Genomic DNA, 405,608 nt, shown 5'->3' with positions numbered 1-405,608 from the left:
TTGTGGGTGCGGACCCAGACGCGCAGGGTTTCCTTGCTCACGCCGAGTTCGTCGGCGATGCGGGTGACCGCGCCCCGGGCGGTGACGGGATCAGCTTGAGCGTGGAGCACGAGTTCTACAGCGCGCTGCTTGAGCTCGACAGTGTATTTGGTGGGCATGTAAGGGTTTCCTTTTCCAATTTCCTACCCTCCATTAAACCCGGGGCGAACCAGACCTCCGGTGAATTGTAGAGGTTCCAGGGAGTGACCAGGATCGAACCGACCGCAGCGATCATTCCCCCGGCCCTCCAGGAGATCTTTGAGGGAGCGATTGTGGAGAAATCGAAGGCCGGGGCGATGAAATTGGCCACGATGTTGATGCCGATGGTCGCGATGATCAGCGTTAGGGCGCCGAAGGCGATGGCGAAGGTGTTATCGATCTGTGCGATGGTTTCCACCGGATCGGTGATCAACCTTCCATAGACGGGGAGGGTGGCCGAGGCGGTGACTACGACCAGGACCGAAAAGACAAGGAAGTTCAACGGCAGTCCGAGCAGATTGCCCAGGCGCACCGATTTCTGACTCTTACCGTAGCGGGCTATGTCGCCGAAGTTGAGCATGGGGCCGGAGAAGTAGCTGACCACCGTTGCCACGGCTCCGCAGAAGGCGACGAAGGCCGCAGCACCGCTGAGCTGGTGCTCGGACAGGTTCAGGTTGATATTAGACCATCCCGCCTGGCTGACCAGGTAGATGGCCAGAAGGAACATGACAAGGTAGACGGCCGGCCCGCAGAAATCGATGAACCTGCGAATCGCCTCCATTCCACGCCAGAAGACAAAGGCCTGGAGCACCCACAGCGTGAAGAAGGCCACGTAGCCGATCACGGAGAGGCCGAGGAACCCGTGCAGCTCCTTGTCCGCGTAGGGTGCGGCCTGCGGCCAGAGTTTGAGAATGAGGATGGTGAGCGCATGGCTGGCCAGGTAGGTCTGGATCCCGTACCAGGCAACAGCGATCAGACCGCGGATCATGGCCGGGACCTTCGCACCATTGATTCCGAATGCCGCACGGCAGACCACGGCGAAGGGAGTGCCGGTCTGCTGCGAGGGCAACGAGATGAGGTTGCACAGCACATAGACGATGGTGATTCCAACGAGAAGTGCGGCGAGAACCTGCCAGGCGGTCAAACCGAGAGCGAAGAGCGCGCCGGCGGTGACATAACCGCCGACAGAGTGGACATCGGACATCCAGAAGGCAAAGATGTTGTAGCTTCCCCAGCGTTGGTGTTTGAGCGGGGCCACATCATCATTGATCAGGTTCGGATCGGCATTGACGGGATGGACCGCGTTGACTTCTGGGGTTGTGCTGATACTCATGGTGTATACCTCGCTGGTGGAAAGTGGAAGGTGGGAAGGGTGCAACTATCAGCGACGGGCTGGTTCCGCATCGGGCAGCGATGCCGGTTCGGCCCTGCCGTCCCGCGCAGTTTCTCCCCGTTGAACGTGCCCGTTTCCGATAACCGGATCCGCGAGATGTCCATTGTTCTTCCTGTTGAGGAGGAGGTTCAGGAGGATCACGCATATCGCGCCGGAGGCTATCCCGCTATGGGCGAGCATTCCGATCGCCTCCGGGATGTTGTCGTACAACGTCGGTGAGACGGAGGGAAGCAGGGCGACGGTGATTGAAACCGCGATGATCAGGGCCCTGGTCTCATCGATCTTTATGGTGCTCAGGGTGCGGATACCGGACACGGTGACCATTCCGAACAGAGCGATTCCCGCCCCACCCAGGACGGGGGAGGGGATGCATGCGATCACCGAGCCGAGCTTGGGCAGCAGGCCGAGGAATGCCAGCATCACGCCGGCCGCGGTGACGATGTACCGGCTTCGTACCCGGGACAGGCTGACCAGACCCACGTTCTGGGCGTAGGCGGAATAGGGAAAGGTGTTGAACACTCCTCCGAGGAAGGTGGCGAGGCCATCCGCGCGAAGTCCGTCCGCAAGTCCCCGCCTGTCCACGGGCCTGTCGACGATCTGTCCCACGGCAACCAGATCGCTCGCGGTCTCGGTCATGATGACCAGTCCGACGATGAGCATGGTGACGATGGCGGCAACCTCGAACTGGGGCAGACCGAATTGGAATGGACGGGGCACCCCGACCCATTCTGCGGTAGCTATCCGAGACCAGTCAGTCTGGCCGAGGACCTGGGCGAGGATCGTGCCGCCGATGATTCCGCTGAGCACCGCCATGGGACGCCACTGCGGAGGTGCAAAACGGTGGACCAGGAGTACCACCACGAGGGTGGATCCGGCGAGGAGGAAGTTCATCGGAGCCCCCTGCTCGGACTCCGGTACGGAGGTGTTGCGGATCCAGTTCGCGGCGACGCTGGTAAGGGACAATCCGATGGTGGTGATGATCGTTCCTGTGACCAGGGGCGGGAAGTACCTGATGATCTGCGCAAAGAACGGCGCGAGGAGCATCATCGCCAGGCCGGTGACGATGACAGAGCCGTAGATAGCGGTGATTCCGTACTGCGAACCGATACTGATCATCGGTGCGACGGCAACGAAGGAGACGCCCTGGACCAGGGGAAGCCGGGCGCCGAATCGCCAGAGTCCGACGGACTGAATGATGGAGGCGATGCCACAGATGAACAGGTCGGCGACGATCAGGTGGGCGAGATCCTCCGGACGCAGCTGCCCGGCCTGATTCATGGCGCCACCGACGATCAACGGGACGGCGACCGCGCCGGCGTACATGGCAAGTACGTGCTGGAGTCCGAGCAGAAAAAGCTTCAACGCCGGGGGGCGCTGATCGACGGGATGGACCGGAGATACGTCGGAGGCGTCTGTCGGCGAGAGTTGTGGGGTGGGATGTGGGCTCATTGCGCTACTCCTTGGTCGCGAACCTGACGAGTTTTGCCTGGTTGAAGTTTTCTATTGAGCAACAGAAAAATATCTGTCGAGCGATAGAATAAACCCTGCGGGCGGTACGCGTAAAGAGGAGTCGGCAGATTACCCCTATGGGGGTTCAGGGTCGGGGCGTGAGTTTTCCAGGGGCGCCGGGAAAAGCCGGGGCGGTGGTGTCGTCGTGCGCTGTCCTGAGGAAGACCGGTTTTCCCAGGATCCATGTCGACTGCACGACCCCCGACAGGTGCTGGCCGGAGTAGGCGCTGATCTTGTTGCGGTGGTAGAGCTTCTCGGCGGAAACGGTGAAGGCCTCCTCTGGACTGAAGGCAACGAGATCCGCCCGCCTTCCCACCTCGATGCTTCCGCGATCGTGCAGCCCGATCAGCTCCGCGGGGGCGGCACTCATCCAGTGCAGCACGTCGCTGAGCTGGAACCCCCTTCTATGCGCCTGGCTCCACACGACGGGGAGACTGACCTGGATGGATGCGATCCCACCCCAGGCATCGCCGAAGGATCCGGTGTCCAGGCGCTTGAGGTCGATGGTGCATGGCGAATGGTCGGAGCCGATTGTGTCGATGATGCCCTCCGCCAGACCCTTCCATAGCGCGTCACGGTTGTCCGCTGACCTGATCGGTGGGCAGCATTTGAACTGGGTGGCGCCGTCGGGGATGTTCTCGCTCAGCAGGGCCAGGTAGTGGGGACAGGTCTCCGCGGTGATCTTGACCCCCATCTGTTTCGCACTTTTAATCTGAGCGATCGATCCGGCATCGGAGAGGTGCAGGATGTGCACTCGGCAGCCGGTCTGCCCGGCGATTTCGATGACCGTCGATATTGCAGCGCTCTCGGCGACCGCGGGTCGTGTGGCCACGAAGCTGGAATAGGTGGTTCCCACGCCCCCCTGATCGTGTTGGGTCCGGTGGGCCGCCTCGATCTGGCCCGGATCCTCCGCGTGGACGATCAGGAGTCCGTCGAAATCCGCGATCTCCGTCATTGCCGTGCGGAGCTGCTCGGGGTTCAGCGGTGCGAATTCCTCGACACCTGAATCGATGAGAAAGCACTTGAATCCGAAGACGCGTCCCTCATTCCAGAGCCGTCGGAGCTCGCCGGTGCCGACGTTCCCGGGGACCGCCCCCGCCCAGAAGCCGGCGTCGACAAGTATCTTGTCGCGGGCGATGGACTTCTTGAGCTCGAGAGCATCCATGGTCACCGTGGAGGGGATCGAATTCAGGGGCATGTCGATCATGGTGGTGACACCTCCGGCGGCTGCGCTGTGGGTGACGCTTGAGAATCCCTCCCATTCGGTCCTTCCTGGCTCGTTGGTGTGCACGTGGGTATCGACGATCCCGGGTATGAGCACCTGTCCCTCCGACACGGTGACCTCCACCGTCCCCGCCGTGGGGGTCACTTCGGCATCCGCGGAATTCAGGATGGCGGCGATCACCCCGGAGTCGGAGACGACGATGGTTGCCGGCCCCCGTGTCGCCGCGGGACCGGATCCCAGGAGGGCATCGCTGGTTCGGAAAATGGTGGGCATGTGGGTGGACCTCGGGTTCTGTGTTTCGGGCAAGCGGATCGGGATGGTGTGAGACGTTTGCCATGTGGGTGGGGGCTGGACAACGGGCCAAATACCTATAGGGTGATAGAATAACCGCGTCGGGCGATGTTGTAAATCATCCTCCGACTGCGCGGATTACCCTGAGCGACCACCCTGAAGGACGTTTCGCCATGACATTCAGAACTCAAGAACCACCAACAACCGGTACCTTTTCGATTCAGGTGACCCCGACGCCGGAGGACGGCGCACTGAAGGAACTCGAGGAACAGGTGCGTGCTGAACGCGAACTCATCGGCCATCGCCATGACTGGGTGCCGGATCCCCCGAACGGTGCCTACAATGTCATCGTCATCGGGGGTGGCCAGGCCGGCCTCGGCACCGCATTCGCGCTTCAGCGTCAAAGGATCGGTCGGGTCAAGGTGCTCGAAGCGGGGCCCGAGGAGGAGGTGGGGTGCTGGGCGCGGTACGCCCGGATGCACACTCTGAGAAGTCCGAAGCATCTCAAGGGAATCGAACTCGATGTTCCCTCCCTGCATGTCAGACGGTGGGTCGAGGCCCGTTACGGGAACCGTGCGTGGGAGGACATCACCCTTGTCCCCCGCCTGGACTGGAACGACTATCTGGCCTGGTACCGCAAGGTCACCGATGCCGATGTCAGCTTCCGGACCAGGGTGACGGAGGTTCTGCCTCCGGATGCCGACGGAAACTTCACCGTTCGCACCGAGATTGACGGCGCCGACGGGGAGCTTTACAGGGAGGACTTCCGCGCCCGGCGAATCGTCTTTGCGCTGGGACTAGACGGTGGAGGCGGTCCCCAGGTACCGGAGATGATCCGTGGGCTGCCAGGGCATCTCTGGGCGCACACCGAGGATGCCATCGACTTTGAGGCACTGCGGGGCAGGCGGGTCGCCGTAATCGGCGGTGGAGCCTCGGGCTTTGATAACGCCTCAACCGCTCTGGAAGCCGGGGCCGCCACGGTCGAGGTGCACATGCGACGCGGCGAGGTTCCATCCAATAATCCGCTCCGCTGGATGGAGTTCCCCGGAATGCAGGAGCACTTCTTCGACCTCAGTGACGCTGAGAAGTGGGAGTTCACCTGTTTCAACGGTGGCCTGCCCCAGCCACCCACCCAGGCCTCGATCTGGCGAGCCTTCGACTACCCGGGGTTCTCGCTGAAAATGAATTCGCAATGGGCGGGCGTGCGTACCCGAATGGGAGATCAGGGTGAGGAGATCGTGATCGTCGACGAGCAGGGCGGTGAGCACGTCGCGGACTTTATCATCTCGGCGACCGGATATGTCGTCGATCTGTCCCTGCGACCCGAGCTTCGCCACTTTCTCCCGGACATCAAACTGTGGTCCGATGCCTTTGAACCGGCTGAGCACCATCCACTCGGTGCATACCCCCATCTCGGAGACGGATTTCAGTTTGAACCCGTCGCCGGGGCGCCAGGGTACGTCTCCCGACTGTTCCATCTGTCCACCGGGGCGAGGCTGTCCCACGGGGTGGCGGGAAACCAGCTCTCGGGGATCTTCGCGGGACTCAACCGCCTCTCCGGAAGAGTCGCCACCGATATCACGCGCGAGAACTGGGCCTCATTCATGAGCGATTTCCGGGAATTTGAGTTCCGGGAGATAACTGAGGTGGGACCGCATTCCGGGGGAAGCCAGCAGTTTGCGCGGGAACCGAGATATCTGGGGCGGTAGCTCAGCTTCCGCGGTAGGTGGAGTAAGCGAAGGGGGATAGCAGAAGCGGAACATGAAGATGATCGGAGCCCGCGTCCTCCACGAGGAACACCACATCGGCCCAGGGATAGAGAGTGGCGGTGTTCTTCGTACGGTAGTACTCGCCCACCTCGAAACGAAGCCGCCAGATGCCATCGCCCAGCTGGTCGGGAAAGCGGTGGCGACCGTCGGCATCGGTTGCCACCACGGTGGGGTCTCCGTCTGGGCGACCGTCCTCCAGGCGGACCAGGCTGACCACCAGATTGACCGCGGGCCGTCCGCTCGCGGTGTCGAGTGCGTGGGTGGACAGTTTCATTTCCCATCCTTCTGCCGGATCAGGCTCCGCAGGCGGAGCTCATTGATCCCTGCGAGTTCGCGCCGGGTCACCTCCAGTTCCCTGTCCGGGGAGTTCTCCAGCCTGGCACGCAGCGCGGTGAGAATTCCAGTTGCGGACAGCCCGGCCGCACGGATGAGAAAGACGTGACCGAAGGTGTCCGAGTATTTGTCGTTCAGGGCGATGATGTCGGCCATGGCGGAACGTTCACCCTCTGATCCGGATGCCGTCGCAGTGGACTGCTCAGACTCGGAGCGGCTGCCCGCCGTCACCGCTCCACCGATCGGTGGATGGGAATCGACCGCGGCGAGAACAAGCTCGTCCGACATCGCCGACAGGGCGGATGAGGCACAGGCGCAGACCTCCTCGACGTGGTCGAAGGGCCGCTGCCCCGCCACTGCCGCGCCCAGCTCAGGGCTGCCGAACAGTTCGGCGAGCTCGGGGATAAGTTTGACGGGGTCGGCGGAATTGAATTCATCCAGACTGTATCCCGTCGGGGGTCGTGGGATGGCGTCGGTCAATGGTTCCTCCCGGTGGGCATGGTCGTATCTGATACCTGTAGAACGATAGGTTACAGCCTCGACTGCCGCAAGATCGAGCGCCGCGACCCGATGCATCTGAACCCTCGGCTTCCCGGGGAGCCCCGATTGCTAGATGCACACCGGCACTTCGCGGGCGTGCCTGACCATTTCCTCCCAGTCCACGATCTTCTTGCGCTCCCGCCCCTCGGCCTCGCCGAGTGCACGCTCGGCCGAGTCGAGGCGGTGCCACCCCTCCCAGGTGGTGAAGGGGACCCCGCGGGCGTCGAGAAGCTCGGTGATCGCCTCCGGGTCGGTGAAGGTGGGAACCTCGAGTGCTCCGTTGACCGCATCGGATATGAGCATATCCGTGGTTTCCTTGGCGTCGGATTTGGTATTGCCGATCAGGCCCACCGGGCCGCGCTTGATCCAGCCCGTGGCGTAGAGTCCCGGGATGCGTTCGACGCCCGCGTTGTCGAGCACATGGCCACCGTCGTTGGGAATGACATTGCGTTCGAAATCGAAGGGGACCCCGGCGACCGCGTCCGACCTGTATCCGACGGCGCGGTAGACGGCCTGGACCGGCCAGTCGGTGAATTTCCCGGTGCTCCGCACACCTCCCCGTCCGTCGAGCTCGGTGCGCTCGGTGCGCAAACCCACCACGCTGCCGTCCCTGTGCAGTACCTCGACGGGGTTTTCAAAAAGATGGATCTGCAGGGTGTGGGGTGCCTCCTTGGCCTCACGGATCGCATACTGCTCCAGGATCTGGCAGACCAGATCCTGGGATTTGGAGGCGCGGCGCGCCTCCTCCGAGGCGGCGTCGTAATCGATATCGGCCGGGTCGACCACGACATTGATGGTGGGGGAGTGGTCCAGCTCCTTGAGTTCCTGTGGCGTGAACTTCACCTGCGCCGGGCCGCGGCGTCCGAACACGTGGACCTCGGTTGCCCTGTTCCGGGACAGCGACTCATAGACATTGTCCGGAATCTCGGTCACCCTGAGCTCGTCTCCGGTCTTCGCCAGGATCCGGGCGACATCCAGGCCGACATTGCCAACGCCGATCACGGCGACGGACCGGGCGGAGAGGTCCCAGGAGCGCTCGAAGCGCGGGTTGCCGTCGTAGAAGCCGACGAAATCGGCGGCCCCGTAGGAGCCGGATGCGTCGATTCCCGGTATGTTCAGCTCGCGATCGGCGACAGCTCCGGTGGAGAAGACCACCGCGTCGTAGTACTCGCGCAGTTCCTCGACCGTGACATCGCGGCCTACGGTGACATTGCCAAGGAGTCGCAGATGAGGCTTATCCAGGACGTTGTGCAGCGATTTCACGATCCCCTTGATACGCGGATGATCCGGTGCGACGCCGTAGCGGATGAGCCCGAAGGGTGCCGGCATCTGCTCGAAGAGATCCACGAAGACCTCAACCTCCTCATTGCGGATGAGGAGATCGGATGCGTAGATCCCTGCGGGACCGGCGCCGATGACGGCGACGCGCAGCGGGCGCGGGGGAGTGGTCATCTGCTTCTACCTTTCGTGCCAGATTGTGCTTATGGAGGGGTCCGTGACCAGACAGTGGTGTAGACCGCTTGGTCTGTAAAGCTATCAGCAGCTGAAGAACAGGTAAATTATTCTCTCTAATTATATTCACGGTCACCGGTATGGCTAGACTGCACAGTCTATTAAATTCAGGGTGAATGTAACCTAATCTTCCCAGGTCGGAGCTTGAATTCTGAGGGTGAATGCCAGATGGGTCACAAAAATCTGAATCTAATCCTTGGTATAGACAGAGTGGTACGTCTAAGTTCTTTGACTAACTAGGTACCACTATCGTTCTCAGGAGCAACGACCATCCATGGCAGCAACAACGACCACCGAGGCTGGAAAGCCGGAGCGCCCGGCCCGCGCAGCGCGTAAGCCGAAGCCCGAGGGCCAGTGGAAGATCGACGGCAGGGATCCGCTCAACGGCGATGAGCGGATCAAGCAGGAGGAGCCGGCCTTCGAGGTCCGTCAACGTGTCATTGACGTCTATTCGAAGAAGGGTTTCTCCTCCATCGCCCCGGAGGACATTGCACCACGGTTCAAGTGGCTGGGAATCTACACCCAGCGTCGCCAGGACCTCGGTGGGGAGTTGACGGGGCAGCTGGAGAATTCCGAACTCCAGGATGAGTTCTTCATGATGCGTGTGCGCTTCGACGGCGGTCAGGCGGATCCGGCGAAACTGCGTGCGGTGGGTGAGATCTCCCGCGATTACGCCCGTTCCACCGCTGATTTCACCGACAGGCAGAACATCCAGCTCCACTGGATCCGCATCGAGGATGTTCCCACCATCTGGGAGAAGCTCGAGAGCGTCGGCCTGTCCACCATGTACGGCTGCGGCGACGTTCCGCGCGTGATCCTGGGCTCCCCGGTGGCGGGTGTGGCGGCCGATGAGATCATCGACGCCACACCCGCGATTGAGGAGATCAAGTCCCGTTACCTCGCCGCGGAGGAGTTCACCAACCTGCCCCGCAAGTTCAAGTCGGCCATCACCGGCAACCCCCGCCAGGATGTCACCCATGAGATCCAGGACATCTCCTTCGTCGCCTCGGTTCACCCCGAGCACGGGGCGGGCTTCGAGTGCTTCGTCGGCGGTGGCCTGTCCACCAACCCGATGCTCGCACAGCCACTCGGTGCATGGATCCCCATTGATGAGGTGCCCGAGGTCTGGGCCGCCGTGGCCGGCATCTTCAGAGACTACGGTTTCCGCCGCCTGCGCAACCGCGCACGTTTGAAGTTCCTGGTGGCGCAGTGGGGAATCGAGAAGTTCCGCCAGGTGCTGGAGACGGAGTACCTGGGGCGCAAGCTGATCGACGGACCCGCCATCGAGACCAACCCTGGATACCGCGACCACATCGGGATCCATCCGCAGCGAGACGGCAGGTTCTATCTCGGCGTCAAGCCGACGGTCGGGCACACCACGGGCGAGCAGTTGATCGCCATCGCAGATGTGGCCGAGAAGCACGGCATCACCAGGATCCGCACCACCGCGGAAAAGGAACTGCTCTTTCTTGACGTTGAGCGGGACCAGCTCGGAGAGCTCGCCCGCGAACTGGACGAGGTCGGGCTGTACTCCACACCCTCGGAGTTCCGACGCGGCATCATCTCCTGCACCGGTCTCGAGTTCTGCAAGCTCGCCCACGTGACCACCAAGGCCCGCGCAATCGAGCTTGTCGACGACCTGGAGGAGCGTCTCGGGGACCTGGACGTGCCCCTGAAGATCGCCCTCAACGGATGCCCGAACTCCTGCGCCCGCACGCAGGTGTCGGATATCGGTCTCAAAGGTCAGACCGTCACCGATGCCGATGGTAACCGGGTTGAGGGTTTCCAGGTGCACCTTGGAGGCTCGATGAACCTCGACCCCAACTTCGGGCGCAAGCTCAAGGGTCACAAGGTCATCGCCGATGAGGTCGGTGACTATGTGGTGCGGGTAGTCACGAAGTTCAAGGAGCAGCGCGAGCCCGATGAGTACTTCCGCGACTGGGTGCAGCGCGCCGCGGAGGAGGATCTCCAATGAGCCTGCGCAGAAAACCCAATCCGAACCGCAATCACCCGCTGTACTGCCCCTACTGCGCCGGTGAGGTGCTCTTTCCCGATGAGGAGACCGAGTTCGCCTGGCTGTGCGCCGACTGCACCCGCGTCTTCGAGGTCAAGTACCACGGCCAGGACGATCCCGTCCACCGGCCCGCACCCAGTGTTTCCACCTCGGAGGCGCTACAGAAATCCCTGGCCAGGCACGGCCACGCACTACCCGGAGGTGAGCGTCAATGAATCTGCTCAACACCCTGTCCAACCCGGGTCCACTGGAGGACCCCGAGATTTCCCCGGAGGGCCCGCGCAGCACCGCTGCGCTGCCCGCGGAGGTGGCCGAACACAACGCCGCACTCGTCGACAAGTACGCCGACGAGCTCTATGAGGCCGATGCCACGACCATCCTGACGTGGGCGGCGGAGCACGTCCAGGGTCGGATCGCGGTCACCCTGAGCATGGAGAACACAGTTCTCGCCGAGCTGTCCGCGCGACACCTTCCCGATGCGGATTTCCTCTTCCTGGATACCGGCTACCACTTCGCGGAGACCCTCGAGGTCGCCCGTGAGGTGGATCAGCGTTACCCGCAGAATCTGGTCACAGCCCTGCCTCTGCTCTCCCGCAGGGATCAGGACCACGTTTACGGACCCAACCTCTACCGCTCCAACCCCACCGCGTGCTGCCGCATGCGCAAGGTGGAGCCGCTGGCGGTCTCGCTGAGTCCCTACGCCGGATGGGTCACCGGTCTGCGCCGTGCGGACGGACCCACCCGCGCGCAGGCTCCGAGCCTGAGCCTCGATGCCACCGGTCGGTTGAAGATCTCCCCGATCATCACCTGGTCGCTGGAGGACACTACGGACTTCATCGAAGACAACCACCTCATTGAACATCCTCTGACCCATCAGGGATACCCCTCCATCGGCTGCGAGACATGCACCCTGCCGGTCGCCGAGGGGCAGGATCCCCGGGCCGGCCGCTGGGCCGGCAACGCCAAGACAGAATGCGGACTTCACTCATGACCACTGCGATTAACAACGAGCTCTCCCCACACCTCAAGGACCTGGAGAACGAATCCATCCACATCCTGCGCGAGGTCGCGGGACAGTTTGACAAGATCGGACTGCTCTTCTCCGGCGGCAAGGACTCCGTGGTGGTCTTCGAGCTGGCCCGGCGTGCCTTCGCCCCCGCCGGGGTCCCCTTCGAGCTGATGCACGTGGACACCGGACACAATTTCCCCGAGGTCCTGGAGTTCCGCGACAGCCTGGTTGAGCGTACCGGTGCCCGCCTCCGGGTGGCCCGGGTCCAGGATTGGATTGACCGCGGCGATCTCCAGGAACGCCCGGACGGCACCCGCAATCCGCTGCAGACGGTGCCCCTGGTGGAGACCATCGCCGAACAGGGGTACGACGCGGTTCTCGGCGGCGCCCGTCGCGATGAGGAGCGCGCGCGTGCCAAGGAACGCGTCTTCTCCGTCCGTGACTCCTTCGGAGGGTGGGATCCGCGCCGTCAGCGCCCCGAACTGTGGAATCTCTACAACGGCGGGCATCTCCCCGGCGAGAACATCCGCGTTTTCCCGATCTCCAACTGGACGGAGGCCGATATCTGGGAGTACATCGGCGCCCGCGGCATCGAACTCCCCCCGATCTACTTCTCCCACCAGCGCGAGGTGTTCGAGCGCGATGGCATGTGGCTGACCCCCGGCGAATGGGGTGGTCCGAGGAAGGGCGAGGAGATTGTCACCAGGACCGTGCGCTACCGCACCGTCGGCGACATGTCCTGCACCGGTGCGGTCCTCTCCGAGGCACGCACCATCGATGATGTGATCGAGGAGATCGCCACCTCGACCCTCACCGAACGTGGCGCGACCCGCGCCGATGACCGACTCAGTGAATCCGCCATGGAAGACCGCAAGAAGGAAGGTTACTTCTGATGACCGCCCCCAGTTTAGAGAAGGCATCGCGAAAGATCGCCGAACGTGAGACGCTGCGGCTGTGCACCGCAGGATCCGTCGACGACGGCAAGTCCACCTTCGTCGGCCGGCTGCTGCACGACACCAAGTCGGTCCTCGCCGACCAGCTCGCATCGGTGGAGCGCACCTCCGCCGACCGCGGATTCAACGGACTCGACCTGTCACTGCTCGTCGACGGACTTCGCGCCGAGCGTGAACAGGGCATCACCATTGACGTCGCCTACCGCTACTTCGCCACGGACAAGCGCACGTTCATTCTGGCGGACACCCCCGGTCACGTGCAGTACACCCGCAACACCGTCACCGGTGTATCCACCTCACAGGTCGTCGTGCTGCTTGTCGACGCCCGCTACGGCGTCGTGGAGCAGACACGCAGGCATCTCTCGGTGGCGGCGCTGCTCGGGGTGAAAACCGTCGTGCTCGGGGTGAACAAGATCGACCTTGTGGACTTCGACGAGACGGTGTTCCGTTCCATAGAAAAAGAGTTCACCGCCCTCGCGGCCGCACTCGGGGTCACCGACGCCCGCGTGGTTCCGATCTCCGCCCTGCTCGGCGACAATGTCGTGGAACGCTCGACCAACATGGACTGGTACACCGGCCCCACCGTGCTCGATATTCTGGAGACTGTCGAGGTCACCAGGGGGCGTGCACACGAGCTGGGATTCCGTTTCCCCATCCAGTATGTCATCCGGGAGCACTCCACGGACTACCGTGGCTATGCGGGTACGGTTTCGGCAGGTTCAGTCACCGTGGGTGATACCGTCCACCTGCCCGAGGGAAGGACAACCGAGATCACCGGCATTGACTCCGCTGATGGTCCACTGAGGTCGGCCCACGCCGGCGACGCGGTTGTCCTGCGGCTGGCGCAGGAGATCGACCTCATCCGCGGCGATCTCATCGCCGGTGAGGACCGTCCCGAGGAGGTGCGCAGCTTCAAGGCCACCGTCGTTGGGCTCTCCGACAGGTCACTCAAGCCGGGTGCGCCGGTCAAGGTGCGGTACGGCACCCGCCTGGAGCGCGGACGAATCGGCGCCATCGACCGCCTTCTGGACATCGACGGCATCAATGATGATGAGGCGCCCGCATCCTTCGGGCTCAATGACATCGCGCATGTGCGCATCGACGTCGCCTCGGAGCTTCCGGTCGAGGATTACGCGGCGCGCGGTGCCGTGGGCTCCTTCCTGCTGATCGACCAGAGCAGCGGGGACACCCTCGCCGCCGGCCTGGCGGGTCACCGTCTGCGAAACAACTGGGTCATCTAGGACAACCATGATTCCCCTGATCACACTTTCGCACGGCTCCCGCAAGCCCTCCGCTGCAGCAGGTATTACCAACCTGACCAACTCAGCGGGTGAGGTTCTCGGTGTCATGGCGGTTGAGGCCCACCTGGATCTCTCGGAGCCGTCGCTGGACGCGGTGGTGGAGGATCTCGCCGCGCTCGGTGTGAACAGGGCGGCACTTGTGCCCCTGCTGTTTACCAACGCCTTCCATAACAAGGTCGATGTGCCGGCCGCGGTGCGCGATGCCCAGAACAATCACGGCGTGGAGCTTCTCGTCGGGCCGCATCTCGGTACGGGATCGGATGTGGCGGATCTGCTTGTGGCGGTTCTCGAACGCGACGCCCATCCCGAAGCCCATGTGGTGCTCTATTCGGTCGGCAGTTCCCATGTGGAGGCCAATGAAGCGGTGGTGGACCTCGCGGACACGGTGGCGCGCGCCTCAGGGCACGGTGTCGAGGTTGTTCCTGCCACAGGCGGGCCGGGTTCGGGCGGAGCCGGGGTCATGGAGGTCGCCGCGGGCCACAGACGTCTGCACCTGTTGCCCCTGTTCGTCACCGAGGGACTTCTGCTTGACCGGGTCGTGGAGAATTCACGGAACATCTCCGCGGCCACCGGGTGCACCATCACCCACTCCAGTCCGCTGACCACGGCGTTGACGCCGCTTGTGGTGGCCCGGTACCGGGCTGCGCTCAGTGGCCTGCTCGCCCAAATCTAAAGCGCAAGGAACTCGAAAATGTTGACACTCATCTTCATCGCTATCGCGGGGCTCGCGGCCCAGCTTGTCGACGGCGGCCTCGGCATGGGTTTCGGTGTCACCTCTACCACCATTCTGATTCTGCTTGCGGGTCTCGGCCCGGCTCAGGCATCGGCCGTCGTGCACACCGCGGAGGTGGGAACGACGCTCGTCTCCGGCATCAGCCACTGGAAGTTCGGCAATGTGGACTGGGGAGTGGTCCTGCGTCTGGGGGTGCCCGGTGCTCTCGGAGCCTTTGCGGGTGCGACCTTCCTGTCGAATCTGTCGATGGAGGCGGCGGCGCCGGTGACCTCGGCGATCCTGGCCGCCATCGGCATCAACCTGGTATGGAGATTTAGCCGTGGGCGGGTGCGGCGCAGTTACAGCGAACGGCCCCACTCCACCGGTTTCCTCGGCGGACTCGGCCTCGTCGGAGGCTTTATCGACGCCTCGGGTGGTGGTGGCTGGGGTCCGGTGACCACCTCAACGCTGCTGTCCCTGGAGAGAACCGAACCCCGTAAGGTTGTCGGAACCGTCAACACGGCGGAGTTTCTCGTCGCCCTGGCCGCGACCCTCGGCTTCGTCGTCGGTCTGTGGCAGGATCTGGTGTCCAACCTCGCAGCCGTACTGGCTCTGCTCATCGGTGGTGCTATCGCCGCCCCCATTGGGGCCTGGATGATCTCGAGGATCAACGCCACCGTGCTGGGTGGAATGGTGGGTACCCTGATCGTCGCCCTGAACCTGCCGAAGGCGCTCGCGGCCGTCGGCCTGGATCTTCCGGCGGCGCCGGTACAGGCGGTGATCATCATCATCGGCATTGGACTGACCTATCTCGGTTTCCGCCGCTACCGTGCGAATCTGGCGCTCGAGGAGGCACGGGTTCAGCTCGACGATCAGTTCGGCCCCGCCACCGGCGTTGATGACGGTACTCCCCGCCCGGCCTCCACGGGGCCGTCACAACCCGTTCACGGCTGAGGCCGGTCCGCTTCCATAACCGCACGCTGCAGGGGACGCTTTCGCCCGCAGCGTGCGGTCATCGTATTACCCCGGTTAATTATCAATTTAAAGACCTGGGTTTCATATTATGATAATTTGTGCTCATGGTGTGGAGTGCCGGATCCACCCACCCACGGGACGGGACCGGCACCACAGGTGAAGGGAAAGTGATGGAAGATAGACAACAGCGACCTGAACGTGGAACCGGGACACAGATGCAGAGCCCGTTGAGCAGGGGGGACCTGGAATCCCTCCTCCGATCCAAGGCCGAGTTCATCCGCACGGAGACGGTCAGGCTGATAGAGATCGCAAAGACGGGACACTACAGTTCGGTGTTCTCCGCGGCGGAGATCCTCGCCGCGCTGTACTACTCGGTCATGAACCTCACGCCCGGGGACCCTCAGAATCCGGATCGGGACCGTTTTGTGATCGGGAAGGGGCACGCCGCGGTCGGCATGTACCCGGTGCTCGCGGACCTCGGGTATTTCGAGCCTTCCGAGCTCGACACCTACGCCAGGCTTGGCAGCGCCTTCGGTGACCATCCTGACATGAAGAGGATTCCAGGCATCGACTTCAGCTCCGGATCGATCGGCCACGCACTCTCCAACGGGATAGGCATGGCCCTTGCCGGGCGGATGACGGGCAGGAACTACACGGTGTTCGCGATGATCGGCGACGGTGAGCTCCAGGAGGGACAGGTGTGGGAGGCAGCGCTCTCCGCGGCACATCACCGTCTTGACAGGGTCATCGCGATCGTCGACAGAAACGGCTACCAGCTCGACGGGCAGGTCGATGAGGTCATGGGTGTTGAACCCGTCGCCGAGAAATGGCGTGCCTTCGGCTGGGAGGTGGTCACCGTCGACGGTCATGATGTCCTCGCCGTACATGACGCCCTGGTGCGGGCACGCGACAAGGACAGTGACGGAATTCCCGTGTGCATCATTGCGAAGACGGTCAAGGGCAGGGGCGTGTCCTATATGGAGGAGGAACCGGGATGGCACCTCGGTTATCTCACACCACGCGACGGTGAACGGGCAATTGAAGAGATCAAGAGGGGACGCGGAAACGCATGAGCACAACACTTGAATCGGGATCATGGCAGTACAGGGCGCTGAATGCGCTGAATCCGGGACTGGATCATCTCTCGCTCGGGCTGATGGACCTGGTCGACGAGGGCCATCCCGTCGTGGCGGCCACCGCGGACCTGAAGTACTCCAATGGACTGTCGCTCTTTGAAAGGCACCACCCTGAACGTTTCATTCAGTTCGGCATCTCGGAGCAGCACATGGTTTCTGCGGCGGCGGGCATGGCCTCGGCGGGACTCAAGCCCTTCGTGGCCACCTTCGCCTCCTTCCTCGGACTGCTCTGCTGTGAACAGATCCGGATGGACGTGGCCTACACCGGTCTCCCGGTGCGTCTCATCGGCCATCACACCGGGATCTCGCTGGGCTTCTACGGCACCAGTCACCACGCCACAGAGGACATTTCAACGATGCGGGCGCTCGCCGGTCTCACAGTGGTCTCCCCCTCCGACGGTCCCCAGCTGCGCGCAGCCATCAGGGCATCGATCGACTGGCCCGAGCCGATCTATTTCCGGATCGGCCGCGGACGCGACGAGACGATCTACTCCGGGGATGAGGGGTTCGAGTTCGGACGGGGGATCGAGCACGGCAGGGGCACGGATATAACCTTCATCTCCTGCGGATCGCTGGTGCATCCCTCCCTCGAGGCGGCACGCATGCTGGGGGAAGCCGGGGTCTCCGCAGGGGTGATCGACATGCCGACGATCAAGCCGATCGATGAGGCCCTGATTCGCGAGGTATCAGCGCGCACCGGGGTGATCGTGACCGCGGAGGAGCACAACATCATTGGTGGCCTCGGAGCCGCGGTGGCCGAGGTGATGGCGGAGAACCCCGCCAGGGCCCGGCTCCACCGGCACGGGATCCGCGATGAGTACAGTCTCATTGCGCCACCTACCCACCTGTACCGGCACTACGAACTCGATGCGGATGGCCTGGTTGCCGTGGCGCAGCGGCAGTTGAACCGCTGACCGCCACCGTGGCTACACTTTCTATCAAACAGCGTTGGATGTGGACAGGAGCCATGTGCCGGACTTTCTCTCGCCTCCCCGTGCCGTCGGATCCCCCGACTCCGGCGCCGGGTTGAGCATATTCATCAAGGCGGACCAGGCGTTGGAGGCGATGGGGGAGCGCGGTGAGCCCACCGTGGCCGAGATCGCCGAGTGCATCGGAGAGCCGAAGAGCAGTGTTTACCGTCTCCTCGGCAGTCTCACCTCGCTCGGCTGGGTGGAGAAAAGCCATATCCGTGGGCGATACCGCCTCGGCGTGACCTTCATCCGGCTGGCCTCCGCGGTGATGTGGCATCTCGACATCCGCAGCGTTGTGGCACCGGCGTTGGCTGGACTGCATGAGGCCACCGGTGAGACGACCTTTCTCTGCGTGCGGTCCGGTGGGAACGCAGTCTGTATCGACAGGATGGAGGGGACCGCCGTGCGCTCACTGGTACTGCGCCTGGGGGATTCGCTTCCGCTCGGGCGGGGCGGGGCACCTTTGGTGCTGCTCGCATACGCACCGGATACTGAACGGGCCGAACTGGTCGGCCGCCTGGGGGGCGATGCGGATGAGAAGAGGCGGTTGCTGGACCGCATCGATGAGGTGAGGATGACCGGGACCGCATGGTCGGACGAGGATGTCACCCCGGGTATCGCCGCCTGTGCCGGGGCGGTGTTCGATCACCGCGGAGACATCATGGCCGCGATTTCTGTCAGTGGTCGAAGGGAGCTCCTGCGGGAACGGGCGGAGGAGGTGAGGGCCTCGGTGCGGTCCGGTGCCGCCACGGCATCGTGGGCGCTGGGGTGGGGCGGGGACTGGCCCGCGGGCGGGCCGTGCGCCGATGCCTGACCATCAATCCTCCCCGAGCCCGGTGCTCCGCAACATCGACGCGGTCCTGGACGCCGTGGCCGAACATGGAAATCTCACCTACACGGAGCTGTCGGGATGGACCGGGATTCCGCGGTCCGCCATCTACCGCATCGTTGAATCGATGACCGCCACCGGGTTCCTGGTGCGTCAACCCGATGGCTCGGTGGGGCTCGGCACCAGGATGCTGCGGTTCGGGGCCCGCGCACAGCGATCGATTCCTGAGGTCAGGGCGGCAGCACCGGCCCTCGATCTCCTCAGGGACGAGACGGGTGTCACGAGCTATCTGTGCCTCCGCAGAAATGGGGCCACGATCTGCCTCGATTGGCGGCAGGGGGGTGCCATCGGGCTGCCGATCCTGCGTCCCGGAATGACACTTCCAAGCCACGCCGGGGCGGCATCCCTCGCACTGCTGGGCGCCTTCCCCGATGAGGTGGACGCGGTACTGCAGGCCGCGCCCTTTCCGCAGCTGTCGGCCAACACGGCCACCACCGCCGATGAGCTGCTCCGCAGGGTGGCGCGGGTGGGACGCGAGGGGTACGGCTCCTCGGATGAGGATGTCTCGCGAGGTGTCGCGGCCTTCGGCGTGGCCTTCTCTGTCAGGCATGGGGAGTCGAGGGTGGCGCTGTCGGTGTCGGGGGTGCGGCGCAGCGTGGTGCCCCATCGGGCGCGCATCATCGATGCGTTGGGCAGGGCGGGCGAGATGGTGCGGTCGGTGCTGCCCTGAACGTCTGAAGGGAGGGGTGGCGTGGCCGGTGTCAGCGCATGGTCAGTGGTGGCGTATCCGGTGCTCCGGTTATGCTGTAGACGCGAGAACCGTCAGGGAGGAGAGCCATGCGCAGGGATCTGGTGTCTCAGGGGATCGACCGTATGCTCGATGGTATCGCCGCCGGTGAATTCACGGTGGGAACCCCGCTTCCCGCAGAGGCGGATCTTGCCGCCTATCTTGATGTATCCCGTCCGACGATGCGTGAGGTGATCCGGATCCTCTCCGACCGAGGGATCGTCGATGTCCGTCACGGTCGCGGAACCTTTCTTCTTCCGCGGGAGCAGTGGCGCAGTGTGGAGACACTGGTTTGCATGGTCTCCCGCGACATGAGTGAGAAGGAGGTCGGGGATCATCTGGTGGAGATCCGCCGGATGATCGAGGTCGGCTCCTGCGGGCACGCCGCGCGTCGCGCCACAAGCGCGGACATTGCGGAGATGCACAGGCAGGTGCAGATCTATGATGCCGCCTCAGCCGTGGGTGACGCCTCCACCTGCAGGGACTCCGACATGGCTTTCCATCACCAGATTTTCCTGGCCACCAGGAATCCCTTCCTGACCGCGATTATGCAGCCGCTCAACGATGCGCTCGTCGCCTCCCGTGAACTCACCAGTTCTATTCCGGAGATCCGCGAGCACGCGAGCTGGCATCACAGGGAGATACTCGCTGCGATTGAGGCCCGCGATGAGGAGGGGGCGAAGAACGCCATGCGTGCGCATATGGATCAGACCAGTGAGGATATCGCCGCCCATCTGGAATAGGGACCCGTGACACTCCGACGGCGACCCGGGGATGGAGGTCCATGACGACGTCCAGTTCTTCCCTCGGATTGTTATGCTCATCACATAAATTTCACTTTATGTCCCACAACGCCTAGATTCATGTCCTAAGACCTCAGAGGTCTAATGACTTTAGGAAGTGGAGAATGAAGACTTTTGACCTTGCGGAGCTTCTCCGCGACTACCCCCCGGAGGCGCAGGTGGGGGCCGCCACGGTTCGCGCCGCCGCGGACGCCAATCCGGCCGAACCCGTGTTCGTCGTTCTTGACGATGATCCCACCGGAACCCAGTCCATCGCCGGTCTGCCCGTGCTCACCCGTTGGGAGAAACGAGATCTGGAGTGGGCCCTCGCCCAGGGCTCGCCCGCGATCTACGTGATGACCAACTCGCGATCCCTCTCCGCCGCGGACGCGGAGCGGATTAACATCGACGTCGCCGACGCCGCACTGGCTGTGGCCAGGGAGAACAACCTCAGGGTAACCTTCGTCTCGCGCAGCGACTCCACGCTCCGGGGCCATTTCCCCCTGGAGCCGGATACCCTGGCGGACCGCGTCGAAGCCCATGGCGAGGGAGTCAACGGAATCATCATTGTTCCGGCCTTCGGGGACGCCGGTCGGATCACCATCGGTGGCGTGCACTACGCCGGCGACGGTACGGGGGATTTCATCCTGGTCGGCGAATCCGAGTTCGCGGACGACGCCACCTTCGGCTACACCAGCAGTGATCTCGGCGCGTGGGTGGAGGAGAAGACCGGCGGGAGGATCGCCGCAGGAGACGTCATCCGACTGACCCTCGATACCATCCGGTCCGGTGCGAAAAGGATCGCCGAAGTGCTGCTCAGGGCGGATCATCGCCAGCCCATCGTCGCTGACGCGGTCACCGAGAACGATCTCCGGCAGCTGTCACTGGGCATCATCGAGGCGGAATCGGCGGGGGCCCACTTCATCTACCGCGTCGGACCGCCCTTCATGCGCGCCCGGATCGGCCAGGAGGTGCCCAGGCCGCTGGACGCGGCCGCCGTCGGCAGGGCGTGCACGGCCGCCGTCGATACGCTCGGTGGTTTGATCGTGGTCGGTTCACATGTGCCCACCACCACCCGGCAGCTCGGCGCGCTTATGGAAGCCGGGGGTGCCCGCGTGATCGAGCTGGATGTGCGCCGGGTCCTCTCCGAGGGGAGTGCGGGGTACCTCGATGAACTGGCCGGATGCGTCATCGCCGAGCTCCAGAGGGGAAACGTGGTTCTCCACACCTCTCGTGAGCTGGTCACGGGCGCTGACGCCGAGGAATCGCTGTCCATAGCCAGGTCGGTGTCGGCGGCCCTCATCCACATTGTCAACATCACCGTCTATGCGGTCACGCCGCGATTTGTCATCGCCAAGGGGGGAATCACCTCCTCCGATGTGGCTTCGCGCGGCCTGGAGATGACGCGTGCCACCGTCGTCGGTCCGATGCAGCCGGGCATCATCTCGATGTGGAGGCTTGACGACGGCCCCGCCGCGGGCGTTCCCTACATCGTCTTCGCAGGCAACGTCGGCAATGACCGCTCACTCGTTGATGTCGTGTCCACCCTTTCCCGAGCACAGTAACAAGGAGTCCCATCATGAACACAACAACCGTCACCGTCGTCGGCCTCGGTGCCATGGGCCTGCCCATGGCCGGGCATCTCGCTGCGGAGTTCACCGTCCGCGGTGTCGACATCTCCGCCGAGCGTCTCGCGCTCGGCCGGGAAGCCGGAATCGACGTCCACACCGATGTCAGGGAGGCGTCGACAGGCGCGGACCTGGTGCTGCTCGCGGTGCGCAACCAGGCGCAGCTGGAGGACGCACTCTTCGGCGAGCGGGGCATCGCCGAGGTGATGCGACCAGGTTCGACGGTCATGGTCACCTCGACCGTGGGGATCGAGGCGATTGCCTCGGTGCTGCCACTGCTGCGTGAACGCTCGATCCACCTTGTCGACGCCCCCGTCTCCGGCGGCCCGGTGCGTGCGGGTCTCGGCGACCTGCTGGTCACCGTAGGGGCGGACGACGCCGCCTACCAATCGGCGCTGCCGGTGCTCGAGGCGATGTCATCGACCCTGGTCAGGGTGGGAGCGGAAGCCGGCAAGGGCCAGGCGATGAAGACCGTCAACCAGCTGCTGTGCGGAATCCACATCGCCGCGGCCGGGGAGGCCCTCGCGCTGGCCAACCGACTCGGCCTGGATGAGAAGACGGCGCTCGAGGCACTGATGGGCGGTGCCGCTGCGTCGTTCATGCTCGGCGACCGTGGCGAGAGGATGCTCGGGGCCTACGGAGACGAGCCGGTGGAAGTCAAAAGCCGCCTCGACATTTTTGTCAAAGACATGGGAATCGTGACAGATGCCGCGCGCAGGGCGGGCATCGGGGTACCCCTGGCGGCGGCGGCCGAACAGGAATACCTCGCCGGTCTGGTTCGCGGCATGGGTGCGCAGGACGATTCCTCCATCATCCGCGTCATCGCACCGGAAAGGCTTGAGGGATGACAGGTCTCGCTCTCCTCGGGCTGGGGCTGGCGGCCGTGGTGCTGCTGCTGGTCATGGTCATCTGGCTCAGGGTCCCCGCATTCGTCGCCCTGCTCGTCGTGGCACTGGCCACCGCGGTCCTCTCCGGCATCCCGCTGTCGGAATCTGTCGGCGTCGTCACCGGTGGCATCGGGAACACGCTCGGATCTGTCACGGTCGTTGTCGGCCTGGGGGCGATGCTGGGGCGGATCATCGAGGCATCCGGTGGCGCGGACGCACTTGCCCGGTACTTCACCGGAAAACTCAGTGCCAGGCATGTGGTCGCGGCCATTGTCGCCGCCGCCTTCATTCTCGGCATCCCGGTGTTCTTCGATGTCGGGTTCATCATTCTGGCGCCGATCGTCTTCGGCTTCGCGCGAACGGCGGGCATCAACCCCCTGAAGATCGGGCTGCCGGTCGCCGGGACGCTGCTCACCGTCCACGTGACCCTGCCCCCGCACCCCGGACCCGTTGCCGCCGCCGAGATCGTCGGTGCGGAAATCGGCACCATGCTCGCGAGCGGCCTGCCCCTGGCGGCGATCACCGTTGTCATCGGCTACTTCGCGGCCAAGCTGTTCAACGTCGACCGGATGGTGCTCGGCGACTCCCCGGCAACCGAGACCCCCGAGGCGGTGACGAATCCGCCCTCCGCATGGACCGTGATCGGAGTGATTCTGCTTCCGATCGTCCAGATACTCGTGGGAACAGCGGGGTCCCTGGTCACCGTCGAGGGGTCCACGGCCCACGAGATCATCGCATTCGTCGGCGCCGCCCCGGTCGCCCTGCTCACCGCGGTGATCATTGCATGGATTGTGATCGGCCGCCAGCAGGGGTGGTCGCTGTCCAGGGGATCATCGCTGATCGATTCAGCGCTGCCCGCCGTGGCGATCGTCATCTTCGTCACCGGTGCCGGCGGTGCCTTCGCCGGCGTGCTGGTGAAATCAGGTATCGGCCAGGTGCTCTCCGACCTTCTGGTGGACACGAACATGCCTCTGATCCTCACCGCCTATCTGATGGCGCTGGCGCTTCGCGCCTCCCAGGGCTCGGCGACGGTGTCGATGCTGACCACGGCCGGTCTGCTGGCCACCCCGATCGTCGATGCCGGCATCGACGGGGTCCACGCCGCGCTCATCGCACTGGTCATCGGGTTCGGCTCGCTGGGCCTCTCGCACGTCAACGACTCCGGCTTCTGGATCGTCACCAGATACCAGGGGTTGACGGTCAAGCAGGGCCTGCAGACCTGGACACTGCTGTCCACGGTGTTCTCGCTGGTCGGGTTCATTCTCAGCTGGGGTGTGTACGCGGTGATCTGACACAGCTTCCATAAGCGGATCAAGCCGTGGCCCGAGCCTGAATGTTCAGTGCTCGGACCACGGCTTCTTTCATATCCGGATGGGGCCTAGGGCGTGTCTGATAATTGAGGGTAGCGTGGCATGGGACCATAGATCCCGTGTCGCGCTTCCAACTTCTCACCGATGACCAATGGGCCCTGATCTCCGATAAGCTGCCCCATCGCACCGGCAAAAAGGGTCGCCCCTTCTCCGACCCCCGACTCATGCTCGAAGGCATCATCTACCGGATCCGCTGCGGTATTCCCTGGCGTGACCTGCCGGAATGCTTCGGATCCTGGCAGACCGTCTACCACTGGCACAACCGTATGGCCAAAGACGGCACCTTCGATGAGATCGTGACCCCCCTGATTGCCGCAGCCGACCACCAAGGCCTGGTGGATTGGTCGGTCAGCATCGACTCGACGATCAGTCGTGCCCATCAGCACGCTACGAATATCACCCGCCACACAGGGGGCTTTGTCGAATTACAACAATCGGCTGACCGAGCGGCCTGACCACGGTTTCGGACGCTCCCGGGGTGGGCTATCAACCAAGACCCATGCCCTAGTCGATGGGCAGGGCCTGCCCCTGGTGATCTTGATCGGCCCTGGTCACGCCGGTGACAACCCGCAGGCGGTTCCCTTATTGGAGGGCCTGTGGGTTCCTCGGCCGATCGGTCGGCCGCGTACCCGGCCGGATGAACTACGCGGTGACAAGGCGTATTCCTCGCGGGAAGTGCGCTCTTGGTGCCGGAAACACCGGGTCAAGGTGACCATCCCGGAGCCTGATGACCGGATCCGGAACAGACAGCGGAAAGGCTCGAAGGGTGGCCGGCCTCCGAAGTTCGACGCGACTTCCTATAGGGGTCGTAACGTGGTGGAACGTCGGTTCTGTGAGTTCAAGAACTGGCGAGGTATAGCTACTCGCTACGACAAATTATGTGTGGTGTTCCGGTCTGGGGTGATGTGTAGAGCGATGGTCGCCTGGCTGAACCATTTATCAAACACGCCCTAGTGCTTTGAACCCGGCCTGCGCCGTCCGATCTGGGCCAGTCTCTTGCGCACCGAGGCAAAGGCCTCCTGGCTGTTGATGCTGGTCGGTGCGCCCTTCGCGGTGGCTATCTCGATATCGTCGATCGTGATCTCGCCGGCGCGCAGCGCGACCATCTCGGAGTGGTAGCGGATCCACACCGCGATCGTCGCCGCGACGGGCACCGCAAGAAAGGCACCGATGATGTTGAACAGGGTACCGCCGACGGTGACAGACAGTAGGACGATGGCCGCGTGCAGGTTCATCGCCTTGGACTGGAGGAACGGGGAGAGGACATTGCCCTCGATCTGCTGGACCAGGATGATCAGCGCGAGGACGAGCAGCGCGTTGGTGATTCCGTTGGTCACCAGCGCGATGACCACCGCCAGGGCCCCGGCGGTGAAGGCACCGATGATAGGGATGAAGCCGGCGAAGAAGGTGATCACCGCAAGTGCGAGTGCCATCGGAACCCCCAGCACGAGCAGGCCGAGTCCGATGAACACCGCGTCCACGAGTGAAACGATCGCCTGCGCGCGGATGAACCCGGCCAGGGTATTCCAGGTGCGGGTGAGCACCTCGGTCAGGTGCCACCCCGCGTTCTCCCCGGTGAACTTCCGCATCCAGGGCAGGAACTTCGTCCCGTCCTTGAGGAAGAAGAAGGTCAGGACGAGCATCACGACAAGTGTGACCACCACCGAGGAGGCGGTGGACAGTCCGCTGAAGACACCCGAGGCGATGGTGGTGGACTGATCCTGCAGCAAGGAGGTGATGTCGTTGATCGCCTGATCGAACTGACCCACATCGATGTTCAGCGGGGGGCCCTGGATCCAGTCGCTTAGGGAGTTCAACCCCTCGGTCGCCTGGTCAACCAGCTCCTCCGTCTGCGATGCCACGCTGGGTGCCATCGCAGTGAAGATACCGCCGATGATCGCGAAGAAACCGACAATCGTCAGGAGGGCGGCGAGTGCCGCGGGGACTCCGTGCGCCCGCATCCACTTCACTGGGGGCCAGAGCACCGTGGACACCAGCAGTGCAAGCAGGACCGGCAGCAGTCCGGTCCAAATGTAGCCGAGCATGCGCAGTGCGATGAAACCGGCGATCACCAGGACGATGAAGCGGAGCGCCCAGCCGGAGAGCCAGCGCCCGTCACGGCCGAGGATGACTCCACGGTCGGTGACCCCGTCACCCGGGGAGACCGGACTCTTCGCCGGGATGAGTTCATCCTCTCCCGGATCCGTAAGGGCCGGGGAGATCTCCCGGTTTCCCTCGACGGCATTGAGCAGGGTATCGGAGATGTCACTGTCCGGGGTGGCGCCGGTACCGGCCGCTTCGGATGCCGCGGTCGGTGCAACTACGCCCGGGTTGTCCGGGCGGGTTGATTTTTCAGGTTCTTTGCTCACGAGAGTTCACTATGCCACAGGAGCCACTGGCATGTATTTCGCTTCAGTCTCAGTTCGGTTCCGGATTCGTTGCCTTGGCGCGGATCTGTCTGGATTCCGGACAAATAGTGAACTTTTTTATAGGCTTTGACCTGCAACTTTAGAGAAAGTTGAGTCTAGCGGGAACAACTTTGATGATACGCCCGTTGTAATCGATGTAAGCTTGAGTGTCAGAGGCTCAATAAAGGGCCTGAGGCAACAGCCGTGGACACTGTGAATCACAACAATATATAGGAGGAACCCTAATGGGACGTGCAGTAGGAATTGATCTTGGTACCACCAACTCGGTGGTTGCGGTACTGGAGGCCGGCGAGCCGGTAGTCATCGCCAATTCAGAGGGATCCCGGACCACCCCGTCCGTCGTGGCCTTTGCCAAGAACGGCGAGGTGCTCGTCGGCCAGTCCGCCAAGAACCAGGCGGTCACCAACGTTGACCGCACCATCCGTTCAGTCAAGCGCCACATCGGCACCGACTGGACCGTTGACATTGACGGCAAGAAGTACACCGCACAGGAAATCTCCGCGCGTACACTGATGAAGCTGAAGAGGGACGCGGAGGCGTACCTGGGTGAGGAGGTCACCGACGCCGTGATCACGGTGCCGGCCTACTTCGAGGATGCCCAGCGTCAGGCCACCAAGGAGGCCGGACAGATCGCGGGGCTCAACGTGCTGCGTATCGTCAACGAGCCGACCGCGGCGGCCCTCGCCTACGGTCTTGAGAAGGGCGACAAGGAACAGACCATCCTGGTCTTCGACCTCGGTGGAGGTACCTTCGACGTCTCCCTGCTCGAAATTGGCGACGGCGTCGTCGAGGTGCGCGCCACCTCCGGTGACAATGAGCTCGGTGGCGACGACTGGGATCAGCGAATCGTGGACTGGCTGGTGGAGAAGTTCAAGAGCTCCAACGGCATTGACCTGACCAAGGACAAGATGGCACTGCAGCGTCTGCGCGAGGCAGCCGAGAAGGCGAAGATTGAACTCTCCTCCTCCCAGAACGCCAGCATCAACCTTCCCTACATCACCGTAGATGCTGACAAGAACCCCCTCTTCCTGGATGAGACCCTGTCCCGTGCGGAGTTCCAGCGCATCACCCAGGACCTGCTGGACCGTACCAAGAACCCCTTCAACCAGGTTGTCAAGGATGCCGGGATCTCGGTCTCCGAGATCGACCACGTGGTCCTCGTCGGTGGCTCGACCCGTATGCCGGCAGTGACCGAACTGGTCAAGGAGCTCACCGGCGGCCGTGAGCCGAACAAGGGCGTCAACCCCGATGAGGTTGTCGCCGTTGGTGCTGCACTCCAGGCCGGCGTCCTCCGTGGCGAGGTCAAGGACGTGCTGCTCCTCGATGTCACCCCGCTGTCCCTTGGTATTGAGACCAAGGGCGGTGTGATGACCAAGCTCATCGAACGGAACACCACCATCCCGACCAAGCGTTCGGAGACCTTCACCACCGCTGAGGACAATCAGCCCTCCGTGCAGATCCAGGTCTTCCAGGGTGAGCGTGAAATCGCCTCCGCCAACAAGCTGCTCGGATCCTTTGAGCTCGGTGGAATCGCACCGGCTCCGCGTGGCATTCCGCAGATTGAGGTCACCTTCGACATCGACGCCAACGGCATCGTCCACGTCACCGCCAAGGACAAGGGCACCGGTAAGGAGAACACCATCACCATTCAGGATGGTTCCGGGCTCTCCCAGGAGGAGATCGACCGCATGGTCAAGGATGCCGAGGCTCACGCCGAGGAGGACAAGAAGCGCCGCGAGGAGCAGGAGGTCCGCAACTCGGCCGAGTCCATGGTCTACCAGACCCGGAAGTTCGTCGAGGACAACAACGACAAGGTCTCCGCAGACCTCAAGGAAAAGGTCGAGCAGGCAGCCAAGGATGTCGAGGAGGCGCTCAAGGGCGAGGATCTCGACGCCATCAAGTCGGCCGTTGAGAAGCTGTCCACCGAGTCCCAGGAGATGGGTAAGGCCATCTACGAGGCCGAGGCGGCGGCAGGTGCCACCCAGGCTGACGCGGGAGCCGGAACCAGCGGTGCAGCCGATGACAACGTCGTGGATGCTGAGGTTGTCGAGGATGACACCGATGCCAACGACAATGGTGAGGATAAGAAGTAATGACAACACCCAACGGAATGCCCGATAACCCCGGCGATCCCCAGAACACCGATCCGGAGGCCACCTCCGCCGATCGAGCCGAACAGGCCGCCGAGGAGGCGGCCGCCCGTTCGAACGAGGATCCGGAGGCGGGACAGGACGCTGAGGTGACACCCGAGATCGACCCCGGCCTGGAGGCGGAGATCGACGCGGCGTTCGCCGATGTCGATCCCGACGCCGCCATGACGATTTCCGCGGTGGAGACGCAACTGGCCGAACGCACCGAGGACCTCCAGCGGGTCAGCGCCGAGTACGCCAACTACCGTCGCCGCACCGAACGTGACCGTCAGGGGATCATCGACACCGCCAAGTCGGGCGTCATCTCGCAGCTGCTTCCGGTTCTTGATGATCTTGATCTCGCGGAGCAGCACGGTGACCTGACACAGGGTCCCTTCAAGGCGCTGGCGGATAAGTTGCGCGGCATCGTCAGTGGTCTCAAGGTCGAGGCCTTCGGTGCTCCCGGCGACGCCTTCGACCCGGAGATCCACGAAGCGGTACAGGATCTCTCCAATGGGGACACCAAGGTCGTCGGTACCGTCCTCCGAAAGGGGTACCGCCTCAATGGCAGGTTGATCCGCAACGCGATGGTCATCATCGCCGATGCGGAGAACCCCGGTAACTAGTTGATGTCCCGGATCCAGTCCGGGGCACGACATGTGGTTTCGCCGCTGTCCACGGCCCACAGTTTCTCCACCGGCGGGCACGGGTTCACCCCCAATGGGTGCCCGCCGGTGCATGGACGGCAAATCGTTATAAATTAATGTGAGAAGAATTTTACATAGAACCTAGCTTCAGCCGGATTGTTTTTCAGCTCCAGCGAGAGGAGGAGATGCCCAATGCAAAACGCCGAATGGGCAAATAAGAACTATTATGCGGACCTGGGGGTCTCCTCGTCCGCCAGCGAAGATGAGATCAAGAAGGCCTACCGGAAACTGGCACGGGAGAACCACCCGGACAAGAACCCCGGTGACAAGGCGGCGGAGGAGCGCTTCAAGAAGGCCGCCGAGGCCTATGACGTGGTTGGCGATGAGAAGAAGCGCAAGGAATACGATGAACTGAAGGCCATGCTTGCCTCGGGTGGCGTACGTGGTGGCTTCGGAAGCGGGGGTGCCGGATATCCCGGTGGGTTTCGCACGTCGACGAACGACTTCGACATCGGCGACGCCTTCGGAAGAGCCGGACAAGGTGGAGGCTTTTCTGCGGACGGCGGTCTGGGCGATATCTTCGGTGGCCTTTTCAACCGCAGCGCTGGTCCTCGCCAGTCAACTCGGCCGGCGCGGGGATCGGACCTAGAAACCGACATCACGCTCGACTTCGCCGAGGCGGCCAACGGGACCACCATACCGGTTACACTGACGGCGAACTCACCCTGTAGCACCTGCCACGGTTCGGGTTCGCGTTCCGGGCATCCGACCACCTGTCCGCGATGTGAGGGCACCGGCTACACCTCGGAGAACCGTGGAGCATTCGGCTTCTCCTCACCGTGCCCGGACTGTGGTGGTACCGGCGAGATCATCACCGATCCCTGCCCGGATTGTCAGGGAACCGGAACGGTTCTCAAGACCCGGTCGATCACCGTCCGGATTCCCGCCGGAGTCGAGGATGGCCAGAAGGTCCGACTCGCCGGCCAGGGTGAGGCGGGACCCAACGGAAAGCCCTCCGGTGATCTCTTCGTCAAGGTCCATGTGCGCAAGGACGCCCTCTTTGAGCGCGAGGGCAACAACATCGCGGTGACGGTACCGGTCAGTTTCGCCGAACTCGCGCTGGGAAGCACGATTTCCGTGCCCACCCTGGGCAAGCCGGTGAAGCTGAAGATCCCCGCGGGCACCCCGGATGGCCGTACCCTGCGCGTTCGCGGCAGGGGAATCGCATCCAAGAAGAATCCGGGTGACCTCATGGTGACCCTCCAGGTCACCGTTCCAACCAAGCTTGACGACGCCGCGACAGAGCACCTGCGCACCTATGCGGAGGCTGAGAAGGCGTCCGGATTCAATCCCCGTCAGGGTTGGGCCGGAAACCAACGATAGGAAAGGAGGCGGAGGATAATAATGGCAGATCAACAGGGCACACCGGAGGAAGCGCACAACGAGATGTTCGTTATCTCCGTCGCCGCGCAACTGGCGGGCATGCACGCCCAGACCCTGCGCACCTACGACCGCCTCGGCCTGGTGATGCCGCAGCGTACCCGTGGCGGTGGACGAAGGTACTCCGTCCGGGACGTGGAACTGCTCCGTGAGATCCAGCGGCTGAGCCAGAAGGAGGGTGTCAACCTCGCCGGGATCAAGTCGATCATCCAACTGACCGAGGAGAACCGGAACCTCAAGGCCTCCCTCGCCGAGGCCACGCAGGCGAACGAGGAGCTGCAGCGGCAGCTGGGATCGGGCGCCCGGACACGGGGTGAGCTGGTCCACGTGCCTCGATCGACGGCCGTGGTGACGTGGGAACGGCGAAGGCGCCGCTCGTCCTAGCCAACTTTGCTAGGGTCCCTGGATACTCCCGAAACGGACTGTGTGAATTGCGCACAGTCCGTTTTTCCATTTGAGGAACGATTTTATATCGGCAGTTTCCGAATAATACCCCCGTAATAGGGTGCTATCTGTGAATTCTGTGGGCCTTTTCCTGCGGGAATGCCGCACGATTGAGATTTTCGTGGCGGGCTCCGGCAGCTTCGGCATAGGGTGGCACATACGCGATGCAAATGTGCTCGCGGTCACAAAATCAGATTCATTGTCACCTGACGCACAAGATCTCTGTGTGGTGACCGGAGAGAGAAGAGGAAACCAGCGATGACCGTGTATGCAAATCCCGGGACCGAAGGTTCAATCGTCAACTACGAGAAGCGCTATGACAACTACATCGGCGGCCAGTGGGTGGCCCCGGTCGAGGGCCGCTACATGGAGAATATCTCCCCCGTCAACGGTGAGGTTTTCTGTGAGGTCGCGCGCTCCACGGCGGCGGACGTGGAAAAGGCTCTCGACGCCGCGCACGCGGCCGCCGATGCCTGGGGAAAGACGTCGGTCGCTGAGCGTGCACTGATCCTGCATCGCATCGCCGATCGCATCGAGGAGCACCTCGAGGAGATCGCAGTGGCCGAGACCTGGGAGAACGGCAAGGCTGTCCGGGAGACACTGGCCGCCGACATTCCCCTGGCCGTGGATCACTTCCGCTACTTCGCGGGTGCCATTCGTGCGCAGGAGGACCGTTCCTCCCAGATCGACCACAACACCGTCGCCTACCATTACAACGAGCCCATCGGTGTCGTGGCACAGATCATCCCGTGGAACTTCCCTATTCTCATGGCCACCTGGAAGATCGCCCCGGCACTGGCGGCCGGCAACACCATCGTTCTCAAGCCGGCAGAGCAGACCCCGGCCTCCATTCTCTACCTGCTCAACATCGTCGGGGATCTGATCCCGGACGGCGTGCTCAACGTCATCAACGGACTCGGCGAGGAGGCGGGTGTCGCCCTCTCCGGGTCCGACCGCATCGGCAAGATCGCCTTCACCGGTTCCACCCAGGTGGGCAAGATCATCAACAGGGCCGCCGCGGACAAGATCATCCCGGTCACCCTCGAGCTCGGCGGAAAATCGCCCTCGATCTTCTTTGCCGACGTGCTCTCCCAGGATGACGCGTTCCGGGAGAAGGCGGTGGAGGGCTTCGCGATGTTCGCCCTCAATCAGGGCGAGGTCTGCACCTGTCCCTCCCGCGCCCTCGTCCACGAGTCCATCGCCGATGAGTTCCTCGAACTCGGCGTCAAACGGGTCCAGAGCATCAAGCTGGGCAACCCGCTCGACACCGAGACGATGATGGGGGCCCAGGCATCGCAGGAGCAGATGGAGAAGATCTCCAGCTATCTCAAGATCGGACCGGAGGAGGGCGCGCAGACACTCACCGGCGGCAAGGTCAACAAGATCGACGGACTGGACAACGGCTACTACATCGAGCCGACCGTGTTCAGGGGCACCAACGACATGCGGATTTTCCGCGAGGAGATCTTCGGCCCCGTTCTGTCCGTGGCCACCTTCTCCGATTTTGATGAGGCCATCCACATCGCCAACGACACCAACTACGGACTCGGTGCCGGGGTGTGGTCCCGCGACCAGAACACCGTCTACCGCGCGGGCCGTGCCATCCACGCCGGACGAGTGTGGGTGAACCAGTACCACAACTACCCGGCGCACGCCGCCTTCGGTGGCTACAAGGAGTCCGGCATCGGGCGTGAGAACCACCTCATGATGCTCGGCCACTACCAGCAGACCAAGAACCTCCTGGTGTCCTACGACCCGAACCCCACGGGCCTGTTCTGATCCCATATTGTTTCCCACGCTTGAGAACTAGAAGGAGTATTACGCATGACCAGCACAATCCCCACCCAGTTTGAAGCAGCACTTGTCGATGAGTTCGGCCCCACCCTCAACATCCGGGACATTGACGTACCCAAGCCCGGTGTCAATCAGGCACTGGTGAAGGTGATCGCCTCCGGGGTCTGCCACACGGACCTCCACGCCGCGGAGGGGGACTGGCCGGTCAAGCCGGAGCCGCCCTTCGTCCCGGGCCATGAGGGTATCGGCGAGGTCATCGAGCTCGGACCGGGAAACCACCACAACGTCGAGGTCGGCGACATCGTCGGCAATGCCTGGCTCTGGTCCGCATGTGGCGAGTGTGAGTACTGCATCACAGGTCGTGAGACCCAGTGCAACTTCGCCGAGTACGGCGGCTACACCGTCAACGGATCCTTCGGTAGCTACATGCTCGTCGATACCCGCTATGCGGCGAGAATCCCGGAGAGCGTCACCAACTACGTGGAGGCCGCCCCGATTCTCTGCGCGGGTGTGACCGTCTACAAGGCGCTGAAGGTGTCCGAGACCCGACCGGGTCAGTTCATGGTCATCTCCGGCATCGGCGGACTCGGGCACATCGCCGTGCAGTACGCCGTCGCTATGGGTCTCAGGGTCATCGCCGTCGATGTCTCCCAGGACAAGCTTGATCTGGCCACCAGGCACGGGGCGGAATTCACCGTCAATGCCCGTGAGGGCGATCCCGCCGAGGTCGTCCAGGAGTACACCGGCGGCGGGGCGCACGGAGTGCTGGTCACCGCGGTCCATGAGAAGGCCTTCCGGCAGGCGATCGACATGGCGCGCCGCGCCGGGACTATCGTGTTCAACGGTCTTCCCCCCGGAGAGTTCCCCGCATCGGTGTTTGAGATCGTGTTCAAGGGCCTGACCATCCGCGGTTCACTCGTGGGCACCAGGCAGGACATGGCCGAGGCGCTCGATTTCTACGCCCGCGGACTGATCAAGCCCACCGTCAGCGAGTGCGCCCTGGATGAGATCAATGACGTCCTCGACCGAATGCGCAAGGGCAAGATCGACGGCCGTGTGGCAATCCGCTACTGACCTGCGACCACCCCCCTGAGGTTGGCCAGGAAACCGGGGTCATTCCAATAGTCCGAATGCCCCACCCCGGAATCCCACACCCGTGCCCCGAAGGGTGCCGTTGTGGGATCCACCCCGTGAATCCCGCCGAAGGCGGTGGCGGCGAAGCCGATCGGATCGGCCCGACCCGTTACCGCGTAGACGCGGGGTTCCGCGCTGTTGAGATTCATATCCGCGGCTCGGAGCACCCCCGCGCCGGGACTGCCCACCAGCACCACCGCATCGCTGTCAAGGCCGTGGCCGCCGGTCGACGCCGCCCCCACCACCGTGGATCCGTAGCTGTAGCCGATGCTCACTCGGCGTTGGTCCGGATTGCGGCGGGCCAGGCCCGCATGAAACTCGCGCAGATCCGCCCCCGCGGAACCGGCCGGAGATCCGGACAGTGCGTGTGGAATGGACCGTGGGGCGTTGTAGCCCATCCACAGCACCGTCGCAGCGCCCGTCGACTGCGCCACGGTACGGGCGCGGTCGATCTGGGTGTGCCACCCGGCGGGATCGGAGGAACCCACACCGGGGACGATGGTGGCCACCGCCGCGGAGGTATCGATATCTCCGATGCTCGCAACGAAGTTCCCTCCGCCGACCTCCAGGAGCCTGAGATCGGGGTTGTCCACGGCAATCCGTGCGATCTCCGGTGGTGCGTTCATCAGATTGTACTGATGCACCGCCTCCGAGGGCAGATCCCCGAACTCCTGCAGTCTGCGCACCGGGCCGACTGACGTGCCGGTGCACAGTGCCTCGATCTCGCGGGCGCACATGAAATCCAGGAGTAGGGCCAGCCCGGCGAGCTTCTCCAGCATCAGTGTCATGGACGGCGAATAGTCGGCGATATCTTCCATGATGGCCAGATAGCCCTCGAGGTCCCCCGTGACCACTGCGGTCTCCCTCAGCACCTCCGCCACCCCGGACATGGATTCCGCCGTGCGGGCGACCGGGGCAGCCGCGTTCCTCAAGGCGGTGAATCCCGCGGTGAATGCGAGGGCGGACACATGCTCGGCCAGCCTGTTCCAAAGGCGGTACCGATCCCGTTGCCGCTGCAGCATGGATTCCGCCGCATGGTGCAGGATCTCGGCGGAACGGCGCATATCCCCGCTGCTCGGAGCAAGGGTCACCACAGTCGCCCCAGGGCCGAACCCAGCGTTGCATCCATGGAACGGAAGGTCCGTGCGAGATCGCGGATGCCATGAAGCTGGTCTCCGACTGCGGTATCCGAACGAGCGAGGTCCGACCGCCAGAGCGCCTCCGCGCGTGTCAGTGCGGCTGCGGTGGCCCCGGTGAGCAGAGGGAGATTGAGATGGGGGGCCCGGATCTCGGTGTGCGCCGACGCGGCCAATGAGTCGAACTCGGGATGAATGTGCAGGTCGTTGGGGTTCATGTCCACAATAGAACCCGGATCGCCGGGGCCCGGCAACCTGCTATGGCGCTGATCTGTGTACAGGTGACGGTTATCCACATAGGGTGGGCACCATGCGTATTGCACTCTTGCAGATCTCCACCGGAGCAGATAAAGGAGCCAACCTGGAGTTGGTGCGGTCCCGTGCCTCGGCCGCGGCGGAGCAGGGGGCACGGTTGCTGGTGTTTCCCGAGGCGACCTCCCAGGCCTTCGGTACGGGGCGTCTCGACGCGCAGGCCGAGGACCTCGACGACGGTGTCTTCGCACAAGCGTTGAAGGATCTCGCACAGGACCTGGGGGTGGTCATCGTTGCGGGTATGTTCACCACGGCGGATACGGTCCGGCGCGATGGGAATTCAATCAACAGGGTCCACAATACGGCGCTGGTCACGGGCCAGGGTCTCCACGAGGGATACAACAAGATCCACACCTATGATGCCTTCGGCTACCGGGAGTCCGATACCGTCAAACCCGGAGACACGTTGCATGTCTTTGAGTGCGACGGCGTCAGAGTCGGTGTGGCCATCTGCTATGACATCCGTTTTCCTGAGCAGTTCAAGGATCTGGCACGCAGGGGCGCCGAGGTGATCGTTGTGCCCACCTCCTGGCAGGATGGAGCGGACAAGGTGGAGCAGTGGCGGGTCCTCAGCAGGGCGAGGGCGTTGGACTCGACCTCCTGGATCCTTGCCTGCGGGCAGGCACGACCGCGGGAGGAGCGGACGGGCCCCGCCGGCATCGGACATTCCGCCGTCATCGATCCGGCCGGTCGGGTGATCGCCGAGGGCGGAGACCGGGAGCAGACGATCATCGCGGACATCGATCCGGAACTGGTGTCCCGGATCCGGAAGTCCATCCCGGTCCTGTCCTAGGGTGTGCTGCCAAAGAGTTTCAGTTTGTGGCTCCGGGAAAATAGCATCCATTTCACCAGACGTCATTTCTGATGAAATCTGGGCGATCATTGGCGAGTTGTTCCCACCCTGCATGATAGGCGGACGCCCCCGTTGATCGACGATTGATGGTGGAGGCCACGGCCTGGCGGGATCCTTCCGAACGGTTCGGAAACTGGAACACCGCGTACAGACTTCCATCAATGGTCCAAAGACGGGGTATGGATGACACCGTTGACCCGTGTGCAGTCCCTCAACGACGCCGCAGGTGCGTCACCATTGACTCCACCATCAACCGTGTCCATCAGCACGGTATCAGCCACCCCCGCCACACAGAGGGCACTAACGAATGACAACAATCCGCGTGATCTGGAACCGGTAGATCACTGCATAGGAAGTTCACGGGGTGGATTGACCAGGAAAGCCCATCTTGTTGCAGATGGACGCGGTCGCGCATCGTCCATCGCGCCAGCCGGGGAAACACCAGTGATAAAACAATGCCGGCCGCGACCAAGGATGCCATATCTGTCCCGCGGATAGGTGGTGGGCGAGACCGGAAAAGACCGGATCGGGTGCTGGCGGACAGGGATTACCCATCGAAGTTCAATCGGCGGTGGCTGCGCGCCCACGGGATGAAAAGCAACGATCCCTGAGCGTGATGATCAGGTCCTAAAACGAAGGAAGAAGCCCGGGCATCCCTTTGAGTTCGGTGCCGAGCAGAGGAAACGGCACAAAAGACGCAACGTGGACACACTTTTTAAACACGACTGTGGTGCTAGAAGGAAAGGCAACGGATGCTTCCGGGCGGCGTGCCCCTGGCGATCATCGCGTCACGGACCCCTTCCGTTTTTTCTGCGGGTCCTGCGATCAGTACCTCGCGATCTGACCAGGTGCCGTAGCTGGTCACCGCGTCGGCAAGCGAACCCACCTGCACCAGATGCAGTCCGCGGGGCGGCCGCGACGCCTCTGTGGCCTGGACCCACCACTCATCGATTTCGTGGGTGACCACGGGCACCACGGACAGCCAGGGGCAGGCGGCTGCGAAGTTCCACAATCCCATCAGCTCGTAAAGCTCGCCGGGGTACTCCGCGCCGACGAAGAAGTGCACCCGTGGCGGGTTGGGTCTGTTCACGATCTCAAGCATGATCGAACGCAGCGGGGCAAGGCCCGTGGCGAAACCGACGAGCAGCAGCTCCGCACCTGATTCGATGGCGTTGTCCGATAGATTGCCCAGCCCGTTCCCGATCCTCCAGCGGTCGCCCGGTTGGGTGGAGGCCAGGAGGGTGGCGATGCTGTCGGCATCGGACTGCACATGGAACTCAACCTGGCCCCACTGGTTGGGGGGAATCGAGGGGCAGAGGAATCGCCACACATTCGGCAGGAAATCAGCGGTCACGGCCATGTACTGCCCCGGCCGGTAGTCGAGTGGCCGGTCGGCGACCAGGCGCACGACGGAGAACCGCCTGCTTCTCCTTTCCACCTCGGCGACCGTGGCGCCGGTTGATGCGGGCACACCCGCGAGATCCAGCCGGCGGGTGGTTTCGGCCATGTCCCGGAAAACGATCTCCACCGCACGTTCGGCGTGGAAGACCTCCTCGAAGGACAGGTCCGTGCACAGCTTGCGGAGCTCCTCCTGAATAATGGAACTGAACAGCAGATAGAACTCCGGGGTCATTCCGAAACGGCGGTAGTCCGTTGCCAGTGACTCAGCCTCCCGCAGCACCACCCGATCGACGTTCTTCCGATCGGCGACGGTGGAGATGAGCGTGGACAAGGAGGAGCAGAGGGACACGTGGGTCCGATCGGACTGGCCCGGGAGGTAGAGGTGGGCGAGCGCGTCCGCGGTGTGGAGCCTGTCCAGAACCGCACCCAGAAAAGCCGCGGAGTTCTCCTCGATTCGGGAGGCCACAGCGTTAGTAGGTTGATGATTCACGTCTTCCATTGTGCACCCCGATCAGGGATTTGTCCGGAATCTCACCGGCTGCGATGCTGGAAAACCCTCCGCCGGGGGCTGCTACTTCCCAGGGGTGGCGGCGCGGCAGGTCGGCTCCATGAGTGATCGGGTCCTGTGTCCGCCTACTCCAGGCGGGCCCGGGAGTACATCGATGGTGTCGCCAGGATCGACCACTCCCTTTGAATCCGAGCGTGCGCCTCTGCTCGCCTGGGCGCGCGGGATCTCAGGTCCTGTGCCCGACGTCGGGTGCGGGCCGGGACAGTGGACGGACTTCCTCGGCGGAGTCCCGGCCCCGTTCTCGCACATTCACACCGGACCCGAGCTGATCGGCGAGCCACTGGCGGAGTGCGCACGGGCCATCGGTGATGGCGGGAGCCTGTTCCTCGGCTTCTTTGCAGGAACGGCGGGTTAGCTGTAGGTGTACTTCCCTGTGACGTTGTGAACGCGTTCTGAGGGGGTCTGGTCGCCGATCCCGGTGTGGGGTCTATGGTGATTGTAGTGATGCAGCCATGTCTCGTAGGCGGTGGCTCGCTCGGCTTCGCTGGCGTAGGGCTTGACGTAGGCCCACTCGGTGGCGAGGGTGCGGTTTAAGCGCTCGACTTTGCCATTGGTCTGGGGATGGTAGGGCTTGGTCCGCTTGTGCTTGATGTTCTCACCCAGGGCGTTGGCGAAGGCGCGGGAGCGGTAGCAGGAACCGTTGTCGGTCATCACGGCTGTGACGGTCACGCCCAGGCTTGCGAAGAACGCGTTGGCGCGGGTCCAGAACCCGGCCGCGGTCTCCTTGCGTTCGTCGTCGAGGATTTTTGAGTATGCCAGCCGTGAGTGGTCGTCCACGCCGTGATGGAGGTAGCGGTAGTCGCGGGAGCTGGCCGCGCCGGCACGTGCTGCCTTGTCGCGGGCAGTGCCAGCGCGACGGTCTTGGGGTGATCCGCGACCGTGGGCGCGCCACCCGCCACCGTTGGGGATGCGGCCTTGCTTCTTGATATCTACGTGCACCAGCTGGCCTGGTGCTGCGACCTCGTACCGGACCGGTGTGGGCTTGCGCACCGGCAGCCCGGTGGCCTGGTCGATGTTGACCAGCTTGGGCATGTCGTATCGTGCCAGTACCCGCCCGAGCGTGGATCGGTGCGAGCCTAGGTGGTACGCGATCCGGTGCGGACCCCACCAGCGGGTGAACCGTAATGCGACGATCCGCCGTTCGGTCTTGCGTGGTAGTCGGTTCGGCGAGGTCAGCGGCTTCGAGCTGCGGTCCGTTAACGGTAGCCCTGCCCGGTACCGGTCGGCCCACCGTTTCGCCGTCGCGGGCGAGCACTGGAACCGTTGCGCCGCTCGCCGCAGCGGCCAGCGTCTATCGACGATGAGAACAACAAGACGACGACGCCCCTCGGGCGTCAAGGGTGCATTAGCGTGTGTCACGAAGGCCTCCGGTGTCTAGACGTGAGTGTGGTAACCCACATCTTGCCCGGAGGCCTTCGCCTACCTGACCCGTTCACAACGTGTCGGGGAAGTACAGTTAGCCCTTTGAACATGCGGTGACCACCGCATACCACTGGTCCGTGGAGGCACTGACCGGTCATCTCGAGCACACGGGTTTCAGGGTGCAGGATTCACGGACCCGGCAGCTCCCGGGTACACGGACCAGGGCGGCGATCATGGCGCGGAGAATGCCGCGGCTGGAAACGGGTCTCCGGGCGCCGGTACCATGACCTGCGCGTCGATAAGGGCGCGTGTGGCGAGGTACAACTAGACCGTGGAGCCCTCGACCTTGCCCTCCCAGTTCGGCTTCCAGCCCAGTGCCGGGGCGACGTGTTCTGCGAAGTTGCGCAGAATGGAGGCGTTGATCTCGACTCCCAGCTGGTTGGGGATCGTGAGCATAAGGGTATCGGCGTCCATGACGGCGGCATCGGCCCTGAGCTGATCGATCAGCTCATCCGGTGATCCGACGTAGGAGCGGCCGAAGGTGCTGCGGGTGTCATCGATGATTCCGATCTGGTCCTCGCTCTGTCCCTGGAGCCCGAAGAGTTCGCGGTCCCGGTCGGTGACAATGGGGAAGACCGTCCGGGACACAGATACCCTGGGCGTCCAGTCGTGGCCGGATTCCTTCCAGGTACTGCGATAGCGCTGGATCTGATCGTACTGCAGGTCGCCGAGGCTCTGTCCGGTCGCCTCGGTGAGCAGGGTGGAACTCATGAGATTGACGCCGTCCCTGGCCGCCTGTTCCGCCGTGTTCCTGGATCCCGCGCCCCACCAGATGGATTTCCGCAGTTCAGGATCGTGCGGGAAGATCGGAAGAGCGGCACCGGGGCGGTACATCCGCGGGTACTGGGAGTCCGCGGCGACCGCCATGCCCTCGCCGTCGATGGCATCGAGGAAGCGGAGGAACTTCTTCCTGGCCATTTCAGCGGCACGGGGATCGTCGCCACCGTTGTAGCCGAAGGCCTCCCAGCCCTTGTCGGCGGGCTCGGGCGATCCCCGGGACACTCCGAGTGCGACTCTGCCGTCGGCAAGCAGGTTCAGTGCGGCGGCCTCCTCCGCGAGATAGAGCGGATTCTCATAGCGCATGTCAATGACACCGGTACCGACCTCGATGTGCTTGGTGGCGCCGATGACGGCACCGAGAAGCGGCATGGGTGATGCGTTTTGTGGTGCGAAGTGATGGACGCGGAAATAGGCGCCGTTGACGCCGATACTGTCCGCCTCACGGGCCAGATCGAGTGCCTGGTGGAGCATCTCGCGTTCGTGGCCTATCTGGTAGTGGCCGAAACTCAAAAATCCGAATGCTTTCATGGATTCCACATTGCCACCACTTAGGTGATGTGTCAACAACTAGCGGCGGAGCAGCTTCACCGCGGTGCGGCCCGCCAGTCGACCGGCCCGGGTCGCGCCGATCGTCGAGGCCGTTGAACCGTAACCCACCAGCAGGACCCGCGGATCCACGGCGGGGGTCACTTCGTCGACAAGTGGAATGCCCCTGCCGCGGCGCAGTCTCATGGGTGCGAGGTGCCGCAGCGCCGCGCGGAAGCCGGTGTTCCAGAAGATGGTGTCCGCCTTCAGTTCCGTGCCCGCGGGGAAGGGGCGCCAACTCTCCGGTACTGCCAGCCGGGTGGCGTCCGAGGGTCCGAGGCCCTGCGCCCGCGGTGGTGCCGGTGTGCCGAAGATGACGCCGTCCGGGGTGATCCTGTCGAACATTCCCCGGCTGACCAGGATTCCCCGTGCCACGCCGTCCATGTACGGCTCAATCATGGGGATTCCGGTGGTGCGGACCACGCTGGCCGGTTGTCTGCCGGAAAACGTCCGCTCGCGCACCGCGCGTTCCACTGCGAGTCCCCAGCCCCCGTCGAACTGTCCCTCGGTGAAATTCGGTGGACGTCGGGTGGCCCAGGTGGTCTCGGCGGTGCCCTCAAGCTCGAGGAGAAACTGCACCGCGCTGAGTCCGCCTCCGACGACCAGCACGCGCTGTCCGGAGAGGTCCCGGGCGCGACGGTAATTGGCGGTGTGCAGCTGCCGGCCGGTGAAGCTGCCGATTCCCGGAATGAAGGGCACATAGGGGTTGGTCCAGGTGCCGGTGGCATTGAGAACGATACGTGTCAGCCAGCTGCGCCCGTCCTCCGAGCTGACACGGAGGGGGCTGGTGCGATCTTGCGGGTCGGTTGGTTCGACGCGGGTCACCCGGACGGGGCGGACGACCTTCAGGGAGAACTTCTCTTCATAGGAACCGTAGTAACCGGCGACCACCGTCGAGGCCGGTACGGAACCCTCCGGCCTGTCCAGGGTGAGGCCGGGCAAGTCCGCGATTCCGTGGGCTCGGCCGAGGGTGAGGGAGTCCCAGCGGTGGCGCCACGCCCCGCCCGGGCCCTCATTGGAATCCAGGACCAGGAAATCGCGGCCGGGGACCAGGCCCCTGCGGGTGAGTTCGTGTGCCGCCGCGAGGCCGGCCTGGCCCGCTCCGATGATGATTGCCTCGAACATTGTTGCCACATCAACAATGTTAGCATTTCCGTCCATCCCGGGGTGCGTCGTTGACGGAATGCGTGCCGACGCCCACCCCGCAGCACCTGCGACCCCGGCGGCGTTGGCGTAATCTGGGGGATGGTGTCAGGAAACTTGATCGTCAAGCGCTCAACTTTTTGTACTTGAGTGGAACAGACTAAACCCCTTGGGCGTTATACAGGATAGAAACCTCAATAATACCGCGTTGACCTGCGTGCATGTTTCGGGCAGGTTGGGCGTGACAAGGAAAGGACATAACGTATGAGTTCATTCAATCCCACCACCAAGACCTCCGAGGCCATGCAGGATGCCCTCCAGAAGGCATCCGCCAACGGCAACCCGGATATCCGGCCGGCCCACCTCCTGGTGGCGATTCTCGAGCAGAAGGACGGCGTGGCCTCGCCGGTGCTCAAGGCCGTGGGCGTGGATCCGCAGGCCATCCTTCTCGAAGCCGCCAAGCTCGTTGATTCCTACCCGAGGGCATCGGGTACCAACCTGGCCAACCCGAATTTCAACCGTGACGCACTCAATGCGCTGACCGCCGCCCAGGAACTCGCCGGGGAACTCGGAGATGAATACGTCTCAACCGAGGTGCTGCTCGCGGGCATCGCCCACGGCAGCTCCGATGCCGCGGAGCTGCTGAGAAACGCGGGTGCGTCCTATGACGCGATCAAGGGTGCCTTCCCCTCTGTGCGCGGTGGTCAGAAGGTGACAACCCAGGATCCGGAAAGCCAGTTCCAGGCGTTGGAGAAGTACTCCACCGACCTGACCAAGCTGGCCAGGGAGGGAAAGATTGACCCCGTTATCGGTCGTGACCAGGAGATTCGCCGTGTGGTTCAGGTTCTTAGCCGCCGCACGAAGAACAACCCGGTGCTCATCGGTGAACCCGGTGTCGGCAAGACCGCCATCGTCGAGGGGCTGGCACGGCGTATTGTCGCCGGCGACGTGCCGGAATCCCTCAAGGGCAAGTCCCTGATCAGCCTGGATCTCGGTTCCATGGTCGCCGGCGCGAAGTACCGCGGTGAGTTCGAGGAGCGACTCAAGGCCGTCCTCGATGAGATCAAAGGGGCAGAGGGTCAGGTGATCACCTTCATCGACGAACTGCACACGATCGTCGGTGCGGGTGCATCCGGTGAGTCCGCCATGGATGCGGGAAACATGATCAAGCCACTGCTCGCCCGCGGTGAACTCCGCCTCGTCGGTGCCACCACGCTCAACGAATACCGCAAGTACATCGAGAAGGACGCCGCCCTGGAGCGTCGTTTCCAGCAGGTCTTCGTCGGTGAACCCACCGTCGAGGATGCGGTGGGAATCCTGCGCGGACTGAAGGAACGCTACGAGGTCCACCACGGTGTCCGCATCCAGGACTCCGCGCTGGTCGCCGCAGCTGAGCTGTCCAACCGCTACATCACAAGCAGGTTCCTCCCCGACAAGGCCATTGACCTGGTCGATGAGGCCGCGTCCCGGCTGCGCATGGAGATCGACTCCTCGCCGCAGGAGATCGATGAACTCGAACGCATCGTCCGCCGCCTCGAGATCGAGGAGGTGGCGCTGTCGAAGGAGAGCGACGCAGCATCACGGGAGCGCCTGGAGAAGCTGCGTTCCGAGCTTGCCGACGAACGCGAGAAGCTCTCCGAGCTCAAGGCGCGCTGGCAGAACGAGAAATCCGCCATCGACGGGGTCCGTGAATCCAAGGAGGAACTCGAGCGTCTGCGTTCCGAGTCCGACATCGCCGAGCGTGAGGGCGATTACGGCAAGGTCGCGGAGCTGCGCTACGGCCGGATTCCCGAGCTGGAGAAGAAGGTCGCCGAAGCTGAGCAGAACATCGGTGGCGGGGACAATGCCATGCTCTCCGAGGAGGTCACGCCCGACACCATCGCCGAGGTGGTGTCCGCCTGGACCGGCATTCCCGCGGGCAAGATGATGCAGGGTGAGACGGAGAAGCTGCTCAACATGGAAAAGGTGCTGGGCAAGCGCGTGGTCGGTCAGGAGGAGGCCGTGGTGGCCGTCTCCGACGCGGTGCGCCGTTCGCGCGCCGGTGTCGCCGATCCGAACCGTCCGACCGGTTCCTTCCTCTTCCTCGGACCCACCGGAGTGGGTAAGACCGAGCTGGCGAAGGCAGTCGCGGAGTTCCTCTTCGACGATGACCGGGCCATGGTCCGCATCGACATGTCCGAGTACGGCGAGAAGCACTCCGTCGCACGTCTCGTCGGTGCTCCCCCCGGATACGTCGGCTATGACCAGGGTGGCCAACTCACCGAGGCTGTCCGACGCCGTCCCTACACCGTCGTGCTCTTCGACGAGGTGGAGAAGGCGCACCCGGACGTCTTCGACATCCTGTTGCAGGTCCTCGACGAAGGTCGACTCACCGATGGACAGGGACGCACGGTGGACTTCCGCAACACCATCCTCATCCTCACCTCCAACCTGGGTGCGGGTGGCACGCGTGAGCAGATCATGGACGCGGTGAAGAAGGCCTTCAAGCCGGAGTTCATCAACCGTCTCGATGACGTGGTGATCTTCGATCCGTTGTCCCCGGAGCAGCTCACCCACATCGTGGAGATCCAGATCCGGCAGTTGGCGCAGCGCCTGTCCGGTCGCCGCCTGACACTCCGGGTGTCCGACGCCGCCAAGGCATGGCTGGCCGACCGCGGCTACGACCCGGCCTATGGTGCGCGCCCGCTGCGCCGGCTCATCCAGCAGGCCATCGGCGACACCCTCGCCAAGGAACTGCTCGCGGGCACTGTCCGCGACGGTGACGCCGTGCTTGTCGACGTCGCCGACGGCGGCGAGAAGCTCGACGTGAGCAGGCAGAGCTAAAAGGCCGATTGGAATTGTTTTAGGAAGTGTTGAATCATGAAACTCGGCCCTTTCCGGATGAGTCAAGTGCACTTCCTTCACCGACACAGCGATTGCAATTCCTTAGTAACAGGTCCGACTTAAGCACTTGATCGGACCAGTGCAGGCGGTGTCGCGGATGCTGTAGTTCCTTGGGACGTTGTGTAGTTCCTTGGGACGTTGTGAACGCATTGCGCGGTGAAGAAGACCTCCGGCAGGATGTGGGTTACCACACACACTGATGATCCGGAGGTCTTCGTGTCCCATGCTAAAGCACCTCTCACGCCAGTTGGAAGGAAGCTTCTTGCCACCCTAATCGATGATCAGGGCTGGCCGGTTCGTCGAGCCGCAGATCGTTTCCAGGTCTCCCCCGCGACAGCATCGACGTGGGCTGCGAGATATCGAGCGGGTGAGTCACTTGAAGGTGGGCCCAGCCCCCGGAAAGTAGCATCACAGGGGATTTAATTAAGAAGCGGTTCTTGGCATAGCATAACCCCGCTCTTCGAACACTGCAGGGGCGAGATATTTACACCGAGAATGTCGACGCACCGTGTTGTAGCGGGTACACCAGTAGAAAACGTCCCGGCGGCAGGTCAACTGGTTGGCAAATGCCTTGGAATCTTGAAGTACCTCCCGCTTGAGTGCGGCGTTGAAAGACTCCGCCAGAGCATTGTCCGTCCTAGTGGTGTGTCTCTCAAATGGCTAAGTAGTAGTAGTACGGTATCATGATTCCTTGAGTGCGCCTGCAGCCCCACTACCTCTCACCGAGACCGACAAGGCCATTTTGGGCCGGATTGCCGCCTCGACAGCATCCCCGCACCGGGAAGTAATCCGAGCGAAGGTTCTCCTGGCTGCCGGTGAGGGTATTGCCAACTCGATCATCGCCTCCACCTATGGGTTAACAGCGGTCACGGTACGTGCGTGGCGCAAGGATTACCATGCAGATGGCCTCACCAGGTTCGGTGCCATCGCCTCAGGTAGGGGACGTAAACGCAGCATTGATGATGCTACCATCATTGATCTGGTGGAAAAGACCATGCACCAGAATCCCCCCGTGGGGCACACTCATTGGTCGGTGCGCACCATGGCCAAGGAAGTCGGGATCTCTCCTGCCACCGTGCAGCGGATCTGGTCGACCCTGGGTATTAAACCCCACCGGGTGGATAGTTGTAAGATCTCCACGGATCCACAGTTCACCGAGAAACTCATCGACGTTGTCGGTCTCTATCTCAACCCCCCGGACAAGGCGGTGGTGGTGTGTATGGATGAGAAATCCTCGATCCAGGCCCTGGATCGGACCCAGCCATCATTACCGATGGTCACAGGCCGAGGGGACACCATGACCCATGACTACAAGCGAAACGGCACCACCACACTGTTCCCCGCCCTGGACGTACTCACAGGAAAAGTGATCGGGTCGCGTCTGCCCAAGCACCGCCACCAGGAGTTTCTGACATTCCTTAACACCGTTGACTCCCAGGTACCAAAGGGTTTGCAGGTTCATGTGATCTTGGATAACTACGCCACACATAAACACCTCGAGGTGAAGAAATGGTTGGATAAGCATCCGCGGTTTCATTTCCACTTCACTCCCACGTCCTCATCCTGGCTCAATCAGGTCGAACGCTGGTTTCGTGAGTTGACGGACAAGAACCTTAAACGGGGTGTCTTTCCTACCGTGGGGAGCTTGATTGCCAGTATCAATAGGTTCTTAGATGGGCATAATGATGATCCCCGCCCGTATGTGTGGACCGCTACTGCTGAGGAGATCCCGCGGAAGGTGGAGTCCGCTAAAGCGAAGCTTCAGCAAGTAGTTAACCAAAACTGAGACACACCACCCCTGAGCAAACTCAACAAACAAGCGTTCTACTGTCTACAGAACTTGACACAGCCCAACCTACGACAGCGAAGAAGCCAGAGCCGCAACCTACGACGCCTGGCTCCACCACTACAATCGTCACCGACCCCACACCGGGATCAGAGGACAAACCCATTCAGAACGCGTTCACAACGTGTCGGGGAAGTACAGCTAGCCCCGGAGTTTTTGTGGTTGTGGCCCCAGACCCGCAGCGATTCTTTCGAGACTCCCAGTTCCTTTGCGATCCGGGTGACCGCCCCGTGAGCGGTGTCGGGATCGGACTGGGCGTTTATGACGAGCTCTACAGCGCGCTACTTGAGCTCGTCAGTGTACTTGATGGGCATGTGAGAGTTTCCTTTTCCAATTTCCTACCCTCCATTGAACCCGGGACGAACCATTCCGCCATCGGTTTCCTTAGCCCGGTGGCCTATGAAATATCACTTGATCAGCCAGCTGCGGCATTGTTGGCCGCTTAACTACCTGTCCACGACTTGCGGGCAAGCCCAGGTAGCTATGGGCGGGTGCTGATTCCTTATGAGAGCTGATCTTTGGCAGATCAGAAACCTGTGGTGTTCGCTTGCATCTAGAATCAGACATATGCCCTCATCCTCAACCGTGGTCTACTACGTGTCACGCTTCATCGTGATCGGCCCGGCGCTCCGCGTGTTCGGTCGGCCACGCTTTCAGGGGCTTGATCTTGTTCCCCGCACCGGCCCGGTGATACTAGCCGCAAACCACCTTGCTGTTGTGGACTCCTTCTATCTCATCATGGCGGCGCGCCGGGAGGTGAAGTTCCTGGCCAAGAGTGACTACTTCACCGGAACCGGTCTGAAGGGCAGACTCCAGCGCTGGTTTTTTACGTCGGCGGGTCAGATTCCCGTTGATCGCAGCGGTGGTGACGCCGCTACCGGATCGCTGGATGCCGCCATAGAGTTGTTGGGGTCGGGGCAGGCATGGGGGATTCACCCCGAGGGAACACGGTCGCCGGACGGGAACATGCACAAGGGACGGACCGGTGTCATTCGGGTTGCCCTGGCCACCGGCGCACCGATTCTTCCCGTGGCGATCACCGGCACGGAGCCGCGACCGGGGTGGCGGAAGATCCTGCCGCGGCGGGTAACCGTGACAGTGCTGTCCCCCTTCGACCTGTCGGGGGTGGACCCCGATGACAGGGATTCGGTCCGTGCCGCGACAGATGCTCTCATGCGGGAGATCGCCGCTGTCACGGGGCAGAAGTATGTTGATACCTATGCGCGCAGGTGGAACGCCGAGGGCCCCGGTGGTTCCGAAGGATCTCCGTCTGCCTGAAAAGGAGGTGTGTGTGGCGACGCGCATGATGATGCGGGTTCCGCTGGACGTTTCGGCGGCCGAGTCTGAGCACGTGCTCGTTGAGGATCTCGGTGGTGGGTTATTCATCATCGTGTCCGTCCCCGCCGTGTCAACGCAGTGTGCCCTCGGGGATGTCGTCCGAGGGGAGTGGGTGGAGGGGATGTGCGAGTTTCGCGGTGTGGAGATCCGCGGGGGCAACACCACCCTCCGGATGCTTGTCGACGCCTCCCTCATTGACACCCTGCTCGCTCACCTGGAGGCGCTCGGGTGTCGCCACATTCAGCCGCTGCCAGGAATGGTGTCGGTGAACATTCCAGTGGATGCGCCGGCGCACGGGTTGTCCGTGCTCATCGGGGATTATGTCGAACAGGGGTTGATCACCGTGGCTGAGGGTGATCTCGACTCGATGGGATAGGGCGGTGCGACATTGCGCGGAGTGTCGCTGCCTTCACCGAGCCTGTCCATCTTCTGGAATGCCGCGTTGATCAGTACTTCGTATTCAACTATGGGTAAAGCTGTTGACGAATCGTAAAATGTCAGTTAGGAAGATATTATGGGTGACAATACAGCGAAGGACATCTGGCCGCCTCTCGGAAAGGGCGAGGGACGGACGTGCTGGCACGCCTCGGTGGGGTCCGCTAAGGAGGGGCGGCTTGTTCTTCTGCAGGCTACGGGGATGGCTGTCTTCATGACGGTGATCTTCCAATCCCATTTCTGGGATTGGGGTGGGATCATCCGGTTTTTCGCCCAGGCGGTGTTTCTCGTGTTCATTGCCTTGGTGACGCGTTGCATGGTCACCGTCCGTAGGGTTCATCCGCTCGGGCATCGGCGCCTGATCATTGCGGCGTGTGCTCTTCCCATGGCGGCCGTAGTGATCGGTGGATGGTTCTGGATCGTGCCACTGAACCATGGCACCTCCTGGATGATAACGACAGCGGTGGCTGTAGTCTCCTGCCTGCCTCTTGCGGTGGTGGGGCTGCGCCTGATTCGGCAGGGAAAGAAATGAACCTCGCCGAGGCGCGGGCAGCGCTGGATGACCGCATTCACTCCCCGGTTCGTCTCACCCTGATGGCCGCGCTGAACTCCGTTGACTCCGTGGACTATCAGACCCTGCGGGAGGAACTCGGTGTGAGTTACTCACTCCTGTCCAAGCATGCCGGCATTCTGGAGGGCGTGGGCTATCTCCGGATCACCAAGGCGTTCGCCGGTCGTACCCCGACGACACGGATGAGTGTGACACGGGCCGGCCGGGATGCCTTCGAACGTCACCTGGGCGCCCTGGATCGAATCATGCAGGGGTTGACCTAGGGCGTGTCTTGCAAATGAATTCTGTGGGAGCTGAGATCGTGGAGGTATGTCTCGATTTCAGCTCCTCTTAGACGACCAATGGACACTGATTGCTGATTTGTTGCCTGGTCCGACGGGCAAGAAGGGCCGCCCGTTCGCCGACGCCCGACTGATGGTCGAGGGGATCATTTGCCGGTATCGATGCGGGATCGCGTGGCGAGACCTTTTGCAAGACACGCCCTAGCGGGGTGAGCCATCCTGCAGGTGCGTGTGGTCGCGACGGTGTGCGGGAATACGCACTTTAGCGATTAATAGAAGCTCACGGGGAGGCACCCTCTCCGATTCTGGGGGTACCATTGACATGGCTCCGGCGAGTCGGTGATTTGCTCCCCAAAGATACTGATCCGGAGGATCCCCGCGCTGAAGAGGGATGAATTGATGTGCCTCTCACACCACCCGCGTCACGGTGACCAGCAGAAGCTCAGCTCTGGTGAAGGGGTCGGAGAGATCCACCTCGCAGATGTCCTCGATCTGGGTGATCCGTGTGCGCAGGGTGTGGCGGTGCACCCCGAGGGAGGAGGCTGCGGCGCTTGCAGCCCCGCCGCTGCGCAGATAGGCCTCGAGGGTGCGCATGAGATCAGTGGACTTCTCTGCGTCATGGGTGGTGAGCCTGTCCACGGTTTCCGCGGCCCGGCGGTCGAGGGCCTGGCGGACCGCATCATCCTGGAGCCAGCCGGAACCGGCTTCGTAGGGGCCGGCGGCGTCGCCAAGCGAGAGCGTCTGCACGGCGACCTCCAGGGCGCGCACCCGTTCCATGGTCAGTTCCCGCCACGGTACCGGTTCGCCCACGGCGATTCTGATGGAGGATCCCGCTGCGCCGAATCGGCTGACCACATCCTGTACGGTGCGTGATCCGCGGACGAGAATCAGGCGGCTCAGGGGACCTGTGTCCAGGGCGAAGAGATACCGGCCCTGGTTGGCCAGCGAGGTGTCGAGGTGCTTCAGCGCGCGGTTGAGGGGGAGTGCACGGTCCGCGTGGATGAGCACGGGGCGTACCCTCCCGGAGGCGTCGGAGACCGAATCCAGGACACTGTCCATGGCCTGGTCGCCGGCGTCGATGTGCAGCAGCAGGGACAGGGCGAGGGTGTTGAGTTCATTGCGGGCCCGGCGCAGGTAGATGGGTCGCTGGAGGAGGATGTCGGCGAGGCCGGCCGCATGTTTGATGATGCTGCGTTCGGGTCCGTGGAAGGTGTGTTCGGCGATCACCACCATGAGGTGGGTGCGTTCACCCTGCTGCTCCATCCGCTGCATGATGCGGTGGAGGTTACCGACGGTGTCGGCGCTGCTCAGCGCCTTGCCCGCCGTGGCCACCTCGCGGGCGTGCGCGGATGCCTTCACCTGGCCACGGTCGTGTGTTGCCACGATCCGACCGTCGTTGTCCGAGATGGCGATGGCCGCGGCGAGGAAATCGGAGGTGGTGTCGATCAGTTCCTGGAGTCCGCCGTGGATGGCGGCCGAGTTGAGCTTCTCCTGTATGTCCAGGAGCCGTTCCTGTTGACGCCGGCTCCTGCGGAGCCGTTCACTCTGCACCGCGGTGAGGATGGAGAGGAAGGGGATTCTCCGGGGGACCTCGAACAGGGCGAGCCCGGTCTCCTCCGCCGCAGTGATGAGATCATCCGGCACCGATTCGAAGACGAGGCCGGTGCCGAATCCGATGCCCACTGCGCCGATCTCCGCCAGGCGCCTGGTGTACCCGTGGAAATCCTCCGTCGAGTTCTCGAAGGCGAGCCCGACGGTGAGCACCACCGCTCCCTGGACGAGGAACTCTCCGGGATCCTTCAACTCGCTCGGTTGGCAGAGCAGAAACTCCGGATGCCCCGTCCGAATGGGGGTGAGTTCCAGATTCTTCAGCGAATAGAGCCAGTTGAGGGGGAGCCACTCCTCCCGTGGCCAATCGGATTTCTGCAGGTCAAAAGAAATTGCCACCGCGTGGCCTCCAATCTGTACAAATGGTCAACCCATAATCGACATGGTGGCCATATCGTTCCGAGATTACCCCACGGCATACTCACTCACATCACGTGCACCACCTCACATTTTCACTGAAAGGGACACCATGAAAGATCTGACCTACCGCCTCCCCCAGAAGCGCTCCGTCGTGACCGAACTGCCCGGACCGGCCAGCGCTGCTCTGGCGAAGCGTCGTGATGCCGCGGTCCCCCGCGCCGTCACCCCCAGCCTGCCCGGCTACGTCGTCGACGCAGACGGCGGTGTTCTGGTTGACGCAGATGGCAACTCCTTCCTCGACCTCGCCTCCGGCATCGCCGTGACCAGCGTCGGAGCCTCCAACCCCGCCGTCGTCGAGGCCGTGCGCGAATCCGTCGGGCACTTCACCCACACCAGCTTCATGGTCTCGCCTTATGAGTCCTATGTCGCCGTCGCGGAGAAGCTGGCCGAGATCACGCCCGGTGACCACGACAAGCGCACCGTGCTGCTGAACTCCGGTGCCGAGGCCGTGGAGAACGCAGTGAAGATCGCCCGCAACCACACCGGTAAGAATGGCGTCGTCGTGTTCGACCGCGCCTATCATGGCCGCACCAACCTGACCATGGCCATGACCGCCAAGAACAAGCCCTACAAGGACGGTTTCGGCCCCTTCGCCTCCGACATCTACCGCGCACCGATGTCCTACCCCCTGCGTGACGGACTCACCGGCGCCGAGGCGGCCGGGCGCACCATCACCATGATCGAGCAGGAGATCGGGGCCGACAACCTGGCCTGCATCGTCGTTGAGCCGATCCAGGGCGAGGGCGGGTTTGTCACCCCCGCCGAGGGTTTCCTGCCCGCGCTGAGTCAATGGTGCACGGCCAACGGTGTCATCTTCATCGCCGATGAGATCCAGGCCGGTCTGTGCCGCACCGGCGACTGGTTCGCCGTCGACCACGAGGGCGTTATCCCTGATCTGCTGACCATCGCGAAGGGTATCGCCGGCGGCATGCCACTGTCCGCGGTCACCGGTCGCGCCGACATCATGGACACCCCCATGCCCGGTGCCCTCGGTGGCACCTACGGCGGCAACCCCGTCGCCTGCGCCGCCGCGCTGGCCTCGCTGCAGCAGATGGAGACGCTCGAACTCGCCGCCCGTGCCCGCGAGATCGAGGCCATCGCCCGCGAGGTGCTTGAACCCCTGACCGCTCAGGGACGCGTCGCCGAGGTACGCGGCCGCGGTGCCATGGTGGCCATCGAGATCACCGACGCCGAGGGCAACCCCGACGGTGCCACCACCAAGAAGATCGCCGCCGACTGCCTGGCCAAGGGAGTGCTCATCCTCACCTGCGGACTCGACGGAAACGTCATCCGGCTCCTGCCTCCGCTGGTGATCAGTGAGGAACTGCTGCGTGACGGACTCGACGTCCTCGTCGGTGCCATCGCAGCCAACAGCTAGATCCCGCACACCTCATCCTCACGAAAGCGACATCAACGACCATGAGCATTCCTCAACCTCAGCTTCCAACGGGCCTGCCCACCGATCTCTGGCTGGGTCTCACCCAGGTGCCCTCCTCCTCCGGGGCCACCTTCGAGGTGGATGATCCGGCCACCGGTGAGACAGTGGCCACGGTCGCCGACGCCACCATCGCCGATGCGGCCCGTGCCCTCGACGCCGCGGTTGCCGCGCAGGAGAAGTGGGCGGAGTTCTCCCCGCGGCAGCGTTCGGTGGTTCTCACCCGCATCTTCGAGGTCGTGGCGCAGCGCAGCGAGGACTTCGCACGCACCATGACCATCGAAATGGGCAAACCCCTGGCGGAGGCCCGCGGTGAGGTCGCCTACGGCAACGAGTACTTCCGCTGGTTCGCAGAGGAGGCCGTCCGCATTCCCGGACGCTTCGCAACCGCCCCCGGCGGAAACGGTCACATCCTCGTCTCGCGTGCCGCGGTCGGTCCGGTGCTGGCGATCACCCCGTGGAATTTCCCGCTGGCGATGGCCACCCGCAAGATCGCACCCGCACTCGCCGCCGGGTGCCCTGTCATCGTCAAACCGGCGCATGAAACACCGCTGACCATGCTCCTGCTCGGCGAGGTGTTCGCGCAGGTCTTCGCCGAGCTCGGCGTTCCCGATGGTCTGGTCTCCATCCTCCCGACCACCGATGCCGCCGCCATGTCGGCCCACCTCATGGCCGATCAGCGCCTGCGCAAGGTCAGCTTCACCGGCTCCACCCCGGTGGGACGCCAGCTGGTCCGCCAGGCCGCGGACAATCTCCTGCACACCTCCATGGAGCTCGGCGGCAACGCCCCCTTCGTCATCGCCGCGGATGCGGATCTGGACCTCGTGATCACCTGTGCCATGCAGGCGAAGATGCGCAACGGCGGCGAGGCCTGCATCGCGGCGAACCGCTTCCTCGTCGATGCGTCGATAGCGGAGGAGTTCACCACACGCCTGACCCGGGCCATGGAGGCCGTAATCCCCGGTCACGGCCTGGACGGGGCCACCACCCTCGGCCCCGTCATCACCGCCAAACAGCGGGACCGCATCGCATCGCTTGTCGACGCCGCCCTCGCGGCAGGCGCACAGGCGACAACCGGGGGAACCCTCCCCGACGGCCCGGGTTACTTCTACCCGGCGACCGTGCTCGTCAACGTGCCGGCGGACGCCCGGATCCTCCACGAGGAGATCTTCGGACCCGTGGCCACCATCACCACCTTCACCACCCTCGATCAGGGCATCCGGGCCGCGAACGACACCGAGTTCGGACTCGCATCCTACGGATTCACCACCAACGTCGATACCGCCCAGTACCTCGCGGAGAACCTCCACGCGGGAATGGTCGGCATCAACCGCGGTGCCATCTCGGACCCAGCAGCACCCTTCGGCGGCATCAAGCAGTCAGGTTTCGGCCGTGAAGGCGGCAGCGAAGGCATCGAGGAATACCTCGATGTCCGGTACATCGCGCTCAACTAAGGAAAAGCAATGACTCTACAGAAGAACGGCCCGAACACGGCAGGCTCAGATGAGCCGGTCAACGAGGTCAAGAAGCTGAGATCCCGACACGTCACCATGATCACCCTCGGTGGAATCATCGGCGCCAGTCTCTTCGTCGGCTCCGGCAACATCATCCGCAATGTCGGTCCCGCCGCCATCATCTCCTACCTGCTGGGCGGACTGCTCGTCTTCCTCGCCATGCGGATGCTGGGTGAGATGGCCGCGGCACGGCCGTCGATAGGCTCCTTCATGGAGTACGCGCGGGTCGGACTCGGTGACTGGGCCGGCTATCTCGTCGGCTGGCTCTACTGGTACTTCTGGGTCGGTGTCCTCGCCTATGAGGCGGTTCTCGGTGGCGAGACAATGACGGGGTGGTTCCCCTTCCTCCCATCCTGGACCTGGTCGATGGTTCTGCTCCTGATCTTCATCGCCACCAATGCGATCTCGGTACGCACCTTCGGCGAAGTGGAGTTCTGGCTGGCCAGTATCAAGGTCGCGGCGATCACAGTGTTCCTGGTCGCGGGTACGCTCTTCGCACTCGGCCTGTGGCCGGGTGCCGAGATGTCGGTATCAAACCTCTGGGACCACGGTGGCTTCGCGCCCAACGGAATCTCCGTCGCCCTGACGGGTGTGGCGATCGTGATCTTCTCCTACTTCGGTACCGAAATCGCGGTCATGGCGGCGGCCGAGTCCGAGGATCCCGCCAAGGGGGTCAGGCAGGCCACCAGTACCATCATCTGGAGGATCCTGCTCTTCTTCGTCGGAGCCGTCACCGTCATCGCGGCCGTGGTGCCCTGGGACGAGCTTCCGGAACCGACCAGCGTCGCCACGGCACCGTTCACCTACGTCTTCTCCCTCCTTGGGCTCCCCGGCGCCTCGATGATCATGCAGCTGGTGATCTTCACCGCGGTGATCTCCGTGCTCAACTCCGGCCTGTACTCTGCGTCCCGCATGCTCGCGGCGCTGGGTGACCGCGGCTACGCACCGCGGGCCGTCACCGTGCGAAACAAGCGCAACGTTCCCATCGTCGCGCTGTTCGCCTCCACCATCGGTGGTGTGGCTGCGACGATCGTGAACTTCGCGGCACCGGAGTCCGGTGTCTTCGATTTCATCATGAACTCGGCGGGCCTGGTTGCACTCTTCGTCTATGTGTTCATCGCAGTGACCCAGATGCGTCTCCGGATGAAGATGACGCCTGAACAGGTTGATGGCCTGAAACTGAAGATGTGGTTGTTCCCCTGGCTGAATATCCTGCTCATCGTCGGTGTCATCGCCATTTTCGTGGTCATGCTCACCACCGACAGTGGCCGAACCCAGGTGTGGACGAGCCTTATCGCCACCGGGGCACTGGTGCTGTTCTGGCCGATCGCCAGGCGCAGCGTCGCGGTGAAGAAGGCCGCGCAGGCCGCCGCCATCGACTGAAGGGTTGCCGCCGGTCACCCCGGGGCCGGGCATTGACAGTAGTGGCTAATAGACGTAGCTTAAAAGCTATGACTATTAGCCAACTGTCCGTGTCAGGCGGTGCACTGGCCACCACCGCCCGTGGCGACGACGAGGGACCCCTGCTCATCTGCTCGCCCGGAATCGGGGATTCCCGCGATGCCTTCGACCCCCTCGCCGGGATCCTCGCCTCCTCCGGCTACCGAGTCGTATCCATCGATCTGCGCGGGCACGGTGAATCCGACACCGGCTTCGCCGCCTATGGTGACGAGGCCACGGCCGACGATCTGCTCCGTGCCATCGACGTCCTCGGCGGAGGTCCGGCCGTCCTGGTCGGGGCCTCGTTGAGCGCGGCCTCGGCCACGATCGCTGCGGGGCGCGAGCCGGGCAGGGTTGCGGGGCTCATCCTCATCGGTCCCTTTCTCCGCAACGGTGGTTCCCCCGTGATGCGCGGATTGCTCCGACTCGCGCTCAAACGGCCCTGGGGTCCGGCGGTGTGGCGTACCTACGCGGCAGGACTCTGGCCGGGTCTCGGTGAGGATGCGGTGGACAGAGCGGCGGAGACCACCCGCAACCTCCGCGAACCGGGACGGTGGGAGGCATTCGAACGCACGGCCCGCAGCGATCACCGCGTTGTCTCACCGTGGATCCCCCGGGTCACGGCACCCTCACTGGTGGTGATGGGTGATGCGGACCCGGATTGGAAGGATCCGCTGGCTGAGGCGGAATGGGTGTGTGACCAGCTCGGTTCCCAACTGTTCATGGTCAAGGGTGCGGGACATGCACCGATGCTCGAGAAACCCGATGAGGTCGCCGGGGCCGTGCTGTCCTTCCTCCGGGAAATCCGGCATGGCTAGGGCCGGCCTGACCCCGGAGAAGGTGGTCCAACGCGCCGTTGAGATCGCCGATGCGACGGGTTCCGCCGAGGTGAACCTCGCCGTGCTCGCCAGGAGTCTCAATGTGGCGACACCGAGCCTTTACAAACACGTCAGTGGATCAGATGATCTGACCACCCGCATGGCGGTTGCGGTGACCACCGACTTCGCCACTGAACTCGGTGAGAGCACCCGTGGACTGGCGGGCGGTGAGGCGCTGCGGGCACTCGCGGCGGCCTACCGGGGCTTCGCGCGCAGGCACCCGGGCACGTATCCGCTGACACAGCAGCACCGCGCCGATCCCAGCTGGGAGAAAGCCGCACACAGCGCACTTGTGGCCGTGGCCTCGGCACTTAAGGGCTACGGGGTCGGCACGCGGGATGTGGACAAGCTCAGATTCCTCAGATCCACGCTCCACGGTTTCGTGGACCTGGAGCACCGTGGTGGGTTCGGTCTGGCGGATCCGGTTGGGCACAGCTTTGACAGGACCGTGGCCGCGGTCGACGCTGCGCTTATAATCTGGGCGGATATGAACAAGAAAAGGGATAACGCGCCGGAGGACACTCCCGGCGGACCATCGGTCAGGGACGGCGAGGTCTATGAGGCACTCAGGGACGAGGGCGCCAGCAAGGAAAAGGCCGCCCGCATCGCCAACGCCGCAGCCGCATCGTCGCGCTCATCGGTGGGCAGGAAGGGCGGTAGGTCCGGAAGCTATGAGGACTGGACCGTGGAGAGGTTGAGAAAGCGCGCCGCCGAACTGGACATCGACGGCCGCTCGAAGATGAACAAGGATGAGCTGATCACGGCTCTGCGTGATCACTGACCCTGTTCCATGGCCACGTCCACCGCCGTCCAGGCCTGTGCCAGTGCCCCCTCGAAGAGAGTCTTCTCCGCTGTCGGTCCCACACAGGCATCGGCAAACTCCTTCTGATGGTTGAGGATCGGATATGAGTCGACTCCTATGTACGGATGGATTGCCCGGACGATCTGGGAGACATTGGCCATGTCGGTCGACGCCCGGGACATCAGCGTCTCGGGTCCAGAGGTTTTGATCCTCCGTCCCAGCCGCCGGACGTTCTCCTCATAGTATTCAGAGGCCCTGTCATCGGTTCGGAAATCTGAATAGGGCTTTGACTCATCCCGGAGTTCAAGTGTGCATCCCGTGGCAAGTGCCCCCGCCTCAAAACACCGGCGGACCCTGACTGCGGTGTGCGCCAGCTCCTCCATGGTTGTTGCTCGGACATACCAGCGTCCGCGTGTTGAATGGGGGATGGCATTTGGAGCATCACCACCGTGGGTCACGATTCCGTGGACCCTGACCGAAGGCGGCAGTTGCTGGCGTAGAAGGGCTATCGCAACCTCAGAAACAGTGAAGGCATCCGCGGCGTTGATACCCTGCGTCGGATAGGAAGCAGCGTGTGCCGCATGCCCCTTAAAGGTCACCTCCCAATGCATGACCGCCATCGGTTCGGCCCTCACAACATCGACCGGGGCAGGGTGGACCATCATCGCAAAGTCCAGGCCGGTGAATGCACCGCGCTCAAGAAGTTCTATCTTGCCCCCGCCCCCTTCTTCAGCAGGGGTGCCGAAGACCTCCACTGTGATCCCGAGTTCCCCGGCGACCCCGGCCAGCGCCAATGCGGATCCGATCGACATTGCCGCGATGAGATTGTGACCGCAGGCATGGCCGATTCCAGGTAGAGCGTCGTACTCTGCCATGAAGGCGATCCTCTTGTCCCCATCGCCGAACGTCGCATAAAATGCCGTTTCCAGTCCGAGGAACTGCTCAGTCACACTGAATCCGCGCCGTGTGAGGAATTCCGCACAGTGATGAGAGGATTCAAACTCCTGCCAGCCGAGCTCCGGATTGTTGTGAAGCCATTGGGACAGCTCGATGAGATCGCTCCGATGGGTTTCCAGGGTCTTCTCGACCTCGGTTTTGATGTCATTCATCTCCGGGCACTCCATAGGACGGTGCGGTCGCGGGGTGAATGCCCCGGGTCACGTAGTCATCGCGCTGCGGCAACCAGAGCTCGAGGAGGGTGCGCAACTCGGGGATGGGATTCTGACTCCAATCGACCCGGAGATCGCTTTCCTTCCACCCTGAGTCCCTGACCACCGCCAATCCCGCGGAGTGGACGTCGCCCTCCTCTCCACCCTCAGCCAGACCAGCCTCCAGAGCGATCAGCAGGCGAATCTCCAGGTCCCCGCTACTTGAATTGAAGCTGGTGTGCATCGCATCAACGACGGTGGGGGTCTTGAGCATGTTACCCGCGGTAACTGAGGCTTCCCCTGAGGTTTCGGGTCCGGCTATTTGATGGCTGCACCCTAGAACCCGCTTGCCTGAGTGCGCAATGCCCGCGCCCGAGGTTCCCAGAACACAGATCTGCCTGTAGTCGAGCGTTGAGTCCCGTGTACTGAGCCATTCCAAAGCGGATTGCGCAGTCCCGCCGGCCGCCAGTTGATCAAGGAGTAGATGACCGAACCGTGGATCCGTGATGTTCTGTGATGCGACGGCGCCCACCCCGGAGCGAAGGTGGAGACACCTCGCCGCAACCGCGGGGGAGGAGGAGCTCACCGCCATTCCGAATGCCCCCGTGGCATCCCGTGCGATAATCGAGAACGTCATCATTTACCGTCCAGCACGGCCGTGGCATCGATTTCGACGAGCCATTCCGGTCGGGCAAGGGCATCGACGACAATCCCCGTGGAAACCGGAAAGACTCCTTTCAACCATCGCCCCATGACCTGGTAGACGGTCTCCCGGTAGCGAATATCGGTGAGGTACACGGTTACCTTGACGATGTCCTGCAGGTCACCGCCCGCCTCGCCGAGGAGAAGTGCAATGTTGGCCATTGCCTTTTCTGCCTGTGCCTCGACGTCTCCCACGCCCACGCTTTCGCGGGTCTCCAGGTCCTGGCCGATCTGGCCACGAAGATAGACGACACCGCCCGCCACCACCGCCTGGCAGAGGTCATTGTCGAGATTCTGCTCCGGGTAGGTGTCTTTGGTGTTGAAGGGTCGAATTCGGTTGTACTTCATTGTGTAACTCCTTGGATCCGGGACGGGTGTTCAAAGTGAGATGTGGTCCACCGAGGTTGATGGACGGTATTGGAGATAGTTCCGCTGAATTGCAATCTGGTCAGTGATGTACTTCGCGTCGTGCCAGACTCCCCAGATGAAGCTGGATCCGCGTCGGGTCTGCCAGGGGAGACCAATGAAGTAGACCCCCGGCACGGATGAGACCCCCCTTTGATGGACCGGGTGCTTCCCTGAGTCGAAACCGTCAACCTTCAACCAGCTGTAGTCGACTCCGAAGCCCGTGGCCCAGATGATGGTGGTGATGTTCTCCTTATCCAGGTTCAGCTCCCGAATCGGTGAGGTGACGCTGTCCGGAAGTGGGCCGAGTTGGTGGGCCTCGGATTCGGTGGGAAGGTCGATTCCCGTCCGAAGGACGTAGTCATCCGCCTCGCGGAGGAGTGCGAGATAGTTGGCATCGCCGTTGCGAATGTTTTGCTCCAGATCGTCGTCGAAGCGGAGGATGCCATCGCCGTAACCACCGGCCCGACCGAGGAGAGTAATTCCCGAGGAAGCCAGATTCCGGAAATCGATGGTCTTGCCACCATCGGCCCCGCTGACCGCGATTGTTACGTGCTCCGCTCCCGTCGGAGGTGTGTTCTGCTCCCACTTCTTGAGCACCCCCAGCCACCACACGAAGTCGCGGCCCCGGTATGACCTGGGAGGGCGCTCATGCGGTCCGACCGCAAGATAGGTCCTTCTCCCGCTCTCCTGAATCTCCGATGCAATCTGCACACCTGAGGAACCCGCACCCACGACAAGGATGTTTCCCGGGGGCAGCTCCTCAGGGTTGCGGTAGGAACTTGAATGCATCTGGAAAATCCGCGGAGACTCGGGGACCACGGGTGGAATAACGGGAGTCTGAAACGGGCCGGTCGCGACGACGATGCTCCCCGCATGGATGGTTCCATTGCTCGTGTCAACCCTGAATCCGTCCTCGGATACCAACGGGGTCACCGCGCGGACCTCCACCCCGCAACGGATAGGTGCGTTGATCAATGCGGCGTAGTCTTCCATGTACTGCGCCACCTGGTCCTTGCCTGCGAACCCATCCTGGTCGACGTTGCTGAACTCCAGGCTGGGGAACCGGTCGTGCCATGCGGGTCCATTGGCCACCAGCGAGTCCCACCTGCCGGTTCGCCAGCGTTCAGCGATCCGGTCCTTTTCACAGACGATGTGGGAGATCCCGGCATTCGTCAGGTGCTCGCTCATTGCGATACCGGCCTGCCCACCTCCCACGACAACGACCTCTGTCGATTCATCGAACATAATTGCGTTACTCCTGTCGGGTGGATGTGATTGGTTGTTCAGTCGTCGCAATCGGGCGCGGCCGGCTGATGGTCAATAGTTTTGAACGGTTGGATTCGTTTATCAAATACTTAAAAGTGAAAGCGTTATGGGAAAAACTGATTGAACACAGCTCGCGGTGTTCTTCCGTGATCGGCCAATCCCCGACGTCGCGTCTCTTCGCGGTTCATCCACCGCGATTCCTTGACCTGCGGGAAGGTCGTATATGTGATCTTGACCTCACGGTTTCGGAAAATTCGATAGGTCTATTGAAATTGAGTAATGGTGATCACACTTCCAAGGTCCTAACGTAACTAGCACAAGTTCCGGCTTGAAAAATTCCATCAAACCCCAGGAGGGAAAATGACTGAGCGTGAAGTAGGGTCTTCGCCTGTTTCGGAGAAGGGGCTGAAGAAGAACATAGTTGCCGGGGCTATCGGTGTACTCGTTCATTGGTTCGATTGGGCCGTATATGCGTACATGGCTACGACGATTTCTCACGTGTTTTTCCCACAGCAGGATGAAACAGCGGCATTGTTGTCGGTTTTTGCAGTATTCGCGATCGCCTTCTTCGTAAGGCCACTGGGTTCGTTGATCTTTGGTCACCTGGGGGACACACTCGGGCGCAAGAAGACACTTTCAATCGTGATCGTTACCATGGCGGCAGGCACCCTTCTGCTGGGAATCATCCCCTCCTATGAATCAATTGGAATCTGGGCGCCGGTGTTGCTGGTGATCGCCAGAATCATTCAGGGGATCGCAGCTGGCGGGGAGTTCGGCTCCGCAGCCGCGTTCCTCGCGGAGTACTCCCCTCCGAGGAAAAGAGGATTCGGGTGTTCCTGGATCGAGTTCGGATCCGTACTCGGCTTCCTTCTCGCCTCGATTCTCGTCTCGGTGATGTTCGCCGTTTTCGATCAGGCACAGATCGAGGCATGGGCCTGGAGGCTTCCCTTCCTGATCACCGTTCCGCTCGCATTGGTCGGCCTGTACATTCGTTCACGGATCGAGGACACACCGGAATACCGGCAGCTCCAGGAGATGGGCGCGGTCGCCGAGGCTCCCATCAGGGAGGTGTTTCAGAAGAACAGCAAACAGTTCTTCCAGACGGTCGGCATCGAGATTTTCATGAACTGCACCTTTTATGTGGTCCTCGTCTATCTCATCACCTATCAGGAGCAGATTGTGGGTCTCACAGGTGGGCAGGCTGCGTTGCTGTCCACGGTCGCGTCTCTGACCGCGGTGGTCATCATTCCGCTGTCCGGCCTGGCCTCGGACCGTCTCGGTAGGAAGCCGGTTCTCCTGGTTGCCGGTGGGCTCCTCGCGCTGATGTCCTACCCGCTGTTCGTCTACATGAACACGGGATCTCAGATGGCGGGATTCCTGTCCACCTTCGCCCTGTCGGCGATCCTTGCGCTGATCCTGGGGACACACGCGGCAACCGTCGCAGAGCTCTTCCCCACGCGAACCCGTCAGAGTGGATTGTCCATGGCATACAGCGTGGCGGGCGCCTTCTTCGCGGGAACACTGCCCTACTTCAATACCTGGTTGATATCCTCGACCGGAAACGAGATGGTCCCGGCGTTCACGCTCATTGTGGTGGCACTGGTCGGATTGGCCACCGTGTACACCATTCCTGAGACCAGGGGAATTGAACTGCTCAGGGATTCAGATCTCGATGTCGCCCATCGGGATTCACCTCCACGGGTCGCAGCGATCTAGGCTGATCAGGAACAAGGATCGGGGACAGTGAGGCCTCCGCCTCCTTCTGTCGGCGAAGTTGATGGACCAGGGAATCGAGGAACTGAATGGCTGTGACGCTGAGGCAATTGGAGTACTTCATCGCCGTTGCTGAATGCGGTACGGTGACGGCGGCTTCGCAGAAGCTGTTCATCTCGCAATCCGCGGTATCCAACTCGATTGCCGATCTCGAGAAGTCCCTGAATATCAAGTTGTTCCTGCGGCATCCCCGTGGTTTGAGCCTTTCGAGGGAGGGGCGAAAGGCACTGAACCGGGCTCGCCACCTGCTCCGGGATGCCGCTGAGCTCGAGCGGGAAGCCGCACGGTGGACTGATGAACTCACCGGTACGCTCAGGGTCTCCTGCTACTCCACTCTCGCCCCCGCACTAATTCCGGGGCTGGTCGCTGCGTTCGCCGAGGAGTATCCGGATGTCGAGGTCCAGTTTTCCGAAGGCTCAAGAAGCACGGTCATCGAGGATCTTGAACTCGGCAATGCCGATGTGGTGGTGTTGTACGACTACGCCTTCACCGAGGATCTATCAAGAATCGGCCTACCGGTGAAACTGGCGGGTTTCCCTCCCTACGTGCTTGTTCCGCCCTCAATGGAGCGGGCATCGTCGACCTCGGTTTCTCTGGCGGAGCTGAAGGACGAACCATTCATACTGTTTGGCCTTGAGCCTGCTGACAAGTACTTCCTCTCCCTGTTCGACGCCGAGGGACTGGTTCCGAGGATCAAGTACCGAACAACCAACTTCGAGGTGGCCAGGGGACTGGTTGCCCGGGGCATCGGTTATTCCCTTCTCACGCAGCGTCCCGGGCGAACGGTTGACTATGACGGACTGGAATACAGTGCTCTGTCCCTGGAGGGAAACCATCAGGAGCTCGACGTAGTCGCCCTGTTTCCTCAGCACGGCGGGCTGACGCGCAGAGGCGAAGCTTTTCTGACCACCGCCACGAGAATCCTCACGGGCAAGGCAAATGAGCTGAGAGGATAATCGCGGGACCTCCCGTGGATCAACGCCCGCCCTCTCCGCCCGCGAGATCCTGGCTCGTGTTGGCGTAGTACTCGCTCAGCCTGCGGTACGGGCGCGAGCGAAGCGCGAGGAGAACCACCACCAGCATGATGAACCCGGAAATGACGAACATCAGTGCCATTCCCCGGGTTGAACCCTCGCCGAGGATCGTGCCGCCTATGGTGTCCGCCCCCGCGCCGGCCATCCACGGGATGACATAGGCCTGGGCGAGTATCGCGATGATGAAGGTGGACAGCGGATTCGCCGCCATCTCCACTGCCATGGCCAGACCGAAGACGCGACCCTGTTGGCGGAAGGGAACCACCCGCTGCAGGATCGTCTGCTCGGCCGCCTCCGCGGCGGGAATGGTCAGCATGAACAGGAAGATGCCGAGCACAAAGAGCCACCACCATTCCCGGATGCCGAAGACCATGCCGAGGAGCGCCACGCCGAGGTTGACCAGTAGCAGTGTCCTGACGGGGTTGGCTCCCAGGCCGGTCTTGGCCACGATCGCCCCACCGGCGACGAAACCCAGACCGGTCACCCCCAGGACTATTCCCCACAGCTGCGGGCTGAACAGTTCAAGGCCGTAGGGATCCATGAGCGCGGAGTACACCCCGCCGATGAGGTTGTTGAAGCAGGAGAACAGGATCAGGGCGAGCAGTCCCGGAACCGACATGATGATCCTCAGCGATCCCCTGAGATCCATGCCCCGCGACACCACTCCCAGATCCGGAACCGGCAGGGCGCCCGGCTCCTTCACCGCCGTGCCGACCACCACCTCATGCTCCTCGATCCTGATCGGCATCAGATGGATCAGTGCGATGACGGTGAGCGCCAGGCATATCCAAAGGGTCGGACCCATGCCGATGAATCCTATGGCCATTCCCGCAATGATGCTGGTGACCATGAAGGCCACACCCTGCACGGAACCGACGAGGCCGTTGGCCTTGTCGCGGCCCTCCTCGGGCACCATGAGGGTCACGATCGTGGATAATGCGATATTGCGCATCTGTTCAACCACGGATCCGCAGGTGATCAGGATGATGAACAACCAGAGACCGGGATCGGAAATGCTCGCGCCGTTTTCGTCGACCCACAGCACCCAGACCACTGCGGCCAGAACATAGCAGGTCAGCGTGCTCACCGCCGCTGCCACCATGACGTTCTTCTTGCGGTTGTGGTCGACCACGGTGCCGAAGAAGACGGAGCCGATTGCGATGAGCGCCATGTAGGTTCCCGAAATGATGCCGCTGAGGGCGACATTCCTGGTCTGCAGGTAGATCCAGAAGGTCAGCGCAAAGAAAAGGAAACCCGTGGTCACGTTCGCGATCAGGGTATTGATCAGAATCCGGTGAAACTGCTTCAGGGGGTCTCCTTGGTCGGGGAGAGGAACGAGAATGGTACGCCAGATGAAACTACCGTGAATGCCGTCACTGCACCACCCCCGTCCGGTGGGTGGTGTCCGGCGGACTAGCATGTGAGAACGTGAAGATCGAGGAACTGATTGCCCTGGCGGCGGAGCAACCGACCCGGATTTCGCGGCGGTCGGGGGTTTCGCGTTCCACGCTCAAGCGGGTGGGGGACGGCACCAGCGAACCGACGCTGTCCACCCTGCGGGAGGTGGCCCTGGCACTCGGACTCGATATCACCGTCACCGCGGGCCAGGCGAGCGATCCCTACGCCGCGGCGGCGGCACGCACCCTGATCGATGATTCGGTGCCCGAGGACCCCAATGATCAGGCCGTGGTGGAATGGCTGGACCGCTTCGGGCGCTGGGGCATAGACGACCCGCTCACGCTGGTCTCCGAGGCCGGTATTGTGCAGGGCATTGCACACCGCGCCGGCGCCCGCTTCTATCGCGGTGACCTGCGTGGACTTGAGCTTATCGACGCCCACTCCGGGCCGTGGGCACTCTCCGGGGCGGCCGCGGCCGCCCTGACGCTGGGGCGCTACGTCGAGGGCACGACGGTGCTGTGGCATGCGGGCGGGGGCGTCGACAAGCACGACTTCGGAGAGCGGGTGGACACCGCGGCAGAGGCGGACCTGATCGTTTTGCCGGCGGCTGCCACCGAGTTGAGCGGGCACTATGGTCGGGGAAACCTCTTCTTCGTCGCTCCGGTTCAACTGGTCATTGATCTCCACAGCCTGGGAATGTACGAGGAGGCGGAGATCCTCACCGGCGGGTGGAGGTAAAACTGCGCGATCACCAACTTGCGCATAGAGTTTCGGACTATGAGCGTCACGATGTCCCCAGCCCATCTAGCAGAATCGATTCACGCAGGCAGGAAGCTGACCGTACTGGCCTCCTTCTGGGCGCCCATAGAAGGCGCAGGTCTCACCCTCTTCCGTTCCGAGCACATTCCCACCTCCCTCTTCTGTGATCCCGCGTCCTCGCTCTCGGGCATCCCCAGCAGCTCGGAGGGACGCAACCCCCTGCCCAGCATCGCCAGCCTGGAATCCTCCTTCCGTCGTTGGGGTCTGAACACCGACAGGGAGGTCGTGGTCTATGACGAGGGTCGGGGCCTCTACGCAGCGCGGGCCTGGTGGATTCTGCGCTGGGCGGGCATCCCCGGGGTCCGGATCCTTGACGGCGGTATGCGCAGATGGGAGGAGGAACGGCACGGCCACGCGGGCGGCCCCGGCAATTTCCCGCACTTTTGCAATGTGCGCCCCAACCCGGGTCAGCTGCCCACCGCCACCATCGATGATGTCAAGGCGCACCGTGGACTGCTCATCGACGCCCGCGACGCCGAGCGATTCGCCGGCCGCCGCGAGCACCTCGACCTCAAGGCGGGGCACATTCCCGGCGCCCTCAACATCCCGGCCAGGTCGATGTTGAATCCCGACCTCACCTTCAGGACCCCCGAGCAGCTCCGGTCGATCTTCGCAGACGCGGGTATCACCGGCGGTGAGGGCGTTATCGTCTACTCAGGTTCGGGCAATCACTCCGCGCAGGTCCTGGCGGCGATGGAGATCGCCGGACTCGGCGGGGCCGCGCACTACCTCAACGGCTGGTCGCAGTGGAGCGCCGATCCGCGCAATCCCGTCGAACGCTAAACCCCCGGATTCCATCCAGCTGCCGCTAAGGTGTGTTGTGTGATGGAAGCACTGGTGTTGATCATCGCCGCACTCATTCTCGCGGCAGGCATAGCGCTCTGGCGCGCCGATTCGCACAGGCGCGCCTCATCCGCCGACCCCGTTCCGGGGCCGCCGGAGTCCGTGGCCGACGGCGTCGAGCCGCCGGCTCTGCGCACGGACGCCACCGTTGAGCAGTCGGGGGCCGTCTACGAGGATCCCGCCGAGGAGCTCGATGTCGAGGCGGAGGCGGAGCTCATCGAGGTCCCGAATGTCCGCGAGGCCGAGATCGAGGTCGGCGAGGTGGAGGTCGAGGCGGAGAGCGAAGCGGATACCGAGCCCGCGCAGGAGGAGACACCCACGGAAAAGGGATCATTCCTGCATTCCCTGCGCGGCGGTCAACGCCGTGAGCGCAAACACTGGGCCACCCGCCATGGCTTCGACTTCATCAGGGAGGATGCCTTCCTCAACGACGAGTGGACACGTGGTGCGGCCGCCGCCGGCGCTGCGGCCCGTGACGTGGTCAGCGGCATGGCCGTGGGCTATGAGACCCATCTCGTCGATCTCGCCGGAGTCCCGGTGATGGCCATGCGCCGCGGCCCGGCCTCGGACGTGGTCGTTGATCTCAGGCGGGGCGGTGAGTCCGTCGAGGAATCGGAGGATCTGCTCGAGGTGGGGGAGGTTTCCGGCTTCCGCCTGCTCAGCAACGACGCCGGGGTGGCCGGGCGTTTGGTGGACGAGCGCGTGAGGGCGGCACTGGACGCGATGCCGGAGGCGGTGACCGCTGTGTGGATGGAATCCGACTGGGTGCTGGCGGAGACGGTGCGCTCGAGCACCGCGGAGGCATGGGATGCGATGATCGAACCGCTGGCACTGCTGGTGGACTCTTCCTTTACCCTGCCACCGCGCAACGGCACGGCGCGCAGGCTCGACCTCGCCCTCATCGAACCGACCCGCATCCAACCCCCGGCGCCGGAGCGTACCCCGGACAGACCCGCGCCGCACGAGGAGGATCTCACCCAGCCCCTGGTGATCAGGCCGGACTCCCGCACCCACCCGGAGAGCCGCGGGGTCGTGGAACCGAGGGAACTCGGGGCCGATGATGTGGACTCGATCGCCGACGGCACCCCGTCCCGACCCGATGACTACAACGGAACGCGGATCATCCGTGATCTCAACGGGGGTTCGAGAATCTTCGAGGATTCATCGACCCCGCCGGAAATACAGGAACCGGAATCCTGAACTACCGGGCCGAGTTCTATGCTGAGTGCAGCACCCCATAACAATCTCGAGGAGGGACCTTCGTCCATGTCTACCCCTGAAGTTGACGCGCAGCTGCGCGCTGAACTGGCCGAACTGATCAAGGAACTCGCGGTGGTTCACGGCGAGGTCACCCTGTCCTCCGGAGCGAAGGCCGATTACTACATCGATGTCCGCCGCGCCACCCTGCACGCCCGCGCCTCCAGGCTCATAGGAAAGCTGCTGCGCCAGGCAACCGCCGACTGGGACTTTGACGCCGTCGGTGGGTTGACCCTGGGCGCGGATCCCGTGGCCACCGCCGTCATGCACGCCGACGGCCCCGAGATCAACGCCTTCGTTGTCCGCAAGGAGGCCAAGAAGCACGGAATGCAGCGCCGCATCGAGGGCCCCAGCGTGGTGGGCCGCAGGGTGCTTGTCGTCGAGGACACCACAACCACCGGAAACTCCCCCCTGACCGCGGTCGCGGCACTCAGGGAGGCTGGCGCGGAGGTTGTGGGAGTGGCCACCGTGGTGGACCGTGACACCGGTGCGGATCGGGTCATCGCGGCTGAGGGCCTGCCCTACCGGTTCCTCCTCGGACTCGATGACCTTGACCTCGGATAGCGCGCCGGGTCCAACCGAATGGGGTGAATCCCGGGTGGGAACCGGCCCGTGGGAGCTGGAGCACCCCGCTGCGCCCCGGCCCACCGATGCGCGGTTCGACCCCGAGCTGCTCGACGGTGGTGACCGTCGAAACGTCGTCGACGCCTACCGCTACTGGCGCAGGGAGGCGATCGTCGCGGACATTGATACCCGCAGGCATCCGCTGCACGTGGCCATTGAGAACTTCGAGAATGACGCCAATATCGGCACGGTGGTGCGTACGGCGAACGCCTTCGCGGTGGATACCGTCCACATTGTCGGCAGGCGGCGGTGGAACCGTCGCGGCGCGATGGTCACCGACCGATATCAGCATCTCCTCCACCACCCGGACGTCGACTCACTGCTGTCCTGGGCGCGGGCCAGGGACCTGGACGTGGTGGCCATCGACAACACCCCCGGTTCGGTGCCCCTGGAGTCGACCGCGCTGCCCGAGCGGTGCCTGCTGCTCTTCGGCCAGGAGGGCCCCGGAGTCACCGAAGCGGCACGGCGAGGGGCCCTGATGACCTGCTCCATCGCGCAGTACGGATCGACGCGTTCCATAAACGCCGGGGTTGCCGCCGGTATCGCCATGCATGCATGGATCCGTGAGCACGCGGATCCGGGGACGGCATGGTGAACATACTGCCCACCGGATACATTTTCGTTATACTTCCTAGCAGCATCCACAGACTGGGCAGTCCCACCGGAGTGAAGAAAATTATACGTGTTAGATAAATGGGTCAACCGCGCTGATCTCGCTGAATCAGCCATCAATGAGCGCCACGGCGCTCGTGTCTGGGGCCTGCCCCGAAGCAATCTGGGGCTCGTGGCGTGGCCGGCCAACACCAAGGAAAAGCTGTTCGTACGGTGGCACTACTGGTGGCAGGCGCACTACCTCGATTGCCTTGTCGACGCCGCCAACAGGCGAACCACCAAGGCCCGCAGGGAACGTATCCGCTACACCATTCGCGGCATTGCGCTGCGCAACATCAAGAAGCTGACCTCCAACAAGTACTTCGACGACAAGGCCTGGTTGGCGCTGGCGTTGGGAAGGGCCGACAAGGTGCGCAAGGTTCGCGCGCCGAAATCACTTCAGGCACTCGAGTTCAACATCATCGGGGGGATAGATTCCCTGACCGGTGTGCTGCCCTGGCGGTCGGGTGAGACCTTCTACAATGTTCCCTCCAACGGTCCCGCGGCCATCATGATGGCACGCACCGGCCGGCTCGACCAGGCCATCGCCATCACCGACTGGATCTTTGACAACCTCATAGACGATGACGGGTTGGTCATGGATGGGCTGCGGATGCGCATGCACGGTCCCGACCTGGTAAGAAACATCCATCCCTACTGCCAGGGTGTCGCCCTGGGCGCGTGCCTGGAGATCGCCCTGAAGCTGCGGGAACGCTCCGGGGTCTCCTCGACCAACGTGGACAGTGTCCGCGATGCCGATATCGCCGAGGACTCGATGCGTTTCATCTCCCACATCCGCTCACTGGTCGAGGCGGTGCACCGGCGGATGGCGAACAGGAACAACGTCATCGACTGGGATACCGGCGACGGTGACGGCGGACTGTTCAAGGGGATCCTCGTCAGGTACCTGGCGGATGTCGCGGTCCGCCTCCCCGATGATTCCGCGGCGAACAAGCGGACCAAACGTCTGGCCGCCAGGATGGTGCTCGACTCCGCGGAAAGCGTGTGGGCGCACCGGCTCGAGGTGGATGGTCTACCGATCTTCGCCACCGACTGGACCTCGGATGCCCGTTTACCGCAGAATTTCGGACTCGGATCTTCCGGTTTGAACGAGATCGTCAGCGTCGTCCGTGTGGATGAACGCGATCTCTCGGTACAGCTCTCCGGATGGATGCTGATGGAAGCTGCGGCGAGGGTGGCGGGGCACGAGAATGAGAAAACGGCCTCTGCCACCACTTAGGCGCCTGCGCGAACTGCGGTTTTGGCCGGGAAATGTGGGGAATGAAACAACACACGGCAAAACTCGCGTCGGGCAGGCATAATTGGCAGTAGGCAGTCGCCAGAACCACATATCGTGTCCATTCGGAAACAATCGGACACTTTCGCATGGGGGATTGGCGGTGCGTACACGCAGCCACACTAGTGGCCGCGCGAAAACTTTCATGAACATGTCTTTTGACGGCTCACCTGATGGAGGAGACACTCTATGCCAATCGCAACTCCCGAGGTCTACAACGAGATGCTCGACCGCGCCAAGGCGGGCGGATTCGCCTACCCGGCGATCAACTGCACCTCTTCCGAGACGATCAACGCAGCTCTCAAGGGTTTCGCCGATGCGGAATCCGACGGAATCATCCAGTTCTCCACCGGTGGCGCGGAGTTCGGCTCCGGCCTGGCGGTGAAGAACAAGGTCAAGGGTGCGGTCGCGCTCGCCGCCTTCGCACATGAGGCGGCCAAGAGCTACGGCATCAACGTCGCCCTGCACACCGACCACTGCCAGAAGGAGGTGCTCGATGAGTACGTCCGCCCGCTGATCGCCATCTCCCAGGAGCGCGTGGACCGCGGTGAACTGCCGCTCTTCCAGTCGCACATGTGGGATGGTTCGGCCATTCCGATCGACGAGAACCTCGTCATCGCCCAGGAGCTCCTGGCCAAGGCGAAGGCCGCCAACATCATCCTCGAAGTTGAGATCGGAGTTGTCGGTGGTGAGGAGGACGGCGTCGAGGCGAAGCACGGCGCGAACCTGTACACCTCCGCCGAGGATTTCGAGAAGACCATCGACGCCATCGGTACCGGAGAGAAGGGCCGCTACCTGCTGGCAGCCACCTTCGGCAATGTCCACGGTGTGTACAAGCCCGGCAACGTGAAGCTGCGTCCCGAGGTCCTGCTCGAGGGCCAGCAGGTCGCCCGCAAGAAGCTCGGACTCCCCGATGACGCACTGCCCTTCGACTTCGTGTTCCACGGTGGCTCCGGCTCGGAGAAGGCGAAGATCGAGGAGGCGCTGGGCTACGGTGTCATCAAGATGAACGTCGACACCGACACCCAGTACGCGTTCACCCGTCCGATCGTCGGTCACATGTTTGAGAACTACGAGGGAGTTCTCAAGGTCGACGGCGAGGTGGGCAACAAGAAGGCCTACGATCCCCGCTCCTACATGAAGAAGGCGGAGCAGGGAATGGCCGCCCGTGTCGTAGAGGCCTGCCAGGATCTGCACTCGGTGGGTACCTCCACCGCCAAGTAGTCCGCCAGGCGAAACGACGCAGCCCCGACCGGGAGATGTACGCCCCGGTCGGGGTTGTTCCCGTTCGCGGGAGTATCGCTAATGTTGGGGACATGGCCAAGAAGAAACTCGGGACGCTCGCCCGGCTCTCGGAGATCGACAGTTCGCTGCGCAACAGGGTTCTGCGGGTGCGTGCGAGGGCACTGTTCATTCTGCAGTCGGCCCTGGGCGCCGGCATCGCCTATTGGTTCGCCGTTGAGATCGCCGGGCACCCGCAGCCCTTCTTCGCTCCGATCTCGGCGGTGATCATCCTCGGTCTCTCCGGAGGCGACCGCATCAAACGGGCGACCGAACTCACCTTCGGTTGCGCGGTCGGCGTCGGGGTGGGGGACCTGGTGGTCCTGCAGATCGGGACGGGACACTGGCAGATGTTCGTGGTGATCGCCGCCGCGCTCACCGTCGCCTCCTTCCTGTCGAAGGCGCCACTGGTGAGCAATCAGATGGCGATCGGTGGAATTCTGATCGCCACCATCATGCCGCCGGGGGAGAGCGCCGGCTTCGACCGGATGATTGACGCCTTTATCGGTGGTGTGGTGGGAATCCTCGTCACCGCGCTGATCCCCACCTCGCCGCTGCGCGCCGGGCGGATCCAGGTGGCAAACCTCCTCGGCATCGCCTCCGGCGTGCTCTACGACGTCGCCGACGCCCTGCGTGCCAAGGACGCCAAGGCGCTCGGGGTGGCACTGGATGCGGTCCGAAAGACCCAGGCCGACGTTGACAAACTCAACACCGCCGCCTCCTCCGGCAAGGAGATGATCACGCTCTCACCCTTCCTGTGGGGTAACCGCAGCAGGATCCGCTCGCTGTTCCGGATTCTCAGCCCCGTGGACAACATGATCCGCAATGTTCGCGTGCTGGCCAGGCGCGCCTTCGTGCTCACCGAGGACGGCGACGAGGTGAGCGAGCGGCAGGTGGAGATCATCGAGGAGCTGGCCTCGGTGGCGCTGAGCCTCTCCGAACTTTATGAACGGCACAAGGAGGTCAGCGAGGCCATCGAGATCCCGGAGCTCGTGCGCCGGTTGAGGCTCCTGGGTGCGCAGGTGGGCGTGGAGGTGGCACAGGGGCGGGTGCTCTCCGCCCAGGTCATTCTGGCGCAGTCGCGCTCGATCATCGTCGATCTCTTGCAGATCTGCGGCATGTCGAGGGAGTCCGCCGTCTCCGTGCTCGTACCCACCTCCCACACCCCCGCCTATCCGCCGGAGGTGTGGCACGAGGAGGCGGATTAGTCCGCTTGCCCGCGCACCATCTGGAGGTCGCGCAGGTGCCGGTAGAAGGTGACGCGTTCGACGGGACGCTTTCTTGAGATCCCGTCCACGGTCACCCTGAGTGCGGGGCCGCCGGCCTGCAGCGCCCGGCCCGTCGACAAGCTTTCTGCGGGCAGCTCCCGCCTGCTCCGCCCGAACAGGCGTTGCCGTTCCTCCACGCGCACCGCGACGATTCCGGGGGCATCGAGCATGGGCACCAGGCGGGCTCCCACGATACGGTGCCGCGGGGTCGACTCCGTGGCCGCGTGACGCAGGAGAACGTGATCGTCGATGATGATCTCCGCGGTGATCTCCTCCGCCTCCCAGTCGGTGATGCCCGCGGAACCTGCGACAACCACCGCGGCGTCATCGCGGATCACCGGCACCGGTCGGATGCCGCCGTTGAGTGCCAGCTGCAGCGCCGCACCGGTTTGTGCGGGCAGATCCCAGTTCCGAGCCGCCGGTGACGCGGGGTCAAGGGGGACGTAGCCGACCTCGGCCCAGAGGTTGTCCGCGCGCATCAGGCGGGTGAGTACGGCGGAGAGGGCGGCATCGGAACCGATGACCACGATCCGCAGCCGCTGCCCGGGGCGCTGCGGGGCGGGACGGGGTTGCGCCAGATGCGCGACCTCGGGCTGCCTGGTTATCTCATCGAGTGAGGGCGTGGGGTCGACGGGCAGAACATCGAAGCAGGCGTCATCGAGCATCCGGAGATCGCGGCGGCCGGGCACCGCGGGCAGATCGTGGATCTCCGGCGGTGTGGGGGCACCGGAGAAATCAGTGAATGTCGGTGCCTGACAACGGAGAACCACGAGACGCATGCGGATAATCCTAGTATTCCAATGCCAGCAAACCGCCCGGCGGCTAGTAATATGAAGAAACGTCTTGCGTGCGTGAATGCGCGCGTGTCCAAATTCATGGATCGGATGTGACGGAAAACCAATGGCTGCAATCGTGATCGTCGGCGCCCAATGGGGCGATGAAGGCAAGGGTAAGGCCACGGATATTCTCGGCGGGCTCGTCGATTACGTGGTCAAACCCAACGGCGGAAACAACGCCGGGCACACCGTCGTTGTCGGCGGCGAGAAGTACGAGCTCAAGCTCCTTCCCGCCGGCGTGCTCTCCGAGAACGCGGTTCCGATCCTGGGCAACGGTGTGGTGATCAACCTCGAGGCACTGTTCGAGGAGATCGATGGCCTCGAGGCCCGCGGCGCCGATGCCTCCCGGCTGCGGATCTCCGCGAACGCCCATCTCGTCGCACCGTATCACCAGGTGCTGGACAGGGTGCAGGAGCGCTTCCTGGGCAAGCGGGCGATCGGAACCACGGGCCGTGGAATCGGGCCGGCATACGCCGACAAGGTCTCCCGCGTGGGCATCCGGGTGCAGGACATCTTCGATGAATCCATTCTGCGCCAGAAGATCGATTCCGCCCTCGATGTGAAGAACCAGACTCTGGTCAAGATGTACAACCGCAACGCCATCATCGCCGAGGAGATCGTTGAGTACTTCCTCGGTTTCGCCGAGCGGCTGCGCCCGATGATGATCGATGCCGAGCTGGTGCTCAACCAGGCGCTTGACAGGGGCGAACATGTGCTTATGGAGGGCGGCCAGGCCACCATGCTCGATGTGGACCACGGCACCTATCCCTTTGTCACATCCTCCAATCCCACGGCCGGTGGCGCCTGCGTGGGATCGGGGGTCGGTCCGACGAGGATCACCTCGAGCCTGGGTATCATCAAGGCCTACACCACCAGGGTGGGTGCGGGTCCCTTCCCGACGGAGCTCTTTGACAAGTGGGGTGAGTACCTGCAGACAGTCGGCGGCGAGGTGGGTGTGAACACCGGCCGGAAGCGTCGCTGCGGCTGGTACGATTCCGTGATCGCCCGCTACGCCTCCCGCGTCAACGGTTTCACCGACTACTTCCTGACCAAACTCGACGTGCTCACCGGCATCGGCGAGATCCCGATCTGCGTTGCCTATGACGTCGACGGTGTTCGGCATGATGAGATGCCCATGACCCAGTCGGAGTTCCACCACGCCGTCCCGATCTTTGAGACGATGCCGGCCTGGGACGAGGACATCACCGGCTGCACCTCCTTCGGGGAGCTGCCGCAGAAGGCGCAGGACTATGTCCGCCGCCTCGAGGAGCTCTCGGGTGCGCGCTTCTCCTACATCGGTGTCGGTCCCGGCCGCGACCAGACGATCGTGCTCCACGACGTTATGGCCGACTGAGCTTCTCGACGCCCCCGTTTCCCGCCCCAACCTCTGGTTGGGGCGTTTCCGTTTGTGTGGGTTGCGGACAACTTCGGAAAACAAGTCTCACCTAATGAGATTGAGGTCTCCAAACACCGACTTGTAATCTCACAGGGTGGGAGCCTATCGTTGATTCATAACTTCCGATGAGATAGGAGAAAGGTGGATTTCATGTCGACCACCGTTGACCGGCCACAAAACTCCACACCCGAACTGACACACAGGGATCGTCGCCGCGTGGCATTTGCCTCCACCATCGGCACGACGATCGAGTTCTACGATTTCTACGTCTACGCCACCGCGGCAGTGGCGGTCTTCCCCTTCCTTTTCTTCCCGAAGTCGGACAACCCCACCATCGGGCTGCTGTCCTCCTTCGCCACCTTCGGGCTGGCCTTCGTGGCCAGGCCCCTGGGCTCGATCATCTTCGGCCATTTCGGTGACCGCGTCGGGCGGAAGGCCACCCTGATCGGTGCGCTGCTGACCATGGGCGTGGCCACCTTCATCATCGGTTGCCTGCCCACCTACGCGCAGGTCGGAATCGCGGCCCCCGCCCTGCTCGCGCTCATGCGGTTCTGCCAGGGCCTCGGGCTCGGTGGCGAATGGTCGGGTGCCGCACTGCTGGCCTCTGAGACAGCGGCGGACGGCAAGCGTGCCCGTGCCGCGATGTGGCCCCAGCTCGGCGCTCCCTTCGGCTTCTTCATCGCCAACGGCTTCTTCCTGATCCTGGTCACCGCCCTCGGCCACACCAACGGCGACCCCGAAGGCGCCTTCATGGCCTGGGGCTGGCGCCTGCCCTTCCTGGCATCGGCGATCATGGTCATCATCGGACTCTATGTGCGCCTGCGGCTGACCGAGACCCCGGTCTTTCAGGCCGCCGTGGACACCGGCAAGAAGGTGGAGTCCCCGCTGAAGGAGGCCTTTCGCACGGCAAAGCTGCCCATGCTCCAGGGAACCTTCATCATGGTCGGGTGCTACACCATGTTCTACCTGGTGACCACCTGGATCCTCTCCTATGGAATCGGCAGCAGGGACGCCGGGATCGGCCTCGGAATCCACTACAACGACTTCCTGGTGCTGCAGCTGATCTCCATCTTCGCCTTCGTCGCAGGCATCCCGCTCGCCGGGCGTCTGGCTGATACCAGGGGCCGCAGGCCCACCCTGCTCTGGACCACGGTGGCCATCATCATCTTCGGTCTGTGCTTCAAGTTCTTCCTGGACCCGGCGACCGCGACCGAGGGCTCCGTCCTGGCCTTCCTGACCATCGGCATGTTCCTGATGGGCCTGATCTTCGGACCGATGTCCTCCGTCCTCCCCGAACTCTTCCCCACCAACGTCCGCTACACCGGCTCCGGCATCTCCTACAATGTCTCCTCGATCCTCGGCGCGGCGATCGCACCCTTCATCGCCACCGCGTTGAACGCCAGTTTCGGTGTGCAGTCCGTGGGTTGGTACCTCATCATCGTCGCGGTGATCTCCCTCTTCGCCATCATCCCGATGAAGGAGACCATGCACAAGGATCTCACCGAGATCTAGAACCCGGCACGGCCCTGAACCTCTCCCCACCAGTTGCACCGAGCAACTGGTGGGGATTTGTTCCTGTCCGGGGAGGGCGGGAGAAACTAGTTCACCGCGAAATAGCGCTTCATACCACGGCGGGTCGCGTAGGCGTGGGATACTCGAACGACAAACAGGATGTTCAGCTCGCAAGGAGGCTCAAGCCCATGTATGTGCCCGAGAATATCGGAACCCCGCTGTCCCCGAACGCCACGACCGTGATGCTGCTCGGATCGGGTGAGCTCGGGAAGGAGGTAGCCATCGCCTTCCAGCGCCTGGGCGTGGAGGTCCATGCGGTGGACCGTTATGAGAACGCTCCCGCACATCAGGTCGCCCACTTCGCCCATGTCATCGACATGACCGATCCCCGCGCGGTCCGGAGTCTGATCGAGGAGGTCAGGCCGGACTTCGTGGTGCCCGAGATCGAGGCGCTGGCTACCGATGAGCTTCTCGCCATCGAGGAGGAGGGGGTGTCCACCGTCGTCCCCACCGCACGCGCGGCCAAACTCACCATGAACCGCGAGGGCATCCGCAGGCTCGCGGCGGAGGAGCTGGGACTGCCCACCTCGCGCTATGAGTTCTGTTCCACCTTCGAGGAATTCGAGGTAGCGGCGGGACTGCTGGGATTTCCCTGCGTGGTCAAGCCGGTGATGAGTTCCTCCGGCAAGGGACAGTCCGTGGTCGGGGGACCCGAGGATCTGGAGGCTGCCTGGGAGTACGCCATGAGCGGGGCCCGCGTGAGCACCTCGCGGGTGATCGTGGAGGAGTTCGTCGACTTCGACTATGAGATCACCCTGCTGACCGTCCGTTCCATCGATCCGGGCACCACCAAACCCGCCACCTGGTTCTGCGAACCCATCGGCCACCGCCAGCGCGACGGTGACTATGTGGAATCCTGGCAGCCCATGCAGATGAGTGACTGCGCACTGGATAACGCGCGTTCTGTGGCCGCCAGGATCACCAACGCCCTGGGCGGACGTGGCGTCTTCGGTGTGGAGCTGTTTGTATCCGGTGACGACGTCTACTTCTCCGAGGTGTCACCACGGCCCCACGACACCGGGCTGGTCACACTGGCCACCCAGCGGAACTCGGAGTTCGAGCTCCACGCCAAGGCCATCCTCGGCCTGCCCATCGATGTCACGCTGGTGTCGCCGGGAGCCTCGGCGGTGATCTACGGAAACGTCGATTCCGTCGCCGTGACCTACACCGGCCTGGCCGAGGCGCTCTCGGTGGAGGAAACCGATCTGCGGCTCTTCGCCAAACCTGAGGCCTTCGTCAGGAGGCGCATGGGAGTCGCGGTGTCCACCGCCGAGAATGTGGAGATCGCACGTGAGCGGGCCACCCGTGCGGCCGCGGCGATCACCGTCCACCCCGGGTCGAACGTCTTCGACGTCTAGGGTGCAGGGGGATACCACCCGGGGCCGGCGGAGGTTCAGGAGGCGTCGAAGGTCTCACGGTTGTGCTCAATTTCGCCACGATGCTCATTGACCCAGCCGACGAAGGCGTCAACGGGTGCGGTGAGCGTGCGGCCGAGGGCGGTCAGTTCATAATCCACCCGCGGCGGCACCTCCGCGTAGGCGGTACGGGTGATCATGCCGTCGCGGTGCAGGGTGCGCAGGGTCCGGGTGAGCATGCGATGCGAGATGCCGGGGATCGCCGCCTGTATAGCGGTGAAGCGCCTGGGGCCGTCGGCGAGGGCGCCGATGACGAGCATGGACCATTTGTCGGCGACGCGTTCGAGAATGTCCCGCACCATCGACTGGATCTCGGGGGAGCAGGGGGTGCCGGGGGTGCCTTCGGAATGTGGTGACAAGGTGTATTGCTTCCTTCCGTGTTCGTAATGAACATCAAAGTGCGTGTTCAAGGCCGGGATTACCGCGGGATGCGGCCCTGTTGCTCTCTATGAGTAACCATCAATGGGAACGGTGCACCCCCCGGGGTGCCACCGAATCCGTTCATCACGTTAGGAGCACAAGTCCATTATGCCCACACAACCACACCCCGAGCGGATCGAGTTCGGCCTGGACACCTTCGGCGATGTCCCCGTCGGAGCCGATGGCGCACCGGTGACCTATGCGGAGGCGATCCGAGCGACCCTCGATGAGGCGGTTGTCGCGGATCGGGCTGGGGTGGATGTCATCCTCGTCGGGGAGCACCACCGACGTGAGTACGCTATCTCCGCCCCCGAGGTCGTCCTAGCCGGGATCGCGGCCCGTACCGATCGGATCCGCGTGGGATCGGGGGTGACCGTGCTCTCCTCCGATGATCCCGTTCGGGTGTTCCAGAGATTCGCGACGGTGGACGCGATCGCACGGGGTCGCGCCGAAGTGATTCTGGGCAGGGGCTCCTTCACCGAGTCGTTTCCGCTGTTCGGATACAACCTGAGCGATTACGAGGTGCTCTTCGAGGAGAAGATCGAGCTGTTCGCACGTCTCCTCGACGAGCGCGGGGTAACCTGGTCGGGATCGGTCCGTGCACCGCTTGACGGGGTCGAGGTGTACCCGAAGACGGAGTCGGGCGCACTGTCCACCTGGGTGGGGGTGGGCGGAAGCCCGCAGTCGGTGGTGCGGGCGGCACGGTACGGATTCCCGCTCATGCTTGCGATCATCGGTGGCGATCCGGCCCGCTTCTCCCCGTACATCGATCTCTACCGGCGCGCATCGAGGGAGTTCGGCACCCCCGAACTCCCGGTGGGGATGCACTCGCCTGGGTTCATCGCCGACACCGACCGGGAGGCCTTCGACGCGTTCTACCCCGGATACGAGGCGATGCACGCCATCATCGGTCCGGAACGCGGTCTCCCGCCACTGCGCAGAGAGCATTTCGACGCCGAGGTCGCGCACGGGTCCATGTATCTGGGTTCCCCGGACACCGTGGCCCGCAAGATAGCGAGAACCATCCGGCGCCTGGGTGTGGGGCGCTTCGACATGATCTACACCATGGGGGCCCAGCCCGCCGACGCCAGGCTCCGCGCCGTGGAGCTCTACGGCACCGAGGTCATCCCCCGCGTCCGTGAACTCCTGGCCAGGGACAGCTGATCCCGTATCAGGCCCGCGGGGCGGTCGCGTAGTCGGCCAGCTCGGCGGCGCCGAGGACCAGGGGGAGGTGGGCGACACCGGAATCGAGGAACTCGGAGCCACAGACGCTGAAGCCGTAACCCTCGTAGAAGCTGCGCAGCGGTGACTGCGCAGTGAGCACCACATCGTTGCTCGGGTGCTTCTCATGGGCGAGGCGAAGTGCGTTGTGCATGATTTCATCAGCGAGGCCGGTACCCCTGAACTCCCGGGCCACCGCCAGGCGGCCGAGTTGGGAGACCGGGGCGTCGTCAAGCGTGAGCGTCGACCCGGTTGCGGCGGCGAGATCGGCGACGGTGGTGGGGATCAGCCGGGCGCAACCGTCGAGAACAGTGACGCCGGAGGCGGCACGCTCCCACGCCAGGATGTGGTGGGTGGAGGTGGCGGCGTCGGCATCGTCGATCTCCGCGTAGGGGGTGCCCTGCTCGTGGACGAAGACATCCACGCGCAGCTTGTACAATTTGTGAACCTCGAGAGGGCCGAGCTCGTGGAGGTTGGAAACGGCGAAATATCGGGTCATGCGCCTGATCCTAGCCGGGGATGGGCGCCCGCACACCCCATTGGGGCTCAGGCGTTAACCTTATCTCCATAAACGGCGTGCAGGCGGGTGGTGGAAAGAATCATCGGGTGGCCACCGTCCCCGGGCCGACCGTAGCTGCGGAAGCCGAAACTCTCATAGAGACCCTGCAGATCCTCCGGTGCGGTGACCACGACATCCCGGTCCGGGTAGCGTTCGGCGGCGAGCCGGAGCGCGTTGTCGAGGATGTCGCGGACCAACCCGGAACCGTCGACGGCATAGAGGTGGCTGAGTTCGGTGACCTCGAGGACCCCGGTGCTCGTCGGGAGAATCCGCGCGTATCCGTGCAGCTCCGGTGAAGGCCGGTCGGTGTGGTCCCAGGCCAGAACATGGTGGGTTCCGGGGTTGGCGTCGGCGTCATCGATGCCGGTGCCGATGGTGTCAACCCGCAGCTTGTAGAGCTTGTGGACCTCGAGCGGACTCATGTCCGCGAGGCTGGTGACTGCGAAATAGGTGTTCATGGGAATGACACTGTAGTTCGGTGACGCCCCGCTGAAAAGACCCCGCCGCCCGGGCTGAAGGGAGCATCGCCCCATCGGGTCGGGCAACCGGACCAACGGGAGTGGCGCGGTGCCCGTTTTCCGGGGGAGCACGGCCGAATCAGGTGGAGCGGGGCCCCGGGGGTGTACTCCGGACAGCGGTGGCGGGTGATTCTCCTCGCAGCGCGGGGCACCGTGTCTGAATTCCCACCGTCGAGGCTAGATCTCGTATTCGGGGCGGGCGTGCCTGACCATTTCGTTCCACTCCACGATCTTCTTGCGCTCGCGACCCTCGGCCTCACCGAGCTGGCGCTCGGCGGCGTCGAGCAGGTGCCACCCCTCCCAGGTGGTGAAGGCGATGTCGCGGGAATCGAGGAACTCCAGGATCGCCTCGCGCTCCGGGTGCGCGGGCTCGGGCAGTGAACCGGCGGCGTAGTCGGAGAGCAGCATCTCGGTGGTCTCCTTGGCGTCGGATTTGGTGTTGCCGATCAGCCCGATCGGGCCGCGCTTGATCCATCCCGTGGCGTAGAGGCCGGTGATGGGTGCGCCGGTTGCGGGATCGATGACATGTCCGCCGTCGTTGGGGATCACCGCGCGCTCCGGGTCGAATGGGACCTCGTTGACGGCCTCGGAGCGGTAGCCGACCGCGCGGTAGACCGCCTGGACATCCCAGGTGGTGAACTCGCCGGTGCCGGTCACTCCGCCCTGTCCATCAAGCGTGGTGCGTTCGGTCCTCAGCCCGACCACTTCGCCGTTGTCACCGATGATCTCCACCGGGGACTCGAAGAAGTGGATGAACAGCTTGTGCGGGGCGCCCTTGGGATCCCGGATCGCGTACTGCTCGAGGGTCTGGCAGACCAGGTCCTGGGACTTGGACTCCCGGCGCGCCCTCTCCGAGCCCTCGTCGTAGTCGATGTCCTCGGGATTGACCACCACCTCGATCGTGGGGGAGTGGTCGAGCTCCTTGAGCTCGAGAGGGGTGAACTTGGCCTGGGCGGGGCCGCGGCGTCCGAAGACGTGGATCTCGGTGGCCCTGTTTCGTGCCAGGGACTCGTAGACATTGTCCGGAATCTCGGTGACCCTGAGCTCATCGCCGGTCTTGGCCAGGATGCGGGCGACATCCAGTGCGACGTTGCCCACGCCGATGACGGCGACTTTCTCCGCGGAGAGATCCCAGGAGCGCTCGAAATCGGGATTGCCGTCGTAGAAGCCCACGAACTCACCGGCGCCGAAGGATCCCTTGAGATCGGAGCCGGGAACACGCAGGTCCTGGTCACCGGTGGCACCGGTGGAGAAGACGATCGCATCATAGAAGGAGTGCAGCTCCTCGACGGTGATGTCCCTGCCGATCTCGATGTTTCCGAGGAAGCGCAGATGATCCTTGTCCAGAACGTTGTGCAGCGATTTGACGATACCCTTGATGCGGGGATGGTCGGGGGCGACGCCGTAGCGGATCAGACCGAAGGGTGCCGGCATGCGCTCGAAAAGGTCGATCTGGACGTCCTCGCCGGATTTCATCAGGAGGTCGGAGGCATAGATTCCAGCTGGACCAGCGCCAACGACGGCGACGCGCAGGGGACGGGACATGGGTGATTCTTTTCCTTATTCATCGGTGGTCAACCGGAGGATCCCGGTTTGGGTGATCGATTCGAAGCGGTGCCGAGCGGGCGGGGGATTCTTCAGTGCAATCAACCGCTCATGATACGTGGTCGCACCCGATCTATGAAAGGGGGCACTTACCTTCTCCGCGGTGGGGGACCGCGGGGGAGATCTTCGCAAAATGATCTTCGCAAGCTGTAACACGGAAATTCTGTTTTCTTCGCAGCTTTAGATCAGTGCAGCTCATCGCCCTATGGAATATTCCCAGCAAGAATCCGCGGAGGAAAAAGTTTGCAACCGGGGTGTGGAGACGTCCAAAGAGGGCTAAACTATGCGAAGAATCACAACACTTGGATGATAGTGCCGGATGGCACAGCCGGTTCCAGCTCCCTGTGACAGCCCACGTTGTTCGAAGAAAGGCGATGTATGTCTGACACCCCCACATCAGTTCTGATCACCACCGTCAACCGCAACTTTGACGGCTATGATCTGGAGAAACTGGCGCATGATCTGGAACTGCCCATCGTGAGAATCCACGAGGAGGAGCTGGACATGGCCAAGGTGCTGTCCGCGGATCTTCTCGGAAACGGACCCGCGCTAATCGTCGGCGCCGGCAATGTCAGCTTCGACGCGCAGGTCGCGGCGGCGCTGGCCGTGCCCATGCTCTTCCTCGTGGACGGCCGGGGTCCGCACGTGTCGCTGGCGCGGACCCAGGCCAAGGAGCTGGGGGCCGTGGTGGCCGCCGCCTTCCCGGCGAATGACAGGGCGGACACCGCCAAGCTGAAGAAGGCGCTGCACGGGGTGCCCGCGCTCAAGCCGGTGATGAGCGCGGTCCTGTTCGAGAACTGGCTCCTGCACAAGGCGCGTGAGGCCGATGCCCGCATCGTGCTGCCCGAGGGGGAGGACGACCGCATCCTCATGGCCGCCCACCAGCTTCTGGATCAGGATATCTGTGAGCTGACCATCCTGGGGGATCCGGAGGAGATCACCAGCCGCGCCACGGAGCTGGGGCTGAATCTGTCCAAGGCGGATCTGGTCAACCCGTTGACCGATCCGAAGCTGGAGGAGTTCGCCGAGCAATTCGTTGAGCTGCGCAGGAAGAAGAACGTCTCCCTCGAGGAGGCCAGGGAGACGATGAAGGACATCTCTTACTACGCCACGATGATGGTTCACAACGGTGATGCCGATGGAATGGTCTCCGGTGCCGCGCACACCACCGCGCACACCATCAAGCCGAGCTTCCAGATCATCAAGACGGTCCCGGAGGCCTCAGTGGTCTCCTCGGTCTTCCTCATGGTTCTGCGCGGTCGGCTCTGGGCCTTCGGCGACTGCGCGGTCAACCCCAACCCGACCGCGGCCCAGCTCGGTGAGATCGCGGTGGTGTCCGCCAGAACCGCGGCCCAGTTCGGAATCGACCCCCGGGTCGCCATCCTCTCCTATTCCACCGGGGTCTCGGGAACCGGCCCGGACGTCGATCGTGCGGTGGAGGCCCTGGCCGAGGCCAAGCGCATCGATCCGGAGCTGAAGGTGGATGGCCCGCTGCAGTTCGACGCCGCCGTCGATCCCGGTGTCGCCCGCAAGAAGATGCCCGATTCGGAGGTCGCAGGGCACGCCAACGTGTTCATCTTCCCCGACCTGGAGGCCGGGAACATCGGATACAAGACCGCCCAGCGCACCGGGCACGCGCTGGCCGTCGGGCCCATCCTGCAGGGGCTGAACAAACCCGTCAACGATCTCTCGCGTGGGGCGACCGTCCCGGACATCGTCAACACCGTAGCCATCACCGCCATCCAGGCCGGAGGGAAATAACCATGTCACTGGCACTCGTCCTGAATTCCGGTTCCTCGTCGATCAAGTTCCAGCTTGTTGATCCGGAGAACCACGCCACCGATGAACCTTTCGTCTCCGGACTGGTTGAGCAGATCGGCGAGGACCTCGGCCGCATCGTGCTCAAGTTCGACGGGGAGAAGCACGTCTTCGATTCCCCGATCCCCGACCACTCCGTGGGCCTGCGCCTGGCCTTCGAGCTGATGGAGGAGCGTGGCTGCGGCCCCACCCAGGTGGATATCATCGCAGTCGGACACCGCGTCGTCCACGGTGGCATCCTCTTCTCCTCCCCCGAGCTGATCACCGATGAGATCGTGGACATGATCAGGGATCTCATTCCACTGGCACCCCTGCACAATCCCGCCAACATCGACGGCATCGAGGTCGCCAGGAAGATCCTTCCGAACGTTCCCCATGTCGCCGTCTTCGACACCGGTTTCTTCCACTCCCTGCCCCCGGCCGCGGCGCTCTACGCCATCAATAACAAGGTGGCAGCGGAACACGGTATCCGCAGGTACGGCTTCCACGGCACCTCACACGAGTACGTGTCCAGAAGGCTGGTCGAGCTGCTGGACAGGCCGGCGGAGGAGATCAACCAGATCACCTTCCACCTGGGTAACGGCGCCTCCATGTCCGCGATCCGGGGCGGCAAGGCGGTGGATACCTCGATGGGGATGACCCCGCTCGCGGGCCTGGTCATGGGTACCCGCTCCGGCGACATCGACCCGGGCATCGTGTTCCACCTGGCACGCACCGCGAACATGAGCATCGATGAGATCGACAATCTGCTGAACAAACAATCCGGTGTCAAGGGACTGGCCGGCGTCAATGATTTCCGTGCGCTGCGCGAGATGATCCATGAAGGCGACCAGGACGCCTGGTCGGCCTACAACGTCTACATCCACCAGCTGCGCCGCTACCTCGGCTCGTACATGTTCGCACTCGGCAATGTCGACGCCCTCGTGTTCACAGCCGGTGTCGGAGAGAACGCCACCTTCGTCCGCGCGGATGCGCTGGCGGGGCTGGAGATGTACGGGATCAAGGTCGACCCCGAGCGCAATGAGCTGCCCAATGACGGCCCCCGCCTGATCTCCACCGATGACTCAGCGGTGAAGGTCTTTGTGATCCCCACCAATGAGGAGCTCGCGATCGCCCGTTACGCGGTCGCCTTCGCCTGAGGGGCCCCGGCGGCCCCCGACCGGTTCAGAACCAGGTGAAGGGCCGCACCGAGTTCGCCATGTCCACCAACGCGTAGCGGTGGCGTGCGAAGGGCGCCGATCGCGCCTGCACCCGTAGCGCCGCGGAGATCCCCTCACGCAGTCCCTTCTGGGAGAAGGGGTACTCAAAGAGGGGGTTGGGTGAGGCCGCCGCCTTCAATCCGGATTCACGCAACCAGGTCAGCCCCGCGGACATCACCGCGATCCTGATCTGGTTGAAGCGCGGCTCATTGGTGGGAATCTCCTCGAGTCGCCTGGCGGCTCGCCTGATCCGTGATTCGCTGAGGTTGGAGCTGACCAGCAGCAGGATGGTGGTCAGCGTGGCCATGCGGTGGTGCCTGGACGAGGGGGAGAGCCGGTCGAGCGCGGAGACCGCGAGCTCAATCTGATTCTCCGCCATCAGCTGCCTGGCCAGACCGAAGGCGGAGGAGACGGTGGTGGGGTTGGTGGCCCAGACCAGCGCGTAGAGACGCAGGCATTGGAAGCGCAGCACATTGGGCTCGTGGGTGATGTGGGACCAGGTGTCGCTGAGCTGCTCGAAGGTGGTGGAGTCCAGGTTCTCGAAATCCTGGTCCAGGTTCGCCGTGGCGGCCGCCACCTCCGGGGTCAGCAGGGCGGTGTTGTCGAAGCCACCCTGCTGGAGCAACAGTTCATCGGTGGCGGCAAGCGCCAGCTTAGGGGCCGATTCCCCGGGCAGGATCGTGAGCACCATGTTGAAGTGCTCCTGGGCGATGGGGTATTCGTCGAGAAGCAGGTAGGTGATTCCGGAGAACCAGTGATGCCGCCAGTCCCTGCCCAGCCGCTCCTCGAGGGTGGCGAGCCAGGCTCGCGCCTCGGTGGTGAATCCCAGATCCAGCAGGGTGCGCACCACGCCGAGGGGAATCTCTATGGAATCGGCATAGCGCTCATCCTTCATGGCGTTGCGCAGCGACTCCAGTGTTTCCGAGGGTTCGGCGTAGGAGGAGCCGGAGAGCAGCCGGGATCCGGGGTCGTTGCGGTCGATCAGCGGGACGGGAAGGGCCGCGACGATTTCCGGGGAGGTGATGCGGACCTGACGGTCGATGCCGTCGATGATCTTGTCGGTGCGGAAGACCAGGTGCTTGGTGCCGAAGGTGCTTCTCTGCGGGGAGAACAGCGAATGCTGGGCGGGGTACTGTCTGCCGTCGCGGACGGCGAGGATCTCCCGGAGCACACCGTAGAGCTGCGTCCGCAGTTCCGAGACGGAGCTGAACCGCGCCGCGGGATCGGTGGCGGTGGCCCGCTGCAGGAAGCGATAGTAGGACAGGTGCCTGCGCAGCAGTGGTTCGCTGTTGGGGGAGGGGATCCCCGGCTTGTACTGGCCGTCCTCCACAGGCATCTTGAGCGTCAGCGCGGCCAGGGTCCTGCCGATGGTGTAGATGTCCGAGGCGACGGAGGGCCCCTCGGTGGAGACCTCGGGCGCCTGGAAGCCCCTGGTGCCGTAGATGTATCCGAAGGCCCCGATACCGGTCACCGCGCCCAGATCGATCAGCTTCACCTGGTCCTCGGTGACGATGACATTCTCCGGTTTGAGATCGTTGTACACCACGCCCCGGCTGTGCAGATACTCCATGGCGGGCAGAACCTCGAGGATGTAGCCGATCGCCAGATCCAGGCCGAGCACACCATCGGGTTGCTTCTTGCGCCGATCATTCAGTGACGGCCCGTTGACGTACTCCATCACGATGAAACCGCCGGGGACGCGGGGATCGTCGATGAAATTGTAGGCCTTGACGATCCCGGGGTGGGTGATGTCGGCCAGGAACTCCCGTTCGGCCACCGCTGTACCCTGATCCTGCGAGCTGGCCTGGGACATCATCCCCTTGAGCACCACGATGCGGCCGGAGACGTTGCGGTCGTTGGCCAGGTAGATCCATCCCATGCCGCCGTGCGCGATGACCCCGAGCACCTCGTACTGATCGGCGACGATGTCCCCGGCACGCAGCTGCGGGGCCTCGATCCCCGGTTTGAGCTCCGCCTCCGGGTCGATGAGCAGCTCGCTCTCGGGGGTGGGGGTGATGAAGGGCAGCTGGACCATGCCGTCGGCCACCGGTCGGGATTCGCGGCGCACCCTGCGGCGTTCACGGAACAGCGAAATTGCCTGACGACGACTGCGTTCGCTCGGGTCGGCGCCGGGCGCCGGTCCGGGAGTCGCCGCGGTGGCGGCGGTGGTCACGGTGGGTGTGTCACCGGAATCCGGGCGGAACTGCCCCTGGGTGGCACGGATGCCCTCCAGGTCGTGCAGCAGCAGGCCGAGGTTGTCGTCGTCGAAGATGGACAGGTCCTCCCCGTCCTCCTCCTCGTCGTCCGCGAAGGGGTCGAACAGGACCGCCTCGGTACCGGGATCCTCGTCCTTGTCACTCATCGGGGTTCTCCTCCCTGAATTGCAGGGCCGGTGGCCCCAGTGAGGTCAGATAGGGCGCGAACCACTGGTTGAACAGGTTCCACCAGGTGCCGTCGTTGCGCAGGCGCTCGAGGGTGGAGTTGATCTGACGGACCAGCCCGCTGACATCGCGCCCACTGACCTGTTTGGCCGTGGCCACACCGTAGTACTCCAGCCCGAGGGAGGCCGGCAGGATCCTGGTGTAGGGATCCTGTGCGGCGATACCGGAAAGGATGACATCATCCCCGAGGATCACCTGCGCCTGCTGCTGCTGGAGCGCCATCAGGCAGTCGGCCCAGTTCCGGGTCTTGAGGATGTCCGATTCCGGGGCGATGGCCCGCGCCCTCTGCAGTGCGGTGGATCCCTCGGCCACGCAGATCGTGTGACCGGCCAGGTCCGCCACCGAGGTGATCCCGGAGTTGTCCATCACCAGCAGCCGGGTCTGGGCGCGGTAATAGGGGGTGGAGAACTCGACCTGTTTGGCGCGGTCCTCGGTCACCGCCATCGAGCGGATGACAATGTCGACATTGCCCTGCTGGAGCGCCCGGACGCGATCGATGGAATCGACGTAGCGGAAGTCCACCGCCTCGGGGTCACCGAAGATGTCCCTGGCTATCTCCTTGGCCAGGCTGACCTCGAAACCCTGGAGGGTGCCGGTGAGGGAATCGCGGAAGCTCAGCAGATTCTGCGACTGGTCCACACCGACGATGATGCGTCCGCGTTTGAAGATTGTGGGCACCCGCTCCTCCGGTGTCGCACTATCGGGGCGCAGCGATCCCTCCCAGGTGTCGGTGACGATCTCCTGGGGTGCCACGGAGCCGGCGGCCTCCAGCTCGGAATCCGGGGGCAGCGGCGGACCGGCCCCCGGGTCCAGCTGGTTGTAGTTGACCGGGGACTCCGGTGTCGGACCGGCGCAGGCGGTCAGTGAGCAGGCGGCCAGGGCGCAGGCCGCCACGGTGGCGGCCACCCGGCGGTGGGGGCGTCGATACGAAATGGTCATAGGTACTCCTGCAGACGCGGTCTGATACCGAGCCAGAGGGCAACCACCGAGGCGACCGAGAGCATGAGCACGATATAGGACACCAGCGCCGTGGCGGACAGGCCACTTTGGATGTAGGTCCGCATCGCGGCACGGGAATCGATGATCAGCTGGGACAGGGCACTGTCCAGCCTGTCGAAGTCGGTGATTCCCTCGGCGTTGGTCTCCAGCACGGCCGAGACGGCGGTGGCGTAGTTGCCGGTGGACAATGCCTCGGTGAAGGCCTCGTGCTGGCGCTGCCAGGCCCCGGCCGCGTCGCGGACCTCGGCGATCAGCGCGATGTGCTCCGGGGTCTGGGCGTGCAGGGTGTTTTCGTACTCGTCCACGGCTCGGTTGATCTGGATGATCGTGGCGTCGAATCCCGTGCCCGAACCCTGCACCGACTGCCGGCGGACCAGGGCCAGGGTCTCCGTGGTGCGGGTCTGCTGCGCATAGATCCTCGCCGTGGTCATGGCGTTCTGGGGGCCGGCGGCCTGCTCGAAGCCCTGGGTGCCCGCCTGCCACGTCGCCCAGTTCGCGGCCGAGACCCAGATGGTGGCCACCAGCATCATCACTGTCGCGCACGCGAAGCCCCGGTTGATCCGCCGCCTGGTGATGCGCATCAGCCACCACTGCGCGATGATGAGCATCCCGAGGGCCGCGAGCAGCCCGGAGAGCGGGATCCACTGCGGGCGGGTGACGCTGAGCTGCTGTTCGGAGACCTTTCGGCTGGTGATGTTGTACAGCTCGGCTGCCGCGGGCAGGATCTCATTGCGCATCATGGCGCTGGCATCGGCCATGTAGGCCACACCCACCGGATTGCCGGCGCGGTTGTTGGTTCGCGAGGTCTCCACCAGGCCGGTGTACACGGGAAGCTGGCGTTGAATCTCCGTGAGCAGCTCCATTATCCGCCCGTCCTCCTGATTCAGGGAGGCCGCGGTATCCGTCGCAGCGACCGCGGCACGGTCGACGGCGGTGTTGTAGCGAACCCGGTTGACCGGGCTCTCGATCCCCGCCTGCACGAACCCGGTGGTTGCGGTGGTGTCCGCGACCGAGAGCGAGGTGTAGAGAACGTGTGCGTTATAGGAGACGGGTTCGGTGTTGGTGATCAGATCATCCAGCTGTGTCTGCCGCCCATCCGAGGACAGCGACATGGCATAACCGGCTGCGAAAATGGCGATTGATATCACCATCGTCATTGCCGTGATCTTTCCCGGCGAGGTGGCCACGAAACTCCACATTCGCCTGGCCAGGAAGAAGGGCTGGCCGAAGGTCTCCTGGATGATGGTGGCCACGACCCCGCGGCGCGAGCGCACGCCGGTCGGCACCGAATCGAGCCAGTGGTCGGGCCCGTCCTGGGCGTTGTCTGTGGCGTTGTCTGTGGCAGTGTCTGCGGCGTTGTTGGTGGCGTTGTCGGTGGTGAAACCCGGGGGAAGCGGCGGATTGTGCGCGCCGGAGTCGACTGCTGAGGGCCGTTCGCCCTGAACGTCAACCGCCGTGCGTGCCACAGGAGTGTGATCCGCATTTCCTTCCCGGGTCATTGTTTCAGAATAGCCTGATGTCATCGGTGGATAAAGCGCCGGGCACCGCTCGCCCTCCGCGCGCTTTCCGCTGGCTGGCCTAAGGTGGTCACTATGAAGGGCGATGGAGACGGATGGGCCGCGGGACCGAACGGTACGGCGATGTGGGGGCGCAACGGGGCGGCCGGTCTGCTGCTGATCGCAACCGGGCCCGAAGGCGACAGGGAGGTGCTCATGCAGCACCGCGCGCACTGGACGAACAACGGGGGAACCTGGGCTCTGCCCGGCGGCGCCCGCGACTCCCATGAGACGGTGGAGGAGGCCGCGCTCAGGGAGGCGTCCGAGGAAACGGGGATCAGCCCGGACGAGGTCGTGCTCATCGACGCCCACACCACAGCCGGCCCCTTTCCCGCGGACCCGGCGCGCCCGGAACTCGCCGGCGGTTGGTCCTATACAACCGTGATCGCCCGGGTCGCGGACGGCGCACCGCTGGCGCTGACCCCCAATGAGGAATCCCTGGAACTCCGGTGGGTGCCGGTCGGGGAGGTGGGTGAGCTCCCACTGATGCCCGCCTTCGCAAGAACCTGGGAGTTCCTATCCGCTGAAGTCGCGCGGACGGTGTCTATGACAGACTGGTGAGCATGATTGAAGTCCAAGGCCTGACCAAGGATTACGGAAAGGTACGTGCGGTCGACGATCTGAGTTTTCAGGTCAAACCCGGTATTGTCACCGGCTTCCTCGGCCCCAACGGCGCCGGCAAATCCACCACCATGCGCATGATCCTCGGGTTGGACAACCCGACACGGGGAACAGCTTCCATAAGCGGGCAACCCTACCGCAACCTCACCCGCCCGCTGACCCGGGTCGGTGCGCTCCTGGATGCCAAGGCGATCCACCCCAACCGCTCGGCAGCCAACCATCTGAAATGGATCGCGCAGGCCAACGGGATACCCGCCTCCCGGGTCGATGAGGTGCTGGAACTGGTGGGGCTGAGCGCCGTCGCCCGCAAGAAGGCGGGCGGATTCTCCCTCGGCATGGGGCAGCGGCTGGGACTTGCGGGTGCACTGCTCGGCGATCCGGAATTTCTGATCCTGGATGAACCGGTCAATGGACTCGACCCGGAGGGCATCCACTGGGTGCGCACCCTCCTGAAGAACCTGGCGGCGGAGGGACGCACCATCCTGATCAGCTCCCATCTGCTCTCCGAGATGTCACTGACCGCCGACCACCTGGTTGTCATCGGTCGTGGCAGGCTCGTCGCGGACACGCCCATGCAGGATTTCATCAGGGACCATTCCGCCCAGACGGTGGTCGTCCGCGCCGAGAACCCCTCCGAACTCGCGGCGCTGCTGGAGGCCAACGGTGTCCGGTTCACCCGCGCGACCGATGAGCAGAACCGTGGGATCCTCCGCATCAGCGAGGCCACCACGGATGAGATCGGCCGCCTGGCCTTCTCCAACGGGCTGGGACTTTTGGAGCTCACCGAGCACCGCGCCTCGCTCGAGCAGGCGTTCCTGGAGACCACCAGCCACACCGTGCAGTACCAGACATCCGCCCAGGATCAGGAGGGCAAATAGATGCTTACCGGCTTTTTCAACGTTCTCCGTTCCGAATGGACGAAACTGCGCACCACGAAATCATTCTGGTGGACAACCGGACTGATCGTCTTCGTCAGCGTGGGATTCGCGGCCCTGACCGGCTGGACCGCCACCGGCGACAGCATGGCCACCCTGCTCCTGCTGCCCGACAGCGTGGTCGCCGGCCTCTATCTGATCGGGTTCCTCGTGGTCATCGTGCAATCGGTGATGATGTACACGACAGAGTTCCGCTTCGGCTACCAGCAGCAGACCTTCCTGGCAACGCCCAGGCGGTGGGTGGTGATGGTGGCCAAGTGGCTGCTGTACACGGTGATCTCCATGCTGATCGTCTTTCTCACAGCCCTGCTGTCCTTCTACGTGGCCAAGCTCTTCGCCTCGGAGATCTCCAGCAGCACGCTTGAGGTCTGGCACAATGACCGCGCCCTGGCGATCATGTGGAAGTACCCCGTGACCGCGGCTCTGCTGGTGACCTTCTCCTCCGGTGTGGCCATGCTGCTGCGCCAGACCGCGGGTTCGATCACCCTGCTGCTGATGTGGCAGCTGGCACTGGAGGACCTGCTGGCGTTCATCCCCAACATCGGTGAGTATGTGGCCAAGTACGGTCCCTTCACCAATCTGCGTGCCTTCATCACCGATTATGCGGCCGCCGATCCGGGATGGTCCCCCGCGATGGGCGGGGTGTACTTCGCGGTGTGGGCGCTGGTGCTGTTCATCGCCGGTATCGTCCAGATCCAGCGTCGGGATGCATAGGGGTACCTGCGGCATGGAGCATCCCTACCGGCAGGTCGATGTCTTCTCGTCGCGGCCCTACCGGGGCAACCCCGTCGCGGTGATCGGGCGGGCAGACGGGCTGACCACCGAGCAGATGCAGACCATTGCAAGATGGACGAATCTGACCGAGACGACCTTCCTCTGCGCTGCCACGACGGAGCAGGCCGACTACCGGGTGCGGATCTTCACACCCGTCGGTGAGCTGCCCTTCGCCGGACACCCGACTCTCGGCAGTGCGCACGCCTGGCTCGAGGGCGGTGGGTCACCCGTCCGTGCAGACACCATCGTGCAGGAATGCGGCGCCGGCCTGATCGAGATCAGGAGAAGTCCGGGCCGACCCCTGGCGTTCCTGGCTCCCCCCGACGCTGCGCACCGGAGCGGTGGAGGAGGAGCATCTTTCGGATATCGCGAGCGCACTCGGGGTGCCACGGGAGCGCATCATCGACCATCAGTGGGTGGACAACGGTCCGCACTGGGCGGCGGTGGAGCTTGCCGACGCCGCCGAGGTGCTCGACCTGGCGCCCAACCTCGACGCCTTCCCCGGCATGGAGGTCGGGGTCTTCGGAGGCTACCCGGAGGGTTCACCCCACAAATTTGAGATTCGCGCCTTCATCCACGGGCTCGGGGAGGATCCGGTGACGGGCAGTCTTAATGCCTCCGTGGCCCAGTGGCTGCACCGCGATGGACGGGCGGGAAGCGGCTATGTCGCGTCACAGGGCACCAGGTTGCAGCGCGCCGGCGAGGTCCACATCTCCATTGAGGGGGACCGGGTGTGGGTGGGTGGAGTCACCTCGACGAGGTTCAGCGGTGGCGCCGACCTTCAGTTCACCATCGTGTAGATCACCAGGACCAGGGCGGGCACCGCGATGTAGAGCCCGAGGATAACGGCAAGGGAGATGCTGTAGCTGCGACGGGCGACCTTCGCGGTCGCGGCGGACAGCAGGCAGATGGCATCGCCGAGTTTCGGGATCCCGAGGACGACGAGCGCACCGGTGAGATTGATCAGCACATGGATCAGTGCCGCACGCAGTGCGAACTCCCCGTTGTCACCCACCACAGCGAGCGTGGCAAGCAGGGCGGTGAGGGTGGTGCCGACGTTGGCACCCAGGATCACGGGCAGGATCGCCCGGCGCTTCATGGTGCCGGAGACGGCGAAAGGCAGCATCGAGGCCACCGTCACCGAGGAGGCGGTGACCAGCACGGTGAACAGCGCCCCGGCACCGAAACCGAGGAAGCTGCGTCGGTAGGTCGGTCGCGGGGAACCAGGGGCGGTGGCGAAGAAATCCATCAGCGTATGGGCGGTGGCGGCGGTGATGATGCGCAGCTGGTTGCTCATGACGCGGACCGCTAGGAGGATGAACAGGCTTCCCGTGACCAGGCAGAGCACGGCGGCGACGCGATCGCTGCCGATGGCGCCGAACAGACCGTTCATGCCGATCAGATCGATGATCGGATCGGTGAGCCCGCGGATCATGCCGGTGGTCGGGATCGTGGACACACCACGCCCGAGGATGAGTTCGGAAAGGGTGGAGCTGATGCGCTGCAGCGGGTGGAGGATCAGCTCGATCGGTGCCAGGATGCCGACCACGAGGATCTTGAACCACATGTGCATCGCCGCGGTGGAGAAGGCCAACCTGAACTCGCGGCGGTCGCCGACATAGGAGAAGGCCACGATGAGTGCCGTGATCGTGGTGCCGATATTGGCGCCCATGATCAGCGGTACGGCGACGGGGACGGACACGAGTCCACTGCCCACCGCCGCCACGGTCAGGGTGGTCGTGGTGGTCGAGGACTGCACGACTGCGGTGGCGAGAATTCCGATGAGCAGTCCCACCAGGGGATTGCGTGCCAGCTGGTAGAGGTGCGCCGTCTGGAACCCGCCGACGTTGTACACGCCGTCGGTGATCAGGTTCATGCCGACGATCACCACCACGATGGCCAGCAGCACGAGGATCCACCGGACGAGCTTGCCCCAGATCGACAGCAGCACCTGGTCGTTTCCGATGGGAATGTTCTTCGGGTTTATGGGGTGGAAGGTCCCCGGGAGGAATGCGGCAACCGGGTTGTCAACGGTGGACGGGAGCGGGTTCCGGACCGGGGATCGGTGATCTGGACTCGTCATGCAGTGCCCCGCTCCCTTCCTCCTGATCCTCCGGTGTATTCATCTTGAATCGTACATTGACAGGGGATGAACAGACTAAAAAATATGGGAGGAGCTACCGACTACCCCGGGGTTATCCGGAACTGCGTTCGGCAACTTTTAGGCTAAGGTTACTGGGTTGTACGACAGCCCCGACTCAAGGGGACCTCTTCGAATGGACACGACCCGATGGCACAGAGAAGCCAACAACTGACCACTCCTCTTCTGATGGGCCTGGCACTTCTGTCAGCCGCGCCCCCGCTCTCCACCGACATGTATCTGCCCGCCCTACCCGCGATCGCCGGTGAACTGGACACCACACAGTCCATGGTGCAGCTGACCCTCTCGGCCTTCATGGTAGGCATGGCGGTGGGGCAGCTGCTCATCGGTCCGCTCTCTGATTCGATGGGACGCAAGCGCCTGCTGGTGGGCGGTGTGATCGCCTCGCTGCTGGCGTCGGTGATGTGTGCGCTCGCGCCGTCGATAGGCATCCTCATCCTCGCCCGTCTGATCCAGGGTCTCGGCGGCGGTGCCTGTGTGGTTCTGGCGCGTTCGATCGTGCCCGATCTCGCCCGCGGCCGCGCCGCGGCCCAGGCGTTCACCCTGCTGATGCTGATCCAGGGTATCGCGCCGGTCATCGCGCCGATTGTCGGAGGTTTTCTCACCGAGCCCTTCGGTTGGCGCAGCGTGTTCTGGGTGCTCTCCGGCATCAATGTGGCGCAACTGCTGGTCGCCGGCCTGGTCGTCAGGGAATCGCTGCCGGTGGAGAACAGGACACCGATAGGTCTGCGCGGTATGCGGGACAACTTCGCCTATGTGCTCTCCAACCCGAGGTTCCTCGCCTATGTCGGTGCCTTCGCCTTCGGTTTCGGCACGATGTTCTCCTACATCTCCGCCTCCTCATTCGTGCTCCAGGAGCAGTTCGGGGTGCCCGCGCTGATGTACTCCCTGGTGTTTGCCGGCAACGCGCTGGGCATGACGCTGGCCGGACTCGTTAACAAGAGGCTGCTGCAGAGCTTCCATCCGCACCACATCATGCAGGTCGCAGCCTTCGATATCTTCGTCCTCAGCGTGCTCATTCTGATCACGGGCCTGGTGTATCCGCACCTGTGGCTCGTGCTCATCCTGCTTTTCCTGGCCATCTCCCACGTCCCGGTGATCCTGTCCAATGCCACTGCGCTGGGAACCGCCGCGGTGCGCAAGCGTGCCGGTTCGGGGTCCGCGGTGATGGGCTTTGTCCAGTTCTCCTTCGCCGGGGTGATCAGTCCGCTTGTCGGTCTCGGCTCGAATGCGCTGCTGGCCATGGGCACCGGAATGGTGGTCTGTGGTTTCTGCGCCGCCGCATCCTGCTACGTGGCGGGTCGCGGCGGGGTCGCCTCCCTTGACTAGCCCTACTGCAGTGCCGAGGTCAGGCGCATGACGTTATCCACATAACGTCTGCCCCAGCTGCGCTCGTTCCACCTGTCCAGGGTCAGTTTCAGGCTCGCCTGCTCGTAGCTGGCGGCGAGTTCATTGAGTTCGCCGATCAGGTTGCCCTTGGCCACCATCAGTGAGACCTCGTAGTTCAAACCGAAACTGCGCATGTCCATGTTGGAGGAACCGACCACACCGAGCGGATCGGGTCCGTCGGGGTCGGCGAGGACGAACTTGGAATGCAGGACGGTGGGCCTGGGGTACATGTAGATGTGCACCCCGGCCTCCAGCAGCGCCTGATAGTAGGAGGACTGGGCGTGGTTGACGCTGAACTGATCGGCCTGCTCGGAGACCAGTAGCTCCACCCGCACCCCGCGGTAGCACGCCGAGGTCACGGACTCCAGCAGTGATTCATCCGGGACGAAGTAGGGGCTGCACAGAACCAGGCGCTGTTTGGCGTGGTGGATGATGGAGTTGAACATCCGGAGGTTCGGTTCCGTGGTGTATCCGGGGCCGGAGGGGACGAGCTGGACCAGGTTGATCTCCGAATCGGCGACGGTATCCGGGCTGGGCTCATGGACCTCGTCGTGATCGTGGATCTCCAGGGTTTCATTCGACTCGGAGTACCAGTCACCGGCGAAGACCATCTCCATCGAGGACACCACCGGTCCGCTGAACTCGACCATGACATCCATCCAGTGCCGCCCGATGCGCCGGTTCCGCCGCATGAGGTAACTGGAATCGATGATGTTCTGGGAGCCGATGAAGCCGGTGTGGCCGTCGACGATGAGCATCTTCCGGTGATTGCGGAGGTCGGGTCGGCGGAAACGCCCCCTCCACGGCTGCAGCGGGAGCATGAGGTACCAGTCGATACCCATACGGGTCAGTTCCCTTCCCAGCCGCCGGTAGTTGGGGTACTTCCAGCTTCCGACGTGGTCAAAGAGCAGACGGACCTTGACCCCGCGCCGCACCGCGCGCTCCAGCGCCTCGTAGAAGGGTCTGGTGGTCTGGTCCCAGGCCATGATGTAGATCTCAACATGGACGTAGGACCGCGCCGCGTCTATGGAGGCGATCATCCTGTCCAGGGACTGCTGGTAGTCGCTGTACACGCCGTGGTTGGTGGCGGTGACCGCCGGCATGCTGGTCAGTTTCCGGTTCAACCGGATCACGGATTCCAGTTCGCTGGAAACGGTCATGCCCTCCGGGAAATCCGGGACGTCGGCGTGGACATCGTCGATGAGATCATTGATCTCCTGCTGGATGCGGTGCCGCCTGCGGTTGATGTAGGGCGAACCCATCAGCAGGAACAGCGGCAGGCCGAGGAAAGGGATGAGCAGAATCGTCAGCAGCCACGCCGTGGAGGAACTGGGGCGTCGGCCCTCGGGGACGTAGCCGATGGCCAGGATCTTGATGGAATAATCGATGATCAGACCGAGGGTCTGCCACATCTCCAGATCGATCTGCAGTGTCATGGGGGATTAGGCCCCTGCGGGGTCCAGGTTGTAGTCCACGATCACGGGGGCATGGTCGGAGGCGCCCCTGCCCCGGCGCTCGTCGACATCAACGAAGCTTCCCGTCGCCGTGCTGGCCAGTGCCGGGGAGGCCAGCTGGAAGTCGATCCGCATGCCCTCGCCACGGAGGAAGCGGGCACCCTTGTAGTCCCAATAGGTGAAGGTCCCCGGTCCCGGGGTGGTTTCACTCAGCCCGGCCTCGAGAAGCTGCTCGAATGCCGCCCGCTCTGGCTCGGTGACGTGGGTCTTCCCCTCGAATGCGGAGATGTCCCAGACATCGGCGTCGGTGGGGGCGATATTGAAATCACCTCCCAGGAGCAGTCGGGCCGAGGGATCGGCCCCCAGGATCTCGGCCACATGGTTGCGCAGCGCGAAGAGCCAGCGGAGCTTGTAGTCATAGTGCGGGTCGGCGATCTCGCGGCCGTTGGGAACGTAGAGGCTCCATACCCGCACGCCGCCGCACAGGGCGCCGATGGCACGGGCCTCGGTCAGCTGCGGCGCGGCGGGATTCTTGTTGAAGCCGGGCTGGCCCGGGAACTGTGTGTGCACATCCTTGATGCCGACCCTGGAGATGATGGCCACGCCGTTCCACTGGTCCAGGCCGAAATGGGCGACGTGGTAACCGATCGCGGTGAAGCGCCCGGTGGGGAACTGGTCGTCCCTGCACTTGGTTTCCTGCACCAGCAGGATGTCCACGTCATTGCGGGTCAGGAATTCCACCATGCGGTCCGCGCGGGTGCGGGCCGAGTTGACGTTCCAGTTGGCGATGCGCATGCCCTATACCCTAGCCGAAGCGTGACGACGCCCAACCGCGGCTTCACCCACCACTGCGCACCGCGTAGCGGTGCCGGTGGTGCTCGAGAAAACCGAGTTTCTCATAGAGCCCGATGCCGGCCGCATTCCACGAGACCACCTGCAGGTACGCCTCCCCGGCGCCCATCTGGGCGCCCCAGTCGAGAATGCGGGACCCCAGTGCCGTGCCCAGGCCGCGGCGTCGAAAAGCGGGGGCGACCTCGACCGCGGAGTAGCCCAGGAAGGTACGCGAACCGGAGGCCGTGATGGTGGCGCGGGTGATCGCCACCGTCTGCCCGGCACCTGTGACCATCCGGCCGAAACCCATGCGCCCGTCGATGCTGGTGCGCAGCAGCTCCAGGGCCTCGGGTGGGAGGGCGCGACCGCGGAAGTGGTACATCCCCAGCCACTCCTCATCGGGCTGGTCATCGATGCGGAAGCTCAGTCCCTCCGGCAGCGGGGTGGGCTCGCGGGAGGCGAGCGGGGCCGTCATCACCAGGATCTCGGGGCCGAACTCCCATTTTCCTGGTTCGGTGGCAATGAACTTCAGTGCCGGGTTGCCGATGCGTTCCGGGATGTGCAGCCGCACGGGCAGATCGTGACTGGCGTAGAACCCGGTGATCGCATCCATGGGCACGGCCTCGAATCCGGTGCCCGGACCCAGCGGCGAGGCGGAGTTGGAGCGCTCGGCGATCCCGTCTCCGGCACGCAGCAGCCACCCGCCGGACCACTCGTGGGCGATGCCGGGGAACGCCTTGGCGGTGGCGACCTCGACGGCGCGGATGTCGGAGTTGCGGATCGTGCGCGGGGAGAGGATCTTGATCACGGCGATGTGCTCCCGGGGAACCTCGATGGCTTCCGCCTCCGAGGGCATGCCCCCGATGGACTGCGGGCGCACCACCAGCGGATCCAGGGAGATGACATGGCCGATGATGTCACTCCACAGCGTATCGGCACCCGCCGGGTCGCCGATCAGGCGGCGAAGCACGATCCGGTCGCCGATCCTCGGGTTCTCGGAGCGGAACCTAGGCAGGCTAGTCATCGTGACCGAAAGGGTCCTCGTCCACGCCCGGCATCCAGGTGAGACCGGCCTCGGTCCAGCCGTGGGCTTTGATGGCCTTCTTCGCCTGCCGTTTCCAGCGCCCGATGAGGGTGTCGGTGTAGACGAAACCGTCGAGGTGCCCGACCTCGTGCTGGAAACAGCGGGCGAGGAAGCCGGTGGCCTCCACGGAGACCTCCTCGCCGTGCTCATTGAGCCCGGTCACCCTCGCCCAGTCGGCGCGGCCGGTGGGGAAGCCCTCGCCGGGAACGGACAGGCACCCCTCCTCGTCACTGCCGTCGTCCAGCGGCATCGTCTCCGGGATCTCGGAGGTTTCCAGCACCGGGTTGATGAAGCAGCCGCGGTGCAGGTGTCCCTCGTCATCCGGGCAGTTGTACACGAAGATCCGTTTGGAGACCCCGATCTGGTTCGCCGCAAGGCCCACCCCGTGGGCGGCCTCCATCGTCTCGTACATGTCGGCGATCAGATCCTGCAGCTCCGAGACGTCCTCGGTGACCGGTGCGGTCGGGTGGTGGAGGACGGGGTCGCCGTGAATAACAATTGCTCGGACAGTCATGCCCTACAGTTTAGGCATGCTCTCCGCAGATGATTTAATGATCCTGGAGTTCGAGGCCACCGCGCCCCGTGGGACAGGGGCGAAGGAGGATGCCATCAGAACGGCCTTCGGTATCTCACCGGTGCGCTACTACCAGCGTCTGAACATCATTATCGATGCCCCTGAGGCGATGAAGGTGAATCCAACGCTGGTGTCCAGGCTACGGCGTCGCGCCGGGAAGATAGAATAACCGACATGACATCGGACATGCGGAATCCCGACTCCGGCCGCCACGGCGGGGCGGAGGAAAAGAAGGCGGGCCCCGGGCTGCCCCTGCGCGGGCTGGCCATGATCCTCATCGCGGTCGCGGTGCTGCTCGCTGTGTGGGCGCTGTGGTCGATGAACTCGCGGGATTCCGGGACGGGAGCGGTGGCGACCACCTCCTCCAGCACCCAGGCGGGCTCCCCCGCTGCGACCGCATCCCCGGCCACGACCACCGGTGCGGAGACAGCAACCACCGAATCCACCACCCTCCCTCAGACGACGGCACCCGCATCCCCGGCGGCGCCCGCAGCCGCGGGGGGAGCGGCGGAGCCGGTGCGAACGCTGCATGTGCTCAATAACTCCACCGTCCCCCAGCTCGCCGCCCGCGTCGCCGATGAACTGCGCGGCGACTTCCCCGTGGTGGAGTCGGGGAACCTTCCCGATGTGCTCCTCCCGGAGAACACCGTCTACTTCACCCCGGGGAACCCGGACGCGGAGCAGAAGGCCAGGGAACTCGCCGAGCGCGTGGGCGGGGTGGCGCAGGAGAGATCCGATGCGCTGCCGAAGGAGACCGAGGGCAGGGACTCCCTTGTCCTCGTGCTCGTCCAGGACACCGCACTTTAAAGGCACAGCACCCTAAATCAAGCAGAGGAGGTCGACGTTATGGCTCAGGCAGAGGCAATCGAATTCAGGCGTTCACCCAGGCCCACACTCGGCGTGGAGTGGGAAATCGCACTCGTCGACCCGGACACCCGTGATCTCTCGCCCAGAGCGGCGGAGATCATCGACATCGTTTCGGCGGCACACCCCGAGGTCCATCTCGAGCGGGAGTTCCTGCAGAACACCGTCGAGCTGGTCACCGGCATCTGCGACACGGTGCCCCAGGCGGTGGCCGAGCTGGCGCATTCACTGTCCGCCGTCGACAGCGCCGCCGAGCAGCTCGGTCTGCGGCTGTGGACCTCCGGTTCCCATCCCTTCTCCGACTTCCGGGACAATCCGGTCTCGGAGAAGGGGTCCTACGATGAGATCATCGCGCGGACGCAGTACTGGGGCAACCAGATGCTGATATGGGGAATCCATGTCCACGTTGGCATCAGTCACGAGGACCGGGTGTGGCCGATCATCAATGCGCTGCTGACCAACTATCCGCACCTGCTCGCGCTCTCGGCGAGCTCTCCCGGCTGGGACGGTATCGATACCGGCTACGCCTCCAACCGCACCATGCTCTATCAGCAGCTGCCCACCGCCGGTCTGCCCTACCAGTTCTCCAGCTGGCCGGAATGGGAGCAGTACATGGCGGACCAGGGCAGGTCGGGGGTTATCAACCACACCGGTTCCATGCACTTTGATATCAGGCCGGCAGCCAAGTGGGGCACCATCGAGGTCCGGGTCTGTGATTCCACCTCCAATCTGCGTGAGCTCTCGGCCATTGTCGCCCTCACCCACTGCCTGGTGGTCCACTATGACCGGATGATCGACAACGGCGAGCAGCTGCCCACCCTGCAGCCCTGGCACGTCGCCGAGAACAAGTGGCGTGCGGCGCGGTACGGGCTGGATGCGGAGATCATCATTTCCCGCGATACCGATGAGGCCATGGTCCAGGATGAGCTGCGCAGACTGGTCTCCTCCCTGCACCCGCTGGCAACGGAGCTGGGATGCGCAGGCGAGCTGGAGCTGGTGCTGGAAATACTCGAGCGCGGGGGCGGCTACGAGCGCCAGCGTCGCGAATTCACGCGAACCGGTTCCTGGATCGCCGCCGTCGATCTGGCCTGTGATGAGCTGGAGGAGCTGCAACCTCTTGAGTAGGCATCTCATCGTCGTACCCGATGCGCGGCAGATGCCGGACGAGTACACCGAGATCATCAACGAGCTGCCCGCGGATCTCGGGCTGCGTCCCCGGATCGCCCCCTGGGCGGGGTCGGTGGAGCAGGGCGCTACGGCGGTGGAGGCACTGCTGGACAAGCACGAGCTGCGCCGGGTGGTGCTGCTGGGGTGCGGGGTCGGCGCCACCGTGGCGCTGCGGATCGCTGCCGCGCAGCCGGGGCGCGTGAGCCACCTGGTGCTGGCCTTCCCGGCACCGCTTAGGAGGCGCCTGATGTTCCGGAAGAGCGACCACCAGAGCGTATCGACGCCCACCCTGACCATCACCGGCAGCGATGCACCGGCGGCCGCGGAGCATGCCACGATCCCCGGCGCGACCCGTCGCACCTTCACGACCCATCCGCGTGAGGTCGCGGAGCTGCTGTCGGTTTTCCTGCGTTAGCCGGCTACTTCCGCACCCCGCGCTCGGCGGGGGCGTCGTTACGCGTGAGGCCGTCCCGGTCGCCGTAGAGGCCCTCGCGGCGGGACACACGGCCGACGCGCTGCGCCGTGACCGGGCTGGTCAGCAGGGCGAAGAGGACGAGGAGCACGAGGATTCCCATGTCGCCGCGCTGGGCGACATCGAATTCATCGTGGCCCAGGATCCGGATGAGCGCGCCGAGGACGGTGAGGATCAGCCCCGTGGTCTGCGGTTTGGTGATCGCGTGCACGCGCGACATGGTGTCGCGGAAGCGGATCAGACCCACCGCGGCGGAGAAGGAGAGCAGGGCCCCGCACATGATCAGCACCAGTGAGATGATGTCGGTGATCAGCTGGATGTTCATCAGGCACCATCCCTCTTTCTGAAGCGGGCGACGGATACCGAGCTGATGAAGCCGAGCAGGGCGACCACGATCATGGCATTGGAGACCGTCGTATCCAGTGACCAGCAGATGTACGTTGCCAGTGCGCACTGGATCATGGACACGGTGCCGTCCAGGCCGAGGAGCCGGTCGATGGAGTTCGGCCCCACCAGAATCTGGTAGGTGGTGAACAGGAACGACAGGCAGAAGAAAAGTGCGGCGACGGTGAGGATGCTGGTGTACAGGGTGTGATCCATGATCTTGGGCCTACCTCCTTTCAAAGACGTGGATGAGTTTGGCCTCGAGCCGGGAGACGTTGCCGATCTCGCGGTCGATATCCTCCGGTGTGTCCGCGTCGAGAACGTGGATGGTCCACATGCGGTTGGCGATATCGATGTCGGAGACCGTGCCGCCCGGCTGCAGGTTGTACAACACCGTGGCGAGGGCGAGGATGAGATCGTTCTGGACGCGCATGGGCACCTGCAGGATCGCCGTCTTCGGCGGATCGGCGGGGCGCAGCGCCAGCCAGGCCACCTTCACCGAGGCCTTGCACAGGTCCCACAGCCATTCGATGATCAGGGCCAGCAGCGCACCCCAGCGGATGGAGATGTTGACCACCGGCATCGCCGGCATGGGCAGGAACAGCACCACTGCCATGGCGACGAGGAAACCCGCGATGAAGTTGGCCCAGCTGAACTCGCCCATCAGCATCACCCACATGGCGGTGAGCCACAGGACGAACAGGGGGCGCAGGCGGCGCCTGAAACCAGCGATCACGGATTGACCTCCTCTTCAACTGTGGTGGCAACGCCGCCACCGCCGAGCTCCGAGTCGTTACGGTGATCGTAATCGTCACGGTTGGCGTCGTAACGCTCCATGTCCAGCGTGCGCCCCGGTTCCTCGAAGTTGGGGCCGAGCACGGCGGAGCGGTAGATGCTGACATCCTGGGCGGATTCCGCGGCGCGGCCGGTGATGGAGGACAGCGGCCCGGCGAGCACGGACACGGCGAGGGAGGCGAAGACGAGCACCGAGGTCGAGACGACCATGCCCACAGGCATCCGCCCGACATCGTCGCGGTCTTTCACCGCCACCTCGTCGCGCACGTCGACGAGGGGGGCCGGCCTGGCCAGGACGGTGGCGCCGTCCGGGGCATCCTTGCGATCGCGCCAGAACGCCTTCGACCACACCAGGACCATGGTGTAGAGGGTCAGCAGGGAGGTGATCACCGCACCGGCGATGAGCACCCACGCCAGCCACGTTCCGTCCTCGGCGCCGGCCTCCAGGAGGATGATCTTGCCCAGGAACCCGGAGAACGGCGGGATACCACCGAGGTTGATGGCGGGAATGAAGTACAGCAGTGCCAGCACCGGGGAGAGGTAGGCCAGGGAACCCAAACGCCGCAGCGAGGAGGACCCGACCTGGCGTTCAATCAGACCCACCACGAGGAAGAGGGAGGTCTGCACCAGAATGTGGTGGATGGCGTAGAAGATCGCCCCCGACAGCCCGGCGGCCGACCCCAGGGCGACCCCGAAGATCATGTAGCCGATGTGGCTGACGAGGGTGAAGGACAGCAGACGCTTGATGTCGTTCTGTGCCATGGCACCGAGAATGCCCACGATCATGGTCGCCAGCGCCACCCACATCAGCATGGTGTCCATGGATCCGTCGGTGAAGATCACCGAACGGGTACGGATGATGGCATAGACGCCGACCTTGGTCAGTAGGCCGGCGAAGACCGCGGTGACCAGGGAGGGTGCGGTGGGGTAGGAGTCGGGCAACCAGGAATCCAGGGGGAAGACGGCAGCCTTGATGCCGAAGGCGATGAGCAGCACCGCGAAGATCGCCGAGCGTGTCCCGGAGGCAACGTCCTCCATGCGCAGGCCGATGTGCGCCATGTTCAGGGTGCCCACCGAGGCGTAGACCATCGCGAGGCCGAAGAGGAACACCATGGACGAGGCCATGGAGACCATGACGTAGCCGACGCCGGCACGCACCCGGGCGGGCGAGGCCCCGAGGGTCAGTAGCACATAGGAGGCGACAAGGAGCACCTCAAATCCGACGTAGAGGTTGAAGAGGTCACCGGCGAGGAAGGCCAGGTTCACACCCATGGACAGCAGGAGGTAGGTGGGCAGGAACACCGCCACCGGTTCATCCTTGCCGCCGTCTCGGATACCCTGGCTGATCGCGTACCACATCACCGAGAAGAGCACGATGGAGGACACCGTGAGCATGGACACCGAAAGCCTGTCCGCGACAAGGGTGATGCCGATGGGGGCGTCCCATCCGCCCATCTGGATGGTCTGGATCCCCTCGCGATCAACCAGGAAGAGCATGGTGGCGTTGAGCCCGATCAGGAAGAGCAGGGTGATCATCGCGATCGTGCGCTGCGCATGCAGGTACTTGGACAGCACCAGGGTCAGCGCCGCCGCCACCGCGGGCAGGATCACCGGAAGCGGGACCATGTACGGAAGCAGGGGCAGGACCGAGTCATAGAGGGGGCTAGTCATCCTCCGCTCCCTTCAGCGGTGCCTCGAAGGACTGCGGGCCGAACTCATCGCCCTCGGAGGTCATACGGCCGGTCTCCGGATCGTCGGAGGCATCGTGGTCGGGAGCTGCCGATGCAACAGCGGGGCGCACGGAGATGGCGACATCCTCGGTGTCATCTTCAATGAAGTCCTCGGTTCTGTAGCGGTACTGGCGGTAGGCGAGCGACAGCATGAACGCCGTCATCGCCATGGAGATCACGATGGCGGTCAGGATCATCGCCTGGGCGAGCGGATCGGCGATCCTGTCGCCGTAGATTTCGCTCTCACGACCGCGGATCGGCGGGGAGCCGGCCGCGCCCCCGGAGGCGAGGATCAGCAGGTTCGCGCCGTTTCCAATGAGCATGAGACCCATGATCATCTTGGTCATCGCGCGGTCGAGCAGGAGGTAGACGCCGGAGGCGATGAGGCCACCCGCTGCGAGCAGAAGGAAAAGGTTGGCCACCATCTATCTCTCCCTGCCTTCGCGGTTGTTCTCTTCGTTCTCGCCTATCGTCTCCCCGCCGCTGGCGCCGGGGGGTCTGATCGACGGCAGCGGACGCGGTGTGGATCTCCCGTCCTTGGTGGAGGTTGAGGAGCTGGCGGACATGACCGGCTGCTTGCGGCGCGTCGTCCTGGCCAGACGGCGTGCCCGATCGCGTGCACGCTGCTTACGCATCTCCTCATCGCGGTCGAGCTGGCCGCCGAGGCTGTGCAGGATGTGCATGACCAGTCCGATCACGATGAGATAGACACCCAGATCGAACAACAGCGCGGATGCCACGTGCACATCGCCGATCAGGGGCAGAGTGAGATCGAGGATGTGCGAGGTCAGTGGAGGTTCGCCGATGATCATTGGCCACAGGATCGCGGCGGCCGAGGCGATAAGTCCGGTGCCGAGGATGCGTCCGGCGTCGATGGGCAGTGCCTCCTCGAGCTCGTCGCGGCCCCCGGCGAGGTAACGCAGCGCGAATGCCAGGGCGGCGACGAGTCCGCCGGCGAAGCCACCGCCGGGGGAGTTGTGCCCGACGAAGAAGAAGTAGATCGACAGCAGGATCATGGACGGGAAGAGGATGCGGGTTGCCACATCGACCATCAGGGAGCGGTTCTGGGCGCGCTCATTGTCCACCGAGGCGGCCAGCCACCTGCGCCCGCTCGTGGCAAGCGTCGGCCGCCGGGAATCCCTCCGGAAGCTGCGATTGCGGTACACCAGTGAGGCGATTCCGGTCGCGGCGACCACCAGAACGGAGATTTCACCGAAGGTGTCGAAGCCACGCAGATCCACCAGCAGAACATTGACGGTGTTGGCGCCGTGGCCGATTTCATAGGCCAGGTCCTGCATGTAGGTAGAGATCGGAAGGGTGCTGCGGGCGTTCATGGCGAAAATCGTCACCACCACCACGGTGATTCCCACGGCGGCGGCCAACCAGGCCCGCAGGCGGGAGTTCTTCGGGTCGGCGCGCCAGGTGACCTCGGTGGGCATTTTGCGCAGCACCAGCATGAACACCACCATGGTCACTGTCTCCACCAGGGTCTGGGTAAGGGCCAGATCCGGGGCGCCCTGCAGGGCGAAGATCACCGCGATGCCGTAGCCGGTCACGCCGACCAGGATCAGGGCGGAGAGACGGTTGTTCATCTGGGTGGCCGTTATCGCGGCGAGGATGATGATCACGGCCGCCAGTGCCTGGAAGGGGGTGTCCCACAGTTCCATGCGCACGGCATTGCGTTCCCCGGTGACCAGTGCGATGATCGGAACGACCGCGAGTGCCAGGAAGATGACGCCGACGTTCAGGGTCAGTGAACCGCGCTGGGTCGATGCGGTCAGGCGCAGGGAGATGTACCGGAGGTAGTCCAGTACCGCATCGTAGGCTGTTTCGGCGCTGCCGAGGGCGGCGGCCCTCGGCTGGTACCTCAGCACGAGGGGAAGCTTCAGGTAGAGCAGGAATCCCGAAATGATGATGATCACCGAGAGCAGCAGCGGGACGTTGAACCCGTGCCACAGCGCCAGATAGGTGGGGTACTCCCCAGCGGTCTGCGGGAGGATCGCATCGAGATGGCTGAGCAGGAGGGCGGACATCGGTGAGGGGTAGAGGCCGAACACCACGGTCATGCAGGTGAGGATGAAGGGTGCGATCCACAGTTTCAGGGAGATGTGGTGCATCTGCTCGACGGCGGCTGAGATCCCGCCCTGGCTGGGATGGGTCTGCGGTTTGGTGGCGAAGGCGCCGTAGAGGAAGTAGCACGAGTACGCCATGGTGAGGATCGAACCGAGGACGATACCGCCGAGCATGAGGGTGCCTGGCATGCCGTGAAGCAGCTCCTCGTGCAGGATCGCGTCGATTGCGGTCTCCTTGGCTATGAACCCGAACAGCGGAGGGATACCCGCCATCGAGGCGGCGGAGATGGCGGCGAGTGCGAGGATGAGCGGCTGCCTGCGTCCCAGCCCGGAGAGTTCGCGGATGTCACGGGTACCCGTGGTGTGGTCGATGGCCCCGACCGTCATGAACAGGGTGGCCTTGAACAGTGAGTGCCCGAAGGTCAGCGCCAGGCCGGCGAGCATGGCCTCCCGGCTTCCGATTCCCATCACGGAGATGATGAAGCCGAGCTGGGACACCGTTCCATAGGCGAGAATCAGTTTGAGATCCTTCTGGCGCAGTGCCATCCAGCCACCCATGATCATGGTGAGCATACCGAGCGGGACGATGGTCAGATACCAGGCGGGAATGACATTGAAGTCCGGCGCCAGGCGTGCGACCAGATAGATGCCGGCCTTGACCATGGCGGCGGAGTGCAGGTACGCGGAAACCGGGGTCGGTGCCGCCATCGCCCCGGGAAGCCAGAAGTGCATGGGTGCGATGGCCGATTTGGACAGTGCGCCGGCGAGAATGAGCACCGCTCCGACACCGATGAATGGTACCTCCGCCCAGTTTCCGGGGTACGCGGCGAGATCGGAGAAGGTCCACACCCCGGTCTCGGTCCCGATCAGGATGATGCCCACCAGCATGGCGAGTCCGCCGAGTGTGGTCACCATCAGGGCCTGCGCCGCCGAACGGCGGGAGGATGCGCGCTCGCCGTAGTATCCGACCAGCAGGAAGGACAGCACCGAGGTCAGTTCCCAGAACACGTACATCAGCAGGATGTTGTCCGAGATCACCAGACCGTACATCGCCATGGCGAAGGCGACGAGCTGACCACCGAAGGCGCTGAGCCTGCCGGGGTTGGAATCGAAGTAGCCGTGACAGTAGACCAGCACCAGGGCGCCCACGCCGAGAATGATCAGGGAGAACAGTGCGGACAGGGAATCCATGCGCATGTCGATGTCGAGATGGGCCGAGGGCATCCACTCATAGTGGGCGTGGAGCCGGCCGCCTTCGCTGAAGCGGCCGTTGAGGAACTCGGTGACGACCCAGAAGAAACCTCCCGCGGGCACCAGCGCCAGGAGCAGGAACGCGGAACGTCCGAGGGTGGCTATGAGAAGCGGGGCCAGAACTGCCGCGGCAGTTAGGGCGAGAAGTAGAGTCAGCACGTTTTCTCCAAGTCCCCTTTACGTGTTATGAACCTCTAACGTAGCCACGGCCCCTTTGAAAGGACAGCGCCGTCCACCTGTGTGCGGCCCCAGCGAGACAACGCACGTCGAAGATCCACGAAGTGAGAAACTGAGAAACACCCATGCTCAGGCGACGTCCATAGGCGTGGCCAATACAGGGGCAGTCTACCTGCCGATCGTGGGAGCCACCAACGGAATCCTGCGGAAGGCAGTATATATTGGAGGCGGCTCCGCACATGTGCGTGGCATTTCCGCAGGTCAGAGGGTGATGGATCGGGGATGAAACTTTTTGTTCGGAAAAAGGGCCACGGGGATGCCTGTGGCACCCCCGTGGCTTACCCCTTGTTATGTACTTTTAGGAGCTTGCTATCCGAGCCTCTACCCGTAGATCAGGTGGGCGGCGGAGCTCATGGCCGCGGCGGCCGACTGCTCGGTGGTTCCGCCGAAGCCCATGGCCCAGGCGTGCCGGTTGTTGTTCCCGGCGTAGATGAAGGTGACGGTGGCCTCGAAGATGTCGAACTGGTGGAACTCGAGGATCTCGATCCGGCGTCCCGCGTCCGCCAGCAGGTTGGTGCAGGCGGAGATCGGGCCGGTGGCGGTGATCTCGGTGCTGTCGGTGTTCCGCTCGGAACCGGTGGTGGAAATCATGGCAGCGGTGAAGTGGAACATGCCGCCGCGGCGGGCGGTGGATTCCAGCTGGGCGATGCGCAGGTTGCCGGTGGGTGCATAGGTGTTGGCGAAGGTGCGCCATTCCATGCCGCGGGCCTCTTCGCGCAGGCCACGGGGCAGCTGGTGTCCGAACCGGGCGCGGAAGGGATCGTCGGCGTAGATCCGCGGCTCGGACTGGATGGGGGCGGGGGTTCCGGTGCGGAACTCGGTGATGGTGGAACGACGGTTGCGGGTGGAGATAGACATTGACACGGTCCTTTGCGTCGGGCGGAATGAGCGGATCTCTTTAGTGAAAAAAGATGTGCTGTGAAAGATCCTGTTAGGTGGAGGACCGACTCTTAAGCTTTACGGTGGTGATTAACGACTACTCCCCTGATGCGGGGAGTCAGTCCTAAGATCCCGCAGCAGGGTACGTAGCCTCGGCTACTCGCTTAAGGTCAATGGTTTTAGTCACGAGGCTCATAGTAACCACCGTCACATGGACGATCAAGCCATGTCACGAACATAAAAAGCCAGTACCTCCATTCGGGGGTACTGGTGCGAATGTCGCCAACGGCGCGGTGCCTAACCCGGGTAGTTGAGCAGGAACAATGCCTCCGCTGTGGCGATGTCCCTGATCTCATGCGGATCTACTGATTCATCCGCGGAGTGGATCACCGACAGCGGTTCCTCGACCCCGTAGAGGGCCAGTTCGGCTGCGGGGTTGAGCTCGGTCAGCTCGGTGCACAGCGGAATGGAGCCGCCGCTGCCGGTGGTGACGGTGGGGCGGTCGCCGTAGGCCGCCGACAGGCACTCCGCGAGCGCGGACAGTGCGGGGCCGGTGACATCGGTGGAGAAGGGCTGGTTGATGTCGTCGACGACGACACTGACCTTAGCGCCCCAGGGCGCATGATCGATCAGATGCTGCTTGAGCTTCGCTGCAACATCGTTGGAGTCCAGTCCCGAGGGCACCCGCAGGTTCAGCTTCGCCGAGGCGGTGGCCGGGACCGCGTTGAGGGCCTCGGCAACCGGGGTCGAGGTGAAGCCGGTGACCGTGACCGCCGGACGCGCCCAGAGCAGGGTACCGGGATTCTCGCCCGCGCCCATTATCTCCACGCCGTCGAGAATGCCGGCATCCGTGCGGAAGGCCTGCGGGTCATAGGGTGCACCCTCCCAGACGGCGGAGGAATCCACGCCGTCGATGGTGGTGCGCCCGTGCTCATCCCGCAGCGAATCGAGGATGCGCACCAGGGAAGCGACCGCGTCGGGTGCGGCCCCGCCGTACTGTCCGGAATGCACGGCGGCGTGGAGGGTGTTTACGGTGACGGTGATCTGGCCGCCGCCACGCAGGGTGGTGGTCAGCGTCGGCGTGCCCGCGGCGGTGTTCCCGCTGTCGGCGATGAGGAGGACATCGGCGTCGAAAAGCTCGGGTTGCTCATGGATCAGGGCGTTGAGGGCGCTTCCGCCCATCTCCTCGGACCCCTCGACGACGTAGATGAGGTTCAGCGGGGTGCCGCCCGCGGCGTCGACGGCACGCAGGGCGGCCAGGTGCATGACCAGGTTTCCCTTGCAGTCAGCCGCACCGCGACCGTACCAGCGCACGCCGTGCTCGGTCTCGCGCTCGGTCAGGGTGAAGGGATCGGCGCTCCACAACGAGGGATCGCCGGCCGGGACCACGTCGAAATGGCTGTAGAGCAGTACCGTCGGGGCGTCGGGGGAGCCCGTCCTGGTGCCGATGAAGTTGGTGGTGCCGTCACCGGCGGGGTGCTCGGTCACGGTGAGGCCGGCATCGGTCAGTGCCCCGCGCACCCAGCCGGCGGCGCCGGTGTAGGCGTCGATCAGCGAGGGGTCGCTGTGCACCGAATTGAAGGAGACGATCTGCCTGAGCTGCGTGAAGATCTGATCACGCTGGCCCTCGATGTGATTTTTGATGTCCTGGGCATTGCGTGGTTGAGTCATGCCTGTCCACCTTATATATATATCGGTGAAACATTGTGAACCCGCCGTGAATTCTCCCTGAACTGTTAGCCGCTGGCGAACATGGTCTGGGAAAGCCCAGGTGAACCTGAAAGCAACGGCCCCCACATCTTGCACTCTCATGCTCCGACTGCTAAAACGGACTTAGCACTTAACTCGTATGAGTGCCAATAAATGATCATGAAACTGCTTGGCGGGTGAGGTTGGTCCACACTCACTAACCGTGCCGTCGCGGGCGCCTGCCGGGTGGAAGACGTGAGTGTCGTCCTGTAATCAATGAGGAGCACAAACACATGGCAAAGATCATCGCCTTTGATGAGGAAGCACGCCGTGGCCTTGAAAAGGGTCTAAACGTCCTGGCTGACGCCGTCAAGGTCACCCTCGGCCCCAAGGGTCGCAACGTTGTCCTGGAGAAGTCCTGGGGCGCACCGACGATCACCAACGATGGCGTGACCATCGCCCGTGAGATCGAGCTGGAGGACCCGTACGAGAAGATCGGCGCAGAGCTGGTCAAGGAAGTAGCCAAGAAGACCGACGATGTCGCCGGTGACGGCACCACCACCGCCACCGTGCTCGCACAGGCACTGGTCAAGGAGGGCCTGCGCAACGTTGCCGCGGGTTCCAACCCGATGGGCATCAAGCGCGGCATCGAGAAGGCCGTGGCCAAGGTCACCGAGCAGCTGCTCGATTCCGCCAAGGAGGTCGAGACCGAGGAGCAGATCGCCGCTACCGCAGGTATCTCGGCCGCCGATCCGGCCATCGGCAAGCAGATCGCCAAGGCGATGTACGCCGTGGGCGGCGGAAAGCTGAACAAGGATTCCGTCATCACCGTCGAGGAGTCCAACACCTTCGGCGTTGAGCTCGAGGTCACCGAGGGTATGCGCTTTGACAAGGGCTACATCTCCGGCTACTTCGCCACCGACGCCGAGCGCCTGGAGGCCGTCCTCGAGGATCCCTACATCCTCCTGGTCTCCGGCAAGATCTCCAACATCAAGGACCTGCTTCCGCTGCTGGAGAAGATCATGCAGTCCGGCAAGCCCCTGCTGATCATCGCCGAGGACGTCGAGGGCGAGGCCCTGTCCACGCTGGTGGTCAACAAGATCCGTGGCACCTTCAAGTCCGTGGCGGTCAAGGCCCCCGGCTTCGGTGACCGTCGTAAGGCGCAGCTGCAGGACATCGCCATCCTCACCGGTGGCCAGGTCATCTCCGAGGAGGTCGGGCTCTCGCTCGAGACCGCCGATCTTCCGCTGCTCGGCCAGGCACGCAAGGTTGTCGTGACCAAGGATGACACCACCATCGTCGATGGTGCGGGTTCCCAGGAGCAGATCGAGGGGCGTGTCAACCAGATCCGCGTCGAAATCGAGAACTCCGACTCCGACTACGACCGTGAGAAGCTCAACGAGCGTCTGGCCAAGCTGGCCGGCGGCGTTGCAGTGCTCAAGGTCGGTGCCGCCACCGAGGTTGAGCTCAAGGAGCGCAAGCACCGTATCGAGGATGCAGTGCGCAACGCAAAGGCAGCCGTTGAAGAGGGCATCGTCGCCGGCGGTGGCGTCGCTCTCACCCACGCCGCGCATGTCCTCGAGGGTGACCTCGAGCTCAGTGGCGACGAGGCAACCGGCGTCCGCATCGTGCGCGAGGCGCTCAACGCACCGCTGAAGCAGATCGCCGCCAACGCGGGCCTGGAGCCCGGCGTCGTCGCCGACAAGGTCTCCCAGCTGCCCGCAGGCCAGGGCCTGAACGCCGCAACGGGCGAGTACGTCAACCTCCTCGAGGCCGGCATCAACGATCCGGTGAAGGTGACCCGTTCCGCTCTGCAGAACGCGGCATCCATCGCAGCTCTGTTCCTGACCACCGAGGCAGTCGTTGCCGACAAGCCCCAGCCCGCAGCACCGGCAGTCCCGGGCGCTGACGAGATGGGCGGAATGGGCGGATTCTAGGCCCCGTTCCACACCTTATATATAGACGTCCCCTGCACCCTCCACGGTGGGTGCAGGGGACGTTTGCATGCTTATCGACGCCCGCGTCCATGCGCACCTGCCGCGCCGCCGGGTGCGGAAGGTGTAAGAATCAGGGCAAATACCCCCGAATTGGTGTATGCGTCGCTCGGTCTGACCGTGATCCTGGCTCTAATCGACGACTGAGTCATTCTTGTTACGCGAAGGTCACAAACTTCCACAAAAATTATTGTAGAAATTCTCCTGCCTGAGAATAACCCCTGTTCAGGGTCCTTCATTTCGCCTTAAAAATTTTGCGCGGGCAATAAACCGACGTCTCATGCGAGCTGAGAGATGTTTGGCTTTCCTGTTGACGGGCGCTGAAAGTATGGTTCAATATTGTAGTGACGTCCTGAGGACGTCAGCAATTGGAAACCTTCACCAGCCCCTTTGCTGGTCCTCTCAAGGAGAAATCAATATGGATCTTTCCCTCATCCAGAGCACCCTCGCTGACTTCGCCACCTTCGGCACCAACATTGGCAAGGCACTCGGTGGCATTCCCAAGCTGCTGCTCGAGATCGTTTCATTCGTCAAGGATGCCAAGGGTGACGTCGCACTCACCAGCAGCAACCTTGGTTCTTCCAAGTAGTTTCTGAATCCCCCGCCTTTCTCATACTTTTCTCATAAGGAGTAAAAATGGAATTTCTCAATGACTGGTCCACCCTGTCCTCCACCGGAATCGTCGAGGCCGTCTTCACCCTGCTCGAAAGCGCAGGCAAGTGGGCCGACGCCGTTGCCAAGCTGCTGAAGCTGGTCTAATTCAGTCGCTGCCCTTGAGGCATCAACTGTGAATGCTCCCTCCCTTCTCGGGCGGGGGCTTTTTGCGTTGTAGTCCCCCGTGTTTCTTGATGTTTTTCAGTCCAGGAGGCCTGGGCTGGGTGCCGTTGCTTGACTACCGTTAGGTTGACCAATATCGTTAGAAGGACAGGTATCGATCCTGTTCCGCACCCGTCACGGCTGATCCCTAGGTGGAGGTGCGGAGAACTCTTGAGTACCGATGCGGTGGCGTGCCTAGGGGACGTCAGCAATCGAAAACAATCGCCAGCCCCCTTTGCTGGTCCTTTCAAGGAGATATCAATATGGATCTTTCCCTCATCCAGAGCGCCTTCGCTGACTTCGCCACCTTCGGCTCCAATATCGGCACCGCAGTCCAGGGTATTCCCGGTCTGCTCAAGGAGATTGTCGAGTTCGTCAGTGGCGCCAAGGGTGGCCTCGAGGTCACCAGCACCGCTTTCAAGGCTTTCTCTTCCTAAGGGCAAGGCGTCCTGACGGCCTGGCTGTCACCCTGCTTGATCCTCCCATCACATCTTTTACCAAGGAGTAACTATGAACGATTTCCTCGAAAACTGGACCGCACTTTCCAACGAAGGCATCATCGGAAGCATCTTCGATCTGCTGGGTTCCGCTGCTGATTGGGCCGACGCCGTCGCAGAGCTGTTGGGTCTGGTCTAGATCCGCTTCTGGCCCTCGCGGTAGGTGATGGTGAATGCCCTCGCCCCTATGGGTGGGGGCATTTCCTATGCAGTTTCGCATCTCGCGCTAGGAACTGTGCTCTTAGCGCGCCTGAAGCAGGCAACGTGAGTAGAATCCACTTCATGGCTGATACCACTGAGAATGATCTCCCCGTCATCGACCTCGCTCAAATTGAAGGTTACGTTGTCGATGATTCCGATGAGGATGATCCGGTACTTCTGCGCCCGGACGGTACCCCGATTGAGACCTGGCGCGAAACCTACCCCTACGATGAGCGCATCTCCCGTGATGAATACGAGAAGATCAAGCGCGCTCTCCAGATCGAGTTGCTGAAATGGCAGAACTGGACCAAGGAGACGGGTCAGCGTCACATCATCCTCTTCGAGGGTCGCGATGCAGCGGGTAAGGGTGGCACCATCAAGCGCTTCAACGAGCACCTCAACCCCCGTGGTGCCCGCACCGTCGCGCTGGAGAAGCCGAGTCCGCGTGAGTCCACCTCCTGGTACTTCCAACGCTATATCGAGCACTTCCCGGCGGCCGGTGAGATCGTCTTCTTCGATCGCTCCTGGTACAACCGCTCCGGCGTGGAGCGGGTCATGGGATTCTGCACCGAATCGCAGCATGCGGAGTTCCTCCGTGAGGTTCCGATGCTGGAGAACATGCTTCTGGGTTCGGGAATCTCGCTGACCAAGTTCTGGTTCTCGGTCACCAGAAAGGAGCAGCGGACCCGCTTCGCGATCCGCCAGGTGGACCCGGTGCGCCAGTGGAAGCTCTCCCCGATGGACCTGGCATCCCTGGACAAGTGGGATGACTACACCCGCGCCAAAGAGGAGCAGTTCCGCTACACCGACACCGATGAGTCCCCGTGGATCACCATCAAGTCGAATGACAAGAAGCGCGCACGCATCAACGCCATGCGCTATGTGCTGTCGAAGTTTGACTACACCGACAAGGACTACGAGCTGGTGGGTACGCCGGATTCGCGGATCGTGCTCCGCGGCCGCGACCAGATCGGTGATTAATCGCAGCTGAGCACAATAGGCCCCCGGGCGCGCCGGGGGTCTATTGTTTTGCCCGGATTCTGTGGATAACTACGCCCCGTGAGTAGGTTGTCCACAGCCCCGCCTCCGCGCGCTGTTGTAGATCAGGTGTTCGACTTAGCATTGACCGTGACTCCTTCTACACGGAAAGGCTACCGAGGATGACGAACACCGTGTTCTACTCCCATCAGGATCCGGACAACCCGGAATCCGCCAACAACTTCGAATTCACCATGCTCATCCACCAGCGCTGGGCCATGCTCCTGGTCAACAGGGACAGCCAGGACGCGGACTCGCTGATCGTGGAACTCAAACGCATCACCGGCCAGTCCCCCCACTCCATCAGGCAAGCCGTCACCGCCATGGAGGCCATGGACAACCTGCCCCGGCTGCGGCTCGTGCAGGAGAATCACTACTTCCTGTCCATCGCCTTCCTGGCGCGGATCATGGAGGCGGTCGCACAGGCGGACCCCGCTCATTGGGAGATTCTCGATGCCCGCCTGGTCGATCGCCTCACCCCCCGAAGCCGTGGGGAGCTTCTCCCCGAGGCGGGCGTCATCGCCCGCTTGATCACCATGTGGATTAAGGAGCTCGAGCCGGGCACGGTCACGCGCCGTACCCGCGGATCCGGAACGGAGGAGTTTCTGAGCTTCCGCCACGAGGATGGTTTCACCGAGATTCGGGGACTGCTCTCCGGGGTCGAGGGCAGGCGATTCCACTCCGCACTGGAAAAAATCAGCAAGGGGAAGAAGAGTCTGGTCGAGGCTCTCCGGGAGTTTCTTGACACCAGGGCGCCGATCAGGGTCGTGCAGTACGTCTACACCCCGTTGACAGGCGGGGTTTCCTGGATGCCGCAGGTGGGGTACCTGAGTCGGCAGGATTCACAGCGGCTCGGCGGCATGGTGGAAAGGACCGTTCCCCTCGATGAGGTGGCCACCAGGATCGAGAGTGGCTACACCCCGAGTCCGGTGCTGAGGGCCTATGTCATCGCCAGGGACGCAACCTGCAGGCACCCGGGCTGCACGGTGTCGGCGGATCTGTGCGACATCGACCATGTGATTCCCTTCCAGCAGGGCGGCCCCACAGTCGCGTGGAATCTCCAGGCGTTGTGCCGGCACCACCACAACATGAAATCCGACGGCCGGTTCCGTGCGACGATGGACTGCCTCGGTGACGTCAGGTGGATCGGGCCCTGCAACGTCGAGATGAGCAGCAGGGCCCAGGGGCCGCTGGCACAGGAGATGCCGACGGGCCGCTGGGGGCAGACGATGCGGGCGCGGATGGACCGGCGGTTCGCCGTGATCCGCGCCGGCGCCATCTAGGTGTACTGACCTCGACCGTTGTTGATTCGGTCGATGGGGGTCTTGCCTCCGATGCCGAGGTGGGCTCTGTCTAGATTGTAGTAGTCGAGCCAGGTCGTCAAGCCGGCGGTTCGGTCCTCGTTGGAGGTCCAGGGTCTCGCATAGGCCCACTCGGTCGCGATGGTGCGGTTTTAGTCTCTCGACTTTCCCGTTCGTCCAGGGGCAGTGGGGTTTGATGAACTTCTGCCCGATGCCGTGCGCGTTGATCACGTCCCGGAATGCGGTCGAGTGGCGGTAGGCGAACGCGTTGTCACTGATCACCCGTTCGACCGTGACCCCGAGGGCTGCGTAGAACGCGATCGCGCGTTCGAGAACCCCGGCCGCTGTCGTGCCTTTCTCGTCGTCATGGATCTCCGCGTAGGCGAGACGGGAGTGGTCGTCGATGACGGTGTGGACGTAGTCGTAGCCGAGGCCGCGCTTGCGTTTCGGGCGTTCGCCGCGGCCGTGCAGACGCCACCCGCCGCCATCAGGGATGCGGCCGAGTTTCTTCACATCGATGTGGATCAGTAAGCCTGGATGGTCGTGCTCGTAGCGTCGCGCGGATCGGCGGGTCGCGCGGATCACGGCCCCGGTGACTGGGTCCAGCTCCCGTAGCAGCGGGACGTGGTGGCGGCGCAGCACACGCCCCACCGTTGAGGCATGCAGGCCGAGCTTGCCCGCGATGAACACCGGACCGCGACGTGTGAGGTGACGCATGATCCGCACCCGCGTCTCCACACACACGCCCGTGCGATGCGGGTGCGAGCGGGCCACGCTCGAACGATCCTGCAAACCTGCCGGGCCGTGTTCCCGGAACCGGCGCCACCACCGCCACGCCGTCGTGCGCGAGATACCCATTTCCGCCGCGACATGCGCGACCGCACGACCCGACTGGATGCGCTGGACCATGATCAACCTGCCAGCCGGAGTCAGCCGGGCATTAACGTGGGACACGAGAGACCTCCGTGGGATCGAGTTGAGAACCTAGACAGCTCCAACTCGACTACGGAGGTCTCTCCTACGTCAACAACGCTCCGGGTCAGTACATCTAGGGCGTGTCTTGTAAAAGGTTGAGCCACGCGATCACTCCGTTGAGGACAACTGCGGCCCGGTACACGATCGCGAGCTTGTCATACCGAGTCGCGAGTCCTCGCCACTGTTTCAACCGGCAATAGCCACGCTCGATCACGTTCCTTCCCCGATACTTCTCCGCATCAAACTTCGCAGGCCTGCCACCCTGCATGCCGCGCCGCTTCCGATGCCCCTGCTGATCACGAGGTTCGGGGATCACCGCTTCGATGCCACGCCTGCGCAAGTACGCCCGGTTCGCCCGCGAGGAGTACGCCTTGTCGCAGAGCGCGGCATCGGGCCTGGTGCGACGGCCGACCCGCACTTGTTCCATGAGCGGGATGAACATCGGCGAGTCACCATCTTGTCCCGCTGAGCAAATCGTCACCAGCGGCAGGCCGCGCCCATCGACGAGCTGATGTGTTTTCGTTGACAAGCCGCCCCGAGAACGGCCGACTGCGTGGTCAGGCGGCTCGGTCAGCGGATTCTTGTAATTCGATATAGCCCTTTTTTACGCGTTTGGTGTTGGTCGCGTGCTGATGCGCACGAGCGATCGTGGAATCCACCGATACCGACCAGTCGAGCAGGCCCTGGTGGTCTGCGTACTCGTGCAGACGCGCTTGCGCCCGATCCCAGACACCATCGTCGGCCATGCGCCTATGCCACGCCCAGACCGTTTGCCAAGGCCCGAAAGCATCAGGAAGGTCTCGCCACGCGATCCCGCATCGATACCGGTAAATGATCCCCTCGACCATCAGTCGGGCGTCGGCGAACGGGCGGCCCTTCTTGCCCGTGGGACCAGGCAACAAATCAGCAATCAGTGTCCATTGGTCGTCTGAGAGGAGCTGGAATCGAGACATACCTCCACGATCTCAGCTCCCACAGAATTCATTTGCAAGACACGCCCTAGGTGCTGAGCCAGGGTTCGATGGGGTTTCCCTGCCACCTGGTATGGGCCGGAACGCGATCGCCGCGCATGACCAGGGAACCTGGTCCGATGGTGGCGGAGGCGTCGATAAGCGCTGCCGGAAGTGCCACACTGTGGTCCCCGAGCGTGGCGCCGGCGGCGATGGTCACCGTGTCCAGGCTCATCACGCGATCCTGGAAGAGGTGGGTCTGAACCACCGTGCCGGCACCGACCGTGGCACCGGCCCCGACCCGGCAGAGATCGGTCTCCGGGAACCAGTAGCTCTCGATCCACGCCCCGCGGCCGATTTTCGCGCCAAGCGCCCGCAACCCCAGGTTGATCCACCCGGTGCCGAGATTGGGCACGAGGTACCAGGGGCCGGCAACGGACTCGACGAAGGCATCCTGAAGCTCATTGAGCCACACGAACCAGGACCAGAGGGGATGGTCGCCGGGCCGGTGCTTGCCGACGCACACCCACTTCACCACGACGGTCAGCAGCATGGCCGCGGCGCCCACGGCCATGAGGACGAAACCGCCGAGCAGCCAGGCGAACCACAGGCCGACCGACACCGTGAGATACTGCAGGATGATCAGCGTCAGGGCAGCCAGCACCCCGGAGGACATGGGTGCGAGCAGACGTGCGGTCTCCACCAGTCCACGGGCGATCTTGACTCCCACGCCCGGGTTGTAGGTCTTGGCCTCACCCTCATCGACCTCTATGGTCACCCGGCGCATCCGCTCCGGCGGCGAGCCCCACCAGTTGGAGCTGGCCTTCGCCTTCTTCGGGGTCGAGGACAGCACCGCAACCAGGGAGTTCTTGCCCAACTTGCGCTCGGGTCCGGCGATACCTGAGTTTCCGAGGAAGGACCGCTTACCGATCCGCGTCTCACCGGTCAGCAGCCAGCCGTTGCCCAGTTCGTATCCGCCGATCAGGGTGTCATCGGCCAGGAAGGCGCCCTCGCGGATGTCGGCGAGCTTGGGCACCATCACGGCCGTTGAGATCTCCACATCCTTACCGATCCTCGCCCCCAGGCTGCGCAGCCACAGCGGGGTCAGCTGCGAGGCGTAGAGCGGGAAGAGGTAAGTCCTGGCATCGTCCATGAGTCGTTCGATCGCCCAGACCTGCCAACCGAGCCTGGAGCGAACCGGGGTGATCGCGCCCCGGACACCGATGCTGAGCAGGCGCACGAGGATCCAGATCGACACCATGTAGGTGGCGAAGGCGAGCAGCGCGCCCAGCGGGGAGAACAGGAGCACCGCCCACACGATCGGCAGGGTGGTCAGGTGGGACAGCCACAGCGTCAGGGCCGCACCCGCGCCGAGAGCGGCCAGCGGCAGCAGCGACAGGATGATCGACGTCGCCCCGAAGATGGGCACCCAGCGCGAACGACGCGGCGGATGTGCATCGGGGAAACGGTGCTTGGCACGACCCACCTTCTGGGCAGGGGAACCCGCCCAGCGTGAACCCGGCTTGATGTTCCTGTCGCCGGTGACGGTGGAACCGGGCTGCAGGTGGGCGCCGTCACCGATCCTCGTGCCCGGCATGAGGGTGGACCGGGCGCCGACGCGGGCGCTCTTGCCGATCTCGATTCCCCCCAGGTGCAGGATGTCCCCGTCGAGCCAGTAGCCGCGCAGATCTACCTCCTGCTCGATGGAACAGTGGTCACCCAGCCTGAGCATGCCGGTCACCGGTGGCAGGGAGTGCAGATCCACGCCCTTGCCCATGGTCACCCCGAGTGCGCGGGCGTAGTAGTTCACCCAGGTCGCCCCGGAGATGTTACGTGATCCCGAGGCGTCGGCGAGCCTCTCCGCGGCCCAGACGCGCAGATGCGTCGAACCGCCCCGCGGGTAGTCTCCGGCCGTGATTCCGGCGGTTATCAGACGCGCACCCCAACCGCCGATGGGGAGGCGGCCCAGGGGGGTGGCGAAGATCAGGACCATCGCCATGACCAGCCACCAGCTGATCGGCCGGGCCCAGTCGAAGCCCAGCGATGCCAGAATGTTGTTGCCAAGGGCCAGCCACGCGATCCACTGTGCGGCCTGCAGCGTCATGATCGGAATCTGGATCAGTGACTGGACGATCCGGGTCCCGGCGGACACCGGGGTGACATCCCTGCTGACCACCGGGGTGGAGTCGGTCAGGGAGACTCCCGTCTCGGAGGCGATGTGTTCCACGCGTTCGGCCAGCTTCTCCAGGCGCGGGTGATCATAGAGGTCGCGCACCGCTACGGAGGGGACCTTCTCGCGGATCCTGCCCACCAGGGTGGCGGCGGCCAGCGAGGTGCCGCCGAGGGAGAAGAAATCTGAGTCGCGGCTGGTCACGGATGTGCCGAGCACATCGACCCACATCGACGCGATCCAGGCCTCGGTGTCGCTTAGGCCCTCGGCCTCGACGGTGGTTCCGGGCAGCGGCCAGGGCAGGGACTTCTTGTCCACCTTGCCGGAGGTGGTCACGGGCAGGTCATCCATGACGTGGATCCGGGGCACGAGGGCCGCGGGCATCGAGTCACTCAGACGGGCGGCCGCCTGATCATGATCGAAACCCTGCTCCGGATCCTCCAGTGACACATAGGCGACAAGGACCTTCTGATCGGCGCCAGTCGTCTGCACCACCACGGCGGAGGAGCGGACGTTGGGAAGGGCGGCAACGCCGGCATCGACCTCGCCGAGCTCGATGCGGCGGCCGCCGATCTTGACCTGGTCGTCGACACGCCCGACGAAGTAGAGTCCGTCCTCCTCGAGACGGACGTGGTCGCCGGATCGGTAGGCGCGGTGCCAGCCGACGCTGGGCAGCGGCGCGTACTTCTCACGGTCCTTCTCCGGATCGAGGTAGCGGGCCAGGCCGACGCCGCCGATGACGAGTTCGCCGACCTCACCGATGGCCACGGGGTCGCCTGCGGCATCGACGACAACGAGGTCCCAGCCATCCAACGGCAGGCCGATGCCCACCGGTCTGCCCGGGTAGAGCCTGGTTGCGCAGGCGACGACGGTCGCCTCGGTGGGGCCGTAGGTGTTCCACACCTCGCGGTCATCGGTGGACAGCCGCTCGACGAGTTCCTGTGAGCAGGCCTCGCCACCGACGATGAGCAGGCGCACCTGCGCCAGCGCCTCCGCGGGCCAGAGTCCGGCGAGGGTGGGAACCGTCGAGACCACGGAGATGTCGCGTCGGATCAGCCAGGGGCCGAGATCCATGCCGGAGCGGACGAGCGAGCGCGGAGCGGGAACGAGGCAGGCGCCGTGTCCCCAGGCCAGCCACATTTCCTCACAGGAGGCGTCGAAGGCGACCGAGAGCCCGGCGAGCACGCGGTCCTCGGGGCCGAGCGGACCCTGGGGATGGTCGACCAGAAACTTCCGTGCCTCGGAATCGACGAAGGCGGCGGCCGAGCGGTGCGAGACCGCCACGCCCTTGGGCTTTCCCGTGGATCCAGAGGTGAAGATGATCCAGGCGGTGTCGTTGAGCCGCGGTGCGCGGATGTCGCCGCCCGGTGTGGCCCTGATCATGTGGAAGCCGTGGGCGTCGAAAAGCGCGTTGATGCCCGCCTCCCCGAAGACCATCTCGGCGCGTTCCTCGGGGTCGTCGGCGTCGACGGGGACATAGGCCGCCCCCGCGGCCAGGGTTGCCAAAATGGCGATGTAGAGGTCGCGGCTGCCGGAGGGCATGCGGATGCCGACGCGGTCACCGCGCCGGATTCCCTGCCCGTGCATTGAATCGGCGAGGTTTTCAACCTCGTCGATCAGTTCCGAGTAGGTCAGGATCTGGCCGTCGTCGATGGCGGCGGCTTCGGGGTGGGTGGAGGCTACCTCCACGAGGATGTCCCACAAGGTGCGCTTCGGCGGTGCCTGGGCCGCCCTGAGGAACTGGGAGGGAACATTGGTCAGTGCCACGGTGATGATTAGTCCTCTTCGGTGGAAATGATGGCGGAGGCAAGTTTCCGAAGGTGCTTGAGCTGTTTCGATGTGGATTCATCGAGCGCGGTGTCCTCGGCGGTGGTGACCACCGCGAGCAACTCCTCCTGCGCGGTTCTGCCCTTCTTCGTTGAGGCGACGATCTGTCGACGGCGATCCCTGGGATCCCGGGCGCGTTTCGCCCAGCCGTGATTCTCGAGTGCGTCAATGAGCCTGACCATATCCGATGCATCGATGGCCAGCAGCTCGCAGAGTGCGGATTGGCTGGCGGCATCGGAGTGCGTCAGGCAGGTGAGCACCCAGTACTCCCGCATGGTGGTGCCGAGCTCCGTCAGCCGGGACTCGACTTCGTCGCGGGTGCGACGTCGGAGACGCTCAAGCTGGAAGCTCGGGGATTCTAGAAGATCCCTGGGGATGTCCGGATGCGATGCCATGCCTAGAACCTTAGACACTAAAGGTTGATCTGGCTAATCATGGGGTCGGGCCAACTAAAAGTTGAGGGGGTTGTCCCTGCTCATCCACTCTTGCATGAGGGTGGCGCCGCTTCTAGGAGCGTGAATTGGGCAGTCCCTGGGCCACCCAGTCGGAGGTGCCGCCGGCGATGTTGATGGCATCGATCCCGCGCTGCTCAAGGTATTCGCGCACCTGACCGGAGCGGCCACCGGACTTGCAGATCAGATAGATGTCGCGGTCCAGGTCGAGCTCTCCGACCCTGGAGGTGAACTCCGACATCGGTATGTTCACCGCTCCGACGGCGTGAACCTCGGCGAACTCGTCCGGCTCCCTGACATCGATGATCTGTGCGCCCTTGGGAACCTCGTTGACATTGACTTCCTGCATGGTCGAACTCCTTCGCGGTGGGGGTTGTGGGATCAAGGGTAGTCACCCGGTCGGCGTCGTGCGGACTCCGGTCGGCGGAGGGGCTATTGATTCCCTTTCGATCAGGGGCATGGGTACCAGAAGTGAGGTGCGGTCATTTTTGTGTCTGCGCAGCGTCGTCGGTTCCAGGATGAGCGAGGTGCCGGTCAGTCCCATCTCGAGGTAGGGGAGTTCGAGCGTGGTCAGACCGGGCCGGAGATAGGTGGCGAGGATCTCATTGTCGAAGGAGATCACGGAGAGCTCGCGGGGGATGGAGTAGTTGCACCGCTGGGCCGCCTGGTAGACGCCGAAGGCGATGCGGTCATTGCCGGCCACGATCGCTGTGATCCTCTCGTCCACGGGAAGGGTGTTGTTTCGACCGAGAATCTCCATCGCGCCCCGGTATCCGAGTTCGGGCTCCCACTCGGTGTCGTGGATCTCCTGGCGGAACCTGAGCCCCTCCTCGGCCAGGGCGGTGTCGAGTCCGCGCATGCGTTCGGTGACGGTCACCGAGAAGGCGGGATCGCCATGCCTGTCGTCCCTGCCTATCAGGGCGATGTGACGGTGGCCCGCGGAGGTCAGTCTCCGGCCCGCGGTGATCCCGGCCTCGAACTCGTCGGGGAGCACGCTGGGCAGATTCCAGGGGTTCTCGCCGGGTTGGGCGACGGTTGCGGTGCCATTGAGGATCACCGCGTTCACCGATGCCGGGAGAGTGGGGATCTCAATGTGGTGCGCACGCATCAGGGCGAAGACCAGGGCGTCGACGTTCCTGGTGTTCATCGCCTCGATCGTGGCGCTGAGCGGATCGGCCCCGAAGGAGCATTCGCTGATCAGGACGGTGTTTCCGGTCCTTTCGGCGACATCGATGCAGCCGCGGATCAGCGCGGAGGCGTACCTGGTCACGGTGACCTCGTCGGAGATGAACCCGATGGTCCGGGATTTCTTGGTGCGCAGGCTGCGTGCGGTGGGGTTCGCACTGTAGTTCAGTTCCTCCGCAGCCTCGTGGATGCGCCGCGCGGTGGATTCCGAGATCCGGGAACCCTTGCGCTTGTTCAGGACGAGGCTGACGGTGGTGATGGACGTTCCCGCCCGGGCGGCCACGTCGGCGATCGTCGCACGCTTATCGGCCATGACTGCCCCGGATTCCTTGAATATCCACCCGTCCATGGTCTCACAGTTCGGAATCCGTCCCGCACCCGCCCCGCAGTGACCGAGATCACAATAGAAGGTATGGACGGCTGCGTTCACACTTGTTAGCTTGAAGTTAGTAAAACGTTTTAGCACTTTGTGATCAACAACCCTCTCACCTGAAAGGCTGGGGAAATCCAGTGTCCAGAACGCCCTCCGCGGCCCGGTCCAAATCCGGAGCATCAACCTTCCGAAATCCCGCCTACCTCCAGAACTCCGCCTCTATGCTGCTGTTTTTCGCATCCTGGGGAATCTGGTGGTCCTTCTTCCAGATCTGGCTGACCAACGACAGCTCCGGGCTCGGCCTCAACGGTGCACAGGTGGGCACGGTCTACTCCGTGAACTCCATCGGCACCCTGATCATCATGCTCATGTACGGCACCATGCAGGACAAACTGGGCATCCGCCGCAACCTCGTCATCGGGGCCGCGGTGGTGCAGAGCCTGATAGGCCCCTTCGCCGTCTTCGTCTACCGGCCGCTGCTGGAGAGCAGCTTCATGGTCGGCGTGGTCCTCGGTGCCGTGTTCCTCTCCGCGGGATTCATGGCCTCGGCGAGCCTGCTGGAGGCTCTCTCTGAGCGGCTGTCCAGGCGCTTCGGCTTCGAATACGGCCAGGCCCGGATGTGGGGATCCTTCGGTTACGCACTCGTCGCGCTCGCCGCCGGATTCCTCTTCAATATCAACCCCGCCCTCAACTTCTGGTTCGGCTCCGCATTCGGCGTGCTCAGCCTGCTGGTGCTGCTGCTGTGGAAGACACCCGCCGTCCAGGGCACGGTGCTCAACCACACCACAGAGGATGAGCGGACCCCGGGCATCGGCGAGATGCTCGCCCTGCTCAAGATGCGCAACCTGTGGGCGATCATCGTCTTCGTGCTCTTCACCTGGACCTTCTACACGGTTTTCGATCAGCAGATGTTCCCCGACTTCTACACCGGTCTCTTTGAGAGCAAGGAACGGGGGCAGGAGATCTACGGCGTGCTCAACTCCGTGCAGGTCTTCCTCGAGGCGGCCATGATGGGTGCGGTTCCGCTGCTGATGCGCAGAATCGGGGTGCGCAACACCCTCATGCTCGGCATCCTGGTGATGTGCCTGCGCATCGGCGGCTGCGCGATCTTCTCCGATCCGGTCGCGGTCTCCTTCATCAAGATGTTCCACGCCCCCGAGGTCGCGCTCTGCATCCTCCCGGTGTTCCGCTACTTCACCCTGCACTTCAACCCGATGCTCTCCGCGACGCTGTACATGGTCGGATTTCAGATCTCGGCGCAGGTGGGCAACGTGATCCTCTCCCCGGTGCTCGGATCCATGCGCGACAGTCTCGGCTACCAGCCGACTTTCATGGTCATCGCCGGCATCGTCGCGGTGGCGGGCATCTACGGATTCTTCATCCTCAAACGCGATGACGAGGATGTCTTCGGTGATCCCTTCTACACCGACAGGCAGCTCAGGGAGCGCGAGGTCGCCGCAACCGGGGCCGTGGGCACCGGATCCCAGACACACTGACACCACGACCAGAGGACAGCGAGTACAACATGAAACAACAGCTTCTCGACGCCGAACGCGCCGCCGACATTCTCCGGGCCACCCGGAATGACCGGTGGTACCCCACCTTCCACATTGCGGCGAGGGCAGGGTGGATCAACGACCCCAACGGACTGAGCTACTTCGACGGCAGGCACCATGTATTCTTCCAGCACAACCCGCGCAGCGAACAATGGGGTCCGATGCACTGGGGGCACGTGTCCAGCGCGGACATGCTGACCTGGCGGCGCGAACCCATCGCGCTGGCCCCGAGCATCGCGGAGGACCGTGATGGCGTCTTCTCCGGGAGCGCGATCGAGGGCCCGGACGGCACCCTGCTGGCCTATTACACCGGTCACCGCTGGCGCAACGGGGTCAATGAGGACGAGGGCAACCTCCAGGTGCAGTGCATGGCGGAGAGCAGGGACGGCGTGCACTTTGAAAAGCTCGGAATGATCGTCGACTGCCCGGAGGGCCTGCCGCACTTCCGGGACCCGAAGGTCTTCGTCCACGAGGGCACCGGCTACATGATCTTCGGGGCCTCATCCGCCGGGGGACGCGGCCAGGTCTGGATGTACACCTCCACGGACATGCGTGAATGGACCTTCGACCGCATTCTCTTCGAGGACCCGGACCCCGATGTGTTCATGCTCGAGTGTCCGGACTTCTTCCCCCTCGGCGATTCCTGGGTGCTGCTCTACTGTCCCATGGGGCTGCGGAAGCGGGGCTATGACCACCGCAACGACCACACCAGCGGCTACGTGGTGGGCGAGTGGGCACCGGGCCGCGAATTCAACCAGCGCACCGACTTCGCCATGACCGACTTCGGGGCGGAGTTCTACGCCCCGCAGACCTATCTCACCCCGGACGGGCGGCGTGTCCTCTATGCATGGATGGGTTCCTTCACCATCCCCGCGGCACCGCAGATTGACGGGGACGGGTGGTTCGGTCAGCTCACGGTGCCGCGCGAACTGTGGCTCGATGACCGGCTGCGGCTGCGCAACCGTCCGATCACCGAGCTCGACGGGCTGCGCCGGGGCGGCCGGGATCTCGGCGAACTCCGGGTGGGCACCAACCAGACGCTGCCGCTGGTTGATGATGCCCCCACCGCGGACATCACCCTGCGCATCGATCTGGAGGCATCCACCGCCGAGCGGATGGGGATCATCGTGCACCGCACCGCCCCCGGCCGCGGCACCTACATCGCCTACGATGCGCAGAGCTCGCGGGTGATCGTGGACAGGCGGACCACCGGACCGGGAAACCTCGGCTACCGCTCATACCCCGTCGAGGGCGGTGAGCTCACCCTGCGCATCCTCCTTGACCGTGGTTCGGTGGAGGTGTTCATCGGGGACGGGGAGGCCTCGATCAGCTCCTATTCCTTCCCCGCCGAGGGTGCGCGCGGCATCGAGCTGCTCGCCGAGTCGGGAGAGATGCACCTTCCCGGGCTCGCGATCCATCAGCTCGGCGGCATCTGGGAAGACGACGTTCTGTAGGATGGGCACACCCATCAAACGACGACTCAGGGAGACCCCCTCAATGAACTCCACCTGGTTGATCCTCGCCGTGATCCTCGGTGCCCTGGCCGTTTTCTTCCTCGTGTACTCCGCGAGGAAGCGCAACGCACCCGACGCGGCCCCTCAGCCCAGGCAGGATCCGCTGAAGTTCTCCGATGACTACCGCAGCTTCGGACCGGGTGTCATCGGTCCTGGTGCGATCGTCTCCCACGGGGGCGTTGATTATGTCTGTCGCGGCGCGATCGAACTGCGCCAGGGACAGTACGTCTGGCACGAGTATCTTCTCGACGGAGGTAAGGGCGGGGAGTACCTCAGCGTCGAATATGACGAGGGCCAGCTCAATCTCGGTTGGTGGATCTCGCGGCCGGATCTCGGTGTCGAACCGGCAACCGAGCTGACCGTGGAGGGCACCCGCTACCGCAAGACCGAAAGCGGTGCCGGCACCTACCGATCCGAGGGCACCACCGGGGTCGGTGAATCCGGAAGCTACACCTACTGGGACATGGCCGAAACCGGCGGAAACAGGCTGCTCGGTTTCGAAAGGTACGGCGATGACGGTTCCTGGGAGTCCTCGCTGGGCTGGAAGGTGCTTCCCGGCGAACTCCAGGTCTACCCGGCCCCGGAGCAGTAGATGCTCCAACAGCTCGACATCACACCCGCTGACGTCAGCGCCGCCAGCCTCGGCGTGCGGTGGAACGCCGACCTGCCGCCGGTGCTCGCCGAGATGCTTATCGACGCCCACACCACCACCCTCCACCTCGCCGTGATCGGCGGGTCCCACGTGGTCACCGTCGAGGCGCCCTCCGGGCGCTTCCGTGAGGAGGTCTCCTGCCACGCCGCGGGTCCGCTTCCCCTAAGCGTCGACAAGCGGGGTTACACCCTGCGCACCGACACCTCCACCCTTGACTTCGAAAGGCGTGCCGCGGAGATCGCGGCCAGGCGGGGCTGGCTGATCGCCAGCTTCCCCGGCGAGGGTCCGCACCATCTGACCGCGCTGGCCGGTGAATTCGACGCCGGGACGTGGACCTGGTGGACCCACCACCTCTACCCGCGGGAGAAGACGATCGTGAGCACGAGGAGTACCTACAGACCATGAGTGCGGCAACGGCGAGAACAATCGGCATCCTGCTGCTGGTGGCCTCCATCCTCTGCGTCTTCGCGGCGCTGCTGACGCGCAACTCCACCGAGTCCGACATCAGCGGACGGTGGCCCGGCGGCTCCTGCGCCAATGAGACCAACGTTGTGGAGACGATCAGCGCGATGCACACCCCGCAGGAGACCAGGACGGACCCGGCCACCGGCGACACCTACATGAAGTACCCGAAGAACCTGGTCATCGTCAGCGGCGAGGGCACCCCCGAGTGCCGGGTCGGGGTGGAGGATCTCTCCAGGGTCAACAGCGGGGCCTTCATCTGGCTCGGCGGGGGCTTCGCACCCTCGTCGCCGAGCGGATCCAGCGGCGGGTCATCCGGATCCGGCGGCGGCGTGAAGTAGGAGAAGAAAATGAGCGACTATCTGATCAACGGGACCCTCGGGACCCTTTCGTACTTTGTTCTGGCGGCGCTGATCCTCGTGCTCGGGTTTGTCATTCTGGACCTGATCACCCCGGGAAAGCTGCATGAACTGGTGTTCGTGCACCATCTGCCCAACGCCGCGGCGATCACCGTGGCACAGCAGGTCTCCATGGGCATCATCGTGGTCACCGCCGTTTTGACCTCCTCCGATGTGCTCTGGGAGGGCCTGGTTGAAACGGCGGTCTTCGGGCTGCTCGGCCTGCTGATCCAGGTGGTGGTGATGGTGCTGCTGGAGGTGCTGATCCCCGGACGCTTCCGCGATCTGGTCGAGGATCCGACGCTGCGCTCGGGTGCGGTGGTCGCAGCGGTGATCCTGGTGATTGTGGGCGCGGTTAACGCTGCATGCCTGATCTAGAGCTCTCCCGCGTCTGGCGGTGGCTGCTGCTGGTCTCGGTGGCCATCTGCGCCGCCTCCGGGCTGGTGTACGAGCTGGCGCTGATCTCGCTGTCCACCACATTGAACGGCGGCGGGATCGTGGAGACATCGCTGATCGTGGCCGGATATGTCGCCGCCCTGGGACTCGGTGCGCTGCTGGTCAAACCCTTTCTGCGCTGGCCCGCCCAGACCTTCCTCGGTGTGGAGACCCTCCTCGGGCTGGTCGGCGGCACCTCCGCGATAGTGCTGTACGTGACCTTCGCGGTGATCGGTCAGTCCCTGTGGGTGCTGGTGCTCGCCACCGCCGCCATCGGTATCCTCGTCGGCGCGGAGCTGCCGCTGCTGATGACGATGATCCAGCGCGGCAGACTTGCCGATGCCCGCACCACCGGCTCACTGGTGGCCACCCTCAATGCCGCGGACTATCTCGGGGCGCTCATCGGTGGCCTCGCCTGGCCGTTCATTCTCCTGCCGTGGCTGGGCATGATGCGCGGGGCCGCCGCGGCCGGAATGATCAACCTCGTCGCGGCCCTGTTCGTCGGCTGTGTGCTGCTGCGGCACCTGCTGCCGAGGATGCACTTCCTCGTCTCGGTGGTGGCCCTGCTGCTGGCGATGTGCGTGCTGGCAACGCTGCTCATCCGCTCCGACGGCATCGTCACCACCGCGAGGCAGCAGCTCTACAGTGACCCCGTCATCTACGCGCACCAATCCGACTACCAGGACATCGTGGTCACCCAGCGCGGCGGGGACCGGCGACTCTATCTCAACGGCGGGCTGCAGTACTCCACCAGGGATGAGCACCGCTACACCGAGTCCCTGGTCTACCCGGTGCTCTCGGAGTCCGCGGAGTCCGTCCTGATCGTCGGGGGAGGGGACGGACTGGCGGCCAGGGAGCTGCTGCGTTTCCCCGATCTCTCCATCACCCAGGTCGAACTGGACCCGGAGGTGATCGAGGTGGCCAACACCGTGCTCCGTGAGGACAACGGCGGCGCGATGGAGGATCCGCGGGTGCGGGTGATCACCGATGACGCCTTCACCTGGCTGCGCTCCGGCGGTGCGGGCGGAACCCGCTACGACGCCATCATCATCGACCTTCCCGACCCCGACAACGACACCATGGCCAGGCTGTACTCGGAGGAGTTCTACGTGCTCGCCCTCGCACGCCTCAATGACGGTGGCCGCATGGTGGTCCAGGCCTCCAGCGCCTACACCACCCCGGACGTGTTCTGGCGAGTAGGTTCCACCCTCAGCTCCGCCGGATGCGGTGGCGTCATTGCCTACCACGTCCACGTGCCCACCTTCGGCGACTGGGGATTCCAACTGTGCGGTCCGGCGGGGATGGAACTCGGCCTGCGGGGCGACACCCCGGAACTGACCTTCCTCGACGATGGGGTGCTGGCGGCGGCCGCTGTGTTCGGCCTGGACAACCAGCCCCGCGACCTGCCGCCGTCCACTCTCGACCACCCGCGCGTGGTCGATGATCTGCGACGAGGATACCGGCAGGCTGGGGAGTAGGTCACCCGCTGATGGTGACCGGCGTCGGGTCGATGCCGAGGCCGAGCGCGGCGATCAGATCCCGGAACTCCGACACGGGATGCTCCGGGGATTCGGTGACCACGCACCGTAGGGTCCCGCTTCCCGGTGTCGCCAGCCTCCCGAAATCCTCCACGACACCGTCGGCGGGGTCGAAGAGGCGGAGGTCGGGGAAGAATTCGGCGAAGGCGGGGCGCAGCCAGGGAAGATGCGTGCTCGACAGGGTGATGCCGGCCAGCTTCGGGTACCGTGCGCGCAGATCCGAGACGAAGCCGAGGATGGGTCCGCGCACCCGCCGGGAATCGAGGAAGGCGCCGTTCTCCACCAGGGCGATCAGGGCGTCGGCGCGGACGGGAACAACGCGGTGGCTCCCGGAGCCGGCGCGCTCACGGATGTAATCGTGGAGTTCCCGGCTGTCCACCATGACCCCGGCGCCGGCGACGGCGACTACCGCATCATCACCGAGGGCGTCCAGCGCCTCCCGCACGGGTGGCGTCACACCCAGAATGGGTACGGTGAACCGCTGTCTGAGCTCGGCGAGCACGGTCACGCTCGGGGCGTTGGAGGCGAGCACCACGCTGGTGGCGCCGTTGTCGATCAGATACCGCGTGGCCCGGGTCACCGAGGCGAGCAGCTCGGGGCGGCTGCGTGCACCGTAGGGGAAGCTCGCACGGTCGGCGAGGTAGATGATGTCCTGGTCCGGATACGCCCCGCGCAGGCGTCGGACCAGATCGAAACTACCGATCCCCCCGTCAAAGACCCCGACCGGCATCGTGGTGGCTACTTGCCGTAGCGCTCGATGGCCTCGGCGTGGATCTTCTCCGCCTCGGCCTTGTCGCCCCAGCCGGCACCCTCGACGTGCTTGCCCTTCTCCAGGTCCTTGTAGTGGACGAAGAAGTGCTCGATCTCATCCTTGAGGTAGGAGGAGACATCTCCGATGTCCTGGATGTGCTCAAAGCGCGGATCGTCCAGGACCGCGAGCAGCTTGTCATCGCCGCCGGCCTCATCGGTCATCCTGAACACGCCGACCACCCGCGCATCGACCACCACGCCGGGGAACACCGACTCGGGGAGGATGACCAGGGCGTCCAGCGGATCGCCGTCCTCGCCGAGGGTGTTGTCAATGAAGCCGTAGTCGAGGGGGTAGGCCATCGGGGTGAACAGGTAGCGGTCGAGGTGGACCCTGCCCGTCTCGTGATCGATCTCGTACTTGTTGCGTGAACCCTTGGGGATCTCGACGGTTACTTCAACGCTCATGAAAACATCCTCTTCTCCTGGTACGTGCGAAAGACTAAACAAATCCTACCGCGTGCCGCCGATCATGGGTGTCCAGGTGGCGCGATACAGTGGAAATCCGTCAAGGGAGGATGAAAGCTGTGGAGAACAAGTGGTGGATCGCCGTGTCCGTCGGCGTAGGGGTGGTGGTAGCGGCGACGATCGGCGGTGGCGTCGTGGTCAATCAGCGCGCGAACTCGCTAACGCATCCCCCCGCCCTGAGTATCGCCGCACCCGGCGACGGGATCGTTCCCGCCCCCGCCGCGGTGGAGGACACCCCGGACTTCTCCGCGCTCGGCGCTCGGCTGCGGAGCATGGCCGCCGACCCCCGGCTGGGCAGCTTTGTCGGCACCGCCCGCGAGGTCGCCTCCGGCGAGGTCATCTGGGCACAGAACCCCGACACCCCGGTCCGCCCCGCCTCGGCCACGAAGATACTCACCGCCACCGCAGCGCTCTATGAGCTGGGCTGGGATGACCGGATCACCACCGAGGTGGTGCTCAACGATGCCCACACCGCAGCAATCAGGGCTGCCGGGGATGTCACTCTCAGCGCCGCGCAGCTCGACGATCTCGCTGGCCAGCTCGCCGGCCGCGGGATCGACACCGTCCTGGTGGACACCTCCATCTGGAGCGCGGAGAACTTCGCGCCGGGCTGGGAGGACGTGGACATCGATGCCGGCTACATCGCCCCGGTCGAACCGGTGATGCTCGAGGGCGGGCGCATCGGCGGGACCAGGGGGGATCTCCCGCGCAGCCGCACACCGGCCCTCGATGTCGCCGCGCAGCTGGCCTCCCGAATCGGCGCGGTCTCCTCCGGAGCGGGTGGGGCCACCGGTACAGAGGTGGTGGCCAGCACGGACTCGGAGACCCTCCTTGACCGCATGCGACGGATGATGGAGGAATCCGACAACGTCATGGCGGAGGCGCTGGGGCGTGAGGTCGCGCAGCACCGCGGACTGGCCACCGACTCCGCCAGCACCTCCGCGCTGACCCTCGAGATCCTCGCCGGGCGCGGCTTCGATACCGGCGGCGTGGCGCTGGTGGACAACTCGGGTCTGAGCCCGAACAACCTGATCACCCCCCAGCTGCTCGATGACATCCTCCAGCACGCCGCCACCGATGAGGAGATCCGGCCCCTGCTCGGCACCCTGCCCATCGCGGCAGGGTCGGGCACGCTGCTCGACCGCTACGCCGATCTCAGCGGTGCCGGCTGGGTCCGTGCGAAGACGGGGACGCTGACCGAGACCTCGGCGCTGGCGGGAACGGTGACCTCCAGAAGCGGCCAGGTGTTCACCTTCGCCATGGTCTCCACCGACTCCGACATCCTCGGCGCGCGGGAGGCCATGGACGAGATGGCCTCCGCACTGCGGGAGTTCTGATGCCGGCCCGCATCGGCGAACTCGACCTTCCCCGGTCGAGTCCGCATTTCCTGGCGCTGCGGGTCGCTGTGCGCCCCTTTATCCAACCCCACGTGCACATCGGGCTCTCCGGCGGACCGGATTCGCTGGCGCTGCTCGCGGCGACCCTGGCCGAGGGTGCGGAGGTCACGGCGATATGCATCGACCATGATCTGCAACCCGGCTCCGCTGCGGTGTCGGAGAACGCGGCCGCCCAGGCGCGCGCCATGGGCGCCGGAGCCATCATCCGCCGCGTGGAGGTGGCGGGCAAAAGCATGGAGGCCGCCGCCCGTGAGGCGCGCTACCGCGCCTTCGCCGAGCTCACCGACAGCATCTGGGTGGCGCACACGATGGATGATCAGGCCGAGACCCTCCTGCTGCGCGGCCTGCGCGGCAACCCGGGCGGGATGCTCGTGCGCACGCGACTGGATTCCGTGGACGTGATCCGCCCGCTGCTGGGCATCCGCCGCGCCGACACCCACGGTGCCTGCGCCGAACTGGGACTGAGGCCCTGGTCGGATCCGCACAACACCGACCGGGGTTTCCGCAGGATAGCCATCCGGGAGCGCGTACTGCCGCTGCTCGGTGAGATCAGCGGCGGCGACGCGGTGCCCGCGCTCGCGCTGGCGGCGAGCCGCGCGGCGGAGGACTCCGGTGTGCTCGAGGCGGGCGTCGAGAAGCGGTGCGGTGAGTGGCTGGACGGCTTCCCCGTCGCGCTCGCCGCGGAGCCCACCGCGGTCCGGCACCGCATGCTGGCTCACTTCCTGCGCACCGGCGGGGTCGCGGTCACCTCCCGCATCATCGACGCTGTCGACCGTCTCCTGACACACTGGCACGGTCAGGGTGGCGTCGCGGTCGGCGGGGACGCCACGGGAAGGTTGGAAGTGGTGCGCCGAGATGGCAAGCTTATGTTCAGCGATTGATCGTTCACGAGCTCGGGAAGGCACAACAGACATATGGCACTCAATGTGGAGACGGCGGATGTGAAGGACCTCAACGTCCCTCCGAATTCTTATGGTGAAGATATTGAATCGGTGCTGATCAGCGAGACGCGGCTGAAGGCCCGGATCGCGGAGATGGCCAAACGGGTCTCCGAGGAGTACCGCGACGCCGAGGACGATCTCGTCCTGGTGTGCGTGCTCAAGGGCGCGTTCTACTTTCTCTCCGATTTCTCCCGCATGCTCGACATCCCCACGCAGTGCGAGTTCATGGCGGTCTCCTCCTACGGAAACTCCACCTCCAGCTCCGGCGTGGTGCGGATCCTCAAGGATCTGGACCGCGAGATCGAGGGCCGTGACGTACTGATCGTGGAGGACATCATCGACTCCGGCCTCACGCTGTCCTGGTTGATGCGCAACCTGAAGAACCGCAACCCCAAGTCCCTCAACGTGATCACTCTGCTGCGCAAGCCGGAGCGGCTGACCACGAACCTGGACATGTACGATATCGGCTTCGACATTCCCAATGAGTTCGTGGTGGGATACGGGCTCGACTTCGCGGAGCGCTACCGCGATCTTCCGTGGGTGGGCACGCTCGAGCCCAGGGTTTACCAGGATTAGCCCCCACCCGCGTCCGGGAACGAAAAGGCTCCCCGTTTCGTTAGAAGCGCTATAGGCAGCATCAGTTTCACCTAACCCGAGAAAGGCACGGGTCGGCTTCTTCAGGGAAGTCCGCCACTGCGAATGAAGAACAAGAAATATCTGCAGATAGGTGGCATCGCCGCCGTCGTCCTCATCCTGCTCTTCCTCACCTCGCTGTTCACCAGTGATACGAGGAACTTCCGCGAGGTGGACACCTCCGTGGCCATCGCCCAGCTCGATGCCGGCAACGTCAAGGAAGCCCAGATCGACGACCGTGAGCAGCGCGTCCGCCTCACCCTGCGTGACCCCATCAGCGTGGATGAGCGCGACGGTGTCTCCGAGATCATCTCCAAGTACCCGGCGCGCACCGCCCCGAGCATCTTTGACAAGGTCGCCGCCTCCGGAGCGGACTCCTACACCACGAACGTGACCCAGGAGAACTTCCTGGTGTCCATGCTCAGCTTCATCCTGCCGATGCTGATTCTCTTCGGCCTGCTGATGTTCTTCCTGTCGCGTTCCCAGGGCAACATGTTCGGTTTCGGCGGCAACAAGGCCAAGGAACTGACCAAGGACATGCCCACCAACACCTTCGCCGACGTCGCGGGTGCGGATGAGGCCGTCGATGAGCTGCAGGAGATCAAGGACTTCCTCGAGGATCCCAGCCGCTATGAGGCCCTCGGCGCGAAGATTCCGCGCGGCGTGCTGCTCTACGGCCCGCCCGGTACCGGCAAGACGCTGCTCGCCCGCGCAGTCGCAGGCGAGGCCGGGGTGCCCTTCTACTCCATCTCCGGCTCGGATTTCGTGGAGATGTTCGTCGGTGTCGGCGCCTCGCGCGTGCGGGATCTTTTCAAACAGGCCAAGGCAAACAGCCCCTGCATCATCTTCGTCGATGAGATCGACGCGGTCGGCCGCTCCCGCGGATCGGGAATGGGAGGCGGACACGACGAGCGTGAACAGACCCTCAACCAGCTGCTGGTGGAGATGGACGGATTCGGTGACCGCCAGGGGGTGATCCTCATGGCCGCCACCAACCGCCCCGACATCCTTGATCCCGCGCTGCTGCGCCCGGGACGCTTCGACCGCCAGATCCCGGTGACCAACCCGGATCTCAAGGGCCGGGAGATGATCCTCAAGGTGCACTCCAAGGGCAAGCCACTGGCACCGGATGCCGATCTCAACGCCCTGGCCAAGCGCACCGCCGGTATGTCGGGTGCGGATCTGGCCAACGTGCTCAACGAGGCCGCGCTGCTCACCGCCCGTGTCGGCGGAAACGTGATCACCGCCGATGCCCTGGAGGAGGCGACCGACCGCGTCGTCGGCGGTCCGCGCCGCTCCAGCAAGATCATCTCCGAGAAGGAGAAGAAGGTCACCGCCTACCACGAGGGCGGGCACACGCTGTCGGCGTGGGCGTTGTCCGACATCGAGCGCGTGTACAAGGTCACCATCCTCGCCCGCGGTCGCACCGGCGGTCACGCCATGACCGCCCAGGAGGATGACAAGGGCATGTACAACCGAAATGAACTCTTCGCCCGCCTCGTGTTCGCCATGGGCGGACGCGCGGCCGAGGAACTCGTCTTCGGCGAGCCCACCACCGGCGCCTCCGCCGATATCGAGCAGGCCACCAAGATCGCCCGCGCCATGGTCACCGAGTACGGCATGTCCCCGAAGGTCGGTCTGGTCAAGTACGGCCAGGAGCAGGGTGATCCCTTCTCCGGCCGGGGTGCGGGGGGATCCCTGGAATACTCCCAGGACATCGCCGCGCGGATCGACACCGAGGTGACCTACCTGATCAACAAGGCCCATGAGATTTCCTACGGGATTCTCTCGGACCACCGCGACCACCTCGACCGACTGGCGGAGAAGCTGCTGGAGAAGGAGACGCTGCGCCGACCGGATCTGGAGGCGCTGTTCACCGATATCGTCCCGCGCAGCATCGATGAGGTCTTCCCCGATGAAACCGCGCGCTTCCCAAGGCAGGAGGGCCGCGAGCCGGTTCTCACGCCGGTGGAGCTGGCCATTGAGCGCGGTGAGGAACCGCCGAAGAAGTTCTCCATTCTTGAGGCCTCCAAGGCCGCGCGTGAACGCCGTCGCAGGCAGCTGGAGGAGCAGGGCGTCCTGCCCGTGGCACCGTCGTCGACGGATACCGGGTCCACCGAGCGACCCTCCGCCCCGAGCTATGCGGGAACACCCCCACCCTCCGACTGGGTCGTCCCCGGCACCGCGAAGCCCTCGCGCACCGAATCGGGCAGGCACGCCGATCAGCCCTCCGAGGAGATCCCGGGCAGGGTTCCGGGCAGAATTGACAATCCCTATGCCCACCACGCCACCAGGACCAATCCCGGGGCCCAGCACCCGGGGATGAAGGCCTACGGCTTCGGCGATCCGGAACTGATGGATCAGACCACAGGTGGGGAACACGAGGAGCGACCGCGTCCGAATGACGCGCCGACCGAGATCATCGGTTTCCGCCTCCCGGAGAATGAGCGCCCGGACTACCCGGAGAAGCCGTCCACCGCGGAGCCGGAGGAGCACCCGGCCGTCATCGATGAGAAGACGGCACCGCGAGATGATGAGGTCGGACCCGAGGGGGAACAGCGTGGCTGAGGAATTTGATTACGCCCGTGCGGAGGCCGCCGTGCGCGAGCTGCTGATCGCGATCGGGGAGGACCCGGACCGTGAGGGCCTGCTCGAGACGCCCGCCCGCGTCGCGCGCGCCTACCGCGAGATCTTCGCCGGTCTGCACGAGGATCCCACCGAGGTGCTGGACAAGACCTTCTCCGAGGGCCATGAGGAACTGGTCCTGGTCCGCGAGATCCCGATCTACTCCACCTGCGAGCATCATCTCGTCCCCTTCTACGGGGTCGCCCACATCGGCTACATTCCGGGCAAGTCCGGCAAGGTCACCGGCCTGTCCAAGCTGGCGCGGCTGGCGGATCTCTATGCCAAGCGCCCCCAGGTCCAGGAGAGGCTGACCCGCCAGATCGCCGATGCACTTGTGGAAAAGCTCGATGCCCAGGCCGTCGCCGTGGTCATCGAGGCCGAACACCTGTGCATGGGCATGCGCGGCATCCGCAAACCCGGCGCGATCACCACCACCTCGGCGGTCCGCGGCGGTTTCAAGAACAACGCCGCCTCCCGCGCCGAGGTGTTCACCCTGATTCGGGGTCGCTAGATGAACGTGGCCGAGCTGAGTGTCCCCGGTCGCTGCCTGGTGATGGGCATCGTCAACGTCACCGCGGATTCCTTCTCCGACGGCGGCAGGTACCTCGATGCCGACCGTGCCATCGCGCACGCCCGCCAACTGGTCGCCGAGGGCGCGGACATGGTCGACGTGGGCGGTGAGTCCACCCGCCCCGGTGCCGTGCGTATCGACGCCCGCACCGAGGAACACCGCGTTCTGCCTGTGATTGCGGCCCTGCACGCCGAGGGGATCCCCACCTCGGTGGACACCATGCGCGCCGCGGTCGCCGCCGCCGCGGTCGCCGCCGGGGTCTCCATGATCAACGATGTCTCCGGTGGACTGGCCGATCCCTCGATGCTGCAGGTGATGGCGGATGCGCAGGTGCCGGTGTGCCTGATGCACTGGAAGACCCTGCAGTTCGGCGATGCCACCGGGCGCGCCGATCATGGCGGGGACGTGGTCGCCGATGTGCACGCCCGCCTGGATCAGCTGGCCGCGCGCGCCATCGACGCAGGTGTCCCCGAGGATCGGATCGTGCTCGATCCGGGCCTGGGTTTTGCCAAGTCCAGGGAGGACAACTGGGCCCTGCTCAACGCACTGCCCTCCTTTATCGACGGCGCCTTCCCGATCCTCGTCGGCGCCTCGCGCAAGCGTTTCCTCGCCGGTGTGCGCAGGGGCAGGGTACAGGTCACCCCGGCCGATGCGGATCCGGCGACGGCCGCTGTCACGGCGATCTCGGCGCACATGGGTGCGTGGGGGGTGCGGGTGCACAATGTCCCCGTCTCCCGCGACGCCGTTGATGTGGCCGCACTCTGGTGCGCGGGGGGTGGCACCCGTGGCTGACCGCATTGAACTCCGCGGCCTGGAATGCTTCGGCCACCACGGCGTCTTCGACTTCGAGAAGGAGCAGGGCCAGCCGTTTATCGTCGACATCACCTGCTGGCTGGATTTCTCCGCCGCCGGCGCCTCCGATGATCTCAGCGACACCGTCGACTATGGTGCCCTGGCGGTGATGGCGGCCGATATTGTCGAGGGGCCGTCCCGGGATCTCATCGAGACGGTGGCCGGTGAGGTCGCCGAGGCGCTTATGGAAGGATTCGCCGTGCTGCACGCGGTCGAGGTGAGCATCCACAAACCCAAGGCCCCGATTCCGCGGACCTTCGCCGATGTCGCCGTGGTGGCCAGACGCTCGCGGAAGACCCGGGCCTCTCAGTCAGGGATGGGGGCATAGATGCGCGCCGTACTGTCCATCGGATCGAATATGAACGACCGCTACGCCCTGCTGTCCGGCGTTGTTGAGGAGTTCCGCGACGAGATCGTCTCCCTGTCCTCGATCTACGCCACCCCGCCCTGGGGAGTGGAGGATCAGGATGAGTTCCTCAACGCCGTCGTGGTGGTCGACGTCGAGTGCACGCCGCTGGAGCTGCTGCGTCGCGGGCAGCGGTTGGAGGAGCGGGCCGAGCGCGTCCGTGTGCGCACCTGGGGTCCGCGCACCCTGGACGTGGATATAGTGCAGATCCGCGAGGGGGACCGGGAGCTGCTGTCTGAGGATCCAGAGCTGACCCTTCCGCACCCCTGGGCCTGGCAGCGTGCCTTCGTGCTCATCCCGTGGCTGGAGGCGGAACCCGGGGCCGTGCTGCACGGCAGTCCGGTCCGCAGCCTGGTGGAGAATCTGGATCCCACCGACGTTGAGGGTGTGACCAGGGTGGGTGAGTTCAGCGCGGATGACGCAGATGACTAGGACATCAGTGGCGATGCTGATCGGCGCCGGCGGTTTCACAGCGGCGGTCGCCGCCATCTTCACCTGGCGTTTCTACGGGTCGATGACCACCATCCCGGTCACCGTCTCGATCAGTCTGTGGATCCTGGCGGTGTTCTGCTTCTTCGCCGGCCACCGCGTCAGGTCGCGGGTCGGGGAGGGCGAGGTCGGTCAGGACCGCAGCCAGCTCAATCCGGTCACGGCGGCGTACCTGATGATGCTGGGCAAGGCCGCCGCGTGGACGGGGGCCGTCATCGGGGGAGCCTATGTCGGGGTGGGAAGTTTCGTCCTTCCGCGCGTCGGGGATCTGATTGCCGCCTCCGCGGATCTGCCCGGTGTTCTGGCCTCGGCGCTGGGTGGAATCGCCCTCAGTGCGGCCGGTGTCTACCTCGAACGAGGGTGTCAAGTCCCGCCTACCCAATCCGGGGAGACAATCGGCTAGATTGGAATTCATGAGTCACGAACTGTCGCACGAGAATTCTCCCGCGGGAAATTCACCCGACCGTGGACAGATCCTGCTTGGTGTTCTCATTGCCCTCGCTCTGATAGCCAGCGTGATCATGCTCCTTGCCGATAGCGACGGCGCCATGAAGATCGCCCTGCTCGCGGCACTGTGGGCAGCCATCATCGGATTCTTCCTGGTTTACCGTTCCCGCAATCAGATTGAGGCCACCCGCCAGCAGATGGAGGCGCAGGAGGCGCTCTACAATTCCGAGAGGGAAAAGGCCGAGGCCGAGCGGAAGGCCGAGGTGATGTGGTTGGAGAAGGAACACGCACTGCAGATGCGCGTTCACGACAATGAGACGCTGAAGGAGATCCGTGCGCAGCTCGAGGAGATGCGCACGGCGCTGTCCGAGCTCTCCGGGCGCGAATGGACCATCGAGCCGAACGTGCTGCGCGCCGAGGCCCGCCGTGTCCTTGAGCTGGAATCCGAGAAGCTGCTGGAGACCCCGGTCGTCGACCCGGTGGCCACCGGCTACGTCGAACCGCTGCCGGAGCCGGAGAAGGTGGCCGAGCCCGTGCAGGAGGAGCGGGTCGGACGGCGCAGGCGCCGGGATCCGGAGGATGAGGCTGATTCCGGTGGCCGCCGTCGCCGGGACGAGCGTTCCGGGTCACTGTCGGTGGCCGAGCTGCTGGCCTCCGCCCGGAAGCAGGGAAAGTAGGTGCGTGCGCCCAGGCTCCGGGTGGGAGTGTTCGCGGATGGTGAGAACCCGGTCCAGCTTCTTGCGGAACTGCGCGAGGCGGGCCATGATGTCACAGAGGTCCACAACCCCGCACTGATCGGGGATGTCGAACTGGTGGTCATTGCGGTCGCCGATGCCCGGCTGCCGGAGACCGTGGAACGGCTCGCGCTGCATTCCCATCGCGGCCAGATGTTTCTGCACACCAGTCTCGTGCACGGGATCCAGGTCATGGATCCCCTGGAGACTGAGGGGGCGATCGTGATGGCTGCCCACCCCCTCGGGGAGGACCGCTGGGTGGCCGCGGCGACCGATGAACTGGGGGAGACCATCGTCGGGCTGCTCGTCGGTGAGCTGGGTGGGCAGGTCGTGGAGGTCGCCGATGCGCAGCGCAGGCAGCTGGCGGCGGCGCTGAGCTACGCCGGCTTTCTGCGCACCGTCCACCAGGATGCGGTGCGCTTTGTGGATTCCTTCCTCGGTGATATCGAGGTCAGCGCCGATATCGTCAACCGTTCCCTCGGCCGCTCCCCGCAGGTTCCGGCGCTGCCGACCCTGATCGACCAGTATGAATCGATCGAGGATCCCGGGCGCAAACGGCTGTTCCGGGACCTGGCGCGCCGCCAGGCGGAGGTCTCGGGGACGCAGGATGTTGAGCTGTGGGCGATTCAGAAGGAGGACCGTTGAGCTTCGAACGTGGTCAGGGCAGGATCTTTGACAGCGTCGAGTCGATCCGGATGTTCGGCACCGCCCTGCGCAAAACCGGCAGGCCGGTGGTGCTGGTGCCCCTGGGTGAGGGCCTGCACGCCGGGCACATCTCCATGATCCGTGCCGCCCGGCGTCTGCCCGGCGCGGTGGTCGTGGTCGCCTACGCCGGTCCGGACACCGACCATGACAGGCTGCGGGCCGAGCACGTCGATGCGATCTTTCCCTACGTCCCGGCCACGCTGTGGCCACGTGGGCTGCGGACCACGGTTTCCGTGGCGTCGACAGGCGGGGAGGCCCTGACCCGCGTGCTCGCGCTGCTCGGTGCGACCGCGGCGACCGCGGTGATGCTGGGGGAGAAGGATTTCACGCTCGTGGTCGGTGTGCGCCTGGCCGTGCGTGATCTGCTGATGCCGGTGGCGGTGCACAGCATACCGATCGTGCGGATGCCGGACGGGCTGGCGATGTCACTGCGCAACGCCGAGATCGATCCGGGCGACCGCGAACGGGCGACGGCGATCGCCGCGGCACTGACCGCCGGTGCGCACGCCGCCGAGCACGGCGCGGAGGTTGTGGTGGAGACCGTGCGCGGGGTTCTCGCAGCCGCGGATGTGCAGCCGGACTACATCGAGCTGCGCGGACTCGACCTGGGACCGGCGCCGGACAGGGGTGACGCCCGGCTCTTCGTCGGTGTCACACTCGGGTCCGTCGAACTCAGTGACAACGTCGGATTGCCGCTGGGAATAGGCTTCAGGAACATCGACGCCTGATTCCGCGACGCACCACCGCATCGGCTAACCTTGAAAGCCGTGACTGATTCCAAATCCACCTCCAAGAACACCTCCGCCGATTTGCCTGAGCAGCTGCGTATCCGCCGCGAGAAGCGCGAGCGCCTTCTGGAAGGTGGAGTGGACGCATACCCCGTCGAGGTCGACCGCACGATCTCCATAGGCGGGCTGCGGGAGAAGTACGTCGTCGGTGAGGGGGACGCCGAGGGCGTGCGCTACCTGGAGATCGGTGAGGAGACCGATGACGTGGTGGCGGTGGCCGGTCGCGTGATGTTCATCCGCAACACCGGCAAGCTGTGCTTCGCCGCGCTGCAGGAGGGCGACGGGACCACGGTGCAGGCAATGCTCTCACTCGCCGAGGTCGGCGAGGAGGCCCTGGCGGGCTGGAAGGCCATCGTGGACCTGGGCGATATCGTCTCCGTCCGCGGCCGGGTCATCGCCTCCAGGCGCGGGGAGCTGTCGATCCTGGCCGGCGGATGGTCCATGGTGTCCAAGTCGCTGCGGCCGCTGCCCGTCGCCTTCGCCGACATGAGCGAGGACACCAGGGTGCGCCACCGCTACACGGACCTGATCATGCGCGAGCAGGCGCGGACCAACGCGCTGACCCGCGTGAAGGTGATGCGCGCGCTGCGCCGCTACCTGGAGGACCAGGGGTTCCTGGAGGTGGAGACCCCGATGCTGCAGACCCTGCACGGCGGTGCGGCGGCACGGCCCTTTGTCACCCACTCCAACGCCCTGGACATCGATCTCTACCTGCGGATCGCCCCCGAACTCTTTCTCAAGCGCTGCGTGGTCGGAGGAATGGAGAAGGTCTTCGAGGTCAACCGCAATTTCCGGAACGAGGGCGTGGATTCCTCGCATTCCCCGGAATTCGCCATGCTGGAGACCTACCAGGCATGGGGCACCTATGACACCGGGGCTGAACTGATCAAGGGGCTCATCCAGTTCGTGGCGGAGGAGGTCTTCGGCACCCAGGTTGTCACGCTCGCCGACGGCACCACCTACGATCTCAGCGGCGAGTGGAGAGCCATCGAGATGTACCCCTCCCTCAACGAGGCACTTTCGCGGAAGTTTCCCGGTCAGCCGGAGGTGACCATCGATTCCACGGTCGGGGAGCTCAGGGCACTGGCCGCCGTGGTGGGACTCGAGGTTCCGGCAAAGGGTGGCTGGGGCCACGGCAAGCTCGTCGAGGAGATCTGGGAGGTGCTCTGTGGGGACCAGCTCCACGGGCCGATCTTCGTACGCGATTTCCCGGTGGAGACCTCCCCGCTGACCCGTCAGCACCGCACCAAGCCGGGTGTGACCGAGAAGTGGGACCTCTACGTCCGCGGCTTCGAGCTGGGCACCGGCTATTCCGAGCTGGTGGATCCGGTCATCCAGCGCGAACGCTTCGAGGACCAGGCGCGGCTCGCCGCCGGCGGCGATGATGAGGCGATGGTGCTCGATGAGGATTTCCTGGCGGCCATGGAACAGGGCATGCCCCCGACCGCGGGATGCGGCATGGGCATCGATCGTCTGCTGATGGCACTGACCGGGCTCGGCATCCGCGAGACGGTGTTGTTCCCCATGGTCAAGCCGGAGGCCAGGGGATAACCGGAGCACTGCGACCACAGCAGCGACCGGGGTGGCAGAATACCCAGGTGTGTTGCGTGATCATGCGGTGATGGTGGCCGGTGCGGTCGGGGCGGGACTGATCGCCGGGGTGCTCCTGTTCGTCCCCTTCGTGGCGTTGAGCTACCGCAGGCGCGGGCGGCTGACACCGGGCCGGGCGGTGATGTGGGCGGGGGCGCTGGTCTACTTCTGGGCCATCTGGGCCTTCACCCTGCTGCCGCTGCCGGACCGTCACGCCTTCACCTGCGCGGGAAGGAACCTGAACCTTCTGCTGATGCGCAGTGATGCGCTCGAGGCGGTTGCCCGCCACGGTGGTGTGGTCCCCGGTCTGCTCGGTGATGTGGTGATCCTGCAGATCGCGCTGAACGTTGTGCTCTTCCTCCCCTTCGGGTTCTTCCTGCGCACCCTCGCCGGGCGCGGGGTGCTTTCGGCCACGCTGCTCGGTTTCGGGTTGTCGCTGTTCATCGAGGTCACCCAGCTGACGGGGGTGTGGGGGATCTATCCCTGCGCGTACCGCGTCTTCGATGTCGACGATCTCCTCCTGAACACCGTCGGTGCACTGCTCGGCTCACTGTGCGCCCTGATGGTCCCCGGGACCCGGGAGGAGATTGATCCCGCGGCGCCGCGGCCGGTGACAAGGGCGCGCCGGATGCTCGCGATGATCTGCGATCTCCTGTCCTACGCGCTGGCCTCGGCCACCGTCACCGTCGTCCTCGGTATCGCCGATGTCTACGGGGTCATCGGCATCGATGATCCCCTCCGCACCGCGGGCCTGGCCGCCGCGGTGCTGGTCCTGATCTGCGTGCTGGTCACCGGCGGCACCCCGGGCGATCACGCGGTGCGGCTGCGCTACGGCGGAGGTCCGGTGGCCCGGGTGCTGCGGTTCATCGGCGGCATTGGCGGCTGCGCGCTGCTGCTGTGCTCCGGATTCCCGGTGCTGGGCGCGGCGTGGGCGGCGATCGGGGTGAGCACCTGGGTGCTCACCGTCCGCGGTCTGCCCGGCGTGCTGTCCGGACGGATGCTTCTCGACGCCCGCACAGTCCGGAATTGAGACCGCGGGGGCCTTATGGCACGATTGGGGAGTTTTCCCCATAAGCCGTGAAAGGTCGACGCAAAAACAATGACAACTGACACCACAAGGAAGACCTCCGCGGCGCTGCCACGCGAGGTCATTATCGTCTTGTCCATCCTCGTGGTCTCCGCAACGATCATGATCCTCAACGAGACGATCCTCTCCGTCGCGCTGCCGTCGATCATGGAGGACTTCCGGGTTCCGGAGACCACCGCGCAGTGGCTGAGCACCGGGTTCATGCTCACCATGGCGGTGGTCATCCCGACCACGGGTTTCCTGCTGGACAGGTTCAGCACGAAGGCCATCTTCATCACGGCGCTCAGCTTCTTCGCGGTGGGCACACTGACCGCGGCCCTCGCCCCGACCTTCGCGGTGCTGCTGACCGCCCGCATCATCCAGGCGATCGGAACGGCGCTGATCATGCCGCTGCTCATGACCGTCACACTGACGGTTGTTCCCGCCGAGCGCAGGGGTTCGATGATGGGCATCATCTCCATCGTCATCTCGGTGGCGCCGGCGCTCGGCCCGACGGTATCCGGATTTATCCTCAACTCCCTGACCTGGCACTGGTTGTTCTGGATGATGCTGCCGATCGTCGTCGTCGCCCTCGCCGTCGGTGGAGCCCTGATCCGCAACATCGGGGAGACCAAGGTGTCGCCGCTGGATGTCCCCTCGGTTCTGCTCTCCGCCATCGCCTTCGGCGGGCTCGTGTTCGGCTTCAGCTCCATAGGCGAGATCCTGGCAGGAGAGGGTCTGCCGGTGATCGCGGTGCTCGTCGTCGGTGTCATCGCCCTGGCCATGTTCCTGCGGCGCCAGGTGAAGCTGGGTCGCGATGACCGCGCCCTGATGGATCTGCGTCCCTTCCGGATCCCGAACTTCACCTTCTCCATGGTGGCCATCCTGCTCGCCTTCGGCGCGATGCTGGGCACGATCATGGTGCTTCCGATCTTCCTGCAGAACTCCCTCGGCGCCACCGCGCTGGTCACCGGCCTTGTGGTGATGCCGGGCGGTCTGATGCAGGGCCTGGTCGCACCGTTCATCGGCCGGATCTATGACAGGGTCGGGCCGCGGCCCCTGCTGATTCCCGGCGCGATCATCTTCAGTCTCGCCGCCTGGTCGCTGACCCTCCTCGGTGCCGGCACCCCGGTGTGGCTGGTGGTGATCATGCACGTGGCCTTCTCCATCGGCATGTGCCTGATGATGACTCCGCTGATGACCACCGCGCTCGGATCCCTGCCCAAGGTGCTCTACGGGCACGGCTCCGCGATCCTGAACACGCTCCAGCAGCTGGCGGGTGCGGCGGGCACGGCGATCATGATCGCGGCGCTGTCCTTCGGCACGATGCTGGCCACCGATGCGGGCAGCGCGCACGCCGCGGCCGTGGGGTCGGGAACCCGGGTCGCCTTCATCTCAGCCGGTATCATCTCGGTGGCCGCCCTGGTGGCCTCGCTGTTTGTCAGGCGGGTCGAGGAGGACTGATCACCTCGGCGCGTGTGTCCACCGCCCACCGGTGATGCGCGGTGGCGTCAGCTTCTCGACGCCCGCGGCTTGCCCTCCGCATAGCCCTCGGTGGACTGGACACCGACGGTGGCCCGCTCATGGAAGGAAGCGATGGAGTCCGCCCCGGCGTAGGTGAAGGAGGAGCGGACCCCGGAGATGATCCTGTCCACCAGGTCTTCCACGCCGCCGTGGCGTTTGTCAATGTAGATCCGGGCCGTGGAGATCCCCTCCTCGAACATCGCGCGCCGGGCCTTTTCAAAGGCCTCGACGGTCTGGTTGCGGTTCTCCACCGCGCGCCGCGACGCCATGCCGAAGGATTCCTTGTACATCCTGCCGTCGGATTCGAAGCGCAGATCGCCGGGGGACTCGAAGGTTCCGGAGAACCAGGAGCCGACCATGACGTTGGAGGCGCCGGCGGCCAGGGCCAGCGCGACATCACGGGGATCGCGGACCCCGCCGTCGGCCCACACGTGCGCGCCGAGCTCGCGCGCGGCGGCGGCACACTCGAGCACCGCGGAGAACTGCGGGCGGCCGACACCGGTCTGCATGCGGGTGGTGCACATCGCGCCGGGACCGACGCCGACCTTGATGATGTCCGCGCCCGCCTCGACGAGGTCGCGCACACCCTCGGCGGTGACCACGTTGCCCGCGACGATCGGCACCTCCACTCCCAGCGCCCTGATGCGCTTGAGCGCCTCGATCATGGTGCCCTGGTGGCCGTGGGCGGTGTCCACGACCAGGACGTCGGCGCCGGCCTCGACGAGCGTGGTGGTGCGGCCCTCGATGTCACCGTTGATGCCGATCGCTGCGCCGACCCGCAGGCGGCCGTTGCTGTCGACGGCGGGTGAGTACATGGTTGCGCGCAGCGCGCCCGCCCGGGTGAGGATGCCGCGCAGATCGCCGTCCGCGCTGACCACCGGGGCCAGCTTCCGGCTGTGCGAGTGGAGGATGTTGAATGCCTCCTGTGGGGTGATGTCATCGGGCAGGGTGAGTAGGGAGGTGCTCATCAGCGCGCCGACCTGGGTGAAGTTGTCCACCTGCTCGAGATCCTTGTCGGTGATCAGCCCGACCGGTTTGCTGCCCTCGAGTACGATCGCGGCACCGTGGGCGCGTTTGTGCAGCAGGTTGCGCGCGTAGCCGACGGTGTGGTGCGGCTTGATGGTGATCGGGGTGTCAAAGACCAGATCGGCGGATTTGACGTTGGCTATCGTCTGGGCGGCGATCTCCGCGGGCACATCCTGCGGGAGGATGGCGATCCCGCCGCGGCGTGCGATGGTCTCGGCCATCCGGCGACCGGCGACGGCGGTCATGTTGGCCACGATGATGGGAATGGTGGTTCCGGTCCCGTCATCGGTGCTCAGATCGACGGACATCCGGGAGCCGACATCCGAACGCGACGGGACCATGAACACGTCCGAGTAGGTCAGCTCATAGGGCGGGGTGGAGTTGTTGAGGAAACGCACGTGGAGTGGTTCCTTTCGAGGGTGGGTGGGCGTGAAGTTTCGGTGCCGAGGATACCCCACGCGGTGGACCGCCCCCGTCCACGGGGTCCCGGGTGTTTGCTTGTATGGCTTGGCAACATGAAGCGAACATGCTATACAGCTTTCGCACAGTTGACTCTATGCCTTTATATATAGAGGACGGGTCAACAATTAATTCACGTCACGGGGCGATGGTCCGGGACCGCGCCCCCGGAATGCGGAGGAGGCTCCGGAGCCCCGGATATCGGGGGCCGGGCGCGGTCGGATCGCCGGAACCCGGGCCGCGGTGGCTATTATCACGGTGAAGCTGAGTATTCCTTATATTTTCCTGGCAATTAAGCTGGTGGTTTTGGAATCCGGGCGGCAAAAGGGGTTCAGAGGGGCTCAAAACTGAGGATAGCTCAGCCGATTGTTGACAGGCATCTATTCATAATTAAATTCTAATTTCTTACATGAAAGTTATGTGTAACGAACCCCTCCCGGGCGCCGATACCGAAGGCCAAAAACCGCCCTGGCGTGCATGAACCCCCAATTTCAGGGGGTGTCAATAAGGAGATCCAGGCCCGGAGAAATCGGTTCGGAAACGTCGGTCGCTGGGATTGCATTAACCCGGGTGCATGGTTCCACACCCCCGGAAGGGGGTAAATTGACAGGATCTTTAAATCGTCGATCGGACCGTGGCTGAGCTGGGGCTTCTTTGTGATCATGCTGTTATTTACGTGCCAGGTGATATCCAGAGTGGCGGGTATCTATTGGAGTTCTCTGGCGACTATCCCAGAGATCTCATATAGTTCACCTCAGCGACAGGCTGCTACAAACGGCGGCATTGCGAGAGGGGTTCTACTCCACTCAAAGCGTTTCCATGTCGCGCAAGACCGGAAGACCTGCTTGATCTCAGGTCCATCCAACTGCCTTTCGACACCTATGAGGAGAACCTCAACAATGTTCAAGAACAAGCTTCGCACCGCGGCACTCGCCGGTGCAATCGCCGTGTCCACCGCCGTCTCCGGCACCGTCGTCCCGGCCGCTTTCGCCCAGGAAGCTCCGGTTAACACCGCAGCTATCTCCCAGAACCTCGGTTTCTCTCCCGCTGACGGCTCCGCCGCAGTTGGCGTGACCGCCAAGGATCACGACGAGGACACCCTCAAGGATCTCACCGACGCGACCGGTGACTACCTCGCCGCCTACCAGTCCAAGAACATCTCCACCATCGTCAGCGAGTACCTCCTGGCAGCCGAGGACGGATTCGATCCCTCCGAGGAAGCAGCCAAGACTGCTTTCTACGCGGCACAGGAGGAGGCAGAGGCACAGCTGGCCACCGCTTCCGCCAACATCACCACCGCGCGTGAGTCCGTTGCCTACGCACAGCAGAAGGATGAGGCTGCCACCGCTGCGTGGGAGGCTCTCCGTGACGCACTGCGCAATGCTGAGGGTGTCATCGACAACAAGAACCCCAACGTTGTGTCCCTGATCGATGACGTCAACGCTAAGAACGTCACCACCGGTACCCGTTTCCCCGACTTCAACAACCTTTGGGTTGCCGATCCCGGCGTAAAGGGTGACAACGTCGACATCTCCGCATCTGTCGATGAGCTCCTTGACCTGCAGGAAGAGGTTGACGCGCAGTGGAAGGAAGCTGCCAAGTGGACCACCGATCAGTCAAGTGCCGACTACGTCACCCGTGAGCACATCAAGGCTCTCGAGGCACTGAAGAAGGCTGTCGACGCTGAGGTTGCCAAGGTTCTGGCTGCTCAGACCGCTTCCGAGAACGCCAACCGTGAGGCTCAGAAGTCCGACGTCATCGTGCGTCAGCTTTTCCTGCAGCGTGCAACCGCACAGCGCGACACCCTGCGTCTGCTCGCCACCACCTTCAACGTCGGTGGCCGCTACGCCGAGCTGTACAACAGCCCGGAAAATGTCAACATTGAGGGCAAGACCCTGCGCCAGTGGTACGGCGGACTGGTCCCGAACCTGATCTTCGCTGCCAACGCGAACATCAATCTGCTCAACGATGCTGATGATGCAGCTGAAGATTGGTTCCTGGTTTGGGAGTCTGACGAGACCAACAACAACGATGCTGACTTCTACGCGGATCAGAAGCTGGCCTTCGCTGTCGCCACCTACGCCAAGATCCTGCTCAACGGCCACACCTGGGTCGAGCCGGTGCAGTACGTCCGTAACCTGGATAAGGCACCGATCCCGGCTCCGGTCCCCGATGAGGACGGCGACAACGGCTCCACCCCCGGTGGATCCTCCGAGCTTCCTGCCATCGGTTCCTCCGATCTCGGCCAGTTCGCTCCCTTCGCAGCTATCGCCGCAATCATCGCTCTGATCGCCGCCATCTTCCCGGCAATCTCCGGCTTCCTGAAGTTCTAATCTCCACTCGGAACTCAGTGCAGCTCTAAGTAGCGAAAGCCCGGGCCCCATCACCTCACGGTGATGGGGCCCGGGTCTTTTTCGTGCCCTGTCTGTCACCGGGAATCACAGGGTGGAACGTGTCTGCTCAGCGCGGTGCGTGGTGGCTGGCCCGATGAGGTGTTCCTGTGCTTCAAGGATGTGCTGCTCGTGCTTCCCGAGATCATTGTCGCGCTGCCGGTCATCGCCGTGCTCGGGCCAGGTTCTGTCCACTAGGTCGAGGCCTCATGGCACGTCGGCGCGGGGTGGTGGTTCATTCTTCGCCGCCACGTCCTGCGCATCCTCATCGCCCTGGTCCTCGCCCGGACCACCTTGCGCTTCAGCCTGCTGCTGATCCTGCTCGTCTCACTGTCCTATCTGGGCATCGGGGTGCAGCCACCGCGGTTGGACTGGGGATCGATGCTGGCGGAGGCGCAGCCCTGCGCCACCCTCACTCCCCAGGGGCAGATCGCACCGGGAGTGGCGATTTTCAAGCGTCAGTGCAAGTGGCACACTCATCGGCAACCGCATCTCCAGGTCCGCCGATGGGGGAGACGTGCTCGAGACGGAGGTGGGGATAAGTGGATAGCAACGCGGGCGCACCTGGCCATCCTCAATGTCACCATCGGCGGGCGGCAACTGCTGCCCTCGCTCAGCTGCTGGTCTTCGCCCGCGTGAGTTCCTCGCCGTCGTCGGTCGTTCGGGCTCCGGGAAGATGCTGCTGACCAGGGCAGTGGACCGCTTGCTTCCCGCCGGGGCCACCGCCACCGGAGGCATCAGCGTGGGCGGGCTGGACCTCGGTTCGCTGGATGGCACCGCCATGGACGCCGGCAGGCGCGTGGCGATGCTCCTCCAGCTGTCCAAGCGCGTTCTCAACCCGAGGATGAGCGTGCGCTGCCATCTGTTCGAGGCGATGGGGGTGTCGACTGCGCGGGCACAGGCTGCTGGCACCGCGAATCGGTCAACTGCCTGACGAGGTCGGGTTGTCCGACGGCGACGACGTCTCAGGGATGCCCCCCGACGAGCCGACCTCCTGCGGCCCCATCCTGAAATCCGAGGTGATGGCCCTGCTGCAGCGCAAACAGAAGGAACGCGATCTCAGGGTCCTGTTCTTCACCCACGATGTCGCGGGCATCAGAGAGTGTGCGGATCGGATCATGGTGATCAATGAGGGGTGATCGTCGAGCAGGGTACTCCGCGGGATCTGTTCGCCTCGGCGCGGCAGGAGGTGACGCGCGCACTGCTCCACGGCGCGGAGGTGACCGTGCGTGCCCGGGGCCGCGACCACACGCCGGTGATCCTTAATACCGAGGGGATCTCCCACAGTTTCGGCCGCCGCCGGAAAAGGATCGCCCTGCGCACAATGACCCTCACCTTCGAGGAGGGCGAGGTCCTCGGGGTGCTCGGACGCTCCGGATCCGGCAAGAGCACCTTCGCCAGGATCATCGCGGGTCTGGACACCCCGAGCACCGGAACCGTGGTGCGGGAATGGGCAGACGGGACTCCCACGAAGGTTGCGTTGATCGCCCAGGAACCCTACTCCTCCTTCGACCCGACGCTGACGCTGCGTGACAGCCTCGGCGCCGCCGTGAGCGGACTTCCCGCAGACACCGCTGATGAACGGATCCGCGGGGCCGTCGCCAGGGTGGGGCTGCCACCGGAGCTGCTCGATCGGATTCCCGCCCGCTGCTTAGGCGGACAGCTCCAGCGCATGTCCATCGCCCGGGCCCTGCTCGTCGATCCCCGGGTGCTCATCTGCGATGAGTCGACCTCCGCCCTCGATTCCGTGGCGCAGCGCCACATCCTGGATCTCCTGCTGCACCTCAACGAGACCATGGACCTGGCACTGATCGTGATCTCCCACGACCTCGATGTCATCAGCTACGTCAGCGACCGCGTCGCGGTGTTCCACGAGGGGGAGGTGGTGGAGGACCGTCCCCTGACCGAGTTCCTCGCCGCGCCGGCGCACCCCTACAGCAGACGTCTGGTCGCACTCTCCGCGGAGCCCGGGTCCGTGGCGGACGGGCGCTGAAAAAGGCTGGAGAACCCGCTCCCGGAGGGTGTTCGCTACAGGCGTACAGCCCCGGGAATGGCCGAAAAATACCCCTTGAGCAGTGCTGATTGAAATCCCTTAGCATGCAGGTGTCCTCGGTGCACAAAAAGTGGGGAAGTTTTGTCCACCGCGGGCGTTAGAGTGGGTGAAAGTTAAATTAGAAGTGAAAAGTAAGGGGAGAGACATGTTCGAGAGGTTTACCGATCGTGCACGCCGCGTGATTGTGCTCGCGCAGGAAGAGGCGCGCATGCTCAACCACAATTACATCGGTACGGAACACATCCTCCTCGGCCTCATCCACGAGGGTGAGGGCGTTGCCGCGAAGGCCCTGGAATCAATGGGCATTTCCCTCGACGCCGTCCGTCAGGAAGTCGAGGAGATTATTGGTCACGGCTCACAGCCGACCACGGGGCACATCCCGTTTACTCCGCGTGCCAAGAAGGTACTGGAGCTCAGCCTCCGCGAGGGCCTGCAGATGGGTCACAAGTACATCGGCACCGAGTTTCTGCTGCTCGGCCTCATCCGTGAGGGTGAGGGCGTCGCGGCGCAGGTGCTGGTCAAGCTCGGCGCTGATCTGCCCCGGGTGCGCCAGCAGGTTATCCAGCTCCTCTCCGGATACGAGGGTGGCCAGGGTGCATCGCCCGAGGGCGGCCAGGGTGGCCAGGGCGGCGGAGACGCAGTCGGAGCCGGTTCCGCACCGGGTGGTCGTGTCGGTGGCGGCGGCGGTGGTGGCACGGGCGAACGCTCCACATCTCTGGTCCTCGACCAGTTCGGACGCAACCTGACCCAGGCCGCCAAGGACGGCAAGCTGGATCCGGTCGTCGGTCGTGGCAAGGAGATCGAGCGCATCATGCAGGTGCTCTCCCGCCGCACCAAGAACAACCCCGTGCTCATCGGTGAGCCGGGCGTGGGCAAGACCGCAGTCGTCGAGGGGCTGGCCCTGGACATTGTCAACGGCAATGTTCCGGAGACCCTGAAGGACAAGCAGGTCTACTCGCTGGACCTGGGTTCCCTGGTCGCCGGTTCGCGTTACCGCGGTGACTTCGAGGAGCGCCTGAAGAAGGTGCTCAAGGAGATCAACCAGCGCGGCGATATCATCCTGTTCATCGATGAGATCCACACCCTGGTCGGCGCGGGTGCGGCCGAGGGTGCCATCGATGCCGCCTCACTGCTCAAGCCGAAACTGGCCCGCGGTGAGCTGCAGACCATCGGTGCCACCACACTCGATGAGTACCGCAAGCACATTGAGAAGGACGCCGCTCTCGAGCGTCGTTTCCAACCCGTCCAGGTTCCCGAGCCGTCGGTCGAACTGACCATTGAGATCCTCAAGGGTCTGCGTGACCGCTACGAGGCGCACCACCGCGTTTCCATCACCGATGGGGCGCTGGCCGCGGCGGCACAGCTCTCGGAGCGCTACATCAACGACCGCTTCCTGCCGGACAAGGCCGTCGATCTCATCGACGAGGCCGGCGCCCGGATGCGCATCAAGCGGATGACCGCCCCGGAGTCGCTGCGTGAGGTCGATGAGCGCATCGCCGATGTGCGTCGGGAGAAGGAAGCCGCGATCGACGCCCAGGACTTTGAGAAGGCCGCCGGTCTGCGCGACAAGGAGCGTAGGTTGGGTGAGGAGCGTTCGGAGAAGGAGAAGCAGTGGCGTTCGGGTGATCTCGAGGAGATCGCCGAGGTCGGTGAGGAGCAGATCGCCGAGGTTCTGGCGAACTGGACCGGAATCCCGGTGTTCAAGCTGACCGAGGAGGAATCCTCCCGGCTGCTCCACATGGAGGATGAGCTGCACAAGCGCATCATCGGCCAGGACGATGCCGTCAAGGCCGTCTCCCGTGCCATCCGCCGTACCCGTGCGGGTCTGAAGGACCCGAAGCGTCCCTCCGGATCCTTCATCTTCGCCGGTCCCTCGGGTGTGGGTAAGACGGAGCTGTCCAAGGCTCTCGCGTCCTTCCTCTTCGGAGACGATGACGCGCTGATCCAGATCGACATGGGCGAGTTCCACGACCGCTTCACTGCCTCCAGGCTCTTCGGTGCTCCCCCCGGATACGTCGGATACGAGGAGGGTGGCCAGCTGACGGAGAAGGTCCGCCGGAAGCCGTTCTCGGTGGTGCTCTTCGATGAGATCGAGAAGGCGCACAAGGAGATCTACAACACCCTCCTGCAGGTGCTCGAGGACGGCCGTCTCACCGACGGTCAGGGCCGCGTGGTGGACTTCAAGAACACCGTGCTGATCTTCACCTCGAACCTGGGAACCGCGGACATCTCCAAGGCCGTCGGGCTGGGCTTCTCCGGATCATCCGAAACGGATGCGGATGCCCAGTACGACCGGATGAAGAACAAGGTCAACGATGAGCTGAAGAAGCACTTCCGCCCCGAGTTCCTCAACCGTATCGATGAGATCGTGGTCTTCCACCAGCTGACCCGTGAACAGATCGTCGAGATGGTCGAACTGCTCATCGCCCGCGTCTCCAGGGCACTGGCGGACAAGGACATGGCGATCGAACTGACCGACAAGGCCAAGGCACTGCTGGCCACCCGTGGCTTTGATCCGGTGCTGGGTGCGCGGCCGCTGCGTCGCACCATCCAGCGCGAGGTCGAGGATGCGCTGTCGGAGAAGATTCTCTTCGGTGAGATCGGTGCGGGTGAGATCGTGACCGTGGATGTCGAGGGCTGGGATGGCGAGTCGAAGAACACCGACACCGCCAAGTTCACCTTCACCCCGCGGCCGAAGCCGCTGCCGAAGGACAAGTTCCCGGAGCTCTCCGTGGAGGCGGCCGAGGCCATCCAGTCAGTGGATTCCGCCGCCGACGGTGATGTCCCCGAGTCCGACTCCCTCGATGACGTGGATCTGGAGAAGCTGCGTGCCCTCGAGGAGGACGCCAGCAGTGATTCCCCGGATTCCGGGGATCCCGACCGTGTGACCGGTGGCGGTTACTACGGCACCGGTGCCCATGAGGGCCCGGACTCCGCACCCGAGGGCGGCGGCGAGCAGGAACGCTCCTGATCGGTTTCCGCCAGGGTTCAACCGGCGACGCGGGGTCGTGCACCATGATGGTGTGCGACCCCGCGTCGCCGGTTTTTCCGCGTGCCCAACCGGTGCCGGACGCCCGGGTGGGCGTCGAGAAGCTCTAGTGCAGGGCGTCGCTGGGAACCGGCAGCGTGGACTGCATCAGCATCTTCCACGGCTGCGGATCCGGCGCGGTGCTGGCGGTGACCGGCAGCGAGGCCACCGAGGCCGCGTACCAGGCCCGCCTGCTGATCCGGTCGAGCCGGAGTCCGGGGTGCAGGGCCAGGATCATGGTCACCGCGGTCTTGCCGTTGCCCTCGCGGAAGGGCTGCGCCCAGATCAGGTGCGCCAGGAAGTCCGCCAGCGCCCCCGCGGTATCCGAGCGCGGCTCGGTGCTCTTACGCAGGGCGTCGCCGGCGATCTGCAGATGGTGCTCAATCTGGTGCAGGGAGGCGAAGTGCATCCCCGATCGGCCGAGGTCGATGGTGCGCAGCTCACCGGCCCAGGTGTAGATGTCGCCGAGGATGAAGTTGTGCACCCTGCTCAACCCCGTGGCATCCGGTTGTGCGACCCCGGGGTAGCGTTCCAGCAGCTGACACATCCGCGCGGTGCTCACCTGCGCCTCGAGTTCCTTGAGCAACTCCGCCGAGCGCAGCGCCGCGGTGTTCCACAGCACCGGATAGTCATGGTGCTGATAGGGTTGGTGCCCGCGGCGCCGGTTGAACCAGGGGCGGGGACGGGGCTCAAGCGCGCGATCCTCTGCGATGAACTCATCTATCACCCCGCGCACGAAGTCCGGTGTCGTGCCAGCTGGGTCGCTCAGGTGTGAAAGCAGCGCCCCGGACCGGGATTCGGAATTCCAGCCCTCGATGGACTGGTAGTGGAGTACCTGGACGGCGAATGTGGATAGCATGATGTTTCTCCCCGGGATCAGGATGTCAGGGGTCGGTGGTGGGGTGGGTTCGCTCGGTGTGGTCTCCATAACGCGGGCGCCGGCTGGAGAAGGAACCGACCGTGAGCTCTCTCGCGGGTTCGTGCATATCTTCCTTCGGGGTGCCGGCGTCGCTTTGTGCCGAGTATAACCGGCGCATGCAGTTTTATCTATAACGCTATAGAAAACTGGGTTCCATCCCTCCCCGTCCACCGCCGCGTGACCCGGAACACTATGCCCGCCGTCCCGTGCCCGTGCCCCGGGCCAGCTCGGAGGTCAGTGTGATGATGTGGCGCAGCCCGGTGATCAGGGAGCCGTAGACGGGCCAGTAGCCGGTCCACTGTCCGGTGTCCGGGTTGTGGTTGCCGGGCAGCTCCGCGGCCAGCTGATCCAGGCGCAGCAGGAGTGCGTCGGCGTCAATGCCGGAATCCGGTGAGGACAGCGCGGCTCCGGTGTCCATGGCTATGCCCGACCACCGCCGTCTGAAGTCATCCCCCCAGATCATCCCGGACTCCGAGGTGTCATGGAGAACCCTGGTCATGGTCTTCAGATGCGCCACCGCGTCCGTGGACAGCCCGAGGATGTTCTCCCAGCCCGGCTGATCCTCCAAGTCGGCGTCCCCTGCACGGCGGCGCGGAAACCTCAGACCCGGATACGCGCGGGGGTTGGCGCGGCGGCTCTCCCTGGCGAATCGGACGATCGACCACGCAGAGGTCAGTTCCACGTCGATGGCGTCGATCCTGCGGAGCCAGTCACGGGAGCGCTCGGCATCCCAGGTGGTGGAGACCGTCTCGCCGATGCTCGTGAGCACCTGGCCGAATCCCGATGTGACACTGTCGATGTAGGCGTTGGCCTGCCTGTCCCGCATCGGCGGGAAGAACAGCAGCTCCACCGCGATCCCGATGCCCACCCCGACCGCGATCTCGGCCATCCGCTCACCGAACTGCTGGGACTGCTCACTGAAACCGTCACTGAGAATGAAGATCGAGGTGGTGGCGACGGCGATGCCCTCATCGCGGATCCACCGCAACCGGGCGAGCAGCAGACCGATCACCAGGGCCAGCGCGTAGCTCCAGATGGACACGCCCAGGGTGTGGCCGATGATGAAGGTGACGGTGATGCCGAGTATGGAGGCCACCGTTGTCTGCACTCCGTGGGAGATGGTCCGCAGCGCCGTGACCTGGATGGTCAACAACGCGGTCCAGGGTGCCAGGAAGGGGAAGTCCGTGGTCAGCAGGGTGATCGAGATCCACCATGCCGCCGTGGCGGCGACAACCGACTTGGCGATCCGGATCAGCGAGATCTGGAACTCGGAACCGTGGAGGGCCGTGCGGATCCGGGCTCGGAGTCGGTGGGCGTGTCCGTGTGCTGGGGTCACCGGTGTGGCTCCTGACGGTGTCGGCCGGGGTGCGGGCGGGGCGGTGGGTTGAAAAAAACCGCGACCCCGGGCGAGGTCGCGGCGGATCTACACCTGCGGATTAGTTGTAGAGCATGCCACCGTCGACCAGGATGACCTGGCCGGTGACGTAGTCGGAGTTCTCCGAGGCGAGGAAGGAGACGACACCGGCGACATCCCTGGGCTCCGAGGTGCGTCCCAGGGCGATGCCGCTGATCTGCTCCTTGAAGTTCTGGCCCTTGGGCTTGCCGTTGATCTTGCTCAGCTCCTCATCGATGAGCTCCCACATTCCGGTCCCGACGATGCCGGGGGCGTAGGCGTTGACGGTGTGACCCTTCGGTGCGAGCTCCTGCGCCGCCACCTGGGTCAGGCCGCGCACGGCGAACTTGGTCGTGGAGTAGGTGCCCAGAATCGGGAAGCCCTGGATGGCCGCGATCGATGCGGCGTTGACGATCTTGCCCTTGACCCCGAGCTCGTCGAACTTCCGTGCAGCGGCCTGGATGCCGTAGAACACGGAATAGACGTTGATGGGGTAGATCTTCTCCAGATCCTCCTGGGTGACCTCAAGGACCGGCTTGACCTGGGCGATGCCGGCGTTGTTGACCAGCACGTCGAAGCCACCAAGCTTCTCCGCGGCCTCATCGACGGCGGCGTCGAAGTTCGCCTTGTCCGCCACGTTGAGGCCGATGAAGATGGCCCTGTGGCCGGCGGCCTCGACGGCGGCGATGGTCTCCGCCGCGACCTCCTCCTGGAAGGGGAGGTCGGCGATGGCGATGTCGAACCCATCCTCGGCGAGCTTCGTTGCGATGGCACGACCGATTCCCTGTGCAGCGCCGGTGATCAGTGCAACCTTTGACATTATGTCTCCTATTTATTTGCCTGGACTACAAGTACATCCTCCACCATAGGCCCCGATGATTTTTATTGCATTGGCGCACCATCGCGTCCGTGTGACCCCCTCGGCATCTACAATCATTGCCATGGGATTGAACTACAGAAAGAAAGTCAGGACCGGCAAGGACAGCTGGCTCAACCTCTCCGGATCGGGTGTTTCCGGCTCGAAGAAGGTCGGCCCGCTGACCATCAACAGCCGTGGTGGACTCTGGGTGAAGCTGCCCGGCGGCTTCACCTACCGCGGCAGGTGGAAGTAGCCGTTCCCGTCCTGTTCGGCGAGGCCGTCGTCAAGCAGTGAGAACAGCGCCCGGGAGCGCTGGGCGTCATCGGGCCAGACCACATCGATGCTCGCCTTGGGCACCGCGCCCTCGGCGTTTCGCAGCACGTCCATGATCAGGCCGCGAACCTGACGGTCGGTCCCGGCGAACTTCTGCACGCGCCTGCTCGCCGAGGCCAGCTCCTCCGCGGAGGGGGCGGGGCAGCCGTTGCGCTGCCATGCGCACAGCCCCCGGATCGGGCAGTGCCCGCAGTCGGGTGCAGAGGCGGTGCACACCAGTGCCCCGAGCTCCATGAGCGCCGCTGAGAACACCGGTGCCTCGCCCCCGGCGGCGGCGGGGAGCAGGTCCGCGACGTCGGCAAGCTCCCTCCGGCGCGCCGGGCCGGCGAGGAAACGTCCGCCGATGGCACGGTGGTAGACCCGTCTGACGTTGGTGTCCACCACCGGTACGGTCTGTCCATGGGCGAAGGCGGCCACCGCGCGCGCGGTGTAGTCGCCGATACCAGGCAGCTCGAGCAGTTGCTCCACCGTCTCCGGTACCCGGCCACCGTGCTTGTCGACGACCACCGCCGCGCACTCGCGCAGGCGCAGTGCGCGGCGCGGATACCCCAGCTTCCCCCAGGCACGCAGGACCTCCGCCGGCGATGCCGCGGCCAGATCCGCGGGTGCGGGCCAGCGCCGCATCCACTCCAGCCAGATCGGTTCCACCCTCGCCACCGGGGTCTGCTGGCTCATCACCTCGGAGAGCAGGATTCCCCAGGCGCCGGTGCCCGGATCGCGCCAGGCAAGGTCGCGTGCGTTGGCCTCGAACCAGTTCAATAGTGCGTGCTGCAGGGCTGTATGTGACATGTCCCGCACATCCTAACCGAGGGTCGTTCGCACGGGAAAGCCGGACGGTGGAAGAATGGGGACATGCCATTGCGAAATGTCGAACGCACCCCCGCACCCGTGTGGAACGCCCTGGTTGCGGGCAATGAAAGATTCATCAACTTCGACGAGGACCGCCCCAACCAGGATGCGCCCCGCCGACGTCAGCTGCGTGATGGTCAGGCGCCCGCCGCCGTGGTCATCTCCTGCTCCGACTCCAGGGTCCCGGTGGAGATAATCTTCGATGTCGGCCTCGGCGATCTCTTCGTCGTGCGCACTGCAGGTGAGATCCTCGACCAGGCGGTCTTCGGTTCCATCGAGTACGCCATTGAATCCCTCGGTGTGCCCCTGGTCATCGTCATGGGGCATGAGTCCTGCGGCGCGGTCAAGGCGACCGCGGACGCGCTCGACGGCGGTGATATCCCCGGTGGCTACCAGCGTGTACTGATCGAGAAGGTCGCCCCCTCCATTCTCGAGGCGCGTGCGGAGGGCCTGAGCACGATCACGGACTTTGAGAAGCACCACGTCGTGGCCACCGTCGATCAGATCCTCTCCCGTTCCCCGGAGATCCACGCCAAGGTGGAAACCGGTGAGGTGGGAATCGTCGGCGTGCACTACCAGCTCTCCGACGGCCGTACCGTGCCTGTGATCACCCGCAACGTGGACTAGCCTCCGCAGGGGTTTCCCAACACGCCAGAGTTGCTAATGCACTCCGCGGGGAGCGGCAGGGAATAGAGTGAAGCCTGTGGGTACGCCGAAACCGCCAAAGCACAGTGAAGTTATCTATCAGCGCCGCCGCATCGCCGCACTGGTCGTGCTGCTCCTTGTCGTGGCGCTGATCATCTGGGCCGTGGTCGCCCTGCGGGGAGGTGCCTCCCCCGAGCAGACGCAGAACGCCGCGGAGACCTCAACCGCGGAGGCCACCACCCCGAGCCCGGAGGCCACCACCACGGCCACCTCACCTTCGGCCTCCGCGGCGCCCACCACCACCACGGCCACCCAGGCGGCGGATGCGAAGAAGACCTGCGAGCTCGCTGACCTGGTGCTCACCGCCACCTCCGACAAGCCGAACTACGGCCCGGGTGAGCAGCCGCAGTTATTCATGACGGTTGCCAACCCCACCGCGGCGGACTGCCGCATCGACCTCGATGAGCAGGTGCTGCGCTTCGAGATCTACGATCTGGCCACCAATGCCCGCGTCTGGTCGGACGTGGACTGCAACCCGGCGGTGGAGACGGGCACCCGTGAGTTCCCGGCGGGTGAGGAGCGCTACTTCCAGGCGACCTGGTCACGCACCACCTCGGCGCCCCAGCAGTGCTCGAGCCGCCAGGAGGTGCCGGTGGGCTCCTACTACCTGCACACCGTCATCGGTACCAACCCCTCCCAGGCGCTGACCTTCAACCTGGGTTAGGCCCCCTCTCAGGGTCAACCCCGCAGGCGGGCGAGTCCGTCGGTGATGTGGCGGGCCCACAGCGATCCCACGCCGTCCACGGCGCTGATCTCCTCCTGGGACGCCGCGAGCAGCGCATCGAGTTGCACGAAGGTTCCGATGAGCTTGTCCATGAGGAACTTCTGCACCCGCGGGATGCGGCTGAGCGTGCGGTAGCCGCGGGGGATCACCGGCTCATCCAGCGCCTCGTCGGTGGGGGGAAGCCCCAGGATGCGGGCGATGTTCGCCGCCTTCATCAGTGACTTGTCATCGAGATCGGAGATCGCGGCCAGCGCCGCGGCGACCTCCTCCGGGGTGGGGATGCCGTCGGTGACCAGGTAGTCGCTGATGATGAACTGACGCTCCCTGTCATTGTCACCGCGCAGCTCGGAGAGCTGGATCCGGATCTGCTTGGCATCCTTTCCCAACTCGAGGACATCGCCATCGATGGATTCGCCGACACGGCGCAGCATCTCCTCGCGCTGAATCACCGAGACCACATCGATCACCGAGGTGTAGTGGTGCAGCTCGGCCAGGTGGAGGCGCTGATTCACCTGATCCAGCCGATTGCGGTAGCGCTCCATCGTTCCCAGCGCCTGATTCGAGCGCGCCAGGATAGCCGACGGCTGCTCGAGCACGTGCGCCCTGCCCTCGACATAGAGGGTGATGGTGTTCTGGGACTCGGAGACGGCGATGACGGGAACCCCGGTGTGCAGGGCGGTGCGCTCCGCGGTGCGGTGGCGCGTACCCGATTCCTGGGTGGGCCAGGTGGGGGAGGGGATCAGCTGGACATTGGCGCGCTTGATCCGGTCACCGTCGGAGGACAGGATCACCGCGCCATCCATCTTGCACAGCTCGCGCAGCCGGGTGGCGGCGAATGGGACGTCGAACTCGAATCCGCCGTCGCAGATCGCGGTGACGTTCTCCTCATCTCCGATGACGATCAGCGCGCCGGTGTGGCCCCGGACGATGCGGTCCAGGCCGTCGCGGAGCGGGGTACCCGGCGCCAGGCGTTCCAGGGTGCCACGCAGGGTGTGGACGGTATCGTGGTCGTGGGGGAGGGCATGGGTTATAACCCTACCGCCGCCAGTGCGTCAACAAGTGAGGCCGCCTCGGTGATCTTTAACCCCGACCTCTTCACCGGGGAGGCGGCGGGGATGATCGCCCGCTCGTAGCCGAGCCGCTCGGCCTCCGCCAGGCGTCTGTCCACATTGGGCACCCGCCGGATCTCACCGGCAAGCCCGACCTCGCCGAGCACCACGGTCTTGTCCGGCAGCGCCTTCTTCGACAGCGCGGAGGCGGTGGCCAGAGCGACAGCCAGGTCGGTGGCGGGTTCCCCCACCTTCATTCCGCCCACGGTGGCCACATAGGCGTCCTTGTTCTGGGTGGCCCGACCCGCGCGAGCCGAGAGCACCGCCAGGACCATGGGGACGCGCGTGGGGTCGAGCCCGGTGACCACCCTGCGGGGATTCTTCGACGGGGCATCGACGAGCAGGCTCTGCACCTCGGCCAGCAGGGGGCGGACACCGTCCATGGCCACGGTCACCGCGGTGCCGTCCGGGGTGGAACCGCGGTGGGAGAGGAAGAGTCCGGAGGGGTCGGCCACCTCCCGGATACCGTCGGAGTGCTGCTCAAAACAGCCGACCTCATCCGTGGCGCCGAAGCGGTTCTTGATTCCACGCAGCATGCGCAGCGAGGAGTGCCGGTCACCCTCGAAGTTGAGCACCACATCAACCAGGTGTTCGAGGACCCTGGGCCCGGCGACATTGCCGTCCTTGGTCACGTGGCCGACCAGGAGAATGGGGACGCCGGTGGTCTTCGCCAGCGTGGTCAGCGCCGCGGTGACCGCGCGCGACTGTGCCACCCCGCCCGCAACGCCTTCCACACCGGAGGCGTGCATGGTCTGCACCGAGTCCACGATGAGCAGACTGGGTTTGAGCTGGTTGACGTGTCCGAAGACCACGTCCAGATTCGATTCCGCGGCCAGGTAGAGGGTGTCCTTGAGCGCGCCGGTGCGCTCTGCGCGCAGCCGCACCTGCCCCGCGGACTCCTCGGCGGTGACGTAGAGAGCCGTGCGGGTGCCACCGCCCTGCCTCATCGAGGCCCAGCGACTGGCCACCTCCAGCAGCAGCGTGGACTTGCCCACGCCGGGCTCGCCGGCCATCAGCACCACCGAACCGGGGACCACACCGTTGCCGAGTACGCGGTCCAGCTCACCGATTCCGGTGGATATGCTCGTCGACGCCGCTGCCACCACCTCGGCGATCGGCACGGCGGGGGAGGTGGGGGTCAGTCCCGCGGGGGCCGTTCCGGACACCGCAGCCCGTGCCCCGGCGCCGGATTCACCCAGCGCGTGTTCCTCCATGGATCCCCAGGAGCCGCATTCCGGGCAGCGCCCCAACCATTTGGGACTGGAGTATCCGCATTCGGAACAGGTGTGCACACTGCGGGGTTTCTTGGCCATGCACTCACCTTAGACAACGGGGTGGACATACTCCCACCAACATGTTCGAATAGCACAGAACCCGGGCCGCAAGCGGACCCGGGTTGCCTGTCAGGCGCAGTGCCTCTAGTGGCCGGAGTGCTCCGCGTGTCCACCGACGTTGCGGTCGTTCGTGCCGGCATCGTGGACCGGGGCGGCGACGGTGGCATCGACGTTGACCACGCCGGTGTCGAAGGTGAACTCGACCGGAACGACGCCGCCGTAGGCGAATCCGGGGTTGTCAAGGGTGGTGGCCACATGCTGAATGCAACCCGCGTCGGGCTCAACGAGCTTGTCCAGTTCCTCCTCGATGTCCGCGACAATCGAGCAGTTGGCCTTCAGCGGCTCGGCGCCGGTGAACTCCACCTCGGTTCCGTCGACGGAGATCTTCTCGAGGGTGTGGGTGGCCTTCTCGGGATCCTGGTTGATCGCTGTGAACTTCAGGCCGGCCTCGCCGCCCTCGGTCACGTGCACCGTGACATCGCGGACCGCGATGGCACCGTTCTCGGAATTGACGCTGGCACCGTCGACCGCGGCGACCTGGCTCGAGGTCTGGGTGATCTGGCCCGCGCTGCACGAGGCAAGAGCGAGCGCAGACACAGCGGCCACGGTCATGATCGCGCCACGACGGGCAACCGACTTCAGGGACTTCACGGGTTCGGCCTCCATAAGGTCAAGATTCCAGGATCCGGTCCGGAGGAAACTCCGGATATTCTCTCCATCACCCTAGCCCGTCCGCGGCGGTTCACACAGTCGGTTGCGGCAACCAAGGGTGTAGACGGGGGCATACAAAAGGGGCATGGGCCCGCGCCCGGGTCGGCATCCCGTCGCTGGACCCACGGCTGTTTCCTCCCGCCGGGGCCCACCCCTTTCGTCGCGGGGATGGGGTTAGTCCATTCATGGTAGAATCGCAGGGCCTGTCCCGCCGGGGAAATGGCGTGAAGATTCAAGGAGTGGGAATGGATTTCAAGGTCGGAGACACCGTCGTCTATCCGCATCACGGGGCCGCGATGATCGCAGCCCTCGAACAGCGCGAGATGAATGGCGAAACGGTGGACTACCTGGTTCTCCAGATTAACCAGTCCGATCTGGTGGTCCGAGTGCCAGCCCGGAACGCCGAGCTCGTCGGTGTCCGCGACGTCGTCGGCGAGGAGGGGCTGCAGAAGGTTTTCGCGGTACTGCGCGAGGTCGATGTGGAGGAGGCCGGGAACTGGTCCCGCCGCTACAAGGCCAACCAGGAGCGGCTCGCCTCCGGTGACGTGAACAAGGTCGCCGAGGTCGTCCGCGATCTCTGGCGCCGCGATCAGGATCGTGGCCTTTCCGCGGGTGAGAAGCGGATGCTCGCCAAGGCCCGTCAGGTGCTCGTCGGTGAGCTGGCCCTCGCGGAGACGGTGGACGAGAAGAAGGCCGATGATTTCCTCGCACAGGTCGATGAGACCATCGCGCGTCACCGCGCGGATCTCTTCGGCGACGAGGAGAAGAAGGATGCCTTCGATGACTTCGATGATTCCGATGTGGATCTGGATGATTTGAGCTTCGACGACGACGAGGACTAGGCCGGGCATGTTCACCACGGGCATGCCGGTGATCGCCCTGCTCGCGGCGGCGGGGCGGGGAACCCGCCTGGGTGGTCCCGTTCCCAAGGCCTTCGTACCGCTGCGCGGCCGCTCCCTGGTCGAACGCTCCCTGCAGGCCATGATCACCTCCGAGATGGTCGACGAGGTGATCATCCTGGTCAGCCCGGACATGAATGACTACGCCCGTGCGCTGCTGGGCAGGCGCGGACTCCTCGAGACCAACCTTCCGGTACGGTTCGTCCACGGCGGTGATGAGCGCGCCGATTCCATCTGGGCGGGGCTGCAGAGCATTACGCTTGACGACGCCGCCGTTCTCATCCATGACAGCGCACGCGCGCTGACGCCCCCCGGCCTCATTGCCCGCGTGGCGGGCAGGGTCCTCGACGGCGCGGACGCCGTCGTCCCCGTGCTTCCCGTTGCGGACACCATCAAGCGCGTCGACAAGCAGGGTCGCTACGTCCTGGACACGCCCTCGCGGGCGGACCTGCGTGCCGTGCAGACGCCCCAGGGGTTCCGACTGTCCACGCTGCGCGCGGCCAATGAGAAGTTCTTCGCCGATCCCGAGCCGGGATTCGTTCCCACCGATGACGCCAGCCTCATGGAGTGGTTCGGCGCGCAGGTCATCTGCGTGCAGGGCGATCCCATGGCGTTCAAGGTGACCACGCCCATTGACATGATGCTCGCCCAGCGCATCACCGATGAAGCTGAACCGACCATTTTCGAGGTGCCCGGTGACTGACCCCATTATTCCCCGCGTCGGCATCGCCTCCGACGCCCACCAGATCGAGGAGGGAAAACCCTGCTGGATCGCCTGCCTGCTGTTCCCCGGCGTCGACGGCTGCGAGGGCCACTCCGACGGAGATGTGGTGGCGCACGCCATCGTCGACGCCCTGCTCTCCGCCTCCGGACTGGGGGACCTGGGCTCCTTCGTCGGAGTGGGACGCCCGGAGTATGACGGCGTCTCTGGCACCCAGCTTCTCGTCGAGGTCTGTGAACTCCTCGAGTCCGAGGGTTTCGGCATCGGCAATGTCGCGGCCCAGCTGATCGGGCAGTCCCCGAAGTTCGGCCCGCGTCGCGAGGAGGCCCAGGAGGTTATCTCCGGTATCCTCGGTTGCCCGGTGTCACTGTCGGCCACCACCACCGATCATCTCGGTTTCACCGGACGCGGTGAGGGTCGGGCCGCCATCGCCACCGCCGTGGTGTGGCGGGCCTGAGGCCACCCGGCCCGCACAGGAAGGACATGACGTGGACATTCTCATTCGCGACAGCGCCGAGGAGGTCGGCGTCGCGGCCGCTGACCTGATCTCCGGGCATGTGGGGAGGAACGAGACGATCGGTCTGGCCACGGGTTCCTCTCCGCTGCCCACCTACCGCGAGCTCATACGCCGCGTCGGCGCGGGTCAGCTGTCCTTCCGCAATTGCCGGGCGTTCCTGCTCGATGAGTACCTCGGGCTGGGCCCCGGGGATCCCCACAGCTACCACCGCACGATTCGCGATGTGTTCACCGCGCACATTGATATCGAGGATTCGGAGGTTGTGGGCCCCGATGGCACCGACCCCGACCCCCGCGCCGCCGCCGCACGCTATGAACGGCGGGTCGTCGGGGCGGGCGTCGGTGTTCAGCTGCTGGGGATCGGAGTCAACGGGCACATCGGATTCAATGAACCGTCGAGTTCTCTCAACGGCGAAACCACGGTACAGGCCCTGCATCCCCAGACGGTGCGGGACAACGCGCGCTTCTTCGACTCCGTCGGGGATGTCCCGGATTACGCCATCACCCAGGGGCTGGGGACCATCATGCGGGCCGGGCACCTGGTCCTCGTTGCAACGGGCACGTCCAAGGCCGAGGCCGTGCGCAGCATGATCGAGGGGCCGGTTTCTGCGTTCTGCCCGGCCTCGGTTCTGCAGCTGCATCCCAGGGCCAGTGTCATCCTCGATGAGGAGGCCGCGGCGGGGCTCGGCTACCTCGATTTCTACCGCAGCATCGATGCCCGCCGTTTCCCCGTGCGGTGATCCGTCCCGACCTCGGCCCGCGCGATGATGCCGCAGCCGATCGCGGGTTTGCCCCTCCAGTTAGACTTGGATGCGTGACTCTACGCATCTATGACACCGGTACCCGTTCGCTGCGCGACTTCATTCCCCTGAGACCGGGGCACGCGTCGATCTACCTGTGCGGTGCGACCCCGCAGTCCCAGCCGCACATCGGCCATGTCCGCTCGGGGGTTGCCTTTGATATCCTGCGCCGTTGGCTGCTCGCCGGGGGACTGGATGTGGCCTTCGTTCGGAATGTCACCGACATCGATGACAAGATTCTGACGAAGGCCGCGGAGAACGGATGCCCGTGGTGGGAGTGGGTGTCCACCTACGAAAGGGAATTCACCTGGGCCTATGACACCCTCGGGGTGCTTCCACCAAGCGTTGAACCCCGCGCCACCGGTCATGTCACCCAGATGGTGGAGTACATGCAGCGGCTGATGGACAACGGCTACGCCTATGTCGTCGACGGCTCCGTCTACTTCGATGTCGCGGCCTGGGCCGCGGCGGAGGGCTCGGACTACGGCGCCCTCTCCGGCAACAGGGTCGAGGACATGGAGCAGGGTGAACCGGATTCCTTCGGCAAGCGCGGCCCGCAGGATTTCGCACTGTGGAAAGCGGCGAAACCCGGCGAGCCGAGCTGGCCCACCCCCTGGGGCGAGGGGCGCCCCGGCTGGCACCTGGAATGCTCGGCGATGGCCACCTACTACCTCGGCGCGCAGTTCGACATCCACTGCGGTGGGCTGGACCTGCAGTTCCCGCACCATGAGAATGAGATCGCGCAGTCGCATGCCGCGGGTGACAGGTTCGCCAACTACTGGATGCACAACCACTGGGTGACAATGGCGGGGGAGAAGATGTCCAAGTCACTGGGTAATGTCCTGTCCGTGCCGAGGATGCTGGAGAAGGTCCGTCCGGTGGAACTGCGCTACTATCTCGGCTCCGCGCACTACCGCTCGGTGCTGGAGTACTCCGAGGAGGCGCTGCTGGAGGCGGCGGCGGGGTATCGCAGGATCGAGTCCTTCCTCGAGCGTGCCGGCGCGGTGTCCACCGGTGGTATTGAGGTCGGAGAGTGGACGGAGGGTTTCGCGGCGGCGATGGACGACGACATCGCCGTGCCCAAGGCGCTCGCCGAGATCCACAACGCCGTCCGCGAGGGCAACAGCGCCCTGGACCGCGGCGATAGGCAGCAGGCGCTGCAGCGTGCAGCGGCTGTCAGGGCGATGACCGGGGTGCTCGGCATCGATCCGCTCTCGCAGAAGTGGGTGGATACCGACTCCCTGGCCGTCGCCGCACAGGAGGCGCTCGATGTCCTGGTCGGCGCCGAGTTGGAACGACGGGAACGGGCGCGCGCCGAGAAGAACTGGGCGGTGGCGGATGAGGTCCGCGACCGCCTCCAGAGCGCGGGAATCGATGTGGTGGACACGGCCGATGGTGCATCGTGGAAACTGCAGTAGAGTGTGAGACTTCGAGAAAGGTATTTTCATCATGGCAGGAAACGATGGCCGTCACGGCGGTGTCCGCAAGACCAACAAGAAGGGTGCGCAGAAGGGCAGCGGCGGTCAGGTTCGTCGTGGCCTGAAGGGCAAGGGACCGACGCCCAGGGCCGAGGACCGCACCTACCACGCCGCGCACAAACGCAAGGTGGAGCGGCAGCGCCGGGATCAGGGTCGACACGAACGTGATCAGACGGAGCTGGTCGTCGGCCGGAACCCGGTCATCGAGTGCCTTCACGCCCGGGTGCCCGCCACCGCCCTGTATGTCGCCGAGGGTGCGGCGAATGATGATCGTCTCACCGAGGCGGTGCACACCGCCGCCGGCCGTGGCATCCCGGTGATCGAGGTCAACAGGCTCGAACTCGATCGCATGACCGGGAACGGCATGCACCAGGGAATCGGCCTGGCCATTCCGCCCTTCGAGTACGCCAATGTCCATGATCTCATCGCCAACGCCGCGGCCGCGCCGGGACCCGGAATGTTCGTCATCCTCGACAACATCACCGACCCCCGCAACCTCGGCGCGGTCATCCGCTCCGTGGGCGCCTTCGGCGGCAACGGTGTGGTCATTCCCGAGCGTCGATCAGCATCCGTCACCGCTGTGGCCTGGCGGACCTCCGCGGGCACCGCGGCCAGGGTGCCGGTGGCCAGGGAGACCAACCTGACCCGCACCGTCAAGGAGTTCCAGCAGAACGGCTACCAGGTCGTGGGGCTCGACGCGGGCGGCGACCACACACTCGACACCTATGACGGAACCGACAACGTGGTGATCGTGGTCGGCAGCGAGGGCAAGGGCATCTCCCGGCTGGTCCGGGAGAACTGCGACACCATCATGTCCATCCCCACCGAACCGTGGGTCGAGTCCCTCAACGCCTCGGTCGCGGCCGGCGTGGTGCTCTCGGAGTTCGCCCGCCAGCGCAGGGCCGCGAACTAGGCCGGCGGAGCCCCGTTCAGCAGGGCCTCGACCTCGTCACGGGTCGGGGGCTGGGCGCCCTGGCGGGAGCAGGTGATCGCGGCGGCGGCCGCCGCGAAACGGAGGATCCCGGCCAGGGTGTCCTCCGGGATATCCGGGATCCCGTCAACCCCTATGCCGCGTCGCGCCAGCTCCACGATCAGTGCGGCCAGGATGGTGTCCCCCGCACCGATGGTGTCCACCACCTCCACCTCGGCGGGGGGAATGTCAATGACCGTCGATCCGCGGACCAGGGTCAGCCCGTCACCGCCGCGGGTGATCACGATCAGGGGCACCGAGGCGATCACGTCCGGTCCTCCGAAGAAATCCACCTCGTCCTCGCTGAGCTTGAGCAGATGGACGCGGTCCAGCACGCTGAGGAGCCTGCTGCGGTGGGTGTCCGTGGCCGAGATCGTCCTGATGTTCGGGTCGAGTGCGATGAAGGAGCCGGCGTCGGACATTGTGCGCAGGAGCTCGAGGTAGCGGCCCGCACCGGGCTCGAGCACGAGGGAGACGGTGCCGAAGCAGGCGTATCCGGACATTACCGTCGGCGGATCAACGAGACGGTCCGCGGTGCCCTCCACGTAGAAGTTGAAGGACGCGGAGCCGGAGTCGTCGATGCTGCTCACGGCGAGGGTGGTGGGTTCCTCACCGCGCTGGACCAGGTTGGTGGACACACCGTTGTGCCTGAGGGCTGCGTGGAGGGCCTCGCCGAAGGCATCGGTGGACAACCTAGAGAGGAACTGGACCTCCCCGCCCAGTCGTGCCGATGCGATGGCGGCGTTGAAGGGTCCGCCGCCGAGTGCGGGCTGGAGCGGTGAGAGGGGGCCCGCAGCCTGGTCGGTGGGAACCAGATCGATGAGGCCCTCCCCGCAGACAGTGATCATGATGTGCAGTACCTTCCGTCGGTTGGGTGAACTTGCTTGGTACGTGGTTATAGCCAGTATGCCCGAGAAGGTCGCCGGGATCCGGTGCATCCGTGGGATTCCGCTCACTCTGTGGTGTCTTTTCCACCATCCCTGCGCACGGCTACGTAATCTGTGGAAGCATGCAGCGATTCCGCCCCCGCTTCCACCTCACGCCCCCGACCGGAAGGCTCAACGACCCCAATGGTCTCTACCTTGACGGGGATATCCTCCACGCCTACTATCAGCATGATCCCGGCTTTCCCCATGGGAACAAGCGCACGGGTTGGGGCCATGCCAGCACCAGTCTCACCGGCGCCGACCGGTTGCGGTGGTACCACCACCCCGATGCCCTTTACCCGGACATGCCCTATGATCTCAATGGTTGCTACTCGGGCTGTGCGGTGGTCGACCGAGGGCAGCTGCGCCTGTTCTACACCGGCAACCTCAAGGCCGCGGAGGGGCGCCGGGCCACCCAGAACATGGTCCTGGTTGAGGATCCGACGGGTCCGATGGGAGGTATCCATCTCCGATCACCGCGCAACCCCCTCATCGACGGCCCGGCCGCCGGTTTCACGGCGCACTACCGCGATCCCATGATCTTCGAGGAAGGTGCGGGCTGGCGGATGATCCTCGGTGCACAGCGCGATGACGGCACCGGTTCCGCCGTGCTCTACCGTTCCGCGGACCTGGAGAACTGGCACTTCGACGGTGAACTGCTTATCGACGCCTCCACCGCGGCCCCGGGCACCGCCGCGGACGTGGTGCCCGGTGGCTACATGTGGGAGTGCCCCAACCTGTTCAGCATGGTCGACGAGGTGAGCGGTGAGGAACTCGATGTGCTCATCATCTGCCCGCAGGGACTCGAGCGCATCGACGGGGATCTGACGCACTATGCGAGCTCCGACCAGTGCGGCTACCTTGTCGGTCGCTTCCACGACACCACCTTCACCGTGCTGCGAGGGTTCAGCGAGCTCGATCACGGCCATGAGTTCTATGCTCCGCAGGTGACCGCGGGTGGCGCCGGGGTGGTGTTGATGGGCTGGATGGGGCTGCCCGGTCAGGACGATCAGCCGACGGTGTCGGAGGAGGGGTGGGTGCACTGCCTGAGCGTGCCCCGGATCCTGCGCCTGGTGGACGGGGTGCTCCACCAGGAGCTCATTGTCCCGGAGGGACAGGCACGCAGCTTGTCACTGGGTGCTGAGCACGTCCGGGTGGATATCCGATCGGACGTCCACCTGGAGTGGGACGGTCAGCGCATAACTGTTGATAGGGCCGGTGACCGCAGAAGTGTGGCCTGTCCGCCAGGGGAACTCATGATGGTTGAGGATGCCACCGCCATCGAGATAACTGCAGGAAATGGGCGGGTAGCCTTCGCGCTACGTAGTTTCTCGGACATGATTTAGATTACTCGGAAAGAAGGGTGTGACGGTTTGGTCACACTTTCTCGGAATCTCTGGAGGGGCACAACCAAGCATTGTTGAATATGGACTAAGCCTTCAATTCCATCACAATGGTGTTCTTGCCCAGGGAGATTCAATGGACCACGAAAAAGTAGCCGAGCGTGTCATCGTCGGCGTCGGCGGTGAGGGGAATATCGTCGCCGCAGCCCACTGTGCCACCCGTCTGAGGATGGTACTCAAGGATTCAAAGGATGTTGACCGCGATGCGCTCGACAACGATCCCGATCTCAAGGGAACCTTTGAAACCGGAGGCATGTTCCAGGTCATCGTCGGCCCGGGCGATGTGGACCGCGTCTTCGACGAGATGGACAGGGCGACGTCGAAGGACATCGCCGTCTCCACCGAACAGCTCAAGGATGTCGCGGCCAACAGTGGCAACTGGTTTACCAGGGCCGTCAAGGTACTCGCTGACATCTTCGTGCCACTTATCCCGATTCTGGTCGGCGGCGGTCTCCTCATGGCATTGAACAATGTTCTCACCGCGGCCGATCTCTTCGGGCCGCAGTCCCTGGTGGACAGGTACCCCGCCATCACCGGCGCCTCGGAAATGATCAACCTGCTCGCCTCCGCACCCTTCGCCTTCCTGCCGGTTCTCGTCGGTTTCACCGCCACCAAGCGATTCGGTGGCAACGAGTTCCTTGGTGCGGGTATCGGTATGGCCATGGTGTTTCCAACGCTGGTCAACGGCTACAGTGTGGCCGAGACGATCGCCGCGGGAGACATGACCTACTGGAACCTCTTCGGCCTTGACGTCGCCCAGGCCGGATACCAGGGCACGGTGCTCCCGGTCCTCGTCGTCTCGTGGATCCTGGCCACCATCGAGAAGTTCCTGCACAGGCACCTCAAAGGAACGGTGGATTTCCTCCTCACTCCGTTGATCACACTGCTCATCACCGGTTTCCTCACCTTCATCGCCGTGGGTCCCGTCATGCGCTGGCTGGGCGACTGGCTGGCCTCGGGGCTGCAGAGCCTCTACGACTTCGGTGGCCCGTTCGGCGGTTTCCTCTTCGGCCTGATCTACTCCCCGATTGTGATCACCGGTCTCCACCAGTCCTTCCCGCCGATCGAGCTGGAACTGTTCAACCAGGGTGGATCCTTCATCTTCGCCACGGCCTCCATGGCCAATATCGCCCAGGGAGCGGTGTGTCTGGCGGTGTTCTTCCTCGCCCGTTCGGAGAAGCTCAAGGGTCTGGCGGGTGCCTCGGGCATCTCTGCCGTGCTGGGGATCACCGAACCAGCGATCTTCGGTGTGAATCTCCGTCTGCGTTGGCCCTTTTTCATCGGTATGGGCGCCGCCGCGATCGGTGGCGCACTCATAGCCGTGTTCAACATCAAGGCGGTGGCACTTGGGGCCGCCGGCTTCATTGGCGTGGTCTCCATCCGCGCCTCCGACATGGGGATGTTCATGGTCTGTGCGGTGACCACCTTCGTGGTGGCATTTGCCGCGGCCTTCGCTTATGGAAGGTATCTGGTCAAGCGTCGGGGCAGCATCGATCCGGATGCCGTGGAGGCGGACCCGGTCGTTGAGGCCATCCCAGTGGTGGAGGCGGCGGAGGATGCAACGGTGATCTCCTCCCCGTTGACCGGTCAGGCTGTAGCTCTTTCCTCAGTCTCGGATCCGATGTTCGCCTCGGGGAAACTGGGTGAGGGCGTCGCGATCATTCCCTCCGAGGGACGTCTGCTCTCGCCGGTCAGTGGCAAGGTGGTTGTCGCCTTCCCCTCCGGCCACGCCTTCGCCGTGCGATCCAGAGGCGCAGATGGAAAGAATGTGGATATTCTCATGCACATCGGTTTTGATACCGTCAATCTCAAGGGTGAGCATTTCACTCCGTTGAAGAAGCAGGGCGATGAGGTGGCTGTGGGCGATCTGCTCTGTGAGTTCGATATCGAGGGGATCAGGTCCGCCGGCTATGAGGTGACCACCCCGGTGGTGGTGTCCAATTCCAGGAAGACCGGACCGGTGGGCGTCCAGGCCGTCGGGCCGGTGCACACCGGTGACCGCCTGCTGAGCGTCGACCCGGTGCACGTGGACGCGTGAGCGCCCGGTGGGATCCTCAGCCGTGGAGTTGGCGGCGTCTTAACGCATCCTCGTCGCGCTGCGCGTCGCGGCCGCGCAGCCAGCCGATGAGGCGGCACACCAGATAGATCACAAAAGAAATGGTGGTCACGAAGACGCTGACGGGCAGCCCCGGCGCCAGGGAGAGGATGAGGCCGCCCGCCGCGGCGACCTCGGCGAAGAGCATGGACAGAAACACCGCCTTCAACGGGTTCGAGGTCACCTGTACCGCGGAGGCGCCGGGGACGATCAGCAGCGCCATCACCAGCAGGGCACCGACGATCTGCACGGACTGTGAGGCGCTGAGCCCCACGAGCACGGCGAAGCCCACGGCGATCAGCCGGACGTTGACGCCGGAGGCCTGCGCGAGCACCGGGTCGGCACTGGCGAACAGGATCGGCCGCCACCAGATGATCATCACCGAGACCACGAGTACCGTCACCGCGGTCAGGATCCACAGCGACGCCGAGGACACACCCACGATCTGTCCGGTGAGCAGGGAAAATGCGGTGGAGGAACGGCCCGGGTAGAGGTGGATGAACAGCACGGAAAGGCCGAGCCCGAAGCTCAGGATCACGCCGACCACGCTGTCCTGCTGCTTCAGGCCAAGTACCGCGAGCAGAATCGCGGCCAGCACGGAGCCGACGACGGCGCCCACCCCGACGTTCAAGCCGAACAGCAGCGCCGCGGAGGCACCCATGAGGGCGAGCTCGGCGGTACCGTGCACGGAAAAGGACATCTGCCTGACCACGATCAGGGGGGCCAGCACCCCTGAAAGCACGCCCAGCAGGGCGGCAGCGAGAAGGGCGTGCTGGACGAACCCCACCCCGAGCAGGTGCTGGGTGTCGGCGAACCAGGTGGAGACATCCATCTCAGACCACCACGATCCGGCCGTCGACACGCACAACGTTGACCGGTGCGGCATAGAGCTCACTGAGCTTCTCGGACTGCATCACCTGATCAACCGATCCTATCGTGTGGCCGTAGGGGGCCAGGTAGAGGATTCTGTCCACATGTTCAATGAGCGGATTGATGTCGTGGGTGACCACCATCAGAGCGGTACCCTCCTTCTTGAGCTCGGCGAAGAGTGAAACGGTGTGCTGCTGGACGCCGGGGTCGAGGCTGAGCAGGGGCTCGTCGGCGAGCAGGAGACGCGGTGTGACAGCCAGCGCCTGGGCCTGGCGGATCAGTTGCTGCTGGCCGCCCGAGAGCTGGCCCACGCGACGCTGTGCCAGCCCGGTGGCACCGACCCGGGCGAGCAGTGCGTCGACATCACCCTTCGGCGGCTTTCGGCCCCGCAGCACCCCGTGGGCCGCGGACAGCGATACCAGGTCGCGGGCCCGTAGCGGAAGATCCGGTGGGAACATCCGCTGCTGCGGGATAACTCCGATGTGGTGCCTCGCCTCATCGGCGATCCGGACGCTGCCTGCGGTCAGATGGCGGGTACCGAGGATGGTGCCCAGCAGGGTGGTCTTTCCCACCCCGTTGGGACCGAGGACGACGAGCAGCTCGCCGGGTTGAAGCTCGAGATTGAGATCCTTCCATAGAGGATCCACCGCGGCGTCGGTGAAAGATAACAGCATCGTGTCGATTCCAGTGGGTAAGCGGGAGGGACTAGGCGGACGTGGCTGCCTTTTCCAGGTTGTCCACCGCGGTGGTGAAGGTATCCAGGAAATTCTCGCCCAGCGGGGGAGTCTCGGAGATCTCGACGATCGCGATTCCATTCTCCTGGGCCAGATCCCGCAGACTGGTGGCAACCGGTGTGGCGGACTGCGGGTTGTAGATCAGGATATCAATGCCGTTGTTCCGGATCAGCTCCTGGAAGGAGTCCACGTCGGCGGCGGAGGGTTCACCCTCGCTCAGGGTGGTGGCACGGTATCCCTCCGGGGTGGATTCGATCATCGCCGAGTCCTTGACAATGTAGTCGGCGATCGGTTCGGTCTGGGCCACGCGCACGGCCGGAAGATCGTGGATGCGGCCATGGAGTTCGTCCATCTTCGCGGTGACCGCCTGCGGGGTGACCGTGATGTTCGAGTCGAGTTCGCTCGCCTTGTCGGCGATGTCCCCGGCGACCTCGGATACGGCTTCGGTGGAGTACCAGATGTGTTCGTTGTCCACGTCGCCGCCATGGTCATGGTCATCGCCGTCGTGCTCGTCCCCGTGGTCGTGCTCGCTCAGCGGAAGCGCATGGATGATCCGGGAGTCGTTGTCGTCGAGTGAGGAGTAGAGCCAGGCATCGTAGCCGCCACCGCCGACGACGATGATGTCCGCGGTCTCAACCTTCGCCATGTCCGCCGCGGTCGGCTCGAAGGAGTGGGGGTCCGCGCTGTCGCCGACGATGATGGCGTTGACGTCGGCGTCCCCGACCGTCGCCTGTGCCACGTCGGCCCACACCTGGGTGGAGGTGACGATGTTGATCGTGCCGCCGTCCTGTGGCGTCGCCTCCGATGATTCATCGGAGGCGGAGCAGGCGGTGAGCGACAGCATGGCCAGGGGAAGCGTGAGGGCGAGGGCCCTGAGTGTTGGTTTCATGGTTTCAGCTAAGTACTAGTGAAAACGCTTGTCAACATGAAAATCAATTGAAAACCCGGATAGAACGGCGGCTACTGGTAGGTTTAGAAAATTATGGCACGGCGACCTCAGCATTATGGCACCCTCGCTTCAATCGCGGCGAAGCTCGGCGTTTCGCGGACCACCGTGTCCAATGCCTATAACCGGCCCGAGCAGCTCTCGGCCGAGTTGCGCCAGCGCATCCTGGACACCGCCGAGAAGATGGGCTATCTCGGACCCGATCCCATGGCCCGCAGCCTGCGCACCCGGCGTGCGGGAAGCATCGGCGTGCTGCTGACCGAGCACCTTTCCTACGCATTTGAGGACATGGCCTCGGTGGATTTCCTCGCGGGCATGTCGGAGGCGGCCTATGGGTCCGACACCATGCTCACCCTCGTCCCGGCTAGCCCGGACACCTCCTTCGACGGGGTGTCGGCGCAGGAGCTGATAAGCAAGGCGGTGGTCGACGGCTTCGTGGTGTACTCGGTGGCCAAGGATGATCCGCACCTGGCTGCGGTCAAGGCCAGGGGTCTACCCGCTGTAGTCTGCGATCAGCCCGCGGACGAGGTGGGGCTGCCCTTCGTCGGCATCGACGACTACCTCGCAATAGCCCCTGCAGCCCGGGTGCTCATGGAGGCCGGGCACCGCAGGGTGGGGATCCTCTCGATCCGCCTGGACAGAGTGCGTAACGACGCCCGGGTGAGCAGTCAACGCCTCGAAGGCGCCCAGCACCACGTTCAGCAGTCACGTATCCGGGGCGCACTGGATGTGTTCGCCGCCCACGGTCTGGAACCGGGCAGTGTGCCCGTGATCGAATGCTGGCTCAACGACCGCGCCCACAACATTGCGGCCGCGGGTGCACTCCTGGAATCCCACCCCGACCTCACTGCAGTCCTGTGCACCACGGACTCCCTCGCCTTCGGAGTGCTGGAGTACGCCTCCACCCACGCCATCTCCGTGCCGGGTGAACTCTCCGTCACGGGTTTCGACGGCACCCAGCTGGCGCTGGCGCACCAGATCACAACCGTGATCCAACCGAACCGGCGCAAGGGGTTCGAGGCCGGGAACCTGCTCTTCGGGATGATCGAGAACAATATCGCAGACACCCCGGAGCCTCCGGCGACCAGGGTGATGCTCGAGACCGGATTCAACGCCGGAATCACGGTCGCCACACCGGCGACCTGAGGATCAGTGCTGGTGTGACAGCCGTCCCAGGGTCTCCTGCGCCGCACGGTCGGCGGCTGTGCGCTGCTGGGGAGTGAGGTTCTCCAGACGGAGCCCGGGCCGGTCGCGCCAGCGGAAGGTGCGGTTGATCGTCTGGCGTTGTCGCAGACCGCGCCACCGCGCCCTCAGGCCGGAAAGATCCACGCCTTCGCGTGAGGGAGTGATCTCCTTTTCAAAGGGTAGCTTCCCGATCTTCTCAAAATCGGCATCGAGATTGAACAGCGGGGTGTAGCCCAGGCTCAGGTAGAGGTGGCGCGCCTCGGGCTGTCTGGGGCCGGTGGTCAGGAAGATGCGCGAGTAGCCGCGCTCGGCGATCTCCCTTTCCAGGGCGCCCATGATGGTCCGTGACAACCCCTGGCGCCGGTGTCCGCTCGAGGTCCAGATGCGTTTGATCTCCGCGGTCTCCTCGTCATGGAACATGAAGGCGCCACCGGCGACGGTGTCGAACCCGCGCCGGATCAGGAGAAAATCCCCGTACGGCGGTTCGAAGAGAAGCGGTGGGTAGATCTTCGATTCATCCGGGTAGTTCGCCGGCTTATTAAAGCCCGTATAGCCCTCGTACCGGCCGGCGTACTCGCGCGCGAGTTCCTCCACCAGCGGCAGCGCGTCGATTGAATCAAGTCTGGAATGGACTAGTTGGTCTATTTGTGTGGTCATGCGGGTCCTCCGGATGTGGATCAGAGAAGTGATCCCACCATCAAAGCGCAGGTCGGGGGCAGTGGCCAAGCATTTGTTTCTGGATAAGAGAAATCACGGACATGGGGATCTAGCTGCATTGATTCCACCTGGGGCAGCGGTTACCTCCATTCTTCACGGTTGGAAGTAACCATTGCAGACAGATCGTTCTGTTCTCTAGCGTGTCACAACATTAACCCGTGAGATTTCCCGGAGTGTGCGCAGGAAGTTCAGGCCCACCCGAAAGACAAAGGTGCACCATGACCCAGACACTGAAAACACCAGAAACATCACAAGCGAACAGAAACCGCCGGACCGCACTCGTGAGGGCCTTCACCGAGCCGAAGGGTTTCGGGGATGCAACGCTGCGTAATCCCCGCCCCGATGCCATCGAGCTGCTCGGTGGTATCCCGGATCCCGGGCTCCTGCCCACCGCGGAGCTCTCCGAGGCTGCGGTCAGGGTCCTGGCGAGACCGGGGGCACCGGCGCTCCAATATGGCAGGACACGGGGGTGGCCGGAGCTGCTCTCCTGGATTTCGGAGCGTGAGGATGTCCCGGTCGAGCAGCTGCTGATCACCAACGGTGGCTTCCACGGGCTCAATCTGGCTGTATCGCTGGTCGTTGAGCGGGGTGATCCGGTCGCCGTGGACAATCCGGTGTTTCCCCTGTTCCTCCGCGGACTCGAGATCTCCGATGCGCGGGTTGTTCCCATCGGAGTGGATTCCAAGGGCCTGGATGTGGATCACCTGGAGGAGATCCTGCGCGCAGGTCAGAGAATCAGTGCTGTGTACACCGTCCCGGATTTCCACAATCCCAGCCAGGGGTCACTGTCCCAGCAGCGCCGCAGGAAGCTGGTGGAGCTCGCGGAGGAACATGATTTCCACGTCATCGCGGACAATCCCTACCGCGAGATCAACTTCACGGGGGCTCCGGTGGATGTGTCGGCCTTCAACGGTTCGGACCGGGTCATTCATGTCAACACATTCACCAAAACTCTCGGGCCCGGGCTAAGGCTCGGTTGGATCCGTCTTCCCGAGGAACTTGCCGCAGACGCCATTGCGCTCCGGTCGCGGCAGGATTCGCATACCTCCCTGCTCGTGCAGGCGATCGTCGCTGAGTATCTGACTTCGGATCCCGGGGCCTTCGACAGGCAGCTGGCACGGGCGAATCAGGTGTACGCCGGCCGCGCCCGCACTCTCGTCGATGCCCTTGACCGTGAGCTTCCGGGCTTCTTCGACCTTCAGGTTCCCGAGGGCGGGTTCTTCCTGTGGCCGCGTCTGCAGGATGATTCCATTGATGCGGATGCGCTGGCGGCGTCGGCAAGCAGGCACGGGGTGGAGTACCAGAGGGGGTCCTTCTTCCCCTCCGGTCCGGGCACCGACTCAGACCGCCGCCTGCGTCTGTCCTACAGCAACGTCGGCGAGGACAGACTCGACCTGGCGGCCAGGCAGCTCGCAGGGGCGGTCGCGGCGCTTCGCGCTCAGTGATTCAGGCTTTTGGCCTCGGTGTGCTGCATGCGGTGATAGGCGAGTTTTTCCAGCAGGGAGCCAACCGCCTCGATGTCGGGCACGCGGGTCATGGCGGCCGTGTCGCCCGTGCCGACCTTGACGGTCAGCGCGCCGGGGGCGTCGACAAGCGTCCGGAAACCGTCCTCATCCGTGGTGTCGTCGCCGATGAATATGATGCCAGAGGGCTGGATGCGGTTGACCGCCGCGGCCAGCCACGACCCCTTGGTTGTGGTGGACACGGAGTACTCGATGATGTTCTTGCCACGGGTGACGTGGAGGCCGGAGGCGTCGATCTCCTCGGCGCGGGCGATGATCCCCGCCACGGCCTCCGGATCGGAGACACGGATGAAATGGAGCACGCGGTGGTAGGGTTTGACCTCCACGAACGCTCCATCGTGGCCGTCGGTGATGCTGTTGAGATCCGCCTCGATGCGCTCGAGCCGCTGCTGATCCCGCTGGCTCAGTGAGCGCGGCCGGGAGGAATCCTCGGAACCGTGGGAGCCGACGATGGTGATCGGGTAGTCGCCGAGGTCGAGGACCCTCGCCAGGCCGGCCAGGTGACGCCCGGAGAGGATGACCACGTCGGTGTTCGGCATCCGGGAAAGATCCTTGACCGCCTTGAGCGATTTCTGGTTGATGGGAACCAGGTAGGGATCCTTGCTGAATCCGGCGATGGTTCCGTCAAAATCCGAGACCACGAGCAGCTTGTTGGTCTCGGCGAGTTCAAGAATCGAGGGGGTCGAGGGGGTCTCAGTCATGCTTCCAGTGTACGGATCCGCGCTCAACTGTTCGGGGACACCCAGGAAACCAGACGGATTGAGGGCCGGTCCAGCGCATCGACATCGCTGGTGAGAAGAATTTCGGTATCAGATCTATGGGACAGCTCGAATGCTTCCGGAAGCAGCGCCACCAGGTCCTCGTGGATCAGACGCTCCTGGCCCAGGCAGTCCTCGGGGAGTTCATCGAAGGTGAGCTCGCTGAAGGTGATGTGATCCGCCCTGTTGATGTCCCCGCGCTGTCCCCCGTCATCGAAGGAGACCCGCCCCTGGAAAGGGACGCAGCCGGTGAATCCGGTGACCGAGGTCCGTCCGAAGTCGATTGAGGGCTGCGTGGCAACGAGATCGCTGACCACATTCTCATCACCGGGGAAGAGGTAGATGTTGGTGACCAGCCAGGTGGAGTCGCCCATGCGAACCGTGGTGTCGGCGCAGGAGACGAGGGCACCACCGCAGAGCAGCGCACCGGCCGTTTTCAGAGCTTTGTTCACTGGTGGTCCAACTCCTCGAGGCAGGTGAGGAAACTGCTCGCCCAGACGTTCACATCGTGTTCGTGCACCTGCCGGCTGTTCGCCCGCATCCGGCTGCGCGCCGATTCGGGGTTGTTGCGCAGATCCTGCGCCGCGGCAATCATCTGCCGCTTGATCGATTCCAGATCAAAGGGATTGCACAGATAGGCTTCGGTCAGCTCCGCCGCCGCGCCGGCGAACTCGGAGAGTACAAGTGCTCCATCACCCTCACTGTGCGCGGCAACGTATTCCTTGGCCACCAGGTTCATGCCGTCCTTGAAGGGTGTAACCAGCATGATGTCCGCTGCGCCATAGAGCACCTGGAGCTCGGACTTTGGCAGCGAACGGTGCAGGTAGTGCACCACGGGGTGGCCCATGCGACCGTAGAGCCCGTTGATCCTTCCCACCGCCTCTTCGACCTGCGAACGCGAAAGCCGGTAGTGCTCGATGCGTTCCCGGGAGGGGGTGGCCACCTGCAGCAGTACCGTCCGCCGCGGATCCAGAGCCCCGGATTCCAGGAGCTGTTCAAAGGCGAGCAGTCTCTGCAGGATCCCCTTGGTGTAATCGAGGCGGTCCACGCCGAGGAAGACGATGTCCGGGTCGCCCAGCTCCTGGCGGAACTCACGTTTCCTGCGTGACGACGCCCCCGTGGCCACGGAGGTGTCGATCGAAATGGGGAAGGCACCGACGCCGACGGTGCGGCCGTCCGGGGTGTGCACCGAGGCGCCCACCCCGCGTACCTCGACGGCACCTTCAATGACCAGTTCGTCGGGCTGGCCGGTGTGTGAACCCGCGGTGCCGGCGACCTGGGCGGCAAGAGTCAGGAAGTTCTCGGCATTTTGGGTCAGGTGAAAGCCGAGCAGATCCGCGCCCAGCATCCCGCGGACGATCTCCTCGCGCCAGGGCAGCTGACGGAAGAGATCGGGAGAGGGGAAGGGGATGTGGAGGAAGAAGCCGATCTTGAGATCGGGGCGCATCTGGCGCAGGATCCCGGGAACCAGGAGCAGCTGGTAATCCTGGACCCATACTGTTGCCCCCACGCTGGCCACCTGGCTGACCGCCTCGGCGAACTTGAGGTTCACCTGCCGGTAGGAAGTCCACCAGTCCGCGTTGTAGGTGGGGGGAACGATGAGATCGTGGAACAGCGGCCACAGGGTCGCGTTGGAGAAACCCTCATAGAATCCCTCGAAGTCATGGGCGCTCAGGGGGACGGGGTGGAGGAGTACGCCGCTGTCGGTGCGGAACGGTTCGGGAGCCACATCGACGGTTCCCGGCCATCCGACCCAGCATCCCCGGTGTTGTTCGAGGACGGGGGACAGTCCCGTGACCAGGCCTCCCGGACTGGGCTCAATGCTGTAGCTTCCGTCGGGGTGGACGGTCATGTCCACCGGCAGTCGGTTCGCCACGACCACGAAACTGTTGAGCTCATCCATGGGTGCCCCGGCTCAGGACTTCTTGGTGGTCTTTTTGGCGGTTGTCTTCTTGGTTGTCTTCTTCGCGGTGGTCTTTTTCGCAGCCTTCTTGGCCGGTGCCTTACGCGTGCGCTTGGCGGCCTTCTTCGGCTGCGACTCCTCGTGCTCGGCGGAGACCTTGCTGTAGCGCAGGCCGGAGGGTTCGACACCGAGCATGCACATCAGGGTGACACCGTCGAGAAAGTCCCGGGAATAGGTGGCGACAATCCTGCGCGCACCTGCGGCAGTCTCCTCCTCCACGGCGTGAAGAGATTCAGCGGTAGTGGTGCGATTGTCAGAGATTTTGCCCGGCAAGGATCCTCCTGGAGAGTAGAAAGCGATCAGCCCAACATTCTACGCTATCCATCCCGTTATCGCCCATGGCAGGTTCAGGGGAGTTTTCTCTGGGATTGATTCCTCGAAGTCTGCCTGGCGGCCCTGGCCTCACGGCGCTGGTTCTCGCTCGCGCGCAGTTCGCGGAAGGAGAACTGGGTGGCTTTGATCAGAGCCTTGTAGGGCTTGATGGTGGGCGGACGGCGCAGGCGGCGGGCCACCCATTCGCCGAAGACCACGCCGGCCGCGAGTGAACAGGCCGTGGCCATGGCCACGGCGACGTTGGTGAAACCGACCAGCATCTGATCGTGCAGCGCCGCATACATACCCCGGTAGACGGACAAACCGGGAAGCATCGGGGTGATGCCCGCGATGGCGATGATCAGCGGTGGGATGAGGAACCGGCGGGCGAGCAGTCCGCCGGCGAAACCGATGGCCGTCGCCGCCGTCGCCGCCGCGATGACCGGCCCCGCCCACCCGGTGAGCAGCATTGAATAGTAGAAGATGGAGCCGACCGACGCGGTGACCCCGGCGAGAAGCACCGATGACCATTCCGCGTAGCAGCCGACGGCGAATCCGGCGGCGGTGACTCCACCGGCGAGGATTCTCACGAGGGTCGAGGCCGGGTTGGCGGCCGCGATGGTCTCCAGGGGAGGAAGATTGACGCCGATGGCACCCGACAACTGGATACCCAGGCCGACACCGGCGACAATGCCACCGGTGAACAGGAGGGTTTCAAAGAAGCGGGCACTCGCGGTTACCGGCGCGCCCGTGATGCCGTCCTGCAGGGATTGGACAAGGGTGAGGCCGGCGAGCATGACGATGATGCCGGAGGCGATGATCTGACTCGGTTTGATCTGAAAGCCGAAATCCACGGCGATGCTGTAGGCGACGGCCGCGGGCATCGTGGCGATGAAGCCACCCAGGACGTTCTGGAAGAACTGGGGCAGCCCGTGCCTACCCAGAATTGCCGAGCTGCCGATGATGATGATGGAGGTGACAAAGGAGATGAGCGAGACGATCCAGCCACCTCCGAGCATGATGGCGACGGCGCCGCCCATCACCCCCCATCCGAACAGGGCCGTCGGAAATCCGTAGGAGGCCGGGGACTGCTCGAGCTCTTCGAGGATCTTCTCCGCCACGTCCGGGGGCGTGGCGCCCGCCTGGATTGAACGGATCAGCCGGTCCACCTCAGAAAGTTTGGAAAAGTCCGTGTCCAGCTTCCGCACCACGCGGAACACACTGACGGGGGTCTTCCGCTCCACTCCGATATTGGTGAAGATGGTGATGGTGTTCATTGTGATATCGACATGGCAGTAGTACAGGCCGTAAGCGGAGGTGACGGCCCTGACCTGAGCGCGGGTGTCATTGTTGGAAGTTCCCGAGGACAGCAGGATGTCCCCGATTCGGGCGGCCAGGTTCATCACACCGGCGACCTGGCTGTGATCGCTGAGGTCAATCGGGGCGAGCGGCGAGGGCGGTGGTGCGGCCTTCGCGGCGTCAATGGTGGCGATGCGACCGCTGCGGGTAGCGAAGCTCACCAGCTTCTTGAGGAATTCGGCCACGGAGCGGGATCCAATCGAGGTTGTGATCGCATGGATTATCTAGGAGTTACCTTAGCCTCCGTGCTCGGCGCTTCGCACCGTCGACCGATTTGTGCACCCTGGGCTGCCAATTCCCATCCGGGGAACCGGGTAGGCTACGATACTTTGGTGTATTCGGTGATCTGTACCCGGATACAGTGCTGGAGTGGCGCAATTGGTAGCGCAACGCACTTGTAATGCGTAGGTTGTGGGTTCAAGTCCCATCTCCAGCTCATTTTGCTCTTCACCCCCTGATCACAACTCCTTTATGTGGGTACTGTGGTCACTGGTAATGCAGTCATTTTCTGTGCACGGTCGTGGACAGGGTCGAACGGCAACAGGGGCGTGAGAACATGAGTTTTTCCAAAGAGGAACTTGCAGCGATGAAGCAGCGCGCAGCGGAACTCCGCAAGGAGGAGGCCGGCGGAACCGGAACCGCTAAGAAGGAGCGGGAGGCGAAGCAGTGCGTGGAGGCCATTGAAGCTCTCGAGGGCAATGACAAACAGATCGCCGAACTGCTTCACCGTGTGGTGGCGGAGGAGGCTCCGCAGCTGGATCCCAAGACCTGGTACGGGTTTCCCTCCTACGCCAGGGAGGGAAAGGTCATCGTATTCTTCCAGCCGGCATCGAAATTTGACACGCGTTACGGCTCCATCGCCTTCAATGAGGGAGCCCTGCTTGATGATGGTGAATTCTGGCCGACGGCCTACGCGGTCCTCGCCGTCAGTGACAAGTTCGAGGCGAAGCTACGCGGGCTGGTCAGAATCGCCGCGGGGTAGCAGACCGAAGAAATCCCCGATCACCTCCGCGGCCACCAGCTGATCGGTCGACGGTCCGAGAAATGGGGGATAGTCCCGCCCGCTGGGGACAAGGTGGCCGACCCCGATCAGCGTCCACAGCTCGACGGGCGCCGCGCCCCGCCAACGGTCGACCACCACGTTGGTGGCGTAACGGGTGCGGAGGGGGGCGTCGTCAAGCTGGTTTCTGCGTGCGAAGTACGCGGCCGAATCGGGCGCGGACAGCCCGTGCCCGCGTCGCACGCTGGCGCTGATCCCGGAATCGCCACCGCTGTAGGGTGAGAAGGGATCGGCGGTCCCCGCCATGGCGAGGTAGGAAACGGGATGGGGTTTGCGGTTGAGCACCGACGGCAGCGTGTTGCCACGGGTGGGGAAGTTCGCGGCTATGGTCGCTGCGCCGTCCAACAGTTTGGGCACCTCGTGCATCAGCCGCATCACCATCTGCCCGCCGTTGGAATAGCCCACCACGAATACGCGGGAGATTCCGTAGCGCTCGTGCATCAGCCGGAGCAGCGCGGTGAAGAAACCAACATCATCGACCCCGAGCTCGCGGGTGGATTCGCTGAGTCCGAGCCGTGCATCATTGAAATGCCTATCGACGCCGTCAACGTAGCACACCACGCACCCACGGGTGCTCAGGGTGTCGAAGGTGAAGTTGGTGAATTTCCGGGCGACGGTCCCGGTTTGCCGCGAACCATGGAAGAACACGCACAGATCGGGTGACGGTGCATCTGTTTCCACGACGGTGAATGTCCGCTCCCTGCCCTGATGATGCAACGATCCCTGAAACATGGGATCAGTATGCCCCCTCGGTAAGCTCGGGAAGTACATGACCCGTGACTGTGGAGGATATCGATGAGCAAGATCCGTGCGGCCATCGTCGGCTATGGAAATCTTGGTAGAAGTGTGGAGAAGCTGCTGGCGGAACAGCCGGACATGGAACTGGTGGGTGTGTTCTCCCGCCGTCCCACCCTGGACACGCAGGTGCCGGTGTGGAGTGTCGGCGAGGTGGACAGGCATGCCGATGAGGTGGATGTCCTCTTCCTCTGCATGGGCTCCGCGACCGACATCCCCGCCCTGGCGCCGGGGCTCGCCGCATACGCCAACACCGTGGACACCTACGATAACCACCGCGATATTCCGCGTCACCGGCGGAGCATGGACGAAGCCGCACGTGCCGCCGGTACCGTCTCCGTCGTCTCCACCGGCTGGGACCCGGGTATGTTCTCCCTCAACCGCGTCTACGGCGCGGCCGTTCTGAGCAATCACCAGCAACACACCTTCTGGGGTCCGGGCCTGTCCCAGGGACACTCCGACGCGCTGCGCCGCATTCCCGGGGTGAAGAAAGCCGTGCAGTACACCCTGCCATCGGAGGAAGCGCTGGAGAAGGCGCGCCGGGGCGAGGCGGATGGGCTGACCGGAAAACAGACGCACAGACGTCAGTGTTTCGTGGTCGCGGAGCCCTCCGACCACGAGCGGATCGAAGAGGCGATCCGCACAATGCCGGACTATTTCGCCGGATACGAGGTGGAGGTCAATTTCATCGATGAGGCGACCTTTGACGCCGAGCACTCCGGCATGCCTCACGGTGGGCACGTGATCACCACTGGCGACACCGGCGGATTCCATCACCTGGTGGAGTACACGCTGAAGCTCGACCGGAATCCCGATTTCACGGCCTCCGTCCAGATCGCCTACGGTCGGGCGGCGCACCGTCTGCGCCAATTCGGGCACAGCGGGGCGTTCACCGTCCTGGAGATCGCCCCCTTCCTCCTCTCGCCGGAGCCCCTGGATGAGCTGATCGCGCGGGATGTGTAGGGGGAGCGGGGTCCCACCGCAATAAACCTATGCACAATATAATGTGCGGACTTTGTTCCAGCCTCAGGGCACATTTTGTTGTATGCAGAAGCCGCCACCCGATCTCGAATGGGAAACCTACGGATCGGCGTTGGCGCATCGGGCCCGGCAGCTTCGCAGGTATCGCGGTCTGACCCAGGAGCAGCTGTCGGAACTGTCCGGGGTGAGCAGAAACCTCATTCAGAACATTGAGCGCGGCTACGCCTCCGGTAAGCCGAACAAGCCGGCGAATCCCAGTCTGAAGACTCTTTATTCACTCTCCTATGCGTTGGACGTTCCGCCGGCGGCACTGATGCCGGATCTCGGCGTTGAGGTTCAGCTGCGAAGTCCGTCGAGTCGAACCCTCCCGAAACTGGCGGAGATCCTCGAAGTGGATATTGCATGGTCGGGTGGGGTTGAGTTCGAACTTCCGGAGTAGAGCTCCCGGGGCGGCCGCCCTGTTGAGGTCGGTGGACCGGCCGCTCATGATTGGCCGATATGTTCTATTCCATATAGTTGGTACTTAACCTAAAAATCACCTGGTGTTCGATTGTATGGACCGTTCTCGTGTGCGAAAATTGATTAGAACAAAAATTCTAATTTAGTTAGGCGGGGCGGAAATGACACTGAATCTAGACCTTCTACCACCTGAACTGGGAGGTGAGAATCCCGGGGCCTATTACTCGGTCAATGACAGGAATGATCCGGTTGCGTTTCATTCGCGGGTGATCGTTTACAACCACTACCTGCTGTGGATGGCCTTCACGGGCAACGAGGACGAGGATGCTGGCCTCAGCTTTCGTCAGATGGCCCGTCGCACCGGCGTGGGGGAGAGAAAAGCCGAACGCTATCTCGATGCCCTCGCGATGTTGGGCGAACTTCCCTCATTCTCCGGACTCATCAGCGTTCTCTGGCATGTGGATCTGGACGTTATGGCGGCAATCACCGTTGTTCTCAACGAGGTGGATCCCGAAGCCACGGAGATCTTCACCGAAATCGATCGCAGGCTGACCCAGTTCCTCACACCCAAGAGGGCGAATCAGTGGTTGCCGAGCAAGAAGAAGATCCTCAAGGAGATCCGCGCATGGATCCGCGAACTTGATCCGGCCATTGCGAACGGGGAGAACAGCGCAAAGGACACCGAGAGTCTCGGATTCCGGACCTCGGACTTTGATATGACGATCATCGAGGGGGTGCTGGATCCGGTGGATGGTGCGGTGGTCGAGGCCGCCATCCATGAGTATGCGAGCGAAAACGGTGTCTCGGCTCCCCAGGCGCTTATTGAGCTGATCACCGGTGCCGTCGCCCCGAAGGTCGTGCTCAACGTGTTCACCATCAATGATGAGGATGCGCCGATCTACATGGACGGACCCGGTTACCTCGACTACGCCGATGAGCAGAGAATCCGGGCCCAGGTCAGTCTTGTTCGGGACATGAACAGGGCCAGGGATATGCGCACGGATTCCTACGTGGTTCCCGAGGGCATGAAGCTCTACTGCAAGGCCCGGGATGGTCACTGCGTGGTACCGGGTTGCACCGTTTCCGCCTTCCGCTGCGATTGTGATCACATCCGCAACCATGCCGATGGCGGCCCGACCAGCCCGTGCAATATCTGCGATCTCTGCCGGTACCACCACAACCAGAAAACCGAGGGGCGCCTGAAGTACCGCCTGGACGAGGAGGAGGGGGTGGTCTACTTCACCGAGGAGGACGGCACGGAAACAGCCTCGGATCTCGATGGACCATTCAGCCCGATGGGGCTGCGCTGGATGCGGACGGTGGCGCAGAAGCGGCGTGCGCGTCGAAACGCAGCCAGAAAACGGGCGACGGGACAGGACTAGTGAACTTTCGGAGGAGACTTCACGCCGAGCAGCAGCAGTGCACCGAGAAGGAGCAGCAGCGCGATCCCCAGGATTCCCGTGCGGTCATCGCCGGTGAAACCTACGAAGAGGCCGAACAGGGCCGGAGCCATCCAGCTAACGGCGCGCCCGGTTGTTGCGTAGAGGCCGAAAAGCTGACCCTCCTGACCCTCCGGGGACAACCGGCTGAGGAAGCTTCTCGACGCCGACTGAGCCGGACCGACGAATGCACACAGGACGAGACCGGAGATCCAGAACATCAGGGGACCGTCGACCAAGTACAGGATGAGTGCATCAATGATCATGAGGAACAGTGACACCAGGATGATCGGCCTGGGGCCGATTCTGTCATCGAGGAAGCCACCGAGCAGGGCGCCGAGGGCGGAGACCACATTGGCTGCGACACCGAAAAGGAGAACATCGCCCGCGGAGATGCCATAGACCGTCACGGCGAGGATCGCGCCGAAGGTGAACACTCCGGTCAGTCCGTCACGGAAAACCGCGGATGCGATGAGAAAGAACACCGCGTTCCGGTCGGTGCGCCACAAACCCCTGATCTGATCGATGAGATCTGCATAAGCGGCGATGATTCCCCGTGGCCGGCGCTCCTCGGTGACCTGGGGTTCGATCTCGGGGATCTTCAGCAGTGCCGGAATCGCCGAGACCAGGAACCATGCCGCCGCGAACACCGCGACGAGGCGGATGTTCAGTCCGTTCTCAATCGGGATACCCAGAAACCCTCTGGTCTCGCCCGAGCCAGCCACAAATCCGAAGTAACAGAGGAGTAGCAGAATGATCCCACCGAAATAGCCCATGGACCAGCCGAATCCGGAGATCTTACCCACGTTCTCCCTGGTGGAGATCTGGGAAAGCTGCGCGTAGTACTGCACCTCGGCGAACTCGAAGGTCACATTGGCAACGGCCATGATGAACACTCCGAGCCAGAAGTACATCGGATCGGTGTTGTGCACCGTGAAGAGTGCGAACATCAGGCCGACCGTGATCAGCGTCCAGGTTCTCAGCGATCTCCTGCGGGTCCCACGAATATCGGATCGTCGGCCCATCACCGGGGCAACCACCGCGACGATGACACCCGCGATCGCCACGGCCATGGAGTACAGGGAGGTGGCGTTGGACCCCTCCGGCAGTGTCGCTCCGACGGAATCGGTCAGGTACACCGAAAAGATGAAGGTGACCAGGACCGCGTTGAAGGCCGCCGATCCCCAGTCCCAGAAAGCCCAGGCACCAACGGAGCCGGAACCGGCTGCAGATCGCGGTTTCTGTGCGGCGATAGTCATGTGAGATGACTCTAGGGGAGCACGCGTTCCTTGTCCTGATATGTGGCCCGTCCGGGGTTGCCACGGAAGAGCCACGCCGTCACCCCGGCGGCAAGGAGGGCCGTCACACATGCGATGGTCAGGACGTTTATGTAGGCGCTGTCCAATGCCACCCTTGCGGCGTCGCCGAACTCCGGATGATGGACCCCTGCTGAGAAACTGCCCGAGACCTGTTCCGGGGCGTGGATCGCATAGAACACCGGGAACAGACTGCCCAAGAGCGAAACCGAGCACAGTGTTCCGAACTCGTAGGAGACCTCCTCGATCGAGGAGGCCATGCCCGCCCTTCGGATCGGCGCCGATCCGATGATCGCCGTGGAGGCCACCGACATGATCGCACCGCCTCCGGCCCCTATGAGCGCCAGCCCGACGGCGAATGCGGGCAGGCCGTTGTCATGGGTGGCGCCCCAGATCGATACCGCGATGCCGGCCGCAGCGGCGAGGAAACCTCCGCAGATCAACGGGAGGAAGCCCCACCTGTGCAGGAAGGCGCCACCGATGATTGAGGTGGGTATCGCGGCCCCCGCCAGACAGACCATGAGCAGTCCGGCTTCCAGCGGGGTGAACCCGATCGACAGCTGAAAACGCTGCGTGGTTGTCATCTCGACTCCGGCCATGACGAACATGGACATTCCGGCTGCTATCACACCACCGCTGAAGATCCGGTTGCGGAAGAGATCGAAGTCGATCAGCGGTTGGGTCAGGCGCTGCTGGCGGAGACGGAACAATACCGCACCTGAAAGGAACACGATCAGCGCCGAGGCCAGCAACCACATCTGACGCTGCGGAGAGACCACCTCCTTGATTCCCACCACCAGAGCCGCCAGGGTGATCAGCGCGTAGATCGATGAGAGCAGATCCCAGCGCGAGTCCGGGTTCGGCATGTTCGCAGGCGCCACCGCGACGGTGAGGATAAGTGCCGCCAGTGCAACCGGGACATTGATCAGGAACACCGAACCCCACCAGAAGAACTCCAGGAGAACTCCGCCGATCACCGGACCTGCGGCGGACCCCACCACCGCCACCGATCCCCAGATTCCGATTGCCATGTTGCGTTCACGCTCGTCCTCGAAGGTGATTCGGATCAACGCCAGGGTGGCGGGCATCATCGTTGCGGCACCGATCCCGAGGAAGCTGCGTGCCGCCACCAGCGCCCAGGCACCCGGGGCAAAGGCCGCGGACAACGATGCCAGACCGAAAATGCAGAGCCCGATCAGAAACATCAAGCGGTGCCCGATCCTGTCTCCGAGCGTTCCGGTGCCCAGCAGCAGGCCGGCCATCAGGAGCGGATAGGCGTTGATGATCCACAGGCCCTGGAGCTCCGTCATCTGCAGATCCTCACGCAGCACCGGTAGCGCCGTGTAGAGAATTGAATTGTCCACCCCGATCAGGAAGAGACCGGCACTGATCACTGCTAGAAAAGCCCAGCGCTGAGGTGCGGTGGGCGTGTCCATTGACGTCGTTGCTGAGGTTCTCGGAGTTGCTTTCACGAAGCGTTACTGTAATGACTGGTCGGTGCAGTGACAATCCGGAGTGTCCGTCGCCGATTCTTCTGCCGTGGCACAAACCCCTCCGGAGAGCGCACAATGGTTGGGCACAATGTTCACAATGGTTGGGAATAGAAGCCACCACGTTTAGGAGTTGTAATGCCACAAACCTTCGCTGAGCAATTGGTCGAGACCCTGGAGCGTCAGGGTGTTAAGAGAATATTCGGGCTGGTGGGGGATAGCCTGAACCCCGTCGTCGACGCGGTGAGGCAGTCCGACATCGAGTGGATCCACGTGCGGAACGAGGAGGCGGCTGCCTTTGCCGCAGGAGCCGAATCCCTTGTCACAGGCGACCTGGCGGTATGCGCCGCATCCTGCGGACCCGGAAACACCCACCTCATCCAGGGCCTCTATGATTCCCACCGCAACGGTGCGAAGGTCCTGGCCATAGCCAGCCATATCCCGAGCCTGCAGATCGGCTCCACCTTCTTCCAGGAGACCCACCCGGAGATCCTCTTCAAGGAATGCTCCTCCTACTGCGAGATGATCAACAGCGCGGATCAGGGTGATCGCGTCCTGCATCACGCCATCCAGTCCACGATGGCGGGCAACGGTGTGTCCGTGGTGGTCATTCCCGGCGATGTCTCGAAGATGGAGAGCAAGCAGCACACCTTCACCAACTCCACTATCTCTACCGGTCGTCCCGTGGTGTTCCCCGACCCCACCGAGGCGGCAGCCCTGGTCTCCGCGATCAACGAGGCCGACACGGTCGCCCTCTTCTGCGGCTCAGGCGTCAAGAACGCCCGCGCCCAGGTGCTCACTCTCGCGGAGAAGATCAAGGCACCCATCGGGCACGCTCTCGGCGGCAAACAGTACATCCAGCACGGGAATCCCTTCGATGTCGGCATGTCGGGACTCCTCGGATACGGCGCCTGCCATGACGCCACCAATGATGCCGATCTGCTGATTCTGCTCGGCACCGACTTCCCCTACACCGAGTTCCTCCCCACGGCCAACGTCGCGCAGATCGATATCAACGGCGCCCACATCGGCCGACGCACCACGGTTTCCTATCCGGTGGTCGGCGATGTCGCGGCCACCATCGAGAACATACTGCCGCACCTCGAGGAGAAGACGGACCGCTCCTTCCTGGACAAGATGCTCAGGGAGCACGAGCACAAACTTTCCAGCGTGGTGGACGCCTACACCCACAATGTGGAGAAGCACACGCCCATCCATCCGGAGTTCGCCGCGGACCTCCTGGACGAGCTTGCCGACGATGACGCGGTGTTCACCGTCGACACCGGCATGTGCAACGTCTGGCATGCCCGCTACATCAACAACCCGACGGGCAAGCGTGAGTTCCTTGGATCCTTCCGCCACGGCACGATGGCCAACGCCCTCCCGCACGCCATCGGTGCGCAGGCCGCGGACCGTCACCGCCAGGTGATCGCCATGTGCGGTGACGGTGGTCTGGGCATGCTGCTCGGAGAGCTCCTGACCGTCAAGCTCCACGAACTGCCCCTGAAGGCCATCGTGTTCAACAACAGCTCCCTCGGAATGGTCAAGCTCGAGATGCTGGTTGAGGGTCAGCCGGAGTTCGAGACCGACCACGATCAGGTGAACTTCGCCGATATCGCACAGGCTGCGGGTATCCGGAGCGTGCGCATCACCGATCCCGCAACCCTGCGCGCCCAGCTGGCCGAGGCGCTGGCCACCGACGGCCCGGCGCTCATTGAGATCGTCACCGATCCCAATGCGCTGTCCATCCCGCCGAATATCACCTGGGAGCAGGTCATGGGCTTCAGCAAGGCGGCCACGCGCACGGTCTTCGGTGGTGGCGTCGGCAAGATGCTGGACCTGGCGCGTTCCAACCTCAGGAACATCCCGAAGCCGTAGGGTCTTGACACTGACGCTGCGTCAAGCTGCATGGTGGTTGATGTGAGTGATCGAAGCATCGGAGAAGCCGCCGAGCTGCTCGGCGTGAGCACCCGCGCCCTGCGGCACTGGGACTCGATCGGGCTGTTGCAGCCCGAGTGGCGCACCGCCTCCGACTACCGCCTCTACACGGATGCGGACATGGAGAAGGCGATGCAGATCCTGGTGTACCGCGCCGCGGGCGTGCCGCTGAGGGAGATAGCGGAGCTGTTGACGGCTCCGGATTCCGTTAAGGAGCATCTCCTGCGGCAGCGGAGACTCCTTGAGGTTCAGATCACGCACCTGCGCCGGAAAATCCGGGCAGTCGATCGGATTCTGAAGGAGAACACCATGACCATCGAAGACAAGGCCGAGCTTTTCGGTCGGGACTGGCCCGACTACCAGGAGGAAGCCGAGCAGCGGTGGGGTCAGACCCCGGAGTGGGAGCAGTCGCGCCGGGTTCGAGCAGAGATGTCCCCGCAGGACGTGCGGGAGGCACAGGAGGAGCTGGAGTCTTTCGCCCAGTCGCTTGTCGACGCCTCCACCGCAGGAATCCGGCCGGGATCCGCGGAGGGTGACGCGCTGGCGCTCCGCCACCGCGCCTCCATTTCACGATGGTATGAAACCACACCATCCAAGCAGGTGCTGCTTGCCCGGATGTATATCGGGGACCCGCGATTCGACGCCGCCTACCGTGGGCACTCGGCCTATCTCCTGTCCCTGGTGGAGGCGCTGGCGGAGTCCGAGGGCGTGGATCTTAAAGCGGTGAAGTGGTGTTGAGCTGCATGATCGTGGTTGACAAGGCATTCACAGAAACCTGTCAGTGAAGGTGCAGGGCGCTGGTGTTCACTGGATTTGATCACACAGTGAACTTACATTGGAAGTGAAGGATCAATGGAAAACCAGCCCGAGGGACAGATCAAGGTACTCGTCGTTGACGATGAGCCGAATATCGTAGAACTGCTCACGGTGAGCCTGAAATTCCAGGGTTTCAATGTCCTGACTGCCAGAGATGGCAACGAGGCTCTGAAACTCGCCCGTGAAAACCGCCCCGATGCCTACATACTCGACGTGATGATGCCGGGGATGGATGGCTTCGAACTACTGACCAAACTGCGCGCGGAGGGGCTGGACAGCCCGGTCCTCTACCTCACGGCCAAGGATGCGGTCGAGCACAGGATCCACGGCCTGACCATCGGGGCCGATGATTATGTAACAAAGCCCTTCTCTCTCGAAGAGGTGATCACCAGGCTCCGGGTCATCCTGCGTCGGGGCGGCGCGATCGAGGGCGATGCCAATGACGCAACCCTGTCCTATGCAGACCTCACCCTCAATGATGAGACCCATGAGGTGACCAAGGCGGGTGAACTGATCGATCTTTCCCCGACCGAATTCAACCTGCTGCGCTATCTCATGCTCAATGCCGAGGTCGTGCTGTCCAAGGCGAAGATCCTGGACAACGTCTGGCACTACGATTTCGGCGGCGACGGCAATGTGGTGGAGTCCTACATCTCCTACCTCCGCCGGAAGGTGGACACCCATGATCCACAGCTCATCCAGACCGTCAGAGGAGTGGGATACGTTCTCCGTACACCCCGAAGCTAAGCCATGACCAGATCCGCGAACCCCTACGTTGAACTGGCGCAGGCCCCTGTCGAGACTGATGCGGAGGAGAGGATCAGCCGGGTGAGGGCCGCCGGGAGGACGATCCCGCTGCGCACCAGGATCATTCTCCTGGTGGTCGGTATCGCTGGTCTCGGGCTGTTCGTCAACGCCGTTGCCGTGTCCAGCCTGATGCGCGAGGTCTCCTACTCCCGTGTGGACCAGGACCTGGAAACCGCCATGAACTCCTGGGCCAGGACCGTCGAGCTGCTCAGCTCGGACGGGGACAAGCAGGGTCCGCCCAGTGACTACTACGTGGCCAAGGTCTTCCCGGACGGCTCGAGCATCATCTTCAATGACGCCCAGTCCGCCCCGGATCTGGCGGAGACGGAGATCGGAACCGGACCGCACACCGTCTCCGCGGCCGAGGGCTCGGCCTCCTCGACACACTGGAGGGTGACGGCCTCACGCAGTGGCGACGTGATCACCGTGGTCGGGCGGAGTCTGGGGCGTGAATCCACACTGCTCTACCGCCTGACCCTGGTCCAGCTGGTGATCGGCGTGCTGGTCCTGGTGGCCATAACCATCACCGCCTTCTTCATGGTCAGACGTTCGCTGCTGCCGCTGCGCCAAGTGGAGGAGACCGCGGTGCGGATTGCCAGGGGCGATCTTGACCGGAGGGTCCCGCAGTGGCCGATGAGCACCGAAGTGGGACAGCTGGCCAACGCGCTCAACATAATGCTTGAGCAGTTGCAGGCGTCGATATTGCATGCGCAGGAGAAGGAGGCCCAGATGCGCCGCTTCGTCGGCGATGCCTCCCATGAACTGCGCACCCCCCTGACCTCCGTGAAGGGATATGCGGAGCTGTACCACTCGGGTGCGACCAGGGACGCGGACTGGGTGCTGTCCAAGATCGGTGGGGAGGCGCAGCGGATGAGCGTGCTCGTCGAGGATCTGCTCGCTCTGACCCGCGCCGAGGGCCAGCAGATGGACAGGCACCCCGTCGATCTGCTGGAGCTTTCGCTGGCGGTGACAAGCTCCATGCGCGCAGCATGGCCGGAGCGATCGATCAATGTTGTCAACAACGCCGGCACGGTGCCCGTCGTCGAGGGCGATCCCACCCGCCTCCACCAGGTGCTGACCAACCTGGTGAACAACGGACTCAACCACGGCGGACCGGATGCACAGGTCACCATAGACATCGGGACGGCGACCGGGCAGGTGGTGGTCAAGGTTCGCGATGACGGCGTCGGCATGTCCGAGGAGGACGCGGCGCACATCTTTGAACGCTTCTACCGCGCCGACGTTTCCCGTTCCCGTGCCTCGGGCGGTTCGGGACTGGGCCTTGCTATCACCAAATCGCTGGTGGAGGGGCACGGCGGAACGATCACCGTGAGCAGCTCACCGGGGGTGGGCACCACCTTCACCGTGACGCTTCCGGCACTGGAGGAGCACTAGTCGATGAGGTAGCCGTGCTGGTCGGTTCCCAGGACCGCGCGGATCCGGGCGGCGGCATCATCCATCTTTACCGGATCGGTGGCATCCGCAGCCATGGCGTTGGAGAAGTTATATTCCGACATCCTGTTGGTGGGGAACAGATGGATGTGCATGTGGGGGACATCGAAGCCCGCGATGATGAATCCGCAGCGGGCGGAGCCGAAGGCTTCAACGATGGCGCTGCCGATCAACTGTGCGGCCTCGTTGACCTGATCCCAGTCATGTTGCGGGAGATCTGTCCACCGGTCGACCTCCCTGAGGGGAACCACGAGAACATGACCGTAATTGAGTGGCTCAATGGACAGGAAGGCCGCCACGCCCTCGGCGCGGTAGACGAAGCGGCCGGGGAGTTCGCCGTTGATGATCTTGGTGAATACTGAGCTCATGTGCCCAACGTTACTATCCTTGAGTACATGACTACCGCAAGTTTTATATCCCGTCAGGTCTTCCTCGATGACCCGGAGACAATCTCCCAGCATATGGGCGCATCCTACGAGGTGCCCGCCGATGAACTCTTCCTCCTTCTGACCACCTCGGAGAACCTGGCGAAGTGGTTCGGCAACGTGAAAATCGACGAGTTCGTCTATGAGATCGAGGGAAACGCCTCCGGTCGCATTGAATCCTGCAGGGACAACAGCTTCCTTGTCACCTGGGAGAACGCCGGCGCCATCTCCTACCTGAGCGTGGAGGTTCTCGCGGATGGACAGGCGGCCTCCACCCTCAATGCGGGATTCAGCACGAAACCCGAGGACATCCCCGAGGAGTTCCGGCAGAAATACGGCTCGGGCGCCACCGGAACCGGATGGGATCTCAGCCTGTGGGGTCTGCAGCGACTGACGCAGGGGCTCGATCCCAGGGGTTTCACCGAGCAGGAGTACGCCGATTTCGTCGCCGCGAGCTCCACCGCCTGGGCGGAGGCCGATATCAGCGCGGGGGTTGCGGAGCGGGAGGCACGGGCGCGCGCGGAGAACACCCGTCGCTTCTACATGGGTGAGCAGGACCAGACCGCGGAAGGAACTCAGAACTAGGCACCGTGTGGGGCGAAAGGATAAACTTCTGCCCTATGCGCATTCTGCTAATCGGCTCGGGCGCCCGTGAGCACGCCCTTCTTCGTGGACTGTCCAAAGATCCAGCCACCACTCAACTCGATGTTGCGCCGGGTAACGCCGGCATGGGGGATCTGGCGACGGTTCATCCGGGGATCAGGGTCGATGATGCGGATTCCGTGATCGCTCTCGCCCGTGACCTCGACTCGGACCTTGTTGTCATCGGACCCGAGATCCCGCTTGTCGCGGGGGTCGCCGACGCCCTGCGCGAGGCGGGATTCGCTGTCTTCGGTCCCAACAGGGACGCAGCGCGGATCGAAGGCTCGAAGACCTTCGCCAAGGACGTAATGGCCGCCGCCGGTGTGCGCACCGCACACGCGGAGGCGATTCATCCCGGTGCCACGGAGCAGGACATCGACGCCGCACTCGGTCGCTTCGGCCCCACCTGGGTGGTCAAGGATGACGGCCTCGCCGCGGGCAAGGGCGTGGTCGTGACCCCGGATCTCGCGGCGGCCAGGGCTCATGTGGAGGATGTGCTCGCCGGCGGGAACCCCGTTCTGCTCGAATCCTTCCTCGACGGCCCCGAGGTCTCCCTGTTCTGCCTGGTCGATGGCGAAACGGTGGTCCCGTTGCTGCCCGCCCAGGATCATAAGCGGGTCTTCGACAACGATGAGGGCCCCAACACCGGCGGAATGGGGGCCTACGCGCCGCTGCCCTGGCTTCCCGCGGACGGGGTCCAGAGAATCGTCGACGAGGTCTGCGTGCCGGTTGCCAGGGAGATGGTCGCCCGCGGCTGTTCCTATTCCGGCTTGCTCTACGCGGGCATCGCCTGGGGTCAGGACGGACCCTCGGTGGTGGAGTTCAACTGTCGATTCGGTGATCCCGAGACCCAGGCGGTCCTCGCCCTGCTTGAGACGCCGCTTGCGGGGCTGCTCAACTCGGTGGCCACCGGCACTCTCGCCGCGCAACCGCCCCTGGAGTGGAGGGATGGCTATGCACTCACCGTGGTGCTGGCCGCCCACAACTATCCGGGGAGCCCGCGGACGGGGGATGTGATCACCGGTGTTGAATCGGAGAACATCCTGCACGCCGGAACCGCACGCAACGGTGCGGGCGAGCTGGTGTCGGCGGGGGGACGGGTGCTCAATGTCATCGGTACCGGTGACACCCTCGAGTCCGCCCGTGAGAATGCCTACGCCACCATAGCGGGTATCAATCTTGATGGAAGCCACTACCGCACCGACATCGCCCTGCCCGCCGTCGAGGGCAGAATTTCGATCTAGCCCGCGGGCACACGTATTGTGTGTTCATGAGTGAACAGTCGCCGCTGCTCAGCCAGAGAAGCAGGGTCCAGCCCTTCCGGGTCATGCAGATGCTCGACCTGGTGCACCGCCGCCGTCGGGAGGGAAAGAGCACCATCATGTTCTGTGCGGGGCAGCCGGTGACCGGCGCGCCCGAGGCGGTGCTGGAGGAGGCGGAGATCGCGCTGCGTTCCGGCCCGCTCGGATACACCGAGGTCGTGGGGGACCGGGAGTTCCGTGAGCGGATCGCGGACTGGCATTCCGCGACCTACGGGGTGCAAACCTCCGCGGACAACGTCATCGTCACCACCGGGTCCTCAGGTGGATTCCTCGCGGCCTTCCTCGCCACCCTGGATCCCGGCGATTACGTGGCGATGCCCGCCCCCGGGTACCCCGCCTACCGCAATATTCTCGAAGCCCTTGGCGCCAGAATCCTCGATCTGCGCACGGGAGCCGACTCCCGCTTCCAGCCGACCGAGAAGATGCTTCGTGAGCTCGAGCACACCCCCAAAGCGGTCATCATCACCAGCCCAGGCAACCCGACGGGAACAATCATCGATCCCGATGAACTGGCCCGCATCGCACGATGGTGTGAGGCCAATGACTGCGTGCTCATCTCCGATGAGGACTACCACGGGATGAGTTTCGGCCGCCCCCTGGCCTCGGCGCGCCAGTTCTCCGACAAGGCGATCGTGGTGGGTACCCTGTCCAAGTACTTTTCCATGACGGGGTGGCGCGTGGGCTGGATCATCGTCGACGATGGAATGGTCACCGCGATCGAGAATCTGCAGGCCTCGCTGGCGCTGTGCGCACCGGCCATCGGCCAGGCGGCAGGGCGCGCCGCTTTCACCCTCGAGGCCGCCGCGGAACTGGACGGGCACGTGGAGAACTACCGTGAGGCACGCGAGGTGTTCGTCGAACAGCTGCCGGCGATCGGCCTGGGAACCTTCGCCGATCCCGACGGCGGGCTGTACATCTGGGTCGATGTCTCCGCCCACACCGATGATTCCGAGCGGTGGGCGCATGAGCTTCTCGACGCAAAGGGGGTCGCCGTCGCCCCCGGCGTGGATTTCGATCCCGAGCAGGGGCACCGGTGGATCCGCCTGAGTCTGTGCGCTTCGGCACAGGAGACCCGTGAGGGCGTGCGCCTGATCGGGGAGTTCATCGATGAACGGCTGAATGTGACGCGGAACTAGGAATTGTCTCCCCGGGTGGGGAATAATAATTTTCCGTGGCTGAAAAGAAGAAGATCCTCAACGTCCTGTCGAATCGTTACGCCTCTGCCGAGCTCTCCAATCTGTGGAGCGCGGAGCAGAAGATCATCATGGAGCGCCAGCTGTGGATCGCCGTGATGAAGGCGCAGAGGGATCTGGGCGTGGAGATCCCCGCCGAGGCGATCACGGCCTATGAATCCGTGATCGACCAGGTTGATCTGGCCTCCATCGCGGACCGCGAGCGGGTCACCCGCCATGATGTCAAGGCGCGGATCGAGGAGTTCAATGCCCTCGCGGGTTTCGAGCAGATCCACAAGGGAATGACCTCACGCGATCTCACCGAGAATGTTGAGCAGCTGCAGATCCACCGTTCGCTCGAGCTGATCCGCAACAAGGCGATCGCGGTGCTCGCCGCCATCGGTCGGCGCGCAGGGCAGTACCAGAGCCTGGTGATGGCCGGGCGTTCACACAATGTCGCAGCCCAGGCGACCACCCTTGGGAAGCGGTTCGCCTCCGCGGCGGATGAGCTGCTGGTCGCCGTCGAGCGGACCGGGGACCTCCTCGACCGCTATCCCCTGCGCGGGATCAAGGGACCTATGGGCACCTCCCAGGACATGCTCGATCTCATGGACGGCGATGAATCCCGGCTCGCCGAGCTGGAGCGCCGCATCGCCGCGCACCTCGGCTTTGACCGCGTCTTCGATTCCGTGGGCCAGGTCTATCCCCGTTCCCTGGATTTCGATGTCGTCTCCGCCCTTGTCCAGCTCGGTGCGGGGCCGTCCTCGCTGTCCCACACGATCCGGCTGATGGCCGGAAACGAGACGGTCACCGAGGGCTTCAAGGAGGGGCAGGTCGGATCCTCCGCGATGCCCCACAAGATGAACGCGCGTTCCTGTGAGAGGGTCGGCGGACTCCAGGTGATCCTGCGCGGCTACCTGACCATGGTCGCGGATCTGTCCGGGCAGCAGTGGAATGAGGGGGATGTGTTCTGTTCCGTCATCCGCCGCGTGGCACTGCCGGATGCCTTCTTCGCCATCGACGGCATGTTTGAGACATTCCTCACCGTCCTCGATGAGTTCGGCGCCTTCCCCGCCATGATTGATCGTGAGCTGGAGCGCTACCTGCCCTTCCTCGCCACCACGCGCATCCTGATGGCCGCGGTGCGCGCCGGGGTCGGTCGTGAGACCGCTCATGAGGTGATCAAGGAAAATGCCGTCGCAGTGGCCCTGAACATGCGTGAGAACGGTGGGGGACAGGACCTGATCCAGCGCCTGGCCGCCGATGAGCGGCTGCCCCTGGATGAAGCGGACCTTCAGGCGGCACTCGCCGACCGGCACGCCTTCATCGGCGCGGCCGAATCACAGGTGTCCCGGGTTCTGGAACGCATCCAGATGCTTATCGAGGCCCACCCGGGCGCGGCGGACTACCGACCCGGGGAGATTCTGTAGCCGGAAAACGACACCGGGATCGCCGGAACGGCACCGGAACGCCCGGATTCGGTCTCATTTTAGAATATTTTTAATAAAGCATTTGTTATGAATAAAACCCGACTACTCTTAAATGTACCGAATGTATAACGCGTGAACAGTGTTCAAAAGGCCTTTTCGGTGCGGATTGGGTTTGCAAAGCTGATCGGAGATTCGCCACACTGGAGACACCGAGCCGGGCAGAACAGAGTCCGGTACTCACTATAGAAAGGTGAACACTATGGGTTCAGCTACTGATCTCGTCAACGGCGTCCTCGGCATTTTCGAGGGAATCTGGGATTACGCCATCAACGGCATCGAGGCACTCTACGGAGCTGTCAGGGGCCTGCTCTCCTCCTAGTTCCCACTAGGATCGCACCCGCCCTCCAGGCGGGTGCTTTTTCATTTCCCAGGCAAAAGTGGCTCGGAGGCGGATATGATTTTCCGCAGCACCTCCGGCGGTCTAGACTTCCTAATCATGCGTCCTGAACTGTCCCAGTACAAGCATCTTTCCGCCGGAAAGGTCCGTGAGATCTACGAGATCGACGATAGCACCATCCTCATCGTCGCCTCCGACCGTATCTCGGCCTATGACTTTGTTCTGGAGACGGAGATCCCGGACAAGGGCAGGGTGCTCACCGCCATGAGCCAGTTCTTTTTCGATGCCATCGATTTCCCCAACCACCTCGCGGGCCCCATCGATGATCCCCGCATTCCGGAGGAGGTGCTCGGGCGTGCCATGGTGTGCGAGAAGCTGAGCATGCTCCCCTTCGAGTGCGTGGTCCGCGGATACCTGACGGGTTCGGGTCTGACGGAGTATCAGCATGATGGAACCGTCTGCGGCATCAAGCTTCCCGACGGTCTGGTCGAATCCTCCCGCCTGCCGGAGCCGATCTTCACGCCCGCGACCAAGGCGGACATCGGTGACCACGATGTCAACGTCTCCTTCGACGCCGTGGAGGCGAAACTCGGTCGGGCACGCGCCGATCAGCTGCGCGAGGCGTCGATCTCCATCTACACCCGGGCCGCCGATATCGCCCGTGAGCGCGGGGTCATCCTCGCCGACACGAAATTCGAGTTCGGTCTCGACGAAGACGGGCAGCTCGTGCTCGGTGATGAGGTACTCACCCCGGACTCCTCCAGGTACTGGCCTGCCGCGGGCTATGAGCCGGGCCAGGTGCAGCCGAGCTTTGACAAGCAGTTCGTCCGCAACTGGCTCACCGGTCCGAAATCGGGGTGGAACAAAGACGGCGGGGCCCTCCCGCCCGCGCTGCCGGGATCGGTGGTCGAGGCCACGCGTGAGCGCTATATCGAGGCCTATGAACTGATCTCCGGCAAGAGCTTCTCCGCGTGGATCGGCCACTGCGTCTAACACCGGTCCACGCTCGGCGCGGGGCTGCGGTTATGATCGGAACCTATGTCTGCTGATCGAATCACACCGCCGGTTGCCCCACGCCATCCCGTCACCCGCTCCTTCCACGACACCGATTTCGTGGATGACTATGAGTGGTTGCGCGACAAGGATTCCCCGGAGACCATCGGCTACCTTGAGGCGGAGAACGCCTACACCGCGCAGGAGACGGCGCACCTGGAGGGTCTTCGCGAGGAGATCTACGGGGAGATCAAGTCCCGGGTGAAGGAAACGGACATGTCCGTTCCGGTGCGGTCGGGGGACTACTGGTACTACGGGCGCACCGAGGAGGGCAAGAGCTACAGTTACTCCTGCCGGATCCCGGTCGCCGCGGGGGCCGATGCCTGGACCCCGCCGGTGATACCCGAGGGCACACCGGCCGAGGGGGAGCAGATCATTCTCGATGCCAACGAACTGGCCGAGGGGCATGAGTTCTTCGCCATCGGCGCCTCGACGGTGACCACATCGGGCCGCTACCTGGCCTACTCCACGGACCTCGAGGGTGATGAGCGCTTCACGCTGAGGATCAGGGATCTGGAGAGCGGGCAGCTGCTTGACGACGTCCTGGAGGGCATCTTCTACGGTGCCACATGGGTCGGCGAGGACTATCTCTTCTATCAGCGGGTCGACGACGCCTGGCGTCCGGACTCCGTCTGGCGGCACAGGCTCGGCACCCCAGTGGAGGAGGACGTGCTGGTCTACCGCGAGGAGGACGAGCGATTCTCCACCTGGGTTGGCACCTCGCGTTCGGAGAAGTACATTCTTTTCGGCTGCGCCTCGAAGATCACCTCCGAGGTACGGGTGCTGCCCTTCACCGACCCGGAGGGGGAGCCCCGGGTGCTCGTCCCCCGTGAAACGGGGCGGGAGTACGACGTCGACCACGCAGTGGTCAACGGTGCCGACATCTGGGTGGTCACCCACAATGCAGGTGGTGCCAACTTTGAGGTCGGCTGGGTGGGCGTCGATAAGCTCACAACGCTGTCCGACCTTGATCCGCTGGTGCCCCATCGTGAGGACGTCCGCATTGAGGGTGTGGACACCTACCGCGACCAGATCGTCCTCGGCTACCGCTCCGGGGCGATCGGCAGGATCGCCGTCATGCGCCTGGACGGCGGGTTCGGTACCTTCGAGGAGCTCGAATTCGATGAGGAGCTCTACACGGTCGTCTCCTCGGGGAATCCGGAGTGGGACGCCCCGGTGATCCGCATCAGCTACGGTTCCTTCACCACGCCCGCGCAGCTCTTCGACTACCGTGTCGCCAGCGGTGAGCGGACCCTGCTCAAGGAGCAGGAGGTGCTGGGGGGTTACAGGCGTGAGGACTACACGGCCTCGAGGCTGTGGGTCGACGCCCGCGACGGTGCAAGGATCCCGGTCTCCCTGGTCCATCGCGCGGATCTGGATCCGGGCAGCGCCCATCCCACGCTCCTCTACGGATACGGATCCTACGAGTCATCCATCGACCCCGGGTTCTCGGTGGCCAGGCTGTCACTGCTGGACCGTGGAATGGTCTTCGCCGTCGCCCATGTGCGCGGTGGCGGTGAAATGGGCCGCGGATGGTACGACAACGGCAAGATGACCACGAAGAAGAACACCTTCACTGATTTCATCGACGTCGCAGATGTGCTGATCGCGCAGGGCCGGACCACCCCGGAGATGCTTGTCGCCGAGGGCGGTTCCGCCGGCGGAATGCTCATGGGCGCCGTGGCGAACCTGGCACCGGATCGCTTCAAGGCGATCGAGGCGGTCGTTCCCTTCGTCGATCCGCTGACCTCGATGCTCATGCCGGAGCTGCCGCTGACCGTGATCGAATGGGATGAATGGGGTGACCCGCTGCATGACAGGGGGGTCTACGACTACATGGCCTCCTACTCGCCCTATGAAAACGTGAAGCCCGAGCGATACCCCAATATCCTGGCGGTGACCTCGCTCAATGACACCCGGGTGCTCTACGTCGAGCCTGCCAAGTGGATCGCCAGGTTGCGTGCCACCGCGACCGGGGGGCAGTTCCTGCTCAAGACCGAGATGGTGGCCGGCCATGGTGGGGTGTCCGGCCGCTATGAAAAGTGGCGCGAAACAGCCTTTGAGTACGCCTGGCTGGTCGATCAGGCGACCGAGAGCATCCGGTGGGCGGGAAAACCGGGTAAGTAGCAAAGTATCTACCCCCGGATTCCGTGACTTCCGCCTGAACGGGGGTGGATATATTCAGCGTGCTTCACCCCCGTGTATTTTCCAGTGACCTGCACCATCATTAGATAGCATGATTCGAGAGTTGACTCACAGCCGTGCTGATTTGTGTGCTGCGCAAAGGGGGGTCGATAATCGAGGGGAACATATTAAGGCCGACCCCCGTCCCGGGGATTGACGGCCGCGTTCCCACATCACGGCGGATCCGTGGTGGACCACATCAGTGATCCCCATCCAGGACTTTTTCTGGGGCAGGGGGCACTTGGTGTTGGCTGTGACTTATTCCATCCCGAAATGAGGATTTCTCGTGGAGAATTCAAAAGGTGCGGGCGGACCAGCCCGTTCCGCCAACGCCACTGCGCGCAAGGGCACGCCGCCCCCGGGTGCCAAGAAGGACCGGACCCACTGGCTCTACATCGCGGTGATCATCGCGTTGATCGCGGGTATCACCGTGGGACTCGTCGCCCCTGATCTGGGCAAGGAACTCAAGGTGCTGGGCACCATGTTCGTCAGCCTGATCAAGATGATCATCGCGCCCGTGATCTTCTGCACCATCGTCATCGGAATCGGTTCAGTTCGGGCAGCCGCCACCGTCGGCCGTGCCGGCGGCATCGCGCTGGCCTACTTCATCACGATGTCCACCTTCGCCCTGGCCGTGGGCCTGGTGGTGGGCAACCTCATTGAACCCGGCAGCGGACTGAACATCCCGACCGGCGGCGAATCACAGTTCGCCACCGCGGATCCGCACAAGGGCGGCATGGTCGGCACCATCCAGTCGATCATTCCGGACACCTTCTTCTCCGCATTCACCAGTGGATCGGTGCTGCAGGTCCTGTTCATCGCCATCCTCGTCGGTTTCGCGGCACAGTCGCTCGGCCCCAAGGGGCAGCCGATCGTCGATTTCGTCTCCCACATGCAGAAGCTCATCTTCAAGATCCTGAACTGGATCCTGTGGCTGGCACCCATCGGCGCCTTCGGTGCCATGGCCGGTGTGGTCGGTGAGACCGGATTCGACGCCGTCGTTCAGCTGGGCATCCTGATCCTAGCCTTCTACATCACCTGCTTCATCTTCGTGTTCGGCGTCCTCGGCCTGGTGCTCAAGACCTTCACCGGCTACTCCATCTTCAAGCTCGTGAAGTACCTCGGCCGCGAGTTCCTGCTCATCTTCGCCACTTCCTCCTCCGAGTCGGCGCTGCCGAACCTGATGTCCAAGATGGAGCACGTCGGTGTGAACAAGTCCACCGTCGGCATCGTGGTGCCCACCGGTTACTCCTTCAACCTGGACGGCACCGCCATCTACCTGACCATGGCGTCCATCTTCATTGCGGACGCGATGAACATGCCGATGTCCATCAGCGAGCAGATCGGACTGCTGGTGTTCATGATGGTTGCGTCCAAGGGCGCCGCGGGCGTCTCCGGTGCGGGTATCGCGACCCTTGCCGCCGGATTGTCATCCCACCGTCCCGAGCTGCTCCACGGCGTTGACGTGATCGTCGGTATTGACAAGTTCATGTCCGAGGCACGCGCCCTGACCAACTTCGCCGGCAACTCCGTTGCCACCCTCCTGGTCGGCAAATGGACCGGAACGTTGGACAAGCAGCGCGCCCACGATGTGCTCGACGGAAAGATCCCCTACGTGCAGAGTGCGGAGGATCCCCACGATCACGCGCCGGTGCGCGAGTCCACGGTGAAGGTCGTGGACAGGCAGGACCCGTAGCGGTCTTTCGGCCCCGCGTCTGACGCGACGTGAACGGCCGGACGTGCGACAATGGTTCGCATGTCCGGCCGTTTATTCGTTTCAGTTTCCAGCATCTTCGACCAGACCCGTTCGGCCGCTGAGGTTCTGGTAAATGACCTGCGCGCGGACGGGATAGGGGTCAGTCTCCTTGTCGCTCCGCGAATCGACGGCGAATGGCGCCTGGCCAGGGATCCGGGTACCCGCTCCTGGCTCGATACCCACCGCGACGCGGGCCATGAACTCATACTCAATGGTTTCGACCAGGCCGTACAGGGCAGGCGGTCGGAGTTCGCGAGTCTGGCACAGCACGAGGCGAGGCTCAGGCTCAGTGGCGCGATCCGGCAGATGGAGAAGATCGGCTTCACCTTCGATGTCTTCGCTCCGCCACGCTGGCGCCTGTCCGAGGGGACCTTCGACGTTCTCCCCGAATTCGGCTTCTCCGTCGCAGCGTCCACCAGGGGCCTGCATGATCTGGCAACGGGGGGTTTTCTCCCATGCCGCAACCTCTCGGTCGGCGAGGGATTCGGTGCGGCGAAATGGTGGCGCACCAATGTGATGGCGGCCGCACGCCGTGGAGCCGCGCGTGGGAACACCATCCGGTTGTCGGTGTCCGCACGCAACCTGGGAAATCCCAAGGTTATCCGTGATTTCCGGGCCGCCGCCCTGGCAGCCCTCGAGGAGGGTGCCAGGCCGAGCCGGTATTCGGATGCATTCGGAAGCACCGCGGCTCAGGAAGGCGCCCGGTCCCGCTAGCGCAAGAGCTGCCCCAGGAAGGCGGCACCGAGGCCGAGGGCGGCGAGGATGGCCGCCACCACCGCGAACACGGAGCCCGCCGAGCTTCCTGAGCTGCCTGGTTCCGTGGGATCCACAGGGTCAACCGGATCCACAGGGTCAACCGGCCCATCCGCCTTCTTGAGATTGAAACCGACCTTGATCGGATCGTGGTCGGAGGAGCGGAAGACACTGTCCGCCTCGAAGAGATCCGCGACGTTGCAATTGCGTCGGGAGTACTCGAAGGCGATGGATTCGTCGGCGTTGATGTCCCACACCTCGGCATCGACCACACGCCTACTCGCGGCGTCATTGCCCAGGGCGTGGTCCAACGATCCGATGCGTCCGGAGAACTGGTAGGTGTCCCCACCGCCGTGTGCCTGAACGAGGTTGGTGAAGCCGCCACCGAGGAGGGTGGAGATGGCGTCCTCTCGGGAGTAGGAGTTGAGGTCCCCGAGAATGAACACCGGCTTGTCCGCCCAGTCACCCTGTGCCTCGAGATGGTCGAGCAGTGCCTGGGACTGGGCGACCCGGATGGTGGCGTTGGCACCCTGGCCATCGCCGCGGTCGACGTCCCCGTTGCTTACCGAGCCCTTGGAATTGAAGTGGTTGACCACTCCGACGAAGGACTCTCCGGACTGATCCAGCGGCCGGAACTCCTGCGCCAGGGGCTGGCGGGCTGTGCCCGTGAAGGCGGGATCATCGAAGATGCGCGATTCGCCGACCGGGGTGACGGTGGTGGTGTCATAGATGAAGGCGACGCGGATCGCGTCCTCATCGGTGCCGAGGCTGGTGGGGGACTTCACGGCGGCCCAGCGTTCGGTGCCCAGGGCTGAGTTCAGGGCGTCGACAAGCGTGTTCAGTGCACGGTCGCGCTGTGCGGGATCGCCGGTGATGGTGGCGGTGTTCTCGATCTCCTCGAGCCCGAGCACGTCGACGTCGAGCCTGTTGATCGCAGCGACGATCTTCGCCTGCTGGTCGGCCAGTGCGTCGGGGGTGTAGGCGCCACGGACGGCGCAGTCGCGCGCGGTCACGGGGACGCCGTTCCTGTCCGCGTAGGAGCCGCAGTTGTTGTCCCTGCCGAGGGAGGTGAAGTAGTTGAGGACGTTGAAGCTGGCGATGTGGAAATCGCCGGCGACGTTGTCGACGGCGTCGAGCTCGGCCGTACGGGAATCCTTCCAGCTGATGGGGAGATCGGCGGAGGCGGTGTTTCCGGTGACCGGGGTGGTCGGCTGGAAGTTCCACAGGTCATAGCGGTAATCGACAATGACGGGCCGGGTGAAATCGACCGCGTCCCCGGTCCGGATCGGGGTGATCGTTGAGCCGTCGCTGACGATCCAGGGCAGGGGGGTGTTCTTGTCGGACTGGGTGTAGTTGCGTGAGCGGCCGTCGTCGAGGGTGACCAGTTCGGCCCTGTTCGTGTCCTCGAACCTGGTGGCCTCCTCACCGGGTGCGACGACATCGGTTGCCTGGCGGTAGGGCTGCGTGCCGGCGGCCAGCCCGAGGGTGCCGAAGGCGTTGAGATCGTAGTTGTTGGTCACGGTGTAGTCACCGGTGGGCTGCACCAGCATGCCCTCATAGGCTTCGCGGACCTTTTCCCCCGCGGGCAGGGTGTCAATGGTGATCGGGGTCACCGCCTCGAGGGCCTCCGGGGCCTGTGCGACGGTGGCCCCGGTGAGCTGGGTCATTGAGTAGTATTCGGCGACGTCGCCGGTGACCGTGACGGAGTCGCCGATCGCTGGGTAGTCGCCTCGGTCGCCGAGGTGGACGAAGATGCCATCGGATGCCTGTTCGGCGGACCTTTCCCCGCCGCCGGAGCCCGGGGACTGCATGTAGAAGCCGGCGAAGCCGCCCTCCCGGTAGACCGCGGTGACCACGCCCGCGGTGCTCACGCGCTGGCCCGTGATCGGCGAGGATGGACCGTTGCCCTGGATGTCGGCGATGGCCCGGGACACCGTCTCGGTCGGAGGGGTGGACCCGCCGGCGAGCGGGGTGGGCGCGACGATCTCGAAGTCCACCGAGTTGTCGTCGGTGTCACGGTCCGCGGGGAGGCGCTGCACCGAGGTCGCGTTGGTGGTCCTGGCCGCGGGTGCGCCCTCGTAGAGGGTGGCGTCGCCCCAGCCGAGGAGGTCGGCCACGGTGCCCGAGGCGTCGAGAAGCTTCACCGAACCCTGGCTGCCGGAGATGTTTGCACCACCGATCAGATCGGGGGTGGGCAGTGCGGCCAGGGAGGTGTTTGCTCCGGCGGCCTGCTGTACCAGGAAGTTGCCTCCGGCCGGGATGGTTCCGGACAGGGCGGTGGTGCCCCCGAGGTTGCCGTTCGCCGCGTGGTAGCTCAGCGACCAGCCGCTGAGATCGACATCCGCCCCACCGGGGTTGTGGAGTTCGATGAAATCATGCGAGTATGCGGCACCGCTGTTGCCGCCTCCGCCGTAGACCTCGGAGATGACCGGCAGGGAGTTGTCCGGTGCCGCGCCGGCGTGGGGGACGCACAGGAGTTTGGTCACTGTGACTCCCGCGATGGCGAGAGCCAGTGCGTGCGCTCTGGGGTGGTTCATGGGTTCAATGGGCCTTTGATCTGGATGGGAGGGGTGGGCAAGACTTATCTTTTACCTGTGAATGGGCAACGCTGCCCGGTGGGGGCCGCGGTCGCCTGCGGGTTTACCCGGAGGACACCAAAGTTTCATTAGTTGTGGCTTATTTGTTCCATGTTGGTTCAGGCAAGGCGCTAGTCTGGGGTCGCATGAGCATCCACGAGCAGAGCATCACGCTTAACGACGGCACGACCACCACCATGGCAACCTGGGCGGGGCACCTGCTGCTGGTTGTCAACGTCGCCTCCGAATGCGGACTGACGCCGCAGTACGAGGGACTGCAACGGCTTTTCGATGACTACCGTGAACGGGGCCTGTTCATCATCGGCGCGCCCTGCAACCAGTTCAACAACCAGGAGCCCGGCACCGATGCGCAGGTGTGCGCCTTCGCCCGCGAGCGCTACGGGGTGGACTTCCCGCTGCTGGCAAAGCTCGACGTCAACGGTGAACACGAGCATCCCCTGTACACCGAGCTCAAGAAGCAGCCACGCGAGGACGGGCACGGGGGTGATATCGAATGGAACTTTGAGAAGTTCCTGGTGGACCCGGAGGGTGTTACCATCGCCCGTTTCGCGCCCACCGTGGATCCCGAGGATGACGCCGTCATCGCAGCAATTGAGGCGAATCTGCCTGTATAAAGGCTGGCTAGGTTGTACCAGTTTCTCCGGTTACACTTGTCCACGTAGTACACCGTCGCCCAACGCTTTAAGTAAAGGGAAAATACCGTGGCCCGTGTAGTAGTCAACGTCATGCCCAAGGCAGAGATTCTGGATCCCCAGGGACAGGCGGTACACCGCGCCCTGGGTCGTATCGGGGTGAGGGGTGTCCTGGACGTCCGTCAGGGGAAGCGCTTCGAGCTCGAGGTCGACGATTCCGTCACCGACGCGGACCTTCGCAGGATCGCGGAGACACTCCTCGCCAACACCGTCATCGAGGATTTCGATGTTGTGGGAGTAGAGGTCGCCAAGTGACCGCGAACATCGGTGTCATCACCTTCCCCGGCACCCTCGACGACGTCGACGCCGCGCGCGCGGCGCGTATCGCCGGTGCCGAGGTCACCAGCCTCTGGCACGCCGATTCCGATCTCCGGGGCGTGGACGCCGTGGTGGTTCCCGGTGGTTTCTCCTATGGCGACTACCTGCGCAGCGGTGCCATCTCCGCCATCGCCCCCGTCATGCGATCCGTGGTCGAGGCGGCGCACAGGGGCATGCCCGTGCTCGGAATCTGCAACGGATTCCAGATTCTCACCGAGGCGGGACTGCTGCCCGGCGCACTGACCCGCAACCAGGGTCTGCACTTCCACTGCGTGGACACCTACCTCGAGGTGGTCAACAACACCACCGCATGGACATCGACCTTCACGGAGGGGCAGCACATCCTGGTGCCCTCCAAGCACGGAGAGGGCCGTTTCCAGGCCGCGCCGGACACCATCAGGATGCTTGAGGAGGAGGGCCGGGTTGTCTTCCGGTACACCGACAACTTCAACGGTTCCCTCAACGCCATCGCCGGCGTGAGCAGCGCCGACGGCCGCGTGGTCGGTCTGATGCCGCACCCGGAGCACGCCGTCGAAAAGCTCACCGGCCCGTCACTGGATGGCCTCGAGCTGTTCCTGTCCGCCGTCGGTCAAATCGCCGCCTAAGGAGTCCCAAGAAAACATGAGCACAACCTTCAATGACACTGTCGAGGCGGCGACAGCCAATCCCGACCTCGTCCAGCCCTTCGCCGAACTCGGGCTGAAAGAGGACGAGTACGCACGTATCAGGGACATTCTCGGTCGTCGTCCCACCGACGCCGAACTGACCGTCTACTCCGTGATGTGGTCCGAACACTGCTCCTACAAGTCCTCCAAGGTCCACCTGCGCTACTTCGGTGAGACCACCACCGAGGAGATGGGTAGCAAGATCCTGGCCGGTATCGGCGAGAACGCCGGCGTGGTGGATATCGGGGATGGCAATGCCGTGACCTTCCGTGTGGAATCGCACAACCACCCCTCCTTCGTCGAACCCCACCAGGGGGCGGCGACCGGCGTCGGCGGTATCGTCCGCGACATCATGGCCATGGGTGCCCGTCCGATCGCCGTGATGGACCAGCTGCGCTTCGGTCCCGCCGATGCGCCGGACACCCAGCGTGTCCTTCCCGGAATCGTTGACGGCATCTCCCACTACGGCAACTGTCTCGGGCTGCCCAATATCGGCGGGGAAACCGTCTTCGACGAGTCCTACGCGGGCAACCCGCTGGTCAACGCATTGTGCGTGGGAACGCTGAAGGTCGAGGATCTCAAGCTCGCCTTCGCCTCAGGTGCCGGAAACAAGGTCATGCTCTTCGGCTCCCGCACCGGCCTCGACGGAATAGGTGGCGTCTCCGTCCTCGGCTCCGCATCCTTCGAGGAGGGCGAGGAACGCAAGCTCCCCGCCGTCCAGGTCGGCGACCCCTTCGCTGAGAAGGTCCTGATCGAATGCTGCCTCGAGCTCTACAGTGCGGGCGTGGTCGTGGGCATCCAGGACCTCGGTGGCGGTGGGCTGGCCTGCGCCACCTCCGAACTGGCGGCCGCCGGTGACGGCGGAATGACCGTCAACCTCGACGCCGTCCCGCTGCGTGCGGAGAACATGTCCGCCGCGGAGATCCTCGCCTCCGAATCCCAGGAGCGCATGTGTGCGGTGGTCACCCCGGAGAACGTCGCGCGCTTCCGGGAGATCTGCGCCAAATGGGATGTCACCTGCGCCGAGATCGGTGTGGTCACCGAGGAGAAGGACCGCTACCTGGTCATTCACCGCGGTGAGACGGTCATCGACGCACCGGCGTCCACCATCGACGAGGGACCGGTCTACCACCGCCCCGTCGAGCGGCCCTCCTGGCAGGATGAACTCCAGCTCGAGGGCGAGATCGACCGCCCCGTCGACGCCGCTGAGATCAGGGAGGCCTGGCTGCGCATGGTGGCCTCCCCCGCACTGAGTTCGCGGGCCTTCATCACCGAACAGTATGACCGCTACGTCCGCGGCAATACCGTGCAGGCGAAGAATGCCAACGCCGGTGTGCTGCGTATCGACGAAACGACCAACCGCGGGGTAGCGGTCTCCGCGGATGCCTCGGGTCGCTACACCAAACTCGAGCCGAACACCGGTGCCCGGCTGGCACTGGCCGAGGCCTACCGCAACGTCGTTGCCACCGGGGCACGCCCGGTGGCCGTGACCAACTGCCTCAACTTCGGTTCCCCGGAGGATCCCGGTGTGATGTGGCAGTTCCGGGAGGCGGTTCACGGGATCGCCGACGGATCACGGGAACTGGGTATCCCGGTCTCCGGCGGAAACGTCTCCTTCTACAACCAGACCGGTGAGGAGGCCATCCTGCCGACCCCCGTCGTCGGTGTCCTCGGTGTCCTGGACAATGTCGATGACTCCATCGGGAACGTGCTGCCGCGGGAGGCCGGTGAGCTCTACCTCCTCGGCGAAACCTTCGATGAATTCGGAGGCTCGATCTGGCAGCAGGTCTCCGGCGCCGGTCTCTCCGGTCTCCCGCCGCGGGTGGACCTGGCCAATGAGAAGAGCCTGGGGGAGCTGCTCCTCGCCGCCGCGGCCAGGCATCTGGTCAGCGCCGCCCACGACCTGTCCGAGGGCGGACTGGGTCAGACCCTCGCGGAACTCGCCATCCACGCGGACAAGGGCCTGAACGTGGACCTGTCCCTGGTCCATCCCGACCTGTTCACCGCGCTCTTCTCCGAATCCGCCTCCCGGATTCTCGTCGCCACCGATCGCGGTGCGGAGCTGGTTGACCTCGCCGCCGAGTTCGGCGTGCCGGTGCTCAAGCTGGGCGCCAGCGATGATTCGGAGTCGGTCACGGTCGCAGGTGCGGACACCACCGTCGACATCCCCGTGGAGCAGTTGCGCCGGGCCTGGACCGACACCCTGCCCGAGCTCTTCGGTCACGCCGTCGGGGCCAACGCAGTGGTTGACTGATACCCGCACGCCTGCGGACGGACCCTCTCGTTTTCTTCAAACGCGGGGGTCCGTTTGTTTTTGCCCGGACGTAGAATGAGTGGTGCCTAGAGAACAGGAGAGGTTCAATGACATCAGGATCGTCAGGGCACAAAGAGGACCGAGACTACATGGACGCTGATCCGAGGATCAGGGAGGCCAGGGCGGAGAGACCCACCTCCGACGAACCCATCCTGGAACTGACGCGCTATGTCTTCGACCGCGGCGAACGTCCCCGCACCAGGGGCCTCTTCCACCAGATCGCCGCGATCTTGAGCATCGTCTCCGGTTCTGTGCTGTCCACCTTCGCCTGGATGACGCTGGTGTGGTGGCAGGCACTGGGGGTGACCATCTACGCGGTGGCGATGTTCGGCCTCTTTGCGGTCTCCGCCGCCTACCACCGCGGGCAGTGGCGACGCCTGGCCACCGTGTCCTGGTGGCGCCGCGCCGATCACGCCACCATCGCCGTGTTCATCGCGGCCACCTACACCCCGCTGTGCCTGATCGCACTCGAGCCCAGACTGGCGGCGTGGATGCTCGGACTGGCCTGGGGAGGCGCGGTGCTCGGGGTCATACTCAACATGGTGTGGATCGATCATCCGCGCTGGCTCGATGTGATCGTCTATCTCGCGCTCGGCTGGCTGATCATCCCGCTGGTGCCGGAACTCTGGTCCGGTGCGGGGCACACCGTGGTCTGGCTGCTGTTCGCCGGCGGCGTTGTCTACAGCCTGGGTGCCCTGGTCTACGGGTTCCGCTGGCCGGGGAGACAGGCCAGGTGGATGGGGTACCACGAGCACTTCCACGCGGCGACGGTTGTCGCCGCGGTGGTCCACCTCGTGGCGGTGTGGATGGTCGTGGTCTGATCCGGGATCAGTCCACGTGGAAGGGCGTGGTCTGCATGGTCAGCGGCATGGGGGAGTACTGCGAACGCAGTTCACGGAGGATGTTCGCGTGCTCCGCAAGACGCTTGTCCTCATCGGTGACCGGAACGAACTGCCTCGCGGGCAGGGGCTGGCCGTCGACGTCGATGTTCAGGTAGGTCACCGTCGCGTGAATGGCCGTCTCCAGTTCGGCGCGGCCGCGGTGCGCATCACCGGCGCGGACATGGATCGACATCTGCATGGAGCGCTTGTCCGTGCGCATCATGCGGGCATCGACCTCGATGAGATCACCGATCGAGATCGGCTGGTAGAAGCGGATTCCACCGGCGTAGACAGCCACGGTGTGACCCGCGGCCCATTCCATGGTGCAGGCGGTTCCGGCCTCGTCGATCCATTCCATGGCGGTACCACCGTGGACCTTGCCACCCCAGTTGACGTCGGTCGGATTGGACAGGAAGCGGGTGACCAGCCTGGGTGCATCCGAGGGGCCGTCGTAAGTCTGCTTCTCCATCTCGGTTTCGATGGCCTTGCGCAGTTCGATCCGGGAGAGCGCCGACTGCATCACCCGCTCCTCCTCGGAGTTGCGCGGAGTGAACTTCGGTACCGGCTGGGTCCTGCCGGTGGAGGTGTCCTTGGCGACGAAGATAACCAGGCAGTCGCAGGCCCGGGTGTATATGCCGTCGCGGGGATCGGCGGAGAACACCTCATTGACAATGTGCATCGAGGAGCGGCCTGTCATGGCGATGCGTGAGCGCACCTCCACCATGTGGCCGGAGGGGATCGGCCGGGTGAAATGAATGTGCCCGACGTAGGCGGTCACACAGTAGGTGCCCGACCATTGCGTCGCACAGGCGTAGGCGGCCTTGTCGATCCATTCCAGCACCCGGCCGCCACCGATGCCCTGGGCGCCGGCCATCAGCACGTCTGTCGGAGCCGCCATGAAACGCAGGGTGACTTGGGGGGAACGGGGAATGGATTCGCTGTAGATCTCAGACATACGGATACTCTAACGCGTCGGGCTAGAGTGGTCCTCATGAGGATCGACCCGCAGGATACCAGGGATGCCGTCATCGCCGTCGCCGCGTGGATCGCCGGGCCCGAGGAGGGGGAGAAGCCGGACAGACGCGCGATCGCGAACGCCGTCCGACTCACCGCGCGCACCCTCGCACAGGAGTCCCCGGGGCACAGCGTGGAGGTCCGGGTACCCCCGTTCGTGGCCGTTCAGTGCATCGAGGGACCACGACACACCCGGGGAACCCCGCCCAATGTGGTGGAAACCGATGCCCGCACCTGGTTGAGACTTGCGACCGGCCTCAGCTCCTTCGAGGAGGAGGAAAGCGCAGGCAGACTCAGTGCCTCCGGTACCCGCGCCGGCGAGATCTCCGCCCGCCTGCCGATCCTTCCCCTGTGATCCGTCCGGCGTATTAGTTTCTGGGGCATGCAGCGACTACGATTTCCCCCGTGGCACTACTTGATCAGCACACCCATCCTGGTCCCAAGTCAAACGAAGCGCATCCGTCGCGGCGCCCCCTTCAGGGCTACCCCTACGATGATCGCAATGAACAGTCGCCCCGCGAGGAATGCGGTGTTTTCGGTGTGTGGGCACCGGGCGAGGAAGTGGCCAAGCTTACCTACTTCGGGCTCTTCGCCCTCCAGCACCGCGGCCAGGAGGCCGCGGGCATCGCGGTGGGCGATGGCGAGCAGATTCTGGTGTTCAAGGATCTGGGTCTGGTCTCCCAGGTCTTTGATGAGCCCATCCTCGAATCCCTCAACGGTGATATCGCCATCGGACACACCCGCTACACCACCGCGGGTGGCAACACCTGGGAGAACGCCCAACCGATGTTCCGGATGGCCCCCGACGGCACCGATGTGGCACTGGGGCACAACGGCAACCTGATCAACCACGTGGAGCTGCGCAACCGCGCCGCGGAACTCGGCCTGGTCGATCCGCACAAGAAGCCCTCTGACACCGATGTGCTCACCGCGCTGCTGGCCAACGGAATCGGCGAGGGGCGCAGCCTCTTCGACTCGGCCAGCTCACTGCTGCCCGAGGTCAAGGGCGCATACTGCCTCACCTTCACCGACGGGCACACCCTCTACGCGGCGCGCGACCCCTACGGCGTGCGGCCCCTGACCATCGGCAGGCTGGCGCGCGGATGGGTCGTCGCCTCCGAAACCGCGGCGCTCGACATCGTCGGCGCGAGTTTCGTCCGTGAGGTGGAGCCCGGCGAACTCATCGCCATCGATGAATCGGGGCTGCGCTCGACCCGCTTCGCCGAGACCACGCGCAAGGGCTGCGTGTTCGAGTACGTCTATCTCGCCCGACCCGATTCGGTGATCAAGGGGCGATCGGTCAACGAGGTCCGCCTGGAGATCGGGCGCCAACTGGCCAGGGAGGCTCCCGCGGATGGTGATCTCGTAATCCCGACGCCGGATTCCGGCACGCCGGCGGCGGTGGGTTTCGCCCAGGCCTCCGGCATTCCCTTCGGCCAGGGCATGGTCAAGAACGCATACGTCGGTCGCACGTTCATCCAGCCCTCGGACACCCTGCGCCAGCTGGGTATCCGGCTGAAGCTCAACCCCCTCCGTGAGGCGATCAAAGGCAAGCGCCTGATCGTCGTCGACGATTCCATCGTCCGCGGCAACACCCAGCGGGCGGTGATCCGCATGCTGCGTGAGGCCGGTGCGACCGAGGTACACGTGCGCATCGCCTCGCCGCCGGTGAAGTGGCCCTGCTTCTACGGCATTGACTTCGCCACCCCCGGGGAACTGATCGCCAATGCCGTAACCAGTGATAATGAGGCCGAGCTGGTGGAGACGGTGCGCACCACCATCGGAGCCGATTCGCTGAGCTACATCTCCGTCGACGGTATGGTTGAAGCCACGGAGCAACCACGCTCGGAGATGTGTTGTGCCTGTTTCGACGGCAGGTACCCCATGGGACTGCCCGAGGGTAATCCCAATGCGGAACTGGTTCTCAAGATGCAGGCCGTCTAGAACCTCCCCACACTCGTCCCTAATTTTTTCAAACCACCAAGAAACCCAAGCAGGAGAAGCGAAAACCGATGAGTGATCACCGCGACACCGGTAGCGCCACCGAAGGCACGTCCTACGCAGCAGCAGGCGTCGATATTGAGGCCGGTGACCGAGCCGTCGAGTTGTTCGCACCGCTGGCCAAACGCGCAACCCGCCCCGAGGTCAGGGGAAATCTCGGAGGCTTCGCCGGCCTCTTCGAACTGGGCAGCTACAAAAAGCCGCTCCTGGCCGCCGGCTCCGACGGTGTGGGCACGAAGCTGGTCATAGCCCAGATGCTGGACAAGCATGACACCATCGGAATCGACCTGGTGGCCATGTGCGTGGATGATCTCGTGGTCTGCGGTGCCGAACCGCTGTTCCTCCAGGACTACATCGCCATCGGCAAGGTGGTGCCCGAACACGTCGCTGAGATCGTCTCCGGCATCGCCGAGGGCTGTGTGCAGGCCGGTTGCGCACTGCTCGGCGGGGAGACGGCGGAGCACCCCGGGGTCATGGAGCCCGACCACTACGATGTCTCCGCGACCGCGGTGGGCGTCGTTGAGGCCGATGAGCTGCTCGGCCCGGACCGTGTGCGCTCCGGCGATGTCATCATCGCCATGGCCTCCTCCGGGCTGCACTCCAACGGCTACTCCCTGGCCCGCCACGTTCTCCTGGACAAGGCGGGGCTCCCCCTCGACGGACATGTCGAGGAGCTCGGTCGCACCCTCGGCGAGGAACTCCTCGAGCCCACCCGGATCTATTCCAGGGATTGCCTGGCGCTGATCTCGGAATGTGAGGTGCACACCTTCTGCCATGTCACCGGTGGCGGCCTCGCGGGCAACCTGGTCCGCGTGATCCCCGAGGGCCTGGTCGCGGAGATGTCCCGCGCGACCTGGACACCCGGCCAGATCTTCCGCACGATCGCATCCCTGGGCAAGGTTCCGCGCGAGGAGATGGAGAAGACCTTCAACATGGGCGTCGGCATGGTCGCCGTCGTGGCCGAGAAGGACCGCGATCGCGCCCTGGCGATGCTAACCGCGCGGCACATTGATTGCTGGGAGCTGGGTACCGTGCGTACCGGTGAGACCGGGGAGCCGACGGTGGTGCTCAACGGCGAGCACCCCGGATACTAGGGTCTCCGCACGGGCCACGGCCCCGACCTCGGGTGGAGGTCGGGGTCGTTTTACTGCGCATGGACGAAAACGACTCGGACGGCACGCGGTTGTCTCGTGACCAGGTGCCGGAGTGCGGGAACACAGGGGAAGCACTCCGGGAAGCTGTCCACGAAAAACCACGCGCCGTCCGAGGCGGTAGTTGTGAATGGGAGAATCCGTCGGGCGATGATGGGCGGGCCATCAGCTTGTGCGACGGAATCCTTGAGCCACGAGATGATGATGGGAGCCGAGCACAGGGCTGCATATCGCGGCGGTGGACGAATCCACCTCCGTGCGACTGGCTGAAGCCGGAGTGATCAGATCAGGTGTCGGGGAAACTAGCGGGTCCCATAGGCGCGCCGCCCATGGTCCTCTTCCTCGTTCCAGTCCGCATATTCTGCGGGCTGGTCATCATCATCAGGGGCATCGGAGTAGGAACGCCGGGGAGACTGGTTGGCCAGCTCCCGCTGCAGCTGATCGAGATCCATGTCTGGAGAGCTGTACTTCAACTGGCGAGCAACTTTGGTCTGTTTTGCCTTCGCGCGACCGCGACCCATTGCCTGACCCCCTTGGAGTGAGCGGAAAATCCTGGGAATTTGGATGATCCATGGGCTTCATAAATGTTTTAACTGTATTCCTGATAGACACAATAGCCTGTTCCCGCCGAAAATTCCGCAACATGCGCCTGACCTGCATAAAACATGCCTAAGTAGGCGACTTTCCGGAGAAAGCAGTCGCCCTGGGATATTCGGTTGCCCCGCGCGGAGCTACTCGCGTCCGCGGAGCCTGTTCACTGCCATGCGTCCACGCTGTTTGCCCTCCTCGACGGGTAGTGAGTCCCTGTCCACGCTCACGGAGACATCGTTGATACCCAGCGCGGAATCAAGCGCGCTGCGTTTGATCAGGGCAAGGGCAATCGGCCCCAGATCGCAGTCATCAACAACGGTGCCGAGGCGGCCGACCGTGCGTGCACCGGCGGTGATCTCGGCGCCGGGTGCGGGCATGGAGGGGGCCGAGCCGTCCAGGTGCAGCATCACGAGCAGCCGCGGGGAACGCCCGAGGTTGTCCACCCGTGCGACCGTCTCCTGGCCGCGGTAGCAGCCCTTGTTCAGGTGGACGGCGCCGGGACTACCCTCGCGACCGATCCACCGCGGAATCTCATGGGGGATGGTCTTGGAATCAAGGTCCACCCCGGCTTCCGGCTCCACGGCCTTCACCCGCTCGGCCGTGTAGGCCATCAGACCCGTCAACCTCGCACCCGCCTGAATAAGCTTGTCGACGGCCGCATCGAGCCCCGTGCGCGGCACCGCGAGGTCGACGCGGGCAGGGCCCGCCCAGTCGACCCGCCGCTGAAAGGTGGGACCCGCGGCGGAGGCGTCGATAGGCGCGCCCGCCAGGGTGAGGATCGCCAGATCCGCCTCCTCGACGGTGACCTCGGACCAGAAGATCATCCTGCGGAGATAGGAGATGAGGGTGAGGAACTCCTCGGCGGAGGTGTCCAGGTAGAAGACCGTACCCACCCGCGTGACCGTCATTGTGTGCAGTATCCGGCCCTGGGCGTCCAGATCCAGTGCGGCGGCGGTGAAGCCATCGGCCGCGGTATCGAGTTTCTGGGAAAAGAGATTGTTGAGGAATTCCGGTGCGTCGGGGCCATCGACCCTGATCACCCTGCGGTTGGAGCGATCAATCAGAGCGGTCCCGGATTCGAGGTTTCTTTGTTCGACGAGTGGGGCGCCGTAGTGCCACGCGACACCGCTCCTGCCCGGTTGGGCGGGATTGTCCTGCGCCTCCGCGGCACCATCACGCGCCAGCAGGGGCGAGAGATAGCGCTTGGAATCCAGGTCGGTATCCTTCGCGACCTCGGAGTGTTCTTTAGCCACACCCATGATGGTACGCCAAAAACTCCCCGGAGTGTCCATCCAGCTCTGGGGAAGCGGTGGGCGCGATGCCCCGGAAAGGGGCATAATCGTCATTCATGGCTCCCGTACCCCCTCGTTTTTCCACCCCCTCCCCGGTGATCATGATCGTTGAACCCTATGGGGGATCGATCAGGCAGCACAATCCCAATCTGCCGATGGTCTTCTGGGATGATGCCGCGGTGACGAGGGGCGACGGAGTCTTTGAAACACTTCTGATCCGTCAGGGGCGGGCGTGCAACACCGGGCGGCACGCGGATCGCTTCCTCGCCTCCGCGGCACTGCTGGGACTCCCGACGCCCATCATCAAGGACTGGCTCAAGGCGACGGAGATGGCCGTGGAGGCCTGGTACGGGCACCCCGGGGCGGGGGACGCTTCCTGCACATGGACCCTGACCAGGGGACGCGCATCGACCGGGATCGCATCGGGCTGGGTGGCTGTCACGGGGGTGGACGAGGTCAGGTTGCGGCAGCGGGTACAGGGGGTGTCGGTGATGACCAGCTCCCGCGGGTTCACCATCGACACCGCCCTCCCCGGGGTCACCGATGCGACCAGGGGACAGCTCAGGGGGATGGAACCCGCCCCGGCTCCCTGGCTGGTGGTCGGGGCGAAGACCCTCAACTACGCGGCGAACATGGCTGCCCTGCGCTATGCCAGGGCGCACGGATTCGACGACGTGATCTTCACCGACCAAGGCAGGGTGCTCGAGGGCGCAACCTCCACGGTGGTCAGCTTCAAGGGAGACAAGCTGCGCACCCCGACCCCCGGGGGTGACATCCTGCCCGGAACCACGCAGGCGGCCCTCTTCGACTACGCGACCGGTCACGGCTGGAGGTGCAAGGAGAAGCGCGAACTGAGCGTCGACGACCTCATCGGTGCTGACAGTGTCTGGCTGGTGTCCTCGGTGAGGATCGCGGCGCGGGTCACCCGCCTCGATGGCCGCAAGATGCCCCGGCCCGGGAATGAGGAGCAGATCAGGGAGCTGATCACCGGGGCGCTCGGCTGAGCGGAGGTCAGCCGATCACGCGCTGCAGCTGCGCGGACATGCGTGGCTTGAGTTCACCGTCAACCAGTCGCTCATCGACCCAGCCCAGCTCGTTGGTGGGAAGCAGTCCGTAGAGCCTCTTGCCCGGACCGAGAGTGGAGGGTCCGGTGGCGGTGACCATCGTGGAGGCGGATTCGAGTTCCCAGGCGCGTTCGTTGAGGGGCTGACCGTAGCAGATCTCCACCACGCCCGAGGCATGCGCGCAGACGAACTCAATTTCATCCTTGAGGTTGATCCGCCAGAATCCGGTCTCGCGCTCATCGGGGCCCACCGTGGCGCCCTCCGCGTCCAATTTCCACAGACGGGACTCATAGGAGAGGTAGTTTTCGCCGTCGTGGGCGAAGACGATCTGCTGGCCGAAGGAGTACTGACCTTCCTCGGGGGTGTCCGCCTGGCCCTCCCCCCGCCACACCCCGACCAGCGGGAGCAGCGCGAGGAGTCCGTCGTGGAGGTTCGGACCCTCGCGGAGGTTGGCGGTGTCATCGGGGATCGGGAGATCGCCGAGTCCGGGGATGTTTCGGTGTGCGGTGGATTTCGCCTGTTCAGCGGCGAGGTTGACAGCATCACTTCCGCTGATTGCTGCGGAATCGGAGAGCGAGGGGGCATCCGCCCCGGTGCCGGGGATGGGATTGTGACTTGCTGATTCATTTGAACTCATGTCATCCAAGACTAGCGTTTAGCCAGTATCGTTGGACAACGTGCGTGTTCTAGTGATTGCTAATCCGGCTTCGACCTCCCAGACGGCGGAACTCTTCCGTCGTGTCATGCCACGGGTCATGGCGCTGCCGGGGGTGCGGCTCGAGGCGCGCTTCACCCAGTACAGCGGGCACGCGGAGGAGATCGTCCGCGGGATGACCCGAGGGGAGGTCGGCATCATTTTGGTGGCGGGAGGCGACGGCACCGTCAACGAGGTGTTCAACGGCCTGCTGGGGGCGGCGGACGGCGGGTACCCCGCCCACCACGAGTTGCCCGCGGTGGCGATTCTTCCCACCGGTTCCGCGAATGTCTTCGCCCGCGCGTTGGGATACCCCGCCGATCATCTGGCCGCCGCCAACATGGTCGTTGATCTCATCGGCGGTGAGCTGCGGCGGACGATCAGCCTCGGAACCTGGAAGGGTGACAACGACCCGGCACGCTGGTTCGCCGTCAACGCGGGATTCGGTATCGACGCCGATGTCATCGCCCGTGTGGAGCGTGCACGCTCCCGCGGTTTCGCCGCCTCGCCCATGCTCTATCTGCAGGTCAGCGTTCGGGCCTGGATGCGCGCCCAGGTCAAGCCACCGCAGATCAGCTTCCGCGCGGTTGACACCGCCGGGGAGGTCATCGAAGCCGAGGAGATTCCGCTGATGCTGGCGTCCAACACCAACCCCTGGACCTTTCTCGGGCCGTTGCCGGTGGTGACCAATCCCCGCAACTCCTTCGATGTGGGATTGGGACTGTTCGGGTTGAGGAGTGTCCGCGGTGCCGGAGGGGTGCTGGCGATGATGCACCTGGTGGGCATCGGGCACGGTAGGCGTCTGGAGCGGATCCTGCGCCGGCGCACGATCCTCTTCGATGACGCGGAGAGCGTCGAGCTGACCTGTGACAGCGGTGACCGTTTCCAGGTCGACGGCGAGTTCGAGGGATCCCCCGACCGGGTGCTGCTGACCTCCATTCCCGAGGTGGTGGAGGTTTTCGCGCCCAGGACCAATCCCTCCCCGCCCACCATGAACTGGGCCCGCCACCTTCTCCACTATGCGCGCGACGTAGTCAGGGTGCGTGCCTGAGCTAGCTGTCGGAGTCATCCTCGGGGGCGGCCAGAGGTGACAGCTCCCTGGTTGAGACGATGACGTTGCGTGCCTGGGACTCGAAGTAGATCGACCCGCCCATCATCTTCACCGCGTTGACACGGTTGGCCAGGGGCAGCTGGGTGGTGTCGATGCTCCAGGTGAAGTCGCCGACGACGTCGTCGAGGGTGGTGCCGTCGGGGCCGTCGACAAGCGAGACGGGTGTCATGTGGAACTCCGAACCGACGAGCCGGAGGGTGACCACGACGGCAACCGGTTCGGCGAAGCCCGTGGGCGTGCCGCTGAGCTGGGCCTCGGAGGCGCTTCCCCCGGTGGGGGAAACATCGAGCGGGTTCGAGATATCAAGGTCGGTGATGCCCAGCTGGGATCCCAGTGCCACGCCGTCCAGGCGCAGCGTACGGCTGAAGAGCTCGACCGCCGAGCCGTTGAGGTCGCCGGAGAGAACCTGCGCCGGGGTGACGGTGACGGAGTCCAGCACGGTGCTCGCGTTGACCATTCCTATTCCGGGCACATCGACATCGAGCATGTCGATGGTCACGGTGTCCAGCGTTCCCGTGACCAGTGAACTCAGATAAATGGCGCCGCCGGCGTACACCCGGGGCGAGGTTTCCAGATCGGCCTCCTCCGCGATGCTTTCGGAGATGTGGCGCTCCGCCCGGGTGGCGAACACCGAATCGGCCACCCAGAGCACCGCACCGAGCACGAGAACGGTCAGGGCGGTGGCGATGGCGGCGCGGAAGGGCCTGCCTGGAGGTTTTGACACACCTATATCTTTACCCCATTGAGGTCACGGCTCCGCCGCCACCGCTGCGTGGCGCTAGTCTGGTGCCATGACAAACACGGTGATCAGTGCTGAACAGTCTTTTGAACTGGCGGATCAGGCCCTGGATCTGCTGAAGGCGGTGGCGGAGGAGGACGGGACCGATGCCTTCTCCGAGCAGTTTCTGCGGGGGCTGACTGAACCGGAGCTCGGCCATGAGCACCTGACCGCCCGTGTGGACGGCGCGCTCGTCGGCCTGGCCTCCTCGGACGGGCAGAGCACGGAACTGGCCGTGCACCCCGCCTTCCGCGGACGTGGCATCGGACGCCGGCTTATCGACGCCTCCCCCACACCCGCGGTGTGGGCACACGGTGACACCGCGGGCGCGCGGGCGCTCGCCGCGTCGCTGCACATGCGCAAGACCAGGGAGCTGCTGGTGATGGCTGTCGAGGGTCGGGACCTGGAGACAGCGGCGGTGTACATCGATCCCCCGGGATTCACCTCGGGTTCCCTCGCCGATGCGCGGGGGGAGCGCCCGGATGTGGAGCGGGCCTGGCTCAGGGTGAATAACGAGGCCTTCTCCTGGCATCCCGAGCAGGGCGGATGGGATCTGGACCGCCTGCACACGGCCATGTCGGCACGGTGGTTCACGGAGGAGGACGTGCTCCTTCTCTGGGAGGGACCCGAGCTGGCGGGCTTTCACTGGACCAAGCGCCATGATCCCCGACTCTGGGAAATCTACGTGGTCGGCCTGGCGGATGCGTTCCGCGGTCGTGGACTGGGGGATCCCCTCGTCCGCCTCGGGCTCGCACACATGGTCTCCCGGGGGGCGCAGCGGGTGATCCTCTATGTCGAGGCGGACAACGGACCGGCGGTCAGGGCCTACGCCGCGCTCGGGTTCACGGTCGCCGAGCGCCATGTGGTCTATGAAAAGACCCGGGCAACACCTCCAAATTAGTGATCTGCGCTTCCCCGTGGGGCCGGGAGGTGCCGTTCGCCAACAAATTCTCCCAATGCTTTCCGATTGTTCATTGTGTGTTTACCAAATCTGCCATGGTTGGTCATGTGCGGGTTTTAGGTTCATAGCTTGTGAGTATGCTCCGACCGAGGTTTTCGTACAGTCCTACCACCTCCAGGAGTTGCTCGTTTGATGTTTCCAACACACCGGAAAGGCTTCCCGTGAACCTCACTTTCAAGCGCTCTGTTGCTCTTCTTGGCGCCATCTCTGCCGGCTCCTTCGCTCTCGTTGCATGTTCCGAGTCCGAAAGCTCCGACTCCGCCTCCTCCACCGGCGCAGCTGCGGTGGAGGGACTGACCGGCACCACCGGTCAGCTCGTCGCCGAGGGCGCTTCCTCGCAGCAGTCCGCCATGGACTACTTCGGAATCCAGTACAGCTCCGCGGTGCCCGGCGCCTCCCTTGCCTACACCCCCTCGGGCTCGGGTTCAGGTCGCACCAACTTCGTCGCCGGCCAGGTTGCCTTCGCAGGCTCCGACTCCCCGATGAAGGATGACCAGGCCGCCGAGGCCAAGGCACGCTGTGAGGGCAATGACGCATGGCACCTGCCCTTCGTCATCGGCCCCGTCGCCGTTGCCTACAACATCCCCGGAGTGGATTCGGTGAACCTGTCCACGGAGGCCGTGGCAAAGATCTTCAAGGGTGAGATCACCAAGTGGAATGACCCGGCGATCGCAGCCGAGAACGAGGGCACCGACCTTCCGGACCTCAACATCTCCGTGGTCTACCGTTCCGAGGAGTCGGGCACCTCCGACAACTTCCAGAAGTTCCTCGCCGCCGCACAGCCCTCCATCTGGACCACCACCGGTCAGCAGTTCCCGACCGCCGTCGGCGCAGGTGCTCAGGGCTCCAACGGTGTCGCCACCGAGACCTCCAACATCGAGGGTGGCATCACCTATGTTGAGGCCGGCTTCGCACGTCAGTCCGGCCTCGGAATCGCCAACATCGATTTCGGTTCGGGCCCGGTCGAGCTCAACGCCGATTCCGTCGGAGTTGCACTGGACTCCCTGAAGTTCCTGACCGAGGGCCACAACATGGTCGTCGACTCCGATGCACTCTTCGCCTCCAAGGATGCCGGATCCTACCCGCTGATCCTCACCACCTACGAGATCGTCTGCTCCGCAGGCTACGATCAGACCACCCGGGACCAGGTCAAGGACTTCCTGACCGTGGCCCTGAACTCCCAGGATGACCAGCTCGCCGAGCTCGGCTACATCCCGGTCACCGGTTCGCACCATGACCGTCTGGCAGCCGCAGTCGAGGCCATCCAGTAGGTCCGATCGGAGGTGGGTGACCCGCCGGGTTGCCCACACCATTGATCTCCCCGGCTGTCCCGAGGATTCTTCAGAGACAGCCGGGGGAGTGCATTCACTTTAGAAACAGAATCACGCCAGTTAAGGAAAAACTAAGACATGGCCGAAAATCAGTCCGCCACGAGTGAGCGAAACCTGGATCCAGACCAGGTGATCGCCAACCCGGTGGCCACAATCGGAAGCTCCGTAGAACCGGCCCCTTTTTCGAAGAAGGCCATCACATCGGGCTCCGGCTCCGTCAAACGCCCCGGCGACCGAATCTTCGAGTTCCTGTCCACAGCGTCCGCCGCAATTATCACCGTTATGATCGCGGCGATTGCTGCATTCCTCATCTGGCGTGCTGTTCCGTCTCTGATGAGAAACGCTGAGGGAATCTCCGGATTCTTCACCTACTCCGGTCCCTGGGACACCACCAATGTCGAAGCGATGTACTTCGGCATCCCCAATCTTCTCGCCGCCACCCTGACGATCTCCGTGGTGGCGCTGCTGCTGGCCATGCCCGTCGCGCTCGGTATCGCGGTCTTCCTTTCCAACTACGCACCCAAGCGCCTGGTCAAGCCGCTCGGATACATGGTGGACATGCTGGCCGCCGTGCCGTCCATCGTCTATGGTCTCTGGGGCTGGCAGGTCCTCGGACCGGCTCTCTCCGGCTTCTACACCTGGCTCGAGAGCTGGGCGGGCGGGTTCTTCCTCTTCACCGTCTATCAGAACTCCCCGTCCTTCGCCACCGGCCGTAACATGCTCACCGGTGGAATCGTGCTCGCCGTGATGATCCTCCCGGTCATCGCGGCTACCGCCCGAGAGGTCTTCGTTCAGACCCCCAAGGGCCACATCGAGGCCGCCCTCGCACTGGGCGCAACCCGCTGGGAAGTCGTCCGACTCACGGTCCTGCCCTTCGGTATGTCCGGCTACGTTTCCGGCGCGATGCTCGGACTCGGTCGCGCACTCGGCGAAACCATGGCCCTGTACATGGTCGTCTCGCCGTCCTCAACATTCAGGTTCTCGCTGTTCGACGGCGGCACCACCTTCGCAACCGCCATCGCAAACGCGGCACCGGAGTTCAACGATGACACCCGCGCCGGCGCTTATATCGCCGCTGGCCTGGTGCTCTTCGCCCTGACCTTCATCGTCAACGCCGCAGCACGAGCCATGGTCAACCGCGGAAAGTAGAAGGGCTAGAACAATGACAAACACCTCAACCGTCTCACCGCGCATGGATGAACCGCTGAAGAAGACGACCTCCTTCTCCGATATCTCCGGTAGCCGCAAGGCAACCAACACCTTTGCCACCGTCATCATCTACGCCGCGATGGCCGTGGCGGCCATCCCGCTCATCTGGGTGCTCTGGACCGTCATCAGCCGCGGTCTGGCCCCGGTCCTGAAAGCGAGCTGGTGGACCACCTCACAGTCCGGCGTCATGCTGATGCTGCCCGGTGGCGGTGCGCTGCACGCCATCATCGGTACCCTCGTCCAGGCGGGAATCACCTCGCTGGTGTCCATCCCGATCGGCATTTTCACCGCCATCTACCTGGTCGAGTACTCCAATGGAAACCGGCTCGGACGGGTCACCACCTTCATGGTTGACATCCTCACCGGCGTCCCCTCTATCGTCGCCGCCCTGTTCATCTATTCCATGTGGATCGTGCTCTTCGGCTTCTCTCGCTCGGGACTGGCCGTGTCACTCGCACTGGTCATCCTCATGGTCCCGGTGATCATCCGCAACACCGAGGAAATGCTCCGCGTGGTTCCGCAGGATCTGCGTGAGGCCTCCTTCGCACTCGGCGTCCCCAAGTGGAAGACCATCGCCAGGATCGTCCTCCCGACCGCACTCTCGGGAATCGTCACCGGCGTCATGCTCGCCATCGCCCGCGTCATGGGCGAGTCCGCCCCGGTCCTCGTGCTGGTCGGTTCCTCCCAGACCATCAACTGGAACCCGGTCGACGGTCCGCAGGCATCACTGCCACTGATGATGCTCGACATGTACAAGGCGGGAACCGCCCCGGCGACGCTGGACAAGCTGTGGGGCGCAGCCCTCACGCTGGTCCTCATCATCGCTGTGCTCAACGTCGGTGCACGAATCATCTCAGCCAAGTTCTCGGTCAAGCAGTAAATCACCACCTTCTTTCCCAAGAAACTCATTAGGAGAAACATAGCGATGTCGAAGCTCAAGCTCAAGGACGTCAATATCTACTACGGTGACTTCCACGCCGTTCAGGATGTCAACCTCGAGGTTCCCGCCCAGTCCGTCACCGCCTTCATCGGCCCCTCCGGCTGTGGCAAGTCCACCGTCCTTCGTTCCATCAACCGCATGCACGAGGTGACCCCCGGCGCCTACGTCAAGGGTGAGATTCTGCTTGATGGCGAGAACATCTACGGACCCAAGATCGATCCGGTTGCCGTGCGCAACACCATCGGCATGGTCTTCCAGAAGGCCAATCCCTTCCCGACCATGTCCATCGAGGACAACGTGGTCGCGGGACTGCGCCTTTCCGGTGAGAAGAACAAGAAGAAGCTCAAGGAAGTGGCTGAGAAGTCGCTCCGCGGTGCAAACCTCTGGGAAGAGGTCAAGGACCGCCTGGACAAGCCGGGCGGCGGCCTCTCCGGTGGTCAGCAGCAGCGTCTGTGCATCGCCCGCGCCATTGCGGTCGAGCCCGAGGTCCTGCTCATGGATGAGCCCTGCTCCGCTCTGGACCCCATCTCCACCCTCGCGGTCGAGGATCTGATCCACGAGCTCAAGGAAGATTTCACGATCGTCATCGTGACCCACAACATGCAGCAGGCGGCGCGTGTCTCCGATCAGACCGCCTTCTACTCGCTCGAGGCCACCGGCAAGCCGGGCCGCCTCGTTGAGATCGGCCCGACCAAGAAGATCTTCGAGAATCCTGACAAGAAGGAAACCGAAGACTACATTTCCGGACGCTTCGGATAAGCAAATCGGACGCCCCACGCCGCCGCACCCATCGGGTGCGGCGGCTTTGTGCTGCTCAAGCGCTACTTTAGGCAATGTTGGTTTGTGTTGGAACTCACCTCCAGAATGTTGGATTCAGCTGTGAGAAATCTTCGTTGCTGAGTAGCATGGACATGTAAACATCCTTGGAGCAGGGTTGGATGCTGAATCGTTCAAGGCCAATCGTAGGTTTCTCGCCTCGCTCCTCCATCGACAAGTGTGAGGAAGCTGAGATGTCGACAAGCGTTTCCAATTCCCTCCCTCCGCAGCCATCCGGGACACAATCATCGGATAAGGCTTCAGAGGGCGTACGTGCCGCAATGTACTTCGATTGGCGAAAGGCCCTGATTCCCCTGGCGGTGGGTGTCGCCATTGCGCTGATCCCCGAGCCCGCGGGCCTCGAGCCCCGCGCCTGGTACATGCTGGCCCTGTTCGTGGCCACCATCGTCGCGATCATCGCCAAGGTGATGCCCATGGGCGCGGTGTGCCTGATCGCGCTGACCCTGTCGGGCCTGTTCAATCTGACCCCCATCAGCCCCAAGGAGGGCGATGTGGGAATGCTCTCCGGCTTCGCCAACTCCACCATCTGGCTCATCGGAATCGCGATGTTCCTGTCCAGGGCCGTGATCAAGACCGGACTCGGCCGCCGCGTGGCGCTGTTCTTCATCTCGGTCTTCGGTAAGAAGATGATCGGTGTCGCCTACGGTTTCGCCCTCGCGGACGTCATCCTCGGCCCCGGCATTCCCTCGGCGTCGGCCCGTGGCGGCGGAATCATGTACCCGATCATGCAGTCCGTCGCATCCGCATACGGTTCCGAGGCCGGCCCCACCTCCCGCAAGGCCGGTGCCTTCCTCGCCATCGCGATCTCCCAGATCGACACCATCGTGTGCGCGATGTTTCTGACCGCCATGGCGGGTAACCCGATCATGCAGTCGCTCGCCGCCGATTTCGGGGTGGACATCACCTGGACCTCCTGGTTCATCGGTGCCCTGGTTCCCGGTGTCGTCGCCCTGATCGTCCTGCCGTTCTTCGTGTACAAGATCTATCCCCCGGAGATCAAGGATTCCCCCGAGATCGCAGCCTTTGCAAAGAAGGAACTCTCCGACATGGGACCGATGTCGTGGGCGGAGAAGATTCTTACCGCGGACTTCGTGCTGTTGCTGCTGCTGTGGGTCGTCGGAGACATGGTCTTCGGGATCAACGCCACCATCTCCGCCTTCATTGGCCTGGTCATCCTCATGGTCGCATCCATCATGACCTGGGAGGACATTGTCAAGGAGAGGGCGGCCTGGAACACCATCTTCTGGTTCGCCGTTCTGGTGATGATGGCCGGCGCGCTGAACACCTACGGTATCGTCGGCTGGATCGCCGACACCATCTCCGGTGCGATCGGTGGTCTGAGCTGGCAGATCGGCCTTGTGATCCTGATCCTCGTGTTCTTCTACACCCGCTATCTCTTCGCCTCGGCCACCGCCCACATCGCCGCGATGTACGCAGCCTTCCTCGCCACTGCGATCGCTCTGGGCGCCCCGCCCACCCTGGCCGCGATGTCACTGGCGTACACTGCGCTGCTCAACATGGGTCTGACCCAGTACGCGGGCGGACCCGGGCCGGCGCTGTACGGATCCGGTTACAACACGACAGGACAGTGGTGGGGAGTCAGCTTCATCTGCTCGCTGGTGTCCCTGGCCATCTGGTTCGTCGTCGGCGGACTCTGGTTCAAGGTCCTCGGTTGGTGGTAGATCAACCACACCTGATGAAATGAAGGGGCCGGGCGGATATTCTCCGCCCGGCCCCTCCGGTGTCTCAGAAGGACGTCAGCTTCTGCGGAACTGATTCTCCAGTTCCTGCCAGCGCTTCTCCGCCTCCGCTTCGATCTCCTCGTCGGCGCGGCGACGCAGGTACTCCTCCGGGCGCATCCCGGTGCTGAGGTAGACGATGCGGGAGGCCACGTTGACGGTGTGATCGGCGTAGCGCTCGAAGAACCGTGCCAGCAGCGCGATGTCCACGGCCTCGCGTGTGGAATGCGGCCAGGGACGCAGAGTGATCATCCGCAACAGGTGGTGCTGGAGATCATCCACCGCGTCGTCATCGGTGGACAGTGCCAGAGCGATGTCGGTGTTGGGTTCAATGAGGACATCCCTGATCTTGTCCGACATGTCGGCGACCAGCCTCGCCAGCTCCTTGAAGAAGCCCGCGACATCCTCGGGCAGTGCATGCTCGGGGTGCCGCCTCCTGGCGGCACTCGCCACGTGCATGGCCAGGGCGCCCATGCGGTCGAAATCCTCGACGATGTAGATCGAGGACACGACCTGGCGCAGATCCCTTGCCACCGGGGTTTCCAGAGCGAGCAGTTCCACCGACTGATCCTCGCAGAGGCTCCTGACCTCATCGAGCTGTTCGGCATTGGACAGCGCGTCTTCCGCCGACTGCAGGGAGGCACGCAACAGCGCATCGGAGGCCTTCGCCATGGTGTCCTTGGTTACGTCACACAATACGATGAGATTGTGCGCGAAAGAGTCCAATTGCTGTCTATATGCCGTACGCATGCGGTACAGGATAGCCCGATTAATCCAATCCTGCTGATCACGGTGATCGGAAGGGGCATGTCAACCCCGGCCGGGGGCGTTTTCCGGCAGGTGGGGCATCAGCCGCCGGAATTCTCCATCTCGGCGCCCACCGGGACGCTGTCATCCTCGGGATCGTCCAACCATCCATCGGGAAGCGCGACCTTCGCCGCCGATCCCTTACGTCCGCGGGGTCCCTCGGCATCCTCGGCGATCGCCGTCGAATCCGCGATCGGGGTGATCAGTCGCCTGAGCTCGTCGATGGTGGAGATCCGCGCGAGATCGGCGCGCAGTTCCCCTCCGACCGGGAATCCACGGAGATACCAGCCCATGTGTTTGCGGAGGTCCCTGATGCCCTTGACCTCGCCATCGTGGCGCACCAGGAGCTCCGCATGGCGGAGAATGATCCGCGTGACCTCACCCAGGGTCGGTTCGGAGGGGACCGGTGTGCCCCGCAGGGCGGCGGAGAGCTCGGCGAAGAGCCAGGGTCGCCCGAGGCATCCCCGACCGACCACCACGCCGTCGCAGCCGGTCTGCTCCATCATCCGGGCCGCGTCGCGGGCCGCGAAGATGTCTCCGTTTCCCAGGACCGGCACACCCGTGTCGGCCAGGTGCTCCTTCAGCCTGGTGATCTCATTCCAATCGGCCTCGCCCGAATAGCGCTGCGCCGCGGTGCGTGCATGCAGCGCCACCGCCTGCGCGCCCTCGTCGACCGCGATGCGGCCGGCATCCAGATGGGTGTGGTGGGCGTCGTCAATGCCGACCCGGAACTTTACGGTGACCGGGATGTCGGTGCCCGCGGTGGCCCGAACGGCGGCCGCGACGATGTTTCCGAAGAGTCTGCGTTTATAGGGAAGCGCCGAACCGCCACCCCGCCGGGTCACCTTGGGCACCGGGCAGCCGAAGTTCATGTCGATGTGATCGGCCAGGCCCTCCTCCGCAATCATTCTCGCCGCCTCGTAGGTGTACCTGGGGTCGGTCGTGTACAGCTGCAGGCTGCGGGGATTCTCATCCGGGGCGAAGGTGGTCATGTGGAGGGTCTTCTCATTGCGTTCCACGAGTGCCCGTGCGGTCACCATCTCGCAGACGTAGAGTCCGGAGACCGTGCCGGTGCGCTGCAGTTCCTGTTCCCGGCAGAGCGTGCGGAAGGCGACGTTGGTCACCCCGGCCATGGGGGCGAGCACCACCGGGGAGGCGAGGGCGAAGGGTCCGATCTGCAGAGTCACAGAAACCATTGTGCTACCGGTCAGGCCAGTCACCAAATGGTCCCAGGGGGTCGGGCCGGGGCACGGCGTTTGTGGTTTTGCTACCCCCGTGCCGAAAAGGGGTCGGCTGGATCGTGCCACCTTGAACCGGCGGGCCTGCACGAAAGGGGGTGACATCCCGTGTTTATTGAGCAAAGATCCCTGGTATTTCGGACAAGGGAGGGGTAGATGGATTAGTCTTATCGGCACAACACTATGGAGTGGGGTACGTCATAAATTCACCAAGGTAGTGACATGCCCGTCCCTGGGGTGGGTGCGACTAAACTGCTTTATGGCGGATACATGCACGTTCTGCGAAAACAACACACCGGCAGCATTGCCCGGGCATGCGGAGTGCCGTGGGAATGCTCCGGTTACCTGAGGAGGTAACCAATGTCAGATCGCATTGCTTCGGAAAAGCTGCGTTCCAAGATCAAGTCTGCCGAGGAGGCAGCTCAGTTTGTGAACCACGGTGACAAGGTCGGTTTGTCCGGCTTCACCGGCGCCGGCTACCCGAAGGCACTGCCCACCGCGATCGCCAACCGCGCCAAGCAGGCTCACAGCGCGGGTGAAGAGTACGCCATCGACGTCTACACCGGCGCATCCACCGCCCCCGACTGTGACGGCGTGCTGGCGGAAGCCGACGCCATCCGCTTCCGCATGCCCTACCAGTCCGATCCGACCATGCGCTCAAAGATCAACGAGGGCAAGATCGCATACGCGGACATCCACCTCTCCCACTCCGGCCAGCTGGTCGAGGAGGGCTTCTTCGGACAGCTCAACGTCGCCATCGTCGAGGCCGTGCGCATCACCGAGGAGGGCCACATCGTGCCCTCGTCCTCGGTGGGCAACAACGTCGAGTACCTCAACGCCGCAGAACGCATCATCATCGAGGTCAACTCCTGGCAGTCGGAGCACCTAGAGGGCATGCATGACATCTGGTCCATCCCGAAGCTGCCGCACCGCATCGCCGTTCCGATCAACAAGCCCGGGGACCGCATCGGCAAGTCCTACATCGAGATCGACACCGACAAGGTCGTCGCCGTCGTGGAGACCAGCACCCCCGACCGCAACGCACCCTTCAAGCCCGTCGATGACATCTCCAAGAAGATCGCCGGCAACTTCCTCGATTTCCTTGAGGGCGAGGTCGCCGCGGGCCGCCTCTCCTATGACGGCTACATCATGCAGTCGGGTGTGGGCAACGTCCCCAACGCCGTGATGGCGGGCCTGCTGGATTCGAAGTTCGAGAACATCCAGGCCTACACCGAGGTTATCCAGGACGGCATGGTCGACCTGATCGATGCGGGCAAGATGACCGTGGCCTCCGCAACCTCCTTCTCCCTCTCACCCGAGTACGCGGAGAAGATGAACGATGAGGCCGAGCGCTACCGCGAGTACATCATCCTGCGCCCGCAGCAGATCTCCAACCACCCCGAGGTCATCCGTCGCGTCGGTCTCATCGCCACCAACGGTCTCATCGAGGCCGACATCTACGGAAACGTCAACTCCACGAACGTCTCCGGCTCCCGTGTGATGAACGGTATCGGCGGATCCGGCGACTTCACCCGCAACGGCTACATCTCCTCCTTCATCACCCCGTCGGTGGCCAAGGACGGCGCCATCTCCGCGATCGTCCCCTTCGCCTCCCACATCGACCACACCGAGCACGATGTGATGGTGCTGATCTCCGAGTACGGCTACGCCGACCTCCGTGGCCTCGCTCCCCGTGAGCGCGTGGCAAAGATCATCTCCATCGCGCATCCGGACTACCGTCCGCTGCTCGAGGAGTACTACGAGCGCGCCACCTCCGGAGCCAACAAGTTCCTCCAGACCCCGCACGACCTGGCAACCGCGTTCCAGTTCCACACGAACCTGGCCAGCACCGGTTCCATGAAGGGCTGATTCGAACAGCCCGGAACTGCCCCTGCCTGCTTCAACGGTGGGGGCATTTTTCATATCGGGAACCAACCCGCTAAAATATGCCGAGTCGGGCCTTTAGCTCAGTTGGTAGAGCTACGGACTTTTAATCCGCAGGTCGAGGGTTCGAGCCCCTCAGGGCCCACATGCCACCCCCATCAGTCCCCGGACTGGTGGGGGTTCTGCTTTTCGACGCCCACGGCCTCCTGCGGGGAATACCCGCCCGTAACGGGCCGTTGAAGCGGACATGGCTGACAAGATGAAGATCGAGGTGTGGAGCGACGTTCTCTGCCCGTTCTGCTATATAGGCAAGAAGAAGCTCGACGACGCGTTGAGGGCGACGAGTGGCTCGGACCGAATAGAGGTGGAGTTCAAGAGCTTTGAGCTCATGCCGGGGCTGGAGACGTATCCGCTGCGCACCACCAATGAAATGCTCGCTGAGACCAAGGGATGGAGTCTCGAGCAGGCGGCGCAGATGGGTTCCCAGGTGGAACAGTTGGCGGCGAATGTCGGTCTGGAGATGGATCAGAGCACCTCGATCCCGGCGAACACCGTGCGGGCACACCGGCTCATTCACCTGGCCAGGGATCACGGACTGCAGACACAGGTGGCTCAGGCTCTCTTCCTCGCTCATTTCGCGCAACAGCGCAACATTGATGATCTGGACACCCTCGTAGAGATAGGCCGTACGGCGGGCCTGGACGCCGATGTCACACGCGCTGTACTGGAGTCGGATGCCTACACCGATGAGGTGCGGGCCGATATCCGGGAAGCGAGGGAACTCGGTGTCACGGGTGTGCCCTTCTTCGTGTTTGACCGCACCTACGCCATCAGTGGTGCCCAGGAGGACGATGTATTCCGGTCCACGATTGAACGGTCATTGACCGAATGGGAGGCGAGGCATCCGGCGAGTCCCTTCGAACTTGTTCAGGAGGGACAGAGCTGTTCCGTGGACGGTACCTGTGCGCCTTAGGTGGTGGGGTCGCGACCGCCAAAGTCATGGAGCAGCTGCACCTGAAGGCGGCGCCCGGTGCAGCACGTTCCTCCACTCCATCAGAAACCGGTAGTAGAGGCCGCGACCTAACCTGCGTCCGGGGAGGATCTTCCGTGTCAACGCAGCGATCTCGGAGTAGCTTTCCCGTGGAGACTGCACGGGAACGCCGATGTCCGGGGTCTCGCCGTGCAGTCGTCCGAGGGTGGCCACCACCGGAAGCTGGAGAGCGGATACGCCCCAATCCGAGAATGATTTGTTGGCGGTGAGTCCCACCACGAGGAGGATTCCGTCGGGACATAACAGGCGTCGAGCCGAGGACAGGGCGGCAGTGGTGTCCATGTGATGCAGTGATGCCACAAAGGTGATGGCGTCGAAGGAGGCGTCTGGAGCATCAAGGTCATCGAGAGTGCAGTTGTGGAGTGCCGCATTCCCGTGGAGCCGCCGGAGAGCGCGATTGTACGCTGAGGGATCGGGTTCGATGCCCGTCGTTACGCAGCCAAGGTGCGCCGCACGCTGCAGCAGGAGTCCGTCTCCACAGCCGACGTCGAGAAGCCTCGCCCCTCGGTGGAGATGGCGGAGTATCCACGGATGGTACGCCGTGTTGTGGTTCCAATAGGCCATAGCTGCATCCTGTACTTTTCGACGTCCCGGGCGAGGGCTTTTGGTTGCTGTCACCAAGCCCTCGGTACCCTTCGAAACCCCAGCTCATCGACAGATTTTGTGCTCGGTGAAAAATCACGTATATTCTTCAGGAGTTACCTCAGGGTAACGCGCTCCCATCGTCTAGGGGCCTAGGACACCGCCCTTTCACGGCGGCGACACGGGTTCGAATCCCGTTGGGAGTACTGTCCACGTTCTCGTGAACACGTGGAATATAAAGGCCCTGTGGCGCAGTTGGTTAGCGCGCCGCCCTGTCACGGCGGAGGTCGCGGGTTCAAGTCCCGTCAGGGTCGCAGATGTTTTACGCACTGGCCGGGGGCCCACACTTCGATTGAGGTGTGGACCCCCGGTTCTTTTGCTTTCCCACCCCCTGCGCCGACGTCCCGTTCCCAGGGGTGTTTTTATGCTCTCACGTGGGGACTTGTGCCCAGATCGCGGTGCTGTGTAAGGTATTCACTTGTGCGCAGCACGGTCCGGCAGACTCTGTCTGGCCTGTTACGTATTGCTTCAAGGCCCTGTGGCGCAGTTGGTTAGCGCGCCGCCCTGTCACGGCGGAGGTCGCGGGTTCAAGTCCCGTCAGGGTCGCTGGATTTTTACTACATTGTAGTTTTCATCCATGGCCAGATAGCTCAGTCGGTAGAGCGTTCGCCTGAAAAGTGAAAGGTCCCCGGTTCGATCCCGGGTCTGGCCACATTTACCACCTCCATCACGTCCCTGAGCGGGAATTGATGGAGGTGGTTTCTTGTTTTTCTGATTAACACGTGTTCTCAGGAAAATTGAGAGGAATCACCACCATGAGCGGGAACCACACCATAGCGGTCAGCCACAATGAGGGTCAGAAGCGCTTCATCATCACCGTGGATGGCACCCCGGCGGGCTTTGCAAGCTACGTGGACGGGCAGAACTACCGAAACTTCAACCACACCGTGATCAGGCCCGAGTTCCGCGGACAGGGCCTCTCAGGGCCGCTGATCCGCGCCGCCCTCGATGATGCCAGGGCCGGGGGTATCCGCATCCATGATTCCTGCACGGCGGTCGCCCACTTCATCAGAAAGAACCCCGGGTACGCGGACCTCAAGAACTAACTGGGTCACACGCATCCGGGGTGGCTGGGGTTTTGGCTGAAGGATCAGATGTAGTAGTCGGGATCGACGAGCTTGACGTGCTCCTCGCGGCGCCGTGGGCGTGCGACCGCGGGGATGCCCACGGCGATATGCTCCGCGGGAACGTCCTTGGTCACCACCGCATTCGCACCGATTGCGGAGCCCGCCCCGATCGTGATGGGGCCGAGCACCTTGGCACCCGCGCCGATGGTGACGTTGTCTTCGATGGTGGGGTGGCGTTTGGTCTGGGTCAGCACCTGGCCACCGAGGGTGACGCCGTGGTAGAGCATCACCCCTTCGCCGATCTCCGCGGTCTCGCCGATGACGATCCCCATGCCGTGATCGATGAAGAAGCGGCGGCCGATGGTGGCGCCGGGGTGGATCTCGATGCCGGTGAGGAAGCGGGTTCCCTGCGCCAGGATTCGGGCGGGGCCGCGGAGGCCGGCTCTCCAGAGCCTGTTGGCCACGCGGTGCGCCCAGATCGCGTGCAGTCCGGAGTAGACGATGGCGTTTTCAACGTCGCCTCTTGCCGCCGGATCATGATCTCGGGCATTGGCAAGATCTTCACGAATCATCTTCACGAACGAAAGCATGCGGCAAGTGTAACAGCGCTGTCAGTGCTCGACGGGAAACTGAGAATCAATACATTCAGCCGGCCGCGGTGGCCGTGGGCCACGGTCGGGGGCGTCGAAAAGCAGAGACCGCCGCCCCTGCTGGGCAGGGAGCGGCGGTCCGGGGTGCGGGATCAGTCGCGGATGTCCTCGTAGAGGACGGTGGAGACGTAGCGCTCGCCGAAGTCGCAGACGACGGTGACAATGGTCTTGCCAGCGTTCTCCGGCTTCGCGGCCAGGTCCAGCGCGGCCTTGATGTTCGCGCCGGTGGAGATACCGCCGAGAATGCCCTCGTCGGTGGCGAGCTTGCGGGACCACTTGATGGCGTCCTCGTTGGAGACGGTCAGCACATCATCGAGGATCTTGCGGTCGAGGACCTCGGGGATGAAGTTGGCGCCGATGCCCTGGATCTTGTGGGGGCCGGCCTTGCCGGTGGTCAGCAGGGGGGATGCCTCGGGCTCCACGGTGTAGATCTCAACACCGGGCTTGCGCTCCTTGAGCACCTGGCCGACACCGGTGACGGTTCCGCCGGTGCCGAAGCCGGCGACGAAGATGTCCACCTCACCGTCGGTGTCCGCCCAGATCTCCTCTGCGGTGGTCTCGCGGTGGATCTGGGGGTTGGCGGGGTTCTCGAACTGGCGGGCCAGGATCGCATTATCGCGCTCGGCCACGATCTCATCGGCCTTGTCCTTTGCGCCCTGCATGCCGGCCGCACCCGGGGTGAGCACGATCTCGGCGCCGTAGGCACGGAGAAGGACGCGACGCTCGTTGGACATGGTCTCGGGCATGGTCAGCACAACGTTGTATCCGCGTGCGGCGCCGACGAGCGCCAGAGCGATGCCGGTGTTGCCGGAGGTCGCCTCCACGATGGTGCCGCCCGGCTTCAGTGCGCCCGCCTCCTCGGCGGCGTTGATGATGGCCAGGCCGATGCGGTCCTTGACGGAGTTCGCGGGGTTGAAGGACTCGACCTTCACCAGTACGTCGGCGTCGAGGCCTTCGGTGAGTTTGTTGAGCTTGACCAGGGGGGTGCGACCGATGGTCTCTGTGATGTTGTTGTACACGTGGCCCATGAAGGGTTTGCTCCTATCGAGAGTTTTTCCTGATTCTGCCTATCCGGGGCGCATTGCGGGTACCCGATGTCTCAAGAGTGTACACAAAAAGCGGCCCGCAAAGTAGACAATGCGGTTCAGGTGCTATAGACAGATACGGTTGCGCAGGTGGAGTGCGCCGGCGGAGCATGAATTAATCCCGGTTCAACCCCGTTATTGCGCTCCGGCGAAGTTAATCCCGTGCTTCCACGGACACGGGGGTCATCCCCTGGTTAGATTGTGTGCAGCCACAGTGCACGGGAATCCCGGTGAGAATCCGGGAGCGGACCCCGCCACTGTATGCCCGACACGTTCCGCGGACGACCACTGGATGCCCTCGCGGGCTTCCGGGAAGGTGTGCGGATGCCTTGTGGATGACGGCAAGCCAGGAGACCGGCTGTGGCCGCGGTCAGCCGCTTCCCAGGGCTGAGTGACTTCTCATCGGGTTGGCCCGCGGGGACACCGGGCCCGGAACTGAAAGATATAAGAATATGCATATCGCCGAGGGGTTCCTACCCCTGAGCCAGGCCGTGGGCTGGACCATCGCATCCACCCCCTTCGTCATCCATGGTGCCGTGTCCGTGAGACGGCAGTTGAGGGAGAAGCCGGAGACCGCGCTGCTGCTCGGCGCCGCCGGAGCCTTCACCTTCGTACTCTCCGCCCTGAAGATCCCCTCCGTGACGGGATCATCCTCGCACCCGACCGGTACCGGTCTGGGTGCTGTCCTGTTCAAACCGCCGGTGATGGCCCTTCTGGGGACCATCGTGCTGTTCTTCCAGGCCCTCCTGCTGGCCCATGGTGGTCTGACCACGCTCGGGGCCAACGTCTTCTCCATGGCGATCGTCGGCCCCTGGGTTGCCTACGGGATCTGGGTGCTGCTGCGGCGCGCGGGATCGGGACTTGGGGTGGCCGTGTTCTTTGCCGCCTTCGCCGCGGATCTCTCCACCTACATGGTCACCGCCCTGCAACTGGCGCTGGCGCACAACGGGGCGGGGTTCGGCAACGCGGCCCTGACCTTCCTCGCACTCTATGCGCCCACCCAGCTTCCGCTGGCGGTCATCGAGGCGATCGTCACCGTGATCATCTTCCGGAGCCTGCGCACCCTGGCGACGAAGGAGCTGCGCATCCTCGGTGTTCTTCGGGCAGATGAGGTTCCGTCGGCCGGCGAGGACGACCGGACAACGGCTCAGGTCGCGGGATAGGGGAAGAAGATGAACAGAAAGAAATCAACGGCACTCACCCTGCTTCTGATCCTGATCGCCATCGCGATCGCGGTCATCCCGATGTTCCTCAACTTCGGCGATCCCGATGCGGAGGAGCCCTTCGGTGGCACCGACGCAGGTGCCGAGACGATCGTGGCTGAACAGAATCCCGACTATGAGCCCTGGTTCGATCCGATCGTCTCGGATCTTCCGGGGGAGGTCGAGTCCGGACTCTTCGCCCTCCAAGCCGCCCTCGGCGCGGGCTTCCTCGGTTATGTGCTCGGCGTCTACCGTGGTCGCGCACGCATCCGTACCGCGGCAGCCGGGCCGGAAACAGAACCCGGGCCCGGGAAGCGGGCCGATCATTAACGCCCTGGAACTCGCCGCCGCCCGAAGCCGATGGGCCAGGGTGCATCCGGGGGAGAAGGCGGTGGCGCTCTTCGGCCTGCTCGCGTTGGCTATCTCCCTTCCGCCGATCCCGGCACTTCCCCTGATCACCGCGGTGATCCTGGCGCTGGCGTGGGCGGCCGGTGTCCCCTGGGGTCTGTACCTGTCCCGGGTGGCCGCGCCGGCGGCGTTCATCGCACTCGGTATCGGGCCCTTGATCTTCGCCCTGACCCCCGGGGGTCTGATCCTGATCCCCGGGGGTGTGGGCGAGGCGGGACGGGTGCTCGGACGTTGCATCGTCGGCATGGGCGCGATGATGCTGTTCGCGCTGACCACGCCGATGGCCAGCCAGATCGAACTGCTGCGCACGCTGCGGACACCGGAGTCCATCGTGCATGTCATCGTGCTGATCTACCGGATGATCGGGACGCTGATGCTGACCGCGCGGACGATGTGGGATGCGCAGGCCGCCAGGCTCGGCCATTCCGGATGGAGGCGGTGGATCAACTCGGTCGGGCAGCAGGCGGCATCGCTGTTCGTCCTGTCACTTGTGCGGGCGCGTTCGCTGGAGGAGGGTCTGGAGCTCCGAGCGGACCCCGGTGCCAGCAGGGTGCTCACCGACACCGCGGCACCCCGGGTGCGGGTGCTGGTGGCCGGCGTCGTCATGCTCGCTGCCATCGCCGGACTGTCGCTGTGGAGGTCACATGTCTGAGGCACTGATCGAGGCCTTTGACCTGAGGTTCTCCCACGAGCACGGCACGGAGGTGCTCCGCGGCACCAGCGTCCGCGTCAATCCCGGACAGATTCTGGTGGTGCTCGGGGCGAACGGGTGCGGAAAGTCGACCCTGCTCAAGGTCCTCGCCGGCTCGTGGCGGGCACGGTCGGGGACGCTGAAGGTCGCAGGTCGCACCATGGACCACAGCCGTCGCGACCGCGACCGGGTGCGGCGGATCGTGCAGCTGGTGCTGCAGGAACCCGATGACCAGCTCTTCTCCACCTCGGTGCGCGCCGATGTCTCCTTCGGTCCCATGAACCAGGACCTGCCGCCCGCGCGGGTGCGCGAACTTGTCGACGCCGCCATGCGGGCGACCGGGGTGTTCGACCTGGCGGACCGTGTTCCCCACCAGTTGTCCTACGGACAACGCAAGCGGGTGGTGCTCGCCGGTGCGCTGGCGATGTCACCGGCCGCACTGCTTCTCGACGAACCCACCGCGGGCCTCGATCCCGCCGGGTCACAGGCACTGATGGGCGTCCTGCAGCGGCTGCGCGGGGAGGGCAGGGCCATCGTCATGGCCACCCATGATGTCGATCTCGCCTACTCCGTGGCGGATCGGATCGCGGTGATGGACGCGGGGGTGCTGAGCATCGGTGCACCGGAGGTGATCATGGCCGACCGGCGGTTGCTGGATTCGGCCTCCCTGTCGGTGCCGTGGGCGCTCGCGGTGTCGGAGGTCGTGGGAAGACCGGTCAGAACCATCGAAGATCTATTCGGTGGCTAGGCTGAAAAAAGTGTTGTATGCCACGTATTTGCAGCACCACCCGGGACGGTGGCACCCTGAATGGGGGTGATGATCTGGGTTTCGGGTGAGTTTAATCGGTGGTGGCTGGACAGGTCTGAGAAATACGGTGTGAACAGGGGGTAAGTCCGTCGCACGGTGCTCAATCGCTCCACCACGGGTGAAAACTGCATGACCAGCTGTGGCGCGGACGAGCTGGAGTACTTCATCTAGAAGGTGGGGAGCCGGGACTGGGCGAGCATCGCGATCGAGGCGCGCGGGGAGCGGGGCTGCGGGGTGGGCACCGCCGTGATGGGCGGGCTAGACCCCTCATAATCCAAAAATCCAGATACCGCTTGGCGGCTTTGTCTTGTCAATACCCGGCTAGGTTCACCCCCGAAGGGGAGTTATACTGTACATTTGTTGGATGGTTCGAACCCGTCAGACACCAATGGGTGTACCAGCACGGGTGTGACGCAGGAGGATGACTACAGGTGGATACCCAGCGGATCAGGGACGATGAAGATGTAATTCGTTCGGCACTTTCGTCCCTCAAGACCGCAACCGGAATACCTGTGACCATGTTTGCCGCGGTGCTTCCGGACAACCGGCTCCAGATCACACAATGGGTGGGACTTCGTACTCCCGCCCTGCAGAACCTGGTCATCGAGCCCGGCGTCGGGGTGGGTGGGCGTGTCGTGGCCACCCGTCGACCGGTAGGTGTCAGCGACTACACGCGGGCGAATGTGATCTCCCACGAGAAGGACTCCGCAATCCAGGATGAGGGTCTGCACTCCATCGTCGCCGTCCCGGTGATCGTGCACCGTGAGGTCCGCGGTGTGCTCTATGTGGGTGTCCACTCCGCGGTGCGTCTCGGCGACACCGTGATCGAGGAGGTCACCATGACCGCCCGTGCGCTTGAGCAGGAACTGGCCATCAACTCGGCCCTGCGCCGCACGGGATCCCCCGATGCGCGCGGCGTGCTCAAACCCAACCGGGTGATGAACGGCGCGGAATGGGAGCAGGTTCGGTCCACGCACTCCAAACTGAGGATGCTGGCCAACCGGGTCACCGATGATGAGCTGCGCAGGGACCTGGAGGAACTGTGCGATCAGATGGTCACCCCGGTACGGATCAAACAGTCCACCAAGCTCTCGGCCAGGGAACTCGATGTCCTCGCCTGCGTCGCGCTCGGTCACACCAATGTCGAGGCCGCGGAGGAGATGGGGATCGGCGCCGAGACCGTGAAGAGCTACCTCCGCTCGGTTATGCGCAAACTCGGGGCGCACACCCGCTACGAGGCGGTCAATGCGGCGCGCCGAATCGGTGCACTGCCCTGATCCCGCACTGATCAGCGTTCGCCGCCGGGGACCCATTTCACGTCCGCACCCTCATTGGCCACCCGGGACAGGATGAACAGCAGGTCGCTGAGGCGGTTCAGGTACTTCGCGGGCAGCGTGGAGGTGGTGTCCGGGTGCTCCCGGACCGCGACCCATGCCGAGCGTTCCGCGCGCCGGGTGATCACACGTGCGCTGTGGAGAAGCGCCGCGGTCGGGGATCCGCCCGGCAGGATGAAGGAATCCAGAGCGGGCAGGTCCGCGTTCCAGGTGTCGCAGTCCCGCTCGAGGCGGTCGATGTAGCTCTGATCGATCCGCAGCGGCGGGTACTTCGGTTCCGCCTCGATCGGTGTGGCCAGGTCCGCGCCGGCGTCGAAAAGCTCGTTCTGGATACGCAGCAGCGTTGCACGCATATCATCGCCAGGGTCGCCGAGTGCCAGAACCTGGCCGATGGCGCAGTTGGCCTCATCGGAATCGGCGTAGGCGACCAGCCGCGGATCGTCCTTGGGGACACGGGAGAAGTCCGAGAGTCCCGTCGATCCGTCATCGCCGGTCCGTGTGTAGATTTTTGTCAGATGTACAGCCATACACATTGAATCTAGTCGCTAACGCGCGCCGAGGGGGTCCCCTTGATTAAGGTGGGGCTGGTGAAAGATCGATTCCTAGTCACCGGTGGAGCGCGCCTCCACGGATCCGTCCGTGTTGATGGCGCGAAAAACAGCGTGCTCAAGCTCATGGCTGCCGCACTTCTCGCAGAGGGAACCACAACTCTGAGCAATTGTCCCGAGATCCTCGATGTGCCCCTGATGCGCGATGTCCTGGTGGGCCTGGGATGCGAGGTCGAGATCGATGGCAGCACCGTCCGGATCACCACCCCGGCCGAACTGAAATCGAATGCGGATTTTCCCGCGGTCACGCAGTTCCGCGCCTCGGTATGCGTGCTCGGCCCCCTCACCGCGCGCTGCGGACGGGCGGTAGTTTCACTTCCCGGCGGTGACGCCATCGGATCCCGGCCGCTCGATATGCATCAGAGCGGACTGGAAAAGCTCGGTGCCAGCACGCGCATTCTTCACGGCGCGGTGGTGGCAGAGGCCGCCAACCTCCGGGGGGCGGAGATCACCCTGGACTTCCCCTCCGTGGGGGCGACGGAGAACATCCTCACCGCCGCGGTGCTTGCCGACGGCCGGACCGTACTCGACAACGCCGCCCGCGAGCCGGAGATCGTTGACCTGTGCCTGATGCTGCGCTCCATGGGAGCGCGGATCGAGGGTGAGGGGTCGCCGACGATCACCATTGACGGTGTGGACAGGCTCAACCCGACCACCCACGAGGTGATCGGCGATCGGATCGTCGCAGGCACTTGGGCCTATGCGGCGGCAATGACCAGGGGGGATGTCACCGTCGGTGGCATCGCCCCGAGGTATCTGCACCTGCCACTGGAGAAGCTGAAGCTTGCCGGTGCCACCGTGGACACCTTTGAGAAGGGTTTCAGGGTCCGGATGGACCACCGTCCGGAGGCGACCGACTACCAGACCCTGCCCTATCCCGGATTCCCGACCGACCTGCAGCCGATGGCCATCGGCATCAGTGCGGTCGCCGAGGGAATGTCGGTGATCACGGAGAACGTCTTCGAGTCCAGATTCCGCTTCGTCGATGAGATGCTCCGCCTGGGGGCGGATGCCACCGTCGACGGCCATCACGTTGTGATCCGGGGAATCGAGCAGTTGTCTTCTACCTCGGTGTGGTCCTCCGACATCAGGGCGGGTGCGGGACTGGTGATCGCGGCGCTGTGCGCGGAGGGCACCACCGAGGTCCACGATGTCTTCCACATCGACCGCGGTTACCCGAGGTTCGTGGAGAACCTGCAGAAGCTCGGCGCCGAGATTGAACGGGTCAGCTCCTAACCCGGTGTGAGCTGGGGGTTTGTGGTTTCTCGGTGGGGTGTGTAACTTTATGTGAGTCAGCGCGACCGACAGCGCCCCGCCAGTGAGTCTGGTTGTGTGGTGGTTAGGAAAACGGGCGTTGGCCGGATAAAGAAGACACTTCCTCCCTTGTTCCTTTTTGGTTGTGGTGGTTGTGCGTGTTGTTTGAGAACTCAATAGTGTGCCATTTATTTTTTTCTTTTGTCGCTTTTGGTGCCTGCTGTTGTGGTGGGTGCCGGGTGGTCATGCCGGGTGTGGGGGTTGCATGAATGTCCCTGCACTGTAAATTGTTGCCTGTTGCTGGTTGTCCGTGCCGTGTGGTGTGGGTGGTTGGTGGTGGGAATTGTTTGTGCATGATTGATGGCGATGTTTTCATCATGGCCCTTTTTTTGCCCCGTCTGGGTGGGTTGTGGTGGTTGTTTTTTGATCATTTATTTTTGGTTGACAGCCAGTCGGCATTTATGGTCATCTGCGTTTGTGTGGGTGGTTGTGGGTGTTGGTTTTGTTGTTGGCTGGGTTATCGGGCTTTTCACGGCCGTGATATTTTTTCATTTTGTGGAGAGTTTGATCCTGGCTCAGGACGAACGCTGGCGGCGTGCTTAACACATGCAAGTCGAACGATGATGCCCTGCTTGCAGGGTGGATTAGTGGCGAACGGGTGAGTAACACGTGGGTGATCTGCCCCGCACTTCGGGATAAGCCTGGGAAACTGGGTCTAATACCGGATAGGACCGCACTGTTGGGGTGTGGTGGAAAGATTTTTCGGTGTGGGATGAGCCTGCGGCCTATCAGCTTGTTGGTGGGGTAATGGCCTACCAAGGCGTCGACGGGTAGCCGGCCTGAGAGGGTGTACGGCCACATTGGGACTGAGATACGGCCCAGACTCCTACGGGAGGCAGCAGTGGGGAATATTGCACAATGGGCGCAAGCCTGATGCAGCGACGCCGCGTGGGGGATGACGGCCTTCGGGTTGTAAACTCCTTTCGCCAGGGACGAAGCTTTTGTGACGGTACCTGGAGAAGAAGCACCGGCTAACTACGTGCCAGCAGCCGCGGTAATACGTAGGGTGCGAGCGTTGTCCGGAATTACTGGGCGTAAAGAGCTCGTAGGTGGTTTGTCGCGTCGTCTGTGAAATCCCGGGGCTTAACTCCGGGCGTGCAGGCGATACGGGCATAACTTGAGTGCTGTAGGGGAGACTGGAATTCCTGGTGTAGCGGTGAAATGCGCAGATATCAGGAGGAACACCAATGGCGAAGGCAGGTCTCTGGGCAGTAACTGACGCTGAGGAGCGAAAGCATGGGTAGCGAACAGGATTAGATACCCTGGTAGTCCATGCCGTAAACGGTGGGCGCTAGGTGTAGGGGTCTTCCACGACTTCTGTGCCGCAGCTAACGCATTAAGCGCCCCGCCTGGGGAGTACGGCCGCAAGGCTAAAACTCAAAGGAATTGACGGGGGCCCGCACAAGCGGCGGAGCATGTGGATTAATTCGATGCAACGCGAAGAACCTTACCTGGGCTTGACATACACCAGATCGGGCTAGAGATAGTCCTTCCCTTGTGGTTGGTGTACAGGTGGTGCATGGTTGTCGTCAGCTCGTGTCGTGAGATGTTGGGTTAAGTCCCGCAACGAGCGCAACCCTTGTCTTATGTTGCCATCACGTGATGGTGGGCACTCATGAGAGACTGCCGGGGTTAACTCGGAGGAAGGTGGGGATGACGTCAAATCATCATGCCCCTTATGCCCAGGGCTTCACACATGCTACAATGGTCGGTACAGCGAGTTGCCACACCGTGAGGTGGAGCTAATCTCTTAAAGCCGGCCTCAGTTCGGATTGGGGTCTGCAACTCGACCCCATGAAGTCGGAGTCGCTAGTAATCGCAGATCAGCAACGCTGCGGTGAATACGTTCCCGGGCCTTGTACACACCGCCCGTCACGTCATGAAAGTTGGTAACACCCGAAGCCAGTGGCCCAACCCTTGTGGGGGGAGCTGTCGAAGGTGGGATCGGCGATTGGGACGAAGTCGTAACAAGGTAGCCGTACCGGAAGGTGCGGCTGGATCACCTCCTTTCTAAGGAGCTTTATTTTTGTGCTGTGCCCGTGGTGCCACCGGTTGGTGGTGTGGGTGCGGTGTCGGTGTTGGAACCCGGATGTGGTTGCCATCGGCGTGTTATTAATCGGGTGGAGATGATCATCTGTGTGGTGGCGGAAGAGAAATGTTGGTAGGTGGCATGCTGTTGGGTGTCTGGGATGACATGTGTGTTGTGTTGTTTCCTGTGGGCATCGATGTCTGTTGCGCTTGTTCCCTTGTTGTGGGGTGGGTGTGGTGGTGTTGGTGTTGTGTTGTGTGAGAACTGTATAGTGGACGCGAGCATCTTTATTTTTTTGTAAGTTTTGTGTATCCGAACGCGCATCGTGCCTTTTGCCGGTTCGTCCTTGTGGCGGGTTGGTGGGTGGTGTGGTGTGGTGTTGTTTGTTTTTAAGGGCACACGGTGGATGCCTTGGCATGTCGAGCCGATGAAGGACGTGAGAGGCTGCGTTATGCCTCGGGGAGTTGCCAACTGAGCGTTGATCCGAGGATGTCCGAATGGGGAAACCCGGCCGCAGTGATGTGTGGTCACCTGCCGGTGAATATATAGCCGGTGTGGGGGTGAACACGGGGAAGTGAAACATCTCAGTACCCGTAGGAGAAGAAAACAATTGTGATTCCGTTAGTAGTGGCGAGCGAACGTGGATGATGGCTAAAACCCATGTGTGTGATACCCGGCAGGGGTTGCATGTGGGTGGTTGTGGGGCTAGTGCGTGTCCGGTCTGCCGGCCGGTGGCATCGGTTGTGGTTGTTAGTGGAAGTGGTGTGGAAACGCCTGCCGTAGAAGGTGAGAGTCCTGTACGCGAAGATGACCATGGTGGTGTTGTGTTAGTACCCGAGTAGCAGCGGGCTCGTGAAATCTGCTGTGAATCTGCCGGGACCACTCGGTAAGCCTGAATACTTGATATGACCGATAGCGGATTAGTACCGTGAGGGAATGGTGAAAAGTACCCCGGGAGGGGAGTGAAATAGTACCTGAAACCGTGTGCTTACAAACTGTCAGAGCATCCTTTGTGGTGTGATGGCGTGCCTTTTGAAGAATGAGCCTGCGAGTCAGCGGCATGTCGCGAGGTTAACCAGTGTTGGGTAGCCGTAGGGAAACCGAATCCTAACGAGGGTGTGTTAGTGGCATGTCTTGGACCCGAAGCGGGGTGATCTACCCATGGCCAGTGTGAAGCGATGGTAAGACGTCGTGGAGGCGCGAACCCACTTAGGTTGAAAACTGAGGGGATGAGTTGTGGGTAGGGGTGAAAGGCCAATCAAACTCCGTGATAGCTGGTTCTCCCCGAAATGCATTTAGGTGCAGCGTTGTGTGTTTCTTGCCGGAGGTAGAGCTACTGGATGGTTTAGCGGGACTAAAATCTTAGCGACATCAGCCAAACTCCGAATGCCGGTAAGTGAGAGCATGGCAGTGAGACTGCGGGGGATAAGCTTCGTAGTCGAGAGGGAAACAGCCCAGATCGCCGGCTAAGGCCCCTAAGGGTGTGCTAAGTGGAAAAGGATGTGCAGTCGCGAAAACAGCCAGGAGGTTGGCTTAGAAGCAGCCATCCTTGAAAGAGTGCGTAATAGCTCACTGGTCGAGTGATTGTGCGCCGACAATGTAGTGGGGCTTAAGTACACCGCCGAAGCCGCGGCAATGCATCCTTGTGGGTGTGTTGGGTAGGGGAGCGTCGTGTACGCGGTGAAGCAGCCTGGTGACGGTGTTGTGGAGTGTGCGCGAGTGAGAATGCAGGCATGAGTAACGAATGATGAGTGGGAAACTCATCCGCCGGATGACTAAGGGTTCCTGGGTCAAGTTAATCTTCCCAGGGTGAGTCGGGGCCTAAGGCGAGGCCGACAGGCGTAGTCGATGGATAACGGGTTGATATTCCCGTACCCGAATGTGGGCGCCCATGGTGAATCAGTGATACTAACCATCTATGCCCGCTGTTGTGTGTGTCTTTGATGCATGTGGTGGTGTGGTGTGCGTGGGACCTGATCTGGTAGTAGCTAAGTGATGGGGTGACGCAGTGAGGTAGCCAGGCCACTTATTGGATTGTGGTGTAAGCGTGTGGGACGATGGGTAGGTCAAATCCGCCTGTCATGTGTCTGAGGCGTGATGCGTAGCCCTGTGTGGGTGATGTTGGTGATCCTGTACTGTCGAGAAAAGCCTCTAGCGATGTCCATGTTTGGCCCGTACCCTAAACCGACACAGGTAGTCAGGTAGAGAATACTAAGGCGTTCGGGTGAACTGTGGTTAAGGAACTCGGCAAAATGCCCCCGTAACTTCGGGAGAAGGGGGGCCATGGTTGGTGAACACCGTGCGGTGGGAGCTGATTGTGGTCGCAGAGAATAGAGGGAAGCGACTGTTTACTAAAAACACAGGTCCGTGCGAAGACGTTTAAGTTGATGTATACGGACTGACGCCTGCCCGGTGCTGGAAGGTTAAGAGGACCGGTTAGTCACGTTGGTGGCGAAGCTGAGAATTTAAGCCCCAGTAAACGGCGGTGGTAACTATAACCATCCTAAGGTAGCGAAATTCCTTGTCGGGTAAGTTCCGACCTGCACGAATGGCGTAACGACTTCCCTGCTGTCTCAACCACAGGCCCGGTGAAATTGCAGTACGAGTAAAGATGCTCGTTACGCGCGGCAGGACGAAAAGACCCCGGGACCTTCACTATAGCTTGGTATTGGTGTTTGATTCGGTTTGTGTAGGATAGGTGGGAGACGTTGATCATGTGACGCTAGTTGTGTGTGAGTCGTTGGTGAAATACCACTCTGATCGGATTGGATACCTTAACCTTGGCCCATGATCTGGGTTGGGGACAGTGCCTGGTGGGTAGTTTAACTGGGGCGGTTGCCTCCCAAAATGTAACGGAGGCGCCCAAAGGTTTCCTCAGCTTGGTTGGTAATCAGGTGGTGAGTGTAAGTGCACAAGGGAGCTTGACTGTGAGAGTGACAGCTCGAGCAGGGTCGAAAGACGGGACTAGTGATCCGGCACCTACTTGTGGTTGTGGTGTCGCTCAACGGATAAAAGGTACCCCGGGGATAACAGGCTGATCTTCCCCAAGAGTCCATATCGACGGGATGGTTTGGCACCTCGATGTCGGCTCGTCGCATCCTGGGGCTGGAGTAGGTCCCAAGGGTTGGGCTGTTCGCCCATTAAAGCGGCACGCGAGCTGGGTTTAGAACGTCGTGAGACAGTTCGGTCTCTATCCGCCGCGCGCGTTGAAACTTGAAGAAGGCTGTCCCTAGTACGAGAGGACCGGGACGGACGTACCTCTGGTGTGCCAGTTGTTCCGCCAGGAGCAGGGCTGGTTGGCTACGTACGGGAGGGATAACCGCTGAAAGCATCTAAGCGGGAAGCCTGTTTTGAGATGAGGTTTCTTTTGAGGTTCCCTGGAGATGACGGGGTTGATAGGCCAGATCTGGTAGCACTGTGAGGTGTGGAGGTGACTGGTACTAATTATCCGATTTTAAACAACTGTTGGTTTGTGTGCATTAAGCGTGTTTACTTAAGAATTGTTGTGTTTGCGTCCACTATGCAGTGTCTGGCATGACACACGATCGCCTACCATGTTGTGTGGTGGTGTGTGGTTGCCGTTGTGGTTGTGTCGGTGGTGATAGTAGCAGGGAAACGCCCGGTCCCTTTCCGAACCCGGAAGCTAAGCCTGGTTACGCTGATGGTACTGCACTCGGGAGGGTGTGGGAGAGTAGGTTACCGCCGACCTAAAACTTAAAAAGATTGTTAAAGCAGAAGTAGTGTGTGGTCCCTGTGTGTTGGTGATTCCCCCGTGGCTTGTTGGTCGGGAGGGTCACCACACAGGGACCACACACTTTTGTCAGTAGCAGACCGCCCCGTGGGAGGCGGAGTGCACCAGTTTGGCGTACTTGCCCAGCACCCCTGTGTTTCTGGGGTTGTGCGGGCGGACCCAGTTGCCGCGGCGGTCCTCGAGGGTGCCGGCGTCGACAAGCACGTCGATCGTGCGCTGCGGGATGTTGACCCGAATCAGATCGCCGTCCTCAACCAGGGCGATGGGGCCCCCGTCCGCGGCCTCGGGCGCGACGTGGCCGATGCAGAGGCCGGTCGAACCGCCGGAGAAGCGACCGTCGGTGATCAGTAGAACGTCCTTTCCGATCCCCGCGCCCTTGATGGCTCCGGTGATCGCCAGCATCTCCCGCATCCCGGGGCCTCCCTTGGGTCCCTCGTATCGGATGATCACCACGTCTCCCTTGTTCAGTTCGCCGTTGAGCACCGCATCCATCGCAGGTTGCTCCTGGTCGAAGACCCGGGCGGTGCCCTCGAAGATCTCCGCGTCGAAGCCCGCGGTCTTGACCACCGCGCCCTCCGGGGCGAGACTGCCCCGGAGAATCGAGAGCCCTCCGGTGCTGTGGATCGGATTCCCCATGGCGCGGAGAATATGACCGTCCGGATCCGGGGGACTGATTCGTGCAAGGTTCTCCGCCACGGTCCTGCCGGTGACGGTGAGGCATTCGCCGTCGATGAGCCCGGCGTCGAGCAGGGCCTTCATCACCACCGGGATTCCCCCGATCCTGAACACGTCATTCATCACATAGCGACCGAAGGGTTTGAGATCGCCGAGGTGGGGGACCCGGTCGGCGATGTCGTTGAAGTCCTCGAGCTGGAGTTCCACCTCTGCCTCCCGCGCGATCGCCAGCAGGTGCAGCACGGCGTTGGTGGAGCCGCCGAGCGCCATCACCACCGCGATCGCGTTGCGCAGAGACCGCGTGGTGATGATGTCCCTGGCCCTGATCCCACTGCGCAGCAGCTCCACGACGGCCTCACCGGAGCGGCGCGCATACAGCGTGCGGTCACGGTGGATCGCGGGGGGTGCGGCGGACCCGGGCAGTGACATACCCATCGCTTCAGCGGCTGAGGCCATCGTATTGGCCGTGTACATGCCACCGCAGGCACCCTCCCCCGGGCACACTGCCCGTTCGATCGCGTCCACGTCAGCCTCGCTCATGGTGCCCGCGCGGCAGGCGCCCACGGCCTCGAAGGCGTCGATGAGCGTCACCTCGCGGTCCGTTCCATCGGACATCCGGGCGGTTCCGGGCATGGTGGATCCGTTGTAGAGAAACACGGAACTCAGATTCAGCCTGGCCGCGGCCATGAGCATCCCGGGGATGGATTTGTCGCATCCGGCCAGCAGCACCGAGCCGTCGAGGCGTTCGGCGCTCATCACGGTTTCCACGGAATCTGTGATCACCTCGCGTGAAACAAGTGAATAGTGCATCCCCTCATGGCCCATGGAGATTCCGTCGGAGACTGAAATGGTCCCGAATTCCAGCGGGTATCCACCTGCCGAGTGCACACCCTCCTTGGCGAACTCGGCGAGCTTCTTCAGGGTCAAATTGCAGGGGGTTATCTCATTCCAGGAGCTGGCGACACCGATCTGGGGCTTATCCCAGTCCTCGTCGCCCATGCCCACCGCACGGAGCATGCCGCGGGCCGCTGACCTCTCCAGTCCGTCGGTGACATCGCGGGAGCGGGGTTTGATGTCGGGTCGATCATTTCTGGTTACTTCTATGTCGTGTGTCATAAACACACCTTACGGCCCGCGCGGAGAACCCAGCGTCCCAGCGCGCAGGCGCCGCCCAAATCGGGGACTACCCCGATGCAGGTCCGGGCACCAGCCCGGTAGAGTGGCCAGAGTAAAAAGCTCGACCGCAATGCCGAAGGTGGCGGTGCCGCGTGGTGGTTTCATCCCCGCCCCGCAACAGCGCACCGGGGGACCGCTGCGATCAAGGTAGCCGAGCACCCGTGGACAACCAGCCGAGATGAAAAAGGAAAGCACGAAAAGTCAATGAGCAAGCACAGCGAACATTCCCCTGAGCAGGGGTCCGAGAACTCCTTCACCCCGGAAACGGAGATCCACCCCGACAGGCGTGTCGCTGGAGCCGCCGCGGCACGGGCACTGAACCTGCACAAGTCCTACGGCCAGGGCGACACCACCGTGACCGCTCTGGATCATGTCAACGTCGAGTTCGAGGCCAACCACTTCACGGCGATCATGGGTCCCTCGGGCTCCGGAAAATCCACCCTCATGCACTGCATGGCCGGCCTGGACTCGGCGACCTCGGGTTCGGCGTTCATCGGAGACACCGACCTGTCCCAGCTCAGGGACAAGGAGATGACGGCGCTCCGCCGCGACCGCCTGGGCTTCATCTTCCAGTCCTTCAACCTCGTCCCGACCCTGACCGCCGCCGAGAACATCACCCTGCCCACCGACATCGCCGGACGGAAGGTGGACCAGGAGTGGTTCGATCAGATCACCGGACGGCTCGGGCTCAGTGACCGCCTCAGGCACCGCCCCGCGGAGCTCTCGGGAGGTCAGCAGCAGCGAGTGGCCTGCGCCAGAGCCCTGGTTTCGCGCCCCGACATCATCTTCGGCGATGAGCCGACGGGCAACCTGGACTCCAATTCCTCCAAGGAGGTCCTCGATATTCTGCGCACCGCCGTCGATCAGGACAACCAGACGGTGGTCATCGTCACCCACGACGCCAGGGCCGCCTCCTATGCCGATCGCGTGATCTTCCTGGCCGACGGAAGGATCGTCAACGAGCTTTTCGCCCCGCAGATCGATGAGATCCTGGCCACCATGGCCGGCATCGAGGATGTTGCCCTATGAGTTCATCGTCAACCATGCGCAGAATCTCTCTGCGCAACATCGCCGCGCACAAGGTCAGGCTGTTTCTGACGGTGCTTGCCGTCGTGCTCGGCACGGCCTTTGTCTCCGGCTCGATGATGTTCACCAACGCGCTGTCGGCGACCTTCGATGAGGCGATCTCCGACCAGCTCGACGGCGTGGACGTCGTGCTCAGCCACGACGGCGACGGCGGGGTGCCGCGGGAGGTCATGGATCAGCTGCGCGCCGATGACGAGATTGCGCGGGTCAACGTCAACGCCTCGCAGTCCGTGGTGCTGGCCACCGATGATTCCAGGGCCATCCAGACCGGCTCCGGCGAGCCGTCGATCAGCATCTTCTACGATGCGGACAATGCCGTCGGCATGCCGCACAACCTGGTCGAGGGCACCGCACCGGAGGGCACGGAGGAGGTCCTGATCAACAGGGCCGGCGCCGAGGAGCACGGTTTCGGTATCGGGGACACTCTGCTCGTGGTCGACTCCGCCGGACGCTACACCGTCACCATCACCGGTATCACCGACATGGACACGCAGACCACCCCGGGAATTTCCCTGACCATGTCCGAGGCCGGGTACCTCGAACGCTACACCGATGGCGCCAGTGTGCCCTCGCTGCTGCTCGCCGCAGGTGACGGTGTCGAGCCACAGCAGCTTGTCGACGACCTCCGCACCCGACTGGGTGCGGACTACACCGTGGATACCGGTGAGAGCCTGGTTGAGAAGACCACCGGCATGATCCGTGACGCACTGGGCTTTGTCCAGTACTTCCTCGTCGCCTTCGGACTGATCGCCCTGCTGGTGGGTACCTTCATCATCGCCAACACCTTCTCGATGATCGTCGCCCAGCGCATGCGGGAATTCGCACTGCTGCGCGCCCTCGGTGTCTCCCAGGGCCAGCTGACCCGCTCCGTGGTGTTCGAAGCCATTGTCATCGGAATCCTCGGTTCCGCCCTCGGCGTGGTCGGGGGAATGGGACTGGTGTGGGTGATCTCGACGGTGCTCAGCAACTTCGGCATGCCGATGGGGGGCAGCCTCGGGCTGACTCCGCAGGCGGTGCTCGTCGCACTTGGTCTGGGAACCGTCGTCACCGTGATCAGCGCGTGGGCACCGGCAAGACGGGCGGGTCAGGTCAAACCCGTCGAGGCGATGCGCAACATCGAGTCCACCTCCGTGGCCTCGATGAAGGGGCGCACCATCGCCGGCGCCGTCATCCTGGCCATCGGGGCGGCGGCAGCCATCGCGGGGGCGGGAATGACCGATTCCTCCACCACCTCCCGGTCGATTCTCGTCGGTGTGGGCGCACTCCTCGTGATCGTGGGAACCTTCTTCTTCTCGCCCGCACTGTCCATTCCCGTCGTCGGCGGACTCGGACGCGTCCTGGGCGCACCCTTCGGCGCGGTCGGGCGTCTGGCCTCGACCAACTCGCGGCGCAACCCCCGACGCACCGCCACCACGGCCTTCGCCCTGACGTTGGGAATCGCACTGGTCACCGCCATCGGTATGCTCTCCGCGACGATGAAGGAGGCGGTCAGCGACCTCATCGAGGAGCAGATCACCGCCGACTACATTCTCCAGGGACCGCAGAACGGTGCCATCACCCTTCCGCGCGAGACCTCAGCCGCCGTGGCGGCGGCCGATGGTGTCGAGGATGTGATCACCATTAGTGCGGCCCCGCTGACGATCGGAGAGACGGCAACCCCCGGTTTCCCCGGGGCGCAGGCGGTCAGCGCCGTCGCCGATGGTGACATCTCCCAGGTGATGAACACGGAGAATGTCCAGGGTTCGCTCGACCTGAGCAAACCGGGACTGATCGCCGACGCCGACTACGCCAGCTCCCAGGGCTGGTCGATCGGCTCGACGGTTCCGCTCAGGGCTGCGGACCAGGAGATCGGCAGCGCCGAGCTGCTGGGGACCTATTCCGGGAACCAGGCACTGGGAACGGCGATCGTGTCCTCGGCGTCGATTGCTGAAACCCCGCTCTCCCAGCAGCTGGTTCCGCAGATGATCCTTGTCAACGGGGCGGAGGGCTTTGATAAGGAGCAGCTGCGCAGCAACATCGAGGACGCCGTCGCCGACTTCATCGTGGTCCGGGTCCAGAACGCCTCGGAGTATGCCGGTGAGACGGTCACAATGATCAACACCATGATGAACATCCTCTATGCGCTGCTGGCTCTGGCGGTGATCGTCGCCATCATCGGAATCATCAACACCCTGGCACTCAATGTCATCGAGCGGCGACAGGAGATCGGCATGCTTCGCGCGGTGGGTACCGGTCGTGGACAGGTCCGGACGATGATCACCCTGGAATCCGTTCAGATCGCCATCTACGGTGCCGTGATCGGAATGGCCATCGGACTCGGTCTCGGATGGGCCTTTGTCACGGTCATGTCCGGTGAGGGCCTGGATGCCGCGGTGACGATACCCTGGGGCCAGCTCGGACTGATGCTGGCCGGATCCGCGGTGGTCGGTGTGATCGCGGCGGTGTGGCCGGCGACGAAGGCTGCGAGGACGCCTCCCCTGGAGGCCATCACCGACTGACCCGGCTGATAGTCTCGGGTGCTATGAACCAGCGCCCGGAGCCGATGCCCAATCTTTCGCGGGTCCCCATGCCGTGGGCATGGATCGCCGCCGCCGTCCTGATCACGGTGGTGGCGTCCGTCGTTATGCTGCGGATCATCTATCCGGAACTGGCGGATCCCATGCCCGTGCACTGGAACGCCGGGGGCGAGGCCGACCGCTTCATGGAAAAGACCCCCGGGGCCTTCCTCACCTCCATCCTCCTGGGCCCGGTGATCCTCATCGTCGTCATGGTGGGTTGCGCCACGCTGATCTCCATGCAATCCGGGACCCTGACGCAGCGCGGGGGAGCTGCAACAGCCGGTGACGCGCGCCGGACCCACGGGGGTCTCGAGCGGATGCAGGTTCATCTGGCGCGGTTCATGTTCATCATGAACCTGATCATCCTGAGCATTCTCGGGTCCACCTACGGCGGGCACGGCGGCCCGGTGTTCCTCATCGGACTGATCGCCATCCTCGCGTCCTCCGCCGGGCTGATCCTGGCCCAGATCAGGGTGCAGGCATCACTGAGACAGAAGTTCCCGCTGCCGCCCGGGGAAGCCGGGAAGTGGTGGGGAATCCTCTACAGGGATCCCGAGGATCCGCGGATCCTCATCGACACCGGCACGGGGTCGAACTTCACCTTCAACGTCGGGCGCACAGCGGGAAAAGTGGCGGCGCTGCTCGTCCTCGGTGTGCCGCTGCTCATTCTCGCCGTGGTCCTCCTGGTTGCCATCTAAATCATAAGCGGTTCCACAAACACCGCGGCCACTGATCCCAGCCACACCAGCGACACACCCAGCACGAGCGTGCCGCCGCCGTAGCTGAGCAGCCGTACCCACCTGCGTTCCCTGATCATCGAACCCAGCTCGCGGGAAAGCGTCGACCAGGTGGACAGGGAACCGCAGAAGCCGGTGATGAGAATCGCGGACACCAGCGGGGACAGCGGCAGGCCGATGAGGACCCCGGCCACGAGGCAGGCCAGGGAATTGGGCAGGATCGAGCCGTGGCGTGAGAGCGCCCAGCGCAGAAAGCCACCAATGAAGGCCGCGGCGGCGACGAGGACTAGGAGGAGCATTGCAGTCGGTCCCCCAGGAGCCATGCGCCGACACAGCCGACAACGGTGGCGACCGCGTAGGCGGTGGCGACCGGGGCGGTGGGGGCGTCGATAAGCAGGACGCAGAAGGTGGAGAATGTGGTGAAGCCGCCCAGCACACCGGTGCCCCAGAACGGGCCGGGGCGGAGGTAACCCATGATGAAGGATCCGATGATGTTGATGGCGAGGCTGGGGCCGAAACCGGCACCGAAAACGATGGTGAGCGCCAGGCGCAGGCAGGCACCCAGTGCGGCCCCGGCACCAACCCTCACACCATCCATGGATAGCAGTATACCCCCGAGGTTTTTCGCACATCCACTGCGAAGGAATCCGATTCGGAGGATGATGGAGGACAACTAGACACGACACCTCCAAGGAGCATCATGGCCAACGCACGTGCCGGGCAGCCCGCCCGACCAGAGGATCTCATCGACATCGCCGAGGTGGTGACCGCCTACTACACGCGGACACCCGACCCGGAGAACCCCGATCAGCAGGTGGTCTTCGGAACCTCGGGGCACCGCGGTTCCTCCCTCGACAATTCCTTCAATGAGCAGCACATCCTGGCCACCACCCAGGCCATCGTGGACTACCGCAACCGCGGCTTCAAGAACGGTCCGCTCTACGTCGGACGCGACACCCACGCACTTTCCGAACCGGCGATGATCTCCGCGCTGGAGGTCCTGCTGGCCAACGGCGTTGAGGTGCTTGTCGACGACCGCGGCCGCTACACCCCGACGCCGGCGGTGTCGGTGGCGATTCTGCGCCACAACAAGGACGTGCAGTGGGGCACGGCCGGGCCGTCCCACCCGCTTGCCGACGGCATCGTGATCACCCCCTCGCACAACCCGCCGCGCGACGGCGGTTTCAAGTACAACCCCGCCAACGGCGGGCCGGCCGACACCGAGGCCACCGACTGGATCGCCGATCGCGCCAATGAATTGCTGCGGGGCGGACTTGCGGACGTGAAAAGGGTCTCGGTGAGCGGAGTGCTCGATGACCGTCTGCTCAGGTATGACTTCATGGGCAACTACATCGCGGAACTGCCGAAGGTGGTCAACATCGAGGCGATTGCGAAGTCGGGTCTGCGCATCGGAGCCGATCCCATGGGTGGTGCCTCGGTGGACTACTGGGGCGCGATCGCCGAGACACACGGACTCAACCTCACCGTGGTCAATCCGCTGGTCGACGCAACCTGGCGGTTCATGACGCTGGACACCGACGGCAAAATCCGAATGGACTGCTCGAGCCCGAACGCCATGGCCTCACTGGTGGCCAACCGCGACAGGTACGACATCGCAACCGGCAATGACGCCGATTCCGACCGGCACGGGATCGTCACCCCCGACGCCGGGCTGATGAACCCCAACCACTACCTCGCGGTGGCGATCGAGTACCTCTTCGCAAACCGTCCCGGCTGGTCGCCGGACACCGCCGTGGGTAAGACCCTGGTCAGCTCCTCGATGATCGACCGGGTCGTCGCCCGCCTCGGTCGCCGGCTCGTTGAGGTCCCGGTGGGCTTCAAATGGTTCGTCCCCGGTCTGATCTCGGGCGAGATCGGATTCGGTGGCGAGGAATCCGCCGGCGCCTCCTTCCTCCGCATGGACGGCAGCACCTGGTCCACCGACAAGGACGGCCTGATCATGGACCTGCTGGCCTCCGAATTCACCGCGGTGACAGGGAAGACTCCATCACAGCGCTACGCGGAGCTTGCCGAGGAGTACGGCGCCCCCGCCTACGCCCGAACCGACGCTCCGGCCACCCGCGAGCAGAAGGCACTGCTCAAGGCGCTCTCACCGGAACAGGTCACCGCATCCACCCTCGCCGGTGAGGAGATCACCGCGAAGCTGACCAGAGCCCCGGGCAATGACGCACCGATCGGCGGACTCAAGGTGACCACCGAGAACGCCTGGTTCGCCGCACGTCCCTCCGGCACCGAGGACAAGTACAAGATCTACGCGGAGTCCTTCCGTGGCGCCGAGCACCTCGCAGAGGTGCAGCGCGAGGCACAGGCCCTGGTCTCCGAGGTGCTGGGTCAGTAGGGGAGTTTGGGTGTTTCGGTGTGGAAACCCGCCAATCGACTGTGAATCCCATCTCGGAGGGCGTCCGGAGGAGTGAATCGGTGCCCCGGTGGTTTAAGGTCAATTGCGGGTAAAGTCCGGGCTGCCCGCAGGGGTGGCACCGGAGAAATGGAATTCAAGGTAGGGAATCAATGAGCACAAAAGTTCAGAACCCGAACCAGGGAAGCAAGGGTTTCCTCTGGGCGCTCGTGGCGATAGTGGTCATCGCCGCGGTCGTGGTCGGTTACATCGTCATCAGCAGCCGTGGCTCGAAGACGGAGTACGTGGCGGATCGGGAATTTGAGAACGTCACCATGAACGCGGAACTCTCCGGAGACTACGTCACCCTCTCCTCCGACAACGCCGCAGCGGATGCACCCAGGGTTGAGCTCTACGAGGACTTTTCCTGCCCGCACTGCGCCACACTCGCCGAGAACACCGATGATGACATGCTCTCGGAGATCGAGGCCGGTAACCTCGTCGTTCAGGTTCATCCGCTGAACTTCCTCGACCGGGGCAACACCGACGGACATTCCACCCACTCGCTCGCAGCCATCCTTTCGGTGGCCGACACCGGTGATGCCAGCCTCTACTGGAACTACCGCACCCTGCTCCTCGAGGATCAGGCCGATATCGTGAACAAGTGGTCCGAGGATGACTTCGCCTCGGCCGCGGAGTCCATGGGCGCCGATTCCTCGGTGGTCGAATCCATCAGGAACGGTGAGAACCTGGGGCGGGCCAACGACATCGCCACCGCCAACGCCGAGCACCTCGAGGAGACCACCGGTTCCCTGTCCTCCCCGCGTGTCCTCCGTGACGGCAAGGACGTCGAGGTTGATGACATCAACCAGTGGATCCCCGCCGTGCTCAACAGCTAGACGACGCACACTCCGAAAATCCCCTGCACTGCGGGGGATTTTCCGTTTGACCAGCGGATTTGGCCAATCCGAGGCGGAGCATGTACATTAATACGAGTTGAAACAAGGGGCTATGGCGCAGCTGGTAGCGCACCACACTGGCAGTGTGGGGGTCAGGGGTTCGAATCCCCTTAGCTCCACCATGAGTGGCTTATTGCACCCGGTGTTCTCATGAACACCTCCTGTGCAGATCAAGTCAGAGGATGGATAGTTCGGCCAGGCCGCCCTTCGGGGCGGCTTCTGGCGTTTCCGGGCCACGGTGAGGGATTCCTCCCGCAGTGTCTCAATCTGTCATGACGCGCGGAGTTCCACCGGGGCGGGTGCGGTGCGGGTCCGTCTGAATGCCCAGGCGATGAGGAGCGCGGCGATGACGGTGATTATGGAGACGCTGAGGGTTGCGGCATCATCGAATTGTGTTCTCTGCACCGCCGTCCACGGGTCGTCCGTGAGATCGCCCACGAACATCGCCGCGATGATCGTGCCGATGATCGCGGTACCGACGGCGGAGGCGATCTCGTCGGTGGTGTCTACCATGGCTGCGGCGATGGAGGTGCGGTTCTCTGGCGCGCCTCTCATGACGTTGACGCCTGCGACAAGGCCGACCACGCGCAGGCCCGCCGAGGTCAGCACGAGCGTGACAGCGACCCAGGGGTAACCCTGCGAGCCGAGGGCGACGTAGATCACCAGTCCGGCCACGACGCTGAGGGAACCGAGCCACGCGGCGTGGTTGATGCCGACGCGGTCGACGAACCTCTCCACGACGAACCCGACCGCCAGGAGGGTCGCCACCTGGGGCAGCATGCCCAGCGACGCGAGGGCGGGCGACCATCCCCGGGACAGTTGCAGCTGCAGGCTGATGAGGTAACTGAGGCCGGCCACGGCCAGCCCGGTGGCTGCCTTGTAGGCGAGTCCGCCGGAGACCAGTCGCTGCGTGATGAGCGTGGCGTCCACCAGCGGGTGCGTGGCGCGTCGCTCGCGCCACACGAACGCTGCACCAGCGATGACCGCGGCGACGGTGGTTGCCCACGGCCGCGGCGAGCTCCCACCGACCTCGACAAACAGTGTCGGAGTCAGCAGTCCAAGCACGATGGCGACTGTGCCCAGGATGGCCCCGGCGACATCGATCGGGGCGGGATGCAGATCCTCCGGCCGGTCGGGGGCGATTCCCGCCCGGATGCCGAGGAAGGCGATGATCGCGATCGGCACGTTGATCAGCAGCAGTCCCTGCCAGGGCAGAACCGCCAGCAGGAAACCGCCCGTGACCGGCCCGGCGGCAAGGCCCATCAGCCCGACGGCGGTGACGAGGGAGATCGCTCGGATTCGGAGTCTGTCATCAACGAACAGCCGGAAGGTCAGCGCGATCGTGCCGGGCGTGGTCATTGCGGCGGCGACGCCAATCAGCACACGCACGGCGATGAGTTCGCCCGGGTTCCGCACGAACACGGTGAGCAGGCTGGCGGCGGCGAGCAGGGTGAGCCCGATGAGCATCACACGGCGCCGACCGTACCGGTCGGAGATGGCGCCGATGGCGAGCATGAGTCCGCCGAACACGATCGCGTAGGAGCTGGTGATCCACTGCAACCCCGTTGCGGACGCGTGCAATTCCCGGCCGATCGTCGGCAGCGCGACGTTGAGTATCGAATTGTCGAGAATCCCGAACAGGAACACCGCCGAGAGACCGCTCAGGGCGAGCCAGTGGGGCTTCAGGGATTGCCTGACTACGGGCTGTGGAATGGGCATACGTTCTCCTTCAGTGATGAAGAAGTAACGGTTCGCCTATTCCCGCGTGTGTTCGTCCCGCCTGGCTGGAAATGGCGGGACGTTTTTACTTCGATGATCCCATTGATACGCCGACGGGGTGGATTCGTCAACGCGAAGAGGTTCGTTCCTCCCGGACGGCACGAAGTCCCGATGGGCGGTGCACTGCGACGCGCCGAGACACTGATCGGTCAGCCGTCCCAGGCCTGCGGTCTCCGGGGAAGGTGGTTGTGCAAACCTCGGATCTGCGTCCCTTTCAGATCCCCGGTGATGCTCCTATGGTGTGTCAAGCTGCTTTGAGGAATTCTTCGTAGGCTATCTTCAACTCCAGCAGTCGGCGTTTGCCTGTTTCTATATCGCTGATCCTGGCCGGGGAACAACCGAGTTTCTCAGCGACTTGGGTTTGAGAAAGGGCTTTTTCCAGCCGACGGGCCTTGAACTCCTCACCCCTGAGCCTGCTCGGCTGGTCTACAGATCGGCCTACGCAGAGAACCTGGTAGATCTCTCTGGCGATGGCACGTTTCAGACACCGCATGATCTCTTTTTTCGATAGTCCTTCTTTGGTTCGCCGTTGAACATAGTTGCGTGTGCGTTCATCGTGCCGCATTCTGACCAGTACAATACGGTGCACGGCTGCGTTCGCCTGCCGGTCGCCCCCTCTGTTTAGTCGATGCCGGTTCGTGCGTCCCGAACTCGCAGGAATAGGTGCGACTCCCCACAGATGTGCCAATGCAGCCTGTGAACGGATTCGCTTCGGATTGTCGCCTACGCTGACGATCAGTTCTGCAGCGGTAACAGTCCCGCATCCAAAAATCTGTACCATTTCGGGATTGATCGTCTCGACTAAATCAGCGATCTTGGCATCGAGTTCAGCGCATTCTGTCCGCAGCCTGTTGTAGGTAGTGGCCAAGCTCTTCAAACTGGCCAAAGCCCCATTAGCAGGGTCAATGAGGTCCGTAGGTGGGCGGCACCGGGACAAGGTCCGGATTAGAGTGTCAGTTGTCATCGCCGTGTAACGCTGTCGAACAACAACCGGTGCGGTCACCAGCAGAGACTTGATGGTGTGTCAAGCCCCGGGTTTTGTAGAGGGTGATTTACTTGTCGATCAGGCCGCGTAGGCCTGATACTTCTGCCATTCCTGGTGAACTTCCTTCGGCGGGCGATGAGCCAGTGCGGAGTGCAACCGGCGGTTGTTGTACCACCCGATCCACTTCGAGGTCGCCACGATCACATCGGTCAGCGCCGGCCACGTCCTGCGGTCGATCAGCTCGGCCTTGAACATCGAATTCAACGCCTCGGCCATCGCGTTGTCATAGGAGTCGCCGCGGGATCCGACCGAGGCCACGACCTTCGACTCCGCCAATGACTCGCCGTAGGTAATAGAGCGGTATTGCACTCCACGGTCGCTGTGGTGGATCAGCCCAGAGACGTCCTCACCAGCGCGAAGACGAGCCGACAGGGCCATATCCAAGGCATCGCGGGCCAACGAGACCCGCATGTGGTTCGTCACTTGCCAACCGATGATCTCACGGGTGTAGGCGTCCAACACAAACGCCGCATACACCCACCCGGCCCGGGTGGGGATATAGGTGATATCGGCGACCCACAGCATATTCGGCGCGGTCACGGCGAAGTTGCGCTCCACCAGGTCGACAGGACACTCGCCGGCGTCGGCGCTGCGAGTTGACGGTCTTTTCTTCCGCCGCCGGATCCCCTTCAGCCCGTCGGTCGCCATGAGACGCTCGACGGTGCAGCGGGCGACGTGACCGAAGGTGGCCTCGCGGTTGATCTCCGCCCACAGCTTCCGGGCGCCGTAACATGAGTAGTTGTCTTCGAAGATCCGGCGCAGTGCCCGGGTGATCTGCTTGTCCCGGATGGACCGGGCTGATTCAGGCCGTGATTTGTGGGCGTAATACGTGCTCAGGGCTATCTTCGCGCTGGTGGTGGCCAGGACGCGGATGATGGGCTCGACCCCGAACTGAGCACGGTTGTCGTCGATGAAGGTGACGATTACTTGTGTGGGCGGTCGAGCTCCGCCGCGAAAAAAGCCGAGGCTTTCTTGAGGATCTCGTTGGCGCGTTTGGCTTCGGCGAGCTCGGCCCGCAGCCTGCGGTTTTCTGTTTCCAGGTCCATCGATTCGGCCGGTGTGTCGGTTCCGGATTGCTTGTGGGTGCGGACCCAGACGCGCAGGGTTTCCTTGCTCACGCCGAGTTCGTCGGCGATGCGGGTGACCGCGCCCCGGGCGGTGACGGGATCAGCTTGAGCGTGGAGCACGAGTTCTACAGCGCGCTGCTTGAGCTCGACAGTGTATTTGGTGGGCATGTAAGGGTTTCCTTTTCCAATTTCCTACCCTCCATTAAACCCGGGGCGAACCATTCGCGGACAGGGACCTGGAGGTGGTGGTGGACTTCGCCGGATTCGGAACCACCACCGCGGCGGGGGTGAACGTGCTCGCCAAGTACGGGACGCTGGTGCAGGTGGGAATGGGCCGTTCGGAGGCACCGCTGAACACCTACCAGCTCATCAACAAGCAGCTGACTATCAAGGGATCCAGTTCGGGCACGCGTGAGGACCTCGCGGCGCTGTTGGAGCTGATGCGATCGGGGAAGCTGCATCCCCCGATCAACCGCATCACCCAAGCCCAGATCCCCGAGGCGATCGATAAACTCCGTGAAGGCGGAAACGTCGGAAGGTTCATCGCGATCTACGACTAGCCCGGTGGCCCGGTGGCCAGACCGGGTGTGGGCGCGGGACACCCCTCGGGGGTCGATTTTCCGGGTGGTGGGGAGAACAATAAAGGTATCCCCACCACCGAAAACGGAAAGGTAAGATAATGAAAGCCTGGCTGCTCGACCGAACCCGAACCCCACTTCGCGAAGCCGAGGTGGACACCCCGACACCGGGCAGGGGGCAGCTCCTGGTGAGGGTGCACGGAGCGGGACTCTGCCACAGTGACGTGGCGTATACCGAGGGTCAGTTCCCGTTCCAGATCCCCTTCCCGGTGGTGCTCGGCCACGAGGTTGCAGGGGAGGTGGTTGAAAGGGGGGAGGATGTCGAGGGATTCAGCCCTGGTGACCGTGTGGTCAGCGCAACCTCCGCGGGCGATGCCCCGGGGATCACCCGCAGCGGCGGTTATGCGGAGTACACGCTGTTGACCGCTGCGAAAACCGTCCACATTCCCGAGGGCGTGTCCTGGGCGCAGGCGGCAGCCTCCTCCGATGCCGGACTGACCTCCTACACCGGGGTCGTTGCTCACGGCGGAGCCGCGCCGGGCAGCCGAATCGGCATTGTCGGTCTGGGCGGACTGGGGATGACCGGAGCAAGGATTGCCGTGCTCTCCGGTGCCACCGTCTACGCCGCGGAACCCCGGGAGGAGGTGTGGGAGACCGCACGCGCCAACGGCGTGACTGAGATTGTCTCCGATGTGTCCGGACTTGCCGGAAAGGACCTGGACGCGGTCATCGATTTCGCCGGCTTCGGCACCACGACCTCCGGTGCCATCGACGCGGTCCGGCCCGAGGGACGGGTGGTCATCGTCGGTCTCGGACGCACCGAGGCCACCGTGAGCACCATGGCACTTGTGAGCAGGAACGTAACACTGCGTGGATCCACACCCGCTGGCAACCCCGGGCACCTCTCCGCACTCCTGGACTGGATCGCCAGGGGCGATCTGGAGATCGCCCTCTCCGAGATCGACTTCGACGACATCCCCGCCGGTCTCAGTCGCCTCGCCAGGGGGGAGGTCACGGGGCGCCTGGTCGCGGTGTTCTAACGCCGCGGTGTTCGCGACCCCGCACCGGTCGGCGTGGGATCACCGGCGGCTACAGCCTGGCGGTTGCCACCTCCGGTGGTGAAACTAGCCCTGGCTGGTGAACTGTTCGTGGTACTCATCGAGGATCGTCCGGGTGGCGCGACCGATGGCCACGTACTCCCAGTCGGTGAGGTTCGCCAGCGAGACGCGGGCGGAGGCGTCGACAACCTCGAAACCGTTGCCTGGCAGCAGGACGACCCCGGTCTCGCGGGCCAGCCGGAAGAGGTAGTCCCGACCGTGATCACCCTTGGCGAACCAGGCTGCGAACTCGTCGCCGTAGAGCTCGCCGGCGAGCTCCTGCAGGTCGACGAGCGTGTAGTAGTCGACGTCCTCGGGCTGGAAGGCACGGGGAGCACCGATATTGGCGTAGAGGGTGGTTTCGCGCTGCCGGATCAGGGATTTCGCGGCGTCCTCATAGCGGTTGAGGCGGTCCATCAGTCCATGCAGTGCGAAGAGCGTCATCTGCAACTGCTGGGGAAGTGACAGCCCGGCGGTGTGGTTGAGGGCCACCGCGCGCGAATCCGCGACCAGACGGTCGATGAACCTCAGGCTCGACGCGTCCGTGGTCAGCGAGGAGTACCTGCGCTGCAGCCTGTCCCGGGTCTCCTCGGGAAGCGCGGCGATCGCGCGGTCGATGGCGTTGTCCTCGTGGATTCCGATGGTGCCCAGACGCCAGCCCGTTGCTCCGAAGAACTTCGAGAAGGAGTACACCAGCACCGTGTTCTCCGGGGCGAGGGCGAACAATGAGGAAAAATCATCGGCGAAGGTGCCGTAGACGTCATCGGTGATCACGAAGAGATCGGGACGGTGCTCCCTGATCAGCGTCGCGATCGCCTTCAGACTCTCATCTGTCAGCTTCGTTGACGGCGGGTTGCTCGGATTGACCAGGCAGAAGACCTTCACCGCCGGGTCCAGAAGCTTGTCCAGCTCCTCCTTCGGGTACTGCCAGTCCAGGTTCTGATCCATGCGTACGTCGACGACCTCGAGGTCGAAGCCGGGGAGCACGGGGATTTCGAGGTAGGGCGAGAAGATCGGGGTGCCGATGGCGATCTTGTCCCCGGGGTGCAGCAGCTCATTGGCGAACATGGACTGGAAGAGGTAGGTCATCGCCGCGGTACCACCCTCTGTGGCGACCAGCGAGAATGCCCCGGTGTCGGCGTCGCGGCACATCTCCTTGCGCAGGTAGGCGCCCACGATCTTCTCGCTGTTGTTCAGCATGCGCGGGGGAACCGGGTAGTTGCAGCCGAGCGAGGCCGCAACGGCCTCGGCGAGGAAGTCGGCACTGTTGATACCGAGCTGATCATCGACATAGGAGAGCGCGGCGCGGAGGAAACGCACCCCCTCATCGTCGTGGTGGGTGGCGGCAAAGGATTCAAAACGGTTGATGATGCCCTCGGTCTGCGGCAGCCCTCCGAAACCGCTGTCGAGGTAGGAGTACGCCCTTTCCGATTCGTTGAGGGCGAATTCACCGAGCCTGAGAAAGGCCCGCCTGGGCAGTGTGGCGAGGAAGTTGGGGTTACCGCGACCGGCGTTGAGCATGAGGCGGTGGGAATCGCTCGAGGCGGCCTTGATCAGCAGATCCTTGAGCTCGAAGGGGCTGAGGTCCTCGCTGAGTGAAGTGTCGGGGAGGATCGTTGCGGGTGTGTTGTTTCGTGTCATTGTTTTTCCTTCTGGTTGTTGGTCCGGTGTGTGCTGTGCTTGCCGACGCTGCCGTGCCGGGTCAGGAGACGTTGGTGGTAACGAGGTTCACGATGATCGGCCCCCAGAGTGTGAGCAGCACGTTGGCCACCGCATAGGTGATGGTGAACGGCACCACCGGGGTGGCGTTTCCGGCCTTGCCCATGAGTGCGGCGAAGGCCGGATTCGCACTTCGACCTCCGGCTATCGCCGCGAGCAGTTCGATCGGATTGCGGATGCGCAGCAAATAGTAGGAGAGGAAGAAGCTCAGGATCGTCGGGATCAGTGTCACGCAGACACCGAGGAGCAGCAGGGAGAGCCCGGATTGTTTGATGGCGGTCAGTGCCTGTGCCCCGGCGCCGAGGCCGACGGCGCCGACGAACGCCGCCAGGCCGAAATCTCGGAGGAAATTCGATGCGCCCGTGGGAAGTGAGGCGAACCTCGGGTGGACGCCGCGCAGCCAGCCGAAGACGAGGCCGGAGACCAGGCAACCGCCTCCGGTGCCGATGCTGACCGAAACCCCGAAGAGGGGCACCTCAATCAGACCGATGAGCATACCGATGGCGATTCCGAGGCCGAAGAAGACGAAGTCGGTGACCGCACCCGCGGGGATGGGATAGCCCAGTTGCTTCTGTGCGCGATCGATATCGGTGGGGCGACCCACCAGGGTGATCTCGTCGCCACGGTGCAGCTCCACATGCTGGAGGGTTGGCAGGTCCTTTCCACCTCGGCGGACTCCGCTGAAGAAGATGCCGTAGTCGGACTGCCCATTCAGTTTCTGGTGCACATCGCCGAGGGTCGAGCCCACCAGCGCACGATTGGTGAGCACGACCTCGCGCTTTTCCTCAACCTCCACCAGTCCGGCGGGAGGCTCCGCCTCCGCACCGAGCCGCGTGCCAAGGGGTTCCAGACTTTCCCTGGTGCCGGTGACCACGACGAGATCGCCGTCGTGGATCGTGGTGTCCGGCCCCGCCTCGATCTGTTTGCCGTTGCGCACCACGGATTCGACGCTGGCCGGGTCGAGGTCCCTGTCGAACTCAGCGGAGCTCTGATTTACCAGTGGGCTGCCGGGGGCGACGCGGTAGCAGCGTGTGATGATGCTGCGCATTCCGTTGAACTGACCGTCCTCGAGTTCGGGACGACCGCCGGAGAACTTGGCGGCGAGCTTGATGGCCTCCGAGCGGATATCCCATTTCTTGATCATCGGCAGGAACCAGCTGATCAGCAGGATCGGACCGAGGGAGCCGAAAATGTATGTCACGGCGTAGCCGACGGCGACGTTGCTCTGCATCTGCTTGGTCACGTCCGCCGGAAGCCCGAGATTGGCGATGGCGTCACCGGCCGTGCCGATGATCGCCGACTGTGTCAGTCCACCCGCGGCGAGACCCGCGGCGAGACCGCGGTCGAGTCCGAATGTCCAGGCGGCCACCAGGACGGTGAGTAGTCCGAGGACACAGGTCAGCACCGCGGAGAGCAGTTGGTTGAGGGAGCGGCGATTGAGTGCGCGGAAGAACTGCGGGCCACCCTGGAAGCCGACCGCGTAGATGAACAGGGCAAAGAAAACTGTGCGCACCGTGTCATTGAGTTCGATGCCGAGCTGGCCGATGACAACACTGACTATCAGGGTGCCGGCAATGCCGCCCAGTTTGAAGGATTTGTATTTGAGTTTCCCGAGGAGATATCCCAGGGAGATACAAATGAATAATGCGACCAGTGGCTGGTCCCGGAGAATGTCGCTGAGGAACTGCAAATCCACTCACCTTGTTTCGAAGAACGAGTTGCTTGAACAAACCGTGACTGTGTCCGTGGGATCACACGGGGGAGGGGCTGGTGCCCACCCCCGATTTGACAGGATCCTGCGTTCACCAACAGATTACGCGTCTTGTGCGTTTCGGCGAGCCGGGGGCGATGTCGCGCAGGATGTGGTGGCGCCCCGCCCTCCCGCAGGTTCAAGGGTGCGCGCCGGAGTTTTCCGCACGGATGTTCGTGGCGTCCCGGTTTTCCTGGAGGTGGGCTTCGCCGGGGCTCTGAAACCCGCCACCGGCCCTGTTTGTTCGGAGGGTGAGCGGGTGCAGGTGGGGGCTGGACGGATCCGGTTCCACCTGAGCAGGTCCTCGAATGGGCGTACCTTTATCCCGCCCGTCTCCGGCGTTCCCTGGCCCGGTTTCCCGTCGCGGATGCGGTGAGAAAACTCACCGGCCCAACCGGCGCCTGTGGTCGGTGCAGCGGAGGCCCCGCGTCGCAATGACGGCTTCCTCGGGGTTCTCGGAGTGACGGGAAACCACCACTAATGTTACTATATGCGTATGAATGCGGATAAGAAGCTTTGTGGAATGGATCCCGACTCCGAGTTTGTCGACCTCGCGGCCGAGGTTCTCGGTCTGCTCTCGGATCCCACGAGGATCAGGATCATCCTCGCTCTGCGCAGGCAGGTGGAACTCCCGGTCAAGGCACTCGCCGAACTGGTGGGAAAGAAGCCCTCCGGGGTGTCCCAGCACCTGGCCAGACTCCGGATGGCGCGCATGGTCACCACAAGACAGGAGGGAACAAGCGTGCTCTACCGCCTCGCCGATGAGCACGCCCTGACCCTGGTGGTGGAGGCGATAAGGCAGGCGGAACATGCCGTGTCCAACGGCCAGATCCCGCCCCACCACCACACACCGCACCCCGCGCCACCCCGGGACACGGCGGCGGACTGATGCTCGGCGTCCTGCGCAACCGGACTTACGCGAGGCTCTTCAGTGCCCAGGTCATCGCCTTGATCGGTACCGGTCTGCTCACCGTGGCCCTGGGGCTGCTCGCCTTCGATATCGCCGGGGGCGATGCCGGGGCCGTGCTTGGCGTCGCCATGGCGATCAAGATGATCGCCTATGTCGCCATCGCGCCGATCATCAGCGCATTGTTCGTCCGACTTCCGCGCAAGCCGGTGCTGATTGGAGCGGACCTGGTCCGGGCCGGTATCGCCGTGATGCTTCCGTTTGTCACGGACGCCTGGCAGATCTACATCCTCATCTTCGTGCTGCAGTCCGCCTCGGCGACCTTCACGCCCACCTTCCAGGCGCTGATTCCCTCCGTGCTGCCCGATGAGCGTGACTACACGCGGGCGCTGTCACTCTCGCGCCTGGCCTATGACCTCGAATCTCTGCTCAGCCCGATGCTCGCCGCGGCGTTGCTGCTGTTCATCAGCTATCACAACCTGTTCCTCGGCACGGTGCTCGGCTTTCTGATCTCCGCGTCGCTCGTGTCCACGGCGGTGCTTGGTCCGGTCGGGCCCGTGGACACCACGGCGGGGTTCACCGAGCGCCTCACCCGCGGAATCCGCGCATTCCGATGCGTGCCCGAACTGCGCGGACTCATGGGACTCAACCTAGTCGTCGCAATGGCGACCTCCATGGTCATCGTCAACACCGTCGAGATCGTCAGGGCACAGCTGGGTGGCGGACAGGCGGAGGTCGCACTGCTCCTGGGAGCCTACGGAGCGGGATCCATGGTGGTGGCGCTGGGCCTACCGAGGGTGTTGGACGGGGTGCCCGATCGCCGGGTCATGCTAACCGGCGGCGCGGTGGTGCCGGTCGCGCTGCTGGCCGTCCCGGCGGCACTGACGCTGGCGCAGGGGAGGATGCAGTGGGTGATACTTACCGTGCTCTGGATCCTGCTCGGCGCGGCCACTTCCATGGTTCTCACCCCGTCTGCCAGGCTGCTGCGCCGCAACAGCGACCAGGATTCGCGACCGGCGGTGTTCGCTGCCCAGTTCTCGCTGTCCCACCTGTGTTTTCTGCTCGGATATCCGCTGGCGGGCACCTTCGGAGCCGTGGTCGGGCTGCCCGCGATCGCCGTCCTGCTGAGCGTCATCGCGGGCACGGGTGTCATCGTCACAGCCCGGGAATGGAGGGTGCCTGCACCTGTCGCGACTCCCTCGCCAACAGACTCCGCTTGATTTCGGTGCCATAGCGGAACCCGCCGAGGCCACCGTCGCTACGCAGCACGCGGTGACAGGGGACGAACAGTGCCGCGGCGTTCATCGCACAGGCTCCCGCGGCGGCGCGAATCGCGGCCGGACGGTCGCTCAGCTCCGCCAGTTCGCGGTAGGAAACGGTATCCCCCGGGCCAACCCCGCGCAGCACATCCCATGCGTGCGTGCGGAACTCGCCGGACTCCTGGTGCACCGGGATCCGTGCTGGGGCATCGAGCTCTCCGCGGTAGTAGGCTCCCACTGCGTCGGTGGCGGCCGCGACCTCCGCGTCCCCGGGCCCGGTCCTGTGCATCTCCCCGGTATCCGGGCGCAGGATCGGGTGGATCAGCGCCAGCAGCGATGCGATGTCGGTGGTCCAGCCGGAGGCCAGTACGGCCCCGCAGGAGACGATGATGGTGAAATCCCCGTCGGGCGTTGCCAGGGTGGTGATCTTCATGTCCGTTTCCTTCCCGCGGCGGCGCGCCACAGATGCATGGCGGCATAGGACCGCCAGGGTGACCAGGTGTCCGCATGTGCGGCGAGCGTCCGGTGATCCGCATCGGCCAGTCCGATTGCCGAGGCACCGGCCAGGAGTGCCACATCACCGTGCAGCCACGCATCAGGTGATCCGAGCACGCGCATGCGGATGTAGGCGGAGGTCCACGGACCGATTCCCGGTTGCGCCAGCAGCTGGGCGCTCAGTTCCGGGGCATCCGCGCCGACATCAACAACCAGTTCGCCGGAGATCAGAGCCTCCAGGGTGGCGCGCAGATAACCGAGCGATCTGGCGGGAAGCCTGAGGAGGTCACTGCGGACAATCTCCACGGGATCGGGAAACAGCGTGTCCAGCCCCTCAAAGGCCGATGCATGGGGGTGCCCGATGCCTGTGGCCAGCCGGGTCAGGTGTGTGCGCGCCGCGGCGACGGAGATGTGCTGACCGACCATCGCGCGCACCACGAGCTCGTGCGGATCAACCGCTCCGGGAACGCGGATACCGGGGGTCCGCTCCACCAGCGCCGCCAGACGGGGATCCTCGGCCAGGCCGCGGTCGACGGCCACCGGATCGGCATCCAGGTCGAGCAGGCGGCGCACCCGCGCGACGGCGGGGGCGGCGTCGGCAAGCGTTGTCAGCTCGAGTTGTGCCCGCAGGTTCCAGCCCCGGGCACTCCGCTTTGCGACGACCTCGACCGCACCCGGCCCCCACGGCAGGGTGAGTGTGCGCGCATAGCGCAGCCGGGTGGGATCGCCGAGGTCGGCGACCTCGACGCCGCCCACCGCACGCGCGGCGAGGAAGCCGAAGACGCCGGGGGCGTCGAAAGGCTGGCGTACCGGCAACTCCACTCCCAGGGTGGGGGAGGGTCGGGAGGTGCCGCCGGCACGGCGCAGATCACCGGGGCGCAGACCGAAGATGTCCAGCATGGTGTCATTGAACTGCCGGACGGAGGTGAAACCGGCGGCGAACGCGATCCTGGACATGCTGAGATCGGTTTCGATGATCAACGAACGCGCAGCCTGGGCCCGCCTCGCGCGGGCGAGCGCCAGCGACCCGGCACCGAGTTCCGCGAGGAGAATCCGGTTGAGGTGGCGGGGGCTGTATCCCAGTCTGGAGGCCAGTCCGGCGACCCCCTCGCGGTCCACCACGCCGTCATTGATCAGTCGCATGGCACGCGCGGCGGTGTCCCCGCGGATGTTCCATTCGGGAGTGCCGGGTGCGGCCTCCGGCGCACACCTCCTGCAGGCGCGGTAACCGGCCCGCTGGGCGGCAGCGGAGGTGAGGAAGAAGGAGACATTTTCCGGTTTCGGTGTGCGCGCCGGGCAGGACGGTCGGCAGTAGATGCCGGTGGAGGAGACGGCGGTGAAGAACTGGCCGTCGAAACGCGGGTCCCGCGCATCAATGGCGCGGTACCTTTCGCGGAATTTCGGATCGACGGTGTGTGTCATGTGCTCAATCGAACCACGTTGGCGCGGTTGCCGTCTGGCGGAAATCGGACACCACCGTCGACGGAGTGTCGGGGCGGTTGTGAGCATGGGTGTTCCCAAACTCTCAGCAATCATCCATGTTGTTGTCATATCCGCGAGCGTAGGGTGGAATCTGCACGAGTTTTCGTGGGGCCGGCGATCGGGGACGGACGGACCATCCGCCCCTGATATCACCGGACACATTCTGAAAGGACAAAAAAAAATGGCTTACGCCACCACCAATCCGTACACCGGCGAGGTCGTCAAGACCTTCGACACCGCAACCCCTGAGCAGATAGATGCTGCCATAGCGGGTGCGCACGAGCGGTTCCTCAGCTGGCGGGAGACACCCATCGAGCAGCGCGCCGCGCTGCTGCAGAAGGCCGCGGATGAGCTCCGCGAGAACTCCCGGGAGTATGCCGAGATCCTCACCCTCGAGATGGGCAAGCTCATCGGGGAGGCCGAGGCCGAGGTGGAACTTTCCGCGAAGATTCTGGAGTACTACGCACGCTTTGGCGCAGAGCATCTGACCCCGCGCTACATCCGCGCGGAGGGCTTCGGTGACACCGACGTTGCCATCGTCAACGAGCCCCTCGGTGTCCTCTACACCGTTGAACCCTGGAACTTCCCCTTCTACCAGGTCATCCGTATCTCTGCCCCGCAGCTGATCGCGGGTAACACCCTCGTGCTCAAGCATGCGTCGAACGTTCCGCAGTCGGCACTGGCCATGGAGGAGCTCTACCGCAAGGCCGGCGCCCCGGAGGGTCTGCTGACCAACATCTTCGCCTCCCACGAGGCATCCGAGCAGATCCTCTCCGATCCCCGGGTCCGTGGCGTCGCTCTCACCGGCTCGGAGGGTGCGGGTGCCGCGATCGCCTCGACCGCGGCCAGGAACCTGAAGAAGTCCACTCTCGAGCTCGGTGGCGCAGACGCCTTCGTGGTGCTCGAGGATGCCGAGATCGAAAAGGCGGCCAAGTGGGCCTCCTTCGGTCGGCACTGGAACGCCGGCCAGGTGTGTGTCTCCTCCAAGCGCCTGATCGTCGTCGACAGTGTCTATGACGAGTTCCTCGCCGCGTATAAGGGGTTCGTCGCTGAGCTCGTCGCCGGCGATCCGCTGGATCCCGCCACCACCCTGGCTCCGCTGTCCTCCCAGAAGGCCGCCGACGATCTGGCCAAGCAGGTCGAACTGGCACGTTCCGAGGGCGTCACCGTCGAGGAGATCGGCGCGCCCGTCCCGGAGCAGGGCGCATTCTACCGTCCCACCCTGCTCACCGACATCCCCGAAGGGTCCGAGACCTCCCAGCTGGAGTTCTTCGGCCCCGTGACGCAGCTCTACCGCGCCAAGGATGAGGATGATGCGGTGCGCATCGCCAATGACACCCCCTTCGGTCTGGGTGGATCGGTGTTCTCCACCGACATCCACCGCGCCCAGGCGGTGGCCCTGCGCATCGACACCGGCATGGTTTTCATCAACCAGCCAACCGGCGTCAAGGCGGACATCCCCTTCGGTGGTGTCAAGCACTCCGGTTACGGTCATGAGCTCATTGATCTCGGTATCAAGGAGTTCGTCAATGAGAAGACGATCGTGGTCAGCGACATTGACGGTTCCTTCTGACCCCCGTTTGCTGAGAATCTCCCAGTAATCTCCCAGTAATCTCCCAGAAACCCTCCCCTGGCTCCCTGCCGAGGGGGGTTTCGGCTTTCCCGGGGATCCGCCGGCCGGCAAGTGATTACTATGGACTGCCATGAGTCCAGCGACAGCAAAAAGCACCGAGGAAGTCCACAGCATCGTCGTCTCGAAAGGCGTCAATGACGAGGTGGAGGTGGACTACCGCGACACCTCCGGGGATCCCTCATTCCTGGGCGACGGCGACCTGCTCATCGAGGTCGGCTGGTCCAGTCTCAACTACAAGGACGCCATGGCGCTGCGCGGCGACAGGGGAGTGGTGCGGATCTGGCCGCTGATCCCGGGCATCGATGCGGTGGGAACGGTGATCGAGAGCCGCAATGAACGATTCGGACGCGGGGACGAGGTCGTGGTAAACGGGGCCGGGCTGGGGGAGAGCCGCCACGGCGGATACACCCAGCGACTGTGGGTCGACTCCGCATCGACCTTGCACATCCCCTTCAATTTCTCCGCGGAGCAGGTCGGCGCACTCGGTACCGCGGGATACACCGCGGCACTGAGCGTGGATGCCCTGGTCCGACAGAAGGTCAAGCCGGAGGACGGGGAGATCCTGGTGACAGGAGCGACCGGGGGCGTCGGTTCCATAGCACTGCACCTGTTGCACAGGCTCGGCTACACCACGGTCGCGGTGACGGGTCGCAGGGAGCTGCACGAGGGCTATCTCCGCGGGCTCGGAGCCTCGGAGATACGTGACCGGGATGAGTTCTCCGGCCCCGGCAGGCCCCTGCAGAAGGCCCGCTGGGCGGGGGTGGTTGATTCAGTGGGATCCCACACACTTGTCAACGCCCTGGCCCAGACCAAATGGGGTGGGGTGGTCACGGCCTGCGGTCTGGCGCAGGGACCCGATCTGCCGGCGACGGTACTCCCCTTCATCCTCCGCGGCGTGCACCTGATGGGTATCAATTCCGTCGATGCGCCACATGACCAGCGGCGACGTGCCTGGGCTCTATTATCGGAGACGCTGGACACCGAGGTCCTCGATGCGATGACACAGGTCGTGGAGCTCGCCGAGGTTGCGCAGGCGGGAGCCGATCTCATGGCGAGCAAACTTCACGGCCGCACCGCGGTCAGGGTCCGCTGAGTAGCACCGCACGGGTTAAACTTGGAGGCGGAAATATGATCTACCTTTCTTTAGTTGAGCGGAGTGATGTTCACAATGAGTGACTCAAACGGGCCCATCAGGGTTCTCGGGGAGCAGGAGGCCTTCGAGCTTCTCGGTTCCACCACGCTGGGCAGGATCGTCGTGCGTCGAAGCGACGACATGGACATCTTCCCCGTGAATTATGTGGTGGACGGGGGCAACCTGTACTTCCGTACCGCGGAGGGTAACAAGCTGTTCACCATCAACCTCAATCATGACGTGCTCTTCGAGGTCGATGAGGTCAAGGAGGGAACCGCCTGGTCCGTGGTGATCAAGGGTAACGCGGAGCTGGTGCGTGACTCTGCCGAGATCGCGCATGCCGATACCCTCGACCTCAAGCCGTGGGTGCCCACGCTGAAGTACAACTATGTCCGGATCACCCCCAGAGAGGTGTCGGGACGCCAGTTTGAGCTCGGCGAGGAGCCCGAGCGTTACTGATGGAGACCTTCACCAAGACGCCCCGCGAGCCCCGGTCAGCACTTGCCGAGGCCGCGGGGCTGACCTGGTTGAGGCAGGCGTCGACCGCGGTCGTGGAGGTTCTCAGCGCCGATGAGCGGCAGATCACCACGGTGCGCGTGGAGGAGGTTCCGCCGACCCCCGCGGCGGCCCGGGAGGCGGGACGCCAGCTGGCGATCATCCACAGCGCCGGCGCCGACAGCTTCGGTTCGCCGCCGCCGGGGTGGACGGGGCCGAACTACATCGGCACCCGGCAGCAGGAATGCACCCCCACCGACAACTGGGCGCGGTTCTACGTGGACCAGCGGGTGCTGCCCTTTGCATTCGCCGCTTATCGACGCCACCACCTCAGCACACCCGGCCTGCACACGGTGCAGGCCGCCTGTGAGCATGTACTGAACATGGCGGTGGATGTGGAACCCGCACGTCTCCACGGTGATCTCTGGGCGGGCAACCTGCTTTTCGGTACGGAGGGGCCGGTTCTGATTGATCCTGCGGCCCACGGTGGCCACCCTGAGACCGACCTGGCCATGCTGGCACTCTTCGGTGCACCCTTCATTGAAGAGATCCGGCGTGGATATCTGGGCGTCGTCAAGCTGGAGGGGGACTGGCTACGGCGCACCCCGATGCACCAGCTCCACCCGCTCGCGGTACATGCGCTCACCCACGGCCCCGGCTATGGGGTGCAACTGGTGCGCGCCGCCGAGGCGACCCTGCGGCTCTAGCGCCACCACTGATCCTGGGGGGTGGCCGGAAGGTGGCGCTTATGCTCGCCCACCGTCCAGAGGTGCTCAATGCGTGCGTTGGCCGCGGGCGAAATCTCGCCGGCGTCCTCCAGATAGGTATCGATGTCGTGGTAGGTCACCCCGAGGGCCTGTTCATCGGGCAGCGCGGGGCGGTCCTCCTCGAGATCGGCGGTGGGGACCTTCTTCCATGTCGACTCCGGCGCGCCGAGCTCCCTGAGCAGTGCCGCACCCTGGCGTTTGCTCAGGCCCGCCAGCGGCAGGATATCGGCGGCCCCGTCACCGAACTTGGTGAAGAACCCGGCGAGGTTCTCCGCCGCGTGATCGGTGCCCACAACCAGAAAACCCAGCTCTCCGGCGATGGCGTACTGTGCCACCATCCGCTGCCGCGCCTTGATATTGCCCTTGTTGAAGTCGCTGAGGCCCGCCTGTCCGATGGCCTGCGCCGTGGTGGCGAAGGTGGCATCCGTCGCATCCTTGATGTTGATGGTCACGCTTCTATCCGGCCTGATGAAGGCCAGCGAGGTCTGGGCGTCAGCCTCATCGGCCTGCACCCCGTAGGGCAGGCGGACCGCGATGAAGGCATGCTCGGAAGTGTCCTGCTCGCGGATCCGCTCGACCGCCAGCTGGCAGAGACGGCCCGCGAGCGTGGAATCCTGGCCGCCGGAAATGCCAAGGACCAGGCCCTTGCCGTGGGATGCGCGCAGATAGTCGACGAGGAACTGGACTCGCTCCTCGACCTCCCGCGCAGGGTCAATGGAGGGGAGGGTATGCAGGGTATCGATGATCGATGCATGTAAATTGGCCATGCCAACATCGTAGGCATATTTTCTGTCGCACGACAGGGCGGCAGGGGGCGCCAGCGGAATTTTGGATGTTCCCTACTCGTCGGTTAAGATTATCCCTCGTGTCATAGCTGGGTTGACGCGCGCGAACTGCGTGTTCATCACCCGAGCTCAATTAGCCTTATTGCGCATGAGAGAAAGGAGCGCCCAATGAAGGTACGTAATTCCCTTCGGTCGCTGAAGAACAAGCCGGGCGCCCAGGTCGTGCGTCGCCGTGGCAAAGTCTACGTGATCAACAAGAAGGAACCCCGTTTCAAGGCTCGCCAGGGCTGATACTCGCGGGATTTGAGCCGCCACCTGTAACAGAGATGTTGCGGGTGGCGGCTTCTTTCGTTCGTGTCCGCTGAGGGGGGCGGTGCGATGAGCTGTCCGTTTGCGCGGGTATTGGTGGGGATCCGGGCCGCGGTTGGGGTTGACGGTCAGCTGGTCGCAGCTCCCGCGATGAGCTGTGAACCGGCCCAGGTTTGATGCCGCATCTTTTCGAGTTGAGAGGATGGCTTCATGCCAAAGAAGATTGATGCGCAGGTCCGTGAACGAGCGGTCAGGCTGGTGCGCGAGCACCGATCGGAGTACCCATCGAACGCGAAGGCGATCGCAGCCGTTGCGCGTCAGGAGGGCGTCGGCGTGGAGTCGCTGCGCCGGTGGGTGATCCAAGCTGAGATCGATGCCGGCACCAGAGAAGGTCAAACCAGCGAAGAGCACGCTGAGATCAAGCGGCTCAAAGCCGAGAACCGTCGGCTCCGTGAGGACGTAGCGATCCTGCGCGCGGCGACGACTTTCTTCGCGGGGGAGCTCGACCCCCGCAACCGTTGATGATGGGCTTCATCGACCAGATGCGTTCGGAGGGCTTCGCCGTCGAGTCGATCGTTCGCGTCCTGCGTGAGCAGGGCATGAAGATCGCGGCACGCACCTACCGGTCCTGGAAACGCCCCCGGATTTCGGCCCGTACAGTAGCCGACGCGATGGTCGTGGACGCGGTCCGTGACGCCGCCTGGACGACCGTCGAGGATCAGGCCGGTGAGCAACGTCGTCGGATGACTCCGGAGGGGTTGTACGGGCGGAAGAAAATGACCGCCCTGATCCGCCGCACCGCGCTCCCGGAGGCCTCCCGCGGGGCAGTCGACCGTGCCATGCGGGCATTGGGGCTTTCGGGCGTCACGCGGGCGAAAGCGATCCGTACGACGATCCGTGTGAAGGACGGGATCCGGGCCGGGGATCTGCTGAACCGGGACTTCACCGCCCCGCGGCCCGATCACACGTGGGTCACCGATTTCACCTATGTCCGCACTTGGGCGGGATGGGTGTATGTCGCGTTCATCCTCGACGTGTTCTCGCAACGCATCGTGTCTTGGCACGTCCAGACCACCAAGCATGTCGACCTCGTCATGATCCCGCTGCGCATGGCGCTCTGGGAACGTGACCGGCAAGGCCACCGAGTCGGCCCCGGACAACTGCGGCACCACTCGGATGCGGGGGCCCAATACACCTCCGTGATGCTCACCGAGCATCTCGCGCTCGAGGGTATCGCCGCCTCGATCGGGACCGTCGGCGATGCGTACGACAACGCGCTTATGGAGACGATCAACGGGCTCTACAAGGCCGAATGCGTGCGTACGACGATCTTCCACGACGGCCCCTACAAGACAATCGCAGACGTCGAGTTCGCGACCGCCGGATGGGTCGACTGGTACAACAACCGAAGGCTTCACGGTAGCCTTGGAATGGTCAGCCCCGACGAGTTCGAGGCGACCTACTACGCGGCCCTCACCGAGGAGTCGCTCCCCGCATAGAAGCGGCACAGAACCCGGGCCGGTTCACTGTCCGTTTGCGCGGGTATTGGTGGGGATCCGGGCCGCGGTTTGGGTTGACGGTCAGCTGGTCGCAGCTCCCGCGATGAGCTGTCCGTTTGCGCGGGTACTGGTGGGGATCCGGGCCGCGGTTGGGGTTGACGGTCAGCTGGTCGCAGCTCCCGCGATGAGCTGTCCGTTTGCGCGGGTACTGGTGGGGATCCGGGCCGCGGTTGGGGTTGACGGTCAGCTGGTCGCAGCTCCCGCGATGAGCTGTCCGTTTGTGGAGAGCCTCACCCGGGCTTGGCCGGAATCTGTGGCATGAGGATGCAGGGGTTTGGAATGTGGCTTGAATCTCACTGTGTTGAAACTATGTTTGCCACCATTACTATGAGGCGATGGACACCAATCTCCTTCAGTCCCTGGCCGAGCTGTATCAAGAGGGTAGGCAGTTCGATGCCACCCAGGAATCCCGGGTAGATCGCAGGCGGAATCTTGAGCCGGAATCGGCGGCGATCCTCCATACGCTGGTCGTTGGCATCGCTCCCGACCGGCTCCTGGAAATCGGCACATCCAATGGCTACTCCACGATCTGGCTGGCCGATGCCCTGGGATCCACGCGGGGGCGGATGACCACGATCGATAATGATCGCCAGCGTTCCGCCGAGGCGGAGTTCAATCTCGAGGAGTGTGGCCTCCGCGATCGGGTCGAAGTTCTGGTGGGCGATGCCGGCGAGCTGCTCAAGACCGAGGCGGATGGCGCGTGGCCGTTCATCTTTCTTGACGCCGAGCGGTCATTCTATGCGGATTACTGGCCGGAGCTTCGCCGGGTCCTCGCCCACAGTGGGTTGTTGATCGTGGACAATGTGATCTCGCACGCCGATCAGGTGACGGAGTTTCGTGCGCTGGTGGACGCGGATCCCGGGTTCTCCGCCGTCGTGATCCGGTCCGGGGCCGGGCTGCTCGTTGTGCAGCGCGGTGAAGGGCGTCGATAGGCGATAGGCGACAGGCAGTTAGGACAGGAGGACACTCGCCTGCGGAGTGGAGGACGTGGTGCGCATGATCAGCGAGGTCGGGATGCTGATGTTGGTGTTCCCGGGGTCCTCGCCCCGAGCCAGTTTGACGGCCAGTTCGGCTCCCCGCCTGCCGATCTCCTCCACGGGCTGCCGGACGGTGGTGAGTCCGAAGGGTTCGGCGAGCGGGTGATCATCAAAGCCGATCACGGAGATGTCCTCGGGTACCCGCAGTCCGCGCTGGCGGAGGATGTGGGTGATCGCCAGGGCCAGTTCGTCATGGAGTACGAAGATTCCAGTCGGGATGGGGGAGAGGTTGAGAATCTGGGTGACAGCCTCGCTTGCCGCCCTCGGGGTATTGGCAACGGTGATCGACTCGAAGGAGATTGCGTGCTCCGATGCGTTGATCTGCTCGGCGAATCCGCGGGAACGGTCGTCGGAGCTCCAATCGAAACCCAGGTGGGTAAGGCCGGTGCCCACGAAGGCGAGCCGGCGGTGTCCCAGGCCGATGAGATGCCTGGCCACGCCCGAGCCTGCGGCGACGTCGTCGATGGAGACGTTGGGCCGGTCGTCATAGGGCATGTTGAGGTAGACCACCGGCATTCCCAGGCTCTCCAGGGCGGTCACCTCCTCCGCTTCAAGGGCGAAGGAGGTCACCAGCATGGCATCTGCGTTTCGACGCGCAGGCAGGGCGGTGAAAAACTGTTCACGTTCGGTGCGGCTTCCCGCACGGTAGATCAGTAGGTCCATGTTTGATTGATTGAGGTGGGTGTAGCTGCCCTGCAGGATCTCACTGACGAACCAGTGTGCCAGCTGCCCTCCGTTGAGCAGCGCGATTCGGTTCGTTCGTCCGCTGGCCAGCGCCGATGCGCTGCGGGTGACGCTGAAGTTCAGTTCCTCGGCGGCCCTTGCCACCTTTTCCAGTGTTCCGGGGCCGACATTGGCGGAGCCGTGAAGGGCTCGCGATACTGTTGCGGTGGACACTCCCGCGAGCTTGGCCACGTCGGCGATGGTGGCTCCTCTGGAACCTCGGCGGTGGGGACTCATGGATATCCTCTCGAGTAAAGGTGCTCTTGATGCTCCACGTTAGACACATGTAAGCGATTGCACAATATTGTCAATGTAAACGCTTTCATCACCTTGACAATCCTGCTTATACTCACCTTGAAACCTCAAACACCCCGTTATGTAAGCGTATACATAACTTGAAGGAGTCACCATGTTTAATGGAATTGTTCTCGCGCGAGTGGATCAACGCCTCGTGCACGGGATAGTGGTCACGCGGTGGGCCACTGAGACACGCGCAACCCGGATCATGGTCATCGATGACACGGTCAGCAGGGATGAAATGCTCAAATCCAGCATGCGGCTGTCCAAGCCGGTAGGCACCGGGATGTCGATCATCGACACGGACAAGGCGATCGCCAATTTCCTTGCTGGCAACTACGCCAACCAGCGGGTGCTGATCGTGGTCAAGGAGCCCGCCACCTATCTGCGCCTGGCGGAGGCAGGGGTGGAGATCCCCGGGATCAACCTCGGAATCATCTTCTACTCCGAGGGAAAGAAGAAGCTCTCCAGCTGGGTCGCCGTGGATGAGCGGGAGGAAGCCGACCTCAGGGCACTGAGGGACCGTGGAATCCCGCTGTCCATCCGCTATGTTCCCTCCGATCCTGAGCAGCCGCTGACCGAAATCTAGCGGACTCAGCAGACAACAACAGGTACCTAAGGAAACAGGAGACGGCAATGCCCATCGAGATCATCCAGATGATCCTCATCATCCTCCTAGCGTTCATCATGACGATCGACCAGAACGGTCCCGTCATACTGTCCTACTTCCCGGCCATCGTGGGCGTCTTCGTCGGCCTGATCATGGGTGACATGCAGACGGCGATGGTCATCGCCGGAACCTTCCAGCTCATGGCGCTGGGTATAGCGCAGCTCGGTGGCTCATCGGTCCCGAACTACGGCCTGGCCACCATCGTCGGCGGTTACGTGGCCATCAAGACCGGGCAGGGAATCGATGTCGGTCTGGCCATCGGTCTGCCCGTCGGCATGCTGGGTATCCAGCTCGACATCGTGGTCAAGATCATCAACAACTTTGTCGCACGGGCCTCCCAGAAGCAGGTGGAGGTGGGAAGATTCTCCGCGGCGCTGCGCACGCTCTGGATCGGGCCGTTGCTGTTCGGCCTGTCCACGGCGATCCCCACCGCCATCGCGGTGTTCTTCGGGGCGCCCGTGGTCAACTGGATCCTCGAGGCCGTTCCGGTCTGGGTCACCGAGGGCCTGCAGGTTGCGGGCGGAATCCTGCCCGTGGTCGGTATCGCGATCCTGCTGCGCTACATGCCGGTCAAGCGCTACCTGATTTACCTGACCATAGGATTCGTCCTGGCGGCCTACCTGAACATGCCCATCCTTGGAATCGCACTTCTCGGGTTCGGATTCTCCTACGAGTTCTTCCGCAGGACCACCGCGGAGCCGACCCCCTCCGCGGCCGCCGCGGCCTCCCCACAGCCCCAACTCGCACAGACAGGACTTGATTACGATGAGTGAGCCCATTCCCACCGACGCCGACCTCCCCGACGGCGCCACCCCGACGTACTCCCTGACCAAGCGGGATATCCGGCAATCGGCAGCCCGCTACATGTTCATGGCCTGCAACGTCTTCAACTACGAGACCCAGCAGGGACCCGGCGTTGTCTTCGGGCTCTCATCGACCCTCCGCAAGATCTACCCCGATGATGACGATTACAAGGCATCACTTGTCAACCACTCGCGGTTCTTCAACACCACCACCTGGATGGCGAACCTGATTCTGGGTGCGGTGCTGGCCATGGAGGAGAAGGACGGCCGAAAGGCCGGGCCCGCCGTGCAGTCCTTCAAGACGGGCCTCATGGGTCCGCTCGCAGGTGTCGGTGACACGCTCATCTGGGTGCTGCTGCCCACCATCATGGGTTCGATCGCCGGCTACATGGCGCTGCAGGGCAACCCGCTCGGAGGCATAGTCTGGTTCATCCTCAACATCGTATTCCTGGCGTTGCGATTCAAACTCTTCTCCATCGGCTACTAATCCGGAGTTCAGCTGATCACCAACATGGGTGACAAGCTGACGGCGTTCACGGAGGCTGCTTCGGTACTCGGCCTCACCGTCGTCGGCGCACTCATTGCCTCGGTGGTCAAGATCAACGTTCCCTTTGTCTTCCAGATGGGGGAGGTCTCGTTGAACATTCAGAGCGATGTCCTTGACGCGATCATGCCGGCACTGTTGCCCGCGGTCTTCGCCGCCCTCATCTACTGGCTCCTGGGCAAGAAGTGGATGTCGGTCACCCGCGTCATTCTGGTTGTTCTGGTCATCTCGATCGCCGCAGCCGGATTCGGCATCCTCGCCCCCTAATCAAGAGTTTAAGGAAGAACCGATCATGCGCAGCTTCATCATTGCCTCCCACGGCCATTTCGCCAGCGGCCTCGCCCACACCATCGAGCTGGTGAGCAACAAGAAGGAAATGTTCCATGTCCTCGATGCCTACTCGGAGAACATTCCAGTGGCCGATGAGGTGGCAGCGGTCATGGCGGAGATTGATCCAGACGATGAACTGGTGATTCTCACCGACCTGCTCGGCGGCAGCGTCAACCAGGAGTTCGCCCTGGTCGCGCAGCGGAGGCCGAACACGACGGTCATCGCCGGCGCCAACGTGGCGCTGGCCCTCCAGCTCGCCCTGCATCCCGAGCGAAAGCCCCCGACCGAGGAGAGGATCAACACCTACATCGAGCAGGCAAGGAAGGCCATCGTCCACGTCAACCAGGTATCCACCGAGATGGATGATGACGATGAATGACCGGCCGTGGTGGCGCAGGGCGGTGGTGTATCAGATCTACCCGCGCAGTTTCCGTGACTCCACCGGGGACGGTGTGGGTGACCTCAGGGGGGTCGTCGACAAGCTCTCCTATGTGCAGAAGCTCGGTGCCGACGTCATCTGGCTCAACCCCATCTACGCCTCCCCCAATGTGGACAACGGATACGACATCGCTGACTACCGTGTCGTCGCGCCGGAATACGGAACGCTTGCCGACGCGGATGAACTCATCACACAGGCACATGCGCGCGGCCTCAGAATCATCCTGGATCTGGTGGTCAACCATACCTCGGACCAGCATGAATGGTTCCGCCGCTCCTGTTCTGCGGACCCGGGGCACTACCGGGACTACTACATCTGGCGCGACGGTGTGGACGGCGGGCCTCCGAACAACTGGAAATCCTCCTTCGGTGGCAGCGCCTGGACGTGGAATGCGACGGTGGGAAAGTACTACCTCCATCTTTTCGCCGCCGAGCAACCCGACCTGAACTGGGAGAACCCCCGGGTCCGTGCGGAGGTGCGGGAGATCATGCGGTTCTGGCTGGACCGCGGCATCGACGGCTACCGGATGGATGTGATCAACCTGATTGCCAAGAACCAGGAGTTTCGCTCCACTCCCGCGGGCCCCGACGGTTACGGCTCCTACTATCCCCAATGCGCCAATCAGCCCAGGGTCCATGAGTTCCTCCGTGACCTGCGCAGGGATGTTCTCGATGACTTCGACGTCATGGTCGTCGGTGAGACACCCCGGACCACTGCGGAGCAGGCCATCGAATACACCGACCCGCGCAACGGTGAACTGGATATGATCTTCCATTTCGAGCACATGCACGTCGACCGGGCGGGTGACAGCAAATGGGATGTGTGTCCGGCCCGGATGCCGGATCTGCGCCGTGTCCTGTCGCACTGGCAGGAGGTTCTCAACGGACGCGGCTGGAACAGTCTCTACTGGAGCAACCATGACCAACCGCGAGTGGTCTCCAGGTTCGGCGATGACGGCCGGTTTCGGGTGGAGAGTGCGAAGATGCTCGGCACGCTGCTGCATCTGATGCAGGGCACGCCGTACATCTACCAGGGTGAGGAGCTCGGCATGACGAATGCGGATTTCCTCCGGATCGGGCAGTTCGATGACATTGACTCGAAAAACGCCTACCGTGATTTCACCGCGGCCGGGCTCGACGACGGCGAGGCCATGGCCATTCTCCACGCAAGGTCAAGGGATAATGCACGAACGCCCATGCAGTGGACGGCCGGCGCGGAGGCGGGCTTCACCGACGGCACGCCATGGCTACCGGTCAACCCCAATCATGTGCACGTCAATGCCGAGGAAGCAGTGGAGGACCCGCAATCGGTGTTCCACCACTACCGTGAGCTCATCCGGCTGCGCCATGAATGTGATCTGGTAACCACCGGAAGCTACCGGCTGATCAACGGCGATGATCCGGATGTTTTCGCTTACCTCCGGGAGGGGGAGGGTGAGGCACTGCTGGTGGTGTGCAGCTTCAGTGCGGAGGCGGTGGAGTTCACCCTGCCGGGGGATGTCAGCTTCGGCACCTCAAGGCAACTGCTGTCCAACTATCCCGATGATCGCGATCCGCGTGGGTTCGTCCTGCGGCCCTATGAGGGGGTTGTGTTTCGGCTCGCGGGGTAGTGGCCGGGCGCGGGCCGGGCGTGGCGTTACGCCGGGAATGGAGCACGGCATTGTAACAATTATATAACGCTGGGCCTTCGGGAAAATGGCGCTGCTGGGAAAATGGCAGGGGTGACCGCCCGGAAAATGACAGGCGTGTCAGACGAAGTTCCGGCGAGGCCCAACATGTGGTGGGTGGGCAACTACTGTGCTGGGAATTCCCTTGATGTAACTACTATATGTAGTGCTCCTTGCGCTAATTGACCACAAAGTATAGTGTTTGTTCATACCGCAGGGGAGCACGAACGCTCTGCAGGACAAAACCAAAAAAAGTGACACGAGGCCCCATTTCGAAGCTGGGGGCCGAGAAGGAAAAGGGTCCGATCATGGCCATCACCGTTTACACCAAGCCGGCATGTGTGCAGTGCACCGCCACCAAGAAAGCCCTCGACCGTGCAGGTCTGGATTATGAGCTCGTCGATATCAGTCTTGATGATGAGGCCCGCGATTACGTCCTCGCACTCGGCTATCTCCAGGCGCCCGTCGTGGTGGTCGAGGGTGAGCACTGGTCAGGTTTCCGCCCCGAGCGGATCCGTGAAATGGCCGCAGCCGTCGCCTAGAAACTCCTGTCCGCACACCGCGGGCAGCAACGCCCCTCCGCCGACCAGTTCTGATTGGCGGATTTTGTTTTTTTACCCCGCCCCCGGCACTCCGGCTCCCCGGGCGTGGAGGGCAGAGATAACCGGCGAGATAACCGGAAGGGAGGTGGGCTCGGGGATGCTGATCGTCTACTATTCCTCGGCCACCAACAACACCCATCGCTTTGTGTCGAAGCTCGGCCTGCCGAGCGTACGGATTCCGATGACCCGCACCGAGCAGCCGCTCCGGGTGGACGAACCCTATGTGCTCGTGGTTCCCACGTATGGTGGTGGAGCGTCGATTTCGGGTCAGAACTCCCGTCCGGTCCCGCCGCAGGTCATCCGTTTCCTCAATGACGGACACAACCGCAGTTTCATCCGGGCGGTGGTCGCCGGGGGAAACTCGAACTTCGGCACGGACTTTGGACGAGCGGGGGATCAGATCGCCAGGAAATGTAACGTGCCGTATGTGTACAGGTTCGAGCTCATGGGCAATGAGGAGGATGTCCGGGTGCTCCGGCAGGGGCTCATGGACAACGCCGAGGCTCTGGGTCTCGGTCCGCAATCTGTCCGTTGAACGCACCGGGTTCAGATTCATCAACATTGATGGCTCCGGATAATTGAATACCGATGGCAAGCAACTATTTGAAAGGTCACAGAAATTGACTGCACTGGGAAAGACCGTCGCCGAGCCGGTGAAGCGCGGGGAGCAGCTGGATTTTCACGCCCTCAACGCTCTGCTCAACCTCTATGACGATGATGGAAAGATCCAGTTCGACAAGGACCGTGAAGCCGCCAACCAGTACTTCCTCCAGCATGTGAATCAGAACACGGTGTTCTTCCACGACCTCAGCGAGAAGTTGGATTATCTGGTGGAGAACAACTACTACGACCCGGAGGTTCTGGACAAGTACGACTTTGAGTTCGTCAAGTCCCTGTTCAAGCGCGCCTACGCCTTCAAGTTCCGCTTCCAGTCCTTCCTCGGAGCCTACAAGTACTACACCTCCTACACGCTGAAGACCTTCGACGGCCGCCGCTACCTCGAACGCTTCGAGGATCGCGTTTGCATGGTCGCACTCACCCTCGCCGACGGAGACAGGGCGCTGTCCGAGAACCTCGTCGATGAGATCATGTCCGGTCGTTTCCAGCCGGCGACCCCGACCTTCCTCAACTCCGGAAAGGCGCAGCGCGGCGAGCCGGTATCCTGCTTCCTGCTGCGCATCGAGGACAACATGGAGTCCATCGGCCGGGCCATCAACTCCGCGCTCCAGCTGTCCAAGCGTGGCGGTGGCGTCGCCCTGCTGCTGAGCAACCTGCGCGAGGCCGGAGCCCCGATCAAGAAGATCGAGAACCAGTCCTCCGGAGTCATCCCGGTAATGAAGCTGCTGGAGGATTCCTTCTCCTATGCCAACCAGCTGGGTGCCCGTCAGGGTGCCGGAGCGGTCTACCTCAACGCCCACCATCCGGATATTCTGTCCTTCCTGGACACCAAGCGCGAGAACGCCGATGAGAAGATCCGCATCAAAACTCTCTCCCTCGGCGTGGTCATCCCCGATATCACCTTCGAACTGGCCAAGCGCAATGATGATATGTACCTGTTCTCCCCCTATGACGTCGAGCGCATCTACGGCAAGCCCTTCGCCGATGTCTCCGTGAGCGAGCACTATGAGGAGATGGTCGAGGATCCCCGGATCCGCAAGACCAAGATCAACGCCAGGCAGTTCTTCCAGACCCTGGCGGAGATCCAGTTCGAGTCGGGCTATCCCTACATCATGTTCGAGGACACGGTCAACGCCGCGAACCCCATCGAGGGGCGCATCACCCACTCGAACCTGTGCTCGGAGATCCTGCAGGTGTCCACGCCCTCGACCTACAACGAGGACCTGAGCTACGCGGAGATCGGCGAGGACATCTCCTGTAACCTCGGCTCGCTCAATGTTGCCATGGCGATGGATTCCCCCGACTTCGCCAGGACCATTGAAACCTCGATCCGTGGTCTGACCGCTGTGTCCGAACAGACCAGCATCGATTCCGTGCCCTCGATCCGCAAGGGCAACGAGGCCGCGCACGCCATCGGCCTCGGTCAGATGAACCTGCACGGCTACCTCGGCCGCGAGCATATCCACTACGGTTCAGAGGAGGGTCTCGACTTCACCAACGCCTACTTCGCCGCGGTTCTCTACCAGTGTCTCCGTGCCTCGAACCGGATCGCCCGTGAGCGTGGGGAGCGTTTCGCCCACTTCGAGAACTCCGAGTACGCCTCGGGTGTGTACTTCGACCGTTTTGATCCCGCGGATTTCGCACCGACCACCGACAAGGTCAGAATGCTTTTCGACGCCTCCAGCATCCACACACCCACCGCGGCCGACTGGGCGCAGCTGAAGGCTGACGTGATGGAGTACGGGCTGTTCAACCGCAACCTGCAGGCGGTCCCGCCGACCGGTTCGATCTCCTACATCAACAATTCCACCTCTTCGATCCACCCGATCGCCTCCAAGATCGAGATTCGCAAGGAGGGCAAGATCGGCCGCGTCTACTACCCGGCGCCGCACATGGACAACGACAACCTCGAGTTCTTCCGCGATGCCTATGAGATCGGCTATGAGAGGATCATCGACACCTACGCCGTGGCCACCCGGTACGTGGATCAGGGTCTGTCCCTGACGCTGTTCTTCAAGGACACCGCCACCACCCGCGATATCAACCGTGCCCAGATCTACGCATGGCGCAAGGGCATCAAGACCCTCTACTACATCCGCCTGCGTCAGGTGGCACTGGAGGGCACGGAGATCGAGGGCTGCGTCAGCTGCATGCTGTAGATTAGTCTATTTCATGGAGGAGAGTGCGTCCCGCACCTCATTGAGGATTCCACGGGAGGCTTCCTCCGCGGCGTCGGCGTCACGCTCCATGATCGCCTTGGCCAGCTTTTCGTGGCTGTCCAGCGCCAGAGCCTCGGGCACATCGGGTTGGAGGCCCAGATTGGTTCGGCCCTCCAATACCGCACCGATGGAGGGTGCCAGTGCCGCGAACATCTCGTTGTGGGCGTAGCGCAGAATCAGCTCATGGAAGGAGATGTCGGCCTCGAGGAAGCGCGGGGACGCCCCCATTCCCGCATCGCCGAGTTCACGCATCTCCCTGGCCAGGGTTTGCAGGCGGGCGCGTTCCTCCTTGCTGGCATGCAGTGCGACGCTGCGGGCGGCGATGGGCTCAATGGCGATCCTCAGCTCGGTGAGGGACTGCAGCTGACCCTCGCGCTGGCCCTCATCATTGAGCCGCCAGCGGATGATGGAGCGATCGAATACCGCCCAGCGTTCAGGTGGCAGGACCGTGATCCCGATCCGCCGGGAGGACGAGACCAACCCCAGTTGCTCCAGTGCACGCATCGCCTCCCTGGCCACGGTGCGTGAGATGCTGAAGCGCTCACTGATATCGAGGAGCTTGAAGGTGTCTCCCGCACCGATGGCCCCACTGACAATCTCCTGGCCGAGCTCCTCGAGCACATGGTCCAGAAGTGGCTTCGCGGCGTTGGGAGTCGACTTCTTCTCGGGAACCGGGGGCAAGGGGTGCCTCCTTCACAGGGCGGGGTGGGCGACATATCGGCTGAATGTGAATACCATTATTCACACATCTGCTTTCCCGCTTTGCCGAAACAGCCAAATTGTTATGGGATCGGAAAAGCCCCGCCCCGTGGGGGGCGGGGCCGGTATCGAGGTTCTAGCGGGATCCGAGCTCGGAATCGATGCGCAGGATGCCGGAGCCGGAGTTGCCGGCGATGCGCAGCCGATCCAGGATCTCCTGTACGGTCGACTCCTCCTCGATCTGCTCATTGAGGAACCAGTCGATGAGCTGGCGGGAATCGTAGTCCTTCTCGGCGTCCTGGATCGCAGCCAGTTCGCGGATCATGGCTGAAATTTTCTGCTCGTGTGCCAGGGATGCCTCGAATGCCTCCACTGCGGAGGTGACATCCAGTTTCGGCGGAGCGATGTCGCCGATCTGGGGGACGTAGTCACGGTCCAAGAGATGCTGGGAGAACTTGTGGGCGTGAACCAGTTCCTCCTCGCTCTGTGCCTTCATCCAGTCGCGCATCCCGACCAGTCCGAGGTCGTCGAGGACGTATGAGAGCTGGAGGTAGACCAGAGACGCTTCAAGTTCTGCTGTTACCTGGTTGTTGAACGCGGTTGCGATTTTCTCGTTGATAGCCATGACACAGAAGCTACACGGACAAAAGGGGCTTGTCAGCAAAGGTTAGCGCAGCATAACCCGTGTTTTTGCGGTTTGCTTAAGCTAAGTTGGCCGGTGCGGATCACTGCGTTTTATGCCTCAGGTCACATTAAAGGATCTATCTAAATGTAATGCTCAGCGCCATAATGTATGCCGATAAATGGAGGTCGTGAAAACCTCTGGTGCAGGAGGTCATCGGCGGTGGTTGCCCATCGTTTATGTGACCAAATTAACAACCTGGAAGCCCGTGCCGGGGTTTCCGGGAGCCTCCGGTAGGGGCGTCGATAAGTATTGAAGAGAGGGTAAGGTCATTGGTTGAGATCTACACGCCAACAATGAAGGGACGATTGCACCACATGGCTGCAGACGCTGACACGAGCGCACACGAGGCTTACCTGGAAACCCACCCCAAGCCGGTGGAGGCAATCAACTGGAACTCCATCGCCGATGAGAAGGATCTGGAGGTCTGGGATCGCCTCACGGGAAACTTCTGGCTCCCGGAGAAGGTGCCGGTGTCCAATGACATCAAGAGCTGGGGAACCCTGAACGACCTGGAGAAGCAGGCCACCATGCGGGTGTTCACCGGTCTGACCCTGCTGGATACGATCCAGGGGACCGTCGGCGCCGTCTCCCTGCTCCCCGATGCCGATTCCCTGCACGAGGAGGCCGTGCTCACCAATATCGCCTTCATGGAGTCCGTTCATGCAAAGAGCTACTCCAATATCTTTATGACACTCGCCTCGACCCCGATGATCAACGATGCCTTCCGCTGGTCGGAGGAGAATGACAATCTCCAGCGCAAGGCGAAGATCATCCTTTCCTACTACGAGGGCGAGGATCCGCTCAAGCGCAAGATCGCCTCGGTGATCCTGGAGTCCTTCCTCTTCTACTCGGGATTCTATCTGCCCATGTACTGGTCCAGCCACGCCAAGTTGACCAATACCGCCGATATCATCCGGCTGATCATCCGCGATGAGGCCGTCCACGGCTACTACATCGGCTACAAGTACCAGAAGGCACTGGCCAGGGAGTCCGCGGAGCGCCGGGCCGAGCTGAAGGAGTACACCTTCGATCTGCTCTACGATCTCTATGACAATGAAACCCAGTACACCGAGGATCTCTACGATGAGCTCGGGTGGACCGAGGATGCCAAACGCTTCCTTCGCTACAACGCGAACAAGGCGCTGAACAATCTCGGCTACGAGGGCCTGTTCCCCGCGGATGAAACCAGGGTGTCGCCGGCGATCCTCTCCGCGCTGTCACCCAACGCCGATGAGAACCACGACTTCTTCTCCGGCTCCGGTTCCTCCTATGTCATCGGCAAGGCGGAGAACACCGAGGATGAGGACTGGGACTTCTAGGTCCGCGCTCTCGCCCCGTGGCGGGCCCTGGCGGGACTGCCACATTCATCTCCCACATTAATAACGGATGAATTCTGTCCCCTTCGCCGCATGGGCCGGGTGCGGAATGATTCGACGTCCATCAAAATGAATGGATGCTGAAACCTGAACCGGCGGGCGATAGCGCCCGGCACACTCCGATCCCTCGACTGAGGGTGGGGGGTCACCGGATCCATCACGTGTCCCCGATCCGCTGCTCCCGCATGGCCTGGCGCACGGTATGACCGCGCGGGATCCAGGATCATCCGGTGGCCCGGGGGAGGTCCTCCGGGCCTTCCTCAAACTCGGCGTCACCTCCTTCGGCGGTCCCGTCGCGCATCTGGGCTACTTCCGGGAGGAGTTCGTCGCGCGACGGGCGTGGGTCAGCGACCGGCAGTACGCCGAACTGGTCGGGCTCTGCCAATTCCTTCCCGGCCCCGCGTCCAGCCAGGTCGGGTTCGCCCTCGGACTAATTCGCGGCGGACCGCTCGGGGCACTCGCCGCCTGGATCGCCTTCACTTTCCCCTCCGCCCTGCTGATGGTCCTGTTCGCGGTAGGTGCGGTCTCCCTCTCCGGCCCGGTCGGGCATGGGCTGCTGGTCGGACTCAAGGCTGTCGCTGTCGCAGTGGTGGCCCATGCGGTGTGGGGCATGGCGCGCACCCTCACCCCCGATCTTCGCCGGCTCAGCATCGGTCTGCTGGCCGCGGGTCTCGCCCTGCTGCTTCCGGGCAGCCTCGGCCAGGTCGGTGCGATTGCCTTCGGCATCGCCGCCGGGCTGGTGTTCTGCCGGAAGTATGTCGGCACCGCGGCCGAACCCCTTGGCGTGCGGCTCCCGCGAAGCGTCGGGATAGCCGCCCTGGTCCTGTTCGGACTGATACTTGCGGGACTGCCGCTGCTGCTGGCTGTCACACGCAACCCGTGGGTGGGGATCGCCGATGCGTTCAGCAGGGCCGGGGCACTGGTCTTCGGGGGAGGCCACGTGGTGCTCCCACTCCTGCAGGGCGAACCCGCAATAGCGGCATCAGTCACCCCCGGGCAGTTCCTCGCCGGGTACGGGGTGGCCCAGGCAGTGCCCGGACCCCTGTTCACCTTCGCCGCCTACCTGGGCTTTGAGATGCAATCGGGGTGGCGCGCCCCGATCGCCGCCCTGCTCGCCCTGGCCGCCGTGTTCCTTCCCGGTCTGCTGCTCGTGATCGGCGTGCTTCCGTTCTGGGACCGGATCCGCGGAAACATCAGGGTCCGCGCCGCGATGGCGGGTGCCAACTCCGCCGTGGTGGGGATTCTCGCCGCGGCGCTGTGGACACCCGTCATCACCTCCGGTGTCACCGGGATCGCATCACTTGTCATTGCCCTGGGGTGTCTGCTCATGCTCACCTTGCTCAGACTGCCCGCCTGGGCCGCGGTTCTCGCCGGGGCCGGCTGCGGAGCGGTGGCGGGCCTGACCGGTCTCGGAACCCCCTGGATCTAGCTCCGGGCGAGCGGTGCACCGGCGGGGAATTCGGCCGCGGGAGCACGGGGCGTGGCCCAGCACGGTGTCTCGGGAGCGGTGGGAAGGGTGTGAAAGCAGTGGCTCCCCGGCCTCAACCACCCTCCTCAACCTTTAGGTTGACACCAAGCGGGGGGTGCATAAAAACTTGCATGGCCAGGGGGTGAAGTAGTAGTCCGAACTGGTGAAACCGGGAAGAAAATGTGAAACTCTTCACAACTTTCGCTGAAACTGTGTGCTCACCGTCAATCCCGAATGGACGAGCGGTCCCATCAACAACCGCAAAACATTTTCCCTGCACCTCTAATGGGGTTACAGTTAGCCGCATACCGGCCATTTTGGCTGGCTTCACATCCTGTCTGTCGCCTATGATGAGGCAGTGTTGAAAATGGGCACCCCATCGCCCGGATGGGGTGTCCCGTAGTCAGGAGGAACCTATGACCGCTGTGGCGCCCAGGGTCGAGGGGCACGTCGCCCCCCCAAGGCCCGAGCCGACCGGCCATGCCCGCAAAGGTAGCAAGGCATGGCTGTTGCTGACCACCACCGACCACAAGCAGCTGGGCATCATGTACATCATCATGTCCTTCAGCTTCTTCTTTCTCGGTGGCCTAATGGCACTGCTGATCCGCGCGGAGCTTTTCAGCCCGGGTCTGCAGTTCCTGTCCAATGAGCAGTTCAACCAGCTGTTCACCATGCACGGCACCGTGATGCTGCTGCTCTACGGAACCCCGATCGTCTGGGGTTTCGCCAACTATGTTCTACCGCTGCAGATCGGCGCACCCGACGTGGCATTCCCGCGTCTGAATGCCTTCGGTTTCTGGATCACCACCGTCGGTGGTATCGCCATGCTCACCGGCTTCCTGACCCCCGGTGGTGCAGCTGACTTCGGTTGGACGATGTACTCGCCGCTGTCGGACTCCATCCACTCCCCGGGCATCGGCTCCGATATGTGGATCGTCGGCGTCGGCGCCACCGGCGTGGGCACCGTCGCCTCAGCGATCAACATGATGACCACCATCCTCTGCCTCCGTGCACCGGGTATGACCATGTTCCGTATGCCCATCTTCACCTGGAACATCTTCGTCGTCTCCATCCTGGCTCTGATGATCTTCCCGCTGCTGCTCGCCGCCGCGCTCGGCGTTCTCTATGACCGCAAGCTCGGTGGGCACATCTACGATCCCGCCAATGGCGGTGCGATCCTCTGGCAGCACCTGTTCTGGTTCTTCGGACACCCCGAGGTCTACGTCCTCGCGTTGCCGTTCTTCGGCATCGTCTCCGAGATCATCCCGGTATTCTCCCGCAAGCCCATGTTCGGCTACGTCGGCCTGGTCTTCGCGACCCTGTCCATCGGCGCGCTGTCCATGGCCGTCTGGGCGCACCACATGTTCGTCTCAGGCGCGGTGCTGCTGCCGTTCTTCTCCTTCATGACCTTCCTGATCTCCGTGCCCACCGGCGTGAAGTTCTTCAACTGGGTGGGCACCATGTGGAAGGGTCACATCACCTGGGAAACCCCGATGATCTGGTCGGTCGGCTTCATGTCCACCTTCCTCTTCGGTGGCCTCACCGGCATTATGCTGGCATCGCCGCCGCTGGACTTCCACCTCGCCGACTCCTACTTCCTGATCGCGCACTTCCACTACACCCTCTTCGGTACCGTGGTGTTCGCATCCTGTGCAGGCGTCTACTTCTGGTTCCCGAAGATGACGGGACGCATGCTCGACGAGCGTCTGGGCAAGATCCACTTCTGGCTCACCTTTATCGGCTTCCACGGAACCTTCCTGGTCCAGCACTGGCTCGGCAACATGGGTATGCCGCGTCGTTACGCCGACTACCTCGACTCCGACGGCTTCACCCTGTTGAACCAGGTGTCCACGGTCTTCGCCTTCCTGCTCGGTCTCTCGGTCATCCCCTTTGTCTGGAACGTCTTCAAGTCCTGGCGTTACGGCGAGCTGGTCACCGTCGACGACCCCTGGGGTTATGGCAACTCCCTGGAGTGGGCAACCTCCTGCCCGCCCCCTCGCCACAACTTCACCTCTCTGCCGCGTATCCGCTCCGAGCGGCCCGCCTTCGAGTTGCACTACCCGCACATGGTTGAGCGTATGCGTGCAGAAGCGCACACCGGACACCATGATGATGCATCCCAGCCGACGGTCGGTACCGGCAACCCGATGCGTGATGAGGCTCCCGCGCGCTAGGGCTCAAGCGGTACACCTGACTCGATCTTGACCCCGGTAGATTTTCTACCGGGGTCAATGTCATATCCGGCTTCAAATCGTGAAAGAATGTCTACCGTGACTGAACTTTCGCTGAATGACGCTCCCTCGTCCACTCCCGGGCAGTACGTTGCCCTCCGGGAGGGCTATCTTCCCGCGGTGATCACCGTGTCCGGCAAGGACCGCCCGGGTGTCACCGCGGCCTTCTTCCGGGTTCTCTCGGCCAACCAGGTGCAGGTGCTCGATGTCGAGCAGTCGCAGTTTCGTGGCTTTCTCAGCCTCGCAGCCTTCGTTGGCATCGCACCCGACAAGCAGGAGAAGGTCACCGTGGGGCTGACAGATACCCTCAAGGTCCACGGTCAATCGGTGGTCGTAGAGATGCAGGACGAGGTGCGCTCCCCGCGCCCGCGGTCATCGCACGTCCTGGTCGTCCTGGGTGATCCGGTGGATGCCTTCGACATCTCGCGCATCGGTCAGACGCTCGCGGACTACGACGCCAACATCGACACCATCCGCGGGATCGCCGATTATCCGGTGACCGGCCTGGAATTCAAAATCACCGTGCGGGACACCAGCCCGGGTGGCGCAAGCTCCCTCCGCAAGGCGCTCGCGAAGCTGACCTCCGAGCTGAACGTGGACATCGCCATTGAGCGTGCCGGACTGTTGCGCAGGTCCAAGCGGCTGGTCTGCTTCGATTGCGATTCCACGCTGATCACCGGCGAGGTAATCGAGATGCTCGCGGCGCATGCGGGCAAGGAGGCCGAGGTGGCGGCAGTCACCGAGCGGGCCATGCGGGGCGAGCTGGACTTCGAGGAGTCGCTGCGCGAACGCGTCAGAACACTGGCGGGCCTCGACGCCTCGGTGATCTCGGAGGTGGCGGCGGATATCGAGCTGAGCCCCGGGGCACGGACTACGATCCGCACCCTCAAGAGGATGGGCTACAAGACCGCGGTGGTCTCCGGCGGATTCATCCAGGTTCTCGAGGGCCTCGCCAGTGAACTCGACCTGGACTATGTGCGCGCCAACACCCTGGAGATCATCGACGGGAAACTGACCGGGCGTGTGATCGGGAAGGTCGTCGACCGTGCCGCCAAGGCCGAGTTCCTGCGGGAGTTCGCCGCGGACTCCGGGCTGAAGATGTACCAGACGGTCGCAGTCGGCGACGGCGCCAATGATATCGACATGCTCTCCGCCGCCGGGCTCGGCATCGCCTTCAACGCCAAGCCCGCGCTCAAGGAGATCGCCGACACCTCGGTCAACCACCCTTTCCTGGATGAGGTCCTGCACATCCTCGGCATCTCCCGTGATGAGATCGATTCCGCTGATCTGGAGGACGGCACCTTTCGCCGGGTACCGCTCCCGCATGCCTGAGTCGCCGCTTGAAACAGCTCATGATCTGCTGGTCTCCCTGGCGGGGGACGGCCCGCACACCGAGGATCCGGCGGATCCGTCCACGGTGCAGGCCATGCAGATCGTTCTCCACATACCCCGTGCCGACCCCCCGCGCCGCACCGATGTCCTCGACGCGGCGGCCAGGGCCGTCGTCAAGCTCTGTCTTGACCCGCGGGTGGCCACGGACCCGGAGTTCCGGCAGGGTTTAAGTGCCTGGTACGGCCACCTCATCCGCAAAGTGGTGCGCCGGGCGCGGAACTCCGCGTGGGAGAAGGTCCAGGCGCTGCCCGGGGTCACCGTCGAGGACTCCGGGGCGCAGGTCCGTGCCTTTCTTCCCGGGCCGGTATCGCAGGTACCGGCCGAGATCGGGAAACTGCAGATCTCCGGCACCGAGCTGCCACGTGACGAGCCCCGCGCGATCGACGACGCCTGGCCCGTGATCTATATAGACGCCGGCCTTGACATGACGCTGGGCAAGGCCGCGGCGCAGGTCGGGCACGCCTCCATGCTGCTGGCGGCGGCACGGCCGCTGGCGTGGGTGCAGTGGTGGGCGCGCGGGGACTTCATGCTCCACGTCCGCGAGGTGGCAACACCCGAGTTCCGCGCACTGGCCGCCTCCGCGGATGCCGTGGTGGTCAGGGATGCGGGGTACACCGAGGTCGCCCCCGATTCGGTGACCGTGGTTGCAATTGCATAACTAAGTTCCCGTGACGCCCGTCCCGGCTGGATTACCGCGCCGGCGAAGGTATGGTTTCTGCTTGTACAACCCTGAACAAGGAGCGAGCATGACTGGTCCCTACGATTCGAACTACCCGGGATCCAACGATCCCTACGGTCAGCAGTATCCCGGAGGCCCCACGGGGGGATACCCCGGTGGCTTCGACAACGGCTACAACGGCTACAACGGCGGGCCCTACGGCATGTCGCAGCCGGGTTACGGTGCGGGCCAGTTCTCCCCGGACGCCCCGCAGCCCACCCTCGCCGAGGCCGCCAACAACCAGATTGACATCGGTGATTCCTTCACGCAGGCCTGGCGTGGCTTCATCGCCACCTGGGTGCCGTGGGTGCTTTCCGCGCTGCTCTTCTTCGCCGCCGCGGTCATCGTGTCCCTGGTGGTGCTCATTCCGCTGCTCGCCGCCGCGCTCGCGGATCCAGACGGCTCCGGTGGCGTCTCTGTCGGAATCTTCGCGGGTGTGGGGGTCATCGGTTTCATCGCCATGCTCGTGCTGGCGGTCTACGCGGTGGTCTGGCAGCTCAACTGCTGGCGGAACGCGCTCCGCGTGGTCCGTGGTGAGTCCATCACCTTCGGCGACTTCTTCCGGCTCAACGGCCTGGGCTGGCCGATCGTGGCCGAGCTGGTGGTCACGGCGCTGTGCTACGTGGGCCTGCTGCTCTTTGTGGTTCCCGGCCTGATCATTGCGTTCATCCTGATGTTCGTCGTGCCCGCGATGTTCATTCTCCGTGACGCGAGCATCGGCAACTCCTTTTCACTGAGCTGGCGGGTCGTCTCCACGCAGTTCGGTGCGGCGGTGCTGATCTTCCTGGTCACCTGGCTGCTCAATTTCGTCGGCGGTCTGGTGGTCATCGGTGCGCTGGTGACCACCCCGCTGATGTACCTGATGATCACCCATGCGCTGCAGCGTGCGATCGGCGGGCCACTGGTGCAGCGGGCCTGAAAACCACGCTTTTCGACGCCCACCGCTTCCACGGTCTAACTGCCGACCAGTCGCTTCAACGCGGCACGCACCACCGCGGGGTCTGTCGTGTCCCAGAACCGTGGCATGGAGGATCGCAGGAAGCCCCCGTAGCGCTTGGTCACCAGCCGATTGTCCAGAACTGCGACCACGCCGCGGTCGGTGACACTGCGCAGCAGCCGGCCGGCCCCCTGGGCCATCAACAGTGCGGCGTGGGTGGCGGCGACCTCCATGAACCCGTTGCGGCCCTCGGCGTCGGCAGCCTCTTTGCGGGCCTGCAGCAGCGGGTCATCGGGGCGGGGGAAGGGGATGCGATCGATGAGCACGAGGGAGAGCGAGCGCCCGGGTACGTCCACCCCCTGCCACAGCGACAGGGTGCCGAACAGGCAGGTGTTCTCCGAGTCGGTGAACCGCTTCACCAGTGCGCCCGTGCTGTCATCGCCCTGGCACAGGACATCGAAGGGCAGGCGCAGGCGCATGGCCTCGGTGGCCTGCTCGGCGGCCCTGCGGGAGGAGAACAGGCCCAGTGTCCTGCCGCCGGCGGCCATGATCAGCTCATGGATCTCATCCAGGGTCTCGGTGGTCAGCCCGTCGCGACCGGGGCCGGGCAGGTGCCGCGCGGTGTAGAGGATCCCGGCCTTCGCCGGGTTGAAGGGCGTGCCGGCATCCAGCGAATCCCAGGTGCCCTTCGGCAGACCCCAGCTGGCGGCCATCGCGTTGAAGTTGCCGCCGATGGTCAGCGTCGCACTCGCCAGGACAACCGTGTTGTCGGTGAACAGCCGCTCATGGAGGAGACCCGCCACCGACAGTGGCGCGACATGGAGGGCGTCGCCGCGGCGGTGGTCCTGGCTCAGCCAGACCACGTCACGTTGTTGTGAGGGGTCGTCCTCGTCGAAGACACCGAGGATGCGGACCACGGAATCGTGAATTTCCTGCAGGTGGTTGGCAAGGTTGAGCCGTTCGGCGTTTCTTTCGGGGTCATTGGCCGCCTCGCCCTCCGGTGCGGTGGCGATCGTGGAGCGCAGTGACCATAGGGAATCCCGGAGAGCCACCAGGGAACCCGTCGATCCCTCATCCATGGTCCGCCACCGGCCCGGTTCCATGGCGCGGAGGAGGATCTCCAGATCCCCTGCGACCTCCACCAGCCGCTCCTCACGTCCCTCCGCGCCGAGCTTCCCCGCCCGTCGCGCCGCCAAGGTGAGGCTGGCGACGGTGATCTCCGAGGATGCGACCGCGGTGATCCTGCCGTCCAGCTCGTGGGCCTCATCGATGACCACCACCTCATGATCGGGCAGGACCGAGGCCTCGGACAGTGCATCGATGGCCAGCAGGGCGTGGTTGGTCACCACCACGTCGGCCTCCTTCGCCCTCGCCCGTGCCACCTCGGCGAAGCACTCCTCGCCGTGGGGGCACCTGGTGGCGCCGATGCACTCCCTGGAGGTCACGCTGACCTGTTTCCACGCCAGGTCCGGCACCCCGGGATCAAGGTCATCGCGATCGCCGGTATCGGTGTCATTGGCCCAGTCGTTGAGTCGGGAGATGTGGGAACCGAGCCAGGAGAGATCACCCTGGTCGATCAGGGCGTCCTCCTCGGGCTGCGCGGAGATCTTGTGCATGCACAGGTAGTTCGAGCGCCCCTTCATGATTGCGAAGGTCGGGCGGCGCTCGAGCAGCGGTTCTAGGGCATCTGCCAATCGGGGAAGGTCACGGTTGACCAGCTGGCGCTGCAGCGCGATCGTGGCGGTTGAGACGATCACAGTGGAATCGGTGTTCTGGGCGTGCCGCAGCGCGGGCACGAGGTAGGCCAGTGATTTGCCCGTGCCCGTTCCCGCCTGGACGGCGAGGTGCCGCTTGTTCTCAAAGGCTCTGGTCACCGCAGTGGCCATGGCCTCCTGTCCGGCACGGCGCGATCCCCCGAGCGCCTCTACGGCAGCGGTGAGCAACTGCTCGGTGGAGGCATTGAGGGGCTCGGTTTCAGAAGACATCCGGTTCATTCTAGTCGCGAACACTCCGCATATTTAAAGCCCGCCGTGCGGTGCGGCGGATCCGGCCACGGGTCGGGGATCCCCGGCGCCCGAGGCTACAGGGCCGTCAACTCGGTGCGAAAGGAGTACATGCTCGCGCGGTAGAGGTGATCGCCGAACTCGATGATCTCCCCGGATTCGTTGAAGGTGGTCCTCTGGACGGTGAGCAGGGTGGCCCCGCGCACCTCATCGAGCAGCTCCGCCTCGGTGGCGCTGGCATTGCGTGCGCCGATGATCTGATCGGCGCGGACCAGGGTGGTGGACCTGCGCATGAGAGAATAGAGCGATCCCCGCTCCAGTTCGATATAGTCGGGCGCGATGCGCGCGGGGATGAGGTTGCGCAGGATCGCCAGAGGAGTGTCGTCGGAATGGCGGAGGCGTTCGATCGCGGCGACGGGGGTGCCCACAGGGACCCGGAGAATCGCGGCCTGGTGCTCGGTGGCCGGTGCTATCGCATAGCTGAGCACCCGCGTGTGCACGGTATGTCCGGTTTCCTGCAGATAGGACGCGAGGCTGGTCAGCTCGACCGAGCGCCGGATGGGGGAGGATGCCACCCGTGTGCCTGCACCGCGCTTCCTGATGATGAGACCGTTGTCCACCAGTCGCTGGAGAGCCTGCCTGGTGGTCGGGCGGGAGACACCCAGGCGCCGCGACATGGAGATTTCATCCTCGATGAGCGTGCCGGGGGTGACCTCACCGCTTTGGATGGCATCCGCGATGGGGATCTCGATCTGTTGGTACAGGGGGGTGCCGGAGTGCGGGTCGAGGGAAATGTCCGGGGTGTAGATATCGCTGTTCATTCTCTGCTCGATTCAACTTTGCCACATGTCAAATGACAGCTGACAATTCACATACATGAAAGCGAGCATATCATCGAAACCGCAGTTCATCACATCCCCGGACAAGTGTCACAGCACACTATTGTATTGACAAAGTCAATTAGGTCACCTTAATGTGAGGACAAAAGCCGAAACGGCCGTAACGACTTTCAAGAAGGGCTCTGATCAGCGGAAATGAGGAAGCCACCGCTGAATGCGGGCCACCCATTTCGAGCAGGAAAGAGTTGTGTCGTGACTAACCATGCCATCCTGGCCGTCGGACGCTGCGGAGTTGATGTGTATCCGCTGCAGACCGGAGTCACCCTCGAGGAGGTGAGCACCTTCGGTAAGTTCCTCGGTGGTTCACCCATGAATGTCACCGTGGCCGCTGCCCGGTACGGGGAGGACTGTGCCATCCTCACCGGGGTTGGCGATGACCCGTTCGGACGGTGGGTCCGCCTGGAGATGCGGCGCCTCGGCGTCAGCGACGAGTACGTCATCGTCGATCCGGTGCTCAACACCCCCGTGACCTTCTGCGAGATCATCCCGCCCGACCACAACCCGTTCTTCTTCTATCGCGAACCCTCCGCCCCGGACCTGCAGATCCGGACCACCGACATCCCGGAGGACAATGTCCGCGACGCCAGGGTCGTTTGGTTCTCCGGAACCGGACTCTCGGAGGAGCCCTCCTACGGCACGCACCTGGAGATCCTTAAGTTGCGGGGCGCGGCGGCACACACGGTCTTTGATCTGGACTGGCGTCCGGTGTTCTGGAAGGACACCGAGCAAGCACGTCAGCGCTACCAGCGCTGCCTGGAGCAGTCCACCGTTGCTGTGGGCAACCTTGAGGAATGCGAGCTCGCGGTGGGGGAGAATGACCCCGAACGTGCGGCGCAGGCACTGCTGGACCGTGGAATAACAACGGCCGTCGTCAAGCAGGGTGACCGCGGCACGCTGGCACGGACCGCCGATGAAACCGTCTTCGTTCCCGCCGTGCACTGCCGCACCCTCAACGGTGCCGGTGCCGGCGACGCCTTCGGCGGAGCCCTGTGCCACGCACTGATCCGGGGCTGGGACCTGGAGAGGACCATCCGCTTCGCCAACGCGGCCGGCGCCATCGTCGCCTCCCGCCTCGAGTGCTCCACCGCGATGCCGACCGAGGCCGAGGTCGAGCGGGTGCTCGGGGCCGGAACCACCGATGTCCTGGAAGCCGTCGCATAGGGGCTTCCGCTCACGACGCCACCGACCTGCGGTCCACACCGCGGGCGGTAGAGATGTTTCCGGTGGTGCACCAGACCACCGGACCACCGAGTTAGAAAGGAACATCCGTGTTCACCTCCACCGCATCCCTGCTTCTTCTGGGGATCGCATCCATTGCGGTACTTCTCTTCCTGATCATCTACTTCAAACTCAACGCGACCCTGTCCCTGGTCGCCGTGTCCGCGCTGACCGCACTGGTGGCAGGGACCCCGGTCGGTGAACTGGTGCCCCTGCTCATCGAGGCCTTCTCCGGAACCCTGGGAAAGCTCGCGCTGATCATCGGCTTCGGTGCGGTGCTCGGACGGATACTCGAACAATCGGGTGGGGCCGAGGTACTGGCCAACGGCATGCTGCGGATCTTCGGCGAGAAGCGAGCGAGCCTGGCGCTGTCGGTGGCCTGCCTGCTCTTCGGATTCCCGATCTTCTTCGACGCCGGTCTGGTTGTCATGTTCCCGATCATCTTCACCGTGGCCAGGCGTCTGGGCGGCGGGGTGCTCATCTACGCCCTGCCCGCGGCCGCGGCCTTCCAGGTCATGCACGGCATGATGCCCCCGCACCCCGGCCCCGTGGCCGCGGCCGCGACGATCGGCAGCAGTGTCGGGCTGATTGTGCTGCTGGGTCTCCTGGTCGCCCTGCCGACCTGGTACCTGGCGGGCTACAAGTTCGGCACCTGGTACGCCGGCCGATTCAACATTCCGGTACCGACGATCCTGGGCAGCGAGGTCACCGAGAGGGAACTCCCCGGCCCGCCGCCGTCCATGTGGCAGGTGCTCTCACTGCTTCTCCTGCCGATCATCCTCATCACCGGAAACACCGTGTCCTCCACCCTGCAGCAGACTGGTGCGATCTCGACGGACAACGCCGTGGCCAATGTACTCAAGATGCTCGGTGAGACCCCGGTCGCCCTGTTTATCACGGTGATCTTCGCGCTCGTCGCCCTGGGCTATCTCCGTGGGGTCAAGTGGGACAATCTCAGTGCGATCGTGGACCGGGCCTTCCAGCCCGTGGTCAGTATCATGATGGTCGCAGGCGCCGGTGGAATGTTCGGCGGGGTGCTGCGCGAGACCGGCGTCGGTGACGCCCTGGCCACCTCACTGGATCACCTGGGAATGCCCCTGCTGGTCTCGGCGTACCTGATCTCCCTGGCGCTGCGGGTGGCGCAGGGTTCGGCGACGGTCGCCATCACGACCGCGGCGGGACTGCTCGGTCCGGCGATCTTCGCGGCGGGCGTCTCCGACGCCAGGGTCGCGCTGATCATCATCGCCATGGGTGCCGGTTCCTTCTTCGCCTCCACCGTCAATGACTCCGGCTTCTGGCTGGTCGGCGGCTATCTCGGGCTTGACACCAAGACCAACCTGAAGGTGTGGACCGTGTTCACCTCGGTGATCTCGGTGGTGGCCTTCCTGCTCACCGCCGTGCTCTACCTTCTGTTCTAGTCCCTCCGGGCAGCCGCGAAGTCCCTTCCCCGCCCACGGATCCACGTGGAAGCGGGGGCATCGGTCGTTGAGATCTGCACATCCCGGAATCCGGGACTAGAGTCGGCATCAGTTCAAATGTCCTTACAAATTGGAATGAAAGGTGCCGCACCGATGCCACTCATCGCCGTCCACGTGATCAAGGGTCATGACGAGGCCTATCTGACCACGCTTCTCGATACCATCCACGAGGCCATGGTCGAGGCGTTCGAGGTCCCCGATACCGACCGCTACCAGCTGCTGTCCCAGCACGAGCCCTTTGAGATCCGGGCTCTGGACACCGGTCTCGGATATACCCGCGGTCCCAACCTGACCATCATCAGAATCATCAGCAAGGCCCGTCCGGAATCAGCCAAGCAGCGCCTCTACGAGCTGGTCGCGGACAGGCTCGCCACGGCGCTGGGCATCAGCGGCGATGACATCATCATCTCCCTGGTGGAGAATTCGGACGCCGACTGGTCCTTCGGCCGCGGACGGGCACAGTTTCTCACCGGGGAGCTCTGAGGCGGTTCTCACCGCCGCGGTGCGCCGTCACCGACGCTGATCGACGCCCCGACCTCCTCCGGGATCCGGGGTGCACCGCGGTCCGCGGAGAACTCCGCGCGCAGTGTCCTCCGCGTCCAATCGCAGGAGATCACGGTGATGGCGATCATGATGATATTGCGCAGGGTCAGGGCCACCGTTGTCAGCAACGTCGGGCCCAGTCCCGTGTGCTCCCCGGTGAAGTCATCGAAGAACAGCGGAAAGACCACGGTGGACAGCAATGCTGCGAGCAGCAGCAGCCCGCTGATGATCTTCAGGTGTCTTCCACCGTCAAGTGCCAGCAGCACCGCGACGAGCGGCGCGATCCACAGAAGATACTGGGGGGAGAAGACCTTGGCGGTGACCACGATAAGGAGCGCGAGGCTGAGCCAGTAGGCACGCGTAGCCGCGGGGCTGTAGGCGCGCGAACCGAAGAACCTGGACACGGTGACCAGCAGTGCGAACAGGGCGGTGAGAACGGACAGCACCGTTGAAACACCCAGGGCAAACACGACGCCGGTGCCGAAGACCTCGAAGCTCTTGGATGCGGCGAGTCTGATGTCCCAGTGGTCACTGAAATGGGCCGCCCAGATCAGCGGTGTCGCCAGCACACTCTCCGACTGCAGGCCGCGGTCATGCTGGTACTGGAAGGGCGACAGCACGCGCCACCACCCCGTTGTGAGGGTGGTCAGCGCCGTCAGTGCCATGATCGCACCCGCCCACGAGAGCAGCCTCGCCCAGGTCCCGCGTGAATTCCACCGCCCGACCAGACCGGTGACAAGTGCCAGGGGCCAGAGTTTCGCCATGGTTGCAACACCGAGGATCGCCGCGGACAGGCGCGGCCTGGTGGCGAGCCAGATTGCCGCTGCGGCAACGAGCACGCCGGGGATGAGATCCAGGCGGGTGACCACCATCGGCGCCAGCGCCATCCCGAAGACCAACCAGAAGGCGAAGGCGGGCGCCGTGCCGCGGCGGAAAAGCCACAGGCTCAGAGCGCCATCGAGGATGAGGCAGAACAGGGCGGTACCGATGATGAACAGGTTCTCATCGCCGTTGGTCAACCAGTTGATCAGGCGCAGCGGCCAGATTGGTTCGCCCCGGGTTTAATGGAGGGTAGGAAATTGGAAAAGGAAACCCTTACATGCCCACCAAATACACTGTCGAGCTCAAGCAGCGCGCTGTAGAACTCGTGCTCCACGCTCAAGCTGATCCCGTCACCGCCCGGGGCGCGGTCACCCGCATCGCCGACGAACTCGGCGTGAGCAAGGAAACCCTGCGCGTCTGGGTCCGCACCCACAAGCAATCCGGAACCGACACACCGGCCGAATCGATGGACCTGGAAACAGAAAACCGCAGGCTGCGGGCCGAGCTCGCCGAAGCCAAACGCGCCAACGAGATCCTCAAGAAAGCCTCGGCTTTTTTCGCGGCGGAGCTCGACCGCCCACACAAGTAATCGTCACCTTCATCGACGACAACCGTGCTCAGTTCGGGGTCGAGCCCATCATCCGCGTCCTGGCCACCACCAGCGCGAAGATAGCCCTGAGCACGTATTACGCCCACAAATCACGGCCTGAATCAGCCCGGTCCATCCGGGACAAGCAGATCACCCGGGCACTGCGCCGGATCTTCGAAGACAACTACTCATGTTACGGCGCCCGGAAGCTGTGGGCGGAGATCAACCGCGAGGCCACCTTCGGTCACGTCGCCCGCTGCACCGTCGAGCGTCTCATGGCGACCGACGGGCTGAAGGGGATCCGGCGGCGGAAGAAAAGACCGTCAACTCGCAGCGCCGACGCCGGCGAGTGTCCTGTCGACCTGGTGGAGCGCAACTTCGCCGTGACCGCGCCGAATATGCTGTGGGTCGCCGATATCACCTATATCCCCACCCGGGCCGGGTGGGTGTATGCGGCGTTTGTGTTGGACGCCTACACCCGTGAGATCATCGGTTGGCAAGTGACGAACCACATGCGGGTCTCGTTGGCCCGCGATGCCTTGGATATGGCCCTGTCGGCTCGTCTTCGCGCTGGTGAGGACGTCTCTGGGCTGATCCACCACAGCGACCGTGGAGTGCAATACCGCTCTATTACCTACGGCGAGTCATTGGCGGAGTCGAAGGTCGTGGCCTCGGTCGGATCCCGCGGCGACTCCTATGACAACGCGATGGCCGAGGCGTTGAATTCGATGTTCAAGGCCGAGCTGATCGACCGCAGGACGTGGCCGGCGCTGACCGATGTGATCGTGGCGACCTCGAAGTGGATCGGGTGGTACAACAACCGCCGGTTGCACTCCGCACTGGCTCATCGCCCGCCGAAGGAAGTTCACCAGGAATGGCAGAAGTATCAGGCCTACGCGGCCTGATCGACAAGTAAATCACCCTCTACAAAACCCGGGGCTTGACAAGATCGAGATATCCGGGTACTCCTCCAGGGCACGCTGCCCGGAGGCCTCCCGGTTCAACTCCCTGAGGTAGTAGCGGACATCCCCCAGCGGAGCCTGGAACTGGGCCGCGACTACGAGCAGGAGAATGCGGGTCGAGGCCCAGGAAAGTGCCGCCGTCCGGCGGGTGAAAGCGATTGGCACGCCCTGGATGTTACCTGTCCGGGGACCAACTGATCAGATGGGCTCCGGGAATCCGACGAAGCGGGTGTGCAGAACGGGCTCATCCCGCGAGAGCGCAAGGCCCTCCCAGGGAAGGGACACCAGCTGCCTGGCGAGATAGGCGCGGGACTGCTCGAGGTCGGGCAGACCGGGAACGATCTCCCCGTCGCGCATCAGCGGAACGGTCAGCTCCAGGGTGTCCAGCTTCCCGGTGTCGGGCGCCCCGTCGTGGAAGGGGTAGACGATCTCCTCGATGGCGGTACCGGTGGCGCGGTGGGTGCGCACCGACTTCTTCGCACCACCGTTGCTGACCTTGTTCCTGGAGCGTTTGGACACCGGAATGCCATCGACCTCCACCAGTTTGTACACCAGCCCCGCGGTCGGCGCGCCGGATCCGGTGACCACGGAGGTTCCCACCCCGAAAACATCCACCGGCTCCCCGCGGAGCCCGGCGATGGCGAACTCGTCGAGGTCCGAGGAGACGACGATCTTGGTGTTGTGCGCGCCCAGATCATCGAGCTGCCTGCGCACCTTGCGGGCCAGGACACCGAGGTCACCGGAGTCGATGCGGACCCCGCCGAGGTCCGGGCCGGCGACGGCGATGGCGGTGTCCACGCCCCTGGTGATGTCATAGGTATCCACCAGCAGAATGGTGTCCACCCCGAGGGAGTCGATCTGCGCGCGGAACGCCGCGGCCTCATTCGGCGTGCCGTCATCCTCGACGTGCAACAGCGTCCATGCGTGCGCGGAGGTTCCCGAGGCCGGTATCCCGTAGCGGTAGGAGGCCTCGAGGTTGGAGGTGGCGCTGAAACCGGCCAGGTAAGCGGCGCGGGATGCGGTGACGGCGGAGTATTCGTGGGTGCGCCTGGAGCCCATCTCTATGATCGGGCGGCCGTCGGCCGCGGTGACCATGCGGGCGGCCGCGGAGGCGATCGCGGAGTCGGAGTTCATGATGGACAGGATCAGGGTCTCCAGGATCACGCAGTCGGCGAAGGAGCCGCGCACCGTCAGCAGCGGGGAGTGCGGAAAATAGATCTCGCCCTCCCGGTACCCGTCGATCTGGCCGGTGAAGCGGTAATCCGCGAGGTACTGCCGGGTCCTGTCGTCGAGGAAGTCCAGGTCGTCGAGCTGCTCCTCGGTGAAGATGAAGTCCTTGACGGCCTTGAGCACCCGGGCGGTGCCGGCGACGATGCCATATCGGCGTTCATTGGGAAGCCTGCGGCTGAACACCTCGAAGGCGGTGTCGCGACCGGCGGTGCCATCGGCCAGTGCGGCCTGCAACATGGTCAGCTCGTACTTGTCGGTGAGCAGAGCCGTGGATCGTTGCGGGGAGTAGGAGGATGCGCGTGCGTTCATCCGTCCGATCTTAACGTGGAACTACTCCCGCGTGAACTGGACCACTGCATAGGTAATGCCATTGTTTGAGGCGACGCCGATTCCCACCCTGGTGTTGTCGGGATCCAGCAGGACCGCGGCATGAGGTTGGGAACCCATCCACAGACCCAGGAAGGCACCGGCGTCAGCTTCATTCGAGGGGAGGTGGGCCTGGACCATGGCTATGTCCTCCGGCGAGTTCTCCTCACTGCCGCTTGCCGCGTTGCGCTCGGCCCAGGTCTGCGCCGCGGCATGGCGTTCCAGGTCCAGCTCGGGTCCGGCGAACCCGCGCTGATACTGGATGCCCGTCAGCAGGTCGGTCCGCATGCGCTCCTCGGTCACCCCCACCGGTTCCCCGGGGTTTCCGCTGCTCAGGCCGGAGAGGAACGGTGCCAGGCTGAGTACGGCGGTCAGGATGATGCTGAGCAGGGGTATCAATCTGGACAACGTTTCAATGGCATTTGCATTGAACCGGGGCATGGGGGATCCTTTCCCTTTTTCTACGTTGATCACGTTGATCGGGTTGGGGCTCCTCGATGGATTCCGACCCTGGGCTGGGCATCGTGGGTCCAAGGCTAGCAGAAGGGCGATGGCCGTGTCAGCCATCGCAACGGACGCCGGCGGGAAGCTGTTTGTGCTGGTAGAAGGTGTGATGCAGGGGAAAGGGGTGTCACATACTGCACCGGCGGGGGACAGTTGACTAGGCTGATGGCCATGAATGGGCACCAGAATTCTGCGTCATCACCGGTGATGTCCTCGCCCTCCGCTCCGCTTGCCACGCCGGATGTGGAGATGGACGTCAATGTTCTCAGCAGTGAGAATCTGCCCTGGATGTGCATTGTCTGGGATGATCCGGTGAATCTGATGAGTTATGTCACCTATGTTTTTCAGACGGTTCTGGGCTACAGCCGCAAGCGTGCCACCGAGTTGATGATGCAGGTGCACACCGAGGGCAAAGCCGTGGTCAGCTCCGGAGAGAAGGACAAGGTGGAGGGCGATGTGAAGAAATTGCACACCGCCGGCCTGTGGGCGACGATGCAGCAGGCGGGATAGGGGAACAATGGAGCAGTGGAAGAAGCGCAGGAGCCTGATGCGTCAGGTGAGGTTCACATGCACCTTTGAACCGATGGAGCGGGAGGTGCTGGGTGATCTCTCGGCGGCGGTGATGGAGGCGCTGATCCGACGGGCACAGTCCGCGCCGAAGGACCCACTCGCGGAGATGACCGGGATGCCCTCGGGGCACAAGAGTCCACCGAGTGATCCCGGCCTGGCCCGACTCCTCCCGGATTTCGAGCGCGAGGGCGATGAGGAGTATGACGGCGACAACTCCCTGCTGCGTTCCTTCAACGAAAACGACATCGTCAAGGCTAAGATCGCCAGCCTCCAGGTGATCAACTCCGCGCTCGGCCCCGACGGCAACGTGGCCGTCAGCGTCACCGAGGAGGAGGCCGCGGCCTGGGTCGCCGGGCTCAATGATATCCGCCTCTACGTGGCCTCCGGTGACGCCGGGGGCGGCGAGGCCGCGGAGGAGGATCGTGAGAACCTCGTCCAGTGGCTGGCCTACAACCAGGAATCACTGCTGGAAGCGTTGATGGCCTGATGGGGATGCTTACCGACGTCCCCGGCGTCCATCTCGGCCACGTCAGCCTCGGGGACACCGGTGTGTCGGTGGTGGTGGCACCTGAAGGTGCCGTTGCAGGTGTTGATGTGCGCGGTGGGGGACCGGGTACCAGGGAGACCGACCTGCTCGAACCGCACAACACCGTCGATCGTGTCCACGCGGTCGCGCTGTGCGGCGGTTCGGCCTACGGCCTCGCGGCGGCCGATGGCGTCATGCGTGCACTCGAGGAACGGGGCATCGGTTTCAAGGTGGCCGAGGGCATCGTCGTGCCCATTGTTCCGGCGGCCGTCATCTTCGATCTCTTCGTCGGCGACCCCGGGCACCGCCCGCGGTCGAGCGACGGCTACACCGCGGTCGCCCACGCCCTTGAGCGGCCCGGCGGGGTGCCGGGGGAGGCGTCGTCAAGCGTCGGCGCGGGGTGCGGTGCCACGGCGGGCAGACTGCGCGGCGGTTTCGGGCAGGCCGCGACCACGGTGGAGGGTTTCACGGTGGCGGCGGGGGTGGTGGCCAACCCGGTCGGGGAGGTCATCGACGCGCTGAGCGGCCGGCTTTACGGGGCGCCGCTGCGCGCGGCGGTCGATGTGGGGAGATTCGCCGCCATCGGTGCTCCGGAAACCAACCTCAACACCACCATAGGGGTGATCGCCACCGATGCCCCGCTGACCAAGGCGCAGGCCAAGCGGCTGGCGCTGAGCGGCCACGACGGCATCGCACGCGCGGTGCGGCCGTCCCACCTGCCCATGGACGGCGACACCCTGTTCGCCATCTCCACGGGTGACGGCTCCGGTGTGGATACCCTGACGCTCGCCCGATTGTGCGCGGCGGCGGCCGAATGCGTACAGGCCGCTATCATCGACGCCATAACCAGCGCGGGCCCGGGCCACGGACTCGCCACCTACCTGGAACTGACGCAATGAGCAATAGCAACCCCTTCGGAACCTCCCCCTACGACAACGCCGGGTTCGGCAACTACACCGCGCCCGCGACGTCGATGAGCCCGTGGCAGCGCCGGGACCCGGGCATCGGGCAGCAGCTGAAGAGCAGATCCAGGACCCGGACGGGGTTCACCTTCGCCATCGGTTTCGTCGTGGTGATCTGGGTGGTGGAGTTCCTCAACATCCTGTCCGGCGGGCGGCTGAGCTACTACGGCATCCATCCCCTGGATCCCAGTTCACTCTGGCATATCGCCACGGCGCCGCTGCTGCACGCCAACTTCGAGCATCTGATCGGCAACACGATCCCCGCAGCGATCTTCTGCTTCATCATCGGCATGGGCGGGAAGCGGGTGTTCTGGGAGGTCACCCTCATCGTCGGGCTGGTCGCAGGCATCGGCACCTGGTTGTTCGGCGGTGTGGGAACCAACCACATCGGTGCCTCCGGACTCATCTACGGCTGGCTGGGCTATCTCATCGTCCGCGGGGTGTTCAACCGTGACGGCAAGCAGATTCTGCTCGGCGTGGCACTCGCCTTCATCTACTCGGGCCTGTTCTGGGGCCTGCTCCCGACCCAGCCGGGTGTGTCCTGGCAGGGACACCTCTTCGGGGCTCTCGGTGGAATCGCCGCGGGAGCCTTCATCACCTCGGACGATCCCGCGGCGCTGCGGGCCAGGAAGGAACAGAAGAAACTGGAAAAGCGGCGCAGGGGGCTCAATCGCTAGGTGTGCGGCCGCCGGAGGGCCTAAGATTGATTGACATGACAAGTGAACGCACCGACTCCCCCGGAGTCCCGGAGAACCCCTGGTTGACTCCGGAAGAACACAAGGTGTGGCTCGATCTCTGGTCGCTGCGAGTCTGGCTGCCCGCGCAACTTGACGCCCAGCTCAAAGCGGACTCGGGTCTCAGCCACTTCGAGTACTTCACCATGGCGCACATCTCCATGGCGCCGGAGAAGCAGCTGCGGATGAGTGAGCTGGCGGAGCTCTCGGACATGACCCTCTCACACCTCTCGCGCGTGGTCTCGCGGTTGGAGAAGTCGGGATGGGTCATCCGCCGTCCCGACCCCAGCGACGGCCGGGCCACCGTCGCGGTGCTCACCGACGCGGGATGGGAGAAGGTACAGGCCGCGGCCCCGGGCCACGTTTGGAACGTGCGGAAGCTGATCTTCAACCACCTCAACGAGGAGGAGCTCAAGGTGCTGGACAAGGCGCTGGAGAAGCTGGTCAACTCCCTCAACCCGCAGCGACCGCCACGGACATAGGCCACGGCGAGCGTCCCGGACAGCTCCTGGCCCCGGGGTCGCGGCCCCGACGCGGCTATCATGAGACACGTGACTGATTTCAGTGGATCCTTGATTGAACGTCCCGTACCCGGTGCCGATGCCCCGATCGGCATCTTCGATTCCGGGGTCGGCGGGCTGACTGTGGCGCGTACCATCATTGATCAGCTCCCGCACGAAGCAATCATCTACATCGGCGACACGGCGCACAGCCCCTACGGCCCGCTGCCGATCGCCCGCGTCCGGGAGTACGCGGTGCGCATCGCCGATGAGCTGGTCGAGCGGGGATGCAAGATGATCGTCATCGCCTGCAACACCGCCTCCGCCGCCTTCCTCCGTGATGCCAGGGAACGTTACAGCGTGCCCGTGGTGGAGGTCATCCTGCCCGCGGTGCGTCGCGCCGTGGCCACGACCCGCAATGGCAGGGTCGGCGTGATAGGCACAGTGGGAACCATCAATTCCGGGGCCTACCAGGACCTGTTCGCAGCCAGCCCCTCCATCGAGGTCCACGCCGCCGCGTGCCCGCGCTTCGTGGACTTCGTTGAACGCGGTGTCACCTCCGGTCGGCAGATTCTCAACATCGCCGAGGGATACCTCGAACCGCTGCAGGCCGCGGGGGTGGACACCCTCGTCCTCGGGTGCACCCACTACCCACTTTTGTCAGGGGTGATCCAGTTGGCAGTGGGGGATCATGTCACCCTGGTCTCCAGTGCCGAGGAGACGGCCAAGGACGTCCTGCGCATTCTCAGCCAGCGGGATCTGCTCGCCGACCCCGAACTGCACCCCACCCCGACATACTCCTTCGAATCCACCGGTGACCCCGAGATCTTCGCCCAACTGAGCCAGCGGTTCCTTGGTCCGATTGTGACGCAGATCCGACAAAATGTCACTCAGTGAAAATTGCACATTTTAGGGGGAAAAGTTCACGCCGTTGCGTGAGACATGGCACAGTGGCGATATGAGACTGACCATTCTTGGAAGCTCCGGCAGTGTACCCGCGCCGGGTAATCCCGCTTCCGGTTATTTGGTGTCCGCAGGGGATGCTCCGTCCCTGCTCATTGACATGGGACCGGGGGTTCTGGCTGCTCTCCAGGAGGTCCAGGACCCGACGGATGCGCACGTCCTCCTCTCGCATCTCCACGCCGACCACTGCGCGGATTTCCCCTCGCTGATGGTATGGCGGCGCTTCCACCCCGATGCCGAGGCGAAGAGCCGGAACTTCTGCTTCGCACCCAGCTACGCGCCGGTCCACCTGGGTCGGCTCAGCTCCGACGATCCCGATGGCGTGGATGACATGTCCGACACCTTCGCCTTCAGCCCCTGGCAGGAGCGCGTCCCGGAGTTGATTGACAGGGTCACCGTCACACCCTACCGCGTCGTCCATCCGGTGGAGACCTACGCGCTGCGGGTGGTGGAAAACTCCACGGGCAGGATCATCACCTATTCCGGGGACACCGCCTACACCGAGGCGCTCGTCGATGCCGCCCGTGATGCCGACATCTTCCTCTGCGAGGCAACCTGGGGTGATTCCCCCCAGGACAAGGCCCCCGGTATGCACATTTCGGCGCAGGAAGCGGGGGAGATCGCCACCCTGGCAGGGGTGGGGAAACTGATTATCACCCACATTCCGCCGTGGGTCGATCCGGAGAGGGCGGTCACCGCCGCCGGAGAATACTTCGACGGGCCGATCATCGCCGGGCGCCCCGGCATGCAGTTCGATCTCTGACCCACTCCCTCAGGGATCGCTCGAAAGCCCCTCACCTGACAGTTGCATGCCAGCTTCCTTTATGCTGTTTTTATGAAAAGAACCCTGCTCAGCTTCGCCGTGACCCTCTCCGTCCTGGCGGGCCTGATTCAGCCCGCCCCCGCAACAGCCCTGGACGGCGGGGAACCGTCTTCTTTCTCCTCCGATTCCTCCGATTCATCCGATTCATCCGAACTGCCGGAACCGACCGGCGCGCAGGGCAGTTCCGCAGGGGACGCGCTCGTCGTGGTTGCGCTGATCGCCGCTGTCGGGGGAGGAGCCCTGTGGGCGGTGCAGCAGGGGCTGATTCCAAACCCCCTGCCCGGCGTGATTCCCGGTCCGCCCGCTCCCGCCCCGGCCCCGGAGCCGCGCCGCGGTGACTGTTCCCCCCGGGCGTTCAATAATGCACTGTGGGAGTGGCGTGACTCGGTCAGGACCTCCGTCCGGTACTGCGACGGCGGCTTCGCCTGGGTAGCGCAGAATCAGACGGATTGGCGCGTGGCCTTCGAATTCGATGGCCGGGCCTGGAATGTCTCCCGCCCCGCCGGGACGACCAGATGGGGAATGATGGAGGGTTGCTACAACGGGATCGAGCTGCGTAACAGGGGCGCCTCGGAGGAGTTCCTGTCCATGATTCCGATCTGCGCACCCGATGAGATCGGATACTCGCCGTGGTGAGGTGAGCTCCATCAGGGGATGCGCCGCCAGTGCCCGCCCCGAACTGTGGGCCGGCAACCGTACAGGTACCCTGTGGAGCATGACTTCAACTTCTCAGTTCACCCGCGCGGACGGCCGCGCCACGGATCAGATGCGCGCGGTCAAGATCACCAGGGGATTCACCAGCAATCCCGCGGGCAGCGTGCTCATTGAATTCGGGAAAACCCGGGTGATGTGCACCGCCTCGGTCGAGCTGGGCGTGCCACGCTTCAAGCGCGACTCCGGTGAGGGGTGGCTGACCGCGGAATACGCCATGCTTCCCGCGGCCACCGCGGAGCGCAACCGTCGCGAGTCGATGGCGGGCAAGGTCAAGGGCCGCACCCACGAGATCTCCCGGCTGATCGGGCGCTCCCTGCGCGCCGCGGTCGACCTGTCGCAGCTCGGTGAGAACACCATCGCCATCGACTGCGATGTTCTCCAGGCTGACGGAGGCACTCGCACCGCATCGATCACCGGCGCCTACGTCGCGCTCGCCGATGCGATCGCCCACCTGCAGAAGCAGGGTGTGGTCCCCGGGGATCCGCTGCTGCCGCCGGTGGCGGCGGTCTCGGTCGGGCTTGTCGACGCCCATGCCTGCCTCGACCTGCCGTACGAGGAGGACTCACGCGCCGACGTGGACATGAACGTGGTCATGACCGAGAACGGCCGCTTCGTGGAGATCCAGGGCACCGGCGAACACACCACCTTCGACCGCGCCCAGCTCAACCAGATGCTCGACTACGCCGAGAAGGGCTGCCTCGAGCTGATCCAGGCACAGAAGGCGGCACTGGGGATCCGATGAAAATTCTGGTTGCGTCCAACAACGCGAAGAAGCTCAGGGAACTGCAGCGCATCCTCGATCAGGCGGGAATCTCAGGGGTGGAACTTCTTCCCCTGTCCGAGGTTCCGTCCTATGCGGAACCGGTGGAGGACGGGCGGACCTTCGCCGACAACGCGCTGATCAAGGCCCGCGCCGGCGTCGCGAACTCCGGACTTGCCACCATCGCCGATGACTCCGGGCTCGAGGTCGCAGAGCTCAACGGTATGCCGGGTGTGCTGTCGGCGCGCTGGTCGGGAGGTCACGGCGACGATGAGGCCAACAACGAACTCCTGCTCGCACAGATGGGTGATGTACCGGAAAAGCGCCGCGGAGCGGCCTTCGTCTCCGTGTGCGCACTCGTCCTCCCCGACGGCCGCGAGTTTGTTGAGGAGGGCCGCTGGGAGGGGCACCTTCTGCGGGGGCCCAGGGGACTGGGCGGGTTCGGATACGATCCCCTCTTCCTGCCCGATGAGGAGACCACCGGAGGGCGAAGCGCCGCTGAGCTCAGCCCGGAGGAGAAGGATGCGCTGTCACACCGCGGCAAGGCACTGAGTGCGCTCGTGCCGCGTATCGCGGATGCAGCAGCTCAGGGCTGATCCAGCTGGAAGGCTCTGGTGACCTCTTTGCGGCGATTGTGCTCGACAAAGAAGGAGAGGAAGGGGACGACGCCGGCGATTGCGGTGGTCAGCCACTTCGTGGGCTCCCACCTGGCTTTCAGTCCCAGATTCAGCGTGAGCAGCAGGTAGATGATGTACGCCCAGCCGTGGAAGATGGCGATGAAGGTGGCCCAGGCGGGCAGCTCCACATGGAAGCCGTACTCGAGGATCATGCGTGCCACCAGGACGAGCAGGAAGACACCGGTGACCCACGCTGCAATGGAGAATGCGGTGAGGGCGGTGCGGACTCTCTTTTTGCGTTCCGGATGGATCGGGGTGGCCGGGGTCTGAGTGGTCACGGTGAGGGTTTCCTTAGGGTTGTGAACATAGCTTCGGAATAGTAGGTCGGATCACGGGGTGGAATAGTTCCTATGACTGCCTGCGCCTGCGCTGCGAGGGGTCGTTGATCCTGTTGAACTCGTCGACATCCATGCTGGGGCGTTCCGGCAGGAAGGCCCGGTCGATCTCGGTGACCTCATCATCGTTGGTGACAAGACTCGGCCGGTTGGACAGCGTCACCCCGCCCCCATCCTCATGGTGCGGCCGTGCCAGCTTCGGTGCATCCGGATGCTCGGCCAGCTCGGCCTCGAGATTCTCCAGCTCAATGGACTCATTCTCATACTGCAGGTACTTGCGGTAGGCGTAGATGAGAAAGCCGCCGAGCAGTGGCCACTGGAAGGCGTAGCCCAGATTCTGGAAGGTGCCCGATCCGGATTGGAAGCGGCTCCACTGCCACCACGCGAGCGCACAGGCGGCGGCGAAGCAGATCGCGAGGAAGATAACGTGAAGGAGTTTGACCTTCTTCTTCGCCTTCTTCTTCTCAACCGCAGGACCCGCTTGCTCACTCACAGGTATCAAGGATACTCCGGTTCCCCGGACAAGCGAATCCCCTTGGGCCGAGGGAATTCGGAACTTGAAGATCACCTCTGTATGATCAAGTGCGCTGCGACGGGGATCCAGGGATCTGCGGACAGCACCGCGCCCGTGGCGGAATTGGCAGACGCGCTGGATTTAGGTTCCAGTGTCCGAAGGACGTGAGAGTTCAAGTCTCTCCGGGCGCACCATGGAAACTGCGGGCTCAACAGCGATACAGCCCGCAGTTTTTTCGCATTTCACGATCATTTCACGTCACCTGGCGCAGCATGGCCCCGGTTAACCTTAGCGGATGTCCTATGATATTCGCAGTGGTGCTATAAATAGAATCTGTGAAGCGTAGATACTCTGCTATTTTTCCGGGCCCCGGCCCGAGTGAAATGCATCCTGAGACCCAGTGCTTTCGATGATGGGGAGACATACGGCGGCGCAACCGTTCAATCCGCGCCTGCTTCTGGTGTTCATCGCCACTGCCGTTTCGGTCGTTGCCTTCATCTTTTTCTACAGGCAGGGATCGACGCTGGGGTACAAGGATACCTTCAGCCACCTCGAGATCGGACGCCGTATCGTCGTCGGCCAGGCGACCGGTCTCGGGCAGCTGGGCGGAATCTGGCTTCCGCTCCAGCACATTCTCATGATCCCCCTGGTGTGGAGCAGTACCCTGTACTACACCGGTCTGGCCGGAAGTCTGATCAGCATGGGGGCCTACGTCATCTGCGTGGTGGCGGTGTTCGGAATAGTCCGGATGCTGACGCGGTCCCACTGGGGAGCCTGGACCGGCGCGGCGGTGTTCGGGCTCAATCCGGAGATCCTCTATCTCCAGTCGACGCCCATGGGCGAGATGCTGATGTACGCGCTGCTGCTGCTCGCGGTTCTGTGTCTGATCGCCTGGGCGCAGACCGACCAGTACCGTTATCTCCTGCTCGGGGCGGTCTCCACTCTGGCGATGTCGCTGGTGCGCTATGAGGGCTGGGTGATGACGATCGTCCTGCTCGGGGTGGTCTTCTATGCCTGCGCGAGGAACGGGTACCGCTTCTTTCGGGGGGACCAGAAGGGCCAGGGGCTGCTGCTCGCGTTCTCCTACATCGCGCTCCTGGGAATCATCGGATGGATGCTGTGGAACTATCTGATCTTCGATGACCCTCTCAACTGGCTTCGCGGGCAGTACAGCAGCAGGGAGCAGATGATCGGAATCTCACCGATTCAAACCGGTGATCTGCCCCTGTCCATCAAGACCTACGCCCTGGGCCTCCGCTACACCCTGACCATCCCGGTGCTGCTCCTTTCCGCCATCGGACTTGTATTCCTGACGGCGAGGGAGAAGGGCTCCGTCCAATCGGTCGCTGTCCTGAGCCTGCTGGTTCCCGGGCTGTTCCTGGTCTACGGCCTCTACAGCAACAGCCAGCCCATGTTCCTGCCGGAGTTCAACGGCGAACTGTACAACATCCGGTTCTCCCTGGTCGCGCTGCTTCCCTGCAGCGTCGCGTGCGGCTATCTCGTCGGCATCCTGCCGAGGAGATACCTGCTCCGGCAGATCGTGGGCACCCTGGGAATCGCCGCGGTGGCCACCTACTCGCTTTTCGTTTTCGTCTCCGATCCGACCAACATGATCCTTGGCAACAGGGAGGCGCACAACTCAATCGAGGCGCAGGAGGGCCAGCAGCTGGCCTCAGAATGGATCGACCGGAACACCACGGGAAGGGTGCTCATTGAATCCTTCGAGAATGAACGGGCCGTGTTCGACATCCAGAGCCGTGTCGTCTACGAGGGTTCACCCGACTGGGAGGCCGCGCTTGAGGACCCGACATCGAACAACATCAGCGTCATCGTGATGCGAACGGATTCGCACGGCACGGATCGCGTGTCCAGCAGCCTGAGCGGCAGCCCGGCACTTGATGGTTGGACGAAAGTGTATGACACGCAGCCCTATGAGATCTATGAAAGAGAGGGCTCGCTGTGAAACGCACATCCGCCAGGCAGACGTTGGATAGACGCCAGAAGATCATCCTCACGGTGGTCGCCGCACTCACCGCGGTGGGCCTGGTGTTCACGCCCAGAGCCGTCGCACTCGGGATCATGGTCCTGTTCATGGTCTTCCAGCTGCTCTTCGTCGGTTTGAAGGTCACCGCGGCGCTGCGCTCCCGGGACTACTCGTTTCCCAGTGTGAGGGAGGTGCCCGAGGACTCACTGCCCAGGTACACGACCCTGCATCCTATGTACCGTGAGGCCAACATGATCCCCCTGGTCGTGGAGTCGATGAGCAGCATGGACTATCCGAAGGACAGACTGCAGTGCCTGCTCATCCTTGAGGAGAACGATCCCGAGACCATCGAGGCGGCCCGCGCGGCGAATCTCCCGGAGTACTTCGAAATCGTGATCGTCCCCCGGATGAAGCCCTATGGAAAGCCAAAGGCCTGCAACTATGCCCTGGAGAAGGCCACCGGTGAGATGGTCGTGATCTTTGACGCCGAGGACCGGCCGGATCCGCAACAGCTCCGCAAGGCCGTATCGGCAATCCGGTCCTCGAATGAACCCATCGGCTGTGTCCGGGCCCGGCTGGTGTTCGAGAACCAGGATACGACGTGGGTGAGCAGGTTCCTCGGCAATGAGTACATTGTCCATTTCGAGTTCATCATGGCGGGGCTGGCGAAGATGGGACTCGTTCTGCCCCTCGGCGGAACCAGCAACCACTTTCCCATGGCGGTGCTCAAGGAGCTGGCCTTCTCCGAGGAGGACATGCCCGATGCACTTGGGATACCCGCTTGGGATCCCTACAACGTCACCGAGGATGCTGACCTGGGTGCCGCCATCGCCTCACGTGGCCTCAAGACCGTCATGTTCGACAGCTGGACCGATGAGGAGGCGCCGGTGACGGTCGGTGCGGCATTCAATCAGCGCACACGGTGGATCAAGGGCTACGCCCAGACCTCATTGGCGCTGTTGAAGCACCCGATCCGGGATGCCGGGCGCATGGGGTGGCTAAAGTACAGCTGCTTCCTTCTCACGGTCGGCGGAACCTTCCTGTCACTGCTTCTGGCTCCCGTCTTTTGGGCGATGACGATCACCTACTTCATCGCGAAACCCCAGTTCATCATCGCCCTGTTCCCCCTGCCACTGTTCTATACGGGTCTGCTGCTCATGGTCGTGGGAAATCTGCTCATGCTGTACATGTCACTGGTCGCCGCCCTGCACCGGGGGATCTTCTCCAGCGTGAAGTATCTGGCGTTCTCACTGTTCTGGTGGATGACCCTGTCAACGGCGGCGTACACCTCGCTGCTTGAGCTCGTCTTTCCCTCGTGGAGGCCGACCTGGAACAAGACGGCGCACGGCGTTGTCTACGTGCCCCTGTGGAAGCGGCTGCTTCCGCTCGCATCCCAGCATTCGCCCCGGATCGGCATCCTCGAGAAGAACCAGCTCGCCTCCTGATCAGGTGGCACCAGGCGACCGAACTCTGTTGAAAGGTTTTTAAGGAAATGATGACTGGAACGCCGCTTCACAGGATCGGTGCGGCCATCGGCCCGGTGGTCCTGCTCTGCGGACTCGCCGCCTGCGCACAGACACCCCCATCGGATTCCGGGAGTCCCGTCGGCGGGCAGACCTCCTCGTCCCGGGCACCCGTGGAGAAGCAGGCGCTGTGGAGTCAGGGCCAGTTCCAACAGGGTGTACAGCTGTACTGGCACCACAATCCGGAGCACTTCAATGCCGCGGAGACCAGGGTCATCGCGGACAGGCAGTTGGACTACATCGAGAGCCTCGGTGCCAACAGCCTCGGGGTGACCGTGCCCATCTTCGTTGACGGCGCCTACCCCTCGACCGTGTATGCCGATTCGGCGGAGACACCGTCGGTGGAGGAACTGGGGGTGCTGCTGGAGGCGGCGTCGGAGCGCGGATTCCGGGTGATGCTGCGACCGGTGATCGATGAGGCGAACATCGGGGCGGAGAGCCCGGGGGCGTGGAGGGGAACCATTCAGCCGCAGGACGTCGACGCCTGGTTCCGGTCATATCAGGCTCTGCTGCTCGACTATGTTCCGCTGTTGGAACAGTACGGGGTGGACGAGTACGTCATCGGCGTGGAGCTGAATTCACTCGAGGGGTACAGCGACAACTGGTCGGCCCTCCGCGCGGCGATCACGGATGCGGGCTACCACGGAATTCTGAGCTACAGCCGGAACTGGGATTCCGGGACCTCCGATGTCCCCTTTGACCAGTTGGGGCTGGATTTCTACCCGGACACCGATCTTGCCGATGACAGCACCTCCGCGCAGGTCACCGACAAGCTCCTCGCCCTGCTCACCGAGCAGCCGGAGGCGCTCAGGAAGCGGACAACGGTGCAGGAGGTCGGGATCGCGGCACTCGATGGTGCCTACGCCCGCCCCTCGTACTGGGGTGATGTTCCCGAACCGGAACGCTTCAACTCCCAGGTTCAGGCGAACTGGTTCCTCGGTGTGTGCAGCGCGGCCAGACAGGCGGAGATGGAGGGGGTCTACTACTGGATGCTGGACAAGTACGAGGACACCCCGAACCCCGATCCGGACACGCAGCTTCCCAAGTCCTTTGTCGCCCGACCGGGCGAGGACGCGATCAGGACCTGCTTCGCCGATACCGCCACCGGTAACTAGTAGGCCACCGTGAAACGGGTGCGGTGGTGGGCGGGCTTTTCAATCTCGTCGACCACGGCGAGGCCGAGGTCGGCGCCGGAGAGGTTGGACTCCCCCCGGGCGTCGACAAGCAGGATGTCGCCGCCGACGCGGTAGGTTCCGGTCGCGGTTCCCGGGTTGCCGGCACCGAAGCCGCCGGCGGGGCTGACGAGGAACCAGTCGAGTGCCTCATCGCTGGCCCTGAGGTCCTCGAGGACCTCGGTGAGGATGGTGGCCTCCGGCTTGATCGCCTCCGGGAAACCCTCGGTTTCATAGACCCGCGGGCCACCCTCCGCGACCAGCAGTGAGCCGGCTCCGCCGATGACCCCGAGGCGCACGCCCTCGGCGGCGGCGATCTCCGCCTCCTTCCTCATCACTGCGCGGAACCTGCCGGGCTCCTCGAGCTCCCCGCGGGGGGAGAGTGCAGAGACGACCACGTCGCTGTCTTTGAATGCGTCGCGCAGGACGGAGTCATCGGAGACCTCTCCGGTGCGGTACTCCACTCCCTCGATCCGGGTGTCGGGCAGTTTCCTGCTGTAGGAGACCACCTTGAGGCCCCTTTCCGCTGCTGCGGCAACGATGTTCGCCCCTGCGTAACCGGTTCCGCCGAGGACGGTGAGCTGTGTCATTTCTTCTCCTTGATCAATCCACTGTGCCGGAAGCGGTGCTTCCCGCGCTTGCAATAGTCACTTTAAGAGAGTTAGTCTCCTATGTAAAGTGTAATCTTCAGGAGGCAGTCATGGATCAACCGGAATGGGATCCCTATGTCAGGGAGTGCCCGACACGGCAGCTGCTGGATCGCATCGGTGACCGGTGGACCGTGCTGGTGATCGGTTCCCTGGCCGACGGGCCACGGCGCTTCTCCGGGATCTCCAGGTCCGTGCAGGGGGTGTCCCAGAAGATGCTCACCCTGACCCTGAGGCGGCTCGAGCGTGACGGTTTGGTTACCCGCACCGCCTATGCGGAGGTTCCGCCACGGGTGGAGTATGAACTCACGGAACTGGGGCGGTCGCTGCGGGAGCCGCTGAAGGCTCTGGAGATGTGGGCAAAGGACAATATGGCAACCGTGCTGGAGTCGCGGACGCACCACGACGAGGCGATGACGGCCTGAACCCGGGCTGATCCGCCTACTGTTGTGCCAACAGTTGGCTCACCAGTCTGCGGCTGGCACGGGACAGGTGTGCGTCGATAAGCTGGGCGGCCTCTTCGGCGCGGCCGTGCTCGATGTGATCGAGCAGCAGGCCGTGCTCCCGGGTGATGCTCTCATTGGAGAGTAGCGTCGCGCTCTGCACCTGGGTCATGCACAGGCGGATCTCATCGGTGAGAGAGCGGTACATCATGCTGGTGCGTTCACTGCCCAGCGCATCCACGAGTGCGGTGTGCAGGCGCATGTCGGGGGAGACCAGCGACATGGGGGAGGAGTCGATCAGCGCCGCGATCTCGTCGTTGGCGGTGAATGCGGCATCCGGGACGTGGCGTGTGAGTGCGAGACTGCGCACCACCTCGGCCTCGAGGATGCCCCGCGTGCGGTAGATGTCGAACACGCTCGTCGGGTCGAGCACGGCCACCCGCGCCGTGTGGTAGGCCCGGCGGCTGAGCAGGCGCGAGGAGACCAGGTTCTCCAGCGCCGCCTTCGCGGTGGTGCGTGAGACCCCGTAGTGCTCCGCGACATCAACCTCCGCCAGTGGGGTTCCCGGCTTCAGTTCCCCGCTGAACAGGCGTTCGCGGAGACTGTGTTCAACGATCTCCACCGCGCGTGAGCCCTTGTGTTGCCGCACTCTATTCACTCCATTTCTCTGCAGCGTTGATTGTGCCACACATTCCCCCGACTCCCATAAGGGCTGAAGGCACACCCGCCCCCACCCTGTGACTTGACTCACTGGTCGTGGAGGGGTGATACTTGTCGGACAATCCAGCCCGATTGTCCGACAAGAACTACCCCCTAGAAGGACTCATGACAACAACGATCACCCCTGACCCACAGGTGACGAAGTTTCTCGATGCCACCGTCTCGGACCCAGAAAGAATCAGGACCCGCCTCATCGACCGCGTCGCCTACGCCAGCGACGCCTCCCACTACCTCTACACACCCGAGGCCGTGGTCGTCGCAGCGAATGCGCAGGAGGTTGGCAACATCTTCCGCGCCGCACGGGAGAACAACATTCCGGTCACGCTGCGCTCCGGCGGCACCAGTCTCGCCGGCCAGTCCTCCGGCGACGGCATCCTCGTCGATGTACGCCAGCATTTCCGCGACATCGAGGTGCTGGACGGCGGACACCGTGTCCGTGTCCAGCCCGGCGCGACGGTACGCCAGGTGAACAACCGTCTGGCGCCGTTTGCCCGCAAGCTCGGCCCCGACCCGGCCAGCGAGAGTGCCTGCACCATCGGCGGTGTCATCGCCAACAACTCCTCTGGAATGGCCTGCGGCACCGAGTTCAACACCTACCGCACCCTGGAGTCGATGACCTTCGTCCTGCCCTCGGGCACGGTCATCGATTCCGGGGCCGGGGATGCGGACCGGAAGCTCAGGGAGTGCGAACCCGAACTCTTTGACACTCTGGTGAAGCTGCAGCGCAGGGTGCGCGGCAATCCCGAGTCCGTGGCCACCATCACCCGCCACTTCGCACTGAAGAACACCATGGGCTACGGGCTCAACTCCTTCCTCGACCACGACTCGCCCGCCCAGCTGCTCACCCACCTGATCATCGGTTCCGAGGGCACCCTGGCATTCGTCGCGGAGGCCGTTTTCACCACCGTTGCGGTCAGCCCGCTGATCACCACGACGCTGGCTGTGTTCCCCACGCTTGACGACGCCACCCGCTCCCTGCCCGGTCTCGTCGACTCGGGTGCGGCCACCCTGGAACTGATGGACGCCACCTCACTGCGGGTGGGGCAGAAGCTGGACAACGTCCCCGCCTCGATCAAGGGTTTCGAGGTGGACAGGCAGGCAGCACTGCTCATCGAGTACCATGCGACCGCGCAGGAGCAGCTGGCCGAGTACACCGAGCGGGGCACGAAGCTGCTGGGCAGCTACCACCTGCGGGAGGCCGTGACCTTCTCGCCGGATCCCTTGGCACGCGCCACGGCGTGGAACTTCCGCAAGGGGCTCTACGCCAGTGTCGCCGGCGCCAGGACCTCCGGCACCACGGCGCTGCTGGAGGACATCGCGGTCCCGGTGGAGAAGCTCGCCGCCACCTGCGAAAGCCTGCAGGAGCTCTTCCAGCGCTTCGGCTACAGCGACAGCGTCATCTTCGGTCACGCCAAGGACGGCAACATCCATTTCATGCTCACCGACCGCTTCGAGGGTGATAAGGCACTCGGCCGTTACAACTCCTTCAACGAGGGCATGGTCGATCTCGTGCTCGGCGCAGGCGGCAACCTCAAGGCCGAACACGGAACGGGTCGCGCCATGGCCCCGTATGTGCGCCGACAGTACGGCGACGAACTCTACGAGGTGATGCAGGAGCTCAAGGCCGCCTGCGATCCGGGCTATACCCTCAATCCCGGCATCATCCTCGATGAGGATCCGCAGGCGCACGTGCGCAACATCAAACTGGCGGAGTCGGTCGAGATCGAGGTGGACCGCTGCGTGGAGTGCGGATACTGCGAGCCGGTCTGCCCGAGCCGCAACCTCACGCTGACCCCGCGGCAGCGCATCGTCATCCGCCGCTCGGAGGCCGCCGCACGCGCCCGCGGTGACCTGGCCTTCGCGGATCGGCTCGAGGATGAATACGACTACGACGGCGTGCAGACCTGCGCGGTCGATGGCATGTGCCAGACCGCCTGCCCTGTCCAGATCAACACCGGTGACCTGGTCAGGCGACTGCGACGCGAGAGTGCGCAGCCTGTTCTCGCCGGCGGCTGGAACGTGGCGGCGAAGGGATGGGCAACGGTGACGCGTGCCGGTTCCATCGCCCTGAGCACCGCCGCGAAGCTCCCCGCACCCCTGGTCAAGGGGGTGACCACGGTCGGACGTGCCGTCGTCGGTGATGATGTCATGCCCGAGTACTCCGCGGGCCTGCCCGGTGGCGGCCCCGCGCGTTCGAGGGACTCCGGCTACTTCGGTGCGACTCCCGGCGAGGGCACCGAGGTCCGCGGCGTCTATGTCCCGGCGTGTGTGAACTCCATGTTCGGAGCAGAGGACGGCGAGATCGGGGTCACCGAGGCCTTGAGGCGTCTGCTCGTGCGCGCCGGGATCACCCTGCTGGTGCCCGCCGATGTGGAGAAGCTGTGCTGCGGTACCCCGTGGAGCTCAAAGGGCTACGCCGCGGGGCACCGGACCATGGAGGACCGCGTGCGCGCCAGCGTTCGGGCCGCCAGCGACAACGGCCGGCTTCCGGTGATCAGCGACGCGGCGAGCTGTACGGAGGGATTTGCCAAACTGGTGCACGAGGATCCCGAGATCACCGTCGTCGATGCCGTGAGCTTCGTCGCCGAGCAGGTTCTGCCCGCGCTTGAGGTGACCCACGCCAGGGAGTCGCTGACCCTCCACCCCACCTGCTCCTCGACCCACCTGGGTCTGGTGGGGGATCTGCGCGCCATCGCCGAGTCGGCGGCCGAGACCGTCAACATCCCCGAGAACTGGGGATGCTGCGCCTTCGCCGGCGACCGCGGGATGCTGCATCCCGAGCTCACCGCCTCGGCAACCGCACCCGAGGCCGCGGATGTGAAAAGACTCAACGCCTCAGATCACGCCTCCTGCAACCGCACCTGCGAAATCGGGATGACCCGGGCGACCGGCACCCCCTATGTCCACATCCTCGAGGTCCTGGAAAAGTCGACCCGACCCTCCTGACCGGCCCTCCTGATATCCCACCCTGATTACTGAAAGCCCCTGACATGTACACACCTGACCTGGCCCCTGTCGCGGACAGCCTGGCCGTCTCATCTCTGATTGCCATGCTTCCCCTGGCCACCGTCTTCCTCCTGCTGGGAGCGCTGCGGTGGAAGGCCCACTGGGCGGGACTGACCGCACTCCTCGTAGCCGTCCTAGTTGCGGTTTTCGCCTATCAGATGCCCATCCATCTCACCGCACTCTCGGCCACGCAGGGTTTCGCCTTCGGGCTCTTCCCGATCATGTGGATCGTGATCAACGCCATCTGGCTCTATGACCTGACGGTGAAATCCGGACGCTTCGAGGATCTGCGCCTGGTCATCAACCGCGTCTCCGATGATCCGCGGGTCCAGGCGATCATCATCGCCTTCTGCTTCGGCGGACTTCTTGAGGCACTCGCCGGATTCGGCGCGCCCGTGGCGATCACCGGCGTGATGCTGCTGGCCGTGGGATTCTCCCCGATGCGTGCGGCAACGACGGTGCTGCTGGCCAACACCGCTCCGGTCGCCTTCGGCGCCATCGCCATCCCGATCATCACAGCGGGAAACCTCACCGGTATCGATTACCAGAGCATCGGCGCCTATGTCGGACACCAGACCCCGTTGCTGGCCTTCCTGGTTCCCCTCTTCCTGGTCCTGCTCGCCGACGGCAAGCGCGGGCTGCGGGAGACCTGGCCGATCGCGCTCGTGATCGGTGTGACCTTCTCCGTGGCGCAGTGGGTCTCGGCCACCTGGATCTCCGTCGAGCTCACCGACATCATCGCCTCCCTCTGCGGTCTCGCGGCCGCGGTGATCATGCTCCGCTTCTGGCAGCCCAAGGGCGGCGATGAGGCGCGGGCGCGCCTGCGCGCCGAGGACGTGGACAACACCGCCCCCGCGGCGGCGACCGGCACGCTGACACCGGCGCGCACCTGGATGGCACTGTTTCCCTATCTCCTGGTGATCATCGTGTTCTCGGTGGCCAAGCTCTGGACCCCGGCGATCAAGTTTCTCGCCTCCACCGATGTCAAGATTCCCTGGCCGGGTCTGCACGGACATATTCTCGGCGCCAACGGGGAGCCCGTAACCAGTACAATCTACACCTTCAGCTGGTTGTCCTCACCGGGTACCCTGCTGCTGATCTGCGGTGTCGTCATCGCCATCGTCTACCGCGTCAGCGCCGGTGATTCGCTCGGGATCTACGGCCGCAACCTGGTCAAGATGCGCTTTTCCATCCTCACGGTGGCATCGGTGCTCTCCCTGGCCTATGTGATGAACCAATCCGGTCAGACGATCACGATCGGCCACTGGATCGCCGGAACCGGTGCGGCCTTCGCCTTCCTTTCCCCGATCCTCGGCTGGCTCGGTACCGCGGTCACCGGTTCCGACACCTCCGCCAACGCGCTGTTCGCCACCCTGCAGCAGGCAGCAGCGGAGAAGGCAGGAATCGATCCGACGCTCCTTGTCGCCGCGAACACCTCCGGCGGTGTGGTGGGCAAGATGATCTCCCCGCAGAACCTGACCATCGCGGCCACGGCGGTGGGGCTGATCAACAAGGAATCCGAGATCTTCCGCAAGGTGATCTGGTGGAGCCTCGGACTGCTTGCGGCCATGTGTCTGATCGTGGGTCTGCAATCCACGGTGCTGTCCTGGATGCTGCCCTAGGTGTACTGACCGTAGACGTTGGTCGAATCCGTGTGATTCGGTGACATGACTGACATGACGAAGACCTCTCGTGTGGAATGGGATGTGCCTTAATCCAACCCGGTCACACGAGAGGTCTTCGATGTCTCATGCTAACGCAGCATTGACCCCACGTCACCGTCTCAAGGTCGCCCGCCCGGTCGTCGACGAGGCATACCCCATCCCGGCGCGGCGGATCAGCTCCGCCCGACGTTGAGTGAAAACTCGATGAAGCCGGAATCCTCAACCGAGACGAAGCCCAGATCGGGCGCCTGCACCCCGAAGTCACTCCAGGTGACGGGGATCTGGCCGATGATCTGGGCTGAGTTCTGTCCGAACGCGGTCTCCGCATCGACGGAGACGGTCCGGGTCTGCCCGTTGATGCTGAGCTCACCGGTCAGCGGGATCGTGGCCTGTCCCTCCTCGACGGCCCGGGACACGTCGATCGATGAGGTCAGCGTGAAGGTGGCCTCCGGGTGCGCGGCGGTGTCGATCGCCGAGGTCCGGAAATAGTTGTCCCTGCGGTCCGAGTCGGTGGTGATATCGGCGACCGGGACGGTGACGGTGGCGTCGACAAGCTCCTGTCCGGTGACCACAATCGTCGCCGTGACGTTGTCGGTGCGGCCGGTGACCGTCACGTCGGATCCGTTGAGGACCTCATCGAGGCGGTAGCCGGCCCAGGAGCCGGTGGTGGTCGTCCATGTTCCCTCGATCCCGGTCGGTGCCCGGTCCTGCGCGCGGTCCGGTGCCGGCGGCGGTGCGGACAGCGTCGGGGAATCCTCGGCGCGGGAGGAGACGGTGGAAGCGTAGATGCGGGTGCCGATGAGGATCACGGCCACCAGCGCAATAAGGGTGATGACGCCGATGATCCAGCGGCGGCGAATGTTCGGGGTGGGCATGGGGTCTCCTTCTGGACGGGTCCCGGATGCGGGGCACCGCACGGGATATTTAGTTGACGGGTCAATTGAACCGGATTGGTCGGCGGGTGTCTTTAGCCGAAGCGGGTTTCAGGGGGAATTGCCAGAGCAGTCCCATGCTGTTGTCAAGGCACACTCATCCCCGGCTCCCCGCGATGGGGGACACCCGATGTTCTATACTCAGCGTTGCCGGCGGCTCCGATTTCGGCGGAGCCGGGGAACACGGTGGGAATCCGTGACTGACGCGCAGCGGTAACCACCTGCGAAGGCGCCCGTTTCGATGCCACTGGTTCACACCGGGAAGGCGCGGGTCGCCGGGGGTGGGAGTCCGAAGACCTGCCGGCGCCCGCCTCACTCCGGGGTGGGCCAGTTGTCAGCCGACGGAGACGCGATGATCCGGGCTGCTAAGTGGAAAAGGTCCATCCATGTCCAAGTCCCGTACCCTGGCGGCGATCATCATCGCCTCATCACTGACCGTGGTCGCGTGTTCCTCAGGCGATACCACCACCAGTACGCCGACCGCCGCGCAGCCCGCAGGAAACTATCCGGTCACCGTCGACAGCTGCGGCAATTCCGTCGTGGTGGACCGGGCGCCGGAGCGCGCCGTGGCCCTCAACCAGGGCATAACGGAGATCCTGCTGTCGATGGGTCTGGGGGACCGTGTGGTGGGAACCGCCACCTGGACCGATCCGGTCCTTCCCGAACTGGAGAAGGCCAATGAGACGATCCCGCGTCTGGCGGACAATGACGCGTCCCTGGAAACCGTCCTGGCCACCGAACCGGACCTGGTCGCAGCGAGCTTCGCCAGCACCCTCTCCGACGGCGCCTCCGGATCCTTCGATTCCTACGCCAGGGTCGGTGTACCCGCATATATCGCGCATTCCGACTGCGTGAAGTCGCGTCTGGGCAATGATGACGGCGAGCGCGGAGAGAAGCTCGGCATGGATGACATCTACCGCGACATCGAGGACCTTGGTCTGCTTTTCGACGCCCCCACCGCAGCACAGGACCTGGTCAACGGGCTGGACGCCCGTATGACGGCCGTCCGGGCCGAGGGGGAGCCGCTCACCGCCGCCTTCTGGTTCGCCAACTCCGAATCCCCCTACATGGCCGGCGGCTACGGCGCCCCGCAGATCATCGCGGACCAGCTGAACCTGGACAACGTCTTCGCCGATCGCACCGAGGAATGGCCACAGATCAACTGGGAGGCCGTGGCACAGGCTGATCCCGACGTCCTCGTCCTCGGTGACCTCACCCGCAAATCCCAGACGGCGGAGACCGGTGATGCGAAGGTGGAGTTCCTGAAGAACCATCCCGTGGCCAGCCAGATGAGCGCGGTGCGGAACAACCGCATCATCTATGTGGCGGGAGCGGACATGAACCCCTCGATCCGCACCGTCGACGGTGCCGAGAAGGTGGCCGCGGGGCTGCGGGAACTCGGCCTGCGCTAGTGGTGCTCCAGAAACTCAGCCCCTGGCTCTGGGCGGTGGTCGGGATTACCGCGGTGGTGTTCTCCATCGGCATGTCGGTGACCTTCGGCCCCGTCCACCTGTCCACCCTGGACGCCTGGCAGGTGATTCTGAACAGGGTGGGCCTCGGCCCGGCGCCGGAACTGTCGACGGTGCAGGCGGCGACGGTATGGGAGCTGCGCATGCCCCGTGCCCTGATGGCCGGGCTGGCCGGTGCCGGTCTGGGGCTGTGCGGGGTGGTCCTGCAGTCGCTGCTGCGCAATCAGCTGGCGGATCCCTTCATCCTCGGCGTCAGCTCCGGCGCCTCCACCGGCGCGGTGCTGGTGGTGGTCACCTCGGCTGCGGCATCGGCGCTGGCGATGTCGGCCGGCGCCTTCCTCGGCGCCCTGTTGTCCTTCGCCCTGGTACTGCTGCTGACCAGGGCCGCCGGCGGGGGAATGCAGAAGATCATCCTCGCCGGTGTCGCCATCACCCAGCTGTTTTCGGCACTGACCAGCTTCATCATCATGATGTCCGCCGATTCCCAGACCACGCGCGGCGTGCTCCACTGGCTGCTTGGCTCGCTGAGCTCCTCATCCTGGGAGACGGTGGGCATCACGGCCGTGGTGCTCCTGCTGTGCGCGGGCGTGATCTTCCTGCACTCGCAGGTGCTCGACGCCTTCGCCTTCGGTGAGGATTCAGCCGCGGCGCTGGGCATTGACATCGTGAGAACGCGGCTGGTGCTGCTGCTGGTCACCGCGCTGCTGACCGCCACCATCGTGGCGAGCTCCGGGGCCATCGGTTTCGTCGGGCTGGTCATGCCCCACGTGTGCCGGCTCCTGGTCGGCTCGATGCACCGCCGCCTGATCCCCATGGTGGCACTCTGGGGGGCGGTGTTCATGATCTGGGTGGACACGATGGGACGCACCATTGCCGATCCGGTGGAGATCCCCGTCGGGGTGATCACCGCGCTGGTGGGCGTGCCCATCTTTGCGATAATTCTCATCAGATTCGGAAGGAGATCCCGATGAGCGCGGTCAGCGGGCGGTCGATCAGCTATTCCATCGCCGGAACCCGGGTTCTCCGGGATGTGGATGTGGAGGTCGGGGAGGGTGAGATGTTCGGGATCGTCGGCCCGAACGGATCGGGGAAATCCACCCTGCTGCGGGTCCTGGGCGGACTGGCCACCCCGGAATCCGGGGAGGTCCGGCTCAACGGGCGGCAGGTGCGGGGGATGCGGCCCGGGGCCATCGCCCGCACCCTCGCCCTGGTGGAACAGCGTGCGGTGCCCAACGCCGAGCTCAGCGTGCGTGAGGTGATCTGCCTCGGGCGGATCCCGTATACCTCGGCACTTCGGGGCCTGCGGGCACGCGACATGGAGATCGTTGAACGCGCCGCGGCCCAGACCGGGGTGGGCGAGCTGATGGAGCGATCCTTCTCCACGCTTTCCGGGGGCGAGCAGCAGCGGGTGCACATCGCCCGCGCCTTCGCCCAGGACACCCCGCTGCTGTATCTGGATGAACCGACCAATCACCTTGACATCGCCCACCAGCTGGCCATTCTGGATCTCGCGGCGGCCGCGGGGCGGACCAATGTGGTGGTCCTGCATGATCTCAACCTGGCGTCGATGTACTGCGATCGGATCCTCATGCTCGAGCAGGGGCGGGTCTTCGCGGTGGGTACCCCGGCGGAGGTGCTCAACCCCGGGTGGATCTCCGAGGTTTTCGATGTCACCTCCCGGGTGCACAACGCCGGGACCGACCCCTACATCCAGTTCCTGCGCCGCACCAGGTGAGCACGGGGTGTGAGAATCTCAAAATCTCTTCCCAGAAAGTGATCCGGACAACATTCGGGAGATGGTGGCGGTTGCCGGCGGGTGACCCGCCTGTTGCTATATTTGGGCAGCGTAGGAGAAGTTTTCAGGCCACAGTGAGAGCGGGTCATCGGCCGGGATGGATCTCCGTGGGGTTTTCCACCCCGGGTTCCCCGGTGCGCAGGTGGCGCGCGTGGCACGCCGCCCCGCGGGCAAAAGATGACGTTTTCCTCATGATTTATGGCATATTACTATCTAAACAATGCCGCACCGCTGTCTTCCGGTGCGCCATTTTTCATTAGCCGAGCCCCCTCGGGCGCGGTTCCCCTCTACCCGGGGTCCGTGCCCGAGATACACCAAGGAGCGAGTTCTCACGTGACCGAATTGAGTAGGACCTTCCGCACCAGCCGCCTGATCGACCGCTTCGACCGGGAGCCCTTCGCCTTCGCCTTCTCCGGCCAGGGTTTCGATTGGTTGAAGACTCTCCGCGATGCGGTCGCGGCGGGCTCCGGCGGCAACGTGTCGGGGATTGTCGGGCGCGCCGGGCGCCTCCTTACTCCTGTCGCAGATGAGCTGGCCGGCACCTTCCCCTTCGGTTTCTCCCCGGTGGAGTGGGCCGGTGCCGCCGAGGCGCCCGCGTTCGACACCTCGCAGTCAGCGGTGAGTGTCCCCGGGATCTTCGTATCCCAGATCGCCACCCTGGATTCACTCGAGCTGCAGCATCTCGACGTCGATCGCGCGGTTGCGGCGATCGGCCACTCCCAGGGTGTGCTCGGCGTCCATCTGCTGCGCGATGTCACCCGCGCCGATGAGCTGCTCGCCCTGGCACAGCTCATCGGTGCCGCGATCACCCATACCGCCCGGATGACCGGGCTTATCGCCCGCGGTGAGCACTCGCCGATGGTCTCCATCTCCGGCATCTCCCGCGAGCAGCTCCAGGACGCGATCGATGCCACCTGCTCCGACGTTCCGGAGGAGATCCGCCCGGTGGTTGGTCTGCGCAACGCCCGTGACGCCTATGTCCTGGTGGGTCGCCCGGACGACAATGCCCGCGTTAGCGATGCCCTCACCGTGGCCGCCGCAGCCGACGCCGCGGCCGTGCAGAACAAGCTCCGCGGGGGAAAGCCCTTCGCCCCCCGCATCGCCGACCTGCCGGTGCAGTCCGCCTTCCACCACCCCGCCATGAAGGACGCGGTCGAGCAGACCGTCGCCTGGGCCGTGGCCTGCGGCCTCGATGCGGACACCGCCCGCGACGTCGCCTCCGACGTCCTGGTCAACCCCGTGGACTGGCCGGCCGCCGTCGATCGTGCGGTGGCGGCGGGGGCGAAATGGATCCTGGACGTGGGCCCCGACGGCGGTGTCGTGCCCCTGACCCGTACCATTCTCGCCGGCCGTGGAGCCGGATCATTCGCGGTCAGTGACGCCGCCGGTCAGGCCATGGTCTTCGATTCCGGCCTCGCCCCGAAGCTGCCCAGGCCATATTCCGAGTTTGCACCCAGGGTGGAGACTGTCAACGGTGTGGCACGCCTGGTCACACGCTTCAGCGAACTCACCGGTCGCAGTCCGATGATGCTGGCAGGCATGACCCCGACCACGGTGGATCCCGAGATCGTCGCCGCGGCCGCCAACGGTGGACACTGGGCTGAGCTCGCCGGCGGTGGCCAGGTGACACCTGATCTGCTCGAGGCGCATATCGCGCAGCTCAGCGAATTGCTGGATCCGGGTGTCAACGCCCAGTTCAACTCCATGTTCCTCGATCCCTATCTGTGGAAGATGCAGATCGGGGGCAAGCGTCTGGTGCCCAAGGCACGCGCCAACGGCGCGCCGATCGACGGCATTGTGATCACCGCGGGCATGCCGGAGAAAGAGGAGGCCATCGCCCTGGTGCGGGACCTCCGTGCGGGGGGCTTCCCCTGGATCGCCTTCAAGCCCGGTGCGGTGCGCCAGGTCAGGCAGGTGCTCGCTGTCGCCGCGGAGATCCCGGAGATTCCCGTGATCATCCAGATCGAGGGCGGAGTCGCCGGTGGCCACCATTCCTGGGAGGATCTCGATGATCTCCTGATGGACACCTACGCCGACATCCGCGCCCTGGACAACGTGGTGCTGTGCGTCGGTGGTGGAATCGGAACGCCCGAGCGCGCCGCCGACTACATCACGGGCACCTGGGCGGACAGGCACGGGCTGCCCCCGATGCCGGTGGACGGCATCCTCGTCGGCACCGCGGCCATGGCGACGAAGGAGGCGAAGACCTCCCCGTCGGTCAAGCAGATGCTGGTGGCGACCCGGGGCACCACGCAGTGGGTGCCCGCGGGTGGCGCCAACAACGGCATGGCCTCAGGGCGTTCCCAGCTCGGCGCGGACATCCACGAGATCGACAACTCCTTCGCCCGCGCGGGCAGGCTCCTCGACGAGGTCGCGGGGGACGCCGAGGCTGTTGCGGCCCGTCGCGCGGAGATCATCGCAGCCATCGGGAGGACCGCCAAGGTTTACTTCGGCGATCTCGAGAAAATGAGCTATGAACAGTGGCTCAGGCGTTACCTGGAGCTGTCCGGACCGGTGGACGGCGAGTGGATCGACATCTCCTGGAGGAACCGTTTCCAGCAGATGCTCGAGCGCACCGAGGCCCGGTTGATCGACCAGGACCACGGACAGTTCGTGCCCACCGTGGACATCGATGCCGCGGATGCGGCCGCGTGCGTCGAAAAGCTCGCTTCCGAGCTACCCACCTCCGATCTGCTCACCCCCGACGACGTGGCCTGGTTCCTCAGGCTGTGCCGCACCCCGGGCAAGCCCGTCAACTTCGTGCCGGTCATCGACAGGGACGTCCGCAGGTGGTGGCGCTCCGATTCGCTGTGGCAGTCCCAGGACGCCCGCTACGAGGCGGATCAGGTGGCCATCATCCCCGGGCCGGCCGCGGTCGGTGGCATCACGGTGGCCGATGAGCCGGTCGCGCAGCTGCTGGACCGCTTCAACGAGGCGACCATCGGCAGGATCGCCGAGTCCACCGAGGTGCGCCGTGACCCGATCGCGGAGCTGATCAAGGCGCCCGGAACCTACTGGGCCGGCCGCAACGTGCCCTCCATGGTCCAGCGCCTCGGCGATGTGGAGGCGTGGGTCAACGGAACGCACCCGCCCACCGGTGCGACGCTCGAGCCTGTCGACGCCGAGCACGTGATCCTCACCGTTCCCCTGGCCGGTTCCACCGCATTCGGAACCACCACCGATCTCAGAATCCGTTTCACGCTGCCCGAATCCGCGGCGCCCGGAACGGTCCCGCAGGTCACCCAAGCCGATGCCGAATCCGCGATGGGTGAGCTCACCAGAATCGCCGCCGGTGGCACCCTGGCCGAGGTGGACCACGGTGTGGCCACCTGGGACACCACCCTCGATGCCGGGGTGATCGCCGACTACAACAACGTCACCGCCAGCTACCTGCCCGCCACCGTCGCCCCGGCGGCGACCGCCCCCGATGTCCTGGTCGGCCGCGCCTGGCCCGCCATCTTCGCAGCGGTGCGCTCGGCCATCATCCCGGGCAGCGATTCCGCCTCGGTGGTCGAGGGCATGCTCTCCCTGGTCCACCTCGAGCACCACATCGTGATGCTCTCTGAGCTGCCCGCGGCGGACAGCGGGGTCGCCCTCCACGTCACCGCGGCCGCCGAGGAGGTCTCCGACACCTCGATCGGCCGCGTGGTCGTGGTCCGCGCGCAGATTCTCGCCGACGGCCGTGAACTGGCCACCCTGTCCGAGCGTTTCGCCATCCGCGGGCGCGGCGGTGAGGCGGTGGCGCGGACCAACACCTCGGCCCTGCCCACGACCATCGACACCCCCCGCTCCCACCGCGCGGTGGCCCGTGTCACCGCCCCGGAGTCCATGCGGCCCTTCGCGGTGGTCTCCGGCGACCGCAATCCGATCCACGTCTCCGCGACCGCCGCCGCCCTTGCAGGGCTTCCCGGCGTGATCGTCCATGGCATGTGGACCTCCGCGATCGGCGAGCTCATCGCGGGTGCGGCCTTCCGTGACGAGCAGACCGAGACCCCGGCCTCGCGGGTGGTCGAGTACACCGCCACCATGCTGGCTCCGGTGCTGCCGGGGCAGACCATCACCTTCACCGTCGAGCGCTCCGCTATCGACTCCCGCCCTGGACGCGGCGAGGTCCGTTCGATCACCGCGACCGTGGAGGGCAACCCGGTGCTCACCGCGACCGCGGTGATGGCCTCGCCGACGACCTTCTACGCCTTCCCCGGCCAGGGCATCCAGTCCCAGGGCATGGGTATGGAGGCACGCCGGAATTCGGCGGCCGCGCGTGCGGTGTGGGACCGCGCCGACGCCCATACCCGGGCGAAACTCGGCTTCTCCATCCTGGAGATCGTGGAGAACAACCCACGCGAGGTCACCGTGGCGGGCGAGCGGTTCCACCATCCCGACGGCGTGCTCTTCCTGACCCAGTTCACCCAGGTGGGCATGGCCACCCTCGGCGTCGCCCAGATCGCGGAGATGCGCGAGGCCGGTGCGCTCAACCAGCGCGCCTATTTCGCCGGCCACTCCGTGGGTGAGTACAACGCGCTGGCCGCCTATGCCGGGGTGCTCTCGCTGGAGTCCGTCCTGGAGATCGTCTACCGTCGCGGACTGACCATGCACCGTCTGGTGGAACGTGATGACAAGGGCCTGTCCAACTACGGCCTGGCCGCCCTCCGGCCCAACAAGATGGGGCTGACCGCCGACAACGTCTTCTCCTATGTGGAGGGGATCTCCGCGGAATCCGGTGAGTTCCTGGAGATAGTCAACTACAACCTGGCCGGACTGCAGTACGCGGTCGCCGGAACACAGGCGGGACTGGCCGCGCTGCGTGCCGATGTGGAGGACCGCGCCCCCGGGCAGCGCGCCTTCATCATGATTCCCGGCATCGACGTCCCCTTCCACTCCTCGAGGCTGCGGGACGGTGTCGGAGCCTTCCGCGAACACCTGGATTCGCTCATCCCCGAGCAGCTGGATCTGGACATCCTGGTCGACCGCTACATCCCGAACCTGGTCGCACGTCCCTTCGAGCTCAGCCGTGAGTTCGTCGAATCCATGGCGAAGGTCGTGGATTCCCCCTACATCACCGGGATCCTCGAGGACTTCGAGACGGCGGCGGCCGATGAGCAGAAACTCGCCCGGACACTCCTGATCGAACTCCTGGCCTGGCAGTTCGCTTCGCCGGTGAGGTGGATTGAAACCCAGGATCTGCTGATCAACGACCTGGGTGCCGAGCGTTTCGTCGAGGTGGGTGTCGGTTCGGCACCGACCCTGGCCAATATGATGGGCCAGACCCTCAACCTGCCGCAGTACCGTTCCGCGCGGGTCGAGGTGCTCAACATAGAGCGTGACCGCCCTGTGGTGTTCGCCACCGATGAGATCGTCCGCGAGGTTGAGGCCGAGTCCGCACCGGAGCGGGAGGAGACCGTCGAGGTGGCGGCCGCCGCGCCGGCCACCGTTGCCGAGCCGGTTGCAGCAGCCGGGCCGCGCCCGGATGACATCGAGTTCACCCCCGCCGACGCCACCGAGATGCTCATCGCGATCTGGACCAAGGTCCGACCCGATCAGATGGGCGCAACGGATTCGATCGAGACCCTCGTCGAGGGTGTCTCCTCCCGCCGGAACCAGCTGCTGCTGGATCTGGGCGTGGAGTTCGGTCTCGGCGCGATCGATGGCGCGGCTGACGCCGAGCTCGGTGATCTCAAGGTCACCGTCTCCAAGATGGCCAGGGGATACCGCGCCTTCGGTCCGGTACTCTCCGATGCGGCCGCGGATGCGCTGCGCCGGATCACCGGACCCACGGGCAAACGCCCCGGCTATGTCGCCGAGCGGGTGACGGGAACCTGGCAGCTCGGTCAGGGCTGGGCCGACCATGTGGTGGCCGAGGTGGTCATCTCCGCCCGCGAGGGTGCCTCCCTGCGCGGCGGGGAGCTGGCCACGCTCGAGCCCTCGGCACCGGCCACCGCCGCCGATCTGGACACGCTTATCGACGCCGCCGTCCGCGCCGTCGCCGCCCGCCGCGGCCTCAGCGTCTCCCTGCCCAGCTCCGGCGGTGCCGGCGCGGGCGTGGTCGATTCCGCGGCACTCGGCGAACTCGCCGAACAGGTCACCGGCCGCGAGGGTGTGCTTGCGGCCACCGCGCGCACCATCCTCGCCCAGCTGGGTCTGGACACCCCCGCACAGCATGGCGTGGACGCGGCCGAATCCGACACCCAGCTCTATGATCTCGTCTCCCGGGAAATGGGCTCCGACTGGCCGAGGCTGGTTGCCCCCGCCTTCGACGCGGACCGCGTTGTCCTGCTCGATGACCGCTGGGCCTCCGCGCGTGAGGATGTCTCCCGCGTGGCGCTCGGTGAACTGGACGCATCCGAGATCGATGTCACCGGAGCCGGGGACGCCGTCGCGGCGCAGGCGCAGTACTTCGGTCTCGATGAACTGGCCGCAGCGGCCCGCGACACCTCCGACCTCGACTATGCCGGGGACGTGGCGGTTGTCACCGGGGCATCGCCCGGCTCGATCGCGGCGGCGGTCGTCGAGAAGCTGCTGTCCGGTGGTGCGACCGTGGTTGCCACCACCTCCGGTCTCAGCCACGACCGCCTGGAGTTCTACAAGGAGCTCTACGCACGTTCCGCACGCGGTACGGCGGCCCTGTGGATCGTGCCGGGGAACCTGAGTTCCTTCACCGACATCGATTCCATCGTCAGCTGGGTCGGTTCCGAACAGCACGCCACCGTCAACGGTGCATCCAAGCTGGTCAAGCCCGCGCTCGTGCCCACCCTGCTCTTCCCCTTCGCGGCACCGCGGGTCTCCGGATCCATGGCCGACGCCGGGCCACAGGCGGAGACGCAGATGCGTCTGCTGCTGTGGTCGGTGGAGCGTCTGATCGCGGGACTGGCGCCGCTGGGTGCCGATACCCGCATCGGGCACCGCCTCCACGTTGTCATCCCCGGTTCGCCCAACCGCGGCCGCTTCGGCGGCGACGGTGCCTACGGCGAGTCCAAGGCCGCGCTCGACGCCGTGGTCACCCGCTGGCACGCCGAGCAGGGCGCATGGGGGGCGAACACCTCGCTGGTCCACGCCCTCATCGGCTGGGTCCGCGGGACGGGGCTGATGGGCGGGAACGATCCGTTGGTGGCTGCGGCCGAGGAAGCGGGTGTGCAGACCTACTCCACCCAGGAGATCGCCTCGCTGCTCGTGTCTCAGATTGCGGGAGACATCCGCGAGGAGGCCGCCGGGGCGCCGGTCACCGTCGACTTCACCGGCGGGCTCGGTGAATCCGAGATCAATCTCGCCGAAATGGCCCGTGCCCTCAGGGTGGAGGCCGCCGAGGCCGAGGAGGCACCGCGCACCATCGCGGCGCTGCCGACGCCCTACCGTCCGATCGTGGCCACCACCCCCGACTTCGACGGACGTGTCAGCCAGAACCTCGAGGACATGGTGGTCATTGTCGGCGCCGGGGAACTGGGCCCCCTTGGCTCGGCCCGAACGCGTTTCGACGCCGAACTCAGCGGCACCCTCAGCGCCGCGGGCGTGACCGAGCTGGCATGGAGCACAGGTCTGATCCACTGGGACACCGACCCCACCCCCGGCTGGTACGACGCCTCCGGCGAGGAGGTCGCGGAGGAGGACATCTACGGCCGCTTCCATGATGAGGTCATGGAGAGAATCGGTGTCCGCCGTTACCATGACATGCCGGAGTACGGCATGATCGACAATCTCGCGCCCGAGCTGACCACCGTCTACCTGGACCACGATCTGACCTTCAGCGTCGGTTCCCGTGCGGAGGCCGAAACCTACGTCGAATCCGAGCCGGAGCTGACCCGTGCCGCCCTCGACGCCACCACCGGTGAGTGGACCGTCACCCGCAGGGCCGGCTCGGCCATCCGGGTGCCGCGCAGGATGGCAATGACCCGCTTCGTCGGCGGTCAGGTTCCCGAGGGCTTCGATCCCGCCGTCTGGGGCATTCCCGCGGACATGATCGACAACCTCGACACCGTCGCACTGTGGAACATCGTCTGCACCGTCGATGCCTTCCTCTCCGCGGGCTTCAGCCCGGCCGAGCTGCTCGGTGCGGTGCACCCGGCACGGGTGTCCTCCACCCAGGGCACGGGAATGGGTGGCATGGAGTCACTGCGAGGGATCTATGTCGATCGCATCCTCGCCGAGCCACGGGCCAATGACGTGCTGCAGGAGGCACTGCCTAATGTGGTCGCGGCGCATGTCATGCAGTCCTATGTCGGCGGCTACGGTCAGATGATCCACCCGGTCGCCGCCTGCGCCACCGCCGCGGTGTCCGTGGAGGAGGGCATGGACAAGATCCGCCTCGGCAAGGCCGACTTCGTGGTCGCCGGTGGTTTCGACGCACTGTCGGTGGAGGGAATCACCGGTTTCGGTGACATGGCGGCAACCGCCGACTCCGCAGCGATGGAGGCGAAGGGGATCGAGCACCGTTTCTTCTCCCGCGCGAATGACCGCCGCCGTGGCGGATTCATCGAGTCCGAGGGCGGCGGCACCCTGCTGCTGGCACGGGCGTCACTGGCCGCGGATCTCGGCCTGCCGGTGCTCGGCGTGGTCGGATTCGCCGAGTCCTTCGCCGATGGTGCGCACACCTCGATCCCGGCTCCGGGACTCGGTGCGCTGGGTGCCGCACGGGACGGGGTGGAGTCCAGGCTCGCACGGTCGCTGGCGTCCGTCGGTGTCTCCCCGGATGAGATCTCCATCCTGTCCAAGCACGACACCTCCACCAACGCCAATGATCCCAACGAGTCCGATCTCCATGAGCGCATCGCTGCGGCGATCGCCAGGGATTCGGGTAATCCGCTCTACGTGATCTCGCAGAAGGCCCTGACCGGCCATGCCAAGGGCGGTGCCGCGGCCTTCCAGCTCATTGGACTGACCCAGGTGCTGCGCAGCGGACTGGTCCCGGCCAACCGCTCACTGGACTGTGTCGATCCGGTGCTCTCCGGACACCAGCACCTGGTCTGGCTGCGCCGGCCGCTGGACCTCCGGGCTGTCGCACCGAAGGCCGGCCTGGTCACCTCGCTCGGTTTCGGACACGTCTCCGCCCTGGTGGCCGTGGTCCACCCCGACGCATTCGTCGAGGCGGTGCGTCTGGAACGCGGTGAGGAGGCCGTGGCCGAGTGGCGTGCCGCGGCGCATGAGCGCGAAGCCGCGGGCCTGCGCCGGATCGTCGACGGAATGCACGGCGGCGTGCTCTATGAGCGTCCCGTCGAGCGCAACCTCGGTGTACACGGTGACGCCGCGAAGGAGGTCGAGGCGGCGGTCCTGCTGGATTCGGGCGCCCGCCTCGTTGACGGGGTGCTGACTCCTTAAAGGCTGGAGAAAAAGTGAAGGGCCCGTACACATCAGGTGTGCGGGCTTTTCTCGATCATATATTCGAACGGATGGGGGTGGATGTCCATCCTTCCTTCTATGATGCGGAGTGTAGTAACTCTTATTCGAGGAGGTGTGTGAAAAGTGGCCGAAAGAATATATTTCTCCCATCAGGATCCCATTTCGGCGCAGTCCTTCATCAATTATGAGATCAACAAGGCGAGTTACCACCGCTGGTGGTTCCTTCTCGAGGACGCGGACGAGCACGACGCGGACTCGCTGATCACTGAGCTGATGGCGGCGACGGGATGCAGCAGATATGAGGTGAACCAGGCCATCAGGGCGGTGGCACTGGTCAGGATGCTCCCGGGTCTGCGCCGACTGGTTGAGGAGATGTTCCATGTCAACATCTCCTACCTGGCCCGGATCATGGATGCGGTCGCGCCCGCGGCGATGGCGATCCTTGACCCTCTGGAGAAGCGCATCATCTCCCGGCTGACCCCCCGGGTGGCGGGGGAGATGATGATTCAGGCTGGACACCTTGCGGGGCTGATCACACGCTGGATCAAGGAACTCGATCCTTCCCACTGTGGTCCTCAACCGCGCAGTGAGCGGGAGGGGGAGTACCTGGAGTTTCAGAGCAGGGGGGATCACACATACATCCGCGCGAGGTTGGCCACCGCCGATGCCCGACGGTTCAAGGATTCCCTTGAGGCGGTCGGTGGCACCAGGATTCCCCTGGCACAGGCACTGAGGGAGTTTCTTGATGCGAAGGCCCCGGTCCAGGTTGTCCAGTACCTCTACACCCCGCGAACCGGCGGAAGGTCCTGGATGGCAGGGGTGGGTTACCTCGGCCCGCTGCTGGCCAGGGACTGGAAGAAGCGGGTGGCAAAGGAGGTGGAACTCGATGCCATGGACTCCGCGGTGGAGAAGGGATACCGGCCGAGTCAGCGGATGCGGGCGGCGGTCATCGCAAGGGACGCGCACTGCCGCTTCCCGGGGTGTTCGGTACCCGCGGACCGCTGTCAATTGGACCATGTCCGCCCCTGGGCGGCTGGTGGGCCCACGGCGATGTGGAATCTCATGTGCCTGTGCCAGCACCACCACAACATGAAATCGGATGGGCGTTTTACCCCGGAGCTCGACGAGCTCGGGGAGGTGTTGTGGATCGGACCGATGAACCGACCGGTGGTGGTGCGCCCCGAGGGGCCCTTCGCCGAGGAGATGCCGACCGGGCTATGGGGACAGAAGCTGCGGGTGAGGTTGAAGGAATGGAGGAGAAAGAGGAGGGAGGAGGCTCACAGGACGGACTCCGCCTAGAACTTCACCATGGGTTCATAACCTGCGGGGATACGATCACTGTCCACGATCTGCTTGCCGAAGGGGAACAGGGAAACGGGGATCATCCGGAGATTGGCTATGGCAAGGGGGATTCCCACGATCGTCACCGCCTGCGCCGCGGCGGTGGTCAGGTGTCCAATCGCGAGCCAGACGCCCGCGATGAGGAACCACACGACGTTGGTGATTCCGGCGACACCGCCACTTCCCCCTGTCTTCTGGACGACGCTGCGGCCGAAGGGCCACAGCGCGTAGTTGGCCATGCGGAAACTGGCGATTCCCGCAGGGATGGTGATGATGAAAATACACGCGATGATCCCGAAGAATACGTATCCGATGGCGAGCCACAGTCCGCCGAAAACCAGCCAGATGATGTTCAGTAGTAGTCTCATGTCCCCCAGCATAGAATCTCAGGGGTGATTACGATCGGGACCGACCTTGTCCATATCCCCGCCTTCGCCGAACAGCTCGCGCAACCGGGCAGCAGCTTCATGGCCGTGTTCGGGGCGGGTGAGCGTCGATTAGCGGCCAACCGTGAGGGGTTCCGCAGGGTGGAGCACCTCGCCGGTCGGTGGGCGGCGAAGGAGGCGTTCATCAAGGCCTGGTCACAGGCCATCTACGGCCGGCCCCCGGTGATTCCGGAGGAGGAGGTGGCGTGGGCCGAGATAGAGGTGCGCGCCGACCGCTGGGGCAGGGTCGCACTCGGCCTGGCCCCGGATATGGCCGCGAAGGTGCGTGGCTCCCTGGGCGAGTTCAGTACCCAGATCAGCATCAGCCATGACGGAGACTACGCGACAGCGGTGTGCATGCTCACCTGTGGGGGCCCACACCCGTAGGGGGATCGGGAGGATTATCCGGTGGCGACGGAGAACAGGTAGGAGATCAGCATCCGTTTGATTTCCACCACGATGGCATTGAAGGCGGGATCATCCTCCGGTCCCGGGCCGACATCACGCACGGCGTAGTTGAGAAGGGAGGACACGGTGTGCACCAGCAGGCCGGCCAGGGACATGCGCTCCTCGTAGGAGGCCCCGCGGGCCAGGGGCTTCATCACCCCGGCGATGATCTCCAGCATTTCCTTCTCGGTCGCCGCGGCGGTGGCGCGGGTGGCCGGGGTGGACTGGATGGCGTGCCAGACAGCGCGTCGTGAGGGGTCCTCGCGCCACAGCCGCGCGAGGTGCTCGATGAACTCGTCGAGGATATCCGGCCACTGCAGGGCCGGGACCTGCTCGGAAAACTTCTTCAACTCGGCGACGGCCTCCGCATTGTCCACGCGGTCGAGCTCGCAGATGAGCACGTACTTGTTGGCGAAGAACTGGTAGAGCGTTCCGATGGGGACCTCGGCGCGTTTGGCAACCTCGTCGAAGGTGAAGGATTCGAATCCGAGATCGACAAGCACGGAGCGTGAGGCGGTGAGGATTCTGTTGAACTTCTCCCGGCTGCGCTGCTGTGCGGGGCGACGCCGGGGCACCAGGATCTCCGAGCCTGCCGCCGGGGCGTCGTCAAGCGTGTCTTTGTCGCTCACTGGATTCAGGCGAGCTCGCGGATGATTCTCGCCACGTGGCCCGTGGCACGCACGTTGTACTTCGCCAGACCGATGGTTCCGTCGGGTTCAACGACGAAGGTCGAGCGGATCACACCCTCCACCACCTTGCCGTAGTTTTTCTTCTCGCCGTAGGCGCCCCAGGCGGTCATGACCGACTTGTCCGCGTCGGAGAGCAGCGGGAAGTTAAGATCGTGGTCCTCACGGAACTTCACGAGCTTGTCCACGGGATCGGGGGAGATCCCCACGATGTCGACATCGAGCCCGTTGAGCTCAGCGAGGCTGTCACGGAAATCACAGGCTTCCTTCGTGCATCCCGGCGTGTTGGCCCTGGGGTAGAAGTACACGATCACCCGTCTGCCCGCGTAGTCACTCAGGGAGGTGGTGGTTCCGGAATCATTCGGCAGGGTGAATGCGGGCGGGGTATCTCCAACTTCCAGTCGATGCGCGTGAGTCATGAATCCAACAATAGCCGGTGGGCAGGGCAATGGGCACCTTGATCCGAGGTACCACGGCACGGTGGCAACCAGTTAAGTAATATGGTCGTGCAGTAACGGGTTTTCAACACAACGCGTTAAATTGAGTCAATTAATTATTCTCAGGAGTAGCCCCGTGGCACGCAATATTGATGACATCCAGCGCGACATCGAACGCACCCGCCGCCAGCTGGCGAGCACACTCGACGAACTGGCCGACCGCACCAAGCCGGCCAACCTGGTCGATGATGCGAAGAGCCAGGCCACCGCCAAGCTGCGCGAGCCCAACACACAGAAGGTTCTGCTCGGTGTCGCCGCCGTGGTTGTGGGGGCCATTGTGTTCAGCGTCGTCCGCGGCCGCAAGAAGAGCAATGATCTCAAGGAGATCCAGCGCCTGCTCTCCGAGCGCTGATTCACACCAGCTGAGCGCCCGCGGCGTGCATCTCCTCCAGAGCTGCATCGCCGCTCTTTTCTGCAACCGCGGAACACAGCCTGGTGAGAATGCGCACCCGGAAACCCTGCTTCAAGGCATCGAGGGCCGTCGCCCGTACACAGTGATCGGTGGCTATGCCCGCGATGTCCAGGGAATCGATGCCTCGGCTCCGCAGCCAGTCCGCCAGCGGCGTACCATCGCCGGCCGAGGTGCCCTCGAATCCGGAATAGGCGGCGGTGTGCTCGCCCTTGCGGAAGAATTCATCGATGAGATCGGTGCGCACCTTTTCCTGTATTTGCGCGCCGTCTGAATCAGCCACGCAGTGAACCGGCCAGGAATCAATGAAATCGGGCGTGTCCGAAAAGTGGGCGCCCGGATCGATGTGCCAGTCCTGTGTCGCCACCACCACGCCGTAGTCGGAGGCGTGGGACAGCTGGTAGGCCCCGATCAATCCGGCGACCTCATTGCCACGCTCGGTGGCCAGCGATCCACCGGGGCAGAAATCCCTCTGAACATCCACGAGTACAAGTGCGCGTGCCATCTGAGCCGCCTTTCCCTTTGATGCAGCTCAGTTTTAGGCACAAAAAGCTTTTCGACGCCCCGGACGCGCGCCCGGGGGCCCCACGCTCCCCAACGACAAGACCAGGTTGGAGCCCTGTAGGAGGCTCCAACCTGGTGTTATTGTGCGCCATCAGGGAATCGAACCCCGAACCCTCTGGAACGGATGAGTGAGTTTGCGCAGGTTTGTACGATTATGTACGGGTTCCTTCTTGTGCCCCATAAATCGGTATCTAGCAGGCATCAAGGCACATTGAACAGGGAATTCCATCGTGGGGTGGCCTATCGAAAGTGCGGGCTAAGTGCGGACCACTTCAACTGCCGAGCGAGGGGCGTTTACCCGATTGGTTGAGCGCTTTCGAATGGGCCCTGGGAACCCGCTCGCTCGACTGGGATTCTCTCAAGGAAGCTCTTGTTGCGTTCCAGCTCGAAGTCGGCCCAGTACTCCACATCGGTGTAATACTCAACCATCCGGGCGTAGAGCTCAGCAGGAATGGGGGTGGTTTGATTGCGCATGGACTCCAGGATCTGCATGGAGCCATCTGCTTCCTCACCACAACTCATGGCAACAGCACCTGAGTAAGCGAGAGTTGGATCATCTAAGTAACCGACGATTTCAGCCTCAAGCGGAAAAAACTTCCTCAGTTCCTCAACTACCTTCTCACGTTCAGACATTCTCTCCTCCTCACTGTCGCGTATGTGGTTTGATTTTATCAAGGTTCGTCGACCTATTGAAAGGGTGGAGTGAGGGGCGTTTACCGTTTCCGGTAAGCGCTCACACCGTCGATGTGAAGTGGCCGTTCCCATCTGAGCGCTTAGGGGTATGCCAGTACCACCGCGCTGATTCCAACGCCTTACACGGCGAATTTGACCTGCGGTTTCATGCCCGCGTTGTTGCTGGCTCACCTGGGTCTAGGGCACCTCGGTGTCCGCATGCGAGGGGTAATGCGGAACGGTTTACGCATAGCGCGCAACTGTAGGTAAAATACGGGCAGAATTTAGAGCTAGCTGCACTTTTAGTAGCGCGCACTATCCCACCGTTCCCGCCGTGCATGCGTGGAGCAGATAAAAGACTGATTCACTTAACCCAGCTATACTAGACAGTTACCTTAAGCTTAGAAAGGATGGAAACGATGTGGACCGCTGTAGCTATCCTCCGCGAAATGAACGTCACTGACCCGGTTGAAGCGGAATTGTTTTCCCATCTCGATTCTAAGCCGTTAGATTGCATACTTCCGTTCGTATGTGGTGAACCCGATGATGGTTCAATGGCTGTTCTTGGCGAACTACGACGTCAAGTTAGCCCGTTGCCTCGTGAGTTCTTCGATCGACTCAGTGAGTATTACCTTGACCCCAATCTGTGGGAGGGTTGGCAGCTGGAGCGGGCTAGGAAGATACTTGCTGCTACCCCAGTCATCGCAGCAGCTGCCTAAGAACCCCTCTTTTACCCCTAACCGGATTCTGGTTAGGGGTTTTCTCATGCCCTGACCGCAGACGCGGCTGTGTGAGTTCCCGCCGTGCCCGCGTGGGGCAGATAAATCCGGTGGAAGGGTGCCGGCGGCTGTGTGAGTTCCCGCCGTGCCCGCGTGGGGCAGATCTGCCCCGGAGGTTCGATTCCTCTCCAGGGCACGTTCCCGCCGTGCCCGCGTGGGGCAGATCCTGTCCACATATCTTGCATGGCCTCAATCTGGGTTCCCGCCGTGCCCGCGTGGGGCAGATTCCAACTGCTTCCGCCGCTCAGCCCCCAACCCCGTTCCCGCCGTGCCCGCGTGGGGCAGATGTGGTAGCGATCTTTGTCGCAGCGGAGTAAGCCGTTCCCGCCGTGCCCGCGTGGGGCAGATTTCGGTGTTGGTCCAGGAGATGGAGAGCTGGTTGTTCCCGCCGTGCCCGCGTGGGGCAGATCCTGTCTGTGTGGGTTTCTTTCTGCCTGTAATAGTTCCCGCCGTGCCCGCGTGGGGCAGATCGTCGGGGGTGCCGAGGTATTCGTGTCCGGTGGGTTCCCGCCGTGCCCGCGTGGGGCAGATATCGACAATAATAGCCCTGAGGTGCAGGCGCAGGTTCCCGCCGTGCCCGCGTGGGGCAGATATCATTCCCGCCTCCCGTGAGCCGTATCGGGCGGTTCCCGCCGTGCCCGCGTGGGGCAGATACTTGTTCACCAGGTCACCCACGCGGATCTTAAGCCCCCCTCCGTTTAGGGCAGACACGGGACACCGGGGGTTGCACGTAGCCTACACGGGCCACCGCTGCGGGGTGAAAGGGGGCGACCACTTTACCGGATCCAATAAAGTTGCTGGTCACCCCACACAAACATGACGCCTACTGCCGGTACGCGGCACGCTTGCGCAGAGAAGCGACGAATGAACCGGCCCGGGTTCTGTGCCGCTTCTATGCGGGGAGCGACTCCTCGGTGAGGGCCGCGTAGTAGGTCGCCTCGAACTCGTCGGGGCTGACCATTCCAAGGCTACCGTGAAGCCTTCGGTTGTTGTACCAGTCGACCCATCCGGCGGTCGCGAACTCGACGTCTGCGATTGTCTTGTAGGGGCCGTCGTGGAAGATCGTCGTACGCACGCATTCGGCCTTGTAGAGCCCGTTGATCGTCTCCATAAGCGCGTTGTCGTACGCATCGCCGACGGTCCCGATCGAGGCGGCGATACCCTCGAGCGCGAGATGCTCGGTGAGCATCACGGAGGTGTATTGGGCCCCCGCATCCGAGTGGTGCCGCAGTTGTCCGGGGCCGACTCGGTGGCCTTGCCGGTCACGTTCCCAGAGCGCCATGCGCAGCGGGATCATGACGAGGTCGACATGCTTGGTGGTCTGGACGTGCCAAGACACGATGCGTTGCGAGAACACGTCGAGGATGAACGCGACATACACCCATCCCGCCCAAGTGCGGACATAGGTGAAATCGGTGACCCACGTGTGATCGGGCCGCGGGGCGGTGAAGTCCCGGTTCAGCAGATCCCCGGCCCGGATCCCGTCCTTCACACGGATCGTCGTACGGATCGCTTTCGCCCGCGTGACGCCCGAAAGCCCCAATGCCCGCATGGCACGGTCGACTGCCCCGCGGGAGGCCTCCGGGAGCGCGGTGCGGCGGATCAGGGCGGTCATTTTCTTCCGCCCGTACAACCCCTCCGGAGTCATCCGACGACGTTGCTCACCGGCCTGATCCTCGACGGTCGTCCAGGCGGCGTCACGGACCGCGTCCACGACCATCGCGTCGGCTTACTGTACGGGCCGAAATCCGGGGGCGTTTCCAGGACCGGTAGGTGCGTGCCGCGATCTTCATGCCCTGCTCACGCAGGACGCGAACGATCGACTCGACGGCGAAGCCCTCCGAACGCATCTGGTCGATGAAGCCCATCATCAACGGTTGCGGGGGTCGAGCTCCCCCGCGAAGAAAGTCGTCGCCGCGCGCAGGATCGCTACGTCCTCACGGAGCCGACGGTTCTCGGCTTTGAGCCGCTTGATCTCAGCGTGCTCTTCGCTGGTTTGACCTTCTCTGGTGCCGGCATCGATCTCAGCTTGGATCACCCACCGGCGCAGCGACTCCACGCCGACGCCCTCCTGACGCGCAACGGCTGCGATCGCCTTCGCGTTCGATGGGTACTCCGATCGGTGCTCGCGCACCAGCCTGACCGCTCGTTCACGGACCTGCGCATCAATCTTCTTTGGCATGAAGCCATCCTCTCAACTCGAAAAGATGCGGCATCAAACCTGGGCCGGTTCAAGCTCGGCTCTTAGCCTGCGGTTTTCCGCCTCGAGGTTGATTGATTCAGCGGGGCTTTCGACACCGGAGTCCTTGTGTTTGCGGACCCAGACCCGCAAGGCTTCTTTCCAGACTCCGAGTTCACTCGCGATCCGAGTGACAGCCCCATGGGCGGTAGCGGGATCGGCTTGGGCATGGATGACAAGCTCTACAGCGCGCTGCTTGAGTTCGTCGGTGTATTTGACGGGCATGTGAGGGTTTCCTTTTCCAATTTCCTACCCTCCATCAAACCCGGGGCGATTCACTCCTGGGGATAGAGCTTGGCCATGAGGATCATCCTTCCAGACTTGCCCTGTCGGGCAAGCCAGATCAGATGCCACCTATCCGTGGAGCAGACCCCTGAAGAGAGGCAACCGACCCAAAGTAGGCTATTATACATGCGAACCCTCAAAAAGTGCGCGATGCGAGACGCTACTTATAAGGGAGTTGGTGTGGGAGACCTGAACCCAGTAATCATCAACAAACATCATTTCTGAAGTTTCTATTCTAGATAGATACGATGATAGAACTCCCTTGTCCTCCTCTTGGATAGGGGGCAAAGAGCAAAACCTTCTTACGTATTGAATGGAGAGAAAGACTAGTGATCTGGCCACGCAATCTAACAGTTGTCACTGTTTCATTCGGAGTGTTACTCGGAACAGCTTCTATCGGAGTAGGGGATGCCTTTGCTCAGGAGCAAGGATCGATGTCAGACCGTTATGAACCTGAGTATGAATCGCTAGAAGCGCGCCTTGGCGCTTCATGGGATGGATCAGGCTTATCAAATTCCGCATCACAAACCATTGAGAATTTGGGTGAATTACCAGAGGGCACTCGATTCCTACTTGAAAGTGGCACTTTCTCAGACACTATTGATGATGGTCTAGTCAGTTCTCGCCTCGATTCCTACACTGGAACAATCCGCCACACTTTGGGAGGCTCAGGGAGTATTAGCTTCACTCCCGGCAAGGTGAAAAGATCTTATACAGATCGGGTGACTGTGAGAACGGTTTACCCTGATGGCTCTGTTGACAAGGTGACTCCTCGTTCGGTAATTGAGGTAGCGGATAACATCTACTACAGCCCGCAGCCCCGAGAGGACAAAAAAATAAGTAATGGTGAAACCGTTAAGATTCCGTTGAAAGTGATAGATGGCCAGGGAGTTATCAGCGGGATCCCCCAGGGCGCCAAGGTGATGAAGGATCGTCATGGTTCAATTGAAGATGCAGAACTCAAGGGGGCCACTATTCTCATTGATGAGAACAGCGGCGAGCTTACTTTTACCGCGCCCGAAGATCGGACAGGGGTGCTGTGGTTCCGTACGGAGCTAATTTATGCAGACGGTACTTATGTGGAGATCCATTATTCCTTGGAAGTTACAGATAGGCCGCCTCTGAAAGACCAAATGCGCTTTTTTGGATCTTCCCTGAGTTCATAATCACCTCATAACGGGGCTTGACCCTTGATCTTGGACATGCTGATTCCAGCTCGGTGCTTGGGACGCGAGAATCTGGGAAATGGAAAGGAAGAACTACACGGACGAGTTCCGGCGGCGGACAGTGGATCTGTACGAATCCACGACCGGTGCGACGTTGAACGCAATCGCCTCCGACCTCGGTATCTTCCGTGGTGTACTGCGAGGGAACCACGGCTGCGGGCGCGGTGTCGACGCCGCCAGCTAGGTGTTCTTCCCACTGACGTTGTGGACGCGATCGATGGGTGAGAGGCCTCCGATGCCGGTGTGGGGGTCGGTGATGATTGTAGTGGTGCAGCCGCCAGGCGGGGTAGCTGGCGGCTCGCAGGCCGTATTCAACTCGTCGTTGCAACACCGACCTCAGCGAGGTGTTCAATGGGAGTCCGTGCAAGACAGAAACGGGTTCAAGCGTATCGGGGACAGATCGTGTCGCCAGGGCGTCCGACCGTGGCCTGGAGACAGGACCGCGTAAAGTTCTGGCAGGCTATCGCACAGGGAGCAAAGACCCGAGAAGCAGGCGATGCAGCGAATGTATCCGAGCCAGTCGCCCACCGTTGGTTCCGGCATGCTGGTGGTGTGAATCCACAGTTGTCCCCGACCGTGTCAGGACGGTATATCTCCTCGTCAGAGCGAGAAGACAGCGCGTTATGGCGAGCCCAGGAAATCGGTATCCGAGAAATCGCTCGTCGATTGGGCCGCAGCCCTTCGACGATCTCACGAGAGCTGCGACGTAACGCCTCGACGAGAACGTATCACCTGTCGTACAAGGCCTCGACTGCCCAGTGGCACGCTGAACGCCGTGCCCGGCGTCCGAAGATAGCGAAATTGGCAACCCACGGCCAACTGCGCCAGTATGTCCAGGACAAACTCAGCGGTGGCATTGTCACTGCTGATGGCGAGATCATCGGCCCCGAAGGGCCGGCATGGGATGGGAAAGAACAAACCCCACCGTGGGGACCGCGAATGGGTCACAGCGTGGAGTCCGCAGCAGATCGCGAATCGGTTGCCGGTGGACTTCCCTGATGATCCGACGATGAGGATTTCGCATGAAGCGATCTACCAGGCTCTTTAACTCGAGTCCCGCGGTGGCCTTGACCGCAGACAGTCATGGCACCTTCGTAGAGGCCGTACCAAGCGGATGCCCCGAGCGCGGACGCGTCAGCAGAGGTGGGCACACGTCACAGCCGAGACCGTGCTGTCCAAGCGGCCAGAAGAGGCCGAGGACCGCAAGATTGCCGGCCATCGGGAAGGAGATCTGATCATCGGTTTGAAACGTTCAGCAGTGGCCACCTTGATCGAGCGCTCCACCCGATACGCAATACTCGTTCACTTACCGCGACAAACCGGATATGGGCTCATTCCGCCGAAGAAGAATGGGCCCGCATTGGCTGGCTATGTGGCAATGACGATGAAGGACGCGCTGATCAAGGCGATGATTCCCGTACCACCGCCTTTGCGTCGATCGCTGACCTGGGACCACCGCAAGGAGATCTCAGCCCACGCACTGTTCACTGAAGCCACGAAGACCCCGGTTGTCTTTCGCCGATGCCAAGAGTCCGTGGCAACGCGGCGGCAACGAGCACCTCAACGGGCTACTGCGCCACTACCTTCCGAAAGGTACTGATCTCTCCCGGTGGAGTGCCGCGGAGATCGCTGCGATAGCGACAGGGATCAATAACCGGCCACGCGGCATCCTCGGATGGAAAACGCCTGCAGAGGCCTTTGAAGACCAGCTACGCTTAGTCCAACAACCAACTGTTGCGACGACCAGTTGAATACGGCCAGTATCGCAGCCGAAAGATGCTCCGCGCCCTGGCCTGTCACCGCATATGGTCGGATCCATGAGAAGAGTCGGCTCCAGCGGAGACAACGCCGCCAATGAATCGTTCTTCGCGCTGCTGCACAACAACGTCCTCGACCGCTGCTCCTGGACCACGTGTGAGCAGCTGCGCATCGCGATCGTGACCTGGATCGAGCGAACCTACCACCGGCGTCGACGCCAGATCCGCTTGGTCCGTTGGACGCCTATCGAGTTTGAGACCAAAATGACCAAAGATGTCGCACTCGCGGTGTGACTAACAACTGTCACCTATCCGTGCAGCAGACCTTTCCGCGTCCGCCCAACAAATGGGTGTCAGATCAGTGTGCGGCTGTTACTCGGGGTTGCCATCGACCCATTCAATGGAGTGGAAGTCGGTGTTGCCAAGGAACAGCTTCAGGGTCGCCGCTGCTGATTTCTGTCCATTGCTGCTGTTCCAGAACATGGTGACAGACTCGTCGCGTTCCGGGAACGTAATGAAAAACGCTCGCCTTGTCCCATTGTCTCCCCAATGCCACACGGCTGGTCCCAGATTGCTCTCCTCCAAGCCGACTCCCAATCCCCAGGAAATATAAGGATCCGCAGGACTTGGTGGAGTTTGGTTTGCGTCAGAGGAGGGCGACAACCATTCTTCGTGGATCTTCTTGCTCAGTCCTTCCCCATCAACTATTGCTCGCTGAATGAAGGAAGTGTAGTCGAGGCCTGTGGTCAGCAGCGTATAGGCGTCATTTCCATGCCGGTATTCACTCAGCTTTCCTGGTACGCCATTCTCATCGTGACCGACTGTCATGAGGGGAACGTCTTCATCGCGAAAAACAAGCGAGGAATGGCTCATGCCGAAAGGCGTGAAAACTTCGTCCCTGAGAATATCCGCGAAGTCCTTGTTTTCAAGATGCTCGACGACTTGCTGCAGTAAAAAGAATGCGTCGCCCGAGTATCCGTACTTGGTACCTGGTGTCCACTGAGGCGTCAGCTCCGAGTTCGCATCTCCCGGGGTTCCTGCCCAGTTGGGTAGACCAGTCGTATGGTTGAGAACCATACGTGCGGTTATCATCTGGGCCTCGGAATTGTTGGCGATTCTGGGGGATTGGTAGTAATTCCAGAGGGGAGTGTCCAGATCAAGTTCGCCGGAATCAACGCGTTTCAGAAACGCATACGAACTGACTACTTTCGTGAGTGATGCCGCTTGGAACATCGTGTTCTCAGAGACCGGGGTTTCGAGATCTAGGCGTGCAGTACCAATCGCGTAGCTTTCCGTGAAGGAACCTTTTCTGTGAACCACCTGGGCTCCAGGAATGTTTTGACTGCCGAGGATGGATTTGAGCTGAAGTTCGGTAATTGCGTGATCGGCTGAGGTTGAAAGTGAGCTTGATCCGCTGCTGATGTTGCTAGAACTGGTGAATTCAAAAGCCTGGGCTGCAGGGATACAAAGCGAGGTAGCCAGTAGAATTGTGGCCATTGATGTTGTTGCTTGCCGACACCGAGTGCCGCGGGATCCGTCAAAGGACGAGGATTTTTTCAAGTGCTTCACGAACGCCTTCTTTTTCCTGTGAATGATGTGTGTATTGCAAAGTAAGTAAAAACTAATACTTTCTATTTGTCAATAGAAATTCGGCCTAGATCTATGTTTGGCAATGAAAACTCAAGGCTTTGCTACTGCATTTATTAGTCGATAGGTGCGGTGCGAGCTCTCTAACAAGCGATAAATGGCATGGGTGGTGCGTCCATCGGTGTCGCCTCCTAAGGTTCTTTCCAGTAGGCGTTCGTCGTCTATCCGGTACGCTGCGGACGAGACATCTTGATCCTGATCAATGGACCGGCGCGGCGAACTCGCAGTTATAACATGGGCACGCATCGAACCACTGCCGTCGCCCAAAGACGCTGGAAGGAGATGGCGTGACCAGCGGCAGAAAGTCAACGCACCATGCCGAGGAATCTGTACTTGGGGCTCCTGGGTAAGATTTTCCAAAGCGATGGAGTCCATGAGAGCCGCGTATGAGCTGTTCGGAGAATGGATTCCAGATGGTACCTGGGTCACGTCCTTTTGAGCAGTGCTCTTGTCAGCAGCTGGTTCGCCCCGGGTTCAAGGGAGGGTAGGAAACTGGAAAAGGAAACTCTCACATACCCCCTCAAGCACCCCCCCGGAGCTCAAACTACGTGCCATTGAACTCGTGCCTACGCCCAGTCAGATCCCTTCACCGTCTGCGGCGCGGTCACCCGCATCGCCGCAGAGCTCGGCGTGGGTTAAGGAAACGCTGCGCGTGTGGGTCCGCAAGCACAAAGAAACCGGGGCCGGCACCCCGGTCGAGTCGGTCGACCTGGAAACAGAAAACCGCCGGCTGCGAGCCGAACTCGCGGAAGCCAAACGCGCCAACGATATCCTGAAGAAGACCCCGGCTTTTTGTCGTAAGCGGAGCCAGGCCGCCCACAGAAATAATCGTCACCTTCATCGTCGACAACCGCGCACAATTCGGGGTCGAGCCCATCATCCGTGTCCTGGCTACCACCAGCGCGAAGATAGCCCCGAGTATGTATTACGCCCACAAATCACGGCCTACATCAACCCGGTCTATCCGGGACAAGCAGATCACCCGGGCGCTACGCCGCATCTTCGCGGACAACTACTCTTGCTACGGTGCCCGGAAACTCTGGGCGGAGAACATCCGCGAGAGCGCCTTCGGCCACATTGCCCGCTGCACCGGCCAACGCCTCATGGCCTCCGACGGCCTGGTGGGCATTCGCCGAAGGAAAAAAAGGCCCTCGACCCGTAGCGCGGACGCCGATCAGTCTCCGGTGGACCTGGTCGATCGCAACTTCGCCGTGACCGCGCCGAATATGTTGTGGGTCGCCGACATGACTTAAGTTCCCACTCTGGCCGGCTGGGTGTATGCGGCGTTTGTGTTGGACGCCTACTCGCGTGAGATCGTCGGTTGGCAGGTGACGAACCACATGCGGGCTTCGTTGGCCCGCGACGCCTTGGATATGGCCTTATCGGCGCGGCTTTTTGCTGGTGAGGACTTCTCCGAGGGTGATCCATCACAGCGACCGGGGAGTGCAAGGCTGATTCAATTGGTGGAGTCGAAGGTCGTGGCCTCGGTCGGATCCCGGGTTACTCCTACGACAACGCGATGGCCAAAGCGCTGGATTCGGTGTTCAAGGCCGAGCTAATTGACCGGCGGAGCCGGCCGACGTTGACGGATGTGATCGTGGCGACCTCGGCGTGGATCGGGTGGTACAACAACCGCAGGCTGCACTCCGCCCTGGCTCATCGCCCACCGAAGGAAGTTCATCAGGAATGGCAGACGCTTCAGGCCTACGCGGCCTGATCGACAAGTAAATCACCCTCCACAAAAACTCGGGGCTTGACAGACAGATCATTTCTGACCAAGTAGACACTGGGCCTGACCGTCACATTTAAGGTGTTCCGATGCTCGGAGAAATGCCGGATCAAGGAGGTGGATTAGTCGCCTTGCATTGTCAACAAGTTTAAGCAGTGCCGCTGTCGGCATTCCATAGTCGCGATGAAATGCTAACAATGAGGCAGATCAACGGACTCGACTTCCGACCACTAGCCTACTGTTGTTCGAGCTTTTACCAGACAATGAGAAGGATTGGAGATACATCTATCGATAGGAGTCAGATGTGGTTTCAGTGCTTTTGATTCACAATTCCTGAATTAGAAGGTCCCTCGCAGCCCTCCGATCAGCCTTCAACCCCGCTGTCCTGGGGATCTCATCCACCTGGCGCATGATGGAGGGAATGGCGAAACTGGGCAGGCTCGTGCGCAGTTCCGCGGTGAGCTGGGAGGGGGCAATCGTGCGATCGGCAACATAGAGGGCTCCCGCGACCTCGCCGTAGAGCTCGTCGTCAATGCCGACAACACAGGCATCCGTGATGCCCGCGATGTTGCTCAGTGCCTCCTCCACCACATGCGGGTAGATCTTCTCACCGCCGCGGTTGATCTGATCCTTCTTCCTATCCACCACATGCAGGAAACAGTGCTCATCCAGAAAGCCCAGATCCCCGGTGGGTAGCCAATCCACCGTGTCCAACCGGCCATCCCCGGTGATGTAACCCAGGCACACGGTGGAACCCCGGACCTCAATCTCACCGACCTCACCGCTGTTCACCTCGCACCGACGGTCATCCACAATGCGCAGCTCAACGCCGGGGATCGGCCACCCCGAGGCACCGATGAGCTCAGAACCACCCGCATCGACCGGAAAGATGCTCGCCGGCGAGGTGGTCTCCGTCAGCCCATAAATCGTTCTGAACTCGGCGTGCGGGAGCTTCTCCTTCAACCGGAGGATTCGCGAGGTAGGCATGACTGCCGCACCGCAGGCGAGAATCCTGATGGACGGGATCTCGCACCCCGTCGGCCAGGAACGCAACAACAGCTCAAACACGGTGGGGGAGGCATGCACATAGGTGGCACGCACCTCACGCGCCCACAGCAGAAAACGCTCGGGGTGGAAGCGACGCTGCAGATAGAGCGTGCAGCCTGTCAGGGTGAACTGCGCAATGATCGCCACCACACCGGTGACGTGGTACAGCGGCACACCAAAGATCAGACGGTCGGTATGACCGAGGGCAAACACTCGTTCATAGGTCATGGCCGCCTGGATGATGTTGTCATTCGAAATGGCCACAGTTTTCGGTCTGCTCGAGGTGCCGGAGGTGAACATCATGAGGGCCAGGTCATTGCCATGTACGTCGACGTCAGGAAGCTGCGCATGAGCGGGCTCCATCACCATCTCCTGGATCTCCGGAATGGTGATGGTGGGGCAACCGCAATCCCGTAGGAGGCTACGCCTATCGGGTTCCACAATCACCATGTCGGGCCGTGAGTGTGCCACCAGTTCCATTAATGCTGCGGACTTTAGCTTTCCGGGCAGCATCACCGCCACCGCCCCCAGCCTGCTCAGCGCATAGAGGGCGAGGCAGAACTCCACGGAGTTGTCCAGGAGCAGTCCCACCTTGGAACCCGGGGACACGGAGAGGTGGGAAAACCTGCCGGCCAACTGCAGGGACCGTGCCTTCAACTGTGCAAAGGTGTAGCTCTCCCCGTGCTCCAGCACCACGGCCGGCTTATCCGGGAACCGTGAGGCGCTGATATCAAGGGCCTCAAAGAGAGTGGCGGGGACACCCGTGAAGGAACCCAGCGCGGGATCGAATCCGATGCCCCGTTGATCCCTGGCCATGACATTCTCAGGCCATAAGTCTGTACCGCTGATCATCGTGTCTCTCCGCCTCCTTCTACGACCTGCTGTGTGCTGCGAGAATGTGGCAGACCATGGCACTGGCCTCGCGGAGGTTTCCCTGCGCCCCGGCAAGCGCTCCCGCGAGATCGCCCACACTGCGATTGATGGGAATGACGGCATCGAAAAGTTCGGGGAGCAGCTTCTGGGCACCCTCATCCACCAATCCACCGAAGGCGAACGCTCGGGCACCTCGTTTCCTCGCCAGTTCCGCCACCCGAGCGGGGCCTTTCCCCACCGCAGTCTGGGCATCGATCTTCCCCTCTCCGGTGAAGACGATGCAGTCCTCATCGCACTGCCCGGAGAAGTCCACCAGATCAAGAATGAGATCCGCGCCGGGAGTAATCGTGGCATCGAAGAAGGCGAGAAGTCCCGTTGCCAGGGCACCGGCGGCACCAGCCCCGGGGTGCTCACCAATCGCCCGGCCGGAGGCCTCCTCCAGAGCGGTGACCCAGCGCCCGATAGCAGTATCAAGTGCGGGCAGATCCTCCAGTTGCGCACCCTTCTGCGGCCCGAAGACGTACGTCGCCCCCTCTGGCCCGGTGGCCGGGGAGGTGACATCACTGGCGATGACGATCTCCACCTCCTGCCAGCGCGGATCCACTGCGGACCAGTCCACGGATGTGCACTGTTGGAGTCCTCGTGGTGTCGCGGGCAGCGGGGATCCTGCGGAATCGAGCACCCGAACACCGAGTGCATGGAGCATTCCGGCTCCTCCATCATTGGTCACCGAACCCCCTAGGCCCAGGATGATCCTCTGCGCACCCATATCCAGGGCTGTCTGCAGCAGTTGCCCCACCCCGAAGGAGCAGGCCCTCCAGATATCGCGACTGGCCGCAGGTATCAGATGGATACCGATTGCCTCAGCTACCTCGATGATGGCTGTCCCGGAGTCGGGGGCATAGCCGAAGGCCGCGGTGGTCTCCATACCGAGCGGCCCTCTCACCTGGACTCGGTGAATCTCGCCTCCCAGTGCTTGGGTGATTACTTCGCAGGTGCCTTCACCACCGTCGGCAATGGGGATGAGCCGAATATCTGCGTCCACGAACACTCTTTCAATTCCTGCTGCCATGGCAAGGGCAGCCTGGGACGCGGAGAGCGATTCCTTGAAGGAATCCGGTGCAATAATGAATCTCATGGTGAGGGCCTTTTCTACGGGTGCTAGCAGCGGAGCTATGAGCTCACTCGGATGATGGCAGCAACAGCCTGGCCGCCACCGATGCACATGGTGACCAGACCGTACTCACCACCGGTCCGCCGCAGATTAATCAGGGTGCGCAGCGCCAGGATCGACCCTGTCGCCCCCACCGGGTGCCCGAGCGCGATCGCCCCACCCAGTGGATTGACCTTCGCCGGATCCATGCCCACATCGCGGATCACCGCGACAGCCTGCGCGGCGAAGGCCTCGTTGAGTTCGATCCAGTCGATTTGATCAAGACTCAGACCAGCCTTGGACAGGACCCGTTCGGTGGCCAGCCTGGGGGCGTAACCCATGATCTCCGGACGGATGCCCGCCTTGGCAAACGCCACCAGCTCACCGATGGGCGCGAGGCCATCGGCCCGGGCCGTGGACTCAAGCGAAAGCACCAGGGCTGCCGCGGCATCATTGATCCCGGAGGAATTCCCTGCGGTGACGGTCCCGCCCTTCACAAAGGCCGGACGCAGTGCCGCGAGTTTGTCCGCGGTGCTGTTCGGCCGGAGGTGCTCATCCCTGGCAAAGGTTACGGTCTCGCGTTTCCGGGGAACCTCAATGGGTGCGATCTCAGCGTCGAAAAGCCCGGCTTCCTGAGCTTGTGCGGCCCTTAACTGGGATTCGAGGGCGAAGGCGTCCTGCTCCTCCCGGGAGATGCCGAACTCGGTGGCCACCGCCTCAGCGGTGTTACCCATCGGGTACTGCCCAAAGGGATCGGTGACCAGTGATTTGGTGCCGTCGATGACAGTGCGGTCGCCGAGTCGCCAGCCGTCCCGGGCGTGGTAGTCGAGGAAAGGCTGGAGCGACATGTTCTCCGCACCTCCGGCCACCACATACCTGGAATCTCCCGACTGAAGTTCCAGTGCGGCCGATTGAATCGCCTGCAGTCCGGAACCGCAGAGGCGATTGACGGTCATCGCGGTGGAATCCTCACGGGCCCCGGCACCCAGCGCGATTCGCCGAGCCAAAAACGCTTCCTCGCCCACTTGGCCGACGCAGCCGATGATCACCTCATCGATTGTCTCTGCCGTAACCCCGGCATTGATCAGTGCCGCCGTCATGGCGTGGGTGCCCAGCTGGTGTGTCGGGACGCCGGAGAGGGATCCACCGAAGGTGCCCACCGCGGTGCGGTCACCGCCGAGGAATACGACCTTATTGTCAGACATTTTCAGAACTCCTTAAGAATTGTGAGGTTCAGGGGTGAGGGTGAATGGAATGCGCTCCAGCGCATCAGTGGCCTCGGGGGAATCATCGGCCTCAATGAGCGTCCATCCCTGTGCGGTGAACCGCAGTAGGTAGAACTCGGTGGCCAGAAAGACCCGGCTGCCCTTGTTCAGGGCATGCTTCCCGGAGAAGCTCACCTGGGAAACCTCGCCCACATACTTGGTGTACTTACCGCCCGCGGACATGAGGAAGCAGATGGTTTTGGCACCGTCGACGATGTCCATGAAGCCACCGCAGCCGATGGCCTTGCCCCCGAGGTGGGAGACATTGACATCGCCTGAGGCATCGACCTGGCCGGCGCCCATGAAGGTGATGTCCACGCCGCCACCGTTGTAGAAATCCATCTGCTGCGGATGCCCGATGATGGCCTCCGGGTTGATGGAGCAGCCGAAATCAACCACCCCGAGCGGAAGCCCACCATACGTACCCGACTCGACGGTGAGGTGGACGTCCGCGAGCAATTCGGCCTTGGCCAGCGCCTTGCCGACGGTATCGGCGGGGATGCCGGTGCCCACGTTGATCACGTCGCCGCTGTTGACCAGGGTGACGCCCCGCGCACCCACAGCCAGGCGGTGCTCCGGAGTCTCCTGGAGGGCGAAGGCCTCCTCAAGCTTCTCAGGCGCCATGTGTCCGGAGATCACCTCCGCATCGAACTCGGGGAAGCTGTGGGATTGGCGGTGGTGGGCTGCGGCATCAGTGGTGACGAAGGCGTAATCCACCAGCGGTGCCGGGACGACCACCTCGCGGGCTGTGATGCCACCGGGCTCGACCACGGCCTTGACCTGGGCGATGACGATGCCGCCGGAGTTGTGGGTGGCCTGGGCGATGGCCAGTGCGTCAAGTCCCGACGCCTCCTCGCGGTGGCTGAGGTTGCCGTTGGAATCGATCGCGTCCCCGCGGATGATGGCCACGTTCAGCGGGAAGCTCTTGTACAGCAGGTATTCCTCGCCGTAGAGCTCGATGAGGTCCACATATTCCGTGGCCCCCACATTGTCCTCGGCCAGTTGGTTGATGCGACCGGCCCCGTTGCGGGGATCGATGTAGGTGCCGATTCCCACCGTGGACAGCTGCCCCGGGCGCCCGGCGGCGATGGTCCGGAACAGGGTGGACAGCTGTCCCTGCGGCAGGCAGACACCCTCCGCTTCATTGTTGCCCAGCAGCTCGCCCATCGGGGGGTTGAGTCCCCAGTGGGACCCGATTACCCGCTTGACCAGGCCCTTGTGGGCCACACGGGCGAGGCCCTCCACACGGTTGGATTGGCCCGCCGCGTGCACCCAGGTCAGATCGCGCGGTTCATTCCTGGACAGAAAGGAATCCTCGATCGCCTTGAGGGCCTCATCGGCTACTCCCATGAGCGTCATCCCGTCGGTGACCACGGTATCGCCGTTGTGGATGAGCGACGGTACCTCGGCGGCGTGGATCATCGTTGTCACAGCTTGTAGCCTCCGCCGATGTTGATGACCTCGCCGGTGAGGTAGGAGGCATCGTCGGAGGCGAGGAAAGCCACCAGGTTCGCCACATCCTCGGGCTCACCGGGCCGGCCGAGGGGGATCTTGGCCAGCTGATCGTTGAAGATCTTCTCCGGGATCGCCCTGGTCATCTCCGTGAGGATAAAGCCGGGGCAGATGGCGTTGGCGGTGACGTTCTTGAAGGCCAGTTCCTTGGAGATGGAGCGGGTCAGCGACACCACCCCTCCCTTGGCCGCCGCGTAGTTGGTCTGGCCGATATTGCCCATCCAGGAGGCGGAAGCCACGTTGACGATGCGTCCGTATTCGTTGGTGCGCATGTGTGTTCCCACCTCGCGGCACATGTAGAACACACCGGAGAGGTCAACTGCGAGCACGGAATCCCACTGTTCATCGGACATTTTGTGCAGCATGGCGTCACGGTTGATGCCTGCGTTGTTAACAAGAATGTCGATCCGGCCGAGTTCGGCGATGAGATCAGCGACCGTGCTGCGCACCGCATCCGGCTTCGCGACGTTAAGGGAGACTGCGATGGCACCGTTGCCGCACAGCTCGGCGGTCTCCTGCGCCGCCTCAAGGTTGACGTCGGCAACAACGACACGGGCTCCCCGCCCCGCCAGTTTGAGCGCGATTCCTCGGCCGATGCCCCTGGATGCACCTGTGACGATGGCATTCTTGTTTTCAAAGGGGGTGTAGATCATCTGATCTCCTAGATCCGGTCAGTGGCTCCCGCAGGAACCACCGACATGAAGTTTGTGTGGGTGAATGGTGATGGGGTTGTCGATCTTCCCGCCCCCGGCGAGCTGGAGAATCTTCGCGATGGAACTGCGTGCCATCTTTTCGGTGGGTTGCACGATCGTTGTCAGATCGAGAAAGGGGTGCTGGGTGCCGGCGATGCCGTCGAAACCGACGATCGCAATATCGCCCGGTACCGATACCCCCGCGAGAGCCAGGCGGTTGATGAGGCCGGTGGCGATGGCATCAGCGCCGCAGACCACCACCTGCGGGAGCGTCCTGCTCTCCAGCAGATACTCGGCGGCGATATCCCCACCGAGCACATTCAGACTGGTGGACATGATGCTTGTCTTCGGGATGCGAAGCCCTCCAGCTTTCGCGGCGGCGAGGAACCCTTCGATTCTCCGGCTCGTCGCATAGGAGGCGAACCCTCCCGTGGCGATGGCGATGTCGGTGTATCCATGTGAAATCACATGCGCCATGAGCTCGTAGCCGGCCCTGAAGTCGTCGATCCCGTCGAAGGGAATGTCTGCGAGCTGGGGAACGCGCCGGGACAACAGCACGATTGGGGTGCGCCGGGTACGCAGATCCCGGACCAGGCCACCATCACCGATGTTGAGTGTGGTCAGGATGATCCCCTTGACGCCGTGCTGTGTCATGGCCTCGGCGGCCTTCGCGATCGCCTCCGGACTATCCGCGCTATGGGAGAGCAGGAGTTCAACCGACTGCTCCCGTGCTGTCCTGGTCGCCGCGGTCGCGATATTGGCATAGAAGGGATTGCCCAGATCCGCGAGGATCATTCCGATGGACCCGATGGAGGTGTTATCCAGGTCCTTGGTGATCAATCCCCTCCGGCGTGCCTCCATCAGAATCTTCGTGCGCAGGGCGGGGGAGACACCGGGTTTGCCGTTGAGGGCATAGCTCACGGCGGCCCGCGATACACCAAGGTCGCGTGCCAGGTCAGCGAAGGTCGATGCAGCGATGTGATGCTGATCAAGTGAAGACATTGACTGTTTCCTAACTCACGTTTCCTGGTGTGCGATAATCTTCACAAAGGGTAGGTCAGTTAAGCAATTGTTAAGTAAAAGCGGCTGTGACGTGCGGTTCCAATGCCCCATGCCCTGCCCCGGGGCGGGGGCAGGGCACGGGGCATCAACGGGGGGAGACGTGCTACGCGGGCACCTGGCTGCCCCTCTTGCCTGTCGAATGAACAATGGGCGGCTGTTTGACAAAGATCTGGATGATCGCGCCGAGAAGCGCGCACGCGGCCATGAACATGAAGGTGTATACGTAGCCGGTCGAGGAATCCCAGCCACCGCCGAGGCCGACAAGGCGTCCCATGATGATCGGGGAGAGACCGCCACCGATGAACATCGCGGTGGTGATCACTCCGTTGGCGGTGGAGGTGCCGCCCTCGGGAGCGGCGTCGGAGGCTGCGGCATAGTAGATCGGCCACACCGCGTTGGCCACCAGGCCAAAGGCGAGCTGCACCACGACGACGATGAGGGAGGTGGTGGCGAAGTAGAGACACCCTACGCTAATGGCCATCCACACACCGCAGACGATGATGGTGACCTTGCGGCCGATGATGTCGGACAGGGTCGGCCAGAGCACCTGGCCGATGATGCCGGTGAAGGCGAACACTACGCTCATCGCCGCAGATTCCGCCATGGACAACCCGACCACGTTGTAGAGGTAGAGCGGGAGAACGGTGTTCACACCCATGTAGACGATCTGGGTGAGCAGGGTGGTGCCGGCCGTGGCGGTGACGCGCGGGTTGGCCAGTACCTTCTTCAGCAGGCCACGGGGTCGGTCCGCGCCTCCGGTGACAATGTCCGGCGGCGTGAGCCCCTTGGCGGTGATATCGGCGTACAGCGTGTCAATCTTGTCCGCGGTGGAGTACTTCACCCAGAACAGCATGACGGGCACGGCGACGATGAGGGTGAAGAAGAACGCGTAGGACCATCCCGCGCTTCCGAACCAGGTCAGCGCTGCGGCGGCACCGATGCCCGACAACAGGGAGCCGATGGGGTAGCCGGTGTGGTGGACACCGAGGGCGAATCCGCGACGTTCCTTGGGCCACCATTCCGCGGTGTTGCTGACACCGACCGGTTCCGCCCAGCCCGAGCCGAGGTTGACGCCGAAGCGCAGCGCGAAGAAGGTGACGATATTGTGGCTGAGGAACTTGAATCCCGAGATGAAGGAGAGCGTGGCAACTCCGATGATCAACGGAACCTGGAACTTGGCGCGCTTGTGCCCGCCGCCGTACTTATCGCTCAATGCGGAGCCGGGAATAGGCAGAATGGCCAGTGCGATCATGATGAATGCGGCCATGACACCCCAGGCGTCGGGGGAGAGGTTGAAGGTTTTGGAGATGGATGGTCCGAGACGCAGGACAATCTCCCGGTCATAGGCGTTGAGAACCCAGATAACCCAGCAGACGACCAGTGACACCCAGGAGTAGCGGTGGATCTGTTTCATTGATTGAAGAGCTTTGGACACCTGTCAGCCCTCCCCTGCGCCGAAGCGTGGTTCCGCGATGCCCGTGACACCGGTTCCGGTGATAGCGAACAGTGCGCCACGCAGCTGGCCATCCTCGGGGAAGCGGGGAAGAGGCGGCTTTGCCATGGATGTGGCGTAGAGGATATCCAGATTCGGGCCGCCAAACGCCAGGCTCGTTGTTTTGAGAACCGGCATGTCGATGGTGCGGTCGATGGCTCCGTCGGGGGCATAGCGAACGATCTTTCCGCTGTAGACCAGTGCCTGCCAGAGGAATCCCTCGGAATCGACGGTGGCACCGTCAGCGGCTCCGCCCTGGGAGGTATCAACCTCTGCAAAGACGGACCGGTTACTGGCACTCCCGGTGGTGGGATCGTAATCGTACTTCCAGATCTCCCCGGTCCAGGTATCACAGAAATACAGCAGGGTGCCGTCTGGACTGAAGCATGGCCCGTTGGAGCAGATGATGTCCTCGTCCAGGATGCTCAGCCCGCCGGCCTCGGTATACGAGTACAAGTGACCCAGTGGATCCTCCTCGAGCATGTCCATGGACCCGACGACAAACCGTCCCTGCCGGTCAACCTTGCCGTCGTTTAGCCGGGTCCTGGTTTTGTTCTCACCGGTCTCTGCAAGGAGAGTCTTCTCCCCGGTTTCGATATCTATGCGGTAGAGACCGCTCTTGAGCGCGGCCAGAAATGCGGAGCCATCCTGGTAGAGAGCCATGGAGCCGATGGGCTCGCCGACCTCCCATGCGCGTAGCTCTGTTCCTCCCGGGGTGGCGCGAAAAATTCGGCCGTCGGTGCTGTCTATCCAGTGAAGCCTCTGGGATGGGGCATCCCAGACGGGTCCCTCGCCCAGAGTGGTCTTGATGTCCAACAGGACATCGATTTTCGGTTGCATTGTCCAGTCTCCTCACAACGAACGGATGGGATCAAGGCTTGGCTCTGTGATGGTCCAAGTGATCTGATCGACTCTACAAATAGGATGTGCCCCAAGGCACATGATGTAGGTGTGTGGAAGATCATCGTCCCCGCCACATAGCGTAAGCAACCGTTAAGCGGGCCGTCCTCTCGTGAGTGGTGACCCGGCAGGGTCGAATCCGTTGGGTGTGAGATTGGCAGGCGGTAGAACCCAGTCGGCGAGCCTAGGAAACCTTTTGTTCTGCTTCCCGTGCCTTGGGTGCTGCCCCCGTCAGAGAATCAGGGTCAATCCCGAGGCGGTCATCGCGGCGGCGCCACCAGGCGGAGAGGACGGAGCCGGAGATGTTGTGCCAGACGCTGAAGAATGTGGAGGGGATGGCCACGATCGGATCGCCGGCGAAGGCCCGGAGCGCGAGGGTGGCACCGAGGGCGGAGTCCTGCATGCCCACCTCGAAGGTGATGGCTTTTTGCTGCGCGTAGCGGAATCCCTGGGGGTAGACCAGGTGCATGAGGCGGCTGAAGAGGTAGCCCAGTGCGTAGCCGAGGAGGTTGTGCAGCATGACCACGGGGATGAGCAGGGCGGTTTCCCTGCTGATCAGCTTGCTGTGGTTGGCGGCGACGACGACGCCGATGATGAGCAGGATCGCGAGTTGGGAGACCGCGGGGAGAACCGGGGTGACCTTGTGCACCTGGCTGGAGAACAGGGTGTGCACGGTGACGCCGGCGATAATCGGGATGACCACGATCTGGAGTGCGGTGAGGAAGATCTTCTCGGTGGGGATCTCCACGTACTGGCTGGCCAGTGCCTGCATGAGAACCGGGATGGCGAAGGGTGCACACAGGGTGGACAGGAGTCCGATGGAGACGTCGAGGGCGACGTCGCCGCGGGAGAGAAAGGACATCACGTTCGAGGAGGTGCCTGAGGGGCAGCAGCCGACGAGGATGACACCGACGGCCAGCATGCCGTCGAGCTGGAAGACCCAGCAGAGGAACACCGCCAGCAGCGGCATGATCAGGTAGTGCGCGATGGTGCCCACGATGACCATGAGGGGCATTTTGAATATGCGCTTGAAGTCATCGAGCCCGAGTGTCAGACCCATGCCGAAGAGCACGATGCTGAGCAGGTAGTTGGTGTAGCTCTTCGCCCAGAGGCTGACATCGGGGAGGAAGTAGTTGAGTATGGCCCAGGCGACAACGATGAGTGTGAACCATTTGGTCATCCACCCGCCGAATCTCGAGATTGTCTTCATTGGATCTGTCCTTGTGTGCACGCCGCGTCCGGGGGAGGGCGGCGTCGATAAGCTTCTTCAAACAAACAGGGGATGCCTCGGTGCACGTGGGCGGAGATCGCAAGCCGGTGTCGTGGTGCGGCAGGGGTTTGCTCATTGTGGGGGCATCCTCACCGTGGGGGATGTGCATCCTCAGGCGGTGAAAATACGTCGCAGGTGAACGGCGCTAGATACGACCTTACTCCCGGGGTGCGTGGCCGATGGAAGGGAGGTGGGCGTGGAGTCGGCAGAGGGCCATCGTTGGTGCCTTGTGACTCTCCGGATGATGGGGGAGGCTCCGCCCGCGCAGGTGGAAGGACCCATCGAAAAATCCCACTGCCACCTCTATCCCGGTGCACACACCGGAGAGTCCGGGAGCTTTGCCCGGCGTTCGAACATAGTGTTGAATAGTGATCATGGATGGAACGGGTGTGCGGCAGGCTGATCCGGGCTCTGCTGGTCTGGAGGATCTGGCCCAGCTGGGCCGGGCGGAGCGCATTGAGGTGCTGCGCTCACGCATGTCCTCCATGGGGGCGGCGGCGCTGAAACTGGATGCCCCCGCTGGCGGGGTGTCCGATTCGCAGGTCGCGCCCGGGGATGTTGTTGCAGCTCCCGGCGCTGTGGCCGACCTTTTTCCGGGTGGCGGGCTGATGCGCAGGCAGGTAACGGTGATGGGGGAACAGCCCCTTCTGGTGCTGGATTTCCTGACCCGTGTCACCGCCTCGGGAGGGTGTGCCGCAGTGGTCGGATGGCGCGATCTCGGTCTTGCCGGGCTGGTGGGAGCCGGTGGCGTATGCGATAACCTGATCGTTATTCCCGATCCGGGTCCGGAGCCGTTGAATGTGGCCGCGGTGCTGTGTGAGGGGTTGGATCTGGTGGTCTACCGCGGGCCGGAGATCATGCTTTCGCCCTCAAGGGCCAGGCCCCTGCTCGGCAAGCTGCGCAAGGGGGCGGCGGCGCTGCTGATGGTGGGCACGCAGGTGGCTTCTCCTGCGGCGAGGGTGGAATCGTCGATCACCGGCTATGGCGGGATCGGGCGGGGAACCGGTCGCATCCGCAGTGTGGAGATGAGGGTGAGGGTGCTGGCCAGGGGGCGGGCTGCGGCATCGAGGACGGTGGTGGTGCACCGCACCGAGGACGAGGCGCTGCTTGGTGGGCACGGTGCGACCCCGGCGCTGCGGGTGGTGTGACCTGTGATGCGCATCATGGCACTGTGGTTCCCGGACTGGCCGGTGCAGGCGGTGCTCTGTGAGCGCAGCGAGGCGCTGAGCCCGCAGTCCCCGGTTGCAGTTTCCGCAGGTCACCGCATCCGGGTGTGCGGGCACGCCGCGCGTGCGCGCGGGGTGCGCCGCGGGATGCGGGTGCGCCAGGCCCGTGCGGTGTGCCCCGAGCTGACGGTGGTCGATGATGATCCCGACCGGGACGGCAGGGAGTTCGAACCCGTTGTCGCAGCCCTCGGCGATGTCGCCTCCTCCGTGGAGGTGCTGCGCCCCGGACTGGTCGCGGTGGAGGTGGGCGCGGTCGCCCGCTACAACGGCTCGGAGGACAGGGCCGCACAGTTGCTTATCGACGCCGCCTCCAGGCGCGGCACCGACGTGGTCATCGGCGTGGCCGATGAGATCAGCACCGCCATCGTGGCGGCCGTGGTGGGGAGGGGGGCGTCGATAGGCTTTCTTCAGCGCCAGCCGTTGCGCGTGCTGGCTGCGGAGGAGGCGCTGGGGTGTGATCCGGAGGTGGTGGGTGCACTTGGTGATCTGGGGGTGAGCACCCTGGGTGAGCTCGCGGCACTGCCGGTGACCTCGGTGGCCACGCGCTTCGGGGCGGCGGGTCTGCGCTGCCACACCATCGCCACCGCGCGGCAGGCGCGCAACGTCGCCCCGCCGATCACCCGTGCCGGGTGGGAGGTGTCCCATGAGCCCGAGGAGCCGATCACGCGGGTGGACACGGCGGCGTTCGTGGCGCGCACCCTGGCCATGAGACTGCACCGCGTGCTCGCCGGGGCGGGCGTGGTGTGCCAGGTGCTCAGGGTGACGGCCGGATTCACCGACGGTACCGATGTCTCGAGGCTGTGGCGCACCAGTGAGGCGCTCACGGAGGCCGCCACCGCCGACCGTGTCCGCTGGCAGCTCGACGGCTGGCTCACCGTGCGGGGGGAGGTGGACGGTGATGGTACGGAGGGCATCATCTTCCTCGAACTCGCCCCGCTGGAGTGCGTGCCCCCGGAGATGGCCAGCGGTGGTCTGTGGGACACCGGTGGCGCCAGTAGGGCACTGGCCAGGCAGGTGATTGCACGGGTGCAGTCAACGCTGGGGGTGGATGCCGTGCTGCAGCCGGTACCCGTCGGGGGGAGGGGGGTGGAGGACCGCATTCAGCTGGTGCCCTATGGCGAGAGGCGTGACCCGGTGCGCGACCCCGGTGGTCCGTGGGTGGGCAGGATTCCGGGTCCGCTGCCGGCACGGCTCGGCGGCGGGCCGAACCACCCGGCATCGCGGGTGGCGCTGATCGGTGCCTCGGGTGAGCGCGTCCAGGTCACCGCCGAGGCCGTGCTCAGTGCACAACCCTATGCCCTGGCCTGGGGAAAGAAGCACTTCCTGGTTACCGGATGGGCGGGACCCTGGCCGGTGGATGATCGCTGGTGGTCCGCGGAGGGCAACCGCTACGCGCGGCTTCAGGTGGTGGGGCACGAGGTGGACGATGATGCCGCGGTGGCCGCATGGTTGCTGATCTGGGCCGCGGGGCGGTGGCGGGTGGAGGCGACGTACTGAACGCGTACGCGCCCTCATGCTCCGCCGGTGCTTCCGCGGTGCGTGATGCCCCGGGTAGTGTTGAAACGGAAGTTCCGCACAGCCCGGATTTTTGGAACGCAGTTCTGCTACCCTGAGGATCTATTCCCAACCATGTGCCCCCGTGCCCATCTTCACGGGGGTTATTTGTCAGTTGGATCATTCAAGGAGAGTGTTGTGAAGGTCACGTATATACACCAGCATTTTCAGCTTCCCGGTGAGGACGGCGGCAGCCGACCCTATGAATTCGCCAGACGCATGGCCGCCGATGGGCATGACGTGACCATGATCTGCGGGGGAGCGAAGGCGCTGAAGACCGAGGTGGAGGGGATACGGGTGAATCGCCTGGCGGTTCCCTACCGCAATGCGATGTCCGTTCCCGAGAGGATGGTCTCCTTCGCCAGGTTCATGGTCAAATCCAGCATCGTGGCGGCGGGGACGAAGGCGGATGTCGTCTACGCCAGCTCCACCCCCCTGACCGTCGCGGTTCCGGGGATCGTGGGGAAGGTGTTCCAGCGGGTTCCCATGATCTTCGAGGTGCGTGACCTGTGGCCCTTTGTCCCCATTGAGCTGGGGTATCTGAGGAATCCCCTCGCGATCCGGATCGCCCTCACACTCGAGACAATGGCATACCGCTGTGCGCACAGCGTGGTCGCACTGTCACCGGGGATGAAGAAGGGGGTTCTGGAGGTGGCGCCGCAGAAGGAGGTCACCGTGATTCCCAACGCCTGTGACTTCGAGGTCTTTGACAAGACACCCGCCCAACGCCGGGCGTTCCGGGTGCAGCAGGGATGGGGCGACGATGAGACGGTTGTTGTCTACGCGGGTGGCTTCGGGCCCACCTACCACCTGGAATGGGTGGTCAGGCTGGCCGCGGCCGTCAGGGACCGTGGAATCCGCTTCGTCCTGATCGGCGAGGGGCGGGACAGCCAGAGGCTGCGGCTGCTCGCCGCGGAACTGGGTCTGGATGTGGACTCGGTGCTCATCGGCAAGAGGTCGAAGACGGAGGTTGCCGGCTACGTCGCAGCCGCGGATCTGGTCCTGTCCTCCTTGCATGAGGATCCGTGCCTGGAGGTGAACTCTCTGAACAAGGTCTTCGATGGCTTGGCGGCGGGTCGACCGATCCTGGTCAACCACGAGGGCTGGCTCAAGGACGCCGTGGTGGAGGCCGGCGCAGGCTGGCAGCTCGACCGCTCCCTGGACACGGCGGTGCAGCAGCTGACAACGATCGTCAGCGATCCCTCCGGATTGGAGCGCGCCGGGCACCGCAGCAGGGAGTTGGGCAGGGCACGGTTCGACAGGGACGACCTGTACCGCACCCTGATCACCGTGCTGGAGAACACGGTCGACGCCTGAGGCGTCCATCCGCCGGTGCCTGCGGAAGCAGATGTGCACCGCCAGGGAACGGGCCGCTAAGATCATCCCCCATGGCGAAACACCCTCGGCGCATGTGCACGGCGCTCTGTTCACTGTCCCTTGCAGCGGCGCTTGCGGGCACGGGCATCCCCCACGCGGGTGCGCAGGAGCACTCATCATTCGCCGATTCCTCGACGAATCAGGCGATCACCGGGTCGGTCGCCGGTTCCTCCCAGTATCCGGGGCTGACGGGGGCGCTGCTCGACGGCGTTGTCGGATCCTCCGACCTGCTGGGGATGACCGAGAACGGCTTCCCCTTCCGCCGACCGAGGGAGCCGCTGGCGGGTTGGCCACCGGCGGTTGATGAGGGCATCCGCCAGGTCGCACTCGTGGACAGGCGCGTCGAGGATGCACCCAACCGCCGTGAGCGCTGGTACATCGCCTCCCCGGCAATGAAACGCGTGGTCCAGGTCCAGGTCATGCTGCCCGCCGATTCCGCGGAACCGTCACCGATGCTCTATCTGCTCGATGGCATCGGCGCCCCCGAGTCCACCTCGGGATGGGTGGGAACCGGCACGGTGCAGGAGGTATTCAGGGATGAGAATGTCACCGCGGTGATGCCGCTGGGGGCACCCTCGTCGATGTACACCGAATGGCAGCGGGCGGACCCGGCTCTGGGGCTGATGAAATGGGAAACCTTCCTCACCGAGGAGCTGCCCTCCGTTCTGGAGGACCCCGCCAACGGACTGGGATTCAACGGCCGGCGTGGGATCGGCGGTCTGTCCATGGGCGCGGGTGCAGCTCTGCGCATGGCAAACCTCCATCCGGAGACCTTCGCCGCGGCCATCGGCATCTCCGGTTGTTATTCCACCATGGATCCGATGGGCGCAGCCATCACCCACCTCACCGTCGATTCCTACAATGGTGACGTTGACAACATGTGGGGGCCGTACGGTTCACAGGACTGGATAGACAATGACGTCACCCTCAACCCGGCGGGGCTGAACGGCACCGCGGTGTACCTGTCCGCGGCGCACGGCGCGGCCAACCAGGAGGTCAGGGACAGCTACGACGGAACGGTCTTCGCAGCCATGGTCAGCGGACTGTTCGTGGAACGCGGATCCATGACCTGTACCCAGAACCTTGAGAAGTCCATGATCAGGGAGGGCAAGACAGATGCGGTGGTGGAATACCCCGAGTACGGGATGCACAACTGGACCAACTTCCACCAGCAGCTGCGACCCGGCTGGGACGCCGTCAGGCACGCGCTGTACTGACCGCCGCGTGCGGCGTGCTACAGCCAGTTGTTCTTCTTGAACATGATGTAGAGCCCCACCGAGGACAGCGCGATGAGCACGCCCGAAATGATCACACCGATCTGCTCCGTGGCGGTGGGATAGGGCACGTTCATACCGAAGTAGCCGGTGATCAGGGTGGGCACGGCGATGATCGCGGCCCAGCCGGAGAGCTTCTTCATTACCAGGTTCATGTTGTTGGACTGGATGGACAGGTTGGTGTCGATGACGGTGCTGACGAGGTCACGCAGGGTGTCCGACCAGTCCGTGACCCGCAGTGTGTGATCGTAGACATCCTGGAAGTAGGGGATGATCACCCCGGGCAACGGCGGCTGGGAGCGGTTGAGAATCGCCGTCACGATCTCCCGGGTGGGAAGCGCCAGCCGGTGCAGGGTGAGCACGTGCTTGTGCAGGCGGTAGGCGTTGTGCCGGATGTTGTCATCATCGTTGTCCTCGGCGAAGAGCTGCTCCTCGAGTTCGGCGAGCCGCTCATCCAGGGTCTGGATCGTGTCAAAGTGGCTGTCCACCGTGAGATCGATGATGGCCCACAGAATGCTCACCGCGCCCTCGGCCAGGAGTGTGGGCTGCGCCTCCCATGCCTCGCGGGCACGATCGATGTCGAAGCTCGCGTTCCGCCGCACGGTGACCACGACGTTGCGGGTGACGAAGATGCCGATCTCCCTGCGTTCCATGTGCTTCGTGCTGTCCTCCGGCGCCCGCACGGCGTAGAGGGTGAGGAAGAGGTGGGTGGGGTAGCGGACCATCTTCGCGCGTTCGTGGCTGCCCAGCACATCCTCGACGGCCAACGGGTGGAGATGGAGCTCCTCGGCGATGTCATCGAGCGTCATCGGCTCCACGTCATCGAGGTCCACCCACAGCGTGGTGGTGTCATCCTTGAGTCGCTGCGAGAGCTCGGCGAGTGGGAAATCCTTGTCTATGACCCGGCCGTCACGATAGGAGCGAGTGGTGATGTGCATGGCGGTCTAGTTCGCCAGAATGTCCACTACCAGGCGATGCGGGTCCTGGAGCACGCTCACCGAATAGGGGTGCCTGCCGTTGAGCCCGATGACGAACTGTGAGCGTCCCTCGAAGGTCCCCGCACTGATGACCTCGTTGACGATCCCCTTCGTGCCCTCGACCCTGCCGATGCCCGGATCCTCCATCCCGAGGTCGAAGGGATAGCTCGTGCCGTCGATGTTGACGTTCAGGGCCGTATCCCCGGCGAAGGCAATGCCGTTGCCGCTGCCCTGCTGGGTGGGGTTGTCGGTGTAATCGATGAACCACCCGGGCTCGCCGTCACCGGTCAGATCGAAGACGACGCGGTCAAAACCACTGTGCGACGCTGTGCGGACCCCGGTGACCAGGAGCTGTGCGGGGGCCTCCGGGCGCAGGGTCTTCATCGCCGCGTCCGCCTGTCCGAGCGGGGTCGGCCCGGCCGATGCCGATTCCGCCGTCGAAGAATGCGACTGCGCACCGTTGGCCGATGCCGACATGGTCTCCATAGCCCGGGTGCCGGTTCCACCGGTCTCGGAACCACCGTTGCTGCAGCCGGCCAGGAGCAGCGCGGAGATGCTCAGGGCGGCTACAGCGGTATATCGCATGCGATGCGCGGGTCGGGGGAGGGGCTCGACAGTCATTCCTTTACCGTAACCCGTGGGATCGGGGGCCACCTACCTGGAGAAGGTCGATCATCACAATTGTGAACGAATTGTTGTAAATCGTTTGCAAAGCCCGTCACCGCTGCTTATCGGTGGCCGATCCGGGTGTTGCAGGGGGGTGTCCCTATGTTTTTGTCAAGGGATAGGCCCTGTATTCAGGAAAGCATTTCGGGGGTAGCTCCCGATTCTGATGATGGGCGTGGTTGAGCAGCTGGCCGGCGTACTCGCGTCGACCAGCTGATCGTGGTGAAGGTGGGCTACGCAGCAACTCTGGCGGGGATCTCCCTAAAGAACTCGGCCCGGGTCAACATTGCGTAGATGACGTTGCACCGGCGTCTGGCCAGGCACATCACTGCAGCGTTATGTCGTTTACCCTCGGCCCGTTTCCGCTCGTAGTAGGTCTTGGATGGTTCATGGAACCGGATCGATGCGAATGCCGAGTAGAACAGGGCGTTTTTCAACCGTTTGTTACCGGATCTGGCCGGGAACTCACCTCGGATGGACGTGCCGGATCTTCGTGTCACCGGGGCGATCCCCGCATACGCTGCCAGGTGGCCGGCTGACCGAAAGTCGGAGCAGTCGCCGACAGCGAGGAGAATGTTGGAGGCGGTCTTGATGCCAATTCCCGGCATGGATATCAAGACCTGGTGAAGAGGGAATTCAGCCAACAGTTCCTCTACTTGATCAGCAATGGTTTTCCGCTGTTCCAGCAGGGCTTTGATGTTGGTCGCCAGCTGCGGGATCACCACCTCAGCGGCAGTGGTGCCAGGTACGGCGACGGTCTGGGCTTTGAGTCCGTCGAAGATCGCGTCGACCAGCTTCGTGGGGTCTTTCTTCGATCGGTTGGACATCCAGGTGTGTACCCGCTGGTAACCGGCCTTCTTCAACCTCGTTGGCCCGCCGTAGTGGCTGAGCATGTCCAGCACCAGAGGTCGGGTGATGATGCTGCACGGTAGGGCTCGTTCCAGACTCGGGTAGATCTGGGTCAGCACGCTACGCAGCCGGTTGATGGTGCGGGTGGCGTCCTTGGCGATGTCGTCATCGAACCCGGACAGCATCTTCAGCGCTGAGAGGACTTCGTTGTCCCGGTCCACGGCCCGCAGGGTATGCGGCATCGTCCGGGCGGTATCAGCGATGATGAATGCGTCCCGCCGGTCGGTCTTCGACCGGCCGGGGTGCAAGTCCGCGGCTTTGCGCATCGCCAGGCCGGGTAGATAGCCGACGAAGCAGCCAGCGTCCCGGGCCACGGCGATGGGCAGGGCACCGATGGTGTTGGGCTGGTCGACGACCACCAGGACGGTGCCGCAGGCTTGGAGGTCGGTGAAGACCTTGCGAAGCTGATCCTCGTCCTGGGGCAGGGGTTTGTCGTAGATGATCTCGCCTGTGGCTAGCATGGCGCAGGCGTGGTGGGCGGTTTTGCCGACGTCTAATCCGATGGTGACGTCGATGGTGCCGGTGGTCATGGCCGGCCTCCTTGTGGTGTCGGAGCAACAGTGACAGGTCAAACCTCGTCGCTGGTGTCTCGACATCCGATGCTGGCACCCACGTTACAAAAGAGAACTGAGTCGAGTGACTCGTCCGTGTCCCTATCAGCAGTCAACGGGTGTCCTGGTAGCCCGGCGACAACACCCCCCGGATCATGGTAACTACAGGGGAAATAAGCCATACCGGGCCCAGCGACTATCCCCATTATGGGGACACCATCAAAGTAACGGGCGATTCCCGCACACTCAGCGGTGTGCGCAGGGATCGGCAAGGAGGTGCCTGCCGAACCCGGCCGCTTCACGCGCGAGATGATAGGGCAGCAGCTCCAGATTCACTGTGCTGATGTGGACGACATCGATCTGCAGATCCGTGCAGTCCCGGAAGATGTACTCCACCCGGCGGGAGTGCGGCCGGTTGGTCACGATCACCGCCGATTCCCACCCCTGCTCCCGCGCCAGCTCACCGAGGGTCATTGCCTCACCCGCGGTTGTCACAGGGTGGGGATCAAGGCACCAGGTTTCGGCATTGCGCGGCCGGTCCACCCCACGGCAGAAACTCGATCCCTTCACATCCCTGGTGCCGTTCGGGTTGGAGACAACAAAGCTCCGGGTATCCAGGTCATCGACGATCCGCGCCCCGAGTTCATGACGCCCGTCGCTCGCCCCGGCCACCACCATGACCACGTCCGCACGCGGGGGCAGCTCATTGGGCGGCAGCAGAAGCCAGGCGATGAAGGCCACGGCACCTACAACCAGAGCAGTCAGCAGCAGGGCTGCGGCCCTGAGCAGAATGCGCAATCCGCCTCTGGCGGAGCCTCCGGAGTTGATCTGACTCTTGGACACCTGGTTTCCGTTCAAGGAGCGGGAGCTTCGCGGTGAATGCTACCAGGGTGCCCGAGTATTAGAGTGACATCCATGGTTGCACCCACCCTGAATCTATGCTCCGACAACGACGTGGAACCCCTGCCCGGAACAGCGAAAACCGCGGCCGGATATGTCCTGCTCGAACATCCGGGACCATGGAGCAGGGATGTCCTGGACGGACACACGCTCGGGCCGGATCTCAGCGACGCGGTGAAAAGGCATCTTAAAAATAGCCGGATGGAACTGCAGCTGATCCGCAAACCGGGACGCGAGGGCAGGAATGTCTCAACCCACACCGTGTTCCTGGTGTTCTGCGGGGAGGCGGTCATTGAACGGCTCACGCTCACCGACCCCTCAGAGCTGCTCGAACTCGATCTCAGCGCGCCGGGGCGAAACGGTGCGACGGCGGTGGATCATCCGGTGCTGCTCATCTGCACCCACGGCAGGCGCGACAGGTGCTGTGCGATCAAGGGCCGACCGGTCGCGGCCGCGGTGGCCCCGCAGTTCCCCGCCGGATGCGTGTGGGAATCCTCCCACACCAAGGGGCACCGTTTCGCGCCGTCGATGCTGCTCATGCCGTGGAACTACTCCTACGGCAGGCTCAACGCCGAGGCCACCGCCACGATGTTTGCCGCCGCGTGCCGCGGCGAGCTCTTCCTTCCCGGCTGCCGGGGCAGGGGCACGCTGGACGCCCGTGGGCAGGTGGCGGAGTTGGGCGTCGTCACGCGGATCGGCGGTGCCGCACCCGGTTCCCTGCGTGTCGACGGCACCCGTGTGCACACCCCCGACGGCCGCGCCTTCGACGTCGCGGTGGAGCGGCGTGAGGTGGACGGGGTGGTCTCATCCTGCGGGGATGTGCCGAAGACGGGGGCGGCGTGGGTGGCGGTGAAGGTCAGTGAGGTGGAGAACCTGTGACGCCTCCCGCTTCATAGCACCCGGGCGATGAACTCCTCCGCGGTATCGACCACCATGGTCGTCTCCGCCCGCACCTCACGCGGTGAGTAGGTAAATGAAGCCGAGACATCGGCCCAGCGGTGCATGTCCAGGTCGTTCCAGGAATCGCCGATGGTGAAGGTCTCCACCCCGCCGCTCACCCCGTCCATGGAGTCCAGCAGGCGCTGCAGGCCGGATCCCTTCGTCGCACCCCCGGGCACGATGTCCAGGAAGTCCTGGTTGCGGTGGCAGTCCACCCCGGGGAACTCGGCGGCGATGCTCCGCTGCACCCGCGTGATCAGATCCTCGTTGTCCGGAATCCAGATGGGGACGCCGATGAAGGTGTGTTCTGGGATCTCCGAGGGGTCCATGCGCCGCGGGTTGACCAGGATCCCGGTGGTGCGGGTGCTGATCCGGTCCAGGATCAGCGCATCGGGGGTGTCCAGCGTGGTGGCGTAGACGTTGATCTGCTCATCGCAGCCTCCGAGCAGCTCCACCACGCCGCTTAGCACCTCGTGGCTGATGGTGCTGGAATGGCGCACGCGGAAGTCGCTGTCGGTGACCACCGCGCCGGTGTAGAGGACGAAATCATCGAAGAATATGTCGATGCCCTCCAGTGCCTGCCTGGTGGCGTGGATGGATTTTCCCGTGGCGAGCACGGCAAGGTTGCCCGCGGAGCGCCAGTCGCGGATGGCGCGCAGGGCACCGGGAGCGATGGTGCCGTTGAACAGGAGCGTGCCGTCGAGATCGAAAGCCATGAGTTTCATGGGCCTCAATGTACCTGTGCGCGCAGAAACGGCGGCCCGTGCGTGCGCTAAGATTCTACCGGTTAACACAAGCGCACAAGGAGATCCCCGCACAATGCCCGAACCAGGAAGTCACTCCTCACCGATCATCACCGCCGAGCAGGTGAGCATGGTGTTCGGATCGGGCTCCACCGAGGTCCGTGCCCTTGACCGGGTCGAACTGCGGATCCCGCGGGGACGGTGGACCTCGATCATGGGGCAGTCCGGTTCAGGCAAGACCACGCTGCTGCACTGTCTGTCCGGGCTGGCGACACCGACCTCGGGCACCGTGACGCTGCAGGGAAGGCGACCGGTGACCATCAGTTCCCTGTCCGAGAACAGGCGCGCGAAGCTGCGGCGCACCCGTTTGAGCGTGATCTTCCAGGACTTCAACCTCGTGCCCATCCTCTCGGTGCGCGACAACATCACCCTGCCACTGCGGCTCGCCCATCAGAAGATGAACAAGCAGTGGTTCCGGGAGGTGACGGAGACCCTCCAGATTGACAACCGTCTCCGGCACCTGCCCCATGAGCTCTCCGGCGGCCAGCGCCAGCGCGCGGCCATCGCCCGCGCCATGATCAGCAAACCCGACGTGCTGGTGGCCGATGAACCCACAGGCAGCCTGGATTCCGTGACCAGCGATGCCGTTGGTGACCTCTTCCGGATGGTGGTGGACAGCTTCGGGCAGACACTGATCTTTGTCACCCATGACAGGGAGGCGGCGCTGCGCGGTGACCTGCTGGTCACCATGCGTGACGGGCGCATCACCGGGGTGGAGGATCTGTACCGGTGATCCGTCTCGCCTTCGCGCAGCTGCGCCGTCGCGGTTTCCGCTATGCCTCCCTCTTCTTCGCCATCTTCGCCTCTGTCGCCCTCACAGTTGCCGCCCTGAGCCTGACCAACACGCTGATCACCAGTGTCAACGGGTTGTTCGCGAAGCCCTACGTCACCTCCAACTACGTGATCACCGCCACCGCGAAGGACCGGGAGGTGGCCGACGACCTGGACGCCGCGATCCGGGCGCTGCCAGGGGTTCGGGCCACCGCCTTCGATGAGCTCATCTCCGGTGCCCTCCGCGAACCCGACGGCATCTACAGGGATACCGCGATCCAGTCGATCGTCCAGGGGCCGCTGCAGTGGCGCACCATCGATCAGGGACGGCTGCCGGAGGGCCCGGGAGAGATCGCCGTGGCGACACTCCAGGACGCACCCGCCGTGGGAACCGAGGTGTTCATCAAGGTTCCGGAGTATGAGGACGACATACCGGTCACCGTGGTCGGCAGCCTCCAGCCCGCGGCGCATGAAACACTCGGCGGACCCACGATGCTCTACACCGATCCGGCGGCGCTGGCGCAGTGGGGCAACGGTGGCGTCCGCGGTGAGTTCCGCATCGCCACCGCAGGTGGCGCCCCCGCACTCCCGGAGGTGCCGGGCACGACCGTGACTGTGGAGACGGCCGGGGCGCACGTCGACAAGCTTTCCGACGCCTACCTCGGTCAGCGCAACCGTTACTTCCTCCTCCTCGCCGCCTTCGTGGGAGTCGCCGCCGTGGTGGCGGCTCTGATCGTCTTCTCCGCCTACTCGGTGCTCACCGGGGAGCGCCGCCGTGAGTTCGGCCTGATCCGCGCGGTCGGTGCGTCCACGACGCAGATCCTGGGTTCGGTGATCATCGAATCCGCCGTGCTCGGCGTGCTCGCCTCCGCACTCGGGGCCCCGGCGGGCCTGCTCGCCGCACGTCTGCTCGCTGGACAGGCCGAACGCTTCGGGATCAGGCTGCCCGTGGACGCCATCGGGCTGAACCCGTCGGTGCTGTGGCTGATCGTCGCGGCGGGTGCGGCCATGTCGGTGCTCGCCGCACTTCCGGCCGCGCTGAGTGTGTGCAGCTCCAGCACCATTGATGCCCTGGGCACCCCCTCGGTGTCCAGGGTCGGCAGGTGGCGGCCCGCGCTGTGGTTCGTCCTCGCCGTTCTTGCCGCAACCGCCGCGTGGTGGCTGCGCAGGCAGGTTCCCCTGCACCCGGGGCAGCTGGGGCTGCTGCTGGCGATCCTGGCGTCCGCGGCGGCGATGCTCGGCATTCTCGTGGTCAGCGCCCTCGTTCTCCCCGCGCTGCTGCAGTTGGTCTCCCGCGGACTGGGGCGCCTGCCGCTGCCCACCCTGCAGCTCGGTCTCGCCTTCGCGGGCAAGCAGCGCACGCGCTCCGCGGCGCTGGTCGCCGTGATTCTCGCCGGCTCCGCTCTCAGCTCAGCGGTGCTGCACGGGCAGAGCGAGATCCGCACCCATCTGCTCGCCTCGGCCGCGAGCACCGGGGGAGCCGATGTGCGGGTGTCGGCACTGGATGAGGATGTCTCCCCGGATCTGCTCGCCTCGATCAGGGAGGTGACCGGTGTCACCGCCGCGCAGGCACCGGCGATCGCCGGTGTGAAGCTGCCCGGCGGCAGCTCGGTGACCGCGCTCATGCTCGATTCCGTGGAGGGCGCGGCGGTCATGCGCGCCGGTGACACCGGGGCCGCCCCCGGCACCATCGTGCTGGGCAAGACCTCCGGCTACCAGGCGTCATTTCCCGAGGGTGCACAGATCGATGTTGAGATCGCCGAGATGCCGGTGACGGTCACCGTGGCCTACCGCGATGACTACCTCGTCCTCATCGACCCCGGCGTGGTCGCCACCGCACGCGAACTCAAGGCCGATGACCTGGGAATAGGCGTGGAGAACCTGCCCGCGCAGCCGGTGCGCAACGTTTTCATGCTTATCGACGGCCCGGCCGACCAACCCGCCAGGGGCGCGGTTGTCACCGCCGTCCGCGAACGGATCGCGGGCTTCCCCGGGCGCTACTCCGTCTCCGAGGCCTTCCCCGGCCGCACGGACACCGTCAACATGGTCAAGCGGATCACCATCATGTCCAGTCTCCTGGCCGTGGTGGCCATGGTGATCGCCGCGGTGGGACTGATCAACACCGTCGTCCTCATGGTCGCCGAACGCGCCCGCGACCGGTGGCTGCTGCGGTCGATCGGGCTGACCCGCACGGGGCAGATCCTGGTGCTGTGCACCGAGATGGTCGCCCTGGCGCTGCCCTCCGCCGCGATCGGGGCGGTCTCTGGAGGGATCTTCGGCCTCTATGTCGCCCGCGCGGTCACCGGGGTGGGCGCCCGCGACCTCGATCCGACGGTGGTCGCGGGCACGACCGCGGCGATGGTCATCGGTGCCGTGCTGTGCGCTGTGGTGGTGCAGGCGCGCAGGAGTAGGCTGTAGCACCGATATGATCTTCGATCTCTACGTCTCCTCCTTCTGCGGGGCCTGCGCCCGCACCCGCGCCGTGCTCACCCGCGCCACGGACCTCATTCCGGGGGCCCGGCTTGTTGAACACAACATCGCGTCCGATCCGGACCGCGCTGACTCCACCGGCATCACCTCGACACCCACCGTGATCATCCGTTCGGACGATGGCAAGGAGGTGGGCAGGGCGGCGGGGGTGCCCACCCTCGATCAGGTACTGGGGGCGGCCGCCCGGGCGGTGTGAGTCGCTCACATCAGCATGAACGGCACGATGATGATCTTGACTATGAGGATCAGTGCGAAGGTCGCGGTGTAGCCACTCATGATGCGGGTGTCCGAGGAATTCTCCAGGGCGTACTGCAGAACCGCGGGCTGTCCGAGGAGTCCTGAGGCACCGCCGTTGGCGCGGGCCGCGGAACGGCCGGTGAGATAGCAGAAGAGGAGGAAACCGCCACAGCCGACCAGGCTGATGATCGCCGCCAGCGCGATCGCGGTCAATCCGAACCAGGAGAACGCGGTGGAGGAAAACGCCCGGCCGGATGCGATGCCGACGCCCGCGAGGAACATCATGAGGCCGAGCTGGCGGAGGGTGACGTTCGCGGTTCGTGGCAGCTGCCAGGCGGTCCGGCCCGTGCGCTGGAGCGCGCCGAGAATGAGACCGGCGATCAACGGCCCGGCGGCGGCACCGAGGGCGAAGGAGAAACCGCCCGGCAGTGGAATCTCCACCAGGGCGAGGGCGTAGCCGATCGCCAGGCCACCTGCGACGGCGATCCAGTCCAGCTCGGAGAAGGACTGGATCGAATCGCCGAAGAAGGTGCTCAGCTGTTTGCGCCTCTTCGAGGGGTAGACCACCTCCGCGATATCGCCGTAGGCGAGGTGGGTGTCATCGTTGGCCAGCAGAATCTCATCACCGCGCCGGATCCGGATGATCCGCGCACTGAAGGCATCATGGAGATTCAGCGATTCGATGGTGTTGCCGGCGACGTTGTTGTTGGACACCCGGAAGTTGCCCACCAGGATCTGGGGATCGCGGTAGAGGTGCGGTCCGCTCAACTGCGAACCGATGGACCTGACCAGGTCATCGGTGACCGCCTTGGTGGCCATCACCGTCACCACATCGCCCTTGCCCAGTGTGGTCAGCTCATCGGCATCCTCCGCGACCCGGGACCGGCCGTGATGGCGGACCATGGACACCACGAACTGATCGCCGTACTCCTCCTCGAGTGATCGGATATCCACGGAATCGCGGTCGATGAGGATGCGGACGGTGCGCAGGATCCGCTCATCGGTGTGATCCACATCCTTCTTCGCCGGCCAGTTCCGGGTCAGGGTCAGGGCGACCAGGATGATCGCCACCGTAACCCCGACGGGGTACCCGAGCGAGTAGCCCACCGCCGGTGCATCGGATCCGGTCTGTTCCTGGGCGATGGCCAGTGAGGGCGTGGATGTCAATGCTCCGGAGAACACGCCGACGGCCGTTGGCCGGTCGATGCCGAACAGGGAGCCGACGACAAGGGCCACCACCGCGGCGAGGATGACCGCCAGGACGGCGCCTGCCATCAGCGTGATGTGTTTGCGGAAATCCCTGAAAAAGCTCTCACCTGCCTCCAGTCCCACCATGTAGACGAAGATGCCCAGTCCGAGGTTCTGGTAGAGCGTGAGCGTGGTGGGATCCGGGCTGATTAGGGCGCCGAAGGCGAGTCCGATGAACAGGGCGCCGGCGGCGCCGAACCTCAGGGGGCCGAAGGGAATGGATCCGAACGCCGCCCCACAGGCGATGACGAGGAACAGTGTCAGGATCGGGTTGTCGGCGAGAAGTTCAATCACACCTGAGATCATATATCGCCAAATGATGATTTCCGGAGGAAAGGCATCGGGGCGAAAAAAGGGCCACGGCCCCCGGAACGGGGGACCGCGGCCAGAGGCACGGTGGAAGCTAGGGCGTGTCTTGTAAAAGGTTGAGCCACGCGATCACTCCGTTGAGGACAACTGCGGCCCGGTACACGATCGCGAGCTTGTCATACCGAGTCGCGAGTCCTCGCCACTGTTTCAACCGGCAATAGCCACGCTCGATCACGTTCCTTCCCCGATACTTCTCCGCATCAAACTTCGCAGGCCTGCCACCCTGCATGCCGCGCCGCTTCCGATGCCCCTGCTGATCACGAGGTTCGGGGATCACCGCTTCGATGCCACGCCTGCGCAAGTACGCCCGGTTCGCCCGCGAGGAGTACGCCTTGTCGCAGAGCGCGGCATCGGGCCTGGTGCGACGGCCGACCCGCACTTGTTCCATGAGCGGGATAAACATCGGCGAGTCACCATCCTGTCCCGCTGAGCAAATCGTCACCAGCGGCAGGCCGCGCCCATCGACGAGCTGATGTGTTTTCGTTGACAAGCCGCCCCGAGAACGGCCGACTGCGTGGTCAGGCGGCTCGGTCAGCGGATTCTTGTAATTCGATATAGCCCTTTTTTACGCGTTTGGTGTTGGTCGCGTGCTGATGCGCACGAGCGATCGTGGAATCCACCGATACCGACCAGTCGAGCAGGCCCTCGCGGTCTGCGTACTCGTGCAGACGCGCTTGCGCCCGATCCCAGACACCATCGTCGGCCATGCGCCTATGCCACGCCCAGACCGTTTGCCAAGGCCCGAAAGCATCAGGAAGGTCTCGCCACGCGATCCCGCATCGATACCGGTAAATGATCCCCTCGACCATCAGTCGGGCGTCGGCGAACGGGCGGCCCTTCTTGCCCGTGGGACCAGGCAACAAATCAGCAATCAGTGTCCATTGGTCGTCTGAGAGGAGCTGGAATCGAGACATACCTCCACGATCTCAGCTCCCACAGAATTCATTTGCAAGACACGCCCTAGCGCCGCATGATCTTCTTTGACAGCCAGTTGCCCAGCAGCTGGGCGGCCTGGACGATGATCACGATCACCAGAACGGCGACGTACATGACCTCATTGTCGAAGGCGCGGTAGCCGTAGACGATGGCGAAGTCACCGAGTCCGCCGCCGCCGATGTAGCCGACCATCGCGGACATGTCGACGATGGCGATGAACAGGAAGGTGTAGCCGAGGACCAGGGGTCCGAGGGCCTCGGGGATGATCACCGTGCGGATGATCGTCCACGGGTTCGCCCCCATCGCCCGCGCCGCCTCGATCACACCGGGATCAATGGCCACGAGGTTCTGCTCGACGATGCGCGCCACGGTGAAGGTGGCGGCGATGATCATCACGAAGATGCCGGCGTCGCGGCCGATGGATGTTCCCATCACCGCCACCGTCAGTGGTTTCAATGCCGCGATGAGGATGATGAAGGGGATGGGACGGACGAAGTTGACCAGCAGGTTGAGGACCGTGTAGATCGCCTTGTTGCGCAGGATGCCCCCGGAGCGCGTGGTGTAGAGGAGCATGCCTACGATCAGGCCGAGCAGACCGGAGATCACCATGGTCACGCTGACCATCAGGAGGGTATCGAGGATGGCCTCCCGGAACGTCGGGCCGAGCCGGTTCCAGTCGGCCGCGAGAATCAGCTCGTTCATCGTGCGATCTCCTTGATCGTCGTGGTCCTGGACAGTGACCGGTAGAAGTCCTCCATCGCCTGCGGATTGCCGTTGAGACGCACCGTCACCTTGCCGAAGGACTGGTGCTGCAGGGTGGTCACGCCGCCGTGGACGATATCGATGGTGGCGCCGTTCTCGGTCGCCCTCGCGGAGGCGGGGAAGAACCCGGAGTTCTCGGTGAGGTCGATGGTGAACAGGCGACCCTCGTGGGCGAGGAGATCCTCGGCCTCGACGTTGTCCGGGGTGTTGCGCAGTGCGGTGGCCACGAAGCGCTGGGCCACGGTGGTCTGCGGGTTGGAGAAGACCTCGTACACGCTGCCGTACTCGACGAACTTTCCGTTCTCCATCACCGCAACCTTGTCGGCGATCGAGCGCACCACCTCCATTTCGTGGGTGATCACCACGATGGTGATCCCGAGTTCCTTGTTCACCTTGCGCAGGAGCTCCAGGACCTCACGGGTGGTCTCGGGATCGAGTGCGGAGGTGGCCTCATCGGCCAGCAGCAGGGAGGGGTTGGTGGCCAGCGCACGGGCGATGCCCACGCGCTGCTTCTGCCCGCCCGAGAGCTGCTCGGGGTAGCTCCTGCCCTTGTCGCCGAGTCCGACGAAGTCGAGCATCTCCTTGACCCTGCGTTTGCGTTCGGGCTTGGGCATCTTCGCCAGCTGCAGAGGGTACTCGATGTTACCGGCGGCGGTACGCGATTGGAACAGGTTGAACTGCTGGAAGATCATGCCGATGTGGCTGCGCAGGGAGCGCAGCCTGGCTTCGGGGAGGGGGACGATGTCGGTGCCGTCGAGAAGCAGTTCACCGGAGGTGGGGGTGTCCAGACCGTTGATCATCCGCACGAGCGTGGACTTGCCGGCACCGGAGTAGCCGATGATGCCGATGACCTCGCCGGGTTCGACGGTGAGTGAGACATCGTCGAGTGCGCGCGTCTCGGCGTGCTTGTTGTTGGTGAAGATCTTGGTGATGTGGCGGAACTCCACCCGCGTGCCCGGCGTGGGCCGGAGCGCGTGTGGGTCTCGTCCTTCGGGCGCCGGCTGCGGCGCGGAGGTTGACACGGCGGGTGTCCTCTTTTCGACGATGGGGGTGGAACAGTCAGGGGAAAATCATAACGCCCCGCGGCGGCGAGTGCGGTATGCAACCTGCCTGCGGGGCGTTATCGGATTGTGGAGCCTAGGAGTTCTTCTGATCATCCTCGAGACGGGTGAGGATGGCCTGCAGCTGCTCCTTGGTGCGCTCGACCGGGACCGAGGTCCCCTTGGAGTCGCGCTCTACGGCTGCCTGGATCTCCGGGGTGTGCCACAGCTCGACGAGGCGGGCGACGTTCTTGTCATCGGCGTCATCGGCCTTGGTGACGAAGACGTTGATGTAGGGCTCAGCCTCCTCGGACTCCGGATCATCCTGGAAGACCGCGAGCTTGGGATCGATGCCCGCGCGGTCGAGGAAGGAGTTGTTGATGATCGCCGGCTTGCCCTCCTGGTAGGCGGTCGGGGACTGTGCGGCATCAACCGGGGTGACGGAGACCTTGGAGGCGCCCTCATCGATGTCGGCGGGGGTCGGGGTGACCAGGCCCGGGGTCTTCAGGGTGATCAGGTCCGCCTGGACGAGCACGTTGATGGCGCGACCCTGGTTGGACTCATCGTTGGGGATGGCGATGGATTCGCCCTCGATGCCGTCGATGGAGTCATGGTCCTTCCAGAACAGTGCCAGCGGCACGATCTCGGTGGAACCGACCGGGGTCAGGTCCTGGCCTGCGCCGACATTGTACTGGGCGAGGAACTTCAGGTGCTGGAAGAGGTTGACGTCCAGCTGATCCTGGGAGAGGGCCTCATTCGGGGTGGAGTAGTCGGAGAAGTTGACCACGTCGAGCTTGATGCCCTCCTCGGAGGCCTTGTCCTCGAGGACCTGCCACGCCTCCTTCGCGGAGTCGGTGGTGCCGATGCGGATGGTGACCTCCTCGGCATTCTCCGATGCCGCGGTGGAGGTGCCGTCCGAGTCGGAGCCGCACGCAACAAGGGCGGTTGCTGCGAAGAGTCCCGCGAGGGCGGTGGTGGTGATGCGACGAAGCTTCATGGTTATGTCGTCCCTTAAGCGTTGATGGGTGTATTCAGATTGCTGGGAGTAGACACTAGCATTCTAGACCGACATCTGTACAGCTCGGTCTACCCGGTGGGGTGTGGGAGGCCGTCCGCGGGGGGTGGTAGAGCATTGGAAAACGTGTTCTAATAATGTAGATTCTACACCATGGAATGGAACGGTGGGGTCAGCGGTTTCAATGGCCGGCCACTGTCCTGGTCGAAGATTGACCGCATTCTCTCCGGCAGGGCGGTTGCTCCCCTGAGGCCGGTGCTGCACGAGGCGGAGGTCCCCGCGGACGGCGCATCGCCTGGTGGCGGCCCGGTGGATCCGGGCCCCGCCTTCGCCGAACTGCACGCCACCAGCAGCTACAACTTCCTCGTCGGCGCATCGGATCCGGAGGCTATGGTTGCCCGCGCCCGTGAGCTCGGGCTGTCCGCATTGGCACTGCTGGACAGGGACGGGTTCTACGGCACGGTCCGCTGTGCCGAGGCGGCCGCGGAACTGGGCGTGGACACCGTTTTCGGTGCCGAGCTCAGCCTCGGGGAGGGGGTGCTGACCGTCCTGTGCCGGGGGCCGGAGGGCTATCGCAGGCTGAGTCACCTGATCGCAGGGGCGAAAATGGCCACCGGCGAGAAGGGGGAGGTCCTGTATCCTCCCCTGGAGCTGGTCGGAGGTGCGGGTGCGGGGCACTGGGTGGTCCTGGCGGACCATGCGTGGAGCACCTCAATCGATCAACTGATCGACTGCTTCGGCCGGGAGAATGTGGTGCTGGAATTTCCCTGCTCCATGTTGCCGGAGGATGCGGACAGATACGAAATTCTCAGGAGTATCCAAGCGGAGAAGCAGCTGCGCGGCATCATCAGCACCCGCCCCGCCGCCGCGTCCAGACAGTCAGTGAGACTGGCCGCTGCCAAGCGCGCCCTTGCGCAGCGCAGTGCACTTGCGGATGCGGAGAGCCACCTCCATCCCATGGGGGCCGCGTGGCTGCGCAGCGGGGAGGCCATGCTGCGGGCGAACCCGGACTGCGCCGATCTGCTGGAAACCTCCGTCTCCCTGGCCGCCGAATGCGCCTTCACCCTTGATCTGGTGGCTCCGAACCTGCCGAAGTGGCAGACCCCGGAGGGATACACCGAGATGTCCTGGCTGGTCGAACTGGTCGACCGTGACTTCGACAGGCGCTACCGCGGCCGGGAGGAGTCCATCCGTGAGCGGGCGCGCGCACAGATCGACCATGAGTGCACCGTGATCGAGAAGCTCGGTTTTCCCGGCTATTTCCTCATCGTCCACGATCTGGTGGAGTTCTGCCGCCGCAACACCATCCTGTGCCAGGGCAGGGGATCCGCGGCCAACTCCGCGGTCTGCTTCGTCCTCGGGATCACCAACGCCGAACCCATCTCCGCGGGTCTGCTGTTCGAGCGGTTCCTCTCGCCCGACCGTGACGGTCCACCCGACATTGACATAGACATCGAGTCCGGGCGGCGCGAGGAGGTCATACAGTATGTCTACGACAGGTACGGCAGGGACAACGCCGCACAGGTTGCCAATGTGATCACCTACCGCGGCAGGGGGGCGACCCGGGACGCGGCCCGGGCGCTGGGCTATCCCCAGGGATCGGCGGATGCCTGGGCCAAGGGCACCGCCACGGCGCCGGATGACGTCGTGGAACTGGCGGCACAGTTCCGCGGACAGCCGCGCCACCTGGGCATACATTCCGGTGGCATGGTCATCTGTGACCGGCCCATCGCCGATGTGGTTCCGGTGGAATGGGCGCGCATGGAGGGTCGCTCCGTGGTGCAGTGGGACAAGGATGACTGCGCCACCGCGGGGCTGGTGAAATTCGACCTGCTCGGACTCGGCATGCTCGAGGCCCTCCACCACATGATCGACCTGGTGGCCGAGCACCGCGGCGTGGAGGTGAATCTGTGGGAGCTGGACCTGGCCGAGCCGGAGGTCTACGAGATGCTCTGCCGCGCCGACGCGGTGGGGGTGTTCCAGGTGGAGTCGCGGGCACAGATGTCCACACTGCCGCGGTTGAAGCCGCGGACCTTCTTCGACCTGGTGGTGGAGGTGGCGCTGATCCGCCCGGGGCCCATCCAGGGCGGATCGGTCCACCCCTACCTGCGCCGCCGTGATGGGAGGGAGGCGGTCACCTACGACCACCCCGTGCTGGAGAGGTCGCTGGGCAAGACCCTCGGCATCCCCCTGTTCCAGGAGCAGCTCATGCAGGTCGCCGTGGATGCCGCGGGATTCACCGGCGGAGAGGCGGATGCGCTCAGGCGTGCGATGGGCTCCAAGCGTTCACCCGAGCGCATGGCGGCCCTGCGCTCCCGCTTCTTCCAGGGGCTGGAGGAGACGAACGGGATCGTGGGGGAGACCGCCGAGAAGCTGTGGAACAAGATTGTCGCCTTCGCCGCCTACGGCTTCCCCGAATCCCACTCCCAGTCCTTCGCCTCCCTGGTGTACTTCTCCGCATGGTTCAAACACCACTATCCCGCGGAGTTCTGCGTGGGGCTGCTGCGGGCACAGCCGATGGGTTTCTACTCGCCGCAGTCGCTGATCGCCGATGCGCGCCGCCACCGCGTGGAGATTCTGCCGATCACCATCAATGACTCCGGAGTCGAGGCCGACGCCCCCGGCGGGCGGATCCGCCTCGGGTTGAACCTGGTCCACGGCCTAGGGGCGGAGGCGGCGGCGCGCGTGGCCGCCAACGCCCCCTATGACTCCATCCCGGATCTCTCGCGCCGGGCCGATCTCGGCGTTGCCCACGTGGAGGCCCTGGCCAGGGCGGGGGCCCTTGAGTGCCTCGGGGTGGGGCGTCGAGAAGCTCTGTGGCAGGCGGGCATCGCCGCAACCGAACGCCCCGGCATGCTGCCCGGCCTCTCGGCGATCGACGCGCCGGCGCTGCCGGGGATGAACGCCTTCGAGATGATGGTGGGATCCATTGCGGCCACCGGCGTCAGCCATGACCGCCAACCCATGGAGCTGGTGCGCGCCCATCTGAATGAGCGGGGGATCGTCCCCGCGGATCGGCTGATGGGGATCGAGGACGGGTCGCGGGTGCGGATCGCCGGGGTGGTGACGCACCGTCAGCGGCCGCAGACCGCGGCCGGAGTGACCTTCTTCGGTCTCGAGGACGAAACCGGGTTGATGAACGTGATGGTTTCGCCCGGCCTCTGGGCCGCGCAGAAGATGCTCGCGCGGACCGCGAAAACGCTGATCATCCGCGGCATTGTGCAAAATGCCACCGGAGCCGTCACCGTGGTTGCCGACCGCCTCGAACCGCTGCCGATGGGGGAGCTGCTCAGCCGCGGATCACGGGATTTCCGGTGATTCATGCTGCGCCACTGAAGCCAGGCACATCGAAACGGCTCTCGATGAATGTCCGCAGCCATTTGTGGTCAAGCTGCGTCTCCTGCTGAACCTTCCACAACAGGGACACCGTGTGCCTTGGTACGGGAATCGGTGGGGTGGAAACGGTCAGATCAGTGTTCTCCGCGAGCGCACGAGCCGCGTAACTTGGGATCGTCGCAATGAGATCACCCACGTGCAAAGCCGTGACCAGACCCGAGAAGTGGCTGAGGGACACCTCCACCCGCCTCTCCCTGCCCTGGAGTTCGAAGAACTCGTCCACGAACCCGCGACGCGTATTGAAGGAAACCCTGACATGGTGTGCGTCAATGTACTCATCGAGGGTCGGCGGATGGGAGAAACTTGAACTCTTGCTTGAGTACAGGCACGAATAGCTGGATGCGAACAGGACGCTCTCGCGGTAGTGTGCGGAAACCTGTGCGGGACTGGCGCAGATGACCAGATCGATCTCCGGATCATCCAAGGTCTCATTCCAGAGCTGACTATTGGTCTGGTGCAGGGAGAAGCTCACGTTCCACCCCTGCTTCCTGACCGCCCGCAGAATTGAAGGGGCAAGCACTGTTTCCACATCGTCTGACATGGCCACGTGGAAGTTTCGTGTCGTGGTCGCCGGATCAAACTCTGTGCTGGGGTAGATGAAATCATCGAGCATGACCAGGGCCTGGGCTATCTTCGGCGCCAGCGCCAGCGCCTTCGGTGTGGGACTCATTCCGGCTCTGGTGCGCTGGAACAGGGGGTCATTGAAAACCGAGCGCAACCGACCCAGCGCGGCGCTGACCGCCCCCTGACTCAGGTGGAGTCGCGCCGCAGCTCGGGTGACGTGTTTCTCCTGCATAAGGACGTGGAAGACAACCAGGAGGTTGAGATCCAGGCCTCTTAAATTAGCGATGTTAATGATCCACATCCTCATTATTAGCTATACAGACGTTGGTTGTCATGGGACAGTGGCTTTATTCGGTCGTTCGACAGAAATAAGGGGGGTGAGCAAGTTTCCGCATCTGCATGGATATTTTTCATTCTGCGTTGTTGCGTCAAAGCCTGTCAACCGGCAGCGTCAGGAGGGCTGTGCCGATCGCACTATTAACTCTACTGATAGTGGACATCGATGGATTTAGCTTCACTAAATAGTTCTGAAGACCGTAGTTTCTGAGACATGGGTGATGTGGTGCACATCATCAAGGCTTGAATCCATCAAGCAGGCCACTACACAAACTCTGTGAGCATCCCTTAGGAGGGACCGTGAACAATATGACAATCACAGGAACCGGCGCTGGTGTCGGCGCCATCACCGGACAGTCGGAGAGGAAGGTCACGGCGGGCCAGTTGCGGTCGCTTCGTGCCGCTGTCGCGGGAAACATCCTGGAATGGTTCGACTGGACGCTTTACGCCATCTTCTCCACGTACATTGCCGCCCACTTCTTCGATAAATCCGATTCCTCATCCGCATTGCTCGCCACCCTCGCCGTGTTCGCGGTCGGTTTTATCGCGCGGCCCGTGGGCGGCATAGTTTTCGGACGACTCGCTGACCGCGCAGGGCGCAAGTTCGTCCTCGTATTCACCATCTCGATCATGTCGGTTTCCAGCCTCGCGCTTGCGATCGCTCCAGGATACGAAAAGATAGGCGTATGGTCATCCGTCATTCTGGTGGTCCTGCGTTTGATTCAGGGGCTCGCACACGGAGGTGAGTCCGGAGTCTCCTACACCTATGTTTCCGAAATTGCGCCACCGCAGCGACGCGGACTGTGGTCAAGCTCGGTGTTCTTTGCAGTCACACTCGGAGTAATGCTCGCCACCGCCGTGGGAGCGATCGCGAATCTCATGCTCGATGACTCCGCCATGACTTCCTGGGGATGGAGGCTTGCCTTCGTGCTCGGCGCGGTACTTGGGCTGGGAGTGCTCTATCTGCGCCGCGCTGCCGAGGAGAGCAACGAATTCACTGAACAGGAAGACGAGGAAGAAACCCCGATTCCCGCCTCTCTTGTGGTGAAGTCCGGGCTTTTGACAATCATGCTCGCGTGCGGGCACAACTGCGCATACTATATCTGGGCGACGTTCGCAGCCTCCTTCGCCATTTCCGCGCGTGGAATGGATCCGCAGAGCGCGTTTCTCGCCAGTCTTCTCGCCCAGGGCGTTGCCCTGATCATGCTGCCACTATGGGGACATGTGTCCGACCGGGTGGGACGAAGGCCGATGATCATCGCGATGGGGTTTGCCGCCATCGTCTGCTACTACCCAGTTTCACTCCTGATCACCGATGAGCCGTGGACACTGTTTATTGCACAGGCAGCCGGAATGTCGATCTGGGCGATGGGCGCGGGAATGTACCCGGCCTTCTCCTCAGAGCTGTTCCCCACCAAGATTCGTGCGACAAGCGTCGCCTTCGCAACCTCCGTCTCCGTCGCTCTCTTCGGAGGAACCGCACCCTACCTCATGACATGGTTTAACCAGCATGACATGGAATGGGCATTCTTTGTCTGGGTTGGGCTGCTGTCCTCTCTCGCCATCGTCGGAGGGCTGATGGTCAGGGAGACGAAGGGCGCCGATCTCAGTGCAGTGCAAAGCCCCTTCCGCATCGGTGCGAGGAAGGAATCATGACCTGGACGATCGACTACCCGCGGCGTATCGCCGAACGCCGGCCTGAGGGACATGCTCCGCGTGCGCCCCGGTGGACGCTGGGATTCGATCAGCCGACATCGTTGGTCACCTCAGACTATCTGGCACTGCAGGTCGAGGACATGAGCGATCCGGCAGTGGGGAAATTCGTCGAGCTGGCGGGGAAATCCCGCGGAAGGGGGACCGACCATGGTCCTCAGGCGCACGAAATGCTCACATACCGGGATAGTCTCGGAATGACCAACCTCATCGCACTCGGCTACTGGCTGGACGCCACCGAGCATGCGCGGTGGCTTCAGTCGGCGGCTCTACCGAGGTGGTTTGACGCCCTTGATCCGGCAACTGTCACATGCGGGGCATGGCACGAGGTTGTTCAGGTACCACTGGATCGGATGGAGACGGTCTACTCGGATCCGGACCGACCTTTCGGGATGGCGGCGTGCGAGGGGACACGCAGGGTCCCGACAACCACGAACGGCTATTATGGTGCGGCTCGTGACCGATTTCCGGTATCGGCGATCGATCGGCTCGAGGCCCCGGGATCTCACCGACAGCGGAATGCTCCACCAAACACCCTGGGGCGCCGCCTCCGTGCCGAGGTCGGGCTCAACGCCATCGTGATTCGCTCAGGCCAGTACTGGCAGGAGTCGGACAGTGAACAACGAGAGGACTATGAGCAGGAGCTGCAGCCCAAGCTCATGGCCGGGATGGGTTACCTGAAGGAACATGCCGGCCTGGAGGATGTCCTGTCGCTCCGCGTGATGACCAGCCTTGATGAGGAAACACTGGCACCACGGCGCGAGACCTCCGTCCTGGGACACTTCGCCAGGCTTGGGACACTGGAGAACTGGGCCGAGAGTCACGCCACACACGCCGCCATCTTCGAACATGCCATCCGCAAGAAGCAGGAATACGGCGATGCGCGTTCAGTGGTGACATGGCATGAAGTCTTCGCCCTGCAATCCAGCACCACCTATGAATACGTCAATTGCCACGGACAGACGGGGCTGTTGTCCTGCTCACCGGTCCTTCTGAGCGTGGAAAGGTGAATGCTGATCATGAATCCGGGAACCGCCTAACCCAATGTTCCAAGGAGAGGGCCGGAGGACAGGCCCCTCTTCACCGACATCCAACAAGCTCAAGGAGTACGTTCAATGACCACCGTCGCACTCGCTCAACTAGGATCCGTTGCCTTCGATCCGCAGGCCACGACCCAGAAAGCCGTGGACGCCATCGCCGGGGCCTCGGCATCGGGAGCAGAACTGATCATCTTCCCGGAAGCGTTTCTCGGTACCTATCCGAAAGGACTGACATTTGGCAGTCCCATCGGAAAGCGAACGGAGCAGGGGAGAGATGAATACCTCCGATATTGGAACGGCGCAGTTGAACTCGATGGACCCGAGCTTGCGGAAATCGCCGGCGCTGCAAGGGATCATTGTGTTTTTGTTGTAATCGGGGTGGTGGAACGGGTCAACCGCACCCTCTACTGCACTGCCGTCATGATCGATGGGCAGGGCCACCGTGTGGGGCACCACAGAAAGGTCATGCCCACCGGAGCGGAACGCCTCGTGTGGGGCTTCGGGGATGGTTCCACCCTGCCAGTGGTGCCGTCCCCGGCGGGGGCACTCGGCACCGTCATCTGCTGGGAGAACTATATGCCACTTCTCAGGTCCGCAATGTACAGCCAGGGAATAGAGATCTACTGTGCTCCCACTGCCGACGATCGCGACAGCTGGATCCCGAGCATGCGTCACATCGCCCTCGAGGGTCGCTGCTACGTGATCACCACCTGTCAGGTGATGTACCGCAGCGACTACCCCGATGACTACGACTGCGTCATTTCCACTGACCCGGGGGAACCCCTGATGCGCGGGGGAAGCGCCGTCATATCCCCCACCGGCGAAGTCATAGCCGGTCCCGTTTTTGATGAGGAATGCGTTATCTACGCCGAGGTGGACAGAGAGGAGATCATCCGGCAGAGCCTCGATTTTGATGTGTCGGGCCACTACGGTCGTCCCGACATCTTTTCGCTGCACCTCGATGACTCGCCTAAGAATCCCCTGGTGACTGCACCGAAGGAGGCGGATTGACTCGTGGCACCGGCAAAAATGCGTTGAGGGGACAGGCTGCTGGAGCAGGAGATCCAAACTGACGGGAGCCCACTCAGTGACGATGATTCCAGGGTTGGCGAAGAGGGGTGACCAGGGGCTCGCACCCAACCACGGTAACCCCGTTGACCTCGATTTTGATGAAAGAGTGCAACCGTCGGGAAGGCTTTCCGCGTCATAGTGGAGTGCACGGAAACCCCGTCGCCAGGAGTCGGCGGATCACCGTTTGACCTTCAAGGAAGGGGAACCGGAGGTGTGGGGCAGCTCCTGGTCGCTATCTGGCCACTACCTGTCGATGCCGGTTGCGGCGTTGTCGGTGACCACCTTCAGGGTCAGGGTATGTGCGACACCGTCCGGGCCCACCAGGGTGACCTCGCTGGTGCCCGCCTTCAGTGCCTTGATCCCGGGGTTGAACCTGGCACCGTTTCGCACCCCGCCGGCGACGAACTCCGCGACGCTGGGATCGGAGATCGTCGCGGTCCAGTCCGCGGACTCCGTAGCCGTGGCGGCATCGGTGGTGGTGGCGGTTTCCGTCGTCTCCGCACCAGCGGTGATGCTCAACGGCCGATCGAGGGAGATGGACACCGCGGAGACCTCGGCGAGATCATCGGCGGGGACAATGATGGGTCCCAGGGCCGATGCGGTGGCGGAGGTGGTCAGCACCTCGGAGGTCTCCGGGGCGGTGGAATCCTGCTGACTCGGAGGGGAGCAGGCGGAGAGCACGGTCGCGGTGAGGAGGAGCAGGGCTGCGGGCAGTCGTGTTTTCATGGTTCCAAGTCTAGCGGCCCCCATATGCGGCGCGGGCACTTAAGCAGGCACAATGGTGAACATGAGCCAGCATCCCCCGGAACCACACGAGGCAATGCACCCCGTTTCACCGAAACTGACCACGGCCAGGTACATCGGACGCCTGCCGTGGCTGGCGGTTCTCGCCATCGGATTCGCGGTTCCGGGGGTCCTGTTCAGTGTGTGGTTCCACATCGGTACGGCCGTGTTCGCGCTGCTGTTCATCTGGCAGCTGTGGCTGATTCCGCAGCAGGTGCGACGCCTCGGTTGGCTGGAGACATCCGATGAGCTGCTGATCACCAAGGGGAAGCTGTGGCACACCTTCACCGTGGTGCCCTATGGCCGGATACAGTTCGTCGACGTCACCGCCGGTCCCATCGAGCGGTGGCTGGGCATGAAGACCATCAACCTCCACACCGCCTCGGCCTCGAGCGACTCCACGGTCCAGGGGCTGCCCGCCGATCAGGCCGACGCCCTGCGCGAACGCCTCGCAGTCCAGGCCCGCGAGAGGATGAGCGGGCTGTGAGCCGGGAATACCGCCGGGTCCACCGGCTGACCCCGCTGCTTCGTTTCTGGACCCTCATCCTCGCCGTCATCGCAGCGGTGGCTGTCAATATCAACACCAGCACCTACGCGACGATCTGGGGCCTGGTCTCCGGTGAGGGCGGGGTGGCGGTGATTCCCGTGCTGCTCTCCCTGGGGGTCTTCGTGCTGGCGTGCGTACTGATCTGGCTGGTGTCGCAGATCTGGTGGAAGGCGATGGGCTTCCGCCTCACCGAGGAGGAGGTCGAGCTCAAGCACGGCGTCTTCAACACCCAGCTGCGCACCGCCCGCTACGACCGCATCCAGGCCGTCGACCTGGTGGAATCGGTCATCGCGCGGATCTTCCGCGTGGCCGCGGTGCGCGTGGAGACGGCCGGCGGCACCGGGTCGGTCATCGAGATCGCCTACCTGGGCAGGTCGGAGGCGGAGCAACTGCGCAGGGAGCTTATCGACGCCACCCACCGCCGCATCCCGCCCGCCGCAGCGGCGGCCGAGGGGGAGGCCGCAGCGGAGGCCGCAGCGGTGGCCGGGGGTACGGCCGCGGTGGGCGTCGAGAAGCAGCAGGTCGTGGTGCCCGAGATCCCCATCGCCCGCACCCTGGCGAGTGCGGCGCTGTCCCTGAGCACCGTGGTGCTGGTGATCTTCATCCTGATCGTCCTGCTCACCCCGCTGGGGGTGGCGTTCGTGATTCCGCTGATCGTCGGTTTCATCCCCGCTGTCTGGAACCTGGTGGACAAATCCTGGAAGTTCAGTGCGGTGCTGCAGCAGGACGTGCTCAACGTCTCCTACGGCCTGGCCGATCGCAGGCGCCAGTCGATCCCGCTCGACCGCATCCACGGAGTCACCCTCATCCAACCGCTGCTCTGGCGCAGGTTGGGGTGGTGGAGGGTCTCGGTGACCGTCGCCGGCTACGGTGTGGAAACCAAACAGGGCGGCACCACGAAGATTCTGCCGGTGGGATCGAGGGAGCTTGCACTGTCCCTGCTGGAGCTGGTGGGGCCGTTGACAGGGGGTGAGATCGAGCGGTCCGCGGATCCGGCGCGGATGAACCATCCCGGTTTCACGAGTCCGCCCGCGGCGCGCTGGGTCTCGCCGATCGACCGCACCAGGCAGGGCGTGACCCTGGTTGGCACGCACGCCGTCATCGTCCACTCGGGACGCTTCCATCCCCGCATGTCGGTCATTCACCCCTCCCACATCCAGGAGCTGACCCTGAGGCAGGGGCCGGTCCAGCGCAAGCTCGGCCTGTGCACCGTGAAATTCGATCTTGTTCCCGGTCCGGTGTCCATGAGCGGCGAGGATCTGAGCAGTGCGGACGGCCGGGAGCTGCTCACCGTGCTGCGCCGGCGCCACCTTCCGGCGCTCGTCTCCGCGCCGGAGACCTAGACTACGATTGCAGCCATGCACATTTCAGATCTTCCCGACAAGTCCCAGGACTATCTGAAGACGATCTGGGACATCACCGATCGTTCCGCCGGGAGGGCGGCGACGCTCGGTGAGATCGCGGAGATCCTGGGGCAAAAGACCCCCACCGCCTCCGAGGCCATCAAGCGCCTGGCCTCCCGTGACCTGGTCCACCACGAACGCTACGCCGGGGTGACCCTGACACCGACCGGTCGCGCGCTGGCCCTGGAGATGGTGCGCAGACACCGGCTGCTGGAGACCTTCCTCCACGATGTCCTCGGCTACACCTGGGATGAGGTGCACGAGGATGCGGACCTGCTCGAGCACGCCGCCTCGGACCGGCTGATCGCGCGTATCGACGCCCACCTCGGGCACCCCGACCGCGACCCCCACGGGGATCCGATCCCCACCGAGGAGGGGGTGATCGAGGATCTGGGCAACACCACCCTGGCCAGCGTCGAACCGGGGGTGAGCGTGTCCATCTCCCGCGTGCACGACACCGACCCCGAGCTGCTGCGTTACCTCGCGGGCCACGGCGTCACACCCGGTTCCCGGATCACCATCACCGACAAACCCCTCGCCGGGATGGTCACCGTCCTGATCGAGGACACCGGCGCCGTCTTCCCCCTTGCGGAGACCCAGCTGGTCCAGATCACCGTTCAGGTGCGGTGAGTGGCACCGGAGAATACCTCCGGGAGGATCATCTGCGGGCCATCCGCGAACACGAGCCCGAGCTGGGCGATGACGGCGAGGGTGAAAAGCAGCAGCAGCACCTTGTCCGCGGGGCCATTGGCGCGGATGCCGAGGCCGCCGGGCAGCTTCACCTTCCACCAGCGGCGTCCACCGATCGGCACCAGGGGGGCGAATAGCGGGATTCCGGCCCTGGTGGCCATGTCACCGAGCAGATGGGTCAGGCACCCCACCGTGACCGCCGAGCCCAGCACCGCTTCGAAGGAGCCGGCGGGGACCAGATACCAGGCGCCGCAGGCCAGGGCCGCGGCGACGGCGGTGACGATGATCCAGTCCGTGGACCCGGACCATTCCGGCAGGAGACCGCGGATGCCGAGGCCGAGGAGGAAGAACAGCAGTCCGATCGCCGCCGGCCTTCCATAGGCGCCGATCAGTGCGGTGGCGCCAGCCCCGGCGGCCAGTGCGCTCCACAGGGTGTGGGTGAAGGTGCGGTGTCCGTTGTTGCAGCGCGGATCCCTGCGCCCCCTGGTGGCGTTGACGATCGCCTGCGTTGTGTTCTCGGTGAAGCGTGAGATCGCACCGGTGAGCGGGCCGAAGGAACGCGACACCGTCGCCTGGGGGGAATCCAGATCGGGGAGCAGCGCGGCACCCGCAGTGAGGCCGGCGTAGATGATGACCCCGC

The 405,608-nt window shown here is 63.8% G+C and carries 365 protein-coding genes, 8 tRNA genes, 3 rRNA genes, 13 pseudogenes, 1 CRISPR repeat array, 2 riboswitches and 3 other annotated features (1 of these 395 only partly in view); of the genes and pseudogenes, 247 read left to right on the top strand and 142 right to left on the bottom strand.

Annotated features, from left to right (window positions below):
• The 4 genes from B7E02_RS14970 to allB form a co-directional block, all read right to left on the bottom strand.
• Positions 1-158: transposase (locus B7E02_RS14970; protein ID WP_143336670.1), on the bottom strand; the 158-nt coding region annotated here is incomplete at its 3' end.
• Complete coding sequence (locus tag B7E02_RS13860) at positions 116-1,351, bottom strand: NCS1 family nucleobase:cation symporter-1 (RefSeq protein WP_080796836.1); 1,236 nt, start codon at positions 1,349-1,351, stop codon at positions 116-118. The genes B7E02_RS14970 and B7E02_RS13860, both read right to left, overlap by 43 nt.
• A 48-nt stretch (positions 1,352-1,399) precedes the next feature.
• Positions 1,400-2,860 (bottom strand): nucleobase:cation symporter-2 family protein, encoded by a 1,461-nt coding sequence (locus B7E02_RS13855; RefSeq protein ID WP_080796835.1) that lies wholly within the window; start codon positions 2,858-2,860, stop codon positions 1,400-1,402.
• A 145-nt stretch (positions 2,861-3,005) separates the two neighbouring features.
• A complete protein-coding gene (gene allB, locus B7E02_RS13850; RefSeq protein WP_080796834.1) occupies positions 3,006-4,418 on the bottom strand; it encodes an allantoinase AllB in 1,413 nt (470 codons plus the stop codon).
• 191 nt (positions 4,419-4,609) lie between these two features.
• Between allB and B7E02_RS13845 the strand changes: the two genes are divergently transcribed.
• Complete coding sequence (locus tag B7E02_RS13845) at positions 4,610-6,145, top strand: SidA/IucD/PvdA family monooxygenase (RefSeq protein WP_080796833.1); 1,536 nt, start codon at positions 4,610-4,612, stop codon at positions 6,143-6,145.
• Position 6,146: 1 nt separating this feature from the next.
• On the opposite strand, the gene uraH is transcribed toward B7E02_RS13845, so the two are convergent.
• The 3 genes from uraH to B7E02_RS13830 all read right to left on the bottom strand — a co-directional run bounded on the left by uraH (position 6,147) and on the right by B7E02_RS13830 (position 8,530).
• Positions 6,147-6,479, bottom strand: a complete 333-nt coding sequence (uraH, locus tag B7E02_RS13840) for a hydroxyisourate hydrolase (RefSeq protein ID WP_080796832.1) — start codon at positions 6,477-6,479, stop codon at positions 6,147-6,149.
• Complete coding sequence (locus B7E02_RS13835) at positions 6,476-7,018, bottom strand: 2-oxo-4-hydroxy-4-carboxy-5-ureidoimidazoline decarboxylase (RefSeq protein ID WP_179129737.1); 543 nt, start codon at positions 7,016-7,018, stop codon at positions 6,476-6,478. Before B7E02_RS13835 ends, uraH begins: the two co-directional genes overlap by 4 nt.
• Positions 7,019-7,147: 129 nt before the next feature.
• Positions 7,148-8,530 (bottom strand): FAD-dependent oxidoreductase, encoded by a 1,383-nt coding sequence (locus B7E02_RS13830; RefSeq protein WP_080796830.1) that lies wholly within the window; start codon positions 8,528-8,530, stop codon positions 7,148-7,150.
• Positions 8,531-8,864: 334 nt separating this feature from the next.
• Here B7E02_RS13830 and B7E02_RS13825 point away from each other — a divergent pair, with 334 nt between their 5' ends.
• From B7E02_RS13825 to B7E02_RS14965, 17 genes are all read left to right on the top strand, one after another.
• The gene (locus tag B7E02_RS13825) at positions 8,865-10,565 is read left to right on the top strand and encodes a nitrite/sulfite reductase (RefSeq protein WP_080796829.1); all 1,701 of its coding nucleotides are present in this window, start codon (positions 8,865-8,867) and stop codon (positions 10,563-10,565) included.
• Positions 10,562-10,819, top strand: a complete 258-nt coding sequence (locus tag B7E02_RS13820) for a hypothetical protein (protein WP_080796828.1) — start codon at positions 10,562-10,564, stop codon at positions 10,817-10,819. Before B7E02_RS13825 ends, B7E02_RS13820 begins: the two co-directional genes overlap by 4 nt.
• Positions 10,816-11,595 (top strand): phosphoadenylyl-sulfate reductase, encoded by a 780-nt coding sequence (locus B7E02_RS13815; RefSeq protein WP_080796827.1) that lies wholly within the window; start codon positions 10,816-10,818, stop codon positions 11,593-11,595. The genes B7E02_RS13820 and B7E02_RS13815 overlap by 4 nt, the downstream gene beginning before the upstream one ends.
• On the top strand, positions 11,592-12,506 hold the full coding sequence (cysD, locus tag B7E02_RS13810) for a sulfate adenylyltransferase subunit CysD (protein ID WP_080796826.1): 915 nt from the start codon (positions 11,592-11,594) through the stop codon (positions 12,504-12,506). The genes B7E02_RS13815 and cysD overlap by 4 nt, the downstream gene beginning before the upstream one ends.
• Complete coding sequence (locus tag B7E02_RS13805; RefSeq protein ID WP_080796825.1) at positions 12,506-13,807, top strand: sulfate adenylyltransferase subunit 1; 1,302 nt, start codon at positions 12,506-12,508, stop codon at positions 13,805-13,807. Before cysD ends, B7E02_RS13805 begins: the two co-directional genes overlap by 1 nt.
• Before the next feature lie 7 nt (positions 13,808-13,814).
• Positions 13,815-14,540, top strand: a complete 726-nt coding sequence (locus B7E02_RS13800) for a sirohydrochlorin chelatase (protein ID WP_080796824.1) — start codon at positions 13,815-13,817, stop codon at positions 14,538-14,540.
• 18 nt (positions 14,541-14,558) lie between these two features.
• Positions 14,559-15,533 (top strand): sulfite exporter TauE/SafE family protein, encoded by a 975-nt coding sequence (locus B7E02_RS13795; protein ID WP_080796823.1) that lies wholly within the window; start codon positions 14,559-14,561, stop codon positions 15,531-15,533.
• A 191-nt stretch (positions 15,534-15,724) separates the two neighbouring features.
• Positions 15,725-16,627 (top strand): transketolase, encoded by a 903-nt coding sequence (locus tag B7E02_RS13790; RefSeq protein WP_245802283.1) that lies wholly within the window; start codon positions 15,725-15,727, stop codon positions 16,625-16,627.
• Positions 16,624-17,604 (top strand): transketolase family protein, encoded by a 981-nt coding sequence (locus B7E02_RS13785; protein ID WP_080796821.1) that lies wholly within the window; start codon positions 16,624-16,626, stop codon positions 17,602-17,604. The genes B7E02_RS13790 and B7E02_RS13785 overlap by 4 nt, the downstream gene beginning before the upstream one ends.
• Positions 17,605-17,659: 55 nt before the next feature.
• Positions 17,660-18,475 carry an IclR family transcriptional regulator gene (locus B7E02_RS13780; RefSeq protein ID WP_080796820.1) on the top strand — a complete coding sequence of 272 codons (816 nt, stop codon included), beginning with the start codon at positions 17,660-17,662 and terminating at the stop codon, positions 18,473-18,475.
• Positions 18,468-19,220 (top strand): IclR family transcriptional regulator, encoded by a 753-nt coding sequence (locus B7E02_RS13775; RefSeq protein WP_080796819.1) that lies wholly within the window; start codon positions 18,468-18,470, stop codon positions 19,218-19,220. Before B7E02_RS13780 ends, B7E02_RS13775 begins: the two co-directional genes overlap by 8 nt.
• 107 nt (positions 19,221-19,327) lie before the next feature.
• Positions 19,328-20,020, top strand: coding sequence for a FadR/GntR family transcriptional regulator (locus tag B7E02_RS13770; protein ID WP_080796818.1), 693 nt, complete (start codon positions 19,328-19,330; stop codon positions 20,018-20,020).
• Positions 20,021-20,184: 164 nt separating this feature from the next.
• Complete coding sequence (locus B7E02_RS13765; protein ID WP_080796817.1) at positions 20,185-21,624, top strand: four-carbon acid sugar kinase family protein; 1,440 nt, start codon at positions 20,185-20,187, stop codon at positions 21,622-21,624.
• Positions 21,625-21,638: 14 nt separating this feature from the next.
• The gene (locus B7E02_RS13760) at positions 21,639-22,535 is read left to right on the top strand and encodes an NAD(P)-dependent oxidoreductase (RefSeq protein ID WP_080796816.1); all 897 of its coding nucleotides are present in this window, start codon (positions 21,639-21,641) and stop codon (positions 22,533-22,535) included.
• Positions 22,532-23,866: a GntP family transporter gene (locus B7E02_RS13755; RefSeq protein WP_080796815.1), complete on the top strand. Its 1,335-nt coding sequence runs from the start codon at positions 22,532-22,534 to the stop codon at positions 23,864-23,866. Before B7E02_RS13760 ends, B7E02_RS13755 begins: the two co-directional genes overlap by 4 nt.
• 137 nt (positions 23,867-24,003) lie before the next feature.
• Positions 24,004-24,399, top strand: coding sequence for a transposase (locus B7E02_RS14535; RefSeq protein ID WP_080796814.1), 396 nt, complete (start codon positions 24,004-24,006; stop codon positions 24,397-24,399).
• The gene (locus B7E02_RS14965) at positions 24,317-24,898 is read left to right on the top strand and encodes an IS5 family transposase (protein ID WP_425429775.1); all 582 of its coding nucleotides are present in this window, start codon (positions 24,317-24,319) and stop codon (positions 24,896-24,898) included. The genes B7E02_RS14535 and B7E02_RS14965 overlap by 83 nt, the downstream gene beginning before the upstream one ends.
• On the opposite strand, the gene B7E02_RS13740 is transcribed toward B7E02_RS14965, so the two are convergent.
• Complete coding sequence (locus B7E02_RS13740; RefSeq protein WP_425429812.1) at positions 24,895-26,196, bottom strand: AI-2E family transporter; 1,302 nt, start codon at positions 26,194-26,196, stop codon at positions 24,895-24,897. The two genes, B7E02_RS14965 and B7E02_RS13740, sit on opposite strands and share 4 nt — an antisense overlap.
• A gap of 401 nt (positions 26,197-26,597) precedes the next feature.
• On the opposite strand from B7E02_RS13740, the gene dnaK reads away from it, so the two are divergent.
• The 6 genes from dnaK to B7E02_RS13710 all read left to right on the top strand — a co-directional run bounded on the left by dnaK (position 26,598) and on the right by B7E02_RS13710 (position 33,901).
• On the top strand, positions 26,598-28,466 hold the full coding sequence (dnaK, locus tag B7E02_RS13735; RefSeq protein ID WP_080796812.1) for a molecular chaperone DnaK: 1,869 nt from the start codon (positions 26,598-26,600) through the stop codon (positions 28,464-28,466).
• Positions 28,466-29,128, top strand: a complete 663-nt coding sequence (gene grpE / locus B7E02_RS13730) for a nucleotide exchange factor GrpE (RefSeq protein ID WP_080796811.1) — start codon at positions 28,466-28,468, stop codon at positions 29,126-29,128. Before dnaK ends, grpE begins: the two co-directional genes overlap by 1 nt.
• Before the next feature lie 213 nt (positions 29,129-29,341).
• Positions 29,342-30,532 carry a molecular chaperone DnaJ gene (gene dnaJ, locus B7E02_RS13725; protein ID WP_080796810.1) on the top strand — a complete coding sequence of 397 codons (1,191 nt, stop codon included), beginning with the start codon at positions 29,342-29,344 and terminating at the stop codon, positions 30,530-30,532.
• A 21-nt stretch (positions 30,533-30,553) separates the two neighbouring features.
• Positions 30,554-30,973, top strand: a complete 420-nt coding sequence (locus B7E02_RS13720; protein ID WP_080796809.1) for a heat shock protein transcriptional repressor HspR — start codon at positions 30,554-30,556, stop codon at positions 30,971-30,973.
• Positions 30,974-31,291: 318 nt separating this feature from the next.
• Entirely contained in the window at positions 31,292-32,812 is a 1,521-nt protein-coding gene (gene exaC, locus B7E02_RS13715) for an acetaldehyde dehydrogenase ExaC (RefSeq protein ID WP_080796808.1), read from the top strand.
• A gap of 45 nt (positions 32,813-32,857) precedes the next feature.
• Positions 32,858-33,901, top strand: coding sequence for a zinc-dependent alcohol dehydrogenase (locus B7E02_RS13710; protein ID WP_080796807.1), 1,044 nt, complete (start codon positions 32,858-32,860; stop codon positions 33,899-33,901).
• Here B7E02_RS13710 and B7E02_RS13705 read toward each other — a convergent pair.
• Complete coding sequence (locus tag B7E02_RS13705) at positions 33,895-35,052, bottom strand: alpha/beta hydrolase (RefSeq protein ID WP_080796957.1); 1,158 nt, start codon at positions 35,050-35,052, stop codon at positions 33,895-33,897. The genes B7E02_RS13710 and B7E02_RS13705 overlap by 7 nt on opposite strands.
• Positions 35,049-35,315 (bottom strand): hypothetical protein, encoded by a 267-nt coding sequence (locus tag B7E02_RS13700; RefSeq protein WP_080796806.1) that lies wholly within the window; start codon positions 35,313-35,315, stop codon positions 35,049-35,051. Before B7E02_RS13700 ends, B7E02_RS13705 begins: the two co-directional genes overlap by 4 nt.
• Positions 35,316-35,407: 92 nt before the next feature.
• On the opposite strand from B7E02_RS13700, the gene B7E02_RS13695 reads away from it, so the two are divergent.
• Entirely contained in the window at positions 35,408-36,202 is a 795-nt protein-coding gene (locus tag B7E02_RS13695) for a carbon-nitrogen hydrolase family protein (RefSeq protein WP_080796956.1), read from the top strand.
• Positions 36,203-36,995: 793 nt separating this feature from the next.
• Here the strand turns inward: B7E02_RS13695 and B7E02_RS13690 are convergent.
• Positions 36,996-38,162 carry a 2-polyprenylphenol hydroxylase gene (locus B7E02_RS13690; protein ID WP_080796805.1) on the bottom strand — a complete coding sequence of 389 codons (1,167 nt, stop codon included), beginning with the start codon at positions 38,160-38,162 and terminating at the stop codon, positions 36,996-36,998.
• Between the two features lie 163 nt (positions 38,163-38,325).
• Between B7E02_RS13690 and B7E02_RS13685 the strand changes: the two genes are divergently transcribed.
• Complete coding sequence (locus B7E02_RS13685; protein ID WP_080796804.1) at positions 38,326-38,586, top strand: hypothetical protein; 261 nt, start codon at positions 38,326-38,328, stop codon at positions 38,584-38,586.
• Here the strand turns inward: B7E02_RS13685 and B7E02_RS13680 are convergent.
• From B7E02_RS13680 to B7E02_RS13670, 3 genes are all read right to left on the bottom strand, one after another.
• Positions 38,583-39,590, bottom strand: coding sequence for an IS481 family transposase (locus tag B7E02_RS13680; RefSeq protein ID WP_080796803.1), 1,008 nt, complete (start codon positions 39,588-39,590; stop codon positions 38,583-38,585). The two genes, B7E02_RS13685 and B7E02_RS13680, sit on opposite strands and share 4 nt — an antisense overlap.
• A gap of 327 nt (positions 39,591-39,917) precedes the next feature.
• Positions 39,918-40,961: an LLM class flavin-dependent oxidoreductase gene (locus B7E02_RS13675; protein WP_080796802.1), complete on the bottom strand. Its 1,044-nt coding sequence runs from the start codon at positions 40,959-40,961 to the stop codon at positions 39,918-39,920.
• Positions 40,962-41,000: 39 nt separating this feature from the next.
• The gene (locus B7E02_RS13670) at positions 41,001-42,143 is read right to left on the bottom strand and encodes an NAD(P)-binding domain-containing protein (RefSeq protein WP_425429811.1); all 1,143 of its coding nucleotides are present in this window, start codon (positions 42,141-42,143) and stop codon (positions 41,001-41,003) included.
• Positions 42,144-42,425: 282 nt separating this feature from the next.
• Between B7E02_RS13670 and clpB the strand changes: the two genes are divergently transcribed.
• Positions 42,426-44,984 carry an ATP-dependent chaperone ClpB gene (gene clpB, locus B7E02_RS13665; protein ID WP_080796800.1) on the top strand — a complete coding sequence of 853 codons (2,559 nt, stop codon included), beginning with the start codon at positions 42,426-42,428 and terminating at the stop codon, positions 44,982-44,984.
• 276 nt (positions 44,985-45,260) lie between these two features.
• Positions 45,261-45,422: pseudogene (locus tag B7E02_RS13660) on the top strand (helix-turn-helix domain-containing protein); the annotation flags it as partial.
• A 45-nt stretch (positions 45,423-45,467) separates the two neighbouring features.
• Here the strand turns inward: B7E02_RS13660 and B7E02_RS13655 are convergent.
• Positions 45,468-45,677 (bottom strand): annotated as a pseudogene (locus B7E02_RS13655) (integrase core domain-containing protein); the annotation flags it as partial.
• A gap of 58 nt (positions 45,678-45,735) precedes the next feature.
• Here B7E02_RS13655 and B7E02_RS13650 point away from each other — a divergent pair.
• The 7 genes and pseudogenes from B7E02_RS13650 to B7E02_RS14960 all read left to right on the top strand — a co-directional run bounded on the left by B7E02_RS13650 (position 45,736) and on the right by B7E02_RS14960 (position 49,720).
• Positions 45,736-46,830 carry an IS630 family transposase gene (locus B7E02_RS13650; protein ID WP_080796798.1) on the top strand — a complete coding sequence of 365 codons (1,095 nt, stop codon included), beginning with the start codon at positions 45,736-45,738 and terminating at the stop codon, positions 46,828-46,830.
• 70 nt (positions 46,831-46,900) lie between these two features.
• A pseudogene (locus B7E02_RS14210) lies at positions 46,901-47,035 on the top strand (IS481 family transposase); the annotation flags it as partial.
• A gap of 422 nt (positions 47,036-47,457) precedes the next feature.
• Positions 47,458-48,168, top strand: coding sequence for a lysophospholipid acyltransferase family protein (locus tag B7E02_RS13645; protein WP_179129736.1), 711 nt, complete (start codon positions 47,458-47,460; stop codon positions 48,166-48,168).
• 13 nt (positions 48,169-48,181) lie between these two features.
• A complete protein-coding gene (locus B7E02_RS13640; RefSeq protein WP_179129735.1) occupies positions 48,182-48,604 on the top strand; it encodes a DUF4265 domain-containing protein in 423 nt (140 codons plus the stop codon).
• Between the two features lie 261 nt (positions 48,605-48,865).
• The gene (locus tag B7E02_RS13635) at positions 48,866-49,195 is read left to right on the top strand and encodes a hypothetical protein (RefSeq protein WP_143336768.1); all 330 of its coding nucleotides are present in this window, start codon (positions 48,866-48,868) and stop codon (positions 49,193-49,195) included.
• A complete protein-coding gene (locus B7E02_RS13630) occupies positions 49,192-49,497 on the top strand; it encodes a winged helix-turn-helix domain-containing protein (protein WP_080796795.1) in 306 nt (101 codons plus the stop codon). The genes B7E02_RS13635 and B7E02_RS13630 overlap by 4 nt, the downstream gene beginning before the upstream one ends.
• Before the next feature lie 46 nt (positions 49,498-49,543).
• Entirely contained in the window at positions 49,544-49,720 is a 177-nt protein-coding gene (locus B7E02_RS14960; RefSeq protein ID WP_218672394.1) for a transposase, read from the top strand.
• Between the two features lie 203 nt (positions 49,721-49,923).
• On the opposite strand, the gene B7E02_RS13620 is transcribed toward B7E02_RS14960, so the two are convergent.
• Complete coding sequence (locus B7E02_RS13620; protein WP_245802282.1) at positions 49,924-51,462, bottom strand: PucR family transcriptional regulator; 1,539 nt, start codon at positions 51,460-51,462, stop codon at positions 49,924-49,926.
• 130 nt (positions 51,463-51,592) lie between these two features.
• Here B7E02_RS13620 and gabT point away from each other — a divergent pair, with 130 nt between their 5' ends.
• The 6 genes and pseudogenes from gabT (at position 51,593) to B7E02_RS14705 (ending at position 57,591) form a co-directional block, all read left to right on the top strand.
• A complete protein-coding gene (gene gabT, locus B7E02_RS13615; RefSeq protein WP_080796794.1) occupies positions 51,593-52,921 on the top strand; it encodes a 4-aminobutyrate--2-oxoglutarate transaminase in 1,329 nt (442 codons plus the stop codon).
• A gap of 41 nt (positions 52,922-52,962) precedes the next feature.
• Positions 52,963-54,432 carry an NAD-dependent succinate-semialdehyde dehydrogenase gene (locus tag B7E02_RS13610; RefSeq protein ID WP_080796793.1) on the top strand — a complete coding sequence of 490 codons (1,470 nt, stop codon included), beginning with the start codon at positions 52,963-52,965 and terminating at the stop codon, positions 54,430-54,432.
• Positions 54,433-54,441: 9 nt separating this feature from the next.
• Positions 54,442-55,875, top strand: a complete 1,434-nt coding sequence (locus tag B7E02_RS13605; RefSeq protein ID WP_143336767.1) for an amino acid permease — start codon at positions 54,442-54,444, stop codon at positions 55,873-55,875.
• A gap of 68 nt (positions 55,876-55,943) precedes the next feature.
• The gene (locus tag B7E02_RS13600) at positions 55,944-56,750 is read left to right on the top strand and encodes an alpha/beta fold hydrolase (RefSeq protein ID WP_080796792.1); all 807 of its coding nucleotides are present in this window, start codon (positions 55,944-55,946) and stop codon (positions 56,748-56,750) included.
• Positions 56,674-57,255 (top strand): annotated as a pseudogene (locus B7E02_RS14855) (TetR/AcrR family transcriptional regulator); the annotation flags it as partial. The gene B7E02_RS13600 and the pseudogene B7E02_RS14855, both read left to right, overlap by 77 nt.
• A gap of 42 nt (positions 57,256-57,297) precedes the next feature.
• A complete protein-coding gene (locus B7E02_RS14705) occupies positions 57,298-57,591 on the top strand; it encodes a Rho termination factor N-terminal domain-containing protein (protein ID WP_245802306.1) in 294 nt (97 codons plus the stop codon).
• Here B7E02_RS14705 and B7E02_RS13590 read toward each other — a convergent pair.
• The 4 genes from B7E02_RS13590 to B7E02_RS13575 are packed head-to-tail and all read right to left on the bottom strand — an operon-like array spanning position 57,585 to position 61,115.
• A complete protein-coding gene (locus B7E02_RS13590) occupies positions 57,585-58,721 on the bottom strand; it encodes a M20 family metallopeptidase (protein WP_080796790.1) in 1,137 nt (378 codons plus the stop codon). The two genes, B7E02_RS14705 and B7E02_RS13590, sit on opposite strands and share 7 nt — an antisense overlap.
• Positions 58,714-59,397, bottom strand: a complete 684-nt coding sequence (locus B7E02_RS13585) for a DUF1028 domain-containing protein (RefSeq protein ID WP_080796952.1) — start codon at positions 59,395-59,397, stop codon at positions 58,714-58,716. Before B7E02_RS13585 ends, B7E02_RS13590 begins: the two co-directional genes overlap by 8 nt.
• The gene (locus B7E02_RS13580; protein WP_080796789.1) at positions 59,397-59,810 is read right to left on the bottom strand and encodes a RidA family protein; all 414 of its coding nucleotides are present in this window, start codon (positions 59,808-59,810) and stop codon (positions 59,397-59,399) included. Before B7E02_RS13580 ends, B7E02_RS13585 begins: the two co-directional genes overlap by 1 nt.
• Positions 59,811-59,840: 30 nt before the next feature.
• Positions 59,841-61,115: a flavin-containing monooxygenase gene (locus B7E02_RS13575; RefSeq protein WP_080796788.1), complete on the bottom strand. Its 1,275-nt coding sequence runs from the start codon at positions 61,113-61,115 to the stop codon at positions 59,841-59,843.
• 381 nt (positions 61,116-61,496) lie between these two features.
• Here B7E02_RS13575 and B7E02_RS13570 point away from each other — a divergent pair, with 381 nt between their 5' ends.
• Together B7E02_RS13570 and B7E02_RS13565 are read left to right on the top strand one after the other, a co-directional pair.
• Complete coding sequence (locus B7E02_RS13570; protein ID WP_080796787.1) at positions 61,497-62,852, top strand: MFS transporter; 1,356 nt, start codon at positions 61,497-61,499, stop codon at positions 62,850-62,852.
• Between the two features lie 86 nt (positions 62,853-62,938).
• Positions 62,939-63,865 carry a LysR family transcriptional regulator gene (locus B7E02_RS13565; RefSeq protein ID WP_080796786.1) on the top strand — a complete coding sequence of 309 codons (927 nt, stop codon included), beginning with the start codon at positions 62,939-62,941 and terminating at the stop codon, positions 63,863-63,865.
• Between the two features lie 19 nt (positions 63,866-63,884).
• Here the strand turns inward: B7E02_RS13565 and B7E02_RS13560 are convergent, their stop codons facing one another.
• A complete protein-coding gene (locus tag B7E02_RS13560; protein ID WP_143336819.1) occupies positions 63,885-65,252 on the bottom strand; it encodes an MFS transporter in 1,368 nt (455 codons plus the stop codon).
• Between the two features lie 119 nt (positions 65,253-65,371).
• On the opposite strand from B7E02_RS13560, the gene B7E02_RS13555 reads away from it, so the two are divergent.
• From B7E02_RS13555 to B7E02_RS13520, 8 genes are all read left to right on the top strand, one after another.
• On the top strand, positions 65,372-66,079 hold the full coding sequence (locus B7E02_RS13555; protein WP_080796784.1) for a helix-turn-helix domain-containing protein: 708 nt from the start codon (positions 65,372-65,374) through the stop codon (positions 66,077-66,079).
• Positions 66,080-66,118: 39 nt separating this feature from the next.
• A complete protein-coding gene (locus B7E02_RS13550) occupies positions 66,119-66,943 on the top strand; it encodes a sulfurtransferase (RefSeq protein ID WP_080796783.1) in 825 nt (274 codons plus the stop codon).
• 42 nt (positions 66,944-66,985) lie between these two features.
• Complete coding sequence (locus B7E02_RS13545) at positions 66,986-68,203, top strand: type III secretion system chaperone family protein (RefSeq protein ID WP_080796782.1); 1,218 nt, start codon at positions 66,986-66,988, stop codon at positions 68,201-68,203.
• 66 nt (positions 68,204-68,269) lie between these two features.
• Positions 68,270-68,824: an orotate phosphoribosyltransferase gene (gene pyrE, locus B7E02_RS13540; protein ID WP_080796781.1), complete on the top strand. Its 555-nt coding sequence runs from the start codon at positions 68,270-68,272 to the stop codon at positions 68,822-68,824.
• Positions 68,805-69,479 (top strand): TrmH family RNA methyltransferase, encoded by a 675-nt coding sequence (locus tag B7E02_RS13535; protein WP_080796780.1) that lies wholly within the window; start codon positions 68,805-68,807, stop codon positions 69,477-69,479. Before pyrE ends, B7E02_RS13535 begins: the two co-directional genes overlap by 20 nt.
• Before the next feature lie 87 nt (positions 69,480-69,566).
• Positions 69,567-70,775 carry a glycoside hydrolase family 76 protein gene (locus tag B7E02_RS13530; protein ID WP_080796779.1) on the top strand — a complete coding sequence of 403 codons (1,209 nt, stop codon included), beginning with the start codon at positions 69,567-69,569 and terminating at the stop codon, positions 70,773-70,775.
• Between the two features lie 246 nt (positions 70,776-71,021).
• Positions 71,022-72,056: a class II fructose-bisphosphate aldolase gene (gene fbaA / locus B7E02_RS13525; RefSeq protein WP_080796778.1), complete on the top strand. Its 1,035-nt coding sequence runs from the start codon at positions 71,022-71,024 to the stop codon at positions 72,054-72,056.
• Between the two features lie 92 nt (positions 72,057-72,148).
• Positions 72,149-73,321: an FUSC family protein gene (locus B7E02_RS13520; protein WP_080796777.1), complete on the top strand. Its 1,173-nt coding sequence runs from the start codon at positions 72,149-72,151 to the stop codon at positions 73,319-73,321.
• On the opposite strand, the gene B7E02_RS13515 is transcribed toward B7E02_RS13520, so the two are convergent.
• On the bottom strand, positions 73,318-74,160 hold the full coding sequence (locus tag B7E02_RS13515) for a hypothetical protein (RefSeq protein ID WP_080796776.1): 843 nt from the start codon (positions 74,158-74,160) through the stop codon (positions 73,318-73,320). The genes B7E02_RS13520 and B7E02_RS13515 overlap by 4 nt on opposite strands.
• 121 nt (positions 74,161-74,281) lie before the next feature.
• On the opposite strand from B7E02_RS13515, the gene B7E02_RS13510 reads away from it, so the two are divergent.
• The 3 genes from B7E02_RS13510 (at position 74,282) to purT (ending at position 78,543) form a co-directional block, all read left to right on the top strand.
• Complete coding sequence (locus tag B7E02_RS13510) at positions 74,282-75,571, top strand: adenylosuccinate synthase (RefSeq protein WP_080796775.1); 1,290 nt, start codon at positions 74,282-74,284, stop codon at positions 75,569-75,571.
• A 192-nt stretch (positions 75,572-75,763) separates the two neighbouring features.
• Positions 75,764-77,125 carry an MFS transporter gene (locus tag B7E02_RS13505; RefSeq protein WP_080796951.1) on the top strand — a complete coding sequence of 454 codons (1,362 nt, stop codon included), beginning with the start codon at positions 75,764-75,766 and terminating at the stop codon, positions 77,123-77,125.
• A gap of 188 nt (positions 77,126-77,313) precedes the next feature.
• A complete protein-coding gene (gene purT / locus B7E02_RS13500; protein WP_080796774.1) occupies positions 77,314-78,543 on the top strand; it encodes a formate-dependent phosphoribosylglycinamide formyltransferase in 1,230 nt (409 codons plus the stop codon).
• Positions 78,544-78,578: 35 nt separating this feature from the next.
• Here purT and B7E02_RS13495 read toward each other — a convergent pair whose 3' ends face one another.
• The gene (locus tag B7E02_RS13495; protein WP_245802281.1) at positions 78,579-78,959 is read right to left on the bottom strand and encodes a winged helix-turn-helix transcriptional regulator; all 381 of its coding nucleotides are present in this window, start codon (positions 78,957-78,959) and stop codon (positions 78,579-78,581) included.
• Between the two features lie 169 nt (positions 78,960-79,128).
• Here B7E02_RS13495 and B7E02_RS13490 point away from each other — a divergent pair, with 169 nt between their 5' ends.
• A complete protein-coding gene (locus B7E02_RS13490) occupies positions 79,129-80,184 on the top strand; it encodes an LLM class flavin-dependent oxidoreductase (RefSeq protein WP_080796773.1) in 1,056 nt (351 codons plus the stop codon).
• 7 nt (positions 80,185-80,191) lie between these two features.
• On the opposite strand, the gene B7E02_RS13485 is transcribed toward B7E02_RS13490, so the two are convergent.
• The 3 genes from B7E02_RS13485 to B7E02_RS13475 form a co-directional block, all read right to left on the bottom strand.
• Entirely contained in the window at positions 80,192-80,740 is a 549-nt protein-coding gene (locus tag B7E02_RS13485) for a GNAT family N-acetyltransferase (RefSeq protein WP_080796772.1), read from the bottom strand.
• Between the two features lie 47 nt (positions 80,741-80,787).
• Entirely contained in the window at positions 80,788-81,258 is a 471-nt protein-coding gene (locus B7E02_RS13480; RefSeq protein WP_080796771.1) for a GNAT family N-acetyltransferase, read from the bottom strand.
• A 237-nt stretch (positions 81,259-81,495) separates the two neighbouring features.
• The gene (locus tag B7E02_RS13475) at positions 81,496-82,863 is read right to left on the bottom strand and encodes an FAD-dependent oxidoreductase (protein ID WP_080796770.1); all 1,368 of its coding nucleotides are present in this window, start codon (positions 82,861-82,863) and stop codon (positions 81,496-81,498) included.
• Positions 82,864-83,301: 438 nt separating this feature from the next.
• On the opposite strand from B7E02_RS13475, the gene pta reads away from it, so the two are divergent.
• The gene (gene pta, locus B7E02_RS13470) at positions 83,302-84,684 is read left to right on the top strand and encodes a phosphate acetyltransferase (RefSeq protein ID WP_080796769.1); all 1,383 of its coding nucleotides are present in this window, start codon (positions 83,302-83,304) and stop codon (positions 84,682-84,684) included.
• Positions 84,685-84,686: 2 nt separating this feature from the next.
• The gene (locus B7E02_RS13465; RefSeq protein ID WP_080796768.1) at positions 84,687-85,880 is read left to right on the top strand and encodes an acetate kinase; all 1,194 of its coding nucleotides are present in this window, start codon (positions 84,687-84,689) and stop codon (positions 85,878-85,880) included.
• Between the two features lie 25 nt (positions 85,881-85,905).
• Here the strand turns inward: B7E02_RS13465 and B7E02_RS13460 are convergent, their stop codons facing one another.
• The 3 genes from B7E02_RS13460 to B7E02_RS14440 are packed head-to-tail and all read right to left on the bottom strand — an operon-like array spanning position 85,906 to position 90,879.
• Entirely contained in the window at positions 85,906-88,302 is a 2,397-nt protein-coding gene (locus B7E02_RS13460) for a serine/threonine protein kinase (RefSeq protein WP_080796767.1), read from the bottom strand.
• Entirely contained in the window at positions 88,295-89,320 is a 1,026-nt protein-coding gene (locus tag B7E02_RS13455) for a glutamate ABC transporter substrate-binding protein (protein ID WP_080796766.1), read from the bottom strand. Before B7E02_RS13455 ends, B7E02_RS13460 begins: the two co-directional genes overlap by 8 nt.
• Entirely contained in the window at positions 89,317-90,879 is a 1,563-nt protein-coding gene (locus tag B7E02_RS14440) for a hypothetical protein (RefSeq protein ID WP_245802280.1), read from the bottom strand. The genes B7E02_RS13455 and B7E02_RS14440 overlap by 4 nt, the downstream gene beginning before the upstream one ends.
• A 93-nt stretch (positions 90,880-90,972) precedes the next feature.
• On the opposite strand from B7E02_RS14440, the gene B7E02_RS13445 reads away from it, so the two are divergent.
• The 4 genes and pseudogenes from B7E02_RS13445 to B7E02_RS13430 all read left to right on the top strand — a co-directional run bounded on the left by B7E02_RS13445 (position 90,973) and on the right by B7E02_RS13430 (position 94,066).
• The gene (locus B7E02_RS13445; RefSeq protein ID WP_080796764.1) at positions 90,973-91,497 is read left to right on the top strand and encodes an NUDIX hydrolase; all 525 of its coding nucleotides are present in this window, start codon (positions 90,973-90,975) and stop codon (positions 91,495-91,497) included.
• A 2-nt stretch (positions 91,498-91,499) separates the two neighbouring features.
• Positions 91,500-92,435, top strand: a complete 936-nt coding sequence (locus B7E02_RS13440) for an ABC transporter ATP-binding protein (RefSeq protein ID WP_080796763.1) — start codon at positions 91,500-91,502, stop codon at positions 92,433-92,435.
• A complete protein-coding gene (locus tag B7E02_RS13435; RefSeq protein WP_080796762.1) occupies positions 92,436-93,206 on the top strand; it encodes a multidrug ABC transporter permease in 771 nt (256 codons plus the stop codon).
• A 13-nt stretch (positions 93,207-93,219) separates the two neighbouring features.
• A pseudogene (locus B7E02_RS13430) lies at positions 93,220-94,066 on the top strand (PhzF family phenazine biosynthesis protein).
• Here the strand turns inward: B7E02_RS13430 and B7E02_RS13425 are convergent.
• Complete coding sequence (locus B7E02_RS13425) at positions 94,048-95,349, bottom strand: Na/Pi symporter (protein ID WP_080796761.1); 1,302 nt, start codon at positions 95,347-95,349, stop codon at positions 94,048-94,050. The pseudogene B7E02_RS13430 and the gene B7E02_RS13425 overlap by 19 nt on opposite strands.
• A 207-nt stretch (positions 95,350-95,556) precedes the next feature.
• On the opposite strand from B7E02_RS13425, the gene B7E02_RS13420 reads away from it, so the two are divergent.
• Positions 95,557-96,756: a multidrug effflux MFS transporter gene (locus B7E02_RS13420; RefSeq protein WP_080796760.1), complete on the top strand. Its 1,200-nt coding sequence runs from the start codon at positions 95,557-95,559 to the stop codon at positions 96,754-96,756.
• 2 nt (positions 96,757-96,758) lie between these two features.
• Here the strand turns inward: B7E02_RS13420 and cls are convergent, their stop codons facing one another.
• The 4 genes from cls to B7E02_RS13400 are packed head-to-tail and all read right to left on the bottom strand — an operon-like array spanning position 96,759 to position 100,699.
• Positions 96,759-98,252 (bottom strand): cardiolipin synthase, encoded by a 1,494-nt coding sequence (gene cls, locus B7E02_RS13415; RefSeq protein WP_080796759.1) that lies wholly within the window; start codon positions 98,250-98,252, stop codon positions 96,759-96,761.
• A gap of 6 nt (positions 98,253-98,258) precedes the next feature.
• Positions 98,259-99,065 (bottom strand): exodeoxyribonuclease III, encoded by an 807-nt coding sequence (locus B7E02_RS13410; protein WP_080796758.1) that lies wholly within the window; start codon positions 99,063-99,065, stop codon positions 98,259-98,261.
• A 43-nt stretch (positions 99,066-99,108) separates the two neighbouring features.
• Positions 99,109-100,125, bottom strand: coding sequence for an N-acetylglutamate synthase, CG3035 family (locus tag B7E02_RS13405; RefSeq protein WP_080796757.1), 1,017 nt, complete (start codon positions 100,123-100,125; stop codon positions 99,109-99,111).
• Positions 100,118-100,699 carry a peptide deformylase gene (locus B7E02_RS13400; protein ID WP_080796756.1) on the bottom strand — a complete coding sequence of 194 codons (582 nt, stop codon included), beginning with the start codon at positions 100,697-100,699 and terminating at the stop codon, positions 100,118-100,120. The genes B7E02_RS13405 and B7E02_RS13400 overlap by 8 nt, the downstream gene beginning before the upstream one ends.
• Before the next feature lie 16 nt (positions 100,700-100,715).
• Between B7E02_RS13400 and B7E02_RS13395 the strand changes: the two genes are divergently transcribed.
• From B7E02_RS13395 to B7E02_RS14435, 4 genes are read left to right on the top strand one after another with little or no spacing between them, the layout of a single operon-like run.
• Entirely contained in the window at positions 100,716-100,928 is a 213-nt protein-coding gene (locus B7E02_RS13395) for a DUF3263 domain-containing protein (RefSeq protein ID WP_080796949.1), read from the top strand.
• Between the two features lie 5 nt (positions 100,929-100,933).
• Positions 100,934-101,566, top strand: coding sequence for a LytR C-terminal domain-containing protein (locus tag B7E02_RS13390; protein ID WP_080796755.1), 633 nt, complete (start codon positions 100,934-100,936; stop codon positions 101,564-101,566).
• Positions 101,567-101,605: 39 nt separating this feature from the next.
• Positions 101,606-102,748, top strand: a complete 1,143-nt coding sequence (locus B7E02_RS13385) for a glutamate--cysteine ligase (protein ID WP_080796754.1) — start codon at positions 101,606-101,608, stop codon at positions 102,746-102,748.
• Positions 102,741-103,205, top strand: coding sequence for an alpha/beta fold hydrolase (locus tag B7E02_RS14435; protein WP_179129733.1), 465 nt, complete (start codon positions 102,741-102,743; stop codon positions 103,203-103,205). The genes B7E02_RS13385 and B7E02_RS14435 overlap by 8 nt, the downstream gene beginning before the upstream one ends.
• A 4-nt stretch (positions 103,206-103,209) precedes the next feature.
• On the opposite strand, the gene B7E02_RS13375 is transcribed toward B7E02_RS14435, so the two are convergent.
• The 8 genes from B7E02_RS13375 to B7E02_RS13335 all read right to left on the bottom strand — a co-directional run bounded on the left by B7E02_RS13375 (position 103,210) and on the right by B7E02_RS13335 (position 112,281).
• Positions 103,210-103,587, bottom strand: coding sequence for a monovalent cation/H(+) antiporter subunit G (locus B7E02_RS13375; protein ID WP_080796752.1), 378 nt, complete (start codon positions 103,585-103,587; stop codon positions 103,210-103,212).
• Complete coding sequence (locus tag B7E02_RS13370) at positions 103,587-103,862, bottom strand: monovalent cation/H+ antiporter complex subunit F (protein WP_080796751.1); 276 nt, start codon at positions 103,860-103,862, stop codon at positions 103,587-103,589. The genes B7E02_RS13375 and B7E02_RS13370 overlap by 1 nt, the downstream gene beginning before the upstream one ends.
• Before the next feature lie 10 nt (positions 103,863-103,872).
• A complete protein-coding gene (locus B7E02_RS13365; RefSeq protein WP_080796750.1) occupies positions 103,873-104,382 on the bottom strand; it encodes a Na+/H+ antiporter subunit E in 510 nt (169 codons plus the stop codon).
• Positions 104,379-106,112, bottom strand: a complete 1,734-nt coding sequence (locus B7E02_RS13360) for a Na+/H+ antiporter subunit D (protein ID WP_080796749.1) — start codon at positions 106,110-106,112, stop codon at positions 104,379-104,381. The genes B7E02_RS13365 and B7E02_RS13360 overlap by 4 nt, the downstream gene beginning before the upstream one ends.
• Entirely contained in the window at positions 106,105-106,596 is a 492-nt protein-coding gene (locus B7E02_RS13355; RefSeq protein WP_080796748.1) for a Na(+)/H(+) antiporter subunit C, read from the bottom strand. The genes B7E02_RS13360 and B7E02_RS13355 overlap by 8 nt, the downstream gene beginning before the upstream one ends.
• The gene (locus B7E02_RS13350; RefSeq protein ID WP_080796747.1) at positions 106,597-109,653 is read right to left on the bottom strand and encodes a Na+/H+ antiporter subunit A; all 3,057 of its coding nucleotides are present in this window, start codon (positions 109,651-109,653) and stop codon (positions 106,597-106,599) included. It lies immediately after the preceding gene.
• Between the two features lie 399 nt (positions 109,654-110,052).
• Entirely contained in the window at positions 110,053-110,589 is a 537-nt protein-coding gene (locus B7E02_RS13345; RefSeq protein ID WP_080796746.1) for an acetyl-CoA acetyltransferase, read from the bottom strand.
• Positions 110,590-110,907: 318 nt separating this feature from the next.
• Positions 110,908-112,281, bottom strand: a complete 1,374-nt coding sequence (locus B7E02_RS13335; protein ID WP_080796745.1) for a dipeptidase — start codon at positions 112,279-112,281, stop codon at positions 110,908-110,910.
• Between the two features lie 311 nt (positions 112,282-112,592).
• Between B7E02_RS13335 and groL the strand changes: the two genes are divergently transcribed.
• The 7 genes from groL (at position 112,593) to B7E02_RS13320 (ending at position 118,128) form a co-directional block, all read left to right on the top strand.
• Positions 112,593-114,236 (top strand): chaperonin GroEL, encoded by a 1,644-nt coding sequence (groL, locus tag B7E02_RS13330; protein ID WP_080796744.1) that lies wholly within the window; start codon positions 112,593-112,595, stop codon positions 114,234-114,236.
• A gap of 475 nt (positions 114,237-114,711) precedes the next feature.
• Positions 114,712-114,882: a PorH family porin gene (locus B7E02_RS14430; RefSeq protein ID WP_179129732.1), complete on the top strand. Its 171-nt coding sequence runs from the start codon at positions 114,712-114,714 to the stop codon at positions 114,880-114,882.
• 47 nt (positions 114,883-114,929) lie between these two features.
• Positions 114,930-115,052: a porin gene (locus B7E02_RS14525; protein WP_218672393.1), complete on the top strand. Its 123-nt coding sequence runs from the start codon at positions 114,930-114,932 to the stop codon at positions 115,050-115,052.
• Between the two features lie 320 nt (positions 115,053-115,372).
• Positions 115,373-115,546: a PorH family porin gene (locus B7E02_RS14425; RefSeq protein ID WP_179129731.1), complete on the top strand. Its 174-nt coding sequence runs from the start codon at positions 115,373-115,375 to the stop codon at positions 115,544-115,546.
• A gap of 73 nt (positions 115,547-115,619) precedes the next feature.
• Complete coding sequence (locus tag B7E02_RS14420; protein WP_179129730.1) at positions 115,620-115,745, top strand: PorA family porin; 126 nt, start codon at positions 115,620-115,622, stop codon at positions 115,743-115,745.
• Between the two features lie 143 nt (positions 115,746-115,888).
• Entirely contained in the window at positions 115,889-116,788 is a 900-nt protein-coding gene (ppk2, locus tag B7E02_RS13325; RefSeq protein ID WP_080796743.1) for a polyphosphate kinase 2, read from the top strand.
• Between the two features lie 179 nt (positions 116,789-116,967).
• A complete protein-coding gene (locus B7E02_RS13320) occupies positions 116,968-118,128 on the top strand; it encodes an HNH endonuclease signature motif containing protein (protein WP_080796742.1) in 1,161 nt (386 codons plus the stop codon).
• On the opposite strand, the pseudogene B7E02_RS13315 reads toward B7E02_RS13320, so the two are convergent.
• From B7E02_RS13315 to B7E02_RS13285, 7 genes and pseudogenes are all read right to left on the bottom strand, one after another.
• Positions 118,125-119,100 (bottom strand): annotated as a pseudogene (locus tag B7E02_RS13315) (IS481 family transposase). The gene B7E02_RS13320 and the pseudogene B7E02_RS13315 sit on opposite strands and share 4 nt — an antisense overlap.
• Before the next feature lie 94 nt (positions 119,101-119,194).
• Positions 119,195-119,695, bottom strand: coding sequence for an IS5 family transposase (locus tag B7E02_RS14830; RefSeq protein WP_218672379.1), 501 nt, complete (start codon positions 119,693-119,695; stop codon positions 119,195-119,197).
• The gene (locus B7E02_RS14825) at positions 119,679-120,074 is read right to left on the bottom strand and encodes an IS5 family transposase (RefSeq protein ID WP_080795378.1); all 396 of its coding nucleotides are present in this window, start codon (positions 120,072-120,074) and stop codon (positions 119,679-119,681) included. The genes B7E02_RS14830 and B7E02_RS14825 overlap by 17 nt, the downstream gene beginning before the upstream one ends.
• 46 nt (positions 120,075-120,120) lie before the next feature.
• Entirely contained in the window at positions 120,121-124,008 is a 3,888-nt protein-coding gene (locus B7E02_RS13300) for a Pls/PosA family non-ribosomal peptide synthetase (RefSeq protein ID WP_080796741.1), read from the bottom strand.
• Positions 124,009-124,016: 8 nt separating this feature from the next.
• Positions 124,017-124,463, bottom strand: a complete 447-nt coding sequence (locus tag B7E02_RS13295; RefSeq protein WP_080796740.1) for a MarR family winged helix-turn-helix transcriptional regulator — start codon at positions 124,461-124,463, stop codon at positions 124,017-124,019.
• Between the two features lie 112 nt (positions 124,464-124,575).
• Positions 124,576-124,869 (bottom strand): rhodanese-like domain-containing protein, encoded by a 294-nt coding sequence (locus tag B7E02_RS13290; RefSeq protein WP_080796739.1) that lies wholly within the window; start codon positions 124,867-124,869, stop codon positions 124,576-124,578.
• A gap of 42 nt (positions 124,870-124,911) precedes the next feature.
• Positions 124,912-126,018 (bottom strand): LacI family DNA-binding transcriptional regulator, encoded by a 1,107-nt coding sequence (locus B7E02_RS13285; protein ID WP_179129729.1) that lies wholly within the window; start codon positions 126,016-126,018, stop codon positions 124,912-124,914.
• 197 nt (positions 126,019-126,215) lie between these two features.
• Here B7E02_RS13285 and B7E02_RS13280 point away from each other — a divergent pair, with 197 nt between their 5' ends.
• The 7 genes from B7E02_RS13280 to B7E02_RS13250 are packed head-to-tail and all read left to right on the top strand — an operon-like array spanning position 126,216 to position 132,573.
• Positions 126,216-127,574, top strand: coding sequence for an MFS transporter (locus tag B7E02_RS13280; RefSeq protein WP_245802279.1), 1,359 nt, complete (start codon positions 126,216-126,218; stop codon positions 127,572-127,574).
• Positions 127,575-127,603: 29 nt separating this feature from the next.
• Positions 127,604-129,088, top strand: a complete 1,485-nt coding sequence (locus B7E02_RS13275; RefSeq protein WP_080796737.1) for a glycoside hydrolase family 32 protein — start codon at positions 127,604-127,606, stop codon at positions 129,086-129,088.
• 43 nt (positions 129,089-129,131) lie between these two features.
• Entirely contained in the window at positions 129,132-129,740 is a 609-nt protein-coding gene (locus B7E02_RS13270; protein ID WP_080796736.1) for a DUF4178 domain-containing protein, read from the top strand.
• The gene (locus B7E02_RS13265; protein WP_080796735.1) at positions 129,741-130,205 is read left to right on the top strand and encodes a DUF2617 family protein; all 465 of its coding nucleotides are present in this window, start codon (positions 129,741-129,743) and stop codon (positions 130,203-130,205) included. It begins immediately after the preceding gene.
• Positions 130,202-130,603 (top strand): DUF4247 domain-containing protein, encoded by a 402-nt coding sequence (locus B7E02_RS13260; RefSeq protein ID WP_080796734.1) that lies wholly within the window; start codon positions 130,202-130,204, stop codon positions 130,601-130,603. Before B7E02_RS13265 ends, B7E02_RS13260 begins: the two co-directional genes overlap by 4 nt.
• 9 nt (positions 130,604-130,612) lie before the next feature.
• Positions 130,613-131,038 (top strand): DUF350 domain-containing protein, encoded by a 426-nt coding sequence (locus B7E02_RS13255; RefSeq protein WP_080796733.1) that lies wholly within the window; start codon positions 130,613-130,615, stop codon positions 131,036-131,038.
• Positions 131,026-132,573, top strand: a complete 1,548-nt coding sequence (locus tag B7E02_RS13250) for a polyamine aminopropyltransferase (RefSeq protein ID WP_080796732.1) — start codon at positions 131,026-131,028, stop codon at positions 132,571-132,573. The genes B7E02_RS13255 and B7E02_RS13250 overlap by 13 nt, the downstream gene beginning before the upstream one ends.
• A 1-nt stretch (position 132,574) precedes the next feature.
• On the opposite strand, the gene B7E02_RS13245 is transcribed toward B7E02_RS13250, so the two are convergent.
• Together B7E02_RS13245 and B7E02_RS13240 are read right to left on the bottom strand one after the other, a co-directional pair.
• On the bottom strand, positions 132,575-133,363 hold the full coding sequence (locus B7E02_RS13245; protein WP_080796731.1) for a glutamate racemase: 789 nt from the start codon (positions 133,361-133,363) through the stop codon (positions 132,575-132,577).
• Between the two features lie 8 nt (positions 133,364-133,371).
• Entirely contained in the window at positions 133,372-133,848 is a 477-nt protein-coding gene (locus B7E02_RS13240; protein WP_080796730.1) for an inorganic diphosphatase, read from the bottom strand.
• 119 nt (positions 133,849-133,967) lie between these two features.
• Here B7E02_RS13240 and dacB point away from each other — a divergent pair, with 119 nt between their 5' ends.
• The 15 genes from dacB to B7E02_RS13165 all read left to right on the top strand — a co-directional run bounded on the left by dacB (position 133,968) and on the right by B7E02_RS13165 (position 148,616).
• A complete protein-coding gene (gene dacB, locus B7E02_RS13235; protein ID WP_080796729.1) occupies positions 133,968-135,245 on the top strand; it encodes a D-alanyl-D-alanine carboxypeptidase/D-alanyl-D-alanine endopeptidase in 1,278 nt (425 codons plus the stop codon).
• Positions 135,245-136,186 (top strand): tRNA lysidine(34) synthetase TilS, encoded by a 942-nt coding sequence (gene tilS / locus B7E02_RS13230; protein WP_080796728.1) that lies wholly within the window; start codon positions 135,245-135,247, stop codon positions 136,184-136,186. The genes dacB and tilS overlap by 1 nt, the downstream gene beginning before the upstream one ends.
• 33 nt (positions 136,187-136,219) lie before the next feature.
• Positions 136,220-136,822 carry a hypoxanthine phosphoribosyltransferase gene (gene hpt / locus B7E02_RS13225; protein WP_080796727.1) on the top strand — a complete coding sequence of 201 codons (603 nt, stop codon included), beginning with the start codon at positions 136,220-136,222 and terminating at the stop codon, positions 136,820-136,822.
• Positions 136,823-136,945: 123 nt separating this feature from the next.
• Complete coding sequence (gene ftsH, locus B7E02_RS13220; RefSeq protein WP_080796726.1) at positions 136,946-139,447, top strand: ATP-dependent zinc metalloprotease FtsH; 2,502 nt, start codon at positions 136,946-136,948, stop codon at positions 139,445-139,447.
• Entirely contained in the window at positions 139,440-140,015 is a 576-nt protein-coding gene (folE, locus tag B7E02_RS13215; protein ID WP_425429802.1) for a GTP cyclohydrolase I FolE, read from the top strand. Before ftsH ends, folE begins: the two co-directional genes overlap by 8 nt.
• A complete protein-coding gene (gene folP, locus B7E02_RS13210; protein WP_080796724.1) occupies positions 140,016-140,867 on the top strand; it encodes a dihydropteroate synthase in 852 nt (283 codons plus the stop codon).
• Positions 140,860-141,255: a dihydroneopterin aldolase gene (folB, locus tag B7E02_RS13205; protein ID WP_080796947.1), complete on the top strand. Its 396-nt coding sequence runs from the start codon at positions 140,860-140,862 to the stop codon at positions 141,253-141,255. The genes folP and folB overlap by 8 nt, the downstream gene beginning before the upstream one ends.
• Positions 141,256-141,765, top strand: a complete 510-nt coding sequence (gene folK, locus B7E02_RS13200; protein WP_080796723.1) for a 2-amino-4-hydroxy-6-hydroxymethyldihydropteridine diphosphokinase — start codon at positions 141,256-141,258, stop codon at positions 141,763-141,765. It begins immediately after the preceding gene.
• Positions 141,758-142,225: a DUF3180 domain-containing protein gene (locus B7E02_RS13195; RefSeq protein ID WP_080796722.1), complete on the top strand. Its 468-nt coding sequence runs from the start codon at positions 141,758-141,760 to the stop codon at positions 142,223-142,225. Before folK ends, B7E02_RS13195 begins: the two co-directional genes overlap by 8 nt.
• 10 nt (positions 142,226-142,235) lie before the next feature.
• The gene (locus tag B7E02_RS13190; protein ID WP_080796721.1) at positions 142,236-142,946 is read left to right on the top strand and encodes a DUF6779 domain-containing protein; all 711 of its coding nucleotides are present in this window, start codon (positions 142,236-142,238) and stop codon (positions 142,944-142,946) included.
• Positions 142,947-143,648, top strand: a complete 702-nt coding sequence (locus tag B7E02_RS13185; RefSeq protein ID WP_080796720.1) for a 6PGD fold domain-containing protein — start codon at positions 142,947-142,949, stop codon at positions 143,646-143,648.
• A complete protein-coding gene (locus B7E02_RS13180; RefSeq protein ID WP_080796719.1) occupies positions 143,645-144,436 on the top strand; it encodes a pantoate--beta-alanine ligase in 792 nt (263 codons plus the stop codon). Before B7E02_RS13185 ends, B7E02_RS13180 begins: the two co-directional genes overlap by 4 nt.
• Before the next feature lie 39 nt (positions 144,437-144,475).
• Positions 144,476-146,047, top strand: a complete 1,572-nt coding sequence (lysS, locus tag B7E02_RS13175; RefSeq protein ID WP_080796718.1) for a lysine--tRNA ligase — start codon at positions 144,476-144,478, stop codon at positions 146,045-146,047.
• A 49-nt stretch (positions 146,048-146,096) separates the two neighbouring features.
• Positions 146,097-147,116, top strand: coding sequence for a VanZ family protein (locus B7E02_RS13170; RefSeq protein WP_245802277.1), 1,020 nt, complete (start codon positions 146,097-146,099; stop codon positions 147,114-147,116).
• Positions 147,117-147,185: 69 nt separating this feature from the next.
• Complete coding sequence (locus B7E02_RS13165; protein ID WP_080796717.1) at positions 147,186-148,616, top strand: MDR family MFS transporter; 1,431 nt, start codon at positions 147,186-147,188, stop codon at positions 148,614-148,616.
• A 47-nt stretch (positions 148,617-148,663) separates the two neighbouring features.
• Here B7E02_RS13165 and B7E02_RS13160 read toward each other — a convergent pair whose 3' ends face one another.
• Entirely contained in the window at positions 148,664-150,100 is a 1,437-nt protein-coding gene (locus B7E02_RS13160) for a GuaB1 family IMP dehydrogenase-related protein (protein ID WP_080796716.1), read from the bottom strand.
• Between the two features lie 960 nt (positions 150,101-151,060).
• Between B7E02_RS13160 and cspB the strand changes: the two genes are divergently transcribed.
• From cspB to B7E02_RS13140, 6 genes and pseudogenes are all read left to right on the top strand, one after another.
• Positions 151,061-152,494 carry an S-layer protein PS2 gene (gene cspB / locus B7E02_RS13155; protein WP_080796715.1) on the top strand — a complete coding sequence of 478 codons (1,434 nt, stop codon included), beginning with the start codon at positions 151,061-151,063 and terminating at the stop codon, positions 152,492-152,494.
• Positions 152,495-152,764: 270 nt separating this feature from the next.
• Positions 152,765-153,190 (top strand): annotated as a pseudogene (locus B7E02_RS14185) (ABC transporter permease subunit); the annotation flags it as partial.
• Between the two features lie 37 nt (positions 153,191-153,227).
• On the top strand, positions 153,228-153,485 hold the full coding sequence (locus B7E02_RS13150) for a hypothetical protein (protein ID WP_080796714.1): 258 nt from the start codon (positions 153,228-153,230) through the stop codon (positions 153,483-153,485).
• A gap of 10 nt (positions 153,486-153,495) precedes the next feature.
• The gene (locus B7E02_RS14180) at positions 153,496-153,690 is read left to right on the top strand and encodes a P-loop NTPase family protein (protein WP_143336763.1); all 195 of its coding nucleotides are present in this window, start codon (positions 153,496-153,498) and stop codon (positions 153,688-153,690) included.
• Entirely contained in the window at positions 153,687-154,544 is an 858-nt protein-coding gene (locus B7E02_RS13145) for an ABC transporter ATP-binding protein (protein WP_080796713.1), read from the top strand. Before B7E02_RS14180 ends, B7E02_RS13145 begins: the two co-directional genes overlap by 4 nt.
• 205 nt (positions 154,545-154,749) lie before the next feature.
• Entirely contained in the window at positions 154,750-157,575 is a 2,826-nt protein-coding gene (locus B7E02_RS13140) for an ATP-dependent Clp protease ATP-binding subunit (RefSeq protein WP_080796712.1), read from the top strand.
• 124 nt (positions 157,576-157,699) lie between these two features.
• Here the strand turns inward: B7E02_RS13140 and B7E02_RS13135 are convergent, their stop codons facing one another.
• The 3 genes from B7E02_RS13135 to B7E02_RS13125 all read right to left on the bottom strand — a co-directional run bounded on the left by B7E02_RS13135 (position 157,700) and on the right by B7E02_RS13125 (position 160,764).
• Positions 157,700-158,491: a Fic family protein gene (locus tag B7E02_RS13135; RefSeq protein ID WP_179129727.1), complete on the bottom strand. Its 792-nt coding sequence runs from the start codon at positions 158,489-158,491 to the stop codon at positions 157,700-157,702.
• A gap of 250 nt (positions 158,492-158,741) precedes the next feature.
• On the bottom strand, positions 158,742-159,887 hold the full coding sequence (locus B7E02_RS13130; protein ID WP_245802276.1) for an FUSC family protein: 1,146 nt from the start codon (positions 159,885-159,887) through the stop codon (positions 158,742-158,744).
• 100 nt (positions 159,888-159,987) lie between these two features.
• The gene (locus B7E02_RS13125; protein ID WP_080796710.1) at positions 159,988-160,764 is read right to left on the bottom strand and encodes an acetoin reductase; all 777 of its coding nucleotides are present in this window, start codon (positions 160,762-160,764) and stop codon (positions 159,988-159,990) included.
• 121 nt (positions 160,765-160,885) lie between these two features.
• On the opposite strand from B7E02_RS13125, the gene B7E02_RS13120 reads away from it, so the two are divergent.
• Entirely contained in the window at positions 160,886-161,056 is a 171-nt protein-coding gene (locus B7E02_RS13120; protein ID WP_143336762.1) for a DUF4236 domain-containing protein, read from the top strand.
• Here B7E02_RS13120 and B7E02_RS13115 read toward each other — a convergent pair.
• Positions 161,035-161,925: an HhH-GPD family protein gene (locus tag B7E02_RS13115; RefSeq protein WP_080796708.1), complete on the bottom strand. Its 891-nt coding sequence runs from the start codon at positions 161,923-161,925 to the stop codon at positions 161,035-161,037. The genes B7E02_RS13120 and B7E02_RS13115 overlap by 22 nt on opposite strands.
• 63 nt (positions 161,926-161,988) lie before the next feature.
• Here B7E02_RS13115 and B7E02_RS13110 point away from each other — a divergent pair, with 63 nt between their 5' ends.
• Both B7E02_RS13110 and B7E02_RS13105 read left to right on the top strand, forming a co-directional pair.
• Entirely contained in the window at positions 161,989-162,612 is a 624-nt protein-coding gene (locus B7E02_RS13110; protein ID WP_080796707.1) for a carbonic anhydrase, read from the top strand.
• A gap of 76 nt (positions 162,613-162,688) precedes the next feature.
• On the top strand, positions 162,689-163,354 hold the full coding sequence (locus B7E02_RS13105; protein WP_080796706.1) for a hypothetical protein: 666 nt from the start codon (positions 162,689-162,691) through the stop codon (positions 163,352-163,354).
• Positions 163,355-163,368: 14 nt separating this feature from the next.
• On the opposite strand, the gene disA is transcribed toward B7E02_RS13105, so the two are convergent.
• The 3 genes from disA to B7E02_RS13090 form a co-directional block, all read right to left on the bottom strand.
• Positions 163,369-164,445 (bottom strand): DNA integrity scanning diadenylate cyclase DisA, encoded by a 1,077-nt coding sequence (gene disA / locus B7E02_RS13100; RefSeq protein ID WP_080796705.1) that lies wholly within the window; start codon positions 164,443-164,445, stop codon positions 163,369-163,371.
• Positions 164,442-165,836, bottom strand: coding sequence for a DNA repair protein RadA (gene radA, locus B7E02_RS13095; protein ID WP_080796704.1), 1,395 nt, complete (start codon positions 165,834-165,836; stop codon positions 164,442-164,444). The genes disA and radA overlap by 4 nt, the downstream gene beginning before the upstream one ends.
• Positions 165,837-165,941: 105 nt before the next feature.
• Entirely contained in the window at positions 165,942-166,523 is a 582-nt protein-coding gene (locus B7E02_RS13090) for a hypothetical protein (protein WP_080796703.1), read from the bottom strand.
• Positions 166,524-166,813: 290 nt separating this feature from the next.
• Between B7E02_RS13090 and B7E02_RS13085 the strand changes: the two genes are divergently transcribed.
• The 6 genes from B7E02_RS13085 (at position 166,814) to rlmB (ending at position 171,895) form a co-directional block, all read left to right on the top strand.
• Positions 166,814-167,410: a CarD family transcriptional regulator gene (locus B7E02_RS13085; RefSeq protein WP_080796702.1), complete on the top strand. Its 597-nt coding sequence runs from the start codon at positions 166,814-166,816 to the stop codon at positions 167,408-167,410.
• Between the two features lie 7 nt (positions 167,411-167,417).
• Positions 167,418-168,170: a 2-C-methyl-D-erythritol 4-phosphate cytidylyltransferase gene (ispD, locus tag B7E02_RS13080; protein ID WP_080796701.1), complete on the top strand. Its 753-nt coding sequence runs from the start codon at positions 167,418-167,420 to the stop codon at positions 168,168-168,170.
• A complete protein-coding gene (ispF, locus tag B7E02_RS13075) occupies positions 168,163-168,645 on the top strand; it encodes a 2-C-methyl-D-erythritol 2,4-cyclodiphosphate synthase (protein ID WP_080796700.1) in 483 nt (160 codons plus the stop codon). Before ispD ends, ispF begins: the two co-directional genes overlap by 8 nt.
• Positions 168,646-168,676: 31 nt before the next feature.
• Positions 168,677-169,444 carry a glucosamine-6-phosphate deaminase gene (locus B7E02_RS13070; RefSeq protein ID WP_080796699.1) on the top strand — a complete coding sequence of 256 codons (768 nt, stop codon included), beginning with the start codon at positions 168,677-168,679 and terminating at the stop codon, positions 169,442-169,444.
• Positions 169,445-169,518: 74 nt separating this feature from the next.
• Positions 169,519-170,922 (top strand): cysteine--tRNA ligase, encoded by a 1,404-nt coding sequence (gene cysS, locus B7E02_RS13065; protein WP_080796698.1) that lies wholly within the window; start codon positions 169,519-169,521, stop codon positions 170,920-170,922.
• Between the two features lie 31 nt (positions 170,923-170,953).
• A complete protein-coding gene (gene rlmB, locus B7E02_RS13060) occupies positions 170,954-171,895 on the top strand; it encodes a 23S rRNA (guanosine(2251)-2'-O)-methyltransferase RlmB (protein WP_080796697.1) in 942 nt (313 codons plus the stop codon).
• On the opposite strand, the gene B7E02_RS13055 is transcribed toward rlmB, so the two are convergent.
• On the bottom strand, positions 171,892-172,803 hold the full coding sequence (locus B7E02_RS13055; protein WP_425429810.1) for a carbohydrate kinase family protein: 912 nt from the start codon (positions 172,801-172,803) through the stop codon (positions 171,892-171,894). The two genes, rlmB and B7E02_RS13055, sit on opposite strands and share 4 nt — an antisense overlap.
• 158 nt (positions 172,804-172,961) lie before the next feature.
• Here B7E02_RS13055 and B7E02_RS13050 point away from each other — a divergent pair, with 158 nt between their 5' ends.
• Positions 172,962-174,224: a glycoside hydrolase family 32 protein gene (locus B7E02_RS13050; RefSeq protein ID WP_080796695.1), complete on the top strand. Its 1,263-nt coding sequence runs from the start codon at positions 172,962-172,964 to the stop codon at positions 174,222-174,224.
• A 133-nt stretch (positions 174,225-174,357) separates the two neighbouring features.
• On the top strand, positions 174,358-176,319 hold the full coding sequence (locus tag B7E02_RS13045; RefSeq protein ID WP_080796694.1) for a sucrose-specific PTS transporter subunit IIBC: 1,962 nt from the start codon (positions 174,358-174,360) through the stop codon (positions 176,317-176,319).
• A 16-nt stretch (positions 176,320-176,335) separates the two neighbouring features.
• Here B7E02_RS13045 and B7E02_RS13040 read toward each other — a convergent pair whose 3' ends face one another.
• From B7E02_RS13040 to B7E02_RS13030, 3 genes are read right to left on the bottom strand one after another with little or no spacing between them, the layout of a single operon-like run.
• Entirely contained in the window at positions 176,336-177,208 is an 873-nt protein-coding gene (locus B7E02_RS13040; RefSeq protein WP_080796693.1) for a metal ABC transporter permease, read from the bottom strand.
• A gap of 1 nt (position 177,209) precedes the next feature.
• On the bottom strand, positions 177,210-177,920 hold the full coding sequence (locus B7E02_RS13035; RefSeq protein ID WP_080796692.1) for a metal ABC transporter ATP-binding protein: 711 nt from the start codon (positions 177,918-177,920) through the stop codon (positions 177,210-177,212).
• A 31-nt stretch (positions 177,921-177,951) separates the two neighbouring features.
• Positions 177,952-178,869, bottom strand: coding sequence for a metal ABC transporter solute-binding protein, Zn/Mn family (locus B7E02_RS13030; RefSeq protein ID WP_080796691.1), 918 nt, complete (start codon positions 178,867-178,869; stop codon positions 177,952-177,954).
• A gap of 93 nt (positions 178,870-178,962) precedes the next feature.
• Between B7E02_RS13030 and B7E02_RS13025 the strand changes: the two genes are divergently transcribed.
• Positions 178,963-180,072, top strand: coding sequence for a LacI family DNA-binding transcriptional regulator (locus tag B7E02_RS13025; RefSeq protein ID WP_080796690.1), 1,110 nt, complete (start codon positions 178,963-178,965; stop codon positions 180,070-180,072).
• Between the two features lie 3 nt (positions 180,073-180,075).
• On the opposite strand, the gene B7E02_RS13020 is transcribed toward B7E02_RS13025, so the two are convergent.
• A complete protein-coding gene (locus B7E02_RS13020; protein ID WP_080796689.1) occupies positions 180,076-180,768 on the bottom strand; it encodes a GNAT family N-acetyltransferase in 693 nt (230 codons plus the stop codon).
• 278 nt (positions 180,769-181,046) lie between these two features.
• Here B7E02_RS13020 and B7E02_RS13015 point away from each other — a divergent pair, with 278 nt between their 5' ends.
• Entirely contained in the window at positions 181,047-182,273 is a 1,227-nt protein-coding gene (locus B7E02_RS13015; protein ID WP_080796688.1) for an aminotransferase-like domain-containing protein, read from the top strand.
• On the opposite strand, the gene otsB is transcribed toward B7E02_RS13015, so the two are convergent.
• The 5 genes from otsB to thrE all read right to left on the bottom strand — a co-directional run bounded on the left by otsB (position 182,267) and on the right by thrE (position 186,907).
• Positions 182,267-183,052: a trehalose-phosphatase gene (gene otsB, locus B7E02_RS13010; RefSeq protein WP_080796687.1), complete on the bottom strand. Its 786-nt coding sequence runs from the start codon at positions 183,050-183,052 to the stop codon at positions 182,267-182,269. The genes B7E02_RS13015 and otsB overlap by 7 nt on opposite strands.
• A gap of 23 nt (positions 183,053-183,075) precedes the next feature.
• A complete protein-coding gene (locus B7E02_RS13005; RefSeq protein WP_080796686.1) occupies positions 183,076-183,561 on the bottom strand; it encodes a hypothetical protein in 486 nt (161 codons plus the stop codon).
• Entirely contained in the window at positions 183,558-185,012 is a 1,455-nt protein-coding gene (locus tag B7E02_RS13000; protein ID WP_080796685.1) for an alpha,alpha-trehalose-phosphate synthase (UDP-forming), read from the bottom strand. Before B7E02_RS13000 ends, B7E02_RS13005 begins: the two co-directional genes overlap by 4 nt.
• A 12-nt stretch (positions 185,013-185,024) precedes the next feature.
• Positions 185,025-185,345, bottom strand: a complete 321-nt coding sequence (locus B7E02_RS12995; protein ID WP_080796684.1) for a hypothetical protein — start codon at positions 185,343-185,345, stop codon at positions 185,025-185,027.
• 74 nt (positions 185,346-185,419) lie between these two features.
• Positions 185,420-186,907: a threonine/serine exporter ThrE gene (gene thrE, locus B7E02_RS12990; RefSeq protein ID WP_080796944.1), complete on the bottom strand. Its 1,488-nt coding sequence runs from the start codon at positions 186,905-186,907 to the stop codon at positions 185,420-185,422.
• A 199-nt stretch (positions 186,908-187,106) separates the two neighbouring features.
• On the opposite strand from thrE, the gene B7E02_RS12985 reads away from it, so the two are divergent.
• Positions 187,107-187,179 (top strand) — tRNA-Thr (locus B7E02_RS12985).
• Between the two features lie 120 nt (positions 187,180-187,299).
• The gene (locus B7E02_RS12980; protein ID WP_080796943.1) at positions 187,300-187,725 is read left to right on the top strand and encodes a hypothetical protein; all 426 of its coding nucleotides are present in this window, start codon (positions 187,300-187,302) and stop codon (positions 187,723-187,725) included.
• On the opposite strand, the gene B7E02_RS12975 is transcribed toward B7E02_RS12980, so the two are convergent.
• A complete protein-coding gene (locus B7E02_RS12975; RefSeq protein WP_179129726.1) occupies positions 187,693-188,535 on the bottom strand; it encodes a CE1 family esterase in 843 nt (280 codons plus the stop codon). The two genes, B7E02_RS12980 and B7E02_RS12975, sit on opposite strands and share 33 nt — an antisense overlap.
• A 63-nt stretch (positions 188,536-188,598) precedes the next feature.
• On the opposite strand from B7E02_RS12975, the gene B7E02_RS12970 reads away from it, so the two are divergent.
• From B7E02_RS12970 to B7E02_RS12960, 3 genes are all read left to right on the top strand, one after another.
• Positions 188,599-189,561: a diaminopimelate dehydrogenase gene (locus tag B7E02_RS12970; protein ID WP_080796682.1), complete on the top strand. Its 963-nt coding sequence runs from the start codon at positions 188,599-188,601 to the stop codon at positions 189,559-189,561.
• An 82-nt stretch (positions 189,562-189,643) separates the two neighbouring features.
• Complete coding sequence (locus tag B7E02_RS12965) at positions 189,644-190,018, top strand: helix-turn-helix domain-containing protein (protein ID WP_080796680.1); 375 nt, start codon at positions 189,644-189,646, stop codon at positions 190,016-190,018.
• Between the two features lie 181 nt (positions 190,019-190,199).
• A complete protein-coding gene (locus B7E02_RS12960; protein WP_143336761.1) occupies positions 190,200-191,420 on the top strand; it encodes an HNH endonuclease signature motif containing protein in 1,221 nt (406 codons plus the stop codon).
• Here the strand turns inward: B7E02_RS12960 and B7E02_RS12955 are convergent.
• Positions 191,417-192,736 carry an MFS transporter gene (locus tag B7E02_RS12955; protein WP_080796676.1) on the bottom strand — a complete coding sequence of 440 codons (1,320 nt, stop codon included), beginning with the start codon at positions 192,734-192,736 and terminating at the stop codon, positions 191,417-191,419. The genes B7E02_RS12960 and B7E02_RS12955 overlap by 4 nt on opposite strands.
• A gap of 11 nt (positions 192,737-192,747) precedes the next feature.
• The gene (locus B7E02_RS12950) at positions 192,748-194,229 is read right to left on the bottom strand and encodes an MFS transporter (RefSeq protein WP_080796674.1); all 1,482 of its coding nucleotides are present in this window, start codon (positions 194,227-194,229) and stop codon (positions 192,748-192,750) included.
• A 192-nt stretch (positions 194,230-194,421) separates the two neighbouring features.
• On the opposite strand from B7E02_RS12950, the gene B7E02_RS12945 reads away from it, so the two are divergent.
• The 4 genes from B7E02_RS12945 (at position 194,422) to B7E02_RS12930 (ending at position 199,239) form a co-directional block, all read left to right on the top strand.
• Complete coding sequence (locus tag B7E02_RS12945; RefSeq protein WP_080796672.1) at positions 194,422-196,161, top strand: pyruvate dehydrogenase; 1,740 nt, start codon at positions 194,422-194,424, stop codon at positions 196,159-196,161.
• 42 nt (positions 196,162-196,203) lie between these two features.
• Positions 196,204-196,959 carry a MerR family transcriptional regulator gene (locus B7E02_RS12940; protein ID WP_143336760.1) on the top strand — a complete coding sequence of 252 codons (756 nt, stop codon included), beginning with the start codon at positions 196,204-196,206 and terminating at the stop codon, positions 196,957-196,959.
• A gap of 114 nt (positions 196,960-197,073) precedes the next feature.
• Entirely contained in the window at positions 197,074-197,784 is a 711-nt protein-coding gene (locus B7E02_RS12935) for a response regulator transcription factor (protein ID WP_080796668.1), read from the top strand.
• 3 nt (positions 197,785-197,787) lie between these two features.
• Positions 197,788-199,239, top strand: a complete 1,452-nt coding sequence (locus tag B7E02_RS12930) for a sensor histidine kinase (protein ID WP_080796666.1) — start codon at positions 197,788-197,790, stop codon at positions 199,237-199,239.
• Here B7E02_RS12930 and B7E02_RS12925 read toward each other — a convergent pair.
• Positions 199,236-199,664, bottom strand: a complete 429-nt coding sequence (locus tag B7E02_RS12925; RefSeq protein ID WP_080796664.1) for an HIT family protein — start codon at positions 199,662-199,664, stop codon at positions 199,236-199,238. The two genes, B7E02_RS12930 and B7E02_RS12925, sit on opposite strands and share 4 nt — an antisense overlap.
• 27 nt (positions 199,665-199,691) lie before the next feature.
• Between B7E02_RS12925 and B7E02_RS12920 the strand changes: the two genes are divergently transcribed.
• The 8 genes from B7E02_RS12920 to B7E02_RS12885 all read left to right on the top strand — a co-directional run bounded on the left by B7E02_RS12920 (position 199,692) and on the right by B7E02_RS12885 (position 210,391).
• The gene (locus tag B7E02_RS12920; protein WP_080796662.1) at positions 199,692-200,306 is read left to right on the top strand and encodes an SRPBCC family protein; all 615 of its coding nucleotides are present in this window, start codon (positions 199,692-199,694) and stop codon (positions 200,304-200,306) included.
• A gap of 35 nt (positions 200,307-200,341) precedes the next feature.
• A complete protein-coding gene (gene purD / locus B7E02_RS12915; protein WP_080796660.1) occupies positions 200,342-201,607 on the top strand; it encodes a phosphoribosylamine--glycine ligase in 1,266 nt (421 codons plus the stop codon).
• 83 nt (positions 201,608-201,690) lie between these two features.
• Positions 201,691-202,821, top strand: coding sequence for a pyridoxal phosphate-dependent aminotransferase (locus B7E02_RS12910; RefSeq protein WP_143336815.1), 1,131 nt, complete (start codon positions 201,691-201,693; stop codon positions 202,819-202,821).
• A 35-nt stretch (positions 202,822-202,856) separates the two neighbouring features.
• Complete coding sequence (gene purB / locus B7E02_RS12905; protein WP_080796655.1) at positions 202,857-204,287, top strand: adenylosuccinate lyase; 1,431 nt, start codon at positions 202,857-202,859, stop codon at positions 204,285-204,287.
• 496 nt (positions 204,288-204,783) lie between these two features.
• Positions 204,784-205,677, top strand: a complete 894-nt coding sequence (locus B7E02_RS12900; protein ID WP_080796942.1) for a phosphoribosylaminoimidazolesuccinocarboxamide synthase — start codon at positions 204,784-204,786, stop codon at positions 205,675-205,677.
• A 45-nt stretch (positions 205,678-205,722) separates the two neighbouring features.
• Positions 205,723-207,864: a S9 family peptidase gene (locus B7E02_RS12895; protein ID WP_080796652.1), complete on the top strand. Its 2,142-nt coding sequence runs from the start codon at positions 205,723-205,725 to the stop codon at positions 207,862-207,864.
• A gap of 343 nt (positions 207,865-208,207) precedes the next feature.
• The gene (locus B7E02_RS12890) at positions 208,208-209,617 is read left to right on the top strand and encodes a cation:dicarboxylate symporter family transporter (protein WP_080796650.1); all 1,410 of its coding nucleotides are present in this window, start codon (positions 208,208-208,210) and stop codon (positions 209,615-209,617) included.
• 60 nt (positions 209,618-209,677) lie between these two features.
• Complete coding sequence (locus tag B7E02_RS12885; protein ID WP_080796649.1) at positions 209,678-210,391, top strand: DUF2334 domain-containing protein; 714 nt, start codon at positions 209,678-209,680, stop codon at positions 210,389-210,391.
• Here the strand turns inward: B7E02_RS12885 and B7E02_RS12880 are convergent.
• Positions 210,388-212,967, bottom strand: coding sequence for an ExeM/NucH family extracellular endonuclease (locus tag B7E02_RS12880; protein WP_080796647.1), 2,580 nt, complete (start codon positions 212,965-212,967; stop codon positions 210,388-210,390). The two genes, B7E02_RS12885 and B7E02_RS12880, sit on opposite strands and share 4 nt — an antisense overlap.
• Positions 212,968-213,152: 185 nt before the next feature.
• Here B7E02_RS12880 and B7E02_RS12875 point away from each other — a divergent pair, with 185 nt between their 5' ends.
• The 5 genes from B7E02_RS12875 to trhA all read left to right on the top strand — a co-directional run bounded on the left by B7E02_RS12875 (position 213,153) and on the right by trhA (position 217,837).
• Positions 213,153-213,641, top strand: a complete 489-nt coding sequence (locus tag B7E02_RS12875; protein WP_080796645.1) for a glutathione peroxidase — start codon at positions 213,153-213,155, stop codon at positions 213,639-213,641.
• Positions 213,642-213,728: 87 nt separating this feature from the next.
• Complete coding sequence (gene purS / locus B7E02_RS12870) at positions 213,729-213,974, top strand: phosphoribosylformylglycinamidine synthase subunit PurS (protein WP_080796643.1); 246 nt, start codon at positions 213,729-213,731, stop codon at positions 213,972-213,974.
• Positions 213,971-214,642: a phosphoribosylformylglycinamidine synthase subunit PurQ gene (purQ, locus tag B7E02_RS12865; protein WP_080796640.1), complete on the top strand. Its 672-nt coding sequence runs from the start codon at positions 213,971-213,973 to the stop codon at positions 214,640-214,642. Before purS ends, purQ begins: the two co-directional genes overlap by 4 nt.
• 16 nt (positions 214,643-214,658) lie before the next feature.
• Positions 214,659-216,956: a phosphoribosylformylglycinamidine synthase subunit PurL gene (purL, locus tag B7E02_RS12860; RefSeq protein WP_080796638.1), complete on the top strand. Its 2,298-nt coding sequence runs from the start codon at positions 214,659-214,661 to the stop codon at positions 216,954-216,956.
• A gap of 149 nt (positions 216,957-217,105) precedes the next feature.
• Complete coding sequence (gene trhA, locus B7E02_RS12855; protein WP_245802275.1) at positions 217,106-217,837, top strand: PAQR family membrane homeostasis protein TrhA; 732 nt, start codon at positions 217,106-217,108, stop codon at positions 217,835-217,837.
• Between the two features lie 7 nt (positions 217,838-217,844).
• Here the strand turns inward: trhA and B7E02_RS12850 are convergent, their stop codons facing one another.
• Positions 217,845-218,852 (bottom strand): acyl-CoA thioesterase, encoded by a 1,008-nt coding sequence (locus B7E02_RS12850; protein ID WP_080796634.1) that lies wholly within the window; start codon positions 218,850-218,852, stop codon positions 217,845-217,847.
• A 36-nt stretch (positions 218,853-218,888) separates the two neighbouring features.
• On the opposite strand from B7E02_RS12850, the gene B7E02_RS12845 reads away from it, so the two are divergent.
• From B7E02_RS12845 to purM, 3 genes are all read left to right on the top strand, one after another.
• Positions 218,889-219,266, top strand: a complete 378-nt coding sequence (locus tag B7E02_RS12845) for a sterol carrier family protein (protein ID WP_080796632.1) — start codon at positions 218,889-218,891, stop codon at positions 219,264-219,266.
• 50 nt (positions 219,267-219,316) lie between these two features.
• Positions 219,317-220,855 (top strand): amidophosphoribosyltransferase, encoded by a 1,539-nt coding sequence (gene purF, locus B7E02_RS12840; RefSeq protein ID WP_080796630.1) that lies wholly within the window; start codon positions 219,317-219,319, stop codon positions 220,853-220,855.
• Positions 220,856-220,923: 68 nt separating this feature from the next.
• A complete protein-coding gene (gene purM, locus B7E02_RS12835; RefSeq protein WP_080796628.1) occupies positions 220,924-222,006 on the top strand; it encodes a phosphoribosylformylglycinamidine cyclo-ligase in 1,083 nt (360 codons plus the stop codon).
• Between the two features lie 359 nt (positions 222,007-222,365).
• Here purM and B7E02_RS12830 read toward each other — a convergent pair whose 3' ends face one another.
• Complete coding sequence (locus B7E02_RS12830) at positions 222,366-222,584, bottom strand: DUF3073 domain-containing protein (protein ID WP_080796626.1); 219 nt, start codon at positions 222,582-222,584, stop codon at positions 222,366-222,368.
• A 210-nt stretch (positions 222,585-222,794) separates the two neighbouring features.
• The gene (gene ygfZ / locus B7E02_RS12825) at positions 222,795-223,913 is read right to left on the bottom strand and encodes a CAF17-like 4Fe-4S cluster assembly/insertion protein YgfZ (RefSeq protein ID WP_245802274.1); all 1,119 of its coding nucleotides are present in this window, start codon (positions 223,911-223,913) and stop codon (positions 222,795-222,797) included.
• Positions 223,914-224,002: 89 nt separating this feature from the next.
• On the opposite strand from ygfZ, the gene B7E02_RS12820 reads away from it, so the two are divergent.
• Entirely contained in the window at positions 224,003-224,950 is a 948-nt protein-coding gene (locus B7E02_RS12820) for an aminodeoxychorismate lyase (protein ID WP_080796624.1), read from the top strand.
• Positions 224,951-224,957: 7 nt separating this feature from the next.
• On the opposite strand, the gene B7E02_RS12815 is transcribed toward B7E02_RS12820, so the two are convergent.
• Complete coding sequence (locus tag B7E02_RS12815) at positions 224,958-225,647, bottom strand: heme-binding beta-barrel domain-containing protein (protein WP_080796622.1); 690 nt, start codon at positions 225,645-225,647, stop codon at positions 224,958-224,960.
• A gap of 40 nt (positions 225,648-225,687) precedes the next feature.
• Here B7E02_RS12815 and B7E02_RS12810 point away from each other — a divergent pair, with 40 nt between their 5' ends.
• Positions 225,688-226,755 carry a diacylglycerol/lipid kinase family protein gene (locus tag B7E02_RS12810; RefSeq protein ID WP_245802273.1) on the top strand — a complete coding sequence of 356 codons (1,068 nt, stop codon included), beginning with the start codon at positions 225,688-225,690 and terminating at the stop codon, positions 226,753-226,755.
• A gap of 1 nt (position 226,756) precedes the next feature.
• Here B7E02_RS12810 and B7E02_RS12805 read toward each other — a convergent pair whose 3' ends face one another.
• On the bottom strand, positions 226,757-227,539 hold the full coding sequence (locus B7E02_RS12805; protein ID WP_080796618.1) for an LmeA family phospholipid-binding protein: 783 nt from the start codon (positions 227,537-227,539) through the stop codon (positions 226,757-226,759).
• 67 nt (positions 227,540-227,606) lie between these two features.
• Here B7E02_RS12805 and mshD point away from each other — a divergent pair, with 67 nt between their 5' ends.
• From mshD to B7E02_RS12775, 6 genes are all read left to right on the top strand, one after another.
• A complete protein-coding gene (gene mshD, locus B7E02_RS12800; protein WP_080796616.1) occupies positions 227,607-228,494 on the top strand; it encodes a mycothiol synthase in 888 nt (295 codons plus the stop codon).
• Positions 228,495-228,715: 221 nt separating this feature from the next.
• Positions 228,716-229,825, top strand: coding sequence for a phosphate ABC transporter substrate-binding protein PstS (gene pstS, locus B7E02_RS12795; RefSeq protein WP_080796614.1), 1,110 nt, complete (start codon positions 228,716-228,718; stop codon positions 229,823-229,825).
• Between the two features lie 138 nt (positions 229,826-229,963).
• On the top strand, positions 229,964-231,034 hold the full coding sequence (gene pstC / locus B7E02_RS12790; RefSeq protein ID WP_080796612.1) for a phosphate ABC transporter permease subunit PstC: 1,071 nt from the start codon (positions 229,964-229,966) through the stop codon (positions 231,032-231,034).
• A 13-nt stretch (positions 231,035-231,047) separates the two neighbouring features.
• Positions 231,048-231,974 carry a phosphate ABC transporter permease PstA gene (gene pstA / locus B7E02_RS12785; RefSeq protein ID WP_080796611.1) on the top strand — a complete coding sequence of 309 codons (927 nt, stop codon included), beginning with the start codon at positions 231,048-231,050 and terminating at the stop codon, positions 231,972-231,974.
• 45 nt (positions 231,975-232,019) lie between these two features.
• Complete coding sequence (gene pstB, locus B7E02_RS12780; protein ID WP_080796609.1) at positions 232,020-232,793, top strand: phosphate ABC transporter ATP-binding protein PstB; 774 nt, start codon at positions 232,020-232,022, stop codon at positions 232,791-232,793.
• Between the two features lie 338 nt (positions 232,794-233,131).
• Positions 233,132-234,553: a DASS family sodium-coupled anion symporter gene (locus B7E02_RS12775; protein ID WP_080796607.1), complete on the top strand. Its 1,422-nt coding sequence runs from the start codon at positions 233,132-233,134 to the stop codon at positions 234,551-234,553.
• A 75-nt stretch (positions 234,554-234,628) separates the two neighbouring features.
• Here the strand turns inward: B7E02_RS12775 and phoU are convergent, their stop codons facing one another.
• Complete coding sequence (gene phoU, locus B7E02_RS12770; RefSeq protein ID WP_080796605.1) at positions 234,629-235,360, bottom strand: phosphate signaling complex protein PhoU; 732 nt, start codon at positions 235,358-235,360, stop codon at positions 234,629-234,631.
• A 98-nt stretch (positions 235,361-235,458) separates the two neighbouring features.
• A complete protein-coding gene (gene dusB / locus B7E02_RS12765) occupies positions 235,459-236,604 on the bottom strand; it encodes a tRNA dihydrouridine synthase DusB (protein WP_080796603.1) in 1,146 nt (381 codons plus the stop codon).
• 411 nt (positions 236,605-237,015) lie between these two features.
• Here dusB and scpC point away from each other — a divergent pair, with 411 nt between their 5' ends.
• The 3 genes from scpC to B7E02_RS12750 all read left to right on the top strand — a co-directional run bounded on the left by scpC (position 237,016) and on the right by B7E02_RS12750 (position 239,512).
• On the top strand, positions 237,016-238,524 hold the full coding sequence (scpC, locus tag B7E02_RS12760) for a succinyl-CoA:acetate CoA-transferase ScpC (protein WP_080796600.1): 1,509 nt from the start codon (positions 237,016-237,018) through the stop codon (positions 238,522-238,524).
• 87 nt (positions 238,525-238,611) lie between these two features.
• Positions 238,612-238,684, top strand: a tRNA-Lys gene (locus B7E02_RS12755).
• A gap of 102 nt (positions 238,685-238,786) precedes the next feature.
• Positions 238,787-239,512: a DsbA family oxidoreductase gene (locus B7E02_RS12750; protein ID WP_245802272.1), complete on the top strand. Its 726-nt coding sequence runs from the start codon at positions 238,787-238,789 to the stop codon at positions 239,510-239,512.
• A gap of 24 nt (positions 239,513-239,536) precedes the next feature.
• Here B7E02_RS12750 and B7E02_RS12745 read toward each other — a convergent pair whose 3' ends face one another.
• Complete coding sequence (locus B7E02_RS12745; protein ID WP_080796598.1) at positions 239,537-240,154, bottom strand: class I SAM-dependent methyltransferase; 618 nt, start codon at positions 240,152-240,154, stop codon at positions 239,537-239,539.
• A gap of 151 nt (positions 240,155-240,305) precedes the next feature.
• Between B7E02_RS12745 and B7E02_RS12740 the strand changes: the two genes are divergently transcribed.
• From B7E02_RS12740 to B7E02_RS12720, 5 genes are all read left to right on the top strand, one after another.
• Positions 240,306-240,378 (top strand) — tRNA-Glu (locus B7E02_RS12740).
• Positions 240,379-240,412: 34 nt separating this feature from the next.
• A tRNA-Asp gene (locus tag B7E02_RS12735) sits at positions 240,413-240,486 on the top strand.
• Positions 240,487-240,704: 218 nt separating this feature from the next.
• A tRNA-Asp gene (locus tag B7E02_RS12730) sits at positions 240,705-240,778 on the top strand.
• Positions 240,779-240,811: 33 nt separating this feature from the next.
• Positions 240,812-240,884 (top strand) — tRNA-Phe (locus B7E02_RS12725).
• Between the two features lie 103 nt (positions 240,885-240,987).
• Entirely contained in the window at positions 240,988-241,278 is a 291-nt protein-coding gene (locus B7E02_RS12720; protein ID WP_080796596.1) for a GNAT family N-acetyltransferase, read from the top strand.
• 44 nt (positions 241,279-241,322) lie between these two features.
• Here the strand turns inward: B7E02_RS12720 and epsC are convergent, their stop codons facing one another.
• A complete protein-coding gene (gene epsC, locus B7E02_RS12715; RefSeq protein ID WP_080796594.1) occupies positions 241,323-241,889 on the bottom strand; it encodes a serine O-acetyltransferase EpsC in 567 nt (188 codons plus the stop codon).
• Between the two features lie 152 nt (positions 241,890-242,041).
• Positions 242,042-242,977, bottom strand: a complete 936-nt coding sequence (cysK, locus tag B7E02_RS12710; protein ID WP_080796592.1) for a cysteine synthase A — start codon at positions 242,975-242,977, stop codon at positions 242,042-242,044.
• A 252-nt stretch (positions 242,978-243,229) separates the two neighbouring features.
• Positions 243,230-243,411, top strand: a riboswitch (cobalamin riboswitch).
• A 75-nt stretch (positions 243,412-243,486) separates the two neighbouring features.
• On the opposite strand from cysK, the gene B7E02_RS12705 reads away from it, so the two are divergent.
• From B7E02_RS12705 to ramA, 5 genes are all read left to right on the top strand, one after another.
• Positions 243,487-244,197 carry an energy-coupling factor ABC transporter permease gene (locus tag B7E02_RS12705; protein ID WP_080796590.1) on the top strand — a complete coding sequence of 237 codons (711 nt, stop codon included), beginning with the start codon at positions 243,487-243,489 and terminating at the stop codon, positions 244,195-244,197.
• A gap of 9 nt (positions 244,198-244,206) precedes the next feature.
• Positions 244,207-244,566: an energy-coupling factor ABC transporter substrate-binding protein gene (locus B7E02_RS12700; RefSeq protein WP_080796588.1), complete on the top strand. Its 360-nt coding sequence runs from the start codon at positions 244,207-244,209 to the stop codon at positions 244,564-244,566.
• A complete protein-coding gene (cbiQ, locus tag B7E02_RS12695; protein ID WP_179129725.1) occupies positions 244,490-245,296 on the top strand; it encodes a cobalt ECF transporter T component CbiQ in 807 nt (268 codons plus the stop codon). Before B7E02_RS12700 ends, cbiQ begins: the two co-directional genes overlap by 77 nt.
• Positions 245,289-246,083, top strand: coding sequence for an energy-coupling factor ABC transporter ATP-binding protein (locus B7E02_RS12690; protein ID WP_080796584.1), 795 nt, complete (start codon positions 245,289-245,291; stop codon positions 246,081-246,083). The genes cbiQ and B7E02_RS12690 overlap by 8 nt, the downstream gene beginning before the upstream one ends.
• Positions 246,084-246,574: 491 nt before the next feature.
• Positions 246,575-247,420 carry an acetate metabolism transcriptional regulator RamA gene (gene ramA / locus B7E02_RS12685; RefSeq protein WP_080796583.1) on the top strand — a complete coding sequence of 282 codons (846 nt, stop codon included), beginning with the start codon at positions 246,575-246,577 and terminating at the stop codon, positions 247,418-247,420.
• An 11-nt stretch (positions 247,421-247,431) separates the two neighbouring features.
• On the opposite strand, the gene B7E02_RS12680 is transcribed toward ramA, so the two are convergent.
• Positions 247,432-248,004 (bottom strand): cob(I)yrinic acid a,c-diamide adenosyltransferase, encoded by a 573-nt coding sequence (locus B7E02_RS12680; RefSeq protein WP_080796581.1) that lies wholly within the window; start codon positions 248,002-248,004, stop codon positions 247,432-247,434.
• Positions 248,005-248,064: 60 nt separating this feature from the next.
• Between B7E02_RS12680 and murA the strand changes: the two genes are divergently transcribed.
• From murA to rrf, 4 genes are all read left to right on the top strand, one after another.
• Positions 248,065-249,321: a UDP-N-acetylglucosamine 1-carboxyvinyltransferase gene (gene murA / locus B7E02_RS12675; protein ID WP_080796939.1), complete on the top strand. Its 1,257-nt coding sequence runs from the start codon at positions 248,065-248,067 to the stop codon at positions 249,319-249,321.
• 570 nt (positions 249,322-249,891) lie between these two features.
• Positions 249,892-251,409 (top strand): 16S ribosomal RNA (locus tag B7E02_RS12670).
• A gap of 398 nt (positions 251,410-251,807) precedes the next feature.
• A 23S ribosomal RNA gene (locus tag B7E02_RS12665) occupies positions 251,808-254,892 on the top strand.
• 127 nt (positions 254,893-255,019) lie between these two features.
• A 5S ribosomal RNA gene (gene rrf, locus B7E02_RS12660) occupies positions 255,020-255,136 on the top strand.
• Together the 16S, 23S and 5S rRNA genes form the textbook arrangement of a ribosomal RNA operon.
• Before the next feature lie 112 nt (positions 255,137-255,248).
• Here the strand turns inward: rrf and ilvD are convergent.
• Positions 255,249-256,970 (bottom strand): dihydroxy-acid dehydratase, encoded by a 1,722-nt coding sequence (gene ilvD / locus B7E02_RS12655; protein WP_080796580.1) that lies wholly within the window; start codon positions 256,968-256,970, stop codon positions 255,249-255,251.
• Between the two features lie 264 nt (positions 256,971-257,234).
• Between ilvD and B7E02_RS12650 the strand changes: the two genes are divergently transcribed.
• From B7E02_RS12650 to B7E02_RS12640, 3 genes are read left to right on the top strand one after another with little or no spacing between them, the layout of a single operon-like run.
• Positions 257,235-258,059, top strand: coding sequence for an ABC transporter ATP-binding protein (locus B7E02_RS12650; RefSeq protein ID WP_245802271.1), 825 nt, complete (start codon positions 257,235-257,237; stop codon positions 258,057-258,059).
• Positions 258,056-260,614, top strand: coding sequence for an ABC transporter permease (locus tag B7E02_RS12645; protein ID WP_080796578.1), 2,559 nt, complete (start codon positions 258,056-258,058; stop codon positions 260,612-260,614). Before B7E02_RS12650 ends, B7E02_RS12645 begins: the two co-directional genes overlap by 4 nt.
• A 23-nt stretch (positions 260,615-260,637) precedes the next feature.
• Complete coding sequence (locus B7E02_RS12640; protein ID WP_080796577.1) at positions 260,638-261,372, top strand: DUF1648 domain-containing protein; 735 nt, start codon at positions 260,638-260,640, stop codon at positions 261,370-261,372.
• On the opposite strand, the gene B7E02_RS12635 is transcribed toward B7E02_RS12640, so the two are convergent.
• Both B7E02_RS12635 and B7E02_RS12630 read right to left on the bottom strand, forming a co-directional pair.
• Positions 261,369-261,710, bottom strand: coding sequence for a fluoride efflux transporter FluC (locus B7E02_RS12635; protein ID WP_080796574.1), 342 nt, complete (start codon positions 261,708-261,710; stop codon positions 261,369-261,371). The two genes, B7E02_RS12640 and B7E02_RS12635, sit on opposite strands and share 4 nt — an antisense overlap.
• A complete protein-coding gene (locus B7E02_RS12630; RefSeq protein WP_080796937.1) occupies positions 261,698-262,009 on the bottom strand; it encodes a fluoride efflux transporter family protein in 312 nt (103 codons plus the stop codon). The genes B7E02_RS12635 and B7E02_RS12630 overlap by 13 nt, the downstream gene beginning before the upstream one ends.
• Positions 262,010-262,111: 102 nt before the next feature.
• Here B7E02_RS12630 and pgm point away from each other — a divergent pair, with 102 nt between their 5' ends.
• The 3 genes from pgm (at position 262,112) to B7E02_RS12615 (ending at position 264,848) form a co-directional block, all read left to right on the top strand.
• On the top strand, positions 262,112-263,770 hold the full coding sequence (pgm, locus tag B7E02_RS12625; protein ID WP_080796572.1) for a phosphoglucomutase (alpha-D-glucose-1,6-bisphosphate-dependent): 1,659 nt from the start codon (positions 262,112-262,114) through the stop codon (positions 263,768-263,770).
• Between the two features lie 170 nt (positions 263,771-263,940).
• Positions 263,941-264,666 (top strand): DsbA family protein, encoded by a 726-nt coding sequence (locus tag B7E02_RS12620; protein ID WP_080796570.1) that lies wholly within the window; start codon positions 263,941-263,943, stop codon positions 264,664-264,666.
• Positions 264,667-264,772: 106 nt separating this feature from the next.
• Positions 264,773-264,848, top strand: a tRNA-Ala gene (locus tag B7E02_RS12615).
• A 148-nt stretch (positions 264,849-264,996) separates the two neighbouring features.
• On the opposite strand, the gene B7E02_RS12610 is transcribed toward B7E02_RS12615, so the two are convergent.
• The 4 genes and pseudogenes from B7E02_RS12610 to B7E02_RS12595 all read right to left on the bottom strand — a co-directional run bounded on the left by B7E02_RS12610 (position 264,997) and on the right by B7E02_RS12595 (position 268,785).
• Positions 264,997-266,445 (bottom strand): MFS transporter, encoded by a 1,449-nt coding sequence (locus B7E02_RS12610; protein ID WP_080796568.1) that lies wholly within the window; start codon positions 266,443-266,445, stop codon positions 264,997-264,999.
• 304 nt (positions 266,446-266,749) lie between these two features.
• A pseudogene (locus tag B7E02_RS12605) lies at positions 266,750-267,523 on the bottom strand (transposase); the annotation flags it as partial.
• Positions 267,524-267,568: 45 nt separating this feature from the next.
• Positions 267,569-268,462: an IS3 family transposase gene (locus tag B7E02_RS14415; RefSeq protein WP_245802197.1), complete on the bottom strand. Its 894-nt coding sequence runs from the start codon at positions 268,460-268,462 to the stop codon at positions 267,569-267,571.
• Positions 268,385-268,513: a sequence feature (AL1L pseudoknot), on the bottom strand. (Overlaps the previous gene by 78 nt.)
• Complete coding sequence (locus B7E02_RS12595) at positions 268,474-268,785, bottom strand: transposase (protein WP_080792459.1); 312 nt, start codon at positions 268,783-268,785, stop codon at positions 268,474-268,476. (Overlaps the previous feature by 40 nt.)
• Before the next feature lie 74 nt (positions 268,786-268,859).
• On the opposite strand from B7E02_RS12595, the gene B7E02_RS12590 reads away from it, so the two are divergent.
• The gene (locus tag B7E02_RS12590; RefSeq protein WP_218672392.1) at positions 268,860-269,177 is read left to right on the top strand and encodes a zinc-binding dehydrogenase; all 318 of its coding nucleotides are present in this window, start codon (positions 268,860-268,862) and stop codon (positions 269,175-269,177) included.
• Between the two features lie 119 nt (positions 269,178-269,296).
• Complete coding sequence (locus tag B7E02_RS12585; protein WP_080796564.1) at positions 269,297-270,235, top strand: zinc-binding dehydrogenase; 939 nt, start codon at positions 269,297-269,299, stop codon at positions 270,233-270,235.
• A gap of 84 nt (positions 270,236-270,319) precedes the next feature.
• Here the strand turns inward: B7E02_RS12585 and B7E02_RS12580 are convergent, their stop codons facing one another.
• Positions 270,320-271,933, bottom strand: coding sequence for a bifunctional aspartate transaminase/aspartate 4-decarboxylase (locus tag B7E02_RS12580; RefSeq protein ID WP_080796561.1), 1,614 nt, complete (start codon positions 271,931-271,933; stop codon positions 270,320-270,322).
• Positions 271,934-271,994: 61 nt separating this feature from the next.
• Positions 271,995-273,707 carry an aspartate-alanine antiporter gene (gene aspT / locus B7E02_RS12575; protein WP_080796560.1) on the bottom strand — a complete coding sequence of 571 codons (1,713 nt, stop codon included), beginning with the start codon at positions 273,705-273,707 and terminating at the stop codon, positions 271,995-271,997.
• 550 nt (positions 273,708-274,257) lie between these two features.
• Between aspT and B7E02_RS12570 the strand changes: the two genes are divergently transcribed.
• A complete protein-coding gene (locus tag B7E02_RS12570; RefSeq protein WP_245802270.1) occupies positions 274,258-274,650 on the top strand; it encodes an ArsR/SmtB family transcription factor in 393 nt (130 codons plus the stop codon).
• Entirely contained in the window at positions 274,650-275,888 is a 1,239-nt protein-coding gene (locus B7E02_RS12565; protein ID WP_080796556.1) for an MFS transporter, read from the top strand. Before B7E02_RS12570 ends, B7E02_RS12565 begins: the two co-directional genes overlap by 1 nt.
• On the opposite strand, the gene B7E02_RS12560 is transcribed toward B7E02_RS12565, so the two are convergent.
• A complete protein-coding gene (locus tag B7E02_RS12560; protein ID WP_080796554.1) occupies positions 275,824-276,360 on the bottom strand; it encodes a methylated-DNA--[protein]-cysteine S-methyltransferase in 537 nt (178 codons plus the stop codon). The two genes, B7E02_RS12565 and B7E02_RS12560, sit on opposite strands and share 65 nt — an antisense overlap.
• A complete protein-coding gene (locus B7E02_RS12555; RefSeq protein WP_080796552.1) occupies positions 276,357-277,844 on the bottom strand; it encodes a DNA-3-methyladenine glycosylase 2 family protein in 1,488 nt (495 codons plus the stop codon). Before B7E02_RS12555 ends, B7E02_RS12560 begins: the two co-directional genes overlap by 4 nt.
• Positions 277,845-278,085: 241 nt before the next feature.
• Here B7E02_RS12555 and B7E02_RS12550 point away from each other — a divergent pair, with 241 nt between their 5' ends.
• The 4 genes from B7E02_RS12550 to B7E02_RS12535 all read left to right on the top strand — a co-directional run bounded on the left by B7E02_RS12550 (position 278,086) and on the right by B7E02_RS12535 (position 281,871).
• Entirely contained in the window at positions 278,086-279,477 is a 1,392-nt protein-coding gene (locus B7E02_RS12550) for an NAD-dependent succinate-semialdehyde dehydrogenase (RefSeq protein WP_080796550.1), read from the top strand.
• Between the two features lie 130 nt (positions 279,478-279,607).
• A complete protein-coding gene (locus B7E02_RS12545) occupies positions 279,608-280,630 on the top strand; it encodes an MDR family oxidoreductase (RefSeq protein ID WP_080796547.1) in 1,023 nt (340 codons plus the stop codon).
• 75 nt (positions 280,631-280,705) lie between these two features.
• Positions 280,706-281,128 carry a pyridoxamine 5'-phosphate oxidase family protein gene (locus tag B7E02_RS12540; protein ID WP_080796936.1) on the top strand — a complete coding sequence of 141 codons (423 nt, stop codon included), beginning with the start codon at positions 280,706-280,708 and terminating at the stop codon, positions 281,126-281,128.
• Positions 281,128-281,871 carry a fructosamine kinase family protein gene (locus B7E02_RS12535; RefSeq protein WP_080796545.1) on the top strand — a complete coding sequence of 248 codons (744 nt, stop codon included), beginning with the start codon at positions 281,128-281,130 and terminating at the stop codon, positions 281,869-281,871. Before B7E02_RS12540 ends, B7E02_RS12535 begins: the two co-directional genes overlap by 1 nt.
• On the opposite strand, the gene nadE is transcribed toward B7E02_RS12535, so the two are convergent.
• On the bottom strand, positions 281,868-282,698 hold the full coding sequence (gene nadE, locus B7E02_RS12530) for an ammonia-dependent NAD(+) synthetase (RefSeq protein ID WP_080796544.1): 831 nt from the start codon (positions 282,696-282,698) through the stop codon (positions 281,868-281,870). The genes B7E02_RS12535 and nadE overlap by 4 nt on opposite strands.
• Positions 282,699-282,884: 186 nt before the next feature.
• On the opposite strand from nadE, the gene ykgO reads away from it, so the two are divergent.
• The 3 genes from ykgO (at position 282,885) to B7E02_RS12515 (ending at position 285,516) form a co-directional block, all read left to right on the top strand.
• Entirely contained in the window at positions 282,885-283,007 is a 123-nt protein-coding gene (ykgO, locus tag B7E02_RS12525) for a type B 50S ribosomal protein L36 (RefSeq protein ID WP_003857945.1), read from the top strand.
• A 228-nt stretch (positions 283,008-283,235) separates the two neighbouring features.
• Positions 283,236-284,524 (top strand): IS3 family transposase gene (locus B7E02_RS12520; protein WP_143336607.1). Its coding sequence is split into 2 segments (ribosomal slippage): positions 283,236-283,509 and positions 283,509-284,524, totalling 1,290 coding nucleotides; the frame shifts between segments, so codons are not numbered across the junction.
• A gap of 395 nt (positions 284,525-284,919) precedes the next feature.
• The gene (locus B7E02_RS12515; protein WP_080796542.1) at positions 284,920-285,516 is read left to right on the top strand and encodes an O-methyltransferase; all 597 of its coding nucleotides are present in this window, start codon (positions 284,920-284,922) and stop codon (positions 285,514-285,516) included.
• 18 nt (positions 285,517-285,534) lie between these two features.
• Here B7E02_RS12515 and B7E02_RS12510 read toward each other — a convergent pair whose 3' ends face one another.
• Positions 285,535-286,581, bottom strand: a complete 1,047-nt coding sequence (locus B7E02_RS12510; RefSeq protein ID WP_080796541.1) for a LacI family DNA-binding transcriptional regulator — start codon at positions 286,579-286,581, stop codon at positions 285,535-285,537.
• Between the two features lie 172 nt (positions 286,582-286,753).
• On the opposite strand from B7E02_RS12510, the gene B7E02_RS12505 reads away from it, so the two are divergent.
• The 8 genes and pseudogenes from B7E02_RS12505 (at position 286,754) to nrdE (ending at position 294,472) form a co-directional block, all read left to right on the top strand.
• Entirely contained in the window at positions 286,754-287,230 is a 477-nt protein-coding gene (locus B7E02_RS12505) for a PTS sugar transporter subunit IIB (RefSeq protein WP_080796539.1), read from the top strand.
• 47 nt (positions 287,231-287,277) lie between these two features.
• On the top strand, positions 287,278-288,084 hold the full coding sequence (locus B7E02_RS12500; protein WP_080796538.1) for a PTS mannose/fructose/sorbose/N-acetylgalactosamine transporter subunit IIC: 807 nt from the start codon (positions 287,278-287,280) through the stop codon (positions 288,082-288,084).
• Positions 288,077-288,925 (top strand): annotated as a pseudogene (locus tag B7E02_RS14700) (PTS system mannose/fructose/sorbose family transporter subunit IID). Before B7E02_RS12500 ends, B7E02_RS14700 begins: the two are co-directional and overlap by 8 nt.
• 25 nt (positions 288,926-288,950) lie before the next feature.
• The gene (locus B7E02_RS12490) at positions 288,951-289,367 is read left to right on the top strand and encodes a PTS sugar transporter subunit IIA (RefSeq protein ID WP_080796537.1); all 417 of its coding nucleotides are present in this window, start codon (positions 288,951-288,953) and stop codon (positions 289,365-289,367) included.
• The gene (locus tag B7E02_RS12485; RefSeq protein ID WP_080796535.1) at positions 289,360-291,036 is read left to right on the top strand and encodes a glycoside hydrolase family 13 protein; all 1,677 of its coding nucleotides are present in this window, start codon (positions 289,360-289,362) and stop codon (positions 291,034-291,036) included. Before B7E02_RS12490 ends, B7E02_RS12485 begins: the two co-directional genes overlap by 8 nt.
• Positions 291,037-291,401: 365 nt before the next feature.
• A complete protein-coding gene (gene nrdH, locus B7E02_RS12480) occupies positions 291,402-291,635 on the top strand; it encodes a glutaredoxin-like protein NrdH (protein WP_080796533.1) in 234 nt (77 codons plus the stop codon).
• A gap of 157 nt (positions 291,636-291,792) precedes the next feature.
• On the top strand, positions 291,793-292,230 hold the full coding sequence (gene nrdI / locus B7E02_RS12475; protein ID WP_080796531.1) for a class Ib ribonucleoside-diphosphate reductase assembly flavoprotein NrdI: 438 nt from the start codon (positions 291,793-291,795) through the stop codon (positions 292,228-292,230).
• An 85-nt stretch (positions 292,231-292,315) separates the two neighbouring features.
• The gene (gene nrdE / locus B7E02_RS12470; protein WP_080796530.1) at positions 292,316-294,472 is read left to right on the top strand and encodes a class 1b ribonucleoside-diphosphate reductase subunit alpha; all 2,157 of its coding nucleotides are present in this window, start codon (positions 292,316-292,318) and stop codon (positions 294,470-294,472) included.
• A gap of 6 nt (positions 294,473-294,478) precedes the next feature.
• Here nrdE and B7E02_RS12465 read toward each other — a convergent pair whose 3' ends face one another.
• Together B7E02_RS12465 and B7E02_RS12460 are read right to left on the bottom strand one after the other, a co-directional pair.
• Positions 294,479-295,213: a FadR/GntR family transcriptional regulator gene (locus B7E02_RS12465; RefSeq protein WP_080796527.1), complete on the bottom strand. Its 735-nt coding sequence runs from the start codon at positions 295,211-295,213 to the stop codon at positions 294,479-294,481.
• A 154-nt stretch (positions 295,214-295,367) separates the two neighbouring features.
• A complete protein-coding gene (locus B7E02_RS12460) occupies positions 295,368-295,856 on the bottom strand; it encodes a ferritin (protein ID WP_080796525.1) in 489 nt (162 codons plus the stop codon).
• Between the two features lie 374 nt (positions 295,857-296,230).
• Here B7E02_RS12460 and nrdF point away from each other — a divergent pair, with 374 nt between their 5' ends.
• From nrdF to B7E02_RS12430, 6 genes are all read left to right on the top strand, one after another.
• Positions 296,231-297,235, top strand: coding sequence for a class 1b ribonucleoside-diphosphate reductase subunit beta (nrdF, locus tag B7E02_RS12455; RefSeq protein WP_080796523.1), 1,005 nt, complete (start codon positions 296,231-296,233; stop codon positions 297,233-297,235).
• A 259-nt stretch (positions 297,236-297,494) separates the two neighbouring features.
• Positions 297,495-298,721, top strand: coding sequence for a chromate efflux transporter (chrA, locus tag B7E02_RS12450; protein ID WP_080796521.1), 1,227 nt, complete (start codon positions 297,495-297,497; stop codon positions 298,719-298,721).
• A 455-nt stretch (positions 298,722-299,176) separates the two neighbouring features.
• A complete protein-coding gene (gene ctaD, locus B7E02_RS12445) occupies positions 299,177-300,934 on the top strand; it encodes an aa3-type cytochrome oxidase subunit I (RefSeq protein WP_080796520.1) in 1,758 nt (585 codons plus the stop codon).
• An 87-nt stretch (positions 300,935-301,021) separates the two neighbouring features.
• A complete protein-coding gene (serB, locus tag B7E02_RS12440; protein ID WP_080796518.1) occupies positions 301,022-302,323 on the top strand; it encodes a phosphoserine phosphatase SerB in 1,302 nt (433 codons plus the stop codon).
• Entirely contained in the window at positions 302,316-303,041 is a 726-nt protein-coding gene (locus B7E02_RS12435) for an aminoacyl-tRNA hydrolase (RefSeq protein WP_080796516.1), read from the top strand. The genes serB and B7E02_RS12435 overlap by 8 nt, the downstream gene beginning before the upstream one ends.
• A gap of 88 nt (positions 303,042-303,129) precedes the next feature.
• Entirely contained in the window at positions 303,130-304,020 is an 891-nt protein-coding gene (locus B7E02_RS12430) for a hypothetical protein (RefSeq protein WP_080796514.1), read from the top strand.
• 35 nt (positions 304,021-304,055) lie between these two features.
• On the opposite strand, the gene B7E02_RS12425 is transcribed toward B7E02_RS12430, so the two are convergent.
• Positions 304,056-306,023 carry an ATP-dependent DNA helicase gene (locus tag B7E02_RS12425; RefSeq protein ID WP_179129724.1) on the bottom strand — a complete coding sequence of 656 codons (1,968 nt, stop codon included), beginning with the start codon at positions 306,021-306,023 and terminating at the stop codon, positions 304,056-304,058.
• A gap of 95 nt (positions 306,024-306,118) precedes the next feature.
• Entirely contained in the window at positions 306,119-306,862 is a 744-nt protein-coding gene (locus tag B7E02_RS12420) for a GntR family transcriptional regulator (protein WP_080796509.1), read from the bottom strand.
• Positions 306,863-307,075: 213 nt separating this feature from the next.
• Between B7E02_RS12420 and iolC the strand changes: the two genes are divergently transcribed.
• The 3 genes from iolC (at position 307,076) to B7E02_RS12405 (ending at position 310,119) form a co-directional block, all read left to right on the top strand.
• The gene (iolC, locus tag B7E02_RS12415; RefSeq protein WP_080796507.1) at positions 307,076-308,101 is read left to right on the top strand and encodes a 5-dehydro-2-deoxygluconokinase; all 1,026 of its coding nucleotides are present in this window, start codon (positions 307,076-307,078) and stop codon (positions 308,099-308,101) included.
• A gap of 107 nt (positions 308,102-308,208) precedes the next feature.
• On the top strand, positions 308,209-309,576 hold the full coding sequence (locus B7E02_RS12410; protein ID WP_143336759.1) for a GntP family permease: 1,368 nt from the start codon (positions 308,209-308,211) through the stop codon (positions 309,574-309,576).
• Between the two features lie 153 nt (positions 309,577-309,729).
• Positions 309,730-310,119, top strand: a complete 390-nt coding sequence (locus B7E02_RS12405) for a tautomerase family protein (RefSeq protein WP_080796505.1) — start codon at positions 309,730-309,732, stop codon at positions 310,117-310,119.
• Positions 310,120-310,127: 8 nt separating this feature from the next.
• On the opposite strand, the gene B7E02_RS12400 is transcribed toward B7E02_RS12405, so the two are convergent.
• A complete protein-coding gene (locus B7E02_RS12400; protein WP_080796503.1) occupies positions 310,128-311,198 on the bottom strand; it encodes a hypothetical protein in 1,071 nt (356 codons plus the stop codon).
• An 80-nt stretch (positions 311,199-311,278) separates the two neighbouring features.
• Here B7E02_RS12400 and B7E02_RS12395 point away from each other — a divergent pair, with 80 nt between their 5' ends.
• Both B7E02_RS12395 and B7E02_RS14410 read left to right on the top strand, forming a co-directional pair.
• Complete coding sequence (locus tag B7E02_RS12395) at positions 311,279-311,590, top strand: transposase (protein WP_080792459.1); 312 nt, start codon at positions 311,279-311,281, stop codon at positions 311,588-311,590.
• Positions 311,551-311,679 (top strand) — a sequence feature (AL1L pseudoknot). Its footprint overlaps the gene before it by 40 nt.
• Positions 311,590-312,495, top strand: a complete 906-nt coding sequence (locus tag B7E02_RS14410; RefSeq protein WP_342743706.1) for an IS3 family transposase — start codon at positions 311,590-311,592, stop codon at positions 312,493-312,495. Its footprint overlaps the feature before it by 90 nt. Before B7E02_RS12395 ends, B7E02_RS14410 begins: the two co-directional genes overlap by 1 nt.
• 12 nt (positions 312,496-312,507) lie before the next feature.
• Here B7E02_RS14410 and B7E02_RS12385 read toward each other — a convergent pair whose 3' ends face one another.
• The 3 genes from B7E02_RS12385 to B7E02_RS12375 are packed head-to-tail and all read right to left on the bottom strand — an operon-like array spanning position 312,508 to position 314,589.
• Positions 312,508-312,717, bottom strand: a complete 210-nt coding sequence (locus B7E02_RS12385; protein ID WP_080796501.1) for a hypothetical protein — start codon at positions 312,715-312,717, stop codon at positions 312,508-312,510.
• A gap of 33 nt (positions 312,718-312,750) precedes the next feature.
• Complete coding sequence (locus B7E02_RS12380; protein ID WP_080796499.1) at positions 312,751-314,091, bottom strand: nicotinate phosphoribosyltransferase; 1,341 nt, start codon at positions 314,089-314,091, stop codon at positions 312,751-312,753.
• Positions 314,092-314,112: 21 nt separating this feature from the next.
• Positions 314,113-314,589, bottom strand: coding sequence for a CAP domain-containing protein (locus tag B7E02_RS12375; RefSeq protein WP_080796497.1), 477 nt, complete (start codon positions 314,587-314,589; stop codon positions 314,113-314,115).
• A 270-nt stretch (positions 314,590-314,859) separates the two neighbouring features.
• Between B7E02_RS12375 and clpS the strand changes: the two genes are divergently transcribed.
• The 10 genes from clpS to B7E02_RS12320 all read left to right on the top strand — a co-directional run bounded on the left by clpS (position 314,860) and on the right by B7E02_RS12320 (position 321,800).
• Positions 314,860-315,162, top strand: a complete 303-nt coding sequence (clpS, locus tag B7E02_RS12365) for an ATP-dependent Clp protease adapter ClpS (RefSeq protein WP_143336808.1) — start codon at positions 314,860-314,862, stop codon at positions 315,160-315,162.
• Positions 315,163-315,169: 7 nt separating this feature from the next.
• Entirely contained in the window at positions 315,170-315,709 is a 540-nt protein-coding gene (locus tag B7E02_RS12360; RefSeq protein ID WP_080796494.1) for a DUF2017 domain-containing protein, read from the top strand.
• Complete coding sequence (locus B7E02_RS12355) at positions 315,709-316,647, top strand: P1 family peptidase (RefSeq protein ID WP_179129723.1); 939 nt, start codon at positions 315,709-315,711, stop codon at positions 316,645-316,647. Before B7E02_RS12360 ends, B7E02_RS12355 begins: the two co-directional genes overlap by 1 nt.
• Positions 316,644-317,387, top strand: a complete 744-nt coding sequence (locus tag B7E02_RS12350) for a rhomboid family intramembrane serine protease (protein ID WP_080796492.1) — start codon at positions 316,644-316,646, stop codon at positions 317,385-317,387. Before B7E02_RS12355 ends, B7E02_RS12350 begins: the two co-directional genes overlap by 4 nt.
• Positions 317,388-317,422: 35 nt before the next feature.
• Complete coding sequence (locus B7E02_RS12345) at positions 317,423-317,926, top strand: MarR family winged helix-turn-helix transcriptional regulator (protein ID WP_080796490.1); 504 nt, start codon at positions 317,423-317,425, stop codon at positions 317,924-317,926.
• Between the two features lie 60 nt (positions 317,927-317,986).
• The gene (gene murI / locus B7E02_RS12340) at positions 317,987-318,841 is read left to right on the top strand and encodes a glutamate racemase (protein WP_080796488.1); all 855 of its coding nucleotides are present in this window, start codon (positions 317,987-317,989) and stop codon (positions 318,839-318,841) included.
• A 61-nt stretch (positions 318,842-318,902) separates the two neighbouring features.
• Positions 318,903-319,670 carry an MBL fold metallo-hydrolase gene (locus tag B7E02_RS12335; RefSeq protein ID WP_080796486.1) on the top strand — a complete coding sequence of 256 codons (768 nt, stop codon included), beginning with the start codon at positions 318,903-318,905 and terminating at the stop codon, positions 319,668-319,670.
• A gap of 72 nt (positions 319,671-319,742) precedes the next feature.
• Positions 319,743-320,366, top strand: coding sequence for a hypothetical protein (locus tag B7E02_RS12330; protein WP_080796484.1), 624 nt, complete (start codon positions 319,743-319,745; stop codon positions 320,364-320,366).
• 79 nt (positions 320,367-320,445) lie between these two features.
• Positions 320,446-321,186, top strand: a complete 741-nt coding sequence (gene rph / locus B7E02_RS12325) for a ribonuclease PH (protein WP_080796932.1) — start codon at positions 320,446-320,448, stop codon at positions 321,184-321,186.
• Entirely contained in the window at positions 321,183-321,800 is a 618-nt protein-coding gene (locus B7E02_RS12320) for a non-canonical purine NTP pyrophosphatase (RefSeq protein WP_080796482.1), read from the top strand. Before rph ends, B7E02_RS12320 begins: the two co-directional genes overlap by 4 nt.
• Here the strand turns inward: B7E02_RS12320 and B7E02_RS12315 are convergent.
• Positions 321,791-322,159 carry a DUF3817 domain-containing protein gene (locus tag B7E02_RS12315; protein ID WP_080796480.1) on the bottom strand — a complete coding sequence of 123 codons (369 nt, stop codon included), beginning with the start codon at positions 322,157-322,159 and terminating at the stop codon, positions 321,791-321,793. The two genes, B7E02_RS12320 and B7E02_RS12315, sit on opposite strands and share 10 nt — an antisense overlap.
• 70 nt (positions 322,160-322,229) lie before the next feature.
• Positions 322,230-322,718, bottom strand: coding sequence for a hypothetical protein (locus B7E02_RS12310; RefSeq protein ID WP_425429801.1), 489 nt, complete (start codon positions 322,716-322,718; stop codon positions 322,230-322,232).
• A gap of 120 nt (positions 322,719-322,838) precedes the next feature.
• On the opposite strand from B7E02_RS12310, the gene B7E02_RS12305 reads away from it, so the two are divergent.
• From B7E02_RS12305 to B7E02_RS12290, 4 genes are all read left to right on the top strand, one after another.
• A tRNA-Leu gene (locus tag B7E02_RS12305) sits at positions 322,839-322,924 on the top strand.
• 215 nt (positions 322,925-323,139) lie between these two features.
• Positions 323,140-324,693 carry a hypothetical protein gene (locus tag B7E02_RS12300; RefSeq protein WP_080796475.1) on the top strand — a complete coding sequence of 518 codons (1,554 nt, stop codon included), beginning with the start codon at positions 323,140-323,142 and terminating at the stop codon, positions 324,691-324,693.
• Positions 324,690-326,159: a glycosyltransferase gene (locus tag B7E02_RS12295; RefSeq protein WP_080796473.1), complete on the top strand. Its 1,470-nt coding sequence runs from the start codon at positions 324,690-324,692 to the stop codon at positions 326,157-326,159. Before B7E02_RS12300 ends, B7E02_RS12295 begins: the two co-directional genes overlap by 4 nt.
• 47 nt (positions 326,160-326,206) lie before the next feature.
• The gene (locus B7E02_RS12290; RefSeq protein WP_143336756.1) at positions 326,207-327,352 is read left to right on the top strand and encodes a glycoside hydrolase family 113; all 1,146 of its coding nucleotides are present in this window, start codon (positions 326,207-326,209) and stop codon (positions 327,350-327,352) included.
• Here B7E02_RS12290 and B7E02_RS12285 read toward each other — a convergent pair.
• Positions 327,349-327,999, bottom strand: coding sequence for an NAD(P)-dependent oxidoreductase (locus B7E02_RS12285; RefSeq protein WP_080796468.1), 651 nt, complete (start codon positions 327,997-327,999; stop codon positions 327,349-327,351). The two genes, B7E02_RS12290 and B7E02_RS12285, sit on opposite strands and share 4 nt — an antisense overlap.
• 110 nt (positions 328,000-328,109) lie before the next feature.
• Here B7E02_RS12285 and B7E02_RS12280 point away from each other — a divergent pair, with 110 nt between their 5' ends.
• Positions 328,110-328,481, top strand: a complete 372-nt coding sequence (locus tag B7E02_RS12280; protein ID WP_080796465.1) for a winged helix-turn-helix transcriptional regulator — start codon at positions 328,110-328,112, stop codon at positions 328,479-328,481.
• Positions 328,482-328,497: 16 nt separating this feature from the next.
• Here B7E02_RS12280 and B7E02_RS12275 read toward each other — a convergent pair whose 3' ends face one another.
• Positions 328,498-329,148, bottom strand: a complete 651-nt coding sequence (locus B7E02_RS12275) for a GntR family transcriptional regulator (RefSeq protein WP_080796463.1) — start codon at positions 329,146-329,148, stop codon at positions 328,498-328,500.
• A 176-nt stretch (positions 329,149-329,324) separates the two neighbouring features.
• Between B7E02_RS12275 and B7E02_RS12270 the strand changes: the two genes are divergently transcribed.
• Positions 329,325-332,165, top strand: coding sequence for an FAD-binding and (Fe-S)-binding domain-containing protein (locus B7E02_RS12270; protein WP_080796462.1), 2,841 nt, complete (start codon positions 329,325-329,327; stop codon positions 332,163-332,165).
• A 44-nt stretch (positions 332,166-332,209) separates the two neighbouring features.
• On the top strand, positions 332,210-333,847 hold the full coding sequence (locus tag B7E02_RS12265; RefSeq protein ID WP_080796460.1) for an L-lactate permease: 1,638 nt from the start codon (positions 332,210-332,212) through the stop codon (positions 333,845-333,847).
• A 215-nt stretch (positions 333,848-334,062) separates the two neighbouring features.
• Here the strand turns inward: B7E02_RS12265 and B7E02_RS12260 are convergent, their stop codons facing one another.
• The gene (locus tag B7E02_RS12260) at positions 334,063-334,764 is read right to left on the bottom strand and encodes a YceI family protein (RefSeq protein ID WP_080796458.1); all 702 of its coding nucleotides are present in this window, start codon (positions 334,762-334,764) and stop codon (positions 334,063-334,065) included.
• A 192-nt stretch (positions 334,765-334,956) separates the two neighbouring features.
• A riboswitch (cobalamin riboswitch) is annotated at positions 334,957-335,140 on the top strand.
• A gap of 67 nt (positions 335,141-335,207) precedes the next feature.
• On the opposite strand from B7E02_RS12260, the gene B7E02_RS12255 reads away from it, so the two are divergent.
• From B7E02_RS12255 to B7E02_RS12235, 5 genes are all read left to right on the top strand, one after another.
• Complete coding sequence (locus tag B7E02_RS12255) at positions 335,208-336,233, top strand: ABC transporter substrate-binding protein (RefSeq protein ID WP_080796457.1); 1,026 nt, start codon at positions 335,208-335,210, stop codon at positions 336,231-336,233.
• Between the two features lie 2 nt (positions 336,234-336,235).
• On the top strand, positions 336,236-337,261 hold the full coding sequence (locus tag B7E02_RS12250) for a FecCD family ABC transporter permease (RefSeq protein ID WP_425429809.1): 1,026 nt from the start codon (positions 336,236-336,238) through the stop codon (positions 337,259-337,261).
• Positions 337,258-338,025 carry an ABC transporter ATP-binding protein gene (locus B7E02_RS12245; RefSeq protein ID WP_080796453.1) on the top strand — a complete coding sequence of 256 codons (768 nt, stop codon included), beginning with the start codon at positions 337,258-337,260 and terminating at the stop codon, positions 338,023-338,025. The genes B7E02_RS12250 and B7E02_RS12245 overlap by 4 nt, the downstream gene beginning before the upstream one ends.
• Positions 338,026-338,418: 393 nt before the next feature.
• Positions 338,419-347,391 (top strand): type I polyketide synthase, encoded by an 8,973-nt coding sequence (locus B7E02_RS12240; RefSeq protein ID WP_080796452.1) that lies wholly within the window; start codon positions 338,419-338,421, stop codon positions 347,389-347,391.
• Between the two features lie 144 nt (positions 347,392-347,535).
• On the top strand, positions 347,536-348,711 hold the full coding sequence (locus B7E02_RS12235) for an HNH endonuclease signature motif containing protein (RefSeq protein WP_080796450.1): 1,176 nt from the start codon (positions 347,536-347,538) through the stop codon (positions 348,709-348,711).
• Here the strand turns inward: B7E02_RS12235 and B7E02_RS12230 are convergent.
• Entirely contained in the window at positions 348,708-349,121 is a 414-nt protein-coding gene (locus B7E02_RS12230; RefSeq protein WP_080796931.1) for a YccF domain-containing protein, read from the bottom strand. The two genes, B7E02_RS12235 and B7E02_RS12230, sit on opposite strands and share 4 nt — an antisense overlap.
• A gap of 24 nt (positions 349,122-349,145) precedes the next feature.
• Here B7E02_RS12230 and acpS point away from each other — a divergent pair, with 24 nt between their 5' ends.
• Positions 349,146-349,565, top strand: a complete 420-nt coding sequence (acpS, locus tag B7E02_RS12225; protein ID WP_080796448.1) for a holo-ACP synthase AcpS — start codon at positions 349,146-349,148, stop codon at positions 349,563-349,565.
• Between the two features lie 14 nt (positions 349,566-349,579).
• On the opposite strand, the gene B7E02_RS12220 is transcribed toward acpS, so the two are convergent.
• Positions 349,580-350,254 carry a TetR/AcrR family transcriptional regulator gene (locus B7E02_RS12220; protein WP_080796446.1) on the bottom strand — a complete coding sequence of 225 codons (675 nt, stop codon included), beginning with the start codon at positions 350,252-350,254 and terminating at the stop codon, positions 349,580-349,582.
• A 5-nt stretch (positions 350,255-350,259) separates the two neighbouring features.
• Positions 350,260-350,730 carry a thioredoxin-dependent thiol peroxidase gene (bcp, locus tag B7E02_RS12215; RefSeq protein WP_080796444.1) on the bottom strand — a complete coding sequence of 157 codons (471 nt, stop codon included), beginning with the start codon at positions 350,728-350,730 and terminating at the stop codon, positions 350,260-350,262.
• A 154-nt stretch (positions 350,731-350,884) separates the two neighbouring features.
• On the opposite strand from bcp, the gene B7E02_RS12210 reads away from it, so the two are divergent.
• Positions 350,885-351,160 (top strand): DUF3618 domain-containing protein, encoded by a 276-nt coding sequence (locus tag B7E02_RS12210; protein WP_080796442.1) that lies wholly within the window; start codon positions 350,885-350,887, stop codon positions 351,158-351,160.
• A gap of 1 nt (position 351,161) precedes the next feature.
• Here the strand turns inward: B7E02_RS12210 and B7E02_RS12205 are convergent, their stop codons facing one another.
• Together B7E02_RS12205 and B7E02_RS12200 are read right to left on the bottom strand one after the other, a co-directional pair.
• Positions 351,162-351,722, bottom strand: a complete 561-nt coding sequence (locus tag B7E02_RS12205) for a nicotinamidase (protein WP_080796440.1) — start codon at positions 351,720-351,722, stop codon at positions 351,162-351,164.
• A 353-nt stretch (positions 351,723-352,075) separates the two neighbouring features.
• A complete protein-coding gene (locus B7E02_RS12200; protein WP_080796437.1) occupies positions 352,076-352,414 on the bottom strand; it encodes a hypothetical protein in 339 nt (112 codons plus the stop codon).
• 488 nt (positions 352,415-352,902) lie between these two features.
• Between B7E02_RS12200 and B7E02_RS14165 the strand changes: the two genes are divergently transcribed.
• Positions 352,903-353,172, top strand: a complete 270-nt coding sequence (locus B7E02_RS14165; protein WP_143336755.1) for a hypothetical protein — start codon at positions 352,903-352,905, stop codon at positions 353,170-353,172.
• Positions 353,173-353,247: 75 nt separating this feature from the next.
• Positions 353,248-353,885: direct repeats of the CRISPR family, unit length 28 nt; unit sequence GTTCCCGCCGTGCCCGCGTGGGGCAGAT.
• 239 nt (positions 353,886-354,124) lie between these two features.
• Here the strand turns inward: B7E02_RS14165 and B7E02_RS12195 are convergent.
• Positions 354,125-355,414: pseudogene (locus B7E02_RS12195) on the bottom strand (IS3 family transposase).
• A gap of 33 nt (positions 355,415-355,447) precedes the next feature.
• Positions 355,448-355,696 (bottom strand): transposase, encoded by a 249-nt coding sequence (locus tag B7E02_RS12190; protein WP_080796435.1) that lies wholly within the window; start codon positions 355,694-355,696, stop codon positions 355,448-355,450.
• Positions 355,697-356,085: 389 nt separating this feature from the next.
• Here B7E02_RS12190 and B7E02_RS14510 point away from each other — a divergent pair, with 389 nt between their 5' ends.
• The 4 genes and pseudogenes from B7E02_RS14510 to B7E02_RS12175 all read left to right on the top strand — a co-directional run.
• Entirely contained in the window at positions 356,086-356,922 is an 837-nt protein-coding gene (locus B7E02_RS14510; protein ID WP_281248244.1) for a YPDG domain-containing protein, read from the top strand.
• Positions 356,923-357,001: 79 nt separating this feature from the next.
• A pseudogene (locus B7E02_RS14160) lies at positions 357,002-357,127 on the top strand (transposase); the annotation flags it as partial.
• A gap of 206 nt (positions 357,128-357,333) precedes the next feature.
• A pseudogene (locus tag B7E02_RS12180) lies at positions 357,334-358,733 on the top strand (IS30 family transposase).
• 7 nt (positions 358,734-358,740) lie between these two features.
• Positions 358,741-359,033 (top strand): annotated as a pseudogene (locus B7E02_RS12175) (IS3-like element ISAar45 family transposase); the annotation flags it as partial.
• A gap of 78 nt (positions 359,034-359,111) precedes the next feature.
• Here the strand turns inward: B7E02_RS12175 and B7E02_RS12170 are convergent.
• Positions 359,112-360,236, bottom strand: a complete 1,125-nt coding sequence (locus B7E02_RS12170) for a serine hydrolase domain-containing protein (RefSeq protein ID WP_080796433.1) — start codon at positions 360,234-360,236, stop codon at positions 359,112-359,114.
• A gap of 935 nt (positions 360,237-361,171) precedes the next feature.
• Positions 361,172-361,303 (top strand) — a sequence feature (AL1L pseudoknot).
• 3 nt (positions 361,304-361,306) lie between these two features.
• Between B7E02_RS12170 and B7E02_RS12160 the strand changes: the two genes are divergently transcribed.
• From B7E02_RS12160 to B7E02_RS12155, 3 genes are read left to right on the top strand one after another with little or no spacing between them, the layout of a single operon-like run.
• Entirely contained in the window at positions 361,307-361,639 is a 333-nt protein-coding gene (locus B7E02_RS12160; protein WP_080796430.1) for an IS3 family transposase, read from the top strand.
• 21 nt (positions 361,640-361,660) lie between these two features.
• Complete coding sequence (locus B7E02_RS14955; RefSeq protein ID WP_425429800.1) at positions 361,661-361,945, top strand: DDE-type integrase/transposase/recombinase; 285 nt, start codon at positions 361,661-361,663, stop codon at positions 361,943-361,945.
• Positions 361,846-362,103, top strand: coding sequence for an integrase core domain-containing protein (locus B7E02_RS12155; RefSeq protein ID WP_425429808.1), 258 nt, complete (start codon positions 361,846-361,848; stop codon positions 362,101-362,103). The genes B7E02_RS14955 and B7E02_RS12155 overlap by 100 nt, the downstream gene beginning before the upstream one ends.
• Positions 362,104-362,439: 336 nt before the next feature.
• Here B7E02_RS12155 and B7E02_RS12150 read toward each other — a convergent pair whose 3' ends face one another.
• From B7E02_RS12150 to B7E02_RS12110, 9 genes are all read right to left on the bottom strand, one after another.
• Positions 362,440-364,014, bottom strand: coding sequence for a class I adenylate-forming enzyme family protein (locus tag B7E02_RS12150; protein ID WP_179129721.1), 1,575 nt, complete (start codon positions 364,012-364,014; stop codon positions 362,440-362,442).
• Positions 364,015-364,033: 19 nt separating this feature from the next.
• Positions 364,034-365,173 carry a glycerate kinase family protein gene (locus B7E02_RS12145; RefSeq protein WP_080796425.1) on the bottom strand — a complete coding sequence of 380 codons (1,140 nt, stop codon included), beginning with the start codon at positions 365,171-365,173 and terminating at the stop codon, positions 364,034-364,036.
• Positions 365,174-365,208: 35 nt separating this feature from the next.
• Positions 365,209-366,393: a thiolase family protein gene (locus B7E02_RS12140; RefSeq protein ID WP_080796423.1), complete on the bottom strand. Its 1,185-nt coding sequence runs from the start codon at positions 366,391-366,393 to the stop codon at positions 365,209-365,211.
• Positions 366,394-366,405: 12 nt separating this feature from the next.
• The gene (locus tag B7E02_RS12135; RefSeq protein WP_080796421.1) at positions 366,406-367,875 is read right to left on the bottom strand and encodes a CoA-transferase; all 1,470 of its coding nucleotides are present in this window, start codon (positions 367,873-367,875) and stop codon (positions 366,406-366,408) included.
• 5 nt (positions 367,876-367,880) lie between these two features.
• On the bottom strand, positions 367,881-368,618 hold the full coding sequence (gene fabG / locus B7E02_RS12130; protein ID WP_080796419.1) for a 3-oxoacyl-ACP reductase FabG: 738 nt from the start codon (positions 368,616-368,618) through the stop codon (positions 367,881-367,883).
• An 18-nt stretch (positions 368,619-368,636) separates the two neighbouring features.
• The gene (locus B7E02_RS12125) at positions 368,637-369,659 is read right to left on the bottom strand and encodes a LacI family DNA-binding transcriptional regulator (protein ID WP_080796416.1); all 1,023 of its coding nucleotides are present in this window, start codon (positions 369,657-369,659) and stop codon (positions 368,637-368,639) included.
• Positions 369,660-369,822: 163 nt separating this feature from the next.
• On the bottom strand, positions 369,823-371,154 hold the full coding sequence (locus B7E02_RS12120) for an MFS transporter (RefSeq protein WP_245802269.1): 1,332 nt from the start codon (positions 371,152-371,154) through the stop codon (positions 369,823-369,825).
• A gap of 3 nt (positions 371,155-371,157) precedes the next feature.
• Positions 371,158-372,051 (bottom strand): SMP-30/gluconolactonase/LRE family protein, encoded by an 894-nt coding sequence (locus B7E02_RS12115; protein WP_080796411.1) that lies wholly within the window; start codon positions 372,049-372,051, stop codon positions 371,158-371,160.
• Between the two features lie 244 nt (positions 372,052-372,295).
• Positions 372,296-373,321, bottom strand: coding sequence for a bile acid:sodium symporter family protein (locus tag B7E02_RS12110; RefSeq protein ID WP_080796409.1), 1,026 nt, complete (start codon positions 373,319-373,321; stop codon positions 372,296-372,298).
• Between the two features lie 434 nt (positions 373,322-373,755).
• Between B7E02_RS12110 and B7E02_RS12105 the strand changes: the two genes are divergently transcribed.
• From B7E02_RS12105 to B7E02_RS12090, 4 genes are all read left to right on the top strand, one after another.
• Positions 373,756-374,529: a hypothetical protein gene (locus tag B7E02_RS12105; protein ID WP_080796407.1), complete on the top strand. Its 774-nt coding sequence runs from the start codon at positions 373,756-373,758 to the stop codon at positions 374,527-374,529.
• Between the two features lie 15 nt (positions 374,530-374,544).
• Entirely contained in the window at positions 374,545-376,104 is a 1,560-nt protein-coding gene (locus B7E02_RS12100; RefSeq protein ID WP_080796928.1) for a Y-family DNA polymerase, read from the top strand.
• A 195-nt stretch (positions 376,105-376,299) separates the two neighbouring features.
• Positions 376,300-377,478 carry a glycosyltransferase family 4 protein gene (locus B7E02_RS12095; RefSeq protein WP_080796405.1) on the top strand — a complete coding sequence of 393 codons (1,179 nt, stop codon included), beginning with the start codon at positions 376,300-376,302 and terminating at the stop codon, positions 377,476-377,478.
• Positions 377,479-377,549: 71 nt separating this feature from the next.
• Positions 377,550-378,755: an alpha/beta hydrolase gene (locus B7E02_RS12090; protein WP_080796404.1), complete on the top strand. Its 1,206-nt coding sequence runs from the start codon at positions 377,550-377,552 to the stop codon at positions 378,753-378,755.
• 17 nt (positions 378,756-378,772) lie between these two features.
• Here the strand turns inward: B7E02_RS12090 and B7E02_RS12085 are convergent, their stop codons facing one another.
• From B7E02_RS12085 to B7E02_RS12070, 4 genes are all read right to left on the bottom strand, one after another.
• A complete protein-coding gene (locus B7E02_RS12085; protein WP_080796402.1) occupies positions 378,773-379,750 on the bottom strand; it encodes a magnesium transporter CorA family protein in 978 nt (325 codons plus the stop codon).
• A 6-nt stretch (positions 379,751-379,756) separates the two neighbouring features.
• Positions 379,757-380,410, bottom strand: coding sequence for an AMIN-like domain-containing (lipo)protein (locus B7E02_RS12080; protein ID WP_080796401.1), 654 nt, complete (start codon positions 380,408-380,410; stop codon positions 379,757-379,759).
• Between the two features lie 278 nt (positions 380,411-380,688).
• Positions 380,689-381,894: an IS110 family RNA-guided transposase gene (locus B7E02_RS12075; RefSeq protein ID WP_080796399.1), complete on the bottom strand. Its 1,206-nt coding sequence runs from the start codon at positions 381,892-381,894 to the stop codon at positions 380,689-380,691.
• A 267-nt stretch (positions 381,895-382,161) separates the two neighbouring features.
• Positions 382,162-382,758, bottom strand: a complete 597-nt coding sequence (locus B7E02_RS12070) for a YdcF family protein (protein WP_080796397.1) — start codon at positions 382,756-382,758, stop codon at positions 382,162-382,164.
• Positions 382,759-382,830: 72 nt separating this feature from the next.
• On the opposite strand from B7E02_RS12070, the gene B7E02_RS12065 reads away from it, so the two are divergent.
• Positions 382,831-383,694: a ferredoxin family protein gene (locus B7E02_RS12065; RefSeq protein ID WP_143336752.1), complete on the top strand. Its 864-nt coding sequence runs from the start codon at positions 382,831-382,833 to the stop codon at positions 383,692-383,694.
• 11 nt (positions 383,695-383,705) lie between these two features.
• On the opposite strand, the gene B7E02_RS12060 is transcribed toward B7E02_RS12065, so the two are convergent.
• Entirely contained in the window at positions 383,706-384,479 is a 774-nt protein-coding gene (locus tag B7E02_RS12060; RefSeq protein WP_080796393.1) for an HAD family hydrolase, read from the bottom strand.
• A 94-nt stretch (positions 384,480-384,573) separates the two neighbouring features.
• Here B7E02_RS12060 and B7E02_RS12055 point away from each other — a divergent pair, with 94 nt between their 5' ends.
• From B7E02_RS12055 to B7E02_RS12045, 3 genes are read left to right on the top strand one after another with little or no spacing between them, the layout of a single operon-like run.
• Positions 384,574-385,290 carry an ABC transporter ATP-binding protein gene (locus B7E02_RS12055; protein WP_080796391.1) on the top strand — a complete coding sequence of 239 codons (717 nt, stop codon included), beginning with the start codon at positions 384,574-384,576 and terminating at the stop codon, positions 385,288-385,290.
• Positions 385,287-387,746: an ABC transporter permease gene (locus B7E02_RS12050; protein WP_080796389.1), complete on the top strand. Its 2,460-nt coding sequence runs from the start codon at positions 385,287-385,289 to the stop codon at positions 387,744-387,746. The genes B7E02_RS12055 and B7E02_RS12050 overlap by 4 nt, the downstream gene beginning before the upstream one ends.
• 7 nt (positions 387,747-387,753) lie before the next feature.
• Entirely contained in the window at positions 387,754-388,014 is a 261-nt protein-coding gene (locus B7E02_RS12045) for a glutaredoxin family protein (protein WP_080796387.1), read from the top strand.
• Positions 388,015-388,019: 5 nt separating this feature from the next.
• Here B7E02_RS12045 and B7E02_RS12040 read toward each other — a convergent pair whose 3' ends face one another.
• The 6 genes from B7E02_RS12040 to B7E02_RS12015 form a co-directional block, all read right to left on the bottom strand.
• Positions 388,020-389,597, bottom strand: coding sequence for an aspartate:alanine exchanger family transporter (locus B7E02_RS12040; protein ID WP_080796927.1), 1,578 nt, complete (start codon positions 389,595-389,597; stop codon positions 388,020-388,022).
• 109 nt (positions 389,598-389,706) lie between these two features.
• On the bottom strand, positions 389,707-390,207 hold the full coding sequence (locus tag B7E02_RS14820; protein WP_218672379.1) for an IS5 family transposase: 501 nt from the start codon (positions 390,205-390,207) through the stop codon (positions 389,707-389,709).
• A complete protein-coding gene (locus B7E02_RS14815; RefSeq protein ID WP_080793216.1) occupies positions 390,191-390,586 on the bottom strand; it encodes an IS5 family transposase in 396 nt (131 codons plus the stop codon). Before B7E02_RS14815 ends, B7E02_RS14820 begins: the two co-directional genes overlap by 17 nt.
• Positions 390,587-390,632: 46 nt before the next feature.
• On the bottom strand, positions 390,633-391,310 hold the full coding sequence (locus B7E02_RS12025) for a methionine ABC transporter permease (protein WP_080796386.1): 678 nt from the start codon (positions 391,308-391,310) through the stop codon (positions 390,633-390,635).
• Positions 391,307-392,392 carry a methionine ABC transporter ATP-binding protein gene (locus B7E02_RS12020; RefSeq protein ID WP_080796384.1) on the bottom strand — a complete coding sequence of 362 codons (1,086 nt, stop codon included), beginning with the start codon at positions 392,390-392,392 and terminating at the stop codon, positions 391,307-391,309. The genes B7E02_RS12025 and B7E02_RS12020 overlap by 4 nt, the downstream gene beginning before the upstream one ends.
• Positions 392,393-392,507: 115 nt before the next feature.
• Positions 392,508-393,407, bottom strand: coding sequence for a MetQ/NlpA family ABC transporter substrate-binding protein (locus B7E02_RS12015; RefSeq protein ID WP_080796383.1), 900 nt, complete (start codon positions 393,405-393,407; stop codon positions 392,508-392,510).
• Positions 393,408-393,578: 171 nt separating this feature from the next.
• Between B7E02_RS12015 and B7E02_RS12010 the strand changes: the two genes are divergently transcribed.
• Positions 393,579-396,743 (top strand): error-prone DNA polymerase, encoded by a 3,165-nt coding sequence (locus tag B7E02_RS12010; RefSeq protein WP_080796381.1) that lies wholly within the window; start codon positions 393,579-393,581, stop codon positions 396,741-396,743.
• Position 396,744: 1 nt separating this feature from the next.
• Here the strand turns inward: B7E02_RS12010 and B7E02_RS12005 are convergent, their stop codons facing one another.
• Positions 396,745-397,686, bottom strand: coding sequence for a LysR family transcriptional regulator (locus B7E02_RS12005; RefSeq protein WP_179129720.1), 942 nt, complete (start codon positions 397,684-397,686; stop codon positions 396,745-396,747).
• 344 nt (positions 397,687-398,030) lie between these two features.
• Between B7E02_RS12005 and B7E02_RS12000 the strand changes: the two genes are divergently transcribed.
• The 3 genes from B7E02_RS12000 (at position 398,031) to B7E02_RS11990 (ending at position 401,485) form a co-directional block, all read left to right on the top strand.
• Entirely contained in the window at positions 398,031-399,377 is a 1,347-nt protein-coding gene (locus B7E02_RS12000) for an MFS transporter (protein WP_080796377.1), read from the top strand.
• Positions 399,374-400,444, top strand: coding sequence for a phenylacetaldoxime dehydratase family protein (locus B7E02_RS11995; protein ID WP_080796375.1), 1,071 nt, complete (start codon positions 399,374-399,376; stop codon positions 400,442-400,444). The genes B7E02_RS12000 and B7E02_RS11995 overlap by 4 nt, the downstream gene beginning before the upstream one ends.
• A 105-nt stretch (positions 400,445-400,549) precedes the next feature.
• Positions 400,550-401,485, top strand: a complete 936-nt coding sequence (locus tag B7E02_RS11990; protein ID WP_080796371.1) for a carbon-nitrogen hydrolase family protein — start codon at positions 400,550-400,552, stop codon at positions 401,483-401,485.
• 303 nt (positions 401,486-401,788) lie between these two features.
• Here the strand turns inward: B7E02_RS11990 and B7E02_RS11985 are convergent, their stop codons facing one another.
• Positions 401,789-402,271, bottom strand: a complete 483-nt coding sequence (locus tag B7E02_RS11985; protein ID WP_080796369.1) for a hypothetical protein — start codon at positions 402,269-402,271, stop codon at positions 401,789-401,791.
• Between the two features lie 94 nt (positions 402,272-402,365).
• On the opposite strand from B7E02_RS11985, the gene B7E02_RS11980 reads away from it, so the two are divergent.
• From B7E02_RS11980 to B7E02_RS14130, 3 genes are read left to right on the top strand one after another with little or no spacing between them, the layout of a single operon-like run.
• Complete coding sequence (locus B7E02_RS11980) at positions 402,366-402,815, top strand: PH domain-containing protein (protein ID WP_080796367.1); 450 nt, start codon at positions 402,366-402,368, stop codon at positions 402,813-402,815.
• Positions 402,812-404,218 carry a PH domain-containing protein gene (locus B7E02_RS14135; RefSeq protein ID WP_143336751.1) on the top strand — a complete coding sequence of 469 codons (1,407 nt, stop codon included), beginning with the start codon at positions 402,812-402,814 and terminating at the stop codon, positions 404,216-404,218. The genes B7E02_RS11980 and B7E02_RS14135 overlap by 4 nt, the downstream gene beginning before the upstream one ends.
• A 15-nt stretch (positions 404,219-404,233) precedes the next feature.
• On the top strand, positions 404,234-404,908 hold the full coding sequence (locus tag B7E02_RS14130) for a metal-dependent transcriptional regulator (protein ID WP_143336750.1): 675 nt from the start codon (positions 404,234-404,236) through the stop codon (positions 404,906-404,908).
• On the opposite strand, the gene B7E02_RS11970 is transcribed toward B7E02_RS14130, so the two are convergent.
• Positions 404,896-405,608, bottom strand: the 3' portion of a protein-coding gene (locus tag B7E02_RS11970) for a metal-dependent hydrolase (protein WP_080796365.1). Its footprint extends 97 nt past the window's final position; only the last 713 of its 810 coding nucleotides appear in the window; the start codon falls outside the window, past its right edge; its stop codon occupies positions 404,896-404,898. The genes B7E02_RS14130 and B7E02_RS11970 overlap by 13 nt on opposite strands.

It is taken from the genome of Corynebacterium pacaense, assembly GCF_900169525.1.
Lineage (GTDB): Bacteria > Actinomycetota > Actinomycetes > Mycobacteriales > Mycobacteriaceae > Corynebacterium > Corynebacterium pacaense.
This window is presented reverse-complemented; position numbering and strand designations above follow the sequence as displayed.

What these genes read in the sequence shown, in the direction of transcription:
- B7E02_RS13860 (WP_080796836.1), bottom strand. Translation starts at nt 1,351, where the DNA reads ATGAGTATCAGCACAACCCCAGAAGTCAACGCGGTCCATCCCGTCAAT.
- B7E02_RS13855 (WP_080796835.1), bottom strand. Translation starts at nt 2,860, where the DNA reads ATGAGCCCACATCCCACCCCACAACTCTCGCCGACAGACGCCTCCGAC.
- allB (WP_080796834.1), bottom strand. Translation starts at nt 4,418, where the DNA reads ATGCCCACCATTTTCCGAACCAGCGATGCCCTCCTGGGATCCGGTCCC.
- B7E02_RS13845 (WP_080796833.1), top strand. Translation starts at nt 4,610, where the DNA reads ATGACATTCAGAACTCAAGAACCACCAACAACCGGTACCTTTTCGATT.
- uraH (WP_080796832.1), bottom strand. Translation starts at nt 6,479, where the DNA reads ATGAAACTGTCCACCCACGCACTCGACACCGCGAGCGGACGGCCCGCG.
- B7E02_RS13830 (WP_080796830.1), bottom strand. Translation starts at nt 8,530, where the DNA reads ATGACCACTCCCCCGCGCCCGCTGCGCGTCGCCGTCATCGGCGCCGGT.
- B7E02_RS13825 (WP_080796829.1), top strand. Translation starts at nt 8,865, where the DNA reads ATGGCAGCAACAACGACCACCGAGGCTGGAAAGCCGGAGCGCCCGGCC.
- B7E02_RS13820 (WP_080796828.1), top strand. Translation starts at nt 10,562, where the DNA reads ATGAGCCTGCGCAGAAAACCCAATCCGAACCGCAATCACCCGCTGTAC.
- B7E02_RS13815 (WP_080796827.1), top strand. Translation starts at nt 10,816, where the DNA reads ATGAATCTGCTCAACACCCTGTCCAACCCGGGTCCACTGGAGGACCCC.
- cysD (WP_080796826.1), top strand. Translation starts at nt 11,592, where the DNA reads ATGACCACTGCGATTAACAACGAGCTCTCCCCACACCTCAAGGACCTG.
- B7E02_RS13805 (WP_080796825.1), top strand. Translation starts at nt 12,506, where the DNA reads ATGACCGCCCCCAGTTTAGAGAAGGCATCGCGAAAGATCGCCGAACGT.
- B7E02_RS13800 (WP_080796824.1), top strand. Translation starts at nt 13,815, where the DNA reads ATGATTCCCCTGATCACACTTTCGCACGGCTCCCGCAAGCCCTCCGCT.
- B7E02_RS13795 (WP_080796823.1), top strand. Translation starts at nt 14,559, where the DNA reads ATGTTGACACTCATCTTCATCGCTATCGCGGGGCTCGCGGCCCAGCTT.
- B7E02_RS13790 (WP_245802283.1), top strand. Translation starts at nt 15,725, where the DNA reads ATGGAAGATAGACAACAGCGACCTGAACGTGGAACCGGGACACAGATG.
- B7E02_RS13785 (WP_080796821.1), top strand. Translation starts at nt 16,624, where the DNA reads ATGAGCACAACACTTGAATCGGGATCATGGCAGTACAGGGCGCTGAAT.
- B7E02_RS13775 (WP_080796819.1), top strand. Translation starts at nt 18,468, where the DNA reads ATGCCTGACCATCAATCCTCCCCGAGCCCGGTGCTCCGCAACATCGAC.
- B7E02_RS13770 (WP_080796818.1), top strand. Translation starts at nt 19,328, where the DNA reads ATGCGCAGGGATCTGGTGTCTCAGGGGATCGACCGTATGCTCGATGGT.
- B7E02_RS13765 (WP_080796817.1), top strand. Translation starts at nt 20,185, where the DNA reads ATGAAGACTTTTGACCTTGCGGAGCTTCTCCGCGACTACCCCCCGGAG.
- B7E02_RS13760 (WP_080796816.1), top strand. Translation starts at nt 21,639, where the DNA reads ATGAACACAACAACCGTCACCGTCGTCGGCCTCGGTGCCATGGGCCTG.
- B7E02_RS13755 (WP_080796815.1), top strand. Translation starts at nt 22,532, where the DNA reads ATGACAGGTCTCGCTCTCCTCGGGCTGGGGCTGGCGGCCGTGGTGCTG.
- dnaK (WP_080796812.1), top strand. Translation starts at nt 26,598, where the DNA reads ATGGGACGTGCAGTAGGAATTGATCTTGGTACCACCAACTCGGTGGTT.
- grpE (WP_080796811.1), top strand. Translation starts at nt 28,466, where the DNA reads ATGACAACACCCAACGGAATGCCCGATAACCCCGGCGATCCCCAGAAC.
- dnaJ (WP_080796810.1), top strand. Translation starts at nt 29,342, where the DNA reads ATGCAAAACGCCGAATGGGCAAATAAGAACTATTATGCGGACCTGGGG.
- B7E02_RS13720 (WP_080796809.1), top strand. Translation starts at nt 30,554, where the DNA reads ATGGCAGATCAACAGGGCACACCGGAGGAAGCGCACAACGAGATGTTC.
- exaC (WP_080796808.1), top strand. Translation starts at nt 31,292, where the DNA reads ATGACCGTGTATGCAAATCCCGGGACCGAAGGTTCAATCGTCAACTAC.
- B7E02_RS13710 (WP_080796807.1), top strand. Translation starts at nt 32,858, where the DNA reads ATGACCAGCACAATCCCCACCCAGTTTGAAGCAGCACTTGTCGATGAG.
- B7E02_RS13700 (WP_080796806.1), bottom strand. Translation starts at nt 35,315, where the DNA reads ATGAACCCCAACGACCTGCACATTCATCCCGAGTTCGACTCATTGGCC.
- B7E02_RS13695 (WP_080796956.1), top strand. Translation starts at nt 35,408, where the DNA reads ATGCGTATTGCACTCTTGCAGATCTCCACCGGAGCAGATAAAGGAGCC.
- B7E02_RS13690 (WP_080796805.1), bottom strand. Translation starts at nt 38,162, where the DNA reads ATGGAAGACGTGAATCATCAACCTACTAACGCTGTGGCCTCCCGAATC.
- B7E02_RS13685 (WP_080796804.1), top strand. Translation starts at nt 38,326, where the DNA reads ATGGTGTCGCCAGGATCGACCACTCCCTTTGAATCCGAGCGTGCGCCT.
- B7E02_RS13675 (WP_080796802.1), bottom strand. Translation starts at nt 40,961, where the DNA reads ATGAAAGCATTCGGATTTTTGAGTTTCGGCCACTACCAGATAGGCCAC.
- B7E02_RS13670 (WP_425429811.1), bottom strand. Translation starts at nt 42,143, where the DNA reads ATGTTCGAGGCAATCATCATCGGAGCGGGCCAGGCCGGCCTCGCGGCG.
- clpB (WP_080796800.1), top strand. Translation starts at nt 42,426, where the DNA reads ATGAGTTCATTCAATCCCACCACCAAGACCTCCGAGGCCATGCAGGAT.
- B7E02_RS13645 (WP_179129736.1), top strand. Translation starts at nt 47,458, where the DNA reads ATGCCCTCATCCTCAACCGTGGTCTACTACGTGTCACGCTTCATCGTG.
- B7E02_RS13635 (WP_143336768.1), top strand. Translation starts at nt 48,866, where the DNA reads ATGGCTGTCTTCATGACGGTGATCTTCCAATCCCATTTCTGGGATTGG.
- B7E02_RS13630 (WP_080796795.1), top strand. Translation starts at nt 49,192, where the DNA reads ATGAACCTCGCCGAGGCGCGGGCAGCGCTGGATGACCGCATTCACTCC.
- B7E02_RS14960 (WP_218672394.1), top strand. Translation starts at nt 49,544, where the DNA reads ATGTCTCGATTTCAGCTCCTCTTAGACGACCAATGGACACTGATTGCT.
- gabT (WP_080796794.1), top strand. Translation starts at nt 51,593, where the DNA reads ATGAAAGATCTGACCTACCGCCTCCCCCAGAAGCGCTCCGTCGTGACC.
- B7E02_RS13610 (WP_080796793.1), top strand. Translation starts at nt 52,963, where the DNA reads ATGAGCATTCCTCAACCTCAGCTTCCAACGGGCCTGCCCACCGATCTC.
- B7E02_RS13605 (WP_143336767.1), top strand. Translation starts at nt 54,442, where the DNA reads ATGACTCTACAGAAGAACGGCCCGAACACGGCAGGCTCAGATGAGCCG.
- B7E02_RS13600 (WP_080796792.1), top strand. Translation starts at nt 55,944, where the DNA reads ATGACTATTAGCCAACTGTCCGTGTCAGGCGGTGCACTGGCCACCACC.
- B7E02_RS14705 (WP_245802306.1), top strand. Translation starts at nt 57,298, where the DNA reads ATGAACAAGAAAAGGGATAACGCGCCGGAGGACACTCCCGGCGGACCA.
- B7E02_RS13590 (WP_080796790.1), bottom strand. Translation starts at nt 58,721, where the DNA reads ATGAATGACATCAAAACCGAGGTCGAGAAGACCCTGGAAACCCATCGG.
- B7E02_RS13585 (WP_080796952.1), bottom strand. Translation starts at nt 59,397, where the DNA reads ATGACGTTCTCGATTATCGCACGGGATGCCACGGGGGCATTCGGAATG.
- B7E02_RS13580 (WP_080796789.1), bottom strand. Translation starts at nt 59,810, where the DNA reads ATGAAGTACAACCGAATTCGACCCTTCAACACCAAAGACACCTACCCG.
- B7E02_RS13575 (WP_080796788.1), bottom strand. Translation starts at nt 61,115, where the DNA reads ATGTTCGATGAATCGACAGAGGTCGTTGTCGTGGGAGGTGGGCAGGCC.
- B7E02_RS13570 (WP_080796787.1), top strand. Translation starts at nt 61,497, where the DNA reads ATGACTGAGCGTGAAGTAGGGTCTTCGCCTGTTTCGGAGAAGGGGCTG.
- B7E02_RS13565 (WP_080796786.1), top strand. Translation starts at nt 62,939, where the DNA reads ATGGCTGTGACGCTGAGGCAATTGGAGTACTTCATCGCCGTTGCTGAA.
- B7E02_RS13550 (WP_080796783.1), top strand. Translation starts at nt 66,119, where the DNA reads ATGAGCGTCACGATGTCCCCAGCCCATCTAGCAGAATCGATTCACGCA.
- B7E02_RS13545 (WP_080796782.1), top strand. Translation starts at nt 66,986, where the DNA reads ATGGAAGCACTGGTGTTGATCATCGCCGCACTCATTCTCGCGGCAGGC.
- pyrE (WP_080796781.1), top strand. Translation starts at nt 68,270, where the DNA reads ATGTCTACCCCTGAAGTTGACGCGCAGCTGCGCGCTGAACTGGCCGAA.
- B7E02_RS13535 (WP_080796780.1), top strand. Translation starts at nt 68,805, where the DNA reads ATGACCTTGACCTCGGATAGCGCGCCGGGTCCAACCGAATGGGGTGAA.
- fbaA (WP_080796778.1), top strand. Translation starts at nt 71,022, where the DNA reads ATGCCAATCGCAACTCCCGAGGTCTACAACGAGATGCTCGACCGCGCC.
- B7E02_RS13520 (WP_080796777.1), top strand. Translation starts at nt 72,149, where the DNA reads ATGGCCAAGAAGAAACTCGGGACGCTCGCCCGGCTCTCGGAGATCGAC.
- B7E02_RS13515 (WP_080796776.1), bottom strand. Translation starts at nt 74,160, where the DNA reads ATGCGTCTCGTGGTTCTCCGTTGTCAGGCACCGACATTCACTGATTTC.
- B7E02_RS13510 (WP_080796775.1), top strand. Translation starts at nt 74,282, where the DNA reads ATGGCTGCAATCGTGATCGTCGGCGCCCAATGGGGCGATGAAGGCAAG.
- B7E02_RS13505 (WP_080796951.1), top strand. Translation starts at nt 75,764, where the DNA reads ATGTCGACCACCGTTGACCGGCCACAAAACTCCACACCCGAACTGACA.
- purT (WP_080796774.1), top strand. Translation starts at nt 77,314, where the DNA reads ATGTATGTGCCCGAGAATATCGGAACCCCGCTGTCCCCGAACGCCACG.
- B7E02_RS13490 (WP_080796773.1), top strand. Translation starts at nt 79,129, where the DNA reads ATGCCCACACAACCACACCCCGAGCGGATCGAGTTCGGCCTGGACACC.
- B7E02_RS13485 (WP_080796772.1), bottom strand. Translation starts at nt 80,740, where the DNA reads ATGACCCGATATTTCGCCGTTTCCAACCTCCACGAGCTCGGCCCTCTC.
- B7E02_RS13480 (WP_080796771.1), bottom strand. Translation starts at nt 81,258, where the DNA reads ATGAACACCTATTTCGCAGTCACCAGCCTCGCGGACATGAGTCCGCTC.
- B7E02_RS13475 (WP_080796770.1), bottom strand. Translation starts at nt 82,863, where the DNA reads ATGTCCCGTCCCCTGCGCGTCGCCGTCGTTGGCGCTGGTCCAGCTGGA.
- pta (WP_080796769.1), top strand. Translation starts at nt 83,302, where the DNA reads ATGTCTGACACCCCCACATCAGTTCTGATCACCACCGTCAACCGCAAC.
- B7E02_RS13465 (WP_080796768.1), top strand. Translation starts at nt 84,687, where the DNA reads ATGTCACTGGCACTCGTCCTGAATTCCGGTTCCTCGTCGATCAAGTTC.
- B7E02_RS13460 (WP_080796767.1), bottom strand. Translation starts at nt 88,302, where the DNA reads ATGAGTGACAAGGACGAGGATCCCGGTACCGAGGCGGTCCTGTTCGAC.
- B7E02_RS13455 (WP_080796766.1), bottom strand. Translation starts at nt 89,320, where the DNA reads ATGACCATTTCGTATCGACGCCCCCACCGCCGGGTGGCCGCCACCGTG.
- B7E02_RS14440 (WP_245802280.1), bottom strand. Translation starts at nt 90,879, where the DNA reads ATGACCCGGGAAGGAAATGCGGATCACACTCCTGTGGCACGCACGGCG.
- B7E02_RS13445 (WP_080796764.1), top strand. Translation starts at nt 90,973, where the DNA reads ATGAAGGGCGATGGAGACGGATGGGCCGCGGGACCGAACGGTACGGCG.
- B7E02_RS13440 (WP_080796763.1), top strand. Translation starts at nt 91,500, where the DNA reads ATGATTGAAGTCCAAGGCCTGACCAAGGATTACGGAAAGGTACGTGCG.
- B7E02_RS13435 (WP_080796762.1), top strand. Translation starts at nt 92,436, where the DNA reads ATGCTTACCGGCTTTTTCAACGTTCTCCGTTCCGAATGGACGAAACTG.
- B7E02_RS13425 (WP_080796761.1), bottom strand. Translation starts at nt 95,349, where the DNA reads ATGACGAGTCCAGATCACCGATCCCCGGTCCGGAACCCGCTCCCGTCC.
- B7E02_RS13420 (WP_080796760.1), top strand. Translation starts at nt 95,557, where the DNA reads ATGGCACAGAGAAGCCAACAACTGACCACTCCTCTTCTGATGGGCCTG.
- cls (WP_080796759.1), bottom strand. Translation starts at nt 98,252, where the DNA reads ATGACACTGCAGATCGATCTGGAGATGTGGCAGACCCTCGGTCTGATC.
- B7E02_RS13410 (WP_080796758.1), bottom strand. Translation starts at nt 99,065, where the DNA reads ATGCGCATCGCCAACTGGAACGTCAACTCGGCCCGCACCCGCGCGGAC.
- B7E02_RS13405 (WP_080796757.1), bottom strand. Translation starts at nt 100,125, where the DNA reads ATGACTAGCCTGCCTAGGTTCCGCTCCGAGAACCCGAGGATCGGCGAC.
- B7E02_RS13400 (WP_080796756.1), bottom strand. Translation starts at nt 100,699, where the DNA reads ATGACTGTCCGAGCAATTGTTATTCACGGCGACCCCGTCCTCCACCAC.
- B7E02_RS13395 (WP_080796949.1), top strand. Translation starts at nt 100,716, where the DNA reads ATGCTCTCCGCAGATGATTTAATGATCCTGGAGTTCGAGGCCACCGCG.
- B7E02_RS13390 (WP_080796755.1), top strand. Translation starts at nt 100,934, where the DNA reads ATGACATCGGACATGCGGAATCCCGACTCCGGCCGCCACGGCGGGGCG.
- B7E02_RS13385 (WP_080796754.1), top strand. Translation starts at nt 101,606, where the DNA reads ATGGCTCAGGCAGAGGCAATCGAATTCAGGCGTTCACCCAGGCCCACA.
- B7E02_RS13375 (WP_080796752.1), bottom strand. Translation starts at nt 103,587, where the DNA reads ATGAACATCCAGCTGATCACCGACATCATCTCACTGGTGCTGATCATG.
- B7E02_RS13370 (WP_080796751.1), bottom strand. Translation starts at nt 103,862, where the DNA reads ATGGATCACACCCTGTACACCAGCATCCTCACCGTCGCCGCACTTTTC.
- B7E02_RS13360 (WP_080796749.1), bottom strand. Translation starts at nt 106,112, where the DNA reads ATGACTAGCCCCCTCTATGACTCGGTCCTGCCCCTGCTTCCGTACATG.
- B7E02_RS13355 (WP_080796748.1), bottom strand. Translation starts at nt 106,596, where the DNA reads ATGGTGGCCAACCTTTTCCTTCTGCTCGCAGCGGGTGGCCTCATCGCC.
- B7E02_RS13345 (WP_080796746.1), bottom strand. Translation starts at nt 110,589, where the DNA reads ATGTCTATCTCCACCCGCAACCGTCGTTCCACCATCACCGAGTTCCGC.
- B7E02_RS13335 (WP_080796745.1), bottom strand. Translation starts at nt 112,281, where the DNA reads ATGACTCAACCACGCAATGCCCAGGACATCAAAAATCACATCGAGGGC.
- groL (WP_080796744.1), top strand. Translation starts at nt 112,593, where the DNA reads ATGGCAAAGATCATCGCCTTTGATGAGGAAGCACGCCGTGGCCTTGAA.
- B7E02_RS14430 (WP_179129732.1), top strand. Translation starts at nt 114,712, where the DNA reads ATGGATCTTTCCCTCATCCAGAGCACCCTCGCTGACTTCGCCACCTTC.
- B7E02_RS14525 (WP_218672393.1), top strand. Translation starts at nt 114,930, where the DNA reads ATGGAATTTCTCAATGACTGGTCCACCCTGTCCTCCACCGGAATCGTC.
- B7E02_RS14425 (WP_179129731.1), top strand. Translation starts at nt 115,373, where the DNA reads ATGGATCTTTCCCTCATCCAGAGCGCCTTCGCTGACTTCGCCACCTTC.
- B7E02_RS14420 (WP_179129730.1), top strand. Translation starts at nt 115,620, where the DNA reads ATGAACGATTTCCTCGAAAACTGGACCGCACTTTCCAACGAAGGCATC.
- ppk2 (WP_080796743.1), top strand. Translation starts at nt 115,889, where the DNA reads ATGGCTGATACCACTGAGAATGATCTCCCCGTCATCGACCTCGCTCAA.
- B7E02_RS13320 (WP_080796742.1), top strand. Translation starts at nt 116,968, where the DNA reads ATGACGAACACCGTGTTCTACTCCCATCAGGATCCGGACAACCCGGAA.
- B7E02_RS14825 (WP_080795378.1), bottom strand. Translation starts at nt 120,074, where the DNA reads ATGTCTCGATTCCAGCTCCTCTCAGACGACCAATGGACACTGATTGCT.
- B7E02_RS13295 (WP_080796740.1), bottom strand. Translation starts at nt 124,463, where the DNA reads ATGGCATCGCATCCGGACATCCCCAGGGATCTTCTAGAATCCCCGAGC.
- B7E02_RS13290 (WP_080796739.1), bottom strand. Translation starts at nt 124,869, where the DNA reads ATGCAGGAAGTCAATGTCAACGAGGTTCCCAAGGGCGCACAGATCATC.
- B7E02_RS13285 (WP_179129729.1), bottom strand. Translation starts at nt 126,018, where the DNA reads ATGGCCGATAAGCGTGCGACGATCGCCGACGTGGCCGCCCGGGCGGGA.
- B7E02_RS13275 (WP_080796737.1), top strand. Translation starts at nt 127,604, where the DNA reads ATGAAACAACAGCTTCTCGACGCCGAACGCGCCGCCGACATTCTCCGG.
- B7E02_RS13270 (WP_080796736.1), top strand. Translation starts at nt 129,132, where the DNA reads ATGAACTCCACCTGGTTGATCCTCGCCGTGATCCTCGGTGCCCTGGCC.
- B7E02_RS13265 (WP_080796735.1), top strand. Translation starts at nt 129,741, where the DNA reads ATGCTCCAACAGCTCGACATCACACCCGCTGACGTCAGCGCCGCCAGC.
- B7E02_RS13260 (WP_080796734.1), top strand. Translation starts at nt 130,202, where the DNA reads ATGAGTGCGGCAACGGCGAGAACAATCGGCATCCTGCTGCTGGTGGCC.
- B7E02_RS13255 (WP_080796733.1), top strand. Translation starts at nt 130,613, where the DNA reads ATGAGCGACTATCTGATCAACGGGACCCTCGGGACCCTTTCGTACTTT.
- B7E02_RS13250 (WP_080796732.1), top strand. Translation starts at nt 131,026, where the DNA reads ATGCCTGATCTAGAGCTCTCCCGCGTCTGGCGGTGGCTGCTGCTGGTC.
- B7E02_RS13245 (WP_080796731.1), bottom strand. Translation starts at nt 133,363, where the DNA reads ATGCCGGTCGGGGTCTTTGACGGGGGGATCGGTAGTTTCGATCTGGTC.
- B7E02_RS13240 (WP_080796730.1), bottom strand. Translation starts at nt 133,848, where the DNA reads ATGAGCGTTGAAGTAACCGTCGAGATCCCCAAGGGTTCACGCAACAAG.
- tilS (WP_080796728.1), top strand. Translation starts at nt 135,245, where the DNA reads ATGCCGGCCCGCATCGGCGAACTCGACCTTCCCCGGTCGAGTCCGCAT.
- hpt (WP_080796727.1), top strand. Translation starts at nt 136,220, where the DNA reads ATGGCACTCAATGTGGAGACGGCGGATGTGAAGGACCTCAACGTCCCT.
- ftsH (WP_080796726.1), top strand. Translation starts at nt 136,946, where the DNA reads ATGAAGAACAAGAAATATCTGCAGATAGGTGGCATCGCCGCCGTCGTC.
- folP (WP_080796724.1), top strand. Translation starts at nt 140,016, where the DNA reads ATGAACGTGGCCGAGCTGAGTGTCCCCGGTCGCTGCCTGGTGATGGGC.
- folK (WP_080796723.1), top strand. Translation starts at nt 141,256, where the DNA reads ATGCGCGCCGTACTGTCCATCGGATCGAATATGAACGACCGCTACGCC.
- B7E02_RS13195 (WP_080796722.1), top strand. Translation starts at nt 141,758, where the DNA reads ATGACTAGGACATCAGTGGCGATGCTGATCGGCGCCGGCGGTTTCACA.
- B7E02_RS13190 (WP_080796721.1), top strand. Translation starts at nt 142,236, where the DNA reads ATGAGTCACGAACTGTCGCACGAGAATTCTCCCGCGGGAAATTCACCC.
- B7E02_RS13165 (WP_080796717.1), top strand. Translation starts at nt 147,186, where the DNA reads ATGACAACTGACACCACAAGGAAGACCTCCGCGGCGCTGCCACGCGAG.
- cspB (WP_080796715.1), top strand. Translation starts at nt 151,061, where the DNA reads ATGTTCAAGAACAAGCTTCGCACCGCGGCACTCGCCGGTGCAATCGCC.
- B7E02_RS13150 (WP_080796714.1), top strand. Translation starts at nt 153,228, where the DNA reads ATGCTGCTGACCAGGGCAGTGGACCGCTTGCTTCCCGCCGGGGCCACC.
- B7E02_RS13140 (WP_080796712.1), top strand. Translation starts at nt 154,750, where the DNA reads ATGTTCGAGAGGTTTACCGATCGTGCACGCCGCGTGATTGTGCTCGCG.
- B7E02_RS13135 (WP_179129727.1), bottom strand. Translation starts at nt 158,491, where the DNA reads ATGCTATCCACATTCGCCGTCCAGGTACTCCACTACCAGTCCATCGAG.
- B7E02_RS13125 (WP_080796710.1), bottom strand. Translation starts at nt 160,764, where the DNA reads ATGTCAAAGGTTGCACTGATCACCGGCGCTGCACAGGGAATCGGTCGT.
- B7E02_RS13120 (WP_143336762.1), top strand. Translation starts at nt 160,886, where the DNA reads ATGGGATTGAACTACAGAAAGAAAGTCAGGACCGGCAAGGACAGCTGG.
- B7E02_RS13115 (WP_080796708.1), bottom strand. Translation starts at nt 161,925, where the DNA reads ATGTCACATACAGCCCTGCAGCACGCACTATTGAACTGGTTCGAGGCC.
- B7E02_RS13110 (WP_080796707.1), top strand. Translation starts at nt 161,989, where the DNA reads ATGCCATTGCGAAATGTCGAACGCACCCCCGCACCCGTGTGGAACGCC.
- radA (WP_080796704.1), bottom strand. Translation starts at nt 165,836, where the DNA reads ATGGCCAAGAAACCCCGCAGTGTGCACACCTGTTCCGAATGCGGATAC.
- B7E02_RS13090 (WP_080796703.1), bottom strand. Translation starts at nt 166,523, where the DNA reads ATGGAGGCCGAACCCGTGAAGTCCCTGAAGTCGGTTGCCCGTCGTGGC.
- B7E02_RS13085 (WP_080796702.1), top strand. Translation starts at nt 166,814, where the DNA reads ATGGATTTCAAGGTCGGAGACACCGTCGTCTATCCGCATCACGGGGCC.
- ispD (WP_080796701.1), top strand. Translation starts at nt 167,418, where the DNA reads ATGTTCACCACGGGCATGCCGGTGATCGCCCTGCTCGCGGCGGCGGGG.
- rlmB (WP_080796697.1), top strand. Translation starts at nt 170,954, where the DNA reads ATGGCAGGAAACGATGGCCGTCACGGCGGTGTCCGCAAGACCAACAAG.
- B7E02_RS13050 (WP_080796695.1), top strand. Translation starts at nt 172,962, where the DNA reads ATGCAGCGATTCCGCCCCCGCTTCCACCTCACGCCCCCGACCGGAAGG.
- B7E02_RS13045 (WP_080796694.1), top strand. Translation starts at nt 174,358, where the DNA reads ATGGACCACGAAAAAGTAGCCGAGCGTGTCATCGTCGGCGTCGGCGGT.
- B7E02_RS13040 (WP_080796693.1), bottom strand. Translation starts at nt 177,208, where the DNA reads ATGGATGTCTCCACCTGGTTCGCCGACACCCAGCACCTGCTCGGGGTG.
- B7E02_RS13035 (WP_080796692.1), bottom strand. Translation starts at nt 177,920, where the DNA reads ATGCTGTTATCTTTCACCGACGCCGCGGTGGATCCTCTATGGAAGGAT.
- B7E02_RS13030 (WP_080796691.1), bottom strand. Translation starts at nt 178,869, where the DNA reads ATGAAACCAACACTCAGGGCCCTCGCCCTCACGCTTCCCCTGGCCATG.
- B7E02_RS13025 (WP_080796690.1), top strand. Translation starts at nt 178,963, where the DNA reads ATGGCACGGCGACCTCAGCATTATGGCACCCTCGCTTCAATCGCGGCG.
- B7E02_RS13020 (WP_080796689.1), bottom strand. Translation starts at nt 180,768, where the DNA reads ATGACCACACAAATAGACCAACTAGTCCATTCCAGACTTGATTCAATC.
- B7E02_RS13015 (WP_080796688.1), top strand. Translation starts at nt 181,047, where the DNA reads ATGACCCAGACACTGAAAACACCAGAAACATCACAAGCGAACAGAAAC.
- otsB (WP_080796687.1), bottom strand. Translation starts at nt 183,052, where the DNA reads ATGACTGAGACCCCCTCGACCCCCTCGATTCTTGAACTCGCCGAGACC.
- B7E02_RS13000 (WP_080796685.1), bottom strand. Translation starts at nt 185,012, where the DNA reads ATGGATGAGCTCAACAGTTTCGTGGTCGTGGCGAACCGACTGCCGGTG.
- B7E02_RS12980 (WP_080796943.1), top strand. Translation starts at nt 187,300, where the DNA reads ATGAGTTTTTCCAAAGAGGAACTTGCAGCGATGAAGCAGCGCGCAGCG.
- B7E02_RS12975 (WP_179129726.1), bottom strand. Translation starts at nt 188,535, where the DNA reads ATGTTTCAGGGATCGTTGCATCATCAGGGCAGGGAGCGGACATTCACC.
- B7E02_RS12970 (WP_080796682.1), top strand. Translation starts at nt 188,599, where the DNA reads ATGAGCAAGATCCGTGCGGCCATCGTCGGCTATGGAAATCTTGGTAGA.
- B7E02_RS12965 (WP_080796680.1), top strand. Translation starts at nt 189,644, where the DNA reads ATGCAGAAGCCGCCACCCGATCTCGAATGGGAAACCTACGGATCGGCG.
- B7E02_RS12960 (WP_143336761.1), top strand. Translation starts at nt 190,200, where the DNA reads ATGACACTGAATCTAGACCTTCTACCACCTGAACTGGGAGGTGAGAAT.
- B7E02_RS12955 (WP_080796676.1), bottom strand. Translation starts at nt 192,736, where the DNA reads ATGACTATCGCCGCACAGAAACCGCGATCTGCAGCCGGTTCCGGCTCC.
- B7E02_RS12950 (WP_080796674.1), bottom strand. Translation starts at nt 194,229, where the DNA reads ATGGACACGCCCACCGCACCTCAGCGCTGGGCTTTTCTAGCAGTGATC.
- B7E02_RS12945 (WP_080796672.1), top strand. Translation starts at nt 194,422, where the DNA reads ATGCCACAAACCTTCGCTGAGCAATTGGTCGAGACCCTGGAGCGTCAG.
- B7E02_RS12935 (WP_080796668.1), top strand. Translation starts at nt 197,074, where the DNA reads ATGGAAAACCAGCCCGAGGGACAGATCAAGGTACTCGTCGTTGACGAT.
- B7E02_RS12930 (WP_080796666.1), top strand. Translation starts at nt 197,788, where the DNA reads ATGACCAGATCCGCGAACCCCTACGTTGAACTGGCGCAGGCCCCTGTC.
- B7E02_RS12925 (WP_080796664.1), bottom strand. Translation starts at nt 199,664, where the DNA reads ATGAGCTCAGTATTCACCAAGATCATCAACGGCGAACTCCCCGGCCGC.
- B7E02_RS12920 (WP_080796662.1), top strand. Translation starts at nt 199,692, where the DNA reads ATGACTACCGCAAGTTTTATATCCCGTCAGGTCTTCCTCGATGACCCG.
- purD (WP_080796660.1), top strand. Translation starts at nt 200,342, where the DNA reads ATGCGCATTCTGCTAATCGGCTCGGGCGCCCGTGAGCACGCCCTTCTT.
- B7E02_RS12910 (WP_143336815.1), top strand. Translation starts at nt 201,691, where the DNA reads ATGCAGATGCTCGACCTGGTGCACCGCCGCCGTCGGGAGGGAAAGAGC.
- B7E02_RS12900 (WP_080796942.1), top strand. Translation starts at nt 204,784, where the DNA reads ATGCGTCCTGAACTGTCCCAGTACAAGCATCTTTCCGCCGGAAAGGTC.
- B7E02_RS12895 (WP_080796652.1), top strand. Translation starts at nt 205,723, where the DNA reads ATGTCTGCTGATCGAATCACACCGCCGGTTGCCCCACGCCATCCCGTC.
- B7E02_RS12885 (WP_080796649.1), top strand. Translation starts at nt 209,678, where the DNA reads ATGTCCGGCCGTTTATTCGTTTCAGTTTCCAGCATCTTCGACCAGACC.
- B7E02_RS12880 (WP_080796647.1), bottom strand. Translation starts at nt 212,967, where the DNA reads ATGAACCACCCCAGAGCGCACGCACTGGCTCTCGCCATCGCGGGAGTC.
- B7E02_RS12875 (WP_080796645.1), top strand. Translation starts at nt 213,153, where the DNA reads ATGAGCATCCACGAGCAGAGCATCACGCTTAACGACGGCACGACCACC.
- purL (WP_080796638.1), top strand. Translation starts at nt 214,659, where the DNA reads ATGAGCACAACCTTCAATGACACTGTCGAGGCGGCGACAGCCAATCCC.
- trhA (WP_245802275.1), top strand. Translation starts at nt 217,106, where the DNA reads ATGGACGCTGATCCGAGGATCAGGGAGGCCAGGGCGGAGAGACCCACC.
- B7E02_RS12850 (WP_080796634.1), bottom strand. Translation starts at nt 218,852, where the DNA reads ATGTCTGAGATCTACAGCGAATCCATTCCCCGTTCCCCCCAAGTCACC.
- B7E02_RS12845 (WP_080796632.1), top strand. Translation starts at nt 218,889, where the DNA reads ATGAGGATCGACCCGCAGGATACCAGGGATGCCGTCATCGCCGTCGCC.
- purM (WP_080796628.1), top strand. Translation starts at nt 220,924, where the DNA reads ATGAGTGATCACCGCGACACCGGTAGCGCCACCGAAGGCACGTCCTAC.
- B7E02_RS12830 (WP_080796626.1), bottom strand. Translation starts at nt 222,584, where the DNA reads ATGGGTCGCGGTCGCGCGAAGGCAAAACAGACCAAAGTTGCTCGCCAG.
- ygfZ (WP_245802274.1), bottom strand. Translation starts at nt 223,913, where the DNA reads ATGGGTGTGGCTAAAGAACACTCCGAGGTCGCGAAGGATACCGACCTG.
- B7E02_RS12820 (WP_080796624.1), top strand. Translation starts at nt 224,003, where the DNA reads ATGGCTCCCGTACCCCCTCGTTTTTCCACCCCCTCCCCGGTGATCATG.
- B7E02_RS12815 (WP_080796622.1), bottom strand. Translation starts at nt 225,647, where the DNA reads ATGAGTTCAAATGAATCAGCAAGTCACAATCCCATCCCCGGCACCGGG.
- mshD (WP_080796616.1), top strand. Translation starts at nt 227,607, where the DNA reads ATGACAAACACGGTGATCAGTGCTGAACAGTCTTTTGAACTGGCGGAT.
- pstC (WP_080796612.1), top strand. Translation starts at nt 229,964, where the DNA reads ATGGCCGAAAATCAGTCCGCCACGAGTGAGCGAAACCTGGATCCAGAC.
- pstA (WP_080796611.1), top strand. Translation starts at nt 231,048, where the DNA reads ATGACAAACACCTCAACCGTCTCACCGCGCATGGATGAACCGCTGAAG.
- pstB (WP_080796609.1), top strand. Translation starts at nt 232,020, where the DNA reads ATGTCGAAGCTCAAGCTCAAGGACGTCAATATCTACTACGGTGACTTC.
- B7E02_RS12775 (WP_080796607.1), top strand. Translation starts at nt 233,132, where the DNA reads ATGTACTTCGATTGGCGAAAGGCCCTGATTCCCCTGGCGGTGGGTGTC.
- phoU (WP_080796605.1), bottom strand. Translation starts at nt 235,360, where the DNA reads ATGCGTACGGCATATAGACAGCAATTGGACTCTTTCGCGCACAATCTC.
- scpC (WP_080796600.1), top strand. Translation starts at nt 237,016, where the DNA reads ATGTCAGATCGCATTGCTTCGGAAAAGCTGCGTTCCAAGATCAAGTCT.
- B7E02_RS12750 (WP_245802272.1), top strand. Translation starts at nt 238,787, where the DNA reads ATGGCTGACAAGATGAAGATCGAGGTGTGGAGCGACGTTCTCTGCCCG.
- B7E02_RS12745 (WP_080796598.1), bottom strand. Translation starts at nt 240,154, where the DNA reads ATGGCCTATTGGAACCACAACACGGCGTACCATCCGTGGATACTCCGC.
- B7E02_RS12720 (WP_080796596.1), top strand. Translation starts at nt 240,988, where the DNA reads ATGAGCGGGAACCACACCATAGCGGTCAGCCACAATGAGGGTCAGAAG.
- epsC (WP_080796594.1), bottom strand. Translation starts at nt 241,889, where the DNA reads ATGCTTTCGTTCGTGAAGATGATTCGTGAAGATCTTGCCAATGCCCGA.
- cysK (WP_080796592.1), bottom strand. Translation starts at nt 242,977, where the DNA reads ATGGGCCACGTGTACAACAACATCACAGAGACCATCGGTCGCACCCCC.
- B7E02_RS12705 (WP_080796590.1), top strand. Translation starts at nt 243,487, where the DNA reads ATGCATATCGCCGAGGGGTTCCTACCCCTGAGCCAGGCCGTGGGCTGG.
- B7E02_RS12700 (WP_080796588.1), top strand. Translation starts at nt 244,207, where the DNA reads ATGAACAGAAAGAAATCAACGGCACTCACCCTGCTTCTGATCCTGATC.
- B7E02_RS12690 (WP_080796584.1), top strand. Translation starts at nt 245,289, where the DNA reads ATGTCTGAGGCACTGATCGAGGCCTTTGACCTGAGGTTCTCCCACGAG.
- B7E02_RS12680 (WP_080796581.1), bottom strand. Translation starts at nt 248,004, where the DNA reads ATGGCTGTACATCTGACAAAAATCTACACACGGACCGGCGATGACGGA.
- ilvD (WP_080796580.1), bottom strand. Translation starts at nt 256,970, where the DNA reads ATGACACACGACATAGAAGTAACCAGAAATGATCGACCCGACATCAAA.
- B7E02_RS12650 (WP_245802271.1), top strand. Translation starts at nt 257,235, where the DNA reads ATGAGCAAGCACAGCGAACATTCCCCTGAGCAGGGGTCCGAGAACTCC.
- B7E02_RS12645 (WP_080796578.1), top strand. Translation starts at nt 258,056, where the DNA reads ATGAGTTCATCGTCAACCATGCGCAGAATCTCTCTGCGCAACATCGCC.
- B7E02_RS12640 (WP_080796577.1), top strand. Translation starts at nt 260,638, where the DNA reads ATGAACCAGCGCCCGGAGCCGATGCCCAATCTTTCGCGGGTCCCCATG.
- B7E02_RS12635 (WP_080796574.1), bottom strand. Translation starts at nt 261,710, where the DNA reads ATGCTCCTCCTAGTCCTCGTCGCCGCCGCGGCCTTCATTGGTGGCTTT.
- B7E02_RS12630 (WP_080796937.1), bottom strand. Translation starts at nt 262,009, where the DNA reads ATGGATGGTGTGAGGGTTGGTGCCGGGGCCGCACTGGGTGCCTGCCTG.
- pgm (WP_080796572.1), top strand. Translation starts at nt 262,112, where the DNA reads ATGGCCAACGCACGTGCCGGGCAGCCCGCCCGACCAGAGGATCTCATC.
- B7E02_RS12620 (WP_080796570.1), top strand. Translation starts at nt 263,941, where the DNA reads ATGAGCACAAAAGTTCAGAACCCGAACCAGGGAAGCAAGGGTTTCCTC.
- B7E02_RS12610 (WP_080796568.1), bottom strand. Translation starts at nt 266,445, where the DNA reads ATGCCCATTCCACAGCCCGTAGTCAGGCAATCCCTGAAGCCCCACTGG.
- B7E02_RS12595 (WP_080792459.1), bottom strand. Translation starts at nt 268,785, where the DNA reads ATGCCCACCAAATACACTGTCGAGCTCAAGCAGCGCGCTGTAGAACTC.
- B7E02_RS12585 (WP_080796564.1), top strand. Translation starts at nt 269,297, where the DNA reads ATGAAAGCCTGGCTGCTCGACCGAACCCGAACCCCACTTCGCGAAGCC.
- B7E02_RS12580 (WP_080796561.1), bottom strand. Translation starts at nt 271,933, where the DNA reads ATGACACGAAACAACACACCCGCAACGATCCTCCCCGACACTTCACTC.
- B7E02_RS12570 (WP_245802270.1), top strand. Translation starts at nt 274,258, where the DNA reads ATGAATGCGGATAAGAAGCTTTGTGGAATGGATCCCGACTCCGAGTTT.
- B7E02_RS12565 (WP_080796556.1), top strand. Translation starts at nt 274,650, where the DNA reads ATGCTCGGCGTCCTGCGCAACCGGACTTACGCGAGGCTCTTCAGTGCC.
- B7E02_RS12560 (WP_080796554.1), bottom strand. Translation starts at nt 276,360, where the DNA reads ATGAAGATCACCACCCTGGCAACGCCCGACGGGGATTTCACCATCATC.
- B7E02_RS12555 (WP_080796552.1), bottom strand. Translation starts at nt 277,844, where the DNA reads ATGACACACACCGTCGATCCGAAATTCCGCGAAAGGTACCGCGCCATT.
- B7E02_RS12550 (WP_080796550.1), top strand. Translation starts at nt 278,086, where the DNA reads ATGGCTTACGCCACCACCAATCCGTACACCGGCGAGGTCGTCAAGACC.
- B7E02_RS12545 (WP_080796547.1), top strand. Translation starts at nt 279,608, where the DNA reads ATGAGTCCAGCGACAGCAAAAAGCACCGAGGAAGTCCACAGCATCGTC.
- B7E02_RS12540 (WP_080796936.1), top strand. Translation starts at nt 280,706, where the DNA reads ATGAGTGACTCAAACGGGCCCATCAGGGTTCTCGGGGAGCAGGAGGCC.
- B7E02_RS12535 (WP_080796545.1), top strand. Translation starts at nt 281,128, where the DNA reads ATGGAGACCTTCACCAAGACGCCCCGCGAGCCCCGGTCAGCACTTGCC.
- nadE (WP_080796544.1), bottom strand. Translation starts at nt 282,698, where the DNA reads ATGGCCAATTTACATGCATCGATCATCGATACCCTGCATACCCTCCCC.
- ykgO (WP_003857945.1), top strand. Translation starts at nt 282,885, where the DNA reads ATGAAGGTACGTAATTCCCTTCGGTCGCTGAAGAACAAGCCGGGCGCC.
- B7E02_RS12515 (WP_080796542.1), top strand. Translation starts at nt 284,920, where the DNA reads ATGGACACCAATCTCCTTCAGTCCCTGGCCGAGCTGTATCAAGAGGGT.
- B7E02_RS12510 (WP_080796541.1), bottom strand. Translation starts at nt 286,581, where the DNA reads ATGAGTCCCCACCGCCGAGGTTCCAGAGGAGCCACCATCGCCGACGTG.
- B7E02_RS12505 (WP_080796539.1), top strand. Translation starts at nt 286,754, where the DNA reads ATGTTTAATGGAATTGTTCTCGCGCGAGTGGATCAACGCCTCGTGCAC.
- B7E02_RS12500 (WP_080796538.1), top strand. Translation starts at nt 287,278, where the DNA reads ATGCCCATCGAGATCATCCAGATGATCCTCATCATCCTCCTAGCGTTC.
- B7E02_RS12490 (WP_080796537.1), top strand. Translation starts at nt 288,951, where the DNA reads ATGCGCAGCTTCATCATTGCCTCCCACGGCCATTTCGCCAGCGGCCTC.
- B7E02_RS12485 (WP_080796535.1), top strand. Translation starts at nt 289,360, where the DNA reads ATGAATGACCGGCCGTGGTGGCGCAGGGCGGTGGTGTATCAGATCTAC.
- nrdH (WP_080796533.1), top strand. Translation starts at nt 291,402, where the DNA reads ATGGCCATCACCGTTTACACCAAGCCGGCATGTGTGCAGTGCACCGCC.
- nrdI (WP_080796531.1), top strand. Translation starts at nt 291,793, where the DNA reads ATGCTGATCGTCTACTATTCCTCGGCCACCAACAACACCCATCGCTTT.
- B7E02_RS12460 (WP_080796525.1), bottom strand. Translation starts at nt 295,856, where the DNA reads ATGGCTATCAACGAGAAAATCGCAACCGCGTTCAACAACCAGGTAACA.
- nrdF (WP_080796523.1), top strand. Translation starts at nt 296,231, where the DNA reads ATGGCTGCAGACGCTGACACGAGCGCACACGAGGCTTACCTGGAAACC.
- chrA (WP_080796521.1), top strand. Translation starts at nt 297,495, where the DNA reads ATGACCGCGCGGGATCCAGGATCATCCGGTGGCCCGGGGGAGGTCCTC.
- ctaD (WP_080796520.1), top strand. Translation starts at nt 299,177, where the DNA reads ATGACCGCTGTGGCGCCCAGGGTCGAGGGGCACGTCGCCCCCCCAAGG.
- serB (WP_080796518.1), top strand. Translation starts at nt 301,022, where the DNA reads ATGTCTACCGTGACTGAACTTTCGCTGAATGACGCTCCCTCGTCCACT.
- B7E02_RS12435 (WP_080796516.1), top strand. Translation starts at nt 302,316, where the DNA reads ATGCCTGAGTCGCCGCTTGAAACAGCTCATGATCTGCTGGTCTCCCTG.
- B7E02_RS12430 (WP_080796514.1), top strand. Translation starts at nt 303,130, where the DNA reads ATGACTGGTCCCTACGATTCGAACTACCCGGGATCCAACGATCCCTAC.
- B7E02_RS12425 (WP_179129724.1), bottom strand. Translation starts at nt 306,023, where the DNA reads ATGTCTTCTGAAACCGAGCCCCTCAATGCCTCCACCGAGCAGTTGCTC.
- B7E02_RS12420 (WP_080796509.1), bottom strand. Translation starts at nt 306,862, where the DNA reads ATGAACAGCGATATCTACACCCCGGACATTTCCCTCGACCCGCACTCC.
- iolC (WP_080796507.1), top strand. Translation starts at nt 307,076, where the DNA reads ATGAGGAAGCCACCGCTGAATGCGGGCCACCCATTTCGAGCAGGAAAG.
- B7E02_RS12405 (WP_080796505.1), top strand. Translation starts at nt 309,730, where the DNA reads ATGCCACTCATCGCCGTCCACGTGATCAAGGGTCATGACGAGGCCTAT.
- B7E02_RS12395 (WP_080792459.1), top strand. Translation starts at nt 311,279, where the DNA reads ATGCCCACCAAATACACTGTCGAGCTCAAGCAGCGCGCTGTAGAACTC.
- B7E02_RS12380 (WP_080796499.1), bottom strand. Translation starts at nt 314,091, where the DNA reads ATGAACGCACGCGCATCCTCCTACTCCCCGCAACGATCCACGGCTCTG.
- B7E02_RS12375 (WP_080796497.1), bottom strand. Translation starts at nt 314,589, where the DNA reads ATGCCCCGGTTCAATGCAAATGCCATTGAAACGTTGTCCAGATTGATA.
- clpS (WP_143336808.1), top strand. Translation starts at nt 314,860, where the DNA reads ATGTCCTCGCCCTCCGCTCCGCTTGCCACGCCGGATGTGGAGATGGAC.
- B7E02_RS12360 (WP_080796494.1), top strand. Translation starts at nt 315,170, where the DNA reads ATGGAGCAGTGGAAGAAGCGCAGGAGCCTGATGCGTCAGGTGAGGTTC.
- B7E02_RS12355 (WP_179129723.1), top strand. Translation starts at nt 315,709, where the DNA reads ATGGGGATGCTTACCGACGTCCCCGGCGTCCATCTCGGCCACGTCAGC.
- B7E02_RS12350 (WP_080796492.1), top strand. Translation starts at nt 316,644, where the DNA reads ATGAGCAATAGCAACCCCTTCGGAACCTCCCCCTACGACAACGCCGGG.
- B7E02_RS12345 (WP_080796490.1), top strand. Translation starts at nt 317,423, where the DNA reads ATGACAAGTGAACGCACCGACTCCCCCGGAGTCCCGGAGAACCCCTGG.
- murI (WP_080796488.1), top strand. Translation starts at nt 317,987, where the DNA reads ATGAGACACGTGACTGATTTCAGTGGATCCTTGATTGAACGTCCCGTA.
- B7E02_RS12335 (WP_080796486.1), top strand. Translation starts at nt 318,903, where the DNA reads ATGAGACTGACCATTCTTGGAAGCTCCGGCAGTGTACCCGCGCCGGGT.
- B7E02_RS12330 (WP_080796484.1), top strand. Translation starts at nt 319,743, where the DNA reads ATGAAAAGAACCCTGCTCAGCTTCGCCGTGACCCTCTCCGTCCTGGCG.
- rph (WP_080796932.1), top strand. Translation starts at nt 320,446, where the DNA reads ATGACTTCAACTTCTCAGTTCACCCGCGCGGACGGCCGCGCCACGGAT.
- B7E02_RS12320 (WP_080796482.1), top strand. Translation starts at nt 321,183, where the DNA reads ATGAAAATTCTGGTTGCGTCCAACAACGCGAAGAAGCTCAGGGAACTG.
- B7E02_RS12300 (WP_080796475.1), top strand. Translation starts at nt 323,140, where the DNA reads ATGATGGGGAGACATACGGCGGCGCAACCGTTCAATCCGCGCCTGCTT.
- B7E02_RS12290 (WP_143336756.1), top strand. Translation starts at nt 326,207, where the DNA reads ATGATGACTGGAACGCCGCTTCACAGGATCGGTGCGGCCATCGGCCCG.
- B7E02_RS12285 (WP_080796468.1), bottom strand. Translation starts at nt 327,999, where the DNA reads ATGACACAGCTCACCGTCCTCGGCGGAACCGGTTACGCAGGGGCGAAC.
- B7E02_RS12280 (WP_080796465.1), top strand. Translation starts at nt 328,110, where the DNA reads ATGGATCAACCGGAATGGGATCCCTATGTCAGGGAGTGCCCGACACGG.
- B7E02_RS12270 (WP_080796462.1), top strand. Translation starts at nt 329,325, where the DNA reads ATGACAACAACGATCACCCCTGACCCACAGGTGACGAAGTTTCTCGAT.
- B7E02_RS12265 (WP_080796460.1), top strand. Translation starts at nt 332,210, where the DNA reads ATGTACACACCTGACCTGGCCCCTGTCGCGGACAGCCTGGCCGTCTCA.
- B7E02_RS12260 (WP_080796458.1), bottom strand. Translation starts at nt 334,764, where the DNA reads ATGCCCACCCCGAACATTCGCCGCCGCTGGATCATCGGCGTCATCACC.
- B7E02_RS12255 (WP_080796457.1), top strand. Translation starts at nt 335,208, where the DNA reads ATGTCCAAGTCCCGTACCCTGGCGGCGATCATCATCGCCTCATCACTG.
- B7E02_RS12245 (WP_080796453.1), top strand. Translation starts at nt 337,258, where the DNA reads ATGAGCGCGGTCAGCGGGCGGTCGATCAGCTATTCCATCGCCGGAACC.
- B7E02_RS12230 (WP_080796931.1), bottom strand. Translation starts at nt 349,121, where the DNA reads ATGAGACTACTACTGAACATCATCTGGCTGGTTTTCGGCGGACTGTGG.
- bcp (WP_080796444.1), bottom strand. Translation starts at nt 350,730, where the DNA reads ATGACTCACGCGCATCGACTGGAAGTTGGAGATACCCCGCCCGCATTC.
- B7E02_RS12205 (WP_080796440.1), bottom strand. Translation starts at nt 351,722, where the DNA reads ATGGCACGCGCACTTGTACTCGTGGATGTTCAGAGGGATTTCTGCCCC.
- B7E02_RS12200 (WP_080796437.1), bottom strand. Translation starts at nt 352,414, where the DNA reads ATGTCTGAACGTGAGAAGGTAGTTGAGGAACTGAGGAAGTTTTTTCCG.
- B7E02_RS14165 (WP_143336755.1), top strand. Translation starts at nt 352,903, where the DNA reads ATGAACGTCACTGACCCGGTTGAAGCGGAATTGTTTTCCCATCTCGAT.
- B7E02_RS12190 (WP_080796435.1), bottom strand. Translation starts at nt 355,696, where the DNA reads ATGCCCGTCAAATACACCGACGAACTCAAGCAGCGCGCTGTAGAGCTT.
- B7E02_RS12170 (WP_080796433.1), bottom strand. Translation starts at nt 360,236, where the DNA reads ATGGCCACAATTCTACTGGCTACCTCGCTTTGTATCCCTGCAGCCCAG.
- B7E02_RS12160 (WP_080796430.1), top strand. Translation starts at nt 361,307, where the DNA reads ATGTATTACGCCCACAAATCACGGCCTACATCAACCCGGTCTATCCGG.
- B7E02_RS12150 (WP_179129721.1), bottom strand. Translation starts at nt 364,014, where the DNA reads ATGATCAGCGGTACAGACTTATGGCCTGAGAATGTCATGGCCAGGGAT.
- B7E02_RS12145 (WP_080796425.1), bottom strand. Translation starts at nt 365,173, where the DNA reads ATGAGATTCATTATTGCACCGGATTCCTTCAAGGAATCGCTCTCCGCG.
- B7E02_RS12140 (WP_080796423.1), bottom strand. Translation starts at nt 366,393, where the DNA reads ATGTCTGACAATAAGGTCGTATTCCTCGGCGGTGACCGCACCGCGGTG.
- B7E02_RS12135 (WP_080796421.1), bottom strand. Translation starts at nt 367,875, where the DNA reads ATGATCCACGCCGCCGAGGTACCGTCGCTCATCCACAACGGCGATACC.
- fabG (WP_080796419.1), bottom strand. Translation starts at nt 368,618, where the DNA reads ATGATCTACACCCCCTTTGAAAACAAGAATGCCATCGTCACAGGTGCA.
- B7E02_RS12125 (WP_080796416.1), bottom strand. Translation starts at nt 369,659, where the DNA reads ATGTCTTCACTTGATCAGCATCACATCGCTGCATCGACCTTCGCTGAC.
- B7E02_RS12115 (WP_080796411.1), bottom strand. Translation starts at nt 372,051, where the DNA reads ATGCAACCGAAAATCGATGTCCTGTTGGACATCAAGACCACTCTGGGC.
- B7E02_RS12110 (WP_080796409.1), bottom strand. Translation starts at nt 373,321, where the DNA reads ATGAAGACAATCTCGAGATTCGGCGGGTGGATGACCAAATGGTTCACA.
- B7E02_RS12105 (WP_080796407.1), top strand. Translation starts at nt 373,756, where the DNA reads ATGGATGGAACGGGTGTGCGGCAGGCTGATCCGGGCTCTGCTGGTCTG.
- B7E02_RS12100 (WP_080796928.1), top strand. Translation starts at nt 374,545, where the DNA reads ATGGCACTGTGGTTCCCGGACTGGCCGGTGCAGGCGGTGCTCTGTGAG.
- B7E02_RS12090 (WP_080796404.1), top strand. Translation starts at nt 377,550, where the DNA reads ATGGCGAAACACCCTCGGCGCATGTGCACGGCGCTCTGTTCACTGTCC.
- B7E02_RS12085 (WP_080796402.1), bottom strand. Translation starts at nt 379,750, where the DNA reads ATGCACATCACCACTCGCTCCTATCGTGACGGCCGGGTCATAGACAAG.
- B7E02_RS12080 (WP_080796401.1), bottom strand. Translation starts at nt 380,410, where the DNA reads ATGACTGTCGAGCCCCTCCCCCGACCCGCGCATCGCATGCGATATACC.
- B7E02_RS12075 (WP_080796399.1), bottom strand. Translation starts at nt 381,894, where the DNA reads ATGACCACCGGCACCATCGACGTCACCATCGGATTAGACGTCGGCAAA.
- B7E02_RS12065 (WP_143336752.1), top strand. Translation starts at nt 382,831, where the DNA reads ATGGTTGCACCCACCCTGAATCTATGCTCCGACAACGACGTGGAACCC.
- B7E02_RS12060 (WP_080796393.1), bottom strand. Translation starts at nt 384,479, where the DNA reads ATGAAACTCATGGCTTTCGATCTCGACGGCACGCTCCTGTTCAACGGC.
- B7E02_RS12055 (WP_080796391.1), top strand. Translation starts at nt 384,574, where the DNA reads ATGCCCGAACCAGGAAGTCACTCCTCACCGATCATCACCGCCGAGCAG.
- B7E02_RS12045 (WP_080796387.1), top strand. Translation starts at nt 387,754, where the DNA reads ATGATCTTCGATCTCTACGTCTCCTCCTTCTGCGGGGCCTGCGCCCGC.
- B7E02_RS14815 (WP_080793216.1), bottom strand. Translation starts at nt 390,586, where the DNA reads ATGTCTCGATTCCAGCTCCTCTCAGACGACCAATGGACACTGATTGCT.
- B7E02_RS12025 (WP_080796386.1), bottom strand. Translation starts at nt 391,310, where the DNA reads ATGAACGAGCTGATTCTCGCGGCCGACTGGAACCGGCTCGGCCCGACG.
- B7E02_RS12015 (WP_080796383.1), bottom strand. Translation starts at nt 393,407, where the DNA reads ATGAAGCTTCGTCGCATCACCACCACCGCCCTCGCGGGACTCTTCGCA.
- B7E02_RS12010 (WP_080796381.1), top strand. Translation starts at nt 393,579, where the DNA reads ATGGAATGGAACGGTGGGGTCAGCGGTTTCAATGGCCGGCCACTGTCC.
- B7E02_RS12005 (WP_179129720.1), bottom strand. Translation starts at nt 397,686, where the DNA reads ATGTGGATCATTAACATCGCTAATTTAAGAGGCCTGGATCTCAACCTC.
- B7E02_RS12000 (WP_080796377.1), top strand. Translation starts at nt 398,031, where the DNA reads ATGACAATCACAGGAACCGGCGCTGGTGTCGGCGCCATCACCGGACAG.
- B7E02_RS11995 (WP_080796375.1), top strand. Translation starts at nt 399,374, where the DNA reads ATGACCTGGACGATCGACTACCCGCGGCGTATCGCCGAACGCCGGCCT.
- B7E02_RS11990 (WP_080796371.1), top strand. Translation starts at nt 400,550, where the DNA reads ATGACCACCGTCGCACTCGCTCAACTAGGATCCGTTGCCTTCGATCCG.
- B7E02_RS11985 (WP_080796369.1), bottom strand. Translation starts at nt 402,271, where the DNA reads ATGAAAACACGACTGCCCGCAGCCCTGCTCCTCCTCACCGCGACCGTG.
- B7E02_RS11980 (WP_080796367.1), top strand. Translation starts at nt 402,366, where the DNA reads ATGCACCCCGTTTCACCGAAACTGACCACGGCCAGGTACATCGGACGC.
- B7E02_RS14130 (WP_143336750.1), top strand. Translation starts at nt 404,234, where the DNA reads ATGCACATTTCAGATCTTCCCGACAAGTCCCAGGACTATCTGAAGACG.